Annotated in this window: 451 protein-coding genes, 3 tRNA genes, 2 pseudogenes and 3 riboswitches (2 of these 459 cut by a window edge); of the genes and pseudogenes, 205 read left to right on the top strand and 251 right to left on the bottom strand. The window is 65.8% G+C overall.

Annotated elements, in window-relative coordinates:
• Positions 1-352, top strand: the final stretch of a protein-coding gene (locus tag AABF56_RS02560) for a TIGR03808 family TAT-translocated repetitive protein (RefSeq protein WP_272804811.1). 1019 nt of this gene lie to the left of the window's left edge; the window shows 352 of its 1371 coding nt (coding positions 1020-1371); the start codon falls outside the window, past its left edge; the stop codon is at positions 350-352.
• A 102-nt stretch (positions 353-454) separates the two neighbouring features.
• Here AABF56_RS02560 and AABF56_RS02555 read toward each other — a convergent pair whose 3' ends face one another.
• The 3 genes from AABF56_RS02555 to AABF56_RS02545 all read right to left on the bottom strand — a co-directional run bounded on the left by AABF56_RS02555 (position 455) and on the right by AABF56_RS02545 (position 2805).
• Positions 455-955 carry a copper chaperone PCu(A)C gene (locus AABF56_RS02555; protein ID WP_272804810.1) on the bottom strand — a complete coding sequence of 167 codons (501 nt, stop codon included), beginning with the start codon at positions 953-955 and terminating at the stop codon, positions 455-457.
• A 26-nt stretch (positions 956-981) separates the two neighbouring features.
• Positions 982-2361: a PepSY-associated TM helix domain-containing protein gene (locus AABF56_RS02550; protein WP_443021145.1), complete on the bottom strand. Its 1380-nt coding sequence runs from the start codon at positions 2359-2361 to the stop codon at positions 982-984.
• Between the two features lie 72 nt (positions 2362-2433).
• A complete protein-coding gene (locus tag AABF56_RS02545; RefSeq protein WP_272804808.1) occupies positions 2434-2805 on the bottom strand; it encodes a hypothetical protein in 372 nt (123 codons plus the stop codon).
• A 266-nt stretch (positions 2806-3071) separates the two neighbouring features.
• Here AABF56_RS02545 and AABF56_RS02540 point away from each other — a divergent pair, with 266 nt between their 5' ends.
• The gene (locus AABF56_RS02540) at positions 3072-3731 is read left to right on the top strand and encodes a glutathione S-transferase family protein (protein ID WP_272804807.1); all 660 of its coding nucleotides are present in this window, start codon (positions 3072-3074) and stop codon (positions 3729-3731) included.
• On the opposite strand, the gene AABF56_RS02535 is transcribed toward AABF56_RS02540, so the two are convergent.
• The gene (locus AABF56_RS02535) at positions 3691-4632 is read right to left on the bottom strand and encodes a LysR substrate-binding domain-containing protein (protein ID WP_272804806.1); all 942 of its coding nucleotides are present in this window, start codon (positions 4630-4632) and stop codon (positions 3691-3693) included. The two genes, AABF56_RS02540 and AABF56_RS02535, sit on opposite strands and share 41 nt — an antisense overlap.
• Positions 4633-4735: 103 nt before the next feature.
• Between AABF56_RS02535 and AABF56_RS02530 the strand changes: the two genes are divergently transcribed.
• Both AABF56_RS02530 and AABF56_RS02525 read left to right on the top strand, forming a co-directional pair.
• On the top strand, positions 4736-4930 hold the full coding sequence (locus AABF56_RS02530) for a hypothetical protein (RefSeq protein ID WP_272804805.1): 195 nt from the start codon (positions 4736-4738) through the stop codon (positions 4928-4930).
• Positions 4931-4989: 59 nt separating this feature from the next.
• Complete coding sequence (locus AABF56_RS02525; RefSeq protein ID WP_336314370.1) at positions 4990-5352, top strand: MmcQ/YjbR family DNA-binding protein; 363 nt, start codon at positions 4990-4992, stop codon at positions 5350-5352.
• 224 nt (positions 5353-5576) lie between these two features.
• Here AABF56_RS02525 and AABF56_RS02520 read toward each other — a convergent pair whose 3' ends face one another.
• Together AABF56_RS02520 and AABF56_RS02515 are read right to left on the bottom strand one after the other, a co-directional pair.
• A complete protein-coding gene (locus AABF56_RS02520) occupies positions 5577-5972 on the bottom strand; it encodes a VOC family protein (RefSeq protein WP_245082327.1) in 396 nt (131 codons plus the stop codon).
• A 105-nt stretch (positions 5973-6077) separates the two neighbouring features.
• Positions 6078-6443: a DUF4406 domain-containing protein gene (locus AABF56_RS02515; protein WP_245082328.1), complete on the bottom strand. Its 366-nt coding sequence runs from the start codon at positions 6441-6443 to the stop codon at positions 6078-6080.
• 101 nt (positions 6444-6544) lie between these two features.
• Here AABF56_RS02515 and AABF56_RS02510 point away from each other — a divergent pair, with 101 nt between their 5' ends.
• Positions 6545-7300: a DeoR/GlpR family DNA-binding transcription regulator gene (locus AABF56_RS02510; RefSeq protein WP_272804803.1), complete on the top strand. Its 756-nt coding sequence runs from the start codon at positions 6545-6547 to the stop codon at positions 7298-7300.
• On the opposite strand, the gene AABF56_RS02505 is transcribed toward AABF56_RS02510, so the two are convergent.
• Genes AABF56_RS02505 through AABF56_RS02495 form a run of 3 tightly spaced genes read right to left on the bottom strand, consistent with a single transcriptional unit; the run spans position 7301 to position 8925 of the window.
• On the bottom strand, positions 7301-7624 hold the full coding sequence (locus AABF56_RS02505; protein ID WP_245082331.1) for a HigA family addiction module antitoxin: 324 nt from the start codon (positions 7622-7624) through the stop codon (positions 7301-7303).
• A complete protein-coding gene (locus AABF56_RS02500; protein WP_272804802.1) occupies positions 7596-7880 on the bottom strand; it encodes a type II toxin-antitoxin system RelE/ParE family toxin in 285 nt (94 codons plus the stop codon). Before AABF56_RS02500 ends, AABF56_RS02505 begins: the two co-directional genes overlap by 29 nt.
• 37 nt (positions 7881-7917) lie before the next feature.
• Positions 7918-8925, bottom strand: coding sequence for an asparaginase (locus AABF56_RS02495; RefSeq protein ID WP_245082333.1), 1008 nt, complete (start codon positions 8923-8925; stop codon positions 7918-7920).
• A gap of 83 nt (positions 8926-9008) precedes the next feature.
• Here AABF56_RS02495 and AABF56_RS02490 point away from each other — a divergent pair, with 83 nt between their 5' ends.
• Entirely contained in the window at positions 9009-9743 is a 735-nt protein-coding gene (locus tag AABF56_RS02490; RefSeq protein ID WP_272804801.1) for a DUF3750 domain-containing protein, read from the top strand.
• A 98-nt stretch (positions 9744-9841) separates the two neighbouring features.
• Here the strand turns inward: AABF56_RS02490 and AABF56_RS02485 are convergent, their stop codons facing one another.
• On the bottom strand, positions 9842-10708 hold the full coding sequence (locus AABF56_RS02485) for a sigma-70 family RNA polymerase sigma factor (protein ID WP_272804800.1): 867 nt from the start codon (positions 10706-10708) through the stop codon (positions 9842-9844).
• 108 nt (positions 10709-10816) lie between these two features.
• Here AABF56_RS02485 and AABF56_RS02480 point away from each other — a divergent pair, with 108 nt between their 5' ends.
• The 3 genes from AABF56_RS02480 to AABF56_RS02470 all read left to right on the top strand — a co-directional run bounded on the left by AABF56_RS02480 (position 10817) and on the right by AABF56_RS02470 (position 14181).
• Positions 10817-11275 carry a carboxymuconolactone decarboxylase family protein gene (locus AABF56_RS02480; RefSeq protein WP_245082340.1) on the top strand — a complete coding sequence of 153 codons (459 nt, stop codon included), beginning with the start codon at positions 10817-10819 and terminating at the stop codon, positions 11273-11275.
• Positions 11276-11653: 378 nt separating this feature from the next.
• Positions 11654-13090: an MFS transporter gene (locus AABF56_RS02475; protein WP_245082343.1), complete on the top strand. Its 1437-nt coding sequence runs from the start codon at positions 11654-11656 to the stop codon at positions 13088-13090.
• A 158-nt stretch (positions 13091-13248) separates the two neighbouring features.
• Positions 13249-14181 (top strand): sensor domain-containing diguanylate cyclase, encoded by a 933-nt coding sequence (locus AABF56_RS02470; RefSeq protein ID WP_272804799.1) that lies wholly within the window; start codon positions 13249-13251, stop codon positions 14179-14181.
• Positions 14182-14260: 79 nt separating this feature from the next.
• Here the strand turns inward: AABF56_RS02470 and AABF56_RS02465 are convergent, their stop codons facing one another.
• The gene (locus AABF56_RS02465; RefSeq protein WP_272804798.1) at positions 14261-15262 is read right to left on the bottom strand and encodes an NAD(P)H-quinone oxidoreductase; all 1002 of its coding nucleotides are present in this window, start codon (positions 15260-15262) and stop codon (positions 14261-14263) included.
• Positions 15263-15624: 362 nt separating this feature from the next.
• On the opposite strand from AABF56_RS02465, the gene AABF56_RS02460 reads away from it, so the two are divergent.
• On the top strand, positions 15625-15882 hold the full coding sequence (locus AABF56_RS02460; RefSeq protein WP_245082349.1) for a DUF1344 domain-containing protein: 258 nt from the start codon (positions 15625-15627) through the stop codon (positions 15880-15882).
• 39 nt (positions 15883-15921) lie between these two features.
• Here AABF56_RS02460 and AABF56_RS02455 read toward each other — a convergent pair whose 3' ends face one another.
• The 4 genes from AABF56_RS02455 to AABF56_RS02440 form a co-directional block, all read right to left on the bottom strand.
• Positions 15922-17739: a GGDEF domain-containing protein gene (locus AABF56_RS02455; RefSeq protein WP_245082352.1), complete on the bottom strand. Its 1818-nt coding sequence runs from the start codon at positions 17737-17739 to the stop codon at positions 15922-15924.
• Positions 17740-17861: 122 nt separating this feature from the next.
• The gene (locus tag AABF56_RS02450; protein WP_245082354.1) at positions 17862-18299 is read right to left on the bottom strand and encodes an EamA family transporter; all 438 of its coding nucleotides are present in this window, start codon (positions 18297-18299) and stop codon (positions 17862-17864) included.
• Entirely contained in the window at positions 18296-18685 is a 390-nt protein-coding gene (gene crcB, locus AABF56_RS02445; protein ID WP_272804797.1) for a fluoride efflux transporter CrcB, read from the bottom strand. The genes AABF56_RS02450 and crcB overlap by 4 nt, the downstream gene beginning before the upstream one ends.
• A 102-nt stretch (positions 18686-18787) precedes the next feature.
• Positions 18788-18852: riboswitch (Fluoride riboswitch) on the bottom strand.
• A 57-nt stretch (positions 18853-18909) separates the two neighbouring features.
• Complete coding sequence (locus AABF56_RS02440) at positions 18910-19440, bottom strand: HdeD family acid-resistance protein (protein WP_245082359.1); 531 nt, start codon at positions 19438-19440, stop codon at positions 18910-18912.
• A 169-nt stretch (positions 19441-19609) separates the two neighbouring features.
• On the opposite strand from AABF56_RS02440, the gene betI reads away from it, so the two are divergent.
• From betI to betB, 3 genes are read left to right on the top strand one after another with little or no spacing between them, the layout of a single operon-like run.
• Positions 19610-20209 (top strand): transcriptional regulator BetI, encoded by a 600-nt coding sequence (betI, locus tag AABF56_RS02435; RefSeq protein ID WP_272804796.1) that lies wholly within the window; start codon positions 19610-19612, stop codon positions 20207-20209.
• 43 nt (positions 20210-20252) lie between these two features.
• Positions 20253-21782, top strand: coding sequence for a choline-sulfatase (gene betC, locus AABF56_RS02430; protein WP_272804795.1), 1530 nt, complete (start codon positions 20253-20255; stop codon positions 21780-21782).
• A gap of 1 nt (position 21783) precedes the next feature.
• Positions 21784-23247 carry a betaine-aldehyde dehydrogenase gene (gene betB / locus AABF56_RS02425; protein ID WP_272804794.1) on the top strand — a complete coding sequence of 488 codons (1464 nt, stop codon included), beginning with the start codon at positions 21784-21786 and terminating at the stop codon, positions 23245-23247.
• Positions 23248-23257: 10 nt separating this feature from the next.
• Here betB and AABF56_RS02420 read toward each other — a convergent pair whose 3' ends face one another.
• A complete protein-coding gene (locus AABF56_RS02420) occupies positions 23258-23620 on the bottom strand; it encodes a helix-turn-helix domain-containing protein (protein ID WP_272804793.1) in 363 nt (120 codons plus the stop codon).
• Positions 23621-23623: 3 nt separating this feature from the next.
• Positions 23624-23869: a type II toxin-antitoxin system RelE family toxin gene (locus tag AABF56_RS02415; protein WP_245082369.1), complete on the bottom strand. Its 246-nt coding sequence runs from the start codon at positions 23867-23869 to the stop codon at positions 23624-23626.
• Between the two features lie 51 nt (positions 23870-23920).
• Between AABF56_RS02415 and betA the strand changes: the two genes are divergently transcribed.
• Positions 23921-25573, top strand: a complete 1653-nt coding sequence (gene betA, locus AABF56_RS02410) for a choline dehydrogenase (protein WP_272804792.1) — start codon at positions 23921-23923, stop codon at positions 25571-25573.
• Between the two features lie 64 nt (positions 25574-25637).
• Positions 25638-25916: a hypothetical protein gene (locus AABF56_RS02405; RefSeq protein WP_272804791.1), complete on the top strand. Its 279-nt coding sequence runs from the start codon at positions 25638-25640 to the stop codon at positions 25914-25916.
• Here AABF56_RS02405 and AABF56_RS02400 read toward each other — a convergent pair.
• The 3 genes from AABF56_RS02400 to AABF56_RS02390 all read right to left on the bottom strand — a co-directional run bounded on the left by AABF56_RS02400 (position 25909) and on the right by AABF56_RS02390 (position 27839).
• Complete coding sequence (locus AABF56_RS02400) at positions 25909-26379, bottom strand: DUF6644 family protein (protein WP_272804790.1); 471 nt, start codon at positions 26377-26379, stop codon at positions 25909-25911. The genes AABF56_RS02405 and AABF56_RS02400 overlap by 8 nt on opposite strands.
• Before the next feature lie 10 nt (positions 26380-26389).
• The gene (locus AABF56_RS02395; protein ID WP_272807420.1) at positions 26390-26752 is read right to left on the bottom strand and encodes a DUF6152 family protein; all 363 of its coding nucleotides are present in this window, start codon (positions 26750-26752) and stop codon (positions 26390-26392) included.
• Between the two features lie 166 nt (positions 26753-26918).
• Positions 26919-27839, bottom strand: a complete 921-nt coding sequence (locus AABF56_RS02390; protein WP_272804789.1) for a calcium-binding protein — start codon at positions 27837-27839, stop codon at positions 26919-26921.
• Between the two features lie 242 nt (positions 27840-28081).
• On the opposite strand from AABF56_RS02390, the gene AABF56_RS02385 reads away from it, so the two are divergent.
• From AABF56_RS02385 to cysN, 3 genes are read left to right on the top strand one after another with little or no spacing between them, the layout of a single operon-like run.
• Positions 28082-28831 carry a phosphoadenylyl-sulfate reductase gene (locus AABF56_RS02385; protein WP_272804788.1) on the top strand — a complete coding sequence of 250 codons (750 nt, stop codon included), beginning with the start codon at positions 28082-28084 and terminating at the stop codon, positions 28829-28831.
• Between the two features lie 46 nt (positions 28832-28877).
• Entirely contained in the window at positions 28878-29831 is a 954-nt protein-coding gene (gene cysD / locus AABF56_RS02380) for a sulfate adenylyltransferase subunit CysD (protein ID WP_245082390.1), read from the top strand.
• A gap of 1 nt (position 29832) precedes the next feature.
• Positions 29833-31323, top strand: coding sequence for a sulfate adenylyltransferase subunit CysN (cysN, locus tag AABF56_RS02375; RefSeq protein WP_272804787.1), 1491 nt, complete (start codon positions 29833-29835; stop codon positions 31321-31323).
• 388 nt (positions 31324-31711) lie between these two features.
• Here cysN and AABF56_RS02370 read toward each other — a convergent pair whose 3' ends face one another.
• The 3 genes from AABF56_RS02370 to AABF56_RS02360 form a co-directional block, all read right to left on the bottom strand.
• Positions 31712-33028 (bottom strand): HlyD family type I secretion periplasmic adaptor subunit, encoded by a 1317-nt coding sequence (locus AABF56_RS02370; protein WP_245082396.1) that lies wholly within the window; start codon positions 33026-33028, stop codon positions 31712-31714.
• Positions 33029-33041: 13 nt separating this feature from the next.
• Entirely contained in the window at positions 33042-34772 is a 1731-nt protein-coding gene (locus AABF56_RS02365; protein WP_272804786.1) for a type I secretion system permease/ATPase, read from the bottom strand.
• 213 nt (positions 34773-34985) lie between these two features.
• A complete protein-coding gene (locus tag AABF56_RS02360; protein ID WP_272804785.1) occupies positions 34986-35489 on the bottom strand; it encodes an MgtC/SapB family protein in 504 nt (167 codons plus the stop codon).
• 155 nt (positions 35490-35644) lie between these two features.
• Here AABF56_RS02360 and AABF56_RS02355 point away from each other — a divergent pair.
• Positions 35645-35721, top strand: a tRNA-Pro gene (locus AABF56_RS02355).
• Positions 35722-36527: 806 nt separating this feature from the next.
• Here AABF56_RS02355 and AABF56_RS02350 read toward each other — a convergent pair.
• From AABF56_RS02350 to AABF56_RS02335, 4 genes are all read right to left on the bottom strand, one after another.
• A complete protein-coding gene (locus AABF56_RS02350) occupies positions 36528-37928 on the bottom strand; it encodes a coniferyl aldehyde dehydrogenase (RefSeq protein ID WP_443021144.1) in 1401 nt (466 codons plus the stop codon).
• Positions 37929-38016: 88 nt separating this feature from the next.
• Complete coding sequence (locus tag AABF56_RS02345; protein ID WP_272804783.1) at positions 38017-38853, bottom strand: alpha/beta fold hydrolase; 837 nt, start codon at positions 38851-38853, stop codon at positions 38017-38019.
• Between the two features lie 40 nt (positions 38854-38893).
• Positions 38894-39802, bottom strand: coding sequence for a hypothetical protein (locus tag AABF56_RS02340; RefSeq protein ID WP_272804782.1), 909 nt, complete (start codon positions 39800-39802; stop codon positions 38894-38896).
• Positions 39803-39923: 121 nt separating this feature from the next.
• Entirely contained in the window at positions 39924-41159 is a 1236-nt protein-coding gene (locus tag AABF56_RS02335; protein ID WP_272804781.1) for an NADH:flavin oxidoreductase/NADH oxidase family protein, read from the bottom strand.
• Between the two features lie 85 nt (positions 41160-41244).
• Here AABF56_RS02335 and AABF56_RS02330 point away from each other — a divergent pair, with 85 nt between their 5' ends.
• Positions 41245-41730, top strand: a complete 486-nt coding sequence (locus AABF56_RS02330) for a MerR family transcriptional regulator (RefSeq protein ID WP_272804780.1) — start codon at positions 41245-41247, stop codon at positions 41728-41730.
• Between the two features lie 5 nt (positions 41731-41735).
• On the opposite strand, the gene AABF56_RS02325 is transcribed toward AABF56_RS02330, so the two are convergent.
• Complete coding sequence (locus AABF56_RS02325; RefSeq protein WP_272807419.1) at positions 41736-42419, bottom strand: type 1 glutamine amidotransferase domain-containing protein; 684 nt, start codon at positions 42417-42419, stop codon at positions 41736-41738.
• A gap of 349 nt (positions 42420-42768) precedes the next feature.
• On the opposite strand from AABF56_RS02325, the gene AABF56_RS02320 reads away from it, so the two are divergent.
• The 3 genes from AABF56_RS02320 to AABF56_RS02310 all read left to right on the top strand — a co-directional run bounded on the left by AABF56_RS02320 (position 42769) and on the right by AABF56_RS02310 (position 46423).
• Positions 42769-44604, top strand: a complete 1836-nt coding sequence (locus AABF56_RS02320) for a methyl-accepting chemotaxis protein (RefSeq protein ID WP_272804779.1) — start codon at positions 42769-42771, stop codon at positions 44602-44604.
• Between the two features lie 206 nt (positions 44605-44810).
• Positions 44811-45548, top strand: coding sequence for an SDR family NAD(P)-dependent oxidoreductase (locus AABF56_RS02315; RefSeq protein WP_272804778.1), 738 nt, complete (start codon positions 44811-44813; stop codon positions 45546-45548).
• 131 nt (positions 45549-45679) lie between these two features.
• The gene (locus AABF56_RS02310; protein ID WP_245082429.1) at positions 45680-46423 is read left to right on the top strand and encodes a FadR/GntR family transcriptional regulator; all 744 of its coding nucleotides are present in this window, start codon (positions 45680-45682) and stop codon (positions 46421-46423) included.
• 99 nt (positions 46424-46522) lie between these two features.
• On the opposite strand, the pseudogene AABF56_RS02305 reads toward AABF56_RS02310, so the two are convergent.
• The 11 genes and pseudogenes from AABF56_RS02305 to AABF56_RS02255 all read right to left on the bottom strand — a co-directional run.
• Positions 46523-47155, bottom strand: a pseudogene (locus AABF56_RS02305) (carbonic anhydrase); the annotation flags it as partial.
• Between the two features lie 21 nt (positions 47156-47176).
• Positions 47177-48382, bottom strand: coding sequence for a 3-oxoadipyl-CoA thiolase (pcaF, locus tag AABF56_RS02300; protein WP_272804777.1), 1206 nt, complete (start codon positions 48380-48382; stop codon positions 47177-47179).
• 71 nt (positions 48383-48453) lie between these two features.
• Positions 48454-49158 carry a CoA transferase subunit B gene (locus AABF56_RS02295; RefSeq protein ID WP_272804776.1) on the bottom strand — a complete coding sequence of 235 codons (705 nt, stop codon included), beginning with the start codon at positions 49156-49158 and terminating at the stop codon, positions 48454-48456.
• Positions 49155-49862 carry a 3-oxoacid CoA-transferase subunit A gene (locus AABF56_RS02290; RefSeq protein WP_272804775.1) on the bottom strand — a complete coding sequence of 236 codons (708 nt, stop codon included), beginning with the start codon at positions 49860-49862 and terminating at the stop codon, positions 49155-49157. The genes AABF56_RS02295 and AABF56_RS02290 overlap by 4 nt, the downstream gene beginning before the upstream one ends.
• A gap of 117 nt (positions 49863-49979) precedes the next feature.
• Entirely contained in the window at positions 49980-50741 is a 762-nt protein-coding gene (locus AABF56_RS02285) for an IclR family transcriptional regulator domain-containing protein (protein WP_272804774.1), read from the bottom strand.
• A gap of 102 nt (positions 50742-50843) precedes the next feature.
• Positions 50844-51866 (bottom strand): NAD(P)H-quinone oxidoreductase, encoded by a 1023-nt coding sequence (locus AABF56_RS02280; RefSeq protein WP_272804773.1) that lies wholly within the window; start codon positions 51864-51866, stop codon positions 50844-50846.
• A gap of 43 nt (positions 51867-51909) precedes the next feature.
• Positions 51910-52563 carry an ABC transporter ATP-binding protein gene (locus AABF56_RS02275; RefSeq protein ID WP_272804772.1) on the bottom strand — a complete coding sequence of 218 codons (654 nt, stop codon included), beginning with the start codon at positions 52561-52563 and terminating at the stop codon, positions 51910-51912.
• Positions 52564-52567: 4 nt separating this feature from the next.
• A complete protein-coding gene (locus AABF56_RS02270; RefSeq protein WP_272804771.1) occupies positions 52568-53317 on the bottom strand; it encodes an ABC transporter ATP-binding protein in 750 nt (249 codons plus the stop codon).
• The gene (locus AABF56_RS02265) at positions 53314-54279 is read right to left on the bottom strand and encodes a branched-chain amino acid ABC transporter permease (protein WP_272804770.1); all 966 of its coding nucleotides are present in this window, start codon (positions 54277-54279) and stop codon (positions 53314-53316) included. Before AABF56_RS02265 ends, AABF56_RS02270 begins: the two co-directional genes overlap by 4 nt.
• Positions 54276-55172, bottom strand: a complete 897-nt coding sequence (locus AABF56_RS02260) for a branched-chain amino acid ABC transporter permease (protein WP_272804769.1) — start codon at positions 55170-55172, stop codon at positions 54276-54278. Before AABF56_RS02260 ends, AABF56_RS02265 begins: the two co-directional genes overlap by 4 nt.
• 60 nt (positions 55173-55232) lie before the next feature.
• Entirely contained in the window at positions 55233-56522 is a 1290-nt protein-coding gene (locus AABF56_RS02255) for an ABC transporter substrate-binding protein (RefSeq protein ID WP_272804768.1), read from the bottom strand.
• A 651-nt stretch (positions 56523-57173) separates the two neighbouring features.
• Between AABF56_RS02255 and AABF56_RS02250 the strand changes: the two genes are divergently transcribed.
• The 4 genes from AABF56_RS02250 (at position 57174) to AABF56_RS02235 (ending at position 61157) form a co-directional block, all read left to right on the top strand.
• Entirely contained in the window at positions 57174-58679 is a 1506-nt protein-coding gene (locus AABF56_RS02250; protein ID WP_338341901.1) for a pyruvate carboxylase subunit B, read from the top strand.
• Positions 58666-59175 (top strand): acetyl-CoA carboxylase biotin carboxyl carrier protein, encoded by a 510-nt coding sequence (gene accB / locus AABF56_RS02245; protein ID WP_272804766.1) that lies wholly within the window; start codon positions 58666-58668, stop codon positions 59173-59175. Before AABF56_RS02250 ends, accB begins: the two co-directional genes overlap by 14 nt.
• 38 nt (positions 59176-59213) lie before the next feature.
• The gene (gene accC / locus AABF56_RS02240) at positions 59214-60566 is read left to right on the top strand and encodes an acetyl-CoA carboxylase biotin carboxylase subunit (protein WP_272804765.1); all 1353 of its coding nucleotides are present in this window, start codon (positions 59214-59216) and stop codon (positions 60564-60566) included.
• A gap of 105 nt (positions 60567-60671) precedes the next feature.
• Positions 60672-61157 (top strand): biotin transporter BioY, encoded by a 486-nt coding sequence (locus AABF56_RS02235; RefSeq protein WP_272804764.1) that lies wholly within the window; start codon positions 60672-60674, stop codon positions 61155-61157.
• Between the two features lie 344 nt (positions 61158-61501).
• Here AABF56_RS02235 and AABF56_RS02230 read toward each other — a convergent pair whose 3' ends face one another.
• The 8 genes from AABF56_RS02230 to AABF56_RS02195 all read right to left on the bottom strand — a co-directional run bounded on the left by AABF56_RS02230 (position 61502) and on the right by AABF56_RS02195 (position 71608).
• Positions 61502-63259 (bottom strand): thiamine pyrophosphate-binding protein, encoded by a 1758-nt coding sequence (locus tag AABF56_RS02230; protein ID WP_272804763.1) that lies wholly within the window; start codon positions 63257-63259, stop codon positions 61502-61504.
• 2 nt (positions 63260-63261) lie between these two features.
• Complete coding sequence (locus AABF56_RS02225) at positions 63262-64092, bottom strand: hypothetical protein (RefSeq protein WP_272804762.1); 831 nt, start codon at positions 64090-64092, stop codon at positions 63262-63264.
• Positions 64089-65426 (bottom strand): aminotransferase family protein, encoded by a 1338-nt coding sequence (locus AABF56_RS02220; protein ID WP_244767649.1) that lies wholly within the window; start codon positions 65424-65426, stop codon positions 64089-64091. The genes AABF56_RS02225 and AABF56_RS02220 overlap by 4 nt, the downstream gene beginning before the upstream one ends.
• A 1-nt stretch (position 65427) precedes the next feature.
• A complete protein-coding gene (locus AABF56_RS02215; protein ID WP_272804761.1) occupies positions 65428-67239 on the bottom strand; it encodes an ABC transporter ATP-binding protein in 1812 nt (603 codons plus the stop codon).
• A 2-nt stretch (positions 67240-67241) separates the two neighbouring features.
• Positions 67242-68117, bottom strand: coding sequence for an ABC transporter permease (locus AABF56_RS02210; RefSeq protein WP_272804760.1), 876 nt, complete (start codon positions 68115-68117; stop codon positions 67242-67244).
• Complete coding sequence (locus AABF56_RS02205) at positions 68114-69052, bottom strand: ABC transporter permease (RefSeq protein ID WP_272804759.1); 939 nt, start codon at positions 69050-69052, stop codon at positions 68114-68116. Before AABF56_RS02205 ends, AABF56_RS02210 begins: the two co-directional genes overlap by 4 nt.
• A 75-nt stretch (positions 69053-69127) precedes the next feature.
• Positions 69128-70675 carry an ABC transporter substrate-binding protein gene (locus tag AABF56_RS02200; protein ID WP_272804758.1) on the bottom strand — a complete coding sequence of 516 codons (1548 nt, stop codon included), beginning with the start codon at positions 70673-70675 and terminating at the stop codon, positions 69128-69130.
• Positions 70676-70708: 33 nt separating this feature from the next.
• Positions 70709-71608 (bottom strand): aminotransferase class IV, encoded by a 900-nt coding sequence (locus tag AABF56_RS02195; protein ID WP_272804757.1) that lies wholly within the window; start codon positions 71606-71608, stop codon positions 70709-70711.
• Between the two features lie 211 nt (positions 71609-71819).
• Between AABF56_RS02195 and AABF56_RS02190 the strand changes: the two genes are divergently transcribed.
• On the top strand, positions 71820-72659 hold the full coding sequence (locus AABF56_RS02190; protein ID WP_272804756.1) for an IclR family transcriptional regulator: 840 nt from the start codon (positions 71820-71822) through the stop codon (positions 72657-72659).
• A gap of 315 nt (positions 72660-72974) precedes the next feature.
• Here the strand turns inward: AABF56_RS02190 and AABF56_RS02185 are convergent, their stop codons facing one another.
• Positions 72975-73604: a GntR family transcriptional regulator gene (locus AABF56_RS02185; protein WP_244767656.1), complete on the bottom strand. Its 630-nt coding sequence runs from the start codon at positions 73602-73604 to the stop codon at positions 72975-72977.
• Positions 73605-73742: 138 nt separating this feature from the next.
• Here AABF56_RS02185 and AABF56_RS02180 point away from each other — a divergent pair, with 138 nt between their 5' ends.
• From AABF56_RS02180 to AABF56_RS02150, 7 genes are all read left to right on the top strand, one after another.
• The gene (locus AABF56_RS02180) at positions 73743-75167 is read left to right on the top strand and encodes a M20 family metallopeptidase (protein WP_272804755.1); all 1425 of its coding nucleotides are present in this window, start codon (positions 73743-73745) and stop codon (positions 75165-75167) included.
• Positions 75160-76836, top strand: coding sequence for a M28 family peptidase (locus tag AABF56_RS02175; RefSeq protein WP_272804754.1), 1677 nt, complete (start codon positions 75160-75162; stop codon positions 76834-76836). Before AABF56_RS02180 ends, AABF56_RS02175 begins: the two co-directional genes overlap by 8 nt.
• Positions 76837-76896: 60 nt before the next feature.
• On the top strand, positions 76897-77748 hold the full coding sequence (locus tag AABF56_RS02170; RefSeq protein ID WP_272804753.1) for a transporter substrate-binding domain-containing protein: 852 nt from the start codon (positions 76897-76899) through the stop codon (positions 77746-77748).
• Between the two features lie 69 nt (positions 77749-77817).
• Positions 77818-78540: an ABC transporter permease gene (locus AABF56_RS02165; RefSeq protein ID WP_272804752.1), complete on the top strand. Its 723-nt coding sequence runs from the start codon at positions 77818-77820 to the stop codon at positions 78538-78540.
• A complete protein-coding gene (locus AABF56_RS02160) occupies positions 78537-79259 on the top strand; it encodes an ABC transporter permease (RefSeq protein ID WP_272804751.1) in 723 nt (240 codons plus the stop codon). Before AABF56_RS02165 ends, AABF56_RS02160 begins: the two co-directional genes overlap by 4 nt.
• The gene (locus tag AABF56_RS02155) at positions 79256-80047 is read left to right on the top strand and encodes an ABC transporter ATP-binding protein (protein WP_432347149.1); all 792 of its coding nucleotides are present in this window, start codon (positions 79256-79258) and stop codon (positions 80045-80047) included. The genes AABF56_RS02160 and AABF56_RS02155 overlap by 4 nt, the downstream gene beginning before the upstream one ends.
• A 34-nt stretch (positions 80048-80081) precedes the next feature.
• Entirely contained in the window at positions 80082-80924 is an 843-nt protein-coding gene (locus AABF56_RS02150; RefSeq protein ID WP_272804750.1) for a transporter substrate-binding domain-containing protein, read from the top strand.
• A gap of 137 nt (positions 80925-81061) precedes the next feature.
• Here the strand turns inward: AABF56_RS02150 and AABF56_RS02145 are convergent, their stop codons facing one another.
• Together AABF56_RS02145 and AABF56_RS37735 are read right to left on the bottom strand one after the other, a co-directional pair.
• The gene (locus AABF56_RS02145; RefSeq protein WP_272804749.1) at positions 81062-82123 is read right to left on the bottom strand and encodes an aldo/keto reductase; all 1062 of its coding nucleotides are present in this window, start codon (positions 82121-82123) and stop codon (positions 81062-81064) included.
• 370 nt (positions 82124-82493) lie between these two features.
• Positions 82494-82655, bottom strand: a pseudogene (locus AABF56_RS37735) (helix-turn-helix domain-containing protein); the annotation flags it as partial.
• Between the two features lie 218 nt (positions 82656-82873).
• Here AABF56_RS37735 and AABF56_RS02135 point away from each other — a divergent pair.
• The 8 genes from AABF56_RS02135 to AABF56_RS02100 all read left to right on the top strand — a co-directional run bounded on the left by AABF56_RS02135 (position 82874) and on the right by AABF56_RS02100 (position 91611).
• Entirely contained in the window at positions 82874-84064 is a 1191-nt protein-coding gene (locus AABF56_RS02135; RefSeq protein WP_272807417.1) for an MHYT domain-containing protein, read from the top strand.
• Positions 84065-84192: 128 nt separating this feature from the next.
• On the top strand, positions 84193-85056 hold the full coding sequence (locus tag AABF56_RS02130) for an FAD binding domain-containing protein (protein WP_272804748.1): 864 nt from the start codon (positions 84193-84195) through the stop codon (positions 85054-85056).
• A gap of 68 nt (positions 85057-85124) precedes the next feature.
• On the top strand, positions 85125-85625 hold the full coding sequence (locus AABF56_RS02125; RefSeq protein ID WP_272804747.1) for a (2Fe-2S)-binding protein: 501 nt from the start codon (positions 85125-85127) through the stop codon (positions 85623-85625).
• On the top strand, positions 85622-88039 hold the full coding sequence (locus AABF56_RS02120; RefSeq protein ID WP_272804746.1) for an aerobic carbon-monoxide dehydrogenase large subunit: 2418 nt from the start codon (positions 85622-85624) through the stop codon (positions 88037-88039). The genes AABF56_RS02125 and AABF56_RS02120 overlap by 4 nt, the downstream gene beginning before the upstream one ends.
• A 192-nt stretch (positions 88040-88231) precedes the next feature.
• Positions 88232-89110 carry an AAA family ATPase gene (locus tag AABF56_RS02115; RefSeq protein ID WP_272804745.1) on the top strand — a complete coding sequence of 293 codons (879 nt, stop codon included), beginning with the start codon at positions 88232-88234 and terminating at the stop codon, positions 89108-89110.
• Positions 89107-90291 (top strand): vWA domain-containing protein, encoded by a 1185-nt coding sequence (locus AABF56_RS02110; RefSeq protein ID WP_272804744.1) that lies wholly within the window; start codon positions 89107-89109, stop codon positions 90289-90291. Before AABF56_RS02115 ends, AABF56_RS02110 begins: the two co-directional genes overlap by 4 nt.
• Positions 90292-90302: 11 nt before the next feature.
• The gene (locus tag AABF56_RS02105) at positions 90303-91133 is read left to right on the top strand and encodes an XdhC family protein (RefSeq protein WP_272804743.1); all 831 of its coding nucleotides are present in this window, start codon (positions 90303-90305) and stop codon (positions 91131-91133) included.
• A gap of 13 nt (positions 91134-91146) precedes the next feature.
• Complete coding sequence (locus tag AABF56_RS02100; RefSeq protein WP_272804742.1) at positions 91147-91611, top strand: SRPBCC family protein; 465 nt, start codon at positions 91147-91149, stop codon at positions 91609-91611.
• A 396-nt stretch (positions 91612-92007) separates the two neighbouring features.
• Here AABF56_RS02100 and AABF56_RS02095 read toward each other — a convergent pair whose 3' ends face one another.
• From AABF56_RS02095 to AABF56_RS02055, 9 genes are all read right to left on the bottom strand, one after another.
• The gene (locus AABF56_RS02095) at positions 92008-93066 is read right to left on the bottom strand and encodes a maleylacetate reductase (RefSeq protein ID WP_272804741.1); all 1059 of its coding nucleotides are present in this window, start codon (positions 93064-93066) and stop codon (positions 92008-92010) included.
• A gap of 9 nt (positions 93067-93075) precedes the next feature.
• Entirely contained in the window at positions 93076-93957 is an 882-nt protein-coding gene (locus tag AABF56_RS02090) for an intradiol ring-cleavage dioxygenase (protein WP_272804740.1), read from the bottom strand.
• 52 nt (positions 93958-94009) lie between these two features.
• Positions 94010-94282, bottom strand: coding sequence for a hypothetical protein (locus AABF56_RS02085; RefSeq protein ID WP_272804739.1), 273 nt, complete (start codon positions 94280-94282; stop codon positions 94010-94012).
• Positions 94283-94341: 59 nt separating this feature from the next.
• Positions 94342-94596 carry a MurR/RpiR family transcriptional regulator gene (locus AABF56_RS02080; protein WP_244767676.1) on the bottom strand — a complete coding sequence of 85 codons (255 nt, stop codon included), beginning with the start codon at positions 94594-94596 and terminating at the stop codon, positions 94342-94344.
• A 47-nt stretch (positions 94597-94643) separates the two neighbouring features.
• Positions 94644-95405: a sulfite exporter TauE/SafE family protein gene (locus AABF56_RS02075; protein WP_272804738.1), complete on the bottom strand. Its 762-nt coding sequence runs from the start codon at positions 95403-95405 to the stop codon at positions 94644-94646.
• Positions 95402-95875 (bottom strand): type II 3-dehydroquinate dehydratase, encoded by a 474-nt coding sequence (aroQ, locus tag AABF56_RS02070; RefSeq protein ID WP_244767678.1) that lies wholly within the window; start codon positions 95873-95875, stop codon positions 95402-95404. The genes AABF56_RS02075 and aroQ overlap by 4 nt, the downstream gene beginning before the upstream one ends.
• On the bottom strand, positions 95872-96738 hold the full coding sequence (locus AABF56_RS02065; protein WP_272804737.1) for a sugar phosphate isomerase/epimerase family protein: 867 nt from the start codon (positions 96736-96738) through the stop codon (positions 95872-95874). Before AABF56_RS02065 ends, aroQ begins: the two co-directional genes overlap by 4 nt.
• A gap of 61 nt (positions 96739-96799) precedes the next feature.
• On the bottom strand, positions 96800-97456 hold the full coding sequence (locus tag AABF56_RS02060; protein ID WP_272804736.1) for a nuclear transport factor 2 family protein: 657 nt from the start codon (positions 97454-97456) through the stop codon (positions 96800-96802).
• Between the two features lie 81 nt (positions 97457-97537).
• A complete protein-coding gene (locus tag AABF56_RS02055) occupies positions 97538-98257 on the bottom strand; it encodes an amino acid ABC transporter ATP-binding protein (RefSeq protein WP_244768099.1) in 720 nt (239 codons plus the stop codon).
• Between the two features lie 442 nt (positions 98258-98699).
• On the opposite strand from AABF56_RS02055, the gene AABF56_RS02050 reads away from it, so the two are divergent.
• Both AABF56_RS02050 and AABF56_RS02045 read left to right on the top strand, forming a co-directional pair.
• The gene (locus AABF56_RS02050) at positions 98700-99743 is read left to right on the top strand and encodes a LacI family DNA-binding transcriptional regulator (protein ID WP_244767680.1); all 1044 of its coding nucleotides are present in this window, start codon (positions 98700-98702) and stop codon (positions 99741-99743) included.
• A gap of 61 nt (positions 99744-99804) precedes the next feature.
• Positions 99805-100587, top strand: a complete 783-nt coding sequence (locus AABF56_RS02045; protein WP_244767681.1) for an IclR family transcriptional regulator — start codon at positions 99805-99807, stop codon at positions 100585-100587.
• Between the two features lie 9 nt (positions 100588-100596).
• On the opposite strand, the gene AABF56_RS02040 is transcribed toward AABF56_RS02045, so the two are convergent.
• A complete protein-coding gene (locus AABF56_RS02040; RefSeq protein ID WP_244767682.1) occupies positions 100597-101370 on the bottom strand; it encodes an SDR family NAD(P)-dependent oxidoreductase in 774 nt (257 codons plus the stop codon).
• 107 nt (positions 101371-101477) lie between these two features.
• Here AABF56_RS02040 and AABF56_RS02035 point away from each other — a divergent pair, with 107 nt between their 5' ends.
• Positions 101478-102284, top strand: a complete 807-nt coding sequence (locus AABF56_RS02035; protein ID WP_272804735.1) for a sugar phosphate isomerase/epimerase family protein — start codon at positions 101478-101480, stop codon at positions 102282-102284.
• A 20-nt stretch (positions 102285-102304) separates the two neighbouring features.
• Here the strand turns inward: AABF56_RS02035 and AABF56_RS02030 are convergent, their stop codons facing one another.
• The 11 genes from AABF56_RS02030 to AABF56_RS37730 all read right to left on the bottom strand — a co-directional run bounded on the left by AABF56_RS02030 (position 102305) and on the right by AABF56_RS37730 (position 112204).
• A complete protein-coding gene (locus AABF56_RS02030) occupies positions 102305-103123 on the bottom strand; it encodes a DMT family transporter (protein WP_272804734.1) in 819 nt (272 codons plus the stop codon).
• A 108-nt stretch (positions 103124-103231) separates the two neighbouring features.
• The gene (locus AABF56_RS02025) at positions 103232-104182 is read right to left on the bottom strand and encodes a ketopantoate reductase family protein (protein ID WP_272804733.1); all 951 of its coding nucleotides are present in this window, start codon (positions 104180-104182) and stop codon (positions 103232-103234) included.
• Positions 104183-104224: 42 nt separating this feature from the next.
• The gene (locus AABF56_RS02020) at positions 104225-105124 is read right to left on the bottom strand and encodes an NAD-dependent epimerase/dehydratase family protein (RefSeq protein WP_272804732.1); all 900 of its coding nucleotides are present in this window, start codon (positions 105122-105124) and stop codon (positions 104225-104227) included.
• A gap of 131 nt (positions 105125-105255) precedes the next feature.
• On the bottom strand, positions 105256-106101 hold the full coding sequence (locus AABF56_RS02015) for a transporter substrate-binding domain-containing protein (RefSeq protein ID WP_272804731.1): 846 nt from the start codon (positions 106099-106101) through the stop codon (positions 105256-105258).
• A gap of 61 nt (positions 106102-106162) precedes the next feature.
• On the bottom strand, positions 106163-106822 hold the full coding sequence (locus AABF56_RS02010) for an amino acid ABC transporter permease (RefSeq protein ID WP_272804730.1): 660 nt from the start codon (positions 106820-106822) through the stop codon (positions 106163-106165).
• Between the two features lie 5 nt (positions 106823-106827).
• Positions 106828-107496: an amino acid ABC transporter permease gene (locus tag AABF56_RS02005; RefSeq protein WP_244767689.1), complete on the bottom strand. Its 669-nt coding sequence runs from the start codon at positions 107494-107496 to the stop codon at positions 106828-106830.
• Positions 107493-108689 (bottom strand): Gfo/Idh/MocA family protein, encoded by a 1197-nt coding sequence (locus AABF56_RS02000; protein WP_244767690.1) that lies wholly within the window; start codon positions 108687-108689, stop codon positions 107493-107495. Before AABF56_RS02000 ends, AABF56_RS02005 begins: the two co-directional genes overlap by 4 nt.
• 41 nt (positions 108690-108730) lie before the next feature.
• Positions 108731-109732, bottom strand: a complete 1002-nt coding sequence (locus tag AABF56_RS01995; RefSeq protein ID WP_272804729.1) for a Gfo/Idh/MocA family protein — start codon at positions 109730-109732, stop codon at positions 108731-108733.
• A 153-nt stretch (positions 109733-109885) separates the two neighbouring features.
• The gene (locus AABF56_RS01990) at positions 109886-110752 is read right to left on the bottom strand and encodes a sugar phosphate isomerase/epimerase family protein (RefSeq protein WP_272804728.1); all 867 of its coding nucleotides are present in this window, start codon (positions 110750-110752) and stop codon (positions 109886-109888) included.
• A gap of 34 nt (positions 110753-110786) precedes the next feature.
• Positions 110787-111698: an NAD(P)-dependent oxidoreductase gene (locus AABF56_RS01985; protein ID WP_263194237.1), complete on the bottom strand. Its 912-nt coding sequence runs from the start codon at positions 111696-111698 to the stop codon at positions 110787-110789.
• A 338-nt stretch (positions 111699-112036) separates the two neighbouring features.
• Complete coding sequence (locus tag AABF56_RS37730; RefSeq protein WP_443021089.1) at positions 112037-112204, bottom strand: hypothetical protein; 168 nt, start codon at positions 112202-112204, stop codon at positions 112037-112039.
• A 101-nt stretch (positions 112205-112305) separates the two neighbouring features.
• Here AABF56_RS37730 and AABF56_RS37725 point away from each other — a divergent pair, with 101 nt between their 5' ends.
• On the top strand, positions 112306-112449 hold the full coding sequence (locus tag AABF56_RS37725) for a hypothetical protein (protein ID WP_443021088.1): 144 nt from the start codon (positions 112306-112308) through the stop codon (positions 112447-112449).
• Between the two features lie 482 nt (positions 112450-112931).
• Here the strand turns inward: AABF56_RS37725 and AABF56_RS01975 are convergent, their stop codons facing one another.
• The 4 genes from AABF56_RS01975 to AABF56_RS01960 all read right to left on the bottom strand — a co-directional run bounded on the left by AABF56_RS01975 (position 112932) and on the right by AABF56_RS01960 (position 118240).
• Complete coding sequence (locus tag AABF56_RS01975; protein WP_272804727.1) at positions 112932-114191, bottom strand: CaiB/BaiF CoA transferase family protein; 1260 nt, start codon at positions 114189-114191, stop codon at positions 112932-112934.
• Positions 114192-114224: 33 nt separating this feature from the next.
• Complete coding sequence (locus AABF56_RS01970; protein ID WP_272804726.1) at positions 114225-115313, bottom strand: ABC transporter ATP-binding protein; 1089 nt, start codon at positions 115311-115313, stop codon at positions 114225-114227.
• Positions 115306-116976: an ABC transporter permease gene (locus AABF56_RS01965; RefSeq protein ID WP_244767696.1), complete on the bottom strand. Its 1671-nt coding sequence runs from the start codon at positions 116974-116976 to the stop codon at positions 115306-115308. The genes AABF56_RS01970 and AABF56_RS01965 overlap by 8 nt, the downstream gene beginning before the upstream one ends.
• Positions 116977-117148: 172 nt before the next feature.
• Positions 117149-118240, bottom strand: coding sequence for an ABC transporter substrate-binding protein (locus AABF56_RS01960; RefSeq protein WP_272804725.1), 1092 nt, complete (start codon positions 118238-118240; stop codon positions 117149-117151).
• A gap of 430 nt (positions 118241-118670) precedes the next feature.
• Between AABF56_RS01960 and AABF56_RS01955 the strand changes: the two genes are divergently transcribed.
• Genes AABF56_RS01955 through AABF56_RS01940 form a run of 4 tightly spaced genes read left to right on the top strand, consistent with a single transcriptional unit; the run spans position 118671 to position 123039 of the window.
• On the top strand, positions 118671-119792 hold the full coding sequence (locus AABF56_RS01955) for a mandelate racemase/muconate lactonizing enzyme family protein (protein ID WP_272804724.1): 1122 nt from the start codon (positions 118671-118673) through the stop codon (positions 119790-119792).
• Between the two features lie 42 nt (positions 119793-119834).
• Complete coding sequence (locus AABF56_RS01950) at positions 119835-121004, top strand: mandelate racemase/muconate lactonizing enzyme family protein (RefSeq protein WP_272804723.1); 1170 nt, start codon at positions 119835-119837, stop codon at positions 121002-121004.
• A 33-nt stretch (positions 121005-121037) separates the two neighbouring features.
• Positions 121038-122030 carry an NAD(P)-dependent oxidoreductase gene (locus AABF56_RS01945; protein ID WP_272804722.1) on the top strand — a complete coding sequence of 331 codons (993 nt, stop codon included), beginning with the start codon at positions 121038-121040 and terminating at the stop codon, positions 122028-122030.
• 46 nt (positions 122031-122076) lie between these two features.
• The gene (locus AABF56_RS01940; protein WP_272804721.1) at positions 122077-123039 is read left to right on the top strand and encodes a hydroxymethylglutaryl-CoA lyase; all 963 of its coding nucleotides are present in this window, start codon (positions 122077-122079) and stop codon (positions 123037-123039) included.
• A 15-nt stretch (positions 123040-123054) separates the two neighbouring features.
• On the opposite strand, the gene AABF56_RS01935 is transcribed toward AABF56_RS01940, so the two are convergent.
• From AABF56_RS01935 to AABF56_RS01885, 11 genes are all read right to left on the bottom strand, one after another.
• Positions 123055-123957 carry a LysR family transcriptional regulator gene (locus tag AABF56_RS01935; RefSeq protein WP_272804720.1) on the bottom strand — a complete coding sequence of 301 codons (903 nt, stop codon included), beginning with the start codon at positions 123955-123957 and terminating at the stop codon, positions 123055-123057.
• Between the two features lie 130 nt (positions 123958-124087).
• Positions 124088-125335, bottom strand: a complete 1248-nt coding sequence (locus tag AABF56_RS01930) for an MFS transporter (protein ID WP_272804719.1) — start codon at positions 125333-125335, stop codon at positions 124088-124090.
• A 27-nt stretch (positions 125336-125362) separates the two neighbouring features.
• A complete protein-coding gene (locus AABF56_RS01925) occupies positions 125363-127105 on the bottom strand; it encodes an ABC transporter permease (RefSeq protein ID WP_272804718.1) in 1743 nt (580 codons plus the stop codon).
• 171 nt (positions 127106-127276) lie between these two features.
• Positions 127277-128401, bottom strand: coding sequence for an ABC transporter substrate-binding protein (locus tag AABF56_RS01920; protein ID WP_272804717.1), 1125 nt, complete (start codon positions 128399-128401; stop codon positions 127277-127279).
• Between the two features lie 31 nt (positions 128402-128432).
• Entirely contained in the window at positions 128433-129551 is a 1119-nt protein-coding gene (locus AABF56_RS01915; RefSeq protein WP_272804716.1) for an ABC transporter ATP-binding protein, read from the bottom strand.
• Positions 129552-129619: 68 nt separating this feature from the next.
• Entirely contained in the window at positions 129620-130540 is a 921-nt protein-coding gene (locus tag AABF56_RS01910) for an HpcH/HpaI aldolase/citrate lyase family protein (protein ID WP_272804715.1), read from the bottom strand.
• On the bottom strand, positions 130537-131715 hold the full coding sequence (locus tag AABF56_RS01905; protein ID WP_272804714.1) for a CaiB/BaiF CoA transferase family protein: 1179 nt from the start codon (positions 131713-131715) through the stop codon (positions 130537-130539). Before AABF56_RS01905 ends, AABF56_RS01910 begins: the two co-directional genes overlap by 4 nt.
• Positions 131716-132388: 673 nt before the next feature.
• On the bottom strand, positions 132389-133654 hold the full coding sequence (locus AABF56_RS01900; protein WP_272804713.1) for an MFS transporter: 1266 nt from the start codon (positions 133652-133654) through the stop codon (positions 132389-132391).
• A 4-nt stretch (positions 133655-133658) separates the two neighbouring features.
• Entirely contained in the window at positions 133659-135194 is a 1536-nt protein-coding gene (locus tag AABF56_RS01895) for an aspartate ammonia-lyase (protein WP_272804712.1), read from the bottom strand.
• Entirely contained in the window at positions 135178-136578 is a 1401-nt protein-coding gene (locus AABF56_RS01890; protein ID WP_272804711.1) for a M20/M25/M40 family metallo-hydrolase, read from the bottom strand. Before AABF56_RS01890 ends, AABF56_RS01895 begins: the two co-directional genes overlap by 17 nt.
• 43 nt (positions 136579-136621) lie before the next feature.
• Complete coding sequence (locus AABF56_RS01885; protein ID WP_272804710.1) at positions 136622-137836, bottom strand: trans-sulfuration enzyme family protein; 1215 nt, start codon at positions 137834-137836, stop codon at positions 136622-136624.
• A gap of 113 nt (positions 137837-137949) precedes the next feature.
• Between AABF56_RS01885 and AABF56_RS01880 the strand changes: the two genes are divergently transcribed.
• On the top strand, positions 137950-138825 hold the full coding sequence (locus AABF56_RS01880; RefSeq protein ID WP_244767713.1) for a LysR substrate-binding domain-containing protein: 876 nt from the start codon (positions 137950-137952) through the stop codon (positions 138823-138825).
• A 30-nt stretch (positions 138826-138855) separates the two neighbouring features.
• Here AABF56_RS01880 and AABF56_RS01875 read toward each other — a convergent pair whose 3' ends face one another.
• The 3 genes from AABF56_RS01875 to AABF56_RS01865 are packed head-to-tail and all read right to left on the bottom strand — an operon-like array spanning position 138856 to position 141449.
• Complete coding sequence (locus tag AABF56_RS01875; RefSeq protein WP_244767714.1) at positions 138856-139632, bottom strand: amino acid ABC transporter ATP-binding protein; 777 nt, start codon at positions 139630-139632, stop codon at positions 138856-138858.
• Positions 139633-139636: 4 nt separating this feature from the next.
• The gene (locus AABF56_RS01870) at positions 139637-140548 is read right to left on the bottom strand and encodes an amino acid ABC transporter permease (RefSeq protein WP_272804709.1); all 912 of its coding nucleotides are present in this window, start codon (positions 140546-140548) and stop codon (positions 139637-139639) included.
• Positions 140549-140552: 4 nt separating this feature from the next.
• Entirely contained in the window at positions 140553-141449 is an 897-nt protein-coding gene (locus tag AABF56_RS01865; protein WP_272804708.1) for an ABC transporter substrate-binding protein, read from the bottom strand.
• Positions 141450-141633: 184 nt separating this feature from the next.
• Positions 141634-141855, top strand: a riboswitch (cobalamin riboswitch).
• Between the two features lie 30 nt (positions 141856-141885).
• On the opposite strand from AABF56_RS01865, the gene AABF56_RS01860 reads away from it, so the two are divergent.
• Genes AABF56_RS01860 through AABF56_RS01835 form a run of 6 tightly spaced genes read left to right on the top strand, consistent with a single transcriptional unit; the run spans position 141886 to position 147732 of the window.
• Complete coding sequence (locus AABF56_RS01860; RefSeq protein ID WP_272807416.1) at positions 141886-142323, top strand: DUF1636 domain-containing protein; 438 nt, start codon at positions 141886-141888, stop codon at positions 142321-142323.
• 40 nt (positions 142324-142363) lie between these two features.
• A complete protein-coding gene (locus AABF56_RS01855) occupies positions 142364-143041 on the top strand; it encodes a class I SAM-dependent methyltransferase (protein WP_272804707.1) in 678 nt (225 codons plus the stop codon).
• 5 nt (positions 143042-143046) lie between these two features.
• The gene (locus AABF56_RS01850; protein ID WP_272804706.1) at positions 143047-144579 is read left to right on the top strand and encodes an ABC transporter substrate-binding protein; all 1533 of its coding nucleotides are present in this window, start codon (positions 143047-143049) and stop codon (positions 144577-144579) included.
• A 3-nt stretch (positions 144580-144582) separates the two neighbouring features.
• On the top strand, positions 144583-145557 hold the full coding sequence (locus AABF56_RS01845) for an ABC transporter permease (RefSeq protein WP_272804705.1): 975 nt from the start codon (positions 144583-144585) through the stop codon (positions 145555-145557).
• On the top strand, positions 145544-146332 hold the full coding sequence (locus AABF56_RS01840) for an ABC transporter permease (RefSeq protein WP_272804704.1): 789 nt from the start codon (positions 145544-145546) through the stop codon (positions 146330-146332). The genes AABF56_RS01845 and AABF56_RS01840 overlap by 14 nt, the downstream gene beginning before the upstream one ends.
• Positions 146329-147732 (top strand): ABC transporter ATP-binding protein, encoded by a 1404-nt coding sequence (locus AABF56_RS01835; RefSeq protein ID WP_272804703.1) that lies wholly within the window; start codon positions 146329-146331, stop codon positions 147730-147732. Before AABF56_RS01840 ends, AABF56_RS01835 begins: the two co-directional genes overlap by 4 nt.
• 180 nt (positions 147733-147912) lie before the next feature.
• On the opposite strand, the gene AABF56_RS01830 is transcribed toward AABF56_RS01835, so the two are convergent.
• Complete coding sequence (locus AABF56_RS01830; RefSeq protein WP_336314369.1) at positions 147913-148770, bottom strand: alpha/beta hydrolase; 858 nt, start codon at positions 148768-148770, stop codon at positions 147913-147915.
• 313 nt (positions 148771-149083) lie between these two features.
• On the opposite strand from AABF56_RS01830, the gene AABF56_RS01825 reads away from it, so the two are divergent.
• Positions 149084-149446, top strand: a complete 363-nt coding sequence (locus AABF56_RS01825) for a hypothetical protein (protein ID WP_272804702.1) — start codon at positions 149084-149086, stop codon at positions 149444-149446.
• Between the two features lie 126 nt (positions 149447-149572).
• On the opposite strand, the gene AABF56_RS01820 is transcribed toward AABF56_RS01825, so the two are convergent.
• The 4 genes from AABF56_RS01820 to AABF56_RS01805 all read right to left on the bottom strand — a co-directional run bounded on the left by AABF56_RS01820 (position 149573) and on the right by AABF56_RS01805 (position 152306).
• Positions 149573-150289 carry a Crp/Fnr family transcriptional regulator gene (locus tag AABF56_RS01820; RefSeq protein WP_272804701.1) on the bottom strand — a complete coding sequence of 239 codons (717 nt, stop codon included), beginning with the start codon at positions 150287-150289 and terminating at the stop codon, positions 149573-149575.
• A 212-nt stretch (positions 150290-150501) separates the two neighbouring features.
• Positions 150502-151098, bottom strand: a complete 597-nt coding sequence (locus AABF56_RS01815; protein ID WP_244767727.1) for a general stress protein — start codon at positions 151096-151098, stop codon at positions 150502-150504.
• Between the two features lie 22 nt (positions 151099-151120).
• Positions 151121-151438, bottom strand: coding sequence for a PepSY domain-containing protein (locus AABF56_RS01810; RefSeq protein ID WP_244767728.1), 318 nt, complete (start codon positions 151436-151438; stop codon positions 151121-151123).
• Between the two features lie 127 nt (positions 151439-151565).
• Positions 151566-152306 carry a sulfite exporter TauE/SafE family protein gene (locus tag AABF56_RS01805; RefSeq protein WP_272807415.1) on the bottom strand — a complete coding sequence of 247 codons (741 nt, stop codon included), beginning with the start codon at positions 152304-152306 and terminating at the stop codon, positions 151566-151568.
• 131 nt (positions 152307-152437) lie between these two features.
• On the opposite strand from AABF56_RS01805, the gene AABF56_RS01800 reads away from it, so the two are divergent.
• The 6 genes from AABF56_RS01800 to AABF56_RS01775 are packed head-to-tail and all read left to right on the top strand — an operon-like array spanning position 152438 to position 158302.
• Positions 152438-152692, top strand: coding sequence for a DUF982 domain-containing protein (locus tag AABF56_RS01800; protein WP_244767729.1), 255 nt, complete (start codon positions 152438-152440; stop codon positions 152690-152692).
• A gap of 3 nt (positions 152693-152695) precedes the next feature.
• Positions 152696-153733, top strand: coding sequence for a cytochrome c oxidase subunit II (gene coxB / locus AABF56_RS01795; RefSeq protein ID WP_272804700.1), 1038 nt, complete (start codon positions 152696-152698; stop codon positions 153731-153733).
• Positions 153730-156249, top strand: a complete 2520-nt coding sequence (gene ctaD, locus AABF56_RS01790; protein ID WP_272804699.1) for a cytochrome c oxidase subunit I — start codon at positions 153730-153732, stop codon at positions 156247-156249. Before coxB (AABF56_RS01795) ends, ctaD (AABF56_RS01790) begins: the two co-directional genes overlap by 4 nt.
• Before the next feature lie 3 nt (positions 156250-156252).
• Positions 156253-156633 carry a hypothetical protein gene (locus AABF56_RS01785; RefSeq protein WP_272804698.1) on the top strand — a complete coding sequence of 127 codons (381 nt, stop codon included), beginning with the start codon at positions 156253-156255 and terminating at the stop codon, positions 156631-156633.
• Positions 156630-157259 (top strand): cytochrome c oxidase assembly protein, encoded by a 630-nt coding sequence (locus AABF56_RS01780; protein WP_272804697.1) that lies wholly within the window; start codon positions 156630-156632, stop codon positions 157257-157259. Before AABF56_RS01785 ends, AABF56_RS01780 begins: the two co-directional genes overlap by 4 nt.
• The gene (locus AABF56_RS01775; RefSeq protein ID WP_272804696.1) at positions 157253-158302 is read left to right on the top strand and encodes a c-type cytochrome; all 1050 of its coding nucleotides are present in this window, start codon (positions 157253-157255) and stop codon (positions 158300-158302) included. The genes AABF56_RS01780 and AABF56_RS01775 overlap by 7 nt, the downstream gene beginning before the upstream one ends.
• Before the next feature lie 3 nt (positions 158303-158305).
• Here AABF56_RS01775 and AABF56_RS01770 read toward each other — a convergent pair whose 3' ends face one another.
• The 5 genes from AABF56_RS01770 to AABF56_RS01750 form a co-directional block, all read right to left on the bottom strand.
• Positions 158306-158482 (bottom strand): hypothetical protein, encoded by a 177-nt coding sequence (locus AABF56_RS01770; RefSeq protein WP_244767735.1) that lies wholly within the window; start codon positions 158480-158482, stop codon positions 158306-158308.
• Positions 158483-158510: 28 nt separating this feature from the next.
• On the bottom strand, positions 158511-158804 hold the full coding sequence (locus tag AABF56_RS01765; RefSeq protein ID WP_272804695.1) for a hypothetical protein: 294 nt from the start codon (positions 158802-158804) through the stop codon (positions 158511-158513).
• Between the two features lie 70 nt (positions 158805-158874).
• Positions 158875-159105, bottom strand: coding sequence for a hypothetical protein (locus AABF56_RS01760; RefSeq protein WP_244767737.1), 231 nt, complete (start codon positions 159103-159105; stop codon positions 158875-158877).
• Between the two features lie 95 nt (positions 159106-159200).
• A complete protein-coding gene (locus AABF56_RS01755; protein ID WP_244767738.1) occupies positions 159201-159695 on the bottom strand; it encodes a BON domain-containing protein in 495 nt (164 codons plus the stop codon).
• A gap of 133 nt (positions 159696-159828) precedes the next feature.
• Positions 159829-160341: a sigma-70 family RNA polymerase sigma factor gene (locus AABF56_RS01750; RefSeq protein ID WP_272804694.1), complete on the bottom strand. Its 513-nt coding sequence runs from the start codon at positions 160339-160341 to the stop codon at positions 159829-159831.
• A 139-nt stretch (positions 160342-160480) separates the two neighbouring features.
• Here AABF56_RS01750 and AABF56_RS01745 point away from each other — a divergent pair, with 139 nt between their 5' ends.
• Entirely contained in the window at positions 160481-160711 is a 231-nt protein-coding gene (locus AABF56_RS01745) for a DUF6894 family protein (RefSeq protein WP_244767740.1), read from the top strand.
• Here the strand turns inward: AABF56_RS01745 and AABF56_RS01740 are convergent.
• A complete protein-coding gene (locus tag AABF56_RS01740; RefSeq protein ID WP_272804693.1) occupies positions 160704-161435 on the bottom strand; it encodes a Crp/Fnr family transcriptional regulator in 732 nt (243 codons plus the stop codon). The two genes, AABF56_RS01745 and AABF56_RS01740, sit on opposite strands and share 8 nt — an antisense overlap.
• Positions 161436-161614: 179 nt before the next feature.
• Positions 161615-161863: a DUF6894 family protein gene (locus AABF56_RS01735; RefSeq protein ID WP_244767742.1), complete on the bottom strand. Its 249-nt coding sequence runs from the start codon at positions 161861-161863 to the stop codon at positions 161615-161617.
• A 405-nt stretch (positions 161864-162268) separates the two neighbouring features.
• Between AABF56_RS01735 and AABF56_RS01730 the strand changes: the two genes are divergently transcribed.
• From AABF56_RS01730 to AABF56_RS01720, 3 genes are all read left to right on the top strand, one after another.
• Positions 162269-162451: a hypothetical protein gene (locus tag AABF56_RS01730; RefSeq protein ID WP_244767743.1), complete on the top strand. Its 183-nt coding sequence runs from the start codon at positions 162269-162271 to the stop codon at positions 162449-162451.
• A gap of 84 nt (positions 162452-162535) precedes the next feature.
• Positions 162536-163036 carry a YciE/YciF ferroxidase family protein gene (locus AABF56_RS01725; protein ID WP_244767744.1) on the top strand — a complete coding sequence of 167 codons (501 nt, stop codon included), beginning with the start codon at positions 162536-162538 and terminating at the stop codon, positions 163034-163036.
• Positions 163037-163114: 78 nt separating this feature from the next.
• Positions 163115-163705 carry a cysteine hydrolase family protein gene (locus AABF56_RS01720; RefSeq protein ID WP_272804692.1) on the top strand — a complete coding sequence of 197 codons (591 nt, stop codon included), beginning with the start codon at positions 163115-163117 and terminating at the stop codon, positions 163703-163705.
• 85 nt (positions 163706-163790) lie between these two features.
• Here AABF56_RS01720 and AABF56_RS01715 read toward each other — a convergent pair whose 3' ends face one another.
• The 3 genes from AABF56_RS01715 to AABF56_RS01705 form a co-directional block, all read right to left on the bottom strand.
• On the bottom strand, positions 163791-164756 hold the full coding sequence (locus tag AABF56_RS01715) for an SDR family oxidoreductase (RefSeq protein ID WP_272804691.1): 966 nt from the start codon (positions 164754-164756) through the stop codon (positions 163791-163793).
• Between the two features lie 10 nt (positions 164757-164766).
• On the bottom strand, positions 164767-165123 hold the full coding sequence (locus AABF56_RS01710) for a hypothetical protein (protein ID WP_272807414.1): 357 nt from the start codon (positions 165121-165123) through the stop codon (positions 164767-164769).
• Between the two features lie 403 nt (positions 165124-165526).
• Entirely contained in the window at positions 165527-165790 is a 264-nt protein-coding gene (locus AABF56_RS01705) for a hypothetical protein (protein WP_244767747.1), read from the bottom strand.
• 198 nt (positions 165791-165988) lie between these two features.
• Here AABF56_RS01705 and AABF56_RS01700 point away from each other — a divergent pair, with 198 nt between their 5' ends.
• Entirely contained in the window at positions 165989-167527 is a 1539-nt protein-coding gene (locus tag AABF56_RS01700; protein ID WP_272804690.1) for a sensor histidine kinase, read from the top strand.
• Between the two features lie 12 nt (positions 167528-167539).
• Here the strand turns inward: AABF56_RS01700 and AABF56_RS01695 are convergent, their stop codons facing one another.
• From AABF56_RS01695 to AABF56_RS01685, 3 genes are read right to left on the bottom strand one after another with little or no spacing between them, the layout of a single operon-like run.
• A complete protein-coding gene (locus AABF56_RS01695) occupies positions 167540-168082 on the bottom strand; it encodes a DNA-3-methyladenine glycosylase (protein WP_272804689.1) in 543 nt (180 codons plus the stop codon).
• Positions 168083-168096: 14 nt separating this feature from the next.
• Positions 168097-168792: a DUF72 domain-containing protein gene (locus AABF56_RS01690; protein ID WP_272807413.1), complete on the bottom strand. Its 696-nt coding sequence runs from the start codon at positions 168790-168792 to the stop codon at positions 168097-168099.
• 11 nt (positions 168793-168803) lie between these two features.
• Positions 168804-169529 (bottom strand): endonuclease/exonuclease/phosphatase family protein, encoded by a 726-nt coding sequence (locus AABF56_RS01685; RefSeq protein WP_272804688.1) that lies wholly within the window; start codon positions 169527-169529, stop codon positions 168804-168806.
• 149 nt (positions 169530-169678) lie between these two features.
• On the opposite strand from AABF56_RS01685, the gene ku (AABF56_RS01680) reads away from it, so the two are divergent.
• On the top strand, positions 169679-170530 hold the full coding sequence (gene ku / locus AABF56_RS01680) for a non-homologous end joining protein Ku (RefSeq protein WP_272804687.1): 852 nt from the start codon (positions 169679-169681) through the stop codon (positions 170528-170530).
• 2 nt (positions 170531-170532) lie between these two features.
• Entirely contained in the window at positions 170533-173082 is a 2550-nt protein-coding gene (gene ligD, locus AABF56_RS01675) for a DNA ligase D (RefSeq protein WP_272804686.1), read from the top strand.
• A 1-nt stretch (position 173083) separates the two neighbouring features.
• Here ligD and ku (AABF56_RS01670) read toward each other — a convergent pair whose 3' ends face one another.
• Together ku (AABF56_RS01670) and AABF56_RS01665 are read right to left on the bottom strand one after the other, a co-directional pair.
• A complete protein-coding gene (gene ku, locus AABF56_RS01670; RefSeq protein ID WP_272804685.1) occupies positions 173084-173881 on the bottom strand; it encodes a non-homologous end joining protein Ku in 798 nt (265 codons plus the stop codon).
• Positions 173881-174102 (bottom strand): hypothetical protein, encoded by a 222-nt coding sequence (locus tag AABF56_RS01665; protein ID WP_244767754.1) that lies wholly within the window; start codon positions 174100-174102, stop codon positions 173881-173883. Before AABF56_RS01665 ends, ku (AABF56_RS01670) begins: the two co-directional genes overlap by 1 nt.
• 115 nt (positions 174103-174217) lie before the next feature.
• Between AABF56_RS01665 and AABF56_RS01660 the strand changes: the two genes are divergently transcribed.
• From AABF56_RS01660 to AABF56_RS01650, 3 genes are read left to right on the top strand one after another with little or no spacing between them, the layout of a single operon-like run.
• On the top strand, positions 174218-174835 hold the full coding sequence (locus AABF56_RS01660; RefSeq protein ID WP_244767755.1) for a flavodoxin family protein: 618 nt from the start codon (positions 174218-174220) through the stop codon (positions 174833-174835).
• Between the two features lie 2 nt (positions 174836-174837).
• Entirely contained in the window at positions 174838-175134 is a 297-nt protein-coding gene (locus AABF56_RS01655) for a DUF3175 domain-containing protein (protein ID WP_244767756.1), read from the top strand.
• A 7-nt stretch (positions 175135-175141) separates the two neighbouring features.
• The gene (locus tag AABF56_RS01650; protein ID WP_244767757.1) at positions 175142-175657 is read left to right on the top strand and encodes a cupin domain-containing protein; all 516 of its coding nucleotides are present in this window, start codon (positions 175142-175144) and stop codon (positions 175655-175657) included.
• Here AABF56_RS01650 and AABF56_RS01645 read toward each other — a convergent pair.
• On the bottom strand, positions 175654-176094 hold the full coding sequence (locus AABF56_RS01645; protein WP_244767758.1) for a PPC domain-containing DNA-binding protein: 441 nt from the start codon (positions 176092-176094) through the stop codon (positions 175654-175656). The two genes, AABF56_RS01650 and AABF56_RS01645, sit on opposite strands and share 4 nt — an antisense overlap.
• Before the next feature lie 204 nt (positions 176095-176298).
• Between AABF56_RS01645 and AABF56_RS01640 the strand changes: the two genes are divergently transcribed.
• From AABF56_RS01640 to AABF56_RS01625, 4 genes are all read left to right on the top strand, one after another.
• Positions 176299-176562 (top strand): hypothetical protein, encoded by a 264-nt coding sequence (locus AABF56_RS01640; RefSeq protein ID WP_244767759.1) that lies wholly within the window; start codon positions 176299-176301, stop codon positions 176560-176562.
• Positions 176563-176896: 334 nt separating this feature from the next.
• Positions 176897-178273 carry a M10 family metallopeptidase gene (locus AABF56_RS01635; protein WP_272804684.1) on the top strand — a complete coding sequence of 459 codons (1377 nt, stop codon included), beginning with the start codon at positions 176897-176899 and terminating at the stop codon, positions 178271-178273.
• A gap of 216 nt (positions 178274-178489) precedes the next feature.
• Positions 178490-178825, top strand: coding sequence for a hypothetical protein (locus AABF56_RS01630; protein ID WP_244767761.1), 336 nt, complete (start codon positions 178490-178492; stop codon positions 178823-178825).
• Positions 178826-178944: 119 nt separating this feature from the next.
• Positions 178945-179691, top strand: coding sequence for a class I SAM-dependent methyltransferase (locus AABF56_RS01625; RefSeq protein WP_272804683.1), 747 nt, complete (start codon positions 178945-178947; stop codon positions 179689-179691).
• Between the two features lie 40 nt (positions 179692-179731).
• Here the strand turns inward: AABF56_RS01625 and AABF56_RS01620 are convergent.
• A tRNA-Gln gene (locus AABF56_RS01620) sits at positions 179732-179806 on the bottom strand.
• A gap of 224 nt (positions 179807-180030) precedes the next feature.
• Between AABF56_RS01620 and AABF56_RS01615 the strand changes: the two genes are divergently transcribed.
• The gene (locus AABF56_RS01615; RefSeq protein WP_244767763.1) at positions 180031-180327 is read left to right on the top strand and encodes a cupin; all 297 of its coding nucleotides are present in this window, start codon (positions 180031-180033) and stop codon (positions 180325-180327) included.
• The gene (locus AABF56_RS01610; RefSeq protein WP_272804682.1) at positions 180324-181268 is read left to right on the top strand and encodes an MBL fold metallo-hydrolase; all 945 of its coding nucleotides are present in this window, start codon (positions 180324-180326) and stop codon (positions 181266-181268) included. Before AABF56_RS01615 ends, AABF56_RS01610 begins: the two co-directional genes overlap by 4 nt.
• 27 nt (positions 181269-181295) lie before the next feature.
• Here the strand turns inward: AABF56_RS01610 and AABF56_RS01605 are convergent, their stop codons facing one another.
• Positions 181296-182201 carry a DUF1499 domain-containing protein gene (locus AABF56_RS01605; RefSeq protein WP_244768103.1) on the bottom strand — a complete coding sequence of 302 codons (906 nt, stop codon included), beginning with the start codon at positions 182199-182201 and terminating at the stop codon, positions 181296-181298.
• A gap of 265 nt (positions 182202-182466) precedes the next feature.
• Between AABF56_RS01605 and AABF56_RS01600 the strand changes: the two genes are divergently transcribed.
• Both AABF56_RS01600 and AABF56_RS01595 read left to right on the top strand, forming a co-directional pair.
• A complete protein-coding gene (locus AABF56_RS01600) occupies positions 182467-182847 on the top strand; it encodes a hypothetical protein (RefSeq protein WP_272807412.1) in 381 nt (126 codons plus the stop codon).
• A gap of 213 nt (positions 182848-183060) precedes the next feature.
• Entirely contained in the window at positions 183061-183318 is a 258-nt protein-coding gene (locus AABF56_RS01595) for a hypothetical protein (protein WP_244767766.1), read from the top strand.
• Between the two features lie 12 nt (positions 183319-183330).
• On the opposite strand, the gene ppdK is transcribed toward AABF56_RS01595, so the two are convergent.
• The 7 genes from ppdK to AABF56_RS01560 form a co-directional block, all read right to left on the bottom strand.
• Complete coding sequence (gene ppdK / locus AABF56_RS01590) at positions 183331-185997, bottom strand: pyruvate, phosphate dikinase (protein ID WP_272804681.1); 2667 nt, start codon at positions 185995-185997, stop codon at positions 183331-183333.
• A gap of 173 nt (positions 185998-186170) precedes the next feature.
• Positions 186171-186317: a hypothetical protein gene (locus AABF56_RS01585; RefSeq protein ID WP_244767768.1), complete on the bottom strand. Its 147-nt coding sequence runs from the start codon at positions 186315-186317 to the stop codon at positions 186171-186173.
• A 73-nt stretch (positions 186318-186390) separates the two neighbouring features.
• The gene (locus tag AABF56_RS01580; RefSeq protein ID WP_272804680.1) at positions 186391-186690 is read right to left on the bottom strand and encodes a type II toxin-antitoxin system RelE/ParE family toxin; all 300 of its coding nucleotides are present in this window, start codon (positions 186688-186690) and stop codon (positions 186391-186393) included.
• A 2-nt stretch (positions 186691-186692) separates the two neighbouring features.
• On the bottom strand, positions 186693-186923 hold the full coding sequence (locus AABF56_RS01575; RefSeq protein WP_272804679.1) for a ribbon-helix-helix domain-containing protein: 231 nt from the start codon (positions 186921-186923) through the stop codon (positions 186693-186695).
• 48 nt (positions 186924-186971) lie between these two features.
• Positions 186972-190436, bottom strand: a complete 3465-nt coding sequence (gene smc, locus AABF56_RS01570) for a chromosome segregation protein SMC (protein ID WP_272804678.1) — start codon at positions 190434-190436, stop codon at positions 186972-186974.
• A 249-nt stretch (positions 190437-190685) separates the two neighbouring features.
• The gene (locus AABF56_RS01565) at positions 190686-191516 is read right to left on the bottom strand and encodes a DsbA family protein (protein ID WP_272804677.1); all 831 of its coding nucleotides are present in this window, start codon (positions 191514-191516) and stop codon (positions 190686-190688) included.
• A gap of 195 nt (positions 191517-191711) precedes the next feature.
• The gene (locus AABF56_RS01560) at positions 191712-192233 is read right to left on the bottom strand and encodes a DUF721 domain-containing protein (RefSeq protein WP_133034415.1); all 522 of its coding nucleotides are present in this window, start codon (positions 192231-192233) and stop codon (positions 191712-191714) included.
• Positions 192234-192400: 167 nt separating this feature from the next.
• Here AABF56_RS01560 and mutY point away from each other — a divergent pair, with 167 nt between their 5' ends.
• Positions 192401-193486, top strand: a complete 1086-nt coding sequence (gene mutY, locus AABF56_RS01555; RefSeq protein ID WP_272804676.1) for an A/G-specific adenine glycosylase — start codon at positions 192401-192403, stop codon at positions 193484-193486.
• A 132-nt stretch (positions 193487-193618) separates the two neighbouring features.
• Positions 193619-194236, top strand: coding sequence for an HAD family hydrolase (locus AABF56_RS01550; protein ID WP_244767773.1), 618 nt, complete (start codon positions 193619-193621; stop codon positions 194234-194236).
• Between the two features lie 384 nt (positions 194237-194620).
• Here AABF56_RS01550 and AABF56_RS01545 read toward each other — a convergent pair whose 3' ends face one another.
• Positions 194621-195751 carry a site-specific DNA-methyltransferase gene (locus AABF56_RS01545; RefSeq protein WP_244767774.1) on the bottom strand — a complete coding sequence of 377 codons (1131 nt, stop codon included), beginning with the start codon at positions 195749-195751 and terminating at the stop codon, positions 194621-194623.
• Between the two features lie 233 nt (positions 195752-195984).
• Here AABF56_RS01545 and AABF56_RS01540 point away from each other — a divergent pair, with 233 nt between their 5' ends.
• Positions 195985-197655: a vWA domain-containing protein gene (locus AABF56_RS01540; RefSeq protein ID WP_272804675.1), complete on the top strand. Its 1671-nt coding sequence runs from the start codon at positions 195985-195987 to the stop codon at positions 197653-197655.
• Positions 197656-198040: 385 nt separating this feature from the next.
• Here the strand turns inward: AABF56_RS01540 and AABF56_RS01535 are convergent, their stop codons facing one another.
• Positions 198041-198388, bottom strand: coding sequence for an antibiotic biosynthesis monooxygenase family protein (locus AABF56_RS01535; RefSeq protein WP_272804674.1), 348 nt, complete (start codon positions 198386-198388; stop codon positions 198041-198043).
• Positions 198385-198714, bottom strand: coding sequence for an NIPSNAP family protein (locus tag AABF56_RS01530; RefSeq protein ID WP_272804673.1), 330 nt, complete (start codon positions 198712-198714; stop codon positions 198385-198387). Before AABF56_RS01530 ends, AABF56_RS01535 begins: the two co-directional genes overlap by 4 nt.
• A 104-nt stretch (positions 198715-198818) precedes the next feature.
• Here AABF56_RS01530 and AABF56_RS01525 point away from each other — a divergent pair, with 104 nt between their 5' ends.
• On the top strand, positions 198819-199499 hold the full coding sequence (locus AABF56_RS01525) for an ArsR/SmtB family transcription factor (RefSeq protein ID WP_272804672.1): 681 nt from the start codon (positions 198819-198821) through the stop codon (positions 199497-199499).
• A 354-nt stretch (positions 199500-199853) separates the two neighbouring features.
• Entirely contained in the window at positions 199854-200543 is a 690-nt protein-coding gene (locus AABF56_RS01520; RefSeq protein WP_272804671.1) for an HAD family hydrolase, read from the top strand.
• A 95-nt stretch (positions 200544-200638) separates the two neighbouring features.
• Here AABF56_RS01520 and AABF56_RS01515 read toward each other — a convergent pair whose 3' ends face one another.
• Positions 200639-201196 carry a hypothetical protein gene (locus AABF56_RS01515; protein WP_398432116.1) on the bottom strand — a complete coding sequence of 186 codons (558 nt, stop codon included), beginning with the start codon at positions 201194-201196 and terminating at the stop codon, positions 200639-200641.
• Between the two features lie 318 nt (positions 201197-201514).
• On the opposite strand from AABF56_RS01515, the gene thrC reads away from it, so the two are divergent.
• From thrC to AABF56_RS01480, 7 genes are all read left to right on the top strand, one after another.
• On the top strand, positions 201515-202918 hold the full coding sequence (gene thrC, locus AABF56_RS01510; protein WP_244767780.1) for a threonine synthase: 1404 nt from the start codon (positions 201515-201517) through the stop codon (positions 202916-202918).
• 100 nt (positions 202919-203018) lie between these two features.
• Positions 203019-204317, top strand: a complete 1299-nt coding sequence (locus AABF56_RS01505) for a M16 family metallopeptidase (RefSeq protein ID WP_244767781.1) — start codon at positions 203019-203021, stop codon at positions 204315-204317.
• Between the two features lie 100 nt (positions 204318-204417).
• Complete coding sequence (locus tag AABF56_RS01500; protein WP_272804670.1) at positions 204418-205056, top strand: glutathione S-transferase family protein; 639 nt, start codon at positions 204418-204420, stop codon at positions 205054-205056.
• An 11-nt stretch (positions 205057-205067) separates the two neighbouring features.
• Positions 205068-205421: a cupin domain-containing protein gene (locus AABF56_RS01495; protein ID WP_272804669.1), complete on the top strand. Its 354-nt coding sequence runs from the start codon at positions 205068-205070 to the stop codon at positions 205419-205421.
• A gap of 108 nt (positions 205422-205529) precedes the next feature.
• On the top strand, positions 205530-205679 hold the full coding sequence (locus AABF56_RS01490) for a DUF1127 domain-containing protein (protein ID WP_064496052.1): 150 nt from the start codon (positions 205530-205532) through the stop codon (positions 205677-205679).
• 255 nt (positions 205680-205934) lie between these two features.
• On the top strand, positions 205935-206528 hold the full coding sequence (locus tag AABF56_RS01485) for a GNAT family N-acetyltransferase (protein ID WP_272804668.1): 594 nt from the start codon (positions 205935-205937) through the stop codon (positions 206526-206528).
• A 121-nt stretch (positions 206529-206649) separates the two neighbouring features.
• Complete coding sequence (locus AABF56_RS01480) at positions 206650-209493, top strand: EAL domain-containing protein (protein ID WP_443021143.1); 2844 nt, start codon at positions 206650-206652, stop codon at positions 209491-209493.
• Between the two features lie 4 nt (positions 209494-209497).
• Here the strand turns inward: AABF56_RS01480 and AABF56_RS01475 are convergent, their stop codons facing one another.
• From AABF56_RS01475 to AABF56_RS01455, 5 genes are all read right to left on the bottom strand, one after another.
• Positions 209498-209806 (bottom strand): helix-turn-helix domain-containing protein, encoded by a 309-nt coding sequence (locus AABF56_RS01475; protein WP_244767785.1) that lies wholly within the window; start codon positions 209804-209806, stop codon positions 209498-209500.
• A 1-nt stretch (position 209807) separates the two neighbouring features.
• Positions 209808-210143 carry a type II toxin-antitoxin system RelE/ParE family toxin gene (locus AABF56_RS01470; RefSeq protein ID WP_272804666.1) on the bottom strand — a complete coding sequence of 112 codons (336 nt, stop codon included), beginning with the start codon at positions 210141-210143 and terminating at the stop codon, positions 209808-209810.
• 35 nt (positions 210144-210178) lie between these two features.
• On the bottom strand, positions 210179-211240 hold the full coding sequence (locus AABF56_RS01465) for a zinc-binding metallopeptidase family protein (protein WP_272804665.1): 1062 nt from the start codon (positions 211238-211240) through the stop codon (positions 210179-210181).
• Between the two features lie 116 nt (positions 211241-211356).
• Positions 211357-211548, bottom strand: a complete 192-nt coding sequence (locus tag AABF56_RS01460; protein ID WP_244767788.1) for a CsbD family protein — start codon at positions 211546-211548, stop codon at positions 211357-211359.
• A 100-nt stretch (positions 211549-211648) separates the two neighbouring features.
• Positions 211649-212254, bottom strand: a complete 606-nt coding sequence (locus AABF56_RS01455) for a YqgE/AlgH family protein (protein WP_272804664.1) — start codon at positions 212252-212254, stop codon at positions 211649-211651.
• A 170-nt stretch (positions 212255-212424) separates the two neighbouring features.
• On the opposite strand from AABF56_RS01455, the gene AABF56_RS01450 reads away from it, so the two are divergent.
• The gene (locus tag AABF56_RS01450) at positions 212425-213213 is read left to right on the top strand and encodes a protein-disulfide reductase DsbD domain-containing protein (RefSeq protein ID WP_272804663.1); all 789 of its coding nucleotides are present in this window, start codon (positions 212425-212427) and stop codon (positions 213211-213213) included.
• A gap of 114 nt (positions 213214-213327) precedes the next feature.
• Positions 213328-213813: a peroxiredoxin gene (locus tag AABF56_RS01445; protein ID WP_064329310.1), complete on the top strand. Its 486-nt coding sequence runs from the start codon at positions 213328-213330 to the stop codon at positions 213811-213813.
• Positions 213814-213871: 58 nt separating this feature from the next.
• Here AABF56_RS01445 and rnhA read toward each other — a convergent pair whose 3' ends face one another.
• The 11 genes from rnhA to coxB (AABF56_RS01390) form a co-directional block, all read right to left on the bottom strand.
• Positions 213872-214318 (bottom strand): ribonuclease HI, encoded by a 447-nt coding sequence (rnhA, locus tag AABF56_RS01440; protein WP_244767791.1) that lies wholly within the window; start codon positions 214316-214318, stop codon positions 213872-213874.
• Positions 214315-215280: a homoserine kinase gene (locus AABF56_RS01435; protein ID WP_272804662.1), complete on the bottom strand. Its 966-nt coding sequence runs from the start codon at positions 215278-215280 to the stop codon at positions 214315-214317. The genes rnhA and AABF56_RS01435 overlap by 4 nt, the downstream gene beginning before the upstream one ends.
• A 195-nt stretch (positions 215281-215475) precedes the next feature.
• On the bottom strand, positions 215476-216477 hold the full coding sequence (gene ispH, locus AABF56_RS01430; protein WP_064329307.1) for a 4-hydroxy-3-methylbut-2-enyl diphosphate reductase: 1002 nt from the start codon (positions 216475-216477) through the stop codon (positions 215476-215478).
• Positions 216478-216570: 93 nt separating this feature from the next.
• A complete protein-coding gene (locus AABF56_RS01425; RefSeq protein WP_272807411.1) occupies positions 216571-217299 on the bottom strand; it encodes an SURF1 family protein in 729 nt (242 codons plus the stop codon).
• Between the two features lie 16 nt (positions 217300-217315).
• The gene (locus AABF56_RS01420; protein WP_064329306.1) at positions 217316-217699 is read right to left on the bottom strand and encodes a DUF983 domain-containing protein; all 384 of its coding nucleotides are present in this window, start codon (positions 217697-217699) and stop codon (positions 217316-217318) included.
• 296 nt (positions 217700-217995) lie between these two features.
• Positions 217996-218874 carry a cytochrome c oxidase subunit 3 gene (locus AABF56_RS01415; RefSeq protein WP_244767795.1) on the bottom strand — a complete coding sequence of 293 codons (879 nt, stop codon included), beginning with the start codon at positions 218872-218874 and terminating at the stop codon, positions 217996-217998.
• Positions 218875-218932: 58 nt separating this feature from the next.
• A complete protein-coding gene (locus tag AABF56_RS01410) occupies positions 218933-219553 on the bottom strand; it encodes a cytochrome c oxidase assembly protein (RefSeq protein WP_272804661.1) in 621 nt (206 codons plus the stop codon).
• 2 nt (positions 219554-219555) lie between these two features.
• Positions 219556-219696, bottom strand: a complete 141-nt coding sequence (locus AABF56_RS01405; RefSeq protein ID WP_244767797.1) for a hypothetical protein — start codon at positions 219694-219696, stop codon at positions 219556-219558.
• Positions 219696-220640, bottom strand: coding sequence for a heme o synthase (locus AABF56_RS01400; RefSeq protein WP_244767798.1), 945 nt, complete (start codon positions 220638-220640; stop codon positions 219696-219698). The genes AABF56_RS01405 and AABF56_RS01400 overlap by 1 nt, the downstream gene beginning before the upstream one ends.
• 267 nt (positions 220641-220907) lie before the next feature.
• Positions 220908-222575 (bottom strand): cytochrome c oxidase subunit I, encoded by a 1668-nt coding sequence (gene ctaD / locus AABF56_RS01395; RefSeq protein WP_244767799.1) that lies wholly within the window; start codon positions 222573-222575, stop codon positions 220908-220910.
• A 19-nt stretch (positions 222576-222594) separates the two neighbouring features.
• Complete coding sequence (coxB, locus tag AABF56_RS01390) at positions 222595-223479, bottom strand: cytochrome c oxidase subunit II (protein WP_272804660.1); 885 nt, start codon at positions 223477-223479, stop codon at positions 222595-222597.
• Between the two features lie 407 nt (positions 223480-223886).
• On the opposite strand from coxB (AABF56_RS01390), the gene AABF56_RS01385 reads away from it, so the two are divergent.
• Both AABF56_RS01385 and tldD read left to right on the top strand, forming a co-directional pair.
• Entirely contained in the window at positions 223887-224417 is a 531-nt protein-coding gene (locus AABF56_RS01385; RefSeq protein ID WP_272804659.1) for an invasion associated locus B family protein, read from the top strand.
• 79 nt (positions 224418-224496) lie between these two features.
• Positions 224497-225912, top strand: a complete 1416-nt coding sequence (tldD, locus tag AABF56_RS01380; RefSeq protein WP_244767801.1) for a metalloprotease TldD — start codon at positions 224497-224499, stop codon at positions 225910-225912.
• Positions 225913-226125: 213 nt separating this feature from the next.
• On the opposite strand, the gene AABF56_RS01375 is transcribed toward tldD, so the two are convergent.
• The gene (locus AABF56_RS01375; RefSeq protein WP_272804658.1) at positions 226126-227025 is read right to left on the bottom strand and encodes a LysR substrate-binding domain-containing protein; all 900 of its coding nucleotides are present in this window, start codon (positions 227023-227025) and stop codon (positions 226126-226128) included.
• A gap of 100 nt (positions 227026-227125) precedes the next feature.
• On the opposite strand from AABF56_RS01375, the gene AABF56_RS01370 reads away from it, so the two are divergent.
• Both AABF56_RS01370 and AABF56_RS01365 read left to right on the top strand, forming a co-directional pair.
• Positions 227126-227254, top strand: a complete 129-nt coding sequence (locus AABF56_RS01370) for a hypothetical protein (RefSeq protein ID WP_263194278.1) — start codon at positions 227126-227128, stop codon at positions 227252-227254.
• 34 nt (positions 227255-227288) lie between these two features.
• Positions 227289-228344 (top strand): polysaccharide deacetylase family protein, encoded by a 1056-nt coding sequence (locus tag AABF56_RS01365; RefSeq protein ID WP_272804657.1) that lies wholly within the window; start codon positions 227289-227291, stop codon positions 228342-228344.
• A 245-nt stretch (positions 228345-228589) separates the two neighbouring features.
• On the opposite strand, the gene pdxH is transcribed toward AABF56_RS01365, so the two are convergent.
• Positions 228590-229210 (bottom strand): pyridoxamine 5'-phosphate oxidase, encoded by a 621-nt coding sequence (gene pdxH / locus AABF56_RS01360; protein WP_244767804.1) that lies wholly within the window; start codon positions 229208-229210, stop codon positions 228590-228592.
• 44 nt (positions 229211-229254) lie between these two features.
• On the opposite strand from pdxH, the gene AABF56_RS01355 reads away from it, so the two are divergent.
• The 4 genes from AABF56_RS01355 to AABF56_RS01340 all read left to right on the top strand — a co-directional run bounded on the left by AABF56_RS01355 (position 229255) and on the right by AABF56_RS01340 (position 232429).
• Complete coding sequence (locus AABF56_RS01355; RefSeq protein ID WP_443021087.1) at positions 229255-229701, top strand: RT0821/Lpp0805 family surface protein; 447 nt, start codon at positions 229255-229257, stop codon at positions 229699-229701.
• A 98-nt stretch (positions 229702-229799) separates the two neighbouring features.
• Complete coding sequence (locus AABF56_RS01350) at positions 229800-230867, top strand: DnaJ domain-containing protein (protein WP_272804655.1); 1068 nt, start codon at positions 229800-229802, stop codon at positions 230865-230867.
• Positions 230868-230999: 132 nt separating this feature from the next.
• Entirely contained in the window at positions 231000-231818 is an 819-nt protein-coding gene (gene fabI / locus AABF56_RS01345) for an enoyl-ACP reductase FabI (RefSeq protein ID WP_272804654.1), read from the top strand.
• A 29-nt stretch (positions 231819-231847) separates the two neighbouring features.
• Positions 231848-232429 (top strand): histidine phosphatase family protein, encoded by a 582-nt coding sequence (locus AABF56_RS01340; protein ID WP_272804653.1) that lies wholly within the window; start codon positions 231848-231850, stop codon positions 232427-232429.
• A gap of 174 nt (positions 232430-232603) precedes the next feature.
• Here AABF56_RS01340 and AABF56_RS01335 read toward each other — a convergent pair whose 3' ends face one another.
• Complete coding sequence (locus AABF56_RS01335) at positions 232604-232864, bottom strand: DUF1344 domain-containing protein (protein WP_023511842.1); 261 nt, start codon at positions 232862-232864, stop codon at positions 232604-232606.
• Between the two features lie 287 nt (positions 232865-233151).
• Between AABF56_RS01335 and AABF56_RS01330 the strand changes: the two genes are divergently transcribed.
• From AABF56_RS01330 to AABF56_RS01310, 5 genes are all read left to right on the top strand, one after another.
• Positions 233152-236706 (top strand): bifunctional diguanylate cyclase/phosphodiesterase, encoded by a 3555-nt coding sequence (locus tag AABF56_RS01330; protein WP_272804652.1) that lies wholly within the window; start codon positions 233152-233154, stop codon positions 236704-236706.
• Between the two features lie 108 nt (positions 236707-236814).
• Positions 236815-237912 carry a chorismate synthase gene (gene aroC, locus AABF56_RS01325; RefSeq protein ID WP_272804651.1) on the top strand — a complete coding sequence of 366 codons (1098 nt, stop codon included), beginning with the start codon at positions 236815-236817 and terminating at the stop codon, positions 237910-237912.
• 9 nt (positions 237913-237921) lie between these two features.
• A complete protein-coding gene (gene ribB / locus AABF56_RS01320) occupies positions 237922-239022 on the top strand; it encodes a 3,4-dihydroxy-2-butanone-4-phosphate synthase (RefSeq protein WP_272804650.1) in 1101 nt (366 codons plus the stop codon).
• Between the two features lie 116 nt (positions 239023-239138).
• Complete coding sequence (locus AABF56_RS01315) at positions 239139-240035, top strand: metal-dependent hydrolase (RefSeq protein ID WP_272804649.1); 897 nt, start codon at positions 239139-239141, stop codon at positions 240033-240035.
• A gap of 10 nt (positions 240036-240045) precedes the next feature.
• Complete coding sequence (locus tag AABF56_RS01310; protein ID WP_272804648.1) at positions 240046-240864, top strand: class I SAM-dependent methyltransferase; 819 nt, start codon at positions 240046-240048, stop codon at positions 240862-240864.
• Between the two features lie 10 nt (positions 240865-240874).
• On the opposite strand, the gene AABF56_RS01305 is transcribed toward AABF56_RS01310, so the two are convergent.
• Positions 240875-242071 (bottom strand): winged helix-turn-helix domain-containing protein, encoded by a 1197-nt coding sequence (locus AABF56_RS01305; RefSeq protein ID WP_272804647.1) that lies wholly within the window; start codon positions 242069-242071, stop codon positions 240875-240877.
• A gap of 181 nt (positions 242072-242252) precedes the next feature.
• On the opposite strand from AABF56_RS01305, the gene AABF56_RS01300 reads away from it, so the two are divergent.
• Genes AABF56_RS01300 through AABF56_RS01275 form a run of 6 tightly spaced genes read left to right on the top strand, consistent with a single transcriptional unit; the run spans position 242253 to position 247182 of the window.
• Complete coding sequence (locus AABF56_RS01300; protein WP_244767815.1) at positions 242253-242933, top strand: energy-coupling factor ABC transporter ATP-binding protein; 681 nt, start codon at positions 242253-242255, stop codon at positions 242931-242933.
• Entirely contained in the window at positions 242927-243532 is a 606-nt protein-coding gene (locus AABF56_RS01295; RefSeq protein WP_272804646.1) for an energy-coupling factor transporter transmembrane component T family protein, read from the top strand. The genes AABF56_RS01300 and AABF56_RS01295 overlap by 7 nt, the downstream gene beginning before the upstream one ends.
• Before the next feature lie 36 nt (positions 243533-243568).
• Positions 243569-244132 (top strand): biotin transporter BioY, encoded by a 564-nt coding sequence (locus AABF56_RS01290; protein WP_244767817.1) that lies wholly within the window; start codon positions 243569-243571, stop codon positions 244130-244132.
• Positions 244133-244136: 4 nt separating this feature from the next.
• Complete coding sequence (locus tag AABF56_RS01285) at positions 244137-245624, top strand: class I adenylate-forming enzyme family protein (protein ID WP_272804645.1); 1488 nt, start codon at positions 244137-244139, stop codon at positions 245622-245624.
• Positions 245602-246777 (top strand): thiolase family protein, encoded by a 1176-nt coding sequence (locus AABF56_RS01280; RefSeq protein ID WP_272804644.1) that lies wholly within the window; start codon positions 245602-245604, stop codon positions 246775-246777. Before AABF56_RS01285 ends, AABF56_RS01280 begins: the two co-directional genes overlap by 23 nt.
• Positions 246778-246786: 9 nt before the next feature.
• Positions 246787-247182, top strand: coding sequence for a GFA family protein (locus AABF56_RS01275; RefSeq protein WP_272804643.1), 396 nt, complete (start codon positions 246787-246789; stop codon positions 247180-247182).
• On the opposite strand, the gene AABF56_RS01270 is transcribed toward AABF56_RS01275, so the two are convergent.
• The gene (locus AABF56_RS01270; protein WP_288084238.1) at positions 247168-247569 is read right to left on the bottom strand and encodes an acyl-CoA thioesterase; all 402 of its coding nucleotides are present in this window, start codon (positions 247567-247569) and stop codon (positions 247168-247170) included. The two genes, AABF56_RS01275 and AABF56_RS01270, sit on opposite strands and share 15 nt — an antisense overlap.
• 21 nt (positions 247570-247590) lie before the next feature.
• Here AABF56_RS01270 and AABF56_RS01265 point away from each other — a divergent pair, with 21 nt between their 5' ends.
• The 15 genes from AABF56_RS01265 to AABF56_RS01195 all read left to right on the top strand — a co-directional run bounded on the left by AABF56_RS01265 (position 247591) and on the right by AABF56_RS01195 (position 258133).
• The gene (locus tag AABF56_RS01265; RefSeq protein ID WP_336314368.1) at positions 247591-248541 is read left to right on the top strand and encodes a zinc-dependent alcohol dehydrogenase family protein; all 951 of its coding nucleotides are present in this window, start codon (positions 247591-247593) and stop codon (positions 248539-248541) included.
• A gap of 69 nt (positions 248542-248610) precedes the next feature.
• A complete protein-coding gene (locus AABF56_RS01260) occupies positions 248611-249537 on the top strand; it encodes a histone deacetylase family protein (RefSeq protein ID WP_244767823.1) in 927 nt (308 codons plus the stop codon).
• Between the two features lie 2 nt (positions 249538-249539).
• On the top strand, positions 249540-249791 hold the full coding sequence (locus AABF56_RS01255) for an exodeoxyribonuclease VII small subunit (RefSeq protein WP_133034382.1): 252 nt from the start codon (positions 249540-249542) through the stop codon (positions 249789-249791).
• 44 nt (positions 249792-249835) lie between these two features.
• Positions 249836-250144 (top strand): nucleotidyltransferase family protein, encoded by a 309-nt coding sequence (locus tag AABF56_RS01250; protein ID WP_244767824.1) that lies wholly within the window; start codon positions 249836-249838, stop codon positions 250142-250144.
• Entirely contained in the window at positions 250134-250487 is a 354-nt protein-coding gene (locus AABF56_RS01245) for a HepT-like ribonuclease domain-containing protein (protein ID WP_272804640.1), read from the top strand. The genes AABF56_RS01250 and AABF56_RS01245 overlap by 11 nt, the downstream gene beginning before the upstream one ends.
• Positions 250488-250592: 105 nt before the next feature.
• Positions 250593-251516 carry a pirin family protein gene (locus AABF56_RS01240; RefSeq protein WP_272804639.1) on the top strand — a complete coding sequence of 308 codons (924 nt, stop codon included), beginning with the start codon at positions 250593-250595 and terminating at the stop codon, positions 251514-251516.
• 127 nt (positions 251517-251643) lie between these two features.
• The gene (locus tag AABF56_RS01235; protein WP_244767827.1) at positions 251644-251967 is read left to right on the top strand and encodes an ArsR/SmtB family transcription factor; all 324 of its coding nucleotides are present in this window, start codon (positions 251644-251646) and stop codon (positions 251965-251967) included.
• Positions 251964-252362, top strand: a complete 399-nt coding sequence (locus tag AABF56_RS01230) for an SRPBCC family protein (RefSeq protein ID WP_272804638.1) — start codon at positions 251964-251966, stop codon at positions 252360-252362. The genes AABF56_RS01235 and AABF56_RS01230 overlap by 4 nt, the downstream gene beginning before the upstream one ends.
• 35 nt (positions 252363-252397) lie before the next feature.
• The gene (locus AABF56_RS01225; protein ID WP_272804637.1) at positions 252398-252616 is read left to right on the top strand and encodes a hypothetical protein; all 219 of its coding nucleotides are present in this window, start codon (positions 252398-252400) and stop codon (positions 252614-252616) included.
• Entirely contained in the window at positions 252613-253032 is a 420-nt protein-coding gene (locus AABF56_RS01220) for a DUF1801 domain-containing protein (RefSeq protein WP_272804636.1), read from the top strand. The genes AABF56_RS01225 and AABF56_RS01220 overlap by 4 nt, the downstream gene beginning before the upstream one ends.
• 17 nt (positions 253033-253049) lie before the next feature.
• The gene (locus tag AABF56_RS01215; RefSeq protein ID WP_272804635.1) at positions 253050-253463 is read left to right on the top strand and encodes a DUF1801 domain-containing protein; all 414 of its coding nucleotides are present in this window, start codon (positions 253050-253052) and stop codon (positions 253461-253463) included.
• A 258-nt stretch (positions 253464-253721) separates the two neighbouring features.
• Positions 253722-255641, top strand: a complete 1920-nt coding sequence (gene dxs / locus AABF56_RS01210) for a 1-deoxy-D-xylulose-5-phosphate synthase (protein ID WP_272804634.1) — start codon at positions 253722-253724, stop codon at positions 255639-255641.
• Between the two features lie 177 nt (positions 255642-255818).
• Positions 255819-256091, top strand: a complete 273-nt coding sequence (locus tag AABF56_RS01205) for a hypothetical protein (protein WP_244767833.1) — start codon at positions 255819-255821, stop codon at positions 256089-256091.
• A 42-nt stretch (positions 256092-256133) separates the two neighbouring features.
• Positions 256134-256886: a TlyA family RNA methyltransferase gene (locus AABF56_RS01200; RefSeq protein ID WP_272804633.1), complete on the top strand. Its 753-nt coding sequence runs from the start codon at positions 256134-256136 to the stop codon at positions 256884-256886.
• Positions 256883-258133, top strand: a complete 1251-nt coding sequence (locus tag AABF56_RS01195) for a class I SAM-dependent RNA methyltransferase (RefSeq protein WP_272804632.1) — start codon at positions 256883-256885, stop codon at positions 258131-258133. The genes AABF56_RS01200 and AABF56_RS01195 overlap by 4 nt, the downstream gene beginning before the upstream one ends.
• A 4-nt stretch (positions 258134-258137) precedes the next feature.
• Here the strand turns inward: AABF56_RS01195 and AABF56_RS01190 are convergent, their stop codons facing one another.
• From AABF56_RS01190 to AABF56_RS01165, 6 genes are all read right to left on the bottom strand, one after another.
• A complete protein-coding gene (locus tag AABF56_RS01190) occupies positions 258138-258560 on the bottom strand; it encodes a type II toxin-antitoxin system VapC family toxin (protein WP_432347053.1) in 423 nt (140 codons plus the stop codon).
• Positions 258560-258814 carry a type II toxin-antitoxin system Phd/YefM family antitoxin gene (locus AABF56_RS01185; RefSeq protein ID WP_244767836.1) on the bottom strand — a complete coding sequence of 85 codons (255 nt, stop codon included), beginning with the start codon at positions 258812-258814 and terminating at the stop codon, positions 258560-258562. The genes AABF56_RS01190 and AABF56_RS01185 overlap by 1 nt, the downstream gene beginning before the upstream one ends.
• Before the next feature lie 108 nt (positions 258815-258922).
• Positions 258923-261016 carry a methyl-accepting chemotaxis protein McpU gene (gene mcpU, locus AABF56_RS01180; protein ID WP_272804631.1) on the bottom strand — a complete coding sequence of 698 codons (2094 nt, stop codon included), beginning with the start codon at positions 261014-261016 and terminating at the stop codon, positions 258923-258925.
• A gap of 200 nt (positions 261017-261216) precedes the next feature.
• Positions 261217-261972 (bottom strand): crotonase/enoyl-CoA hydratase family protein, encoded by a 756-nt coding sequence (locus AABF56_RS01175; protein ID WP_272804630.1) that lies wholly within the window; start codon positions 261970-261972, stop codon positions 261217-261219.
• Positions 261973-262219: 247 nt separating this feature from the next.
• Entirely contained in the window at positions 262220-264028 is a 1809-nt protein-coding gene (locus AABF56_RS01170) for an acyl-CoA dehydrogenase (RefSeq protein ID WP_272804629.1), read from the bottom strand.
• Positions 264029-264223: 195 nt separating this feature from the next.
• On the bottom strand, positions 264224-264835 hold the full coding sequence (locus AABF56_RS01165; RefSeq protein ID WP_244767840.1) for a BA14K family protein: 612 nt from the start codon (positions 264833-264835) through the stop codon (positions 264224-264226).
• A 218-nt stretch (positions 264836-265053) separates the two neighbouring features.
• Here AABF56_RS01165 and AABF56_RS01160 point away from each other — a divergent pair, with 218 nt between their 5' ends.
• A complete protein-coding gene (locus AABF56_RS01160; protein ID WP_272804628.1) occupies positions 265054-266148 on the top strand; it encodes a glycoside hydrolase family 25 protein in 1095 nt (364 codons plus the stop codon).
• A 10-nt stretch (positions 266149-266158) separates the two neighbouring features.
• Here AABF56_RS01160 and AABF56_RS01155 read toward each other — a convergent pair whose 3' ends face one another.
• Both AABF56_RS01155 and AABF56_RS01150 read right to left on the bottom strand, forming a co-directional pair.
• On the bottom strand, positions 266159-267262 hold the full coding sequence (locus tag AABF56_RS01155; protein WP_272804627.1) for a hybrid-cluster NAD(P)-dependent oxidoreductase: 1104 nt from the start codon (positions 267260-267262) through the stop codon (positions 266159-266161).
• A 1-nt stretch (position 267263) separates the two neighbouring features.
• Complete coding sequence (locus AABF56_RS01150) at positions 267264-268508, bottom strand: aromatic ring-hydroxylating oxygenase subunit alpha (RefSeq protein WP_272804626.1); 1245 nt, start codon at positions 268506-268508, stop codon at positions 267264-267266.
• Positions 268509-268613: 105 nt separating this feature from the next.
• A riboswitch (cobalamin riboswitch) is annotated at positions 268614-268806 on the bottom strand.
• A 293-nt stretch (positions 268807-269099) separates the two neighbouring features.
• Between AABF56_RS01150 and AABF56_RS01145 the strand changes: the two genes are divergently transcribed.
• The 3 genes from AABF56_RS01145 to AABF56_RS01135 all read left to right on the top strand — a co-directional run bounded on the left by AABF56_RS01145 (position 269100) and on the right by AABF56_RS01135 (position 272475).
• Positions 269100-269705: a DUF6656 family protein gene (locus tag AABF56_RS01145; protein ID WP_244767844.1), complete on the top strand. Its 606-nt coding sequence runs from the start codon at positions 269100-269102 to the stop codon at positions 269703-269705.
• Between the two features lie 155 nt (positions 269706-269860).
• Positions 269861-270835, top strand: coding sequence for an L-threonylcarbamoyladenylate synthase (locus tag AABF56_RS01140; protein WP_272804625.1), 975 nt, complete (start codon positions 269861-269863; stop codon positions 270833-270835).
• 209 nt (positions 270836-271044) lie between these two features.
• Positions 271045-272475 carry an FAD-binding oxidoreductase gene (locus AABF56_RS01135; RefSeq protein WP_244767846.1) on the top strand — a complete coding sequence of 477 codons (1431 nt, stop codon included), beginning with the start codon at positions 271045-271047 and terminating at the stop codon, positions 272473-272475.
• 103 nt (positions 272476-272578) lie between these two features.
• Here AABF56_RS01135 and AABF56_RS01130 read toward each other — a convergent pair whose 3' ends face one another.
• Entirely contained in the window at positions 272579-274900 is a 2322-nt protein-coding gene (locus AABF56_RS01130; RefSeq protein WP_272804624.1) for a DUF1217 domain-containing protein, read from the bottom strand.
• Between the two features lie 262 nt (positions 274901-275162).
• Between AABF56_RS01130 and AABF56_RS01125 the strand changes: the two genes are divergently transcribed.
• Positions 275163-275726, top strand: a complete 564-nt coding sequence (locus tag AABF56_RS01125) for a DUF6101 family protein (protein WP_272804623.1) — start codon at positions 275163-275165, stop codon at positions 275724-275726.
• Positions 275727-275891: 165 nt separating this feature from the next.
• Positions 275892-276062, top strand: coding sequence for a hypothetical protein (locus AABF56_RS01120; protein WP_244767849.1), 171 nt, complete (start codon positions 275892-275894; stop codon positions 276060-276062).
• Here AABF56_RS01120 and ubiA read toward each other — a convergent pair whose 3' ends face one another.
• Positions 276063-277016 carry a 4-hydroxybenzoate octaprenyltransferase gene (gene ubiA / locus AABF56_RS01115; RefSeq protein WP_272804622.1) on the bottom strand — a complete coding sequence of 318 codons (954 nt, stop codon included), beginning with the start codon at positions 277014-277016 and terminating at the stop codon, positions 276063-276065.
• Positions 277017-277092: 76 nt separating this feature from the next.
• A complete protein-coding gene (locus AABF56_RS01110) occupies positions 277093-277902 on the bottom strand; it encodes a MipA/OmpV family protein (protein WP_272804621.1) in 810 nt (269 codons plus the stop codon).
• Positions 277903-278069: 167 nt separating this feature from the next.
• Here AABF56_RS01110 and AABF56_RS01105 point away from each other — a divergent pair, with 167 nt between their 5' ends.
• The 3 genes from AABF56_RS01105 (at position 278070) to AABF56_RS01095 (ending at position 280475) form a co-directional block, all read left to right on the top strand.
• On the top strand, positions 278070-278309 hold the full coding sequence (locus tag AABF56_RS01105) for a hypothetical protein (RefSeq protein WP_064329254.1): 240 nt from the start codon (positions 278070-278072) through the stop codon (positions 278307-278309).
• A 312-nt stretch (positions 278310-278621) separates the two neighbouring features.
• A complete protein-coding gene (gene purD, locus AABF56_RS01100) occupies positions 278622-279893 on the top strand; it encodes a phosphoribosylamine--glycine ligase (RefSeq protein WP_272804620.1) in 1272 nt (423 codons plus the stop codon).
• Positions 279894-279998: 105 nt separating this feature from the next.
• A complete protein-coding gene (locus AABF56_RS01095) occupies positions 279999-280475 on the top strand; it encodes a plant virulence effector HPE1-like domain-containing protein (protein WP_272804619.1) in 477 nt (158 codons plus the stop codon).
• A gap of 102 nt (positions 280476-280577) precedes the next feature.
• Here the strand turns inward: AABF56_RS01095 and AABF56_RS01090 are convergent, their stop codons facing one another.
• From AABF56_RS01090 to AABF56_RS01065, 6 genes are all read right to left on the bottom strand, one after another.
• Positions 280578-281072, bottom strand: a complete 495-nt coding sequence (locus AABF56_RS01090; protein ID WP_272804618.1) for a DUF523 domain-containing protein — start codon at positions 281070-281072, stop codon at positions 280578-280580.
• 3 nt (positions 281073-281075) lie between these two features.
• A complete protein-coding gene (locus AABF56_RS01085; protein ID WP_272804617.1) occupies positions 281076-281393 on the bottom strand; it encodes a helix-turn-helix domain-containing transcriptional regulator in 318 nt (105 codons plus the stop codon).
• Position 281394: 1 nt separating this feature from the next.
• Positions 281395-281718: a type II toxin-antitoxin system RelE/ParE family toxin gene (locus tag AABF56_RS01080; RefSeq protein WP_272804616.1), complete on the bottom strand. Its 324-nt coding sequence runs from the start codon at positions 281716-281718 to the stop codon at positions 281395-281397.
• A 42-nt stretch (positions 281719-281760) separates the two neighbouring features.
• Positions 281761-283875: a glycine--tRNA ligase subunit beta gene (gene glyS / locus AABF56_RS01075; protein ID WP_272804615.1), complete on the bottom strand. Its 2115-nt coding sequence runs from the start codon at positions 283873-283875 to the stop codon at positions 281761-281763.
• A 104-nt stretch (positions 283876-283979) separates the two neighbouring features.
• Positions 283980-285923: a DUF2207 domain-containing protein gene (locus AABF56_RS01070; RefSeq protein ID WP_272804614.1), complete on the bottom strand. Its 1944-nt coding sequence runs from the start codon at positions 285921-285923 to the stop codon at positions 283980-283982.
• An 81-nt stretch (positions 285924-286004) separates the two neighbouring features.
• The gene (locus AABF56_RS01065; protein WP_272804613.1) at positions 286005-286553 is read right to left on the bottom strand and encodes a LemA family protein; all 549 of its coding nucleotides are present in this window, start codon (positions 286551-286553) and stop codon (positions 286005-286007) included.
• Between the two features lie 200 nt (positions 286554-286753).
• On the opposite strand from AABF56_RS01065, the gene AABF56_RS01060 reads away from it, so the two are divergent.
• Complete coding sequence (locus AABF56_RS01060) at positions 286754-286951, top strand: hypothetical protein (RefSeq protein WP_288084252.1); 198 nt, start codon at positions 286754-286756, stop codon at positions 286949-286951.
• A gap of 190 nt (positions 286952-287141) precedes the next feature.
• Here AABF56_RS01060 and AABF56_RS01055 read toward each other — a convergent pair whose 3' ends face one another.
• From AABF56_RS01055 to AABF56_RS01025, 7 genes are all read right to left on the bottom strand, one after another.
• Entirely contained in the window at positions 287142-287846 is a 705-nt protein-coding gene (locus tag AABF56_RS01055; RefSeq protein WP_272804611.1) for an SDR family oxidoreductase, read from the bottom strand.
• Positions 287847-287874: 28 nt separating this feature from the next.
• Entirely contained in the window at positions 287875-288837 is a 963-nt protein-coding gene (locus tag AABF56_RS01050) for a glycine--tRNA ligase subunit alpha (RefSeq protein WP_064329248.1), read from the bottom strand.
• A gap of 91 nt (positions 288838-288928) precedes the next feature.
• Positions 288929-289999, bottom strand: a complete 1071-nt coding sequence (locus AABF56_RS01045; protein WP_272804610.1) for a dTDP-glucose 4,6-dehydratase — start codon at positions 289997-289999, stop codon at positions 288929-288931.
• 298 nt (positions 290000-290297) lie between these two features.
• On the bottom strand, positions 290298-290489 hold the full coding sequence (locus AABF56_RS01040) for a hypothetical protein (protein WP_064329246.1): 192 nt from the start codon (positions 290487-290489) through the stop codon (positions 290298-290300).
• Between the two features lie 27 nt (positions 290490-290516).
• A complete protein-coding gene (locus tag AABF56_RS01035; protein WP_272804609.1) occupies positions 290517-291392 on the bottom strand; it encodes a S49 family peptidase in 876 nt (291 codons plus the stop codon).
• A 78-nt stretch (positions 291393-291470) separates the two neighbouring features.
• The gene (locus AABF56_RS01030) at positions 291471-292250 is read right to left on the bottom strand and encodes a tRNA1(Val) (adenine(37)-N6)-methyltransferase (protein ID WP_272804608.1); all 780 of its coding nucleotides are present in this window, start codon (positions 292248-292250) and stop codon (positions 291471-291473) included.
• A gap of 196 nt (positions 292251-292446) precedes the next feature.
• Positions 292447-292668 (bottom strand): putative signal transducing protein, encoded by a 222-nt coding sequence (locus AABF56_RS01025; protein ID WP_064329242.1) that lies wholly within the window; start codon positions 292666-292668, stop codon positions 292447-292449.
• Positions 292669-292776: 108 nt separating this feature from the next.
• Here AABF56_RS01025 and AABF56_RS01020 point away from each other — a divergent pair, with 108 nt between their 5' ends.
• From AABF56_RS01020 to moaB, 4 genes are all read left to right on the top strand, one after another.
• On the top strand, positions 292777-293793 hold the full coding sequence (locus AABF56_RS01020; RefSeq protein ID WP_272804607.1) for a polyprenyl synthetase family protein: 1017 nt from the start codon (positions 292777-292779) through the stop codon (positions 293791-293793).
• A gap of 161 nt (positions 293794-293954) precedes the next feature.
• Entirely contained in the window at positions 293955-295808 is a 1854-nt protein-coding gene (locus tag AABF56_RS01015; protein WP_244767866.1) for a tetratricopeptide repeat protein, read from the top strand.
• A gap of 6 nt (positions 295809-295814) precedes the next feature.
• Complete coding sequence (locus AABF56_RS01010) at positions 295815-296726, top strand: 4-(cytidine 5'-diphospho)-2-C-methyl-D-erythritol kinase (protein ID WP_272804606.1); 912 nt, start codon at positions 295815-295817, stop codon at positions 296724-296726.
• Positions 296713-297261 carry a molybdenum cofactor biosynthesis protein B gene (moaB, locus tag AABF56_RS01005; RefSeq protein ID WP_272804605.1) on the top strand — a complete coding sequence of 183 codons (549 nt, stop codon included), beginning with the start codon at positions 296713-296715 and terminating at the stop codon, positions 297259-297261. Before AABF56_RS01010 ends, moaB begins: the two co-directional genes overlap by 14 nt.
• Before the next feature lie 105 nt (positions 297262-297366).
• On the opposite strand, the gene AABF56_RS01000 is transcribed toward moaB, so the two are convergent.
• Positions 297367-297897: a glycosyl transferase gene (locus tag AABF56_RS01000; protein ID WP_272804604.1), complete on the bottom strand. Its 531-nt coding sequence runs from the start codon at positions 297895-297897 to the stop codon at positions 297367-297369.
• A gap of 171 nt (positions 297898-298068) precedes the next feature.
• Here AABF56_RS01000 and AABF56_RS00995 point away from each other — a divergent pair, with 171 nt between their 5' ends.
• From AABF56_RS00995 to AABF56_RS00975, 5 genes are all read left to right on the top strand, one after another.
• Positions 298069-299226, top strand: a complete 1158-nt coding sequence (locus AABF56_RS00995; protein ID WP_272804603.1) for a PA0069 family radical SAM protein — start codon at positions 298069-298071, stop codon at positions 299224-299226.
• A 246-nt stretch (positions 299227-299472) separates the two neighbouring features.
• Positions 299473-300141, top strand: a complete 669-nt coding sequence (locus AABF56_RS00990; protein ID WP_272804602.1) for a ribonuclease HII — start codon at positions 299473-299475, stop codon at positions 300139-300141.
• Between the two features lie 77 nt (positions 300142-300218).
• A complete protein-coding gene (locus AABF56_RS00985; protein ID WP_272807409.1) occupies positions 300219-300533 on the top strand; it encodes an ArsR/SmtB family transcription factor in 315 nt (104 codons plus the stop codon).
• Positions 300530-300883, top strand: coding sequence for an SRPBCC family protein (locus AABF56_RS00980; RefSeq protein WP_272804601.1), 354 nt, complete (start codon positions 300530-300532; stop codon positions 300881-300883). Before AABF56_RS00985 ends, AABF56_RS00980 begins: the two co-directional genes overlap by 4 nt.
• A gap of 47 nt (positions 300884-300930) precedes the next feature.
• Positions 300931-301554: an ATP-dependent Clp protease proteolytic subunit gene (locus AABF56_RS00975; protein WP_272804600.1), complete on the top strand. Its 624-nt coding sequence runs from the start codon at positions 300931-300933 to the stop codon at positions 301552-301554.
• Between the two features lie 78 nt (positions 301555-301632).
• Here AABF56_RS00975 and AABF56_RS00970 read toward each other — a convergent pair whose 3' ends face one another.
• From AABF56_RS00970 to AABF56_RS00915, 12 genes are all read right to left on the bottom strand, one after another.
• Positions 301633-302118 carry a F0F1 ATP synthase subunit B gene (locus AABF56_RS00970; protein WP_244767873.1) on the bottom strand — a complete coding sequence of 162 codons (486 nt, stop codon included), beginning with the start codon at positions 302116-302118 and terminating at the stop codon, positions 301633-301635.
• A gap of 10 nt (positions 302119-302128) precedes the next feature.
• Positions 302129-302776 carry a F0F1 ATP synthase subunit B gene (locus AABF56_RS00965; protein WP_244767874.1) on the bottom strand — a complete coding sequence of 216 codons (648 nt, stop codon included), beginning with the start codon at positions 302774-302776 and terminating at the stop codon, positions 302129-302131.
• An 87-nt stretch (positions 302777-302863) separates the two neighbouring features.
• The gene (locus AABF56_RS00960) at positions 302864-303091 is read right to left on the bottom strand and encodes a F0F1 ATP synthase subunit C (protein ID WP_024270186.1); all 228 of its coding nucleotides are present in this window, start codon (positions 303089-303091) and stop codon (positions 302864-302866) included.
• A gap of 66 nt (positions 303092-303157) precedes the next feature.
• The gene (locus AABF56_RS00955) at positions 303158-303910 is read right to left on the bottom strand and encodes a F0F1 ATP synthase subunit A (protein WP_244767875.1); all 753 of its coding nucleotides are present in this window, start codon (positions 303908-303910) and stop codon (positions 303158-303160) included.
• Positions 303911-303971: 61 nt separating this feature from the next.
• Entirely contained in the window at positions 303972-304367 is a 396-nt protein-coding gene (locus AABF56_RS00950; RefSeq protein WP_244767876.1) for an AtpZ/AtpI family protein, read from the bottom strand.
• A 270-nt stretch (positions 304368-304637) separates the two neighbouring features.
• Positions 304638-305813, bottom strand: a complete 1176-nt coding sequence (locus AABF56_RS00945; RefSeq protein ID WP_443021142.1) for a cell wall hydrolase — start codon at positions 305811-305813, stop codon at positions 304638-304640.
• 223 nt (positions 305814-306036) lie between these two features.
• Positions 306037-307938: a potassium transporter Kup gene (locus tag AABF56_RS00940; RefSeq protein ID WP_272804599.1), complete on the bottom strand. Its 1902-nt coding sequence runs from the start codon at positions 307936-307938 to the stop codon at positions 306037-306039.
• Positions 307939-307951: 13 nt separating this feature from the next.
• Positions 307952-308935, bottom strand: a complete 984-nt coding sequence (locus AABF56_RS00935) for a magnesium transporter CorA family protein (protein WP_284220291.1) — start codon at positions 308933-308935, stop codon at positions 307952-307954.
• A 139-nt stretch (positions 308936-309074) separates the two neighbouring features.
• The gene (locus AABF56_RS00930) at positions 309075-310256 is read right to left on the bottom strand and encodes an Mrp/NBP35 family ATP-binding protein (protein ID WP_244767878.1); all 1182 of its coding nucleotides are present in this window, start codon (positions 310254-310256) and stop codon (positions 309075-309077) included.
• Positions 310257-310371: 115 nt separating this feature from the next.
• Positions 310372-311115 carry a helix-turn-helix transcriptional regulator gene (locus AABF56_RS00925; RefSeq protein ID WP_244767879.1) on the bottom strand — a complete coding sequence of 248 codons (744 nt, stop codon included), beginning with the start codon at positions 311113-311115 and terminating at the stop codon, positions 310372-310374.
• 84 nt (positions 311116-311199) lie between these two features.
• On the bottom strand, positions 311200-311937 hold the full coding sequence (locus AABF56_RS00920; protein ID WP_272804598.1) for a helix-turn-helix transcriptional regulator: 738 nt from the start codon (positions 311935-311937) through the stop codon (positions 311200-311202).
• A 261-nt stretch (positions 311938-312198) separates the two neighbouring features.
• Positions 312199-312987 carry an IclR family transcriptional regulator gene (locus AABF56_RS00915; protein WP_272804597.1) on the bottom strand — a complete coding sequence of 263 codons (789 nt, stop codon included), beginning with the start codon at positions 312985-312987 and terminating at the stop codon, positions 312199-312201.
• Between the two features lie 101 nt (positions 312988-313088).
• Between AABF56_RS00915 and AABF56_RS00910 the strand changes: the two genes are divergently transcribed.
• The 5 genes from AABF56_RS00910 to AABF56_RS00890 all read left to right on the top strand — a co-directional run bounded on the left by AABF56_RS00910 (position 313089) and on the right by AABF56_RS00890 (position 317260).
• Entirely contained in the window at positions 313089-313850 is a 762-nt protein-coding gene (locus AABF56_RS00910; protein ID WP_272804596.1) for an SDR family NAD(P)-dependent oxidoreductase, read from the top strand.
• Entirely contained in the window at positions 313850-314773 is a 924-nt protein-coding gene (locus AABF56_RS00905; RefSeq protein ID WP_272804595.1) for a 2-dehydro-3-deoxygalactonokinase, read from the top strand. Before AABF56_RS00910 ends, AABF56_RS00905 begins: the two co-directional genes overlap by 1 nt.
• Before the next feature lie 57 nt (positions 314774-314830).
• On the top strand, positions 314831-315469 hold the full coding sequence (locus AABF56_RS00900) for a 2-dehydro-3-deoxy-6-phosphogalactonate aldolase (RefSeq protein ID WP_272804594.1): 639 nt from the start codon (positions 314831-314833) through the stop codon (positions 315467-315469).
• Positions 315466-316350: an SMP-30/gluconolactonase/LRE family protein gene (locus tag AABF56_RS00895; protein ID WP_272804593.1), complete on the top strand. Its 885-nt coding sequence runs from the start codon at positions 315466-315468 to the stop codon at positions 316348-316350. Before AABF56_RS00900 ends, AABF56_RS00895 begins: the two co-directional genes overlap by 4 nt.
• Before the next feature lie 196 nt (positions 316351-316546).
• Positions 316547-317260 (top strand): PRC-barrel domain-containing protein, encoded by a 714-nt coding sequence (locus AABF56_RS00890; protein ID WP_272804592.1) that lies wholly within the window; start codon positions 316547-316549, stop codon positions 317258-317260.
• A gap of 275 nt (positions 317261-317535) precedes the next feature.
• Here AABF56_RS00890 and AABF56_RS00885 read toward each other — a convergent pair whose 3' ends face one another.
• Positions 317536-319083: a trimethylamine methyltransferase family protein gene (locus AABF56_RS00885; protein WP_272804591.1), complete on the bottom strand. Its 1548-nt coding sequence runs from the start codon at positions 319081-319083 to the stop codon at positions 317536-317538.
• An 88-nt stretch (positions 319084-319171) separates the two neighbouring features.
• Here AABF56_RS00885 and AABF56_RS00880 point away from each other — a divergent pair, with 88 nt between their 5' ends.
• Complete coding sequence (locus tag AABF56_RS00880) at positions 319172-320098, top strand: LysR substrate-binding domain-containing protein (RefSeq protein WP_272804590.1); 927 nt, start codon at positions 319172-319174, stop codon at positions 320096-320098.
• Between the two features lie 3 nt (positions 320099-320101).
• Here AABF56_RS00880 and AABF56_RS00875 read toward each other — a convergent pair whose 3' ends face one another.
• The 3 genes from AABF56_RS00875 to AABF56_RS00865 form a co-directional block, all read right to left on the bottom strand.
• The gene (locus AABF56_RS00875) at positions 320102-320437 is read right to left on the bottom strand and encodes a PilZ domain-containing protein (RefSeq protein WP_244767888.1); all 336 of its coding nucleotides are present in this window, start codon (positions 320435-320437) and stop codon (positions 320102-320104) included.
• 114 nt (positions 320438-320551) lie between these two features.
• Positions 320552-321907 (bottom strand): putative bifunctional diguanylate cyclase/phosphodiesterase, encoded by a 1356-nt coding sequence (locus AABF56_RS00870; RefSeq protein WP_244767889.1) that lies wholly within the window; start codon positions 321905-321907, stop codon positions 320552-320554.
• A gap of 140 nt (positions 321908-322047) precedes the next feature.
• Positions 322048-323745 carry a response regulator gene (locus AABF56_RS00865; RefSeq protein WP_272804589.1) on the bottom strand — a complete coding sequence of 566 codons (1698 nt, stop codon included), beginning with the start codon at positions 323743-323745 and terminating at the stop codon, positions 322048-322050.
• A gap of 307 nt (positions 323746-324052) precedes the next feature.
• Between AABF56_RS00865 and mutL the strand changes: the two genes are divergently transcribed.
• Together mutL and AABF56_RS00855 are read left to right on the top strand one after the other, a co-directional pair.
• Positions 324053-325861 (top strand): DNA mismatch repair endonuclease MutL, encoded by a 1809-nt coding sequence (gene mutL, locus AABF56_RS00860; protein WP_272804588.1) that lies wholly within the window; start codon positions 324053-324055, stop codon positions 325859-325861.
• Between the two features lie 206 nt (positions 325862-326067).
• A complete protein-coding gene (locus tag AABF56_RS00855) occupies positions 326068-326301 on the top strand; it encodes a DUF2093 domain-containing protein (protein ID WP_244768114.1) in 234 nt (77 codons plus the stop codon).
• 94 nt (positions 326302-326395) lie between these two features.
• Here the strand turns inward: AABF56_RS00855 and lpxK are convergent, their stop codons facing one another.
• From lpxK to AABF56_RS00825, 6 genes are all read right to left on the bottom strand, one after another.
• Positions 326396-327436, bottom strand: coding sequence for a tetraacyldisaccharide 4'-kinase (lpxK, locus tag AABF56_RS00850; RefSeq protein WP_272804587.1), 1041 nt, complete (start codon positions 327434-327436; stop codon positions 326396-326398).
• Positions 327437-327767: 331 nt separating this feature from the next.
• Positions 327768-328502, bottom strand: coding sequence for an HAD family hydrolase (locus AABF56_RS00845; protein ID WP_272804586.1), 735 nt, complete (start codon positions 328500-328502; stop codon positions 327768-327770).
• A 13-nt stretch (positions 328503-328515) separates the two neighbouring features.
• Positions 328516-329829, bottom strand: coding sequence for a lipid IV(A) 3-deoxy-D-manno-octulosonic acid transferase (gene waaA / locus AABF56_RS00840; protein WP_272804585.1), 1314 nt, complete (start codon positions 329827-329829; stop codon positions 328516-328518).
• Between the two features lie 108 nt (positions 329830-329937).
• Positions 329938-330174: a DUF4170 domain-containing protein gene (locus AABF56_RS00835; protein ID WP_244767894.1), complete on the bottom strand. Its 237-nt coding sequence runs from the start codon at positions 330172-330174 to the stop codon at positions 329938-329940.
• A gap of 61 nt (positions 330175-330235) precedes the next feature.
• Complete coding sequence (locus AABF56_RS00830; protein ID WP_244767895.1) at positions 330236-331042, bottom strand: 3'(2'),5'-bisphosphate nucleotidase CysQ; 807 nt, start codon at positions 331040-331042, stop codon at positions 330236-330238.
• A gap of 4 nt (positions 331043-331046) precedes the next feature.
• Positions 331047-332393 carry a TldD/PmbA family protein gene (locus tag AABF56_RS00825; protein WP_272804584.1) on the bottom strand — a complete coding sequence of 449 codons (1347 nt, stop codon included), beginning with the start codon at positions 332391-332393 and terminating at the stop codon, positions 331047-331049.
• Positions 332394-332503: 110 nt separating this feature from the next.
• Here AABF56_RS00825 and AABF56_RS00820 point away from each other — a divergent pair, with 110 nt between their 5' ends.
• On the top strand, positions 332504-334288 hold the full coding sequence (locus AABF56_RS00820) for a monovalent cation:proton antiporter-2 (CPA2) family protein (protein ID WP_272804583.1): 1785 nt from the start codon (positions 332504-332506) through the stop codon (positions 334286-334288).
• A gap of 205 nt (positions 334289-334493) precedes the next feature.
• Here AABF56_RS00820 and AABF56_RS00815 read toward each other — a convergent pair whose 3' ends face one another.
• Genes AABF56_RS00815 through AABF56_RS00805 form a run of 3 tightly spaced genes read right to left on the bottom strand, consistent with a single transcriptional unit; the run spans position 334494 to position 337859 of the window.
• Positions 334494-335360 (bottom strand): patatin-like phospholipase family protein, encoded by an 867-nt coding sequence (locus AABF56_RS00815; protein ID WP_272804582.1) that lies wholly within the window; start codon positions 335358-335360, stop codon positions 334494-334496.
• Positions 335361-335402: 42 nt separating this feature from the next.
• Positions 335403-335963: a 16S rRNA (guanine(966)-N(2))-methyltransferase RsmD gene (gene rsmD / locus AABF56_RS00810; protein ID WP_272804581.1), complete on the bottom strand. Its 561-nt coding sequence runs from the start codon at positions 335961-335963 to the stop codon at positions 335403-335405.
• 6 nt (positions 335964-335969) lie between these two features.
• On the bottom strand, positions 335970-337859 hold the full coding sequence (locus tag AABF56_RS00805) for a pseudouridine synthase (RefSeq protein ID WP_272804580.1): 1890 nt from the start codon (positions 337857-337859) through the stop codon (positions 335970-335972).
• A 70-nt stretch (positions 337860-337929) separates the two neighbouring features.
• On the opposite strand from AABF56_RS00805, the gene AABF56_RS00800 reads away from it, so the two are divergent.
• Entirely contained in the window at positions 337930-338373 is a 444-nt protein-coding gene (locus AABF56_RS00800; RefSeq protein ID WP_244767901.1) for a nucleoside deaminase, read from the top strand.
• A 55-nt stretch (positions 338374-338428) separates the two neighbouring features.
• On the opposite strand, the gene AABF56_RS00795 is transcribed toward AABF56_RS00800, so the two are convergent.
• The 6 genes from AABF56_RS00795 to AABF56_RS00770 form a co-directional block, all read right to left on the bottom strand.
• Positions 338429-338914, bottom strand: coding sequence for a GNAT family N-acetyltransferase (locus AABF56_RS00795; protein WP_272804579.1), 486 nt, complete (start codon positions 338912-338914; stop codon positions 338429-338431).
• Positions 338915-338918: 4 nt separating this feature from the next.
• A complete protein-coding gene (locus AABF56_RS00790) occupies positions 338919-339533 on the bottom strand; it encodes a hypothetical protein (protein ID WP_244767903.1) in 615 nt (204 codons plus the stop codon).
• Between the two features lie 169 nt (positions 339534-339702).
• A complete protein-coding gene (ileS, locus tag AABF56_RS00785; RefSeq protein WP_272804578.1) occupies positions 339703-342594 on the bottom strand; it encodes an isoleucine--tRNA ligase in 2892 nt (963 codons plus the stop codon).
• Between the two features lie 125 nt (positions 342595-342719).
• Positions 342720-342980, bottom strand: a complete 261-nt coding sequence (locus tag AABF56_RS00780; protein ID WP_244767905.1) for a hypothetical protein — start codon at positions 342978-342980, stop codon at positions 342720-342722.
• A 32-nt stretch (positions 342981-343012) separates the two neighbouring features.
• A complete protein-coding gene (locus AABF56_RS00775) occupies positions 343013-343993 on the bottom strand; it encodes a bifunctional riboflavin kinase/FAD synthetase (RefSeq protein WP_272804577.1) in 981 nt (326 codons plus the stop codon).
• Between the two features lie 14 nt (positions 343994-344007).
• Positions 344008-344856, bottom strand: coding sequence for a TIGR01459 family HAD-type hydrolase (locus AABF56_RS00770; protein WP_272804576.1), 849 nt, complete (start codon positions 344854-344856; stop codon positions 344008-344010).
• Positions 344857-345175: 319 nt separating this feature from the next.
• On the opposite strand from AABF56_RS00770, the gene groES reads away from it, so the two are divergent.
• The 3 genes from groES to AABF56_RS00755 all read left to right on the top strand — a co-directional run bounded on the left by groES (position 345176) and on the right by AABF56_RS00755 (position 348208).
• Entirely contained in the window at positions 345176-345472 is a 297-nt protein-coding gene (gene groES / locus AABF56_RS00765; RefSeq protein WP_119254427.1) for a co-chaperone GroES, read from the top strand.
• Between the two features lie 53 nt (positions 345473-345525).
• On the top strand, positions 345526-347166 hold the full coding sequence (groL, locus tag AABF56_RS00760; protein ID WP_272804575.1) for a chaperonin GroEL: 1641 nt from the start codon (positions 345526-345528) through the stop codon (positions 347164-347166).
• Positions 347167-347761: 595 nt separating this feature from the next.
• On the top strand, positions 347762-348208 hold the full coding sequence (locus tag AABF56_RS00755) for a hypothetical protein (protein WP_244767909.1): 447 nt from the start codon (positions 347762-347764) through the stop codon (positions 348206-348208).
• A 15-nt stretch (positions 348209-348223) separates the two neighbouring features.
• Here AABF56_RS00755 and AABF56_RS00750 read toward each other — a convergent pair whose 3' ends face one another.
• From AABF56_RS00750 to hisS, 7 genes are all read right to left on the bottom strand, one after another.
• On the bottom strand, positions 348224-351022 hold the full coding sequence (locus AABF56_RS00750) for a bifunctional diguanylate cyclase/phosphodiesterase (protein ID WP_272804574.1): 2799 nt from the start codon (positions 351020-351022) through the stop codon (positions 348224-348226).
• A gap of 185 nt (positions 351023-351207) precedes the next feature.
• On the bottom strand, positions 351208-352425 hold the full coding sequence (locus AABF56_RS00745; protein WP_272804573.1) for an NAD(P)/FAD-dependent oxidoreductase: 1218 nt from the start codon (positions 352423-352425) through the stop codon (positions 351208-351210).
• 93 nt (positions 352426-352518) lie between these two features.
• A complete protein-coding gene (locus tag AABF56_RS00740; protein ID WP_272804572.1) occupies positions 352519-353226 on the bottom strand; it encodes a glutathione S-transferase C-terminal domain-containing protein in 708 nt (235 codons plus the stop codon).
• A 75-nt stretch (positions 353227-353301) separates the two neighbouring features.
• On the bottom strand, positions 353302-353904 hold the full coding sequence (locus AABF56_RS00735; protein WP_272804571.1) for a class I SAM-dependent DNA methyltransferase: 603 nt from the start codon (positions 353902-353904) through the stop codon (positions 353302-353304).
• 1 nt (position 353905) lies between these two features.
• Positions 353906-354601 (bottom strand): ATP phosphoribosyltransferase, encoded by a 696-nt coding sequence (gene hisG, locus AABF56_RS00730; RefSeq protein ID WP_244767913.1) that lies wholly within the window; start codon positions 354599-354601, stop codon positions 353906-353908.
• Positions 354598-355731, bottom strand: a complete 1134-nt coding sequence (locus AABF56_RS00725) for an ATP phosphoribosyltransferase regulatory subunit (protein WP_272804570.1) — start codon at positions 355729-355731, stop codon at positions 354598-354600. Before AABF56_RS00725 ends, hisG begins: the two co-directional genes overlap by 4 nt.
• Positions 355732-355936: 205 nt before the next feature.
• Positions 355937-357460 carry a histidine--tRNA ligase gene (gene hisS / locus AABF56_RS00720; RefSeq protein WP_272804569.1) on the bottom strand — a complete coding sequence of 508 codons (1524 nt, stop codon included), beginning with the start codon at positions 357458-357460 and terminating at the stop codon, positions 355937-355939.
• Between the two features lie 350 nt (positions 357461-357810).
• On the opposite strand from hisS, the gene AABF56_RS00715 reads away from it, so the two are divergent.
• Both AABF56_RS00715 and copM read left to right on the top strand, forming a co-directional pair.
• Positions 357811-358131, top strand: a complete 321-nt coding sequence (locus tag AABF56_RS00715; RefSeq protein ID WP_272804568.1) for a hypothetical protein — start codon at positions 357811-357813, stop codon at positions 358129-358131.
• 61 nt (positions 358132-358192) lie between these two features.
• A complete protein-coding gene (gene copM, locus AABF56_RS00710; RefSeq protein ID WP_272804567.1) occupies positions 358193-358570 on the top strand; it encodes a CopM family metallochaperone in 378 nt (125 codons plus the stop codon).
• A 70-nt stretch (positions 358571-358640) separates the two neighbouring features.
• On the opposite strand, the gene AABF56_RS00705 is transcribed toward copM, so the two are convergent.
• Entirely contained in the window at positions 358641-358859 is a 219-nt protein-coding gene (locus AABF56_RS00705; RefSeq protein ID WP_244767918.1) for a hypothetical protein, read from the bottom strand.
• Between the two features lie 158 nt (positions 358860-359017).
• On the bottom strand, positions 359018-359644 hold the full coding sequence (locus tag AABF56_RS00700; protein WP_272804566.1) for a DNA-3-methyladenine glycosylase I: 627 nt from the start codon (positions 359642-359644) through the stop codon (positions 359018-359020).
• 223 nt (positions 359645-359867) lie between these two features.
• Here AABF56_RS00700 and AABF56_RS00695 point away from each other — a divergent pair, with 223 nt between their 5' ends.
• Positions 359868-360608 (top strand): L,D-transpeptidase, encoded by a 741-nt coding sequence (locus AABF56_RS00695; RefSeq protein ID WP_244767920.1) that lies wholly within the window; start codon positions 359868-359870, stop codon positions 360606-360608.
• A 131-nt stretch (positions 360609-360739) separates the two neighbouring features.
• On the top strand, positions 360740-361447 hold the full coding sequence (locus AABF56_RS00690; protein ID WP_244767921.1) for a L,D-transpeptidase: 708 nt from the start codon (positions 360740-360742) through the stop codon (positions 361445-361447).
• Positions 361448-361707: 260 nt separating this feature from the next.
• Here AABF56_RS00690 and AABF56_RS00685 read toward each other — a convergent pair whose 3' ends face one another.
• From AABF56_RS00685 to AABF56_RS00670, 4 genes are all read right to left on the bottom strand, one after another.
• Positions 361708-362151, bottom strand: a complete 444-nt coding sequence (locus AABF56_RS00685; protein WP_272804565.1) for a hypothetical protein — start codon at positions 362149-362151, stop codon at positions 361708-361710.
• A 168-nt stretch (positions 362152-362319) separates the two neighbouring features.
• A complete protein-coding gene (glcF, locus tag AABF56_RS00680) occupies positions 362320-363618 on the bottom strand; it encodes a glycolate oxidase subunit GlcF (protein WP_272804564.1) in 1299 nt (432 codons plus the stop codon).
• Between the two features lie 223 nt (positions 363619-363841).
• A complete protein-coding gene (locus tag AABF56_RS00675) occupies positions 363842-365041 on the bottom strand; it encodes an FAD-binding protein (RefSeq protein ID WP_272804563.1) in 1200 nt (399 codons plus the stop codon).
• Positions 365038-366474 (bottom strand): FAD-linked oxidase C-terminal domain-containing protein, encoded by a 1437-nt coding sequence (locus tag AABF56_RS00670; RefSeq protein ID WP_272804562.1) that lies wholly within the window; start codon positions 366472-366474, stop codon positions 365038-365040. Before AABF56_RS00670 ends, AABF56_RS00675 begins: the two co-directional genes overlap by 4 nt.
• Positions 366475-366578: 104 nt before the next feature.
• Between AABF56_RS00670 and AABF56_RS00665 the strand changes: the two genes are divergently transcribed.
• Both AABF56_RS00665 and AABF56_RS00660 read left to right on the top strand, forming a co-directional pair.
• Positions 366579-367475 (top strand): LysR family transcriptional regulator, encoded by an 897-nt coding sequence (locus AABF56_RS00665; protein ID WP_244767925.1) that lies wholly within the window; start codon positions 366579-366581, stop codon positions 367473-367475.
• A 143-nt stretch (positions 367476-367618) separates the two neighbouring features.
• Positions 367619-368131: a hypothetical protein gene (locus AABF56_RS00660; protein WP_272804561.1), complete on the top strand. Its 513-nt coding sequence runs from the start codon at positions 367619-367621 to the stop codon at positions 368129-368131.
• A 38-nt stretch (positions 368132-368169) separates the two neighbouring features.
• Here the strand turns inward: AABF56_RS00660 and AABF56_RS00655 are convergent, their stop codons facing one another.
• The gene (locus tag AABF56_RS00655; protein WP_244767927.1) at positions 368170-369447 is read right to left on the bottom strand and encodes a DUF3422 family protein; all 1278 of its coding nucleotides are present in this window, start codon (positions 369445-369447) and stop codon (positions 368170-368172) included.
• 142 nt (positions 369448-369589) lie between these two features.
• On the opposite strand from AABF56_RS00655, the gene AABF56_RS00650 reads away from it, so the two are divergent.
• The 6 genes from AABF56_RS00650 to AABF56_RS00625 all read left to right on the top strand — a co-directional run bounded on the left by AABF56_RS00650 (position 369590) and on the right by AABF56_RS00625 (position 375935).
• Positions 369590-370384, top strand: a complete 795-nt coding sequence (locus AABF56_RS00650; RefSeq protein ID WP_244767928.1) for a FadR/GntR family transcriptional regulator — start codon at positions 369590-369592, stop codon at positions 370382-370384.
• A gap of 80 nt (positions 370385-370464) precedes the next feature.
• Complete coding sequence (locus AABF56_RS00645) at positions 370465-370968, top strand: NUDIX hydrolase (RefSeq protein ID WP_272804560.1); 504 nt, start codon at positions 370465-370467, stop codon at positions 370966-370968.
• A 244-nt stretch (positions 370969-371212) separates the two neighbouring features.
• Positions 371213-372709, top strand: a complete 1497-nt coding sequence (locus AABF56_RS00640; RefSeq protein ID WP_272804559.1) for an inorganic phosphate transporter — start codon at positions 371213-371215, stop codon at positions 372707-372709.
• Between the two features lie 10 nt (positions 372710-372719).
• Positions 372720-373457 carry a 16S rRNA (uracil(1498)-N(3))-methyltransferase gene (locus tag AABF56_RS00635; protein WP_272804558.1) on the top strand — a complete coding sequence of 246 codons (738 nt, stop codon included), beginning with the start codon at positions 372720-372722 and terminating at the stop codon, positions 373455-373457.
• 175 nt (positions 373458-373632) lie between these two features.
• Positions 373633-375006, top strand: a complete 1374-nt coding sequence (locus AABF56_RS00630; protein WP_244767932.1) for a glutamate--cysteine ligase — start codon at positions 373633-373635, stop codon at positions 375004-375006.
• Positions 375007-375089: 83 nt separating this feature from the next.
• Complete coding sequence (locus tag AABF56_RS00625) at positions 375090-375935, top strand: DUF937 domain-containing protein (RefSeq protein ID WP_272804557.1); 846 nt, start codon at positions 375090-375092, stop codon at positions 375933-375935.
• A gap of 153 nt (positions 375936-376088) precedes the next feature.
• Here the strand turns inward: AABF56_RS00625 and AABF56_RS00620 are convergent, their stop codons facing one another.
• Positions 376089-376385 carry a DUF1127 domain-containing protein gene (locus tag AABF56_RS00620; protein ID WP_244767934.1) on the bottom strand — a complete coding sequence of 99 codons (297 nt, stop codon included), beginning with the start codon at positions 376383-376385 and terminating at the stop codon, positions 376089-376091.
• 274 nt (positions 376386-376659) lie between these two features.
• Here AABF56_RS00620 and AABF56_RS00615 point away from each other — a divergent pair, with 274 nt between their 5' ends.
• Positions 376660-377613, top strand: coding sequence for a LysR substrate-binding domain-containing protein (locus tag AABF56_RS00615; RefSeq protein ID WP_244767935.1), 954 nt, complete (start codon positions 376660-376662; stop codon positions 377611-377613).
• The gene (locus tag AABF56_RS00610; protein ID WP_288084292.1) at positions 377607-378182 is read left to right on the top strand and encodes a GNAT family N-acetyltransferase; all 576 of its coding nucleotides are present in this window, start codon (positions 377607-377609) and stop codon (positions 378180-378182) included. Before AABF56_RS00615 ends, AABF56_RS00610 begins: the two co-directional genes overlap by 7 nt.
• A gap of 21 nt (positions 378183-378203) precedes the next feature.
• Here AABF56_RS00610 and AABF56_RS00605 read toward each other — a convergent pair whose 3' ends face one another.
• From AABF56_RS00605 to AABF56_RS00585, 5 genes are all read right to left on the bottom strand, one after another.
• Complete coding sequence (locus AABF56_RS00605) at positions 378204-379079, bottom strand: dienelactone hydrolase family protein (RefSeq protein ID WP_272804555.1); 876 nt, start codon at positions 379077-379079, stop codon at positions 378204-378206.
• A gap of 83 nt (positions 379080-379162) precedes the next feature.
• Positions 379163-379582, bottom strand: a complete 420-nt coding sequence (locus tag AABF56_RS00600; RefSeq protein WP_244767938.1) for an MAPEG family protein — start codon at positions 379580-379582, stop codon at positions 379163-379165.
• A gap of 98 nt (positions 379583-379680) precedes the next feature.
• A complete protein-coding gene (locus tag AABF56_RS00595; protein ID WP_244767939.1) occupies positions 379681-380040 on the bottom strand; it encodes a hypothetical protein in 360 nt (119 codons plus the stop codon).
• A 147-nt stretch (positions 380041-380187) separates the two neighbouring features.
• Complete coding sequence (gene guaB, locus AABF56_RS00590) at positions 380188-381684, bottom strand: IMP dehydrogenase (protein ID WP_272804554.1); 1497 nt, start codon at positions 381682-381684, stop codon at positions 380188-380190.
• Positions 381685-381948: 264 nt separating this feature from the next.
• Positions 381949-382944 (bottom strand): MBL fold metallo-hydrolase, encoded by a 996-nt coding sequence (locus tag AABF56_RS00585; RefSeq protein ID WP_244767941.1) that lies wholly within the window; start codon positions 382942-382944, stop codon positions 381949-381951.
• A 305-nt stretch (positions 382945-383249) separates the two neighbouring features.
• Here AABF56_RS00585 and AABF56_RS00580 point away from each other — a divergent pair, with 305 nt between their 5' ends.
• Positions 383250-384659: a DHA2 family efflux MFS transporter permease subunit gene (locus AABF56_RS00580; protein ID WP_272804553.1), complete on the top strand. Its 1410-nt coding sequence runs from the start codon at positions 383250-383252 to the stop codon at positions 384657-384659.
• A 550-nt stretch (positions 384660-385209) separates the two neighbouring features.
• Here the strand turns inward: AABF56_RS00580 and AABF56_RS00575 are convergent.
• From AABF56_RS00575 to AABF56_RS00565, 3 genes are read right to left on the bottom strand one after another with little or no spacing between them, the layout of a single operon-like run.
• On the bottom strand, positions 385210-385593 hold the full coding sequence (locus tag AABF56_RS00575) for a VOC family protein (RefSeq protein ID WP_272804552.1): 384 nt from the start codon (positions 385591-385593) through the stop codon (positions 385210-385212).
• Positions 385593-386324, bottom strand: coding sequence for an RlmE family RNA methyltransferase (locus AABF56_RS00570; RefSeq protein WP_272804551.1), 732 nt, complete (start codon positions 386322-386324; stop codon positions 385593-385595). The genes AABF56_RS00575 and AABF56_RS00570 overlap by 1 nt, the downstream gene beginning before the upstream one ends.
• A complete protein-coding gene (locus tag AABF56_RS00565) occupies positions 386321-387871 on the bottom strand; it encodes a Ppx/GppA phosphatase family protein (RefSeq protein WP_272804550.1) in 1551 nt (516 codons plus the stop codon). The genes AABF56_RS00570 and AABF56_RS00565 overlap by 4 nt, the downstream gene beginning before the upstream one ends.
• A 249-nt stretch (positions 387872-388120) precedes the next feature.
• Between AABF56_RS00565 and AABF56_RS00560 the strand changes: the two genes are divergently transcribed.
• The 3 genes from AABF56_RS00560 (at position 388121) to AABF56_RS00550 (ending at position 388725) form a co-directional block, all read left to right on the top strand.
• Positions 388121-388194: transfer RNA gene (locus AABF56_RS00560), tRNA-Gln, on the top strand.
• Between the two features lie 47 nt (positions 388195-388241).
• Positions 388242-388511: a hypothetical protein gene (locus AABF56_RS00555; protein ID WP_272804549.1), complete on the top strand. Its 270-nt coding sequence runs from the start codon at positions 388242-388244 to the stop codon at positions 388509-388511.
• Positions 388512-388536: 25 nt separating this feature from the next.
• Positions 388537-388725: a YegP family protein gene (locus AABF56_RS00550; protein ID WP_244767963.1), complete on the top strand. Its 189-nt coding sequence runs from the start codon at positions 388537-388539 to the stop codon at positions 388723-388725.
• Positions 388726-388779: 54 nt separating this feature from the next.
• Here the strand turns inward: AABF56_RS00550 and AABF56_RS00545 are convergent, their stop codons facing one another.
• Positions 388780-389328: a cupin domain-containing protein gene (locus tag AABF56_RS00545; RefSeq protein WP_064328967.1), complete on the bottom strand. Its 549-nt coding sequence runs from the start codon at positions 389326-389328 to the stop codon at positions 388780-388782.
• 145 nt (positions 389329-389473) lie between these two features.
• Here AABF56_RS00545 and AABF56_RS00540 point away from each other — a divergent pair, with 145 nt between their 5' ends.
• Together AABF56_RS00540 and AABF56_RS00535 are read left to right on the top strand one after the other, a co-directional pair.
• Positions 389474-390811 (top strand): aspartate aminotransferase family protein, encoded by a 1338-nt coding sequence (locus AABF56_RS00540; RefSeq protein WP_272804548.1) that lies wholly within the window; start codon positions 389474-389476, stop codon positions 390809-390811.
• Positions 390812-390898: 87 nt separating this feature from the next.
• Entirely contained in the window at positions 390899-391258 is a 360-nt protein-coding gene (locus AABF56_RS00535) for a winged helix-turn-helix domain-containing protein (RefSeq protein WP_272804547.1), read from the top strand.
• A gap of 3 nt (positions 391259-391261) precedes the next feature.
• On the opposite strand, the gene modC is transcribed toward AABF56_RS00535, so the two are convergent.
• The 4 genes from modC to AABF56_RS00515 all read right to left on the bottom strand — a co-directional run bounded on the left by modC (position 391262) and on the right by AABF56_RS00515 (position 395950).
• Positions 391262-392335: a molybdenum ABC transporter ATP-binding protein gene (modC, locus tag AABF56_RS00530; RefSeq protein ID WP_272804546.1), complete on the bottom strand. Its 1074-nt coding sequence runs from the start codon at positions 392333-392335 to the stop codon at positions 391262-391264.
• Positions 392332-393033 (bottom strand): molybdate ABC transporter permease subunit, encoded by a 702-nt coding sequence (gene modB / locus AABF56_RS00525; RefSeq protein ID WP_272804545.1) that lies wholly within the window; start codon positions 393031-393033, stop codon positions 392332-392334. The genes modC and modB overlap by 4 nt, the downstream gene beginning before the upstream one ends.
• Before the next feature lie 169 nt (positions 393034-393202).
• Positions 393203-393976 (bottom strand): molybdate ABC transporter substrate-binding protein, encoded by a 774-nt coding sequence (gene modA, locus AABF56_RS00520; RefSeq protein ID WP_272804544.1) that lies wholly within the window; start codon positions 393974-393976, stop codon positions 393203-393205.
• A 249-nt stretch (positions 393977-394225) separates the two neighbouring features.
• Positions 394226-395950, bottom strand: coding sequence for a chemotaxis protein (locus AABF56_RS00515; protein WP_272804543.1), 1725 nt, complete (start codon positions 395948-395950; stop codon positions 394226-394228).
• Positions 395951-396315: 365 nt separating this feature from the next.
• On the opposite strand from AABF56_RS00515, the gene AABF56_RS00510 reads away from it, so the two are divergent.
• The 10 genes from AABF56_RS00510 (at position 396316) to AABF56_RS00465 (ending at position 406502) form a co-directional block, all read left to right on the top strand.
• Complete coding sequence (locus AABF56_RS00510; protein WP_272804542.1) at positions 396316-396642, top strand: STAS domain-containing protein; 327 nt, start codon at positions 396316-396318, stop codon at positions 396640-396642.
• Entirely contained in the window at positions 396642-397010 is a 369-nt protein-coding gene (locus AABF56_RS00505; RefSeq protein WP_244767971.1) for a response regulator, read from the top strand. Before AABF56_RS00510 ends, AABF56_RS00505 begins: the two co-directional genes overlap by 1 nt.
• The gene (locus AABF56_RS00500; RefSeq protein ID WP_272804541.1) at positions 397007-399001 is read left to right on the top strand and encodes a chemotaxis protein CheA; all 1995 of its coding nucleotides are present in this window, start codon (positions 397007-397009) and stop codon (positions 398999-399001) included. Before AABF56_RS00505 ends, AABF56_RS00500 begins: the two co-directional genes overlap by 4 nt.
• The gene (locus AABF56_RS00495) at positions 398998-399510 is read left to right on the top strand and encodes a chemotaxis protein CheW (protein WP_272804540.1); all 513 of its coding nucleotides are present in this window, start codon (positions 398998-399000) and stop codon (positions 399508-399510) included. The genes AABF56_RS00500 and AABF56_RS00495 overlap by 4 nt, the downstream gene beginning before the upstream one ends.
• 17 nt (positions 399511-399527) lie before the next feature.
• Positions 399528-401231 (top strand): methyl-accepting chemotaxis protein, encoded by a 1704-nt coding sequence (locus AABF56_RS00490; protein WP_272804539.1) that lies wholly within the window; start codon positions 399528-399530, stop codon positions 401229-401231.
• Positions 401232-401411: 180 nt separating this feature from the next.
• Complete coding sequence (locus tag AABF56_RS00485; RefSeq protein WP_272804538.1) at positions 401412-403217, top strand: methyl-accepting chemotaxis protein; 1806 nt, start codon at positions 401412-401414, stop codon at positions 403215-403217.
• 2 nt (positions 403218-403219) lie between these two features.
• Complete coding sequence (locus tag AABF56_RS00480; RefSeq protein ID WP_244767976.1) at positions 403220-403714, top strand: chemotaxis protein CheW; 495 nt, start codon at positions 403220-403222, stop codon at positions 403712-403714.
• A gap of 16 nt (positions 403715-403730) precedes the next feature.
• Positions 403731-404582, top strand: a complete 852-nt coding sequence (locus tag AABF56_RS00475; RefSeq protein ID WP_272804537.1) for a CheR family methyltransferase — start codon at positions 403731-403733, stop codon at positions 404580-404582.
• Positions 404582-405670: a protein-glutamate methylesterase/protein-glutamine glutaminase gene (locus AABF56_RS00470; RefSeq protein WP_244767977.1), complete on the top strand. Its 1089-nt coding sequence runs from the start codon at positions 404582-404584 to the stop codon at positions 405668-405670. The genes AABF56_RS00475 and AABF56_RS00470 overlap by 1 nt, the downstream gene beginning before the upstream one ends.
• 121 nt (positions 405671-405791) lie before the next feature.
• Positions 405792-406502, top strand: a complete 711-nt coding sequence (locus AABF56_RS00465) for a ParA family protein (protein ID WP_272804536.1) — start codon at positions 405792-405794, stop codon at positions 406500-406502.
• A gap of 418 nt (positions 406503-406920) precedes the next feature.
• Here AABF56_RS00465 and AABF56_RS00460 read toward each other — a convergent pair whose 3' ends face one another.
• Positions 406921-407067 (bottom strand): DUF1127 domain-containing protein, encoded by a 147-nt coding sequence (locus AABF56_RS00460; protein ID WP_244767979.1) that lies wholly within the window; start codon positions 407065-407067, stop codon positions 406921-406923.
• A 398-nt stretch (positions 407068-407465) separates the two neighbouring features.
• On the opposite strand from AABF56_RS00460, the gene AABF56_RS00455 reads away from it, so the two are divergent.
• Positions 407466-408035, top strand: a complete 570-nt coding sequence (locus AABF56_RS00455; RefSeq protein WP_272804535.1) for a helix-turn-helix domain-containing protein — start codon at positions 407466-407468, stop codon at positions 408033-408035.
• 3 nt (positions 408036-408038) lie between these two features.
• On the opposite strand, the gene chrA is transcribed toward AABF56_RS00455, so the two are convergent.
• Positions 408039-409439: a chromate efflux transporter gene (chrA, locus tag AABF56_RS00450; RefSeq protein WP_272804534.1), complete on the bottom strand. Its 1401-nt coding sequence runs from the start codon at positions 409437-409439 to the stop codon at positions 408039-408041.
• A gap of 151 nt (positions 409440-409590) precedes the next feature.
• On the opposite strand from chrA, the gene AABF56_RS00445 reads away from it, so the two are divergent.
• From AABF56_RS00445 to AABF56_RS00435, 3 genes are read left to right on the top strand one after another with little or no spacing between them, the layout of a single operon-like run.
• Entirely contained in the window at positions 409591-409914 is a 324-nt protein-coding gene (locus tag AABF56_RS00445) for an ArsR/SmtB family transcription factor (RefSeq protein ID WP_272807407.1), read from the top strand.
• A 14-nt stretch (positions 409915-409928) separates the two neighbouring features.
• Positions 409929-410402 (top strand): SRPBCC family protein, encoded by a 474-nt coding sequence (locus AABF56_RS00440; protein ID WP_272804533.1) that lies wholly within the window; start codon positions 409929-409931, stop codon positions 410400-410402.
• Entirely contained in the window at positions 410399-410818 is a 420-nt protein-coding gene (locus AABF56_RS00435) for a GFA family protein (protein ID WP_272804532.1), read from the top strand. Before AABF56_RS00440 ends, AABF56_RS00435 begins: the two co-directional genes overlap by 4 nt.
• A gap of 2 nt (positions 410819-410820) precedes the next feature.
• On the opposite strand, the gene AABF56_RS00430 is transcribed toward AABF56_RS00435, so the two are convergent.
• Entirely contained in the window at positions 410821-411285 is a 465-nt protein-coding gene (locus AABF56_RS00430) for an SRPBCC domain-containing protein (protein WP_272804531.1), read from the bottom strand.
• Positions 411286-411392: 107 nt separating this feature from the next.
• Between AABF56_RS00430 and AABF56_RS00425 the strand changes: the two genes are divergently transcribed.
• From AABF56_RS00425 to AABF56_RS00410, 4 genes are all read left to right on the top strand, one after another.
• A complete protein-coding gene (locus AABF56_RS00425; RefSeq protein WP_272804530.1) occupies positions 411393-412397 on the top strand; it encodes a GlxA family transcriptional regulator in 1005 nt (334 codons plus the stop codon).
• 96 nt (positions 412398-412493) lie between these two features.
• The gene (locus AABF56_RS00420) at positions 412494-413096 is read left to right on the top strand and encodes a glutathione S-transferase family protein (RefSeq protein ID WP_272804529.1); all 603 of its coding nucleotides are present in this window, start codon (positions 412494-412496) and stop codon (positions 413094-413096) included.
• A gap of 184 nt (positions 413097-413280) precedes the next feature.
• Positions 413281-415842, top strand: coding sequence for a GcvT family protein (locus tag AABF56_RS00415; RefSeq protein WP_272804528.1), 2562 nt, complete (start codon positions 413281-413283; stop codon positions 415840-415842).
• 349 nt (positions 415843-416191) lie between these two features.
• Complete coding sequence (locus AABF56_RS00410) at positions 416192-417118, top strand: IS110 family transposase (protein WP_272804527.1); 927 nt, start codon at positions 416192-416194, stop codon at positions 417116-417118.
• A gap of 250 nt (positions 417119-417368) precedes the next feature.
• On the opposite strand, the gene AABF56_RS00405 is transcribed toward AABF56_RS00410, so the two are convergent.
• From AABF56_RS00405 to AABF56_RS00395, 3 genes are all read right to left on the bottom strand, one after another.
• Positions 417369-418568, bottom strand: coding sequence for an amidohydrolase family protein (locus tag AABF56_RS00405; RefSeq protein ID WP_272804526.1), 1200 nt, complete (start codon positions 418566-418568; stop codon positions 417369-417371).
• Between the two features lie 91 nt (positions 418569-418659).
• On the bottom strand, positions 418660-419313 hold the full coding sequence (locus AABF56_RS00400; RefSeq protein WP_432346977.1) for a L,D-transpeptidase: 654 nt from the start codon (positions 419311-419313) through the stop codon (positions 418660-418662).
• A gap of 65 nt (positions 419314-419378) precedes the next feature.
• Positions 419379-420422, bottom strand: a complete 1044-nt coding sequence (locus AABF56_RS00395; protein ID WP_443021086.1) for a L,D-transpeptidase family protein — start codon at positions 420420-420422, stop codon at positions 419379-419381.
• Between the two features lie 377 nt (positions 420423-420799).
• Here AABF56_RS00395 and AABF56_RS00390 point away from each other — a divergent pair, with 377 nt between their 5' ends.
• On the top strand, positions 420800-421216 hold the full coding sequence (locus tag AABF56_RS00390; RefSeq protein ID WP_244767990.1) for a MerR family transcriptional regulator: 417 nt from the start codon (positions 420800-420802) through the stop codon (positions 421214-421216).
• Positions 421217-421222: 6 nt separating this feature from the next.
• Here AABF56_RS00390 and AABF56_RS00385 read toward each other — a convergent pair whose 3' ends face one another.
• Positions 421223-421792 (bottom strand): SCO family protein, encoded by a 570-nt coding sequence (locus AABF56_RS00385; RefSeq protein ID WP_272804524.1) that lies wholly within the window; start codon positions 421790-421792, stop codon positions 421223-421225.
• Positions 421789-424080 carry a heavy metal translocating P-type ATPase gene (locus tag AABF56_RS00380; RefSeq protein ID WP_272804523.1) on the bottom strand — a complete coding sequence of 764 codons (2292 nt, stop codon included), beginning with the start codon at positions 424078-424080 and terminating at the stop codon, positions 421789-421791. Before AABF56_RS00380 ends, AABF56_RS00385 begins: the two co-directional genes overlap by 4 nt.
• Positions 424081-424615: 535 nt before the next feature.
• On the opposite strand from AABF56_RS00380, the gene AABF56_RS00375 reads away from it, so the two are divergent.
• Together AABF56_RS00375 and AABF56_RS00370 are read left to right on the top strand one after the other, a co-directional pair.
• Positions 424616-425716 (top strand): carboxynorspermidine decarboxylase, encoded by a 1101-nt coding sequence (locus tag AABF56_RS00375; protein ID WP_272804522.1) that lies wholly within the window; start codon positions 424616-424618, stop codon positions 425714-425716.
• A 36-nt stretch (positions 425717-425752) separates the two neighbouring features.
• Positions 425753-426991 (top strand): saccharopine dehydrogenase family protein, encoded by a 1239-nt coding sequence (locus AABF56_RS00370; protein WP_272804521.1) that lies wholly within the window; start codon positions 425753-425755, stop codon positions 426989-426991.
• A 180-nt stretch (positions 426992-427171) separates the two neighbouring features.
• Here AABF56_RS00370 and AABF56_RS00365 read toward each other — a convergent pair whose 3' ends face one another.
• The 13 genes from AABF56_RS00365 to AABF56_RS00305 all read right to left on the bottom strand — a co-directional run bounded on the left by AABF56_RS00365 (position 427172) and on the right by AABF56_RS00305 (position 444903).
• A complete protein-coding gene (locus AABF56_RS00365) occupies positions 427172-428785 on the bottom strand; it encodes an FGGY-family carbohydrate kinase (RefSeq protein WP_272804520.1) in 1614 nt (537 codons plus the stop codon).
• Between the two features lie 445 nt (positions 428786-429230).
• Positions 429231-430994, bottom strand: a complete 1764-nt coding sequence (locus tag AABF56_RS00360) for an ABC transporter ATP-binding protein (protein ID WP_272804519.1) — start codon at positions 430992-430994, stop codon at positions 429231-429233.
• Between the two features lie 262 nt (positions 430995-431256).
• A complete protein-coding gene (locus AABF56_RS00355; protein WP_272804518.1) occupies positions 431257-432711 on the bottom strand; it encodes a UdgX family uracil-DNA binding protein in 1455 nt (484 codons plus the stop codon).
• Positions 432711-433940 (bottom strand): putative DNA modification/repair radical SAM protein, encoded by a 1230-nt coding sequence (locus AABF56_RS00350; RefSeq protein ID WP_272804517.1) that lies wholly within the window; start codon positions 433938-433940, stop codon positions 432711-432713. The genes AABF56_RS00355 and AABF56_RS00350 overlap by 1 nt, the downstream gene beginning before the upstream one ends.
• 251 nt (positions 433941-434191) lie before the next feature.
• Positions 434192-434845 carry an HAD family hydrolase gene (locus AABF56_RS00345; protein ID WP_272804516.1) on the bottom strand — a complete coding sequence of 218 codons (654 nt, stop codon included), beginning with the start codon at positions 434843-434845 and terminating at the stop codon, positions 434192-434194.
• Between the two features lie 42 nt (positions 434846-434887).
• Complete coding sequence (locus AABF56_RS00340) at positions 434888-435670, bottom strand: SDR family NAD(P)-dependent oxidoreductase (RefSeq protein WP_244768040.1); 783 nt, start codon at positions 435668-435670, stop codon at positions 434888-434890.
• 49 nt (positions 435671-435719) lie between these two features.
• Positions 435720-437420, bottom strand: a complete 1701-nt coding sequence (locus tag AABF56_RS00335; RefSeq protein ID WP_272804515.1) for a phytoene desaturase family protein — start codon at positions 437418-437420, stop codon at positions 435720-435722.
• A complete protein-coding gene (locus AABF56_RS00330; RefSeq protein WP_272804514.1) occupies positions 437417-438505 on the bottom strand; it encodes an aldose epimerase family protein in 1089 nt (362 codons plus the stop codon). The genes AABF56_RS00335 and AABF56_RS00330 overlap by 4 nt, the downstream gene beginning before the upstream one ends.
• A complete protein-coding gene (locus AABF56_RS00325; RefSeq protein WP_272804513.1) occupies positions 438502-440208 on the bottom strand; it encodes an ABC transporter permease subunit in 1707 nt (568 codons plus the stop codon). The genes AABF56_RS00330 and AABF56_RS00325 overlap by 4 nt, the downstream gene beginning before the upstream one ends.
• Positions 440201-441271 carry an ABC transporter ATP-binding protein gene (locus tag AABF56_RS00320; RefSeq protein WP_272804512.1) on the bottom strand — a complete coding sequence of 357 codons (1071 nt, stop codon included), beginning with the start codon at positions 441269-441271 and terminating at the stop codon, positions 440201-440203. Before AABF56_RS00320 ends, AABF56_RS00325 begins: the two co-directional genes overlap by 8 nt.
• Positions 441272-441282: 11 nt before the next feature.
• Positions 441283-442380, bottom strand: coding sequence for a substrate-binding domain-containing protein (locus AABF56_RS00315; protein ID WP_272804511.1), 1098 nt, complete (start codon positions 442378-442380; stop codon positions 441283-441285).
• 90 nt (positions 442381-442470) lie between these two features.
• Entirely contained in the window at positions 442471-443124 is a 654-nt protein-coding gene (locus AABF56_RS00310; protein ID WP_272804510.1) for an RraA family protein, read from the bottom strand.
• Positions 443125-443187: 63 nt separating this feature from the next.
• Positions 443188-444903 carry an IlvD/Edd family dehydratase gene (locus AABF56_RS00305; RefSeq protein ID WP_272804509.1) on the bottom strand — a complete coding sequence of 572 codons (1716 nt, stop codon included), beginning with the start codon at positions 444901-444903 and terminating at the stop codon, positions 443188-443190.
• A 161-nt stretch (positions 444904-445064) separates the two neighbouring features.
• Here AABF56_RS00305 and AABF56_RS00300 point away from each other — a divergent pair, with 161 nt between their 5' ends.
• Positions 445065-446093 (top strand): LacI family DNA-binding transcriptional regulator, encoded by a 1029-nt coding sequence (locus tag AABF56_RS00300; protein ID WP_244768048.1) that lies wholly within the window; start codon positions 445065-445067, stop codon positions 446091-446093.
• A gap of 260 nt (positions 446094-446353) precedes the next feature.
• Here AABF56_RS00300 and AABF56_RS00295 read toward each other — a convergent pair whose 3' ends face one another.
• Positions 446354-448174 (bottom strand): ABC transporter ATP-binding protein, encoded by a 1821-nt coding sequence (locus AABF56_RS00295; RefSeq protein WP_272804508.1) that lies wholly within the window; start codon positions 448172-448174, stop codon positions 446354-446356.
• A gap of 72 nt (positions 448175-448246) precedes the next feature.
• A protein-coding gene (locus tag AABF56_RS00290; protein WP_244768050.1) for a muconolactone Delta-isomerase crosses the window boundary here: on the bottom strand, positions 448247-448271 show its 3' end. The gene runs 269 nt beyond the window's last position; only the last 25 of its 294 coding nucleotides appear in the window; the start codon falls outside the window, past its right edge — the gene reads right to left on this strand; it ends in the stop codon at positions 448247-448249.

The following is a 448271-nucleotide window of genomic DNA, read 5'->3' as shown; positions in this document are numbered from 1 at the left end:
CCCCTATATCCACGACGGCGCGGGCTTCGGCATCGGCATCGCGGTGGAGGCCGATACGGTCGTCTCGGGCAATACCGTGGAGAACGCCCCGAAATGGGGGCTGATGCTCGGCTGGGGACCCTATATGCGCGGCCTCGTCGTCAACGGCAACCTGGTGCGCCGCAGCCCGGTCGGCTGCGCCGCGACCGTCGTGGAGGAGGCAGGCTCGGCCCTCATCTCCGGCAACATCTTCGAGGACACCCCGAACGGCGCGATTGCCGGCTACCGCTGGAACGAGCGCACCACCGGGGATCTCTCAAGGGATGGCTCGACCTTCGCGCACCTGACGATCGAACGGAACCGGACGGGCTGAGCCCGTCCCGAAACGCGTCTCTTCTTCCTGCCCGAACGGAGAGGCGCCATGGTGGATGAGGGGGCAGCGCCGCATCGCCCCCTCATCCGCTGATCCCGGGTCTCAGCCGCCGTGGCCGCCATGGCCGGCAGCAGCGCCGTTGCCCTGCCCGGCGCCGGGCCTGGCGGCCCCGATCGTGAAATCCACGTCGATCGCGCCGGCCTTCTCGAAGGTCAGCGTCGCCTTGAATTTCTCCCCTTCCTTGAAGGGGTGCTTGATGCGCATGAACATGACGTGCAGCCCGCCGGACTTCAGCTCGACCGTGGCGCCGGCCGGGATCTCGATGCCGTCCGGCAGCTGGCGCATCTTCATCACGTCGTTCTCGACGGCCATTTCGTGCAGCTGCACGTCGTCGGACACGTCCGGCGCGGTGATGGAGACGAGGCGGTCGGCCTCGGTGCCCTTGTTGGTGATGGTCATGAAGCCGCCGCCGACCGGCTGGCCGGGCAGCGTCGCCCGGGAGGCCGGGTGGTCGATCTCCAGGTTGCCGAGGGTGAAGTCGTGGGCCAAGGCGGCCGAGGCCGAGAGCGCCAGGGCGACGAAGGAGGCGAGAATGCGTTTCATGGAAAAAATCCTTTCTGGCTTTGCGTTCAGGAAAAGAGGCGCCGCAGCGGCGGCACGAGGCGGATGACGAACTGGTCGAGGAGAATCATGGCGAGGATGGTGAGGCCCGTCAGCGGGAAGAGCACGCCGAAGACGGCGGCGATCGCCCACAGGCCGACATAGATGCGCCCCCCGCGCGGGCCGGGCGGCACGCCGATGCGGTCCCTCGGCCGGCGCTTCCACCACATGACGACGGCCGACAGGCTCATCGCGATGACGACGAGGCAGGTCGCAAGCATCAGGAGCTGGTTGAAGAGGCCCCATTCCTGCCCCTTGTGCACGTTGATGCCCCATTCGATCAGCTTGCCCGTCGCCGGATAGTCGGCATAGGCGGTGTCGACAAGGCGCTCGCCGGTATACTGGTCGATATGCAGCGTGCGCTCGTATTGCAGGTCGGCGGGATAGATCGCCGCCGTGTAGACGCCGGTCTCGCCTGCGGGCGGCGAAAGGTCGTAGCCGGGCAGCATGCCGGCGGCATCGGCGATCGTCACGGCATTGTCGAGGCCGATGGGCGGCAGCGCCACCTGCCCCTCGCCCGGCGGCGTCGAGGCCGGCACCGGCGCGTTCTCCATCAGCCAGGCGGTCTTCGGCAGGACATCGCTGGTGACCAGCATGGAATGCGGCACCCGGTCCCACAGCTCGGCCGGATAGCCCATGCCGTTCGCCGTGAGATAGCCGTTGACCTTGCTGCCCCAGAAGCCGGTCCACAACAGGCCGCTGAAGGCGAGGAACAGGATGAGCACGCTGGCGAAGATGCCGGTGACGGCATGAAGATCGCGCCAGAAGACGCGCCTTGCCGGCGTGCCCCGCACGCTGACGACGCCGCCCGTCTGGCTGCGCGGCCACCAGAGATAGATGCCGGTGAGCACGAGCACGACGGCAAAGCCGGCGACGACCTCTATGATGCGCTCCCAGGCGGTGCCGAAATAATCGAGGCTGTGCAGGTCCTCCACGACCTGGTTGAACTCCTCCTTTGCGCCGACCGTGTCCAGGACGGCGCCGTCATAGGGATCGACGAAGACCAGCACCTTGCCGGCCCCGGTGGAGACCGTCACGCGGGCGGAGCGGTCCGCGCCGGCCGGCGTGCGGTAGGAGGAGAGCGTTCCGCCCGGCACGGCGGCGACGGCCTTCTCCACGATGGCCGAGGGCGGCAGTTCCGCGCCGCCGACCGTGACATAGTTGCGGTAGCGGAAGAGGCTGGCGTCGATCTCGTCGTTGAAGAGATAGAGCCCGCCGGTGACGGCAAGGCTGATCATGAAGGGCACGGCGAGCAGGCCGGCGAAGAAGTGCCATCGCCAGATGGCGCGGTAGAGGCGCTGCGCGAGCGCGGAGGGCTGGGCGGCGGCAACGGCCGGCGCATCGGAAATCACGGACATGCAAGGGTCCTGTCAGGCTGGATTTTCGGCACACGGCGGCGAACCGGCGTGCGGGCGCAACAGTCAGGCGGACAGGAAGGGAGGCGCGCGGGGCGGCGCGCCGGGACGCTCGCGCCGCGGGCGCAACGCCTCCTCGACGAGGGGGAGCGCGGCAAGGCGGCGGAAGGCGAGCACGGCGCCGTCGAGATCGGCCGGCGCCGGCATCAGCATGGCGCTGCCGATGCGGCAGGCCTCGCACTTCACCGGCCCCACATGCTTAGCCTTGCCGCCCACCATGTCGTTGAGGCAGATATCCGGCAGGGTGCCGTCGGGAAGCACGTATTGCGTGAGTTCCAGCGCCGTCGGCGCGGTGGCCGAGGCCGGCTGGTGGGCGAAACCGACGGACAGCAGGGCGACCGCGCAGAGAATGCGCAGGCAGGCGGCCCAACGTGTCATGCGTCCTGTCATCGGTCGTCCTCATCCGCGATCGGCGGACCCTTCGCCCTTAGCCCCATGCCGGCGGCAGGTCAATGCGACAAGCAGGCCCGGGGCCATCACGACAATTCATGGATCGATCAGGCCGGCGCCCTACCGCTTTGCCGACCCGCCGCCTATGGTGCCGCCAAGGCCCCGGCAGTCTCGCCCTCTTCTAGCCGAGGGATTGCCGCGGCTCTTTGTTCTGACGCAAGCCCGCGCCCGGCCGGGCACTCCAGGGAGGATCCATGCTCACCATCTACGGCGTCTACCGCTCGCGCGCCTCGCGCAACTACTGGCTTGCCGGCGAACTCGGCCTGCCTTTCGCCAGCGTGCCGGTCATCCAGGCCCGCCGCCTCGACGATCCGCTGGCGGCCGATGCGCCGCTCAACACCCGCTCGCCGGATTTCCTTGCCGTCAACCCGACCGGCCTGATCCCCTGCATCGACGACGGCGGCTTCGTGATGACGGAATCGCTGGCGATCAACCTCTACCTCGCGCGCAAGCATGGTGGTCCGCTTGCCGGCCGGACGATGACGGAAGAGGCGGAGATGCTGCAATGGACGATGTGGGCGGCGACGGAGGTGGAGCCGCATGCGGTGAAGATCATCCTGGCGCTCGACACCAGGGTCGCCGAGAGCGAACAGGGCCGCCTCGCCATCCGGGGCGCCGCCAAGGCGCTGAAGACGAGCTTCCAGCGGCTCGACGCCCATCTTGCCGCCACCGGCCATGTCGTCGGCGACCGCTTCACCGTCGCCGACCTCAACCTCGCGGAGGTCTTCCGCTATGCCATGAGCGAGCCGCAACTCTTCGACGCGGCGCCGAACGTCAAGGCCTGGCTTGCGGCCTGCCAGGCGCGCCCGGCCTTCAAGGCGATGATGGCGGCACGGCTTTGCGAGCCGGAATGACCGCGCCGGCAAAGCCGTCCTCGTCCTCGGCCAGCGCCGCGCGCAGCCAGCGCTTGAACAGCGAGACCTTGCGCGGCTCCGGCACGCCCGGGGCCGTCACGAAGTAATAGCCCATGCCGGTCTCGACCCGGATGGGGAACGGCGCGACGAGCCGCCCCTCCTTCAGCGCCCAGGAGGCGAGCACCGGATAGGCGAGCAGCACCCCCTGCCCCGCCAGCGCCGCGTCGAGGCAGAGCGAGGCGTCGGAAAAGACATGCCGTGCCTTGGGCGGCGGCACGGCGAAACCGGCGAGCGCCAGCCAGCGCTCCCAGGTGAAGGCGTCGTTGCCGTCGACCACGGCCGGCTGCTCGGACAGGTCCCGCGGCGTCCTTATCCCCGCCGCCAGCGCCGGCGCGCAGACCGGGAAGACGACCTGCGGCACCAGGAATTCCGTCGCCACATCCGGCCAGGTGCCGGGGCCGACGCGGATGCAGAGGTCGACATCGGAACGCGCCAGATCGACCAGCGTCGTCGTCGCCTCGATGCGCAGGCTGATATCGGGATGGGCGGCGGCGAAGCGGTCGATGCGGTGGATGAGCCAGCGCGAGGCGAAGATCGGCGCGACGGAAATCGTCAGGATCGCATCGTCGCGGCGCTGCGTGGCGGCGACCGCCTCGGAAAGCTGGCCGAAGCCGGCCGAAAGCCGCGCCAGGAACGGGGCGCCGAAGGCCGTCCGCTGCAGGCCCCGCGCGGTACGCTCGAAGATCGCCCGGCCGAGCTGCCCCTCCGCCTTGATGACCTGCTGGCTCACCGCGCCGACCGTCACGCCGAGCTCCTGCGCCGCCGCCTGCAGCGAGCCGAGCCGGCCCACCGCCTCCAGCGCGCGCAGGCCGTTGAGATGCACGCGATTGAGATTTCTCATATAGCTTTTCTATACCGATATCCTGAACTACTCGATTGCCGAAACGGCCCCGTGGCGTGATTATCAGCCATAACCTATGGTAACGAACCGCAAGGAGAAGGCAATGTTCAAGATTTTCTCCAGGGTGTCCGAGGCGCTGCGCGCCGAGGCCGACGCTGCGGAGACCCCCGTCTGGCTGCGCGATCCGCTGGCCCATCCCGAGATCGAGACGATGGATTCGCGCGCACTCGGCGACCTGCCCTTCGGGCTCTTCCGCACCCCGGCGCTCCGGGCCGAGAGCGGCCGCCGGCCGCTCTGATCCTCACCCCTCGCCGTCCTTCCCGGTCCGGTCTATCCTGGCCGGGGAGGATGGCGCGCATGGCTAACGACGAAACCGAAACGCTCCTGGCGCGGCTCCAGCGCCTTGCCGCGGGCCTGCCGGGCGTCGAGACCGGCACATCCTACGGCACGCCCGCGCTCAAGGTGGCGGGCAAGCTCTTTCTGCGCATCAAGGATGCCGGGACGCTGGTGCTGATGGCGCCGATGGACGAGAAGGAGCGCCTGATCGAGATGGCGCCCGAGATCTACCACGAGACGGACCATTACAAGGGCTGGCCCGCCCTCCTCCTGCGCGCCGCCGTGATCGACGATGCGGAACTGCAGCAGCGGATGGCCGAGGCCTGGCGCCGCAAGGCGCCTGCGCGGCTGCGCAAGCGGGTTGCGGATGGTCCCACGGAGTAAGCGCAAGGGTGCGTGGTCGCATCGATTGACGAAAAGACCCCTCCTCCCGCTGCCGCGACCGTCTCCCCGCAGGTGAGGAAAAGGGATTACCGCACCGCTTTCCCGAAACGGTGCCCATTGCCCAGACATTTCCGCCCGTTCCTTCTCCCCGCCTGCGGGGAGACGGTGCCGGCAGGCGGATGAGGGGCAGGCACGCCAGCCTGCGTGCAGCCCCTCGCCCGCCGTCAGCCGCCCGACTGGTCCATGTGCATGAACTCCCAGACATTGCCGTTCGGATCCTGGAAGGAGCAGCCGTACATCGGGCCGAACTCCATGTTCGGCTTCCATTCGCGCCCGCCGGCGGCGAGCGCCTTCGCCTTGATGTCGTCGACCTCCTGGCGGCTCGCGGCGGAGAGGCAGGTCAGCACCTGCGTGGCGGATTCCGGATCGCCGACCTTGCCCGTGACGAACTGGGCGAACTTCGCCTCCGTCAGGTGCATGACGAAGATGTTGTCGTCCACCACCATGCAGGCGGCGGTCTCGTCGCTGTAGGCCTCGTTGAAGGCAAAGCCGAGCGCGCCGAAGAAGCGGCGGGTCGCGGGCAAGTCCTTGACGGGCAGGTTGACGAAGATCATGCGCATGGAAGTCCTCCTTGATCTGGCATGGTGCGGGCGCCGCCGGCGGCGGATCGCCCGTCATGCCACAGGACGGATCACCTCGCCCCTTCCCGACACGGGCCTGCGAAATTATGCAGCCGCCGCGCAGCCCGGCACATCCTCCAGCCGGTGCCAGACCGGAAGGCCGCGTTCGCGGGCGATGCGCACGTCATTGTCCGCTCCCCTTGACTCCCCCGGCAGGCGCAGCACGCCCTCGCAGAGCTCCAGCAGGCGGTGCGCCGTCGGGTAGAAGATCTCCTCGTGCAGCGCGTCGCCCACCGTTCCGCCCCCGGCGGCGCGCCAGACGGGCAGCGCCACCCACTCGCCGATCATCGGCACATGGCCGGCCTTGAACAGCGCATAGGACGGCGCCTCCAGCCGCTTCAGGTTCTCCGCCATCTTCACGGGATCGTCTCCGGTGCCCGAACGATAGGGGCCGGCAATCAGGATCAGCATGTCTTACTCCTTACGATTGATGCATGAAATATCCGGAATTTTCTGGATATTTCACGAATATTCGTGTAATTTCATGCAGAGTCAAGACGGAGTGCAAATGCATGCTGACCAGCCAGAGAAAAGCCCTGATCGCCCGGCGCCTCGGCCGCGACGGCGAGATCGTCGCAAAGGCGCTGGCAGCGGAGCTCGATCTGTCGGAGGACACGATCCGGCGGGACCTGCGGGAAATGGCGGCCGACGGCCTGCTCAAGCGCGTGCATGGCGGCGCGCTGCCGCTCTCCCCGCCGCTGCCGGATTTTTCGGCGCGCCAGGCGGTCGCGACGGACGAGAAGACCGCGCTCGGCGCCCGGGCGGCGGCGATGGTCGAGCCCGGCCAGGTGGTGTTCCTCGATGGCGGCACGACGACGGCGGCGCTTGCGCGCCTGCTGCCACGCACCTTCGCCTTCACGGTGGTGACGCACAGCCCGACCATCGCCTGCGAGCTCGAACGCCACCCGACCGCCGAGGTCGTGCTGGTCGGCGGCAGGCTCTACAAACATTCCATGGTGTCGACGGGCGCCCTCGCGCTGGAGACCATACGCGGCCTGAAGGCGGATCTCTATTTCATGGGCGTGACGGCCGCACATCCGACGCACGGCCTGACCACCGGCGACATGGAGGAAGCCGCCACCAAGCGCACCATCGCCGAAAACGCCGCCGCGACCTGGGTCCCGCTGACGCGGGAAAAGCTCGGCAGCGCCTCGCCCTGGAAGATCCTGCCGCTCGCCGCCGCCACCGGCCTCCTCCTGCCGCCCGGCCTCCCGCCGGACACGCTCGCGCCCTACCGGGAGCTGGACGTGGAGATCGTCGAGGGTTGATCAGGCCGCGTCACGCGGAACGATGCGGTCGAGATCCCGGCCGATCTCGCGGCGCTTCTGCATCAGGTCGAACTCGGCCTGAAGACGCAGGAAATAGCCTTCCGACAGGCCGAAATAGCGTGTCAGCCGAAGATCCGTATCCGCAGTGACCTGGCGCTTGCCGAGCACGATCTCGTTGATGCGGCGCGGCGGCACGTGCACTGCCCGGGCGAGCGCATTCTGGCTGATCTCCATCGGCTGCAGGAACTCCTCCAGAAGGATATCGCCGGGATGCGGGTTGGGCAGCAGGTTACCGTCAGTCATGGTAGTCGAGGATGCGGACATGGATGGCATCTCCTTCCGACCAGCCGAAGCAGATGCGCCACTGGTCATTGATCCGGATCGAATAAAGCCCGGCCAGGTTTCCCTTCAAGAGCTCCAGCCGGTTTCCCGGCGGCACGCGCAGGTCCGTCAGGCTGCGTGCGGCATACAGCATGCGCAGCTTGCGCAACGCGATGGCCTGCATGTCCGCCGGAAGCCGCCGGCTTCGACGGCCGGACCAGATTCGCTCGGTCTCGCGGTCGGCGAAGCTCTTGATCATGCGCCATCATAACGCATGACGTCATAGGGCGTCAATTTCAGGCCGCGAAGGCATCCGTGACGCGGACGTCGCCGACATGGATGCCGTTCCAGTTGGACATGGAGCGGTTAGCCTCGGCCATCAGGGCGGCGTGGAGGTCGGGTTCGTCGGCGAAGAAGCGGGCGAGCGTGGCGGCGACCATGCTTTCGGCGGCGCGGGTCGTGCCGTCCTCGCATTTGAGGGCGATGGCGATGCCCTTTTCGGGGATGGCGGCACAGAAGACGCCCTCGGCGCCGGTCTTGGCGAAGATGCGGCCGGGGGCCGTCTGCATCAGACGCGTGCAGGCGCGCCTGGTGCCGGCGACGTAGAAGGGCTCGGCCATGCAGGCATCGATCAGGCGGCGGGCGGCCTTCGCGCGCCCGGGCGCAAGGCCGGTGCCGGTCGCCATCCTGGCGAAGCCGTGCGCGAGGCTCTTCAGCGGCACGGCATAGGTGGGGATCGAGCAGCCGTCGACGCCGCAATTGTCGGTGGCGAGCGCGGCGCCCGTCAGGCTTTCCATGACGCCGCGGATCTCCGCCTGGACGGGGTGCTCGTAGCGCACGTAGCCCTTGAGGTCCTTGCCGGTGTGGCAGGCGGCGCAGACGAAGCCGGCATGCTTGCCCGAGCAGTTGTTGTGCAGCGCCGTCGGCCGCTCGAGGCCGCGCGCCTGGCTGACAAGCACCGGCTGCTCGAAGGACCAGTGGGCGCCGCATTCCAGCACGCCCTCGTCGACGCCGGCGGCGGCCAGCATGGCGCCGGCAAGGCTTGCATGTTCCGGCTCGCCGCTGTGCGAGGAACAGGCGAGCGCCAGCTCCCTGTTGCCGAAGCCATAGGCATCCGCCGCGCCGCTTTCGACGAGCGGCAGGCCCTGCATGGCCTTGCAGGCCGAACGCGGGAAGATCCCGGCCTCGATATCCCCTTGCGAAAACACCACCTTGCCATCGCCGTCGACCGCGACGACCATGCCGCGATGGCGGCTTTCGACGAGATTGCCGCGGGTGACCTCGACAAGGACGGGGTTTGCCATGTTCATGCCCTCAAATTTCCGGTTTCGGATGCGGTATTATCCGAAAACCAGGGCCCGCACACGCGATTTCGGAGGCGCCGCGCATGAAACTGTTGAGGAACGTCCTTGTCCTCTTCCTCGTCATCTACCTCATGCCGGCGCTCGCCTCGGCGGGCTACTGGTACATCAAGGAGCGGCCGCAGAGCTGGCGGGAGGCGAACTGGAAATCCGCCGGCATCCTGCCGAAGGCGGAAGACACGCCGCAGGCGACGATCCACGTCTTCTCCGCCGCCACCGGCGGCCTGAAGGGCGCGGTCTCGAGCCATGCCTGGATCGTCACCAAGGCGGCGAACGGGAGCTACAACCGCTACGACAAGGTCGGCTGGGGCACGCCGGTGCGCAAAAACGGCTATGCGCCGGATGCCTTCTGGTATTCCAACACGCCGCGCGTGGTGGTCAGCGTCAGCGGCGAGGAGGCGGCGCGGCTGATCCCCAGGATCGAGGCGGCGATCGCCGCCTACCCCTATTCCAAGCCGGGCGGCTACCGCATGTGGCCGGGGCCGAATTCCAACACCTTCGTCGCCCATGTGCTGCGCTCCGTGCCGGAACTCGGCGTGGTGCTGCCGCCGGATGCGGTGGGGCGCGACTACCTGCCGGAAGGCAGGATCTTCGCGGTCGATCCCGACGGCAGGGACGTGCATGCGACGCTCTACGGCCTCCTCGGCATCTCCGCCGGGCTGCGCTCCGGGATCGAGCTGCACATCATGGGCCTCGTCGCCGGCGTGGACCTCTATCGGCCGGCGATCAAGATCCCGGCGATCGGGCGCATCGGCATCTAGCGGCCTTTTCCGGCGGACGCATACCCTTCCTCCGTCATGCTCGGGCTTGACCCGAGGGTGACGGAGGAAGGGTAACAGCGCCTTGGCGCAAAGCCCTCCTACAGATATTCCATCTCGAACCCTGCAATGCGGGCGGGGTCGGCGATCGATTCGATCGCGACGATGTGATCGCCCTCCACCTCCATGCGCACGACGATCCTGAGCTCGCCGCCGAGGATGACGGCAAGGCCCGGCCGGCCGTCGATGAGGGCGAGCCGTGCGGCGGTCGCCTTGCCCTTGAAGTTCGTGGCGACGGCATCGGCGCCGTGGATCTCGGCGAGCGAGCCGAGCCGCACCGCATCGGCATCCGCATGGAAGACGACGTCGGGATCGAGCACGGCGAGCAGGCCGGAAAAATCGCCGTCGCGCGAGGCCGCGAGGAAGGCCGCGACGACATTCCTGCGGCGCTCGTAATCCGCGGACGGCGTGTCCGGCAGGCCCTGCACGCGGCGGCGGGCGCGGCTGGCGAGCTGGCGGGCGGCCGCGGGCGAGCGGTCGACGATGCGGCCGATCTCCTCGAAGGGCACGTCGAACATGTCGTGCAGCACGAAGGCGAGCCGCTCGGCCGGCGTCAGGCGCTCCAGCACGACGAGCAGCGCAAGGCCGACCGAATCGGCAAGCGCCGCCTGCTCGTCCGCCGCCGCGCCCGCATAGGCATGCCGGTCCTCGCCGCCCTCGCCGTCGATCGGGTCCTCGCGGCGCCGTGCGCGGGCGCGCAGCATGTCGAGGCAGATGCGGCCGACGACGGTCGTCAGCCAGCCGCCGAGATTGCCGATATCGCCGCCGCCTGTCCGCTCCAGCCGGAGCCAGGCCTCCTGCACCGCGTCCTCGGCCTCGCTCTGCGAGCCGAGCATGCGCAGGGCAACGGCGCGCAGGCGCCCGCGTTCGGCCTCGAAACGGTCGGCCCAGAAATTTTTCTTCTCCATCGGTCACACTCCTTCGTCCAGCGGCGTCATGGCCATGACGAACGAAGCCGCACCGGTGTGACAGGGTTCGCGACCGTCGACGCTGAAAACAATGCAAGGAGTGATGAAATGCAATCCCGTATGACCAATATCGCCGCCGTCCTTCCCGATGCCGCAGCCGCCATGCGCGCCCTCCAGGGCGCCGCGCAGAAGACGGCGCTGCCGGAAAAGACCATCCATCTCGTGCATCTGCGCGCCAGCCAGATCAACGGCTGCGGCTTCTGCGTCGACCTGCATCCGCGCCTCATGAAGAAGGCCGGCGAGAGCGACCGGCGCATCCTCTCCGTCGCCGCCTGGCGCGAGGCGCCGTTCTATACCGACGCGGAGCGGGCCGCGCTGGCGCTGACCGAGGCGCTGACGCGCATCGCCGACCGCGAGGAGGCGGTGCCGGATGCGATCTGGAACGAGGCCGCCCGCCACTACGACGAAAAGACGCTCGCCGCCCTCGTCGTCGAGATCGCCGCGATCAATGTGTGGAACCGGTTCAATGTCGCGACCCGGCAGGTGGCGGGAGAATGGAACCCGTAACGGCGCGGCCGGGGTTTTCCCTGCTCTCCTTGCAGCAAGGGCACGCGTATGGAGCGGCACCCCCCTCTGCCCTGCCGGGCATCTCCCCCACAAGGGGGGAGATCGGCAAGAGGCGAAGACCTTGCTCAATCAGCCACGTCGTAATTTGGCGAAACGGTCCTCCATCCAATCTCCCCCCTTGTGGGGGAGATGCCCGGCAGGGCAGAGGGGGGTGTCGCTCCATTAGCCTACCCTTGCAGAAGAGATGCAGCCCGCAGGACCTGGATGGCAAATCCGGTCCCCTGCCCCGCATTTTCACCGAAAAGTCACGGCTTGAACTCCGTTTTGCGCCGTGTCACGTCTGTTTCCACCGCATTTCGCATAGCAAGGCCCGTTCCCATGTCCGAGAGCGCCATATCGTCCAAGGAAGCCGCGCCGCGGCTTTCCAGCCTGTTTTCCCGCGCCTATCTGTTCGGCACGCTGATGCTCGGCGGCGGCATCATGCTGCATGCGGTGGAGACCTATATCACCGCCACGCTGATGCCCTCGATCGTGCGCGACATCGGCGGCCTTGCGCTCTTCGCCTGGGCGACGACGATCTATGTCGCGGCCTCCGTGCTCGGCTCCACCTTCGTCGCCGTCCGGCCGGAGAAGGTGACGCTCAACCATTGCTACAGGGCCGGCGCGCTGCTCTTCGGCATCGGCAGCCTCGTCTGCGCCATCGCGCCCACCATGGAGACGGTGCTCGCCGGCCGGGCGATCCAGGGGCTCGGCGCCGGGTTCCTGGTGGCGCTCGGCTACGCCTTCATCCGCCATGTCTATCCCGAGCCGCTATGGAGCACGGCCTCGACGCTCTATGCCGCCGCCTGGGGCATCGCCACCTTCCTCGGCCCGACGATCGGCGGCATCTTCGCGGCCGGCAGCGCCTGGCGCGAGGCCTTCGCCCTGCTCGTTCCGCTGTCGGTGCTGATGGCCGTTTCCGCGCCGAAGCTGCTGCCGCCGGGCGACGGCGAGCGCGTGACGACGAAGACGCCCTTCCCGCAGATCGTGCTGCTCGTCGCCGCCGTGGTTGTCCTGTCCTTCGCCAGTTCCGTCGAGGCGCCGGCGCTGCGCGGCGCCTTCGCGGCCGCCGCCGTGCTCGCGGTCCTCGCGGCGATCACGATCGAGCGGCGGGCGGAAGGCCGGCTGCTGCCGGCCGGCACGATCAGCCTCTTCTCGCCGCTCGCCCGCGTCTACCTCATCATGCTGATGCTGCTGGTGACGGTCTGCTCGGACATCTACATCCCCTATTTCCTGCAGGTGCTGCACGGCGTGAGCCCGCTCGTCTCCGGCTATCTCGTGGCGCTGCTGGCGCTCGGCTGGACGGCCGCGGCCTTCGCCAGCGCCGGCCTCACGGGACGGCGCGCCAACCGGGTGATCGTCGCCGGCGCGCTGATGGAGGCGCTGGCGACCGCCCTCCTCGCCGTCACGCTCGCCCGGCACAACCCGGCGAGCAGCCTCGTGCTGCTCGCCGTCGCCACCGTCTTCATCTTCCTGATGGGCTTCGGCATCGGCATGGGCTGGGCGCATCTCGTCACCCATGTGCTGCAGCTCGCGCCGGCCGGCGAGACGGACAAGGCCTCGGCGGCGATCACCACCATGCAGGCGCTCGGCGCGGCCTTCGGGGCGGCGCTCGCCGGCATCATCGCCAATTCGACGGGCCTGGCGAGCCCCGGCGGCGTCGACGGGGCGCTGACGGCGGCACGCTGGCTCTATGCGCTGCTCGCCCTGCCGGCGGCGCTGGCGATCCTCCTCGCCATCCGCCTTCCCGCAGGAAAGGGCGCTGCCGCGGGTTGAGGATTTGTTAACAGAAACCGACAGTCTTCATTGCGACCCCGCCGCCTTCTGCCACAAAGGGTGACGATCGACCGGCGCGATTCCCGGCGATCCTGTCTTGGAAAGGAAAGCGGCGGGTGAGACGCAACGACGGGCACAGGTGGCCGGGCGGACGCGGCATGGCACATGCCGATGCGATCCTGCCGCTTGCATGCCTCCGGGAACGGGCGACGACGGACCTCGTCCTTTCCGGGCTCGAGGCCTCCGGTGTCGCCTGCGCGCTGTTCTCGCCGGATGACGAGCTGTCCTACGGCTCCGCCGCCTTCCGCGCGCTTTTCGACGTGCAGCCGGGCGCGCGTACCTTCGCCGACATCATGCGCCGCTGCCATGAGAAAAGCGTCGGGCCGAAGATGAGCGGGCCGATCGACGCCTTCCTCGACATGGCCAGCGCCAAGCGGCGCAGCACCCCGCAGCGCACCTTCGAGATCGACATCCGCGACGACCGCTGGTTCCTGGTGAACGAGACGCTGCTTGCCGGCGGCTGGCTGTGGAGCGTCTTCACCGACATCACCATGCTCAAGTCCAACGAGCACATGCTGCAGCTTGCCTGCGATGCGGCCCAGCTCGCCGCCGATACGGACCCGCTCACCGGCCTGTTCAACCGCCGCGCGGCGATGGCGCGGCTGGATGCGGAAATGCGGATCGCCTTCCGCGACTGCACGCAGCTCTCGCTGGCGCTGATCGATCTCGATCACTTCAAGACGATCAACGACCGCTTCGGCCATGCCAGGGGCGACGAGGTGCTCCGGCACTTCGCCGCCGCCGGGCGGCGGCAGTTGCGCGGTGGGGACACCTTCGCCCGGGTCGGCGGAGAGGAATTCCTGATGCTGATGCCGGGCGCCGGCCTTCGGGAGGCGACGCGCGCCGTGGAGCGGCTGCGCCGCCATGTGGCGCAAGAGAAAAACCGCATCGGCCTCGGCTGCGCCTACACCATGTCCGCGGGCGTCGCGGAATATTGCGGCAATGCGGCGGAAGACCTCTTCGAGCGGGCCGACCGGGCGCTCTATCGCGCCAAGCATCTCGGCCGCGACCGGATCGAGCAGGCGGACTGAGCCCCGAGCGCGTCGGCTCGGCGGACATGCTCCCGCATCCTCCGGCGCCGGGGGCGATTTCTCCCCGGCTGGATTTGCCCTAGTCGAAAGTCAGCATGATCTTTCCGATGTGATCGCCGTGCTCCATCATGCGATGACCGGCCGCCGCCTCGCCGAAGGGCATGACGGCGTGGATCACCGGGGCGATGCGCCCCTCCTCCAGCAGCGGCCAGGCGTTCTCCAGCAGCGCGTCGCGGATCTCCTGCTTTTCCGCCGCCGTGCGCGGGCGCATGGCCGAGCCCATCAGGTGCAGGCGCTTCTGCAGGATGGGCGCAAGGCTCACCTTCTCCGCGAAGGTGCCGCCGAGGAAGGCGATGATCGACAAGCGCCCGTCGCGGGCGAGCGACTTCAGGTTCCGCTCGAAATAGGCCGCGCCGATCATGTCGAGGATGACGTCGACGCCGGCCCGGCCGGTCTCCTCGGCAATGACGGCGCAGAAGTCCTCGCTGCGGTAGTTGATCGCGCGGCTGGCGCCGAGATCGAGGCAGGCCGCGCATTTCTCCGCCGTGCCCGCCGTCGTGAAGACGCGCGCGCCGAAGGCGCTGGCGAGCTGGATCGCCGTCGTGCCGATGCCGCTGGTGCCGCCGTGGATGAGCACGCTCTCGCCGCGCTTCAGCCCGGCCATCATGAAAAGGTTCGCCCAGACGGTGAAGAAGGTCTCCGGCAGGGCCGCCGCCTTCACCGCGTCGAAGCCTTTGGGGAACGGCAGCGCCTGGGTCGCCGGCACCGCGCAGTACCGCGCATAGCCGCCGCCGTTCGCCAGCGCGCAGACACGGTCGCCGAGCGCATACCCCGTGACGTCCTCGCCGATCGCCACCACCTCGCCCGCGATCTCCAGGCCAAGGATGGGGCTTGCATCGGGCGGCGGCGGATAATCGCCCTTGCGCTGGAGCACGTCCGGCCGGTTGATGCCGGCGGCTGCGACGCGCACGAGGATCTCGCCGCTCCTCGGCTGCGGCGTCCTGCCCTCCATCACCACGAGATTGTCCGGGCCGCCATATTCGCTGAGCCCGACATAGGACATGGATGAGGGCAATGACATGGGTATATCTCCCGGCAGATGTGACGTGGCGCTCTCCTGCGGCGATTCTAGCCGAAAGCACGAATCTTTTGAATCGCCTGCGGCCGTCTGCGCGAGGGATACGTTAACGGCGGCATGCCAACTTTCGGCCGTAAAGCGCTGAAATTCCGGCCGTTTCGCGACAGGCAGAATTAAATCTTGTTAATTTGAAAACGGATTTTTCCGGGCCTACCGTCCTTTTCGAAGCCGGGGAGCGCCGGCGGCTCCACCCCAAGGGGCCGCGACACGACGCTTCCGGACGGTTTCGCAGCGGCCCGCTGCGGCGCGCCTTCTCCGTCATGAATGACGGGCGGCGCTGCAGGGGCCAATTCAGGACGACACAGATGCGTGTTCTTCTTTCCAACCTCGCCATCGTCACGGTTCTCGCCACCCCGGCCCTTGCCCTCGCCGCCCAGACGGCGACCGGCACGGTCAAGGACTACAACAAGGCGTCGATGTCCCTGACGCTTTCCGACGGCACCGTCTACCAGCTTCCCAAGGGGTTCCACGATCCCGGGCTGAAGGCTGGCGAGAAGGTGTCGATCTCCTTCGACATGTCCGGCAAGAACCACGAGGCGAAGACGGTGAAGATCCTTCGCTAGCGTGGCAGGGGCAGGCTCGAAAGGGCCTGCCCTCCTGTTTCAACGCAGGGCGGCCCCCTGCCCTGCACTCACGGATGCCGAGGACAGGACGAGCCCCCCGTCGCTGCCCTTGGCATCCGCCTTCAGGCCGGCGATGCGGCTGCTGATCTGCCCCGCCTCGCCGATCACCTCGCCCTCCGGCAGGACGAGGACCGCCGCCGAGCAGCGCATCAGCGGGAAGGTCGCCTCCTGGCCGGCGCGGTCGCGGCCGCGGATCTCCCCGGCCAGCTGGTCCTCCGGCGAATAGAGCAAGCGCACCTCGCGGGCGAAATCGGCGAGCAGATGCTCCAGCACCCCGCGCACCGCCTCGACGGAACGGCCGGAAATGCCGGCGAAGAAATCGTCGCCCCCGACATGGCCGATGAAGACGTCCTCGCCGACGAAGTCGCGGCGCATCAGCGAGGCGAAGAGCGAGAGCGCAAGGTCCCCCTTGTGGAAGCCGTAGTGATCGTTGAACGGCTTGAAATTGTCGAAATCGAAATAGCACAGGCACCGGATCTGGTCTCCGTCGAGCGCCTTGTCCTGCAGGTAGTCGCGGATCGAGCGGTTGCCGGGAAGGCCGGTCAGCGGGTTCTGGTCCTCCGCCGTCTTCAGCCGCTTCTCGTTGATGATCTTCAAAAGCGAGGAGGCCGACAGGATGCCGGCATAGCGCAGGTTCTCCGTCAGGATCACGCATTCATTGCCGCCCATGCCGGTGAAGACGTCGAGCAGCTGCTCGGCGGGCGTGTCGAGATCGGCGATCGGCGCCATGGTGACGAAATGCGACAGGCTCTTCTGGTAGAGCTTGTTCTTCAGGAGGTCGCGGCCGAACGGGTGATAGGAGAGTTCCTTGACGTGATATTCGTGCAGGATGCCGCGCGGCTCGTCATTGGCGTTGAGCACCGGGAAGAAGGTGCGCTTGGGATCGCGCCGGAAGAATTCGAAGACCGATTCCAGGCTCTCGTTCTCGCGCAGCACCGCGACCTGCTCGATCTCGCGCCGGATGAGGATGCTGTCGAGCGTGCGGGAGGAGCGGCGCCGCCCGCCGGCGCGCGCGACCTGCGCATAGACCGGGCCCAGCGCGGAAAAATCCGTGACGGGGCGCGAGACGAACCAGCCCTGCACGAGATCGCAGCCGGCGTCGCGGCAGGCGACGAACTCCGCCTCGCTCTCCACCCCCTCGGCGATGACGCGGATGCCGAGCACATGGGCGGCATTGACGGTGTTGCGCACCAGGTGGCGCTTGCGCGCGTCGTTCTCCATGCCCGAGATGAAATGGCGGTCGATCTTCAGATAGTCGACCGGGTGGTCGCAAAGCAGCTTCAGGCCGTTGTGCCCGACGCCGAAATCGTCGATGGCGAGCTTGAAGCCGGCAAGGCGCAGCTTGCGGACCAGCAGGGCGAAATCCGGCTGGGTGTCGTTGTCGAAGCGCTCGGAAATCTCGAAGCAGATCGAGGAGGCCGGAATGCCGGCGCGGGCGAGATGGCCGGCCAGGCGCTCGACGAGGTCCGCCCCTTCCGGCACGAGGCGGGAATCGAGGTTGATGAAGAGCGTGCGGGAGCGGAAGTCCGGCAGCGCGGCAAAGGCGGCGATGGCGCGGCTGTTGACCATGTGCTCCAGCGCCAGAAGCTGGCCCGCCTCGTGCGCCCGGTCGATCAGGTCGAGCGGCGAGCGGAAGCCGAGGCGATCGAAGCCGCGCATCAGCGATTCGTAGCCGAAGACCGCGCCCGTCACCGCCTCGACGATCGGCTGGAAGGCGGTCTCGATCACCAGCTTGGCGAGGGTGACGATCTCGCCATCCCCGAAGCGGCGAAGGGCGAGCAATTCGGCGGCGGACATGTGCGGCTCCAAGACGTGGACGTTGCCGCGAAGTTTCTCCGCCGAGGCCTGAAAAAACCGTTTCCGTACTGTGACAGTTCGATGAAATCTCAATGACTACAAGGCGTTGAAAAAGGTTTCCCTCATATAGGCAGCGCCAGCAGCAAGGCGCCGCCGCCGATCATCAGAACGGCCAGCCAATGGGCCGGCGAAAGCTGCTCGCCGAGGAACAGGACGGCGAAGACGGCGACCAGCACGACGGAGAGCTTGTCGACCGGCGCGACCTGGGCGGCCTTGCCGATCTGCAGCGCGCGGAAGTAGCACAGCCACGAGGCGCCGGTCGCAAGGCCCGACAGGACGAGGAAGATCCAGCTTCTCGCGGGCACGCTTGCCGGCGCCTGCCAGTTGCCGGCGAGCGTCAGCATGAGGGCGAGCGCCAGGAGGATGACGACGGTGCGCACGAAGGTCGCGAAGTCGGAATTGACCTCGGCGATGCCGATCTTGGCGAAGATCGCCGTCAGCGCCGCGAAGACCGCCGAGCCGAGCGCCCAGACCTGCCAGGATGTCAGGAGCGCCTTCACACCGCACCGCCCGCGAGCATTGCCCGCGCGAAGGCAAGCCCCGCCGCCACGGCGAGGAGCGAGAAAAGCACCGACGCACCGACATAGAGCGCCGCCAGCCCCGCCTCGCCGCGCTCCCAGAGCAGCGCCGCGTCGAGCGAGAAGGCCGAGAACGTGGTGAAACCGCCGAGGATGCCCGTCGTCAGGAACAGCCGCATCTCCTGCGGCAGGTGGCCGCGGAAGGCGAAGGCGCCGGCGATCAGCCCCATCAGCAGGCAGCCGAACACGTTGATGAGAAGCGTGCCGGCGGGAAAGGCGGTGCCGAACAGCCGGGCGGCCAGCACGTTCACCCCATGGCGGCTGGCGCCGCCGACGCCCGCCCCGAGAAAGACGATCAGGTAATTCATGTCCGCTGCCCTCACAGTCCGTTGTCACGACATCCGGACAACAAAAAACCGCCCTCGGGCGGTCGCAGAACATGCTCCCGCCGTCGACGGCCATCGCTGGCCGGTCTGGCAGGAGCTATCAGCCGGTCACACGGCGGTTGTCGGGGAGCTCCATCCCCATCCCACGCGGTTTTTCTAGGCGCTGCCGCGGCGCCTGTCAAACGGTGTCCGGCCGGCCACGGGGGCTATTTGCGCAGCGCAAGACCGAAGGCGATCAGCGCCCAGCCCTGCATGGCAAGGTCGAAGGCGAGGAAGAGGCCGAGCAACCACAGGCTGTTGACCGGCCAGCCGAGGAGGAAGACCAGGCCCGCAAGCGTCGTGACGATCCCGCCCGCCATGAGCCAGCCCCAGCCCTTTTCCGGCCGGGTGCGCCAGGCGGCGAAGATGCGGAAGATGCCGGCGACGAGCAGCGCGGCGGCCATCAGCAGGGTGAGCACGGCCGAAGTCAGCACCGGGTTGACGAAGGCGAGCACGCCGGCCGCAAGATAGAGCAGCGCGCTGAGCGCCCAGGCGATCGTCTCCCGCCAGGCCTTGACCTGGAAGGCATGCGCCAGATGCACCGCCCCGCCGACGATCATCAGCATGCCGACATAATAGACGGTGGCGACCGTCGCCCAGAAGAGATTGGCGGCCGCAATGCCGCCGAAGACGAGCAGCACGACGCCGAGGCCGACGAACCAGCCCCATTTTGCGCGTACGTCCGTAAGAGGGTTCATTCCGGGAGAGAGGACCATGGTGCACCTCGAAAAAAGAATGAAAACAAAGGCAGGCTAACACGGAACGCCGCCGCTTCGCGACAGCGAATTGACGCAGCGCACGCCGCGAAGATTTTTATTGATTGATCACTCAATTAAAAATACGCTTGCGAAAAATCAGGAAAACGCCATGCCGAAAGTTGGAATGGAGCCGGTGCGCCGCAAGGCGCTGGTGGACGCGACGCTGAGGGCGGTCGGCGACCATGGCTCGCTGGCCGTCACCATGTCGGAGATCGCCCGCCATGCCGGCGTCTCCCCGGCGCTTGCCCATCACTATTTCGGCTCCAAGGAGCGGCTCGTCATCGAGACGATCCGCAGCCTCCTGCGCCAGCTGCGCGCCGATGTGGTGGCGGCGCTGGCGGCGGCGACGACGCCGCGTGAACGCCTCTCGGCGATCATCCGGGTCAACTTCCAGGCGCACCAGTTCGCGCCCGAGACGGTCGCGGCCTGGCTTGCCTTCTACACCGAGGCCCAGCGTTCCGAGGCGGTGCGGCGCCTGCTCGTCGTCTATGCGCGGCGGCTGAACTCCAACCTGCTGTCGAGCCTCAAGCCGCTCTGCCCGGCCGGGACCGCCGGGGAGATCGCCGACGGGGCGGCGGCGATGATCGACGGGCTCTATCTGCGGCAGGGGCTGAAATCGGCGCCGGTCAGCATCGAATCCTCGATCGCGCTGACGGAGCGCTATGTGGATGCGCAGCTTCGGGCCTGCGAGGCGGAGGCGGCGGGATGAGCAGAACAGCCCCACACAGCAACGTCACTTCAAGGATCCGCCCGTGACCGCCAGCAAGCCCAACATCCTGATCATCATGGTCGACCAGCTCAACGGGAAGTTCTTCCCGGACGGGCCGGCCGACTTCCTCCATGCGCCGCACATGAAGGCGCTCGCCGCGCGCTCGGCGCGGTTCCGCAACAACTACACCTCCTCGCCGCTCTGTGCGCCCGCCCGCGCCTCCTTCATGGCCGGGCAGTTGCCGAGCCGCACGCGGGTCTACGACAATGCCGCCGAATACATTTCCTCGATCCCGACCTTCGCGCATCACCTGCGCCGCGCCGGCTACTACACGGCGCTGTCGGGCAAGATGCACTTCGTCGGGCCGGACCAGCTGCACGGTTTCGAGGAGCGGCTGACGACGGACATCTATCCGGCCGATTTCGGCTGGACGCCGGATTACCGCAAGCCCGGCGAGCGCATCGACTGGTGGTATCACAACATGGGATCGGTGACGGGCGCGGGCGTCGCCGAGATCACCAACCAGATGGAATATGACGACGAGGTCGCCTTCCTCGCGGGTCAGAAGCTCTACCAGCTCTCCCGCGAGAACGACGACGCGGCACGGCGCCCCTGGTGCCTCACCGTCTCCTTCACGCATCCGCACGATCCCTATGTGGCGCGGCGAAAGTTCTGGGACCTCTACGAGGACTGCGAGCACCTGCTGCCCGAGGTCGGCATGCTGGAGGAGCAGGATCCGCACTCCGCCCGCATCCTCGCCTCCTGCGACTATGCCAAGTTCGCCATCAGCGGCGAGGACGTGCGCCGCTCGCGCCAGGCCTATTTCGCCAACATCTCCTATCTCGACGAGAAGGTCGGCGAACTCGTCGACACGCTCACGCGCACCCGCATGCTGGACGACACGTTGATCCTGTTCTGCTCGGACCATGGCGACATGCTCGGCGAGCGCGGCCTGTGGTTCAAGATGAACTTCTTCGAGGGTTCGGCCCGCGTGCCGCTGATGATCGCCGGCCCGGGCGTCGCCCCCGGCCTGCATCTCGCGCCGACGTCGAACCTCGACGTGACGCCGACGCTGTGCGACCTCGCCGGCATCTCCATGGACGAGGTGATGCCCTGGACGGACGGCGAAAGCCTGCTGCCCGTCATCAACGGCGCGGAGCGGACCGCGCCGGTGCTGATGGAATATGCGGCGGAGGCCTCCTATGCGCCCATCGTCGGCATTCGCGAGGGCAAGTGGAAATACATCCACTGCGAACTCGACCCGGAGCAGCTCTACGATCTGGAGACCGATCCGCTCGAACTGACGGACCTTGCGACGTCGGACGATCCTGTCATCAAGGCGACGCTGGAAGGCTTCCGGCAGATGCGCGAGGCGCGCTGGGACATGGCCGCCTTCGACGCGAGCGTACGCGAGAGCCAGGCGCGGCGCTGGGTGGTCTACGAGGCGCTGCGCAACGGGGCCTATTATCCCTGGGACCACCAGCCGCTGCAGAAGGCCTCCGAGCGCTACATGCGCAACCACATGAACCTCGACAATCTCGAGGAATCCAAACGCTATCCGCGGGGAGAATGAGATGAAAGCCCAACCGAAAGCCTCGCACTTCATCGACGGCGACTATGTGGAAGACGCCGCCGGCACGCCCTTCGACAGCATCTACCCCGCCACCGGCGAGGTGATCGCGCGCCTCCACGCCGCAACGCCCGCCATCGTCGAGAAGGCCATCGCCTCGGCCAAGCGCGCCCAGAAGGAATGGGCGGCGATGAGCCCCACGGCGCGCGGCCGCATCCTCAAGCGGGCGGCGGAGATCATGCGCGAGAGGAACCGCGAGCTGTCCGAGCTGGAGACGCTCGACACCGGCAAGCCGATCCAGGAGACCATCGTCGCCGATCCGACCTCGGGCGCCGACGCCTTCGAATTCTTCGGCGGCATCGCGGCGGCGGGGCTCAACGGCGACTATATTCCGCTCGGACAGGACTTCGCCTTCACCAAGCGCGTGCCGCTCGGCGTGTGCGTCGGCATCGGCGCCTGGAACTATCCGCAGCAGATCGCCTGCTGGAAGGGCGCGCCGGCGCTCGTCTGCGGCAACGCCATGGTCTTCAAGCCCTCGGAGAACACGCCGCTCGGCGCGCTGAAGATCGCGGAGATCCTCGTGGAAGCCGGCCTGCCGAAGGGGCTCTACAACGTCATCCAGGGCGACCGGTCGACCGGCCCGCTGCTCGTCAACCATCCCGACGTCGCCAAGGTCTCGCTGACCGGCTCCGTGCCAACGGGCAAGAAGGTCGCGGGCGCCGCCGCCGCCGACCTCAAGCATGTCACGATGGAGCTCGGCGGCAAGTCGCCGCTCATCGTCTTCGACGACGCCGACCTCGAAAGCGCCATCGGCGGTGCGATGCTCGGCAACTTCTATTCGACCGGGCAGGTCTGCTCGAACGGCACCCGCGTCTTCGTGCAGAAGGGCATCAAGGACAGGTTCCTGTCGCGCCTGAAGGAGCGGACGGAAAGGATCGTCATCGGCGATCCGATGGACGAGGCGACGCAGCTCGGCCCGATGGTCTCCAGGGCCCAGCGCGACAAGGTTCTGGACTATATCGAGAAGGGCAAGGCGGAAGGCGCGACGCTTCTGACCGGCGGCGGCATTCCGAACGACGTGTCGGGCGAAGGCACCTACATCCAGCCGACCGTCTTTGCCGACGTCACCGACGACATGACCATCGCCCGCGAAGAGATTTTCGGCCCCGTCATGTGCGTGCTTGACTTCGACGGCGAGGACGAGGTGATCGCCCGCGGCAACGCCACCGAATTCGGCCTCTCCGGCGGCGTCTTCACGGCGGATATCACCCGCGCCCACCGCGTCGTCGACCAGCTCGAAGCCGGCACGCTCTGGATCAACACCTATAACCTAGCCCCCGTGGAAATCCCCTTCGGCGGCTCCAAGCAATCCGGCTTCGGCCGCGAGAACTCGCTGGCCGCGCTGGAGCACTATTCCGAACTGAAGACGGTCTATGTCTCAATGGGCAAGGTCGAGGCGCCGTATTGAGATGGGCGCCTCAGTCCGCCACGTCCACGACGAGGTCATCGAGATCGACCCTCAGAGCCTTCGCGATGCGCTTGAGCACGTCGACGGAGCCGGTTTTCTTGCCGGCTTCGATCTCGGAGAGGTAGGGCTGGGAGATACCGGCGGCTTCGGCGAGCTCGGAGACCGTAAAGCCGCGATAATTCCGGAACGTGCGGATGCGGCTGTCGGTTTCCCAAAGCTCGTAGACGAGTTCGGCCGGCCATGTTTCTTCACCCGCCCGCACACGCGCCATGATTCGCTCTGCCGCGATCGTGTCGAGAAGGTCCTCGTAGTCGTCTTCCGGCACGAGGACATAGGACTGCCCGTCGATCACGGTCTTGCGCACCTCGCCCATTGTTCACTCCTTGTAGATACCGCCGCGCGGCCCAACTTCGACGACGATAACCAACGCCGTTTGCTCATCGATGATAACGCGATCGTCGCCGACACGAATGCGCAGAAGCGCGCTCCCCTTGAGCTTCTTGACGTCGACGACGTCGCCACGCGCGAACGCATCGACCTTGGACCGGATGGCCGTCCGTCGCTTCGGCTGCATTCGGTCCAGAACCTTTGTGGCAGCCTTGGAATACTGCACCACCTTCATTCCAAGATTATAGCAAATAGCTATACTCCGATCAACCAGCGGTAACAGGCCATGACCAACGCAGACTACATCATCATCGGCTCCGGCTCCGCCGGATCGGCGCTCGCCTATCGCCTCTCGGAGGACGGCAGGCATACGGTCATGGTGCTGGAATATGGCGGGTCGGATATCGGGCCGTTCATCCAGATGCCGGCGGCGCTCGCCTGGCCGATGAGCATGAAGCGCTACAACTGGGGCTATCTCTCCGAGCCCGAGCCGAACCTCAACAACCGGCGCATCACCGCGCCGCGCGGGAAGGTGATCGGCGGGTCGTCCTCCATCAACGGCCTCGTCTATGTGCGCGGCCATGCCGAGGACTTCAACCGCTGGGAGGAGCTCGGCGCGCAGGGCTGGGCCTATGCGGACGTGCTGCCCTACTACAAGCGCATGGAGACCTCGCATGGCGGGGAAGCCGGCTGGCGCGGCACCGACGGGCCACTGCACGTGCGGCGCGGGCCGGTGACCAACCCGCTCTTCCACGCCTTCATCCAGGCCGGGCAGCAAGCCGGTTTCGAGCTGACGGACGACTATAACGGCTCCAAGCAGGAAGGCTTCGGCCTGATGGAGCAGACGATCCACAACGGCCGGCGCTGGTCGGCGGCGAACGCCTATCTGCGCCCCGCCATGAAGCGGCCGAACGTCTCGCTCGTGCGCTGCTTCGCGCGGAAGATCGTCATCGAGAACGGCCGGGCCATCGGCGTCGAGATCGAGCGGGGCGGCAGGATCGAGGTGGTGAAGGCGAACCGTGAGGTCATCGTCTCCGCCTCCTCCTTCAACTCGCCGAAGCTCCTGATGCTCTCCGGCATCGGCCCGGGGCAACACCTGAAGGACATGGGGATCGAGGTGAAGGTCGACCGGCCGGGCGTCGGCGCCAACCTGCAGGACCACATGGAGTTCTACTTCCAGCAGATCTCGACGAAGCCCGTCTCGCTCTATTCCTGGCTGCCGTGGTTCTGGCAGGGGGTGGCAGGCGCGCAGTGGCTTGTCTCCAAGGGCGGGCTCGGCGCCTCCAACCAGTTCGAGGCCTGCGCCTTCCTGCGCTCGGGACCGGGGTTGAGGCAGCCGGACATCCAGTACCACTTCCTGCCCGTCGCGATCTCCTATGACGGCAGGGCGGCGGCCAAGAGCCACGGTTTCCAGGTGCATGTCGGCTACAACCTGTCGAAATCGCGCGGCAACGTGACGCTGCGCTCCGCCGATCCGATGGCCGATCCCGTCATCCGCTTCAACTACATGAGCCATGAAGAGGACTGGGTGAAGTTCCGCCATTGCGTGCGCCTCACCCGCGAGATCTTCGGCCAGAAGGCCTTCGACGAGTTCCGCGGGCCGGAAATCCAGCCGGGCGCCGCCGTCGAGACGGACGATCAGATCGACGCCTTCCTGCGCGAGCACCTGGAAAGCGCCTACCATCCCTGCGGCACCTGCCGCATGGGCGCGGCCAGCGACCCGATGGCGGTCGTCGATCCCCAGACCCGCGTCATCGGCGTCGAGGCCCTGCGCGTCGCCGATTCGTCGATCTTCCCGCACGTGACCTACGGCAACCTCAACGCGCCGTCGATCATGACCGGCGAGAAGGCGGCCGACCACATCCTGGGCAGGCCGCCCCTCGCCCGCTCCAACCAGGAGCCGTGGACCAACCCGCGCGCGGCGGTGAGCGACCGATAAAAACTTTGGAACCTTGATGGCCGCACGGAATTGAGGCGGGCAATCGCCTCAAAGGGGGGAGCCTGTGGCAACATACAAAAAGGTTTCGCATCGTCATATCCGCAAGGAGACCGACCTCGTCGTCACGCTGATCGAGGGCATCGGCGGGCCCTGCGCCTTCATCACCGATCCGGCGCAGGCCCGCGACACGATCCCCATTCCCGTGGAGGAAGCGCTCGCCGGCGCAAGGCAGGTGATCGCCGGCGACCCCAGGCCGCGCAACATCGTCATCGTCGACGAGGACGACCTGTGGGACGATTGCTGGGGCACGCTCGCGCCGCATCCCGAACGAAACGTCAGATGAAGGCGATCCAGCGCCCCGCCAGCACCGCGCCGACCCAGATGACCATCGAAAACAGCGCCTGCATGCGCAAGGCGGGAGGGGCGCTGTCCGTCGCCAGCGCCGTCTGCCAGGCGCCGCGTGCGTGCAGGACAAGCGCATTGACAATGCCGAGGGCGACGAGCGCGACCTTGACGAGGAAGGCGGGGTTCCCCGCATATTCCTGCGCCCGCACGGAGAAGAGGCAGAGGCCGGTCGCGAGCGCGGCGACGACGCCGGTCGCCGCGGTGCGCGAGAGCAGCGGGCCGACGGCGACGATCGGCGCGGCGCGGATGAGGCCGACGAGCCGCAGGTCGAGCGGCAGGATGGCCCCGACGACGAGGCCGATCGACAGGATATGGGCGGCGTTGACGACGAGATAGAGCGTGCCGGACGCCTTCAGCGCGGCGGCGACCGGCGTCGTCGAGAGCCAGGCAAGCGCCTCCATCCCCGCCCCGTCAATTCGTCTCGATGCGCTCGGGATAGATGTCGAAGACCTTTCCGGCGACGGTGATGCGCACGGCCTTCATGCGCTTCTCGTTCTGGTCGAGCGAGCGGTTGCCGAGCACGACGATCGCATCGCCCGGCTCCGCCGATCCCTCCACGAAGCCGGACCGCTGCGTCTGGCGCGGATTGCCGAGTTCGATCTTCCACACGCCGTCCGACGCCGTCTCGACCTCCAGCGAGGGATGCGGCGGGGCGATCGAGACGGTGCGGATCGTTCCGGTGAGTTCGGTCTGCTCTTCCTCGGCCCAGGTCCAGCCGTGATGCGCGAAGGCGGCGAAAGCGGTCATCGACGCGGTGGCGGCGAGGACGACCATCCGTGTTGTTGCGGCCTGCATGGCGTTCTCCTCTGTCTCTCCTGCCCCGACAGATAGGATACACCCCTGGGCCGGCGAGGCCGTTCAAGGATAGTTGAACGGCCTCGTCCAAATGAAAGGGCCGGGCAATGCGCCCGGCCCTTCCTGCCTGCTTCCGACCGGAGGTTCAGAAGAAGAAGAAATCGTTGGCGTGAAGGTCCGCCTTGTCGATGCCTTCGAGCTTGATGGTGTTCTTGCCGTAGTCGATGATGAGGTCGCCGGACTTTTCGGTGGCGTGCGAGAGCACGTCGTTGAAGTTCTTCAGCACCGACTTGTCGAGGCGGATCACGTCGCCCTTGGCGCTGCCGGCCTCGAAGTCGGTGACCGTGTCGTTGCCCTGGCCCTTCTTGAAGATGAAGGTGTCGGCGCCGTTCCCGCCGGTCAGCTTGTCGTTGCCGGCGCCGCCGTCGAGCGTGTCGTTGCCGTTGCCGCCCGAAAGCTTGTCGTTGCCGGCATCGCCGAAGAGCTTGTCATTGCCCGCGCCGCCGGAGATCGTGTCGTTCCCGCCGCCGCCCTTCAGCGTGTCGTTGCCGTTGTTGCCGGAAATCTTGTCGGCCTTGCCGAAACCGGTGAACGTGTCGTTGCCGGTGCTGCCCGAAAACTCGATGGCGTTGGCCTTGAGGATCTTCTGGAGGCTCGTCGTCGCGCCGCCATCGGTGTTCTTGCCGCCCATGATGTCGCTCAGGATCTTGCCGGCAAGGGTCTTGTCGGTGACGTTGAGGCCGGTGATCTCGATGTCGGACACCGCCTTGAAGCGCGAGCCGACGAGCTCGACCTTGTCGCCGAAGGTGATGGCCTTCAGCGAGCCGGTGATCTTGTGGGTGGCGAGGTCATAGTCCCACTTCGCCTTGCCGGCGGTCAGCACGACGCCGTAGTCCTTGAGATTGGTGCTGGCATATTGCGTGCCGCTCATGGCCATCGGGTCGGCGCTGTTGAAGGAGCCGTAGCCGTCGCGAAGATAGGTCTTGTTGAAGTTGGAGAGGTACGCGGCGAAGTTGATGCCCTTGCCGTCCTTGTTCGCATCCTTGACCGCAATCTTGATCGCCATTTTCCTCGTTCCTTCCTGTCAGGCACCCATGCGCCCCGATACTTGAATTCGACATTCAGCTATTAAATCTGATTTTTGCTGTCAAGTTTTTTGACGGCCGGGAAAGGCGGCAGGATTTCTGCCCGTGGCGCGAGATGGAGAGATATTTGCTCCCGCGCCGACATTTCAGAAATCCGTTTTGCTGTCTCGGGCCGGGCAAGGCTGCGATAATCCGGCAACTTCTCGCAAAGGCATGGAATGGAATGACTGCTCTCACCGGAAACGGGACCGCGCAGGCCCTCAATGACAAACTCGCCGAACTCGACCTTGCCGGACGCCTTGCGCTGGTGGCCGGGCTTGGCGGGCGTTCCGTCTTCACCACCAGCCTCGGCATCGAGGACCAGGTGATCACGGCGGCCATCGGCACCGAGCGCCTCGGCATCGACGTCGCGACGCTGGAGACCGGCCGCCTCTTCAAGGAGACCGTCGACCTCATCGACGAGACCGAGGACCAGTACGGCATCACCATCACGCGTTATCATCCCCGCCAGGACGATATCGACGCCTATGCCGCGCAATACGGCCTCAACGGCTTCTACGAGAGCGTCGAGGCGCGCCACGCCTGTTGCGGCGTGCGCAAGCTGAAGCCGCTTGCGCGCGCACTCGAAGGGGCATCCTTCTGGATCACCGGCCTTCGCCGCGGCCAGTCCGGCAACCGTGCCGACACGCCGTTCGCGGAGTTCGACGCCGAACGCGGCCTGGTCAAGATCAATCCGCTGGCCGACTGGGACATCGAGCGCATCAAGGCCTATGTCGCCGACAATGCGGTTCCGGTGAACCCGATGCACCGGCGCGGCTATCCCTCGATCGGCTGCGAACCCTGTACGCGCGCCATCAAGCCCGGCGAGCCCGAGCGCGCCGGCCGCTGGTGGTGGGAGAACGACGAGAAGCGCGAATGCGGCCTGCATGTGCCGGAATCGGCGATCCCCTCCCTCGAATCGAGCGCCCTTTAAAGTTCATCCGCCCCGAGGGGCGCAGAAATCCGGAGTACTACCTTTCATGTCCGATATCCGTCCCGAAGCGGAAGCGAAGCACAGTGCAACGCAGAAGCCGCCGCTCGATCCGCATCTGAAGGCGCTGGAAAACGAGGCGATCCACATCTTCCGCGAGGTCGCCGCCGAATTCGAGCGGCCGGTCATGCTCTATTCGATCGGCAAGGATTCCTCGGTCCTCCTGCATCTCGCGCGCAAGGCCTTCTATCCGGGCCGGGTGCCCTTCCCGCTGCTGCACGTCAACACGGGCTGGAAGTTCGCCGAGATGATCGCCTTCCGCGACAAGATCGTGAAGGACTACGATCTCGACCTGATCGAGCACATCAACCCGCGCGGCGCGGCGGAGAACGTCACGCCCTTCACGCACGGCTCGGCGCTCTATACCGACATCATGAAGACCGAGGCGCTGCGCCAGGCGCTCGACGCCGGCAAGTTCGACGCGGCCTTCGGCGGCGCGCGGCGCGACGAGGAAGCCTCGCGCGCCAAGGAGCGCATCTACTCCTTCCGCACGCCCGACCACCGCTGGGACCCGCGCAACCAGCGCCCGGAGCTGTGGAACATCTACAACGGCATGATCCGCAACGGCGAGAGCGTGCGCGCCTTCCCGCTGTCCAACTGGACCGAGGTCGACATCTGGCGCTATATCCAGGCCGAGGACATCCCGATCGTGCCGCTCTATTTCGCGGAAAAGCGCCCCTATGTGGAGCGCGACGGCATGATGATCCTTGCCGAGGACCCGCGGCTCGAACTGCTTCCCGGCGAAGTGAAGCAGGAAGGCGTCATCCGCTTCCGCACGCTCGGCTGCTTCCCGCTGACCGGCGCCATCCGCTCCACCGCCACGACGCTCGACGACATCATCGCCGAGCTGGAGACGGCCACCGTCTCCGAACGCCAGGGCCGCGCGATCGACCGCGACCAGTCCGGCTCCATGGAAAAGAAGAAACGCGAAGGGTATTTCTGAGATGACCGTTTCCGCCACTGCAACCGCCGAGGTTTTCTCCTTGGAAGAAACGGCCCCTGAGCACGCCCGCGCCATCCGCGATTCCCGCCCGCTTCGCCTCATCACCTGCGGCTCGGTCGACGACGGCAAGTCGACGCTGATCGGCCGCCTGCTCTGGGACACCAAGGCCGTCAAGGAAGACCAGGCCGCGACGCTCGAGCGCGACAGTTCCGGCAAGCAGAACGATCTCGGCCTGCCCGATTTCGCCCTCCTTCTCGACGGCCTGCAGGCCGAGCGCGAACAGGGCATCACCATCGACGTCGCCTATCGCTACTTCTCGACGGACCGCCGCGCCTTCATCGTCGCCGACACGCCCGGCCACGAGCAGTATACGCGCAACATGGCGACCGGCGCCTCCACGGCCGACCTTGCCGTGCTGCTGGTCGATGCGCGCGTCGGCATTCTCGAACAGACGCGCCGCCATGCCACCATCGCCTCGCTGATGGGCATCCGCCAGTTCGTGCTCGCGGTCAACAAGATCGACCTGACGCATTACGACCGCGCCCGCTTCGAGCAGATCACGCACGACTTCAAGGAATTCGCCCTGACGCTCGGCGTCAAGCAGATCACCGCCATACCTATGTCGGCGCTGAAGGGCGAGAACGTCGTCTATGACGGGCGCGCCGCCATGCCCTGGTATGACGGCCCGACGCTGGTCGAGACCCTGGAGAAAGCCACCACGCGCTCCAACCAGACGGTCGGCTTCCGCCTGCCGGTGCAGCGCGTCTCGCGCCCCGGCGAAAGCTTCCGCGGCTACCAGGGCACGGTCGCGGGCGGCTCGGTGAAGCCGGGCGACTCGGTCGTCGTCCTGCCCTCCGGCATGGTAGCGAACGTCACCAAGATCGTCACCTTCGACCTCGTGCGCAACGCCGCCGTCGCGGGCGACGCGATCACGCTGGTGCTCGACCGGCAGGTGGATGTGGCGCGCGGTGACATGATCGTCGCCATCGACAGCCAGCCGATGACCGGCCGCGGCTTCGACGCCCAGCTCGTCGCCCTCCAGCCGGACGGCATCGAGCCAGGCAAGCGCTACTGGCTGAAGAGCGGCTCGCGCCGCCAGCGTGTCAGCATCGAGCCGGTGAGCCAGCTCGACCTGAAAACCGCCAAGTGGGGTGCCGCGGACAGGCTCGGCATGAACGCCATCGGCAAGGTGCATCTCACCTTCGACGAGCAGGCGATCTTCGACAGCTACGAGCAGAACCGCACGACCGGCGCCTTCATCCTGATCGACCCCGACACCAACAACACGGTGGCCGGCGGCATGATCACCGGCCGCCGCTCGGAGATCGGCGGCATCCACAAGGACGACCAGCGCGTGCTGCTCTCCCTGCCGGCCGACCTCGCGGAAAAGATCATGGCGACCGAACTCTTCGCCAACCGCCGCCAGGACGTGGACGTGCGCCATACGAGTGCTGGGCGGGCGGCGGAGATTCTGGCCGATCTCGACGAGTAGGATTTCGCCGTGGAGGCGGCCCCTCATCCCGCTGCCGCGACCTTCTCCCCGCAAGCGGGGAGAAGGGATATGCCGCACAGCCTCCGATTTTCGGGAAACCCTTGCCTCTTTTTCCTTCTCCCCGCTTGCGGGGAGAAGGTGCCGGCAGGCGGATGAGGGGCGGCTTCAGCTTCGAAAATAAAAAGGGGGCCGCAATCGGCCCCCTTTTACCATTCCGTGTCCCGCTCAGAAGAAGAAGTACCAGAGCAGGAGGACGACGAAGAGCGGAACGCCCATCAACCAGAGGATCAAGGCCCGAGCCATAGAATTTCCTTTCCCAAACCGTTATGTCGATCGGGAAACGGTCGTGGCGCCAAATTGTTCCATCAGGGGTTGGTGAAACGCCCGCTCACCGCTCGCGGAACGCCTTGGCGAAATAGTCGGCGAGCGGCTTGATCAGATATTCCAGCGGCGAGCGCTCGGAGGTCTGGATGAAGGTCTCGACGGGCATGCCGGGCATGACATGCTTGTCGCCGAGCTTCGCCATCTCGCCGCTGTCCGGCTTGATCTCGGCCTTGTAGTAGGTGGCGCCGGTGCGCTGGTCGGCGAGCACGTCGGCGGCGACCTTCGTCACATGGCCGAAGATTTCCGGCGTCGATCGGTGGTCGAAGGCGGCAAAGCGGATATGCGCCATCTGGCCGACATGGACCTGGTCGATCTGCGTCGGCGAGATCTGCGTGGTGATGATAAGGTCCTGTTCCTGCGGGATGATGTAGAGCAGCGGATCGGCCGGGCGGATGACCGAGCGCAGCGCGTGGACCTGCATGCCGAGCACGACGCCGGCCATCGGCGCGGTGATGTCCATGCGGCTCAGCGTCTCCAGCTTGGCGTTGCGGTTCTCCTTGAGCTCGGCGACCTTCGCCTCGATCTCGCGCAGCGCCGTCGTCGCCTCCTCGCGCACCGTCGAATGGATGTTGAGGATGGCGATCTCGATTTCGGCGACGCGGCCGGCATTTTCCGCGATGTTGGCGCGGGCCTGGCTGATCGTGCCGAGGATTTCCGCCTCCTCGCGCTGCAGCGCCAGCACGCGGCTGGCATTGGTCAGCGACTGGGCGAGCAGCTTGTTCTGGGCCTCCAGTTCCTTGCCGATCAGGCTGAGCTGGGTTTCCAGCGCCTTGATGCGGCTTTCCAGGCCCTCGTTCTGCTTGGCGATCTGCGCCTTCTTCTCCTGAAGCTGGGCGGCCTGCTTGCCGCGCGTTTCGGCGCGCGCCGCCATCAGCCGCTTCTGGCCGGCGACGATCTCGGCCGCCTCCGGATCGGTGGCGACGGCTTTCAGGAGCTCGGGATCGAAGCTGATCTCGGCCGTCTCGTCCTGCTCCGCCTGGAGGCGCGCGGCGGTGCCGAGCAGGCTGAAGAGCTGGCCCTCGATGACGGCGAGCTCGGAGCGGTCGAAGGTGTCGTCGAGGCGCATCAGCACGTCGCCGGCCTTCACCGTGTCGCCTTCCTTGACGCGGATCTCGCCGACCACGCCGCCCGTCAGGTGCTGCACGATCTGGCGGTTGCTGGCGACCTCGATGATGCCGCCGGCCACGACCGCGCCGTTGATGCGCGTCAGCGCCGCCCAGGCGCCCATGCCGCCGAGCAGCACGAAGACCGTCGCATAGCCGGCGATCGCATAGCCCCGGCTGGTCCACTTCTTGTCCTTGGCGCCCGTTTCGCGAACCATGGCTCTAAAACCCTTACTTGTTGCTGCCGCCGGCACCGGCGACGACCTGCGTGTGGTTGCGCAGGTGCGCGCGCAGCACGTCGTCGCGCGGGCCGAAGGCCAGGCGCTGGCCGTTTTCCATGATGAGGATGAGCTCGCATTCCTCGATCGCCGCCGGCCGGTGCGCCATGATGACGACGGACTTGCCCTCCGCCTTCAGGTTGCGGATGGCAAGGTTCAGCGCCATCGAGCCCTCGGCGTCGAGGTTGGAGTTCGGCTCGTCGAGCACCACCAGCACCGGATCGCCATAGAGCGCGCGGGCAAGGCCGACGCGCTGCTTCTGGCCGCCGGAAAGGCGCCCGCCCATGGCCGGCAGCTTCGTGTCGTAGCCGTCCGGCAGGCGCAGGATCATGTCGTGCGCACCGGCCTTCTTCGCCGCTTCCACCACCTTCACCGGGTCGGGATCGAGCGCCATGCGGGCGATGTTCTCCGCCACCGTGCCCTCGAACAGCACGACATCCTGCGGCAGGTAGCCGACATGGTCGGCAAGGCCGTCCGTGCCGTACTGTTCCAGCGAGGCGCCGTCGAGGCGCACCTTGCCGGCGGCCGGCGGCCAGATGCCGGTGAGCACGCGGGCGAGCGTCGACTTGCCGGAGGCGCTCTGGCCGATGACGCCGAGCGCCTGGCCGGGCCGGAGCTCGAAATTCAGCATGCGCAGCGTCGCGACCTGCTCGCCGGGCGGCACGACCGTGACCTGCTCGACCTCGAGGATGGCGCGCGGCTTCGGCAGCGCCGTGCGGGGATCGTCCTCCGGCACGCGCGCCAGGAGCTCGGACAGGTTGCGCCAGCCCTGCCCGGCGCGCTGGATCAGCGACCACTGGCCGATCGCCCCCTCGATGGGCGCCAGCGCCCGGCCGATGATGATGGAGCTGGCGATCATCGCGCCCGCGGTGATCTCGTTCTGCAGCACCAGATAGGCGCCGAGCGCCAGGATCGCCGACTGCAGGAAGACGCGGAAGGTCTTCGAGCTGATCGAATAGAAGCCGTTGCTGTCGGAATAGCGGATGTTGGCCTCGAGCGTCTTGTCGCGCAGGAGCTGCCAGCGGCCGGCGACGGCGCGGCGCATGCCGAGCGCCCGCACGGTGTCGCTCTCCTTCTGCAGCGTCTGGGTCATCTCGTCGCTGAGCCGGCCGGCGATCATCGCCCGCTCCTGGTCTTCCTTCGTGCCGTTCTGGTTGAGCCAGGTGAGCCCGACGAGGATGAGGCCGCCGACGATGCCGAGCACGCCCATCCAGGGATGGAAGGTGAAGATGACGAAGAGGAAGAACGGCGTCCACGGAATGTCGAAGACCGTGAAGAGCGCGGGCGAGGACAGCACCTTCTGGATCGCGTCGAGATCGCGCATGCCGGTGACGGTGGAAATGCCCTGGGCGTGCAGGTTCGTGCGGTCGAGCACGGCGTTGAAGACGCGCTTGTCGAAGCGCGCCTGGAAGCGGGCGCCGATGCGCGCGGCGACGCGGCTGCGGATGTGGTCGAGCACGCCCATGACGAGATAGAGGCCGATGATGAGGCCGGTCAGCGCCACCAGCGTCGCCTCCGAGCGGGAGGAGAGCACCCGGTCGTAGATTTGCAGCATGAAGAGCGGCCCGGTCAGCACGAGCAGGTTCACGAAGAAGCTGAAGAGGCCGATGGCGAGGAAGCCCGTCGCGCTCGACTTCAGCGCCGCTCTGAGTTCCTCTATGCCGGCCTTGCCCGATGGACGCATGACAATGTCTCTTCAAAGATCGACGCCGGAGGCCGGCCGGCGGGCCGGCGGCATCCGGGCGGCGAAGGGCCACTCGACCGCCCCGCCGCGAGCGGCCGGATGCGGGGGCCGCCCGCATGGCTGCGCGCGTCCTCGTTTGAAGACGGTATAGGGCCCGATTTATTCGTAAATCAACAGAATTCCGACGAAACGCCTAAAACACAACTCGAACCGTCATGTTTTCCCGCCGTCCGCCGCCTTCGTGTCCTCCTCCTTCTTCATCTCGATCTTGGCGAGAATGAAGAGGACGACGAAGCAGGCAAAGGTCGCGACGACCGCGACGAACCAGTAGCCGAGGCCGACCGAAAGCCCGACGGCGCCGGCAAGCCACATGCCCGCCCCCGTCGTCAGCCCCTTCACCTCGCCGCGTGAGAAGACGATCATGCCCGCGGCGAGGAAGGCGACGCCGGAGGTGACCGCCTCGATGACGCGCAGCGGATCGATGCGCACCTGCTCGTCGGAAAAGCCCGCCATGTGCACGCTCTCGATGGACAGGATGGCGAAGACGCAGGCCGCCAGCGCCACGAGGATATGGGTGCGCAGCCCCGCGGCATGGTCGCGGTATTCCCGCTCCGCCCCGATCACCGCCCCGAGCAGGATCGCCCCCGCCATGCGGGCCAAGAGGACCGGATAGGGCACTTCGGTGCGGGGAAAGAGGTCGGCGATGATCTGTTCCATGGCTCGCCAAACGCGAAAGCCGCAGTCCGGTTCCCGCAGCGCCCCCGAAAAACAAAACGCCCGGCCTTCCGGCCCTTTCCTCAACGGCGCGAATTTTTTTGATATTTTGCGCTTGTCGAAACGAAAAGCCTGTTCTATAGAGGCGCCGCTGGTCACGGAGTGTAGCGCAGTCTGGTAGCGCACCACGTTCGGGACGTGGGGGTCGAGTGTTCGAATCACTCCACTCCGACCAGCGGAAATCCTTCTAAAACAAGGATTTACAGCCATTCCGAGGGCTAACTAAAACCTTCCCGCCTGAAAACTGACAGAAACTCTGACAGAAACCCCTCGCCGGCCGCGTGGCGGTCGAATAGAAAAGGGCCTTTCCTGACTAATTGGCCTGCCTGGAGGCAACAAAGTTCTTAGACGCGCCGCCATTGGCGGGAGCTTGGAGCATAACGTCTCCATTGGGGCCGAGAGCGGCCTGTCCGCTCTTCGATTAATATTGGCGATAGGCTGCCATTCAGTATCTAGCCTGCAAGCGAGCCACGGCTTATGCACAACCTTTGTATTATCCAACAAGCTTGCTTGCTCCGGGGGAACTTGAACGAACCTCAGACTTAGTGTCTTCTCAGATCAACTTCTGGGGGTAGAAATGCAGTCCGACTCGTTTCAACACCGCGTGTGGCAGTGGGTCGTCGCATGCTTCCCTAAATCCGCGCACCTCAACGTGCGGGAGCGGAATCATCGTTTCCTTGAAGAAGCACTCGAACTCGCCCAGGCGAACGCCTGCACCAAGGAAGAAGCCACCAACTCGTGGAATATGTGTTCGACAGACCACCAGGCGGAGTCTGCCAGAAGGTTGGCGGGGTGTAGGTGGATTACTGCCATTCGAACCCCGAAATGAACGCTCAGAGTAAACCGAAAAGCGGAAATTATTTCCGCGTTGGCGTAGAAATCTCGCGGCACGAAATCTAGGCTTGGAAGCACAAGAATTCGGAAGAAAGGTCGGCGGCGGTTCGGTCCGTAGGACGACTAGCCATGCTTGACTTTCGAACCTTATTTTCCTGAGCCCAGCGTCACCCTGAGGGCCAGGTCGACGAGCCTGCCGAACGGCGCGCGCAGCAGGCTCGGCAGGTTCCAGCGGCCCTGGACGAAGACACCCTTGGCGTGGCTCATTGTGCGGAATCCCTCGATACCGTGATAAGCGCCCATGCCGCTCGGACCGATCCCGCCGAACGGCAGATCGTCCTGCGCGACATGGATCATGGTGTTGTTGATGCCGACATTGCCCGATGTAGTATTCATCAGCAGCTTCTCGCGGTCCGCGCCTTCGTCACCGAAATAGTAGAGCGCCAGCGGACGGGGCCGTGCGTTCACGTAGTCGATAACCTCGTCGATCGTGCGATAGGTCGTGACCGGAAGGAGCGGGCCGAATATCTCCTCCTGCATGACTGCTGCATCGTCTCCGGCGTCCACGATCAGCGTCGGCGCCAGCGTACGCGCTCGGTCTGCGGAACGCTCCGGAGTGACGCCGACCTCGATGACTCGTGCGCCCCTGGTTCGGGCATCCTCGATCAGGCTGCGCAGCCGATCGTAATGACGATCGTTGACGATGGAGGTGTAATCGTCGCTAGTCGGCCCATCGGGATAGGCATGCGCGACGCTCACGCCAAACTGGGCAATGAACGCATTGAGATCGTCTTCGTGAACCATCGCGTAATCGGGCGCGACACAGGTCTGTCCGGCATTCGACAACTTGCCGAAGACGATGCTTGCCATCGTCCGATCGTCGACATGGCCGCGTTCGACTATGACCGGGCTCTTTCCACCAAGTTCGAGCGTCACCGGCACGAGATTGTCGCTCGCCGCCTTCATCACCTTGCGGCCGACCGGCGTGCTGCCGGTGAAGAGCAGATGATCGAACGGCAGGCCGCTGAACGCCGCACCGACCTCCGGGCCGCCGAGCACGACGGCAACCTCATCGGCCGGAAAGATCTCTTCGAGCATCCTCCGGATGGTCTCGCTGGTGCGCGGAGTCAATTCCGACGGTTTCAGCATCGCACGGTTGCCGGCGGCGAGCGCTGTCGCAAGCGGGATGATCGTCAGCGAGAACGGATAGTTCCATGGCGCCATCACCCCGATGACGCCTTTCGGCTGATACTCCACATAGGCACGGCCGGCGCGATAGAACAGGCCGACATGCCGGCGCTCCGGCTTCATGAAGCGCCGCAGATTGCGGATGAGATAGTCGATGGTCTGGATCACGCCGACGGTTTCCATGATGTCGGTCTCGTGGCGCGAGCGATGCCCGAAATCCGCACTGATGGCCTCCGCCACCGCGCGTCGATGCGCGAGCACGGCGGAGCGCAGGCGTTTCAGCCGGGCCTTGCGATCGGCAAGGGTCGGCGGTCCTTCCTTGAGGAAGGCGGAACGCTGGCGTTCGAGCAGAGCCGCCATATCGAAGCTGGGATCGGGGTGGGCCGGAATCATCGCGTCTATCTCTTGAAATGGCGCGCGCCGAAGCCGGTCCGGCGCGCGTTTCGCTTCAACCTTTTATGAATGCGAGCAGATCGGCATTGATCACATCGGCGTTCACCGTAAGCATCCCGTGCGAGAAGCCGGGATAGATGATCAACTTACTGTTCTGCAGGAGCTTGTCCTGCATGATCGCCGCCGCCTTGTAGGGGACCACCTGGTCATCGTCGCCCTGCATCACGAGGGTCGGCACGGTGATCGCCTTCAGGTCCTCGGTCTGGTCGGTTTCCGAGAACGCCTTGATGCCTTCGTAATGCGCCTTGGCGCTGCCCATCATGCCCTGGCGCCACCAGTTCTCGATAACGCCCTGTGAGGGTTCTGCGCCCGGCCGGTTGTATCCGTAGAAGGGACCGGCGGGCACATCGAGGAAGAATTGCGCGCGGTTCGCGGCCAGCGCGGCGCGGAAACCGTCGAACACTTCGATCGGCGTCCCATCCGGATTGCCTTCGGTCTTGACCATCAGCGGCGGGACGGCGCTGACGAGAACCGCCTTGGCGACACGCCCCTGCGGCTGGCCATACTGCGCGACATAGCGGGCAACCTGCCCGCCACCGGTCGAATGGCCGATATGGATGGCGTTGCGAAGATCGAGATGCTCGGCGACCGCCGAGGCATCGGCGGCATAGTGATCCATGTCATGGCCATCGCTGACCTGGCTCGAACGACCATGGCCGCGCCGATCATGCGCGACGACGCGGAAGCCTTCCTTGAGGAAGAACAGCATCTGGTTGTCCCAATCATCCGCGCTGAGCGGCCAACCGTGATGGAAGTGGATCGGCTGCGCGTCCTTCGGACCCCAATCCTTGTAGAAAATCTCGGTTCCATCCTTTGTTTTGACATAGGCCATGACGACTTCTCCTCTGTTGACGATTACGGTCTGGTGGTCTTCAAATGGCAGGCAGGGCCTGTAGCGAGCGCGGCAGGTGCAAGACCATCTGCGCATCCTTAACGACGTCGAACCGCAAGATGGTTCCCACCCCCAGGCCATCCAGCAACTGGCTGATAGGACCACCGGCCCGCGACAGTTTCACGTCACGCGGAAACAGTGTCCGGGCGAACTCGATCGGATTGGTCACGAACTGCGTCTGACGCCATTCGCCATCCACCAGCCCGATGGAGGTGTTGGTCGACAGGCGCGACTGTGACGGTATGCGGCGAAGGGCCGGCAGCGGCGCGGTCAATGCCACATCCGACTTGCCGTCCGTTGCCGCAATGCTCGCCGAGACGCCCTTCGAGGAGATATCGAGCTGTATGCCGGTGAGCCATTTCGGCAGTTGGTAGCCATGGACCCCGCGCACGCGGGCGATCTCGGTATCGACCGGAAGCGCCAGCACATGCGCGAAGAAGCTCTGCCGCCGCATCGAGCCAAGCAGTTCCAGCGCATGCGGCCCGCGCGCTCCCGGCCGGCGGATGACGACGGCGACCGAGACCTCGTTATAGGGATCGTTGTCGCAGACCGCATAGGAGAAGAAGGTGAGCGCCACGAGCCCGTATCCCGGCAGCGCACGCAGCGGCTCGAGCTGCCCCGGCAACATTGCGCGGATCTTCTTCACCGGTGCGAGCATCAACGCCTGCACGTTGCTGGTGCGGTAATAGAAGTTCGGCGCCCATGTGGGGCCGATCCGCGAGGGGACCATTACTTTCGGGATACGCCGGAAGAAATCGATATTGCCGGCGGCCGGGTCTTTCGCCACCGCGTCGAGATCGGGATTGGAGCGAAAGCGGTCGTAGTAACCGCCTTTCGGCACCATGACCTTGTGACCGCCAAAATCGACTTCCGTGAATTCATCAGCCATGAACGACGACTTTCCTCAATAATGCGCTCATTCTGCGAGCGGATGGTAACGTTAAAGTCCAGTTTAAGGTCAAGGGCTGCGCACGGCGCTCACTGACGGTGCGATTTCGCCAGCCGGGCGGTCAGGCCACCTTCCGCGCAGCCATCCAGCGCCGATACTGACGGGCACTACGCTTTGCGGATATCTGCGCGGTGAGCAGCGCCCAGACCGGCGACACATTCGGCGCCGTGCGACGGCGACGGCTGAGACGCACCAACTGGTAGCGGACAGCGGCCATATGCGCCGAAGATGCAATCGGCTTGTTCTTCCAGGTGATCGGCTTCAGCATCGGAGCGTCGTTTTTCCCGAGCTTCCAGTTGCGCGGCAGGTTCGGTTCGATGGCGAGCGCGGTGGCGATCCCTGCCATGGCCACGCCGCTTTCGATCACCGTCTCCGCCACCGCGCGACGCTTGATGCCGCCCGTAACCATCAGCGGCATCGTCGCGACCTCGCCGATCTTGCGCGCGAATTCGAGGAAGTAGGCTTCGCGTGCCAAGGTGCGATCATCACGCGCCGCACCCATCATCGCCGGCGCTTCATAGCTGCCGCCCGACAATTCGACGAGATCGACGCCGAGCGGCCAAAGCATGGCGACGACGGCCTGCGCATCTTCGGGCGAGAAACCGCCGCGCTGGAAATCGGCCGAGTTGAGCTTGACCGCCACCGCAAAGCTTGGCGAGACGGCCGCGCGCACGCTGCGAACGATATCCAGCAAAAGGCGGGCCCGGTTTTCGAGGCTTCCGCCCCAGCGATCCTTGCGGTGGTTGGCGAGCGGGGAGAGGAACTGGCTCAAGAGATAGCCATGGGCCGCATGAATCTCGACGCCGGTAAAGCCTGCGCGTTCCGCGAGGACCGCGGTGTTGACGAAGCGGCGCTCGACCGCGGCGATGTCGGCGGGCGTCATCTCGCGCGGCACGGGGAAGACCTTGGACTGCGCGCCAAGATCGAGTGCGACCGCGGACGGAGCCAGTGTCGGCTGGCCGAGCCCGGCGGGCATCTGGCGGCCGGGATGATTGATCTGCATCCAAACCTGACCGCCGCCCGAGCGCGTGACGTCCGCCCATATCTTGAAGCGGTCGAGGTAACGGTCGTCTTCCAGGACGACACCGGCCGCGCCGGTCATGGCGCGCGCGTCGATCATCACATTGCCGGTGATGATGAGCCCGGATCCACCCTCGGCCCAGGCGCGATAGAGGCTGATGAGCTCGGCGGATGGTGCGTGGTCGCCGTCCGCCATATTCTCTTCCATCGCGGCCTTGGCGATGCGGTTCGGGATAGTAGCGCCATTGGGCAGCGTCAGCGGGGAAAACAGGGACATGAGAAGGTCTCCAAATTAGATTTGGACAGACCTTAACGTTTAAGCTAACTTTATGGTCAAGGGGCTTTCTGAAGGATTTTTGCAGATGAACATCGGTGAACTGGCAAAGCGCACGGGGCTGACGAATTCGCGTATCCGCTTCTATGAAAGCGCGGGCCTCCTGAAGACGGTCGACCGTCGCCCGAACGGTTATCGCACCTATCCACCGGAGGCGGTGCTCGTGCTCGAACTGATCACCACCGCGCAGGCCGCCGGCTTCAGCCTGGATGAGATCCGCACGCTCCTGCCGCCCGACCTGGATCGGTGGGACCACGGCAGCCTGGCCCAGGCGCTCCGCCGCAAGGTGGCGGATATCGAGGCGCTGGAAATGCGGCTGGCCCGGAGCAAGGCGCAGCTCGTCGCGCTCCTTGAGGATATCGAGGCAAAGCCCGGCGACATGGACTGCGCCGCCAATGCGCGACGGGTTCTGTCCCGCATGCTTGGCAAGGATGTGGAAGGGCCGACCCTTGAGGCCGACGACACGAAGCTTCTCGGCAAGGCGGGCCGCCGCCGTTCTGTGAAAGCCGTTTAGGCCTTTCACAGAAGCGCGGCCACTTTCTCCGCCGTCGCCTTGGCCGAGAAGGGATTCTGCCCCGTCACCAACCGGCCGTCCACCACGACATGGGAGACGAAGGGCAGGAAGGCCTTCTCGTACAAGGCGCCGCGCGTCTTCATCTCCGCCTCCGCATTATAGGGCATCTCCCGCGCAACCCCGGCCAGGATCTCTTCCGTCCAGGAAAAGCCCGTGATCCTACGCTTCGCGACCAGAAGGCTGCCGACGGACAGGCGCGTGTTCAGCAGGCCGCAATAGCCATGGCAGACCGAGGAGACGACCCCGCCCTGCTCCCAGATGGCGCGCGTGATCCTCTGTAATCCCTCGTCATCCGGGAAATCCCACATGACCGCGTGTCCGCCGGTGAAATAGACCGCGTCGTATCCGGCCGGATCGATCTCCTCAGGCCGCGCCGTGGAGGCCAGAAGCCCCATCCGTTCGGGATCGTCCAGCCAAGCCTTGGCGGAGGCATCGAGGAGCGGCCATTTGAGGGCGCGCGGCTCCAGCGGCGACATGCCGCCTTTCGGGCTGACGATATGCTGCTCATAGCCGCGCGCCGCGAACACGTCCCACGCATGGGTCAGTTCCGACAGCCAGAGGCCGGTCGGATGCGACGGATCGGTGTAGTGGGCAACGTTGCTGACCACATGGAGAACGCGCTTGCTCATCGTCACGAACCCTTCCCGCCTGTAGCGGCCGCAGAAAAGACCGAACCATAACCTTCAACCAAGGCTAAGGGTCAAGCTCCGCTCTCTCTCTGGATCATCGCGCCGTCGAATGTGAAAAACCACGACGAAAAAGGGCAACTCCGTGCGAATATCGAACTTCGTTCATACCGTTCGTCTTTGTACTTTTCGCGCACGCCGGAATTAAAATTTTATTCAGCCATCAAGCATCAGTGTAAGCACATAGCGTAATGCTCGCGCTCATCTTGCGCAGGATGCGTGCTCTCGAAATCAATATTTCCTCTGACCGGCTCCCGTCGGGAGACTTCGGCTGCCTGAAAGTGTGTCGACTATGAAGAATCTGAGAATATCCCGCCAGCTGCTGTGTATGGTCACCGTTCTCATGGTGGCCTTCGCCGCGGTGACCTGCTATCAGGTCCGAACCTCCATCAGCGCGATCTACAAGGAGCGTTACGACATGCTCCGCACGCAGGTGGAATCGGGGCTCTCCATCCTGCAGCTTTACCACGACCGCGAGAAAACGGGTGAACTCAGCCGTGAAGAGGCCCAGCGCCAGGCTTATGCAATCGCCGCCGCCGTGAAGTTCGAGCCGGCGGGCTATCTTTGGGCATTCGACTCCGGCATCACGGTCCGGTTCCACTACAATGCCCCGCTTGTCGGCATGAACTTCAAAGGCCAGCCGGACAAGAAAGGCAACCTGTTCCGCGAGGACATGCTCGCAAAAGCGCAAGCCGGCGGGGGCATTACCCTTTACTACTGGGAGAAGCCGGGTGAGCCGGCCGGTGAATTTTTCGAGAAGGCCACCTATTCCCGCATCTTCGAGCCCTGGCAGATCGTCGTTGCGACGGGCGTCTATACCGACGATCTGGAGGCGGAGATCAACAAGACGATCCTGGAAGTCACCGCCGCCTGGCTCGTCGCCTTCCTCCTTGCGCTTGCGGCCGCATTCGTCGTGATGCGCAACATCACCAAGCCGCTCGCCGCCGTTCATGCCGCCCTGCAGGCCGTCGCCGATGAAGACGTCGAAACGGCGATCCCGCACACAGGCATGTCGAACGAAGTCGGCACCATGGCGAAGGCCACGCAGGCCCTGCAGGAAAAGATCCGCGAGCGCCATGCCATGGCCGAACGCGAGGAACGCCAGCGGCAGGAACTCGAGCGCGAGCGCCAGCAGAATTACGAAATGCAGGAAAGAGATGCGGCAAGCCAGGCACGCGTGGTCGCGGCGATCGGCAAAGCCCTGGAGAGGCTCGCGACAAGCGACCTTACGGTCCGATGCGGGGACCTCGGCCCGTCCTATGAAACCCTTCGCGCCAATTTCAATCAAGCACTCGACCATCTCGAAGCCGCCATGGCGAAAGTCAACGCGAAGGGGATCGACATCGGCGGGGCCAAGGAGGAAATCCGCCGGGCCTCCAACGAACTGTCCCAGCGCACCGAACGCCAGGCCGCAAACCTCGAGGAGACGTCAGCCGCCCTCGATGAATTGACCGTTACCGTGCGGCAGACGGCCGAGGGAGCAAGCGATGCCTCCCAGCGCGTGAAATCGGTCAGCGCCGAGGCCAGCCGGTCCGACCTGATCGTGGCGGAAGCGATCGAGGCAATGAACGACATCGAGACCTCGTCCGAAGAAATCTCCAAGATCATCGGCGTCATCGACGAGATCGCGTTCCAGACAAACCTGCTCGCCCTCAATGCGGGCGTCGAAGCCGCCCGCGCCGGCGACTCCGGCAAGGGATTTGCAGTCGTCGCGCAGGAGGTGCGGGAACTCGCGCAGCGATCCGCAGCCGCCGCCAAGGAGATAAAGGACCAGATTTCCCGCTCCTCCGGCCAGGTGCAGAACGGCGTGCGCCTCGTCCGGGAAACGGGCGAGGCCCTGAAGCGCATTTCCGGACAGGTTGCCGCTGCCAGCGACATCGTCGGAAAGATCGCCTATTCCGCTTCGGAGCAGGACGTGACACTTCGCTCGATCTCCACGTCGCTGAACCAACTCGACGCAGCCACGCAACGCAATGCCGCCATGGCGGAGGAAACTACGGCCTCGGCAGAGGCCCTCGCCGCTGACACTGACGAACTTCTCGGCCTCATCCAGTCGTTCCGCGTCAGCCGTTTCGATGCCGGCACGGGCCTCCATGAGCTGTCGCAGCGCATGCGCAAGGCGAGTTGACGGCGAGCCGGGCGGCGTCTTGCCCATCGGCAGGGCGCCGCCCCGACAGCATGGTCATGGATTTCTCGGGGCGGAATCGCATTAAGCGGGCCGCCTCATGTGGATTCCACGCCACGGCATGGCACCACGCCCTTGACTTCCCGCCCGTCATAGAGCGACTGTCGGACAATAGGTCAATGTGATACATTTTGTGATGAAAAGGGACAATGAGTGGACGCTGCTTTGTCGTGACCGGCGCCTCAAGCGGGCTCGGTGAATATTTCTCCCGCACCCTGGCGGCCGAGGGCCACCGGGTCGTGATGCTGGCGCGCAGGAGCGAGGTCCTCGCGCGCATCGCGCAAGAGATCACCGCGGCCGGCGGGACTGCGGAAAGCATAGCCGTGGATGTTGCAGATGCCGGCTCCGTCCAGACGGCTTTCGAGCGGATCGACGGCAAGATCGACGTGCTGGTGAACAATGCCGGCGTCAGCGTCGAGACATTCGCCCTGGACACGAGCCCCGAGGACCTTGACCGCGTTATCGATACGAATTTGAAGGGCGTCTTTCTCGTCGCGCAGGCGGCTGCCCGTAGGATGCGGCAGACCGGGGGCGGAGCGATCGTCAACGTAGCCTCGATCCTCGGCCTGCGGGTCGCAAGCGGGGTCGCCGCCTATGCGGCATCGAAAGCAGCCGTCGTGCAACTCACAAAATCCCTCGCCCTTGAATGGGCTCGCCACGGCATCAGGGTCAACACCCTTTGCCCCGGCTATATCGAGACGCCGTTGAACCGGGAGTTCTTCGCGACGGAAGCGGGGCAGAGATTGATCAGGCGGATACCGCAGGGACGGCTGGGCCGGATGGCCGATCTCGACGAACCGCTGCGGCTGCTGTGTTCCGACCGCGCGACATATATCACCGGCACCGCTCTTGCGGTTGACGGAGGCCATCTCGTTTCAGGACTTTGACGCCCTCGTCGGCAGTGAAACCGGCTGACATTCACGGTTGCTGCGATTAAGCTGCAATTTCAACCAAAAGACCACAGTATTCGAGAAACGGAGCATAGCCGCGGATGGCAAATTCACCGCCAGAGCCCACCTTGATCCAGATCGACCGCGATCCGACCTACAAGAGGGTCGCCAAGGCGATCGAGCAGGCGATCATGAGTGGCCGGCTCAAGTCGGGCGACAAGCTTCCCACGGAGACGGAACTGGCCGCGCAGCTCGGCGTCAACCGCTCGACGGTCCGCGAAGGGATCAGGGCGCTGGAAAACTCCGATCTGGTAACGCGGGTCGGCGGCAAGCGGCTGGTCGTGCAGGTTCCGCAGGCCAGCGAGATCGCGCGCGTCAACACGCGCGCGCTCGGGCTCATGCATGTCAGCTTCCTCGACCTGTGGGAAATGCAGCTTCAGATCGAGCCGTTCGCCGCCCATGCGGCCGCGCAAAGGATAGAGCCGGAGGTAAGGGAGGCGCTGCGCGAAAACGTCGCCCGCCTGAACGAGCATATCGAGGATGACGACAAGGTCATCGAGTACGATATCGAGTTTCACCGGCTCGTCGCGCAGGCCGCCTCCAATGCCGTGCTCGGCCTGGTGAGCGAACCGATCCGGATGTTGCTCTTCTCCGCCACGGTCGGCCTTTATGACGCGGTCCCCCAGGCGCGCCACCGTCTGCTTGCCGCGCATCGGTCGATCCTCGCAGAGATCGAAAGAGGAGACAGCCGGGCGGCGCAACATTGGATGGCGCGCCACATAGAAGACTTCAAACGCGGGTATGAAGTCGCCGGTTTCGACCTGCATGCGCCGATCCCAATAGACCCGCGCCGGCAGGAGCAACTTGGATAACGCGGCAGGGGTGCAGCAAGCGAATGCTTACGCCGATGCCCTGACGCGTCCGGATGCTCTGTTGAGGGGCGACTCTTCCGTCGTGCCGATGCCGTCGGCATCCGGACGACGGAAATCACCGGTCCTGCCGTCCATCACCCAGAGTTCACCGGTCGAGATGTCGAACCAGGCTCCATGGACGCGCACCTTGCCCTGTTCTTCCAGGGCGCAGACATAGGGAAAGGTGCGAAGGTTGTTAATCGAGTTTCGGATCGACACGCGCTCCAGAGCCGTCTGCCGCTCTCCCTGGGTCATCAGGTGCGTGCCCTTTATCTGCGCGGCCGCCGGTTGCAGGAGGGCCATCCATCGGCCGATGAAATCGCCGGGCGACAGGGGCTCGGCGGCGGGGTCGAGTGCCGCCTTGATGCCGCCGCACCGCCCATGACCCATGACGACGATGTTTTCGATCTTCAGGACCTGGATCGCATATTCGAGCGCCGCCGAGGTGGCATGGAAATGGCCGTCCGGCTCATAGGGCGGCACCATGTTGGCGACATTTCGGACGACGAAGAGCTCACCAGGGCCACAATCGAAAATTGTCTCCGGCGCGGAACGGGAATCGCAGCAGGCAATGACGAGCGTGTGCGGCGCCTGCCCGTCCTCCGCCAGCGTACGGTAGCGGCAGCGTTCATGGATAAACCGCCGCTCCATGAAATTGCGGTAGCCTCTCAAAAGGATATCCGGAAAGCCCATCCTGTCGCCCCTCTTCCGCCGTCAGACCCGTTCGAGCGCGACGGCGATGCCCTGCCCGACGCCGATGCACATGGTGGAGAGCGATCGTTTCTTTCCGGTGAGGCTGAGTTCCAGCGCTGCGGTGCCGGTGATGCGGGCGCCGGACATGCCGAGCGGGTGGCCCAGCGCGATGGCGCCGCCGTTCGGATTGACGTGGCCGGCGTCGTCGGCAATGCCGAGAGCGCGGAGCGTCGCCAGGCCCTGGGAGGCGAAGGCCTCGTTGAGTTCGATCACGTCGAAGTCGGCGGGTGTGAGGCCGAGGCGGGCGCAGAGGCGCTGCGTGGCCGCGACCGGGCCGATGCCCATGATGCGCGGCGGTACACCTGCCATCGCGCCGCCGAGGATGCGGGCGATGGGGGTGAGGCCGTACTTCTTGACCGCCGCTTCCGAGGCGATGACCAGCGCCGCCGCGCCGTCGTTGACACCCGACGCATTGCCCGCCGTCACCGTGCCGCCTTCCTTCCTGAAGGGTGTTCCGAGCCTGGCGAGCGCCTCGATGGTCGTCGCGCGCGGATGCTCGTCCTTCTCGACCACGACCGGATCGCCCTTCCGCTGCGGGATGGTGACGGGGGTGATCTCCCTTGCCAGCCGCCCGTTCGCCTGCGCGGCGGCAGCTTTCGCCTGCGAGCGAACGGCGAAGGCGTCCTGGTCCTCACGCGAGATGGAAAAATCCTCGGCGACGTTCTCGCCGGTCTCCGGCATGGAATCGACGCCGTACTGCTTCTTCATCACGGGATTGACGAAGCGCCAGCCGATGGTGGTGTCGTGGATCTCGGCATTGCGCGAGAAGGCCGTCTCCGCCTTGGGCATGACGAAGGGCGCGCGGCTCATGCTCTCCACGCCGCCGGCGATGAAAAGCTCCGCCTCGCCGGCCTTGATGGCGCGGGCGGCGGCGATGACCGCGTCCATGCCGGAGCCGCAGAGGCGGTTGATCGTCGTGCCGGAGACGGAGACGGGCAGGCCCGCCAAGAGCGCGGACATGCGGGCGACATTGCGGTTGTCCTCGCCCGCCTGGTTGGCGCAGCCGAAGATGACGTCGTCGACGGCCTCCCAGTCGATGCCGGCATTGCGCGCCATCAGCGCCTTCAGCGGGATGGCGCCGAGATCATCGGCACGCACGGAGGAAAGCGCACCGCCGAAGCGGCCGATGGGCGTGCGGATGTAGTCGCAGATATAGGCCTCAGCCATGGTGTTCCCCTCAAGCAGTTCCAGCAGACGTGCGTAGCGGCTTTGCGGCCGGAAGTGCGTACAACACTGTTCTAGAGTTGCGGCACGACGAGATCGGCGACATCGCCGTCGACATGCAGTTTCGTGCCGGTCATCGCCTGCAGCTCCTCGACCGTCATGCCCGGCAGCTTCTCGCGCAGCACGAAGCGGCCGCCCGAAACGTCGATGACGGCATGGCTGGTATAGATGCGGGTGATGCAGCCGACGCCGGTGAGCGGGAAGGTGCAGCGCTCGACGAGCTTCGGCTCGCCGTTCCTGGTGACGTGCTCGGTGATGACGACGACCTGTTTTGCGCCATGCACGAGGTCCATCGCCCCGCCGACGGCCGGAACGCCCTTGGAGCCGACGCGCCAGTTGGCGAGGTCGCCGTTCTCGGCCACCTGGTAGGCGCCGAGGATGGCGACGTCGAGATGGCCGCCGCGCACCATGGCAAAGCTGTCGGCATGGTGGAAGAAGGCCGAACCCGGCTTCAGCGTCACGGCCTTCTTGCCGGCATTGATCAGGTCCCAGTCCTCCTCGCCTTCCGGCGGGGCCTCGCCGAAGTCGAGGATGCCGTTCTCCGTGTGGAAGATCGCCGACCGACCCTCGGGCTGGTAGCGGGCGACCATTTCCGGGAAACCGATGCCGAGGTTGACATAGGCGCCGTCGAAAATGTCCTGTGCGGCGCGCCAGGCGATCTGGGCGTTGGAGAGTTTTATGTCCTCGCGGGTGTTCATGGGGTGCGTATCGACGGTCATGCGTAGGCCACTCCTGCGCGGATGAGGTCTTCTTCCTGCTTGGGATCGGCAACCTCGACGAGGCCGTCGACAAAGATGCCGGGGGTGACGACATGCTCGGGGTCGATGCCGCCGGGCGGCACCAGCTTCGAGACCTGCACGATGGTCTTCGCCGCGGCCATGCACATCAGCGGGCTGAAATTGCGGGCAGCCTTGTTGTAGGTGAGGTTGCCGTGCGTATCGCCGACATGCGCCTTGATCAGCGCGACATCCGCCTTCAGCCAGCGCTCCTGCACGTACATGCGGCCGTCGAATTCGGCGACCGGCTTGCCCTTAGCGAGCTCCGTGCCGTAGCTCGTCGGCGTGTAGAAGGCGGGGATGCCGGCGCCGCCGGCGCGGATGCGCTCGGCGAGCGTGCCCTGCGGCACCAGCTCCAACTCGATCTCGCCTGCGAGATAGCGGTCGGTGAAGGCGCGCGGATCTGTGGAGCGCGGGAAGGAGCAGATCATCTTGCGCACCATGCCCGCGTCGATCATCGCGGCGATGCCGATGCGGCCGTTGCCGGCATTGTTGTTGATGATGGTGAGGTCCTTCGGTCCCTTGTCGATGAGGGCGTGGATCAGTTCGATCGGCGCACCCGAACCGCCGAAACCGCCGATCATCACGACAGCGCCGTCGCCAATCTCCGCGACGGCGGTCTCAAGGCTTGCAAGTGTCTTGTCCATGGTGTTTTCAATGCGGCGGATAGAACCGCCCCTCCGTTAGAATATCGATGCGGCAAGCGAAGCGGCGATGTTCGCCGTCCGGCTCCGCATGTGCCCGGCGGCGTTGTTTCCTTGGCGTTACAATGACAGGGTCGCGAATTCCTTCTGAACGCGAAGCAGCGATGGCAGGAACTCCTGGACCGCATCCTCCATCCGCACGATCGCTGCGGGCAGCCCTGTGTTCAAGGCCGCGACCGTTCTGCCGCGCGTGTTCTTCAATGGAACGGCGATCGACCTGAGGCCGATCTCGACCTCCTGGTCTATCTGGGCATAGCCAAGCTGGCGCACACGGGCCAACTCCTCCATGATCCCCTTGAGGCTCGTCTGCGTAAACTCGGTGCGCCGGGTGAGCGTCGAGGCTTCCAGGATGCCCTGCGCCTCCGCTTCAGGCAGCGCGGCCAGCAGAACGCGCCCCATGGAGGTGCAATAGGCAGGCAGGCGGGAGCCCGGCATCAGCGCGATTGACATGACGCGGGTCTGCGCCGCCCGGGCGATATAGACGATTTCCGTATGATCCAGGATCGAGACGGACGTGCTCTGCTTTATCTCCTCGGAAACCTCGTCCAGCATCGGCTGCACGATCTTGTGGAGAGGCATGGATGCGAGGCAGCCCGTCCCCAGGCGCAGGACGCGGGGCGTGATGGTGAAGAACTTCCCGTCATAGGCGCAGTAGCCGAGCTCCGCCAAAGTGAGCAGGCAGCGGCGTGTCGTGGCGCGGTCGAGGCCGATGCGCCCGGCAGCCTGCGTGATGCTGAGCTTCGGGGCTTCCGCCGTGAAGGCCTCGATCACCCGCAGGCCTTTCGCGAGCCCCCCCATCAAATCGCGCTTGTTTGCGGTCAATATCCTGCCTCCCGTATCGGGCGCCTTGCCGGGCCTTCGCAAAGGCCCGGGCATGGTGAGGTTTCGACGAAAAGATGATTGCCGGATACAGCGGCGGGACGATCACCCGCCGCCGGCGGTGGCGTCGGCCTCCGCGGTCATCGCCAGAACGATCTTGCCGACATGGCTGCCCCCATCCATCCGGGCATGGGCGTCGGCGACCTTTTCGAAGGGGAAGATGCTGTCGATCACCGGCAAGGCCCGCCGCGCCGCCAGGAGCGGCATGACATGCTCTTCCAGGGCGCGGGCAAGGCGGGCCTTCATGGCGACGGGGCGGGCGCGCAAGGTCGAACCGGTCATCGTCACCCGCTTGAACAGAAGCGGAGCGAGGTCGATATCGGCGCGGCTGCCGTACTGGAAGGCGATCTGGGAAATCCGCCCGTCGAGGGCGATCAGGTCGAGATTCTTCTGGAAATAGGGTGCGCCCACCATGTCGAGGATCACATCGGGCCCGCGTCCCCCGGTCAGCCGCCGCCCCTCCTCCACGAAATCCGCAGTCCGGTAGTTGATCGCATGATCGGCGCCCATCTCCAGGCAGGCCGCGCATTTCTCGTCCGAGCCGGCCGTGGCGATCACGCGCCGCCCCCCGAGCGCTTTCGCCACCTGTATCGCCGTCGAGCCGATGCCGGAGGTACCGCCATGCACGAGAAGCGTCTCGCCATCGGCAAGGCCGGCGCGCTCGAAGACATTGCTCCAGACCGTGAAATAGGTCTCGGGCACGGCGCCCGCCTCGATGAAGCTCATCCCCGCCGGAATGGCGATGGCGACATCCTCGTGTACCACGGCACGTTCGGCATAGGCGCCGGAGGCGACCAGCGCCAGCACCCGGTCGCCCGGAGCAAAGCGCGTCACGTCCGCTCCGACCGCCTCGACGGTCCCCGCCAGTTCCAGTCCGAGCACGTCGCTCGCGCCGGGCGGAGGCGCATAGTTGCCCTGCCGCTGCATCACGTCGGGCCGGTTTATCCCCGCCGCGTGAACCCGCACCACCATGTCGTTCGGACCGGGCGCCGGCAAGGCGCGCTCGACGATGCGCAGGACTTCGGGACCTCCGGCCCCATCGGCGATGACGGATCGTGTCGTTTGCATGAGATGATATCCTTTCTATCGGAAGAGGGTCTTGCGCCGGGCGTCACGCCGCGCCCGCCGCGACGTTCGCGCCGCGTTCGATGCGCCAGACCTGGTCGAGCAGGCTTTCGGAATGGGTGGTCTCGGACATGCTCATGATGGTCGAGAGGCTCTCGCTCCTCAGCGAGGAAATCACCTCGGAGAGGCGCTGGGCGAGCGCCGGGGCGACGCCCTCGAAGGGCTCGTCGAGCAGGAGAAGCCGGGTGCCGGCGGTGAGCGCGCGGCCGAGTGCCACCAGTTTCTGCTGGCCGCCCGACAGGAGAAGCGCCTTGCGGTCGGCCATCGGTATCAGCTCCGGCATGATGTCGTAGACGAACTTGAGCCGCGCCTTGCCGTCGATGCCGCGCATCACCCATGTCGGCAGGAGGATGTTCTCCTCGACAGTCAGGTCCGGGATCAACCCCCGGGTTTCCGGCATGTATCCGAGGCCCAGCGCGGGACGGCGGTGAACGTCGACCTTCTCCAGGTTCTGGTCATTGAGGGTGACGGAGCCGCCACCAAGCCTGGCAAGGCCCATGATGGCGCGCATCACGGTGGTCTTGCCAGCCCCGTTGCGACCGACCAGACCGATCATCGATCCGGCGGGCACATCCATCGAGAAGTTGCGGACCGCCTCGACCTGGCCAATCTTCACATTGATGTCACGAATGGTCAGCATCGCCTTACCTCGCCGTTCCGGTGACGTATTTCTGCACGGCGGGGTCGTTCAGCACCTCGTCCGGCGCATCGTCCGCGATGATCTCGCCGGAATAGAAGGCGAGCACCCGGTCGGCGTAGCGCGTCACGATCTCCATGTCGTGCTCGACGAAGATCACCGCGGAGCGTTCCCCCTCGAGCGCGGCCATGACCTTGTCCATCAGCGGGAACTTCTCCTCCGTGCTGACGCCCGATGTCGGCTCGTCGAGCAGGAACACGCGCGGGCGGCTGGCAAGCGACATGGCGATATCGATCAGCTTGCGCACCCCGCCCGGCAGTTCGTTCACGGGACGGCCGGCGTAGCGCTCCAGCCCGAAGCGCTCCAGCATCTCGACGGCCCTGTCGAGCGAACCTTTCGTGCGCGCCGGACGAAAGACCGACCCGCCGTCGCCCGCGATCTCCAGCGCCACGAGGATGTTGTCGACCGGCGTCATGGCCTCGCAGAGCTGCGGGATCTGGAAGGAGCGGCCGAGACCTGCCCGCGTGATGAGCCGCGGCGGCAGGCGGGTGATGTCCCTACCGTCCAGCTTCACCTGGCCGGCATCGGGCTTGAGATAGCCCGTCACCATGTTGACGAAGGTGGTCTTGCCCGCGCCGTTGGAGCCGATCAGCGACAACCGGGCGGAGGGCATGACCTCCACGTTCAGGTTGTTGGCGGCGACCAGCGCGCCGAAGGATTTCATGAGGCCCTTTACCTCGAGAACTGCACCGCTCACGTCGCTGGCTCCTTGATGCTGCGGATTGCATGGTTTTTCGCCGGCTTCGCCCACATCGACCCCACGCCGCGCGGCAGGAAGACGATCACGAGCAGGAGGAAGATGCCGAGCAGCATCTGCCAGCTTTCGGGGAAGTACTGGCCGGAGAAGGACCGGACGAGCTCGGTGATCAGCGCCGTGCCGAAGACGGCCGTCACCGAAGCATAGCCGCCGAGAATGGCGATGAAGACCATCTCGCCCGACGTCGTCCAATAGCTGAAGAAGGGATCGACATGGCCGAGCGCGACGCCGTTCAGCGTGCCGCCGAGCCCGGCCAGGCCTCCGGCGAGGATGAAGCTGCGCATGCTGACGGAGAACACCGAGGCACCCAGATATTCGATGCGCAACTCGTTCTCGCGCGCGGCGCTGGCGATGAGGCCGAGGCCGCTGTCGAAATGAACCCGACAGACCGCGGCGGCGAGCGCGGCGGTGACGACGGCGATGGCATAGAGGCCGAAGCCGGTCTCCGCCAGGTGGTAGCCGAGAAGGGTCGGCTTGGGGACGTTGAAGCCGTCCGATCCGCCGATGGCGGCGATCTTGGTGAGGACGCCGTAGGCCACCATCGAAAGCGCCATGGTCAGCATGGCGAAGAAGATGCCGCGATAGCGGGCGACCAGCGGCGAGACCAGGGCGGCGATCAGGCCGCCGGCGATGCAGCCGACGGAAAGCAGCACGATCATATCCGTGACGCCTGCCCAGTTCGCCATGAGGCCCGAGACATAGGCGCCGCCGCAATAGTAGAGCCCCTGGCCGAAGCTGAGCAGCCCGCCCCTGAGCAACCCGACGAGACCGAGTGCGACGAGGCCGAAGCCGACCGCCTTGGTCATGGTGAAGAGGAACCAGGCCGGCACGACGAGACCGATGGCGATGAAGACCAGCGCGCCGAGCGCGGCGAGGCCGAATGTGCAAAGGATCGGGTTCATATCTTGCGCGCCTTGATGGGAGTGAAAAGGCCTTCCGGCCGGAAGATCAGCACGGCCACCATCACGAGGTAGATGATGAAGATCTCGGCTTCCGGAAGCTCGTAGACCGCAAAGGCGCGGGCGATGCCGACGATCAGCGCGCCGATCGCCGCGCCGGGGATCGAGCCGAGGCCGCCGATGATGACGACGGCGAAGCTGACGACGATGACCGAAACGCTGTTGCCCGGCTGCACCGAGATCAACGGGCTCGTGAAGGCACCGCCGAGCGCGGCGAGGAAGACGCCGACGCCGAAAGCGAGGAGATAGATGCGCGCGATGTTGACGCCCATCGCCTGGCTCACTTCCGGCTCCTTGATGACGGCGAGCGTGATCTTGCCGATCCGCGTGCGGTTGAGGCCGAACCAGACGCCGAGACCGCACACGACGGCAAGGCCGATCAGCGCGAGGTCGTAGCCGACATAGAACAGCGACCCCATCTCCACATTGCCGAGCAGGTTGCGCGGCTCGAAGACATAGTAGGGGTTCACGCCGAAGATCATCTTCGTCACGTCCTCCAGGATGAGGAACACGGCGTAGGTGATGAGAAGGATCAGCACTTCGTCGCGGCCGTAGAAGTAGCGCAGCAGCCCGCGCTCGATCAGCGGTGCGATCAGGATGGCCACGGCCGCCGCGGCGATGAACATGGCAAGCAGGCTGAACCACTCGGGCATGCCGAGGCCGGCGAAGAAGGGCACGGCGATTGCGGCCCCGTAGGCACCGAGCGCGTAGAGCCCGCCATGGGCAAAGTTGAGGATCTTCAGGACGCCGAAGACGAGCGTCAGCCCGAGCGCGACGATGAAAAGCCAGGAGGCATAGATAAGCCCATCCAGGAGAATGGTGAAAATGAGGTTCATGTCAGAAAACCGATCGTCGGTGTTGCGGGAGGCCGGGGCTGCGCGCCCCGGCAGCCTTGGTCAGTCGCAGTCGGCGCCGGGGAAACCCGCCTCGATCCATTCGATGCTCTTCTTGTCCGCCGGCGGGTTCACGCAGCGGGCGTCGAAGTGGAGGATGTCGCCGAGGACGATGTTGCCGTCCTTGTCCTTCTGCGTGCGTCCGAAGCCGATCGACTGGATCGCCTGATGGCCCTTGCCGTTCGTCATCTCGATCAGCCCCGCGGGGCTTTCCCAGGACAGGCCCGTCATGGCGGCGGAGAGCTGCTCGGAGGACGGCTTGACGCCGCCGTTTTCCTTCATCGCCTTTTCGACGGCGCTCTTCAGGCCGAGAAGCGCCTGCGCCATGCGATAGGGTCCCTGCACCGGCACGACGTTGTCGTAGGCCTCGCGATAGGCAGCGTCCCACCAGGTGTTGAGCGCGCTTTCCGGCGCCATGTAGCCGTAGGAGCCGCGCGCGCCGATGATCACGCCCTCGGGCATGTTGTTGCCGAGCGGCGGCAGGACATGGTCTGCGGTGGACAAGGCAACCTGCGCCTGCCTGAAGAGGCCGCGCGGCAGGCCCTGCAGGATGAAGGACTGGAGATCGCCGCCCCACAGGGAGGAATGGATGACATCGGCGCGCCTCTGCATGAGCGCAGAGATCTCCGTTCCGTACTGGCCGGCGCCGAAGGCCGGGAACAGCTCGGCCGCTACCGTGGCCTCGGGATAGATCTGGCCCATGGCGGCCTTGAAGTCGACCCAGCTGTCATGCCCCCAGGCATAGTCCTGATGGATACCTGCATAGGTCTTGATATCGACGCCGAGCGCCTTCAGATAGCGCACGAGACCGACATTGTCCTGCGTCGCGGTCGCGGCGGTACGGAAGACGTACTGGTAGTCGGCGTCCTCGAAGATGCGGGGCGTGCCGCAATCGTAGAGGATGGTGAACGTCTTCAGCTCCTCGGCGACCGGCGCGACGGCAAGGCAGTCGCCCGAACCGACATAGCCGATGACGACATCGACCTTCTCGCGCTGTACCAGATTGCGGTATTCCTGAACCTGGACGGTGGCACCCCCCGCCTCGTCGATCAGGACGGCTTCGATCTGCATACCGCCCATGCCCGGCGTGTCGTAGGGCGCGGGCACTTCGCCGGCATTGAGCTTCTTGACCAGCAGCTTCGCGCCGTTGGCTGCCGGAACGCCGAAGCTCTGCGCCGCCTGCCCGGAAAGGAAGGTCACGATGCCGACCTTGAAGGTGTCCTTTGCAGCGGCAGTGCTCGTGCCGGCGATCAGCGCGGCCAACAGTCCGCCAAACTTCACAAAATTTCGCATTCGGTTCTCCTCCCGGTTTGCGTCCGGCCAAACGACATTTGCGGCCGGAATTGATCGCCTCGTCCATTCTTGAGATCGGCGCGCCACCGGGCGGCCGAACATAGGAGCCCGCCTGGACGAGGCCGCCCAGCAAAAAGCCCCTCCAAGTCTCTGGCATCACGCCCCATCGGCGCCGGACAACAGCTCGCCAGACCGGCGACGACGACCGCGCCAGGTCGCCTTCCGTGGCACTCCCCGGGACGACACGGATGTCGAACCTCGGGGCGAATACCACCGATCTGGACAGGCATACCGCCTCTGCACCGTCTCGACCGGCACTCGGCTCCCTCCCCAATTCTGGCGAGCTACATTGTCCGACAAACAGACTATTATCTTTTCGGTCAGACCGTCAATCAGCGGAGCGTGCGAAATGCGAACAAATGTCAAATAGCGATTTTTTTGTTGACGGACGGCCGGTCGGAAAACTAGCCTCACAATCGCAATCTTGCGCATCAGGAGGATATACTGCGCACGATTACACAATCAAACCATTGATCTCACAGAATTTTTCCAGAGATTTCGATCTCATTCGGAGATTTCTTCATATCGAGATCAAAATTCAACGGGAGTTTTGCTGTGGCTAAAGATCATATGCAGACTATATCACAGATCATGGCCAATGGCGGTCGCCCGGCCGGTAGCATGCGCGAGATCAAAATCGTCGACACGACGTTTCGCGATGGCCAGCAGAGCCTTTGGGCAACGCGCATGCGCACGGAACACATGCTTTCGATGCTCGATGACATCACCGCGGCAGGATATACACAGATCGACCTCGTCGCTCCCATTCAATTCGACGTTTCTGTTCGTTACTTGAAGGAAGACCCCTGGGAGCGCGTAAGACTACTTCACGAGCGCGCGCCGGGCACGAAGTTCCGCGCGCTGATCCGTTCGCGGAATATTGCATCCTTCGATTTCCTTCCTGATGACGTTATACAATCATGGGTGGATAGCCTTTATGCGAATGGCTTCCGCGTGATTGGTTCGTTCGATGGCTTGAACGACATCGACAACATCGCGCCGGGGCTGCGCAGGGCCAAGGAGCTGGGTGCTTACACCTTCGGCGCCCTGTCCTATTGCGAGAGCCCGGTGCATACCGACGAACTCTATATCGCCAAGACCAGGGAATATCTGGAGAAGACGGATATCGATGCGTTCATGCTCAAGGATGCAGGCGGCCTCCTGACACCCGAGCGCATCCGCACGCTGGTCCCTGCGATCAAGGATCTGATTGGCGACCGGCCTCTGGAAATCCACAGCCACTGCCTCACGGCGCTGGCCCCGCTGGTCTATCTCGAGGCCGTCGAGCACGGCGTCGACGTGCTGCACCTCTCCATCGCCCCGCTGGCGAATGCCAACGGCCAGCCTGCCGTGCAAAGTGTCGTACGCGACCTGAAAGCGCTCGGCTACGAGGTGAACCTCGACATGGCACGCATCGCCAGGGTGAGCGAAAGGCTTCACCAGATCGCCGAGGACGAAGGCAAGCCGCTCGGCGTGCCGGTCGAATACAACGGCCTCCACTACATGCACCAGATTCCCGGCGGCATGCTGTCGAACTTCCAGTCGCAATTGAAGACGGCCGGCCTCGAGGATCGCTTCGACGAACTCCTGGTGGAAGTCGCCAAGGTCCGCTCGGAGCTTGCCTATCCCATCATGATCACGCCGTTCGCGCAGTTCGTCGGCACCCAGGCGGTGCTCAACGTCATCACCGGCGAGCGCTACAAGATCGTGCCTAACGAGATCAAGAAATACGTCCTCGGTTACTACGGCAAGCTGCTGGCGCCGATCGATCCGGAACTGCGCGGGCGCATCATCCGCAACGGCGCCTCCGAAATCGCCGCCGAGCCCGGCCCTATTGCGCCCATGCTGCCCGATCTCGCCGCACGCTATCCGGACGACGACATCGACACGCTGCTCCTGCGCGCGATGTTCGCGGGGACGCAGGTGGACGAGATGGTGAAGGCCAAGAAGGAAGCCGCCCCGGCCGACGGCGGCAGCTCCCTGCTCGCCCTCATCAAGCGCGCCCACGCGCAAAACACCGGCAAGCGCGCCCTGGCGATCAAAACCGCAAACTTTGAACTGAAACTTGGAGTCGAGAAGGTCAATGCCAATGGATAACGAGGCGATCAAGGAAGTGAACGCGATCCTGAAGTGGATCAATGTCGCTGACGACGTGAAGGACTTTTACCTGAAGGTCGGCGAGGTCGAGATCTCGCTGTCGCGGAACGAGAATTCCTCGTTCTTCGCCGACAGCAAGATCGCGAAGGCGTCCGTCGCCGCGCCGGTGCAGGCCGTCCCGGCAACCCCCGCCGTTCAGCCGGCGGCCCAGGCGCCCGCTGCCGCGGCCGATGCCTATGAGCAGCCCGCCGAGAACGAGGTGGTCATCAAGGCTCCCATGGTCGGCACCTTCTATGCGGCGTCGAAGCCGGGCGCCCCGGCCTTCGTCAATGTCGGGGACCGCGTCAAGTCCGACACCGTGCTTTGCATCGTCGAGGTCATGAAGCTCATGAACAATGTCGAGGCCAAGGTCGAGGGCGTCATCACGAAGATCCTGGTCGAGAACGAGCAGCCCGTCGAATACGGCCAGCCTCTGATGGTCATCAGGACCAACTGAAGGTCGTCGTAAAACACACTCAACTGGGAAGAATTTGCATGTCTGCGTTGATCAAAACAGTGTTGATCGCCAATCGCGGCGAGATCGCTCTTCGTATTATCCGCGCTTGTCGCGAGCTCGGTGTATCGACCATCCTGGTTCATTCGGAGGCGGACGCGAATTCCTTGCCGGTACGGCTCGCCGACAAGGCCGTCTGCATCGGACCTGCGCGCTCCAACATGAGCTACCGCAACCAGCAGGCGGTTCTCGGCGCCGCCCTCTCCTTCGGTGCCGACGCCATCCATCCCGGATACGGTTTCCTTGCTGAAAATGCTGAGTTCGCGGCCGCCTGCGAGAAGGAAGGCATCATCTTCATCGGCCCGTCCAGCACGGTCATCCACCAGATGGGCGACAAGATCGAGGCGAAGAAGATCGCGAAGAAGGCCGGCGTGCCCACGGTTCCCGGTTCCGACGGCGCGATCACCGAGTTCGCCGAGGCGCTGAAGGTCGCCAAGGACGTCGGTTTCCCCCTGCTGATCAAGGCGGCGGCTGGCGGCGGCGGGCGCGGCATGCGCGTCGTGCGCCAGATGGAAAGCCTGGAAAGCGATCTTTCCGAAATCATGTCCGAGGCCGAAACCGCCTTCGGCGACTCCTCCGTCTACATCGAGCTCTATCTCACCAATATCCGCCACATCGAAATCCAGGTGATGTGCGACGGCGAAACCTTCCTGCATATGGGCGAGCGCGACTGCACGACCCAACGACGAAATCAGAAGCTGATCGAGGAAGGCCCCTCTCCGGTTCTCGACGACAGGCTGCGCCAGGAACTTGCCGCCGCCGCGGTCAATCTGTGCCGCGAGGTCAAGTACACCAATGCCGGCACCATCGAATTCGTGTTCGACCTCGATGAGCGCAAGTTCTACTTCATCGAGATGAACACCCGCATCCAGGTCGAGCATCCCGTGTCGGAAATGATCACCGGGCTCGACCTCATCAAGATGCAGCTTGAAGTCGCCAGCGGCATTCCGCTTGCCATCCGGCAGGACGATATCCGTATCTCCGGCCACGCCATCGAATGCCGCATCAATGCCGAGGACCCCGAGCAGAACTTCATGCCATGCCCGGGCACCGTGAAGCGCTTCCATATGCCCGGCGGCCTCGGGATCCGGATGGATACGCATATCGAGGCCGGATACGTCATTCCGCCCTTCTACGATTCCATGGTCGGCAAGCTCATCTGCTGGGGCCAGACGCGCGAGGAAGCGAGAGCCCGCATGATCGCAGCGCTTGACGAGCTCGACCTCGGGGCGATCACGACGACGGCGCCGTTCCACAAGGAAATCCTTCAGAACGAGCAGTTCGTCTCCGGCGTCTTCAACACGTCCTTCGTCGCGACGCTGCTCGGAAAATAGCGATCCCGGGGCAGCGGCAAGACGCCCCGCCGCCAAACGCATGGTCCGCTGCTCCGCGGCGGACCCGGATGATACGCGTCCTACCTGCCATCATAGGGGAACCCCATGGAAACGCGTGACACCGTCTTCATAGCAACCTTTGCCGCCATCACGGCCGCCCTCGCCGTCTTCCCGCCCATGACCCTGCCGGTCGTGGGCGTACCGATCACAGCGCAATCTCTCGGTGCCATCCTCGCCGGTGGTGTTCTCGGTGCCAGGCGCGGCGGCCTGTCGATGATCCTTTTCCTGATCCTCGTTGCGATCGGCCTGCCGCTTCTCTCGGGAGGACGCGGCGGCTTCGGCGTCTTCATGGGACCGACCGGAGGCTTCCTGCTGAGATGGGTCGTCACGTCGTCGTCGGCCTCCTGGTGGAACGTCTCTGGCAACGCCTCGGCTATGTCACGGCCTTCCTCGCCGACGGGCGGGATCGTCGTGCTTTACGGGATCGGCATCGCCGCCGGCGCGCAAGGCGGTTGCCGGCCTCAAGCATCTGCTTGGCGGGAGCTCTGTCGTTTGATTCCACCACGCAACATTATCGTGCTGTCAGTGTGAGGTTGCGTATCCGCTCGCGGGTTTGCGCACCGCTTCGCTCAGTGCCTCAACCGATGGTGCACAGCAGCCATCCTCTCTCAGTCAGCGAACGATGATTTTTCCGGCGTAGCCACCCAAAGCCGACCATTCAGCGCGCATAAGCCGAACGGTCGCTTTGAGGAAATCTCACAAGTCTCCATAGCGTATCGAGCGCAAAGCTCTTGAACGGATATGAAGCGACGACCTGTTTATTGCGAGCAGCCATGATTGAACCGATGGCAAAGGCAACATCGCCGGACACCGTGAAACAGAGGACGTTCATTTCAAGATGGTCCGATCCGATTTGTGGGATCGCGACTTGCTCCTCAAACCGGCCTGTCTCCCTTGGTCACTTTTAAGGTGCGATTATCGACACCCGGCAGCATCCTTGCGGGATCGCGCGTGACAACGACGTCGATAACGGAGGGCCGGCGGCGCTCCTCGTTCGCAGCGCGGATGGCCGGGCCGAGTTCCTCGGGCCGTTCGACACGGATGCCTTGGCAGCCGAAGTCCTCGGCGATCCGGGCATAGTTCATCTCCACGAGATCCGAAGACTGATAGGCACCGTACATCGCATGCTGCAACGCCTTGATGTAGCCGGAGGCAGCGTTGTTGACGATCATCAGCGTGAACGGCGTGCCGGCCCGGCGCGCGGTTTCCAGCTCGCCGATCGTCATGTTGAACCCGCCGTCGCCGGTGATGGCGACGACCGGCTGGTCGGGCACCGCGAGCTGGGCGCCCATCGCTCCGGGAAGGCCGTAGCCGATCGAGGCAAAACCCCGGTCGGCTACGAACCTCCGGCCCGCCGCCTTGGTATCGTAGAGCAGCCCACCCCAATGGGCGGCGAAGCCGCCGTCGGCGACCAGCACGGACTCGGCCGGCATCGCCTCATTCAGCTCATGCAACATTCGGCCCATGTTGATTGGCACCTCGCTCGAAAGAAGGCGGTCGGCGGCGCCATCCCGCCACCTGCGCATGCGTGCGGGAATCTCGGCCGCGTAGTCCGCGCGGGCGGCGCATGCCCGGACAGCTTCGCCATAGAGGGCGGCGGACAGGTCCTCCAGCGCCAGCCGCGCGTCGCCGACGAGCGCATGGTCCGTCCGGGTGGTCCGGCCGATCTCCTCCGCAAGCACCTCGACATGGATAACGGGCGCATGGCCGTTGAAGAGATGGAAGCGCCTGGTGGCGATCTCGCCCAGCTTGCAGCCGACGACGATCAGGCAATCGCTGGCCTCGATCAGTTCGTTGGCGATGCGCGAGTAGCGGCCGAACAGGCCGGCCGAAAGCGGGTGCGTGCAGGCGATGGCGCCCTTGCCGGAGAGCGTGTGGGCGACCGGGATCGCGTGGGCTTCGGCGAAGGCTCGCAGCGCCTCGTAGGCCTGGGAGATATGCACGCCGCCGCCGACCAGCAGGAGCGGTCGCCTTGCCGCCGCGATGACCGCAGCAGCGTGCTCGACATCGCCCGCATCGGGTCTCGACCGATAACCCGGGAACCGGGTCGTCGCCGGATCGATCCAGAAGTCGGCGACCGAATAGTCGTGGACTTCGTGCGCGACGTCTTCCGGCACGTCGACCACGACGGGTCCGGGCCTGCCGGAGGTGGCGACCGCAAAGGCGCGGCGCACCGCCTCCGGCACCCGGGAGGGCCGTTCGATACGCATCACCTCCTTGACGGCGGGACGCAGGATGTCGAGTTGCCGGGTCTCCTGCGTCATGTTCTTCCAGGAATGATCGCGGTGGGTATCGCCGACGAAGACGACCTGGGGAATCCCGGCGTTGAAGCTCTCGACGAGCGCCGTCACAAGGTTGGTGGCGCCCGGCCCCAGCGTCGCATCGCACACGCCCGGCCGTCCGGACATCCGCGCCCAGGCGTCGGCGGCGAAGGCTCCGCACCGCTCGTCGTTGATCAGATGATGGCGTAACCCCTTGCGCCGGACGGCTTCGTAGAAGGGCAGAAGCTGAAACCCGCCCATGCCGAACATCGGCCCGACGTCCGCCCGTTCGAGAATTTCGGCAATCGCCTCCCCGCCCGTGAGGCGGATCGTTGCGTCGGATGTCGCTGTGGTCAGCTTTGCTTCGGTCATTGTCATGTGTCCCATGTTGGAAATTGATCAGCGGCGATGCCGGTCAGGCTGCCGATGAGATGGCGTATCCGCGTGCCGGGCTGTGCGCCGAGGGCGAGCGCTTTTTCGTTGGCAAAGGAGACGATGCCGGTTTCGTAGGTGGACCGGGCGTCGCCGATCCTGGCCGACGCGGCCTTGACACAGGCCGCAGCCACCCCCTGCCGATCCAGCACGGGCAGGCGCGCGATGCCCGCCGTGTCGATGCCGACGCCGGCGTCGTTGAAGATGGCGATCAAGGGGCGTGCCTTGATCGCGCGGTCCGCCGCCCCGGCCGGCAGCCCGCCGTGAGAGCCCGTAACGATGATGGCTCCGTTGTCGAAAGGCGTGATCGACGATGCGCTGTCGAGGAAGACAAGGCGTCGACCGGGGCCGAGCGAGCATTCCCGGCGACGAAAGATGGCGTCACTGGTTGCCCCGGAAAGCGCCGTTGCCTGCCCTACTCGATCGGATAGCAACGCCGCCGCATCCGCGGCCCGGCTTCCGGGGAAGATGCCCAGCGCGACGGCGGGCGCATTCGCCCGGCTGACGCGGCCGCGGGCCAGCATGTCCTGCGCATCGCCAATGCGTGCCGAGCGGTAATCGATTGCGATTGCCGGAACGGACTGGTTCCCAAGAACCGTCAGCCCTTCGACCCCGGCCTCCTCCAGCCCGATGCCGGCGTCGTGACACATCAGCGAGGCTATCGCGAATGCGAGCGCATACTCGCCCGTCGCGTGGCCGCCATGTGAGCCGACCAGAACGGCCCGGCCGGCATGTTCGGGACGAAGGTCCGTCACGGAGCCCAGCGTGATCATGCCGGAACGCTCCCATACCGCTTCAGCGCCTCGTCCAGACCGTCGAGCAGGACGTCGATCTCGCTTTCGCTGATGGTGAAGGGCGGGCTGATCTGGATGTGGTCGCCACCTTGCCCATGGTTGATGCCGGGAATGCCGGCGGCGACGAGAATCCCGTTTACACGCATGTGGCTGACGATCTTCGCGGTGAAGCCGACCTTCGGGTCGAAAGGCCGTCGCGTCTCGCGGTCCTCGACGAACTCGACGCCCCACAGCAGACCGCGTCCCCGGATGTCGCCGATCGCCGGGTGCCGATCCGCAAGCGCACGCAATCCGGCCTCCAGATAGCGCCCGATCTCCGCGCCGCGCGTGAAGAGCCCCTCGCGGGACATGATTTCATGCACCCGGTTTCCGACGAAGCAGGCGGAGGGGGTTCCGCTGTAGGTAAGGCCGTGGACGAAGCGGCCGCTGCCGGCGGCGAAGACCTCGCGGATCTTCTCCGACACGACCATTGCCCCCAGCGGCGCATAGCCGCTGCCGATCGCCTTGCCGAGCGTGACGATATCCGGCGCGACATCCCAGCCCGAGATCGCGAAGGGGTGGCCGGTGCGGCCGTAACCGCACAGCACCTCGTCGGCGACGAAGAGCACGTCGTAGCGGTCACAAATTTCGCGGATGCGGCGATAATAGCCCGGATTCGGCGTGAGGCCGGCTGCCGTGGTTCCGACGATGGGTTCTGCAAAGAACGCCGCGACCGTTTCGGGTCCTTCCATCAGGATCGTGCGCTCAAGATCGTCGGCGCACGCCAGCGTGCATCGGCCCCCGCCGCATATCCTGCAACGGTATTCGTAGGGCGGGGCGACGCGCGCCACGGGCAGGAGCAGCGGCGAATAGATCTCGCGCCAGCTGGTGCGGCCGGATAGCGACAGCGTGGCGAGCGTCACCCCGTGATAGCTGAGCCATCTTGCAACAGCCTTGTATTTCTGGGGCTTGCCCCGCTCGACGAAATACTGGCGCGCGAGCTTCCAGGCCGATTCATTCGCTTCGGACCCGCCCGAAGTGAAGTAGACGCCGGCCATGTTGGAAGGCGCCATGGCAAGGATGCGGCCGGCAAGCTCTTCCTGCCAGGGGTGGGTGAAAGTCGCGTTGTAGACGAAGGTGACCTTGTCCCCCGCCGCGGCCAAGGCATCCCATATCTCGGAGCGGCCGTGGCCGATACCGACCACGCCGGCGCTTGCCGACGCATCGAGATAGCGGCGGCCGGACGCATCCTCCAGGTAGGAGCCTTCACCCCTGACGATGGACGGTGGGACCGCGTTGAGGTCGCGGTAGAAAACAGGAGAATGGTTGTGCATGTCAGGACGACTCCTGGACCAGATGGCCTTGCGAAACGGTGCGCCAGATCCGTTCGGGCGGAACGAAGTCCGGCGCGCGAACGGGGCTGGGCAGGTCTTCGGCGGGAAGCGGCGGACGGGTGCCGCGCCGTGCGGGGTCCGGCAGGGGCACGGCGGACAGAAGCTTGCGCGTGTATGGGTGCTGCGGATTCTCTATGATCGCCGCGCGGGGGCCGATCTCCACGATCTCCCCCAGATACATGACCGCGATGCGATGGCTGACGCGTTCGACGGTCGCCATGTCGTGCGAGATGAACAGGTAGGAAAGCCCCAGCGAGGACTGCAGGTCGAGCATCAGGTTGAGCACCTGGGCCTTGATCGAGACATCGAGAGCGGAAACGGCCTCGTCTGCCACGATCAGCTTGGGCGAGAGAGCGAGCGCACGGGCGATGCAGACCCGCTGGCGCTGGCCGCCCGAGAATTCGTGCGGCAGCCTGGCCGCCATGCCAGGCTCCAACCCCACCTTCTCCAGCAGGCCGGCGGCGCGCTCCTCCGCCTCGCGCCGGCCGGCAAGCCCGTGCACGACGATGGGTTCGGCGATCGCCCTGCCGACGGGAATGCGCGGATTGAGGCTGGCATAGGGATCCTGGAAGATCATCTGCATGTCGCGGCGCAGCGCCTTCAACTGCGCCCCACCCATGCCGATCGCCTCGCGTCCCTCGAAGCGGACCGAACCGGCGAGCGGCTCGACCAGCCGGAGGATAGAACGGCCGGTCGTCGACTTGCCGCAGCCCGATTCCCCGACCAGCGAGAGCGTCTCACCCCGCGCTAGCGAAAAGGAGACGTTTTCCACCGCGTGCACGCGGCCGGAGACGCGCCGTAGAAGCCCGCTGCGCATCTCGAAGCGGGTCGTCAGGCCTTCGACCTCAAGAAGAGGCTCGTCGTGACAGGCCGGCGAGCGATCTGGGGCGGCAGCCGGGCCGGCGCTTTCGTCCTCTTCCACGAAGTCCGGCATCTTCTTCGGCGCCGCCTCGCCGCGCATCGAGCCCAACGTGGGAACCGCGGCGAGCAGCCGCCGCGTATAGGCGTGGGCCGGCCTGGCGAAGATCTGCGTGGTCTCGCCTTCCTCGACCTTGTCGCCGCGCAGCATCACCAGCACGCGATCGGCGATTTCCGCGACCACCCCCATGTCATGGGTGATGAAGACCACCCCCATGGCGAACTCGTCCTGAAGGGAGCGGATCAGGTCGAGGATCTGGGCCTGTACGGTCACGTCGAGCGCCGTCGTCGGCTCGTCGGCGATGAGGACCTTCGGCCGGCAGGCGAGCGCCATGGCGATCATCACGCGCTGACGCATGCCGCCGGAAAAGCGATGCGGGTACTCGTCCAGACGCTCACGCGCCGCCGGGATGCGGACCCGGTCGAGGATACGCAGCGCCTCGGCCCGGGCCGCGGCCCTGTCCATGCCGCGATGCAGGATCAACGCCTCCGAGATCTGGTCGCCGACAGTCAGCACCGGGTTCAAGCTGGTCATCGGCTCCTGGAAGATCATGGCGATCTCGTTGCCGCGGATGCGGCACATCTCCGCCTCCGGCAAGGACATGAGGTCGCGACCACCGAGCAGGGCTGAGCCCTCGACCCGGCCGTTGGCCTCCGGTACCAACTTGAGAAGCGACAGCGCGGTGACGCTCTTGCCGGAGCCGGACTCGCCGACGATGGCCAACGTCTCGCGCGGCTTGAGATCGAAGGACAGTCCCTTGACGACGGGAGTCCACCCTTGAGGCCCGCGAAAGGACGTCGTCAGATCCCTGACGGAAAGTACGGGTTCGCCCATTTTCACACCTCGTTCTTGAGCTTCGGGTCGACCGCATCGCGCAGGCCGTCGCCGAGCAGGTTGAGGGCGAAGATGACGATCAGGATCGCAAGGCTCGGCACAACGGCCAGCCAGGCGCTGTCGAGGATGTTCTCAAAGCCGGAGCGGATCATGCCGCCCCAGGTCGGGGTCGGCGGCTTGATGCCGAGCCCGATGAAAGCCAGCGACGCCTCGGTGCGGATGGCGTTGGCCAGCCAGAGCGAACCCATCACGACGATCTCGGCGGCGATGTTGGGCAGGATATGCACGAGCAGGATGCGCGCATCGGAATAGCCCAGCGACCGGCAGGCCTCGACATAGTCGCGCTCCTTGAGCGCGATGGTCGGCGCCCGCGCGATCCGCGCGAAGGGCGGGATCGAGGTCAGCGCGATGGCGAAGACGATGTTCGGCGTCGTGGCGCCGAGCATGGCGACGATGACCAGCCCGAGGATGAGCGACGGGAAGGCGAGCAGCACATCCATGATTTGCATCATGACGGCGTCAAAGCGGCCGCCGTACCAGCCGGCCAGCAGACCGATGGCCGAGCCGACCAGCATGGCGATCACTGTCGAGGCAATGCCGATGGCGAGCGAAACGCGGGCGCCGTAGATCAGTCTTGCCCAAGTGTCGCGGCCGTATTCGTCCGTGCCGAAGATATGCTCCACAGACGGGCCGGAAAGCTGGTGCGTGACGTCTTGGGCAAGGGGATCGTGTGCCGTGAACAGCGGCGCGAAGACGGCGATCACGATCACGGCAAGCAGGATGGCAAGCCCCACCCAGGAGGTCTTGTTGACGTTGAAGACGCGAATCAGGGCGCGCAAGGCGCCGCTCGGCGCGCCGGGAAGAGCAGCATGGGTCATTGTAGCTTCACTCGCGGATCTGCAAGGCCATAGGCGATGTCGGTCAGCATGTTCACGAAGACGACGATCAGCGTGTAGATGACCATCATCCCCTGCAGCATCGTGTAGTCGCGCTGGTTGAGCGCGCCGACGATGAGCTTGCCGAGCCCCGGCCGGTTGAAGACGATTTCCGTCAGCACCGAGTTTCCGATCTGGATGCCGAGAAACAGGCCGACCACGGTGATGATGGGGAGAAGGGCATTGCGCAGGGCGTGCCGCCTGACCACGGCGGGCCAGGGCACGCCCTTGGCGCGGGCCGTGCGCACGTAGTCCTCGGACAGCACTTCCAGCATCGCCGAACGGGTGACGCGGGTGATGTAGGCGGCCATGATCAGCCCGAGGTTCAAGGCCGGCAGCGTGATGGACTGGAACCAGGCCCCGACGCTGCCGCTCCGGGCGCTGATCACCGGAAACCAGCGAAGCTGGATGGCAAAGGCCAGCAACAGGATGACCGCCGAAACAAAGGCCGGAAAGGACAGGCCGAGCAGCGAGACGACCCGAACCGCATAGTCAACGGCACGATTGCGATTGACGGCCGCCCAGACGCCGAGCGGAACGCCGACCGCCGTGCCGAGAAGGAGCGAGACCACGGTCAGTTCGATGGTCCAGGGCAGCACCGTCATGATTTCGGTGACGACGGGGCGGCCGGTGACCATGGACTCGCCCCAGTCACCGGAGAGCGCGCCGCCGACGAAGTCGAGATACTGGGCCGGCAGCGAACGGTCGAGCCCGAGCCGCTGGCGCAGCGCCGTCAGGCTCTCTTCCGACGCCATGTCGCCGAGGATCACCTGCGCCGGGTCTCCGGGCAGGATGCGGACGACGACGAAGACGAGCGTCAGCACCACGAAGCCGGTTGTCAGCGCCAGGGCAATTCTGCGAATGAGGAATGATAGCATGATGATGAATTTCCGCCTTGCAGGCATGGCCTTCCGCACCCCCGGCACGGAAGGATGGACCTCAGATTATCGCAGTCACTTGGTAAAGTGCGTCTGTTCGGTCAGTTGCGGCACGAGGTTGAGGGAGCCCTGCAGGTCGTAGCCGAGATCGAGCGCGCCGTTCCAGGCCCAGACGACCAGTTGCTCGGAGAAGGGAACCGCGCAAACATCCGCGACAATCTTCTCCTGCGCGGTCTTCCACAATTGCTTTTGCTTGACGGGGTCAAGTTCCCGCTTTGCCGCGTCGATCTCGGCATCGGCGGCGTCGCAGTGCGAGAAATTGACCACGCCGCCGGGCGTATTGACCGTCGAGCGGGAATGGAAGAACTGCGTCAGGTAGACGTCGGCCACGGGAAAGCGTGCGGCCTGGTAGAGCGTGACCTGGGACAGGTCCTTGCGGATGTCGGCCATGTAGGTCGGGTGATCGACGACCTGCATGTCCAGGGTGATGTTGGATTTCTTCAGGTCTGCCTGCAGCGTCTCCATGATCTTGAGCAGGACCGGAAGACTCGACTGGATCGTCTTGAGGGTTATGCCGTCGGGATAGCCCGCCTCGGCAAGCAGCGCCTTCGCCTTTTCGGGGTCGTAAGGAAACAGTCCGGCATCCACGACGCCGAGATTGCCGTCCGGCACGACGGAAATCGCCTCGCGCGCCACCTTGTCGCCGGTGAAGGCAACCATCAGCTTGCGATCGATGGCGTGCGCGATCGCCTGGCGAACGCGGATATCGTCGAGCGGCTTTACCGTCTTGTTGAGATAGAGCGAATTCAGTTCCGCCGGTTCCATCCCGACGACCACCGCGCCGGGGACCGCTTGCGTCCGCTCCACCCACTGGTTGTTCTGCCGTCCGAAGATCATGTCGACCTCCCCGGACTGGAAAGCCAGGTCGCGCGTCGCGTCGGACGGTATGTAGCGGTAGGTGACGGTATCGAGTTGAGGCGTGCCGCGGAAATACGCCACGTTCGCCTTCAGCTTGATGTATTGCTGCGGCAGATACTCGACGAACTCGAACGGGCCGGTGCCGATCGGATGCGTGGAGAAGTCTGCGCCGAGCTTTTCGGCCGCCTTGCCGCAGACCATCAGCCCGCCATGATAGTTCGACAGCAGGCCGAGCAGGCTCGGGATGGGGGTTTTGAGCGTGACCTTCACCGTGTACGGATCAGGCGCCTCGACCTTGTCGAGCGCGGCAAAGTCGCCGGAGAAGGCGGAGGTCTCCTTGTTTGCTGCCCGCCTGATGGAGTAGACGGCGTCCTCCGCGGTGAATTCGCCGTAGCCGCCATGGCACTCCACGCCCTGCCGCAGCGTGAACGTCCATTCCGTTCCGTCGGCGCTCGACGTCCAGCTTTCCGCAAGGTCCGGTTCGATGAATTCAGGGCTCGTCTCACCCGGCCTGATGCGCACCAGCGCATTGAATACCCAGTTCAGGACCCCCTTGTCCGCGCCTGCCGAGGCCAGATGCGGATCAAGCTTGCCGGCGTCGGCCTGGGACGTCGCCACGACGAGGTCCCGCTTGGGCTCCTGCGCGACGGCGGGAGCCGCTAGCATGCAGAATGCCACGGCTGCTGAAAATGCACTGCGTGTCATGGTTTTCCCCTTTGCTTTGTTGTCAGTCGCGATTCATGCGGCAGTCTCGACCGTCAGGTAGGCCGGACCGACCTCCGGTGCATTGATGAGAGCTCCATAGGCAGCCGACAGGCACGCGAAGGCCGGACCGGGCGCACCGCCGCCCACAGTGCGTCCGTCGATGCGGCAGACGGGCAGCAGCCCGCCAGCCGTGCTGCAGACGAAAATCTCGTCGGCCGTATAGGCGTCATAAAGCCCGAAGGCGCCCTCCTCCACGGTAAAGCCCAGGCTGGGCGCCAGCTCGATGACGGCCGCCCGCGTGATTCCGAACAGAATGTCGCGGTCGGGTGTCAGCAGCCGCCGGTCCTTCACGAGAAAGATGTTGCAGCCGGTCGCCTCGCACAGATGGCCGTCCAGCGTCAGCAGCAGCGCTTCGTCGGCACCCGCCGCCTTCGCCTCCATCTTGGCCATGACGAGATTGAGGTAGTTGAGGCTCTTCACCTGGGGCGCGAGCACCTGGCCCGACGGCCGCCGCCATGCGACCGTCTTCAGAGCAACGCCGCGGGCGGCCCGTTCCGCCGAAACGCGCTCCAGATAGGGCTGCACGATGATGATCAGGTTCGCGACGCAACCCTGCGGGTCCATCAACGGCCGTCCGTTCACGCCGCGCGTGACGATCCACTTGATGTAGGCATTCTCGAAGCCGTTGCGCCGGGCTGCCTCCAGCACGAGCGCCTTCAGTTCTGACCGGGAGAATGGCGGATCCAGGGCGATCGCCGCCATCGACTGGAACGTGCGCTCGATGTGCTCGTCAAGTCTGAAGATGCGGCCCTTCCAGCCGAAGACCGTATCGAACACGCCGTCTCCGTAGAGAACCGCATGATCGAGGATCGATATGGAGGCCTCAGACTCCGGACGGAACTCTCCATTCACGTAAGCGATGGGCTCTGGCATCTTGCTTAGCTCCTAGCCGTTCCGATTTTTATTGTTTAAAACATAAAAAATGGAACATCGTCAAGCGGCATTCGCATGAAAATATCCGTTGATCAGGCGGCTTGCGGCGGAATTGCCGAGACGGTATGAAAATTCGAAGATCAAGACCGTTCCAAAATGCTTGTTTTTTGAGAACGGTCGTTCGGTGCGTTCGAAACGGAAGGACGGCAAGGTGAAGAAGCAGGACGATCTGCCAGAGCAGCCGGCGAGCGACAGTCCGCGCAGCGCGGAGCGCCTGATGGTCATACTGGACGCGCTATCGCGCGCATCCACGCAGGGGCTGCGCCTTGCCGATCTGGTCGAGGCCACGGCGCTCGGGAAGACGACCGCGCATCGCCTGGTCAACGGCCTGTGCGACCATGGCCTCGTCGATTTCGATCCGGAGACGGCTCGCTACTTCGTGGGCATCAAGCTGCTCAGCTTCGCCTCGGCGGCGCGCAACCGCTTTGCGGTCGCCAAGCTTTCCGAACCATCCTTGGCCCGGCTCGTCCGCAAGACACAGGATACGATCTACCTCATCGGCAGGTCCGGCGACCATGCGGTCTGCCTCGATGCGCGGGAGGGCGCCTTCCCGATCCGGGTCCTGACCCTCAACATCGGCGACCGGCGACCGCTTGGTGTCGGGGCGGGCAGCCTGGCGATGCTGGCTGCCATGACGGACGCCGAAATCGAACGGGTTCTGGCGCAACAGAAGATGGAAAGATCGCGCTTTGCATTCAGCGACGACCAGATCCGATCGATGATCGCCACGACCCGAGAGCACGGATACAGCTACAACGACACGCACATCTACAAGGAAATGGCCGACATCACCGGCATGGCTGCCATCGCGGTGGCCTTGAGGCGCTCAGACGGACAGCCGGCCGGCGCCATCCACCTCACCGCCATAACGCAGAGACTCGCCCCGCCCCGCCGCGAAAGTCTCGTCGAGATGCTTCGCACCGAGGCACGGCGGCTGGAGGAGGAGATCCAGCCGGTTCTCGATGCACCGATGCTACAGGTCAGACCATAAAAGCGGACTTTGATGACGCCCAGCCTCTACAAATTAGTGTCCACCTGCGCTGTCCGGATATGAATCTCATCCGGCCTACTCACCTTGCTTTGCGGAGGAGAGGAGGCCCATTGACAACAATGAGCAGCAATCGTTCCAGCCCAATTGAAATGATCGAATTCCACCCCAGGCTTGCTATTCAGCAGGCATGAGCCCCACGGCAGCCTTGAGGGAATCTTGCAGGTGTCTGTAGCATATCGAGCGCATACTCTTGAAGTGATCTGAACAGTCAAAGCCGCTATTTCGAACGGGTGGGATAATGATTTTTGGAACCAACTATTGACGGATGTGCCGGACAATCACTGATTTCAGTTTCTCGACGTCCTTCATGTTGATGGCATCGACCATCTCGTAGTGCTCCAGGCTCGATTGCTGAATGCGCGCGCGCGTGATCCATTGTGAGACCGGCGCTGACGACGTGCGCTGGCGGATCTCCGTTACGAGGCTTACCAGTTCGTCGTTGCCGCAGAGCGAGAGCAAGGCGTGGTGAAACGCCAGGTTGGCCTCATAGAGGTCGATCGTCGTTCCATCCAGGATGACCGCATCGAACTGGTCGGCAAGACGGCGCAGTTCGGCGATCGCGCCCGCCGTGGCATTGTCGATGATTCTGTCCGCAACGCCTGTTTCCAGCAAGATACGAATCTCGCTGACCTGGCGTGCACGATCCCCATCCGGCTCGAACACGTGGTAGCCGCGGTTCGGAACGTGCTCGACGATCCGCTTTTGCGTCAGGCGGTCCAGGGCACGCCGAACGTCCGGCCGGCCACAGCCATAGCGGCGTTCAAGATCGATCTGCTTCAGCCAAGATCCCGGCGCCAGAACGCCCGTCTGGATATCGTTGAGGATGAGGTCCGTCACGTCGACGGTCTGCGCCGCCTCGCTTTCCTTCGGCTTCACCGTCTTCATCCGCCCCAATCTCCCCATAGCGTCGAGCCGCAAGGTGCTTCGTGCGAAAAATATAATCGGCGGCGGCCCTTGCGTAAATCCAAAATCGGCGCATAAATTGGTGCCAATTTTGGATAACATTGAAATCGAGGCGGATCGATGAAGAATGCGGATGCGGTTTGGGCGCTGGTCGATGAGAAGGGTCCGGCCTTTGCGGCCCTCAGCGACCGCATCTGGGACACGCCTGAAACAAACTACGAGGAGTATCGCTCGAGCGCCGAGCAGGCGGCGATGCTGGCGGCGGAAGGCTTCCGCGTCGAGCGCGGCATTGCGGGCATGCCCACCGCCCTCATGGGCGAGGCCGGCGAGGGCGGCCCGGTCATCGCCATCCTCGGCGAATTCGACGCTCTGCCCGGCCTCAGCCAGGAAGCGGGCGTCGCGGAAGAACGGCCGATGGTGGACGGTGGAAACGGCCACGGCTGCGGGCACAATCTGCTCGGGTCCGGCTCCATGCTGGCGGCCGCGGCCGTCAAGGACCACCTGAAGAAGAACGGCCTGCCGGGCCGCGTACGCTACTACGGCTGCCCGGCCGAAGAAGGCGGTTCCTCCAAGGGTTTCATGGTCCGCGCCGGCGTCTTCGACGATGTCGACATCGCCATTTCCTGGCATCCCGCCGCTTTCGCCGGCGTCAACAATCCCCTGTCGCTTGCCTGCAACGAAATCGTGTTCCGCTTCATTGGACGCGCCTCGCATGCGTCGGCCTCCCCTCATCTGGGGCGCAGCGCGCTCGATGCCGTCGAACTCATGAATGTCGGCGTGAATTATCTGCGCGAACACATGCCGTCCACCGCGCGCATCCACTATGCCATCACCGATACCGGCGGCCATGCGCCGAATGTCGTGCAGGCCCGGGCGTCCGTGCGGTATCTCGTCCGGGCGCGGACACTGCCGGAACTGCTCGAACTCGTCGAACGGGTGAAGAACGTCGCCCGGGGGGCGGCCCTGATGACGGGAACGTCCGTCAGCGACGCGGTGATAAGCGGCGATGCCAATCTGGTCGGCAACACGCCGCTGGAGCAACTGATGCACCGCAACCTCGAACGCCTTGGACCTCCGGAGTTCGACGATGCCGACCGCGATCGCGCGGCCCAATTCCAGCGCACGTTCAGCGATGCCGATATCGCCGCTTCGTTCGGGCGTTTCGGCCTCAAGGTGCGCAAGGGCGTTCCCCTTTGCGACGTGATCTTTCCGCCGGAAAGCGGCGACGGAGCGCTGGTCGGCTCGACCGATGTCGGCACAGTCAGCTGGGTGGTGCCGACGGTGCAGATGCGTGGTGCAACCTATGCCGTGGGAACGCCGGGCCACTCCTGGCAACTCGTCGCCCAGGGCAAGTTGCCGGCCGCGCACAAAGGCATGATCCACGCGGCCAAGGTTATGGCCGGCACGGCGGTCGACCTCTTTGCCGATCCGCAGGAGATCGCCGCCGCCAGGGCCGACCATGCTGCCCGGCTGGAAGGCACGCCTTTCGTCAATCCGATCCCTGACGACGTCAATCCGCCGCTGCCGGAGAAGGCCGATGCCTGAGCGTTCCTTCGAGCCGGACCGTGACCGGCTGATGGCCCATATCGGAGAATTCGCCAGGCGTGTGAAACTCTCCGGCACGCCGCAGGAGCGCGAGAGCTTCGCTTATCTGCAGCGGCAGATGGCCTCCTATGGCTATGCGACACGGATCATCGAGCACGATGCCTATATCAGCCTGCCCGGCGAGGCCCGGCTGAAGGTCGACGGCGGTGATATCCGCTGCATCACTCATTCCATGTCCGCCTCCAGCCCTGCCGGCGGCCTGACGGCCGAGGTCGTCTATGGCGGCGACGGCGGCCCGGCGGATTTCGCCCGCCTCGACGCGCGGGAACGGATCGTCCTGGTCGACGGCATTGCGACCGAAGAGGTCGCAGCGCAGGCGCGCGACCACGGCGCCGCGGGGCTCATCCATGTCAGCCCGAACGAACTGCTCTACGAGATGTGCGTCTCGCCGGTCTGGGGCAGTCCCTCGCAGCTCACCCGCGATCAACTGCCGGCCGCCGTGATCTGCACCATCGCCGCGGAAGCCGGCGCGGCTCTGCGGCAGCGCTGCAAATCCGGGGAGACCGTCAGCGCCACGATGTGGGCGAGCGTCGACACGGGCTGGCGCAAGACGCCGATCCTCGTCGCGGAGCTCGACGCCGTCGATACGACCGATGCCGAACGGCCCTTCGTCCTGTTCTCCGGCCATCACGATACCTGGCACTTCGGCGTCATGGACAATGGCGGGGCCAACGCCACCATGCTGGAGGCCGCGCGGCTGCTGGCCGAAAGCCGCGACCGCTGGCGCCGGGGCCTGCGCCTCTGCTTCTGGTCCGGCCATTCCCATGGGCGCTATTCGGGGTCGGCCTGGTATGCGGACGAATATTGGGAGGAACTCGACCGGCGCTGCGTGGCGCATGTCAACGTCGATTCCACGGGCGGCGAAGGTGCCGATGTCCTTACCAATTCCGCCGTCATCGACGAACTGAAGGCGCTTGCCGCCGAGGCCGTGCTGGCGGAGACCGGGCAGGTGCATGCCGGGCGGCGCCACGGCCGCGCGGCCGACCAGTCCTTCTGGGGCGTGGGCCTGCCCTCGATGTTCGGCAGCCTCAGCCATCAGCCGCCCGGGCCCATCAGGATGCCGACGGCGCTCGGCTGGTGGTGGCACACGCCGCAAGACACCGCCGAGCATATCGATCCCGCCAATCTCGTCCGCGACACGCGCATCGTGCTGCGCGTATTGGACAGGCTGCTGGCGGACGAGGTGCTGCCGCTCGACTACGGCGCCACCGCGGCCTCGCTGCAGCGCGAACTCGAACGCATCGGCACCGATCTCGCCGGCCGGCTCGATATCACGCCGCTGATCGCCGAGGCGCAGCGGCTCGGCGAGCTGGCCGAGGCGGTCAGGGTGCAAGCGGCCTCGGCGACCGGCGCAGAAGCGCACGCGATCAATCGGGCGCTGATGCGGGTCTCCCGGCTGCTGGTGCCGCTCAACTACACGCAAGGCAATCGCTTCGTTCACGACAGCGCCCTGCCCCATCCGCCCTGGCCGTCCCTCGACGGGCTACGCGCGCTGGCGGCCGCTGAGGCGGGCGAGGACGCGCTCTTTCATGCCGTGCATGCGCGGCAATGCAGGAATCTTGCCGCATACGCATTGCGGGAAGCCAAAGCCGCGCTGGCGGCACTCTAGCCGCCAGCGCGATTCAACAGGACCGGACAAAAGGCCGGTTCGAAGAAAGGGGAATTCGAAATGACCAAACTGGGAATTCTTGCGGCCGTGACCGCAATGGCCCTGTCCGCAGCCGTCGCACCGGCTGGCGCGAAGGACTGGACCCATGTCAAGGTGGGCATCGAAGGTGCCTTCCCGCCATGGAACGCGCTCGACTCCAAGGGCGCTCTCACGGGTCTCGACGTCGAGGTCATCGATGATCTCTGCGCCCGGGCCAAGGTGGAATGCGAGCTCATCACCGGCGAATGGAGTGCGATGATCCCGAGTCTCAACGCCGGCAAGTTCGACCTGATCATGACGCTGGGCATCAATGCCAAGCGCAAGGAAGTGGTAGACTTCACCGTACCCTATGCCTCCGGCGTCGCCACCTTCATCGTCCTCAAGGATGGCCCTGTCGCCGCGCTGCCCATGGCGGGCGAGCGGCTGAACCTCAATGACAAGGCGACGGCCGATCCGGTGATGGCCGAAATCGGAACCGCGCTGAAGGGCAAGTCCATCGGCGTCGTCCAGTCGACAAGCCAGGAACAGTTGATCAACGCCTATTTCGGCGACACCGTGACGGTTCGCACCTACAAGAACTCCGCCGAGCGCGACCTCGACCTCAAGGCGGGCCGCATCGACGCAGGCTTCGACAGCGGCGTCTACGGCACCTCGATGCTCGCCAAGCCCGGAAACGAGGAGCTCGCCATGACCGGCCCGCTGCTGAAGGGCGCCATGCTGGCAACGGAAGTGGCCATGGGTCTGCGCAAGGGCGAGACGGAGCTCAAGGAAAAGTTCGATACCGCCATCAAGGAGGCGGCGGCCGAAGGGGTCATCAGGAGCCTTTCGGAAAAATGGAGCAAGCTCGACCTGACGCCGTCCTTTGACCAGTAGAGAGGTCGCCGCCCCGTCATCGCGGGGCGGTCCCTCATTGATCACTGACAGCGTGCGGAAGGATCGCGCATGAATTCACCTGGCTTTTTCGAAACCTTCGGCTTCGGGCCGGACGGCTGGGGCGCCGCGCTGGCCGCCGGCGCCGTCATGACCGTGCTGATCGCCGTATGCGGCTTTGCGATCGGGGCCGTCATCGGCATTTTCGGCGCCTGGGCGAAGATCTCCGGCGGGCCGGTGGCCCGCGCCGCCGCCGGCACCTACACCACCGTCCTGCGCGGCATTCCGGACCTGCTCGTCATCTACCTCTTCTATTTCGGAGGATCGGCCGTCATCTCGGCAGCCGGTCGGCTGTTCGGCAACGAGGGCTTCATCAGCTTCCCCGGATTTCTCGCCGGCGCCCTTGCCGTCGGCGTCACGTCGGGGGCGCAGCACACCGAGGTGTTTCGCGGCGCCTTTCGCGCGGTCCATCCCGGCGAGATCGAGGCGGCGGTCGCTTGCGGCATGTCGCGGATGCTGCGGTTCCGCCGTATCGTTGCCCCGCTCACGCTGCGCCACGCCCTGCCCGGCCTCGGCAATGTATGGCAGGTCGTTTTGAAGGAGTCGGCCCTCGTCTCCATCACCGGCGTGGTGGAACTGCTCCGCCAGTCGCAGATCGGCGCCGGCTCGACCGGAAGGCCGTTCGATTTCTATGTCGTCGCCGCCGCCCTCTATCTCGCGATCTCCACGGTCTCGGGCCTCGCACTGCAACTGGCCGAGAAGCACAGCCGCCGCGGAACCGGGAGGGCGTCATGAACCTCGTCTTCATGTGGGAGACCTTCCTGGAGCTCATCGCGGCCGTGCCGACGACGCTCCGGCTGGCTGTGACGGCAGTGGGTCTCGGCGCCGTTCTGGCCTTGCTGCTCGCGCTTTGCCGCACGTCCGGCCTGCGCATCCTCGACTGGCCGGCGCGCTTCTACATCTACGTCTTCCGCGGTTCGCCGCTCCTGGTGCAGATCTTCCTGATCTACTACGGCCTCAGCCAGTTCCCCGAAGTGCGCCACAGCGCCGTCTGGCCGATCCTGCGGGAACCCTACTGGTGCGCCGTCATCGCGCTGATGATGAACACGGCCGCCTATTCGGGCGAGATCATCCGCGGTGGGCTGCTCTCGGTTCCGCAGGGGCAGATCGAGGCGGCGCGGGCCTGCGGCATGTCGCGGTTCCTCGCTTTCCGGCGCATCGTGCTGCCGCTCGCCATCCGCCAGGCGCTGCCCGGCTACGGCAACGAGATGATCTCCATGGTGAAGGCCACATCGCTCGCCTCGATCATCACGATCATGGAGATCACGGGCGTCGCGGCCAGGATCATTTCCGAGACCTATCGGGCGATCGAGGTCTTCCTCGTCGCCGGCGCCATCTATCTCGCCATCAACTTTGTCCTGACGCGCTGCGTCGCATTCCTTGAGTACCGGCTGAGCGGCCACCTGCGCCAGCCCCTGCCAACCCGCCCGCGGGTGACTGGAGACAGCCCATGACCATGTCCGAAACCTCGTCCGAAACCTCGTCCGAACCCGTGGTGGTCGTGAAGGACCTGCACAAGAGCTTCGGCCCCGTCAAGGTGTTGAAGGGCATCTCCCTCGAAGCGCACCAGGGCGAGGTGATCTCGATCCTCGGATCGTCCGGCTCCGGCAAATCCACGCTGCTTCGCTGCATCAACATGCTGGAGACGCCCGATGCCGGAACCGTCACGGTGGCCGGCGAGACGATCCGCCTCGTTCCGGCGCCGCACGGCAGGAGCCGGCCCGCCGATCAGCGGCAGGTCGACCGGATCCGCACCGGCCTTGGGATGGTGTTCCAGAGCTTCAATCTGTGGACCCACAAGACGGTCCTCGAAAATCTGATCGAAGCGCCGATCCATGTGCAGAAGCGACCGCGTGCGGAATGCATCGAAGAGGCGGAGGCGCTCCTGGAGAAGGTCGGCATCGCCGAGAAGCGGAACGCCTATCCGTCGCATCTGTCCGGCGGCCAGCAGCAGCGGGCCGCCATTGCCCGCGCGCTCGCCATGCGGCCGAAGGTCATGCTGTTCGACGAGCCGACCTCGGCGCTCGACCCGGAACTGGTCGGCGAGGTGCTGCGCGTCATGCGGGCGCTCGCCGAAGAGGGGCGGACCATGCTGGTCGTCACCCACGAGATGGGCTTTGCCCGGGACGTCTCGAGCCGCGTCGTATTCCTGCACAAGGGCGAGATCGAGGAGCAGGGACCGCCGGCGGAGGTCTTCGGCAACGCCCGGTCCGAGCGCTTCCGACAGTTCATCAGCAAATAACCGATCACTGCACGGAAACGAAAAGGGGAACTCAATGCAGAAACATACGATCGCCCTGGCCGCGACGCTGGCCGTCGCCGCCGCCTTTGCGCCATCCGCATCGGCCGGGGACAAGATCACCATCGCCACCGAGGGCGCCTTCCCGCCCTACAACCTCACCCGTCCCGACGGCACGCTCGACGGCTACGACGTCGAGCTCGGCAACGACCTGTGCGTCCGCATGAAGATCGAATGCACCTTCATCGCCCAGGCCTTCGACGGCATGATCCCAGCGCTCACCGCCGGCAAGTTCGACGCGATCATGGCCGGCATGTCCGCCACCGACAAGCGCAAGGAGGTCATCGACTTCTCCATCTCCTATGGCAGCACTGGCCAGTCGTTCGCCACGCTGAAGGGAAGCCCGCTCACGAATTTGCCGATGACGGGCGAACTCTTCTCGCTGGCGACCAACGAAGCCGGCGCACGCAAGGCCGCAGAGGAGCTGAAACCGCTGCTCGAAGGCAAGGTCATCGGCGTGCAGACCGCGTCCATCGCCGCCCGCTTCATTAATGAGTACCTGAAGGACGCGGTCGAAGTGCGCGAATACAAGACCACCGAGCAGCATGACCTCGACCTCGTCGCCGGACGTGTCGATCTCACGATGGCCTCGATGGGCTACCTGGTGACCGCGGTCGAGAAGCCGGCCAATTCCGACATGGTCATCGCCGGCCCGCGATTCCAGGGCGGCATGCTCGGCGCCGGCAGCTCCGTGGGCCTGCGCAAGGAGGACACCGGCCTCAAGGCCAGATTCGACGAGGCGATCGGTGCGGCGATCGCCGACGGCACCATCAAGCGCCTGTCGGAAAAGTGGTTCGGTTTCGATCTGACACCCCATTGATGTCAATCTCTCATCGCCTGCGGATCGCCGCCCTATGTGGCGGCGATCTCGTTCGATGCCCGTTACATCGGAGGGAGGACACTCATACGGCTTCGGCGAAGGCACCTGTCCGAGCCGTCGCCTCCCCGGCGCGCCTGTCAGGCGTCCTTCAGGTACGGTTCGATGAGGCTGAGGTCCGCATCGCCGAGGCGGTCGCTCGCGGTGTTCCTCTGGTGCCAGTAGGGATATTGTAGCCAGGGCCGGCTGACATCGTCGAGCCGCTTGCGCTCCTCGGGGCTGAGCTTCAGCCCGGCGGCAGCGAGATTGTCCTTGAACTGGGCTTCCGTGCGCCCGCCGATGATCACCGAGGTCACGCCCTTTCGGCCGATCAGCCAGCTAAGGGCGACCTGGGCCGCCGAGACGCCGCGCCCCTCCCCGATGTCCACGAGGGCATCGACGATGTTCCAGAGGCGGTCCTCGTCACGGATCGGCGGTTCGGTCCAGCCGGCGAACTGGCGTGTGCCTTCGGGCGCGGCCTGGTTGCGGCAGTGCTTGCCCGAGAGCAACCCTCCGGCGATCGGGCTCCAGACCAGGACGCCAAGTCCCTGGTCGAGGCTGATCGGCAGCAGCTCGTTTTCCGCGTCGCGCGTTTCCAGCGTGTAGTGGATCTGCTGGCTGACGAAGCGCTGGTAGCGTTCCCTCTCGCTGACGCCGAGCGCTTTCATGATGTGCCAGCCGGAGAAATTGGAGCAACCGATGTAACGAACTTTGCCCTGGCGCACGAGCGTATCGAGGGCTTCCAGCGTCTCCTCTAGCGGCGTCTGCCCGTCCCATTCGTGCAGTTGGTAGAGGTCGATGACGTCGGTCTTCATCCGTTTGAGGCTGGCCTCGCAGGCCCGGATGAGATGGTGGCGGGAAGAGCCCTCGTCGTTCGGGCCCTCGCCCATCGGAAAGCGGGCCTTGGTGGCGACCAGCACGCCGTCCTTGCGCGGCCCGCCGATGATCTCGCCGAGGATCTCCTCGGAAGCGCCCTGCGAGTAGACGTCGGCGGTATCGATGAGGTTGACGCCGGCGTCGAGGCAAAGGTCGACCAGCCTGCGCGCTTCCGCAACGCCGAGGTCGCCGACGGTCCTCGCCCAGCCCTTGCCGCCGAAGGTCATCGTGCCCATGGTGATTGTTGAGACTTTGAGGCCTGAACGGCCAAGCAGACGGTATTCCATCGGTAATCCTCCAGAAATCGGATGCGGGGACCGCGGCCGGGCAGCAGCGCCGAGCCGCGGCATTGCGAGGCGTCAGGCGTGGCTGTCGAGGCCGCGCCAGAGATCGATACCACCTTCCATGGCATAGCGGTCGATATCCTTCAGCTCCTCGGCGGAGAAGGAGAGGTTCTTCATGGCATCGAGGGAATCGTCTAACTGCGCGACATTGCGCGCGCCGATGAGGGCGCGAGCCGCTGAACCGACCCTGCAGGTCTTCAAGACCGCTGCTGATGAGATCGAGGCCGGCGGCCACCTTTTCCGCAAGGGCGGCACCTGCAGCGGTCGGAGATACGCTGCGGCTCGTGCGGTTGAGCAGGCGGACACCGAGACGCGCCTCCAGCGCCTTCATGCGATGACTGGGCGCCGATACAGAGACGTCAAGCTGATCGGCAGCCTTCCGGAAACTGCGGTGCCTGAGAATTGTCAGGAAAACGACCAAGTCGGAAAACTCGTTCGGTTCGATGCCATATTGAAGCGCTCGGCCATCACCCACTTGTCCCCCGTTACGAGGTCCGTTCTGTTTCAAGTCGCGCAGGATTTCGGGGCGCGCCCCTTTTTGCGGCAGACAATCCTTTTAGCTGGAAAGACCAGGAACCGCGAGCCCGCCGGCATTTCCGGCGGGTCGCTTGCCAATCTCTGGACGAGGGATGTACCCTCGTCTGCATGAGGAGAAAGCCGGCCCGGGGAGGAACGGGTACGGTGGGAACGACGATGTTCGAGGAACACGATCCGTATCTCGTCGCACTTTCGGTGCTGGTCGCGATACTGGGAGGTTATACCGGTTTCGCCCTCGCGGCGCGGATCGGCAATTCGGTTTATACCGGCCGGCGGCTGCTTCTTTCCGGAGCGGCCGGCTTCCTGGCGGTCGGCATCTGGACGATGCATTTCATCGGCATGATGGCCGCCCCCCTGCCGCAGGACGCGGCCTATCTCGTGCTGCCGACGCTCGTCTCCTTCCTCATCTGCGCCCTTGTCGTCGGCATTTCGCTCTATTTCGTCAGCATCGGCGGTCCCTCGCGCATGCGCGTGCTCTGGGCGGCGCTGCTTCTCGGCTTCGGCATCGCCTCCATGCATTATGTCGGCATCCATGGGCTCGCGGGGCCTTTCACCATCCGCCACGATTATCCGATGGTGGCGCTGTCGCTGCTGATCGCCATCGGCGCGGCCTATGGGGGCCTGCGCATCTATATCGCGCGCCATGGCGGCCTGCGGCTGGCGCTCAGCGCCGTCGCCTTCGGCATCGCCGTTTCCGGCATGCACTATACGGCCATGTACGGCATGCATTTCGAGCCCGGCCCCGCTGGCGGGCATGCCATGGCCATGGACGGGCTCGTCGCCTCGCAGCAGGTCCTCTCGCTGGTCGTGGCGCTGCTCTGTTTCCTGGTCGCCGGCGGCTTCCTGCTTCTCCTCGTGCCGGAAGCACATCTCAAGGCCGAGGCCGAGCGGCCCGATCCGTCCGTTTCCGCCATCCGGGCGAACAGGGCGGCTCCGCTGGCCGGTCTCGGCCAGCCGGCCCGGCCATTGGTCACCAAGGTTCCCGTCGACGGCGCGGACGGCATCCGGTTCATCGAGACGGCCGATATCCGCAGCGTCCGCGCCGATGCACACTACACGCTCGTCCATGACGGGCAACGCGAGCGCATGTGCGCCTGGTCGATCTCGGAAATGGAATCGCAGCTCTGTCCCCAGACGTTCCTGCGCGTCCACCGCAGCCATATCGTCGCCGTGCCGCATATCGTGCTGATGCGCAAGGAGGGAGATGGCGCGGTCGTCGAGCTTGGCGGCACCGTCCCGCACCTCGTTCCGGTGAGCCGGACGAAGATCTCCGAACTGAAGGCGCGGCTGGGCCTCAGCCGGCGTGACGGCCCGCACCGGAACGATGCCATAGGTCAAAGTGCCTGACGCAATTCGTGCGGGCAAAGCCGCCTTTCGTGCAGAAATCCGGCACTGGTGCCGGAAAGCCGGCCTTCTCCTTGCCTGTCCGTCGCCCGAGGAAAATGCTGATCCTCCGTATATAGCGGAGGAGACCCATGATACCCGGCCCGTTCCAGTTCCATCGGCCGCAATCGGTTGCCGATGCGGTGAAACTGCTCTCCAGCCTCGGGGATGAAGCGCGTCCGCTTGCCGGCGGCCATAGCCTCGTTCCCATGATGAAGCTGCGCCTCGCCACGCCCGAGCATCTCGTCGACCTGCACGGCATCGGCGCGCTGAAGGGCATCCGGCGCGAGGGCGACACGCTCGTCATCGGCGCCATGACCACCCAGCATGAGCTGGTGGCCTCGCCGGAGATCGCGGCGCTCGTGCCGATCGTGAAGGAGACCTCGCTGCAGATCGCCGATCCGCAGGTGCGCTATCGCGGCACGCTCGGCGGCAATGTCGCCAATGGCGATCCGGGCAATGACATGCCGGGGCTGATGATGGCGCTCGGCGCGCGCTACCGGCTGGAAGGGCCGGACGGCGCACGCGACGTCGATGCCGTCGATTTCTACCAGGGCGCCTATTTCACCGCGCTCGAACCCGGCGAACTCCTGACCGAAATCACCATCCCGGTCCCGCCCACCGGCCACGGCTACGCCTACGAGAAGCTGAAGCGGAAGATCGGCGACTATGCGACGGCTGCCGCCGCGGTGGTGCTGACGCTCTCCGCCGGCAAGGTGGCGACCTGTCGCATCGGCCTCACCAACCTCTCCGAGACGCCGCTTCTCGCCGAGGATGCCGCCGCCTGCGTGATCGGCACCACGCTCGACGAGGCGACGCTGGCCAAGGCCGCCGACCTTGCCCGCGCCGTCATGCAGCCGGCCGCCGACGGGCGCGGCCCGGCCGAATACCGCACGCATGTCGGCGGCATCATGGTCATGCGGGCGCTGAAGCGCGCTGCGGCCAGAGCCGCCTAAAGCATTTCCAGGAAAAGTGTGAAGCGGTTTTCCGTCCGGAAATGCGTAAAAACTCTAGGGAGGAAACGATGGCAAAGACCCATGTGACGATGCGGGTGAACGGCAGCGAGGTCGAGGGCCTTGTCGAGCCGCGCACGCTGCTCGTGCATTTCATCCGCGAAAATCTCGGCCTGACCGGCACCCATATCGGCTGCGAGACCACCCATTGCGGCGCCTGCACCGTCGACCTCGACGGCATGTCGGTGAAAAGCTGCACCGTCTTCGCCGTGCAGGCCGAAGGCTGCGAGGTCACCACCATCGAGGGCATCGCCAATCCGGACGGCACGCTGTCGGCCCTCCAGGAGGGTTTCCGCCAGATGCACGGGCTGCAATGCGGCTTCTGTACGCCCGGCATGATCTTGCGCGCCCACCGCCTGCTGAAGGAAAATCCCAACCCGAGCGAAGAGGAGATCCGCTTCGGCATCGCCGGCAATCTCTGTCGCTGCACCGGCTACCAGAACATCGTCAAGGCGATCCAATACGCTGCCGCCAAGATCAACGGCACGGAGTTCAGGGAGGCTGCGGAATGAACGACATGACCATCACGCGCGCCGAGCGCGAGGCCAAGCTCGAAGGCATGGGCTGCAAGCGCAAGCGCGTCGAGGATATCCGGTTCACCCAGGGCAAGGGCAACTATGTCGACGACGTGAAGCTGCCCGGCATGCTGCACGGCGATTTCGTCCGCTCGCCGCATCCCCATGCCCGCATCAAATCGATCGACAAGGAGAAGGCGCTGAAGGTGCCGGGCGTGCTCGCCGTGCTGACGGCGGAGGACCTGAAGGGCGTCAACCTCGCCTGGATGCCGACGCTGGCCGGCGACGTCCAGATGGTGCTGGCGGACGGCAAGGTGCTGTTCCAGAACCAGGAAGTGGCCTTCGTCGTCGCAACCGACCGTTATGCGGCCGATGACGGCATCAATGCGGTCGAGGTGGAGTACGAGGCCCTGCCTGTCCTCGTCGATCCCTTCCACGCCATGGACCCCGATGCACCGGTGTTGCGCGAGGACCTGGAAGGCAAGACGGAAGGCGCGCACGGCCCGCGAAGACACCACAACCACATCTTCGAATGGACCGTCGGCGACCGGGATTTGACGGATGCCGCCTTCCGCAAGGCGGAGGTGACGATCAAGGAGATGATCTCCTATCACCGCACCCATCCCTCGCCGCTGGAGACCTGCCAGTGCCTGTGTTCGTTCGACAAGGTGAAGGGGGAACTGACGATCTACGGCACCTTCCAGGCGCCGCACGTCATCCGCACCGTCGTCGCGCTGATCGCCAAGATTCCCGAGCACAAGATCCATGTGATCGCGCCGGATATCGGCGGCGGCTTCGGCAACAAGGTCGGCGCCTATCCGGGTTACATCTGCGCCGCCGTCGCCTCGATCGTCACGGGGCGGCCGGTGAAATGGGTCGAGGACCGCATCGAGAATCTTTGCGCCACCTCCTTTGCCCGCGACTACCACATGACGACCGAGATCGCCGCGACGAAGGAGGGCAAGGTCACGGGCCTGCGCGTCCATGTGCTCGCCGACCACGGCGCCTTCGATGCCTGTGCCGACCCGTCGAAATGGCCGGCCGGCTTCTTCAACATCGTCACCGGCTCCTATGATTTCCCCACCGCCCATCTCGCGGTCGACGGCGTCTATACCAACAAGGCGCCGGGCGGCGTCGCCTATCGCTGCTCCTTCCGGGTGACGGAGGCGGCTTATTGCATCGAGCGGGCGATGGATATCCTCGCCCAGAAGCTCGGCATGGACCCGGCCGAACTGCGGCTGAAGAATTTCATCCGCCAGGAGCAGTTCCCCTATCACTCGGCGCTCGGCTGGGAATACGATTCCGGCGACTACCACACCGCCATGAAGAAGATGATGGAAGTGGTGGATTATGCCGGCCTGCGCCGCGAGCAGGCGGAAAAGCGCGCGGCCTTCCAGCGCGGCGAGACCCGCGAGATCATGGGCCTCGGCATTTCCTTCTTCACCGAGATCGTCGGCGCCGGCCCGTCGAAGAACTGCGACATCCTCGGCATCGCCATGTTCGACAGTTGCGAGATCCGGCTCCACCCGACCGGCGCCGGCATCGCCCGCATGGGCACGAAAAGCCAGGGCCAGGGCCACGAGACGACCTGGGCGCAGATCATCGCCACGGAGATCGGCATTCCGGCCGACGACATAATGGTGGAGGAAGGCAACACCGACACAGCGCCCTACGGGCTCGGCACCTACGGCTCGCGCTCCACGCCCGTCGCGGGCGCGGCGATCGCCATGGCGGCGCGCAAGGTGAAGGCCAAGGCGCAGATGATCGCCGCCTACCGGCTGGAGGTGCACGAGGACGACCTCGAATGGGATATCGACGGTTTTCGCGTGAAGGGCCTGCCGGAAAAATTCCTCGGCATGAAGGACATCTGCTGGATCGCCTACAATGCGCCGCCACCCGGCATGGAGCCGGGCCTTGAGGCGGTGAGCTATTACGATCCACCGAACATGACCTATCCCTTCGGCGCCTATCTCTGCGTCATGGACATCGACGTCGACACCGGCGTCTACAAGGTGCGCCGCTTCTATGCGCTCGACGATTGCGGCACGCGCATCAACCCGATGATCATCGAGGGGCAGGTGCATGGCGGGCTGACGGAGGCCTTCGCCATCGCCATGGGCCAAGAGATCCGCTACGACGAGAACGGCAATGTGGTGACCGGCTCCTTCATGGATTTCTTCCTGCCGACGGCGGTGGAAACGCCCCATTGGGAGACCGATTTCACCGTCACGCCCTCGCCGCATCACCCGATCGGCGCCAAGGGTGTCGGGGAGAGCCCGAATGTCGGCGGCGTGCCAGCCTTCTCCAATGCCGTCAACGACGCCTTTTCGTTCCTAGGATCGACGCATATCCAGATGCCGCACGATTTCTGGCGCAACTGGCAGGCGGCGAAGACGCTCGGCGCGGTGTAGGATTGGCCCGATGCGCAGGTTTCGCCCCTCATCCCGCTGCCGCGACCTTCTCAAGGGGCAGGAGGCTTGGCCTTCCTTCATCTTGTTTAGGGAAAACGGTGCATCGTTCTCCTTCTCCCCGCTTGCGGGGAGAAGGTGCCGGCAGGCGGATGAGGGGCGGCCCTCCCGCCATGCGACGGATGGGGCCACGACATGAACACGCTCTCCCGCCCCGAAATCGGCGAGCGTTTAGCGAGCGCCGGCTACATCGCCGACCGCGACCTGTCGGTCGCCCTCTCGCTGATGCAGATGCTCTCCCGCCCCCTGCTGCTCGAAGGTGAGGCCGGCGTCGGCAAGACGGCGGTCGCCTATGCCATCGCATCGGTGCACGAGACGGAACTGATCCGGCTGCAATGCTATGAAGGGCTGGACCAGTCGGCCGCACTCTACGAGTGGAACTACCAGCGCCAGTTGCTGGCCATCCAGGCCCGGCAGGGCGAGGCGGCCGGTGGGCTGGAAGACGCGGTCTTCTCCGAAAAATACCTGATGGAACGCCCGCTGCTCGCAGCGATCCGCCGGCAGAAGGCGCCGGTGCTGCTGATCGACGAGATCGACCGGGCCGACGAGGAATTCGAAGCCTTCCTCCTGGAACTGCTCTCCGATTTCCAGGTCTCCATTCCCGAACTCGGCACGATCACCGCGGTGACGATCCCGCATGTCGTGCTGACCTCGAACGGCACGCGCGAGCTTTCCGATGCGCTCCGGCGGCGCTGCCTCTATCACCATATCGACTATCCCGATGTCGAGCGCGAGGCGCGTATCATCCTCGCCCGCGTCGATGGGGCCGGCGCGGCGCTCGCCCTGCAGATCGCCCGCATGGTCGAGAACATCCGCAAGGAGGACCTGCGCAAGGTGCCGGGCGTCGCCGAAACGCTGGACTGGGCGGCGGTGCTGGTCGGCCTCGATATCGCCGACCTGAAGGACGATCCGGAAGCCGTGCACGAGACGCTGGCCTGCCTGCTCAAGACCCGCGAAGACAAGGCGCGCTTCCGCCGCGAGGTCACCGAGCGCCTGTTGGGGAGGGTGGCATGAGCTGTTGCGGCACACCGTTGACCCCGGAGGAATCGAGCGCGGTCGGCCGCCTCGTCGCAGAAAAACTGTCGGCCTTCCTGAGGACGCTGCGCGACAACGGTTTTTCGGTCGGGCTCGGCGAGGGCCGGGATGCCGCGGCGCTGATAGCCGCCGGCTATGCGGAAAAGTCCGGCCTGCTGCGCTCCGCCTTGAAACATCTGTTTTCCGCCCGCCGCAGCGAATGGGAACGGTTCGACGGCATTTTCGACGCTTTCTGGCTGGGAAAACATGTCCGCAGCCGTTCGGCGGTTTCAGGAAGTGCCAGGTCCGGCCTGAAAGCGCTGGAGGGCGGCGGGGCGAAGGGCGGCGCGGTTTCGGATCAGGCCCCCGCCGATGGCGGAGAGGGCGTGGGCGGCGGCGAAAGCCGGATGGAGGGCGCCTCCGCTGTCGAGACGCTTTCCGGCATCGACCTCAGGAAACTCTCCGATCCGGCGGATATGGCGCGGGCGCATGACATCGCCGCCGATCTCGCCCGGGCGATGCGCACGCGGCTCACCCGCCGCGATCTCGCCCGCCGGCGCGGCTACCGCATCGACCTGCGCCGCACGATCCACGGCAATATCGGCCATGGCGGCGTGCCGCTGGATCTCGTCCGGCGCCGGCGCAAGGAAAAGCCGCTGCGCCTCGTCATGCTGCTCGACGCCTCCGGCTCGATGACGCCCTATACCGGCGTCTTCCTGCGCTTCATGCATGGCGTGCTCGACGCCTTTCGCGAGTCGGAGGCCTTCCTCTTCCACACCCGGCTCGCCCATGTCTCCGACGCCATGAAGGAGCGCGATGCGCAACGCGCCCTCGACCGGCTGTCCATGATGGCGGAGGGCACCGGCGGCGGCACGCGCATCGGCGAATGCCTCGCCACCTTCAACCGCTGGCATGCCGCCCGCGTCATCCATTCGCGCACCTGCGTGATGATCGTCTCGGACGGCTACGAGACGGGCGATGCCGCGCTGCTGGCTCGGGAGATGGCGGCGCTGCGCCGCCGCTGCCGGCGTATTGCCTGGCTGAACCCGATGATGGGCTGGGACGGCTATGCGCCGGAGGCGGCCGGCATCCGCGCCGCCCTGCCCTTCGTCGACCTGCATGCGCCGGCCAATACGCTCGAAAGCCTTGCGGCGCTCGAACCCTATCTTGCGAAACTCTGAGGGAGGTCGCGATGAACGCCCATGTCGATGTGATGGATCTCGCCAACCGCCTCAAATCCGCCGAGGAGGCCTTCGTGCTGGCGACCGTCGTGCGCACCGTCTCGGTGACCGCGGCCAAGGCCGGCGCCAAGGCGGTGATCCGCCCGGACGGTACGATCGTCGCCGGCTGGATCGGCGGCGGCTGCGCCCGCGGCGCGGTGCTGCGTGCCGCCCGCCAGGCGCTGATGGACGGCAAGGCGCGGCTGATCTCGGTGCAGCCGAAGGAGCTTCTGGCCGAACACGGCGTTGCGGCCGGCGAATTGCGCGAGGGCATCCAGTTCTCCGCCAACATGTGCCCCAGCAAGGGCACGATGGACATCTTCATCGAGCCGGTGCTGCCACGCCCCGCGCTCGTCGTCTTCGGGGCGAGCCCCGTCGCGATGGCCGTGGTGGAACAGGCCGCCCTGCTCGGCTTCCACGTTACGCTCGCCGCACCCGCCGCCGACCGCGCCGCGCCGCCTACGGCTGATGTCGTGGTGGATGGATTTGCCATCGCCGAACCGCCGGCCGGCAAGATTTTCGCGCTGGTCGCCACCCAGGGCAGCGGCGACCTTGCCGCACTCCAGGCGGCGCTCGCCCTTGAGGCCGATTATTACGGTTTCGTCGGAAGCGGTCGAAAGATGGCCTCGCTCAAGGCCGATCTGTCCCGCGCGGGCATCCCGGCCGAGCGACTCGACCGGATCAAGGGACCGGCGGGGCTCGATCTCGGCGCCATCACGCCGGAGGAAATCGCCCTGTCCATCCTCGCCGAAATCCTCATCATCCGCCGCCGCGACCAGCGCGGCGACACCACCACACCCTGAAAGGACATTTCTTATGGACATGAACGGCAGCGAACGGATCGAAGCCCCCGTGCAAACCGTCTGGCAGGCGCTGAACGACCCGGACATCCTGCGCCAGTGCATTCCCGGCTGCGAGACGCTGGAAAAGACCTCCGACACGGAGATGACGGCGACCGTCGCGCTGAAGGTCGGGCCGGTGAAGGCGCGCTTCCAGGGCACGGTCCAGCTCCTGAACCTCGACCCGCCACATTCCTACACGATCAGCGGCGAAGGCAAGGGCGGCATGGTCGGCTTCGCCAAGGGCGGCGCGGATGTGGCGCTCGCCGAAGACGGGCCGGACGCGACCCTGCTCACCTATGTCGTCAAGGCCGAGGTCGGCGGCAAGATCGCCCAGCTCGGCAGCCGGCTGATCGATTCCACGGCGAAAAAACTGGCGGCGCAGTTCTTTGCCGACTTTACTCAGAAGGTTGCAAGGGTGCGGGAAGAGATTGCGAGTTGAGCCTCTAATACCATGAAAACGCCGGCAACAACGAACCGAGCTATTGAAACCATTGCGGCGCGAGAAATGAAGAATGATACAACAAAAGCCTTGCCAACCGGGCCGTTCCACATATGCGTCAAAGCCAAAAGGGGCCTCTCCCTCTGGTTCCATCATGTCAGCTCGATTGGGCCCGGAGCTGTCGAGCAGAGCGGCGGTGATCATGTACACCATGCCCAAGACTGGCGAACTCTTCGATTTAGAAGGCAGGAGCCATAACGTAAGTCCACAATAGCGTTGCCGGGGCGTGAGCCGAGCCATTCCGCTGTGAGTGTTGAACCGTTGTCTCAGCAAGGTGCGTCATCCACATTGAAGGCTCGGTCTGCAAAGCTCCATAATGCGGCGGCCAAGCTGCGATTAGAGCGGCGCAATTCCGTGAAAGGCGTGAGTGAGCAATTCACGGAGTGGTTGGCGATGAAGTGGACGAGGATTCCAATATGGATTGGAAAGTGCCTGATCAAGTGCCGCGTCGATGCCATCTTCCCGCATGCCGAGATCCTTGAGCGCCATCGTCGCACCGAGGCGGCTGGAAAGCTCGTAGAGTCCCCGCGCCGGTTCCGTGGAGCCAAGCGCTCGATTCACACGCGCCATCGCGTCGGGCGTAGCGGCGCGATTGTATGCCACTACATGTGGCAAGACCGCCGTGTGAAGCTGCGCATGGGGAAGATCAAACATCCCACCGAGCGTGTGGCAGAGCTTGTGATGCAGCGCCATTCCGACTGAGCCAAGGCAAACACCGCACAGCCAGGCACCGTAGAGAACATCGCTTCTCGCCGAAACGCTCGTCGCATCCTGCTGGAGCATTGGCAACCCGCCCGCGATGGCGGAAATTCCCTCTTCGGCCATCAAGCAGGTCACGGGATTTGTTTCGCGGGCGTAAAGAGCCTCGACGGCATGTGCGATCGCATTCATTCCACTGGTCACCGACATGGTGAACGGAAGCGTCATCGTTAAATCAACATCGTAGATGATGACTTCCGGTAATATAGACGGGGCCGACTTCGTCACCTTCCGACCGTTTTCAGTCTCGCCTAAGATCGGAGTGGCTTCCGAACCCGCATATGTGGTCGGAACCACTATCTGTGGCAGGTCTGTCCGAAAAGCGATCGCTTTGCCGAGACCGGTCGTGGACCCGCCGCCTATCGCCAAGAGGCCGTCTGCTCGAGTTTCCTTGACCACTTCCATAGCCTCTGCAGTGACTTCGGTAGGCGTATGCATCTTAGCTTTCGAGAAGAGGCCGACACTTCGATCGCCGAGTTTTTGCGCAATCGCGGCGGCTTGATCGGCCTGCTCGGGTGTTGCGAGCACAAGCAACCGCTGAATGCCGAGCCTTTCGGCTTCCTCCCTCAGGCGCGAGATCGTGCCCTGGCCAAAAATCACGCGGCCAGGATTTCCGTTGTAGACAAAGTTATGCAACGGTGCCTCCTATCGGGTCTGGTCAGGGCGGACGAGAACGAAGTCGTAGTCGGACCTCCACTGAGTGGAACCGTCCGTCACCTTTTCGAAGGGCGCAACGAGGGTTTTCTTCACACCAAAGACGGTGTCAGATTCCAGATAAGGATCATCCCCAACGAATGTGTGCGTCACCAATTTCTGAAAGCCGTCAGCCCTGACCATGTAATGCATATGGGCTGGACGAAATGGATGGCGGCCGAGATTGTCTAACATCGTACCGACGGGGCCATCATCGGGGATCGGATAGGAAACCGGCTTTATACCGACAAAGCTGTAGTGCCCATCAGCTCCTGTAACGAAAACTCCGCGGTTGTTCCACTTGGGTTGCACGTCCGGCTGTTGAACATCGTAGTAACCCTCGGCATTGTCCGACCATACATCGATCCGCGCACCTTCAATCGGATTTCCACCGAGGTCGATGACCCGACCTATAAACAGGCATGTCTCGCCTTTACCATCAAGACAGATGCTGTCGCCCATGGAACGGACCGGCGCGCCTTCGACGTGAAACGGACCAAAGACAGTGTTCTCGGTTGCGCCCTCAGGACGACGATTATTGATCGCGTCGACGAGCATCGAGAATCCGAGCGTGTCAGAAAGGAGAATGAATTCCTGTCGTTCTTGGCTGCAGATCTGACCGGTTCGTGTCAGAAACTCGATGCCGATCTCCCATTCGTCCTGTGTTAACTCAATCTCGCGAGCAAAAGCGTGCAGGTGCTTGACGAGGCTAGACATCACGACCGCGAAGCGAGCGTCGGTTTCAGCCCCCATCCGGCCGTTCACTGCTTCCACGGAATTGTCCTCGGTAAAATACCTAGCGGAGGTAGAACCCTCAGAAGGTCGAGTGGTCATTGCATACTCCTCTCTAGTTGATTTCCGACTTTTGCCGTGACAGTGGTTCTCTTCAAACCGCAAGAGGCGACATTTGCCTGCTGGTACAGATCGGAAGCGTGGCAGGCGTTCGTAACCTGGAGCCCATGGCATCGGTCGACGGCATCTTCATCAGCCCTCCAGCCTTGCGGTGGCGCTCTGGCATCTCGGAAATCTCGCGCACGAAGACGTGCAGCGCGAAATCAAGGACATCTTCGACAAGGTGCGCGATGCGAATATGCCCGTCGGCATCTTCGCGACGGCGGAGGCCGCTGCACGGTGCTATATCGAGATGGGCAGCTTTCATCGCGATTGGCAGCGATATGGGCCTTCCGGTCCGCGGGGCCGACGACTTGCTCGCCCGCTTCAGGCCTGCAGATGGGTACGGAAAAGCCCCCTGAATTGCGTGTAACTGGCGAAGCCCAGGCATTTTGAGGTTCGAAGCACCGTCGTCTCGCCGACGCAGCAGGCTTGCGCCAGCGAACCGGCTGTGCCGAAAGCCACCAGGTAAGGCTCTTCAAGCGCCGTGCGCAGCACCACACGAACCCTCCGCGGCAAGGAAAGCTGCCGTTTGACGATCGTGCGCTTGAGTTCGCCGATATCGGCCGGGGGAAAGGGCATAATCCACCTCCTTTGCAATGGATACCGCGCATTGGAATTTGCCGTCTTCACGTCGGGAAAAGCGTGACGACGTAATCGGCGATCAGTTTCAGGGACAGAACCAGAAGGGCGATCTGGATGACCAGGTAGAACAGCTTTTCCGGGATGACGCGCGTCAGCTTCGCGCCTGCGAAGGTGCCGGCGATCGCGCTCGGCAGGAGCCATAACGCCACGGTCGCATCGAAGCGCGAAAACAGCCGCAATTCCCAGTAGGGGGCGATCTTCGCCGCGTTGATCGCGGCGAAGAGGATGGTCGAGGTGCCGGCGAACGTCACCTTGTCGAGACGCTGCGGCAGCACGTAGATCTGGAAGGGCGGCGCGCCCGAATGCGAGACGAAGCTCGTCAGGCCTGCGAGCGTTCCCCAGAAGAGGCCCGCGGGCACGTCGGCCCGCCGCACGGTCTTGCGAAAGCGCGCGCCGACCCAGGCGTTGAAGCAGCCGAGCAGCCCAACCAGCCCAACCAGCATGCCGATGAAGAGGCTCGGCAGGTGCGCGCTGAAGGCCCATCCGAGACAGACGCCGAAGACCGCCGCGGGCATGAGGATGGCGAGGTTCCGGCCGGAGAAATCGCCGCGGTAGAGGTAGAGGCCGACCATGTCGCTGATGACGTAGATGGGAAGCAGAAGTGCTGCCGCCGTGACGGGCGACATCACCAGCGCCATCAGCGGAACCGCGAGCATGCCGACCGAGGCGAGGCCCCCCTTGGAGAGCCCAACGAGGAAGGCCGCGACCGTCGCCGTGACGATGACGAGGGACGTCATCTCGGTCATCCGTTCTTCCTGCCCTCCGTCGCCGCGCCGCGCAGCAGCTTCGCCATGGCGTGGACGGCGAGCTCATATCCATCGGCGCCGAATCCCTCGATGATGCCCTTGGCGGCGAGCGAGACGTAGGATGTATGGCGAAAGGCCTCGCGCCGGAAATTGTTGGAAAGGTGCAGCTCGAGCACCGGCCCGGGAAAGGCGAGCAGCGCGTCCATGATCGCGACCGAAGTGTGGGTGTAGGCGCCCGCATTGATAACGATGCCGGCCATGTCGGCGCGCGCCTCCTGAACCCAGGTAATGAGCTCGGTCTCGCTGTTGGACTGGCGGAAATCGATGACGAGGCCCAAGGGCTCCGCCGCCGTCTTCGCCAGCCGTTCCAGGTCGGCCAGCGTCGAATGGCCATAGATTTCCGGCTGCCGCGTTCCGAGCATGTTGAGGTTCGGACCATTCAGGACCAGCACCTTGCAATCGCCGCTCATTCCCGTTTCCCCCATTGGGCGGCCGTTCGCGCGGCCTGCGCCGCGTTGAGCAAGGCGCGCGTCGCCGCCCCGCAGATGCGCGCCCTCTCCAGCGGCGACAGCCCGGCATAGGCCGCGCACGGCGCTTCGACCGCAACCGCGATATCGGCCGGCAGCGCGTGCATCAGGTCCACCAGTGGCAGTTCTCCCTCGCCTGGATAAAAGCGCCCGCCGCGGCCCTCATAGCGCAGGCGCTCCAGATCCGGCGGCCGGGCCGCAGCCGCGTCGCACAGATGGACATAGGGAAAGAGCGCCGGGGAAAGCCCTACGAGATCCGCGGGCTTTCCGCCCGAACGCATGAGATGGAGCGCGTCGATCAGGAGGCGCGCATTGGGGCGACGGACCTCGTCGAGCAGGCGGAACGCTTTCGGAAGCGTGTTCAGCGCGACATAGGACATCATCTCCAGCGCCACACCGATCCCGAAGCCTGCCGCGAGATCGCACAGTCCCGCGAAATTGTCCCTGAGTCTGCCCGCCTCCGGATCATTGCCGACGACGAGGAGATGGTTCGCTCCAAGGCGCGCGCCAAGCTCCAGCGCCGGCCTGAGACGCACGACATCGGTCTCCGGCGTCAGCCAGACGGCTTCGATATCGAAAACGCGGATCCCGGTCGCGTCCAGCCGGCGCTCGATGTCGCGGATCAACACCTCGTCGCCGATGACAGGCACGATCCGGTCGGTCGGCATGGGCGGAACGATGCGAAGGCCGATGGCGTCGAACCGGCCGGCTGCGGCCGCGTCGACGAGGGTCAGCGGGTCCGCGTCGATCAGCGTCAGATGGGCCAGTGATAGAAAAGCCGGATTGCCGTGGGGTGAGCGCGTCATGGTCGCAGCACTCCTGGTAGTCGCAGCGCTCGACGCACGGAGCGGCGTTTCTGCCGGCCGCTCATGGCGCGCCGTCCAATGCGGTTCGCGCCAGCCAGGCGGCGCCGCGCGCATAGAGCGCCTCGACCTGCGGGCCTTTCACGCCCGGCATGTCCTCCTTGACCTTGTAGCCGATGCCGGTCTGCATGTAGGCGAGATGGCGATAGCCCTGGGGGAAGCGCTCGAGCAACGCCTTGTCCAGCACCAGCGTCGCCGACGGATTGACCGGCGAGACTGTGTCCTTTTCATAGATCGGCTGGCGCAGAACGAGGCCCCAGGCACCGCGCCGCTTTTCCAGGAAGTCGTAGAACCGGCCGGTGCACACCACGTCGCAGACGATGTCGCCGATCCGGCCGCGCTGGGAGATCGTCATCTTCGTCTGGGCGATCGCTCGGTCGCCGGAAAGATCGATCGAGGTTCCGCCGAGGAAATGCAGGATGCTGACGCCCTTCTCCCAGCCTTCCTTGCTGACACGGATAAACTCGTCGGCGCTGCCCTGGAACCAGGTCGCCATCATCCGGCCGTCCGCGTGCCAGACTGAGCGGAAACGCTCCCAATGGCCCGCATCGCGCCAGACCACCCAGTTTTCCAAGAGGTCCCTTATCTCAAGGCGATCCCGGAGCGCCACCTCCAGCGCCGTGGATGACAGGGTGCTGCCGGCTCGCGCGGTCTCGGTCATCTTTGCTCCATTTGTTCTTCATAATGAACTTAGTTTTATATATGAACTATGCTAATTGGGCAAGCAGCAGGTTGCGGCCACCTAATGATGCGCGAGAATCTCTCCGAGAAAGGCTTTGGCGCGCGGATGCTGCGGCGACTGGAAAAACGTCTCCGGCGGTGCCTCTTCGATAACCATGCCGTCGGCCATGAACACCACGCGGTCGGCGACCTGCCGGGCAAAGCCCATTTCGTGGGTGACGCAGATCATCGTCATGCCGTCGCGGGCAAGGCTGATCATGGTGTCCAGCACCTCCTTGACCATTTCCGGATCGAGCGCGCTGGTCGGCTCGTCGAACAGCATGACCTTGGGCTCCATGCACAGCGCGCGGGCGATCGCGACGCGCTGCTGCTGGCCGCCGGAAAGCTGGGCGGGATATTTTTCGGCCTGTTCCAGGATGCGCACCCTTTCGAGAAGCTGCCGCGCCGTCTTTTCCGCTTCGCCCTGGGCGATTCCGCGCACGCGCCGGGGGGCGAGCGTGCAGTTCTCCAGCACCGTCATGTGCGGGAAGAGGTTGAAGCTCTGAAAGACCATGCCGACCTCGCGCCGCACGGCCTCGACCGCCTTGCCGTCATCGAGATTGATGCCGTCCACCAGCACGCGTCCCTTCTGGAAGGGTTCGAGGCCGTTGATGCAGCGGATGAGCGTCGACTTGCCGGATCCCGACGGGCCGCAGATGACGATCTTCTCGCCCTTGCCGACGGTGAGGCTCACATCCTTCAGGGCGTGGAACACGCCGAACCACTTGTTCAGGTCGCGCATCTCGATGAAGACGCCGTCCGTCGCGGCGAGATCCCTGTTCGTCGTCATGTATCCTCCCGGTTTCTCGCGCCGCATGCGGCTTCGCCGCAGCCAAAGCCCCGCGTAACGCAGGGCCGACCCCGGCGTTTCGCACCTTCCCGTCGCTTGAACGGCCCGCGGCGCCATGCTCTTCCACCCGAGCGGCAACGTAACAAAGTTCCGTTTTCTGTCAACATCAAATGATGTATCATTGATTAAGTCTTGATGCCTCATATGGCACTAAAATGATGGGCCATGAGAAAGAATGGCGCGCGCAACGGTGTGCGTCATGCACGTTTGCCTCGCCCTTCGAATGGGTGTGGCATCAAATCATCAGGTGGCGGCGCACCCTCATTTGAGGCGATCGCCCCGTCTTTGCAAGAACGGCGGCATGCGCTATGGAATGAGCAAAGGAAGAGGATTCATGGTCTCAACACGCCCAAGGATACAGGACATTGCCCGGGTTTCGGGCCTGAGCTCGGCGACCGTCGACCGCGTGCTGAACAGTCGGCCGGGCGTCAGCGCCAAGGCCGTCGATCTCGTGCGCGACGCCATTCAGAAGCTGGCCGAGAACGGCCCGGAAGAGCGCAGCGACCTCGGCGTCTACGACATCATCCTGCCCCGCAATGCCGGCCTTTCCACGGAATATCTCGCCGCCGCCTTCCGCTACCATGCGGACCTATGCAAGGTGCAGCATCGCGTGACCTTCGTCGAGCGCCTCAACCCGCAGAGCCTTTGCCGGGCGCTGCAGGCCTGCGCCGAACAGGGCACGAGCGGCGTCGCCTTCCAGGCGCTGGAGGACCCGACCGTTCGCGACACCGTCTCGCAGATGGCGAACCGGAACATTCCGCTGGTGACCGTTGTGTCGGACCTGTCGAGCATGGGTGTGAGCTATGTCGGCCTCGACAACCGCGCCGCCGGGCGCACGGCGGGTTATCTCATGGGGCTCCTGACCCGCGGCGCCGGGCCGATCGCCGTCCTCTGGGGCGGGCATCTCTACCGGGCGCATGACGAGCGCGAATTCGGCTTTCGCAGCGCACTCCGGACCGATTTCCCGAACCTCGAAATCCTCGACGTCACCTGTACGCAGGACGACACCGAGGAAGCCTATGAACGGCTTTCGGAGGTGCTGAAGCGGGACCCGAAGCTTGCCGGCGTCTATTGCGTCGGCGCCGGCATTATCGGGGCGATCAACGCCCTGAAGCGGCACGCCGGCGGCTCGTCGAGTTTCGTCATTGGCCACAATCTCACGGCCAACACCCGCGACTTCCTGCTCCAGCGCCGCATGGAGGTGGTCATCCACCAGGACATGACGGCGATCGCCGAAAAGGCCCTGCAATTCCTGGTCTCGGGCGCCGACAAGCCGCGCAGCCTGCGCGGCGAGGTCTCGATCTCCATCGTCACCCGCGAAAACATCTCGAACCACCTGAACCTGGACATGCTGCGCGACTACATGGTCAAGCATTGAGGCCGGCGCGTCCCGACGGCTGGCCCCTTGCCGAAGCCGGCGGCAGCGCCTACGAGGAAGCATGACCAGTGACAAGGCAGAGCTTCAGGAATCGGGCGCCGTCAAATCGGCGATGCGCGTGCTCGATCTTTTCGAATATCTCGGGCGCTGGGGCGACAAGACCCATACGGAAATCGCCCGGGAGCTGGACATCCCGAAAAGCAGCCTGACGCAGCTCCTGAAGACCCTCGTCCGGCGCGGCTACCTGATCTACCAGCCCGCCAGCAAAGGCTACGAGCTCGGCCCGGCGATCGCCGACCTCGCCAGGCGCGTCGGCGACAGCACCGACCTCGTTTCGGTGGCAGCGCCCGTTCTCTCGTGGATCACCGGCGAGACGCAGGAATCCTGCGCGCTCAACTTCATCAAGGGCGACCGCTCGGAGGTCGTCGCCGCCGTGACGAGCCCACGCCGCCTGCTCTACCACATGCAGTCCGGCGATTCCGCGCCGCTCTACGCCACGTCAGGCGGCAAGGCGCTCCTCGCCCATCTGCCCGAAGAGATGCGACGTGATTATCTCAGCCGCGTCGTGCTCGAGCCGATTACCCCCAACACGATCACCACCATCCCGGCGCTGGAGGCCGAACTGGCGGATGTCAGGGCGAAGGGTTATGCGCAGGTCGTGGAGGAGTTCACGATCGGCATCGCCGGCGTCGCCCGCCCCGTTCTCAGCGCGTCGGGCTTCCCCCTCGCCTCGCTCAACATCGCCATGCCCATCGCCCGCTTCGAGGACGCCGCGCGCGACCGCTGCCTCGCCGTGCTGGAGAAGGCGGTAGCGGACATCCGCCATCAATGTGGCTGGATCTGACAGGCGGCGTCAGACCGTCGTCAGGATGCCGCCGTTCATTTCGATCACCTGGCCGGTGTAGTAGCTCGCGCCCGGCCCGGCGAGGAAGACCACGGCAGCCTGGAGGTCCTTCGGATCGCCCCAGCGCTTCAGGGCGATGCGGCTGTCGATATATGACTTGAACTCCTTGTCCTCCACCAGTTTCCGCGACATCTCCGTGATGAAGAATCCAGGCGCGATCGCATTGCTGGTGATCCCCCAGGGGCCGAGTTCCATCGCCAATGCGTTCATCAGGGCCGTCAGCGCGCCTTTCGCCGCCGCATAGGGCGCCATGGGAACCCGCATCGATTTCAGCGAAAGGGAGCTGACGAAAATCAGGCGGCCGTCCTTCTTCGCCTGCATGCCGGGAATGACCGCGCGCGTGACGTTGGCGGAGCCGAAATAGTGGATCTCCATCAGCTTGCGGATTTCGTCGAGGTCGTAGTCGATGAAGTACTTGCGGTTCTGGACGCCTGCGCTGTTGATGAGAATGTCCACCGAACCCGTCCGCACCGTCACGTCCGCCAGCACGTCGTTAACCTCCTTCTCGTTAGTGACGTCGAACCGGGCCGTCGAGACCTGCAGCCCCCTGGCCGAAAGGTCGCGTGCGCTCTTTTCCAGAGCACTTTCGTTGATGTCGTTGATGATGATATGCGCGCCGGCCTCGGCGAGCGCCTGCGCCATCGCCCAGCCGAGCCCGCGGGCAGACCCCGTCACCAGGGCGACCTTACCTTCCAGAGAAAACCACTGCGCCAGATTCGACATCGCAACATCCACTTCCGAGGTTTTGGATTGTTCTATTTGAGAAACAAGTTTATATATAGGCACATATCTTTTGCAAGACGATTTCCTCCAACGGACGGACCGACCGAATGACGCCGCTCTATCTCGCCCATCAAAGCCTGATCGATCTCGAACCGCTCGCTTTCCTGGAGACCGCCGCCGCCGCGGGATTTTCCGGCGTCAGCCTGCGCGTGCGCGCCGCCGCCAAGGGTGCGCCAGTCTACGAAATCCGGCCGGGCTCCGAGGGAATGCGGGCGGTTCGCGGGCGGGCCGAAGCGCTCGGCATCGCCGTCGCCTATGTCGAGACGCTCGCCCTCGACGCCGGAATGACACGCGACGACTATGTTGCGACCCTGGAGACCGGCGCCGAACTCGGCGCGAAGCGCCTGACGGTGGCCGGGAACGACAGCGATTTCGCCGCGCTCTCGGAGGTCTTCGCCGCGCTCAGCGAAGACGCGGCCGCCTTCGGCGTCGTCGTCGATCTGGAGTTCATGCCGTTTCGCCCGGTGAAGAGCCTCGAAGACGCCATCGACATCCTCCGGCGCGCCGGTTCGGGCTGCATCCTGCCGGACGCCCTGCATCTCGTCCGCTCGGGCGGCACGCCGGCCTCGCTGCGCACGCTTGCGCCGGACGCTATCGGATCGTTCCAGCTCTGCGACGGGACGCTGAGCGCGCCCTGGCCGGACGACCTGCCATTTGAGGCGCGCAATGGAAGGCTGCTCCCCGGAGACGGTGAGTTCCCGCTCGTCGCGATGATCGAGGCCCTGCCGAAGGGCACGATGATCGGCGTCGAGGCGCCGCTCGCCGGAGACGTCCGCCCCGTCGATCCGCTCGGCCGGGCACGGCGGATGTTCCAGGCGGCGCGCGGCGTGCTGGAAGCCGCCAGCAGGCCCTGACACAGGATCGGGCGCGGCGCTCATCGCCGCCGCGCCAGGGTCAGGAGCCCGGCCGCCGTGATCAGCCCGGCGCCGGCGACGGTGATAGACGACAGCACCTCTCCGAAGGCGACAAAGCCGCAGATCGCCGCGACAACGAGTTGCGCATAGGTGAAGGGCGCGACACGCGAGGCCGGCGCTCGGGCGAAGGCGGCGAGGAACAGCACTTGGCCGACGGCCTGCGCCAAGCCCGTGGCCGCCACCAGCAGCCAGCCCTGCGCATCCAGCGGCCGCCAATAGACAGGCAAGAGGACGGTGCAGACGACAAGCCCGGTGATCGCCATGTGCACGATGGCCGCGCTCAGCGGGATGCGCGTCGACAGGTGCCGCGTGATGACATGATTGAAGGACAGGCCGACACCGCCGAGCAGCGGCAACAGCATCACCCAGTCGAACGCGTCCGTACCAGGCTGCGTGACGAGAAGCACGCCGACAAAGCCGATCACGACAGCGAGCCATCGATAGAGATCGACCGGCTCTCCGAGGAAGATCCGCGCCAGCGCGACGCTGATGACCGGCGAGATGTAGATGATCGCCGTGACCTGACCCAGGGGAAGATACATGAAGGCGATGATGACGGTCATGCCGCTGACGAGCGGCAGCAGCGAACGGACCGCCAGCAGGCGGGCATTCGGGCCGAGGAACGTTTCCGGCAGGCGCCGCGACCAGAAATAGGGCACGACGAAGACGACGAAGAACAGGGCCCGCCCCCAGAGCGCCATTACCGGGCCGGACCGTTCCGCAACGACCTTCGAGAAGGCGTCACCGACGGCGAAGAAGCTGACCGCGGCGAGAATCATGGCGCTCGCCCGGATCAGGCTTTGAGGAACGGCTGCAGGCTGTGCGATTGTCATGGTCTTGCCCGGCGGACGGCTGCGAGGGAGACGGTGGAACGAGCAGGCGGCGGCCTACCCTGACACGCCCGCGGCGGTCTCCCGCTTTTCCTGCTCGACGCGATGAATGGCGGCCGTCACCGTGGTGTTAAGCGGGGTCGGGACACCGTATTGCGCGCCGAAGGCCGAGATCGCCCCGTTCATGAAGTCGACCTCCGTCTTCCGGCCGGCGGCAAGGTCGATGCACATGGAGGACTTGTGCTCGTAATTGTGGACGTCGGTGCCCTGGCGCACATAGTCGTGCGGATCGTCGCCGCCCGGCAGCCGTACGCCCTTGGCCTTCGCCACGGCGATCGCCTCGGCGCAGCAGGCGATCATCGCCTGGCGGATTCCGGGAATGTCGCCGGCCGCGCGGTTCGGCAGGTTGAGGATCGTCGCGAAGGGGTTGGTGCCGACATTGAGCAATGCTTTCTGCCATTTCACGGCCATGACGTCGTCCTCGACCCGGCATTCGAAATCCGCCGCCCGCAACGCTTCCGCCAGGTGCCGGGCTGGCCCCTGCCCCTCGGGCGTGAGCCCGCCGACGGCGATGCCGGCATGCGGGTTGGAATGTTTCACATGCGCCGGGCCGATGACGTTGCCGCCGAAATAGAGCGTTCCTCCGAGCGTGCGTTCCGGCCCGATCACCTCGGCGATCACCTCCTCGTTGCCCAGCCCGTTCTGGAAAGAGATGACGGCCCCGCCCTTAGCCAGATGCTCCCGGGCGATCATCGCGGCCGCGCGCGTCGAATGCGACTTCACCAGCGTCACGACGATGTCGAACCGCATGTCGGGCGCCGGCCGGTCGTGGATGGGAAGCGTGACGGTGAACGGACCGTCGTCCATCTCGATGGTCAGCCCGTTCGTGCGGATGGCGTCGGCGTGCTCGCGCCAGGTGTCGAACAACGTCACGTCGATGCCGGCCTTCGCCAGCCGCGCGCCGACGATGCTGCCCATCGCGCCCGCGCCAATGATCCCGATTTTCATGTCTGTCCTTTCCACATCCTAGAAAACGCCGTGAAACGCCGGTTAGCGGCCAACGCGGCGGCGATAGTGATTGATCGTGCGCCGCACGCCGGCTTCGAGCGGCGTTCGGGGAAGCCCCGGAAGGACCGTCTCGATCCGGTCGGGGGTGAGTTCGAAATAGGTCGAGATGGGCGGTCCCTCGGCGCGGATCTGCGCATCCGGAACATGTCGCCCGATCTCGCGGATGAAATCCTCCACGCTGGCCGTCTCGCCGATGAGGCTGAAGGCGGAAGCGCCCTTCGGCCGCGTCGCCACGGCCGTCTCGATCGCCGCCGCGACGTCGTCGACGAAGAGCATGTCGGATGCGCCCGTCAGCCCGATCACGTAGGGACGCCGCTCCGCCGCCGCCCGGCAGGCAAGCGTGAAGCCGGCGGAAAGGCCCGTGTCCCGGCCGGGGCCGTAGACCGTGAAGGGCCGCAGCCCGATGCTGGAAAGCCCCTCTTCCCGGAAGAAGGCGCGGGCATTTCCCTCGTTGGCCAGTTTGTAGGTGCCGTAGTGGGTCACGGGAAATGGCGTGTGGCCGTTGTCGGGGCCGAACACCGCCGCGCTGCTGGCGTAGACGACGAAGCCGGCTTCCGTCGAAAGGGCGGCCCTGAAGACGTTCAGCGTGCCGATGACGTTGACCATGGCACCGGCGACCGGGTCGGCCATGCAGGCCGGCGTCTGAAGACCGGCGAGATGGACGATCGCCGCGCATCCCCTGGCGGCCTTTTCGACCGCCGCGGCGTCCGTGATGTCGCCGCGCGTCCATTCCACTGCGTCGGCGGCGGCCACGTCGACCTCGTCGGGGATGCGCCGGTCCGAGCGGATGTCGAAGGCGCGCACGGCGACGTCGGCCGCGATGAAACGACGGATCGCCCATGCCCCGATGAACCCTCCGGCTCCTGTGATCAAGACGCGCATTGAGGCAGCACTCCCTCCGCCGCGCCGCATATGCGACATGTCGCGGGCGTTACGTTCGGGTTGGAGCCGCCGGACCGGCCCCGCATTCCGCGGGCGTCCTCCGGCGGCTTCCTTCTTCCATGCGGCTCGGATCAGAACGGAATGCCGTCGAGCTTGGCCGGGAATTCCGGCAGGTCCTCCTGTAGCCAGCGCTGGCTGACCTCGTTCAGTCGGCCGTCCTTGATGATCCCGTCGATGAAATCATTGGTCCAGGCGAGGAATTCCGGATCGCCCTTGCGTAGGCCCATGCCGGTCCATTGGGTGGTGAGCACGAACTTCTGTTCATAGTCGTTGTCCGGCTTCACCTTGTTGATGTTGGCAATATAGGTGTTGTTCCCACCTATCACCGTGACCTGTCCGGAGAGCAGTGCCTGCGCGGTCGCCGCATCGTCGTCGAAGCGCTGCATCGTTGTGTCGGACGGTACGTTCTCCGTCAGGATCTTGTCCTGGTTGCAGCCGCGGCAGACGCCGACATTCATGCCCGCAAGATCGGGAAAGTCCTTGATCTCCATGGATTTCGGCGCGATCACGATGTTGCGCAGTGTCGAATAGGGCTTAGAGAACTGCACGACCTCCGCGCGGTCGGGATACATGCCGAGAACGGCGATCAACACATCGACGCGCCCGGTCTGAAGCTGCGCGATCCGGTTCGGCGTCGTGACGCGCACGAACTCGACCGGCACCTTGAGCGCCTCGCCCATCAGCCGCGCGACGTCGGCGTCATAGCCGGCGTTCTCGCCCTTCTCGTCAATGAAGCCCCATGGCGGGTTTTCCGCCTGGATGCCGACGATCAGCTTTCCCCGGGCTGCGATGTCCTCAAGCGTGCCGGCCGAGGCTTCGGTCGGCGAAAGGCCCGGCATGAGGCAGGCAAGCGCGATGGCCGCTATGCCCAGTTTCACGAGGGGACGCTGCAGGTACTTCAAGAGATTGCAAAACATTTTCACTCCTCCACTTGGTTATTTTTGACGTTCGAATAGGTTTATTTCCTTCATGAACGCATCACCGGTCTGCGAGCGCATATTTGCTTTCCAGATGCTTGCTGTAACGGGACAGGGGCCAGCACAGGGCAAAGTAGATCGCCCCGACGACCGTGTAGACCAGCAGCGGCTGCCAGGTGGCGTTCGAGATGATCTGCCCGGCGCGGGCGAGTTCCGTAAAGCCGATGATTGCCGCCAGCGACGTACCCTTGATGAGCTGCACGAAGAAGCCGACCGTCGCAGGAAGCGAAATGCGGAATGCCTGGGGCAGGATGACGTAGCGCATGCGCGTCCAGTAGGAGAGCGCCAGCGCGGTCGCCGCCTCCGTCTGGCCCTTCGGCACGGCCTCGATGCAGCCGCGCCAGATTTCGCCGAGAAAGGCGCTCGCATGCAGCGTGAAGGCGATGGCGGCAGCCGTCCAGGGGCTGAGCTCGAAGCCGAGCAGGCCGAGGCCGAAATAAACGAGAAAGAGCTGCATCAGGAGCGGGGTGCCCTGGAATAGCTCGATGACGCCCTTGGCGAAGTATCGGCGGAGCGGCCCGTTCGCCACCCGCGCCAGCGCGATGGCGAGGCCGCCCGGCACCCCCCCGGCGAAGGCCACCAGCGAGAGGCCGATCGTCCACCACAGGCCGGTCAGCAGGAAAAGGAATTCATTGAAACCAAAGTCACGAACAGTAAGCATTGTCCCTACCTCGTCGGATAAGAAAACAAATAGCCGTACAGAAAGTCGAATATTCGCGATAAGAGAAATGTCAGGATGAGATAGACGATCGTGACGACGAAATAGATTTCGAAACTTCTGAAGGTCATCGTCTCCAATGACTGCGCGACATAGGTCAGCTCATTCGCCGAAATGGAGGCGACGACGCTCGACGTGAGCATGATGAGGATGAACTGGCTCGTGAGGGCCGGATAGATCGCCCGCATCGCCGGCTTGAAGATCACATAGCGGAATACCTGTAACGGACGCAGGCCAATAGCGAGCCCCGCCTCGATCTGGCCCTTGCTGATCGATTCAACACCACCCCGGATGATTTCCGTCGCATATGCCCCGACATTGATGGAGAGCGCGATCACCGCCGCCGTATTGGGCGACATGCGGATGCCGAGCGTCGGCAGACCGAAATACAGCAGGAATATCTGCACGAGGAAGGGTGTGTTGCGGACGATTTCGACATAGGCGAGCGAGATCGCCGAAACTCCCCAGAAGCGTGAGCGCCGCGCCAGAACCATCGCGAGCGCGATGAGGAGGCCGAGCACCATCGCCGTGATGGAGAGGCGGATGGTGAGCCAGGTCCCTTCCAGGAGGATCGGGTAGTTGCGGAGGACGACGCCGAAATCGAACTGATAGGTCACGGCCCGGCCTCCGCGATCGGGTTCTTCGCAAGCGGCGCCCAGCCGCCTTCCTTTCGAGACCGGGCGCAGGCCTCGACCCAGGCGAGGCCGTCGACGCCGTCCTGAATGCCGGGATAATGCAGGCTGACCGCCGGCGGCGCGACACCGGCGATCTCGGCGGCGAGCACATCAGCAAAATCGCTGTAAATGCTCGAAAAGGCCTCGCGGAATCCCTCGGGATGATGCGGGGGCGAATGGATGGAGTGGCTGGCGAGCGGCAGGAGACCCTCCGTGGCGCGCCCATAAACCTCCAGCGGCTTGCCCTGCCGGGTGTGGCGCAGCACATTGGGCAGGCCCTGCTCCCATTGCAGGCCGCCCTTCTCGCCATAGACCTCGATCCCGAAGACCTGCGGCGCGCCGGTCGCGGCCTTGGTGAGGGAGAGCGAGACGCGGAGGTCCCCGGCGAGCCGGCCGAGGATGACGGCGGTATCGTCGAACCGGCGGCCCTTGAGCGCAGGCCCCATATCGGCGAACACCGTCTCGAACGGTCGGCCGGTGACATAGGTCGCCAGGTGATGCGCATGGGTGCCGATGTCGAGCAGAAGGTTCTCCGCCCCGCCGCGAGCCGGATCCAGCCGCCATTGCAACTGCACGGGAAGGTCGGGCTGGTGCTCGACCAGACTGCTGAGATTGCCCTGAGCGTATCTGACCTCGACGAGATGCGGCGCGCCGATCACGCCAGCGGCGATCATCGCCCGCGCCTGGCGCACCATCGGATAACCGGTGTAGTTGTAGGTCACCATGAAGCGGCGGCCGCTCTCGCGCACCTTCTGCGCCAGCGCCAGCGCGTCGTCCAGCGTGTTGGCCACCGGCTTGTCGCAGATGACGTGAAAGCCGGCGTCCAGCGCGGCGATCGCCGATGAGACATGGCTGTCGTTCGGCGTCATGATCGCGACGACGTCGATCGGGTCCTGCCGCTCGCGCTCGGCATTCAGCATATCCGAAAGACTGGCATAGGGTCTGGCGATCCCGAGCTTGCGGCCCAGTTCCACGGCCTTCTCGCCGTTGCTGGAGAGCACGCCCGCGATGATCTCGTAGCGGTCGTCGAGGCGCATCGCGATGCGGTGCGTCGCCCCGATGAGCGAACCTTCGCCTCCCCCGACGAGCCCTACCCGCAGCCGTCGGCCGATCATTTCCACCGTCGCATTCAGCATCAACTGGTCCTCCCTCGTGATGCAGCTCTGCCTGCCAAGCGTCACCCCGCTCTGGCGAAAACCTCCACGGGCGTGCGCGTCTGCAATGAATTCAGGGCGGCTTCGGCAAGCGCCTGCGCCGCCAGTCCGTCATGGTGCGTGGCGATGTCCGCTTCGTCGCCCTCGGCGAAGTCGACGAAGCGGTCGAGTTCGCGCTCGTACGCCTCGCGGTAACGCTCGGCGAAGGTCGCCTTGGGCCGGGCCGAAAGCCAACCGTCCGCCGTACCGCAAGCGACAGTGTCGGCGGAAACGTTCCCCACGACATAGGTCGCCTTCGTCCCGAACACCTCCACCCGCTGGTCGTAGCCGAAGGCGGCGAAGCGCCCGTTGCAGATGCACACCAGCGCGCCGGAGGCCGCGGTAAGCGTCACCATGGCCGAATCGATATCGCCAAGCGCCCCGATCCGCTCGTCGATCATGCAGCCGCCGACGGCGTAGACGCTGGCGATCGGCTCGCCGAGAAGGAACCGGGCCACGTCGAAATCATGGATTGTCTGATCCCGGAACAGGCCGCCGGACTGCCGGATATAGTCGGGCGGCGGCGGCGCCCAGGAGCGCGAGGCGATGCACAGCTGGAAGATCCTGCCGGCCTCTCCCGACTGCACCCTCCTGCGGACCTCCGCAAAACCCGGATCGTAGCGCCGGTGAAATCCCATCATGCAGCGCGCGTCCGCGGCGTCCAGCCTTTGCGCGCAGGCCTCCGCCTCGGCGAAATCGAGGCTGACGGGCTTTTCGCAGAGGATCGGCTTTCCCAGCGGCGCGAGCGCATTGAGGAGCGCGGCGTGGGTGTTCGTACTGCTCGCGACGATGAAAGCGTCGGTCTGGCCGGCGGCCATCGCAGTGTCGGCCGCCACAGGCTGTCCGCCATAACGATCGGCGAGCCGCGCCGCCGCATCCGCATCGGGATCGACGACGAAGGCGAGCCTGCACCGCAGGTTCGCCGCGATGTTGCGCGCGTGAACCTCGCCGATCCGTCCCGCGCCGAAAAGGGCGATACGCATCATGACGCGACCTCCTCGCCGAGGCCGCCGCAAAGATGGGCACATGCTGTTCTCATCGAGCCTCCTCCCCGAAACCCGGTCGCCGTCCGTGGCCCCCTCCTGCGGAGCCCCGGACAGTATTTGCATCCTGCGACAGCTTTTCAGCGTAGCGCGCCATCAGCCGAAAATCGTCTTGAACCGCCCGATGGCCGCGTGAAAACCATCCTCGAACGTACCGCCGTCCGGGCGGTAGACGCTTTCGTAGGAGATCACGCCGTCATAGCCGTCCGCCTTCAGCGCCTTGGCCATCGGCCAGAACTGGTCGGCCAGAAGGCCTTCGCCGATATTACGCACTTCGAGCGTGGCCTTGGGCGTATCCACAAAAATATCCTTGATATGGATATGGCCGAGATACTTGCCGCGGATGAGCTCGTAGCCGTCCGGATAGGCGCGCTCATGCGCCCAGCAATTGTTGGCCGGATCCCACAGCACCTTGAGATAATCGCTGTTGATCTCGTCGAGCAGTTTTCGCGCCGTCCAGCAGGAGTTGATCATCGTGCCGTTGCCGGTCTCGACGACCAGCATCATACGTTCCTCCTCCGCCAGGCGCACGGCCGGCTCGATCAGCGGGCACAGGGCATCCCAGGCGCCTTTGGCGACGTTCCAATGGTCGGCGCCGTTGCGCCCGAACAGGATCGTCTCCTTGCGGCCGCTGAAGATGCGCACCAGTGGCGAGCCAAGCTCCTTCGCCGTTGCGATGCAGCGCTTCAGCGCGTCGAGATTCTGCTGATAGACCGGATCGCTGGTCTTGGTCGCCATGGTCACGTTGCCGGAAAAGATGTGCCGCGAGATGCACGACACCTTGAGGCCGTTCCGCTCCACCAGTTCCTTCAGCCGCCGGATTTCGCCGGCGTCGAGATCGCCGATCTCCTTGTCCCAGACATATTGGAATTCCGCATAGTCGAGCCCCGCCTCCGCCGCGATCCGCAACGCATATTCGGGATCCCGGCTGATGCCGTCGGTGATAACGCCCAGTTTGGCCATGGTGATGTTTGCTCCGGTGTCTTTCGTCTGTTGGCTAGCGGGTGACCGTCGCGCCGACGATCTCCTCGAGGATCTTCGTCACGGCCCAGTTGTCTTCGCCGGGAAAGCGCGTGATGCCCGACTGGAAGAGCTGCATGGCGGCGGCCGTGGTGAACATCGGCACGCCGAACTCCCGGGCATGATCCATGGTGATCGTCAGGTCCTTGTACATCGTGCCGATATGGCTGCCCGTGCCGACAAAAGCCCGGTCGAGGATCTTGCCGTAGGCGTTGCGGGTGATGTTGTTGCCCGCCCCCGAAGCGCTGAATACGTCGTAGAGGACCTGGCCGGAAATGCCGGATTTCGCGCCGAGCACCGCGGCCTCGAAGGTCGCCGTGAAGATCGAACCGATCAGCGCCTGCAGGCATGCCTTGACCGTCTGCCCATCGCCCGCGTTCGCGCCGACCCGGAAGATCTTTTCGCCCACCGCTTCCAGAATGGGCTGATGCACGTCCAGCACCTCCGGCGCGCCCGCGGCCATCATCGTCAACGTGCCGGCCTGCGCGCCCGGATAGCCGCCGCTGACCGGTGCATCGATGAGGTGGATGTCGTGTTTCTTGAGACCGTCGGCGATCTCCCGCGCCTCGGACGGCTTGATGGTCGCGGTGAGGATTACGGTCGATCCCGGTTTGAAACCGCTGACGAGGCCATCCGCGCCGAACACCACGTCCTTCGCCTGCTGACCGTTGAGGACCATTACGAAGACGGCGTCCGATGTCTTCGCCACCGTCGCGGGACTGGCCGCAGGCCTGCCGCCCATCTCCGACAGTGCTGCCAGCCGATCTTCCCTAAGGTCGAACCCTGCGGTTTCAAAGCCGGCTTTGACAAGGTTGCGCGCGAGACCACTTCCCATGTCGCCAAGACCGATCACGCCGACTTTCTTCATCCCGACCTCCTCCCGTCGCATGATGGCATCTTCTGATGCGATCTATCGACATCACTACATATGATGCTACCTCAAGTCAACATCATATGATGTTTCTGTTTTAAATCGATCAACATCATATGATGTTCTGTGCTTTCCGTGCTCCTTGACTTGCCGCGCAACCGCTCCATCCACCACGTCGGCTACTAGGCGAGCACCCGCAAGGCCAATGAACATCCCAAAGAGGCAATCGGACCATTCTGATGTTTCTCTGATGCGGTAGTGATGGGCAAACCCATCATTCTCACGACAGCGGAACGAAGAGGTGATTATGCGTTCTGAAGACATTTCCGGCACTGTTTCGTTGAACCGATGCGCTCTTAAAGGCGCGCGATGTGAAAGCCAGCTGCACCCCTGGTCACGGTCCATTCTTCCTCGCCCTCGGCCGCCGCCAAGGCTTCTTCCACACCCTTGCGGCTCAGCAAGCCCGCGTCCTCCAGCGTCTCAATGTCGGGCAGGCCGCCCAGCGTCTGCAGGGAGAAGGCCAAAAGGAAGATGCTTCGTCGGGACATAGGTGTATGTAGGAGCGCCAGGCGTCGGGCTGCGCGGGCCGGAGACGAGAACGTTGGCGTTGCAAAGGCTAGCGATCATGTCGCGGCTGACCTCCTTGCCGAAATTCTTCGACGTGTCGCTGCGGGTGGTCGGCTGGAAGTACGCGACGGTCATCAGCACCGTGGCCCCGAAGTCGGACAGCCCGTCGCCGGGCGGCGCATCGGATCCTGCGACGCTCTGATGGTACAGGCATAGACCGGTCGGCTTTGGTGCTGCCAGCCACCGACAAAAAGACGTTTTCGTAGGGCCGCTCGAAGAGCCGCGTCACACTCCCGGCGGGAGGCGATGCCGTGCGCCGAAGCCGGCATGGCATCCTCCTCGAGCAATTTTTCAATGGCCGCTCCTGCCCCTTCGTCCATGGCGAGGCAGACGGCCCGCGTAACGAGGGTCGCCCGCGGCACAGAGCCGTGGCGTTCCGCCATCAGGAACCGCACGGGACGGTGCCATTTCAGCATCACGGCGATCAGCAGGTCAGTGAGCGCCCACAGTAAGGACGGATAGGGATATCGCCTTCTCAGGCAGTACTCCACAAGTTAACGGGGCAATTCGTATTGGATGTCCTCGATGAGCGCTACCAGTTCAGAGTCCTCGATCTTCAGAACTCCTGCTGTGGACGATGACAAAGCATGCTTTCCGAGGATCGACCGCCTTTCCATCCCTCGGCTATGCGAGTATTTGCGCCCCAAGCAGCCTCTTGACATCCTCGTCACTGAGACCATGACGCGTTGCAAGTTCATGCGTGTGCTCTCCGAGAGTCGGCGGCTGCATGCGTATGCCAAAGGCCAGCTCATCGACGAACATCGGCAATCTAGGAAGCTTCGCAGTGCCGCCGCGCACCAGGCTAGTCTCCACCAGCCAGTTGTTGGCGTTCAGGTGCGGATCTTCGAAGAGGTCGCCGGGCGTGGCAACCGGTGCGGCGGGAATGGCATTGGCGACCAGAATGTCCATGAAGGCCTGCCGGCTGTATCCGGCGGCGATCCCCGCGATGATGGCCTGCAACGCCCCGTGCTCGGTAAGGCGCTTTTCATTTGTCGTATAACGGGGATCGGTGAGAAGCGCCTCCTGGCCGAACGCCTTGCAGAATGCCGCCCAATGCCGGTCGCTTGTTATGCCGACAAAGACGATTTCATCGTCTCCAGTGCGAAACGTCTCGTAGATGGCCCACGATCGGCCGCGCACGGGCATGGGCTTGGCCGGTATGCCGGTCGCCGCCTCGCCCGCCATATGCTGGCCCACCAGGAACGCGGCGGTTTCGAACAGGGCGCTTCCGACCTTCGCGCCGAGACCGGTCCTGTCGCGTTGCCTGAGGGCGGTGAGAATGGCCATTGCGCCGAAGACGCCACCGAGGATATCGACGATCGAAGCGCCCGCACGCATGGGTTTTCCGGGCTCGCCGGTCATATAGGCCAAGCCGGCCATATACTGGACAACCTCGTCGAGAGCGGGGCGGGTCTCGTAGGGGCCGGGCAGGAAGCCCTTGAGCGTGCAGTAGATCAGGCGGGGATTCAGTTTCGAGACCTCCTCATAGCCCAGTCCGATGCGCTCGGCCGTGCCCGGAGCATAGTTCTCGACAAGGACATCGGCATCGCGGATCATCGCGTGCGCGAAAGCACGCCCCTCTTCCGACTTGAGATCGATGCCGATGGATTTCTTGTTCCTGTTGAAATAGGCGAAGGTGCCCGCGACGAACCCTTTCAGGTTTCGCGTCCGGTCTCCCAGGGGCGCAGGCTCGACCTTGATGACTTCGGCCCCGAGGTCAGCCAGGACCAGTCCGCAGGACGGCCCCATGATCGTATGACAAAACTCCAGAACCCTGATGCCCGAGAGTGGCAAATCCACCGTCGCCGCATCGGCGTCTGCCGGGGACTGAGATTGGTCCGACATTTTCATTTCCTTCTGTCTGCGCAGTATGTCTTGCGTCATGGTCTCTTCGTTGGTCCGGGCGGCCGCACCCGCCTAGCTAGCGGCCTCGGGGGCATCAAAGATCCAGAGGTGTTCCGGCTGTATTTCCAGCCAGTGATCCTCGCCGGAAATCTGCCGTTCGCCGTAGACACGCAGCAGCGAGGGTCCGAACCGGAAGAAATGCTCCCACCGGCTGCCGCCGAACATGGAATGAGCGAGGGGAAGCGGGAACCGGTTGGGGCCGCTACCGGCGCCGGCGACCTGAATGCGTTCGGCGCGGACGACCGCCACGACGGCACTTCCGACACGGTAATTTCCGCGCGTCTCGCCGACCAGCTCGATATCGGAGGCCTCGCAGCGAATACGGGTGCGCCCGCCTTCCAGGATTTCGACGACCGTACCGAGGATCCGGTTGTTCGTGCCGAAGAACTCCGCGGAAAAGATGTTGGCGGGATTGTTGTATATGCCGACCGGCGTATCCTCCTGCACCACGTTCCCGTCGGACAGCAGGATGATCCGGTCGGCGAGCGCCATGGCCTCCGCCTGGTCGTGGGTCACCATGACCGCCGACAGCTGCAGATCGACGATCAGGCTGCGCAGCCACGCCTTGGCTTCGTCCCTGAGCTTGGCGTCGAGGTTGGACAGCGGCTCGTCGAGGAGGAGAACCGGCGGCTTGTAAACGAGCGCGCGCGCGATCGCGACCCGCTGCTGCTGGCCGCCGGAAAGCTGGTGCGGGAAACGTTCGGCAAGGCCGGAAAGGCCGAGTTCCTTGAGCGCGTCATGAGTGCGCGTCGCTATCTCCAGCTTGTCCACCCCGCGCAGCTTCAGACCGTAGGCGACATTGTCGAACACACTGCGATGCGGCCAGAGGGCATAAGACTGGAAAACCAGGCCGAGGTCGCGTTTCTCCGCGGGAACATCGAGCCGGCGATCGCCCTGGAACAGGACTTTCTCGTCGATCCGGATGGAGCCGAGCTGCGGGGCTTCAAGGCCGGCGATCGCCCGCAGCAGCGTAGTCTTGCCGCTTCCCGAAGGACCGAGCAGGACCACGACCTCCCCGCGCCCCACCTCAAGCGAGACGCCCTTCAATATCTTGAATGCGCCGAAGCTGACGTGAAGATCTCTGATAACCAGATTACCCATGCAAGCGAACTCCAAAACGGAATGCAGTAATCACGCCGATGCCGATCAGGACGAGATTGATGACGGCGAGCGCCGCCACCTGGTTCATCGAGCCCGTCTCCGAAAGCGTGACAAGAAGTGCGCCGATCACCTCGGTGCCGGATGTGAGCAGATAGACGCCGGTCGAGTATTCCCGTTCGAACATCAGGAACACGAGAAGCCAGCTCGTCAGCAGCCCCACACGGATGAGGGGCAGGGTCACGTCGAACATCGCCCGCCGGCGGGTCGCGCCGATGCTGACCGCCGCCTCCTCCAACTCCTTGCCGACCTGGACCAGCGAACTCGAAACCAGACGCGCACCATAGGGAAGCCAGACCACCGTATAGGCCAGCCAGATGCTGAAAAGCGTCGCGCGAAGCGGTGCCAGGGGGCTGATGAACAGGAACACCCACAGGAAGGCAAGGCCAGCGAGAAGCCCCGGAATGGCGCGCGGAACCAGGATCAGATAATCCATTAGATGGGTCCACTCGTCATTGCGCCGGTGCGCGGCAAAGGCGATCGCTGCATAACAAGCGACGGCAAGGCCGCCGCCGACCACGCCAATGAGCACGCTGTTGCGAATGCCGCGAACCAGCACGGGCTCGCTGAAGACGAAGCGGAACTGGTCCAGCGTCAGCACGTCGAAGAGATTGACGTTCGGCCCCCAATACGTGACGAAGGCGCGCAGCGTGATGCCGGAGATCGGCACGATGACGGTCACGGCAAGCCAGGCGAGCGCCAGCATCAGGGCGGGATAACGCCAGGCGCCAAGCGTGAGCGGCCTCTGGCGCGCCGCCTTGCCCCGCACCGTCACGAACTTGTCCGCCACCTTAAGATAATGTCGCTGCAGCATCACCAGCGGGAAGGTCAGGAGGACGATCAGCACGGCGACCGTCGCCATGAGGTGATAGGCGGGGACGCCGAGGCGGGTGGTCAGCTTATAGAGATAGACCGCGAGCATGCTGAAATTGTTCGAGTTGCCCAGAACGAGGGCGAGGCCGAACATCTCCACGCCGGCAAAGAAGACCAGCACTGCGCTGAACATCAGGGCCGGTGCCACGAGAGGCAGGTTGACGTCGAGGGCGACCCGCAACGGGCCGGCGCCGGTGGTCCGCGCGGCCTCCTCGACATCCGAGCCCACGCCCTTGAGGGCGGTCGAGACATACAGGAAGACGTAGGGAACATGGCTCAGCCCGCCGATCACGGCAATGGCGACCGGCGAATAGATGTTCCAAGGCGCGACGCCGAAGAGCTGCTTCGACCAGACGGTGTAAAAGCCCACCGGGCCGGCCGCGACGACGTAGCCGAGCGCGAGAACCACGGGGGACACGAGAATAGGCACGAGGATGAGCGGCTCCAGAACGCCGCGTCCCGGTATGTCGGTGCGAGCGACGAGGAGCGCCAGCAAGGCGCCCAGCGGCAGGGCCACGACCAGCATGCCCGTCGCCACGAGCAGCGAGTTCCGCAAGGCAACCCAGAACTCCGGATCCCTCAGGACGAAGCCGAAGGCGTCGAGCGTGAAATGCGAATCCGCATGGAAGAACGGGCCGGACAGAACACTCTGGTAGAAGAGAATTCCAAGGGGCAGACAGACAGCGCCTGCCGTCACCAGGATGACCACCGCCCGCGATGGGTTCATTACCATGAAAAATTTCCCTGTTTATGCTGCGCCGAAGACCTTTTGTCCTGCGCGCGTCTTGAAAGCGGCATTCCGAACGCCAGCGGTCGGCACATCGCCGAGGTCCCGTTCCGGCGATACCGGGACGGGACTGGTTCCATCCGCATGAATGTGAGGTCTCATGCGGCGCGCCGGATCCTCACTGGCCCGCGCTCAGCGAGCTCTTCCAGGTGTTGAGGAATTCGAGCCGCTTGTCCTGGTCGAGAAATTCCAGCAATCCCGGACCCATGACCGGCGGCTTCAGCCGGTCGCCATAGGCCTTGGTCAGGTCTTCCCGGGTCATCGGTCCGGTCACGTCGTCGCGGAGCGAGTGGAATCCCATCCCGTCGATGATCTGCTGACCGCGCTGCGAGAGCATGTAGTCGAGGAAGAGCTTTCCGGCATTGGGATTCTGCGCCTTGGCGGTGACGAAGGCCATTCGGGACGCGATGACGAGATAATCCTGCGGGAAGACGATGCCGAGGCTCGGATTGTCGCGGCCGTAGGATGACGCATGGCTCGGCTGATTGTAGCCGAACACGTTCTCGCCCGAAGCGATGCTCTCGATCATTTCGCCGGTGCTGGAATAGAACCGGGAGGACGCCGCGCCGAGCGCCCTTGCGAGCGTCCAGAATTCGGGAAAGATCTTGCTGTCCTGCGTGATGGCGAAAAAGCCGAGACCGGCCGTCTCGATATTGTAGGAGGCGATGCGCCCGCTGAACGTATCGAGGTTCTCGGTGATCAGCCGGGCGATGTCGGCATGCGTCTGCGGCACCTGCTCAGGCTTCAGCGCATCCTTGTTGTAGGCGAAGATCATCGGTTCGAATGTCGTCCCGTATGCGCCCTTGCCCTGCCAGACGGCCCAGTCGGGAAGATGCGCGCTTTCGGGAGACGCATAATCCAGCGAGTGGCCGTCCGTGACGAGCTTGGCCTGGAGATCCAGCGCCGAGCTCCAGAGCACGTCCGCCGATTGCGCCCCGCCGGCGGCCTCGCTGATGAAGCGATTGTAAATGACCACGGTGTTGAGGTCGTTGAGCTCCACCGTAATACCCGGATACTCCGCCTGGAAGCCCTCGATGAGCGGACGCAGCGTCGTCGTGCTCAGCGGCGCGTAGAGGACGACCTTACCCTCGGCGGTCGCCGCATCGACGATGGCCTGATAGTCTGGCGGATAATAGTCGGGAAATGCCGAAAACGCGGAGGCCGGCATGAGAGCCAGACCCGTCGCGATCATTGCCGAATACCACTTCATATATTCCTCCCAGAAAATGTTCTATGTGCCGGACCGAGCGACCTGCCTGTGCTTTGAACGGCGTCCCTCCGCATACGTCCGTCTTCTGCGCGCATCGTGCCTTCAGTTCGCAGAAGACACAAACACAGACGGGCAGTCCGGCACGGTCGCTTCGCCACCGGATGACCGTATGGGATGAGCAAATAGGCAGCAAATGCGATAATCGCGGCGCGGTCATAGCTAGGCGTTATGACCTCTCGCAGGATAGCGCCGCCCGCCGCAGGATCGGGGGAGCGGAGCCGGGACAGGCGCGGCCATACCCTGGCGTTATGACCGCGCCATAAATATTTAATTTGAAGCACAATCACGCGTCTTGTTAGGTCCCATCACCTCACGATCCGCTTGCAGGCCCCAGCGGCCGGGCTCGTGACAAGGAGGAGGAGAGACTGACATGAGCGTGATAGCGGCGATCGAAGCCTGTACCGTCAATCTGCCGCTTGCCAAGCCGGTCCAGTTGTCGACACGCCGCATCGAGAAGCGCTGGTATACTCTCGTGCGGGTGCGGTGCACGGATGGCAGCATCGGCATCGGCATCTGCCATGGCGGCACGCGCTATGGAGGGCTGGCCACGACGGCGGTCAGGGAACTGTTCAGCCCCCTCCTCGCCGGCGAGGATCCGCACCGCACGGAAGGCCTGTGGCAGGCCATGTACCAGGACTCCCTTCTCAACGGGCGGACCGGCGCGGTGATGCGGGCGCTGAGCGCGGTGGACATCGCCCTTTGGGACCGGAACGCGAGGAAAAGCGGCCTCCCGCTCTGGCGTTATCTCGGCGCAGTGTCGAAGGGCACGATCCCGACCTATGCGAGCGGCGGCTATTATGCGGAAGGCAAGACCCCCCAGGATCTTGGCGACGAGGTCGCAGGCTATGTGGCGGCGGGGTTCAAGGCCGTGAAGATCAAGATCGGCGCGGCCGCCCCCTCGGTCGACCTCGCGCGGGTCGCCGCGGCCCGCGCCGCCCTCGGCGACGACGGGCTACTGCTGCTCGACGCCAACAATGCATGGAACAACCTCGCATCGGCGCTCGAGGCGTTGAGGCCCATGCTCGACTATCGTCCGTTTCTCATCGAGGAGCCGTTCGGTCCGGACGACAACGACAATCACGCCCGGCTGGCTGCGGCCTTGCCCGTATCTATCGCGACCGGAGAGTTGGTCGCCGGACGCTGGGGGCACCGGGAACTGATGGAGCGCGCGCGCATCACCGTTCTCCAGCCCGACGTGGCGGTTTGCGGCGGCGTCACCGAATTCCGCAGGATCGCCGCGACGGCGGCAAGTTCGGGCGTCGCGATCGCCCCGCATTCGCTTCAGGACATTCACGCGCATCTTGTCGCCTCCACACAAAACGCCCTGTTCCTCGAATATTTCCCGGACGATTCCATCGTGCCGGTCGGAAAGCTTTTCGACAGGCGCCTGCATCTGCACGGCGGAAACGTCGACCTGCCACAGCAGCCGGGTCTCGGCTTCGATTTCGACGAGGATGCCGTGTCGCACTTCCAGGTTGACCCCTGGTCATAGCGTATCAAACGTCGGCGCTGCGTTTTTCAGGGAAGAGAAAACATGAAAATCAAAGACATATCTTCGATCACCGTCGATAATTTCCGCACCAACTGGGTTTTCGTCGTCGTGACGCTGGAGGATGGCACGCGCGGTTATGGAGAATCGACGCTGATCGGCACGGAAACGGCTGTCGCCGCCATCATCGCCCTATGGAGCGAACGGCTCATCGGACAGTCGGTCCTCGACGCCGCGGTCATCCAGGCAAACCTGCAACGGGAAAGCTACTGGCTGACGGGACCGGTCATGTCGGCTGCCCTTAGCGCACTCGATATCGCCATATGGGATGCGAAGGCGCGAGCGCTCGACGTCCCGCTCTATGCCCTTCTCGGCGGGCGCGTCAGAAGCCGCATCCCCGTCTATGCGAACGGCTGGTATGTCGGCGCGAAAACACCGGCCGAGTTTGCCGCAAAGGCCGTCTCGATCGTCGATCGCGGCTTCCGCGCCCTCAAGTGGGACCCTTTCGGCAAGGCCTACCAGACGATGAACCGCGGGGATATCAACGCCTCGATGGAATATGTCGCTGCGGTTCGTGCCGCCGTCGGGCCGGATATCGACCTGATGATCGAGGGGCATGGCCGTTTCAACGTCAATACCGCAATCGAGATCGGCCGCGCGCTGGAGGAATTCAGGGTCAGCTGGTTCGAGGAGCCGATACCGCCCGGCCGGCCGTTCGAGATGGCCGAGGTGCGCCGAGCGGTCAATGTTCCGATTGCCGCCGGCGAACGGTGCTACTCGCGGTTCGACGTCGCCAGTCTCGTGCAGGCGCGAGCCGTCGACGTCCTGCAGCCCGATATCGTCCATATCGGCGGATTCAGCGAGATGGTGCTCGTCAACGGACTGGCCGACAGCCTCAGCCTGCCGATGGTCCCGCACAATCCCAACGGCCCCGTCTGCCATGCCGCATCCATGCACATGGCGATGGCCTGGGACGCGATGGGCTCCCTGGAGATCATGGTGACGGACGTGCCATGGCGCCGCCGCATCGCCGACGAGGGCTGCACGTTCCGCGACGGCTGCCTCGAACTGTCGGACCGGCCCGGGCTCGGTCTGAACCTCGATCTCGACGAGGCGAGAAAGTTCCCTTACCAGCCGCATGCGCTGCGCCATTTTTCCGGCACGCTCACCAATATCCGTCCCTCGGACGCGGAGGCTTGGTATGACGCCGCGTGACGCAAGGATGCCGCCGTTCCGGAGCCGTGCATGATGAGCGGGATCACAGTCGGCCTGTTGATGCCGCACAATCCGGAGGTCCAGACCATCATCGCGGCGGCGACGCCGCAAACATGGACGCTGGTTTCGAGCGACGGGGCGGCCGGAAGCGGCCGCTTCCATGAAAGCGCTCCCCTCTTCGACTACCTGATCGTCTATGGCGAGAAGCTCGACAAGGCGCTTTTCGAGCGTGCTACCCGCCTGCGGATGATCCAGAAGTTCGGCGTCGGTTCCGATGACATCGATACGGCGGCCTGCGCCGCGCGGGGCATCGCACTGGCCGTATGCACGGTCGGAAGCGACAGCGCCGTCGCCGAACACGCCATCGCGCTGATCCTCGCGGCCCTCAAGCGCATTCCCGATCTCGATCACGGCGTGCGCCGCGAACGGGCGTGGCCGCGCTGGGAATATCGAGGCCGGATCCGCCAGCTGGCGGGAAGCACCGTGGGCGTCGTCGGCTACGGCGGCATAGGCCGGGCGACAGCATGGCGGCTGAGAACGCTCGGCGCCCATGTCCTGGTGCACACGCGGCGCGAGGTCGACCTTGCCGCGGACGCGTTCGACAGTTCCGCCTGCGAATTCGGATCGCTGCGCCATACGCCGCATGTCGAGAGGCTGTTCGACGAGGCCTCGATCGTGAGCCTTCACTGCCCGCTCACCCCCCAGACCCGGGGCATGGTGACGGAAGACCTCCTGAACCGGCTCGGCCCGGAGGGGATTCTCATCAACACCGCGCGCGGCGCCGTCGTCGACGAGGACGCGCTGACGCGCGCCCTTGCCGAAGGGCGGCTCGGCTTTGCCGCGCTCGATGTCCTTGCCGCCGAGCCGCCGCCGGCGTCCCTGCCCCTCCTGTCGCTGTCCAACGTGATTGTGACGCCCCATGTGGGCGGCGGCGGCCTCGATGTGATCCGGGCGAAGGCGGCATTCGTGGTGGCCAATATCGAGGATCATCGCGCCGGGCGCCCTGTCCGGACGCAGATTTTATAAAACCGTACACGGCCGGCCGGGCCAGCCCGTGAAGATGGAGAGACCCATGACGCTTCCCAGCTCGGTGGTGATTTCGGAAGAAGGCCCGCGCGAGGGCTTCCAGATCGAGCCCGGCCCCATCGCGGCCGCCGACAAGATCGCGCTGATCGATGCCCTCGGCCGGACGGGGCTGAAATACATACAGGCCGTTTCCTTCGTCAATCCGAAGCGCGTGCCCGGCATGGCCGATGCCGAGGAGGTGGTCGGCGGGATGACCCTTACCCCTGGCGTCGAGTATTCGTCGATCTGGTTCAACGAGATCGGCCTGCTGCGCGCCTGGGCGCTGCGCGACCGGCTGACGATCGCAGGCAAGATCCGCGCCTATCCTTCCGATGCCTTCCTGAAGAAGAACCTCAATCGCTCGCATGAAGAGCATCTGGAATATACGCGCTATGAAATAGGCCGCTACAAGGACATGGGGATACCGGTCAGCGAGGCATCGGTCACCGCTGCCTTCGGCTGCAACTTCGCCGGAGAGATTCCGGTCGAAAGGGTTCTTTCAGAAATCGGCGCCCTCAAGGCGCTGATCGTCGAGCACGATCTGCCGATCAATGTCGTCTCGCTTGCCGACACCATGGCCTGGGCGACGCCCAACACGATCAAGCGCGTCGTCGGCGCCGTTCAGGACCGTTTTCCCGAATTCGATGTCAGCCTCCACCTGCACGATACGCGCGGCATGGCCATCGCCAATGCCTTTGCGGGGCTGCAAATGGGTGTCGTCTATTTCGACGCGGCCGTCGGCGGGCTCGGCGGCTGCCCCTTCGCGGCCCATCGCGGCGCGGCCGGCAATATCAGCACGGAGGACCTGGTCTTCATGTGCCACGAAATGGGGATCGAGACCGGGATCGACCTCGACGCCCTGATCGAATGCGCCTTGCTGGCGGAACGGATCGTCGGCCATCCCCTGCCCGGACAGGTGATGCGGGGCGGTACGCTGGCAAAGTTCCGCGAAGGCGCCCGGTCGAGATAGCCTTCTTATGCTTGCCTACGACAGGCCGGCACAGGCCTGTCTGTCGGCAAACTCATGAAGCTCCTTGATGAGCGCCGCGGTCAACCGGGAAATCGACGGCATTTTCCGATAGATCACCAGCGGCGTGATCGAGACCGCCGGGCGGAACGGGCGCACGACGACGTCCGGCAGAACATGGGAAAGGTGCAGCAGCGGCGGAACGATCGCCGTGCCCATTCCGCCATGCACCAATGACAGGGCGACGATGGAATGATCGCATTCCACATCGATGGTCTTGCCGGGAAGCACGGTCCGGAACAAGCTGCGGACCGCGCCGCCCGGAGGGGTCGTCCGGTGAAACGATATGATCCTTTCGTCTTCCAGATCGGCGGCATGAATTTCTGACTTCATCGCCAGCGGGTTGTCGGCTTTCATCAGGCAGATGAGATCCATGGCGCACAGATCCTCAGCGACGATCGAAGGATCCTTGACCGGGCCGTAGAGGATACCGACATCAGCCTGGTGCAGGGAGACGCGCGTGGTGACCTGGGTCGTCGTCAGGACCTTCACCGACAATTCGACGCGCGGCCGGTCCTTCATGAAATGGGCGACGGGCAAGGGCAGGAACGTGGCGGCCAGATTGGGCGTCGCGGCGATCTGCATGCGGCCCGACAGGCTGTCGCGGAAATCGAGAGCCGCCTGCCTGACCTTGCTGATGTTGTCGAAGATGGTCTCGGCGATGACGAAGAGATGGTTGGCCTCTTCCGTCGGATGGATTCTGCCGCTGCGCCTGATGAACAGCTTCATGCGCAGCTGGTCTTCCGTGTGGCGCAGGATGCGGCTCACCGCCGGCTGCGATATGCCCAGCATCTGCGCGGCGCCGGTGACGCTGCCGGTGCGCATGATTGCCCAGAAGACCTCAAGCTGCCGTATGTTCATCGTTCCTCCCGAACGGGTCGAGCCGTCGTTTTCCATGAGCCCGCCCCGTTTTCGCACGGATGGAAGCCGCTGTATTCCCGCAAATCGCTTGTGCCCGCAAACGGACCCCCGTCTCGCTCTCCTCGTGCGACTACGCTCCGCCCTCCTCTTCCAGCGACGCAATGATGTGTTCGCGCTGGGGAAACGCCCAGCAACAGCCCCCCAGCAACAGCGCGGCCCCGGCGACGACCGGCCACCGCAATCCGAATTGCGCGGACGCCAGGCCCATGCCGAGCGCTCCCAGCGCCGGACCGCCACGGAAAATCAGGCCATAGATGGCGAGCACCCGACCGCGCATTTCCGCTTTGACGGAAAGCTGTATCGCGGTCTGGGCCGAGATCGACGCGCGGGCCATGCCAAAGCCCGCCACCACCAGTGCGGGCACGGCGATCCAGAGCGAGGACGTCGAGACGAAGACGAGGATGGCAATCGCAAGCAGCGCGGCGCTGGCGACGATCATGCCGACGAGCGCGCGCGGGGAGGCCTGGGCGTTGATGCTGAGGCCTGCGAGCATCGCCCCCACCCCCATGGACGCGGTCAGGATCGCCAGGCTCGTCGATCCCGATCGGAAGACATCGGCAGCAAAACCCGGCAGGAGCTCGACGATCGGCCGGCCGCCGACGCTGACCGCGATCAGTGTCACCAGCAGCACCCGCAGACCGGCATTGGTGACGAGATACCGCAGCCCCTCCGCCATTCGCTGCATGAAATTGCCGGACCGGGCGGCCGGCAGATTATCGGACACGATATCCAGTTTCGACAGGATGACCAGGAACGCGATGAACGACACGGCATTGGAGGCGAACACGATCGAGGGGCCGGACCAGTACAGCAGCAGGCCGGCGACTGCCGGGCCGATGAACCGGGCGAGGTTGAAGACGATGGAATTGATGGCGACCGCAACCGGAATGTCGGCCCGCGGGACAAGGGAGGGAACAAGGGCAAGCCGCGCCGGCTGGTCGAAGGCCGATACCGTTCCGAGGAACAGCGTCAGCGCGAACAGCAGCCAGATATTGATGACGCCCGTCACGGTCGCACCGAAGAGCAGCAATGCATGCGCCATGGCCGCCCTCTGCGTGACATTCAGAATGCGCAGGCGATCCCTTCTGTCCGCCAGCGTGCCGGCAAAGGGCGCCGCCACGACGGTCGGAAACAGGTCCGAGAATGCTATCAGCCCCAGCCAGACACCCGATCCCGTCAGCTCCCAGGCAAGCCATCCGACGGTCAGGCGCTGCATCCAGGTTCCGACGAGCGATATCGCGTTGCCGGTCGCATAGAGCCGGTAGTTGGGATGCCGGAGCGCGGAAAGGATCGCAGAAAGGCTGGAGCGCACGGTCATCGCCCGCCGCCGCTCTGGAGAAAGACCTTAGCCACCGAATTTCACCCCGAAGAGCGAGCGTGCGCCATATATGAAGAACATCGTGAGGATGATCTGCACAGTGGAGAGCATCGCGACCATTCCCATGTTGCCGTTTGCCCAATACAGCAGCAACGAGGCCCCCAGCACCTCGTTGCCCGGCGTGAACAGAAAGACGGCGGTCGTATATTCCTTCAGGCAGAAGACGAAGATCAGGGCGAAGCTGGAGAACATGGCCGGCTTCATCAGCGGCAGGACGATCGTCCTCGTCGTGCGCCACCAGTCCGCGCCGATCACCCGGGCGCTGCTGTCGAGCTCCTTGCCGATCTGCATGAGGCTTGGCGACAGGGCCCCGAAGGCGAGCGGAATGAAGCGCATGATATAGGCCAGCATCAGGATCCAGATGGTGCTGCGCAGCCAGCCCATCGGCGGGATGATCACCATGGCATAGAAGAACCCCATGCTGGCCACGAGCCCCGGAATGGCGCGCGGCAACAGCGCCACATATTCGAAGCTCCGGTGGAAGCGGAACTGCGAACGGTGAACCACGACGGTAATCATGGCGACGAAGAACGTCCCGATCGCCGCCCCGAGTGCGGCGATGACGAGCGTGTTGACGATGGCCCGGATGTTGGATTCGTACGAGAAGGCCGCGACGATGTGCCTCGACGTGAAATAATGCCAGAAAGGCGCGAGCGGCGTAAGGACAGACACGCTCGCCCGAAGGAACAGGATGCCGAGCGGGACGCCGATGAAAATCACCGCATAGGTAAAAAGCAGCAGGAATGCCGGCCAGCGGAACAGGCCGAGTTCCACGGTGCGCCGCCGGCTGGCCTTACCGCCGACGGTGACGAAGCGGCGCGAATTGCGCAGCATCCGCCGCTGCAATGTCAGAAGCAGGAAGATGACGACGATGAGGAACAGCGCCGCCGTCGAAACGATGCCGTAGTCCGGCCGCGCCGCGGCGAAGCCCTGGGTATAGAGCAGCGTCGCGAAGAGGTTGATGCCGGCCGGCTCGCCGAAGACGAGCGGAATGGCCAGCATTTCCAGCGCGCCGGTGAAATTCAGGATGATGCTGTAGAAGATCGCCGGCAACAGCAACGGCAGGGTGACCGCCCAGAGCGTGCGGAACGGACCGGACCCGCAGGTCCGTGCGGCATCCTCGAGCGTCGCCTCGGAGAGCGCCGTCGACGCCGAGCAGTAGAGGAAGGTCAGCGGCGCGATCGAGACGCCGGCGATGAGCGACATACCGCCGAGCGAATAGAGGTTCCACGGCTCGACGCCGAGAACGGACTTTATCATCAGCGTGATGTATCCGGCCGGGCCGTAGACGATGAACCAGCCGAAGGCCATGACGAGATGCGAAATGAAGATCGGCCAGAGCAGTAGCCCGCTCAGGAACCGTCGCCCCGGCATGTTCGTCCGCCCGATCAGGATCGCGGCGATGACGCCGATCGACGTGCCGATAAGGGTGGACAGCAGCGCGAAAACGAGAGTGTTCCAGATAGCTTCCAGGAACACCGGGGACGAAAGAAGCCGGATATAGTTGTCGAGCGTGTATTGCTGGCCGGTGTCATAGAGGGGCCGGTCGACAAAGGACTGGTAGATGATCGGCGAAATCGGCCCCAGGACGAGGACGATCGTGAAGGCGTAAAGTGCATATTGGATCAGTGTGGACCGGTCGATCCCGAAGGAGCGCGGCCGGAACGATGCGTTTGCCTGATCGGTGGTCCCGTCTGCGAACTGCGCCATGTGCAGGAATCCTCAATTTCCGCCGCTGAACTGCGAAGAAGCCCAGCGGAAACAGAGTGTCGGTAAAGGGGGAGTACCGGCCACGCCGGAGGTCCTCGTCGAGGCGGACGCTCCGGGCTGTCAGGCCCGGAGCATCGCGCTTTTCGCAGCTGGCCGGCAACGGAATGCCGGTCAGGCGATGCCGTTGGCCGCCTTCCACTTCGCGACGAACGTCTCGTATTGCTTCGGCATCTCGGGATCGTAACCGATGGGCAGGACGTTCGCCTCGCCGACCTGCTCGACGAACGAGGACCGGATGTCCGCACCGTCGAGCTCCTCCTGCCGGATGTCCATCCGCGCCGGTAGCTTGCCCGCGCTCGCATAGGCGATCTGGCCGTCGCGCGAGAGCAGGTAGTCCAGCATGAGCCGCGCGGCGTTCGGGCTCTTGCCGCTCTTCGTGATGCCAAGGCCGCGGACCGAAATCGGGCAGCCGTCGAGCGTATAGGAAATGCCCAGGATATCCGCCACGGAAGGGTCCTGGACGGCCACGCGCGCGCTCTGGTTGGCGGCGAGATAGGCGAGCGCATATTCCCCCGACAGGGTCTTCTCGATCATCGTGCCCATCGAGCGTTCATAGCGGGTCTGCGGTCCGACGACGCCATACCAGTCCCAGATCTTGTCGCCGTGGTGCTTTGCCAGCGTATAGTGCACGCTGTAGCCGAAGCCGGTGAGGTGCGCGCCGTAGCTGGTCAGCTTTCCGTTGAAGATCTCCGGATGGCTGCGCACGACCTCGACCATGTCCTCGAAGCGGGTCGGGCGCAGGTTTTCGGGCACCACCAGGCTGTTCCACATGAAGACCACCGGGTCGCCGCCGCCGGTGTAAAGGCCCGGATGGGGCGACGATGCGTGGTCCGCATAGGCCGGGGTTTCCGGCGATGCGTAGTCGAGCACCTCGTTGCGCGTAATCAGGTTGAGCCAGGCATCCGGAGCGGCGGCGAAGATGAGGCTCGCCGTCGGGCTGCCCGTGCCGACCTCGTTGAGATAGCGCTCGATGACGCCGTAGTTGTCGCCTTCGAGATAATCGACGGAGAGCCAGGGATAGAGTTTCTTGAACCCGTCGAAGAGCCGCGTCATCTGGGCCGGCGCGACACCGCCGTACATCAGCAGGTTGGGCTCCGAACGGGACGCCTCGACGATTTCCTGATAGCTCGCGGGATAACCGTTCGGCAGGGCCGCCTGGGCCCTCAGGATCGACGGGAACATGCCCGCCAGTGCACCGGCACCGGTCAGCGCCAGGAATTGTCTTCTTTCAAACATTGTGGTTCCTCCCTTGTTTTCATTTATACTGTCAGGCCGCCTCCTCGACCGCGGCCGCTTTGCCCGATGGCGCCGGTGCGTCGAAGAGGACGCAGGCTTCGGCGGGAATGTGGATGCTGGCGACCTGCGTGCCGGGCTCCCACTCGCATTCGATCCTCAGCGCGACATCCCCCAGCCGCGCCAGCACCATGTGACGTGCGCCCAGGAACGAGCGCGCCTCGATGTCGACCTCGAAGACATTTTCCGCCCCGGCCCGGGCGGCGTCCCGGGCAAACAGGATCTTCTCGGGCCGCACCGCGATCATCACCCTGCCCGACGTGCCCTCCGGCGGCGGCGAGGGTGTGACAAGCGTTCGCCCGCCATCGAGTTGCAGCCGCGTCGTCCCCTGCTCCACATGCAGGATCTCGCCGCTGAAAATGTTCGCGCTGCCGATGAAGTCGGCGACGAAGGGGCTTGCCGGCGCATGGTAGATGGCCGCCGGGCTGGCGAGCTGGACGATCCTGCCGCCGCTCATGACGGCGATCCGGTCGCTCAGCGCCAGCGCCTCGGTCTGGTCATGCGTCACGTAGACCGTGGTGACGCTGATCCGGCTTTGGATGTCACGCAGCCAGAGACGCGCCCGCTCGCGCAGTTTCGCATCGAGATTCGAAAGCGGCTCGTCCAGCAGCAGCAGGCGTGGCCGGTAGACGAGGGTGCGGGCGAGAGCGACGCGCTGTTGCTGCCCGCCGGACAGGGCGAACGGGTAGCGGTCGGCGTAGTCGCCCATCTCGACGAGATCGAGCACTTCCTCGATGCGCCGGTTGCGCTCTGCGGCGGGCACCTTGCGCAAGGAGAGCGGGAATTCCAGGTTCTTGCGAACGGTCATGTGCGGCCATAGCGCATAGGACTGGAAGACAAGCCCGATGTCGCGCCCTTCCGGCGGCACGAAAGTCGCGCTCGCACCGTCGAAGAAGACGTGGTCTCCAAGCGTTATCCTTCCGCCGTCAGGGCGGTCGAGGCCGGCGATGGCCCCGAGCGTGGTCGACTTTCCGCAACCGCTCGGCCCCAGCAGGGTCAGGAACTCGCCCTCCTCGACGGCCAGATCGATATTATCGACGGCGCGCACGGTCCCGAAGGTCTTCGTGAGTCGCTCGATTTTCAGCTGGACCATCGTCCACTCCACTCTCTAACTCGCCGGAAATCTCCAGCCAGCGTGCTGCCCGCAAGGCAGCCGCGGCATCATGCGGTCTTTGCAAGGGCCGCGATCGCGGCATGGTCCGCAAGCAGTCGCTCGGCGCGAAAGGCGACGGGATAGTCGACCATCTTGCCCTCGAAGCTCACGGACGCGGTTCCCGCCTCTATGCCGTCGCGAAAGGCCTGGACGAGCCTTTCGGCCCGCTCCACATCCGCCGGCGAGGGCGAAAACTCCTCGTTGAGGATCGGCACGATGGCCGGGTGGATGCAGGAGGCGCCCTGGAACCCGAAGCGCCGCGACTGGCGGACGACGTCCCTGGTGGCATCGAGATTGGTGAAGTCGGCGCCGGAGCTGATCAGCCCGATCGGGCTGACGCCGGCGGCCCTCGCCGCGATGACAGCCTGCTGCTTGGGATAAAGCAGCGTGTCCACCGAAGGCTCGACGCCGATGGCGAGGCTGAAATCCTCCCCGCCGAGGCCGAAGAACGCGACGCGGGGATCGGCGGCGGCGATCTCGTGCATGTGAAAGAAGGCGTCGGCCGTCTCGACCCGCACGCCGAGCGCGATGGAGCCGGGTGCAAATCCCCGCTCGAGCTCCAGCGAAAGCATGATCTCCGAGATTGCCCGGACGTGGTCGGCAGACCGGCATTTCGGCAGAATTACCCCAGCGAGGGCCGGAACGACGACCGCTTCGAGGTCATGCACGGTAAGCCGCGGCGAACTGTTGATCCGCACCAGGAGATTGCGCACCCCGTTGGCCGCAAGCCTTTCGAGCCCCGCCGGCGCTTTGCGCCGGGCCGCCGCCTTTTCAGAATCGGCGATGCTGTCTTCTAGGTCGAGAACGATGCCGTCGGCGCCCCGGGTATGCGCCTTGTCGATATACCGGTCGTTAATGGCGGGCACGAACAGCAGCGAGCGAAGCACGGACCCCAGCCGCGAGGGTGCGGGAGCGTTGAGCGTGGTCATGAAATGATCCCCTCCTCGCGCAATGCGCTGCGCGCCGTTTCGTCAAAACCCAGTTCTTCCAGGATTTCCGAATTGTGTTCGCCAAGCTTGGGTGCGGGACGATAGAAATCGCCCGGCGTCTTGGAGAAGCGCGGGAAGATGTTGTGCATGGGAAGCGAGCCGAGCTCCTCGTCCGGCACCTCCACCAGGATTTCGCGCTCGATGAAGTGCGGATCCTCGACGATCTGGCTGATGTTGTAGACCGGCCCGACGGTGATTTCATGCTTGCGGAAAAAGGCGAGGTTCTCGTCGAGGGTCCGCTCCCGGATCCATCCGCCGACGATCGCATCGACCTCATGGCGGTGCTTGAAGCGCTCCGTGTTGGTGCTGTATCGGGGGTCGCTCAGCATGTCCTCGCGCCCGATCGCCCGGAACAGACGCGCGACCATGGTGGGCATGGAGGCGGACATGGCCACCCACCGATCGTCGCTGGTCTTGTAGACGTTGCGCGGGGAAGACGTGCTGGATGCGCTCCCGACCCGCTTCTTCACGGTCCCGGTCAATCTGTAGCGCGAAGCCTCCGGGCCGAGGATGGCATACATCGGCTCGAGCAGGGACAGGTCGATCACCTGGCCGGAACCACCTTTCACGTCCCGATGATAGAGAGCCATCATCATGGCCATGGCGCCGGTCAGGCCCGTCACGTTGTCGGCAAGCGCCAAGGGCGGAAGCACGGGTTCGCGATCCTCGAAGCCGGACCGTTCGGCATAGCCGGACATCGCCTCGACGAGAGTTCCAAACCCGCCATAGGAGCGATACGGGCCGGTCTGGCCGAAGCCCGATATGCGCAGCACAACAAGGCGCGGATTGCGCTCCAGCAGCAGGTCGGGGTGCAGCCCCATCTTCTCCAGAGTGCCTGGCCGGAAGTTCTCGACCAGGCCGTCCGCCGTCTCAACAAGCTTGAACAATATCTCCCTGCCGCATTCGCTGCGCAGATCGAGCGTGAGACTCCGCTTGTTGCGGCTGTATTCCTTCCAGTGAAGCGCTACACCCGCTCCATGCCACTTCCGGAAAGGATCTCCATCCCTCGTATTCTCTATCTTTATTACATCCGCACCAAAATCCGCCATTTTTAAAGTTATGAAGTTTCCGGCAACAAGTCTTGATAGGTCAACTATCCTGACTCCCTCAAGCATACCCGAGCTCTTACCGGAGAATTCTCTTCTACAGAACTCCACATGCCCCTCCCGAAACAATTATCCTTTATTTATAGCTATAGGACAGCTATTTTCGTCGTTTCATTCTAGGTTGGCACCGGAAGGCTTCAAATGAAATATAATGGGTTCGGGTATAATCTGGTGTTATGAGGCCCCCCTGTCCGCCGACACAAGGAGGCCCGGCATCCCTTGCGCCTTGAAACAGCGCGCCGGACATCTACACGAACACAGACGGGATGATCGCTACTCTATCTGGGCTGTCTCAAGGAGCGGCACTGCAGGTAGTCGTCGATCCGAAATAGGCAGGACGTGTCGTAAGCCACGAGACGAGCAAAGCTCTTGAAGGGGCACGAGCCTGAGCCCCGCCAGAACGCGGGCCGTTATCGAGGGATGTCAATAACATCCTGTAATTTGACTAGATCAAAGTCGCCGGAAGTATGCACGGCTACGTGACGACGTTCATCGACAGATCATGGACGGAGATGTTCATCGGCTTTCGGGCAGGCGACCGAAGTTGCTCACCGTGTCGTACAACAACGGACGATGCAATAACCAAAATGCGTTCTGTCTGATCGGGACTGCCTTGTTGGGGACCGACGCCCCAACGAGCTCTTGCAGCAGTTCGAAAAGTCAGGGCGATCATCGCGTTGGGCTAGAGATGATCCCCGTGACCACCATGTTCGCCCGACGCGCCCCTCGCTGGAGAATGCCGCTTGGAAAAGGAAGGTGCGGTTGGCGCAAGTGCTGCCGCTGCAGGGATGAACAGGCACGCCAGACCGACGCAGATGAGCAACACGTCTCGGCCAAGGACGGTCGCGAGCGGTGCGATCAGCGCCAAGCCTAACGGCGCGAGGCCATAAGAAAAAAGGAAGTCGATCGACGACACCCGCGACAGTCGGTTCGGCGGTATTTCGTTCTGGACGGACGTGAACCATGGCACGTTGAAGATCTCGATACCGACACCCGCCACGAAATAGGCGAGGATCGGGATGATCCTGATGTCAGCGAACAGCAAGCTGAAGGGGACGAGCCCGTATAGTGCGAGTCCAGCCAAGGCCACCCATCCTCGACGGCGAGGGTGCCATCGTGCCATAAGCAGGGCGCCGGCGAGGGCGCCGACCATGTAGGCGGTGGCCGTGCTCGTCATAAGTGCCGCGCTGCCGAACGCTTCCTGACTTATGCCCGGCAGCAACACCGAGGTGACAGAGTACCCTGCCGCAACGGTTACCGTGAGCGACAAAAGACCGGCCATGAACCAGGGATGACCACGCGCCTCCCGCGCGCCCTCACAAAAATCCCGGACCAACCGCCCGAAGGTGAGCCCCTCGCCGCGGGGCAATCCTGTAGACCTGCCTGTCACATTCGGGGGCATCAGCGCACTTGCCAGCCAAAGAAGCGCGATAACACCAAAGGCAGCGACCGTTCCGCTCCAGAGCGCGACGAAGCTGATGGTCGCTGGACCAAGAATGCTTGTCACACGCACCGCGATGCTCATGACGGCGTTGGCAGCCTGAAGTCGGTCTGATTTGGCGATCTCCGGGATGATCGCCTGGTAGGCGGGTCGGCACGCCCCTTGCCCGACCCCGATCACAGACGCTCCTGCCAAAAGCAACAGAAGACCGCTGACCCCATGCGCATAGAGGCCTGCGATCATGATCGGGATGCTGCCGGCGGCGACCACCCCCGATACAAATATAATCTGTCTTGGACCTCTTTCATCGGAGAGGACACCTGCGATAGGGACAGCGACAAGAAAGCCAATCGTGCGCGCCGCCAGAGCAAGGCCAAGGTCAGCGGCGGACAATCGGCCATCGAGCACGGCCAGTCCGAGAACGAACGGCAGGGCCCACGTGGCAAGACCGGAGGCGGTGCTGCCCAGCCAGACGCGCACGAAGGGCGGCGAGAAGAGTGCCTTCATGCCGTCATGGCCCGACACCAGCCGAGGGCCGCTGCATGGTTGAACCGGAAACCAGGCGTCTGAAGCTCGCGACAAGATTCGCGCACCGGTTCGGATCGGCAAACACCGAAATATCCGCAAACAGGTCGTCGGCCTCTCTCTCGTTCATAAGCCCGCAAGCGATTGCAGCGTGACGGACAGACAACCCTTGCAACGCCGCATGCTTCGCGACCGCTGAAGCAGCCGGATACCCGTAGATCGCTGCAAGCGCTGTCGATAGCGCTAAAGACCTGGATGCATCGTCCTGGGTGCGATCAACGTTCACCTGGACGCCGGAGAGGCATCTATCGACGAATAGCGGTATGCCTTGCCTCAGAAGGCGAATGGATTCGCTGGTTGCCTCAAGGATAATCGATTCCCAGACATTGAGGTCGAGTTCACCCTCCGCGGCACGCGTTACCGTCGCGTCATTTCCGATCACCCGAAATGCGACCTGCATGATCATCTCCGGCATTACCGGATTGACCTTGCCTGGCATGATCGAAGAGCCGGGCTGGACGGCCGGCAACGAAATCTCGCCGAACCCGGCCCGCGGTCCCGAGGCCATCAACCGTAGATCGGCGGAAAGCTTCGAAAGCGTGATGGCGATCGCCTTCAGGACCGCGGAAACACGGATCCAATGATCTGCATTCTGCAGTGCATCGAACAGGTTCTCCTCTTGATGGTAATGCGTGTCAGTCAGCGCCTGCAGTTCCTCATACACCAAGCGTCGGTAGTCAGCAGAAGCGCCAAATCCCGTACCGACCGCGGTTGCACCGAGAGGAAGACCGCAGCATGCCATCTCGCTGACTTCAAGCTCCCGCGCCTGGCGCTCGAAGGCTGCGCGATAGCCCGAGAACTGCTGTGCGAACGTGATCGGCAGGGCATCTTGCAGGCAAGTGCGTGCCAGCTTCACGGCGCCGGCCAGCTCGCGCTCCTTGTCGGCCAACACCCCGATAAGCCCGGTGAGAACATCCTTCAGCTTCGACAGCTCGTTTCCAACGGAAATCTTCATCGCTGCCGGGATGACGTCATTGGTCGACTGGCTCATGTTGACATGCGTGTTCGGATGGACCGGATCAAATCCTTTGCGTCCGGTCAGGATTTCGCTTGCACGGTTTGCCAGCACCTCGTTGACATTCATATTGGCAGCCGTCCCTCCCCCGCCATGATAGATGTCGACCGGGTAGTCCTCCCGACGAATGCCGCGAAGCTGTTCGAGCGCAGCGGCCTCGATCGCATCTGCGAGGCGACCATCAAGATCGCCTGCCTTATGGTTCGCCCTTGCCGCGGCCAGCTTTATGGTGAGGATTGCAGGAACGAATCCTTCGATATCGGCAATCGTCCGACCGGAAATGGAAAAGTTCTCTGTCGCGCGCACGGTCTGGATACCATAGGCCACGCTGTCCTGGATCAGGCGTGTGCCGATGGCGTCTTCTTCCAGCCGCAGTGCTGGCTGGACCGCAGCATCACGGGTTGCGATCGCTTCCTCCGGCATCGGCTGGCTATCCTGCTGCGGCATGGTTTTGGATCTCTCCAAAAATCCTGACCCAGCTTCGTGCGCCCTTCAGCAGCCGTTCAGTGTCGTATCGCTCATCAGGGGCGTGGATGGCATCAGATGGCAGGATAAAGCCTATGACCACGCATTCCGCGCCAAGAACGTCGCTGAACTGTTGCACGAGCGGGATCGCGCCACCGGTTCCGCGCAAGATCGCCGGCATGCCCCACTCCTCCCGCAGACCGCGCGCCGCAGCAGCAAGAAAAGGACTGTGCTGCGAGAGAACGACGGCGGAACTGCCGCCGGAGCCTTCGAACTCCACGCTGCAGCCCGGCGGAAGCCTGAACCGAACATGGCGCTGAAACTGCTGCCTGATCTTCTCCGGAGATTGCCCGGCGACGAGGCGGAAGGAAAGCCGAGCTGTCGCGGAGCCGGGCAAGACCGAACGTTCGCCTGGTCCCTGGTTTCCGCCGGTGATGCCGTTGATGTCCACCGTCGGCCGCCCCCACATGGCTTCGAGCGCGGAGTATCCGGCCTCTGTTATGCCACCGGTCAGGTCTACGCCGCCATAGAGATCCGGCTCCTTTGCCAGTTCTCGCCACTGTTCCCGGACGACATTCGGAATCTCCTCTACGCCGTCGTAAAAACCATCGATCGTCACCCGACCCTCTTCGTCATGAAGTCCGGCAAGGATCGTGCTCAGGATTCGGATGGGATTTGCGGCAACCGCCCCATAGTGACCGGAATGTAGATCAGGATTTGGCGCCGAAACCTTGACACGTTCATGCACCAGGCCCTTGAGCTGCGTGGTGATTGCCGGCTGGGCGGGGGACCACATCTCCGCATCGCAAATGAACGCGACGTCACAGTCGAGCCGATCGCGATGCTTTTCGATGAACTCCGGCAAGCTTGGAGACCCACATTCTTCCTCACCCTCGAGAAGGACGATGATATCGGCCGGAAACGCGCCATGCACCTGTTTCCACGCGCGCAGAGCCTCTATAAACGTCCAGAGCTGGCTTTTGCTATCGGAGGCCCCTCGCCCGTAGAAGCGCTGAAGGCCTTCTTCCTCCCTGACACGCGGCTCGAAAGGAGCATGCGTCCACTGGCCGGGATCGCCAACGGGTTGGACATCGTAATGGCCATAGAAGAGCAGTTTGGGCCGCGCCCCGTTTGGTGCCCCCGATGATCGCGCGAGCACGAGAGGATGGCCACTTGTCGGAACAATTTCCGCAGGCAGGCCGATCGATGACAACTCGTCCTTCAACCAGGATGCGGCGCGCTCTATGCCATCTCGGCCTTCCGGTTCACTGGAGATCGAGGGTATTGCGATCAGTTCGAGCAGCTTTCGAACCGCCGTATCGAAATTGCCGTCTATATCGCGCAGCACTTCATCCATTCTTGACATGGGATCTTTCCTTTCCAAACCTCGAAATGCAGGTCGGCTCAAGTCAACCGTGGCGAAGGGTGTGCCGCTCCGCGCGGGTTTCCGCGTTCGTCACCGCCTGATCGAGGCTCGCGAGCAATCCCTCGATATCGGCCCACAGCTCGTATTCGTCTTCCAGTCCAATGCTCAGGCGCAAGATCACGTCCGGGCCGGACCAGCTTGTGGCGCTGCGAAAACCATCGATCGACATAGGTGCGGCGAGACTACGTGTCCCGCCCCAGGAGGCACCGATTGCAAACACCTTCAGCGTGTCGAGCGCCGCGGGGATATGCGCGATCGCCTCATTCTTGAACAGGATGCTGAAAACGCCGCTCGATCCGAGGAAGTCGCGCTTCCAAAGGGCATGGTCCGGCGAGGTTTCGAGCGCGGGGTGCAGGACATGCTCCACGAGCGGGTGCAGCTCGATCTTGCGCGCGAATTGGAGTGCCACCCGCTCCGAATGGCGTAGCCGAACGCCGAAGGTTTCAAAGCCGCGAAGGACAAGTGACGCATCATCGGGCGAGACACCAATGCCCATTCGCCCGATCAGGGACCGGATCGGTTTGAGAAGCTCCGTATCCTTGATCGTGATCGATCCCATCAAGACATCAGAATGGCCGGAGACGAACTTGGTCAGCGCTTCCGTCACGATGTCGGCGCCATGCTCCAGGGGCTTGAAATTGAGCGGTGTCGCCCAGGTATTGTCGACGCCGACAAGCGCACCATGTTCATGGGCGATCCGGGCGATCGCCGGCAAATCGAGAATTTCCATCGTGGAGGAACCCGGACTTTCGCACCAGACGATCTTGGTCGTCGCGCGCATCTTCGCACGAACGTCATCAGGGGATTTCGGATCGAAGAAGCCCACTTCGACACCCAGTCGGCGCAGATCTGTAGTGGCAAAGTCGCGCATGGGCGGATAGGCCGTATCGGCAATCAGGATATGGTCGCCGGCGGCGAGAAATGGCAGCACGGCAAATGCGTTTGCGGCCTGGCCGGAAGGCGCAAGAAACGTCCAGGTGCCTCCTTCCAGGCTCGTCAGCTTCGCCTCGAGGGTGCGCGTCGTCGGCGTGCCATAGAGGCCGTAGGAATACCCCTCATGCCCGCGCTCGCCGCGAGAGGCGTAGGCGGCGGCATCCTCGAACACGATCGTCGAGGCGCGGTGCACCCCCACACCAAGCGGCGCAAAACCGTCCATCGATACGCTCGGCGTAAGAACGCATTGGGTGAGATCGTTCATGGATGAACCTTTCTGAGGTCGCTCGGAACGCGCTCGGAAATCAATTCCGGAACGGCACGCTTTGCGCTACTGCTATTCGCTGAAGTTATTGCTGGTCTGTAGAGGTGGCTACGATGAACCTGAGGCAGGTCGAAGTATTTCGTATGGTGATGACGAACGGCACGACCGCGCGGGCCGCGGACGTGCTGCACGTCTCGCAGCCCGCGGTCAGCAAGATGATCCAGGAACTGGAGCGGTCGCTCGGGTTCGATCTCTTCCAGCGGATCAAGGGACGGTTGCAGCCGACGCAGGAAGGCCAGTTGTTCTTCCGCGAAGTGGAGCAGGCTTTTCTTGGTCTGACCCATCTTCGTGGTGCGGCGGCACGCATTCGGGATTACGGCTCCGGTGAGCTCAGAATTGCCTGCCTCTCGGCCTTGTCGACGAATGTGTTGCCCCGCGCCCTGCACGCCTTCATGCAAAGCAATCCCAATGTCGGCATCACCTTCCAGGCACGGATGTCCTCGAACGTCCGGGACCTTGTCGCATCCGGGCAATTCGATCTCGGGATCGTGGCCGACGAGATCGATCGCACGGGCGTGGAGGTCGAGGAGTTCGCGCAGTTCCGGGTAGCGCTTGCCATGCCACAGGGACATCCGCTCGAAGCTCTGGATGTCATACATCCCAGCGACCTCGACGGACAAAAGTTCATAGCGCTTGCTCCGGAGGATACGACCCGGCGCGAGGCGGAAGCCGTATTTGAGCGCGCTGGCGTCACGGTCCGCCCGGTGATTGAGACGCCCTACTCGACGACGATCTGCGCGATGGTTGCCGCAGGCATTGGTATTGGCCTCGTCAATCCTCTCACCGCAGAACCCTACGTGGACCACGGGCTGGTCCTGCGACCGTTCGAACCGGCACTGCATTTCCGCACCCTGCTGATTACGCCACCCAATCGCCTTCCTTCCAGAAACCTCGAGGAGTTCATAAAACAACTGCGCGGCGCAATCTGAGCCCATTTCGCGTCTCTCTGACATGGCCGCTCACAGAACCTTGGATAGGAATGCGGCAGTCCGCGGGTTCTGCGGACTGGCAAGCATGGTTCGTGGATGGCCTTCCTCGACCACCTGTCCCTGGTCCATGAATACGAGGTGATTGCCGACCTCGCGGGCAAAGCCGATCTCGTGGGTTACGACGACCATTGTGATGCCGCTCATCGCCAGATCCTTGATCACGTCGAGGACCTCACCGACGAGTTCCGGATCAAGTGCAGAGGTCGGTTCGTCGAACAGCATAACCTCCGGCTCCATGGCGAGCGCCCGCGCGATCGCCACGCGCTGCTGCTGACCACCGGAAAGCTGTCCCGGATAGCGGCCGCCGAAACCATCCAGCCCCACCCTGTCCAGGAGCTCGTTGGCCTTTTTGCGCGCCTGCTCTTTCGGCCAACCTTTGACATGGGCCGGCCCTTCCATGACATTTTCGAGTGCCGTCATGTGCGGGAACAGATGAAAACGTTGAAAGACCATCCCTGTCATGCGTCGCTGGGCAGCGATTTGGCCGGACGAAAGAGGATGAAACCGTCCGTCCCTCTCGACGTAACCCTGCAACTCCCCCTTCAGGAGGACACGACCGGCCGAGATGCTTTCAAGCTGGTTGATGCACCGGAGCAGCGTCGACTTGCCAGAGCCCGAAGGGCCGATCGCAACGCAGACCTCGCCCCGGCGCACGCGAAGATCGACGCCTTTGAGCGCATGGACAGGGCCGTAGAACTTATGGATGTTCTGCATTTCGACGCAGAATTCGGAAATATTTGCGTTCATGGCTCTACTCCGCCCGTGTCGGATGAACGGAAACGCCCTTGCCAAAGTGACGCTCGAGAAAATGCTGGCCGACCATCAGCAGGCTGGTGATCGCGAGATACCAGGTACCCGCGACCAGCAGGAGCGGGATCGGCAGGTACAGCCTGTTGGAAATCGCGTTGGTCGCGAAGGTCAGGTCCAGCGTGAACGGTACCGCGAGCACGAGCGACGTCATCTTCAGCATGCCGATCGTTTCATTGCCTGTCGGCGGGATGATCACGCGCATCGCCTGCGGCATCAGGATCCGCATCCAGATTTTTCCGGGTTTCATCCCGAGTGCCTGGGCGGCCTCGGCCTGCCCTCTGTCGAGGGAGTTGAAGCCTGCGCGGAAGATTTCCGTGAGATAGGCGGACTCGTTGAAACCAAGGCCGAGGATCGCGGCCATGGCAGGCGTGAGGATGTACTTCGTCTCGACACTGACGATCTCTGGCCCGAACGGAATTGCAAGGCTGAGATTGGGGAAGAGAACGGCAAAGAGGCCCCAGAATAGCAGCTGGGTGTAGATCGGTGTGCCCCGGAAGAACCACACCCAACCATAGGCGATGCCGCGAAGAACAGGGTTCTCGCTGTCTCGCATGACAACGAGCAGGCCAGCGACAACGATCGCTACGGTCATGGCAACAACCGTCAGCAGAAGTGTCCATCCCACGCCCCGAATGACCTGCGGCGAAAAAAGGTACGTCAGGTACACATCCCAATGGAAGTTGGGATTGACCGAAACCGCCTGGCCGATCTGCAGGGCGAGAATGGCAAGGACCGCGACCGCGAGCCAGCGGCCGGGATGACGGCGCGGAACCACGATGTTTCGCGTGATCGCTGGCTTCTCTACGGCGACCGGCTTGAAGCCGGTCGCAATGTTTTCAACATCGGAAGCCATGAGCTCAGATCTTGACTTCAGGGTTCACGAGCGCCTTGTCGACGATAACGGAGCCGACGCCCCAGGTGTCGAGCAGGGCCTTGTAGGTGCCGTCTGCAATCAGGGAATTGATGGTGTCTGCGATGAGTTGCGTCAGTTCCATGTCTGCCTTTGCAACGGCGATCCCGTTCGGACCGTGCTTGCTCAGCGCGCCGCCGGCCGGCTTGAGAGTTTCAAAGGCTCCGCTCGACTGTTTGGCAGCATAACCGATGCCGGCCTCACCAGAGACCGTGGCGTCCGCGCCGCCCGCAGCGACGCGGGTCAGCGCTTCAGGCTGCTTGGAGAATGGCAAAATCTCGATTTCGGCTTTGCCAGCCTGCTTGCAAAGATCATTTTCGGCGATGACTGCCTTTTCGTGGTAGCTGCCGGACTGGATGGCAATCTTGCGGCCGCAAATATCGGCTGGGTCGAACTTAGTCGGGTTGCCGGCCTTGACGGCCCACATGCTGCCCGTGTCGGCATAACTGACGAAATTGACCGCTTTCATACGCTCGTTCGTGATCGAAAAGGCAGAAACGCCGATGTCGAACTTGGTTCCGAGAGCGGGCAGAATGGCCTCGAAGGCCGAGGTCTGAAAGTCGATCTTGACGCCGAGCTTCTTGCCGATCGCGTTGGCAATGTCGACGTCGATGCCTTCCGGCGTCTGTCCATCCTTCTCGCTCAGGAATTCCCAGGGTGCATAGGCGGTGTCCGACCCTATGGTCAGGACGCCGGCCGCCTTGATTTTTTCGGGCAAACGGGAGGCCAAGACCTCCTCGACCTTGATCGCCGAGGCGTCGAAACTCTGAGCAAAGCTTTGACCGCTCAAGGCAGTCAAAGCGAAGGCGGTGACAATTGAAACATGAGTCAGGATCTTGATCATTTTTGTTCCCCATCTTGTTTGCGGCGGACCGGGTGACGCTTGGGAGGACCGACGTCTCCCTCGTCCGACACGCGCACTATGGGATGAGCGCAGTCGGCCGTCCAATAATAAGATCGGCCCACTCTATTCCAACAGGTTATTGGGTGACGCGCCGAAATCAGGCCGTTGACTTGCGCTGACTGTTGGCTACGGTGTCGTCGATGGTTCCTGACATGCCAAGCGACGTCAGGTGAAAAGGGAACACGGTGAGGACTACCCATCAGGGGCCGAGACCGTGACTGCCCCCGCAACTGTGAGCGGCGAGCAACCTCCAAAGACCACTGGTGAACCTCGTTCGGAGGCGCTGGGAAGGTGGAGGACGCGACGACCCGCAAGTCAGGAGACCTGCCATCACGAATGAAACCGAACCGGGCGGGGAGTCCGGTCAGGAGCAGTGATGGCGAAAGCATCTTCCCGGCCGGTGGCGACACCTGCCTATTCCGTGGTTCAATCCGCGCCGCATCAGATCCTTGTTTGCAAAGGCTGCAAACGGACGGAGCGTTACCGCCGGCCCGGCGGAACCATGATCGCGAACCTGCGCGCGTCCATTGCCGAAACGAGCCTCTCCGACCAGTTCGAGGTTACGGGAACCGCCTGCATGGGCGGCTGTGACCAGCCGTGCTCGGTCGCCGTTCGTGCTCCCGAAAAGGCGAGTTGGCTCTTCTTCAACCTCGATCCAATCGAGGACGTGGCCGACATCGTGCGCTTTGCGCAGCTCTATGCTCAGCTTGACGACGGCTGGTGCCGCTCCGTCGATCGACCCGGCAAGCTCGCAAGCAACATCCTGGCGCGCCTGCCGGCGATGATCTATCGCCCGGTGCGTTCCACGTCATGACCCACGCAGCAACCAGCACCTGCTATCGAAGGACCCCACGATGGAACGTGTTGCCCCGACGACTGCCACCGCTATGTCAGAGCATTGGAATGCTCGGGCATGGAAGTTTGACGCCGCGGCGTCCCATCGGCGCGACGCCTCGTCATGGCGGGCAGTGTTCGAAGCCGCACTCGGCAGCAGGCCTCAGGACGTCGTCGATCTAGGGTGCGGGACCGGAGCGTGCGCGCTCCTCGCGGCGAGCCTTGGCCATCGTGTCACGGCCGTCGATGGCTCTCTCGAAATGCTTTCTCATGGAAGAACCGCTGCTGCCGAGGCCGGCCTTGAGATCGACTTCATCCACTCGACCATGGACGAAGCGAAGCTTCCGGCGTCAAGTGCCGATGCCGTCGCGATACGCAATGTCCTGTGGACGCTCGAAAACCCGCCGGCCGCACTGACCCTGGCGCGCGAAATCCTCCGGCCAGGCGGCAAACTTCTGCTGTCGGATGGGCTTTGGTATCGCCAACGCGTCAACAACAGTCGCGAAATCTTCGGGACAAACCTGCCCTTCTATAACGGTCTGACCGAGACCGATGCGCGTGCGCTGATCGCTGGCGCCGGCTTCCGCTCCGTTGAAAGCTGGCGCCACCTGATGCCCGGCGACCCTTACGGCTCCGTTTATGACGATCCGGATACCCCGATCACCTTCTTCGTTCTCACCGCAATCGCTCCGGAGTGATTTTCATGTCTCGCAATCTTTGGTTTTCCGCTTTCGTAACGGCGATGCTCGTCTCCCCCTTTTCCGTCTTTGCGCAGGAGGAGCTTCGCGTCGTGGAGCCGTTCCAGCTGCAACGGCTCGATACCCAGACCGGGGGGTTCCAGCTTCGCGCCAACAGCGTCACGGAGACGCTGGTACAGACGAATCCGGAGGCGGCGGTGCTGCCGGCGCTGGCCGAGCGCTGGGAGACATCGGCCGATGGCCTGAAATGGACTTTCTTCCTGCGCCCCAACGTCACCTTCCACGACGGAACCGCGATGACGCCGGAGGCCGTCGCGGCATCCTTCAAGGCGCTCCTTCCGACCGGCAACCTTATCAAGAACGCCAAGGTCAAGGATGTCAGCGCCGGTGACGGGACCGTGACATTCACGCTTGAGCAACCGTTCGCGCCATTCCTTGCCTACCTCCTGGACCCCGCCGTTCCGGTTCTTGCGCCCTCGTCGTTCGCTTCAAGCGGAGAACTCACGGCTATCGTGGCGACAGGACCGTACAGAATCGAAAAAGCGGAACTCCCGCAGGGCCTCGATCTGGTTCGGCATGACAGCTATTGGGGTGACGTCGCGAAAATCGAGCGTGTCCGCGTGGATGGCATACCGAACCCTGAGACCCGCGTGAACATCGCGCTGGCAGGTGAAGGCGATCTGGTGCTGGAAATCCCGACGACGGCCGTCTCGCGTATCGACCGCTCCGGAGAGACGCACATCGTCCGTGCACCGGTGCCCCGGGTCGTCATGATGCTGGTCAATGTCAAAAAACCGCAGTTCGCCGATGTCGAGATTCGCCGCGCGCTCAGCTTTGCCGTCGACAGACAAGCAATCGCCCGGACGATCATGGGCAACCAGGACCTTGCCGCGAACCAGTATTTCCCGCCCGCGATGAAGGGATGGCATTTTGAGGATTTCAAGCCGCAGACGCTCAACGTCGCCGAGGCGAACCGTATCCTCGACGAGCTCGGCTGGAAACCGGGGGCAGACGGGATCCGTGAAAAGGATGGCACGCGCTTCGCCGGCATGATGCGGACATTCCCGCAGCGCGCATACCTGCCCGTGATTGCCGAGGCACTCCAGGCCCAGTTAAAGGCGATCGGCTTTGACCTCTCCATCCAGGTCGGGGAATCCAGCCTTATCCCGGAAGCACAGAACGATGGGACGCTCGAGTTGGGACTAGGCATCCGCACCATGATCTACCAGGTGCCGGATCCGGTGGCGCGCCTCACCAGCGACTTTGCGACCGACGAACCCAGCACAGATGCGACCGGAGCCACCGGATGGAAGAGCGAGGAGATGCGGGCAGCCGTTGCCGCATACAATCTCACGACCGATCCGGAGGCTCGCCTGCCGCTTCAGCGCGAGATGGCTGAAATCCTGCAGAACGAACTTCCCGTCATCCCGATCACGTTCACCGATGAGAAATACGCCGTCTCGGAGCGGCTGGAAGGCTTTGTTGCCGACCCGGTGATGCAGACGCGACCGCTCAATCATTTGTCGTTCAAGGACTGATCCATGCAGCGCGCGGTTCGTCACGCCGTTCCGCGCGCTGTTTTGCGCCGGGTTCTTGAGGCTCTCTCGGTCGCGTTGATCCTCGCAACGATCTGCTTTGCGCTTCTTCACGCCATTCCCGGCGACATGGCGCTGCGGATCGCCGTCGGCCGGTTGGGAACGGAAAATATGTCTCCAGCGGCGGTCGAGCAGATCCGCGACGCCGAGATGCTGTCTCGCCCTCTCCTCGTGCAGTATTTCGACTGGCTGAAGGCGGTCGCCACCGGTGATATCGGGCGCTCCTTCGTTTCCGGCCGGCCCGTGGCCGAGGAACTTCGGCAGGCTGGCGGATACACCCTGCGGCTCGCAGTTATCGCCTGGCTGCTCTCCTATGCATTGGCTTTGCCGCTTGGTATCGCGGCCGGTCTCAAGCCCGATGGCGCAATCGATCGGGCAACGGCATTCGCCGCGGCGGCCTTTTCATCGTTGCCGACCTTCCTGATCGGGATCGCACTCATCTCGATCTTCGTACTCGCACTCAACCTGCTTCCGCCAGCAGGGTATCGACGACCTGAGCATCTCGTCCTTCCAGCCATCACGCTGGCCCTGGGGCTGATGGCGCCGTCTATGCGGGTCATACGCGATGCTGTCGCTGAAGTGCAGGCCTCAGCCTACATGACCTATGCTCATGTGAGAGGGTTTGGCAAAGTCAAAGCCTTCATACGGCATGGCCTGCGAAACGCGAGCGTTCCGATCGTCACCTTCGCGGCGCTTCAGTTTGCCTATCTCATGGACGGCTTTTTTGTCGTGGAGACCTTGTTCAATTTTCCGGGGATCGGGAACGCGATGGTATCGGCGCTGCTTGCACGCGATGTCCCAGTCGTCATGGGTTGTGCGCTTCTGATCGGCACCACCTTCGCGGCAATCAGCCTTGCCGCTGACCTCATTTGCATGTGGATGGATCCCCGGCTTGTGGATGAGGGCCATGGCAGCCGTTGATCAGCGCCTTCTTTGGACGATCGGGGCGGCTACGGCGGTGACGATTGTTACGATCGCCGCGATCATCGGCCGCGATCCTCTCCATCAGGACCTCGCGGTTGCCCTCGCGCCGCCATCCATGCTGTTTCCGCTCGGAACCGACCATCTGGGTCGCGACGTGTTCGCTCGCCTCTTCCATGCACTACCCCGCTCTATCGGCATCGCGACGTCAGCGATGGCAGCGGCGGTGGCCATCGGGACCTTGGTCGGGCTAGCCGCCGCGGTCTCCAACCGCCTTGTCGATGCAGCGATGATGCGCCTCACCGACCTCGCGCTTGCGTTCCCTGGACTACTTCTCGCAATGGTACTGGCAGGGCTGATGGGTGGCGGAATGTTGCCGGTTCTCGTCGGTATTGCGCTGGGGCAGTGGCCCCAGTTCGCCAGGATGACGCGGAGTGTCGCAGCCGCCGCCATGACCGAGGCGCATGTCGAGGCGTCGCGTCTGGCTGGTCTCGCAGGATGGCGGATCCTCTTGCGACAGGTCATGCCGCGGGTTCTGATCCATACAGCGTCACTTGCGGCGCTGGGCGTCGGTGGCGCGGTCTTGACGATCTCTTCACTGGGCTTCCTGGGACTTGGGTTGCAACCGCCCACGCCGGAATGGGGCGCAATGATCACGGAGCTCCTGCCCTATATGGACGTCGCGCCAGTACAGATCGCAGCCCCCTGTGTCGCGCTGTTCGTGACCGTGCTCACCTGCATGATCGCCGGGCGACGACTGGCCGAGGCAATATGATGCGGGCGATATTACGAGTTTGTGATCTCTCGGTACGGGATCAAAAAGGCACGCTGCTGGTCGAAGCCGTCAGCTTCGCAATTCCGCAGGCAGGCGCCGTTGTTCTGATAGGCGAAACAGGTAGCGGCAAGAGCCTCGTCGCGCAGGCGGTGCTCGGCCTGGTCCCGGAGGGACTGAGCGTGCAAGGACGCATCGAGTTCGATGGACGTACCGTCGAACTATCGGATCGGGCGGCTTTGCGACAGTATTGGGCAAATCACCTGGCGCTTGTGCCGCAAGAACCACGAGCAGCACTCGATCCGACAATGCGCGTGCTGCCGCAGATCACTGGTTTGGCAAAACAGGCACATGCGCATCAGGCGATGACGAGCCTGAGCCTCCGTGCCTCGGTTGGGCGGCAGTATCCGTTCATGTTGTCGGGCGGCATGGCTCAACGTGTTCTGGTTGCCGGGGCATTGACGACGCAGGCGCCCGTCATCATCGCCGACGAGCCGACCAAAGGCCTGGATGATGATCGGGTCGAAGAGACTGTCTCACGCATCCGACAACTCCTCGACCATGGCCGGGCGGTGTTGGCAATCACACACGACATACGCGTCGCGCGTGGCCTTGGCGGTCAAATAGGTGTGATGCGCGCCGGCCGGATGTTGGAACAGGGGCCTGTGGAAGAGGTGATACTGGCACCGCGCCACGCCTATACCCGGGCGTGGCTTGATGCAGATCCCGATCGGTGGCCCCGACGCACGGCGCAACGCATCGCCGAGCCGGTGCTCCACGCCCAAAAGCTCACCTATGCGGTCGGTGATCGCAGATTATTCCAGGACTTAAGTCTGACGCTCCTCCGGGGGAGCATCACAGCCATAACGGGTCCGAGCGGTTGCGGCAAAACGATGTTGGGCAATGTGCTCCTCGGCCTCGCGCGACCGCATGCAGGCACGGTGCGATGGTGCGACGGCACTGATCCGCACCGTGTCCGTCGACCTGCCTTACGCGCGCGTTTTCAGAAGTTACATCAGGATCCAGCTTCGGCGTTCATGCCGGGGCGTGTGTTGAGACTTCAGCTCGAGGACCTCAAACCTGTGCTACCGTTCGGATGCCTGGCACGCGACCTGCCACCCCTTCTCGATCGGTTGGCGGTTCATCCATCGCTTCTCGAACGGCGACCGGACGAGGTTTCCGGTGGAGAACTGCAACGCATCGCAATCGCTCGCATCCTCCTGTTCAAACCGTATTGCCTGGTCGCCGATGAACCGACATCGCGGCTTGATCCACTGGTGCAGCGCGAAGTGACAGAGCTTCTGCGAACCCTGGTTGACGAGCAGGATATGAGCCTCGTTCTTACAAGCCACGATAAACGATTGGTCCGGGCGGTTGCTCACGACGTCATTGATCTCCAGTAAAACTCGCGAATTGCGGCCTGCCCTCATCTGCTGGTGTTTCGCTTTTCCGAGATCAAATCGGGCCAGCCTCATCAAAGTCTAAGCAGGGAGAATCCGCCCTAAGCGGCCGCCTGCGCCACGCGCGCAGGGACATTCCTGTCGCTCGGCAGTACGGCGAACCTTCCTATCGGTGGCTGACGGTCAGAGGTTCTCGGCGTAGAACGTCTTGAGCCTGTCGACGGCCTGATCGACGCAATCGGGCTTGTCGTAGAGGTCGTAGTGCGTGGCGCCGGGCACGACGAGGATGTTCTTCACCTTCGAGGCCGACTTGTTGAACAGCTCGAACCCGTCGCGATAGGAGCCGAAGGCGCCCGCCTGCCCGCCACCAACGACGATCTGCAGCGGCTGGGTCAGCAGCTTCTCCGCCAGATGGAAGGCATCGAAGGTGAAGCCGGCGCCGGTGCTGGCGACGTTCAGCTTGTTGGGCGATCCCGGCTGCTGGCCGCGCGGCGTCGTGTAGTAGTCCACCGCCTCGACCACATCGACATCCGTGATGCCATAGGAGTCGAGCTGCGCCTTCGACTGCGGGATATAGGTGGCGATCGCGGTCTCCGCGCCGCGGGCCTCGGCCGTGCGCTGCGCGCCGATGCCTTCCAGCGCCTTGATCGCCGCATCGGCGGAGAGGTCCCCCTCCCGGCACAGCCGGCCGTAATTGGCCCCGACGATGGTGCCGACCGCCTTGAAGCGGCGCTCGGTCATCGCCGCGTTCACGGCATAGCCGCCACCGCCGCAGATGCCGAGCACGCCGATGCGGTTCTCGTCGACATAGGGCAGCGTCACGAGGTAATCGGCCGCGCAGCGGAAATCCTCGACGCGGGTCGCCGGGTCTTCCAGATAGCGGCCGGGACCGCCGCTGGCGCCCTGCGTGGAGGCGTCGAAGGCAAGGCAGACATAGCCGAGTTCGGCGAGCTTCGCGGCGTAGATCGCGGCCGTCTGCTCCTTGCAGGAGCTGATCGGGTGAAGGACGACGCGATCATCGAGAACCCGAGCGACGCGCAAAGCACGTTCGACGCTTTGGCCAGCACCGACAAGGAACTGTACTGGACCGAAGGCACGACCAAGCGCTTCGAGGACGGCTACAACTGGTTCGGCGCCACCCCGAGAAGGTGCTGTCGTACCTGGCCAGGTACATGGGCTGACCGCTTCGGGGAAGGACCGCAGCGGCGACGGCGCGAAGGCCGGCCCCGCCGCTGCGGCCCATTCCACACCACGGACAGCGATGCCGGATGGCCTGCTTGCCGAGCGGCAGCCGGTCTCGCCGCGCCTTCGAACTTGAAACAGGAGTTTTATCGCAAACCGCGCCGTCACCCGCATGCCGATCGCGCACCTGATGATCCTCGGCAACCTGATCCACTGCCTTGCCGCGACGCTGTTCCTGGCCGCCGCGCTTTCCGGCCGGCTGAACGTGGCCCTTGCCGTCGTTCCCATGCTCTTCTTCAGCTTCGGCGCGGGGCTGGCCTCTCCGGCGGCCTTGACGGAGGCGCTCGGCGTCAATCCGCAGGCCGCCGGCTCCGCGTCGGGCCTCTACGGCGCCGCCCAGATGGCGATCGGCGCGGCCTGCACGGCGCTCGGCGGCCTCGGCGGCAATCCGATGCTTGCCGCCGGCTCGGTCCTCTTCGCCGCAGGCCTCGTGGCGCAGCTCGCCTTCTGGCTGGCCAACCGGGCGAAGGCCTGAGCGGCGGGCCGGAGGCTCGCCGGTGAGCGGTTCAGCCGGGCGCGGCGTTACAGCTCGAAGCCGTCGATAACCACTTCCCCTTTTCGACCGGCCAGCCGGCCCCACAATGGCCCCTTTCAGGATGCCTCAGGAAAGGCCGCTCATCAGGCGCCGGTATTCTGCTTCCGGCCTGCCATAGGCGTCGTGGGCGAACTCCTCCAGGGCGGGACGGTCGCGGATGACGACGCTGCCGCGCAGCGAGCGGATGAAGCCCTCGCCTTCCAGGACATGCAGCGCGGTCGTCACGCTCGGCCGCCTGACGCCTAGGAGCACCGACAGGAGTTCGTGCGTCAGCGCCATCTCGTCGCTGCGCGAGCGGTCGTGGCACATGAGAAGCCAGCGGGCGAGCCGCTCGTTGACCTCGTGGACCGCATTGGACACGGCCGTGTGGGCCAGTTGCACGGCAAAGCTTTCCATCGAGCGGTTCATGATCCGGACGAAGGGCTTGCTCTGGTCCATCCAGCGGCGAAAATCGTCGAAGCCCATGCTGTAGCCCTCGGCGTCGAGCTGGACCGTCACGTCATAGGAGCTGACCCGGGCGCCCGTGACCGCGGAGGTCGGGATGTAGCCGTCGAAGCCGAAGATGCCTGCTTCCGCGCGCCGGCCCTGCGGCGTCGTGATCACGACGGACCCGATGCCGTCGGTCAGGAAATACACCGCGTCGATCGGCCGGTCCCGATGCGCAAGGGGCGTGCCCTTGGGAAGGACCTCGTGCTTCAGGTCGGGCGCCAGCATCTGGAAGTCGACATCCGGCAGGAGCTGCAGGAGGTTGTTGGGGGGTGCAGAGCGCAACGGGGCGGCCATGTCCACGCCTCCTGTTTCGGGCCGGCGCGCCTGTCAGCGCCTGACGCCGCCAATTCGGGGAGATGACGGTGCGCCGTCGAGCTTACGCCATCCTGTCCAAGTCGCAAGAGCGGGACGGCGCGCCGCACGCGCGGCGACGGATGCAAAGCGGCCGGCCCGAAGGTCCGGGCCGGCCGCTGCATCACGAACCGAAAAATACGGCTGCCAAGCGATCAGCGCCGGTAGCGCAGGCGCTCCTGCTCGATTTCGGCGGGACCGTAGGGATCGAGCGTCTCGTCGAAGCGCGTCCAGCCCTGCTCGGCATAGGCCGCGCGCCGCTCGGCCGGATCGACCCAGTTCGACTGGCGCAGGATCGCCTCGGCCTCGGGATAAAGGCTTTCCTCGACGCGGGCGGTAACCAGCGTGCCGCCGCGGCGCACGCCTTCTGCATAGACATGGGCATGCTCCTCCGGCACGCCGGATTCCGTCATCGCGCCGATGAGGCCGCCCGCCGCGCCGCCGGCCACCGCGCCGGCGGCGGCACCGGCCGCCGTGGCGGCAAGCCAGCCGGCGGCGACCACGGGCCCGACGCCCGGAATGGCCATGATGCCGAGGCCGGTCAGGAGGCCGCCGACGCCGCCGACGGCCGCGCCGATGCCGGCCCCTGCTCCCGCGCCCTCCGCGGCGTTCGTATCGCCGGTCCGGCGCTCGTCCACATTGTTCGACACGATGCTGATATCGTCCGAGGGGATGCCCCGCGCTTCGAGGGCGCTGACCGCGGCACGCGCGTCGGAATAGTCGTCAAAAAGTCCGGTTGCGGTTTTCTTCATGGGAGTATCCTCTCAGTTGGCGTCAGTTGGCGACGATGTTGCCCTGGTAGTCGAGCGCGACACTGACGGACTTGCCGTCCTTCATCGCGGTGCCCCGCCAGACGCCCTTGTCGTCGAGCGCGAGCCCGGTGACGTCGGCATAGCCCGCTTCCGCGATGCGCTCCTTGGCCTGGTCCTCGGTGAAGCTGTTCGCGCCTTCGACCGGCGCGGTGGCGTTCTTGTCGTCCGGCGTCGCGACCGCCGGCGTATCGCCATCGGTGGTGGGCGTCGTGGAGGTCTGGGCGAAGGCGCCAAGGGTCGATGCGCCGACGAACGCGGCGGCGAGCAATAGCTTTTTCATGATGTTTCCTCGTTGTCAGCCGTTGAAGGCAAGAAGCAAACCGAGATCGCGGCGTTTGGTTCCTCGCTAATTTTGCGGGAGGCGTAAAATAAGCGCGTCCTGATGCCACATCTGCCGGCGGAGGCGGCTAGAACACCCGCACCGCGGCCGTCCCCGTGATGACCAGCGCGACCGCGATCATCAGCGGCTTGACCGGCAGCCGGCTGACGATGAGGGCGCCGAAGGGCGCGGCGAGCACCCCGCCGATGATGAGACCCACCGCCGAGGAGAGCTCCGACCAGCCGAGCGCCAGGACGAAGGTGATCGAGATGACCATGGTGACGGCAAATTCGGTGAGGTTGGTGGAGCCGATGACCTTCCTGAGGTCATGGCCGCGCCCGAGCAGGCTGCTCGTCACGATCGGCCCCCATCCGCCGCCGCCCATGGCATCGAGCACGCCGCCGAGCCCGCCGACATAGGGCACGATCCAGTCGCGCACATCCCGCGGCCAGGACGGGTTGAAGGCCTTGTAGAGGATGAAGAGGCCGACGGCGACGAGATAGGCCGAAACGAAGGGCTCGATCACCTTTCCGTCGATGTTCGACAGGAGATAGGCGCCAATCGCCCCGCCCGCCATGCCGGCCGGCGCAAGCCGCGCCACCAGCCGCCAGTCGACATTGCGATGATAGGCATGCGAAAGCCCGGAAGCGGCGGTGGTGAAGCATTCCGTCACATGGGTCATGGCGCTTGCCGTTGCCGGCGGCACGCCGACGGCAAGCAGGCTCGTGGTCGTCAGCACGCCGAAGGCAAGGCCAAGGGCGCCGTCGACGATCTGGGCCAGGAAGCCGATGACGACGAAAAGCAGCAAATCCGCAGTGAGATAATCCAGCACGATCCCGCTCCCGCCTTGTTCACGCGATCGTCTAGAAGTTCGCTCGGCCGCGTTGGTTCCGGGAGGCGGACGGAACAATCCTCGCCATTCCTGATTGTAGAAGGACAACAACAGCGCGGGGTTTCGAAATGGAAAGCGCTCACAACTGGCAGATGCCCGTCGTCCTGGCCAATCGGGAGGCCGAAGCGTTCGTGGTGGTGCGCAACTCCCTCGAGGCGGCCGCCTATCTGATGGATTTCTGGCCGAAGCAGCACGGACCCGCTTTCTACAAGGCCATTCGCCTTTGCGCGGACGCGCTCGATGGCGAGGTGACCGACGAGGACGTGCGGGACGCGTTTCTGGCGGCGGCGCACGATGCGAACATCGCCATTACCGTGCACTGACCCTTGCCGGCCCGGCGTTGCGGGCCATATCGCCCCTCAGGAACCACCGCCCGGAGCACCGCCATTCATCGACGCGCCCTGCCTCTCCTGCTGATCCCGCTGAGCGGCTGTTCCGGCATACAGTCGGCGCTCGATCCCGCGGGTGACGAGGCGGCGGCGATCTATACGCTGTTCCTCGTCATGGTCGCCGGCGGTGCGCTTATCTGGCTCGCCGTCGTCGGGCTTCTCCTTCACGCGGCACGGCGGCGCGGGGCCCCCTGGAGCGAGAAGACCGCCGGGCGGCTGATCGCCTGGGGCGGGGTCGCCTTTCCCGTCGCCGTGCTCCTGGCGCTGCTTGCCTACGCGGTCTGGCTGATGCCGGCGATCCGGCCCTGGCTGGCGCATTCCGCGCCGGCGGACCGGCCGATCGAGGTGACGGGCGAGCAGTTCTGGTGGCGCATCCGCTATCCCGCCGCCGAAGGCATGCCGGCCTTCGAGACCGCCAACGAACTGCGCCTTCCCGTCGGCGCGCGTGCCGTCTTCGCGCTCAAGGCGCAGGACGTCATCCATTCCTTCTGGATACCGGCGCTGGGCGGAAAAATGGACATGATTCCCGGCCGCACCAACACGCTCTCGCTGCTGCCGACACGGGCTGGCGTCTTTCGCGCGCCCTGCGCGGAGTTCTGCGGCGCCTCCCACACGCTGATGGCCTTTTCCGTCGTCGTGATGGAACTGGAAGACTATGCGGCCTGGCGCCGGGCGCAGGCGGACGGGAACTTCGCAACGGGCAGCGAAGGCGAGCGGCTTTTCGCCCGTCACGGCTGCGCCGGCTGTCATGGCATCCGCGGCCTGACGGAGACCGCGAGCCTCGGACCGGACCTCACCTTCTTCGGGCAGCGCCAGACAGTCGGCGCCGGCACGCTTGCCAATACGGCCGAAAACGTCGCGCGCTTCATCCGCAACCCGGACAAAGTCAAGCCCGGCGCGAAAATGCCGGCCTTCGACATGCTACCGGACGGGGACATCGCCGCCATGGCCGATTATCTCGTGGGGCTTAGATGAGCGGTGCGGCCGAACCAGAGTTCTCGACGCAGGAGCGCAAAGCGCAGGAGGCGGAACTGCGCGCGGTCTGGCGCACGCCCTCCGGCTGGCGCTACTGGACCTCCGTCAACAACACCGAAATCGGCCTCTGGTATGGCGCGGCCGCCTTCCTCTTCATGCTGTTTGCCGGCGTGCTCGCCCTCCTGGTGCGCGTGCAGCTCGCCGTGCCCGACAACGACTTCCTCTCCGCCGACACGTTCAACCAGGCCTTCACCCTGCACGGCACGGTGATGATGTTCCTCTTCGCCGTGCCGATCTTCGAGGCGGTGGCGATCTTCCTCCTGCCCTCGATGCTCGGCGCGCGGGAACTGCCCTTCCCCCGTCTTTCCGCCTTCGGCTTCTGGAGCTTCGCGCTCGGCGGCGTCTTCGTCTGCGGCTCGATCTTCTTCGGCGCGGCGCCGAATGCCGGCTGGTTCATGTATCCGCCGCTGGCCACGGACAAGGAATATTCCGGCATCGGCGCCGATATCTGGCTGCTCGGGCTCTCCTTCATCGAGGTCGCCTCGATCGCCGCCGCGGTGGAGCTGATCGTCGGCATCATGAAGTGCCGGGCGCCCGGCATGCGCATCAACATGATGCCGCTCTTCGCCTGGTATCTCCTCATCGTCGCCGGCATGATCCTCTTCGCCTTCCCGCCGCTGATCGCCGGCGACATCCTGTTCGAGATGGAGCGGATGTTCGACTGGCCGTTCTTCGACGCGGCGCGCGGCGGCGATCCCCTGCTCTGGCAGCACCTGTTCTGGATCTTCGGCCATCCGGAGGTCTACATCATCTTCCTGCCCGCCATCGCGCTGATGGCGATGATCGTGCCGACCTTCTCGCAACGCCCCATCGTCGGCTATTCGTGGATCGTGCTCGCCGCCGTCGGCACCGGCTTCCTGAGCTTCGGCCTGTGGGTGCACCACATGTTCACGACGGGCCTGCCGCAGATCTCGCTCGCCTTCTTCTCCGCCGCCTCGGAGGCGGTCGCGATCCCGACCGGCGTGCAGATCTTCGTCTTCATCGCCACCATGCTCGCCGGCCGCGTCATCTTCTCCGTGCCGATGCTGTTCGGCGCGGGCGGGCTTGCGATCTTCATCATCGGCGGGCTGACGGGCGTCATGGTGGCGCTCGTGCCCTTCGACTGGCAGGCGCACGACACCTATTTCATCGTCGCCCATCTGCACTACGTGCTGATCGGCGGCATGCTCTTCCCGGTCGTCGCCGGCATCTACTATTATTATCCGCTGCTCGACGCGCGAAAACTCTCCGACCGGCTCGGCAAGATCGCCTTCTGGCTGATGTTTTCCGGCTTCAACATCGCCTTCTTCCCGATGCATCTTTCCGGCCTGCGCGGCATGCCGCGGCGGGTCTTCACCTATCCGGCCGATATCGGCTGGGACTGGTTCAACCTGGTCTCCACGATCGGCGCCTTCATCTTCGCCGCCGGCGTCGCCATCGTGGTGATCGACGTCGTGAGGCCCAAGCACCGCCAGCCGAAGGTGGAGGAGAACCCCTGGAACGCCGGCACGCTGGAATGGATCAGCGAGCCGGAGGAAAAGTGGGGCGTGCGCTCCATCCCCATCATCAGGAGCCGCTATCCGATCTGGGACCAGCCCGGCCTCATCGAGGACATCAAGGCCGGCCGCTTCTACCTGCCCGACGCGAAGGACGGCGCGCGCGAGACGCTCGTCACCTCGGTGCTGGACGCCGAGCCGATCCAGTGCCTGCGCGTCGGCGGCACCTCGATCCTCACCATCCTCGCCGCCTTCTCGCTCGGCGGCGTCTTCATCGCGCTCACCTTCCATTGGTGGATCGTGACGATCGTCTGCGCGCTGGTGACCCTTGCCGCCATCGTCGCCTGGCTCTGGACGGGCACCGCCGTGATCCCCAGGCAGGAGATGCGCGACGTCGGCCTCGGCAAGAGCCTGCCGCTCTATACGTCCGGACCGCAATCGGTCGGCTGGTGGGCCATGTTCATCACCATGGCCGGCGACGGCACCGCCTATGCAAGCCTGATGTTCGGCTACTTCTTCTATTGGACCATCCATGACGATTTCACGGGCGGCCATGCCGGGCCCGGCATGCTCTGGCCGCTCCTTGCCGCCGGCCTCTTCACGCTGGCCTGGCTCGCCATGCTGCTGGCGCGCAGGTTCAACGAAGGCGACCGGCCGGCCGCCACGCGCCTTTCTCTCCTCGCCGCCCTGCTTTTGACGCTTGCGGCAGGTGGCGCCGGCCTTGCCGGGCCCTATCTCACCGGCATGGACCCGACCGCCCATGTCTATCCGGCCATCGTCTGGGTCGTCGCCCTGTGGACCGTGGTGCATGGCGGCGTCGGCATCGTCATGCAGCTCTATTGCCTGGCGCGCAGCCTTGCCGGCCGGATGGACGCGCGCCACGACATGGACCTCGTCAATGTCGTGCTCTACTGGCACTTCCTCGTCATCACGGCGGTCACGTCCTTCGGCGTCCTCGGCCTCTTTCCGGTTTTGAGGTGATCCATGCGGCTGATCCCCAAGGAAATCGAAAGCCTCTGGACCCTCTTCACGGCGCCGACCATCTGGGCGCTGCATTTCCTCGCCTGCTACATCACCGCCGCCGTCACCTGCGCGAAGGCGGGCACCGTTCCCTTCTCCTTCGACACGATGCGCCTCGCCCTCGGCCTGATCACCCTCGCCGCCCTTGCCGGCATCGTGCTTTCCGCCGTGCTGGCCTGGCGGCAATGGGGTTTCGGGTCCGGCGATCCGCCGCACGACGAACCGACCCGCAAGGACCGCTTGCTCTTCCAGGGGTTCGCGACGCTGCTCCTCTCCGGCCTCAGCTTCGTGGCTGTGCTCTTCGTCGCCGTGCCGCTGGTCTTCATCGGGGCGTGCCAGCCATGAAGAGCCTCGCGCGCTTCCTCGGCCTCGCCCTTCTCGCCGCGCTCGGCGCAATGCTCCTCGCCAGCTTCGGCAGCGGCTCGTTCACGGCCCATATGATCATCCATATGGGCATCGTCGCCGTTGCCGCGCCGCTCGTCGCCTATGGCTTGCGCGACACGCGGCTCGATCGACTGCCGGGCGTGATCCGCGCAAGCCCAATGCTCGCCTCGCTCGTCGAGCTCGTCGTCGTCTGGTTCTGGCATCTGCCTGCCCTGCGGAGGATCGCGGATGGAAGCCTCGCCCTGTCGCTCGTCGAACAGGCAAGCTTCCTGGTTGCCGGCGTCCTGCTCTGGCACGCCTGTTTCCGGCCGAAGGACGGCCGTCTTGCCGGCGCGGCCGGGCTATTGTTCACCTCGATGCACATGACCCTGCTCGGCGTGCTGCTGGCGCTCGCCCCGCGCCCGCTCTATGGCGGCGGCGACGTCACCTGTTTCGGCATCCCCCTCTCGGCCGCCGCCGACCAGCAGCTCGGCGGGGTCGTCATGCTGATGGTCGGGGCGCTCGCATACCTCCTCGGAGGCATCCTGCTTCTTGCCGGCGTCCTGCGGGAGGACGAGGCGCTTCCGGCGAAGAGGCCGCCATGCTGATCGGCTGGAGGCATATCCTCGGCCTCGTGCTGGCCGGCGCGCTCGGCGCGTTCCTTGTCGCCTGGTCCGGCATTATCGGCGTCGGCGCGAGCACGGGCCACTGGAAGGCGACCGACTGGTTCCTGCACTGGGTGATGCGGTCCTCGGTCAGGACCGCAGCGATAGGAACGCCGGTCCCAGCCTTCACCGAGGGCATGCTGCCGATGGCGGCGGGCCATTTCGAGGCGGGCTGCGCCATCTGTCACGGCTCGCCGGCGCGGCCGCGGCCGGACAGCGTCCGCAACATGCTGCCCGCCCCGCCGGATCTCAAGGACAAGATCGCCGGCTGGAGCGATGCCGAACTGTTCCAGATCGTGCAGCACGGCGTGCGCTTCACCGGCATGCCGGCCTGGCCGGCCGCGGGGCGCGAGGACGAAGCCTGGGCCATGGTCGCCTTCCTGCGCCGCTATCCGGCGCTCGACGCGGAGGCCTATCGCAGCCTTGCCGGCCTTGCCGAAACGCGACCGGCAGGAACCGGGGACGCCATCGGGACCTGCAACGGCTGCCACGCACCGGAACGGCTCGATGCGCAAAGCCTCATTCCGGACCTTTCCGGCCAGTCCGCCACCTATCTCGAACAGGCTCTGCTCGCCTATGCGGAGGGAACGCGGGCGAGCGGCATCATGGCCGTCGCGACGGAGAGATTGGACGATGAAGAACGCCGGACGCTCGCCCGCCATTTTGCCGCCCAGCCCGCACGCCTGCGCCAATCGACATCCGGGGAGGACGCGGCGCGCGGCGAGACGATCGCCCTGAACGGCGATCCGGCCCGACGCATTCCCGCCTGCCTGTCATGCCACGACAAGGCCGGGGCCAATCCCGCCTTTCCCCGCCTTTCGGGCCAGCCGGCGGCCTATCTCGAAAGCCAGCTGAAGCTCTTTATCGGGAAGGGCCGCGGCGGCGGTCCGTTCAGGGACGTGATGGCGAAAGCCGTCGCCAACCTCGAAGCGGAGGACATGGCCCCTCTCGCCGCCTATTTCGCCGGACGGAAACCGGCGGATTGAGGCCTACCGCCGGCCGACCTGCTTGGCCGGGTCGTCGTTCTCGTCCGGGTTCGGATTGGGCTCCTCGTCCGGCAGGCGGTCGGGCTCCGGCTCCTTGATCGGCGGCGTCGGCTCGCCGATCGGGGGAAGGTCGGGCACCGGGTTGGGGCCGGGATTGGGTTCGTTCGGAATGATAGCCATCATGGCCTCCTTGCGGGTTTGACCGGGTCTATTGCGCCATCACGCTGCGTGCACCGGCCTGGCGAAAGGCCTGCTCGGCCTTGAGCAGATCGGTGCGCGCGATATCGGCCGAGACGCGGATCTCACCATGAAGCGGCGCATCGGCGCGCACGGTATCGCCACCGGAGGCTTCCACGCCGGCCGTGTTGGCGTGCGTGTCCGGCTCGATGAAGACATCGGCACGGTCAATCCCGCATTGCTGCACGAGATGTTCGACGGCCCGGTCGGCGGCCTCCCGGGTCGCGAATATCGCCCACATGGTCTTCGTGCTGTCATCGGACATGGCACCTTCTCCTCTTCTTCGGGGATCAGGTTTGCAACGCAGAAGGAGAGCGATGGTTTCAGCCCGCGGGCTAGATGTCGTCCCTGGTGTAGAACATGCGGGCGGACGCTTCGATGATCGAGCGGTGCCTGACGGGATCGAAGGTGACGGCGGGGAACGTCTCGAAGAGATATCTGGCGAAGCTCTCCCTGGCCTCCTGCGAGGCATCGAACCAGGGCTGCGAGGTCAATTCATCGAAGACCGACTTCAACGCGCCCAATTCTTCCGGCTCGAACGTTCCCTTGGAAGTGTAGCTGCCCACGCCCGCCTCCTCTCCGTGACAGCCGTGGATTCTAGGACCGTCCTTGCGGGATTCAAAGCGGGAATGCGGTACGATATCGTACGAAGAAGCCCGGCCTATTCCGTCACGTCGCGGGGAACGTGGCTGTCGACGCCCCGCGTCAAAAGCCCGTCCGCGCGCACATCGCGCACGCCCTTCACCCGGCGCAGGAAGCCGATCAGATGGCGACGGTCCTCCTCGCTGTCGACGGCGCCGTCGAGGATGGCGATGCCGTCGCGGATCGCAAGATCCAGCATGGCCAGATCGACCCGTTCATCCTCTTCAAGCGCCTCCAGGATCCGCGCCTCGAGATCGTCGTCCGCGATGATGTCGTCCGTCTCCTCCGCAAACGGCAGCGGTGCGCCGTCGACATCCCGCGCCTCGGGATCGGCGGTGATCTCGATACCCCCGTTGTCGGCTTGGTCCGGATCGGCGCCGCGTGTTCCGTAGGGCGCGTTCTGTCCGGCCCGGCGTGCGTCATCGTCGTCGGGATAGGGCCAGCCATCCCGGATGTCGCGCTCCTCGTGGTCACGGAAATCCTCTTCGCCGGAAGCTCGCTTGCGATCGGTCATCGTCTTCTCCATTCGTTCAATGCTGCAGGGAGGGGACAGATCCAACCGATCAGGCCGGCCATTGTTCCCGCGCGTGCCGCTCGGCGGACCTCATCCGGAAAGGAAGGGGCGATCCTCCGCCGCGTCGTTCCCGTCAAAACGCGCCGGGACGGCCGATCTCGTCCTCGAGCATCTTTCGCGCGCGGTTGACCCGGCTTTTCACAGTGCCGATCTCGCACGCGCACAGCCGCGCCGTGTCAATGTAGCTGACCCCCATCGCGACGAGTAGCAATGTGCGGCGCGAGCGCGGCGGGATACGGCTGAGCGCGGAGCGCAACTCGCTGCGGCGAACCGCCCATTCCTGCGGCGCCGAAATGCTGGCGCGCTCGAACAGCCCGTCGTCCAGCCCGACGGGTTCCCGGCAGCGGCGGCGATATTCCGTGTTGAAGGTGTTGCGCATGATCGTGAAGAGCCACGAGCGCAGTCGCGTGTCCGGGCAAAACTGGTGAGAGGACCGGAGCGCGCGCATGACCGTCTCCTGCACGAGATCCTCCCGGTCGCTGGCCGAACGGGTGAACCGCTGGGAAAACCGCCTCAGCGCGGGCAACTGTGCTTCGATCGCGGCGTGAACCGTCTGCGCGGCGGGCTTGGAGACCAGGGCGTCCATTCATTCCTCCGTTTCCAAAGAAACGAAGCGGGCTCGCGGAGGTTGCCGTACGATAGCGTACAGACGCCGGCAAAAAGAGAATGGAACACTTCGCGGCTTCATCAGTCAGTAGGAGAGCCAAAGCTGTCCCGAGGCGAACATGACCCGCTACTTCTTTCACATCTGCAGTCGAACGGAACGGATCGAGGATCGGGAAGGCGCGGATTTCGACACGGTGCAGGCGGCCTTGGCCGAGGCGCGGCTTGCAGCCCGCGAGATACTGGCCGAGGACGTCCGCAAGGGGCAGGTCGACGAGACGCGCTTCTGCGAGATTGCCGACGAACGGGGGCGGCTGGTGGCCCGCGTCCCCTTCAGCGAGGCGCTCAGATAACGGATCGCGAGACGATGGTCCCGATGAGCCGTTCATACTCCTTCTCGCATTCGCCATAGGCATCGCGCGCAAAGGCCTCAAGGCCGGCGCGGTTGCGCACGCTGACGACGCCGCGCTCGGAATAGATGAGCTTCTTGCCCTCCAGCACATGGAGCGCCGTCGTCACGCTGGGGCGCCGGACGGCGAGCATGATCGACATGAATTCGTGCGTCAGGCTGATATCCGACCCGTCCGCCCGGTCGTGGCACATCAAGATCCACCGCGCGAGCCGCTCGTCGATATGGTGCACGGCATTGGACAGCGCCGTATAGGCCTGCTGGACGGCAAGCGCCTGGGTGTAGCGGGAAAGCAGCCTGTGAACCTCCCGATCCTCCGCGAGAACCGCCTTCAGGTCCGGAACGGGAATCCGGTAGGCTTGCCCGTGCATCTGCATGTGGATGGAGAAGGGATCGGCATCGACATCGAGGACAGCCGAGGTCGGACACATGCCATCCCTTCCGATGATGCCGATCTCGCTATGCTGGCCCTCCGGCGACCGGACGACGACGGACGCGATCCCGTTCTCGAAGAAGTAGGCGTGCTCCATCGGCTGATGGGGAGAGGAAAGCTGGTACAAGCGGGGAAGCTCTATTCGTTCCAGCCGCCCGGCAAACCGCTCAAGGCTCGTTTCCGGTAAACGCCGAAGCAGGTTGTTCCGGAACCTGCCCTGCCAAACGTCTGCCATCCAACGATCCTATGCGGTTCAGCGACCGCATATCTGCCAAAGGCTTCGGTCTCTCCTAAAGTCAATGGCCGTCCATCTATGACCATAAAATCGGCGAGACAACCCGGCGCCGGGCGTCGGTACGGAAGCGGACAAAGGGGATGGAAGCGTAGCGTGTCCTTCCTGGTTGCGGCCCGGCGTCACAACTGCTGGGCGCCGTGCGGTATCGCCTCCAGAATCAGCCGGAACGTGATGATGGGAACGCGGTTGGCGTCCTGCAGCTCGACGGAAATGCTGTCGATCGGCTCGTTGGGCAGCCCGTCGATCGCCATTTCCGCCAGAAGCGTTTTTGCCTCTTCCCTGGCCTGCGCCAGATTCTCAAAATCGAAACCCCGATCGGGCTGGAGCACGCCGTCCTGATCCTGGATTTTGAAGTAATAACGTCCCATTGCCACCTCCTGGATTGGCTGGACAATGTCGAAGGGAAGCAAACGTTCCTTGGATGTGCGCGGTCGCCGAAGCGAACGGGCGGCCAATGCTCGGGGGAGCCTTGGCAACGGAGCAGCTTGAGGCTCCGTCCAACTGCCGGACGGCGATTGCGCCCTCCCTTCCGGGAGCGCGGACTGTGGCACGGCAAGGGGGCAAGATGAAGCAAAGCGCCGGCTTATGCCGGCTTCGTACGGAATCGTACCGAGACGACGAGCCGTCGGTTTCGCGGCACCTCGCTATGCGTGAGGCCGCGCATGAGGCAGGGCCGCCCCGCCACGGAACGTACGGTTCCGTACGATCACCGGCGCGACGGGAACATCCCCTCCCCGCGCACATTTGACTGGCACGATAGCGGGGGAGAGAACATGCAACATCTCGACAAGAAACGCTCGGTGCCGGCACGCAAGGTGTTCGACGTCGTGGCCTATTGCCGGTCTCAGCGCATCAGCGAGTGGGAAACCAGAAAGCTCGTGCGGCTGGTGGGCCGTTTCGCGAGCCGGCTCGAAATCCAGATGAACCTGACAAACCGGCCGGCCCGCTTCCGATAGAAGCCCGATCTTCAGGAACAATCGCCGGATTGCCTTGTTCAATCCCGGGCCGATCAACGGCTCATTCCCAACGAGGAGACTGCAATGCCCACGAAGACACTGGAAGACCTCTTCATCGACGGGGTCAAGGACATCTATTACGCCGAACGCAAGATCATCGCGGCGCTGAAGAAGATGGGACGCGGCGCCAAGGCCGAGGACCTGAAGGCCGCATTCGACAAGCACCTGCAGGAAACGGAAGGCCAGGTCGAGCGGCTCGTCCAGGTGTTCGAGATCCTCGGCAAGCCCGCCCGCGGCAAGACCTGCCCCGCCATCGACGGCATTCTCGAGGAAGGCCAGGAGATCCTGGAGGAATTCAAGGAATCGCCGGCCCTCGACGCGGGACTGCTGGCCGCCGCCCAGGCCGTCGAGCACTACGAGATCGCCCGCTACGGCACGCTGAAGTCCTGGGCCCTGCAGCTCGGGCACAAGGACGTGGCGCAGCTGCTCGACCAGACGCTTTCGGAGGAAAGCAAGACCGACCAGGCGCTGACCCGGCTGGCCGAAGCGAAGGTGAACCGCGAAGGCAAGTCGAAGGCAGCCTGAGCAGGCGGGGGGCCGGCCGCGCGCCGGCCCGTTGCCCGCGCCCTGCCATCGGGCGAGCCCCTTGCAACGAGTGCCGCCATGTTCGGAAACTGGCGCCATATCTGCGTCGACATGCAGCGAATGTTCGCCGAGGACACGCCGTGGCGGGTCGCCTGGCTGGAAGCGGTGTCGCCGCAGGTCGTCGAAGTGGCGGCGCGCCACAGCGCCCGCACGATATTCTCACGGTTCTGCCCGCCGGCCCGCCCTTCCGATGCGCACGGCATGTGGCGGACCTACTACGAAAAATGGCAGATGATGACGGGCGAGCATCTTCCCCCCGCCATGCTCGCCCTCGTTCCCGAGCTTGCGCGCTACTGCCCGCCGGCGACGCTCTTCGACAAGCAGACCTATTCGCCCTGGGTCGATGGCCGGCTGCATGCCCGGCTGGCGATGCAGGCCGTCGATACGCTCGTCATCACGGGCGGCGAGACGGATGTCTGCGTGCTCGCGACGGCGCTCGGGGGCATCGATCTCGGCTACCGCGTCATCATCCTAAAGGACGCGGTGTGCAGCGGGGCCGACGAGACGCATGACGCTTCGCTCACGCTGCTCGGCCATCGCTTCTCCGCCCAGGTGGAATTGCTCCTTACCGAGGATTTTCTTTCGTCCGACCCGGAGCGGGACCGGTAGCAGGGCCCCTTCGTCGAGCCCTGCTTCAGCCATGCGCCAGTACCGCAACGCGCCGCACGGCGTGGCATCCCTTGGGAGGATGCCCTCAGTATCCGCCGATGATCGGCAGCACCTCGCCGGTGATGTAGCTGGAGCATTGCGGCGAGGCGAGGAAGACATAGGCAGGCGCCAGCTCCTCCGGTTGGGCGGGGCGCTTCATGGGTGTGTTGGCGCCGAATTTCGCGACGTCCCCGGCCTCTTTGTCGGAGGGGTTGAGCGGCGTCCAGACCGGCCCCGGCGCCACCGCATTGACCCGGATGCCGCGCGGCACGAGCTGGCCGGCGAGCGAACGCGTGAAGGCGTGGATGCCGCCCTTCGTCATCGAATAATCGAGAAGGTCCTTGGACCCTTCAAGGCCGGTGACCGAGCCGGTGTTGATGATGGCCGAACCCGGCTCCATGTGCGGCACCGCCGCCTGCGCCATGAAGAAGTAGCCGTAGAGATTGGTCTTCAGCGTCTCGTCGAAATGCTGCTCGGACAGGTCGAGAATATCCTTCGTGTGAACCTGGAAGGCCGCATTGTTCACGAGGATGTCGAGCCTGCCGAGATCCTTCACCACGCATTTCACCGTCCGCGCGCAGAAGGCCTTGTCCTTGACGTCGCCGGCAAAGGCGATGCAGCGCCGGCCCTCCGCCTCGACGGCGGCGATGGTGTCCTTCGCATCCTGCCCCTCGGCGAGATGGCAGATCGCCACGTCCGCGCCCTCGCGGGCAAAGAGCACGGCGACCGCCCGGCCGATACCGGAATCGCCGCCGGTGATGAGCGCGACCTTGCCCGCCAGCTTTTCCGAGCCCTTGTAGAAAGGCGCGTCGTACATCGGTTGCGGATCGAGCTTCGCCTCGTGGCCGGGCTTGGGTTGGTGCTGCTTCGGGAAAGGCGGCACGGGATAGAGGCGCGCGCCGGCCTGCATGGCCTTCGGCTCCTCGTCCCTGCCCTTGCGGTCGGCCTCGGCGACCTCTTCCTGGATATCCCGCTGTTTCGCGGCCGTGCGGGCGGACTGGCTCCGGGTCATGACAACCTCCTCAAAGTTCGGTGGGACGGATATTGTCGACGCGGACCGTGCCGGCGACGACCTCGCGCGGCCCTTCGACGGGATAGGCGGGATCGCTCTCGTCGAGAACGGTGTAGAGCTTCTCGTTGCGGAAGGCGCTCGACGAGGTCGTGGAATTGCCATCGCCCGGCAGGGCGTCGATTTCCATGTAGTCGAGCTCGGCTTCCGCGGCCACGACGCGGGCATCGCCGCTGGAGCGGGCGCGCACCACCACCTCGCCCTGGTTGGGCGCGATGTCCCAGTTCGTGTCGCCGGCAGCGGCAATCGGCACCAGGCGGTAGAGTTTCAACTGCTCGGTGTCGGAATAGTCGGCGACGGGGGCCGGCATATCCTGCCGCGGCGCGTTTTCGTCGAAGCCGGCGGACCAGTCGCGGCCCGGCGTTTCCATGCCGGGAGGCGTGCGGTGCGCCGTGGCATCGTCGCTTCCGGTGATGACGCGCGGCTTCGCACTGGAGACGCCGTCATTGGTCCGGCCGGCCTGGGAGACCGTAAATTGCGGAACGGCGTCGGCATGGATGACCTTTTCACGGCCGGTCTCCGCCGAGACGACGCTGCCCGCGCCCGGCACCGTGCGCGACACGACGGGCACCACCTGCTCGTCTTCCTCGCGATAGCCGCCATCCGCCGCCTGGCGGCGGCCTTCGTCGTGCAGCGCCTGGCTGCCCGTGACCTCGCCGGCCAACTGCTTGAAGTATCCGGAGATCTTTTCAATCACTCCCATCGTTCTATCCTCATGGCTTGGTTTCGAGGCGGGCCATCGCGGCCTTCAGGATTCCCCTGATCTCGTCGTCGGCGATCTGCTGGGCGGCGAAGGCGGCATCGGGCTCGATGCCGGGGTCCTCCTCGTGGTCGATGACCGTTTCATTGTCGCGCGCCATGGCGACCAGCGCCTCGCGCGCTTCGGGAATGGCGGCCACCACCGAGACCAGCTCCACCAGCAGACGCCGGTGCGCATTGATCCTGCCTTCCAGATGAACCGAATTGTCGATGGCCATGCGTGCCTCCCGGGATATCAGGCAAACGGGAGGACCGGACGATTGTTCCGAACGTCTCGCCGGCGCGGACCGGTGCGGACTCCACCGGCCCTGCCGGGACGACAGTACGGTAGATGACCGGCCGTGTCCGGTTGACGAAAGGCCGGGACATGTTTCACCCTTCTGGTTAAGGTTGGCCGACGCACTTGGGGGATAGCGGTGCCGCGCGGGCTGAACATCCATTTCACGCTGGCAAGGGCGGCCGCGATGATCATCGTCGCGATGTTCGTCTCATTGCTGCTCATGCTCGGCCTGTGGCTCAACACGAGCTATCACGACGCGGTTCGCCGCACCGAGGAGCGCGCCGTCGCCGCCTCCAAGATCGTCGCGAGCAACGTGTCCCTCATCGATTCCCTGGCGCGGCAGGCCTTGCAGCGCATAGACGAAGCGCTCGGCGAGAACATCACGCCGCCGGCATCCACCAGCGTCAGAAACATCGACGAGGCCGTCGCGGACCTTCCCGGCCAGGTGAAGGCCTATGTGGTCGATGGCGAAGGTCTGACCCTCTATTCGACTGATCCGATGGTGAAGCCGATCAGCATCGTCGACCGGCCGTATTTCTCGGAACTGACGAAGGGCGCGAAGCAGCACGTCTCAAGCCTGCTGATCAGCCGCCTCAACGGCGAGCAGATCTTTGCCTTCAGCCGCAGGCTGGAGCGAAACGGCCGGTTCGCCGGCGCCGCCGTCGTTTCCTTCGAGGTCAGGGTCCTCGCCGATGTCTGGGAGGCCGTCGATCTCGGCCCGAACTCCACGGTCAGCTTCGCCCGGTCCGACGGCCAGCTCGTCGCCCGCTATCCGCTCGCCGACGGGCCGCTCGACATGAGCAAATACGTGCTTTTCACGGATTACCTGCCCAAGGCGCCGACCGGCACCTACGACGCCATCTCGCCCGTCGACGGTGCCCACCGCATCGTCGCCTATCGGACCGTCGATGGCGCGAGGTTCATCGCGCTCGCTTCGGCCGACTACGATTTCGGCATCCAGCGCTTCCGGCGGGACGTGACGGTGGCGATCGCGGTGCTGATCCTCGCGAGCGTCAGCCTTCTGGCCGCGGGCCAGTGGATCCGCCATCTGCGGCAGCGCGATGCGGCACAATCCCAGCTGCTCAGAAACGCCCTTGCCGACAACCAGCTGCTCCTTCGCGAGGTCCATCACCGCGTCAAGAACAACCTGCAGGCCGTCCAGAGCATCATCCAGCTCCAGCGCCTGCCGGACGAGGTCCAGCAATCGCTGGTCGACCGCATCTCCTCCATGGTCGCGGTGCACGAGAAGATCTACCGGCATGATGAGTTTTCCCGCCTGTCCGCGCGGGACCTGCTGACCTCGGTGGTCGAGAAGCTGATGGCAGCCTACGGCGCGCCCGTCACCGTGACCTACGAGATCGACGACCTCGCCGTCTCCACCGACAATGCGACCCCGCTCGCCCTGCTGGTGAACGAGCTGCTGACCAACATCCTGAAATATGCCTTTCCGGACGGCCGCGCGGGCCGGATCTCCATCGTGCTCACGGCCATCGGGGGGCGGCGGGCCCGGCTCACCGTCCACGACGACGGCATCGGCTTCGATCCGCAGGCCGTCAAACAGGGCATGGGAAGCCGGCTGATCCGGGGCGTCGTCAACCAGCTCAACGGTACCCACACCTTCGACGGGAGCAATGGAACGACCTTCACCGCCGAGCTGGACATCGTGGAGCCTTAGGAGCGCCGTTGGTCAGATCGGCTTGCTGAGATAGGGCGATCCCTTTACCGCGAAGCGCCACGGGCGTTCGGCGGCCTTGCTGATGCCGATGCGGACACCGCTTGCCGAAACGGGCGCTTCGAACGGCGGCTCCAGGGAAAAGGGCGCGCCGAGGACCGAAAGTCCGTTCATCTCGCCGGTTACGGCAAGCGCCCGGCACAGATTGCCCGGCCCGTTGCACAGCTTGCGCGCAGCGGTGACCGCACGGCGCGCCATCATCGTCTCAAGCCCGTGCGTCGGCTCCAGCGCGCGGATGAGCACCGCGCTGCCCCGCTCGCAGACGACGTTGAGGCACCAGTGCAGGCCATAGGATCGATAGACATAGACCCGGCCCGGCTCGCCGAACATCGCGGCATTTCCAGCCGTCGGCCCGCGAAAACTGTGCGATGCCTCGTCGTCCTGGCGGTAGGCCTCGGTTTCCACGACGAGCCCTCCGACACCATCGACCAGCAGGCGGGCCCCCAGAAGGTCGGCGGCGACGGCGACCACGTCACGCGCGAAGAAACGTTCATCCATCCCGTGGCCCGCCGTCAAACCATTTGATCGCGCAGCGTCAGCGCATTCTCGATGGCGGCGCCGGAGGCCGTGTTGTCGAAGACGCACCAGCTGTCGGCGGCGAGGCGCTTCGCAAAGGCACGGATCTCGGCATCGCCGTAGCTGGAGTAATAGATTTCAGGCACGCCGTGCAACCGGACATATCGCGGCGCCTCGTGGAAATCGGACGCCGGCCAGACCGGCGCAGGATCGGCCAAAACGCGATCGATCGCATGGTGTTGCAGGAGCGCGCGCGCCGGCGGCGACGCCCAGCTTTTGTGGCGCGGCTCGAGCACGAGGGTGCCGGTAAAGACGCGGCGCATGGCCGCGAACGCGTTTTCGGCGTCTCCGGCATCGAATCGAAGGCTCGGCGGCAGCTGGCACAGCAGCGGCCCGAGCTTGCCATCCAGCGCCGAAACCTCGTCGACGAATGCCTCGAAGAGCCGGTCGACGTTCCGCAAGCGCGCGCCATGCGTGATTTCGCGCGGTATCTTCACCGCGAAACGGAAATGATCCGGCACCGACCCCGCCCAGCGTTCGAATGTCGTCTTCTGGTGGTGGCGATAGAAGGTCGAGTTGACCTCCACGCCGTTGAAGACGGCGGCATATCTTTCGAGGCCGCTTCCGGTTTCGGGAAACCGGTCGGCAACCGCCTTCGGGATCGACCATGCCGCCGTTGCGATAAAGGGCATCTTTTCCCGCATCACGCGATCTCCAGGTCGGCGCAGAGCGGCAGGTGGTCGGACGCCCGGCGGGCGAGCGGCGTATCGTGCACGAAGGCCCTGCGGGCGGCGATCCCCTCGCCGATGAAGATGTGATCGATGCGCAGCAGCGGCAGGCGAGAGGGAAAGGTCGCGGCAAGCCGTCCACCGGCTTCGACCTGCGCATCCTTGAGGCGGCGGACGAGCAGGCGATAGGACGGCGAGCGGGAGACCGCGTTGAGATCGCCGGCAAGGACGATGCGCGCATCGTCCGGCATCGGCGCACCGAGCCAGCCCGGCCCGATCAGGGCTTCGGTCTGCCGCACGCGCTCGGCGCCGAACAGGCCGAGATGGGTGACGAAGACCTGCAGCTTCACGTCGTCGAAAGGCACCTCCACCCACAGCGCACCCCGCGGCTCGCCGCGCGAGGGAAGCCCGCCGGCCTTGACGAGGCGCGTCGGCAGCGCCGTCAGCAGCGCGTCGCCGTACCGTTCCTCTTCCAGGTGCAGCGCCGGATGGAAGTGCGAGGCCATGCTGAGGTGATTGGCGATGGCCTGCGCCTGGTCGATGCCGCCGCTGCGCGCCCGCGCGACGTCCACCTCCTGCAGCGCGACGATATCGGCTTCGCATTCGGCGATCACCGCGGCGATGCGGCCGGGATCGAGCTTCCGGTCCGTGCCGAAGCAACTGTGCACATTGTAGGTCATGATCCTCAGCCGCCTGCCCATACCGTCCTCGCGTTGTTTCGGACGCCTCGGGAACACGAAAAGCCCCGTTTTCGTTCCGCGCCGGAATTGCCGCATGATGCCGCCGGCACGAGGCCGGGAACATTTGCGGCATGCCGGCATTGCTTTCGCTTTGGAGCGGGAGAACGGGCGTGGCGCCGAGAGCGAACTGGAAAGGCTTCCTGAAGGTGGGTGAACTGGTGTGCCCGGTCGCGCTCTACACGGCCGCCTCGACCAGCGAACGCATCGCCTTCCACATGCTGAACCGCAAGACCGGCCACCGGCTGCACCGGGAATTCGTCGACAGCGAGACGGGCAAGGTGGTGGAGCGCGAGGATCAGGTGAAGGGTTACGAGGCGGGCGAGAACGACTATATCACGCTCGATCCCGAGGAGGTCGCCTCGGCGGTGCCCGAGAGCGACAAGACGATGGAGATCGAGGCGTTCATCGCCTGCGACGACATCGACGACCTCTATTTCGACAAACCCTATTATCTTGCGCCGTCCGACAGGCACGGCGAGGAGGCCTTCGCGCTGATCCGCGAGGGCATGAAGACGAAGAAGGTGGCGGCGCTGGCCGAGACCGTGCTGTTCCGCCGGGTGCGTACCCTCCTCATCCGCCCCCACGGGGAAGGTCTCATCGCGACGACGCTGAGCTACGACTACGAAGTGCGCTCCGCCGAGGAGGCCTTTTCGGAGATCCCCGCCTTCAAGCTCAAGGGCGAGATGCTGGACCTGGCCGAGCACATCATCAAGACGAAAAGCGGCCGCTTCGATCCAAAGACCTTCGACGACCGTTACGACGCGGCGCTCGCCGAGGTGGTCAAGGCGAAGATCGAGGGCCGGAAGATCAAGCGCGTCACGCCGAAGGCCGAGGGCAAGGTCATCGACCTCATGGAGGCCCTGCGGCGGAGCGCCGGCGAAAACGAGAAACCGGCAAAGCGCGGCAAGAAGAAGGCCGCGGCCACAGGCAAGACGGCGGCAAGCCGGCGCAAGGCAGGGTGATCATGGCGACGCTGGACGTCTACAGGCAAAAGCGGGACTTCAAGGCCACATCCGAACCACGCGGCAGGAAGGCCCGCAAGGGCGGCCACAGTTTCGTCATCCAGAAGCACGACGCGACGCGCCTGCACTACGATTTCCGCATCGAAATGGACGGCGTGCTCAAGAGCTGGGCGGTGACGCGCGGCCCCAGCCTGGTGCCGAGCGAAAAGCGGCTGGCCGTGCATGTGGAGGATCACCCGCTCGCCTATGGCGACTTCGAAGGCACGATCCCCAAGGGCGAATATGGCGGCGGCACCGTCATCGTCTGGGATCGCGGCACCTGGGCACCGATCGGCGACGCGCGGAAAGCCTATGCCAAGGGCCATCTTGAATTCACCCTCGACGGCGAGAAGCTGCACGGCCGCTGGCATCTCGTGCGTATGCACGGCAAGCCCGGCGAGAAGCGCGAGAACTGGCTGCTGATCAAGGGCGACGACGAATTCGCCATGCCCGACGGCGATGACGACCTGCTTGATGAGCGGCCGGAATCGGTGAAAACGGGGCGGGACATCGCCGACGTCGCAGGGGAGGAACCGGGCTGGTCCTCGAAGACCGGGCGCATCCGCAAGTCTTCCGGAAGGAAGGCGAAGACCGGCCCCGTGAAGGCGGAGCCGGAGACGGAGGCGCCCGATCCCTCGGGCCTCAAGGGCACGCGCAAGGCGAACCTGCCGGATTTCCTGCCGCCGATGCTGGCGACGCTCGCAGCCGCGCCGCCCCCCGGCGCGCGCTGGCTGCACGAGATCAAGTTCGACGGCTACCGGCTCCAGGCGCGCATCGAGGCGGGCCGGGTCAAGCTCCTCACCCGCAGCGGGCTGGACTGGACGAAGAAATTCGGCAAGCCGGTGGTCGCGGCGCTTGCCGCGCTGCCGGTCGGCAAGGCGCTGATCGACGGCGAGCTCGTCGTCGAGACGGGCGCCGGGGCGTCCGACTTCTCCGCCCTCCAGGCCGATCTCAGCGCGGGCCGGAACGACCGCTTCACCTTCTACGTCTTCGACCTTCTCCATCTCGACGGTTACGACCTGACGCGCCTGCCGCTCGAGGCGCGCAAGGCCCTCCTCGAAAAGCTCGTGCCGGAAACCGGGGGCATCCTGCGTTACAGCGGCCATTTCGACGAGAACGGCGCGCTGGTGCTGCGCCATGCCTGCCGCCTCAGCCTCGAAGGCGTCGTCTCCAAGCTGCGCGACGCCCCTTATCGCGAAGGCCGCAGCAAGGGCTGGATCAAGTCGAAATGCTCGGCCCGGCAGGAATTCGTCATCGGCGGCTATGCCCCCTCCACCGTCTCGCGCCAGGCGATCGGCTCATTGCTGCTCGGCGTCTACAAGAACGGCAGGCTGGAGCCGGTCGGCCGGGTCGGCACCGGCTTCAGCACGCCCGTTGCCGCCGATCTCTTCAAACGCCTCTCGCGCATGCGGACGGACGAAAGCCCCTTCGGCCGGAAACTGACGGCCGAGGAGGCGCGACAGGCCCGCTATGTGCGGCCGGACCTGGTGGCCGAAGTGGAGTTCCGCGCCTGGACGGCCGATGGGCATCTGCGCCATGCTTCGTTCCGGGGCCTGAGGGAAGACAAGCCGGCAAGGGAGGTCGTCGCCGAAATGCCGAAGTCCAAGACATCCGCCGCGCCGAAGGCGGAAAAGCCGCCGCGCCGCACCGTGCGCCTCACCCATCCCGACCGGGTCTACTGGCCCGGCGAAGGCGTCACCAAGGAAGGGCTGGCGGACTACTATACCGAGGTCTGGCGCTATATCGCCCCGCATATCGTCGGCCGCCCGCTCGCCCTTCTGCGCGCGCCGAGCGGCATCGACGGGCAGACCTTCTTCCAGAAGCACGCCTGGAAGGGCATCAACGCCCATATCGTCGAAGTGCAGGATCCGGCGGAAAAGGACGACGAACCCTATGTGGCGATCGAGGATCTCGACGGGCTGATGGGCCTCGTTCAGTCCGCCGTGCTGGAAATCCACCCCTGGGGCTCGACGCTCGCCGACTGGGAGCGTCCGGACCGCATCATCATGGACCTCGATCCCGGCGAGGGCGTTGCATGGCAGGCGGTCATCGATGCCGCCGAGGAAACGCGCAAGCGCCTCGAAGCCGCCGGGCTCAACGCCTTCGTCAAGACCTCCGGCGGCAAGGGGCTTCATGTCTGCGCCCCGCTCAAGCCGTCCGCCCGCTGGCCGGCGATCAAGGCCTTCTGCAAGGGCGTCGCTGACGCCATGGCGAAGGACAGCCCGGACAAATATGTCTCGACCATCACCAAGTCGAAGCGCCGGGGAAAGATCCTCATCGACTACCTGCGCAACCAGCGCGGCATGACGGCGGTCGCCCCCTATTCCACGCGCGCCCGTCCCGGCGCCGCCGTCTCCATGCCGCTCGCCTGGAGCGAGCTCAGCGCCGATATCGGCCCCGCCTATTTCACGGTGGAGAACACGCCGACGCGTCTCCAGGCGCTTGCGGCCGACCCCTGGGCGGATTTCAGGAAGGCTGCGGAACCGTTGAAGACCGGCAAGGCGAAGGGCTGAACTACCTGCCCTTGCCCTCCGCCTTGATGCTCTTGCGCAGGGCATCCATGATGTTGATGACATTGCCCGACGTCGGCGGCGGCGCCTTCTGCTTCGCCGGACGCTTGCGGCCTTTTTTCTTGGCAGCGATGATGTCGAGCAAGCGGTCCTGGACGGGATCGTCCGCCATCTTCGGGCTCCAGGCCCTGGTGCGCTCCTTGATCAGCGTCTTCACCAGAGAGAGGGCCTTGGCGTCCGGCTTGGCGCGCCCGAGGCCGCCGAAATAGTCCGTCTCCTCACGCACCTCGTCGCCGTAGCGCAGCGTCCAGAGCACGATACCCCTGCCACGCGGCTCCAGCATCACCGCCCGCTCCCGTCGATACAGCACCAGCCTGGAGATGCCCACCGTGCCGGTCGAGGCCATCGCCTCGCGGATGACGGAAAACGCCTCCTCGCCCACCGTATCGTTGGGCACCAGGAAATGCGGCGCGTCGTACCAGATCCATTCGATCGTCTCGCGCGGGACGAAGGTCTCTATGTCGATCGTGCGCGTGCTTTCCAGCGCCACCGCCTCGATCTCGTCATCCTCCAGCATGACGTAATCGTCCTCGCCGCGCGGATAGCCTTTCACCTCGTCGTCCTCGGCGACGGCCTTTCCGGTCACCGCATCGACATAGCGGCTGACGACGGGATTGCCGGTCTTGCCGTTCAGGGTGCGGAAGCGGACCTTGTCCTCCTGGGAGATCGCCGGCGACATCGCCACCGGGCAGGTGACGAGCGAGAGCTTGAGATAGCCCTTCCAGAAGGCGCGCGGCGCCATCACCGTTTCCTCTCGATGGGCAGATGCCTGGACATGGCGAAGCGCTCGGCGAACTCGATGTCCTCCTGCGTGACGACGGGGATGGGATCGGAAAGGATGGCGAGCAGCGTTTCGCGCGAAATGGAGTTTTCCTCCAGCGCGTCCATCAGGGCACCGCGGGTCTCGCGCTCGGCGCGCAACAGCGCCGCCAGCGCCAGGATCAATCTGTCCTTGTTGTCCATGGGAACCTCCGGAACCGCGTATCTGGAGGTTCTAATGCACGATTGCCGGATCGGTTCCCGGAACAATCGGCGGATGGATCGGTTCGGCATTCGACCCCTATGAAGCGAGGCGAACATGACCCTGACAGCGCTGGCGCTCAACTGCACGCTCAAGACAAGGACCGCCAAGGACCCCTCCTCCACCGACCGCATGCTGAAGCTGCTGGCCGCCGCGATGGAACCGCTTGGCGTCACCACGGATTTCCTGCAGCTGGCCGATTTCGATATCAAGCCCGGCGTCACCTCCGACGAAGGCCACGGCGACGACTGGCCGGGCATCCGCCACAAGATCCTCGACGCCGACATTCTCGTCATGGGCACGCCGATCTGGATGGGCCAGCCGTCGAGCGTCTGCAAGCGGGCGTTGGAGCGGATGGACGCCTTCCTGGAGGAGAAGGACGACAAGGGCCGCATGGTCTCCTATGGCCGGGTCGCCGCCGTCGCCGTTGTCGGCAACGAGGACGGCGCGCATCATGTCTCGGCCGAGCTTTTCCAGGCGCTGAACGACGTCGGCTTCACCATTCCCGCCAATGCCGTGACCTACTGGGTGGGCGAAGCGATGGGCTCGGTCAATTTCGTCGATCTGGAGGACATCCCCGATGTCGTGCGCTCGACGCTGGATCTCGTCGCCCGCAACACGGTGCATGCCGCCCGGCTGTTCAAAGCCCATCCCTATCCCGGCGAAGGAGGCTGAGCATGGCGAAGAAACAGAAGAAGTGGTCGCAGGACGTGACCGAGAACAGCGACGCGATGGACCTCAAGGAGGGCGTCTTCAAGCAGGGCAGCGCAAAAAAGATCGCGCAATCCCTGAAGCATTCAGCGGAGGAAAGCGACCGGCGCAAATCGAGCCCTTTCCGCTCGGCCATGTCCATGCTGACATTCTATATCAACCGCGCTGGCGACCAGCTTTCGAAACGCCGGCGCGACACGCTGGAAAAGGCCAAGGACGAGTTGCGCAAGGATTTCGGCAGGGAACCGAAGAAAGGCAAGTGAGACGGCGATGAAACAACCGGAAATGCTGTTCTTCCCCGCCAGCGAATGGGTGCCGAACCATCCGTTCCTGCCGGTGCTCGTCTATCGCGATGTGCTGGCGGCAGGCGAGAAGGATCGTGCCCGTGCCTTCGAGCGGCTGTTTTACGACGCGGGCTGGCAAGGCCTCTGGCGCAACGGCGTCTTCTCCTATCAGCATTACCACGTCGGCGCCCATGAGGTGCTCGGCATCGCGAAAGGAAGCGCCGAGCTCCTGATCGGCGGGCCGGACGGCAGGGCGCTTCAGGTTCGCGCGGGCGACTGCCTTGTGCTGCCGGCCGGCACCGGCCACAAGCAAAATTCCGGAAGTGACGATTTCCGCGTGGTCGGCGGCTATCCGCCCGGCCAACATGCCGATATCGAAACGACGGCGGCCACGCCCGGCGAACTGAAGATCATCGCGAGCCTGCCCCTCCCGAAAAGCGACCCGGTTTACGGCTCGGACGGACCGCTCGTCTCGCTTTGGCGCAAGGACATCCAGGGCTAACCGACATCGATCAGCGCGATGCCGAGATCGGGGCGCGTCCGCCGCCGCAGGTCGGCCGACGTTTCGCGCAGCATGACCTCCAGCGTGGGCCGGACGTATCCTTCCACCAGGTGGCCGCCCTTCGTGCTTCCGTCCGGAAAGCCGAGCACGACGTGGAGATGCAGGCTTGCCTTGCCCTCGTCATCCACCGCTATGTCTCCCAGCATGCTGAGGACCTCCGACTGCACCTCCACGGGTATCTTCCGGTAGTGCTTCGTGTCGAATTCGAAGAAGGCGATGGTTGCGGCGCGAAACGCGCCGATTGCGGTAATCGATGCCGCGGTCAGGCTTTCTCTTTCAGCGAAATCGGTGATGCACCGGAAGGCCTCGTCGCCTTCGTCGAGAACCAGGATATAGGTACGCTCGCCCGCATCGCTTACCAGAAGTTTGTGCTTCATCGTTTGCCTCCCTGATCACAGGGAAAGGTCCGAAACCGGTTTCTGTTCCGCACTCCGCAGCCCGGCCACGAGAATAAACGACGACGGCATGGTGCGTGACAGGCGTGCTCCCCCAGCTTCGCGTTGCGGCTTTGCGCTCCTCGCGAAGATAGGATAACGGTCCGGCTGCATGCACGCCGCCTGCTTTCGCCGTCGAGGAACACCATGGCCAAGAAACCCAAGCTGGAGCATTCCGAACTGTCCGGCGAGTTCACCGAGGACGGGATCACGGTCCTTGTCGACATCTTCCGGCCGGCGGGAACGCAACAGGACTGGAAGCTGGAGGTCGTCACGGAGAAGGAGGAGCTCTTCGAATGGGACGAGCCCTTCGCCACGGACCGGGAGGCCTTCGACGAGTTCCTCGCGACGGTGGCGCGCGACGGCATCCGGTCGTTCCTCGAGGACGACGACGTGCCGACGACGCATTGACGGCATTCCGCCGGCCCGTCGGGAAGTAAGCCTCGCTGCGGGGCCGCTGTCGTTCGGCCGGTTCGATGGCGGACGGACGATCCGCACGATGCCCTCCGCCCCTCGATGCGCCGCCGCCCATGCAACCCGCAGGCGACACGGCGGCAAAACCACAAGTACGACCAAATTTGTTCTTTCGCGCATGAATAAGGCTTCTTGTGCGAACGTCTTGCTGCCATATGATGCCATCGATCCACGGCGGAAACGGTCCGGCGCAGCAAGGCGGCGTGCGGACGGGGGGACACTATCCGCCCGGCGACAACAACGTACGAGCTCTGTTCGAAGGGGGGCAGCAATGACGGGTACGGGTAAATCCACAAAGACGGTCACGGCGACGGGATCGCAGTTCATCGATTCCGTGCTCAGCGGCTTTGCCTGGGACGGCACGGGCGTCACCTATGCCTTTCCCACATCGACGAGCAGCTACTCCTATTCGGGCGAGCCCGACAACAATTTCGGCGCCGTCTCGGCCATGCAGAAGAACGCCGCGCTCTTCGCCATGGAAAAGAGCTTCGGCGGCAAAGCGAACGACGGCTTCTCCGTCGAAGGCTTCACCAACCTGAACTTCTCGGCCGGCTCGAACGGCACCGCCACCTTACGCTTTGCCCAGTCGGACGACGCCAGCCCCACCGCCCATGCCTATTATCCGGACACCGGCGCCACCGGCGGCGACATCTGGTTCAGCACGGAAAATGCCGGCACGATCAACGACTACCGCACGCCGAAGGCCGGCAACTACGCCTGGCACACGCTCATCCACGAGCTCGGCCATGCGCTCGGCCTCAAGCACGCGCATGAAAACGACACGTTCGGCGCGATCCAGAGCGAGTGGAACAGTCCCGAATATTCGGTCATGACGTACAACTCCTTCGTCGGCGATGACGCCAGCGGCTACAAATACGAGGAGTTCGGCGCGCCGCAGACCTTCATGATGGCCGACATCTACGCGCTGCAGTACATGTACGGCGCGGACTATACGACCAACAAGGGCAACACCGTCTACAAGTGGAAGCCGGGCAACGGCGATACCTTCGTCAACGGCAAGGTCGCCATCGATGCCGGCGGCAACCGCATCTTCGGCACGATCTGGGACGGCGGGGGCACCGATACCTACGACCTCAGCGCCTACAAGACGGGGCTCGACATCGACCTGCGGCCGGGCGCCTATTCGATGTTCAGCAAGACCCAGCTTGCCTTCCTCGGCGGCGGGCCGAACGACGGCTATGCCCGCGGCAACATCTTCAACGCGCTGCTCTTCAACGGCGACCTGCGCTCGCTCATCGAGAATGCCAAGGGCGGCTCGGGCAACGACAACATCCTCGGCAACGAGGGCAAGAACACCCTGTTCGGCAATGGCGGCAACGACAAGCTCAACGGCGCGGCGGGCAAGGACAAGCTCGACGGCGGCAAGGGCGACGACACGCTGACCGGCGGCAAGGGGACCGACATCTTCGTCTTCAAGAAGGGCTACGGTCGCGACACGATCACCGACTTCAAGAACAATGTCGACGACATCGACCTCCGCTCCTACAAGTTCTCCAGCGTCAACAAGGTGCTGGACAAGGCCGAGCAGGTCGGCAGCGACGTGCATATCGAACTGGGCGGCAACGACGTCCTGATCATCCGGAAGTTCAACATCGACAATCTCGACAAGGCGGACTTCCTCCTGTGACACGAGGCGGAGAGGCCTTGGCGCTGCGGCGGTCCGGCCTCTCCCACCGTCCTTCAACCGCCGCGCACACTGTTGCAAATCCGCACGTTTGACGCCTCTTCGCTGGGGACGACGGCAAAGTTCGCGTGGCGGCGATTCCCCTTTCCGGCGTGCTGCGCTATGGCGGTGCGAGGCTCACATTCACGGCCGCACCGAAGTCCCAAGGAAATGGCACCCATGAACTCCCGCATTGCAATTCTGGCAGGCGTTGCGCTTGCCCTCGCCGGATGCACCACCGCCGTCGTCGCGTCCAACCCGCTGCAGGCCCGCTGGAACGGCAAGACCGCCGGCAGCTTCTTCGCGGCCTATGGCCCGCCGATCTCCGACACGGCCGGCGCGGGCGGCACGACGCTCTACAAGTGGCGCGGCGGCTTCGTGAAGGGCAAGTCCTGCACGGTGGAGCTGACGGTGAACGAAAGCTACCGGATCAACACCATCCGCGCCGTCGGCGACCGCGTCGACCCCAAGGGCGGGCCGACCCATTGCGAGAAGGTTCTCGACGCCGCCTCGTAAAGGGCAGCCCGACCGCCCTTTCCAAGGCCGCGCGAAGACGCGGCCTTTTTCTTGGAACATTTTCGCTTTTTTTGGCAGAACCGCTGCGCACGTTTGCCGGATTTGCTCCGGGAGGACACATGGACGAAGACCGCCTCTACCACGACCCGGAGCTCGCCGATTTCTACGATCTGGAAAACGGCTGGGAGCGATCGCCGGATTTCGCCTATTGCCGGATGCTTGCCGAGGGGGCGGCGAGCGTGCTCGACCTCGGCTGCGGCACGGGCGAGCTTGCCGTGGCGCTTTCCGGCGGACGCACGGTCGTCGGCGTCGATCCGGCCCCGGCCATGCTCGCCATCGCGCGCGGCAAGCCCGGCGCGGGCGGCATCGATTTCATCGAGGGCGATGCCCGCACGCTGCGGCTCGGCCGTCGTTTCGACCTGGTCGTGCTGACCGGCCACGCCTTCCAGGTCTTCCTGACGCGGGAGGACCGCGCCGCCGCCCTCGCCACCATTGCCGCGCATCTTGCGCCCGGCGGCCGTTTCGTCTTCGACAGCCGCAATCCCGCCTGCCGGGAATGGGAGGAATGGGGACCGGAGGCCTCGATGCGCCTCATCGACCATCCCCGCTTCGGCCCGGTCGCCGCCTGGAACGACGTCGCCTACGATCCGGCGACCGGCATCGTCACCTACGGCACCCATTACGAGATCCGCGCCACCGGCAAACGCCTCTCCGCCGCCTCCCGCATCGCCTTCCCGGACAAGGCCGAGCTGGAGGCGCTGCTTGCCGCAGCAAGCCTTCGCGCGGAGCGCTGGCTCGGGGACTGGGAAGGAAGCGACTGGCAACCGGGCGCAGCGGAGATCATCCCGCTCGGCGGGCTTGGCTGAGCGAGGCTGGCAGATCGCAAGGGCGGTTCCGAAACAGCCGTGGCTGGGGCGCCAGGATTCGAACCTGGGAATGCCGGTACCAAAAACCGGTGCCTTACCGCTTGGCGACGCCCCAACACGGCGGGAGCCTGATAGCAAAGGCGGGCGGCGTGGACAATGCTTAAGTTCCGGTTCGGGGCGATTATTCTCCGGTCGGGCTTTGCCGAAGAGGCGTGATCTGCGGCTTGGTGCTTGGCAGGGGCGCATGGCGGCGATAGGGTCCGGGCGATCGATCGTCCTTTCAGCAGCCGTCCGGCGCAGCCGGCTCGCCCGCCCTGCCCTTTCCTGTGAGGAGCCGCCATGCCCCAGTTCCGCGCCCGCCCGCCGGCAATGCCCACCGTCCTTCTCGACGATGCCGTCGTGCGCGTGACGCGCTGGGATTTCGAGCCGGGCGCCGATACGGGCCATCATGTGCACGGGCTCGGCTATGTCGTCGTGCCGATGACGGACTGCGACTTCCTGATCGAGGAGGAGACCGGCGAGCGGCGGGTGCACACCAAGGCGGGCGCCGTCTACCGGCGCGAGGCGGGCGTGGCGCACAATGTCGTCAACGGCGGCGACACGCCGATGAGCTTCATCGAGATCGAATACAAGTGACGGCCGGGAGCGACACCGGCCGGGAGGCCCCGCAGTTCGACCTCGAATTCAAGCCGGCGCATGGCGAGGCGGTGCCGGTGGCCCCGCGCGTGCAGCGCATCACCGTCAACAATCCGGGCCCCTTCACCTTCCACGGCACGAACAGCTACATCGTCGGCGACCGGTCAGTGGCGGTGATCGACCCCGGCCCCGAGGACGAGGCGCATTTTGCGGCGCTGATGCGGGCGCTCGCCGGGCGCGAGGTGACCCATATCGCCATCAGCCACACCCACCGCGACCACTCGCCGCTCGCCCGCCGGCTGAAGGCGGAGACGGGCGCGATCATCGTCGCGGAGGGGCCGCACCGCGCGGCGCGGCCGCTGCATGCCGGCGAAAGCAACCCCTTCGCGGAAAGCGCGGACGTGGACTTCGTGCCGGACATCGCGCTCGGCCATGGCGAGAGCGTGGCGGGCGACGGCTGGGCGCTGACGGCGCTGCTCACCCCGGGCCACACCGCCAACCACGCCGCCTTCGCGCTCGACGGACCGGACGGCATCGTCTTTTCCGCCGACCATGTCATGGCCTGGGCGACCACCATCGTGGCGCCGCCGGATGGCGCCATGGCGGACTACATGGCCTCGCTCGACCGGCTGCTTGCGCGCGACGACCGGCTCTACCTGCCCGGCCATGGCGGGCCGGTGACCGAGCCGGCGGCGTTCCTGCGGGGGCTGAGGACCCACCGGCGCATGCGCGAGCGGGCAGTGCGCGAGCGCGTGCGCGCCGGCGACCGGCTGATCGCCGACATGGTGAAGGCGATCTACCGCGAGACGGACCCGCGCCTGCATGGCGCGGCGGCGCTCTCGGTGCTGGCGCATCTGGAGGACCTCGTCGCGCGCGGCGAGGTGGTGACGGACGGTCCGCCGGCGCTGAAGGGGCTCTATTTCCCCGCCCCCGGCCTTTGAGATTCCTGACGCTGGATGCCGGCGCCGTCAGTCGCCGGCAATGCCCAGCAGTTCCGCGTCGAGCGCCTTCAGGTAGCCTTCCACCAGCGCCGCGCCGAAGCCGAGGTCGTGCGGGCCGTAGCGCGAGGCGGCGCGCATGTCGACGAGCGTCGTCTCCGCCTCCTCGCGCAGGCGGATGACCACGTCGAAGCGGAAGCCGAAGACGGGCGAGCGCCATTCGCCCTGCAGGAGCACGTCGCCCGGGCCGCCGATGCGGGGAATGAGCGGTGTCTCGAGCGGGCGCGCCTCGGGAACCGGCACGTCGCCGAGCGATTCCTGGCTTTCGGCCACCTTGGCCGGATCGACGACGAGATCCTCTAGGTCCGCGAGGATGTTGTCGAGCCCGTCCTCGGCGGTGATCGTGATGCCGTAGGCGGCGGCGACCTTGCGCACGCCCTGGTAGACGCGGTCGAGCGCGCCGTCGTAGCGCCGGCCCGACAGGCCGGGATAGGCCGCAAGCTGCACCGCCCGGTCACGCGCCCCGACCGGGCCGATGCGCGGCAGCCAGTCCTGCTCGGCAGCCGGCGCGGCAAGCCAGGGCGGGGCGGCAAGCGTATCCGTCGTCACGTCGTAGAGCGCCGGCTTGTAGAAATAGGCATAGGCGGCGGCACCGGTGAAGCCGAGCGGCAGAAGGCAGAGCAGGAGCGCCGTCAAGGCCGCCTTGCCGCCCCGCGCGCCGACATGCCAGAGCCGCGCAAGGCCGATGGCGGCCAGCAGCACGGCCATGCCCGCCATGGCCGCGGCAAAACCCGCCAGCGCCAGGAAATGCGGCGTGGTGAGCGGGCCGAAGCGATGCGACAGCACGGCGGTGAGGAACAGCAGGCAGGAAAACAGCGCCAGGCGCCGCGCCCAGTGCGCCGCATGCGAAACGGGCCGTTCGTACTGGATCGTGATTGCCATGGCCTCACCGGATGCGCCGCGGCGCTCGCTGCCGCGTCCTTTTCCTACTGCAAATTTGCTGAAACCGGAATCGTTTTAAGACATTGCGGCGCACGCTTCAGGTTCCGCGGAAACCTCGGCGGCACGGCTTTCCTCCATGACCATGCGACATCCTTGCCGGGGACAACAGACAGCACGCGGTAAAAATCCTTGCGTGCCGCAAATTCGCCACGCTCGTTAACGACGGTTTGCGAACGGGGGTAGAGCAAGGAGCAAGATGATGTTGCCGACGCAGACGGCCGCCGACACCGCTATATCCGCGCCCGCGGGCGAACCCGCCCTCCCCCTGGAGCTTCTGGAACTCGAACTCTCGCTCGACGGCTTTTCCGGCGAGGAGGCCGGCTTTGCCGATGCCGTGCGCATGGCGGCCGACCGTGTCGGCGGCGATTTCCTCTTCGAGCTGCCGGCCTCGGGGCTTGCCGACGATTGCCGGCGCATCGCGGCCCTGCGCGTGCCGCAGGGCGAGGACGGCGCGCTCGCCGTGGTCTTCGCGCTGCTCGATACGGAGGGATCGGCCATCCGCGTGGAAAACCCCGACGAGACGACGAAGGACCTCAAGCGCTTCGCCGACGCCTTCGTGGACGTGCTGCAACGCATCTAGAGCATGTCGCACAAAAGTGCGCAGCGGTTTTGCGGCAACGACATGCGAAAAAACAAAGAGCTAAAGCGCAGGGAGCGAATCTGAAAGATCGCGACGCGCTTTAGAGCATTCCAGCCGAAGCGGCATCGCTCCGGCGTTTGGAATTGCCGGGAGCCCTTGCCGCGGCGCGCCGACGGGCCTATCCATGGCACGCAACAGTTCGCCGGAGCCCGCATGTCCAAGATGCTTGTTCGTTTCGCCGCCCTCGCCGCCACCGCCCTCTTCCTCGCCGGCTGCCAGACGGCCGCCGAAGTGCGCGCCAATGACGAGGCCCGATGCCGGTCCTACGGTTTTCGCATGGGGACGGACGCCTTTGCCGAATGCCTGCAGCGCATCGATCTCGACCGGCGCGCGGACTTCCGCGCCGCGCGGCTGCAATCGCCGATGTGGGACCGGCCGACCTATGTCTATGTGCCCGTCCGGCGGCGCTGAAGCTAAGCGGTCTCAGGCCTTGCCGCTGAATGCCGCCTGCGCGGCCGCAAGGCGCGCGATCGGCACGCGGAAGGGCGAACAGGAGACGTAGTCGAGCCCGGCCTCCTCGCAGAAATGGATGGAGGCCGGATCGCCGCCGTGCTCGCCGCAGATGCCGAGCTTCAGGTCGGCCCGCGTGCGCCGGCCGCGTTCGGCGGCGATGCGGATGAGCTCGCCCACCCCGTCGAAATCAAGCTGGACGAACGGGTCCTGCTCGACGATGCCCTTCTGGATATAGGTCGACAGGAACGCCGAGGCGTCATCGCGCGAGATGCCGAAGGTCGTCTGCGTCAGGTCGTTGGTGCCGAAGGAGAAGAACTCGGCCGATTCGGCGATGACATGGGCACGGAGCGCCGCGCGCGGCAGCTCGATCATCGTGCCGACGAGATAGTTGATGGCAACGCCGCTTTCGGCGATCACCGCCTTGGCGACGGCCTCGATGCGGGCCTTCACATAGTCGAGCTCCGCCTTGAGGCCGACGAGCGGCACCATGATTTCCGGCTCCACGGCCGCGCCGGTCGTCCTGGCCGCCTCCACGGCCGCCTCGAAGATGGCGCGGGCCTGCATCTCGGCGATCTCCGGATAGGAGATGGCGAGGCGGCAGCCGCGGTGGCCGAGCATCGGGTTGAACTCGTGCAGCGTATCGACGCGCCGGCGCAGCGCGGCCTCCTCGATGAACAGGGCGGCCGCCACCTCGGCGATCTCCTCGTCGCTCTTCGGCAGGAATTCGTGCAGCGGCGGGTCGAGCAGGCGGATCGTCACCGGCAGGCCGTGCATGATCTCGAAGAGTTCGGCGAAGTCCGAGCGCTGCATCGGCAAGAGCTTTGCCAGCGAGGCGCGGCGGCCGGCCTCGTCCTCGGCGAGGATCATCTCGCGCATCACATTGATGCGGCTGCCCTCGAAGAACATGTGCTCGGTGCGGCAGAGGCCGATGCCCTCCGCGCCAAAGGAGCGTGCGGCGCGGGCATCCGCCGGCGTCTCGGCATTGGTGCGCACCTTCATGCGCCGCGTGCGGTCGGCCCATTCCATGATCCGGCCGAAATCGCCCGACAGCTCGGGCTGGAGCATGGGGATCTCGCCCTTCAGCACCTGGCCGGACGAGCCGTCGATGGTGATGACGTCGCCCTTCTTCAGCGTCAGCCCCTGGGCGACCAGGAGCTCGTTGCGCAGGTCGACGCGCAGCGTGCCGGCACCGGAAACGCAGGGCGTGCCCATGCCGCGCGCGACGACCGCCGCATGGCTGGTCATGCCGCCGCGGGTGGTGAGGATGCCCTCGGCGGCGTGCATGCCGTGAATGTCCTCCGGGCTCGTCTCGATGCGCACGAGGATGACCTTGCGCCCCTCCTCCTCCGCCCTTACCGCGTCTTCCGAGGTAAAGACGATCTCGCCCGTCGCCGCGCCCGGCGAAGCCGGCAGACCGGAGCCGATGACGTCGCGACGCGCGCGCGGATCGATGGTCGGGTGCAACAGCTGGTCGAGCGAGGCGGGATCGATACGCGCGACAGCCTCGCCCTCGCTGATCAGGCCTTCCGTCGCCATGTCGACCGCGATCTTCAGCGCGGCCTTGGCGGTGCGCTTGCCCGAACGGGTCTGCAGCATCCAGAGCTTGCCGCGCTCGATGGTGAATTCGAGGTCCTGCATGTCGCGGTAATGCCGCTCCAGCCGGTCGCAGATGCCGCGGAATTCCGCGAAGGCTTCGGGCATCAGCTTTTCCAGCGACGGCCGGTCGGAGCCCGACGCGATGCGCGCCTCCTCGGTGATGTTCTGCGGCGTGCGGATGCCGGCGACGACATCCTCGCCCTGCGCATTGACGAGGAACTCGCCGTAGAGCTTGTTCTCGCCCGTCGAGGGATTGCGCGTGAAGGCGACGCCCGTGGCGGAGGAATTGCCGAGATTGCCGAAGACCATGGCCTGGACGTTGACGGCCGTACCCCAGACGGCGGGGATGTTGTGCAGCGTGCGGTAGGTGACGGCGCGGGCGTTCATCCAGCTTGCGAAGACGGCGCCGATCGCGCCCCAGAGCTGGACCTCCGGATCCTGCGGGAAGGCCTCGCCCAGCTCTTCCTGGATGGTCTGCTTGTAGCGGGCGATGACATGCTGCCACTCCACCGCGGAAAGCTCGGTGTCCTGCTCGTGGCCGAGCCGCCCCTTCTCGTCCTCCAGGATCTCCTCGAAGACCTCGTGGTCGAGGCCCATGACGACGTCGCCATACATCTGGATGAAGCGACGGTAGCTGTCCCAGGCAAAGCGCGCATCGCCCGCATCGTGGCCGAGCGCCTCGACCGTGCGGTCGTTGAGGCCGAGATTGAGCACCGTGTCCATCATGCCGGGCATGGACGCGCGCGCGCCGGAGCGCACGGAGAGCAGCAGCGGCTTCGTCGTGTCGCCGAAGTGGCGTCCGGTGATCGCCTCCATCTGGCGAAGCGCGGCGCGGACCTGATCCTTCAGATCGTCCGGCAGCCGGCGGCCGTTGTCGTAGTAATGGTTGCAGGCGGCGGTGACGATGGTGAGCCCGGGCGGCACCGGCAGGCCGAGATTGCACATTTCGGCGAGGTTCGCGCCCTTGCCGCCGAGCGTGTTGCGATCGCCCGCGCTGCCTTCGGCGCGGCCTCCCCCAAAGGTATAGACCCACTTGTCCATGCACGCCTCCCCATATGCGTCCTCACAATCTACATGAACTGCATCTTGTTGAAAACGCGGCGCGACAGGTTTTTTGCTGCAATGCATCAAATTTGCAACGGCAATGCAACATTACGAGAGCCGGACAAAAGCCGTGCCCTTGGCGGGAACACGGCCTGGCGCGCCGGCAGGCTTCAGTTTCCCTCGATGGAAAGCCCCTGCTCGTCCACGCGGATCTCGACACCGTCCGGTTTCTTCTCCTGCTGCCAGGCATAATAGGAAAACCCGGCCACCACGACGATGAGGGCGCCGATGATCATGTAAAGTGCGTCTCTGCTCACGTTTGATCCCCAATTGCACGAAGGCCTGCGGGAACAGCAGGCGCTGTTGAATGCGCGAGAGGGGGATTTGTTCCTATCTTTCGAGAAGGCCGGTGCCTGTATTCTGCCGCGCCGCGAGAATGCGGACCACCAAGACGGTATCTTCGAAAAGCATGTAGAAGAGGAGATGTTCGCGATAGGGAAAGCTGCGCAGCCCCGGTGCCAACTCGGGACGCAGGCGACCGAGCGCAGGTCTTTCCGCGAGCAGATCGAGGACGCGATAGAGACCACCGATATAGGCCTCCGCCTGTGCGTCTCCCCATGTCGTTATCGTATAGGCGAGGATCGCATCCACATCCTTCTCGGCGCTTTCCGTAAAGCGGAAGGCGTGCACGATCAGGAGGCCGAAGCCCGGGCCCTGGCCAGGAAGTCCTCCGCCGCTACAGATCGGTGGCGGCCGGCGGCGAGATCATCGAGCCCCTTGCGCACGTCCTCGCGAACAGCAGCCAGATAGGTTTCATGGAGGCGGAGGGCATCGTTGACCACGGCGCTGGCGTCCGTGAAACGGCCGCTTTCGACCTCCCCGGCAATGTATTCTTCCAGTTCTTTCGCAATCGACAGCTTCATTCCATGCCTCCGGCACGCGGGAATTCTAGCATGGCTTGCCCGGGATCGCTACGACGCCTCGCGCAGCTGCTCGGCGGTCTGCAGGTCGACGGAGACGAGCTGGGAGACGCCCTGTTCGGCCATGGTGACGCCGAAGAGGCGGTTCATGCGGGCCATGGTGATGGGATTGTGCGTGATGATGACGAAGCGGGTCTCGGTGGAGGCCGCCATCTCATCCATCAGGTTGCAGTAGCGCTCGACATTGTGGTCGTCGAGCGGAGCGTCCACCTCGTCGAGCACGCAGATCGGCGCCGGATTGGTGAGGAAGACGGCGAAGATGAGGGCCATGGCCGTCAGCGCCTGCTCGCCGCCGGACAGCAGCGTCATGGTCTGCGGCTTCTTGCCCGGCGGGCGGGCGAGGATTTCGAGGCCGGCATCCAGCGGATCGTCGCTCTCGATCAGCTGCAGCTCCGCCGTGCCGCCGCCGAAAAGGTGGGTGAACAGGCGCTGGAACTGCACGTTGACTACGTCGAAGGCGGCCAGCAGGCGCTCGCGGCCCTCGCGGTTGAGGCTTTGGATCGCCGAGCGCAGCTTGCGGACCGCCTCGATGATATCCTCGCGTTCGGCGACGAGCGCATCGCGTTTTTCCGTCAGCTCGCGCTGCTCCTCCTCGGCGCGCAGGTTCACGGCGCCAAGCCGTTCGCGCTCCATCCTCAGCCGGTCGAGCTCGCGTTCGCGCTCGCGCGGATCGGGCAGCGGGCTGCCGGCGGGATGGCCGGTCAGCCGCAGCGCCTCGTGCGGCGCGCAGTTCAGCGCCTCGCGGATGCGCGCCTCGCCCTCGATGCGGCGTTCGCGCGCCGAGACGAGGCGCTCTTCCGCCCGCCCCCGCGTTTCGCGCGATTCGGCGAGCTGCGAGAGCGCGGTCGCGGCGGTGTGATCGGCCTCGCGCTGGCGGTTCTCCGCCTCCTGGAGCGCATCGGCCGCCTCGCGGCGGGCGGCCTCGGCATTGCTGAGGCCGGTCAGGAGCTCGCGGCGCTTGTCCTCGATCTCGTCCGGCGCCTCGGCCAGCTCCTCCATCTCCTCATGCGCTTCGGCTTCGCGCTCGCGCAGCGTGGCGATGTGGCTCTCGGCATTGGCGGCACGGCTTCGCCACGTCTCGCGCTCGGCTAGGATCGTCATCAGGCGGCGGCGGCGGTCGGCCATCTCGCGGGCAAGGCCGTCATGGCCGGCGCGCGCCTCGGCCAGCGTCGCGCGGTCGGTCGCGACGTCCATCGTGCGGGTGCGAAGGCTGAGGTCGAGGTCGGCAAGGTCCGGCGCCTCTTCCAGCGCGGCGCGGGCATCCTCCAGCGAGATCGCGGCCTCCTCCACCTGCGCCTCGATCTGCGCCCCGGTTTCGGAGAGCACGGCCCGGCGGCGGATGAGATCGCCGGCGGCCCGTTCGGCCGCTTCCAGCCCTTCGCGCGCCTCGGCGAGCGCCCGGGCGGCGGCGCGCTGGGCCTCGCGCGCCTGCTGCTGGCGTTGTGTCTCGGCACGGATGGCTTCACCGGCGCGGGCGAGGTCGGCTTCCGCATCACCGAGCGCGGCGCGGGCGTCCTCCAGCTCCATCTCAAGTTCGGCGAGGCGGTTCTTCTGTTCGAGGCGGAGCGCGGCGGCGCTCGGCGCATCGGCACCGGTGACATGGCCGTCCCAGCGGAAGACCGCGCCCTCGCGGGTGACGAGCCGCTGGCCGGCCTTGAGCTGCGGCAGCAGGGACAGCCCCTCCTCGACGCTGCCGGCAATGCCGATCTGCGCCAGGCGGCGGGCGAGCACGGCGGGCGCGCGGACATGGTCGATCAGCGCCGGAACGTCCTTCGGCAGGGGCGCGTCGCCGGACGCATCGCCGGACAGGCGCCAGTGCACGGGGGCGGTACTGTCGGCCGGCGAATCGAGGTCGTCGCCGAGCGCAGCGCCGAGCGCCGTCTCATAGCCTCGGTCGACATCGACGTCCTCCACGACGGGCGGGAAGGAACCGCCGGTGCCGCCAGCCTCCAGCATGCGCCGGATCGTACGGGCTTCCGTCTCGATGCCGGCAAGGCGGGCGCGGGCGGTATCGACCGGGCCGCGCAGAGCGGATTCGGCAAAACGGGCCTCCTCCAGCGCCTCCTCGACGGCGGCAAGCATCTCGCCGGCCGCCTCCAGCGCCTCCTCGGCGGACAAAACGGCGGCGCGGCGCTCTTCGGGATCGGGCAGCGCGGCGATGCGGGTATCCATTTCCGCAAGCTCGCGGGCCTGGGCATCAAGCTGCTGGCCAAGCCGCAGGTGGCGTTCGGCAAGGTCGCGGATCGCCTTTTCGAGCTGGTTGCGCACCGCCTGCGCCTCCGCCCGCTCGGCGGTGACGGCGGCGAGGGCCGCTTCGCTTTGGGCCAGCGTCGCTGCGGCGGCCTCCATCGCCTCGCGGGCGGTCTCGGCGCGCGCGTCCGCCTCGGCGAGGATCTCGCCGATCTCCTCCTCCTCGGCGGTCAGGCGCTCCAGCACGGCCGCATTGTCGGCCACCATGCGCTCCTCGCGACCGATGTCCTCGGCGAGCTGGGCGAGGCGGCGGGTGAGCTCGTCGCGGCGGCGCAGCAGCCGGGCGGAATCCTCTTCGAGCTGCGCGCGGGCGATCTGCAGGCGCTGCAGCACGGCGGCGAGCTTCGCCTCGTTCTCGCGCAGCTCCGGCAGCTTTAGGCTGGCGACGGCCTGTTCCTTGGCGGCCTGCATCTGGGCGTTGGCCCGCTCAGCGACGAGCGAGGTCGCCTGGTTGAGCTGGCTTTCGGCCTCGGCCTCGGCCTCCTTGGCCTGCGCCCAGCGGATATGCAGCAGCATCGCCTCGTGGCGGCGGATATCGGCGGAGAGCGCCTTGAAGCGGTTCGCCTGGCGGGACTGGCGCTTCAGGCTCTCGATCTGGCTTTCGAGCTGCGAAGTGACGTCGTCGAGCCGTTCGAGATTGGTCTCGGCGGCGCGCAGGCGCAGTTCCGCCTCGTGGCGGCGGGAGTGGAGGCCAGAAATGCCGGCCGCCTCTTCGAGCAGCTGGCGGCGGGCCTGCGGCTTTGCCTGGATGAGTTCACCGATACGGCCCTGCCCGACCATGGAGGGCGAGCGGGCGCCGGTGGAGGCGTCGGCAAAGAGCAGCTGCACGTCCTTGGCGCGCGCCTCCTTGCCGTTGATGCGGTAGATCGAGCCGTTCTCGCGCTCGATGCGGCGCGAGACCTGGATCTCGTCCTGATCGTTGAAGGCGGCGGGAGCCGTGCGGTCGGAATTGTCGAGATAGAGGCCGACTTCGGCGGTGTTGCGCGCCGGGCGGTTGCCCGAGCCGGAGAAGATGACGTCGTCCATGCCGGACGCACGCATGTTCTTGTAGGAGTTCTCCCCCATCACCCAGCGCAGCGCCTCGACGAGGTTCGACTTGCCGCAACCGTTCGGCCCGACAATGCCGGTGAGGCCCCGCTCGATGATGAACTCGGTGGGCTCGACGAAGGACTTGAAGCCGAGGAGGCGGAGCTTGGTGAACTTCATGCGCAGGTGGGGCGGACGAGGCCACCCCCCTCTGGCCTGCCGGCCATCTCCCCCACAAGGGGGGAGATCGGACGAAGCGGCGTCCCGCCCATCATTAACGTTGCCATTTGAGCAAGGTTCCTGCCTCCAGCCGATCTCCCTCCTTGTGGGGGAGATGGCCGGCAGGCCAGAGGGGGGTAAATCCCACCCGGAACCCAATGGAATGCGGGCGCACGACCACTGCCGTCGCCCGCAAACCCGGTCGAAGGATCAGAGCATGCTGTCGATGAGGGCCGACATGGTGTCAACCGACATGTCTCCCGAATAGCGCTTGCCGTTGATCAGGAAGGTCGGCGTCGCCGCGACGCCGAATTCCTTGGCGCCGCGCTCGCGCACCGCGTTCACATCATCCAGAAGCTTCTGGTTCGTCAAGCAGGCCTGGAAGCTCTCCTGTGTAAAACCGGCGAGTTTCGACATCTGCAGCAGCGCCTCGCGGCCGTCCTGCGCGGCGGCCCAGGTTTCCTGCTGCTTCATCAGCATGGAGATCATCGGGAAATACTGCGAGGCGTCCGAAAGCTCGGCCGGGTTCTGCGGCTTGCAGCGCGCCAGCATGAAGGCGGCGGCCGCGCGCGGATCGAACGGGAACTCGCGCATGACGAAGCGAACCTTGCCGCTGTCGACATACTTGGTCTTGATCGCGTCGAAGGTGTTGTTGTGGAAGGCTGCGCAATGCGGGCAGGTCGTCGACATGTATTCGACGATGGTGACCGGGGCATTGGCCTCGCCGAGCGCCATTTCCGGCAGCGCGCCTTCCTTCATCACCTCCGCCATGTCGACGTCGCCGTCGGCGGTGGGCACCTCGACGGACTTCGCCTCGGCGGCCGGCGCCTGGGCGGTCTCGGTCGTCGTGGTGGTCGTCGTTCCGGAGGAGGTGGCCGGCGTCGAGCTTGCGCTTTCGCCCGTCGTCGTCTGGCTGGTTTCGGGAGCCTTGGCGGTCTCCTCCTTCTTCTCGTCGGAGCAGGCAGCCAGCGTCACGGCGAGCGCCGCAACGGCAACGCCGGTCGCAAGGCGCTTCATCAGGCTCATTTCGGAAAGGGACATGGTCTCTCCTGTCGGAAGGGATGGGAATTCTCGGGTCCATTGACGCAATTCCGGAAAAAGCTTCCTTGCGCTTTTTCCGGAATTGCTCCGGGCACCCCCGTTATACCTGCTTTGGGGCGGGAACAAGCGGCGTTAAGGCAAGTAACTTCAAAGAATTGTGACCGTTCGATGGTCGGGGACGGGGCTTTCCGTCCCTTACCGGCGCCGGCCGAGCACCGCCGTGCCGAGCCGTTTCAGCGCCGCCTTCAGCGCGTCTCCCTCGATGCCGTCGACGAGGTCGTCCAGATGGCGGGCGGCCTCGCCGGTCAGCGGGCGCGGCTTGGCGCGACGGCTGGAATGCGGGCTCACCGGCTTCTGCACGATCTTCATCTGGCTCACGGCCGGAAAGCCGAAGAAGCCGTTGATGCGCTGGATGATCTCGCCCTGCTGGTGGCTGAGGAAGAGCGCGCGGGCGCCCTCGCAGGCGATCGTCAGCACGCCCGGCTGGTGGCCACCGCCCTCGCCCGTCATCTCGGAGGCGCGGCGCGGCCAGGTGATGCGCTCCGGCCGCGTGCATTCGGCAAATTCCGCCCCCGCGATCTCGTCCCACGAGCCGAGCAGCATGGTGTTGATGCCGGCGCGCTTGGCCAGCACCGGATCGATGAGGTCGTTGGCCACTTCGCTGATCTGGACGATGCCGCGCCTCTGGCCGCGCCGGGGCGCCTTGCTGGTATTCACGTATCCGCTCCCGATCGGGAAAATATTCCTGTTCCGGCGAAAAACCGACTTGAAGATCGCCGCCTGCTTCGCCAGTTATAGAACAATTCCAGCAAAAGTGTGCGAGCGTTTTGCGTCCGGAGCTGTGTTCGCATCATGGGTCGCATCGACCCCGTTTCAGGCACGTCATGACCCAAGCGCCCCGCATCGCGGCACCCGCCGATCTCGTTCTTGCCTGGTACGACCGGCACCACCGCGACCTGCCCTGGCGGGTGAGCCCGCCGATGGCGGCCCGCGGCGAAAGGCCCGATCCCTACCGCATCTGGCTCTCCGAAGTGATGCTGCAGCAGACGACGGTGCAGGCGGTCAAGGCCTATTTCGCCCTCTTCACCAGCCGCTGGCCGACGGTCACCGACCTTGCGAAGGCCGAGACGGAGGACGTGATGAAGTCCTGGGCGGGCCTCGGTTACTACGCCCGCGCGCGCAACCTCAAGAAATGCGCCGAAGCCGTCGCCTTCGAGCATGGCGGGGTGTTTCCCGACAGCGAGGACGGGCTGAAGGCCCTGCCCGGCATCGGCGACTATACCGCCGCGGCAATCGCCGCCATCGCCTTCAACCGCAGGACTGCGGTGCTGGACGGCAATGTCGAGCGCGTCATCTCCCGCCTCCACGCCATCGAAACGCCCCTGCCTGCGGCAAAGCCCGAGATGCGGGCGCTGGTGGCCGCCATGACGCCGGCGGACCGGCCGGGCGATTTCGCCCAAGCGATGATGGACCTCGGCGCGACGATCTGCACGCCGCGCCGGCCGGCCTGCGCGCTCTGTCCGCTCAATGCCGCCTGTCGCGTGCTCGGGCGCGAGGACCCGGAGCTCTATCCGCGCAAGGCCGCGAAGAAGGAAAAGCCCGTGCGGCTCGGCGCCGCCTTCGTCGCCGAGGACGAGACGGGCGCGATCTTCCTGCGCAAGCGCGGGGAAACCGGCCTTCTTGGCGGCATGACCGAGGTGCCCGGCAGCGGCTGGACGGCCCGCATCGACGGCGAGACCGGCCCTGCCGCCGCGCCCTTTGCTGCCGACTGGCAGGCCTGCGGCACCGTCACCCATGTGTTCACGCATTTCGAGTTGCGCCTCTCCATCTACCGCTCCATGGTGCCGCGCCATGTGCAGGCCGGCGAGGGATGGTGGCAGGCGAAGGAGACGCTCGACGGCGAGGCGCTGCCGACCGTCATGAAGAAGGCGATAAGGCAGGCCATACCGGATGCGTTTTCGAGGCGATAGGAATTAGGCAGTAGGCAGTAGGGAAAAGGAGCGGCAGTCGAGAAGACAAGCGACCGGGCCGGCGTCCGCCTGCTCTGCTTTTCCCTACTGCCTAATTCCTAATTCCTACTGCCTGACACAAGCGAGGAAAGCATGAACAGCATCGACATCCGACACATCGTCTTCGACATCGGCAGGGTGCTGATCCATTACGATCCGCACATTCCCTATGCCCGCCTCATTCCCGACGATGCCGAGCGCAACTGGTTCTTCACCAATGTCTGCACGCACGACTGGAACCTCGAACAGGACCGCGGCCGCGCCTGGGAGGACGCCGAGGCGCTGCTGATCGACGTGCATCCCGACCGCGCCGAGCATATCCGCGCCTTCCGCAAGCACTGGCACGAGATGGTCTCCCATGCTTATGTGGAAAGCGTCGCGATCATGGAGGCGCTGATCGCCGACGGCCGCGACGTGACCATGCTGACCAACTTCGCCGCCGATACCTTCAAGGAAGCGCGAAAACTTTACCCCTTCCTCGACATGCCGCGCGGCGTGACGGTTTCGGGCGAGATCGGCCTCATCAAGCCGGACCGTGCGATCTACGAGAAGCACACGCGCGATTTCGGCCTCTCGCCGGCCCATACGCTGTTCATCGACGACGCTCCGGCCAATGTCGAGGGGGCGCGGCTCGCCGGCTGGAACGCGGTGCAGTTCACCGATCCGGAAAAGCTGAAGGCCGACCTTGCCGCGCACGGCATCGCGCTCTGAACGGGCCTGAAAACCGAAACGCCCGGAGCCTTGCGGCTCCGGGCGTTTTCGCATTTCCGGGACTGAAGGTACGAAAACCGGAAAGGCGATATCCTGCCTGCCGGGCCGGTTGATCGGCCCCGGCTTTCCGCAACGATTTCCGTTGCTTGGCCTGATGTACTTTCGAGGTCACACTAAGCCGTTGATGGTTAACATCACCTGAATCGCATGGATGGAAATTCGGGACAGGCGGTGCCGGCAAACCCTCCCCATCGAAAGCCACAGCCCCCGGTGCAGGGAACACCGGAGGCCGCAGCTGGAGAAACGGGTAATGGCGCTTGCCGGTCTTCCATTTTCGCATTTTCCGAACGGAAGACCGGAGGCCGCTTTTTTCCTGGAAATGCTTTATTCGAGGCCGGCCATGCCGGCGCGCACCACGGCGCGCAGCGCGTCGATCGGCTTCAGCTCGGCGCCATCGGCATAGTGCCAGAAGGTCCAGCCGTTGCAGGCATCGAGCCCCTGCACCCTGGCGCCGACGCGGTGGATGGAGCCGGCGTCGTTGCCCGAGGCGAGCGTGCCGTCGGCGCGCACGATGGCGCTGTGGCGGCGGCGGGCATCGGTCAGCACCGTGCCGGGGGCGATCAGCCCGCTTTCGATCAGCGTGTTGAAGGCGACGCGTGGCTCGGCCTTCTTGCCGCTCATGACGGACAGGGTTCCGCTGCCGAGCGGTTCGACCGCCTCGATGCGCGCGCGTGCGGCATCGATATAGGCCTGCTCGCGCTCGATGCCGACGAAATGGCGGCCGAGGCGCTTGGCCACCGCGCCGGTCGTGCCGGAGCCAAAGAACGGGTCGAGCACCACGTCGCCGGGCCTGGAGGAGGCCATCAGGATGCGGGCAAGCAGCGCTTCGGGCTTCTGCGTCGGATGCACCTTCTTGCCGTCCTCGCCCTTCAGGCGCTCGCCGCCGCTGCAGATCGGGAACAGCCAGTCCGAGCGCATCTGCACGTCGTCATTGGCGGCCTTCATGGCGTCGTAGTTGAAGGTGTAGCCCTTGGCCTTGGGGTCGCGCGTCGCCCAGATCATCGTCTCGTGCGCGTTCTGGAAGCGGCGGCCCTTGAAGTTCGGCATCGGGTTCGTCTTGCGCCAGACGATGTCGTTGAGGATCCAGAAATTGAGATCCTGCAGGGTCGCGCCGACGCGGAAGATGTTGTGGTAGGAGCCGATGACCCAGATGGTCCCCGACGGCTTCAGCACGCGGCGGCAGGCGAGCAGCCAGGCACGGGTGAAGGCGTCATAGGCCTCGAAGGAGGCGAACTGGTCCCACTCGTCGTCGCAGGCATCGACAAGGCTCTGGTCCGGACGATGCAGCGCGCCGCCGAGCTGGAGATTGTAGGGCGGATCGGCGAAGATGACGTCGACGGACTGGTCCGGCAGCGCCTCGAGCGCGGCAACGCAGTCCCCCCGGATGATCGTGTCGAGCCAGCCGCTCTTGCGGGGCGAACGGGAGACGTCTGCAAGCGAAAGAACAGATGGCATGGGATACTCGCTGATACGCTGACTCGGAACTGAACTGGCGCTTATGGTTACCGAAGATGGTTACCAAAGGCTGAAGGGCTTGGAGAAAAAGCCGAAACCGTTTCACGACGGGATTTGCGATCCTCCTTTCAGTGATCGCGAATAGACGCCCCGCCTCGCCCGTCATGGAACAGCATCGCTGAGCCTTGCCGGCGTGGTCGGCCGGCGTTTGCGGGGAAACGAGGAGGAAAGACGTGCGTTTGAGAGCCGCCTTCATGCTTCTGGCGGGGCTTCTTGCCGCCACCGAGACGATTGCCGCCGACAAGACGATGATCGTGCTCGACGCGTCCGGCTCCATGTGGGGCCAGATCGGCGGGCGCAGCAAGATCGAGATCGCCCGCGAGACGCTGGGCACGGTGCTGAAATCCGTGCCCGCAGGCACCGAACTCGGCCTGATGGTCTACGGCCACCGCGAAAAGGGCTCGTGCAGCGACATCGAGCTGGCCGTCGCGCCGGGCGCGGGCACCGGGGAGGCGATCACCTCCTTCGTTTCGGGGCTCAGCCCCAAGGGCAAGACGCCGCTGACGCAATCCGTCGAGCAGGCGGCCGACATCCTCAAATATACCGAGGACAAGGCGACCGTCGTGCTGGTGACGGACGGGCTCGAGACCTGCGAGGCCGATCCCTGCGCGCTCGCCTCGGCGCTCGAAAGCAAGGGCGTCGACTTCACCACCCATGTCGTCGGCTTCGGCCTGACGGAGGAGGAAGGCCGGCAGGTCGCCTGCCTTGCCGAAAACACCGGCGGCAAGTATTTCCAGGCCTCCGATGCTTCCCAGCTCGTCGCCGCGCTGACGGAGACGGTGGCGGAAGCGCCGATGTCGAAGCCGGCCGAGGCCGTGGCGGAAGCGGAACCCGAGCCGGAGCCCGCCCTCGCGTTCAACACCGAGTTCGACAGCGTCCTTGCCGAGGGCGGCCCCTCGCTCGGCGACAACGACAATGTGTTCTGGCAGGTCTTCAAGGCGGATGCAGGCGGCAAGCCGGCCGGCGACACCCTGGAAAGCCAGTACAAGGGCAAGTTCTCCGGCAACTACCCGCCGGGCAGATATGTCGCCGTCGCGACGCTGCAAAGCGCGATCAGGCGGGAGGTGCCCTTCGAGGTGCAGGATGGCGCCGTCGCCAAACCCTTCGTCAACTTCGATGCCGGCCATGTGACGATCCATCCCAAGCGCACGCCCGAGGGTGCCGAGGACGATGCCAATGCGGGCGTCGAGATCGCCTTCGGCGGCTATTCCACCACCTACTACGGCACGGCCAGGTTCTACGCCTCGGCCGGCGAACTGAAGCTGACCGGCAAGATCGGCCCGTCCATCGTCGCGGAGACGGTCGCCGTCAAGGCGGGCGAGACGATCGAGCGCGACCTCGTCATCGGTTCGGGCGTCGTGCTCAACAAGGCGGTCTATGCGGAGGGCGGGGCGGCGGTCGATTCCGGCAACGTCTTCTTCGAGGTGGTCGCCGCCAGCAAGAACATCGACGGCACCCGCAAGAGCATCGCCTACAATTACGGCACCGGCACGAAGCTGGACGTGCCGCCGGGCGAACATGTGCTGACGGCCAAACTCGGCTCGGCGACGGGCGAGATCCCCTTCACCATCAAGGCGGGGGAGATGAAGGAAGTCACCGTCAACATCAATGCCGGTGTCCTGGCGATCACCGCGCCCGGGGCGAGCTTCATCGAGATCCTCAACGCCACGAAGGACATCCAGGGCAACCGCAAATCCATGTCCTACAATTACGGCGCCGAATGGCAGGACACGCTGCCGCCGGGGGACTATGTCGTCAACGTGAAATACGAGGGCGACGTCGCGCCGAAGGAGGCCAAGGCGACGGTGAAGGCCGGCGAGCGCTCGGAAGTGACGGTGCAGTAGGCTGGAAGCGGGGCGAAGCCGGCCCTGATCGCCGCCGGTGCCATGCCCCTTTCGCCCTGTTGGCCGGGCGATGCCTATGAACGGGTGAGGTTGCATGTGCCTCCTCTGGCTGCCGGCCATTCCCTCCCTGCGGGCAGGGTGATATGGAATGCGGCATCGCCGCTTGTCGCCTTCTCCCCCCGGGGAGAAGGTGGCCCGAAGGGTCGGATGAGGGGGTGGCTTGGATAGAGCCTTTGCGCCTCCGGCATCCCCCTCATCCGCCTGCCGGCACCTTCTCCCCGCGGGGGAGAAGGGGATGGGGCAGCGGTTTCCTCCATGTGCGATCGCCCAGCCCTTGAGGGGGAAGATGGCCGGCAGGCCAGAAGGGGCTTCCCCGCAAATTCCCCTACGCCGCATGAAAGGCCCGGCTGTCGTCCGGCGCCTCGTTGCGGTCGTTGAGGCCGTAGTCCCGGACGACGCCGGCGATGCGCAGCCGGTAGCTGTCGAGGATGCCGGCGCGGCCGAGGGCCTGGGCGGCGCGGCGCCGTTCGCTGGTCCGCCATGCCTTCACCGCCGCCTCGTCGCGCCAGAAGGAGAGCGACAGGAGCCGCGTCGGATCGGTGAGGCTGCGGAAGCGCTCGATCGAGATGAAGCCGTCGATATCGTCGAGCAGCGGGCGCAGGTCCCGGGCGGTGTCGAGATAGAGGTCGATGCGGCCGGGCGCCGGGACCACCTCGAAGATGACGGCAATCATGGCGTCACCTTCGGCGCATGCGGCAGCGAGACGTTCTTCAGGAACAGCCGGTCCTCCTTGAGGATGAAGCGCTCGCTGCGGGCGAAGTCATAGTTCTCCCGGCCGAGCGGGTCGGCGGCGAGGCGGGCGCGATAGGCCTCGTAGGCGGCAAGGCTCTCGATGTTGTAGACGCCATAGGCAGTGGTGGCGGAGCCCTCGTGCGGGGCGAAATAGCCGACGAGATCGGCGCCGCAGCGCGGGATCGCCTCGCCCCAGTTGCGGGCATAGGCGGCGAAGGCGTCCTTGCGGAACGGGTCGATCCGGTAGCGGATGAAGCAGGTGATCATCGTCGTCTCCTCGTCCTGGCGCAATCCCTTGCCGGAATTGCCGTGCTTGCGATGTCCCCTTTTCCCACATTGCCGAACGCGAATGCTTCGGCTACCATCGAAGTATGAAAGAAGGTCCCGACATTTCCCAGATCGGCGCGCTGATCGGCGATCCCGCCCGCGCCAACATGCTGACCGCGCTGATGGGCGGGCAGGCGCTGACGGCGAGCGAGCTTGCGGGCGCGGCGGGCGTCACGCTGCAGACCGCCAGCGCCCATCTTTCCCGGCTGGAGGCCGGCGGGCTTATCGCCCAGCGCAAGCAGGGCCGGCACCGTTATTTCGCGCTCGCCAACGACGAGGTGGGGCTGCTGCTCGAGAACATCATGGGCTTTGCGGCGAACCGCGGGCTGATGCGCAGCCGTCCCGGCCCGAAGGATCCGGCGCTGCGCAAGGCGCGCGTCTGCTACAACCACCTTGCCGGCGATTTCGGCGTGCGCATGCTCGACCGGCTGGTGGCCGACGGCGACGTGGCACTCGACGGCGGGGAGGCATCGCTGACGCCTTCCGGCGAGACGCGCATCGCCGCCATCGGCATCGACCTTGCCGCGCTGAAGACCCAGCGCCGCCCCGTCTGCCGCACCTGCCTCGACTGGAGCGAGCGGCGCTCGCACCTCGCCGGCTCGCTTGGCGAGGCGCTGCTCGCCCGGTTCATCGCCGACGGCTGGGCGAAGCGCGAGAAGGACAGCCGCGCCATCCGCTTCACCGCCGAGGGCGAGCGGCGGTTCCTGGCGCTCTTTCCGGAGTGACCGCTGCCCCTTACCCCGCTGCCGCGACCTTCTTCCCGCAAGCGGGGAGAAGGGGGCTGGGGCGCCGGCTTCCTCAAACAAAGACAGCCGATTGGCGGGAAGGCGAAGCGGCTTACGCCTTCGCCCCGCTTGCGGGGAGAAGGTCGCGGCAGCGGGATGAGGGGCCCTTACACCACCCTGCCCCACAAGCCGCCGCATAGCTCACGTCCGGAATCGGCAATTGTCGCGGCGCGCCCTTTCGTGTAGGGAGACCGCGGCTTCACGGGCGATCCCGCCCCTTATCCCATCGCAATTCCCGACGCCCGCCGCGTCCCGCCCCATGCGGGCAATTGCGCCATTGAAAGACGGTTTGTCATGGACGGTTTCGATCTCATCATCTTCGACTGCGACGGGGTCCTGGTCGATTCGGAAATCATCGCGGCCGAGGTGGAATCCCGGCTTCTCACCGAGGCAGGCTATCCGATCGGCGTCGAGGAGATGGGCGAGCGCTTTGCCGGCATGACCTGGCACAACATCCTGCTGACCATCGAGCGCGAGGCCGCCATCCCGCTTTCCGCCTCGCTGCTCGACAAGTCGGAGAAGCTGCTCGATGCCCGCCTTGCCCAGGAGGTGCGGGTCATCGAGGGCGTCAAGCCGATGCTCTCGCGCATCCGCAAGCCCTATTGCATCTGCTCGAACTCCGCCGCGCACCGCCTCGACATGATGCTCTCGAAGGTCGGCCTGCGGGAGGTCTTCGGTCCCTATGTCTATTCGGCCAAGGACCTCGGCCCCGATCGCGTCAAGCCGAAGCCGGATATCTTCCTATATGGCGCCGGGCAGTTCAGCGCGAACCCGGCCAACACGCTGGTCATCGAGGATTCCGTGCACGGCATCGCCGGCGCCCGCGCCGCCGGCATGCGCGTCGTCGGCTTCACCGGCGCCTCGCACACCTACCCCTCCCACGCCGACCGGCTGACGGAAGCCGGCGCGGAGACCGTGATCTCGCGCATGAGCGAGCTGCCGGGGGTTATCTCGGCGCTGGCGGAATGGCAGGGGGCGGTCTGAGCGAATAGCGAATAGCGAATAGCGAATAGCGAAGAAGCGCTTGGGGGCAAGGCGTGTCAACCTACCCTATTCGCTACTCCCCATTCGCTATTCGCTTATTTCGTGTTGTACGGCCCTTCGTCGAAGCCGACATAGACCCTCGTGAAGCCGCCGGAGCCGCCCGGCAGGGCCACGTCGCCCTTGGTGAAGATGAACTGGCCGGCCTCCGTGTTCACGGAATACTGGACGAGATCGGAATAGAGCGTCGTCTTGCCGTCCGTGGCGGCGACGCGGATCGGCACGTTGACCGTTCCGCCGGTGCTGGCCGGTCCCGTCACCACGCGGCCCTGCACCACCACGGTCATGACGAGCTGGCTCTCGTTCAGGACGCATTGGCGTGTCGTGTCGGCCAGCGTCACCTGGTAGAGCAGCTTCTGCGGATCGTCCTTGGCGCCCTTGGCATAGCGGCGCAGCACGGCCGTGCCGTCGCGCAGGTAGACCTGCGGGCACGAGCCCTGCACGACGGCGGTGCCCGTCTGCTGCTGGGCGGCGGTCTCCACCCCGGACGGGTCGCTCGTCACGCCGAGATCGGCCGGCTTGTCGGTCTGGCTGCAGCCGGCGACGACGGCGAGAAGGGATATGCCGAGAAAGCGGCGGATATTCATTCCAAACACGATACTATAACCCCTGCGATCAGGCCCCGCCCCCGGCGCGCAAGCCTTTCGGAACTCTTTTTGCGGGCCTTTTCACGACCCCAGGCGATGGTCTATAGCAGCGACGTGGCTAAAAATCGATTGTCGATTGAACCCGCCCGCAGAATTTCACCAGGGCCCGTTTCGCGCCGGAACGGGCAAAACGCAACGGCATTGCCGCGATCCGCCGCAAGGCGGCCCGTGGCCTTTCGCTGGACGGGGCGACAGAGCATTGGTACGAAGCGACAGCCGGTTCCTGCGATTTTCGTCGCTCGAAATCATCAACCTTCCCAAGGACGTATGAACGTGGACTATGTTTCGACGCGGGGCGAGGCCCCTTCCCTCGGCTTCTCCGATGCGCTTCTGGCGGGCCTTGCCCGCGACGGCGGCCTCTATGTGCCGCGTGAATGGCCGACCTTCTCCAAGAAGGAGATCCGGGCGCTGCGCGGCAAGTCCTACGAGGAGATCGCCTTCACGGTGCTCTCGCCCTTCGTCGAGGGCGACATCCCGGCGGACAAGTTCCGCGCGATGATCGACGAGGCCTATGCGACCTTCCGCCATCCGGCGATCGCGCCGCTGGTGCAGACCGGGCCGAATTCCTTCGTCCTGGAGCTCTTCCACGGCACGACGCTCGCCTTCAAGGACGTGGCGATGCAGCTGCTCGCCCGGCTGATGGACCATGCGCTGGCGACCCGCGGCGAGCGCGCCACCATCGTCGGCGCCACCTCGGGCGATACCGGCGGGGCGGCGATCGACGCCTTTGCCGGCCGCGAGCGCACCGACATCTTCATCCTCTTTCCGGAAGGCAAGGTCTCGCCGGTGCAGCAGCGCCAGATGACGACCTCCAAGGAAAAGAACGTCCACGCCCTCGCCGTCAAGGGCAATTTCGACGACTGCCAGAACCTCGTGAAGGCGATGTTCAACGACACGAAGTTCCGCGACCGGATGAAGCTTTCGGGCGTGAACTCGATCAACTGGGCGCGCATCATGGCCCAGATCGTCTATTACTTCACCAGTGCCGTGGCGCTCGGCGGGCCGGACCGCAAGATCTCCTTCACCGTGCCGACCGGCAATTTCGGCGACATCTTCGCCGGCTATGCCGCCAAGCGCATGGGCCTGCCGATCGACAAGCTCGTCATCGCCACCAACGAGAACGACATCCTCGCCCGCACGCTGAAGACCGGCCGCTACGAGATGAAGGACGTCAAGGCCACCACCTCGCCCTCGATGGACATCCAGATCTCCTCGAACTTCGAGCGCCTGCTGTTCGAGGCCTATGGCCGCGATGCCGGCGCCGTGCGCCGCGCGATGGAAAGCCTGAAGCAGTCAAACGCCTTCGAGATCGAGGACAGCGCGCTGAAGGTGATCCGCAAGAAGTTCCGCGCCGGCCGAGCCTCGGAAAAACAGGTCGCCAAGACCATCAAGGACACGCTCGCCGACACCGGCTACCTGCTCGACCCGCATTCGGCGATCGGCGTCTTCGTCGCCGCCAAGCACGAGAAGCCCGGTGCGCCGATGGTGACGCTCGCCACCGCCCATCCGGCGAAATTCCCCGCCGCAGTAAAATCGGCATGCGGTATTGACCCGGCGCTTCCGACGTGGCTTGCTGACCTCATGCAGCGGGAGGAGCGGTTCGACGTGCTGAGTGCGGAACTCGACGTCGTGGAAGCCTTCATCGGCGACCACTCGCGAATCCGGGGCTGAGCGGTTCCGGGAGCGGTTTGCGTTCGGGATTGTGTGGACACAGGGAGAGCATTTGCGGGTTTTGAAGGAGACGCGCAAATGTGGAACGCAGAAAGTGCGCATGATGAAAGTTGAGTGCACCCGGCTTGCGTCCGGGTTGACCGTGGTGACGGAAAACATGCCCCATCTCGAGAGCGTGGCTCTCGGCGTATGGATCAAGTCGGGGTCACGCAACGAAACCACGGACGAGCACGGCATCGCCCACCTTCTGGAACACATGGCCTTCAAGGGCACCGAGCGCCGCTCCGCCCGCCAGATCGCCGAGGAGATCGAGAATGTCGGCGGCGAGGTCAACGCCGCCACCTCGACGGAAACCACCTCCTACTATGCCCGTGTGCTGAAGGACCACGTCCCGCTCGCGGTCGACATCCTCGCCGACATCCTGACGCAATCCGTCTTCGACGAGGACGAGCTTCGCCGCGAGCAGCACGTCATCCTGCAGGAGATCGGCGCGGCGAACGACACGCCCGACGACGTGGTCTTCGACAAGTTCTCCGAGGTCGCCTATCGCGACCAGATCATCGGCCGCGCCATCCTCGGCACGCCGGAATCGGTGCTGTCCTTCTCGCCCGGCGAGATCCGCTCCTATCTCGACCGCAACTATACGACGGACCGCATGTTCGTCGTGGCCGCCGGCGCCGTCGACCATCAGGAATTCGTGCGCCAGGTCGAGGATCGCTTCTCCAGCCTGCCGACCGCCCCGAAGGTCTCGCCGGTCTTCGAGCCGGCCCGCTATACCGGCGGCGACATCCGGGAGACGCGTGACCTGATGGACGCGCAGGTGCTGCTCGGCTTCGAGGGCAAGGCCTATCACGCCCGCGACTTCTACTGTTCGCAGATCCTCGCCAACATCCTCGGCGGCGGCATGTCCTCCCGCCTCTTCCAGGAGGTGCGCGAGCACCGGGGCCTGTGTTATTCGATCTACGCCTTCCACTGGGGCTTTTCGGACACCGGCATCTTCGGCATCCACGCCGCGACCGGCGGCGAGAACCTGCCCGAGCTGATGCCCGTCATCTTCGACGAATTGAAGAAATCCTCCGAAACGATCGAGCAGCAGGAAATCGAGCGCGCCCGCGCGCAGATCCGCGCCCAGCTCCTGATGGGCCAGGAAAGCCCGGCCGCCCGCGCCGGCCAGATCGCCCGCCAGATGATGCTCTACGGCCGTCCGATCCCCAACGAGGAGCTGATGGAGCGCCTTGCGGGCATCACCATCGAGCGCCTGACGGACCTTGCCGGCCGCCTGTTCTTCGACACGGTGCCGACCATCTCCGCGATCGGCCCGCTGGAGCATCTGGTCCCGGCGGGGGACATCACGCGCTCGCTGTCGCGGCAGGCCCTTCCCGACCGCGCGGCGAGCTGAGGGAATCCTTCCCAAGCGCTGCCGGAAAAAATCCGCCGACGCTGTCGGAACGAAAGCGGCGCGCCCGTCCTTGTCCTGAAACAGGAATGGGAGATGGACCATGGCGGACTTCGTCGTCACGACCTTCGACTGGGTGCCCAAGACGCCACGCGGCCTGGTGCGCGACCTGCGCGTGCGCTGGGCGCTGGAGGAGGCCGGATTGCCCTACCGCGTCGAGAGCGTGCCTTTCGGCGACCGCAAGGCCGGACACCTCGCGCACCAACCCTTCGGCCAGGTGCCGTGGCTTGTCGACGGCGACATCTCGATCTTCGAGACCGGCGCGATCCTGCTCCATCTCGGCGAACGGAGCGCGGCCCTGATGCCCGCCGACCCGCGAGGACGGAGCGACACCATCGCATGGCTGTTCGCGGCGCTCAACTCCGTCGAGATGGCGAGCCTGCCCTGGGCCCTCCTGATGTTCGCGAACGTTCCCGCCGACACGCCGTCGCGCAAGCCGCTCGACGACTTCCTGAAGCTGCGGCTGCAGCGCATGGAGCCGGTCCTTTCGCAGCGGGAATGGCTGGCCGGGCCCTTCTCCGTGGCAGACATCGCCATGGCGGACGTGCTGCGCCTCGTCGACCGGTTCGACGGGCTGGCGGATCACCCGGCCTGCCGCCGCTACATGACCCGAGCCACCGCCCGCCCGGCCTTCGCCAAGGCCCATGCCGACCAGATGGCACATTTCGCCGCCGCGGACTGAAGGAGGACCCCATGCAGAAAGTCGCCGCGATGCTCGAGCGCGCCCAATGGGCGGAAAAACCGGATGTCTGGCAGGGCGAGTTCGAGGGCCGGGCCTTCGGCACCGATGTCTCCGTCATGTTCTACACGACGGACGAGGTCGGCCGCGGGCCGCCGCTCCACCGGCATCCCTATGACGAAATCTTCATCGTGCGCGAGGGCCGCGCGCTCTTCACGGTGGGCGACCGGCAGATTGAGGCGAGCGCCGGGCAGATCGTCTTCGGGCCGGCCAACGTGCCGCACACGTTCGTCAATCTCGGCCCCGGCCGGCTGGAAACGACGGACCTGCATGTGGCGGCGGCGTTTGCCCAGGAGAACCTCGAATAACGGGCGCCTGCGTCGCCATGCAATAAACGCATGCCTACGCTGCAAGCATATGCATTTTTTCCGGGCAAGGGATTGTTTATATCATGGGCAACACAAAGGAGTTGACCAATGAACATCTTCGCAAAGCTCAAGAAGAACGCCGCCGACCGCCGTGCCGTCCGTGAACTCAGCGCCCTCGACGACCGCGCCCTGCAGGACCTCGGCATCTCGCGCTCGAACATCCAGTCCGCCGTCAAGGGCCTTACGGTTTTCGGCTGAGCCATCCGGCAAGAGAGCCTGGCGCCACGGCCCGACGACAGGGCGCGCTTGACCAAAGCGCTGGAACCGGTCGTCCCGCCCTCACCGATGGTGAAGCGCCCATGGCTTCGAAGACGCAACCCGCCGCAAGGCGGGTTTTGTTTTTGGAAGGGTTTTCCGGCGGCCCGCCTTCCCCGGACCATTTGACGCCGGCGAGCCTCTCGGCATAGTCTTTCCCGACAAGGCACGCCACGGATCGGCGCGCGCGGAGGGCGAATGGCACGGTCGGTTTTTCGGTTTCTGTCCCGGCAGTCCGACACCGTGGAACTTGCCGACGATCGGCACCTCCTGCGCCTGCCCCGCTTCCAGGACTACCGGCAATGGTATCAGCTCCGCTCGGAAAGCCGCCGCTTCCTCGAGCCCTGGGAGCCGACCTGGCGCAACGACGAACTGACGGAAAGCGCCTTCCGCGCCCGCGTTCTCAGAAATGAACAGGAATTTTCCTCCGGCCAGGCCGTGCCCCTTTTCGTCTTCGCACGCGAGGAAAAGACGCTGCTCGGCGGGCTGACCATCGGCTATATCAGGCGCGGGGCCGCGCAATGCTGCATGATCGGCTACTGGATGGGCGAGTGCCATGCCGGCCAGGGCCACATGCATGGTGCCCTGAAACTGGTCATACCCTATATCTTTTCGAGCCTTCAGTTGCACCGTATCGAGGCAGCCTGTATTCCAGACAATCAGAGAAGCATCCGTCTCCTTGAAAAGGCCGGCTTTCGGCAGGAAGGCTACCTTCGGGAGTATCTGAAGATAAACGGGGAGTGGCGCGACCATCTGATGTTCTCGCTTCTGGCGGCCGACAGGCGGCCGTAGGCGGCACCCGGGCGCGACAGGACTGGGCAGACCTAAGGACCATGCAGTTTCAATGAAGCCTTTATCCGTGCCGCAAGCGCTGCATGCCAGCCGGTTGCTCGCCCTCATCCTCCTCGCCACGATGCTCCTCGCCGGCATGATGACGGGGCGCGCCTTCGCCGTCGAACCCGTCAAGATCTCCCGTGACGACACCGCCCTCGACCTCACCGCCACCACGGAGATCTATACGGGTCGGGGCGAGGCCTTCCAGGTCTCCACCGCGCCCGGCACGGACGGCATCGTGCGCCGCATCGAGGTGCGCGCCACCTCGCAGGACCACCAGGGCGACTGGGCCGTCTTCGCGCTCGCCAACGTTTCGGAAGAGCAGATCGACCGCCTGATCGTCGCCCCGCATTTCCGCCTCGTGCAATCGAAGCTCTTCTGGCCGGACCTCGGGGCAAAACGCATCCTCTCGATTACCCCGAGCGAAGGCTTTGCGCTCGACCGGCAGCCGAGCGACGAGGCAGACGTCTTCCGCATCACGCTCAACCCCGGCACGGTCGTCACCTTCGTCGCGGAACTGGCGACGCCCGACCTGCCGCAGATCTATCTCTGGGCACCGGATTCCTACAAGGACACGGTCAACGCCTTCACGCTCTATCGCGGCATCGTGCTCGGCATCGCGGGCCTGCTGGCCGTCTTCCTCACCATCCTCTTCGTGGTGAAGGGCACCTCCATGCTGCCGGCGACCGCCGCGCTCGCCTGGGCGGTGCTCGGCTATATCTGCGTCGACTTCGGCTTCCTGTCGAAGCTCATCAGCATCACGGCGGGGGACGAGCGCATCTGGCGCGCCGGCACGGAGGTGTTCCTTGCCGCCGGCCTCGTCGTCTTCCTCTTCACCTATCTCAACCTCAACCGCTGGCATGCGCATCTCTCCTATGCGACGCTCGCCTGGATCCTCGGCCTCGGCCTGCTCTTCGGCGTCGCGATCTACGATCCGCCGATCGCCGCCGGCATCGCCCGCCTCTCCTTCGCCCTGACCGGCACGGTCGGCATCGTGCTCATCGCCTATCTCGGCTTCAACCGCTACGACCGCGCCATCCTGCTGGTGCCCGCCTGGGCGCTGATCCTCGTCTGGCTGTTCGGCGCGTGGCTGACGGTGACGGGCCAGCTCAACAACGACATCATCCAGCCGGCGCTCGGCGGCGGCCTCGTGCTGATCGTGCTCCTCATCGGCTTCACGGTGATGCAGCACGCCTTTGCCGGCGGCGCCTATAGCCAGGGCCTGTTCTCCGATCTCGAGCGCCAGTCGCTCGCGCTGACGGGCTCCGGCGACACGGTCTGGGACTGGGACGTGGCTCGCGACCGCGTCGTCACCATTCCCGATATCTCCATCCAGCTCGGCCTTGCGCCCGGCGTCATGCACGGGCCGGCGCGCAACTGGCTGCCGCGCCTCCACCCGGACGACCGCGACCGTTTCCGCGCGACGCTGGATGTCTTGCTGGAACACCGCAAGGGCCGGCTCAACCATCAGTTCCGCGTGCGCGCCGAGGACGGCCACTATCATTGGCTCTCGATCCGCGCCCGGCCGGTGCTCGGCGCCAATGGCGAGATCATCCGCTGCGTCGGCACGATCATCGACATCACCGAGCAGAGGAATTCCGTCGACCGGCTGCTGCAGGACGCCCTGCACGACAACCTGACGGGCCTGCCGAACCGCCAGGTCTTCCTCGACCGTCTCCAGTCGATCCTCGCGCTGACGGCAAGCTCCGACAATGTGCGCCCGACGGTGCTCACCATCGACATCGACCGCTACAAGCAGGTCAACGATGCGCTCGGCATTGCCGCCGGCGACAACATCCTCATCGCGCTGACCCGGCGCCTGCGCCGCCTGCTGAAACCGCAGGACACGCTGGCGCGGCTGGCCGGCGACCAGTTCGGCCTGATCCTGATGTCCGAGCGCGATCCGGCCAAGGTGGCGGATTTCGCCGACGCCGTCAGCAAGGCGATCATGGTGCCGATCAATTTCGGCGGCCGCGAGATCATCCTGACGGCCTCGATCGGCCTCGTCTCCTGGGTCGACCAGCAGGAGGACGCTCCGGGCCTGCTCAACGATGCGGAACTGGCCATGTACCGGGCCAAGAAGGGCGGCGGCAACCGCGTCGAGCCCTTCCGCCCCGCCTTCCGCACCTTCGGCGCGGACCGCCTGCAGATCGAGACGGACCTGCGCCGTGCCATCGAGCGCAAGGAGCTCTCGCTCGTCTACCAGCCGATCGTGCGCCTTTCCGATGCCGAGATCGCCGGCTTCGAGGCGCTGATGCGCTGGGACCACCCCAAGCGCGGCAACATCTCGCCGACGGAATTCATCCCGATCGCGGAAAGCTCCGACCTCATCAACCAGCTCGGCCTCTTCGCCCTCGACAAGGCGGCGAGCGACCTGATGGACTGGCAGCTCCAGACCGGCGACCTGCCCGTCTTCGTCTCGGTGAACCTGTCCAGCGCCCAGCTGCTCAACAACGAGCTCTACAACGATGTGCGCGCCGCGCTCGCCAAGACGCATTGCGAGCCGCAGAAGCTGAAACTGGAGCTCACCGAATCCGTCGTGATGGAGAACCCCGAACAGGCCCGCCTGATCCTCACCAAGCTGAAGGATGTCGGCCTTGGCCTGGCGCTCGACGATTTCGGCACAGGCCATTCCTCGCTCTCCTACCTCACCCGCTTTCCCTTCGACACGATCAAGATCGACAAGGCGCTGGTGCGGGACGGCTCCGACAAGCGTACCGTGCTCCTGCGCTCGGTCATCTCCATGGCACGGGAGCTCGAAATGCAGGTCGTCGCCGAAGGCATCGAGTCGGAGGAGGAAGCGATCGAGCTCGGCAATATGGGCTGCGAGTTCGGCCAGAGCTACCTCTTCGGCCCGCCGATCGGCTACGATTCCGTGCTGCGGCTGCTTAAGGAACGCTTTCCGCTGATGAAGCGGGCGTAGGGTCTTACGCCGCGCGAAGAACGCGAAGCACGGCCTCGGGCTCCTGCTCCATGACGCGTAGCAGCGTGCGGGCGGCGCCGCTCGGCTGCCGCTGCCCCTGCTCCCATTTCCTGTAACCGGAAACGCTCGTGCCGAGGAAACGCGCCATCTGTTCCTGAGTCAGGTTGAGATGGGTACGAATGGCTTTCGGATCGATGCGGTCCGCATCGACGACATGGACATGCGTGTCTTTGATAGGCGCACCTGACGCATGGGCGAGTGCCTCGGCCATCGCCTCGGCCAGTTCGCTGCCAAATGCAGTTTTCTTCGCCATCTCACTTGCTCCTCTGATGCTGCTTGATCGCCTTGGCGATGGCCGCGACGGTCTTCTTTTCGACGGGCGAAAGATCGGTGCGGACATTCTTGGCGTAGACAAGCAGCGCGTAGATTGGCGCCTCTTCACTGTACAAGTAGTAGATCACCCGCGCTCCACCGCGCTTGCCCTTGCCGCCCGCCGCAAAGCGCAGCTTACGCACGCCGCCCGTGCCCGGGATTTCATCACCGAGCAGAGGATAGGCGGCAAGATAATCGATGAGCGCTGCGCGTTCCTCGGGCGAAAAGATCGCTTCCGCCTGCCGGATGAACGTAGGAAGCTCAACGACCGTCTGCATGCCTCAATATAACCCATTGGGCTATACTGGCAAGCCTATCCCGCTGACCGGCGCACCAGCCCGTTGATGAAATCCAGCTTCTCCACGACCGGCGGCGGCAGGACGAAGGGGTAGCTGTCGGGCTGGCCCATCGAGCGCTGGATGGCGTTCATCGCCACGCTGAGCGGGATCCAGGCCTCGACGAGGCGGCCGGCATCAGGGGCGCGGTAGGGGTCGAAGGTGACCTCGGCCTCCAGCTCCTCGTGGCCCTTCGGATCGGTATTGAGGCCGAAGGCACGGGCGGTTTCCAGCGTGTCGACGATGTGGAAGAAGTGCGCCCAGCACTCGGCGAAATCCTCGGCCGGATGGCAGCTGGCATAGGTGCTGATGAAGTGCTGCTGCCAGTCGGCGGGCGGGCCTTGCTCGTAATTGTGCTGGAGGGCGGCGGCATAGTCCGCGCGCTCGTCGCCGAAGAGGCGGCGGGCCTCCTCCAGCGTCGCCTCGTCGCGGATGAGCTGGGTCCAGTAGAAATGGCCGACCTCGTGGCGGAAATGGCCGAGCAGCGTGCGGTAGGGTTCGTCCATCGAGACACGCACGCCCTCGCGCACCTCGTCATCCGCCTCGGCGGCGCGCAGGCTGACGAGGCCGTCCTCGTGGCCGGTCATGGCGGGCTGGACGACATTGCCGTCCGCATCCAGTTCGTCGGCCAGGAAATCGAAGACGAGGCCGCCGGCCGGGTCCTCCTCGCGGGTCGGGTGCGGCAGCTTCCAGCGCAGGATCGAATAGAAGAGATGGCGCTGGGCCGCGCCGATGCGCCGCCAGCGCTCCAGCCCCTTCGGATCCGTGGTGGGCACGATGCGATTGTGCCGGCAGGCCTCGCAGAAGGCGTGCGGGCTGTCGGCCGGCAGCAGCCAGTTGCAGACGTCGTGCGCGGCATTGTCGCAGAAACGATAGATACCCTCGCGCGGGGCGATCCTCCACAGCCCCTCGCCTTCCGGCACCAGGGCATGCAACGTCATGTCTTCGGCAAGAAAGCCGAGTGTGGAGCCGCAACGCACGCAGACGCGATTGTCGAAATGGGTGGTCTGGCCGCATGTGCCGCAGGTGAAGAGTTTCATGATGCCCCCTGATCGGCGATGATGCTTTCGATAAAATACCCGCATCGGCATTGGCGATACGGGTATCTCGACTTCGCAATGGCGGGATGACACGGCGTGCCGCCCCGCATCATCGATCAGAGGCGATCGACGGCGCCCTTGACGGCATCTTTGGCCTTGCCGACCGCCTTCTGAGTCTTGCCCTTGGCTTCCTGGGCGGCGCCCTCGGCGCGCAGCTTCGGGCTGTCGGCCGCCTTGCCCGCTGCCTGCTTGGCCTTGCCGGCCAGTTCGTTGGCCGTGCCCTTGATCTTGTCGCTCGTGCTACCCACCATCGTACTCCTTGTTAGAGGCGCAGTTGTTGACTGCGGCAGATAAACGGCGTGCGCTGCAACAAGTTCCGGCGGCATCGGGGAAAATTTGCCGCGCCACTCAGGCGTGGCCGGCCTCGGCGGAGAGCATGGCGGGCGTGATGCCCATCAGGCCGAGCGCCCGCTCGTACTTGCTGTCGAGGTCGGTGTCGAAGATCAGCTCCTCCTGCGCGGGGCAGGACAGCCAGCCGTTGGCGCCGATCTCGTTCTCGATCTGCCCCGCTCCCCAGCCGGCATAGCCGAGCATCATCAGGCCCTTCTCCGGCCCGCGGCCGCGGGAAATGGCGCGCACGATGTCGAGCGTCGCCGTGAGGCAGATATCGTCGCTGACGGGAATGGAGGATTCGGACATGTAGTCGTCCGAATGCAGCACGAAACCGCGCCCGCTCTCCACCGGCCCGCCGCAGCGGATGGGAAAGTCCAGCGTCGTGCCCGGCAGGCGGATCACCTCGTCCTCGCCGACGAGATCGAGATGCAGCAGCACGTCGGAGAAGCTCAGCTGCTGCGGGCGGTTGATGACGAAGCCCATGGCCCCGTCTTCCGAATGGGCGCAGATATAGACGACGGTCCGGGCAAAATTGGCATCGGCCATGCCCGGCATGGCGATCAGGAACTGACCGTCAAGGAAGCCGCGTTCTCGCCTGTTTTTCAGAACCGACATAGCCATAGTGCAAGTAGCCTATCAATTCGCCGCCAAATGAAAAGCGTTCTTTTCGCCGGCGCGACGTGCCAGCCTATAGAAAGGTATGGTGTGCCGCCGGACGATCAAGCTTTTATGATCGGCCCGTGCGTTTTTGTTGCTGGAAAGCACACGGCCCCGGCGCTAGATGTTGACGCATGAAACGCCTGCAAACCGCTGCAATCGCGCTGCTTTTCCTTCCCGCCGCCGCCACGGCGGCAACCTCCTCCTGGGTGGAGACGCCGGGCGGCGACGTGCGCCTCGTGGTGCTTCCGGCAGATGCCGGCGGCGCGGCGCGCGCCATGCTGGACATCCGCCTGCACGAAGGCTGGAAGACCTATTGGCGCGATCCCGGCGGCAGCGGCATTCCGCCGTCGATCACCGTCTCCGGCGCGACGCTGACCTCGATCGGCTTTCCGGCGCCGCGCCGGCTTGGCGACGATACCAACCACTATATCGGCTACGACGCGCCGGTGCGCCTGCCGATGAAACTCGGCGGGGCGGTGGGCGGCACGGTGACCGCCACGGTCTTCCTCGGCGTGTGCAAGGATATCTGTATTCCCGTGCAGGCGGACCTGACGGTGGAGACGGGCGGCGAAGGCTTCACCAACCCGCTGGAGGAGACCGCGGTCGCCGCGGCCGAGGCGACGCTTCCCGGCACGGCGGGCGATGGCTTCCGCCCGCTCGGCGGCCAGTGGTCGGCGGACGGCAAGACGATCTCCGTGCGCTTCGAGGCACCGGCGGACGGAGACCCCGCGGACGTCTTCCTCTCCGGCGCCCCGTTCGAATTCGGCGCGGCCGGCCCCGTGCGGCGGGAGGGCGACGCCTTCGTCTCCGACGTGCCGGTGCTGCACCGGCCGAAGGTGTTCGACCTTGCGAAGAACCCCATCCGGCTGACCCTCCGGGCCGGCGAGAAGACGATGGAAGGCCCGCTCGCGGTGAAGTGAGCCGCCTGCCTCTTCAGGCGGAAAACCGCTTCGCACTTTGGCCGGCGCTGCTTATAGTGCCGCCGGCGGGCCCTTCCGGCCCCGCGCCATCCCATACCAGACAGGAGAGACGCCGTGACCATTTCCGTTGGAGACAAGCTGCCCGACCTCACGCTCAAGGAACGCACGCCGGACGGTCCCGCCGATATCTCGACCGCGGACCTTTTCGCGGGCAAGCGCGTCGTGCTCTTCGCCGTGCCGGGCGCCTTCACGCCGACCTGCTCGCTGAACCATCTTCCGGGCTATCTCGAAAACCGCGACGCGATCCTCGCCAAGGGCGTGGACGACATCGCCGTCGTCGCGGTCAACGACCACCATGTGATGGGCGCCTGGGCGACCTCCACGGGCGGCGCCGGCAAGCTGCGCTTCCTCGCCGACTGGGACGCCGCCTTCACCAAGGCGCTCGGCCTGGATATCGACCTTTCCGCCGGCACGCTCGGCGTGCGCTCCAAGCGCTATTCCATGCTCGTCGAGGACGGCGTGGTGAAGGCGCTGAACATCGAGGAAAGCCCCGGCCAGGCGACGGTCTCGGGCGCTGCGGCGATGATCGAGCAGCTTTGAGGAGGAATTAGGCAGCAGGCAGTAGAGAAGATAGCCGGGCCCCCCTAATTCCTACTGCCTAACTCCTAATGCCTTTGAACGGCGCCATGCCTTGGCGCGCCAGTTCGTCGGCGCGTTCGTTCTCCGGGTGGCCGGCGTGGCCCTTGACCCAGTGCCATTCCACCTTGTGGCGCGCCCGCGCCTCGTCGAGCGCCTGCCAGAGGTCGCCGTTCTTCACCGGCTTCTTGTCGGCGGTCTTCCAGCCGTTCTTCTTCCAGCCGAAGATCCATTTCGAAATGCCGTCCATGACGTATTTCGAGTCCGTATAGAGATCGACCTCGCACGGGCTCTTCAGCGCGCCGAGCGCGGCGACGGCGGCGGAAAGCTCCATGCGGTTGTTGGTGGTCAGTGCCTCGCCGCCGAGCATCTCCTTCTCGACTTCGCCGTAGCGCAGCACCGCACCCCAGCCGCCGGGACCGGGATTGCCCGAGCAGGCGCCGTCCGTGAAGATATCGACATGCTTCATCGCGACAGACCGTATTCCGCGGCGTTGCGGATCTGGCGGTGGAAGCGCAGCTTGCGCAGATATTCCAGCGGGTCCTTCTTGACGACCAGCGCGCCCGGCGGCGTCGTCAGCCAGTCGTAGAGTCGCGTCAGGAAGAAGCGCAGGGCCGAGCCGCGCGCGAGCAGCGGCAGGGCCGCCGCCTCCTCCGGCGAAAGCGGGCGAACGCTCTCGTAGCCTTCCAGCAGCGCCATGCCCTTGGTCAGGTTGAACGCGCCGTCCTTCTCGAAGCACCAGGCATTGAGGCAGATGGAAACGTCGTAGGAGAGCAGGTCGTTGCAGGCGAAGTAGAAGTCGATGAGACCCGACAGCGTGTCGCCGATGAAGAAGACATTGTCCTGGAAGAGATCGGCATGGATGACGCCCGACGGCAGGTCCTTCGGCCAGTTCGCCTCAAGGAAGGCGAGTTCGCCGGCGATCTCGTCCTGCAGCCCCGCCTCCACCTCATCGGCGCGGTCCGCGGACTTTTCCCACAGCGGCCGCCAGCCGCCGACGGAGAGCGCATTCGCGCGGGTGAGCTCGAAGCCTTCGCCGGCCAGATGCATCTCGGCCAGCGCCCGGCCCACCTCGCGGCAATGTTTCGCCGCGGGTTTCCTCAGCCACATGCCTTCCAGGAAGGAGATCATCGCGGCGGGGCGGCCCGAGAGTTCGCCGAGCAGCGCGCCGTCACTGCGCGGCAGCGGCAACGGGCAGGACAGGCCACGTTCGGCGAGATGGTGCATCAGGCCAAGGAAGAACGGCAGGTCGTTCGGATCGACGCGCTTTTCGTAGAGCGTAAGGATGAAGGCGCCCTTGGTGGTGTGCAGCAGGAAGTTGGAATTCTCCACGCCCTCGGCGATGCCCTTGTAGGAGAGCAGCGTGCCCGCGTCATAGGCGGTGAGGAAACGGGACAGATCGTCTTCGGTGATATCGGTGTAGACGGCCACGGCGGGTCTCAGGTTTGCAGGGTGGAATCGATTGACAAACAAGCGGGTCTTTGCCCCTCACCTGCCTGCCGGCATCCTCTCCCCGCAAGCGGGGCGAGGAGCGCTGGGCGCGCCGTTTTCCTCCTTCTCCCCGCCTGCGGGGAGAAGGTCCCGGCAGGGGGATGAGGGGCAATCCACGGCAGGACCTGCACCACCCTACTCCCCATTGACAAAGGCCATGTCGGCAGGGGTGAGTTCGATGGCGCGAAGCTCGCGGTTGACGAGGAAGTGCTCGTTCTCCTCGACGGTATCGGCAAGCTCCACGACAGCATTGTAGCGCGCGCGAAAAGCCTCGATGATCTCGTTGACGATGACCTCCGGCGCCGATGCGCCGGCCGAGAGGCCGACGGTGCGAATGTCGCCGATGGTCTCCCAGTCGATCTCGGCGGCGCGCTGGACGAGCACGGATTTCGTCGCCCCGGCCCTCAGCGCCACTTCGACGAGGCGCTTGGAATTGGACGAGTTCGGCGCGCCGACGATGAGGAAGAGGTCGCAGCCGGGCGCGGCCTGCTTGACCGCCTCCTGCCGGTTGGTGGTGGCGTAGCAGATCGAATCGGCGGCCGGGGCCGTGAGGTTCGGGAAACGCTCGTGCAGGCGCTTGATGACGCCGGCCGTATCGTCCACCGAGAGCGTCGTCTGGGTGACGAAGCCGAGATTGTCCGGATCCGGCGGCACGTATCTGTCGGCGTCCTCGACGGTCTCGACCAGCGAGACGGAGCCCTCCGGCAACTGGCCCATCGTGCCGATCACCTCGGGGTGCCCGGCATGGCCGATCAGCACGACATGGCGGCCGAGGCGCTGGTGGCGCATCGCCTGCTTGTGCACCTTGGAAACCAGCGGGCAGGTCGCGTCGAGATAGAAGAGGTTGCGCGCCTCGGCATCCGCCGGCACCGATTTCGGCACGCCGTGCGCCGAAAAGACGACGGGCTGCTGGCGGTGCTCTTCCGGGATCTCGTCGAGCTCCTCGACGAAGATCGCCCCCTTGGCCTCCAGGCCCTCCACGACATAGCGGTTGTGCACGATCTCGTGGCGCACATAGACCGGCGCGCCATAGGCCTTCAGCGCCAGGACGACGATCTGGATGGCGCGGTCGACGCCGGCGCAGAAGCCGCGCGGGCCGCACAGCCTGATGGTCAAGTCCGGTCGGGTATCAATCATGCTTCTCTTGTATCCGGCAATGGTCGGGCCTTGCGCCCCATATAGGCCGGCAAGCGGCGCCGCGCCAAGAAAAAACAACCTGGTCGCGCGCTTTCAGGCCGCCTTGCGCCGCAGCACGGCGAAGAGGCCGACGCCGACCAGCGCGGCCGCGAGGCCATACCAGGTGACGGCATATTGCAGGTGGTTGTTCGGCAGGTCGAACTGGGTGACGGCGCCGATCGGCAGGCCCTTGGGGTTCGGCGCATCGCCCGCATCGACGAAGAAGGGCACGAGCCTGTCGGCCGGAATGCCGGTGCTCGACGCCATCGCGTCGAGGTCCTTCCAGTAGAAGATGTTCTTCTGCAGGTCGTTGTCGGGCACGATGGAGGACGGCTTTTCGGCAAGGCGGGCGCGGGCAAGGCCCACCACGGTCTGCTCCCCGGTGAGCTGGCCCTGCTTGCGCATTTCCGGCTCCTTCGCCTCGAAGGGCACGAAACCGCGGTTGACGAAGAGGAAGCGGCCGTCGGCGAGCTGGAGCGGCGTATAGACGTGATAGCCGGTCCGGCCGTGCCAGGTGGCGAAGAAGTGCCGCTCCCTGTTGTTGGCGAAGGTGCCGGAAACCGTGACGGGACGGTATTCGATATCCTCGCCCCGTGTCGCCATCGCCTCGATATCGGCGAGCGCCGCCGGCGCGGCGATGCGGCGCGCGGCCATGTCTGCGAGAAGCTGCTCCTTCCAGTAGAGCCGCTGGACCTGCCAGGTGCCGAGCGACAGGAGAATGGCGAGGGCGATGACGAAGGCGGTTCCCGTGAGGATCGCCTTGCCCCTGCCCTTGCGCGGCATGGCACCGGCGGGGACCTCAGCCACGGTCGATCTCGCCCGGCCGCGCATTGTTGCGGTATTGCAGGGCGATCAGCAGGCCCTTGAGGATGCGCGTCAGCCCGAGGCCGAGGACGATGACGAGCGGGATCCACAAGAGGAAATGCACCCAGAGCGGCGGGTTGACGTTCACCTCCATCCACAGCGCGGCGCCGACGACGATGAAGCCGACGATGAGCAGCACGAAGACGACCGGGCCATCGCCCGAATCGGCGAAGGAATAGTCGAGCCCGCAGCTCGCGCAGGCCGGCTTCACCTTGAGCAGGCCGTCGAACAGCTTGCCCTGGCCGCAGCGCGGGCAGCAGCCGCGCACGCCGGCGCTGAAGGGATCGACGGGGGGATAGAGTGCCTTGTCCTCGTCCATGGTCTTGTCCGTGTTTTCGCGCCCGGGCGGCGGCCGCGGGTTCATGCTTCGGGCGGCAAGGCCCTCACCTGCCTGCCGGCATCCTCTCCCCGCAAGCGGGACGAGGAGCGATGGATGCGCCGTTTTGCCCCTTCGCCGGGAGAGGGTCCCGGCAGGGGATGAGGGGCCAAACCGGCGCATACATCCCTATACCGCCCTGCCCTTGCCCCGTCCAATCGAAAGGCCGCGACAAACGGCCCCGAAACGGAAAACGGCCGCATCGCTGCGGCCGTTTCGACAAATCGAGCGAGGCTCACCTACATATGCGCGATCGGCGCGCCCCAGCCACCCCAGATGTAGATGGAGAAGAACAGGAAGAGCCAGACGACGTCGACGAAGTGCCAGTACCAGGCGGCCGCCTCGAAGCCGAAGTGCTGCTTCGGGGTGAAGTCGCCGCGCATGGCGCGGATGAGGCAGACGATCAGGAAGATCGTGCCGACCAGGACGTGGAAGCCGTGGAAGCCGGTCGCCATGAAGAAGGTCGCGCCGTAGATGGATTCCTTGAAGGCGAACGGCGCGTGGGCGTATTCGTAACCCTGGACGAAGGAGAACAGCACGCCGAGCGCGACCGTCAGCGCGAGGCCGTTGACGAGGCCCTTGCGGTCGTTGTGCAGCAGCGCGTGGTGCGCCCAGGTCACGCAGGTGCCCGAAAGCAGCAGGATGACCGTGTTGTAGAGCGGCAGGTGCCAGGGATCGAGCACTTCGATGCCCTTCGGCGGCCAGACGCCGCCGGTATGCTCGACGCGGGCGGCCTGGATGGCCTCGCCCGGGAAGAGGCTGGCGTCGAAGAAGGCCCAGAACCAGGCGACGAAGAACATCACCTCGGAGGCGATGAACATGATCATGCCGTAGCGCAGGTGCAGCGAGACGACGCGCGTGTGGTGGCCCTCATGGGCTTCCTTCACCGTATCCGCCCACCAGGCATACATGGTGTAGAGCGTGATCAGGAGGCCGATGTAGAAGATCCACGGATTGGCGAAGTTGATGCCGAACAGGCTGAAGGCACCGCCCGAAAGGTAGCGCATGTAGCCGATACCGCCAAACGCCAGGATGAAGGCGCCGATGGAGGCAAGCAACGGCCACGGGCTGGGGTCGATGATGTGGTAGTCGTGTTTCTTCTGATGCGCATCGGCCATCTGACTTATCCCCAATGTATCGCGTTCCGTTCCCGGCATAGCCGGAAACGCATGGTATTCAAAGCTTGTTCGCGTCGTCCGCCTTCGCCTCCGCAGCCGAAGCCACCGGCTTCGACGCCTCATGCGGATAGAAGGTATAGGACAGCGTGAGCGTGTGGATGCCCTTCGTCTCGACCGGCTCGACGATCGCCGGGTCGACGAAGAAGACGACGGGCATTTCGAGTTCCTCGCCCGGCTTCAGCGTCGTCTCGGTGAAGCAGAAGCACTGGACCTTGTTGAAATAGGCGCCGGCGGCCTGGGGCGTGACGTTGAACGTCGCCTGGCCGGTCGTCGGCGTCGAGGCGTTGTTGCGTGCCTTGTACAGGACCTGCACGGTCTCGCCGATCTTCAGCTCGACCTCGCGCTGCACCGGCTCGAAGCTCCAGGCGAGGCCCGGGCCGACATTGGCGTCGAAGCGCACCTTGATCGTCCTGTCGAGGATGACGTCGGAGGCCTGCTCGACGCGCTGCGTCGTGCCGCCATAGCCCGTCACCTTGCAGAACATCTCGTAGAGCGGCACGGCCGCATAGGCCATGCCGACCATGCCGATGACGAAGGAACAGCAGATGGCGACGATCGTGCCGTTGCCCAATCCGCTTTTCTCGGGCCCGCTTTTCTCGGTCTTCTGCAGCTCGCTCATCGTCAGCCTGCCATTCCGCCGGAGAACTTGACGAGGGTTATGACATAGAACAGCACGACGAGCCCCAGGAGCACCGCACCGAGCGCGATGTTCCGGCCGCGGCGCGACTTCTTCTGGCTTTCCGTGAGATTGACCGTTTCCATTACAGCACCCATCCAAGCGACGCGACCAGGTGGTCGACCATCAGGCCGGAGAAGACCGCGAACAGATAGACGATGGAGAAGGCGAAGAGCTTCTTGGCCGGCACCATCGCGCGGTCGCCTTCCGGCATGCGCAACACGCCGACAGAATACCACACGAAGCCGAGACCGAGGGCTGCGGCAAAGAGACCATAGCCGAAGCTGGCGAAACCGAGCACGGTCGGCACGACGGCGATGACGGCGGTCAGGACGGCGTAGACAAGGATCTGCACCTTCGTCGTCCACTCGCCGGCGACATTCGGCAGCATCGGCACGCCGACGGCGTCGTAGTCGCGCATCTTGAAGAGGGCGAGCGCCCAGAAATGCGCCGGGGTCCACAGGAATGTGATGAGGAAGAGAACGACGCTCTCGACGGAGACGCCGCCGGTGACGCAGGCCCAGCCGATCATCGGCGGGAAGGCGCCGGCCGCGCCGCCGATGACGATGTTCTGCGGCGTCGAGCGCTTCAGCCACATCGTGTAGATGACGGCGTAGAAGAAGATGGTGAAGGCGAGCAGGCCCGCCGAGAGCCAGTTGACCGCAAGGCCAAGGATCGCGACCGAGAAGGCGGAGAGCGTCAGGCCGAAGGCGAGCGCTTCTTCCGGGCGGATGCGGCCGGAAGGGATGGGACGCTTGGCGGTGCGGGTCATGACCGCATCGATGTCCGCGTCGTACCACATGTTGAGGGCACCGGAGGCTCCGGCGCCCACGGCGATACAGAGGATCGCGATGGCGCCGATGAGGGGATTGATCTCGCCCGGCGCGACGATAAGGCCGGCAAAGGCCGTGAAGACGACGAGCGACATGACGCGCGGCTTCAGGAGCTCGAAGAAATCACGCGGCGACGCTTCGGAGAGGTAGACCTCGCCGCCGCCCGGAACCGTTTCGTGATGCTCGATGACCGCCATGTTCTTTCCGTTCTTTTGTCCGAGAGCGATGGGCTTCGTGCCCTTCCCTCTCCTTCGTCATCCTCGGGCTTGACCCGAGGATCCATGCCACACCCTCGGGCATGCCGTGAGGGTGGCTCCTCGGGTCAAGCCCGAGGATGACGGAGGGTGGGGTGTTGGTCGTGCACGACCGCTGCTGCTGGTGTCCACGATCCCCGGCCTCCGCCGATAGTCCTGCCTTGCAAGTCAGGGAGCCGCCGTTTCCGGCCGCCCCGATGTCAAAAGATCCTACTTGATCTTCGGGAGCTGTTCCCACTGGTGGAACGGCGGCGGCGAGGAGAGCTGCCATTCCAGCGTGTTCGCGCCCTCGCCCCACGGGTTGTCACCGGCGACGCGCTTCTTGGCGAAGGCTTCGAAGACGCCGAAGAGGAAGATCACGACGGCGAAAGCCGAGATGTACGAGCCGTAGGACGACACCGCGTTCCAGCCGGCGAAGGCATCCGGGTAGTCGATGTAGCGGCGCGGCATGCCGGCAAGACCGAGGAAGTGCTGCGGGAAGAAGATCAGGTTCACGCCGACGAACATGACCCAGAAGTGCAGCTTGCCGAGGAATTCCGAGTACATGTAGCCGGTCATCTTCGGGAACCAGTAGTACCAGGCCGCGAAGATGGCGAAGACGGCGCCGAGCGACAGGACGTAGTGGAAGTGGGCAACCACGTAGTAGGTGTCGTGCAGGGCGCGGTCGAGGCCGGCATTGGCGAGCTGGACGCCCGTGACGCCGCCGACGGTGAACAGGAAGATGAAGCCGATCGCCCAGACCATCGGCGTGGTGAAGCGGATCGAGCCGCCCCACATCGTCGCGATCCACGAGAAGATCTTCACGCCCGTCGGAACCGCGATGACCATCGTGGCGAAGACGAAGTAGCGCTGCGTGTCGAGCGACATGCCGACCGTGTACATGTGGTGTGCCCACACGATGAAGCCGACGGCGCCGATGGCGACCATGGCATAGGCCATGCCGAGGTAGCCGAAGATCGGCTTGCGCGAGAAGGTGGAGACGATGTGGCTGACGATGCCGAAGCCGGGCAGGATCAGGATGTACACTTCCGGGTGACCGAAGAACCAGAACAGGTGCTGGAAGAGGATCGGGTCACCGCCGTTTTCCGGCGCGAAGAAGGCCGTGCCGAAGTTGCGGTCGGTCAGAAGCATGGTGATGCCGCCCGCCAGGACCGGCAGCGAGAGCAGCAGCAGGAAGGCGGTGATCAGCACCGACCAGGCGAAGAGCGGCATCTTGTGCAGCGTCATGCCCGGGGCGCGCATGTTGAGGATCGTCGTGATGAAGTTGATCGCGCCGAGGATCGAGGATGCGCCGGCGATGTGCAGGCCGAGGATCACGAAGTCCATGGCAGGACCCGGCTGGCCGGAGGTCGAGAACGGCGGATAGATCGTCCAGCCGCCGCCAGCGCCATAGGCGCCCGCCGGGCCTTCGACGAACATCGAGAGCAGGACCAGCAGGAAGGCCGGGATGATCAGCCAGAAGGAGATGTTGTTCATGCGCGGGAAGGCCATGTCCGGCGCGCCGATCATGATCGGCACCATCCAGTTGGCGAAGCCGCCGATGAGCGCGGGCATGACCATGAAGAAGATCATGATGAGCGCATGCGCCGTCGTGAAGACGTTGAACATGTGCTTGCCGCCGTCGATGGCGGCATCGCCCTCGAAGCCGTAGACCATCTGGGCGAGACCGTGGAAGATCTGGATGCCCGGCTCCTGCAGTTCCATGCGCATCACCACCGACAGCGTACCGCCGATGATGCCCGCACAGATCGCGAAGATCAGGTAGAGGGTGCCGATGTCCTTGTGGTTGGTCGACAGGAACCAACGCTGGAAGAAGGTGAGCGGCTTGTGTTCGTGGTGATCGTGGTGATCGCCGTGGGCAGCGGATGTTCCGGCCATGGTCTCGACTCCCTTGGAATTACTGCGCGGCGTTGGCGGCGACGTTGACGGACTTCGCCGCACCGTCGACCGACGCCATCAGGGCTTTGTTTGCATCGCCGAGATTCGTCGCGGCGGCGGCAAGCCACGTATCGTACTTCTCCTGCGAGACGACGCGGATGGCGATCGGCATGTACGCATGGTCCTTGCCGCACAGCTCGGAACACTGGCCGTAGAACAGGCCTTCACGATCGGCCTTGAACCAGGTTTCGTTGAGGCGGCCCGGCACGGCGTCGATCTTCACGCCGAAGGAGGGCATCGCGAAGGCGTGGATCACGTCGGCAGCGGTGACGAGGAGACGGACATGCTTGCCGACGGGAACGACGACCTCGTTGTCGACGGCGAGAAGGCGCGGATAGACGCCCTTGTCTTCCTTGCCGGCGGCGGCGCGATCGCCTTCCTGGAGCAGGATGCTGTCGAAGGAGAGCGGGCTTTCGCCGACCTGGTATTCATAACCCCAGTACCACTGGTAGCCGGTGGCCTTGATCGTCAGTTCCGGCTCTTCCGTGGGGGCGAGCTGCTTGGTGAGGAGCTGGAAGGAGGGAACGGCGAGGAAGAGGAGAACGATGACCGGGCCGAGCGTCCAGACGACCTCGATCGCCGTGTTGTGGCTGGTCTTGGACGGGACCGGGTTGGCGCCTTCGCGGAACTTCACGACGACGACGACGAGCAGCGCGAGAACGAACAGGGTGATCGGGACGATGAACCACAGTGTGTACTGCTCGAACCAGCGGATCTCTTCCATGATCGAGGTCGCAGCGGGCTGGAGGCCCTTCTGCCAGTCGAACGGCTGATCAGCGAAAGCGGTGGAAGCAAAGAGCAGACAGCCGATCGCGGCCAGAACTGCAAAAGCTTTGTTTTTCACAACGTATCTCCCCAAGGCGTTTGATCGGGATCAAACAGACGCGCAGAATCCCTGCTATACTGAGTGCTTAAAACCACAGTTTCATGCTCGCCGCAACAGCCATGGGGGACACCCCGTGCGGCATTTTTGCGCAAAAGCAAAAGCATGGCCCCGCTCCCCACAGTTTCTTCACAATCCTCTATAGCATGAAAGGTTTGGCTGCGCCGATCCCGCCGCACGCCCCCTCGCCCGGCCTCGTCCGCCTGCCTGCGGCGCCCCGCCCGCCCCGCGCAAGGCCCCTATTATAATGAGTGGGCGGGCCGTCCAATTTCCGCCTTCAATCAATTGGAAATGAGCGCCCGGGGCTTTTCATTTCGCCGCCGCCCCTTCAAAGATAGGCCCGACTGATTCGAGATTCCGAGGTTTTCATGGGTTTTGCTCCCCTTTCCCGGCTGTCCCGCGCGGCACTTGGCCTTGCCGCGCTCGGGTTCGGCGCTCTCGCGCTTCCCTCCCTTTCGGCAGCCCAGCAGCCCGGCACGGTGAAATCGAACCATGGCGCCTGGTCGATCGTCTGCGACCAGCCGGCCGGCGCCTCCGGCGAACAGTGCGCGCTGATGCAGAACGTGCTGGCCGAGGACCGGCCCGAGCTCGGCCTCTCCGTCGTCGTGCTGAAGACCGCCGACCGCAAGGCGAAGATCCTGCGCGTGCTCGCACCGCTCGGCGTGCTCCTGCCGAACGGCCTCGGCCTCAATGTCGACGGCAAGGATATCGGCCGCGCCTATTTCGTGCGCTGCTTCTCGGACGGCTGCTATGCCGAGGTCGTGCTGGAGGACGAGCTGCTGAAGACCTTCCGCTCCGGCGCGACGGCGACCTTCATCGTCTTCCAGTCGCCCGAGGAAGGCATCGGCATCCCCGTCGACCTCAAGGGTTTCGGCGAAGGCTACGACGCGCTGCCGTAAGCCCGCTCCCGGGCGGGCTTGCCGCCCGCCCACCGGGGACTTACATGAGCCCCAAGTCCATTGCTTGCGGAGCCTCCCCATGAACACCGACCTCCTCTCCCTCTTCGACGCCGACGAGGCGTCCGTGCAGGCGGTGCTGAAGGAGGCGCTCGATAGTGCCGACGATGGCGAGCTCTTCCTCGAGCATGCCCAGGCCGAATCCCTCTCCTTCGACAATGGCCGCCTCAAGGGCGGCAGCTTCAACACCGACCAGGGCTTCGGCCTTCGGGCCGTCGCCGGCGAGGCGGTGGGCTATGCACATTCCGGCGAGATGACGCTTGCGGCGCTGAAGCGCGCGGCCGATGCGGCGGGCGCCGTCACGCGCGGCTATTCCGGCGACTATGCCGCCGCGCCGCAGGGCACCAATCGCCAGCTCTATACGCCCGACAACCCGATCGGTGCGCCGAGCTTCGAGCAGAAGGTCGCCCTCCTCACCGAGATCGACGCCTACCTGCGCGCCAAGGACCCGAAGGTGCGGCAGGTGACGGCCTCGATCGCCGCGAGCTGGCAGGTCGTCAACATCCTGCGCGCCGACGGGCACCGCGTCACCGACATCCGCCCGATGACCCGCGTCAACATCTCCGTCGTCGCCGGGCAAGGCGACCGGCAGGAGACCGGCAGCTACGGCATTGGCGGGCGCACCACCTTCGACGCGTTCCTCACCGAGGAGAGCTGGCGTTTCGGCGCGGACGAGGCGCTGCGCCAGGCGCTGGTCAATCTGGAAGCCGTTGAGGCGCCGGCGGGCACGATGGACGTGGTGCTCTCCTCCGGCTGGCCGGGCGTCATGCTGCACGAGGCCGTCGGCCACGGGCTGGAAGGGGATTTCAACCGCAAGAAGACCTCGGCCTTCGCCGGGCTGATGGGCGAGCAGGTCGCCGCCCGGGGCGTCACCGTCGTCGACGACGGCACGATCGACAACCGCCGCGGCTCGATCACCGTCGACGACGAGGGCACGCCGTCGGCCTATAACGTGCTGATCGAGGACGGCAAGCTGGTCGGCTACATGCAGGACCGGCAGAATGCCCGCCTGATGGGCATGAAGGCGACCGGCAACGGCCGCCGGCAGGGTTACGCCCACCGGCCCATGCCGCGCATGACCAACACCTACATGCTTTCCGGCGACAGGACGCCGGAAGAGATCATCGCCTCCGTGAAGAACGGCCTCTATGCCGTCTCCTTCGGCGGCGGGCAGGTGGACATCACCTCCGGAAAATTCGTCTTCGGCTGCACGGAAGCCTATCTCATCGAGAACGGCAAGGTGACGGCGCCGGTCAAGGGCGCCATGCTGATCGGCAACGGGCCGGACGCCATGCGCCGCGTCTCGATGGTCGGCAACGACACGAAGCTCGATACCGGCATCGGCAATTGCGGCAAGGCCGGCCAGTGGGTCCCGGTCGGCGTCGGCCAGCCGCATCTGCGCATGGACCAAGTGACGGTCGGCGGCACCAAGGCCTGATCCCGCAAGCTCCCTGGCGCTCCGCAGCCCCTCATCCGCCTGCCGGCAGCTTCTCCCCGCAAGCGGGAGGGCAATCATATCTGACGAGGCGTCCCCCCTCTGGCCGGCAGGCCAGAGGGGGGACGCAACATGCCGCCCTGCTTGATGCGATTGCCTTCCCACAGACGGAAAGAAGGTCGCGGCAGCGGGATGAGGGGCAGCCGGACCTCGGCCTCAAGAACCGCCAGAGACGGCAAAGCGCTGCAACAGCCATTGCCGAAAGGCGCGGGCCTCCGGGGAGAGGCGCTTGAAATCGCGGGCGACGAGCCAGTAGGCGCCGTAGCGGATCGAGATGTCGAAGAGCTGCACGAGACGCCCTTCGGCGATGTCCTCGGCCGCGAAGGCGCGGTCGACCAGCGCGATGCCGTGGCCGCGCAGCGCCGCCTGCAGCACGAGATTGCCTTCGGTGAAGATCTGCGCCCGCCCGGGCGGCACATCCGGCAGGCCGGCGGCGGCGAACCAGCGCTGCCAGGCGCTGCGGTTCTCCTCGTGCAGCAGCGTATAGGCGAGGATATCGGCCGGGACGCGCAGCGGCGCGCCCTCCGCCATCAGGCAGGGCATGATCACGGGCACCAGCTCCACGTCCGCCAGATGCTCGGCCGCAACGCGCGGCCAGGCCCTGGCATCCATGCCGTGCCGGATGGCGATTTCCGCCTCGTGCGTGCGGAACTCGATGAGCCGCATGTCCGATTCGACCACGACGTCGATCTCGGGGTGGTCCGCATGGAAATCGTCGAGATGCGGCACGAGCCAGCTTGCCGCGAAGGAAGGCTCGGAGCTGATCTCCAGCAGCCCGCCGCCGCGCCGGCCGCGGATCTCCGACAGGCTCGCATCCATTGCGTCGAAGGCGCGCGACAGGACGTCGAGCAGCGCCTCGCCGGCGGAGGTGAGGCGCACGCTGCGATGGCGGCGCTCGAAGAGCGGCTTGCCGAGCTCGGCCTCCAGCTCCTTGACCTGCCGGCTCACCGCGGCCTGCGAGACGAGCAGTTCCTCGGCCGCCAGCGTGAAGCTGCCGAGCCGGCCCGCCGCCTCGAAACTCCTGAGCGCCGTCAGCGGCAGCCGTCCGCGTTTCATCGCATAACCTCAAGTCATCCGAAATCGACGATAAACTCGTTTGAGCCGAAGGGGCAAGCGGGCGGACACTCCGTGCAGACCGAAAGCACGGAGAACGACGATGTTCGACCCCATCACCCGCATCTTCATGGATGTCATCCGCATCCTCACCTTCCAGACCGGGCGGCCGGCGCCGCCGCGCCACAGGAAAGCCGTTGTTAACCACTCGGATACCGACCGGGTGCGATAACGGCCGCGAGAGACGAAGGGACAACGAAGACGACATGCCGATCCGCAGTGTCATGCGACAGGGACTGAGGCGCGCCGTAATCACCGGCGGGCTGGAGTTCGCGCACCTGGCCGAACGCGTCGGGCTGATGGCGTCCGCCCGCGGCATGGGCGCGATCTTCACGCTGCACCATGTGCGGCCGAAGACGCCGCAGGCCTTCGATCCGAATGCGCATCTGGAGGTCACGCCGGAATTTCTCGATGCGGCGATCGAATACCTCATGGAAGAAGGCTACCAGTTCGTGGCGCTGGCCGACATGCCGGCGCGGCTCGCCATCGCGCGGGCTGGCGAGCGCTTCGCCGCCTTCACGCTGGATGACGGCTACCGCAACAATGCGGTCCATGCCCAGCCGGTCTTCACGCGGCACAAGGTGCCGTTCACCGTCTTCGTCTCGCCGGGCTTCACCTGCAAGACCCACGGCATCTGGTGGGAGACGCTGACGGAACTTCTGCGCACCGCGCCCCATCTGGAATTCGATTTCGGCTCCGGCGCGATCGCCATGCCGCTTGCCACGCCCTTCCAGAAACAGGCCGCCTATGCCCGGCTCGCCCGCTTCATCCAGGCAGAGATGGAGGAGGCGGCAGCGATCGAGCGCCTCGATGCGGCGGCAAGGGCCCATGGCATCGATCCGCTGATGATCACCGAACGGCTCGTCATGCGCGAGCCGGAGCTGAAGAGCCTCGTCGTCAACCCCCTTGCCTCGATCGGCGCCCATACGGTGAGCCACCGCGCCCTCGCGCGACTCGGCGACGAGGAGGCGCGCCACGAGATGGACCAGTCGGCCGCGCGCATCGCCGCCATCGTCGGCCACCGGCCGGACACGCTCGCCTACCCCTATGGTGACCGCGCCGCCGTCTCGCCGCGCGAGCACAAGCTTGCAAGGGACCTCGGCTTCCACGTCGCCGTCACCACGGATCCGGGCACGCTTTCCGCCCGCTCCTTCGACGCGCCGACGACCCTGCCCCGCATCTCGCTGAACGGGCACTACCAGAAGCCGAAATATGTCGGCGCGCTGGCCTCGGGCATTCCCTTTCGGCTGATGCGACGCTGAGCTATGGCCTCAGGCGGCGACGTGTTGTCCGTCGCACGTTCGGGAAACCGCTCCATGCTGCGCCCCCTCTGGCCTGCCGGCCATCCCCCCTCAAGGGGGGAGATCAGCAAGACGCGGGGCATTGCCTTTTCCGCAGCGTTTGTGATGGGCGAGACGGTTCTCCATCCAATCTCCCCCCTTGAGGGGGAGATGGCCGGCAGGCCAGAGGGGGGTATGCCGCCATAGAACACGACGGTCCCGAATTCTCAAGGATACATCCTGACCTTCGTCCAGCCGGCGCCGTCCTCGGTGCGGCGGAATTCCACACGGTCGTGCAGGCGGAAGGGGCGGTCGTGCCAGAATTCGATCGAGACGGGCCTGATGCGGAAGCCGGACCAGTGCGGCGGGCGGGGGATCTCGCCGATGGCGTAGCGGGCCGTGTATTCGGCGACGGCCTTTTCCAGCGCAAAGCGGCCTTCCAGCGGGCGCGACTGCTTCGACGCCCAGGCGCCGATGCGGCTGCCGCGCGGGCGCGAGGCATAATATTCGTCGGCCTCGGCATCGGTGACGATCTCCACCTCGCCGCGGATGCGCACCTGACGGCGCAGGGACTTCCAGTGGAAGCACATGGCGGCCTTGCGCGCGCCAAGGATCTCCACGCCCTTCCGGCTCTCGAAATTCGTGTAGAAGACGAAGCCCCGCGCATCGAACCCCTTGAGCAGCACCATGCGCACATTCGGCAGGCCCGCCTCGTCGACGGTGGCGAGCGCCACCGCGTTCGGGTCGTTCGGCTCGGTCTTCCCCGCCTCCTCCAGCCATGCGCCGAAGAGGGAATAGGGTTCGTTTTCCTCGGTGAAGTCACCGCTTGTTAACGCATTTTCGCTCATATTCGATTCAATGCCGATCTATTGGCTGCATGAGGCAGGTTGGAGTGGACGTCATAGCAAAGTCGCGAGCGCAGACAAAGCCATACGGGGCACATTGCCTTGCGGTTGTTGTCGTGACCCTGTGCGGCGCCTCTCTCTCGGGCTGCATGGGCGGTCTCGACCTCTTCGACGGCGGCAAGGTGGATGCCATGCGCACCAGTTCCGTGCCCGCCGGCACGGAGCGGCTGACCGACGAGATCACCGTGCGCAATGCCGTCTCCTCCGCCGATCTTGCGCGCATCGGCGGCAGCCCCGTTCCCTGGGCGAACTCCGCCTCGGGCAGCGCCGGCGTCATCAGCAGCATTGCGGAAAACCGCGACAATGCCGGGCGGCCCTGCCGCGATTTCGTGACGACGCGCCATTCCTACCAGGGCATCGCCAACTATTCCGGCCGGACCTGCCTTGCCAGTTCCGGCGAATGGCTGCTGCTCGCCTTCGACCTGCAGGGTTGAGGGCGCGCGATCTTTGCGATTTCTCAACTCTGACCCGTAACGAGTGATTAGGACGTTCATCGCTATCATGGCGGGCAAAACGGCAACGGGTGGAAGTTATGCGTGACCCCTATTCGGTGCTCGGTGTGAAGCGGAACGCCGGGCAGGAGGAAATCAAGGCTGCCTGGCGCTCGCTGGCGAAGGCCGTGCATCCCGACCAGAATCACGACGATCCCAACGCCACCGTGCGCTTCACCGAGGCCGGCCGGGCCTACGACATCCTGCGCGATCCCGACAAGCGCAGCCGCTATGACCGCCAGCAGCGCGAGGCCGAACTGCGCCGCATGGAGCAGATGCGCCGCCAGCAGGCCGAGCGCAAGGCGAAGAGCGAGGCGCCGCCGCGCATGTCGAACGAGGATGCCGAGGACATGATCGCCCGCATCTTCGGCGTCGATTCGCGCGGCCAGCCGGCGGAGGCCAAGGCACAGGCCCAATCCCAGGCGCAGCCTCGCCCACAGGCACAGGCGCAGGCACAGGCGACCGCCGCCCCCGCCCAGGACGCCCGCAAGGCGACCGACGAGCCGGACGCGGAGAAGGCGGCACCAGGCCGCGGCGTCGCCCCGGCGTCCAACCTCATCTCCGCCATCATCCGCCGCATCCGCGGCAGCCGCGCCAAGGTGGAAACGGCGCCCGACTTCGTCGCAGACGTCGCCGTCAGCGTCGAGGACATCCTCAACAAGGTGCGCCCGACCGTCGAGACGCCGGACGGCCAGACGCTGCGCGTGCCGGTCGGCGCCGGGTCGACCGACGGCCAGGTGATCCGCCTCAAGGAGGCCGGACACCGTATCGAGGGCATGAGGCGCGGCGATGCCGTCCTTACCCTGCGCGTTATTCCCGGCCGCTTCCGGGTCGACGGTTTCGACCTCAAGGTCGACCTGCCGGTGACGATCGAGAATGCCGTGCTCGGCTGCGAGACGACCGTCGAGGGCCCGCTCGGCCCCCTCCCCGTGACGGTTCCGGCCTGGTCGGGCTCCGACCAGCAGATCCGCATTCCCGGCGAGGGCCTCGTCATGGAGAACGGCGAGCGGGGCGAACTCGTCGCCGAAATCCGCCTCCTCCTGTGGGAAAAGCCGGACGACAAGATGATCGACCTGATGCGCAGCCTGCGCGAAGGGCTCTATCTTTAAGCGCTTCGTGACGCTTTCGTAAAACATGCACCCATTGTTACGTGTGCTAACAGTTCCTGAACCCCCGCGCGCTTGAACGCCATTGCCGCCTATGCCATAGGCAAACCTGACTTACGTATCAGGGGGCAAACCATGGTTCAGGCATCTGGTCTGATGAAGGGCAAGCGCGGCGTCATCATGGGCGTCGCCAACAACCGTTCCATCGCCTGGGGCATCGCCAAGGCTATCCACGCACAGGGTGGCGAGATCGCCCTCACCTACCAGGGCGATGCGCTGAAGAAGCGCGTCGAGCCGCTGGCCGCCGAAATCGGCGCGGTGCTGGCCGGCGATTGCGACGTCTCCGACGAGGCGTCGATCGACGCCGTCTTCGCGAACATCGAGAAGACCTGGGGCAAGATCGACTTCCTCGTGCACGCCATCGGCTTTTCCGACAAGGACGAACTGACCGGCCGCTACGTCGACACGACGCCGGCGAACTTCGCCAAGACCATGCAGATCTCGGTCTATTCCTTCACCTCCGTCGCCCGCCGCGCCGAGAAGCTGATGACCGACGGCGGCTCGATGCTGACGCTGACCTATTACGGCGCGGAAAAGGTCATGCCGAACTACAATGTCATGGGCGTCGCCAAGGCCGCGCTGGAGGCGAGCGTGAAGTATCTCGCCGTCGACCTCGGCCCGAAGAACATCCGCGTCAACGCCATTTCGGCCGGCCCGATCAAGACGCTCGCGGCCTCCGGCATCGGCGACTTCCGCTACATCCTCAAATGGAACGAGTACAACGCGCCGCTGCGCCGGACCGTCACCATCGAGGAGGTGGGCGATGTCGGCCTCTACATGCTCTCCGATCTTTCGCGCTCGGTGACCGGCGAGACCCATCATGCGGACAGCGGCTATCATGTCGTCGGCATGAAGGCCGTCGATGCGCCGGACATCTCCGTCGTCAAGGACTGATACAGGCCTTTCTCCCGAGGTTTCCCGCCTTGCTCATCTACATGATCCGCCACGGCCAGACCGCGTGGAATGCGGAGGGCAGGCTGCAGGGCCAGAAGGACATCCCGCTGAACGAGACCGGCCGCCGCCAGGCGGCCGGCAACGGCGCCGCCCTCAAGGGCATTCTCGGCAAGAAGGCCGGCGATTTCGATTTCGTCGCAAGCCCGCTCGGGCGCACACGCGAGACCATGGAAATCCTGCGCCGCGCCATGGGGCTCGATCCGCTGGCCTACCGCACCGATGCCCGCCTCGTCGAAGTCTCCTTCGGCGACTGGGAGGGCCATACGCTGCCCGAACTGATGGCCGAAACACCGGGGCGGGTCGAGGAGCGCAGCCGCGCGAAATGGAACTTCATTCCGCCGGGCGAAGCGGCGGAAAGCTACGAGATCCTCTCCTGGCGCGTCGCTTCATGGCTTGCCGACGTGCGCGAGCCGACCGTCTGCGTCAGCCATGGCGGCGTTTTCCGCGCGGCCTTCCGCCTCAACGGCATGGACGAGGAGGAGGCGGCCAACACGCCGATCCACCAGGACCGCGTGCTGCGCATCGACGCGACGGGAATGCACTGGCTCTGAGGAGCGAAGGCTCCTAACCTGCCTGCCGGCATCCTCTCCCCGCAAGCGGGGCGAGGAGCGATGGGCTCGCCGTCTTCCTGCATTCAGCCCATTTCCGGAGGAAGGAACGGCACGGCATTCCGCTTCTCCCCGCCCGCGGGGAGAAGGTCCCGGCAGGGGATAAGGGGTGGCCCTCTACTGGATGATCTCCAGATCGTTGATGACGCGCTTGCCGTCGACTTCGGTGTAGAAGACCAGCACCTTCACGCCCGGCTCCAGGCCTTCGAAGTTGAACTCCTCCGGCGCCTGGTACTTCTTCCCGTCGTCCAGCGAGAGGCTGAGATTCGTCGTGTCGACATTCGTGATCACGGCCTCCACGTCGGCGCTTTCGGCCGAAGCGGCGAGCGGCGAGAGAAAAACGGCCGTGGCCATCAGCGCGGCGATCAGAAAGCGCATCTTGCGAACCTCAGGGAATGAATCAGTCTTTTTGCTGGCCATGTCAGATGCCCCCCAAATATGGCGAAATTCGCCCGCCCCCGCGCGCGTCACGAAATGGATGGCCGGAAAGGTCAGGCGAATCAAGGCGCACCGCCGGCTCGTCCCCCGAATTGTCGGACAAGTCGGCAACGCTCCGGTGGACGGAGCCGCCGTATCGGATGGGAAGTGCAAGTATTTCAGCTGCTTATAAATGCAATTTTAACAATGCCTCACTTACCGTTTTGCGATCATCGGGGACCGCCGTCTTGCACCTTCCAGCCGCCCTTCGCCACGCTCTGGCGTCCATAGCAGAATGGGCGAAGCCATCGCTCGTTCCGGCGGCCATCGCCGGCTGCGTCATCCTGACGGCGGGCGTCATCTACGAGCGGCAGAACGAGCGCATCTATCACAACGAGCTGCAGAACCATGTCGCCGGCGATCTCGCGCTGGTCGGCGCCCGGCTGCAGAGCCAGGTGAGCAGCAACGTGGCGGCGCTACGCAGCGTCGCCAACATGTTCGCCGTGGCTCCCGAGCAGGCGACGCTGCAGTTCAATGTCTTCGCCCGCAAGCTGATGCTGCAGAACGCCCATTTCCGGCGCGTCGGCGTCGCGCCGGACGGCATCGTCCGGCAGGCCTTCCCGCTCGACGGCAACCAGCACTATCTCGGCACCGACTTCAACCGCTTCCCCTCCTTCCGCCAGGCCGCCCAGGCGGACCGCTCGCGCGGGCGACCGCTGATGTTCGGGCCGGTGCAGTTCGCCAAGGGCGGCCGCGGCTTCAACCTCTTCATCCCGGTCTTCACCAATGCGGGCGCGCGGCACTATTTCTGGGGCTACATCGACGGCCTGATCGACGAGCGCAAGCTCTTCAGCGATGCCGGCCTGTTCGATCCCGACCAGGCCGCCCTGCACGGCGCGCAACGGCATGAGACCGACATCCAGCTCGCCATCCGCGATGTCAGCGTGCCGGACAATATCGTCGATCCGTTCTTCGGCGATGCGGAGATCTTCGAGAAGGATCCCGTCGTGCAGGCCCTCGACTTTCCGGGCGGCCGCTGGGAACTGGCGGCCATTCCGGCCAAGGGCTGGCACCATCCGCCGGAAAACCTCACGCAGGTCCGGCTGATCATCGTCGCCGCCGCCCTCGTCATCATCGTGCCGATCTTCCTGACCGGCGGCCTCGTCAGCGAGCGCCAGCGCAACATCGCCCGCCTGCGGGCGCGCGAACGCCAGGTGCAATCGCTCTCCCAGCGCCTCGACATCGCGCTCGACGCCTCCAAGATCGGCATCTGGGAAATCGAGCTCTCCACCGGCGCGCGCAACTGGGACGCGCAGATGCATCGCCTGCACGGCTTTCCGGAGAACGAGACGCCGAACGACCACGCATGGCGCTCCGTCCTGCACCCCGAGGACGTCGCCACCACCAGGGCCGAGATGGACATGATCCGTGCCGGCGGCAACGACTACAAGTCGCAGTACCGCATCCTCATGCCGGACGGCAGCTGGCACTACATCCGCAATGTCGGCTCGCGCCTCGTCGGCCCGAACGGCGAGGAGAAACTGACCGGCATCAGCTGGGACGTCACCGAGGACGTGCTGCTCAACCAGGCGCTGAAGAGCGCCAAGGACCATGCCGAGGTGCAGAACGCCGAGCTTGCCAAGCTGACGCAGCGCCTCGACCTCGCGCTCGATTCCTACGAATGCGGCCTGTGGGAAGCCGACCTGGAGGACGGCCTGACGCTGTGGGACGACCGCATGCACCAGCTCTACGGCGTCACGAACACCGGCGAGCGCATCACGCACGAGACCTGGATCAACGCCATCCATCCCGAGGACCGTGCGGAGGCCGAGAGCAAGGCCACGCAGACCATCGAGGAGAACGTGCCCTATCTGCGCACCTCGCGCGTCGTGCATCCCGACGGCTCCGTGCGCCATGTCCAGTCGGTGGGCAAGCTGCATGTCGGGCAGGACGGCCGGCGCAAGCTCGTCGGCCTCGCCTTCGACGTCACCAACGACATGCAGATGACCGCCCGCCTGCGCGAGGCCAAGGAACAGTCCGACCGGCAGAATGCCGAGCTCGAACGGACCAGCCGCCGTCTCGATCTTGCGCTCGATTCCTACCAGTGCGGCCTGTGGGAGGCCGACCTCGACCTCGGCCGGACCTACTGGGACGAGCGCATGCACCAACTCTACGGCCTCGCCTTCACCGACGGCATCGTGACGCACGAGGCCTGGCTCGAGGCGATGCATCCGGACGACCGCGCCGCGACGGTCGAGACCGTCAACCACTGCATCGAGCATCACCTGCCCTACGTGCATGAGGCCCGCGTCGTGCTGCCGGGCGGCGAGGTCCGCCACGTCCGCTCCGTCGGCAAGGTCCATCTCGGCCAGGACGGCAGCCGCAAGCTCATCGGCCTTGCCTTCGACGTCACCGAAGACGTGATCCTGAAGGAGAACCTGAAGGCGGCCAAGGAACAGGCGGACGCCAAGAACATCGAGCTGGAACAGGCGAAGGTCCGCATCGAGCACAATGCGCTGCACGACCCGCTGACCGGCCTCGGCAACCGCCGCAAGCTCGACGACGAGCTGACGGATATCGCCGCCCGCAGCGAGACGCAGGACGCCCGCGTCGGCATCCTGCATATCGACCTCGACCGCTTCAAGCAGATCAACGACACGCTCGGCCACGCCGCCGGAGATGCGCTGCTCGTGCACGCCTCGCAGGTGCTGCGGGCCTGCGTGCATGCCGGCGACCTCGTGGCGCGTATCGGCGGCGACGAATTTGTCGTCGTGGTGACGAACACGACGGACCAGACCTATCTCAGTGCGCTGTCGCGCCGCATCATCAGCCTGATGCAGCAGCCTGTCGAATATGAGGGTCATCTCTGCCGCTTCGGCGTCAGCATCGGCATCGCGCTGACCGAGGGCCGGTCGATCGACACCGCCAAGCTGCTCGTCAACGCCGATATCGCGCTCTACCGCGCCAAGGCGCTCGGGCGGAACCGGCACGAATTCTTCACCGAGGCGCTGCAGGCCGAGATCATCTCGAACAAGCGCATCGCCGACGACATCCTGGCCGGCATCGAGAACAACGAGTTCGTGCCCTACTACCAGCCGCAGATCGACGCGGGCACGCTGAAGCTCGCCGGCGCCGAGGCGCTCATCCGCTGGAACCACCCGCGCGACGGGCTGCTCACGCCCGACCGGTTCCTGAAGATCGCCGAGGACCTCAACGTCATGGCGACGCTCGACCGCATCGTCCTGGAAAAGGCGCTGCTGGACTGCGCCCGCTGGGCCGCCCAGGGCCTCATCATGCCGAAGATCTCGGTCAATGTCTCGGCGCGGCGCCTCAGGGACGAGAGCCTGATCGACAGCCTGACGGGCCTGTCCATCCAGCCCGGCCAGATCGCCTTCGAGCTGGTCGAATCGATCTTCCTCGACGAGAGCGACGACGTGGTGCTCGCCAATCTCGAACGCATCAAGGCGCTCGGCATCGACATCGAGATCGACGATTTCGGCACCGGCCACACCTCCATCGTCAGCCTGCTCAAGCTGAAGCCGAAACGGCTGAAGATCGACCGCCAGCTCGTCGCCCCCATCCTCACCTCGCGCAACGAGCAGGCGCTGGTTCGCTCGATCATCGAGATCGGCCGCTCGCTCGGCATCGAGATCGTGGCGGAAGGCGTGGAGACGATGGCCCATGCCGAAATGCTCGGCCTGCTCGGCTGCGACCTGCTGCAGGGCTATGCCTTCGCCAAGCCGCTCTCCCGCGACGCCTTCCTCGCCTTCGGCAGCGAGATGCGGTGGAAACTGGCGTCCTAGAGCTTTTGGGATAGCGCCAAAACCGCCTCACCCACGCGAAACCCTTGTCCCGACCCCACCTTTTCCCCTAAGAGAGGGCGCACTTTCTTGTGGGGTCCGGTTCCGCTCATGTCGCACAATACCTTCGGTCATCTCTTCCGCGTCACCACCTGGGGCGAAAGCCATGGGCCGGCGCTCGGCTGCGTGGTGGACGGCTGCCCGCCCGGCATCCGCTTCACGCTCGCCGAACTCCAGGCCTGGCTCGACAAGCGCAAGCCCGGCCAGTCGCGCTTCGTGACGCAGCGCCGCGAGGACGACCTCGTCAAGGTGCTTTCCGGCGTGATGATGGACGACGACGGCGAGACGATGATCACCACCGGCACGCCCGTCTCCATGCTGATCGAGAACACCGACCAGCGCTCCAAGGACTATGGCGAGATCGCCCGGCGCTACCGCCCCGGCCATGCCGACTATACCTATGACGTCAAGTACGGCATCCGCGACTATCGCGGCGGCGGCCGCTCCTCCGCCCGCGAGACGGCGGCGCGCGTCGCCGCCGGCGGGCTTGCCCGCAAGGTCGTGCCGGGCCTTACCGTGCGCGCCGCGCTGGTGCAGATCGGCAAGCACAGGATCAACCGCGACAACTGGGACTGGAACGCGGTGAACGACAACCCGTTCTTCGCGCCGGACCCCGCCATCGTTCCGGTCTGGGAAGAATACCTGGACGGCATCCGCAAGGCGGGCTCGTCCATCGGCGCGGTCGTCGAAGTGGTCGCCGAGGGTGTGCCCGCCGGCCTCGGCGCGCCGATCTACGGCAAGCTCGACCAGGACATCGCCTCGCTGCTGATGTCGATCAACGCCGTCAAGGGCGTGGAGATCGGCGAGGGTTTTGCGAGCGCGGAACTGACCGGCGAGGCGAACGCCGACGAGATGCGCATGGGCAATGACGGCAACCCGATCTTCCTCAGCAACCATGCCGGCGGCATCCTCGGCGGCATTTCCACCGGCCAGCCGGTGATCGCGCGCTTCGCCATCAAGCCCACGTCCTCCATCCTCACCGAGCGCCGCTCGATCGACGCCGACGGCAACAATGTCGACGTGCGCACCAAGGGCCGGCACGATCCCTGCGTCGGCATCCGCGCCGTGCCGATCGGCGAGGCGATGGTTACCTGCGCCATTGCCGACCACTATCTCCGCGACCGCGGCCAGACCGGCCGCCTGAAATAGGAAACCACCATGAGCTACGACCAGAAGCGCGTCGTCGATGCCATCCGTGCCTTCGAGGCCGGCGAGATCGTCGTCGTCATGGATGACGACGGCCGCGAGAACGAGGGCGACCTCATCGTCGCCGCCGTGCACTGCACGCCGGAGAAGATGGCCTTCATCGTGCGCCACACCTCCGGCATCGTCTGCACGCCCATGCCGCGCGAGGAGGCCAAGCGCCTCAACCTCAACGCCATGGTGGCGGAGAACGATTCGGCCCACACCACCGCCTTCACCGTCTCCGTCGACTTCAAGCACGGCACGACGACCGGCATTTCTGCCGACGACCGCACGCTGACCGTGCGCAACCTCGCCAACCCGAATGTCGGCCCGACGGATTTCGTGCGCCCCGGCCACATCTTCCCGCTCGTCGCGCGCGAGGGCGGCGTCTTGATGCGCTCCGGCCATACGGAAGCCGCCGTCGACCTCTGCAGGCTCGCAAGCCTGCCGCCGATCGGCGTGATCAGCGAACTCGTCAACGACGACGGCACCGTCATGCGCGGGCCGCAGGTCGCGAGCTTTGCCGAGCAGCATGGCCTCAAGCAGGTCTCCGTCGCCGATCTCATCGCCTACCGCCAGCGCAAGGAGACGCTGATCGAGCAGGTCGACAGCTTCGACATCGACACGCCCTACGGCAAGGCGAAGGCCCTGACCTACACCCTGCCCTGGGATCCGATGCAGCACCTCGCCGTCGTCTTCGGCGACATCCGCGACGGCGTGGACATCCCGGTGCGCCTGCATCTCGAAAATGTCGGCGGCGACGTTTTCGGCGCGAACCGCCAGATCGACGGCATCATGAAGCGGATCGCGGAGCAGGGCCGCGGCGTGATCGTCTACCTGCGCGAGGGCTCCGTCGGCGTCGGGCAGTCCTCCACCGCCCGAAAGGGCAAACACGACCGCGAGGGCCACGACGAGGCGCAGGCGCGCGAGAGCGAATGGCTGGAAATCGGCCTCGGCGCGCAGATCCTGAAGGATCTCGGCATCAGCTCGATCCGTCTCATGGCCTCGCGCGAGCGCCATTATGTCGGCCTGGAAGGGTTCGGCATCGCAATCACCGGGACGGACGTCCTTTAGGAATAGGCGCGCGCCGCGCCAACGGGCACGGCCCTGCCCTGTTGCGCGCGTCCGCCGGCTTGTGGCATTATCGAGGTCCTGCCGCTCGGCAAGCGACGAACAGCATGGTGACGATCGTGACAGACGGAGCTGGCTACGGCTGGAAAGGCAAGGAAGGCGCGACCGCCGATCACCATGGCGCGGACGACATCATCCCGCGCGACATTCGCTTCGGGATCGTCGACAAGCCGACGCGGCACTGGTTCGCCGGTGACATCGTCAAGACGGCGCTGGTCGATGGCCTGTCCATCTTCCTGCCGGAAGGCGAACGCTTCTTCATCCGCTCGCTCAAGCACTATGCCGCGCAACTGGACGACCGCGAGCTTGCGGAGGAAATCAACGGCTATGCCGTGCAGGAGGCCTACCATACCCGCGAGCACGAGGACTACAACCGCGCCATGGCCGCCCTCGGCTATGAGGTGAAGGCGATGGAAGGGCCGGTCGCCTCGGCTCTCGGCCTGACGAAGAAACCCTTGCAGAGGCTGGCGGTGACCTGCGCCATCGAGCATCTGACGGCGACGCTGTCCACCGTCACGCTGCGGCACCCGGAGATGTTCGACGGCGCGGAACCGCACTATCGCCGGCTCTGGATGTGGCATGCGCTGGAGGAAATCGAGCACAAGGCCGTCGCGCTCGACGTGCTGAAGAAGGCAACAGCGAACATGTCCGGCTGGCAGCGCTACCTGCTGCGCGTCATCGCCATGAACGCCACCATCGTCCCGTTCCTCCTGATCTTCCTGCGCAACACGCATCTCTATGCCAAGACGGACGGCGTGAAGCCCGGCTTCCGCTTCTGGATGCGCTTCCTGTGGGTCGTGTTCGTCTCTCCCGGCTTCTGGCGCCGCTGCATCCCGCTGCTCCTGCGCTACTATCTGCCGGGCTTCGATCCGCGCAACAGCGACGATGCCGCGCTGGTGATGAAGGGCCGTGAGTGGATCGCGCGGGAAATGCCCGCCGCCGGCGCCACGGCCTGACGGACCGGAAATGGGCAGCAGTCTCTTTTCCAATCTTCTCAAGTCGATTGAGCAAGGCCGGTTTCCGCGGGCGCAGAAATGGGTCTGGCGGCGCCTCTACAACCTGCTCTCCCGCTTCTGGCGCGACGAGGACTGGCGCTTCATGAACTACGGCTTCGTGCCGGAGGGCGTTCCGTTTCCCCTGAAGCCCGAGGACGAACCCGAAAGGGTCTTCATCGGGCTTTACCAGCAGGCCGTCGAAAACCTGCCCGTCGCCGGCCTGCGCGTCCTCGAAGTGGGCTCGGGCCGCGGCGGCGGATCACGCTATATCGCCCGCTACCACGCGCCGGCATCGGTGGTGGGCCTTGATTATTCCCAGGCGACCGTGGCCCGGGCGAAAAGCCTGAATGCCGGCACGCCGTCGCTTTCGTTCGAGGTGGGAGATGCCGAGCGCATGCCCTTTCCCGATGGCGCCTTCGATGTCGTCGTGAACATCGAATCGTCCCATTGCTACGCCGACGTGCCCGCCTTCGCCCGCGAAGTGGCCCGCGTGCTGGCGCCGGGCGGCTGGTTCACCTTCGCCGACATGCGCGCCAGGGCCAGCCTTGCGGAACTCGACGACCAGCTGGGCGCCCCGGGGCTGGAGAAGGTGGGCGAACGCGATCTTTCCGCGGGCGTCGTGGCGGCTCTCGATGCGGCCGAGGCGCGCAAGCGGGAGCGTATCGGCCGGCTGCGCCTGATGCGACGCTTCATGTCCGAATTTTCCGGCTCCAGGGGCTCGATCCTCTACAAGGGCCTCGCCACCGGGCAGGTGGCCTATGTCGCCCGCCGCTACCGGAAGGCGGGCTGACCGCCCGCCATCACGCGTCCGCCCTCGCCCCGTCCAGCCACCGGACGTCCTCGACGCCCGCGAATTTCGCCACGCGCGCCAGTTCCGCCTCCAGCCTCTCCATCCGGCCGGCCGAGGCGCGCACCTTCGGTTCCCACCACAGCCGCTTGACGTCGAGCGTGCCGCCCTTGCGGTCGGCCTTCATGTCGATACGGCCGACGAGGCGGTCGCCTTCGAGCAGCGGGAAGACGTAGTAGCCGTATTGCCGCTTCGGCTCCGGCACGAAGATCTCGATGCGGTAGAAATAGCCGAACAGCCTTTCGGTGCGGTTGCGGTCGCGGATCAGCGGATCGAAGGGCGAGAGCACGCGCAGGCGGGCGGGCGGATCGGGAACGTCGCCGAGGCAGGCCGGGAAATCGGCGAAGGCATGGGAGGCGCGCGGCTTGCCGCCATCCGCCGGCGCGATGGCGACGGGGCGCAGCTCCTCGCGATGCGCCTCCACCCAGGCCCTGGCCTCGTCCGGCGAGACGAGGTCCCAGAAGGCGGCGATCTCGCCATGGGTGGCAAAACCCAGCCGCTCCAGCGCGCTGCGGCAGGCCCAGTCGACGAAGGCGTCGTGCTCGACATCCGGCGCATGATGACGGGCCGGCAGCACGCGCTCGACGAGGTCGTAGACCTTCTGGAAGTTCTCGCGCCGGGCGATCGCCACCTTGCCGGTGCGCCAGAGATATTCCAGCGCCGTCTTGTTCGGATGCCAGTTCCACCAGCCGCCGGACTTGTGATCGTCCGCCTTGAGATCACGCGACAGCACGGCGCCGCCGGAAGCGATGCGCGCATAGGTCTCGTCGAAGGCCGCCTCGAACCCCTCGCCGCGCCATTTGCGCCAGCGCTCGATGATGGCGGCGTCCTCGCGGCGGAAGCGATGCTTCCAGTAGCGGAAGAAGGCGCTCGGGATGACCGAGGCGTCGTGCGTCCAGTTCTCGAAGAGCTCGCCGTCCTTCTCCAGCAGCGCCGTCAGGTGCTCGCGCCGGTAGGTCTGGTTGCGCGAGAACAGGATCTGGTGATGCGCCCGCTCCACGGTGGCGATGCTGTCCACCTGCACGAAGCCGATGTCGTGGATGAGGTTCAGCAGGCCGGCCTTGCCGAGAACGCGGCCGGGCGGCGCGCTTAGGCCCTGCCGGGCGAGAAAGATACGCCGGGCCTCGGCGTTGGAGAGGAGAATCGTCATGGTGGATGATAGGCACATATTCTTGGTTTGTTCCACCCGATTCCGACAGGAATGCGGGGATCGGCCGTTTTGCCTTTCGCCCGATTGTCGCTTATCGCACAGGCCGGCGCGGAAAACCTCTTCGCACATGCGGTAGAATTGCCTATAGCTCCCCTAGCATCCGCGAAACGGGACCCCGCTCTTGGATATCGTCTTCTCCGCCGCAACGGTGACCTATGCCGGGCGCGCCGCGCTACATCCGCTGACGCTTGCGCTGAGCGAACCGCGCATCGGCGTCGTCGGGCTCAACGGTTCGGGCAAGACCACCATGGCGCGGCTGATCAACGGCCTCGTCAAGCCGACGGGCGGCACGGTGACGGTCGACGGGCTGGACACCGTGAAGGACGAGAGCGCCGCGCGCGGAAAAACCGGGTTCATCTTCCAGAACCCGCAGCACCAGATGATCCTGCCGATCCTTGCCGAGGACATCGCCTTCGGCCTCAAGAACCGCGGCCTCGGCAAGGCGGAGATCGCCGAGCGGACGGAGGCGGTGCTTGCCCGCTTCGGCATAACCCACCTGGCGCGGCGGCGCGTGCACGAGCTTTCCGGCGGCGAGACGCAGCTCGGCGCGATCGCCAGCGTGCTCGTCACCGGCCCGGACCTCCTGATCCTCGACGAGCCGACCAACCAGCTCGACCTGAAGAACCGCGCGCTCATCGAGCGCACGGTGGCGGGCCTGCCGGAACAGGTGCTCGTCATCACGCACGACCTCGCGTTGCTCGACGGTTTCGACCGGGTGCTGGTCTTCCACGAGGGCCGGCTTGCGGCCGACGACCGGCCGGCGGAGGCGATCCGCGCCTACCGGGAGATCGCGGCATGCTGAACGGGCTCGACATCGAGGGGAATTCGCCGCTGCACCGCATGCCCGTGCGCGGCAAGCTGGCCCTGCTCTTCGCCGCCGCGATCGGGCTCTTCCTCGTTTCGGACCTGCGCATCCTCGTGCCGGCGCTCGGGCTTTCCGCCTTCCTCTACCTTTCGACCGGCATCGGCTTTCGCGAGGCCCTGCGGCGCGTGCGCTTCGTGCTCTTCACGGTGCTCCTCGTCGCGGCCGCGAACTATGCGTTCCATTCGCTGCAGGAGGCGCTGGTCGTCCTCTGCCGGCTGAGCGCGCTGGTCCTGCTCGCCGCCGCCGTCACCGCCACGACCTCCATCTCCGCCTTCATGGACGAGATCACCCGGCTCCTGACGCCGCTCGAGCGCTTCGGCTTCGTGCGCGCGGCCGATGTGAGTCTGGCGGTCGGCCTCGTCATCCGCTTCGTGCCGGAGATCTTCGCGCGCTATGGCGAGATCGCGGACGCGCACCGGGCGCGCGGCCTGCCGGTCCGGCCATTGACCACCCTCGTGCCGCTCATCATCCTGACGCTGAAGGACGCCGATACGATCGCCATGGCGATTGACGCGCGCGGCTTTCGGCGGCACTAACCATTCGACCCTATTTTGTCCACCGGGGAACCCGACATGACCACCAGAGACATCGTCCTCGTCGCCCTCTTCGCCGCGATCATCGTGGTGCTGGGCCTGCTGCCGCCGCTCACGCTCGGCTTCATTCCGGTGCCGATCACCGCGCAGACGCTCGGCGTCATGCTCGCCGGCTGCATTCTCGGCGCCAGGCGCGGCGCGGCGGCCGTGCTGCTCGTGCTGCTGCTCGTGGCGATCGGCCTGCCGGTCCTGTCTGGCGGGCGCGGCGGCCTTGCCGTCTTTGCCGGGCCGACGGCCGGCTATCTCGTCGGCTGGTTCTTCGGCGCCTATGTCTGCGGCCTGATCGCCGAGCGCTTCGTGCGGGAAGACCAGCCGGAGCTGGCGCAGTTCCTCGCCTTCCTCGCCGCCTCGGTCGCCGGCGGCATCGCGGTCGTCTACCTCTTCGGCATTCCGTGGCTCGCCTATATGAGCGGCAAGGCCTTCTTCGAGACGGCCCTCGCCTCGATGGTCTTCGTGCCCGGCGATCTCATCAAGGCCTTCGTCGCCATGCTGGCCGGCCGCGCCGTGCTCGCCGGCTATCCGCTGCTGCCGCAGCGCGCCTGAGCCGATGCCGCTTTCCGGCGCCCTCGAACGGCACGCCGCCGAAAGCCCCGCGAACCCGACCTTCCACCTGGAGGACCGGGTTCTTTCCTATGGCACGCTCACGGCGACCGCCCGGCGGCTTCACGCCGCCTTCGCCGATCTCGCCCCGCAGGGGCGCAGCGCCATCGGGCCGAAAGACCGGCTGGTCGCGATCATGACCGGCAACCACGCACTCTTTCCCGCCGCCTTCGCGGCCGCGACGGCCGGCACCCATTGCGCCGCGCTGATCGACCCGCACCTGCCGGAGGCGCAGCGCCAGCGCCTGATCGGGAAAATCGACCCCGACCTTCTTGTCACGGCCCATGGAGCGGACCTCGTCGTCGAGAGCCGGCACGGCGATGCGCGGGACGTGATCGCCGAAAGCGCCGCACTGGACACGCAGCCCCTGCCGGAAGGGGCGGCCGACGCTCCGTTCCTCATCGTCTTCACCTCGGGCACGACGGCCGATCCGAAGCCGATCATCCGCGACCGGCGCTCCTGGCGGACCAGCCTTGCCATGGGCGCGCCCTTCTTCGGCATCGACCGGACGGTGAGAACCTATGCCCCCGGCCCGCTCGCCCATGGCCTTGCGCTCTATGCGATGACCGAGACGCTGCTTGCCGGCGGTGCCTTTCATTCCGCCGCGCATTTCGATCCGGATGCGGCGCTGGCGACGATCCGGGCGAACACGATCCGCCGCCTCGTCCTGGTGCCGACCATGCTGCGCCGGCTCGCCGCGGAGCCCCCGGTGACCGGCGTCACGGCCATCACCATTGCCGGTGCGAAACTGACGGCGGCGGACCATGCGCTCTGCGCGGCGCACTTCCCCGAGGCGGCGCTGCGCGAATATTACGGCGCCTCCGAACTCGGCTTCGTCACCGTCACCGCGCCGGGCGAGGCCGCCTCCTCCACGGCGGTCGGCAGGGCCTTTCCGGGCGTCAGGATCGCCGTGCTCGACGATGCCGGCAGGCCGCTGCCGGCGGGCGAGACGGGCACGGTCTTCGTCGAAAGCCCGCTGGTCGCGACCGGCTATCTCGGACAGGGCGACGGGGCTGGGCTTGTCCGTTCCGGCAGGCTCGCGACCGTCGGCGACGTCGGTTTCATGGAGGCGGACGGCATGCTGCACCTGCTCGGCCGCTCCGGCGGCATGGTGCTGTCCGGCGGCAACAACATCTATCCTTCGGAGGTGGAGACGGCGTTGCGCGACACCGGCCTCGTGCGCGCCGCCCATGTCTTCGGCATCGACCATGCCGATCTCGGCAGCGAGCTCGTCGCGGTGATCGAGCCGGAACAGCCGGACCTGACGCCCCGGGCGCTGACGGCGGCGCTCTCGGAAGTCCTGCCGCGCTACAAGCAACCGCGCCGCATCTGGCTGTGCCGCGCCATGCCGATGACATCCTCCGGCAAGGTGGCGGCGAAGACCGTGCGGCAATGGGTGGCGGAGGAAAGCGATGCGCTCGACCGTTTCCTCTGACCGCATCCCCGTCGTCGGCGCGGCCTTCCGCACGCCGGTCGGCCGCATCGGCGGCACGCTTTCGGCCATCGAGCCGGCCAGCCTCGCCGTGCCGCTCATCCGGAAAATCCTTGCCGAGACGGGGCTGCCGCCCGATGCAGTCGACGACGTGATCCTCGGCAATGCCGCCAACAGCGCCGGCAATCTGGCGCGCCTTGCCGCGCTGGAGGCGGGCCTTCCGGTTTGCGTGCCCGGCATGACTATCGACCGGCAATGCGGCTCCGGGCTGGAGGCGATCGCGCTGGCGGCGCGGCTGGTGCAGGCGGGCGCTGGGCGCTTCTACCTTGCCGGCGGCACCGAGAGCACCAGCCGCGCCCATCTGCGCTTCCGCCCGCCGTCGACGGCGGGCGGCACGCCCGAGCCGCTCCGCCGCGCCCGCATGGCACCGGATACGGTGGGCGATCCGGACATGGGCATCGCCGCCGAAAACGTCGCCGCCCATGCCGGCATCAGCCGGGAGCGGCAGGACCTTTTCGCGCTCGAAAGCCACCGCCGCGCCGTGGCGGCGCAGAAGGCCGGGCGCTTTGCCGGCGAGATCGTGCCGGTCGATACGCCCGCCGGCCCCGTCTCCCGCGACGAATGCCCGCGCGAAAACACCGCACTGGAGAAACTCGCCGCGCTGAAGCCCGTCTTCCGCCCCGGCGGCACGGTGACGGCGGGCAATGCCTGCCCGGTCAACGACGGCGCCGCCGTCGTGCTCGTCACGTCGCTCGCCGAGGCGCAGAGGCTGGGCCTGACGGTGCTGCTGGAAATCGTCGACAGCGCGGTCGCCGGCGTCGATCCGAACCTGCTCGGCCTCGGCCCCGTGCCGGCCATGCGGAAGCTCGCCGCGCGCCATCCCGGCCTTGACGCCGCGCGCGTTCCCTTCATCGAATTCAACGAGGCCTTCGCGTCCCAGGTGCTCGCCAGCCTCGATGCGCTCGGCATCGATCCCGCCGCCGTCAACCGCGAGGGCGGTGCGCTGGCGCTCGGCCATCCCTATGGGGCCTCCGGCGCCATCCTCGTCACGCGGCTGTTCGCGCAGATGCGGGCGGCGGAAGCGGGCGCCGAGGCGCTTGCCATGATGGGTGTCGGCGGCGGCATGGGGATCGTGACGCTTTTCCGGAAACTGTGAGGAGGAACCATGGGCGAGAAGATCCATGCCGGCGGCTGCCTGTGCGGCGCCATCCGTTTCGAGGCGCGGGGCGTGGCGGAAAAGCCGCATACCTGCTCCTGCCGCTTCTGCCAGCGGCATACGGGCGCGCCGACCGCCGCCTGGGTGGAGTTTCCCGCCGAGCGCCTCGCCTGGACCGGCAGCGGCGGCAGGCCCGCCACCTGGCGCTCCTCCGATTATTCCAGCCGTGCCTTCTGCCCGGCCTGCGGCAGCTCCATCGGTGCGATCGACGACGAACCGGTCGTGGCGCTGCTGATCGGCGGCTTCGACGATCCGGCCGATCCGGCGCTGGCGCCGCAATATCATTCCTTCGAGGATTGCCGGCCGGGCTGGCTGCGGGTCGGGACGGCGTCAGGCGAGGAATGACTTCAGCCAGTCGCGCACCGGCTGCGGCACGTTGACGGGCTGACGGCTTGCCGGATCGACGGCGACCCAGACGATCTCCAGGTCGGCGACCGGCGCGCCTTCTGCGGAAATCGCGACCGCGAAGCTCAGCGAGGTCGCGCCGATGCGCGTGACGGACACCTTCAGGCGGGCAAGGTCATCGAGCTTCAGGCCGCGATGGAAGGCGCAGCCGGACTTGCGCACGAAATAGACCGGATCGGCCGCGCCGTGCGGCCGGTGCCGCCAGAGCCCGGCGACGGCCGCCTCGGCATGGGCATAATAGGCGGCATTGTGCATGTGGCCGTGCATGTCTATATCGCGGAAGGGTATCCGGACCTCGCTGAGCGTGATGTCTGCCGCCTGTTCCACGTCCTGCCCCGGGGTAAAGCCATGTTCCGTGCCGTTGTTAGAGCGTTCGGCGATCCCCGGCAAGTGATCCGCCTCGAGGAAGCCGAGCGCACCGCGCCCGGCCCCGGCGAGGTGCAAATCCGCATCCGCCGCGCGGCGATCAACCCCTCCGACCTCATCCCCGTCACCGGTGCCTATCGCAGCCGCACGGTGCTGCCCTTCGTGCCCGGCTTCGAGGGCGTCGGGGAGATCGCCGCGCTCGGCGAGGGCGTCAGCGGGCTTTCCCCCGGCCAGCGCGTGCTGCCGATCGGCGCGAGCGGACTGTGGCAGTCCTTTCTTCTCCGCCCGGCCGACTGGTGCTTCGCCGTGCCGGACGACCTTTCCGACGAGGCCGCCGCCATGGCCTATGTGAACCCGCTGACCGCCTTCCGGCTGGTCGAGGCCGCCAGGACGCATTTCGGCGCGGCAGGGGGCCAGCGCGTCGGCGTCACGGCCGCGGCCTCCGCCATCGGGGGCATGCTGCTGGTGCTGCTGGCCGAGGCCGGCTTCCGGCCCGTCGCCCTCGTGCGCAGCGCGGCGAGCGCGGCGCGGCTGGCGGAGACATTTGCCGGCGAGATCGTTCCCCATGCCGCCCCGCCGCTCGACGCGGTGCTCGACGCGGTCGGCGGGGAACCCGGCAATGCGCTGTTCCGGCAGGTCCGCGACGGCGGCGCCTTCATCCAGTACGGCGCGCTGAGCGGGGCGCAGCTCGATGCCGCGCTGGTGGCGAGCCGGCGCGAGACGGTGGCCTTCTCCTTCCTCTGGCTGCGCAACTGGGTGCATTCGGCGCCGCGCGCGGCGATCGAGGCAGCCTTCGCGCGCAGCTTTGCGGGCATTCGCGCCGGTGTCCTCGGCTCGGCCGTCGACGGCGTCTTTCCCCTTTCCGACCTTCCCGCCGCGCTCGCCCGGCAGGACGATCCCGCGCGCACCGGAAAGCTGCTTCTCGCTCCCTGACGGTTGAAAAGCCGTGGACACGGCCCATTTCCCGTGGACCTCGTGAACCGCAATGGGTAGCTTCCGGCCATGACGACGTGTCTCTTCGAGAACCCGATCTTCCTCGAGCACCATACGCCGGAGGGCCACCCGGAGCGGTCGGACCGCATCCGGGCGATCAACCTCGCGCTGGAGCACGAGCGCTTTTCGCCGCTCGTTCGCGAGAAGGCGCCGCAGGCGAACGAGGACGTCGTGCTGCTTGCCCATCCCGAGCGCCACCTCACCGCCGTCATGTCCGCCATGCCGGAGGAGGACATCAACCAGGTCGAGGCCGACACCTATGCGAGCCCCGCGACGCTGCAGGCGGCGCTGACCGGCATCGGCGGCGCCATCGCCGCGATCGACGCCGTCTTCACCGGCAAGGCCGACAATGCCTTCGTCGCCGCCCGCCCGCCCGGCCACCATGCCGAGCGCGACAGGGCGATGGGCTTCTGCTTCTTCAACAATGCCGCCATCGCCGCCCGCCATGCCCAGAAAGCGCACGGCGCCGAGCGCGTCGCCATCGTCGACTGGGACGTGCACCACGGCAACGGCACGCAGGACATCTTCTACGACGACCCGTCGGTGCTGTTCTGCTCGACGCACCAGATGCCGCTCTATCCCGGCAGCGGTGCGAAGGACGAGACGGGCGCCGGCAACATCGTCAACGCGCCACTCTCGATGAACGACGGCAGCGACCATTTCCGCGACGCCTTCCGCTCGCGCGTCCTGCCGCGCGTCGCCGATTTCCGGCCGGACGTGATCATCATATCCGCCGGCTTCGACGCCCATCACCGCGATCCGCTGGCGCAGATCAACCTCGTCGCCGACGACTTCGACTGGGCGACCGCCAAGCTGATGGAGCTTTCCGAAAAATCGGCGAACAACCGGGTGGTCAGCCTGCTGGAAGGCGGCTACGACCTCACCGGCCTCGCCGAATCCGCCGCCACCCATATCCTTCGCCTGATGAGAGGCTGACCATGACAAACGCCGCCGCCCCTGACGTCTCCGCCCTCTCCTTCGAACAGGCCGTGGAGGAGCTGGAGAAGATCGTCGCCGCCCTCGAGCGCGGCGACGTGCCGCTCGACCGCTCCATCGAGATCTACGAGCGCGGCGAGGCGCTGAAGAAGCATTGCGAGACGCTGCTCTCGGCCGCCGAGAACCGCATCGAGAAGATCCGCCTCGACCGCGCCGGCAAGCCGCAGGGCACGGAGCCGCTCGACGGGGCATAAGCCCCAACTCGACGCCCTTCTCGCGTCGTGGTAGAATTCTTCCCATGACCAGGGACGAGATCATTGCGAAGCTTCTTGAACACCGCGCCGAACTTGAGGCGGCGGGGGCGGAGCATATCTCGCTGTTTGGCTCAGTGGCGCGCGGAACCGCCACCGCCAGCTCCGACATCGACGTTCTGGTCAAGCTTTCGGAGCCGGTCCGGCAGTCCGGCTTCGGCTACTTTGGCGCCCTTGTCGATCTCAAGGAGATGATCGAAAATCTCACCGGTCGGCCGGTGGACGTGCTTCCAGAACCGATCCAGAGAGAAAGACTCCGGCAGAATGTCGAGCGGGAGCGCGTCGTTGCCTACTGAGCGGCCGAAGACCCGTCTGCGGGACATCGTCGAGAATGCGGCGAGTATCCTCACCTATACCACCGGCATGGACCGAGAGGCTTTCGCACGCAACAATCTGGTCCGCGATGCGGTGGAACGGTGCCTGGAGCGGATATCCGAGGCGGCCAGCAAGCTCGGGGGAACTGCCGAAACGCTGCTTCCAAACCATCCATGGCGGCAAATCCGCGATCTCGGCAATATCCTTCGCCACGCCTATGACAATGTCGATGAGGAAATCGTCTGGTCGATCGTGACCGAACGCCTGCCCACATTGATCATCGACGCCGAGCGTGCTGCTGCGCAGCTCCCCGACGACACCTGAGAGGCAGTGGCCGAACCCGGCGACACACCGTCAACGCCCGCTGCCCTATCCATGCCCCTGCCCGCCCGCTAGCATCCGCGAACGAAGCAACGACAGGAGGGCGCAATGAGCTTCTTTCCCGGAAAGGACCCGGAGGCCGGCGATGCGGCGGCGTGCGATGCGCTGGAGCATCTAATCATTCCGCGCACGAGCGATATCGGCGGGCTGGAGGTGCGGCGGGCGCTGCCGACGGCCAAGCGCCGGCTCGTCGGGCCCTTCATCTTCTTCGACCGCATGGGGCCGGCGCTGCTGCGCGCCGGCGAGGCCATCGACGTCAAGCCGCATCCGCATATCGGGCTGTCCACCGTCACCTATCTCTTCGACGGTGAGATCAAGCACCGCGACAGCCTCGGCACCGAGATGGTCATCGAACCCGGCGACGTGAACCTGATGACGGCGGGGCGCGGCATCGTGCATTCGGAACGCTCGCCGGAGAACCTGCGCGGCCGGCCGCAGTCGATCTCCGGCCTGCAGACCTGGCTGGCGCTGCCCGACAGCCACGAGGAGATGGCACCCGTCTTCGCCCACACGACCAAGGCGGAGCTTCCGGCCTTCTCGGCGGGCGGCATCACCGGGCGCACGATCATCGGCTCCTACGAGGGCTATACCTCGCCGGTCGGCGTGCCGACGCAGACGCTCTACGCCGACCTGACACTGGCGCCCGGCGCTTCCGCGCCGCTTGCGGCGGACTGGGAGGAACGGGCGGTCTACGTGCTGTCGGGCACGCTCGACGTCGCCGGCGACGTCTTTGCGCCCGACCAGCTGCTCGTCTTCCGCCCCGGCGATGCGATCACGCTGAAGGCCGGGCCGGAGGGCTGTCATATCATGCTCTTCGGCGGCGCGCCGCTCGGCTCCAGGCGCCATATCTGGTGGAACTTCGTCTCCTCCTCGAAGGAACGCATCGAACAGGCCAAGGAAGAATGGCGCAGCGGCCGCTTCGACATCGTGCCCGGCGACGAAGAGGAATTCGTACCGCTGCCGGCCAGCTGATGTATAGACGGTTAAGCATATATTGCAGGCAAGCGGAGTCAGTCTTTTTTGGCCCGCTTCGCCTGACTTGACTTATTCATAGTCAACCGGCTATAGGAAATACATAGCTATCAAGGTATGGATCAACGTGGCCGAAGCACATGATGCGCTCTTCCGCACGCTTGCGGACCCCACCCGCCGGGCGCTTTTCGAGCGGCTGTGCCGCGAGGGGGAGAAGACGGTGGGGGCGCTGACGGCGCAGGCCGGCGTCTCCCAGCCGGTCGTCTCCAGGCATCTCGCCCTGCTCAAGCAGGCGGGCCTGGTGCGCGACCGGCACGAGGGCCGGCAGACGCATTACAGCGCGCAACTCGATGCCCTCGCCCCGCTCGTCGACTGGACGAGCCAGATGGCCGGCTTCTGGCAGAGCCGGTTCGATCGCCTGGAAGACCTCCTGAAGAGAATGGATCAATGACAGAAACCCTTTCCGTCGTCATGGAACGGCACATCCCCCATCCGCCGGAAAAGATCTGGCGCGCTTTGACCCAACCCCATCTCATCGCCGAATGGCTGATGGAGACCGATTTTGCGGCCAGTGTCGGCCATCGCTTCGATTTCCGGGCGGAGTGGGGTTCGGTGAACTGCGAGGTGCTGGAGGTCGAGCCGCACCGCAGCCTTTCCTATACATGGGGCGATTCGCGCCTGAAGAGCATCGTCACCTGGACGCTGACGCCCGTCGGCGCGGGGACGACGCTGCGCATGGAACAGACCGGCTTCAAGCCGGACCAGCCGCGCTATTTCCAGGGCGCGCAGGCCGGCTGGCCGCGGTTCTTCGACAATCTCGACCGCGTTCTGGACAATCTCGACTGAATCGCCGGGCTCTCTTGTCGCTTGAGGAGGCAACAATGAACTGGAACATGCGGATCCGGCAGATACACCGCTGGCTCTCGATCGTCTTCACCGTCGCGGTGCTGATCAACATCGCGGCCATGACGCAGGAGAACCCGGCCCTGTGGATCGGCCTTCTTGCGCTCTTCCCGCTCATCCTGCTGCTGGCAAGCGGGCTCTATCTCTTCGCCCTGCCCTATCTGGCGCGGCGGCGCAGCCCGGAGGGCCTGCGATGACCAAGGCACCGGACGAACCGAAGCTCCTTTCGGGCGGCAATCCGCAGATCGCCAAGGGTTATGGCGACGGCCCGATCCAGGCCTATATCGCGGCCATGCCGGGCTGGAAGAGCGATATCGGCCGCGAGCTCGACGCGCTGATCGTCAAGACGGTGCCGGGCGTCCACAAGGCGGTGAAGTGGAACTCGCCGTTCTACGGCATCGAGGGCGACGGCTGGTTTCTCAGCTACCACTGCTTTGCGAAATACATCAAGCTGACCTTCTTCCGCGGCACCTCGCTCGATCCCGTCCCGCCGGTCGCCTCGAAAACCCCCGAGACGCGCTATTTCCACATCCATGAGGGCGAAGACCTCGACAAGACACCGCTTGCCGACTGGATCCGGCAGGCGAGCCGGCTTCCCGGCGAGCGCATGTGACGAAGGACACGAGGACGATGGACAAGATGGAAAGCGAAACGGCCACCCCTTCCGCGTTGATCGACGCGCGCATTGCCGAGCTTGCAGACTGGCGGGGCGAGACGCTCGCCCGGCTGCGCGCGCTCGTGAAGGCGGCCGACCCCGATATCGTCGAGGCATGGAAGTGGCGCGGCGTGCCGGTCTGGGAGCATGACGGCATCGTCTGCACCGGGGAGACCTACAAGGCCGTCGTGAAGCTGACCTTCGCCAGGGGCGCTTCCCTGGAGGATCCGGCGGGCCTCTTCAATTCCAGCCTGGACGGCAACACCCGCCGTGCCATCGATTTCCGCGAGGGCGACGTCATCCACGAGGCCGCCTTCAAGGCGCTGATCCGCGCCGCGGTGGCGCTGAATGGAGCCGCGCGCGCCAAGTCGCGTTCGAAGAAGGCATAGGGACTCCGCGTCCGGAAATCACGACAACGTGAGTGCAGGGGCCTTATGTCCGCAAAATGCCCCAATTGCCCGGGAGAACGCGGGAATGCGTCGGATTGCGCGGTATCAATCCGGCGAAATACGCTCTAGACTTGCTGAAACGGTTGAAATCGCGCGCCGCATTCTGCATGTGACAGGTGAGCGCGGCATGAGACCGCATGTCCGGGCCGGGTTCCCCAACGGAGCCAGGGCACGCGGGCGAGAACACGAGGCATGAGAGTGACACAAGCACCCGCCACCCCCCTGCTCGACAAGGTCCACATTCCCGCGGACCTGAAGGCCGTGGACGATCGCGACCTGCCGCAGCTGGCCAGCGAACTGCGCGCCGAGATGGTCGATGCCGTCTCGCGCACCGGCGGGCATCTGGGCGCGGGCCTCGGCGTGGTGGAACTGACCATCGCCATCCACAAGGTCTTCGACACGCCCAAGGACCGGCTGATCTTCGACGTCGGCCACCAGTGCTATCCGCACAAAATCCTGACCGGCCGGCGCGAGCGCATCCGCACGCTGCGCCAGGAGGACGGCCTGTCCGGCTTCACCCGCCGGGCGGAAAGCGAATACGATCCCTTCGGCGCCGCCCATTCCTCGACCTCGATCTCCGCCGGCCTCGGCATGGCGGTGGCGGCCGATCTTTCCGGCGAGCACCGCAACGTCATCGCCGTCATCGGTGACGGCGCGATGTCGGCCGGCATGGCCTATGAGGCGCTGAACAATGCCGGCGCGCTCGATGCGCGCCTTATCGTCATCCTCAACGACAACGACATGTCGATCGCCCCGCCGACGGGCGCGATGAGCGCCTATCTCGCGCGCCTCGCCTCCGGCCGCACCTATATGGGCTTTCGCGAACTCGGCAAGAAACTGACGGCCTATCTCGGCAAGACGGTCGACCGGGCGATCACCCGCGCCGTCGAGCATGCGCGCGGCTACGTCACCGGCGGCACGCTGTTCGAGGAACTGGGTTTCTACCATATCGGCCCGATCGACGGCCATTCCTTCGAACACCTCCTGCCCGTGCTGCGCAATGTGCGCGACAATTCCAGGGGGCCGGTGCTCATCCACGTCGTCACCCAGAAGGGCAAGGGCTATCCGCCGGCGGAAGCCGCCGCCGACAAGTATCACGGCGTCAACACCTTCGACGTCATCACCGGCGCGCAGGCGAAGGCCAAGCCGAACGCGCCCGCCTATACCTCCGTCTTCGCCGAGGCGCTGGTGCAGGAGGCGGGCTTCGACGAGAAGATCCTCGCCATCACCGCCGCCATGCCCTCCGGCACCGGGCTCGACAAGTTCGCCAAGGCCTACCCGGCCCGCACCTTCGATGTCGGCATCGCCGAGCAGCATGCCGTGACCTTCGCCGCCGGCCTTGCCTCCGAAGGCTACAAGCCGTTCTGCGCGCTCTATTCCACCTTCCTGCAGCGCGGCTATGACCAGGTCGTGCACGACGTCGCCATCCAGGGCCTGCCGGTGCGTTTCCCGATCGACCGCGCCGGCTTCGTCGGCGCCGACGGGCCGACCCACGCCGGCTCGTTCGACACGACCTACCTCGCCACCCTGCCCGGCTTCGTGGTGATGGCCGCCGCCGACGAGGCGGAGCTGAAGCACATGGTGCGCACCGCCAGCGCCTATGACGACGGTCCGATCTCCTTCCGCTATCCGCGCGGCGAAGGCGTCGGCGTCGACATGCCGGCACGCGGGGAGATCCTCGAGATCGGCAAGGGCCGCGTCGTCAAGCAGGGCTCCAAGGTGGCCCTCCTCTCCTTCGGCACGCGGCTCGCCGACTGTCTGCTGGCCGCAGAAGACCTCGATGCCGCCGGCCTTTCGACGACCGTTGCCGATGCGCGCTTCGCCAAGCCGCTCGACCACAACCTCATCCGCCAGCTCGCCCGCCACCACGAGGTGCTGATCACCATCGAGGAAGGCGCCATCGGCGGTTTCGGCAGCCATGTGCTGCAGTTCCTGGCGCTGGAAGGCCTGCTCGACCACGGCCTGAAGGTGCGCCCGATGGTGCTGCCGGACATCTGGATGGAACAGGCCAAGCCCGAGGCGATGTATGCCAAGGCCGGCCTCGACCGCGCCGGCATCGTCTCCACCGTGTTCCAGGCGCTCGGCCAGAAGGCCGTTGGCGTCGGCGTGGCCGGGTGACCTGAACATCCGTCCTTCCTTGCCTGCCGGGCATTGCCTTCCGGCAGGCAGGCATGTTCCGTCACGGTTTCTCAACCATCCGGATTTGCAACCCTGTAACCACATCCCTTGGCCGTTCTGAAACCTCCGGCTGCTAGGTTTCACGCCAAAGAGAAGAACCGGACAGGGATTTTCACCATGCGTCACGCGCTGCTTGCGGCCCTTGCCGCCACGCTTTGCCATGCCTCCATCGCGGCGGCCGGGGAACGGCCGTCGCACGACCCGGCCATCGAGGCCGCCGCCATCGCGATGCTGCAGAAGCGGCTGCCGGATATCCGCCCGGCCCACGGGATCCACAGCGCGCCCATCTTCGTGCGTGCGGCGCGGCCGGTGCAGGCGCCACGCGGCATTGCCGCGCTTGTCGACCTTGAATCGCACCGATATTTCCCCGGCCGCATCATCTGGCTGTGAGGCGGGACTTGCCTCTTGGCCTGCGAGGCGTCATGAGAGGCAATGTCCCAACCCACAGAAACCATCCGCCTCGACCAGCTTCTATTGAACGCCGGTCTCGTCGCCAGCCGCTCGCGGGCGCGTGATGCCATCTCGCGCGGCACCGTCCGCGTCGACGGCCGCGTCGTCACAAAGCCGAGCTCGGCCTTTCCCGCCTCTGCCACCATCGAGATCGACGATCCTGCGCAGGCCTATGTCTCGCGCGCGGCGCTGAAGCTGAAGGCCGCGCTCGACGCCTTCGGGCTCGATCCCGCGGGCCTCGACTGTCTCGACATCGGCGCCTCCACCGGCGGCTTCACGGAGATCCTGCTGGAGCACGGCGCCAGCCATGTCGTCGCGGTCGATGTAGGGCACGGCCAGCTTCACCCACGGCTGGCGGCGGACACCCGCGTCACCAGCCACGAGGGCCTCAACGCCCGCGTGCTCGACGCGGACCATCTCGACGGCCGCGCCATCGGCGCCGTCGTCTCCGACGTCTCCTTCATCTCGCTGAAGCTGGCCGTGTCCCCGGCCCTGGCGCTGGCACGGCCCGGCGCCTTCTGCGCCCTGCTCGTCAAGCCGCAATTCGAGGCGGGGCGCGAGGCGATCAGCAAGGCGGGGCTGCTGAAGGACCCGGAGAGCGCGCCGGCGGTGGCGGCGGAACTGGAACGCTGGCTCGTCGAGGACATGGGCTGGCAGAGCCTCGGCCTCATCCCCTCGCCGATCACCGGCGGCGACGGCAATCACGAATTTCTTCTGGGAGGCCGAAAGCCATGACGACGGAAACGCTCACCATCGCGCGGCTCGGCAGCGGCGGCGACGGCATCGCGGAGGCGGCCGGCGGCCCGGTCTACGTGCCCTTCACCCTGCCCGGCGAAACGGCCGCCGTCGCGCGGGTGAAGAACCACGGCACGGTGATGTCCATGTCGGTGGTCTCGCCGGAACGGGTGGAGCCGCCCTGCGTGCATTTCGGCCCGGACGGCAGGAACGGCACCTGCGGCGGCTGCACGCTGCAGCACGCTTCCGATGCGCTCTACCACGACTTCAAGCGCAGCCTCGTCGTCAACGCGCTAAAGGCCAAGGGCCTCGTGCCCGAGGTCGCCCCGCTCGTCGTCGCCCGGCCGGGCGAACGCCGCCGCGTCGTCTTCACCGTCCGCCGGACGGAAAAGGAGATGCTGCTCGGCTTCAACCAGGCCGGCAGCCACCACATCGTCTCCATCGACCACTGTCCGATCTCGAGCGACGGCATCGTCTCCATGCTGGCGGCGATCCGCCGGGTGGCCGCCGCCATCGCCACCTCGGCCGAGCCCTTCCGCGTCACCGTGCTCGAAACGCTCTCCGGCCTCGACCTCGCCTTCGAGGGCGTGAAAAAGGTGGGCGACAAGGAGCGGCGCGCCGTCACCGAATGCATCCTGTCGCTGCGCGGCATCGCCCGCGTTTCGAGCGACGGAGAGGTCCTCATCGAGCCGCAGAAGCCGGTGATCGATTTTTCCGGCGTGCGCGTCTTCCCGCCCGCCGGCGGTTTCACCCAGGCGACGAAGCCGGCCGAGGACGCCATGGCGGACCTGGTGCTGGCGGCGCTCGGCAAGGCCAGGCGCGTCGCCGACCTCTTCGCCGGCTCCGGCACGTTCGCGCTGCGCATCGCGCGGCAGGCCAAGGTGCATGCGGTGGAGGGCGAGGAGAAGGCGCTGAAGGCGCTCGACCAGGCGGCGCGCAACACGCAAGGCCTGAAGCCGGTGACGGTGGAGCGGCGCGACCTCTTCCGCCGCCCGTTGATGGCTTCCGAGCTGAAGGTGTTCGACGCCGTGGTCTTCGATCCGCCGCGCGCCGGCGCGGAGGACCAGTGCCGGGAACTCGCCCGCTCCGGCGTCAAGACCATCGTCGCCGTCTCGTGCAATCCCGTGAGCCTTGCCCGCGACCTCGCCATCCTCACCGCCGCCGGCTACCGCATCCGCCTCGTGACGCCGATCGACCAGTTCCTGTGGTCGGCGCATGTGGAAGCGGTGGCGGTGCTGGAGAAGTAGGCGTTCAGATAGGCTCCCAGGGATTTATCAGCGCGACACCCATGGGTGCAAAATCCTGAACATTGCGGGTGACGAGCGCCATGCCATGGACGAGCGCGCTCGCCGCAATGAAGGCATCCCGCTCCGGTCGTGGGTCGGGCACATGCAGGCGCGCGCAGGCAAGCGCGACGCTCCTGTCGACGGGCACGATGCGATCGGAGAACTCCGGGAGCACATATTTCTCCATCCAGATGCGCAGGCGTGCGCCCTGCACCGGATCACGCCGCTCCATCAGCAGGATTCCGAGATCCAGCTCCATCAGCGTGACGGCTGAGACAAAGCAGGTCGCCGCGTCACGGGCCGCGAGCCAGGCGACGACATTCTCGTCCGCTTTTCCGGCACCCATCTTGCGCGATTCGGAAAGGACATTCGTGTCGAGCAGGAACATCAGGAAAAGTCGGCCGGACGCGGCAGTGCCCCGGTGCGGGGAATGTCCAGCTCCGTCTCGCCAAGACCGGGCATGGAAAGCGCCTCGACAAGGCTTCGACGGCCGCCGGTAAGCTGGCGGTATTCTTCATAGCTGAGAAGGACATGGGCCGTCCGCCCCCGGTTGGTGATGAAGACGGGGCCGTCTTTCGCAGCCTTCTGCGCCTTGTTGGCATTCTGCTGGAATTCGCGGCTCGATAGGGTGGTGATCGTCATGGCGGCACCTCGTCAACGGATATTTGTTGACACATTAGAACAATACTCCGCTCATGACAACGCCGGCCTCCGAGGGAGACCGGCGCTGGATCATGCCGCCTGGAGGTCTTATGCCGCGCGACGTGCCGCCGTCGCGGCGTAACCAGCGCCGCCCGCGCCGAGCTTGAACTGGGCGAGCAGGGCGTTGAGGGCGCCCGCCTCGGCGGCGAGGCCATGGCTGGCCGCCGTCTGTTCCTCCACCATGGCGGCGTTCTGCTGCGTGCCCTGGTCCATCGTGTTGACGGCGGTGTTGATCTCCTGCAGGCCCGTCGACTGCTCGCGGGCGGCCGTGACGATGGCGTTCACATGGCCGTTGATCTCCTGCACCTCGCGCACGATGGCCTCCAGCGCGGCGCCCGTCTCGTCGACGAGCGAGACGCCGGAGCGGACCTGCTCGCCCGACGCGGTGATCAACGCCTTGATCTCCTTGGCGGCATTGGCCGAGCGCTGGGCAAGCTCGCGCACTTCCTGCGCCACGACGGCAAAGCCCTTGCCGGCCTCGCCCGCGCGGGCCGCTTCCACGCCGGCATTGAGCGCGAGGAGGTTGGTCTGGAAGGCGATGTCGTCGATGACGCCGATGATGTTGGAGATCTCGTGCGAGGACTTCTCGATGCCCTGCATGGCCGAGACGGCGCGGCGCACCACCTCGCCGGACTTCTCCGCACCCTGGCGGGTGCGCGAGACGAGCGAACCGACCTCCTCGGCGCGGCGGGTGGAGTCCTTCACGGTCGTGGTGATCTCCTCCAGCGCGGCGGCGGTTTCTTCCACGGAAGCCGCCTGCTGCTCCGTACGGCGGGCGAGATCGTCGGCGGCCGAGCGGATCTCGGTGGCGCCGGCATCGATGGCGCGGGCGTTCTGGCCGACCGTCGTCATCGCCGTGTGCAGCCTGGTGAGCGAGTGGTTGAAGTCGGTGCGCAAGCGGTCGAGATGGCCGGCGAAGGGTTCCTCGATGCGGTGGGCGAGATCGCCGTCAGCAAGGCGGCCGAGGCCGTCCGCCAGCGCCTCGACGGCGTGCTGGATCTCGCCGGCTTCGCGCGCCTTGACGGCCTCGCGCTCGCGGCGCTCGCTTTCGGAGAGCACGCGGCCTTCCTCCGCGGCGTTTTCGAGGCGGGTGCGCTCGATGGCATTGTCGCGGAAGACGGCGACGGCGGCGGCCATGCGACCGATCTCGTCGGTACGGTCCTCGCCGGGAATGACGGCGGTGACATCGCCAGAGGCGAGCTTGTCCATGGCGGCGGTCATGTCCTTGACCGGGCGCACGACGAGGCGGGAGAGCACGGTGGCGAGGAAGCCCATCATGACGACGACGGCGAGGATGGTGGCGATCGTCGCGGCGATGCGGAACTGGCCGATCGCCGCATAGGCCATGCCGCTGTCGATGGTGAAGCCGAGATACCATTCGACCGACGGCAGGCCGGTGACCGGCACGAAGGAGACCAGCACCGGCTTGCCGGCATAGGTCGTGTGGGCGATGCCGCCGCCGATGGCCGGCGTCGCCTTCGGGAAGGCATCGGCGAGTGTCTTGGTGACGAGCGCCTTGTCCTGGTGCACGAGGATCTGGCCGTTCTTGCTGACGAGGAAGGCGAAGCCCGTGCCGCCGAGATCGACCGAATTGACCATGTCGACGAGCGACTTCAGCGAAAAATCGCTGCCGGCGACGCCGAGCAGCTTGCCGTCATGCTTGACGGGCGTCGCGGCGCTGATGATCAGGTCGTTGGTGGCGGCGTCGATATAGGGCTCGGTCAGGACGCTGCCGTTGGCCTTGACGGCATCCTGATACCACGGGCGCTGGCGCGGATCGTAGCCCTCGGGCATCTCCGATTTCGGCCACATGGTGAAGAGGCCCGTCTCGTCGCCGACATAGGTGGTCATGAACTGGCTGACGAGCACGTCGTTCTGCAGAACGGCCTCGATGCCAGACGCCTCGACGGCCTTGCCGGCGGCGTTGCCGGCCATTTCGGTCAGCGAGACGCGGGCATTCAGCCAGTTGGCGATGCTCTGGGCGGCCTGCTTGCCGGAACTGTCGATGCTTTCCTCGACAGAGTTCGTCAAGACGCTGCGCTGCAGGCTGTCGATATAGAGGGAGAAGCCGGTGAAGGCGGCGACGACGACGAGGGACGCGACGACGAGGATGCGCGTCATCAGATTGGAGCGCTTGGCCATGAAAAGGGTGTTCCTTCGGGCGCCTCTGCCAAAACCGGCGGGCGCGATGCTGAACGACATGCCGGTGGGCGGAAATCGGGCGCATCATGCGGCCGCCGGCCTAGGCGCCGGAGAATGCCGCACCATAGGAAAACGTGTTTAAGGCGCTGTTAAAATGAACATATCACAAATTACGAGCCGCCACGGCGGCGCCGCGCGCCTCAGCGGCGGGCCATGAAGGCCTCGAAGGCGGCGCGTGCTTCCGGGCTTTTCAGTTGCGCCGCGAAATGCCCCGCCTCCTCGTCGATGCGTGCCGCCACGTCGGCGCGCGCGCCGCGGATGAGGGTGCGGGCGATGGCGAGCGCCTTCGGCGGCTTGGCGGCGAGGCGCGCGGCGGCGGCGAGCGTCTCGCGCTCCACCGCGGCGGGTTCGACGACGGCGTAGACGAGGCCCGCATCCCGCGCGGCGGTGGCGGAAAAGCCCTCGCCGGCGGCGAGCAGCGCGAAGGCGCGCTGGTGGCCCATCAGGCGCGGGGCGAGAAGGCTGGAGGCCGCCTCGGGCACCAGCGCCAGATCGACGAAGGGCGTGCGGAACTCGGTGCGGATCGAGGCATAGGTGAGGTCGCAGTGCAGATGGATCGTCGTGCCGATGCCGATCGCCAGGCCGTCAACGCCGGAAACGAGCGGCTTGCCATGGGCGGCAAGCGCATGGAGGAAGTCGATCACCTCGCGGCCCATCGTGCCGCCCATGGCGAAGGCGAGGAAATCGTTGAGGTCGTTGCCGGCGGAAAAGCAGCCCTCGCTGCCGAGGAAGACGGTGGCGCGCACCGTCTCGTCCGCATCACCCGCCGCCAGCGCCCCGGTCATCGCCTGGTACATGGCGCGGGTGATGGCGTTTTTCTTGTCGGCGCGGTTGAGGCGGATCACCTGGACGCCCGGGGCCGCTTCGGGGCGCTCGATCAGGATATGGTCGGTCATGGGTATCGGTTTCCTTCATCGAATGGCTGTCACTCGGGTGCCGGATCCCCCCTCTGCCCTGCCGGGCATCTCCCCCTCAAGGGGGGGGAGATCAGCAGGACGCGAGAACCTCGCTCAACCGGCAACGCCGAAGATGGGCGAAACGGCGGCCCCAACCAATCTCCCTCCTTGAGGGGGAGATGCCCGGCAGGGCAGAGGGGGGGGCCGGCAGCTACAGTCTCTCACTTCGTTGGCAGCCCAAGCGTTCCTATCCCAGAACCACGCGCGCGGCTTCCAGGCTCCCGGCACCGGAGACCACCCGGTCCCGCAGCGCCGTCGTCTCGCCGATGATATTCTCCGCGGCGAAGCGGCATAGCGCGGCGCGTTCGCCGTTGCGGCCGTCGCCGCCGTCAGCGAGCGCGCCCTTGGCGAGATAGGCGCCGGTCAGGACCAGGCCGAAGAGGCGCTGGTAAGGCGTGGCGCCGGCGAGCGCCTCGGCCTGCCGGCCTTCCGCCAGCGCGGCGAGCAGCCATTCGCTCGCCGCCTCAAGGTCTGCGATGGCGGCCTTAAGGCGGGATGCGGTCTCGCCGAGGGCCGGCGCATTCGCCTGCCCGGCCCTTGCCGCGATCTCCCGCAGTTCGGCGATGAAGCCGCGCAGATGGTCGCCGTCCGAAAGCGGCAGCTTGCGCGTGACGAGGTCGATGGCCTGGATGCCGTTGGTGCCCTCGTAGATCGGCGCGATGCGGGCGTCGCGATAGAGGCGGGCCGCGCCCGTCTCCTCGATGAAGCCCATGCCGCCATGCACCTGCACGCCGAGCGAGGCGACGTCGACGCCGGCATCGGTGGCGAAGCTCTTGGCGATGGGGGTGAGCAGGCTCGCGCGCTCGGCCCAGTGCTTCGCCTCCGCGCCGTGGCTCATGTCGACGGCGTGGGCGCAGGCATAGGTGATGGCGCGGGCGCCCTGGGTCAGCGCCTTCATGGTCAGAAGCATGCGGGCGACGTCGGGATGCTCGATGATCGGGCTCATGCCCGAACCTTGGCCTGAACCTTGGCCCGAACCTTGTCCCGATCCCTGCCAGCCGGGCGCCTTGCCCTGCGTGCGCTCCTTTGCATAGGCGATCGCCTTCTGCGTCGCCGCTTCCGCGATCGCCACGCCCTGCATGCCGACGGCAAGGCGGGCGTTGTTCATCATGGTGAACATGCAGGCAAGCCCCCGGTTCTCCTCGCCGACCAGCCAGCCGATGGCGCCCGGCTCGTCGCCGAAGCGGCCGTCGCCGTAGATCATCGTGCAGGTGGGCGAGCCGTGGATGCCGAGCTTGTGCTCGATGGAATGGCAATGGGCGTCGTTGCGAGACCCAAGCGAACCATCGTCATTGACGAGGAACTTCGGCACGAGGAAGAGCGAGATGCCGCGCGTGCCGGCGGGCGCATCCGGCAGGCGGGCGAGCACCAGATGCACGATGTTGTCGGTGAAATCGTGCTCGCCATAGGTAATGAAGATCTTCTGGCCGAAGAGGCGATAGGTGCCGTCGCCGCGGCGCTCGGCGCGGGTCTTCATCACGCCGAGGTCCGAGCCGGCATGGGGCTCGGTGAGGTTCATCGAGCCCATCCATTCGCCCGACACCATCTTCGGCAGATAGGTGGACTTCAGGTGGTCCGAGCCATGCGCCGCCAGCGCCTCGATAGCGCCGATCGTCAGCGTCGGGCCGATCGCAAACGCCATGGAGCCGCTGTTCCACATTTCGAGCGCGGCGACATGCAGCATATGCGGCAGGCCCTGCCCGCCGAATTCGGGCGAGGCCGTCAGCGAGTTCCAGCCGCCCTCCGCCCAGGCCTTGTAGAGCGCCGGCCAGCCGTCGGGCATCTTCACCGCGCCATCGACAAGGCGGGCACCCTGCCTGTCGCCGATCTCGGCGAGCGGGGCCACCTCCTCGGTGGCGAACCGCCCGGCTTCGGAGAGGATGGCATCGACGAGGTCGTCCGTCAGCTCGCCGAGGTGGCCGCCTTCCAGCGCGGGCGCAAGCCCCGCCACATGCTTCAGCGTGAATGCAATCTCCTCGACCGGCGCCTTGTACATCTCTATCCTCCTCCCGGCCGCCCTGCCCGGCTGGCGGAGCGACGTGTTGTCGGCAGATTATTGATTTTTACGTAAACGTCAATGTGATTAGACCGGCAATCAGACCGGCGCAAACGGAAACGGGCCGGCCGGTCGATGACCGGTCAGCCCGTTCCAGGTGCCGGGGGGACCATCCGGCACGCAGGGGATCACCCATCAGCTATAGGGCGAGATGCACTGGCGACGCGGCCCGTTATAGGGCTGGAACGTGTTGTCGTAGGCCCTGTAGGAACGGTAGCGGTTGGCGCACCAGTTCACATGCGCGCTGCCGCCGCCGACATAGGTCCGGTCGTTGGCGATCGCACCGCCGATGATGGTGCCGACGCCGAAAGCGGCGAGCGGGAACCAGAAACCGTCATGGTAGCGATAGCCCGGGCGCTGGTAGCGGTAACCGCGATGGCCGCGATACCAGCCGTAGCGGTCGCCCCGGTCACGCCAGCCGACATCCCGGTCGCGATAGCGGTAGCGGCGATTGTCACGCCAGCCGCTGTCGCCGTTCCAGGCACGCTCGATCCGGCGGTTGCGCTCGCGCGTTCCCAGGCGGTTGTAGTTGCGCCGGACGTCGCGCGAATTCCCGTCGAAGCGGAAGTTGCGCTTCAGCCAGAACGGACGCTCGCCATCGCGCACAAGCTGCACGTCGCCGCCGCCGGTCGTGGTGACCGGCTGGGCCTTCGGAACGGCAAGCGGCATGGCGCCTGCCGGCACGACCGGTGTCGCGGCGAAGAGCGCCGACATGGCCACGGCCAGGCATTTGTTGAGAAACCTCATGACACTTCTCCCTAACAGTGCCTTTCGACTGTTGCTCGAACGGCAATTTGAACGCGAAACGCACAAAAGTCCCTTTCGTTCCATATGCGGTCTCCCCACTCCTGATTCAATGGCTGCCGAAGCGCCTTCGCGCAGCCTTGCGCGCGTTAGCCGTCCGTTAACCATGCTTCGTCCACCATGGCCGCTTGCGGAGGCACAGGAATCGAACAGGAGCGTCCATGAACCCGAAGCATCGTTCCGGCCTGGCCGCCCTTCTCCTTCTGGCGGGCCTGCCCTTCTCCGCCAGCGCGGCCTATGTGGAACCATGGAAGAAACCCGAGAACGCCATCGTCATCGACGCCTATGAGCTGAACGAGATCGACTGGTCGGAAATGCTCTCCGACAGCCGCATCGCCGGCTTCATCTCCAAGGCTTCCGACGGCCTGCCCGAGAGTTTCAGCTGCAAGGGCGAGCATGGCGGCGACACGGTGGCGCATTGCAAGACCATGTGGCGCAAATACGCGGTGAGCCGCGAACTCTACCAGACGCGCCGGCTGCTCGCCCGGTCGAAAGGGCTGCTCTGGGGCGCCTATCACCTCGCCCGGCCGGGCAATCCTGTCGACCAGGCCAATCATTTCCTCAACTACGCCAATCCGCAGGACGACGAGATGATGGTGCTGGACATCGAGGGCATCGATCCGGACAACTACATGTCGCTTGCGGATGCGCAGGTCTTCGCCGGCCATATCAAGACGCGCACGGGCCGCTATCCGGTGCTTTACACCAACCATTCGACCGCCCGGCACATCGCGCTCAACCGCGACACATACCGCATCCTCTCGCGCCTGCCGCTCTGGTACGCCCGCTACAAGCCCGGCATCGAGGACGCCTTCCCGATGGGCAACTGGGACAGCTACGCGCTCTGGCAGTTCTCCGCCGGCGTCAACTGCTCGAAGCGGCGCTGCCCCTACCGGGTAAAGGGCGCGCTGACGGATATCGACGTCAACGTGGCGCCGATGACCAAGGCGGCGCTCGGCAAGGCCTGGGCCTTCGGCGGGCTGCTGCCGGAAAAGCCCTTCGAGCCCCTCGACGGGATGCTCACCGCCTCCATCCCGGCAGGCGGCGCCTTCAAGGCCACGGTGACGGCCGAAGCCGAGGCCGGCACCGCCGCGCAGACGGCCGGCGCCGTCACGCTCGCCTCGGGCGCGACGGCGTCTTTCCCCGTCGCCGTGACGGCCGAGGTGCGCGCCGGCATCATGGCGAAAGGCACCGCGACCACAACGCTCGGCCGCCGCCTGGTGGAGGTCACGCCGCTGAACTACCAGGATTTCTGAGGCTCCGCTCCTACGCCTCGATCTGCACGTCGCCGATGGGCCGCGAGCAGCAGGCGAGGATGTAGCCCTCCTCGATCTCGTCGTCGAGGATGCCGCCATTGTGGCGCATGTCGACCTCGCCCGAGACCTTCATGACCCGGCAGGTGCCGCACAGGCCACCCTCGCAGGCTGCGCCGATGCGCACGCCGGCAGCGCGGGCCGTCTGCAGGATCGTCTGGCCCGGCGGACATTTGGCGTCCTTGCCAGCCATGGTGAAGGTGACGGTCACAACGGCGTTGGCATCCACCTCCTGCTCGCCGGCACCGGCGCGGATGGCGATCTCCTCGGGCGCGGGGGCGGCGGCCGGCTGGAAGCTCTCCTCGTGGTAACGCTCCATGTTGAAGCCGCAGACCTTCAGCATATCGCGCACGCCGCGCATGAAGGGCTCCGGGCCGCAGCAGAAGACGGTGCGCTCGCGGAAGTCGGGCGCCAGAAGCGAGAGACGGGCGGCGTCGATGCGGCCGCGCAGGCCGTGCCAGCCGTCGCGCGGATTGTGCCCTTCCACGACGAAGCCGAGCGCCAGCTTCGGCATCTGCGCGGCGAGGCATTCCAGCTCCGCCTTGAACAGGAGGTCTTCGGGCTTGCGGGCACAGGTGACGAAGGCGACATCGGACTGCGGGGCGCAATCCGACATCCAGCGCGTCATCGACATCATCGGCGTGACGCCGGAGCCGGCCGAGATGAAGAGGTATTTTTCGGCGGGATAGCGCACGAAGGAAAAGTCGCCGAGCGGGCCGAAGGCCTTCAGCCGCATGCCGGGGCGCAGGGTGTCGAACATCCAGCGCGTGCCGATCGAGTTCTTCTGCGCCTTCACCGTCACGGAAACGGAGAAGGGGCGCGAGGGCGTCGAGGAGAGCGTGTAGGTCCGCATCACGGGCTCGTCTTCCGACACCGGCAGTTCCAGCGTGACGAACTGGCCCGGCAGGTAGCGGAACCAGTTGTCGCGATCGGAGCGGAAGGTGAAGGTCATCACGTCCGATGTCTCCACCGTGGCGGCGATGCATTCCAGCATGTGCTGGCGATCGTTCCACGGATGAAGCTCGTCGAAGTGGCGGAAATGGCTGGCGATCGTCATGTCAGGCCACCCGCGAGAGCGGCTTCCTGCCGCCGTCGAGCCGGTCGATCATGAAATTCGTATACCATTCGACGAACTGCATGACGCCGCCCTCGTCCTCCGGCGAATAGGGGCCGGGCTGGTAGGCCGGCGAGCGGATGCCGAAGGCGTTTTCCTCGACGATCCGCCGGTCCTGATCGTTCGTCTCGGTCCAGACATGGGTGAGCTCGTCCAGACGATAGTCGACCCCCTCGACGGCGTCCTTGCTGACGAGCCATTTCGTCGTGACCTGCGTCAGTTCGGGACCGAGCGGCAGGACGCGGAAGGTGATGGCGTGATCGGCGAGCACATGGTTCCATGTCGTCGGATAGTGGAAGAGCAGCAGCGTGCCGATGTGGCTTTCCAGCACCTCATTGGATAGGGGGCGCTGGACGGCCCTGGCCCCGGACATGGTGTAGCTCTCGGCATCCTGGATGAGCGGCATGCGCGCGGCACGGAACTGGCCGGTCGGCGACATCCTGAATTCGCTCGGCAGGCCCGCCGCCTCGCACTTTTCCCAGTGCGCGGCGATGACCGGATCGTCCTTGGCGCCCTGTACGCCCGTCGCGGTCGGCGCCTCGGGGTAGGTGCGGCAGAGTTCGGGATGGTTGGCGGCGCAATGGTAGCACTCGCGGTTGTTCTCCCAGACGAGCTTCCAGTTGCCCTTCTCGACGATCGTGCTTTCGAAGGCGACCTTCGTCTCGCCGAGGCGATGGCGGCCGAGATAGGGCTCGACCGCTGCGCGGAACGGCGCGAAATCGGGGGCCTCGTCGGCCAGGCAGAGGAAGATGTAGCCGCCGACGGTCTCGCAGTGCACCCGTTTCAGGCCATGCTGGCTCTTGTCGAAATCCTCCGCCATGTGGCGGGCGAAGAGCAGCGAACCGTCCAGCTCGTAGGTCCACTGGTGGTAGGGACAGACGAGCTTGGCCGAGGAGCCCCTGTGCTGCGTGCAAACGCGCGAGCCGCGGTGGCGGCAGGAATTGTGCAGGGCGCGCACGGTGCCCGTGCGGTCGCGGGTGATGACCACGGGATAATCGCCGATCTGCACGGTAAAATAGTTGCCGGCCTTCGGGATCTCGCAGTCATGGCCGACGAACAGCCAGTCGCGGTACCAGATCGTCTCCAGGTCCAGCTTGTAATGGTCGGGGTCGATGTAGAAGGCCTGCTCGAGGCTATGGCCCTCGCGCCGGTTCTTGAGCTTGCGGAGCACGTCGCTGCGAATGTCCATGCCGGATCCTCGGATTGCAAATTGGGGATACGGCGCACGGAAGGAGACGGCGTCCGGGCGCAAGGCGCACGGACTGCACGCTTCCCGGCCGCCCGCCGCAGCCAGTCACGATCGTTGCCCAAGGCTGGTTTCCGGGCTGAGGAGCGTCCTTGCGAACCATCGCGGCGCCTTCCCGGACATCTTGTCCAGTGGCGTCCTGCCGCGTTTTCTCCAACACCGTTGCGGGGGCAGCGCCGGATTTCAACCGGCTTCCCAATTCTCCGCCTTTTCGGGCGGCACCTCGAGTGTCCTTATCTAAGCGCAAGAATCGGCGAATGACATGCCAGAAAGCGACATGCCATTCCGATTTGACGACAGGAGGAAAACAGCGGGAGCCCGAGTTTTCCTTCACAATATTGCATATATTTCAATCGATTATGCAAAATAAACGGGCACGCTGACCGCATTGGAGGCAGGCCGGTCGCCGGGCTGCCACATTTGCCATATTGCGACCCGACGCGCCAAAGGAAACGGGAGCGCCCCGGCAAGGAATGCTTAACGCGGTTTCCATAAACTTGCCCGCAGGGAAGCGCGAGGATGGAGTACCGGCGCGTGCAGCAAACCAAGTTCCGTTATTACGACGCGGTCGCCTACAAGCGTGCGAACCAGCCGAAGCCGGCGGTGCATACCGAATTCCTGCGCACCGGCCGCATCGACCGGAACCTCCCCTGGAGCCCGAGCGAGAAGCGTTACCTCACCTATCAGGAAGTGGCCGAGCGCACCGGCCGCAAGCTGGAAAATGCCGGCAACGTGACGCATGACCGCATCAACGGCTTCCACCAGTCGATCCGCTTTCCCAAGCTGATCTTCCACCGCACGCTCGCCCAGACGCCGCATCTCGGCTATTGCCACATCACCGTCGCCAATTCCCGCTTCGCGGAATTCGAGAACGTGCAATGGGCCTTCTACATGGCCAATTTCTTCGCCGAGATCGGCGAGGAGGAGCAGTTCTTCGCCGATATCTCGAAGACCGCGAAGCGCATGTACTTCGCCGTCGCCATCACGCCGGCCGAAGAGGAAGGCCGCCTGCAGATCGACCGCAAGGTGCGCGGCAACGGCGTGCTCTTCCGCACCGACGATCCCAAGCTCGCCATGAAGAACGTGCTGATGCTCGGCGCGCACAACGAGGCGCTGCGCAAGATCATCCGCGCGCTGTAGCCCCTTCCCCGCCGCGTCAGGTCCTTCCGGACGGCCGACAGATCATCCATTCCTTGCCGGCCGGGAAGGGTTGGGGCGAGGATGGCCTTGCGACAGCGCCCCTTGGCTTTTGCCGGAAAAGCCCTGTAAAGGAAGCCCGGACAAGGAAGGGCGACATGGCGGACATCGTGGATACGCGGACGGATGCGGAGGCGGCGCTGGCACGGGCCTGCGAGGCGCTCGGCCGGGGCGTGCCGGTCGCCATTCCCACCGAGACGGTCTACGGCCTTGCCGCCGACGCCACCAACCCGCTGGCCATCACCCGCATCTACGAGATGAAGGGCCGGCCGCGCTTCAATCCGCTGATCTGCCACATGGCCGATCTTGCTATGGCCGAGGCGCATGCGGTCTTCGATCCGCTGTCGCGCGCGATCGCCGAGGCCTTCTGGCCGGGGCCGCTGACGCTCGTGCTGCCGATCCGGCCGGAAAGCGCCATCCATCCGCTTGCCCGCGCCGGGCTCGACACGATCGGCATCCGCGTGCCCAAGGGTTTCGCCAGCCGGCTGCTCTCGGCCTTCGGCCGGCCGCTCGCCGCCCCCAGCGCCAACACGTCCGGCCGCATCAGCCCGACCACCGCCCGGCACGTCGCCGAGGATTTCGGCGCGAAGCTGGAGCTGGTGCTGGATGCGGGACCGGCGGTCGTGGGGCTGGAATCCACCATCCTCAAGGTCGAGGGCGAGACGATCCGGCTGCTCAGACCCGGCGGGCTGGATGCCGCCGAGGTCGAGCGCGTCACCGGCCGGCCGGTCCTGCGCAACGAAAAGGCAGGCGCCGCGATCGAGGCGCCGGGCATGCTCGCCTCGCATTATGCGCCCGATGCGCCGGTGCGGCTCGATGCGCGCGACGTGGCGCCCGGCGAGGTGCTGATCCGCTTCGGCGGCACGGCGCTGCCCGGCGAGGCCGATGCGGCGCTGGTGCTGGACCTCAGCCCCGCCGGCGACCTCGCGGAGGCGGCCGCCAACCTCTTCGGCTACATGAAGCAGGCGGATGCAACGGGCGCGCGCTCCATCGCCTTCGCACCGATCCCCTCCCGCGGCCTCGGCGAGGCGATCAACGACCGCCTGCAGCGCGCCGCCGCCCCGCGCGGCTAGGCGCCCCGAAACGAAGTGCGTTCTCCCGTTCCGGACAACGCCGGGGCAGCATCGCGACCGCTCGATGCGCACCCTTCCCTCTTGATTTCCGGCATGCCGTTGGCGCAAAACCGTTGCATACCTTGCGCGCCATGCTTCAGGCGTTTCCACACCGTTTCCGATGCAGGCCGTTCCGCCCCTTGCGGCACGGCGCCAACGAGGACAGAGCCATGATCCAGGCGACGCTTTCCCCCGACCTCATCGATCGCTTCGCCGCCATCACCGGCCCGGCCCATGCGCTGACGGCGGACCGCGACATCGCCCCCTACCTCGTCGAAAGCCGGGGGCTCTATCACGGCACCTCACCGCTCGTACTGCGGCCAGGCTCGGTGGAAGAAGTCTCGAAGATCCTGGCGCTCGCCACCGAAACACGCACGGCCATCGTGCCGCAGGGCGGCAATACGGGCCATGTTGGGGGCGCGGCGCCCCGCGAGGGGGCGATGGATGTCGTGCTGTCGCTCACCCGGCTCAACCGCATCCGCGATGTCGATCCGGTCGGCAATGTCGTCGTCGCCGACGGCGGCTGCGTGCTTGCGACGATCCAGGAGGCGGCGGAGGCGGTGGACCGGCTGTTCCCGCTGTCGCTCGGCTCGGAAGGCTCCTGCCAGATCGGCGGCAACCTTTCCACCAATGCCGGCGGCACGGCTGTGCTCGCCTATGGCAACATGCGCCAGCTCTGCCTCGGCCTCGAAGTCGTGCTGCCGACCGGCGAGGTCTGGAACGGCCTGCGCCGGCTGAAGAAGGACAATACGGGCTACGACCTGCGCGACCTCTTCATCGGCGCGGAAGGCACGCTCGGCGTCATCACCGGCGCGGTGCTGAAACTCTTCCCGCGGCCGCTCGGCCACGAGGTGGCCTTCGCCGGGCTGAAATCCGTCGCGGACGCGCTCACCCTCTTCGAGCGCGCCTCCAGCCGCTGCGGCACCGCGCTGACCGGCTTCGAGCTGATGCCGCGGCTCGGCGTCGACTTCACCACGCGGCACATTCCGGGCGTGCGCGACCCGCTCGCCAGCCGGCACGACTGGTACGTGCTGGTCGATATCTCGACGTCGGACGCGCCGGAGACGGCGGCGCGCATGATGGAGGCACTGCTGGCCGAAGGCATCGAGGCGGGGCTGGTCGAGGATGCGGTGATCGCCGCGAGCGAAGAGCAGCGCCGGGCGCTCTGGCACATGCGCGAGAGCATGTCGCCGGCGCAGAAGCCGGAGGGCGGCTCGATCAAGCACGACGTCTCCGTGCCGGTCTCGGCCGTCCCGGCCTTCATGGCGGAGGCGGATGCGGCGGTCATGGCGGCCATCGACGGCGCGCGCATCTGCTCCTTCGGCCATATGGGCGACGGCAACATCCACTACAACATCTCCCAGCCCGTCGGCGCCGACACGGCGGCCTTCCTCGGCCGCTGGCGCGAGATCAACGACCTCGTGCACGGCATCGTGCTGAAACATGGCGGTTCGATCTCCGCCGAGCACGGCATCGGCCAGTTGAAGCGCGACGAGCTCGCGGCGATACGCGCGCCGATCGAGATGGACCTGATGGCAAGGGTCAAGCGGGCCTTCGACCCCGCCGGCATCATGAATCCCGGCAAGGTCGTCAGGAACTAGAGTATTTCCGCTTTCTTCGAATCGCAAAACGCTCTGTCTGTTTGTTTAACGCAGTTCCGGACGCAAGACCGCGCCGCGCTTTTGCTGGAATTGCTCCAAGCGGTCAGCCGCCGGTACGCAGCTGCGCCAGCGACATCATGAGATCGGCGCTGATGCCGGCCGAGCCAGAATTGGTGAGCACCGACAGCGCCGGGTCCGTCGTGCTCTGGTTTTCAAGGTCGTAGAGTACGGAGAACTTCACGATCATCTTGGAGACCTTCTCCGGATCCTGCAGGTCCTTCAGTTCGAGATAGCGCTCGATCATGTCGGCCTGGGCATCGACGTCCGCGCTGGCGATCTCGTCCGGCAGCTGGTAGAGCACCTTGAAGACCTCGAAGAGCGCGTCGTCGGCCAGAAGGTCGTAGGGGCTCGAAACCGTTTCCGCCTTGCGTTCGAAATAAAGCGCCAGGCGCACGCCGGCATTGTCGTTGCCGGCATCCTCCTCCAGCTTCTGGCGCACATAGCTGTCGACCGTCTGGTAGATGCCGCGGCGCGACTGGATCTCCGCATCGTCCGGCCGCATGACCAGGCCCTCGGCATTGAAGTTGAACGAGGCGACGATCCTGCGGAAGGCGCGGTCGGGCTGCTGGTTGGCGAAGCTGTCGGGGTCGTCGAGATCGGAGGTGAAGATCTTCGCCATGAATTCGGCGTCGACGCTTTCCGTGTCGATGCCGTTCGCCACCAGCACGAAGGCGACGAGGCGCGCGTCGGAGAGGAATTCCTCGACGCTGTCGATCTTCTGCATCTGGGCGGAGTAATATTTCGCCTCCTCCTCCGCCAAGGTCTTGTCATCTTCCGTTCCGAAACGGGATTTCGCGGTCACATAGGCGCGCGACATGACGAGGATCTCGGATTCCGACTGTACCAGCTTCGGCGCGGTGATGTTGCCGTCCGCCCCGAAATTGAACGCCTTGGCGAACTCCACGAAGCGTTCGTCCTTCAGCCGGTACACATAGCTCTTCGGGTCGTTGAGGTCGCTCTTCAGCACGTTCTTGATCGTCAGCGCCGAAACCTTGGCCGGATCGAGGCCGTAGGCCTTCAACGCGAAGTCGTAGACGCTCGCCTCGCCGACGAAGTCGCTCACGGTCTGCACCGCGGCGATCTGGCTCTTGAAGCGCTTGATGGCCAGTTCGTCCGCCTCGTCGTCCTTGTCGTTGTAGCGGTTCATGTAGTCCCTGGTGACCGCCGCGGTCTGGGCGGCGGTCTGCGGCGCATCGCCGGGCGCCAACGTGCCGTCCTCCTGGAAGTTGAACGCGGCGCGCAGGGCGAAATAGGCCTCCTTGTCCGCCCCGCCGAACTTGTTGATGTAGCTGTCGGCGTTGTCCGGGTCGGGATCGCTGGTCACGATATTGGCGATGGTGGAGCTGACGATCGACAGCTTGTCGAGGCCGAAGGCCACCTTGATATAGCTGACGAGGCGCGGATCGGCGGCCAGCTCGCTCGCCGTCGTGATGCTGGCGATCCGGCTTTCGTAATAGTCCCTGTGGATCAGCGCGGCGGCCGACGTCGTGCGCGGATTGGAGAGCGTGTAGAGCTCGGTCGTACTGGTCTTCTGGCCGGCATTCTGCACCGTGCCGGCCACCGCCGTACCATCGGCGGCGAAATTGAAGGCGCTGGCGAGCGTGGCGTATTTCTCGGCGCTGGCGATGGTGGCGTTCTGGCGAACGATCACGGCCTTGAGCTCGGCGATGCGGGCCGCGTTGGCCGCGTTGGATTCAAGCGTCGCCAGCTCGGCATTGGCGGCCTGGATGGCGGTCTGGGCGGCCGCGGCCCTGGCGCCGAACTGCGTGTTGAAATAGCTGTCCGGGTCGTCGAGGTCGCTCGCCAGCACGCCGCGGATCGTCTGGCGCGACCAGGTCGACGGATCGATGCCGAAGGCCGTGAAGACGTAGCTGCGCAGCCGGTCGTTGTTCAGAAGCTGGTCGACGCTCGTCACCGTGTCGATGACGGCATTGTAGTACCGCGTCTCCTCCTTGATCGCCGCACCGGCATTGGCGGCGGTCGCCGAATAGAGGCCGATGACCGCGTCGAGCTGCGCCTCGGTCTGTGCGGTGGCGGTGGACGCCTCGAAGCTGAAGGCGGTGGCGAACTCGCGGTAGCGCGAATCCGTCAGGAGGTTGACGAAGCTGCCCGTATCCGACGGATCGCTCTCCAGCACCTTGCGCATGAAGGCCGTGGCATAGGTCATGTCCTCAAGGCCGTAGGCCTTCATGGCATAGGAGTAGAGCCGGTAGTCGGCGAGGAACTCGTCGACGGTGCTCACCTTGCCGATGTTTTCCTTGTAGTACGCAGCTTCGCGGGCCGTGACCGTCTCGCTCGCCGTGCGGTCCAGCGACATCAGCATGTCGCGCGCGATGAGGTTGTAGCTCGTATAGGTGGACAGCATCGGAGGGGTCTCTTTCGACAAAGCGGGCAGGCTTATCGGAGGCCACTCTCGCGCGCGAGGCTTGTCCCGGCCTGTCGCCGGCGTTCACCTCTCCTAAACCCTAGCCCGTGCGGTTTTGCTAACCATCAGGAGCTGCAAAGTTTTCTTAACCGCGATTTTTAAGCGGCTCGGAAGGGGGCGCGCCTATTCTCGCCCTCAGAGGACGAAAAGTCCCGATGAGAAGACCGGGCACCGGCTCTCAAGGAAAACAAGGGCGAAAGACATGCTGAATACCGTTTCCAAGCCGGCCTGGGCCGGCACCACGCTCCGGCTGGATCCCAAGTGCTTTCCGCAGCAGGTGACATTCGAGCTGCGCACCGAGGGAACCGACGCCACCATCACGCTCGACGAACGCGGCGCCGTGCTGCGCAAGGTCCTGCCCGCAAGCGGCCTGCCGCTCTCGATCGCCCTGCCGGCCCGCGCCTTCAAGGGCGTCGCGGCCCGCGCCATCGACCATGGCAACGGCGACGTGACCGTCACCCTCGAATTGCACCATGACGATCCGGGCCTGTGCATCCCGCTGCTCGTGGCGCACGACCTGTGCGACATCGCCGCCGACTGGCGCAGCTGGGCCGAGGCCTACCGCATCCCCATGCTGATGGTCGAGGCCGACGGCGTCGCCCGGCCGCTCGACGACAACCTGGCGGTCGGCAGCCGCCCCGCCAAGCCCCGCCGCCGCCACTCCTATTTCGCCGACCGCCGCCCGCGCTTCCTGGTGCGCCGCACCACGGGCAAGCTCGGCGTGCAGATGAAGATCGACGGCCGGGAGATCATCGCCCGGCGCTGAGCCTTGACACCATGACCTGCGCAAAGCCGGCCGTTTCCTGCGGCCGGCTTTTCCATGTCCCCCCGCTTGTTCCCCCGGGAACACTTTTCCCGCGCCCGGCATGGGAAACAGCGTTCAACACACCGGGTTCGTTACCTGGGAACGCGAAGCAAGGGACAGATCACAATGGCAAAGTTCTTCACCACCCTCCTCGGCCGCATCCGCACCGTCGACAGCGCGATCGTCGAGCGTGCCCGCCCGCCGCGCCGCGGCTTCGAGATCGCCCTTCACCCGACGACGCTCCGGCGCAGCCAGGACCGCCCGCAGACCGGCTCGCGCGGGCCGCGGCACCGCTGATCAGGCGAACGGGATGGCGATGGTGAGCGCGAGGAAGAGGCAGAGGCCGACGATGCCGTTGAACTTGAAGAGCGCCAGGCACTGCTCCGGGTCGTCGATGTCGAGCGTGGCGATCTGCCAGGCGAGCATGGCGGCCGCCACGCCGAGGCCGAGCCAGGCGACGATGCCGATGCCGGCGAGCCAGAAGGAGAGCGCGATCAGCACGACCGTCAGGCTGTAGAGGCCGATGAGCCACCCGGCGGTCTTCTCGCCGAAGAGGCGCGCGGTGGAGCGCACGCCGATCAGCGCATCGTCCTCCTTGTCCTGATGGGCGTAGATCGTGTCATAACCGATGGTCCAGGCGATGGCGGCGATGTAGAGCGCCAGCGAGGCGGCCGACACCTCGGAAAATTCCGCCGCCCAGCCCATCAGCGCGCCCCAGGAGAAGGCCATGCCGAGGAAGAATTGCGGCCAGTCGGTGAAGCGCTTCGCGAAGGGATAGATCGCGACGATCGCCAGCGAGGCGATGCCGAGCACGATGGTGAAGAGATTGAACTGCAACAGCACGACGAGGCCGACGAGCGCCTGCAGCGCCATGAAGACCTTCGCCTGCCGGCGCGTGACGCGGCCCGACGGCAGCGGGCGCGAGCGGGTGCGGGCGACCGCCTGGTCGATCTCGTGATCGACGAGATCGTTATAGGTGCAGCCGGCGCCGCGCATCGCGACGGCCCCGACGAAGAAGAGGAAGAGCTGCGTGGCGAAGCGCGCAAGATCGAAGGTGCCGATCGCCGCCGAGACATTGGCCGCTAGCGCCGCCGACCAGAGGCAGGGCAGGAGGAGCAGCTGCCAGCCGATCGGCCGGTCCCAGCGGGCGAGCTGCGCATAGGGCCAGGCCGCGCGCGGCAGCACGCGGTAGACCCAGTTTCGCGACGGCGCATCAGCGACGCGGCCGGAATCGGAGGGAGAGCTGATCATGCCCCTAGATCGCAAGCCGCCCGGCGCCGGTCAAGCCGGCACCGCGCCGCAGGAGCGCCCGCGCGGCCGAAAGGATTTACGGCAGCGTGAAATCGAACCTGTAGGTGGCGGAAAGGCCGATCAGCACCTGGTCGCGGCTGCCCCGCTCCTTGACGAGGCTGGACTTGGCGGCATCGCCGACGAGGCGCTTGTATTCGGCAAAGGCGCTCGTCTCGATCTTCTCGTTGACCTGCCAGGTGATGGCCGCGCCCGCGCCCACCGAGTGGATGCCGCCATCGGGATCGTAGGCGGAGAGGCCGGACTTGGCGACCTGGTTCGGCTTCACGCCGTAATAGGTGTCCATGTAGTCGTTCGAGGCGAGCGTCACGCGCGGGCCGGCCGACACGCGCACGTCCGGGCGCACGTCGACGAAGGCATCCGCCGCGATATCGGCGACGATGCCGTCATGGCTGCGGATGCCGTGGCGCACCTCGCCGCGCACGCGCAGCCATTCCGTCGGATAGGCTTCGGCGAAGGCGCCGAGCTCGCCGCCGAACTTCACGGGCGTCAGGCCGCGCAGGTCCTTCGAATCGTCCTTGTCGCGCGGCATGACGAGTTTTCCCGTCGCGCCGGCTCGAAAGCCGCCATTGTCGATCAGCGCGAAGGACGGGTTGTCGTTGCGCGAGGAGAAGCGGACGGTGCTGCCCGCCTTGCCGAGCGAGATCATCGGCGTGACCTGCAGCAGGTACTTTTTCGCCCCCTCGTAGCGCGGCGCGGCGAAGCCGGCGGCGCCGACCTTCAGATACCAGTCGCCGGACCAGAAATAGCCGCCCTCGCCGGCACGGGCGGAAACGGGCGCAAGAATGAGGGCGGCCGCAGTCATTGCGGTCGAGACACGGATACGCAAAACACAATCCTCGCTTCACCGGCAGGCCCGCCACGGGCTGCCGAAACCTTTGATTGCGTGAACATTAGCCGCGTTTCATTACCGCTTTGCTAACCATCCGGTAGGACGGCACGCGGAACGAATCGGCCGGGCGGGCGTTCTTCGGGGAACGAACAAGGAGTTTCCCGATGACCGTCAGCACGATGGAATTGAAGCTGCAGGCAATCCGCAACGACACCGGCCTTTCCCGCAAGGAGAAGATCGCCAAGCTGGAAAAGCTGCGCACCGAAGCCCGCGCCCTCCAGCGCGCGGCCACCGAGAGCGCCATGGTGGAGGATGACGGCTGGTACGAGGACGTGCACCTGATCGATACGGAGCTGGAAACCCTCGGCCGTACCGTCGAGGAAAAGGGCGCGGCGACGCTGTAGGGGCCGTGCCCTACCCATTCGCGGGCCTGCCCCTCATACCGCTGCCGCGACCTTCTCCCCGCAAGCGGGGCGAAGGGGAGGATGGAACCGGTTTCCCGCCCCATCGAACCGCAGGGATCGGGGAATACGGGCCTCCTCTTCCTTCTCCTCACTTGCCTTCCCTCCGCTTGCGGGAAGACCGTCGCGGCAGGGGTGCAGCCCGCCAGTCCGGCATTATGCTGTCCTTGCGCGCTCCCGCGACCCGCAGCCCTTGACCTTTCAGCCCCGTCCCCTTAACCCGCCAGCAACGAAGGACGGATCGAGGGTATGGGCATGAAGGTTCTGTTGATCGGATCGGGCGGACGCGAGCACGCCCTTGCCTGGAAGCTGGCACAGTCCCCTCTCCTCGAAACGCTCTATGCCGCCCCAGGCAATCCGGGCATCGCCGAATGCGCGACGCTGATCTCTCTCGATATCGACGACCATGCGGCCGTCGCCGCCTTCTGCAAGGCGAACGGCGTCACCTTCGTGGTGGTCGGGCCGGAAGCCCCCTTGGTCGCGGGCATGGCCGATGAGCTGCGCGCTGCCGACATCGACGTCTTCGGCCCCTCGGCCGCCGCCGCGCAGCTCGAGGGCTCCAAGGGCTTCACCAAGGACCTCTGCGCGAAATACGACATCCCCACCGGCGCCTACCAGCGCTTCACCGATGCCGCCGCCGCGAAGGCCTATGTCGAGCGCGAGGGCGCGCCGATCGTCATCAAGGCGGACGGACTTGCCGCCGGCAAGGGCGTGACGGTGGCCATGACGCTCGGCGAGGCACTGGCCGCGGTGGACGACTGCTTCGACGGCGCCTTCGGCGCGGCGGGAGCGGAAGTCGTGGTGGAGGCCTTCCTCGACGGCGAGGAGGCGAGCTTCTTCTGCCTGTGCGACGGCGCGAACGCCTTGCCGCTCGCCTCCGCCCAGGACCACAAGCGCGTCGGCGACGGCGATACCGGCCCCAATACCGGCGGCATGGGCGCCTATTCGCCCGCCCCCGTCATGACGCCCGACATGGTCGCGCGCACCATGAAGGAGATCATCGAGCCGACGATCCGCGGCATGGCGGCCGACGGCCACGCCTTCCAGGGCGTGCTCTTCGCCGGGCTGATGATCACCGCCAAAGGCCCCGAGCTCATCGAATACAATGTGCGGTTCGGCGACCCGGAATGCCAGGTGCTGATGATGCGGCTCGAAAGCGACCTGCTGCCGATCCTGCATGCGGCCGCGACCGGCAGGCTCGACACGGTTTCCGCCAGTTGGCGCGACGCCGCGGCACTCACCGTCGTCATGGCCTCGAAGGGCTATCCCGGCGCCTACGAGAAGAACACGCCGATCCGCGCGCTGCCGGCCGACGATGCGGTCAGCAAGGTGTTTCATGCCGGCACAGCCCTGAAGGACGGCCAGCTGGTGGCGACCGGCGGACGCGTGCTCAACGTCACGGCCGTCGCCCCGACCGTCGCGGAAGCGCAAAAGGCGGCCTACCAGGCGCTCGACCGGGTCGAATGGGACAACGGCTTCTGCCGCCGCGACATCGGCTGGCGCGCCGTCGCCCGCGAAAAGGCGTGAGGCCCGGCGCGAAAAACGCCGGATCGCTCAAATTTTACCAATTCCCCTGACGGGACCGTAACCGGCGGGCGCTATTCTCCCTACAACCATAAGGGAGAACCGTTGATGCGTACCCTGCTGCCGACCTTTGCCTTCCTGCTTCTTGCCGCCCCCGCCCTTGCCGGTTCGATCGAGCCCGTTGCCAGTGCCTCATCCGAGGGCTCGAGCATTTCGGCGATCCGTTGCGACGACTGCCCGGCGCTGAAGCCGAAGTCGAAATCCGCCGCCTACCATGTCGACGCCATCGAGCCCGGCACGCAGAAGGTGGAGATCCGCGAGGAAAACGGCGAGCGCAAGATCTTCCGCACGGAAGCCTGGATGGGCGGCTCGCCGGTGCTCTTCGTCAGCAAGGCGCCCGTGGAGGTCCAGCAGGCCGCCGAGGCCGAAAAGCCGGCGGACGCGGATGCCACCGCCGTGGAAACCGTCGATGCGGGCGCCCGCACCGGCGCCCTCGACGAGACCGCGGCCAGCAGGACGGCAACGGCCGGCATGGTCCCTTCACGGGAGTTTGATCCGGCAGGGTTTGAACTTCGGGTCAACTGACCCCATATTGAACGAGCCCTGCCTCTCAGTCCCTCCAGGCTGACAGGAATCCGCGAAAGCGGACGTTTTGCGCCCCTGACCTCAAGCGGGGGCGCAAGCGTATCAGCCGCTCTCCCCGAGATCGCCGACCAGCCGATCGACCTCCCTGTCGGAATAGACCGCGATGCCGCCGCGCCGCAAGAGCGCCGCCGTCACCCCCTGCCCCGCATGCCGGACACCTGAAAACGTGCCGTCATAGACGAAGCCGGAGCCGCAGGACGGGCTGCCGTCGATGAGCAGCGCATGCCGGCAGCCGTTTTCCCGCGCCACGTCGAGCGCGATGCGCGCGCCCGCTATATAGGCCGCCGAAACATCCCCGCCGGACACTTCCAGCACCCGCGCCCGCCCGTCGAGCACGTCCTCGCCGTCAAGCCCGTTCTCGATCTCCGCCGGCGGCCGCGGCACCTGGAAGCCGCCGGAAAGCTCCGGACAGAGCGTCACCAGCCGCCCCTCCGCCCGCCACCGCTCGACCGCACCATGGACAAGCGGCTTGGCCGAACCGTTATAGCGCACCGGCAGGCCGGCAAGACAGGCGCTGATGAGGATCCTTGCGGCCATGCCTCACGCCGCCACGCCGACGGCAAGGTTGACACCATTGGCCTTTTGCAAGGCGCCGATCACGGCGAAGAGATTGTCGGCGCGGGGATTTCCCTTCGGCCCGAACATGCGCATGAGGCTTTTCGCCGGGGTTCCGGTCGCCAGCGCCAGTGCCTCGAAGCCCACCGTTGCATTGATGTAATCGCGCATCACGCTCTTACCCGTCTCCATGTCGCCTGCGAGCAGAAGCTCGACGGCCTCGGCGAGCAACAGCGTACCATAGGCCGGATCAGCGGCGACACGCGCCTTGATGCTTTGCTTGAAATCGCGTGTCAGGGCCATGTCAGTCTCCACGCTTTCTACGTTTGTAGTCGAGCCAGCGAGCCTGGGCGTCGGCAATATCCCGCTGCTGGCGCTGCTTCGTGCCGCCGGCAAGCAGTATGACCAGAGTCTCTCCATCGCGCCCGAAATAGACACGATAACCCGGGCCATAGTCGATGCGATATTCCAGTACGCCGCTACCGACGGTTTTCGTGTTGGAAAGATTGCCGCCCTCCAGCCGCGCGAGCGCAACCGTCACCTTGGCCGCGGCGCGCGCCTCGATCCGCCGGAACCAGGCTGCAAAAGGGCTGCGTCCCGCCGGATCGAGATATTCGACGACCTTCATGTGAGGATGGTAACATATACGCCACCATTCTCAAGAGGCGGCCTATCCCGCGATCTTGGAGAAATCCGCGACCGTGCCGGTGGCGGCGCGGATGGCGGAGAGCAGGGCGAGGCGGTTGGCGCGGATGGCGGGGTCCTCGTCGTTGACCAGCACGTCGTTGAAGAACTGGTCGACCGGGGCGCGCAGCGCCGAGAGGGCTTCCATGGCGGAGCGGAAGTCTTCCTTGGCAACGGCAGCCGCAGCATCCTTCGTCGCGATCTCGACGGCGGCATGGAGGGCCTTTTCGGCGTCGAGCAGGAGAAGATCGGCCGAGACGGCGCCATCGACGACGGTGCCCTTCTTCTCCTCGGCGGCGAGAAGCTGCGTGGCGCGCTTGGTGCCGGCGAGCAGGTTCTCGCCCTCCTCCGAGGTGATGAAGGCCGTCAGCGCCTCGACGCGGCGGGCGACCATCAGGAGATCGTCGGCCTCGGGCGTCAGCACGGCGTCGATCAGGTCATGACGCGCGCCCATGTCGCGCAGATAGACCTTCAGGCGATCGTGGAAGAAGGCGACGAGGTCCGGATCCTTCGCGACCGAGGCGAGCGGCAGGCGGATGTTCTTTTCGAGCAGCATGCGGATGACGCCGAGGGCGGCACGGCGCAGCGCATAGGGGTCCTTCGAGCCGGTCGGCTTCTCGTCGATCGCCCAGAAGCCGATCAGCGTGTCCAGCTTGTCGGCGAGCGCGACGGTGAGGCCCACCTTGCCCGCAGGCACGCGGTCGGAAGGCCCCTGCGGCTTGTAGTGATCTTCGATCGCCTCGGCCACGGCAGCGTCCTCGCCCTGCAGCGCGGCGTATTTGCGGCCCATGATGCCCTGCAGTTCCGGGAATTCTCCGACGGCCTCGGTGCGCAGGTCCGCCTTGGCGAGCACCACGGCCCGATCAACGAGCGCGGCATCTGCGCCGATGACGGAGGCGAGTTCAGCGGCCAGCTTGCGGATGCGCTCGACGCGGGCGCCCTGGGTGCCGAGCTTGGCGTGGAACGTGACGTTCAGCGCGTCGAGCTTGGCCATGCGCTGGTCGAGCGGCTTCTTGAGGTCGAGACCGAACTTTTCGGCCGACGCTTTCAGCATGTCGAGATCCGGCAGATCACCCTGGTCGCGCAGCCAGAAGTGCTTGGCATCCGAAAGGCGGGCACGCACGACCTTGCCGTTGCCATGCACGATCTCCTTGCCGCCGTCCTTCGCCTCGATGTTCGAGACGAGGACGAAGTGGTTGGAGAGCGTTTCGGCGCCCGGCTTGCGGGTGACGAAGCATTTCTGGTTCGTCTTGATGGTGAGGCGGATGATTTCCGAGGGAATCGCCAGGAACTCTTCCTCGAAGGTGCCCATCAGCACCTGCGGCCATTCGACGAGGCCTGAGACCTCCTCCAGCAGGCCCTCGTCCTCGACCAGCTCCAGGCCGTTCGCAAAGGCGATGTTGTTCGCGTCCGTCGCGATGATCTGCTTGCGGCGCTCGGCGTCGAGCACGACCCTGGCCTTCTCCAGATTGGCGACATAGTCCTCGAAACGGCGCACGGTGATCGCCTCGGGCGCATGGAAGCGGTGGCCATAGGTGACATTGCCGGCGACGAGCCCGTCGACCTCGAAGGGCACGACGCGGGTCTCCTCGGTCTCCGAGCCGAAGGTGCAGACGATCGACTGCAGCGGGCGCACCCAGCGCAGCGCGCCGGGCCTGGCGGAGGCGGCACCGGAACGCATCGACTTCGGCCAGGGGAAGTTGCGGATGATGCCGGGCATCACCTCGGCGATGATCTCGTCGGCCGGGCGGCCCGGCTTGACGATGTGGGCGACGTAGAAATCGCCCTTCTTCGGGTCCGAATGGACATGGGCTTCGGAAACAGAGGCAAGGCCCGCCTTGCGCAGGAAGCCCTGGATCGCCTGTTCGGGCGCCGAGGTCGTCGGGCCCTTGATATCCTCGCGCACGTCGCTCGAGCGGGCGTTGAGGCCGCGGATGTCGAGCGTCAGGCGGCGCGGCGTCCAGTATTCGCGCGCGCCCTCATAGGTCAGGCCCGCATCCACCAGCGCGTCCGTGACGAGCTTCTTCAGGTCGCCCGCGGCCTTCCGCTGCATGCGGGCGGGGATTTCCTCGGAGCGGAGTTCAAGCAGAAGATCGGGCATGGGGGTCACTGACTGATGGATTTTTCGACTGGCGGGGACTTAGCAAGCCTCAAGCCAAATGTCATCCGTCCAAACCCGAAAAGTCGGGCTGACGCGCTGATCGTCTACCAGCCGCCACCCCCGCCGCCACCACCCCCGCCCCCCGAGGAGCCGCCACCGCCGCCCGAGGAGAAACCGGAGGATGAGCTTTTCGGCGGGTCCGGCAGGGAGGCGGTCATGGTGCTCGCCATGGAGCCGGCAAAGCCGCCCATGCGGTCGGAGAAGCGGCCGGAGGAAAAGCCGTCGCCGTGATACCAGGCGGGCTGGTAGGCGGCAGCGGCAGCACCGGCCGCCGCGGCGGCGGCGAGCCAGCGGTCGAAGGTTTCCGACCAGGGTTTTTCGACGCCGAGCGCCACGGCATAGGGCAAGAGGGTCTCGTAGTGGCGCGGCGACATTTCCGGCGCGCCGGCCATGTTCATGCGATCCTTCTCGGCGAGCGTCAGGTATTGGCGCAAGCCCTCGATGCCGTCCATCATCCTGCGGCCGAGCGGCGTCGGCGCGCCCATCAGGAAGAAGAAGACGAGATTGGTGACGACGATGCCGCCGACGGCGGCAAAGAGCGGCATCTGGCCGGCGGCCGCGCTGGTGACGAACAGCGTGACGAGGACGCCGCCGAAGACCGTCAGGAGAACGAAGCCTACGAAGGCGATCATCACGACGGCGAGGATGCGCGCGCCGAGCGTTTTCGCCCGCCGGAAGTTCTGCCCGAGCGCCAGCGCGAAGATCGACACGAAGACCGAGGCGAAGACGGGCAGGATGACGAGCACGATGCCCTCCTCCGGCAGCGTGCCGAAGATCAGCAGGGCCGCAAGGCAGGCGAGCGACAGGAGGATGCCGCAGATCACCTGCGGCCAGTTGGCCAGGTAATACTTGTAGCGGTGCTCCTTCTCCATCGCCTGGCTGAAATCATGGCCCAGCGTCTGCACGCGCTTGCCGTTCGACTTGTCGATGACGAAGGTGCTTCCTCCCGACCCCATGGTCTTCAGGAGGGTCGCCTCGCCGGTCGGCAGGGTTCCCTCGACCGGCTTTTCCGTCCGGGTGACGGTGATGGAGGTCTTCAGGTCCTTCAGCTCGACAAGGCCCTTGACCGCAAGGTTGAGGAAGGCGGCGGAGATTGCCGTCCAGCCCCGCCCGCCGAACCCCTTCTCGTCGATATAGTTGACGAGCGCCGGCGATATGCCCTCCGGCGCATCCCAGCGCGGCACGATGACGCCGCGCGGCGGGTCGCGGCCGACGGAGAGCCAGGCCCAGAGATAATAGCCGACGACCAGCACCAGGCCGCCGAAGGCGAGGAAGAGGTTGCGGTTGTCCTTGAGGAACAGCGCGCGCTCTTCCGCCGCCGTCGGCCGGTCGATGCTGCCGGCCGGCATCTTCACGCCGATCGTCAGGCCCTCGTTCGGCCCGAGCGCGCGCGTCGTCTCGAAGGTCGCCCGGTTGCCCTGGTTTTCGCCGCGCGCATCCTTGCCCGTGGCGCCGAGCGGACCGGTGAAGACGGTCAGCTCCTCCGCCCGCACGCCCTGCGGCAGCGTCACCGTCGCCGTCGCCCTCTCGATCGGGAAGGCCCATTCGGTGCCGGTGACGTTCCAGAAGAGTTCGTCATGCGTGTCGAAGAAGCGGATCTGCCGCGTCGTCTCGTAGGTCAGGCGATATTCGTGGAAGCCCGGATCGATGAGCACGTCGGCCGAGCCGAAATAGATGCGGATGCCGCGGCGGATGGTTTCCGTGCGGTAGGGCTCCGGCCGCCCGTCGCGCTCGACGCGAAGGATCTTGAAGCCCACCTCGCGCTCCCGTCCGCCGGCATCGAGGAAGGTGAGCGGGAAATCGCGATAGATGCCGCGGCGGATCCGGTTGCCCTCGGCATGGACGCGGATCGTCTCCGTCACCGTCAGGGTGCCGTTCTTCGAAATGGCGATGTCGGAATGGTAGCGGTCGAAATACTCCTCCGCCCGGACCGTGCCCCCGACCAGAAGGCAGAGCCACAGCGCCAGGAGAGCGGCAATCCGCATCATGAAGGACTCCGGGATTAGGGCATTTCCAGGATAAAGTGGATACCGGTTTTCCGTTCGGAAATGCGACAAAACAAAAATGCTCTAGAACTTTACGGTCGGCACGGCCCGGTCGGCCGGGTTCTCGATCTCGAAATAGGGCGCTTTGAGGAATTTGAAGAGGCCGGCGACGAGGTTCGAGGGGAAACTCTCGACCTTGACGTTGAGATCGCGGGCGGCGCCGTTGTAGTAGCGGCGCGACATCTGGATCTCGCTTTCCAGCGTTTCCAGCGTTTCCTGCAGCTCGGCGAAGTTCTGGTTGGCCTTGAGGTCGGGATAGGCCTCGGCGAGCGCGAAGATGCGGCCGAGCGCCTGGCTGAGCAGGCCTTCGGCCTGCGCCCTGCCCGCGACGTCACCCGCCGGCACGGCCTGCGCCCGGTTGCGCAGCTCCACCACCTTTTCCAGCGTGTCCTTCTCGTGCGCGGCGTAGCCTTTCACGGTCTCGATGAGGTTGGGGATGAGGTCGGCACGGCGCTTCAGCTGCACGTCGATGCCGGACCAGGCCTCCTCCTTCATCTGACGGGCTTTGACGAGGCCGTTGTAGAGAATGATGGCGTAGAGGACGACCACCGCCGCGATTGCCAGACCGATCATGAAAGTCTCCGCTCCTTCTTTGTCCCGGGCCTGACCTTAGCATTCGCATCGCCGCAGGAAAGCCCCCGCGGGCTCCGAGGCCGCCCGCTTTTCATCAAAGAGAACGATCGCCCGCCAGTCCTGTCACCCCGGGAACCGCGCGGCGGCGTGCCTTGGCCGATAGTCGCTTCACCAACAACACGAACCTTGAAGCAACCGTCATGAAAGCCCTCGTCCTCACCATCAACGTTCTCGGTTTCACCGCCCTCTTCCTCGCCTACACGATGGGCGCCGCGGTCGACCGTCCGAAGGGTGTGCGCCGGGCGCTCCAGACCTATGCCGGCCAGCTTCCCACCGGCGCGATGCCGACGCTGAAGCCCGTCTGGGAACTCGGCGTGAAGGTTGCGACCCTCGCCTGAACGAAAAAGGCTCTTCGGGACGTCGGCCCCTCATCCGGCCTGCCGGCCCCCTTCTCCCCGCAAGCGGGGCGAAGGGGAGATGCCATACCGGCTTCCCCGATCATTACCGCTTTGTGGGGCAAGTCCCCTCTCCCCGCCTGCGGGGAGAGGGTTAGGATGAGGGGCAAACGCCATATGCGGCTGACCCGTCTCAGATCGAGCGCGTGATGCCGCCGTCGACGCGGATGTTCTGGCCGGTGATGTAGGCGGCGCCGTCGGAAGCGAGGAAGGCCACCGTCGCGGCGATCTCCTCGCTCGTGCCGTAGCGCTTCATCGGCACGCCGTCGCGCCGCTCCTCGGTCGCCGGCAGGCTGTCGATCCAGCCGGGCAGCACGTTGTTCATGCGGATGTTGTCGGCCGCATAGGTGTCCGCGAAGATCTTCGTGAACGAGGCGAGGCCCGCGCGGGCGACGGCCGAGGTCGGGAACATGGAGCTCGGCTCGAAGGCCCAGGCGGTCGAGATGTTGATGATCACGCCGGACTTCTGCTTCTGCATGACCGGGGTGACGAGGCGCGTAGGGCGCACGGCATTGAGGAAATAGACGTCGATGCCCGCGTGCCAGTCCTCGTCCGTCAGGTCGAGGATCGGCTTGCGGGGGCCATGGCCGGCGCTGTTGACGAGGACGTCCACGCGGCCCCAGCGCTCCAGCGCGCCATCGACGAGGCGCTTCAGGTCGTCGTTCGACTGGTTCGAGCCGGTGACGCCGAAACCGCCGCTTTCGGCCGCCAGCGCCTCGCCCTTGCCGGAGGAGGAGAGCACGGCGATCCTGAAGCCGTCCGCCGCCAGCCGTCTTGCCGCCGCCGCGCCCATGCCGCTGCCGCCGGCCGTGATGATCGCCACTTTTTCTGTCGCCATGTTCCTCTCCCTTGGAAACGGTTGCGGCTCAGGCCGCGTCCTTCGTCCAGTTCACGCCGCCGGCATCCGTCAGGAGGAAGGCCTCGCCGCAGGCTTTCGCCAGCGTGCGCACGCGCAGGATGTAGCTCTGACGCTCGGTGACGGAGATCACGCCGCGTGCATCGAGCAGGTTGAAGACGTGCGAGGCCTTGATGCACTGGTCGTAGGCCGGCAGCACGCACTTGTGCAGGCGCTGGTTTTCCGCATCGCCCGGCGCACCGGCGGCAAGCAGCGCCTGGCACTCCTTCTCCGCATCGATGAAGTGGCGGTGCAGCATGGCGGTGTCGGCGAATTCGAAGTTGTGGCGGGAATATTCCTGCTCGGCCTGCAGGAAGACGTCGCCGTAGGTGATCTTCTCGTCGCCCTCGCGGCCGTTGAAATTGAGGTCGTAGACATTGTCGACGCCCTGCACATACATGGCGAGGCGTTCGAGGCCGTAGGTCAATTCGCCGGCGACGGGCGCGCATTCGATGCCGCAGACCTGCTGGAAATAGGTGAACTGCGAGACCTCCATGCCGTCGCACCAGCATTCCCAGCCGAGACCCCAGGCGCCGAGCGTCGGGCTTTCCCAGTCGTCCTCGACGAAGCGCACGTCATGCAGCAGCGGATCGAGGCCGATGGCGGCGAGCGAGCCGAGATAGAGTTCCTGCAGGTTCGACGGGTTCGGCTTCAGGATGACCTGGTACTGGTAATAGTGCTGCAGCCGGTTCGGGTTCTCGCCGTAGCGACCGTCGGACGGCCGGCGCGAGGGCTGCACATAGGCGGCACGCCACGGGCGGGGGCCGAGCGCGCGCAGCGTCGTGGCCGGGTGGAAGGTGCCGGCGCCCACTTCCATGTCGTAGGGCTGCAGCACCGCGCAGCCCTTGTCCGCCCAGTAATTGTGCAACGTCAGGATCAGCCCCTGGAAAGAGCGCGTCGGGTTCATGTGGTCAGGCAGGGCGGCAGAGGTCATCGGTTTCGTCCGAGCATTCTTGGAAAGGTGCCGGACTGGTGCCACGATGCGCCGGAAGGGTCAAGGGTTTCGGGCCGGCGCCCGAAACGGGTCAGTGCCGTTCGAGCGAGCGGAAGAGCCCGGAGCCGGCGGCCTGGGTGACGGCCTGCACGCGCTGCGGGGCGAGATCCGGCACCTGCCGCACCTGGCGGCGCAGGCCCGCCGGCATGCGCGCGCCGTACCAGGCGGCCAGCATCGGAAGCTCGCGGCGCAGCGTGCCCTTCGCCTGCCAACCGAGCGCCTTCAAGGCCCGCATGTCGAGCGGCGGGCGGCTGGCATTGCCCGGCCGGCCGGCGGCAAAGCTGACGCCGGAAACGGGCTCCTGCACAGTCTCCAGCACCAGGCGCGCGACGGAGAGGATGTCGAGAAAATCGTCGCCGGCCACGTTGTAGGTGGCGTTCTCCGCCCCGCGCGCCACCACCGCGCGCAGCGCCGAGCAGAAATCCGCCATGGTGACGAAGCCGCGCGTCTGCCGGCCGTCGCCATGCACCGGCAGGGGCCGGCCGACGGCGGCAAGCTCGAGGAAGCGCGGCAGGAGCTTTTCGGTGTTCTGGCGCGTGCCGACGATGTTGACGGGGCGCAGCACGCGGATATCGAGGTCGAAGGAGCGGCGCAGGCCGGCGATCAGCATTTCGGCGGCAGCCTTGGAGGCACCGAGCGGATTGTCGGGCAGCAGCGGCGCGAGCTCGCCGACCGGCTGGCCGTTGCCGGCGCCGTAGACCTCGGCGGAGCTGACATGGATCATCAGCGGCACGCGGCGGCGGCCCATCGCCTCGACCAGCACCTGCGTGCCGAGCGCATTGGCGAGCGTGAAGCGCTCCGGCACCGAGAAGGCGCGTTCGACATGGCTTTCGCCCGCCGCATGCACGACGAGGTCCGCATCCTTCAGCATTTCGGTGACGAGGTCGAGATTGCCGACATCGCCTTCCTGCAGCGTCACGCGGCCGGTGCGGAAGGCGGCATCGAGATAGGACATGTCGGCAGCATAGGTGAAGGCGTCGAGCACGCGGATGCGCGCCTTCGGGCAATGGGCGAGGAGGTCGTCGACGATATGCGAGCCGATGAATCCGGCGCCGCCCGTCACGACGATGGTGCGAATCCAGTCGAGGTCAAGCGAGGCCATGGATCTTCTCCGTTCACTGCCGGGACGCCCTCATGGCAGCCCTGACCGCTAGATCGGCCTTCTTACGCGCGGGGGCAACGCCGGCATGCGGCTGCAAAAGCTTAAATCCCGCGTTAACCTTACGGAGCGTGGTTAATGTCCCGGGACCGCACGACAGGGCCTCGTTTCCAGTCCCGCGCCGGCACACAGCCGTGCCGCGGCGACAGATCCTTCCATCGTGTTCCCAAATCGCGAAAAGGATCCATCTCGCTGTTTTCACGCCGGGCGCCGAACCGCATCCCGCGCTTGCCAGGCCCCTCTACTCGTCGTCGCGGCGCAGGCGGTATTCGCCGGTTTCCGGATCCTTGACGAGCGTGCCGGTGGCACCGGTGCGGCGTTCCTCCTCGGACCGCTTGCGCAGCTTACTCAGGCGTTCGGCGTCGGCCACGAACTTGCGATAGCCGAACCAGGCAAGGCCGACGACCAGCAGCAGAAAGATGATCTGGGCCATCGCCCCTCCCCTTGTTTCACGCGCGCCTTATCCGGAAAGGCCGAAACGGCCCCACAGCGCCTTTTCTTCCGCAAGGCCCGCCACGGCGGCCACGCCTGCAGAGCCTATACGCTCCGCCATGTCGCCGGAAGGCCCCCCGACGCCCGGCGCCTTGCGGCCGAACAGCCCCTTGGGCGCCGAGACCAGCTCCAGCCGCGTCTTCTCGCCATAGCGCTTCTTCAGCTCCGAGCGCATGTCGGCAAGGCCATCGACGAGGCCGAGCGCCAGGCCCCGGCCGCCGGTCCAGAACAGGCCGGAAAAGAGGTCAGGATCGTCCGTGAGCTTAGCGCCGCGGCGTTCCTTCACCATGTCGATGAAGACCTGGTGGATCTCGAGCTGCAGGGATTTGAGATATTCGATCTCGTTTTCGCGCTCTGGCTGGAACGGATCGAGGATCGCCTTGTTGCTGCCGGCCGTGTAGACGCGCCGCTCGACGCCGATCTTCTTCAGCATTTCCGGAAAGCCGAAGCCGCCCGAGACGACGCCGATCGAGCCGACGATCGAGGTCGGGTCGGCAAAGATCTCATCGCCGGCAAGCGCGATCATGTAGCCGCCGGAGGCCGCCACGTCCTCGACGAAGACGAGCACGCGCTTGTTCTTTTCTGCCGCGAGCGCGCGGATGCGCTGGAAGATCAGCCGCGACTGGACCGGCGAGCCGCCGGGCGAATTGATGGAGATCGCCACGGCCGGCGCCTGTTTGTAGCCGAAGGCCTTTTCGAGCGCGGGCGCGGCGGTGGCCAGATTGAGCGGCGGCCGGAACTGGCTGCCGGAGGCCATGATCGCCCCGTGCAGCCGGACGACCGGGATCGCGACCCCTTCCTTGCGGAACCTCTTCGGCACCAGCGTCTTCAAAAATCCGGCCATCGCGCGATCCTGCCTCCTGTTCGTTTGCCCGGCTGATGTATGCACGACGGGCGAAAACGCAAGACAATCACGGAATATTCAGGTCTTCGACAGGCGCGGATAGCTTGCCCGGCCGTTGTTGAGGTCGTCGACGAAGGGGGTGAAGGCGTGCCGGCCGGGTTCGTGCATGACGAGCGGCATGCGAAGCGCCAGCCTGGCGCGCGAGCCCTTGATGGCGGTGACGAGGATGCGCAGGGCCGGTTCGCCGGGGCGGGGATGGAGGGCGGTGATCTCGATGCCGCCGAAACGGCGGCCGCAGGCGGCGACGATCTCGGCGATCGATTCCGGCCGGGCGATGAGGGAGAGCTGGCCGCCCGGCTTCAGGATCGCGCCCGCCGTCCGGATCCAGCGTTCGAAGAGGTCATGCTCCATGGCATGGGCCTCGGCCTTCAGCGCGTCCGGCGTGCGGCTGCCGATACGGTCGTTGAAAGGCGGGTTCATGATGACATGGTCGAAGACCTCGTCGGCGAGGCCCGCCGCGACGCGGGCCGTGCCCATGAGCCCGACATCGGCCTCCAGCACGCCGACGCGGGCCGAAAAGGCGGCGTTTTCCGGAAGCGCCACCGACTTGCGGGCAAAACCCGCCATCAGCGGCGAGCGCTCGACGAGCAGCACCTCGGCCCTTTCGTTGCATGCGGCGACAGCAAGGCCGGCAGCGCCCGCCCCGGCGCCGAGATCGGCGACGCGCATCGGCCCCTTCCCCGTCACCAGCGCGGCGAGCAGCATGGCGTCCATGCCCGAACGATGGCCGATGCCCTTCGGCTGGACGACGTGGAAGCGGCCGTAGTGGAAGGCGTCGACGGTTTCGGTGACGGTCATGGGCAGGTCGTCCCCCGCGCGCGGGGGCGGCCTTGGCCATCCCCCCTCTGCCCTGCCGGGCATGTCCCCCACAAGGGGGAAGATTGGATCGTGGCACTGCTTTGCCCCAAGTCGATCTCTCCCCTTGTGGGGGAGATGCCCGGCAGGGCAGAGGGGGGTGCTCCGAATGCAGCCTTCACCGTGAAAACTACGACCCTCACGCCCGCAGCTCCGCTTCGAGCCCCGCATCCTTGAGGATCCGCCGGGCCTCGTCCGCCCGGTCGCTCTCCACCAGGAAGCGGCGGGGCAGCATGCCGAGCGAGCCTTCGAGGATGCTCATCGCCTGATCGGCGATCAGGCAATGGATTCCCGCCTCCTTCATCAGGCTTTCCGCGAAGGAGAGCAGGACGGCGTCGTTGGTGCGGATCAATTCGATCATTCCGGTCGTTTTCCAGCCATAATTCCCGAGGCGGGACAATTCGCCTCTTGCCGCAGGAAGCCCCGCTTTCTATTGTCTTTCAACAAAAATGAACAGGAGTCCGGGCATTTGGGCGTCGTGATACCGCTTGAAGAAGGCAAAAACAAACAGGCGTCTGTGAAGCCGCTCGTCGATCTCACGAAGGCCGACATGGAGCGGGTGAACCAGCTCATCCTGTCGAAAGCCGGCTCCGACGTCGCGATGATCCCGGAGGTCGCCAACCACCTGATCTCCTCCGGCGGCAAGCGCCTGCGCCCCATGCTGACGCTCGCCTCCGCCGCGATGTTCGGCTATGACGGCGACCAGCACATCAAGCTCGCCACCAGCGTCGAGTTCATGCACACGGCGACGCTCCTGCATGACGACGTGGTCGACGAGAGCGACATGCGCCGCGGCAAATCCACCGCCCGCATGATCTGGGGCAACCAGGCGAGCGTGCTCGTCGGCGACTTCCTGCTCGGCCAAGCCTTCAAGATGATGGTCGAGGTCGGCTCGCTGGAGGCCCTCGACGTGCTCTCCACCTCCGCCACCGTGATCGCCGAAGGCGAGGTGCTGCAGCTCTCCGTCGCCAAGAACATGGAGACGACCGAGGACGACTATCTCCAGGTCATCCGCGCCAAGACGGCGGCGCTCTTCGCCGCCGCCTCGGAAGTGGGGCCGATCATCGCCAATACCGGCCGGGCCGAGCGCAACGCGCTGAAATCCTACGGCATGAATCTCGGCCTTGCCTTCCAGCTCGTCGACGACGCGCTCGATTATGGCGGCAAGGCGGCCGATCTCGGCAAGAACACCGGCGACGATTTCCGCGAGGGCAAGATCACCCTGCCCGTCATCCTCGCCTGGCGCCGCGGCACGGCGGAAGACCGCGCCTTCTGGCGCGAGGCGATCGAGGGGGGAAAAAGCGACGACGCGAACCTCGAACGCGCCTTCGGCCTCATCACCCGCTATGGCGGGCTGACGGACACGATCGCCCGCGCCCAGCACTACGGCATGATCGCCCGCGACGCGCTCGCGCCCCTGCCGGCCTCGCCCTGGAAGAACGCGCTGCTCGAAGTCATCGACTTCTCCATCGCCCGCGTCAGCTGATCGGCGAATACGCGGTCCGGCAGGATTTTCTTGCCGCACCGCGCCAAAAAAGCCATTCTCTGCCGTCATGAGTCCGTGATTGATTTGGGCACGATCGTGGCTGAATTTGTCACGGCAATCCCCATAGGGCTACGGCACAGCTTCTGGCGAAAGGCATTTTGATGCGGCATTCCCTTCTCCTTCGGCTTCTCTCCGGCGTGGCGATCGCGGCCAGCATCGCGCTTGCCGGTACCCTGGCCGGCCCTCTGGCGGCATATGCGGAGGAAAAGCCGGCAGCCGCGGCCGCAGAGGAAAGGCCGTTCGATCCGTTGAGCGTCAACACCTTCTCCGGCGCCTTCCTCGCCGCCCGCACGGCCGATTTCGACAAGGAATACGAGACCGCCGTCGCGCTCTACAAGATCGCCCTGCAGTTCGACCCCACCAACAAGGACGTCAAGCAGCGCCTGATGGTGACGCAGCTGATGAACGGCGATTTCGAGGAGGGCGTGAAGCTTGCCGATGCGCTGCGCAACGATCCCGCCGTCGAGCGCATCACCGCCGTGGTGCGCGGCATGGAGGCGATCCGCAAGCGCGAATACAAGAGCGCCGAGAAGATCCTCGTCTACAGGGGGCCGAACGATCTCGACCGCATGATGAACGACCTCCTGCTCGCCTGGGCCAAGTTCGGCGACGGCAAGTCGAAGGAAGCGCTGAAGCTGATCGGCGGCATGGAGGGGCCGGACTGGCTCGCCATCTTCAAGAACTACCATGCCGGGGCGCTGGCCGCGGCGGCCGGCGACAAGGCAACGGCGCGCGCGCGCCTCAACGACGCCATCCTCGACCGCAACGGCGCGAGCGCCGCGCCCGACACCTTCATCCGCGCCGTGATGGCGCTTGCCCGCCTCGAGGCCCATGAGGGCAACAAGCAGAAGGCGCTCGACGCCATCTCGGTCGGCGACAACTTCATCACCAGCTATGCGCCGCTCAAAGCGCTGCGCCAGAGCATCGAGGCCGGAGAGAAGCAGGAGCAGCAGGTGCGCAACGCCGCGCAGGGCGCCGCCGCCGTGCTCTTCTCGATCGGCGGCGCGCTCAACCGCGACGGCGCGGAGGACATCGTCTCGCTCTACCTGCAGGCCGCCCGCGCGCTCGACCCGGACAGCGACGACATGCTGGTGCTGCTCGGCGGGCTGGCGGAGAACCAGAAGAAGCCGGAGCGGGCGATCGAATATTACCGCGCCGTGCCGGAAAAGTCGCCGATGCGGCGCATTTCCGAGCTGCAGCTCGGTCTCAACCTTGCCGATACGGGCAAGGTTCCCGAGGCGAAGAAGCACCTGCAGGAACTGATCGAGGCCGATCCGGCGGACCTGCGCTCCTATCTTGCGCTCGGCAGCGTGCTGTCGGACGCCAAGGACTACAAGGAGATGGCCAGTCTCTACGACCGCGCGGTCGCCGCCATCGGCCCGGTCCCGACACGCAACCACTGGAGCATCTTCTTCCAGCGCGCCATCGCCTATGAGCGGCTGAAGGAATGGGAGAAGGCCGAACCGAACTTCCGCAAGGCGCTGGAGCTGAACCCGGAACAGCCGCAGGTGCTGAACTACCTCGGCTATTCCTGGGTGGACATGAACATGAACCTCGACGAGGGCCTGGACATGATCCGCCGGGCCGTCAGCATCAAGCCGGACGATGGCTATATCGTCGATTCGCTCGGCTGGGCCTACTATCGCCTCAACCGCTTCTCCGACGCCGTGGCGGAACTGGAGCGGGCGGCGGAGCTGAAGGCGGGCGACCCGACGATCAACGACCATCTCGGGGATGCCTACTGGCGCGTCGGCCGCAAGCTGGAAGCCACCTTCCAGTGGAACCGCGCGCTCGGCCTGAAGCCGGAAGAGGCGGAAATCCCGAAGATCAAGCTGAAGATCGAAAACGGCCTGCCGGAACTGGAGAAGACCGAGCCGGCCTCCGCGGAAGCCAAGGACGAAAAGCCGGTGCAGAACCCCTCGCCCGAGGGCACGGCGGCCGACCGCAAGTCCTGACGCCGCATGGCTGACGCCGACGCCCTGTCGGGGTTCGCGGTCGTCGAGCCGGCCCCGGCCAAGATCAACCTCGCGCTCGCCGTCACCGGCCGGCGCGAGGATGGTTACCACCTCCTCGACAGCCTCGTGACCTTCACCGCCTTCGGCGACCGCATCGGCCTTGCGCCGGCGGCCGAGGACCGCTTCACCCTCACCGGCCGCTTCTGCGGAGCGCTTTCGGCCGAGGCCGACAACCTCGTCACCCGCGCGCGCGACCGGCTGCGCGCGGCGCTCGCCCCGACCGGGCAGGCGGCCCCGCCCGTGCACATCCATCTCGAAAAGAACCTGCCCGTCGCCTCCGGCATCGGCGGCGGCTCGGCGGATGCCGCCGCGACGCTGCGCGGCCTCATCTCGCTGTGGCGCGCGGAGCTGCCCGCCGACGGGCTGGATGCGCTTGCCCTCGGCCTCGGCGCCGACGTGCCGATGTGCCTTGCCAGCCGCCCGCTGCGCGCGCGCGGCGTCGGCGAGGCGATCACCCCCGTCGCCCTGCCGGCCCTTCCCATCGTGCTGGCCAATCCGCTCGTCGGCGTTTCGACGCCGGCCGTCTTCCAGGCGCTTGCCTCCCGGCACAACCCGCCGCTCGCCCTTGCGGGCGCCGCCGGCTGGGCGGAAGCGCTTGCGCGCCTGCGCAACGACCTGGAGCCCCCTGCCCGCCGGCTCTGCCCCGAGATCGCCGCGATCTCCGAAAGCCTTGCGGCCACCGGCGCCGGCCTCGTGCGCATGTCCGGTTCCGGCGCGACCTGCTTTGCGCTATACGATACGGACGCGGCTGCCGAGACCGCGGCGGCGGCGCTCTCCCGCCGGCATCCGCACTGGTTTTTCACCGCCACGCGCACGCTGGAAGCGCAAGGCAAAGGAGCCGACGATGGCGCATATTGACGAGACGAGGCCCTTCATCCCGGTCGGCATCGCCGTGCTCACCGTCTCCGACACGCGCACCCTCGACACCGACCGGTCCGGCGATACGCTGGTCGCGCGCATCAGGGAGGCCGGGCACCGCCTTGCCGACCGCGCCATCGTGACGGACGACGTGGCCGCGATCCGCGCCAGGGTGGAAACCTGGACGCGCGACGACGCGGTGGACGTGGTCATCACCACGGGCGGCACGGGATTTACCGGCCGCGACGTGACGCCGGAGGCGCTGGAGCCGCTGTTCGAAAAGCGCATGGACGGCTTTTCCGAGGTCTTCCATCGCATCTCCTACGACAAGATCGGCACCTCGACGATCCAGTCGCGCGCGACCGGCGGCGTCCTCAACGCCACCTTCATCTTCGCGCTGCCGGGTTCGCCCGGCGCCTGCAAGGACGCCTGGGACGGCATCCTGAAGGCGCAGCTCGACTATCGCCACATGCCCTGCAACTTCGTGGAAATCATGCCGCGGCTCGACGAGCACCTGAAGCGCACCGCCGGCTGACCCGCTCCCTTCCGGGGGAGTGGCGCGACATCGATGCCGACGCCGATTTCGCAATCGAGCTATCCGTCACCGACGGCGTGTTCCGCAACGATGTCCCGTCCTGGCTCAATCGATCCCCGCCCGCATGGCCTTCACGGCCCAGGCGGGCACCAGCTCCACGGCCAGCCGGCGCACGCCGGCGCCCGTCGCGATGTCGGCGAGCGTCATGCCGGTGCGCACCGCGGCCGAGGCCTGGCGCTTGCTGACGAGGTAGCCCTGCTCCAGCGGCACGCGACGGCGCGCAAGGCGCTGGAAGAACGGCCGGCGATGGCTGCGCGAGCCGAGGAACCGTGCGGGGTTGCGGTTGACCGACACATGGTCGACGACGGCATCCACCCAGCCCGACAGCGGCCGGGCGCCCGGCTCCAGCAGCAGCAGCCAGTCGCCGCGGGCCGAACGCACCACGTCCTTCATGTCCCAGCTCGTCAGGAAGCGGCAACCGGCGGCGTCCGCCACCTTGGAGGAACCGTCGCGCGAGCCGTGGTCGAGCACGATCACGTCGCGCACGATGCCCTCGACGGCGCCGGAAACCAGCGCCGACAATGTCTGCGCAAGCTCGGCCTCATTGTCCCGGCATTCCATGATGATGGTCAGCATGTCCTCCCATACCGCATTGCAGCATCGATTTCCACCGCGGGAACCCGCGAAGTTTCCCGCATGGTTAGGCGGCATGGTTAGCGGCGCCCCGAAATTTGTTCTTGCATTGTTCTCATTTGCGCGATAGGAATATAATCATTGAATCGGGGCCTGCCCCCGGCGGAGACACTCATGAACGATCTGGCCAGCCTGAGGCAGGGCGCGCTTGCGCCCGGCCACGCGAAAGACATTGCCGAAGCGCTGATGGCCGAGACGGGCATGCGCGTCGACAGCGAGCGCCGGCGCGGCCGGGGCGCGGGCCTCAACTTCACCGGCCGCTTCGAGCCGGTGACGCGCGAGACGGTCGATGACGGCTGGCAGACGCTGGAGGAACTGCCGCCCTTCAGAACCGAGGTGCAGGTGGAAAAGCCGCGCACCATCATCACGCGCAACGAATCGCCCGACATTCCCTTCGACCGCTCGATCAATCCCTATCGCGGCTGCGAGCACGGCTGCATCTACTGCTTCGCCCGGCCGACCCATGCCTTCATGGGCCTGTCCGCCGGCCTCGATTTCGAGGCACGGCTGTTTGCCAAGCCGGACGCGCCGAAGCTGCTGGAACGCGAGCTCTCCAAGCCCGGCTACAAGCCGCGCGTCATCGCGATCGGCACCAATACCGATCCGTACCAGCCGATCGAGAAGGAATGGCGCATCATGCGGCAGATCCTCGAGGTGCTGGACGCGGCAAACCATCCGGTCTCGATCGTCACCAAGTCGGCGCTCGTGCTGCGCGACATCGACATCCTTGCGCGCATGGCGGCGCGGGGCCTCGCCTGGGTCGGGCTTTCCGTCACCACGCTCGACCGCAAGCTCGCCCGCACCATGGAGCCGCGCGCCGCGACCCCGCCGCGCCGGCTGGAGGCCATCCGCACGCTCTCGCAGGCCGGCATTCCCGTCGCCATCATGATGGCGCCGATCATTCCCGGCCTCAACGACCACGAGATCGAGCGCGTGCTCGATTCGGGCAAGGCCGCCGGCGCGCTGGAGGCGAGCTATGTGCTGCTCCGCCTGCCGCTGGAGGTGAGCCCCCTCTTCCGCGACTGGCTGCTGCGCCACTACCCGGACCGCTACCGCCATGTCATGTCGCTGGTGCGCTCCATGCGCGGCGGCAAGGATTACGACGCCGAATTCGGCAAGCGCATGAAGGGCGCAGGTCCCTATGCCTGGCAGATCGCCCGCCGCTTCGAGATGGCGGCCAAGCGGCTGGAGCTGACCCGCACCCGCCGCAGCCTTGCCTGCGACCAATTCGTGCCGCCCTCGGGCAGCGGCGTGCAACTTTCGCTGCTGTAAGGCGGGAGGGGCCTCGCGCCTCGCCCGGCCGATTTGTCAGGGGAAAGCGGATCCGGCTTTCCCGAAAGGACTGACGGCACCGGGAAATCCAGCGCATCCTGTTCGGTCCGAACCGGAGAGCTGCGAAAACGAAACCCCGCCGGGCGCCCGCGCCCGGCCTCTTCTTCCGGTCTGCCTTTCCCCGGGGCATACCGGCGCTCCTCCGGCGTCCGCCTCCTGCCGGAGGGCTTGCAGGGAATCGGATGGATGTGCGAGGTTCGCCGCATGTCCCGTACCGCATCCTCCGATTCCCGCCTTCTTTTCGACCTGCCCGAGGGGCCGGATTTCCAGATGGAAGCCGCGGCCCTGAAGCGTGGCATCTGGCCGGTGGCCGGCACGGACGAGGCCGGGCGCGGCCCCCTGGCAGGTCCGGTCGTCGCCGCCGCCGTGGTGCTCGACCCGGACAACATCCCCGGCGGCCTCAACGATTCCAAGCAGCTCAATGCCGCCAGGCGCGAGGCGCTGTTCACCCTGATCCTGCAGTCGGCCTTCGTCTCCGTCGCCTCCAGCTCGTCGCGCCGCATCGATGCCATCGACATCCGCAAGGCGAGCCTCGATGCCATGCGCCGCGCCGTCGCGGGCCTGGAGATCGCACCGAAACTCGTGCTGGCCGATGGCCGCGACGTGCCGCCCGGCCTTGCCTGCGAGGGCCGCGCCGTCGTCAAGGGCGATGCCCGCTCGCTCTCCATCGCCGCCGCCTCCATCGTCGCCAAGGTGATGCGCGACCGCATGATGGCCCGCGCCGAGGACACCTATCCCGGCTACGGATTCGCCATCCATGCCGGCTACGCCACCGAAGTGCACCGCAGGGCCATCACGGATATCGGCCCCTGCCGGCTGCACCGCATGAGCTTCCGCCCGCTCCGGCAGGACTGAGCCCGGGGGGACGGCTCCCGCCTGCCTGCACGACCGGGTCCTTGCAAATCAGATAAGTGTATGCTTATCTCATTCCCATGATCGAGAACGAGATATTCAAGGCGCTTGCCGATCCCACGCGCCGCGCGATCTTCGAGAAGCTGGCGGACGGCGCGATGAATGCCAGCGCGCTGCGCGAGGGCATGGAGATCAGCCAGCCCGCCATGTCCCAGCATCTGGCGGTGCTGCGCCAGGCGCGGCTGGTGCGCGAGGAGCGGCAGGGACGGTTCATCAATTACAAGGTCGACCCGGACGGGCTGGCGCGCATTGCCGGATGGCTCGCGAAATATCGGGCCTACTGGCCGGCGCGGATCGACGCCCTGAAGGATTTGCTGAAGGACATGGACCAATGAGCGACAGGCAGGCCGAGCAGGCGACGGATCTCGTGCTCGAATATGAGCTCGACGCACCGACCGAAAAGGTCTGGCGGGCGATCAGCATTCCCGCCTTTCGCGAAAGATGGCTGCCGGGCGGCGCGCTCGCCGACGCCGAGCCGGTCCTGACCGCGCCCGGCAAGGAAATCCGCTACAGGCTGCGGGACGATGAGCCGCCCCATCTCGAAAGCCTCGTGGCGTTCCAGCTCCGTCCCAACGGGCAGGGCGGCACCACGCTCCGGATCGTCCATGGCCTTGCGGATGCGCGCGTCGTGCCGCGGCCCATCAACGACAATGGCAACGGGCGCACGCTGATGCGCGCCGCCTGACCTAACCCACCCCTCCCCGAAACAATCCGGAAGACAGGAGTTCGCCCATGCGCGAAACGATGCAACTCGTCCCTATGGTCGTCGAGCAATCCAGCCGGGGCGAACGCTCCTTCGACATCTATTCCCGCCTGCTGCGCGAGAGGATCATCTTCCTCAACGGCGAGGTGAACGACACCGTCTCCGCGCTCGTCTGCGCACAGCTACTGTTCCTGGAGGCCGAGAGCCCGCAGAAGCCGATCCAGCTCTACATCAACTCCCCCGGCGGCATGGTCACCAGCGGCTTTGCCATGTACGACACGATGCGCTACATCCGCGCGCCCGTTCACACGCTCTGCATGGGCACGGCCCGCTCGATGGGCTCGTTCCTGCTGATGGCCGGCGCGCCCGGCATGCGGGCCGCCCTGCCCAATGCCAGCATCCTCGTCCACCAGCCCTCCGGCGGCTTCCAGGGCCAGGCATCGGACATGCTCATCCACGCCGAGGAGATCCTGAAGACCAAGCAGCGCATGACGCGGCTCTATGCCCGCCATTGCGGGCGCAGCTACGAGGAGTTCGAACAGGCCATGGACCGCGACCGCTTCATGACGGCCGAGGAAGCGCTGGAATGGGGCCTGATCGACCGCATTCTCACCGAGCGCGAGATCGGCGAGGCGTATCGGACCAGCACATGACACGCCTTGTCATGGCATAGGCACAACGAAAAAGGCCGGATCGCTCCGGCCTTTTTCAGATCGATCGTGCGGGCGGCCTCAGTTGAGGCGGGCCTTCACTTCGCCGATGGCGTTGTCGAACAGCGCCTTGCCGGTGGCGGCATCGGCCTTGGTGGCGATGACCTTCTCGGCGGCGGCGACGGCGAGGTCGACGGCGGCGGCGCGCACGGCGTTGATCGCGTCGGCCTCGGCCTGACGGATCTTCTGCTCGGAGAGCGCCGTGCGGCGGGTGACGTATTCCTCGGTCTTCTGCTTGGCCTCGGCCGTCAGGGCGCTGGCCTCGCGTTCAGCGGCGGCGACGATGCTGGCGGCTTCCGCCTCGGCATCCTTGCGCTTGCGCTGGTATTCGGCGAGCAGGTGCTGGGCCTCCTCGCGAAGACGCTTGGCTTCCGCCAGCTCGTTCTGGATCTTCTCCGCGCGGGCGTCGAGACCCTTTGCCATCATGCCCGGAACCTTGAGGTAGGCGATGAGGGCGAGGAACAGGAGAAGGCCGACAAAGGCATAGAATGTTGCGTCGAATGCCATGGTGTCCTCCTTATTCGCCTGCGGCCGTCTTCACGGCGGAAGCGATCTCGGCCTTGGTGGCCTTGGCGCCGATGAGCTGCTCGACGAGGGCTGCCGTGGTTTCCTCGGCGATCGAGCCGACATCGGCAAGGGCCTTGGCCTTGATCTCGGCGATGCGGGTCTCGGCACCGGCGATCTTGTCCTGCAGCGAGGCTTCGATCTTGGCGCGCTCGGCGTCGGCCTTGGCCTTGGCTTCGTCGCGGGCGGTCGAGGCGATCGCATTGCCCTTGGCGCGGGCGCTGGCAAGGTCCTGCTCGTAGGACGCAATCGCGGCGTCGGCTTCCGCCTTCAGGCGGGAGGCTTCGTCGAGGTCCTGCGCGATACGGTCATGGCGCGTCTCGAGGATGCCGCCGATGCGCGGAATGACGACCTTCGACATGAGAAGGTAGAACAGACCGAAGGTGATCGCCAGCCACAGGAGCTGCGATGCGAACGTGGTCTGGTCGAAGGGCGGGAAAACGCCGGTGGCGTGCTCGTCGCCATGGGCCACACCCGTTTCGGTGTGCACTTCGCCTGCCGGCTGGGCCGCATGCGTATCCGTCTCATGCGACGTCGCAGGGGTTTCCGCCTGGGCGATTTCGAAAGGGGTGGACTCGGCCGATGCCGGGGTCACGGACATGCTCACCTCCAGGGGGCACTCTCAGATCTTGTACGGAACGTACGATGGACCACGGCCCGGAGGCCATGGTCCAGTCCTCGGCCGATATCAGACGGCGAAGAGGAGGAGGAGAGCGATGAGCAGCGAGAAGATGCCCAGAGCTTCCGTAACGGCGAAGCCGAATACGAGACGGCCGAACTGGCTGTCAGCAGCAGACGGGTTGCGCAGAGCGCCGGCCAGGTAGTTGCCGAAGATGTTGCCGAGGCCGAGAGCCGTGCCGGCGAGACCGAACGTGGCAAGACCTGCGCCGATGAACTTTGCTGCTTCCGCTTCCATGTTGAACTCCTTGAATGGGTTGTTGCGGCTTATGAGCGACGCCCGAGGGCGCCGACGACTGTTTCCTTAGTGACCACCCGGATGCACGGCATCGTTGAGGTACATGCATGTCAGAACTGCGAAGACGTAGGCCTGCAGGAACGACACGAGGAATTCGAGACCGGTCAGGGCGACGGTCATGAGAAGGGGCAGGATCGCACCGGCGACACCGACGGCGCCGAGCGCGCCGAGCGAGGTGACGAAGCCGGCGAAGACCTTCAGCGTGATGTGACCCGCCAGCATGTTGGCGAAGAGACGGATCGACAGGCTGATCGGACGCGAGAGGAACGAGATGACCTCGATCGAGACGACCAGCGGCAGCAGCGCGCCGGGAACGCCGGATGGCACGAAGAGCTTCAGGAAGCCGAAGCCGTGCTTGTAGAAACCGTAGACGACCACCGTGCCGATGACGAGGATGGCCAGGGCGAAGGTGACGATGATCTGGCTGGTGACCGTGAAGAAATAGGGCACCATGCCGAGCAGGTTCGCCGTCAGCACGAACATGAAGAGCGAGAAGACCAGCGGGAAGAACTTCATCCCGTGGCTGCCCGCCCCTTCCCGGAGCATCGAGGCGATGAACTCGTAGGACATTTCCGAGACCGACTGCATGCGGCTCGGAACGAGGCCGCGCTGGCCGGTCGTGAAGTAGAGGAAGCCTGCGGCGGCCGCGACGGTGGCGACCATGAAGAGCGAGGCGTTGGTGAACGAGAAATCGATGCCGCCGATTTCGATCGGAACAATCTTGTTGACCAGGAACTGATGGGTCGGATCGTTTGCCACCGTCTATCTCTCTCGCTTGCCCGCCTTGCGGCGGAAGTCACCCATGAATGGGACCGCGCCGTCAGGCGCCGTCCTTCGGTTTGGTCTCGTCCCGCCCGCTGCCGGCCTTGCCGGGCTCTCGCCCCGCCAGCCTGTCGACCGGATGGGGCGATGCCACCATGCCAGCCGCGCGCATGACGTTCAGAACGCCGGCACCGAAGCCGAGGAGCAGAAGAACGATCATCCCCCACGGCCCTGTACCTGCAAAATGGTCCAAAAGATAGCCCAGAAGCGCCCCGACGATGACAGCAGCGACGAACTCGCTCGAGAGCTTCATGGCCACCGCGTAGCCCTTGCGGCTCTCCGATGCCCGTGCCTCGGCGGCTCTATCCGCCCCGTCGTCCTTGCGCCGTTCCGCGAGTTCCGCATCCAGGCGCTTCAGCCGGTCTTCCAGACTTTTCTTCTGTTCGTCGGCCATGGCGTTCTCCCGTTTCGTTCCGCGGCGCTTTCGCCCCATTGCGGACATATTGAAGGCTAGGATTCAAGCCATATCCGACCCCTTTCGAAGTCGGGCGCAACATAGTTTTAGGTGCCGGCATAGTCAAGGCATGGCGAAGCTTTGCGCAGCAGCAAATATTATGAAATAAATCAATAGATTAGCCGGAATCACGCATCAGGCGCGACCGATCGTCCCGGGAATCGCGAAGGCTGTGGCGCGGACTCACCCCGCCCCGCCCCTCAGCGCTCCTCAGCTCCAGCCGCCGCCATAGGTGCGGTAGAAGATGTGCTTGCCGATCTTGGCCACCCGCTTCATCGTACGGCCCCAGGGCGGGTTCACATAGGTCGCGTGGTAGTGGGTGGACGAGCCGACGTCGTCGAACCAGATCTTTCCGGCGGTGACCGCCATGGCGATCTCCTTGGCGGTCTTCCAGTGCCAGGGCGAGAGGATCAGGTCGGGAATGCGGTCGCAGGCGAAGGAGAACTGGCAGCGGTTGCGCCAGTTTTCGTTCTGGTAGACGACGCCGCAGATGGTCTTCGGATAGGCGGGGTTGCGCACGCGGTTGAGAATGACCTGCGCGACGGCGGCCTGGCCCTTCAGCTCCTCGCCGCGCGCCTCGAAATAGATGCCTTCGGCAAGGCACTTCTGCTCCTTGGCGGTGAAGACCTCCGCCGGCAGCGGCGTGGCCGCCCAGGCGTGATCGTCCGGCGAGATATCGGGCACGAAGCGGCCGAGTTCCGTCTTCGGCTTGAGGATCGAATCGAAGGGCGATTCCCGGGCGTAATCCGGCTCGACGCGGGCATAGGCGGTCGCCAGCACGTCGGCATTGTCATTGGTGACGAGGCTTGCGATGACGGGCGAGACGCCGGGATTCCTGCGCACCGGCTCCTTCTTGTAGAAGGCGGTGGCGATCTCGATTTCCTTGCCCTTGATCTGCGGCTTGGCGAAGGCCATGCGCTGGCCGGTGTCGAAGGCGGGCGAGAGCAGGAAGCTGGTGCGATCGAGAATCGAGCCGGCGGCAAAGCCCTTCGGCGGCGTCACCGGCAGGACGGCGACGATGCGGCCCTTCTTGTCGCGGCGGTTGACGCGGTCCTCGTCGGGAATGCCGCCCTTGCCCTTGTGCTCGCTGCGCAGCGCCGCCGTGACGCCGCCCGGCAGCTCCACGCCCGCGCCGCTTTCGATGCCTCCGGTCGTCATGGCGTCGGCGAAGGCGATCTCGACCTCGTGGATCGAGCCGGCGGGCGAGCGGGTCAGCACCATGGTCTGGTTGCCGCCCTTGCGGTTGAGGCCGGCGAGATAGGTGGCAAGGTCCGTATGGGCGGCCGGCGTCGGAAAGGTGGCGACGAGGCCGAGGCCGGCGGCCAGGGGGATTTTCCACTCCCGCTTCAGATAGGCGAGGAAGCGGCCGGCCGCCGCATGACGAATGCTACGCTTACGCAACTTCTTACTCCGCACGCATGCGCAGGCGCGCCGCCATTGTCGATGGCGTGTCCTCCTGCCCGAAACTGACTGTATGGGAGCCCTTCCGCGCCGAAGCACGGGCCCGAAGCGGCTCGTTGTCAGGGTAAAATGAAGCATTAACCTTGATGGTTGGTTAATGCTGATAAACGGCTTTCGGGGAGGCGTTCACCTCCCCTTCACGTTTTCGTCAGATCACGACATGCGAGCCGAGCTCGACTACGCGGTTGGTCGGCAGGCGGAAATAGTCGGACGGGTCGGTGGCGATGTTAGCGAGCGCGATGAAAAGCCGGTCCTGCCACATGGGCATGCCCGATTCGGCGTCGGGCACCAGCTTGCGGCGGCCGAGATAGAACGAGGTCGACATGATGTCGAACCTGTGCCCCGCCTTGCGCATCAGGCCGAGCGCCTGGGAAACGTTCTGCGTCTCCATGAAGCCGAAATGCATCTCGATGCGCGAGAACCGCTCCGAGATCTTCTCGACCGAGAACCGCTGGGCCGGAGCGACGCGCGGCGTGTTGGCGGTCTTGATCGTCAGGATGAAGTTGCGCTCGTGCAGGACGTGGTTGTGCTTGATGTTGTGCAGCAGCGCGGCGGGGGCGAAGTCCGGATCGCTGGTGAGGAAGATCGCCGTGCCGGTGACCTGCACCGGGGCATGCGCGCCGGGCCTTTCCACGGACTTGACGAAGGCGGGCAGCGGCACCTCGATGCGCCGGGTCTTTTCGCGCAGGATCCTCGTGCCGCGGGTCCAGGTCCACATCAGGACGACGACGGCGCCGGCGATCATGACCGGCACATAACCGCCGTCGACCACCTTGAGCAGGTTCGCGCCGAGGAAGGTGAGCTCGAGCAGGAAGAGCGGCAGCAGCGCCGCGGCGGCGGCAAGCGGCGTCCAGCGCCAGCGCCTGCGCAGGAACTCGAAGGCAAGCACGGTCGTCACCACCATCGCCCCGGTGACGGAAATGCCGTAGGCGGTCGCCAGCGCTTCCGAGGAACCGAAAATGAAGACGAGCAGCATGACGCCGAAGAGCAGCACCGTGTTGACGCCCGGCAGATAGATCTGGCCGGTCTGGGTCTCGGACGTGTGGAAGATCTCCATGCGCGGCAGGAAACCGAGATGGATCGCCTGGCGCGTCAGCGAGAAGGCGCCGGTGATGACCGCCTGGCTGGCGATGATCGTTGCGAAGGTCGCAAGGATGACGACCGGCAGCAGCGCCCATTTCGGGAACATCAGGAAGAACGGATTGGCGATCGTCTCGGGATGGGAAAGCACCAGCGCGCCCTGGCCGAGATAGTTCAGCGTCAACGCCGGGAAGACCAGGCAGAACCAGGCCCACTGGATCGGCCGCCGGCCGAAATGGCCGAGGTCCGCATAGAGCGCCTCCGCCCCCGTCACCGTCAGGAAGACCGCCCCCAGCACGACGAGGCCGACATAGCCTTCGTTATACATGAACAGCACGGCATAATACGGGTTGAAGGCGGCCAGGATGCCGAGGTCGTCGCTGATATGGCTGATGCCGCCGAGGCCCATGACGATGAACCAGAGGGCGGTGATCGGGCCGAAGAACTTCGACACGGCGGCCGTGCCCCAGGACTGCACGGCAAACAGCATGACGAGGATGACGACGGAGATCGGCACGATATAGTCGTCGAGCGTCGGCGTCACGAGCTTCAGGCCCTCGACGGCGGAAAGGACGGACAGCGCCGGCGTGATCATCGCATCGCCGATGAAGAGCGCCGCGCCGGCCGCCCCCATGAAGAAGAGCACGGTGGCATGCCGGCCCGCGGTCTTCGTGAGAAGCGCCAGCAGGGAGAGCGTGCCGCCCTCGCCGTGGTTGTCGGCGCGCAGCAGGAAGAGCACGTATTTCAGCGTGACGATGACCGTCAGCGTCCAGATCATCAGCGAGATGAGGCCGACGACCTCCTCGCGCACGAGACCGTCGCCGGCGACCGGGCGCAGCGCCTCGCGCAGGGCATAGAGCGGGCTCGTGCCGATGTCGCCATAGACGACGCCGACGGAGCCGAGCGCGAGAAGGAACAGCGTGCGCGCCCTGCTGCGGGAATGCGGAGCGCCGGCGGCATGTGCTTGCATGGGACGATCAGGCCTAGAGCCAGCCTTTCCAGCGGAAGAAGAAAAAGGGGAGGATCGCCGACAGCACCATGGCGGCCAGCGTCAGCGGATAAGCCGCGGGGATGTGCAGTTCCGGCATGAACTCGAAGTTCATGCCGTAGGTCGATGCGATCAGCGTCGGCGGCAGCAGCACGACGGAGGCGATCGAGAAGATCTTGATGATGGCGTTCTGCTCGAGGTTGATGAGGCCGAGCGAGGCATCGAGCAGGAAGGTGATGTTACCGGCGACGAAATTGGCGTGCTCGGAGAGCGACTGCACGTCCCGCGTCACCGTGCGGCAGAGCTCCAGGCTCTCGCGATCGGACTGCAGCGCCGGCAGGCCATGCAGGAAGGTCAGGACACGCGAGAGCGACATCAGGCTGTCACGCGTCTTGGCGACAAGGCGGTGGAGCGCGGAGACCTGCACGACGCGGTCTTCCAGATAGCGCGGCGGGCGGCGGCTCAGATGCCGCTTGTCGCCGAACACTTCGAGCGAGAGCTTGTCGGCGCGTGAAACCGCGATCTCGAGGATTTCGGCGGTGCGGTCGGCGATGGTTTCCAGAAGCCGCGTGATCATCACGATGGGCGTGCCGCAGCCGCCCGGAATGCGGTGCATCGCGCTCTTGAACAGGGAGAAGGAGCGCGGCTCGGCATAGCGCACCGTCAGCAGCCGGTCCGGCGTGAGGATGAAGGCGACGTCGGTCAGGTGCGGCAGGTCGCTTTCCGCCTTCACCATCAGCGAAGCCGTCATGTAGGCCGCGTTGCCGTCCGTATAGAGCCGGCTCGACGGCTCGATGTCCTTCAGTTCGTCGCGCGTCGGCACGTCGATCGACAGGACCCGCTCGATCACGGCCTCGTCGTTGCGGGTGGGTTCGAGCAGATCGACCCAGACGGCGCCGGCAAGGGCCTCGGCGGCCGCAGAATCGGTTTCTGCCGGCAGGGCGCGCGCCTCGCCGTTGGGGCGGAAAACCGTGATCACCGGCGAATGGCTCCGGGAAGGACCATCGCTCACACTCCTGACTGGACGCCACGCTTCAGCGGTCGGCCGCGCATATTGCGCGGCGCAACATAAAAAGCAAGGCCATGGCGGGCAACGCGCCGGGGCGCGAAAGGTTCGGCTATTCGAAGACGATCGCCGGCGCGCCGCGCGCGCCCTTGCCCTCGATCGCCTGGAGTTCCTGCCAGACGCGCGTGGCGATCGCGCGATAGGTCTTCGCCGCCGCGCCATCCGGATTGGAAACGACGACGGGCGTGCCGGCATCGGAGGTCTCGCGGATATCCATGGTCAGCGGCACCTCGCCGAGGAACGGCACGCCGATGCGCTCGGCCTCCTTGCGCGCGCCGCCATGGCCGAAGATGTCATAGCGGTTGCCGGTGTCGGGCGCGATGAAATAGCTCATGTTCTCGACGATGCCGAGCACCGGCACCTCGACCTTCGAGAACATGTTGAGGCCCTTGCGCGCATCGATGAGGGCAAGGTCCTGCGGGGTGGAGACGATGACGGCGCCGGCGAGCGGCACCTGCTGGGCCATGGTGAGCTGCGCATCGCCCGTGCCCGGCGGCATGTCGACGACGAGCACGTCGAGCTCGCCCCAGGCGACCTCGCGCAGCATCTGCATCAGCGCCGACTGGATCATCGGCCCGCGCCAGATCATCGCCACCTCCTCGTCGACGAGGAAGCCCATGGACATGACCTTGATGCCGTAGTTCTCCATCGGCTTGATCGTGCGGCCTTCGAGCTGCTGCGGCCGGCCGGAGATCTTCAGGAGCCGCGGCATGGACGGGCCGTAGATATCGGCGTCGAGGATGCCGACGCGAAGGCCGTTCGCCTTCAGCGCCAGGGCGAGGTTGACGGAGGTGGTGGATTTTCCGACGCCCCCCTTGCCCGACGCAACGGCGATGATGGCGCCGACGCCGGGAATGCCGGACTTCGCGCGCTGCGGCGGCTGGCCGGGCGCGGCATGGGCATGGCCGGCATGGCCGTGCGCATCGCCGCGGCCGGGGGGCGGCGGGGTCGGCGCGCGGGCGGCGGCCGGGCCGGAAGCGGCGCGCTTGTCCGCCGTCAGCGCCACCATGGCGGCCTTGATGCCGGGGATTTCCTTGACGACGCGCTCGGCGGCGGCGCGCATCGGGTCGAGCTCGCGGGCGCGCTCGGCCGGCACGGTGATCGAGAAATAGGCTTTGCCGTCGGAGATGAAGACATCCGAGACGAGGCCGAGGTCGACGATGTTGCCATCCATGTCCGGGCCGCGCACCGTGCGCAGCCGTTCCAGCACCTGTTCCTTGCTTACATCCGTCATGAAACCCTCGATCGACCCGTCGCGGCATCAGGCCGCGGCCCTTTTTTCCGTAGATAGTGCACGGAAAGGCGCTCGCCAAACGTTTTCGCCCGCGACCGAAAGCCCCGGCTCCCGCTCAGGCGATCAGCCCGCGGCGGATGGCCTTGACCACGGCCTGGGTGCGGTTGACCGCCTCCAGCTTGCGCGTGACCTGGTTGAGGTAGTGGTTCACCGTATGCTCGGACAGGCCGAGGATTTCGGCGATCTCCAGGCTGGTCTTGCCCGCCGCGGTCCAGCTGAGGCACTGGATCTCGCGCTCGGTGAGCACGACCTGGCCGGATTTCCAGGCCGCGCCGATCTCCGCGAGCCGGTTGAAGAGGTGGACGGAGATCATCTGCAGCATCAGCCGCTCGTCGCGGCCGAGCGTCGGGCTCTCGCCGCCCCAGACGACGGCGCCGCGGTTGCCGAGCGCATCGTGCACGGGGAAAAAGTGGCCGGCCAGCATGCCGTGGCTGGTCATCGCGCCCACCAGCTCGGTGAAATCCAGCTGCTCGGAGGATTCGCCGATCCATTCCCGCATGTCATAGGAGAACGGCACGGTGGTAAGCCGCAGCTTACGGATGCCGGCGCTGTGGCGAACCATGCGTAGCGCATCGTATTTTCCGAGGATTTCCTGCGGCCAGTTGCTGACGATGGAATAGGCCGACAGCTTCTCCGCCTCGAAGCCCGGCAGGTTGAAGACGATGAAAAATTTGAGCCCGTATTCCTCGCACTTGCGCCGCATATAGCGCACGATGTCGAACTGCGTTTCGAGAGCGGCGATCTCGCTGCCTTCGTCCCGTAGCTGGTTGTCGGTGCTGCTCGTTTCGTCAGCCGTCATGGTCCCCCGCAATTTTGTTCTTAGCCTTGGGCATTTGGAGCGGAACCGCACGCATTCCAGAAAGTCGCAAGGTTTTTTTATGCATCAGTTCAAAAGCCCAGCGCGAATCGCCTTGGCGACCGCCTGGACCCGGTTGACGGCATCGAGCTTGCGCGTCGCCCGGTTGAGATAATGATTGACCGTATATTCCGAAAGGCCGAGGATTTCAGACATTTCCACGCTCGTCTTGCCGGCCGAGGCCCAGGACAGGCACTCGATCTCGCGGCGCGAGAGCGAAACGTTCTGCCGGCGGCCGGCGCGCAGCTCGACGACTTCGGTGAAGATGAGGTTCGCGACCGCGTTGAGTTCGGCCATCTCACGCGGATTGAGCACGTCGCGCGTGCCGCCGAAGGCCAGCGCGCCGCGCAGGCCCACCGAATTGTGGGCCGGGAAATAGGCCCCGCGCGACAGGCCGTGCCGTTCGAAGAGGCTCGCCGCGATCGCCGCCTTGCCATCGGCCCTGCGCCGGTTCGTGCGGTCCGCATCATAGGTGAAGGGGTTGGTGCTCTGGCGCAGGCGCTCGATGACGGGGCTGCCGAAGATCAGGCCGGCATGGTCGTATGTCTTGAGCATCTCGTCCGGCCAGGACGTCAGCAGCACGTTGGAGGAGAAGTCGGTCGAGGTTTCCGACGGGACGTTGATCAGGAGGTAGCCGCGAAGGCCGTAGTGCTTGGTCAGGCTGTCCAGCGTCTCGGCGACGTCCTCCTGCGAGCCCAGCGTCGCCGGATCCGGGTCCCGCCGATGCCGGAACCGCGCAGACGCCGTATGAAATCGATCCGCCATATCCATCTTCCTTCAGCACGCACGCGCCCGTGCGGCAAAAATGCCGTCACAATGCACTGCTTGCTCCAGGAACCCCCGTATCCCAATGCAAGTATGTTCGATGAACCGCGCCTCAAGTCCGCGGCGAGCGACGCAACTCGTGAGCTGGTCGTGAGGGAAGCTAATGATGCCCCAACTCCACGTCCAGCGCGATTTTCTAATTTACCGTAAAATGGCGCCATAAGACAACCATGCCATCATTTACGGACCTTGCCTCTCGACTTACCGTTGCGGACCGAGGCGGGCCGACAATTCCGCCATGATGGCGCCGGCCGCATGCCGCACGCGCGGCGCCCAGTCGTCGAGCTGCGCCTCACCGACGCGATAGGCCGGCCCCGTCACGGAAACGCCGGCGACGAGCGCGCGGCCGGCGTCGAAGACCGGGGCGGCGACGCAGCGGATGCCCGGTTCGTGCTCCTCCCGGTCGAAGGCGATGCCGCTCAAACGGATCTGCGCCAGCTCGTCGAGCAGCGCCGCCCGGCTGGTGATCGTCTGCGGCGTGAACCGGCGGAACTCCAGGCCGGACAGGAGGGCGTCGAGCGCCTCGGCATCCAGCGCGGCGAGCGCCGCCTTGCCGACGCCGGTGCAATAGGCCGGCGAGGCATTGCCGATCTGCGAGTTCATGCGCACGGCCTGCCGGCTCTCCACCTTGTCGAGATAGATGATCTCCCGCCCGCGCAGGACGCCGAGATGCACGGTCTCGCCGGTCTGCCGGTGCAGCGCCTCGAGGAAGGGCGCGGCGACGGCGCGGAACTCGTTGCGCGCCCAGCTGGCGGAAGCGAGCTTCAAGAGGCGCAGGCCCGGCACATAGGCATGGTCGGGACGCAGCTCCAGCAACCCCTCCTGCACCAGATGGGAGAGCTGCCGGTGCAGCGTGCCGCGCGGCTGCCCGCTGACGGCGAGCACGTCGGTGAAACGCATCGGGCGCTCGGCGAGCGCCACGGTCTCCAGGACGGCCATCGCCTTGCCGAGCGTGCCGGTGCCCCCCTCCTCGTCCCGCTCGTTCGCCATTGCCACATCCCCGCTCGTCCCTTGACAGGCTGCCATGGTAACGAAATAATTCCGAATAATCAAACTCAGTTCCAAATAATGGAATTTTCTGGAGACCATCGATGACAGGGCGTTATCCGGACCTTGCAGGACAGGGCGTGCTCGTCACCGGCGGCGGCTCGGGCATCGGCGCGGCGCTGGTCAGGGGGTTTGCCGCTGCCGGCGCCCGCGTCGCCTTTCTCGACATTGCCGAGGTGGAGAGCCGCAACCTGGTCTCGGAACTCGAAGGCGCGGTCGGGCACCTGCCCCATTATATACGGACGGACCTGCGTGACATCGATGCGCTGCGCCGGGCGGTCGATGAAGCGGCCGCTGTGCTCGGTGGCCTCAGCGTGCTCGTCAACAATGCGGCGCGCGACGACCGGCACGATCTGGAGACCGTGGAGCCCGACTATTGGGACGAGAACCAGGCGGTGAACCTGCGCCACCACTTCTTCGCCGCCCAGGCCGCCGCACCGCATATGCGGGCAGCCGGCGGCGGGGCGATCGTCAATTTCTCCTCCATCGCCTTCCTGCTCAACATGGGCGAGTTTCCCGGCTATTCCACCGCCAAGGCCGGCATTGTCGGCCTTACCAAGTCGCTCGCCGGTCGGCTCGGGCCGGACAATATCCGCGTCAACGCCATCCTGCCCGGCATGGTGCTGACCGAGCGGCAGAAGCGCCTGTGGATCGACGAGGCGGCGGTGGCCGGCGGCATCGCCCGCCAGTGCCTGAAACGCTCGCTCATCGCCGACGACATGGTCGGCCCCTGCCTTTTCCTGGCGTCGGAGGCCTCCGGCGCCATAACCGCACAAACGCTCATCGTCGACGGAGGCATGCTCTGATGACCACACCCGAACCCGCTTATGTCGCGGTCGACTGGGGGACCTCCAGCTTCCGCCTCTGGCTCATCGGCAAGGACGGCGACGTGCTCGCCGAGCGCCGCAGCGGCGAAGGCATGACGACCGCCGCCCGCACCGGCTTTGCCGAGGTGCTGCAAAGCCACCTTGCCGCCGTCTCGGCACCCGCCGGCCTGCCGGTGCTGATCTGCGGCATGGCCGGGGCCAAACAGGGCTGGGTCGAGGCCGGCTATCTCGATACGCCCGCCGCGCTTGCCGACATTCCCGCCGCCGCCGTGCGCATTCCCGGCGCTTCCGCTGACATCCGCATCCTGCCCGGCCTTGCCCAGCGCGACGCGGCCGCGCCCGATGTCATGCGCGGCGAGGAGACCCAGCTTCTCGGCGCCGCCGCCGCGCTCGGCGAAGGCGACCACCTCGTCTGCATGCCCGGCACGCACAGCAAGTGGGTGCGCCTTTCCGGCGGAAAGGTCGCGGGGTTCTCCACCTTCATGACCGGTGAGCTGTTCGAGGCGATCGCCAGGAACACGATCCTCAGCCACGCCATCGCCGAGGCCGGGGCGATTGCCGGCGACAACGCCGCCTTCCGCGCCGCAGTCGTGCGCATGGTGGCCAATCCGGCGCTTGCAACGAGCCAGATCTTCTCCGTGCGCGCCGGCTCGCTGATCGCGGGGCTTTCGCCGGTGGATGCCAAGGCACGCCTTTCCGGCACGCTGATCGGGCTGGAGATCGCCGGAGCCCTCTCCCTCGTCGCCGAGGGCACGCCCGTCACGCTCGTCGTGTCCGGCGGGCTCGGCGCACTCTACAAGGACGCCCTTGCCGCCGCCGGCATCGCCCCCACCGTCATCGACGCCGATACCGCCGTGCGCGACGGCCTTGCCGCGGGCGCGAAGGCCCTCTGGTCCCTTTGAACATGAACTGCAACCCATTCCGCTCACCCCGGACCTGCTCCCGAGAAAGCTGAACCGATGAACCGCATCCCCTTCCCCCCGATGAAATACCCGCTGATCGCCATCCTGCGCGGCCTGAAGCCGGGCGAGACCCAGGCTGTCGTCGGCGCCCTGATCGAGACGGGTTTCACCGCGATCGAGATCCCGCTGAACTCGCCCGATCCCTTCGCCTCGATCGAGACCGCCGCGAAGATGGCGCCCGAGGGCTGCCTGATCGGTGCCGGCACGGTGCTGACCGTCGCGGATGTCGACCGGCTCGCCGATGTCGGCGGGCGGCTGATGGTGAGCCCGAATGTCGAGCCCGACGTCATCGCCGCCGCCGCCGCCAAGGGCATGGTGACGATGCCGGGCGTCTTCACGCCGACCGAAGCGCTCGCCGCCGCGCGCGCCGGGGCGACGGGGCTCAAGTTCTTTCCCGCCAGCGTGCTCGGCCCTGCCGGCATCCAGGCGATCCGCGCCGTGCTGCCGGCCGACCTGGAGATCGCGGCCGTCGGCGGCGTCTCGGAAAAGAACTTCGCCGACTACGCCGCGATCGGCATCCGCAGCTTCGGCCTCGGCTCCAGCCTCTACAAGGCGGGCATGGGCGCCGACGAGGTGCGCGCCCGCGCCCGCGCGACGGTCGAGGCCTATGATGCGGTGTATGGAGGCGGAAAATGAGCGAGACCCATTCCTTCACCGGCCGCATCCTGTGCGAGACGGCCTGCGAGCTCGGCGAAGGCCCGACCTACGATCCGGCGACGGGCACGGCCTACTGGTTCGACATCATGGGCCGCACGCTGCATGAACTGCACCTTGCGACGATGACCAAGGCGACGCATGCCCTGCCCTTCCTCGGCAGCGTGCTCGCCGTCGTCGATCCGGAGCGCCAGCTCATCGTCTCCGACCAGGGGCTTTTCCTGCGCAGGGTCGCCGATGGAGCGCTCAGTCCCTTCGTCACGCTGGAGGACAAGGCGCAGAACCGCTCCAATGATGGGCGCGTGCATCCGTCCGGGGCGCTCTGGGCGAGCACGATGGGCCGCAAGGCGGAAAAGCATGCCGGCGCGATCTATCACATTGCCGGCGGAACGGTGACGAAGCTCTTTTCCGACATCACCATCCCGAACGGCATCTGCTTCTCGCCGGATGGCCGCATCGGCTATTTCACAGATACGGACGTCAACCATCTGATGCGCGTCGCGCTCGACCCGAAGACCGGCCTGCCCGCCGGCGCGCCCGAGGTCCTCGGCGACGAGACCGGCACGCCGGGCGGCATCGATGGCTCGGTCTGCGATGCGGACGGGCTGATCTGGAACGCACGCTGGGGCGCAAATGCGGTCGATGTCTACAAGCCCGACGGCACGAAGATCGCCCGCCATCTGGTGCCGGCCGCGCAGGCGAGCTGCCCGGCCTTCATCGGCGACAAGGCCGACCGGCTGCTGGTGACATCCGCCTGGCAGGGCATGGACGCGGCCGCACGCCTTGCCGATCCGCATGCCGGCCAGACTTTCGAACTCGGCCTCTCCGTGAAGGGGCGTTTCGAGCCGGCATTCGCGCTCTGAAGATACATACGGCTGGAGCGGGCCGCGGCCCTGCGCCCGCTTCCCGCGTCAAAAATGCATGGCGGCAATCAAAAAGAAGGCAATTTTCATCGGAACCAAAAACGGATGTCGCCGTTCCTTGTCCATCAGCCGGTGCGGACGGCCCCTCTAAAGACCGCCGCGCCTTGATGCCAACGAGACGAAAGGCAGGTTCAAGATGACCAATAAACTTCTCACTTCCGTTGCCGCTGGTGCACTCTTCCTCGGCGCGGCCCTGGCCCCGGCAGCCTTTGCGCAGGATACCAACCAGCCGGCCGCCGGCGAAACCCAGACCCTGGAGCAGCAGCCGGGTATGACCGGTGACGACGCCACGGGCACCACGCCCGGCGACACCGCAGCAACCCCGACCACGCCGACGACCGAGGATACGGCCCAGACGCCGGAAACCGGCACGGCCACCGAAGACACGGCTCAGACCCCGGCAACGACCCCGACCGAGGACACGGCACAGGCGCCGGCTGCCGGCGGTGACTATCTGACGGCCCAGTCGCCGGAACAGATCAGCGCCAACACCTATCTCGGCCAGGCCGTCTACAACAGCGCCGATGAAAGCATCGGCAAGATCTCCGATCTGATCATGGAGAAGGACGGCGGCATCACCGCAGCCGTTGTCGGTGTCGGCGGCTTCCTGGGCATCGGCGAAAAGTGGGTCGCCGTTCCGTTCGAGAAGATCTCGATCACGCAGATCCCGGATTCGGACGATGTCAAGCTGACGACGACCGAAACCGCCGAGAGCCTGCAGGCCGCGCCGGAATTCAAGACCACGGCGCAGCAGGTTGCCGAACGCCAGGCCACGACCCCGGTCGATACCTCGACGACCTCGTCGACGACCGACACGGGCACGGCTCCGGCCACCCAGCCGGTCGAATAATCCGGCAGGTTCATTCTGATCTCCAGCCCGGTGGCCATCCCTGCGCCACCGGGTTTTTCTTTTGCACTATGCTTTTTTGACGTGCGCGTTTCCCCCCTCTGCCCTGCCGGGCATCTCCCCCTCAAGGGGGGAGATTGGATGGAGGACCATTTCGCCCATCTCCAGCGTTGCGATTCGAGCAGGGTTCCTGCTCCTTGCCGATCTCCCCCCCCTTGAGGGGGAGATGCCCGGCAGGGCAGAGGGGGAGCAGCCGCAAATGCGCGCTTGAAACTCCTTCAATACCAGGCGTCGGCCACGGCGACCTTCTTGCGGTCCATGTAGTCGCAAAGCGCCTCGTCGATGGCGGCATCGAGCGGGGGCGCCTGGTATTCGGCGAGCGTCTTCTTCCACTGGCGGTTGGCGCGGGTCGCCATGTCCGTCGAGCCGCCCTCCTCGCTCCATTTCTCGAAGGGCTCGTTGTCGGACAGGGCCGAATCCCAGAAGGCGGTCTGGTAGTTGCGCATCGTGTGGTCGCAGCCGAGGAAATGGCTGCCGGGGCCGACCTGGAGGAAGGCGTCCATGGCCAGCGTGTTGTCGTCGACCGTGACGCCGGCGAGATAGGAATGCAGCGCGCCGCAGAGGTCGGCATCCATCACGAACTTCTCGTAGGACATGGAGAGCAGGCCGTCGAGGAAGCCGGCGGAATGCAGGATGAAGTTGGCGCCGCAATGCACCGCCGACAGCATGGACATCAGGCCTTCCTGCATGGCCTGGCCGTCCGGCAGCTTGGAGTTCGAGAAATTGCCGGCGCAGCGCAGCGGCAGCTTCAGGCGCCGGGCGAGCTGGCCGACGACCATGGAGCCGATGGCCGGCTCCGGCGTGCCGAAGGTGGGCGAGCCGGAGCGCAGCGACATGGAGGAGAGGAAATTGCCGAAGATGACCGGCGCGCCCTTCCTTTCAAGCTGGGTCAGCGCGCAGCCGGCCAGCGTTTCGGCGAAGGACTGGGCGATGGCGCCGGCATTCGTCACCGGTCCCATGGCGCCGCCGAGAATGAAGGGCACGATGACGGCGGCCTGGTTGGCGCGGGCATAGGCGCGCAGGGATTTCGTCATCGTGCCGTCCCAGACGAGCGGCGAATTGACGTTGACATTGCCGAGGATGACGCAGTTCTTGTCGACGAAATCGGCGCCGAACAGGATGCGCGCCATGTCGATGGAATCCTCCGCGCGCTCCTCCGCGGTGATCGAGCCCATGAAGGCACGGTCGGAATATTTGATGTGGCTATAGACCATGTCGAGATGGCGCTTGTTGACGGGAATGTCGACCGGCTCGCAGATCGTGCCGCCGGAATGGTGCAGCCAGGGGCTCGACTGGGCGAGCTTGATGAAGTTGCGGAAGTCCTCCAGCGTGCCGTAGCGCCGGCCCTTGTCGAGGTCCATGACGAAGGGCGAGCCATAGGCCGGCGAGAAGACCACCTTGTTGCCGCCGATCTCGACATTGTTGGCGGGGTTGCGGGCGTGCTGGGTGAACTCGGCGGGCGCGGAGGAGACGATCTCGCGCAGCATGCCGGGCTCGAAGCGCACGAGCAGACCCTCCACCTTCGCACCGGCGCACTTCCAATGGTCGATGGCGGCGGGATCGTCGCGGAACTCGATGCCGACCTCGGCCAGGATGCGGTCCGCCGCCCGCTCGATCTTCTGCAGGTTCTCTTCCGACAGCACGTCGTAGGTCGGGATGCCCCGCACGATATAGGGCACGCCGAGCGCCTTGGCGCCACCCTCCCGCCGGGCCGGACGTCCCCTCACTCTGCGTGCCGGTGCTTCGATCGTCGCTGCGTCTGCCATTGTCGCCTCCATAATCCAGAACGAGGCTAGGCGTGATTGAGTGCCTTGTGACGCTGGAAAAAACTTACGAAGACTATAAGCTGTATTTATGGAAACCCTGCGCCGTCTGCTCCCCTCCGCCTCCAGCCTCATCATCTTCGAGGCCGCCGGGCGGCACCAGAACTTCACCCGCGCCGCCGCCGAGCTCGGCATGACGCAGGCGGCCGTCTCCTATGCGGTGCGCAATCTCGAGGAGCAGCTGGGCGTGGCGCTCTTCCACCGCATCCACCGCGCCGTGGAGCTGACCGATGCCGGCGAGCGCTTCCATGCGGACGTGACGCTCGGCCTGTCGCGCATCCAGAAATCGGCGGAGGATATCCGCGCCAAGGGGCGCGAGGCGAATGTGACGCTTGCCGCCTCCACCGCCTTCGCCTCGATGTGGATGCTGCCGCGGCTGGCCAAGCTGCGCGCCGACCTTCCCGATATCGACCTGCGCATCCAGACCAGCGTGCGCGACCTCGACCTCGACGAGGAGCCGATCCCGCTCGGCATTCGCGGCGGCGACCCGGCGAAATGGCCGCGCTATCATGCGGCGCTGCTGGCGCCGGAAGTGATCGCGGCCGTCGCCAGCCCGGCCTTCGTGGAAAGCCGCGGGCACCCGACGACGCCGGAAGAACTGCTGAAACTGCCCCTCATCCACCTGGAGGAGCCGGTGCGGGCGGCCTGCGACTGGCCGGAATGGTTCGCAAGCGCGGGCGTGCGCTACCCGGCGCAGGCCCGCCGGCTCGCCATCAACGATTATGTGCTGGTGATCCAGGCCGTGCTGGCGGGGGAAGGCGTCGCGCTCGGCTGGCGGCACCTGATCGACGGGCAGGTGCGCTCGGGCGCGCTCGTCACCGTCGGCGGCCATGTGCTGAGGACGGACGACGCCTTCCACGTCGTCTGGCCGCGCTCGCACGAACTCAACGGCCCGGCCCGGCGGGTGCGGGACTGGCTGCTGGAGGAAGGCCGGCTGGCCCGGAGCGGCGAGGCCTGAGCGTCAGCGGCGCAGCACCGGCCGCACCTCTTCGTGGAAGAAGCGGAAATAGGAGGTGATCTGCGCGAGCGCGTTGGTCGACAGCTTGTACTGGATGCCGAGGCGGCCGTTGGAATACCAGCACACCGTGCCGCTGAGGCGGCCCAGTTCCTCGCTCTCGACCGTCACCAGCTGGCCGGCCATGGCCTGGATGGGCTTCTCCACGTCGAAGGCCATGCCCGTCGGAGAGAGGTCGATGACGCGCGCCCGCGTCGTTTGATGCATCACCCGCACCGTCGCGAAAATACGCACCTTGGAACGGTCGCTCGCCCTGACGGGCATATCCTTGATGGTCGTCATCCGTGGCTCCCCTCACGAACATTCACAGTGGAGCCACCATAATAGAGGCTGCTTGCCGCCCGGCTAAACAAATGCCTGCAATTTTACGGAAGTGGTCCATTCGGGGACGGCGCCTCAGCAGACGGCCCGGCCCTCGACGCTGACATAACGATCGGAGAGGAAGCGCATGGTGGCGACGGCATCCTGCGGCTTGCCGTAGAAATAGCCCTGCCCCATGCCGCAGCCGAGCGCCTTCAGCTTCAGCGCCTCGGAGAAATCCTCGATGCCTTCGGCGACGACGGCAAGATCGAGGCCCTCGCACATGGCGACGATCGCCTTGATGATGTGTTCGGAGGCCTTGTCGTTGGAAATGCGCGAGACGAAGGCGCGGTCGATCTTCACCTTGTCGAAGGTGAAGTCGCGCAGGCGCCCGAGGCTCGACTGGCCGGTGCCGAAATCGTCGAGCGAGATGCGCACGCCCGCCGCGCGCAGCTCCCCGACGATCTTCTGCGCCGTGTCGGCATCCGTCATCACGGCGGTCTCGGTGATCTCCAGCTCCAGCCGGCGCGGATCGAGCCCGGCGCGGTTGAGGATCGCCAGCGTGTTGAAGGCCGTCTTCGGGTCCATCAGCTGGGCGGAGGAGAGGTTGAAGGAGAGGAAGAGCTCCTTCGGCCAGGACAGCGCCGTCTCGGCCGCCTTGCGTAGCAGCGTATCGGACAGCGCATCGATGAAGCCGCGCTCCTCGGCAAGCGGCACGAAGGTGGCGGGCGAGACATAGCCGAGATCGGCATCGCACCAGCGCGCCAGGGCCTCGAAGCCGACGACCGTGTCGTCGCGCAGGCTGACGATCGGCTGGAAATGCACGTCCACCTCATTGGCGATGATGGCATTGCGCAGCGCCTGCTCGAGCTGCGTGGCGCGCTTCATCTCCTGGGCGATCTCCTGGGAATAGACGGTGATCTGGCCGCGGCCGCGGCGCTTGGAGCGGTAGAGGGCCGTATCCGCGCTCTTCAGGAGCTCGGTGAAATCCGCGCCGGCGAAGGGGAAGATGGCAAAGCCGAACGAGGCCGAAAGGCGCACATTGCGGTCGCCGAGATCGAAGGGGGCCGACAGCACCTCGCGCAGCATCTGGCCGATCTTCTCCGCGCCCTTGCGCTCGAAGACGAGCGGCAGCACGAAGGCGAACTCGTCACCGCCGTGGCGGGTGACGGTGGCGCCGTCGGGAATGCAGGCCTTCAGGCGATGGGCCACCTGGCAGAGGATCTCATCGCCCGCGCGCGGGCCGAAAAGGTCGTTGATCGGTTTGAAGCCGTCGAGATTGGCGATGCCGATGGCAAACGGCGCGGGGTCCTCCTCGCGCTCCTTGGCGATCTGGCGCACCTTGTCGCGCAATCGGTAGAGGTTGCCGAGCCCCGTCAGCGGGTCCGTATAGGCCATCGCATGGAGGTCGGTCTGGGAAACATCCAGCGCTGCAGGATCAGCAGACTTCATCAATGATTTCCCGTACTTGCACGCGACCTCCGAGGATGGTTCCACGATGAGGCATGATCGTTAACAAAAACATAGCAAACGATCGTCACTCCTGCCCACCTGCCTCCCCAAATCTGGGGAGTTGACCGGCCCCATTCAACCTATGCGACAGATTTCTCCGGCTGACGGCCGGCATAGCGCCGGTAGATCGCCTCGATCATGTCCGGGCTGACCGGCTTGGTGATGTAGTCGTCCATGCCGGCGTCCATGCAGTTCTGCATGTCGACATTGAGCGCCTGGGCGGTGACGGCGACGATGGGTGTGTGGGTGCCCGTCAGCTCCTCGGCCTCGCGGATCTCCATCGCCGCATCGATGCCGTTCATCACGGGCATGGAAATGTCCATCAGCACGAGGCGCGGCTGGTGCTTGCGCCAGAGCATCACCGCCTCCTCGCCGTTCTCGGCGATGCGGTGCGAGATGCCCATGCCCTCGAGGATCTGCGAGAAGACGAACTGGTTGATCCGGTTGTCCTCGGCCACGAGCACCTCGATATCGCCGACGGCGCCCGGCAGCATGGCGGAAATGTCCGTCGCGATGTACCAGTCGTCCGACAGCGACACCGGCGTGATGATGTCGCCGAGCGGCGAGTCGTTCTGCGAGAGCAGCTCGTGCTCCTCGACGAGCACGCGCATGAAATCCGGGCCGATGCCGTCGGGCGCGATCACCCGCGTGGCGATGCCGTGCGCATTGGAAAGGATGCCCTCGTGCTCCGGCAGGTTGTCGTCGATCACCACGAGGTCGATCGAGAGCCCTTCGCGGGCGGCAAGCGCGAGGAAGGCATCGTGCTCGCAGACGCTGCGCACCGCGCAGCAATCCGCCCCGCGCGCCCGGAACTCGCCGACCAGGATCTCCTCGATGCGCGGATTGGGCGTGGCGACCAGGGCGCGCTTGCCGGAAAGCGCCCGCAGCTCCTCGCCGTTCAGCTGGCCCAGCAGCAGCCGGCGTTCGGCGTCGCGCACCGGATCGAAGCAGTTCTGCCCCTCGACGAAACCGCCCGGCACGCTGAGCAGCACGTCGCGGCCGTCCGAAACCGCCCTGTTGCCGGCGACGAGCGCGGTCACGTCCTCCATCACCGTGACGATGGCATGGTGGCCGGGCGCGCCGATGCGGTATTTCCGGGTGATGACGTAGAGATCGGCCCCATCCGCACGGATGACGTGCTCCGGCATGCTGTAGGGTTCGCCCGTCTCCAGCACCGCACGGTCGGAGCGCTCGATGCGCTCGGCATTCTCCGCATCGGCAAGGTCCCAGACCGAGCGGCCGAGAATGCCGTCGGGATTGGCATTGTAGATCGCGCAGAAGGCGCTGTTGGCCGCGATATAGGTGAGGTTGCGGTCCTTGATGACGACCGGGGACGGCAGGGTCTCGAGGATCTCCTCGGTCAGCGCGATGCGCTCGAGGTCCGAGCGCCACTGCTCTTCCTGCTTCTTCTGCTCGGAAACGTCGACCAGGGTGGTGACATTGTAGCCGCTCGGCAGGCGGCGCTTGCGGAAATGGATCCAGCGGTCGCGGCCGAGCCGCTCGACGGCATCGTACTGCTCGCGCCAATGGGCCGAGATGCGGGTGGAAATCCACTCCTCGCGGTTGACCGCCTTGTGGCGCTGCTCGGGCGGAATGCCGTAGCGCACGCCGCTGTCGAAGATGGCGCCGAGCACGTCGCGCAGCCGCGTGCCGGGATTCAGCGTATCGGCGGGAATGGGAAAGTAGCGCAGGACCTGGCGGCTGGCGAAGACGAGGCAGTCGTTCTTGTCGTAGACGATCACGGCGGCGGCGAGGATATCGCACGCGGCCTCAAACATTCCCAGCCGGATGTTCGCGTCTGACGACGCTACATCATTCATAGTGGCAGACCTCGCCTGTCTGGCATTCCCGAACACATGCTGATCGGCGCGTCTTGCACCTTGGGACATACGGGAATGACAGCGGCCAGCGACGCTGAAATCGTCCACCGGAGAACCGGCCGGCTTGTGTTCATACAAGCGTCCGCGCACGTTGGCAGCATTTTATTAAAGCCTGATTAAACGATTTGCGGCCGCCGGGCGCCGCAAGGCGGGATAAGCCAACTTGCCCCTTCCAAGCCCCCGCCGAATCCGCGAAAATGGCGGCATGACGATCAGGCAGCTTTCCGAAACCCTCATCAACCAGATTGCCGCAGGCGAGGTGATCGAACGACCGGCAAGCGCCGCCAAGGAGCTGATCGAGAACGCGCTGGACGCGGGCGCGACGCGCATCGAGATCGCGACGGCCGGCGGCGGCAAGACCTTGCTGCGCGTCACCGACAACGGCAGCGGCATGGCGCCCGCCGACCTGGAACTGGCGATCCGCCGCCACTGCACCTCGAAACTCGACAAGGACCTGCTCGACATCCGCACGCTCGGCTTCCGCGGCGAGGCGCTGCCCTCCATCGGCTCGGTGGCGAAGCTCTCGCTGCTCAGCCGCACGGCGGAGGCCGGCGAGGGCGCGGAGATCAGCGTGACCGGCGGCAGGGTGGAGCCGGTGCGGCCCGCCGCGGCCAATCGCGGCACGGTGGTCGAGGTGCGCGACCTGTTCTTCGCCACGCCCGCCCGCCTCAAGTTCCTGAAGAGCGAGAAGGCGGAGGCCTCGGCCATTGCCGACGTGGTGCGGCGCATGGCGATCGCCTTCCCGCATGTGCGCTTCGTGCTGTCGGGCTCCGACCGCACGACGCTGGAATTTCCCGCGACGGGCAGCGACAGGCTCGCCCGCATCGCCCAGGTGCTCGGCCGCGATTTTCGCGACAATGCCATCGAGATCGATGCGGCGCGCGAGGGCGTCCGGCTCACCGGCTTTGCCGGCGTGCCGACCTTCAACCGCGGCAACAGCCTCAACCAGTTCGCCTTCGTCAACGGCCGGCCGGTGCAGGACAAGCTGATCTGGTCGGCGCTGCGCGCGGCCTATGCCGAGACGATCCCGCACGGGCGTTATCCCGTGGCGGTGCTGGCGATCGAGATCGATCCGGCGCTCGTCGACGTCAACGTGCACCCGGCGAAATCCGACGTGCGCTTCCGCGATCCGGGCCTGGTGCGCGGCCTCATCATCGGCGCGATCCGCGAGGCGCTCGCCCGCGAGGGCGACCGGGCGGCAACCACCGGTGCGGCCGGCCTGATGCGCGCCTTCCGGCCGGAGACGCATCGCCCGCAGACGCCCTGGAGCCCGGCCGCCTCGCCCTACCGCCCCTTCCAGACGGCCGGCGCCGCGGCGCCGCATTTCAGCGAAAGACAGACCGGCTTTGCCGATTTCGCCGCGCCCTCGGCGCGCGGCGAGCCGGCCTTCGCCCCTCCTTCCACCGCGCCGCGGGACGAGGAACCGCCGCAGCGCCACCCACTCGGCGCGGCGCGCGCGCAGCTGCACGAGAACTACATCGTCGCGCAGACCGAGGACGGGCTCGTCATCGTCGACCAGCATGCGGCGCATGAGCGGCTGGTCTTCGAGGCGATGCGCAACGCCCTCCATGCCCGGCCGGTGCCGGCGCAGGCCCTGCTCATCCCCGAGATCGTCGACCTTCCCGAGGACGATTGCGACCGGCTGGTCTCCCATGCGGAGGAATTCGCCCGCCTCGGCCTCGGCATCGAGCGCTTCGGGCCGGGCGCCGTCGCCGTCCGCGAGACCCCGGCCATGCTCGGCGAGATGGACGCGGCCGGGCTCGTGCGCCAGCTTGCCGACGAACTGGCCGAATGGGACACGGCGAGCGGCCTGAAGAACAAGCTGGAATACCTCGCCGCGACCATGGCCTGCCATGGCTCGGTTCGCTCGGGCCGGCGCATGCGGCCGGAGGAGATGAACGCGCTCCTGCGCCAGATGGAGGCGACACCCGGTTCCGGCCAGTGCAACCACGGCCGGCCGACCTATATCGAGCTCAAGCTTTCCGACATCGAGCGGCTGTTCGGCCGGAGCTAGAGCATTTCCAGCCGAAGCGACGTCGTTTCGGCGTCGGACAATGCGGGAAAACAAGAATCCAGAGCGTGAACCATTCTTTCAAAGCGAGCCCCCTTGGCCGGTGCGACAGCGAAAAGGCTGGAAATTTCGGCCTTGCCGGGATATGGCACGGTATCGACCGCGCAGCCGGCGCGTGACCCTGGATGAGACGGATATTGAGATCGATGATGAACCGTTTTGAAGGACGCGGCAGCCGCGAAGCGAAGATCCGCTATCTCGACGGCGATTTCCAGATCCTGATGCCCGGCTCGCACGTCATCTGCGCGATGACCGGCGAGACGGTGCCCGTCGACGAGCTGCGCTACTGGAGCGTCGCCCGGCAGGAGCCCTATGCCAGCGCCGAAGCCTCGCTCGAGGCCGAAAAGCGCGCCGGGGCGCTGCCGGTGCAGAAGAGGCAGTAGGCAGTAGGCAGTAGGCAGTAGGCAGTAGGCAGTAGAGACTGCCCGAGAGTGCGGCAGCGTCAATTCCTATTGGCTACTGCCTATTGCCTACCCCCTATTTCCCGGCCGGCCGCTGCAGCTTGCGCCGTCTTGCGCTGGCAATCGCCGCATCGATGATCGCATCCGGGCCTCTCGGGTCGTCGAAGCGGATTTCCACCTCGATCACCCGGCTCTTCTCCTTCAGCTCCTCCGCGCGGCCATGCTCACCGGCAAGGCGAGCGCTGTCCTTTGCCGTGGTGACGAGCTGGTAGTTCAGCCCTTCGGCATGGTCGAGGATCTCCGCGACCTCGTCCTCGGAGAGGTGATGGTGGTCGGGGAAGCCGCGCGTCACATAGAGATGCGCGCCCGTCTCGGTGACGGTGCGGAAGAACTTCTCGTTGTCGGCAATGCCCGACCAGGCCATGACGACCTTGTCGGCGAGGTCTTCCGCGCCGACGGTGACGAGCGTGGCGGAGTGGATCGCCTTGCCGGCGCGCGCCGCCTGGCGGATCAGCGCATCGGCGGCATTGCCGTTGCCGATCGCCAGAAGCGCGTTCGCCTGGCGCATCTGCTCGGCAAGCGGCGCGCGCACCGGCCCGCCCGGCACGAGATGGCCGTTGCCGATGCCGCGGCGGCTGTCGATGACCAGCAGCGCATAGTCGAAGGTGAGCTGCGCGCTCTGGAAGCCGTCATCCATGATGATGAGGTCGGCGCCCTCCTCCACCAGCCTGCGGGCGCCCTTGACGCGCCGGCGCGAAATCACGGTCAGCGCCTCGCGGGCGAGCAGCAGCGGTTCGTCGCCGACGGCGCGGGCGCGGTGGTGGTGCGGATCGACGACGGTGGTCACGTCGAGCGAGCCGCCATAGCCGCGCGACAGGAAACCGGGCTTCAGCCCCCGCGCCTTGGCGGCGCGGGCGAGCGCGATCGCCGTCGGCGTCTTGCCGGCCCCGCCGACGGTGAAGTTGCCGACACAGATGACGGGCACGGCCACCTCGGCACGGCGGCCCTTGCGCATGCGCCGGCCGGCGATCAGGCCGTAAAGGCGCGAGACCGGCCAGAGCACATAGGCCCGCCAGTCAGGCTTCGTCCACCAGAAAGGCGGCGCTTCACTTACCATTCCATCCCCCGCGCGCGTGCCGACCCGGTTCGTCGCAGCAAACGCGAGAAGTTGCGGAAAATCAACCGGGGGGATTGTGAGCGTGCGGTTCGCAGTAGCAGCCTATCGCCGCAAAAGGAGAGCGATCGCCTGTGAATGATCGAGAGGTCATCACATGGGCGCATACCCCCCTCTGCCCTGCCGGGCATCTCCCCCTCAAGGGGGGAGATCGACAAGCGGCGTGAACCTCGCTCAATTCGCGACGTTAAAGACGCGCAGAGCGCTGCTACATCCAATCTCCCCCCTTGAGGGGGAGATGGCCGGCAGGCCAGAGGGGGGTAGCCCAACCCGCTCACGCCACCGGACGCGCGATGGCCGCCTCGGGCAGGAGCGGGACGAGCTCGGTGATATCGGCAAGGCAATAATCGGAGGCGTCCGACAGCGATTCCCGCGAGCCGGTGCCCGTCAGCACCGCGACGTTGAGGCCCGCGCCGGCATTGCGGCCCATATGCATGTCGTGGTTGTTGTCGCCGACGACGGCGACCTGGTGCGGCGCAAGGCCCGTCGCGGCGCAGAAGCCGAGCACCATGCCCGGCTGCGGCTTGGTGCCGAAGCCGCTGTCGTAACCGGCGACATAGTGCAGGTAACCCTCGAAACCGAAGCGCTTCGCCGTCGCGCGGATCGAGGCCTCGTTGTCGCTGGAGGCGACGCCGAGCCAGTAGCCGCGGGCATGCATGGTGGCGAAGAACTGCGCAAGGTCCGTGACGGCGACGGCGAGCTGGGCCGAATTGGCGAAGAGGCTGTCGAAATGGGTTGCCAACGCCTCCACCGTGAAGGGCGCGCCGGCCGCGACCATGCCCGCGGCGATCTCCACCGTGTTGCCGGCGGCAAGCAGGCTGTCGGGCGTGACATAGCCGGTGTCGGGGTCCATGCCGCCGGCCAGAAGCAGCGTGCGGGCCAGCGCCTCGTCGCCGGCGGCGGCGATGCGCGCGAGCTCGTAGTTCACCGGCACCCAGCTCTTGGCATAGTCGAGCAGGGTCCCGTCCTTGTCGAAGAGGATGCCGGAAATGGTCTCAGCCTTGGACATGACACGCCTTTCGTCAGGACGTCTGGCGCGGATGCAGGCGCGCCTTCACGGTGAGCGGGTTGATGTAGGGCTCCAGCCCCTTGATGGTGGCGCGCAGCGCCCCGCGCATCTCCTGCACGGTCTCCTGCCCGGCCTCGATCATTTGCTTGCGCATCTCGTCGTTCATCAGGAGGTAGTGCACGCCCTTGGCCAGCATCTCCGTGTCGCGCACCATCTTGGCGCTGCCGTTGCGGGCGAGCTGCTGGTAGGCCTCGCGGAAATTCTGCACATTGCCGCCGGACAGGATCGCGCAGCCGAGCATGGCCGGTTCCAGCGGGTTCTGCCCGCCTTCGGCGAACAGCGAGCGGCCGACGAAGGCGATCTCCGTCATGCGGAGGTAGAGGCCCATCTCGCCGATCGTATCGCCGAGGAAGATGTCGGTCTGCGGCGTCAGGGCGTCGCCGCGCGTGCGGCGGGCGACCTTCAGGCCCCGTGCCTCCAGCATGTCGGCAATGGCGTCGCTGCGCTCGGGATGGCGCGGCACGATGATGGTGAGCAGGCCCGTGCGCTCCTTCAGCACCCGGTGCACATCGCCGGCGGCCGCCTCCTCGCCCTCGAAGGTGGAGATCGCCGCCCAGGTGCGCCGGCCCTGGATCTGGTCGAGATAGCTGCGCAGCACGGCGGAATCGGCCGGCGGTGCGTCCGTGTCGACCTTGAGGTTGCCGGAGACCAGCACCGGCAGGGCGCCGAGCGTGCGGAACCGGTCGGCATCGAGCTCCGACTGGGCGATGACGAGGGCGAAATTCTCGAAGATGGCGTCGGCGATGGCATGGCGCCGCTTCCAGCGCGGGAAGGAGCGATCCGAGATGCGCCCGTTGACCAGGACCTGCGGGATGTGGCGCTTGCCGAGCTCGAGGATGGTCATCGGCCAGATCTCCGACTCCGCCATGATGGCAAGGTCCGGATGCCAGTATTCCAGGAACCGGCTGATCGCCGGCTTCAGGTCGAGCGGCACATACTGGTGGATGACATCCGTGCCCAGGCGGCCGCGCACGACCTTGGCGGAGGTGATCGTGCCCGTCGTCAAGAGCACGGCGATGCCGCGGCGGCGCACTTCCTTGATGAGCGGGATTACCGCATTGGTCTCGCCGACGCTGGCCGCATGGAACCAGACCAGTGGCCCCGGCGGGCGCACGACGCTGGCATAGCCGTAGCGCTCGCGGCGGCGGGAGCGGTCTTCCTTGCCCTTGGCGGCCCGGAACGTGAGATAGGGGCTGACGATCGGATAGAGCGCGACGCCGCCCCAGCGGTAAAGCGAAAGCGCGAAACGGGCGAGGCGCCGGCTCATGCGCAGGTGCCCTTGGTTGCGGCTTTCGTCTTGTTCGGGATCATGGAAGGTCCGGTCTCTGGTTCGGCGCGGCCTCAAGCCGCGCGGAACGGTGTCGGGAAACGCGCCTCAGTTCTGCTGCGGATCCAGAAGCCGGTGCATGTGCACGATGAAATAGCGCATGTGCGCATTGTCCACGGTCTGCTGTGCCTTCGACTTCCAGGCGACGAGCGCGGAGGCATAGTCGGGGAAGATTCCGACGATATCGAGATCGTTGAGATCGCGGAACTGCATGTCCGTCAGCGTCGTCAGTTCGCCGCCGAAGACCAGATGCAGGAGCTGTTTCGGTTCTTTGCTTTCGGTCATGTCTTCTCTCTTTTTATGATGCCGATTTCGGCAATGGGTTTGCGGTATTCCGCACCAAAGGTCAATGGCCGGCAAGGTGCCGGGAGGCCTCGACAAGCCCGGAAAGCCGGGAAAATCCGGCCGCGGCCAGCGTCTCGTGGCTGACGGTCGGCCGGTTGTAGGACAGCGCCTCGCCGTCGAGCATGACAAGCGCCCCGCCGGCCTGCGCGAGGATGAGATCGGCGGCCGCCAGGTCCCAGTCGTGCGAATTGCGTTTCACCAATGTCGCGTCGATGCGCCCGTCCGCCACCATGGCCAGGCGATAGGCGAGCGAGGGCACATGGGAGATGCGCTGGACGCCGCCGATCATGTAGCGGTCGATGCCGTGCGCCATGTCCTCCGGCGCGGCGATGCGCGTCGGGCGGGCGGCGTCCGGATCGGTCGCACGGATGGGCTGGCCGTTCTTCAGCGCCGCGCCGCCCGCCGCCGCGGTGAAGAGCTCGTCGAGCGCGGGCGCGAAGAGGACGCCGGCGACCGGGCGGCCCCTGTGCACGACGGCGGCGCTGACGCACCAGACGTCCTTGCCGGCGATGAAGGCGCGCGTGCCGTCGATCGGGTCGATGACGAAGACCGTCTCGCAGTCGAGCCGGCCGGCATCGTCGTCGGTCTCCTCCGAGAGCCAGCCGTAGTTAGGCCGGGCGGAGAGCAGCTCCTTCTTGAGGATGTCGTTGGCCGCGAAATCGGCCGCGCTCACCGGCGAACGGCCGCCGTTCTTCCACCAGACCTCCGGTCCCTTGCGAAAGAAGTCGAGCGCCCGGGCCCCCGCAAGCCGCGCGGCGCCGGTGAGAAGATCGAGGTCGGCGGTCCAGGCGGTGGCGGGGCTCGGCATGGTCTCACGTCCCGGCAAGCGTCAAGCCTTCGATGGCGAGCGTCGGCGCGGCGACGCCGAACGAGCGGTCGATATCGCTTGCCGGCGTGATGCGCAGGAACATGTCGACGAGGTTGGAGGCGATCGTCACCTCCGAGACGGGGAAGGTCAGCTCGCCGTTCTCGATCCAGTAACCGGAGGCGCCGCGGGAATATTCGCCCGTCACCATGTTGACGCCCTGGCCGATCAGCTCGGTGACATAGAAGCCGGTGCCGACGGAGCGGATCAGGTCCTCCGGCGAAATGTCGCCTGGCTCGAGCGCAAGGTTCGTCGAGGCCGGGTTGACCGCCGTGCCGCCGCGCACGCCACGCCCGTTGGTTTTCAGGCCGAGCTCGTTGGCTGTCGAGGTGGAGAGGAACCAGTGCTTGAGCACGCCATCCTCGATCATCGTGAGGCGCTGGCCGCGCACACCCTCGCCGTCGAAAGGGCGCGAGGACGAACCGCGCACGATCAGCGGATCGTCGGTGACGGACAGGCCCGCCTTCAGCACCTGCTGGCCCATGCGGTCGCGCAGGAAGCTCGTCTTGCGGGCGACGGCGGCGCCGTTGATCGCGCCCGCGATATGGCCGGCGATGCCGCGCGCAACGCGCGGATCGTAGACGACGGTGACGTTCTTCGCCGTTGGCACCTGGCGCGGGTTGAGCCGGCGCACGGCGCGGGCGGCCGCCTCGCGGCCGATGTCCCCGGCATCGCGCAGATCGGCGAAATAGAGGCACGAATCGAAGTCGTAGTCGCGCTCCATCTTCGTGCCCTCGCCCGCGATGACGCTGACGGAGCGGCCGAAGCGGCTGGCGCTATAGGCGCCGGAAAAGCCGTGCGAGGTGGCGAGCACCAGGCCGCCCATGCCGGCCGAGGCCCCGCTGCCGCCGGAATTGGTGATGCCGAGGACGGCAAGCGCGGCGGCCTCCGCGGCAAGCGCCGCCTCGGCCAGTTGCTCGGCCGAGACCTCGGTCGGGTCGAAGAGCTCGAGGTCCGGCCAGTCCCTGGCGAGATCGGCCTTGTCGGCGAGCGTGGCATAGGGGTCTTCCGGCGATGCCTTGGCCATGGCGACGGCGCGCTCGGCGAGCACCTTCAGGTCGAAGCCCGGATTGGCCGAGACGCTGGCGACGCGCCTGCCGACGAAGACGCGCAGCGAGAAGTCGTCGCTCTCGGAGGCTTCGGTGCCCTCGACCTTGCCGAGCCGCACGCTGACGGAGGAGGAGCGGCCCCGGACGACGACGGCATCGGCCGCATCCGCCCCTGCTTGAACGGCGCGGTCGATGAGTTCACCGGCACGCGCGAGAAGGCTTGCGGAATCGATCGTCTCTGACATGACTTGGCCTTTCTTTGCTGCCCCATTTATTGTGCAGTCGCACGGGCATCAAGGGAGGCCGCTCCTTTTTTGCCGCGTTGCCGGCGTCCCTTCAGAAGAAAGCCCTCCGCATGGCCTATACCCACAGCCCGTATAACGAGGTCCTCATGATGCTCGGCGGGGCGCTGCTGGCCGCGCCGATCTTCAAGCGGCTGGGTCTCGGCACCATTCTGGGCTATCTCGCCGCCGGCGTGGTGATCGGCCCGATCCTGCACCAGATCCGCGACGGCGAGGAACTGCTGGGCGTCGCCGAACTCGGCGTCGTCTTCCTGCTCTTCCTGATCGGGCTGGAGCTGAAGCCCTCGCGTCTGTGGGCGATGCGGCGCGACATCTTCGGGCTCGGCATGGCACAGGTCGTCGTGACCGGCCTTGCGCTGGCCGGCCTGACGCTCGCCTTCGGCCTCGAACGGTGGGACGGGGCGCTGATCATCGGCTTCGGCCTTGCGCTCTCCTCCACCGCCTTCGCCATGCAGATTCTCGACGAACGGGGCGACACCAACACGCGCTACGGCCAGCGAGCCTTTTCCATGCTGCTCCTGCAGGACCTCGCCATCGTGCCCCTGCTGGCGCTGATCCCGCTGCTCGCCGAGCAGGCGCCGCAGGACACGACGACAGCCTTCGAGGACTTCCTTATCGCCATCGGCGCCATCGCGGCGCTGTTTGCCGCCGGCCGCTACCTTCTCAACCCGCTGTTCCAGGTGATCGCCCGTACCGGCGCGCGCGAGGCGATGATCGCCGCCGCGCTCTTCGTCGTGCTGGCCGCGGCCATGCTCCTTCAGATGGCCGGGCTCTCCATGGCCATGGGCGCGTTCCTCGCCGGCGTGCTGCTCGCCGATTCTTCCTATCGCCATGAACTGCAGGCGGATGTCGAGCCGTTCCGCGGCATCCTGCTCGGCCTGTTCTTCATGGCCGTCGGCCTGTCGCTGCATCTCGACGTCGTCTTCTCCAGCTGGCTGACGATCCTCATCGCCACGCCCGCCGTGATGCTGGTGAAGAGCCTCGTCATCTACGGCCTCTGCCGCCTCACCGGCTCCCCGCACAATGACGCGGTGCGCATCGCGCTCGTGCTGCCGCAGGGCGGCGAGTTCGGCTTCGTGCTGTTCACCGCGGCCGCGGCCGCCGGCATCTTTTCCGGCGGCCTCGCCTCGCTGCTCATCGCCATCGTCACCATCTCCATGGCGCTGACGCCGATCGCCGCGGCGCTCTCGCGCTTCCTCATCGTCGCGGACATCGAGGAGGAGATGGAGGAGGATTTCGAGGGCGCGGGCGCGGACGTGCTGATGATCGGCTTTTCCCGCTTCGGCCAGATCGCCGCGCAGATCCTTCTTGCCGGCGGGCGCGAGGTCACCGTCATCGACCATTCGACCGACCGCGTGCGCCAGGCGGCGAGTTTCGGTTTTCGCATCTATTTCGGCGACGGCACGCGCAAGGACGTGCTGCGCGCCGCCGGCATCGAACGGGCCAAGGTCGTCGCCATCTGCACCCAGGGCAAGGCGACGACGGATCGCATCGTCGACCTCGTGCAGTCGGAATATCCCAATGCCACGCTCTTCGTGCGCTCCTACGACCGGGTGCACACGCTGTCGCTGCGCGGGCGGGGCGTGCAGCACGACGTGCGCGAGACCTTCGAATCCGCCCTCGTCTTCGGCCGGGAAACGCTGGAGGAGCTCGGCGTGGAGCCGGACGACGCCCAGGCGATCGGCGACGACATCCGCCGCCGCGACCTCGACCGGCTGGAGCTGCAGGCCGTCGAGGGCCTTGCCGCCGGCCGGCACATGCTGCACAGCAAGCCGGTGAAGCCGGAGCCGCTGGTCAAGCCGAGGAAGCTGGCGCTGGACGAGGAGGAGAGTGCCTGAGGGCGGGCCGTCACCCGGAAAGCCCCCCTCTGCCCTGCCGGGCATCTCCCCCTTTGAGGGGAGAGATCGGCAAGACGCAAAAGACCTGCTCGATCAGCAATGCTGGAGATGGGCGAGACACCGCCCCATCCAATCTCCCCCCTTGAGGGGGAGATGCCCGGCAGGGCAGAGGGGGGTATCCCGGCTGCGGACTATGACCGTCGCCTCAAACCGCCGACAGCTTCTCGTCGAGCGCCCGTTTCAACTCGTCGCGGATGCCCGCGGAGGCGGCCAGCACCTCTTCGGCCCTGACGAAATCGAGCACGCGGAAGCGGCCGACATCGGGGCGGAGGAAAATGTCCGGCGCGCCCTTTTCCAGCTTCAGCGTGACGATGGAGCGCATGGTGAGCTGGGTGGCGCCGTAGAGGCTGTCGATGCTGTTGGGCATGCCGGCCGTGCCGGCGGGCGGGTGGCCGATGACGTCGACGCCGATGGTGATGTCCGCCTTGCCGAGGAGATGATCGAAGGGCACCGGGTTCCACAGGCCGCCGTCGATCATCACCCGGCCGTCTATCACCACCGGGCGGAAGACGGCGGGCAGCGCGGCGGAGGCGGCGATCGCCGGCAAGAGCGGGCCGCTGTCGCAGACGCATTCGCACTGCGCGTAATAATCCGCGGTGACGATCTTCAGGGGAATGGAAAGCCCCTCGAAGGTCTCCGGCAGCCTTTCCGGCAGGAAGGCCTTGAGGATGCGCTCCAGGTCGAACTGGCCGACGCGGAAGCCGCGGGCGACGACCTCGGAAAAGCGGGTGGGCCGGAGGCTCCAGAGGCGGTTCATGATGCGGCCCGGATGGCCGATGGCGGCCAGCGTGTGCTCGCGGATCTCCCGGCCCGTCATGCCGGCCGCCCTTGCCGCGCCCATGACGGCGCCGATCGACGCGCCGGAGATCAGCACCGGGCGGATGCCGAGTTCGTCCAGCACCTCGATGACATGGATATGGGCAAGCCCGCGCGCGCCGCCGCCGCCAAGCGCGATGGCGACGGTCGGGCCGTCGGCTTGCGGCTGGTTTGCGGAAACGAGGGCGTCGGTCATGGCTCAGGTCTCCGGTTCGTTTCGGCAGCGCCGGCGAAAGGATCAGCCGGGGCGATAGCGGTAGAAATGCATGCGCGTGTCGCCGAAGGTGCGGACCTCCAGCAATTCGTAGCCATCGATGACGGCAGGCTGAATATCGGCACGCTCCTCGAGGATCGCAAGGGCGCCGCCGACGAGCCAGCCGCCGCGGGCTGCCGCGTCGAGCGCCCGCTCGCCGAGGCCCTTGGCATAGGGCGGATCGGCGAAGAGCAGGTGGAACGGCTCCATCGTGCCGACGCCGCCGAGCGCCGTCGCATCGCGCCGGAAGATCTTCGCGCGGCCGATCACGCCGAGCGCCTCGATGTTGGAATGCAGGAGCCCCCTGCCCTCGACGCCCTGTTCGACGAAGAGCACCGCGCGCGCGCCGCGCGACAGCGCCTCCAGGCCGACGGCGCCGGTGCCGGCGAAGAGATCGAGCACGCGCGTGCCGTCGAGCGCTTCGGGATAGGCGTGCGAGAGGATGTTGAACAGGCTTTCGCGCGTGCGGTCGGTCGTCGGGCGGATGTCGTCCGACTTCGGCGTCGTCAGCGACCGGCCGCGGAATTCACCGCCGACGATGCGCACGGCCGCTTACTTCCCCTTGCCGCGCGGGCGGCTGCCGCCTGCCGGACGGCCACCACCGGGCTTGCCGCCCGAAGGCCGCCCGCCCGGCTTGCCGCCGAAGGATTTGCCGCCGGGTTTTCCGCCGAACGGCTTGCCGCCATCGCGGCGCGGCGGGCGGTCCCCGAAGGACCGTTCGCCCTCTGCGCGGGGTTTGCGATCCCCGAAGGAACGCTCCCCTTCCGCGCGCGGCTTGCGGTCGCCACGGGCCGGGCGGTCACCGAAGGAGCGCTCGCCCTCTGCGCGCGGCCGGCGATCGCCGCGCGGCGGGCGGTCACCGAAATCACGGGAAGAGCGGTCGTCGCCGGCGCCGGAGCGCTTGCGGCCGAAACCGCCGCGGCCCTCATCACCACGATCGCCGGTTTCAGGCGCGCTGGCGCGGATCCACTCGCCATCCTCGTCACGCGTCTTCAGGATGCGCGGCTTTTCCGCCCGGTCGTCGCCGGGACGGCCGCGGGCCGGGCCCTTGCGGTCCGGGTCGAACTTCTTCGCCGAACGCGTCAGCGCGCCATCGGCGGTGCGGCCGTAGCGCTTGGTCTTCGGCGCGCCTTCGGGGCGCTCGCGCGGCTCGCGCTTCACGCCCTCGGCGGCTTCCGCCTTCTTCTCGGCAACGGGACGGGCGCCGGGCGCCATCCAGACATTCGACTTGCGGGCGCGCACGGCCGGTTCGCGCTTCGGCTTGCTGTCGAAACGGTCCTCGTCGCGGCCACGGCCGCCGCCCTGCGGCTTGTCGGCAAAGCGGTCGTCGCGCCGGGTGTCGAGGCGGGCGCGCGCCTTCTCGCGGCGGTCCTCCGGCTTCTCGCGCCGGCCGGCCGGCTTTTCGCCCCAGGCCGGAGCCTCGCTACGGCTCTTCGGCGCCGGCTTCTCGTCCGCGTCGACCGATGCATGGTCGAACAGCGGCGCGTCGAAATTCGCCTTGGATTCCTCGATGAGGCGCGGGCCGAGCTGGTCGCGCAGCGTGCGGCCGCGGATCTCCTGGGCATGGCCTTCCGGCAGTTCGCCGAGCTGGAACGGGCCGTAGGAGATGCGGATCAGGCGGTTCACGTCGAGGCCGAGCGCGCCGAGCACGTTCTTGACCTCGCGGTTCTTGCCTTCGCGAAGCCCCAGCGTCAGCCAGACATTGGTGCCCTGCGTCTTGTCGAGCGTCGCATCGATCGCGCCGTAGAGCACGCCGTCGACGGCGATGCCCTCCTTCAGCTTGTCGAGATCGGCCTGCTCGATCTTGCCGTGGGCGCGCACGCGGTAGCGCCGCAGCCAGCCGGTGGTCGGCAGCTCCAGCATGCGCGCGAGGCCGCCGTCATTGGTCAAGAGCAGGAGGCCTTCGGTGTTGATGTCGAGGCGGCCGACGGACATGACGCGCGGCAGGTCCTCGGGCAGGTTCTCGAAAACGGTCGGGCGGCCCTCGGGGTCGGCATTGGTCGTCACCAGGCCGGCCGGCTTGTGGTAGAGCCAGAGGCGCGTGCGCTCGATGCCGCGGATCGGCACGCCGTCCACTTCGATATGATCGGCAAGCGTGGCGTTGAGCACGGGCGTGTCCAGCACCGTGCCGTTCACGCTGACCCGGCCCTCCATGATCATGCGCTCGACATCGCGGCGCGAGGCGACGCCGGCGCGCGCCAAGAGCTTGGAGATGCGCTCCGGCGCCAGCTCGGCGCTGGCGGGTGCGGCGGGCGCCGGCTTGGTGGCACGGGCGGGCTTGCCGTCGCGCGGGGCGGACTTGCCCGCGAACGGCTTCTTGGCGTCCGACGGCTTGCCGGCGGAAAAGGGCTTCTTGCCCGCTGCGGCCGATGCGCCGCGCGGCTTGTGATCACGGCCCGCGGGCTTGGCGCCCGGCCGTTTTGGCTTGTCTTTGGATGTCATTTGTGTTGCCTGCGTTTTGCCGTGTCCTATCAGGTCAGGCGTCCGGGGTTAAGAGGAATTCGTGCCGCTCATGACAAATCGCTTCATGGAGATCGCGCTTGAGGAAGCCCGCGCCGCCGGCGCCCGGGGCGAGGTGCCGGTCGGGGCGGTGCTGGTGATGGACGGCGCGGTCATCGCGCGCGCCGGCAACCGCACGCGGGCGGAGAACGACGTGACCGCCCATGCCGAGGTCGCCGTCATCCGCGCGGCCGCCGGCAAGCTCGGGCAGGAACGCCTCGCCGGCGCCGACCTCTACGTGACGCTGGAGCCGTGCACGCTCTGCGCCGCCGCCATTTCCTTCGCCCGTATCCGCCGGCTCTACTACGGCGCGGAAGACCCGAAGGGCGGCGCGGTGGACAATGGCGTGCGCTTCTTCGCCCAGCCGACCTGCCATCACGCGCCGGACGTCTATTCCGGCATCGGCGGCCTGGAAGCGGCGGCGATCCTGAAGGATTTTTTTGCCGAGCGGCGCTGACCGGGCTTTTGGAGCATTTCCGCTTTTCCTGAGAATTGCGAAAACGCTCCATATTTCATCCGGTCGCGAACTTCTCCAGCTTGTCGCCGTCGAGGCGATAGCGGATCCATTCCGACTGCGGTTCTGCGCCGAGTGCCTCGTAGACGCCGATGGCCGGCGCGTTCCAGTCGAGTACGCTCCATTCGAAACGCCCGCAGCCCTCCTCCACCGCGATGCGAGCGAGATGGCGCAGCAGCATCCTGCCGACGCCGGCGCCGCGATGGGCGGGCGTCACGTAAAGGTCCTCGAGGTAGAGCCCGTTCTTCGCCTGCCAGGTCGAATAGGTCTTGAAGAAGACGGCGGAACCGGCCGGCTCGCCCTCCTCCGTCTCGCAGATCACCGCACGGGTGACGGACCCCTCGCCGAACAGCGAGGCGGCGACGGTCTCTTCCGTCGCGACGACCTCGTCGAGGGCGTTTTCGTAGTCGGCAAGTTCGCGGATGAAACGCAGGATGGTCGCGGCATCGCCCGCCGATGCCGCCCGAATGCGATAGTCCGTCACGGACTTAGAACGGCCACCAGGAGGAACCGCTCTGCTTGGCCGCCTTGGCTTCCTTCTTGCGGCGGCGCTCCTTGACACGCTCCGGCTCGCCGAGATCGGCCTGGGCCTCCTCGGGAAGGCGGCGGTAATCCAGCGGCGGATCGCTCAGGTAGCGGCGCTTGTCGGCATAGGCCCCCATCTGCAGGCGGCGTGCCTCACGGTAGGCGGCCGTCTGCTCGGAAGCGGACAGCTTGCGGGTCGTCGTGCCCTGCGAGGCGAGCGGCGAGCGGTAGTTGATGTTCGAGCTGTTTTCATCCGCCTCGGCGCGCAGGCGCTCGCGCATGTCCTCCGGGCTCTCGACCCACGCCGGATTGTCCTTGTTGGCGACGGACTGCTGCGGCTCGCTGAGCGCGCCCGCGTCCTTCGGCACGACTAGGCCGCCGCGGGGCTGGTAACGGATATTCTTCGCCTCTTCGTTGCTGCGGCGGAACATGGCGGCGTTGCCGAGGTCCTCCACCAGCTGCTCGCCGGTGCTCTTGCCCGTGCCGTAGGTCGGCCCCATGCAGCCGGTCAGAACGAAGCTTGCGCCCAAGAGACCGACCAGGCCGGTGCGCACCCGAATATTTCGCGTCATTCCCATGAATACCCTTCCAGCAAGGCCGGCGGCCCAAGGCCCAGGCACGGCCGCCGTCCCATGGCGGAAAAATCCGACCATTTTCAGGCAGCATTACCGGATGACGGCGGCAAGCGCAATTCACCCGGGAAGATTGACGGCCGGAAAGCGCCGGCCGTCAACAGAGCCGAGGCGTTTATGCCGCGCGGCGGAAGCCGATCTCGCGCAACGCAGCCGCATCGCGGGCCGAGACGTCCGGGTAGTCCGGATCGCTGCCGACATCCGTCGTGATGCGCCAGGACCGGGCGCATTTGCGGCCTTCCGCCAGCTTCGGCTCGACGGCGACCTTGGCGACGTCCGCCAGGCGGAAGGCCTCGGCCGGGCCTTCGCCGGCAACCACGCTGATGGCCGAGGTGATGCAGATCTCCGCGAAATCCTGGCCTTCGAGGGCGGCAAGCAGCTCCGGATCGGCGATCGAGACGACCGGGGCGGCCTCCAGCGAAGCACCGATGCGCTTCTCGCGGCGCTCGATCTCCAGCGCGCCGGTGACGACCGAGCGCACGGCGCGGATCTTCTCCCACTTGGCTTCGAGCGCATCGTCGCGCCATTCGGCCGGAACCGCCGGGAACTGCTCAAGGTGCACCGAGACGGCATCGGGCCTCAGCGACAGCCAGGCCTCTTCCATCGTGAAGGGCAGCATGGGGGCGAGCCAGGTGACGAGGCATTCGAACAGCTTGCGGATGACGCAGAGCGCCGCGCGACGCTTCAGCGAGGACGGGGCATCGCAGTAGAGCGCATCCTTGCGAACGTCGAAGTAGAAGGCCGAGAGCTCGACATTGGAGAAGTCGATCAGCGCGCGGGCGATCTTCTTGAAATCGAACGCGTCATAGCCCTCGCGCACGAGCGCGTCGAGTTCCGACAGCCTATGCAGCATCAGCCTTTCCAGCTCCGGCATGTCGGCATGGGCGATCTCCTCGCCCGTGTCGTGCGCCAGCGTTCCCAGCATCCAGCGCACCGTGTTGCGCAGCTTGCGGTAGGCGTCGATGTTGGTCTGGATGATCGTCTTGCCGAGGCGCTGGTCTTCCCAGTAGTCCGTCGTCATCACCCAGAGGCGCAGGATGTCGGCGCCCGATTCCTTCATCACGTCCTGCGGCGAGACGACGTTGCCCTTGGACTTCGACATCTTCTCGCCCTTCTCGTCCATGGTGAAGCCATGGGTGATGACGGCGTTATAGGGCGCGCGGCCGCGCGTCGCGCAGCTTTCGAGCAGCGAGGAGTGGAACCAGCCGCGGTGCTGGTCGGAGCCTTCGAGATAGACGTCGGCCGGCCATTTCAGGTCCGGGCGGTCCTCGAGCGTGAAAGTGTGCGTCGAGCCCGAATCGAACCAGACGTCGAGGATGTCCATGACCTGCGTCCACCTGGCCGGATCATGGTCATTGCCGAGGAAGCGCTCCTTGGCGCCCTCGGCGAACCAGGCGTCGGCGCCCTCCTTCTCGAAGGCCTCGATGATGCGGGCATTGACGGCATCGTCGACCAGGACCTCGCCGTTCTCGTCGGCGAAGACGGCGATCGGCACGCCCCAGGCGCGCTGGCGCGACAGCACCCAGTCCGGGCGGCTCTCGATCATGGCGCGCAGGCGGTTCTGGCCGGTGGCGGGCACGAAGCGGGTGTCGTCGATCGCCGCGAGCGAACGCGAGCGCAGCGTCGTGCCGTCGCCGAGTTCCTTGTCCATGTAGACGAACCATTGCGGCGTGTTGCGGAAGATCACCGGTTTCTTGGAGCGCCAGGAATGCGGGTAGGAATGCTTCAGCCGCCCGCGGGCGAACAGCGTGTCGGAGGCGATCAATGCCTTGATGACGCGCTCGTTGGCATCGCCCTTCTTGCCGTTGTCGTCCATGACGCGCGCGCCTTCGAAGCCGGGGGCGTCTGCCGTGTAGAAGCCGGCGTCGTCGACCGGGAACGGGATTTTCGAGGAGATGCCGCGCGCTTCCAGTTCGCGGGCCTTGGCCGTCCAGGCATCGAAGTCCTCGCGGCCGTGGCTGGGTGCCGTATGCACGAAGCCGGTGCCGGCGTCGTCGGTGACATGGTCGCCGTCGAGCAGCGGGACCGGGAACGTGTAGCCGAGGTCCTTCAGCGGATGGGCGCAGGTGAGCGCGGCGAGTTCGGCCGGCTCGATATCGCGCACGAACCTGAAGGTGAGCTTCGCCTTCGCGGCTGCCTCATCGGCAAGACGCGTCGCGAAGATCAGCTTCTCGCCGGGCTGCGGGCCGAAATCGTTCTGCGCGCTTTCGACTTCGAACAGGCCGTAGGGATAGCGCGAGGAGAAGGCGATGGCGCGGTTGCCGGGGATCGTCCAGGGCGTGGTCGTCCAGATGACGACATAATTGCCCTGAAGGTCGGCGGCACCGTCCACGATCGGGAACTTAACCCAGATCATGTCGCTCTCGACGTCGGCATATTCCACTTCGGCTTCCGCCAGCGCCGTGCGCTCGACGACCGACCACATGACGGGCTTGGAGCCGCGGTAGAGTTGACCGGATTTCGCGATCTTCAGCAGTTCGCCGGCGATGCGGGCCTCGGCGTGGAAATTCATCGTCGTGTAGGGATTGTCGAAGTCGCCCTCGATGCCGAGGCGCTTGAACTCGTCCGACTGGATCTTGATCCAACCGGTGGCGAAGTCGCGGCATTCCCTGCGGAATTCGTTGACCGGCACCTCGTCCTTGTTCTTGCCCTTCTCGCGGTACTTCTCCTCGATCTTCCATTCGATCGGAAGGCCGTGGCAGTCCCAGCCGGGCACGTAGTTGGCGTCATAGCCGCGCATCTGGAACGAGCGGTTGATGACGTCCTTGAGGATCTTGTTCAGCGCGTGGCCGATATGGATGTTGCCGTTGGCATAGGGCGGGCCGTCGTGCAGCACGAATTTTTCGCGGCCGGCGGCGGAGGCGCGCAGCTTCTTGTAGAGACCCATCTTCTGCCAGCGGGCCACCGTTTCCGGCTCCTTCTGCGGCAGGCCGGCGCGCATCGGGAAATCCGTCTGCGGCAGGTAGAGGGTGGAGGAATAGTCGACTTTTTCGGGCGTATCGGTCATGGGTATGGCTATCGTCTCGTCGCGCGCATCTTTCGCGCATGCGGGGAAGGTGTCAGGTCATGCAATGGGCACTGACGGCGGGGGCGCTTTCGAAACGCCCGAAATCCCGGACCTTCCGGCCTCGCTCAGAGCGCGCGGAAGGCCGGGCCACTAATTCGCAGATCGATGGTCAGCCGGTCGAGCATCATGCGCGCGGTCTTACGGCGTTTTGGGCGGTTTGAAAAGACATGACGAGCGGCAAAGCCGCGGCGGGACGCTGACAAAGACTGCCAGACCTCTCCTTCGTCATCCTCGGGCTTGACCCGAGGATCCATAAGCCGTTGAAAAAAATGGATCCTCGGGTCAAGCCCGAGGATGACGAAGGAGAATGGGGCAAGATTCGTCAACAAATTGCCGACGGTAAGGCCGTCGCTTGCGATCAGAAACAGAGCCGCCGGTCGATCGGTCCCAGCGGCGAAACACCGGAGAGCAGCGCCCGTGCCTCCTCCTCGTCGCGCTTCATCTGCACGACGAGCGCATCGAGGCCGTCGAACTTCAGTTCGTCGCGCAAGTGGCCGAAGAAGGAGACGGCGCAGACCTCGCCGTAGAGGTCGCCGGAGAAATCGAAGAGGAAGGTTTCGAGCAGCGGCGCGCCGTTCGCATCGACCGTCGGGCGGCGGCCGTAGCTGGCGACGCCGTCGTGGAGGCTTCCGTCGGGCCGGCGGAAGCGCACGGCGTAGATGCCGCTGCGCAGTTCCACTTCCGGCGGAAGCTGCATGTTGGCGGTCGGATAGCCGAGCGTGCGGCCGAGCTTCTTGCCGTCGATGACCTCGGCCTCCACCGTGTAGCGGTAGCCGAGCTGGCCGGCGGCTTCCGCAACCGCGCCTTCGCCGAGCAGGGCACGGATGAAGCTGGAGGAGATGACGGAGGCGTTCTCGTCGCGGAAGGCATCGACCAGCGTGACGCCGAAACCGTTTTCCTGGCCGGCGGCCATCAGGAAGGCCGGCCCGCCTTCCCTGCCCTTGCCGAAGTGGAAATCGAAGCCGGTGACGACCTCGGACGCGTGCAACCAGTCCATCAGGACGGTGCGGATGAAATCGTGCGCGGAGATTTCGGAGAAGCTGCGGTCGAACGGGTATTCGATGACGGCGGAAAAACCCATGCCTTCGAGAATGCGGGCCTTCAGCGGCGCCGGCGTCAGGCGGAAGACCGGGCGCTCGGGCCGGAAGACCGTGCGCGGATGCGGCTCGAAGGTCAGCACCAGGGCGGGAATGCCGCGCTCGGCGGCGATATCGAGCGCCCGCTGCAGAACGGCCTGGTGGCCGCGATGCACGCCGTCGAAGTTGCCGATGGCGACGACGCCGCCGCGCAGGTGCTCCGGCAGCGGCTCCCTCGTCTCGTTCCTGTGAAACACCGTCATGACGACCGTCTCCGTCACTGCAACCGGGGCATCCACCATTTCGGGTGGGCGCCCTCGCGTTTCAGGAAGGCCTCCAGCTTCGCCTCGTCCGTGCGACCGCCCTCGACATAGTCCTGCGCGTGGATGCCACCCGAAATATACAGCACGTCGAGCCCGAAGGCCTCCGCGCCGCGCACGTCCGTCGGCATGCCGTCGCCGATGGCGATCACCCGCGAGAGGTCGAAATCACCGCGCACCTCGCGCGCCTCGGCGATCGATTTCTCGTAGATCGGGCGGTGCGGCTTGCCGGCGATCCGGGTGGCGCTGCCCAGCTCCTCATAGAGCTTGGCGATCGCGCCGGCACAGGGAATGAGCTTGTGGCCGCGCTCGACGACGAGGTCGGGATTGGCGCAGATGAAGGGCAGTTCCCGCGCCGCGAGCGCCGTCAGCTCGGCGCGATAATCCTCGACGGTTTCCGTCTCGTCGCTGCGCAGGCCCGCGCAGACGACGATGCCGGCCTCCTCCAGCCCGACCGGCTCGACGCCGAGGCCGTCGAGCAGCGGCAGGTCCTTTTCGGCGCCGATGAAGTAGATGTTCTTCGGCCCCCCGGCGATCAGCGCGCGGGTGACGTCGCCGGACGTGACGATCCGGTCGTAGGCGTCATCCGTCACGCCAAGGCCGCGGATCTGCACTTTCACACCCGGATGCGGGCGCGGGGAATTGGTGATCAGCACGACCGTCAGCCCGGCCGCGCGCGCGGCGGCGAGCGCTTCGGAAGCATGGGAGAAGGCTTCGACGCCATTGTGCAGGACGCCCCAGACGTCGCAAAGGACCACGTCATAATGCTGCGTGATGTCGCGGAAGGATTGGATGCGGTGAGCCATAAGGGATTCCCGTGTCGAGATCGAGCCCGGCTGACATTGCAAAGCGACGGCAAGAAAACAAGCCTCTCCGCACATTTTTGCCCCATCGGCGGGCAAACGGATGAAAATTCACCGCGCCGTCTTGATGGCGTGCGATGACGCTCCCATCTGGCGGCTGCGGTAACCATACCGGGCGAAAAATTTTGCAGGCGCCGTTCTTGACTCCAAACGCCCAGCCGCCTATCTCGGCATCGCTAGCACTCACGAAAGGCGAGTGCTAACATCAATCCACCGGATCCATCTCGCGATCCGCAATGTCATTTGATCGAGGGATAAGACAATGGCAAGCACCACCTTCCGCCCGCTTCACGATCGCGTCGTCGTTCGTCGCGTCGAATCCGAAGCCAAGACCAAGGGCGGCATCATCATTCCGGACACCGCCAAGGAAAAGCCGCAGGAAGGCGAAGTCGTCGCCGTCGGCTCCGGCGCCCGCGATGAAAGCGGCAAGGTCGTCGCGCTCGACGTCAAGGCCGGCGACCGCGTCCTGTTCGGCAAGTGGTCGGGCACCGAAGTCAAGCTCGACGGCGAAGACCTTCTGATCATGAAGGAAGCCGACATCATGGGCATCATCGGCTGATCCGCCGGTAATCCCTTCCCAATTCAGCTGACACCTCTTCAGGAGTTCTCACAATGGCAGCCAAAGAAGTCAAATTCGGCCGCACCGCGCGCGAAAAGATGCTGCGTGGCGTCGACGTCCTCGCAGACGCAGTGAAGGTAACGCTCGGCCCGAAGGGCCGCAACGTCGTCATCGACAAGTCCTTCGGCGCTCCGCGCATCACCAAGGACGGCGTTTCCGTCGCCAAGGAAATCGAACTGGACGACAAGTTCGAGAACATGGGCGCCCAGCTCGTCCGTGAAGTCGCTTCCAAGACCAACGACATCGCCGGCGACGGCACGACGACCGCGACCGTTCTCGCCCAGGCGATCGTTCGCGAAGGCCACAAGGCCGTTGCCGCCGGCATGAACCCGATGGACCTGAAGCGCGGCATCGATCTCGCCGTCGCCGAAGTCGTCAAGGATCTCCAGGCCAAGGCCAAGAAGATCAACACTTCGGAAGAAGTCGCCCAGGTCGGCACGATCTCCGCGAACGGCGACAAGCAGGTCGGTCTCGACATTGCCGAAGCCATGCAGAAGGTCGGCAACGAAGGCGTCATCACGGTTGAAGAGGCCAAGACCGCCGAGACCGAACTCGAAGTCGTCGAAGGCATGCAGTTCGACCGCGGCTACCTGTCGCCCTACTTCGTGACCAACCCGGAAAAGATGGTCGCCGACCTCGAAGACGCCTACATTCTCCTGCACGAGAAGAAGCTCTCGAACCTCCAGGCGATGCTCCCGGTCCTCGAAGCCGTCGTCCAGACCGGCAAGCCGCTGGTCATCGTCGCTGAAGACGTCGAAGGCGAAGCCCTCGCGACGCTCGTCGTCAACAAGCTGCGCGGCGGCCTCAAGATCGCTGCCGTCAAGGCTCCGGGCTTCGGCGACCGCCGCAAGGCCATGCTCGAAGACATCGCCATCCTGACGGGCGGCACGGTCATCTCCGAAGACCTCGGCATCAAGCTCGAAAACGTCACGCTCGACATGCTCGGCCGTGCCAAGAAGGTTTCGATCTCCAAGGAAAACACGACGATCGTCGACGGTGCCGGCCAGAAGGCGGAAATCGAAGGCCGCGTCGCGCAGATCAAGGCCCAGATCGAGGAAACCACCTCCGACTACGACCGCGAGAAGCTGCAGGAACGCCTTGCCAAGCTCGCCGGCGGCGTTGCCGTCATCCGCGTCGGCGGCTCGACGGAAGTCGAAGTGAAGGAAAAGAAGGACCGCATCGACGACGCGCTCAACGCGACGCGCGCTGCCGTTCAGGAAGGCATCGTACCGGGCGGCGGCGTGGCCCTGCTCCGTTCTTCCACGAAGATCGCCGCCAAGGGCGAGAACGACGACCAGGAAGCCGGCATCAACATCGTGCGCAAGGCTCTCCAGTCGCTGGTTCGCCAGATCGCGGAAAACGCTGGTGACGAAGCCTCCATCGTCGTCGGCAAGATCCTCGACAAGAACGAAGACAACTACGGCTACAACGCCCAGACCGGCGAATACGGCGACCTGATCTCGCTCGGCATCGTCGACCCGGTCAAGGTTGTCCGCACGGCGCTCCAGAACGCCGCTTCGGTCGCTTCGCTGCTGATCACGACGGAAGCCATGATCGCCGAGCTTCCGAAGAAGGACGCTCCGGCCGGTATGCCGGGCGGCATGGGCGGCATGGGCGGCATGGACATGATGTGATAGGCGCAAGCCTATCGCAGCATGACCATCAAGCTTCGCCCATGCACTAAAGTTGGTTCAGCGCGTCAAGCGCGCTGAACTGGCGGCATGGACATGATGTGACAGGCGAAAGCCTGCACATCTGAGCCAACCGGTTCAGTTCGGAAGGGGCGGTCTTCGGGCCGCCCCTTTTGCATTTGAACGACGGGCGGCATCTGTATCGTTGCCGTGAAAAGAATTTTTCCAATTGTACAATAATTATCAAAAAGCCGTTGATGGCATCAAAAAACCAACTATAAAGACGCTCCAAGTGAACTTTAAAGATTCACGGGGGATTCAGCCGCTGAAACTCGACGGGACTACAGTCGATTTGTCGTGCAGCCGGATGTCCCCAAGCACTGGAAAGAAACCGCCGGAAGACCTGCATGAAGGTCAGCGGCGGTCTTCGCGCGTACGTCCGATCCGATAGCACAGACGGAGCCGGATGCAGTTCAGTACATAAGAAAGTGGTTCGGCGGGCTTCGATGGTTGTCAGCCGGGACTGCTTTTTAGCATGTCTTGCGCCGTCAAGGGCGGGACATGTCGGCTAAATTCGAGCAACTGCCTGAGGTCGTAGGTGTTCAAGATAATCAAGACTGATCTCTCGTCGCCCTTTCTGCCGGGCTCGATGGGGTTCGACGAAACAGACAACGAACTGCTCACGCAATATTGCGTGACGGAGCGCTGGACCGGCGATCTTTCCAACGGACTCTTCATGCTGGGCGACAAGGCGGCGCTGGCGCATGGCCTGCCGCAGCGCACCTGCGGCCTCCTGAACCTCATCCGCTGCTACGAGCCACTCGACCGCACGCGCGTGCTGGAACTCTTCGAGCAGGCGGCCGCGTCCTCGTCATCCTTCTGCTTCTCGACGACCATCCATCTCGACGGCGCACCGCGCCAGCCGGTGTTCTGCGTCGGGGAATCGACGGGCCTGGAGGAGAAGTATGCCGGCTCCATCATCGGCGTCTTCATCTTCCCCCGTTTCCAGATCGACCTCGCCGGCCGCCGCTTCAAGCGGCAGTAGGGGTGCTGCCAAGCCTCACGCCGCCTCGCTCGCCTCCGGCCCCGTGCGGATGCGCTCCACCGGCACCGGACGGCCGAGGAAGTAGCCCTGGGCCTCGTCGCACCCCTCGTCGAGCAGGATGTCGAGCTGGCTGCGCGTCTCCACGCCTTCCGCCAGGACCGGCACGCGCAGCGTCTGGCCGAGCGCCAGGATGGCGCGGATGATGGCCTTCGCCTCGGGGCTCGCCTCCACCTCGCTCATGAAGCTGCGATCGAGCTTGATCTTGTCGAAGGGGAAGGCGCGCAGGGTTTCCAGCGAGGAATAGCCCGTGCCGAAATCGTCGATGGCGATGGTGACGCCGAAGGCCTTGATGCGGCGGAGCGTCTGGAGGGCCCGCTCCTTGTCGCCGATGATGGTCGATTCGGTGATTTCCAACTCCAGCCGGTGCGGGCTGAGGCCCGTATCCAGCAGCACGCGGTGCACGAGGTCGGCGACATCGGCATTGCCGAGCTGCACCGGCGACAGGTTGACGGCGATCTTGTGGTCGTTGTCCCAGGTCGCGGCCTCGCGGCAGGCCTCGCGCAGCACCCATTCGCCGATCGGCAGGATGGCGCCGCACTCTTCCGCGATCGGGATGAACTCGCCCGGCGGGATCGTGCCGCGCATCGGATGGTGCCAGCGCAGCAGCACCTCGTAACCGATCGTATCCCCGGTGGTGACCGCCTTCTGCACCTGGTAGTGGAGCTGGAGCTCGTTGCGCTCCACCGCCTGCCACAGATCGTTTGCGATGAGGCGGCGGCTGCGGGCGGCCTCGTCCATCGAGACCTCGTAGAAGCAGACCCGCTCGGTCAGTGCTTCCTTGGCGCGATACATGGCAAGGTCGGCATTGTTGAGCAGGGCCTCGAGATTGTCGGCATCCTGCGGATAGATCGCCACGCCGAGGCTGGCACCCGGCTTGATATCGTAGCCGTCGATGCGGATTTCCTCGTGGAGGCAGGCTTCCAGCCGCTGGATGAAATCGTGGAGGTCGGACACATCCTCAAAGCGCTTTGCCGCGGCGAACTCGTCGCCGCCGAAGCGGGCGACCGTCTCATCGGCCTCAAGGCAGGCCTGCATGCGCTTCGAAAGCGTCATCAGCACCTCGTCGCCCGCGGCATGGCCGCGCGTGTCGTTGATTTCCTTGAACTTGTCGAGGTCGATGCCGATCGCCGCGACCTTGCCGCCGAAGCGCTTCGCCGAATCGAGATCGGCTTCGAGGCGGTTGTTGAAGCTTGCGCGGTTCGGCAGGCCCGTCAGGCTGTCATGGCGGGCGAGGAAGGAGATCTGCTCCTCCGAGCGCAGGCGCTCGGACACGTCCTCATAGGTGGCGACCCACGCGCCGTCCGGCAGCGTGCGATAGCGCAGCTGCACGGAAATGCCGCTTGCCAGCTTCTCGACGATCACGCCGCCGTCATTGGCCTGGATGGCGGCGCGGCGGCGCGCATACATGTCGCGCGCCCGCGGCTGCCAGACCTCGGGATCGACGAAGACGTCGGCGACGCCCTGGTCGACGATCTCGCGCAGCGTCATGCCGGGGCGGATACGGCCTTCCGGGAAGCCGAAGATCTCGCTGTAGCGCTTGTTGGCGAGCAGCAGGCGCTCGTCCTTGTCGAACAGGCAGAGGCCCTGCGACATGTTTTCCAGCGCCAGGTCGAGGTTCTTCGTCACCTCGGCGAGACGGTCGGCATCGGCCTTTTCCTTCGTCACGTCCTTGGTGATCTTGGCATAGCCGACAAGCGTGCCGCCCGTGTCGTAGATGGCGTCCATCACCACGTTCGCCCAGAAGCGCGAACCGTCCTTGCGATAGCGCCAGCCCTCGTTCTCGTATTTGCCTTCCTCCCGCGCGATCGCCAGCGCCTGCTCCGGCACGCCGGCGGCGCGGTCCTCCTCGCTGTAGAAACGCGAGAAATGCTGGCCGACGATCTCGTGCGCCTTGTAGCCCTTGTTGCGCTCGGCGCCGCCGTTCCAGTTGGCCACGCGGCCGTCCGGATCGAGCATGTAGATGGCATAGTCCTTGACGCCCTGCACCAGCATGGCGAACTGGCGCATGCTCTCGTTTGCCGCAAGCTCGGCCTGCCGCGCGAAGACGGCCGCCGTCAGGCCCGTGAAGAGCAGCGAGAAGGCGACGACGGCGATCAGCGGCGCCATCAGGCCCACGGACAAGATCGTGTCGTCGCTTACCGGCACCAGGCCGGGCGTGAGCGTCACCGCCGCCATGGCGGTGAAATGCAGCGACACGACGCCGAGCGCCATCAGCACGGTGGCGAGCGCCCGGTCGCGAAGCCGCGCCTGCGGGCGCATGCAGAAGACCAGCGCAAGCGCCCCGAAGAGCCCGGCGCAAACGACCGAAGCCGTCACATAGGCGAGGTCCCAATGGAGGGTGCCCGGCACTTCCAGCGCCGCCATGCCGATATAGTGCATGGAGGTGACGCCGGCACCGAGCAGCAGGCCGCCGGCGACGGCCGCGCTCCTGCCGGGAACATAGGTGGCGACGGCAAGGCCGATCGTCGTCACGACGATCGCGACACCGAGCGAGACCAGCGTCAGCTCCATGCCGAAGCCCATGACGACGCCGGGGTCGTAGGCCAGCATGGCGATGAAATGCGTCGCCCAGATGCCGAAGCCGCTCGACGTGCCGGCCGCCCCGAGCCAGAGATTGCGCGCCATGCCCTTGGCAGCCTGCGCCCTTTGCGTCAGCGTCACCGCAACATAGCAGGACAGGAAGCAGATAAGGGCTGCGAGCAGGACGAGACGGAGGTCGTGCTCGACGGTCAGGCAGGTCAGAATGCGGAGCATGAAAGGTCACCGGTGGGAATGAGATGGCCCCACTCAGCCGGACAACCCTAAAAAATGAGTGAATTCAGATATGGCGATACCGGGCCGCCAGGCCCTACATCGGTTCATACTTAACAAAAGTCAAAACAGTACAACTGTTCCAATCCGTAACAAAAATTCCGCTCAACTTGTGCGCATCACCACGCTCAGAGCGTCAGGGCCTTGAGGTCCGTCGCGGGGTCCTCCAGGGCGGCGCGCTCGGGCGTGCGGCCCATCTCGATCAGCTTCTTGCCGACCACATAGGCCTTGGCATCGTTGACCGCGTCGACGGCGATCAGCCTGCCCGCGCGGAAGTACCAGACGGAGACGCTGCCCTCGCGCGCGCCGGAGCGTACGAAGGTATCGTCGAACCCCATGCAGAAGCCGGCGATCTGCAGCTTGACGTCATACTGGTCGGACCAGAACCAGGGTTTCGGCTCGTAGGGCAGATCGCCGCCGGCGATGACCGCGGCGGCGGCCTCCGCCTGGTCGACGGCATTCTGCACGGATTCGAGCCGCACGCGGTTGCCTTCGAAAGGCAGCACCGCGCAGTCGCCCATGGCGAAGATCGCCGGGTCGGAGGTGCGGGCATGGGCATCGACGACGATGCCGTTTGCGACCTCCAGCCCGGCATCGCGCGCAAGCCTGTCGTTCGCCGCAACGCCGATGCCGGCGATCACCACGTCGACGGGCAGCACGAAGCCGTCGGAAAGTTCCGCCCCGGTGACGCGGCCGTTTTCGCCGAGGAGCCGGACGAGGCCGGTCTTTTCCCGCACATCGACGCCGCGCGCCGTGTGGATCGCCTTGAGGATCGTGGCGGTCGCCGGCGAGGCGACGCGGGCGAGGATGCGGCCGGCCATCTCGATGACCGTGACATGCAGCCCCCTGCCCCGCGCGACCGCCGCCGCCTCGAGCCCGATATAGCCGCCGCCGACGACGAGCGCCCGGCGGCCCTCCTGCATTTCGAGGCCGAGGCGATCGGCATCGCGGTAGTCGCGCACGGTGAAGACGCCGTCGAGGTCGCCGCCGATCTCGGCCGGCAGGCGGCGCGGCGTCGCGCCGGTGGCGAGCGCCAGAACGCCGTAGTGCAGCGTCGAGCCGTCGCTGAGCGTCACCGTTCTTGCGGCGCGGTCGATGGCGGTGACTTCGGTCGAGAGGCGGATCTCGACATTGTTATCCGCATACCAGCTTTCCGGGCGGAACATCAGCCGGCCGAGATCGGCCTCGCCGAGCAGGTATTTCTTGGAGAGCGGCGGACGCTGGTAGGGATGGCTCGCCTCGGCGGCGACGATGGTGATCGGCCGCTCGTCCTTCAGCGCGCGCAATTTGGCAACCAGGGCAAAGGCGGCCTGACCGCCGCCCGCAACAACCAGTCTTCCCGTCACGATGTCTTCCGTCCCGTCCTTGTTTTCCGAGAGGTAGCGCGCCGGAACCGGCGGCGTCAACTCATCGCCGCGCCGCCGGATTTTTCGTTTGCGTCAGGGCTTGGCGGGGATTTCGAGGCCCTTTAGCGCCGCCGGGCGCGCAAGGCAGCGCTCCAGCCAGGCCATCACGGCCGGGAAGCCTGCATAGTCCAGCGCCTCGCGACCGCCATAGAAGACATCCGCGCCGCGGATCCACGGGAAGGTCGTGATGTCCGCAATGGTGTATTCGTCGCCCATGATCCACCGGCGGTCCTTCAGGCGGTCTTCGAGGATCGAGAGCAGGCGCTTGGCTTCGTCGCGGTAACGCTCGGCAGGATAGGAATTGTTGGCCACCTTGTCGGCGGCGAACTTGTAGAAATGGCCGAACTGGCCGAACATCGGCCCGACGCCGCTCATCTGGAACATGACCCAGGCGAGCGTCTCGTAGCGCCCGGCGGCATCGGCCGGGATCAGCTTGCCGGTCTTTTCGGCGAGATAGACGAGGATCGCGCCCGATTCGAAGAGGCCGATCGGCTTGCCGTCCGGGCCGTCCGGATCGATGATCGCGGGAATGCGGCCGTTCGGGTTCAGCGAGATGAAGTCCGGCGACTTGACGCCCTCGGGCCCGAACTCGATCCGGTGCGCCTCATAGGGCAGGCCGAGCTCCTCCAGCGCGATCGACACTTTCACGCCGTTCGGCGTCGGCAGCGAATAGAGCTGGATGATATCGGGGTTCCTGGCGGGCCACTTCTTGGTGACGGGGAAGGCGGAAAGGTCGGACAAGGCGGGCTCCTTCTGAGTTAGATCAAGGATATAGGAGCCGTATCGCCTGCCCGCAAGCAGGAGCCTGATGGTGGATCATCCGGATTTCCGCGCCAGCCAGACCGTCGCGCCGCCACAATCCGGATCCTCCCGCCGGTGCTCCACGACGGCAAAGCCGTTTGCCGCCAGAAGCTCCCGATACTCCGCACCCTCGAGGCTGGCATGGTAGAGCGGCTCGCCCTGGAAGGTGCCGACGACGACACCCTGCGATGGGCCCGACGTGAACATCAGCATCGCGCCCGGCGCGGCCATGGCAGCAAAACGGGGAAACATCGCCCGCTGGTCCTGCGGCGTCAGGTGGAAGAAGCTGTGCCAGGCCAGAATGCCGGCGAAGGTCTTGCCAGGGGAAAAGCCGCGCATGTCGGCGACGTACCAGTCATGGGCGGGATGGCGCGCTCGGCAGAGGCCGACCAGCGTTTGCGATGCATCGACGCCCGTGACGGCAAAGCCGCAGGCGATGAGGCTCGCGGCCAGCGGCTCGCCCGAGCCGCAGCCAAGGTCAAGGATAGCGGCTCCAGCGGCCAGCGGCGCGGTGAAGCGGTCGAGCCATGGCTTCTCGGAGAGATCGCGGCCGCGGATACGGTCAAAGGCGTCCGCATGGCGCTCGTAAAGGCCGGCAATGCGGTCCGCCTCGTCCATCTCAGAGCGCCTTGCGCACCGCCTGGACGATCTCTGCGACGACGGGATCGCCCTCATGTTCTTCCTTGCGGGCGCGCACGAGGCAGGCCTCGGACTTGAGGATCACGCCGTCGGAGAGGATCTTCAGGTGGTTCGCCGTCAGCGTCGAGCCGGTCGAGGTGATGTCGACGATGATGTCGGCCGAGCCCGAGGCCGGCGCACCCTCGGTCGCCCCGAGGCTCTCGACGATGCGGTAGAGCTGGATGCCGTGGTTGCCGGAGAAGAACTGCTGCGTGAGGCGCCAGTATTTCGTGGCGATGGTGAGGCGCCGGCCGTGGCGGGCGCGGAAATCCTGGGCGACGTCGCCGAGATCGGCCATCGTGTCGACATCCAGCCAGATTTCCGGCACGGCAACGACGACATCCGCATGGCCGAAGCCGAGGCGGGCGCAGAATTCGACGCGGGCATCCGCCTCCGCCAGTCCCTCGCGCACCAGGTCCTCGCCGGTCACGCCGAAATCGACGGTGCCGTTGGCGATCTCGCGGGAGATCTCGGAGGCCGAGAGGAAGGCGATCTCGATGTCGTCGCGCCCCTCGACGCGGCCACGATAGGAGCGGTCGTTGCCGACGGCGACGACGGAGAAACCGGCGCGGGCGAGCACGGCGGAGCTGTCCTCCTTCATGCGCCCCTTGGAAGGAAGGCCGATGGTGATGGTCATGCGGCAGCTCCCTTCACGCCCGCGATACGGTCGAGCCAGAGCGAGAAGCCGACGGCCGGAATGCGCTCCTTCGCGCCGAGCAGGGTCAAGAGCCGGTCGAAGCGGCCGCCGCCGGCAAGCACCAGGCTCTCCCCGGCCGGCGCGATCTCGAAGACGAGGCCGGTATAATAATCGAGCGGGCGGCCGAAGGCGGCGCGATAGGTGATCGTCGCCGGATCGACGCCGGTGGCGCTGAGCGCCGCGACGCGGCTTTCGAACCGCGCGAGCGCCGCGCCGAGCGAGAGGCCGGCCTTTTCCGCGAAGGCGGCGAGCGCCCCGGGCGCCTCGGCAAGGCTCAGCTCCAGCGCCAGGAACTCCCTGAGGAGCGCCAGCGTGCGGGCATCGAGCCGCGTGTTGGCCAGTTCCATCTTCTCGCGCAGGCGCCGGGCGATATCGGCCGGGCTCCGGCTGGCATTGGTGGAATAGCCGGTCGCCTCCATCGTCGCGTCGATATGGGCGATCAGCGTCGCCTCGTCGTCGAGCTTGCCGAGGATGGCGAGGCGATCGACCTCCGGGCCGAAGACGCCGTCGCGCGCGGGATTGGAGAGGTCGTCCATCAGCCGCTGCAGCTGCGCCTGGTTGCCGAAGGCATGGACGAGCCGCTTCTGCCAGCCGGCCGGCAGGCCGCAAGCCGCCACCACGGCTTCGAAGACCGACTGGTCGCCGAGCACCACGGAAAAGGCCACGCCCGGCAGGCGGTTGGTGAGGACGGTCAGCGCGTCACGCACGGCGCGCGCATCGGCCCTTGCGACGTCCGGCTCGCCGAGATCCTCGATGCCGGCCTGGTAGAACTCGTTCGAGCCCTCGCGGCGCTGGCGGAACACCTCGCCGAGATAGGCGTAGCGCTTGGGCGTGCCCGTCGCCGTCTCGATATGGCGCAGGCAGACGGGAATGGTAAATTCGGGCCGGAGGCACAGGCTCTTGCCGGTCTCGCTCTCCGTCAGGAAGATGCGCCGGCGCAGGTCCTCGCCCGCCATGTCGAGGAAGGGTTCGGCCGGCTGGATGACCGGCGTGTCGACACGCTCCGTACCGAGACGTTCGAGATCGGCGATGAGATCGGGCGCGAAAGCGGGGAGATTGACTAGAGGCATGGCAACACCTCCGGTCGTGGGGAGGCACACCCCCCTCTGGCCTGCCGGCCATCTCCCCCACAAGGGGGGAGATCGAATTGTTGCACCGTCTCGCCCATCGCCAACGCTTCACTTTGGGCAATGCCGATATGGCCAGCCGATCTCCCCCCCTGTGGGGGAGATGGCCGGCAGGCCAGAGGGGGGTGGAACCGCGCGCTCATCGCCGTCAGCCGGCCCGCGCCCGGTCTTCGGCCTGGGCGTCGAGGATTTCGCGAACCCTGGCGACGAGCTCGGCCTCCGGCACGGAGACCTGCGCCACGCGGGCCTCGCGCCAGGCGATGTTGTCCTCGATCTCGCCGGAAAGGCGCTTGCCCTCGATCAGGTCCTTGATCTGCACGAGGCCTTCGGCGCGCTCGTCGCCGCCCTGGATGATCGCGACGGGGGCGCCGCGGCGGTCGGCATATTTGAGCTGATTGCCGAACTTCTTCCAGTTGCCCTGGTACATTTCGGCGCGGATGCCGGCGGCGCGCAGCTCTTGCGTGAAACGCTGGTAGCGGCCCATGCTCTCGATGTCGCCGTCCATGACCGTGACGAGCACGGGGGCGACGACCTCGTCCTGGCCGAGCTTGCCGAGGTTCTTCAGCGCCGTCATCAGGCGCGAGACGCCGATGGAAAAGCCGGTGGCCGGCACCGGCTGGCCCATGAAGCGGGAAACGAGGCCGTCATAACGGCCGCCGCCGCCGACGGAGCCGAAGACCACCTTCTCGCCCTTCTCGTTGGTGACGGCGAACTGCAGCTCGGCCTCGAAGACCGGGCCGGTGTAATATTCGAGACCGCGCACGCAGGAGGGATCGACCTTGATGCGGCCGGCATCATAGCCCGCGCTGGCGACGAGTTTCGCGATCTGCTCGAGCTCCTGCACGCCCTCGCGGGCACGCTCGTTCTGCCCGAAGCGACGGTCGAGCGAAGCGACGGTCTCCAGGTTGTCGCCGAAGGACGAGGTGTCGAGCACGCCGACCAGCAGCTCGATGCCGGCGGGATCGAGGCCGACGCCCTTGGTGAAATCGCCGCTTTCGTCTTTGCGCCCCCCGCCGAGAAGCTCGCGGACGCCGGGAATGCCGAACTTGTCGAACTTGTCGAGCGCGCGCAGGGCATTCAGCCGGCGCGCCGCATTCTCCTCGCCGCCAAGGCCGACGACCTCCAGCATGCCGTCCAGAACCTTGCGGTTGTTGACGCGGATGACGTAGTCGCCGCGGGCGATGCCGAGGGCTTCCATCGTATCGGCGAACATCATGCACATTTCGGCGTCCGCCTGAACGCCGGCTGCGCCCACCGTATCGGCATCGAACTGCATGAACTGGCGGAAGCGGCCCGGGCCCGGCTTCTCGTTGCGGAAGACGTAGCCGGCGCGGTAGGTGCGGTAGGGCAGTTGGATCTCGTTGAAATTCTCCGCGACATGGCGGGCAAGCGGCGCCGTCAGGTCGTAGCGCAGGCTCATCCACTGATCGTCGTCGTCCTGCAGCGAGAAGACGCCCTCGTTCGGGCGGTCGCTGTCCGGCAGGAACTTGCCGAGCGCATCGGTATATTCGAAAAGCGGGGTTTCGACCGGGTCGAAGCCATAGTGCTCGTAGACCGCGCGGATCTTCGCGGTCATTTCGGTGAGGGCGCGGATGTCCGCGGCGTCACGGTCGACGAAGCCGCGCGGCAGGCGGGCCTTCAGCTTCTGCGGTTTTTTCTGCTTTTCGCTCATCGGGATACCCGAAATTCCTGTATTTCCGTTGCGGTTTCCCTAGCGGATTGGACGGGCAGCGGCAAGGGCGGAAGCGCCCCGGCATCCCGGCCGGGGCGACAGCATGGCCCAACCGTGCATGACGACGGCGCAAGCCATGGATGCCGCGGCGGCGCAGGCGCTGGGAGAGGCGCGGCGGCAACGCGACCTTCCGCTTCGCCAGGATCGCCGCCCGGCCAGCCAAAGACGGCCGGCGGTCCGATCCGGGGCACGCCCGCGGTGGCGCGCCGGCCAAGCAAATGGACGCGGAAGGGCCGGACGTTCCCGACCCGCCCTTTCCTTTTGCTCGCGGGCCGCCTATCTGTTGGCGCATGAGGCAGATCCTCTTCGTCTTCGCCATTCTGGGCGCCGCGCTTTCCGGCTGGGTGCCGGTGGCCGCGGCGGCGCTGCATGGCGCGCAGCCTCCCGGCCTGCATGCCATGCACACGTCGGGCAGCGACGAGGCCGGCGGCGACCACGACACGTCGAAGCGCGCCGCCCATCCGCTTGCCTGTTCCGCCTGCTTCGCCATAGAGGCCGTGCGCATCGAGCCGGCGGCGCGCTCGGTCGGTGTTTCCGGCCGGTTGTCCGCCGTCGTGCCGCAGCTTGCCGGCCTCGCCCACCGGCCGCTCGATCCCCCTCCCCGGTCCTGACGCCCGCCCCGCCGGACGCCCCGCGCCCGGCTATCGACACCCTTCAGAACTGGAAAAGACAATGAACGCAAAGACCCTGTTTCTCGGCGCAGCCCTCGCGCTTGCCGTCACCCTGCCGGCAACAGCCCAGGAGGCCAACCATTCCGCCCATCAGGGCATGGCGATGGAGACACCGGCCGGACAAAGCCCCTCCACCGAGGCCTTCATCGCTGCCAACACGAAAATGCATGAAGGCATGGCCATCGACTTCACCGGCAATGCCGACGAAGACTTCGTGCGCGGCATGATCGCCCATCACCAAGGGGCTATCGACATGGCGAAGATCGAGCTGCAATACGGCAAGGACGAAAGCCTTCGCAAGCTCGCCGAGGACATCATCACCGCCCAGGAGGGCGAGATCCGGATGATGGAAGACTGGCTGGCGAAGAACGCCAAGTAGACCGGCCGGCAGAACAGCAGAGGCCCGCCGGAACGCCGGCGGGCCTCTGCACATCCCCATTCATCTGCGCTTATTCGGCCGCCGGATTGCGGTGGACCGCCGACGCCTCGACCAGCGAGGCCGCGATGGCGCGGGCCATCAGCAGCGTCGTTTCGCGAATTTCGGTGTTGCTGCCGCTTCTTGCCGACCGGATCAGGCGAAAGCCCTCCCGGAGCATGATCTCCTGCGCCTTGTCACAGGCCCAGCCTTCAAGTCGAGAATCGTCCATTGCAGGTGTGCTCGCCGCCATTTGTCCCCCATGCCAAATCATTCAGCACAAAGCGGCGCTTCACGACCACGCACGCGTACGCCGACCCCAGAACTTGCGATGTATGATTTTGCCGCTCAACCTTAAGCTACATGATTCGTTGTAGAATCAAAGCTGTATTTGTGGCGGCAAGACGCGAATTATGGCCGTTCGAGCCGATTTCTCTTCTCTTCGACTTCGGCGCGGCAAAAGCATCCTTCCACATGGTCGTTGACGAGGCCCATGGCCTGCATGAAGGCATAGACGGTGGTGGGGCCGACGAAGGTCCAGCCGCGCTTCTTCAGGTCCTTGGAAAGCCGGACGGAGGTGGGCGTCGTCGGGTTGGCGACGATCGTCTCCCAGTCGACCCGCGCCGGCCGCTCGTCCGGGCCCGGCTCGAAGCTCCAGAAGTAGCGGGCGAGCGTGCCGAACTCGTCGCGCAGCGCCTGCGCCCGGCGGGCATTGTTGATCGTCGAGACGATCTTGCCGCGATGGCGCACGATGCCGGGATCGGCAAGGCAGCGGGCGATGTCGTCGTCGCCGAAGCCGGCGACCTTGTCGAAATCGAAGCCGGCGAAGGCGGCGCGGAAGCCCTCTCGCTTGCGCAGGATGATGAGCCAGGAAAGGCCCGACTGGAAGCCTTCGAGGCAGATCTTCTCGAAGAGGCGGTGGTCGCTGACGACGGGATGGCCCCATTCCGCATCATGGTAGCGGCGGTAGTCGTCGAGATTGCCGTGCCAGGCGCACCGCACCCGTCCGTCGTCGCCTTCCAGAAGTCCCTTTGCCATGACCGCGCCCTCCGTTTCCTTTTTGTTCCGCTTTACCACTCATCAACCACATTTGGAAAGCCGGCAATAACCCTACTCAAAGCTTTATCGGCATCGTCGATATCGAATGAACGTCCGTTTACCATTCGCTTCATCGCAGGGTGCAAGCATTCCCGCCGAACCCGCGCCGAATTTCCAGAGTTTCGCGGCGCATCCCGGTGACGATCAGTAGCGAGTACGTCCGATGTTGATACGAGTTCTCCTGGCAACGACCCTTCTGTGCACGACCACCGCGGCACATGCGAGCGAGCGCTACATGAGCCGCCCGCCGGTCATCGTCAGCCCCGACCTTACCGCGCCCTGGCTGATGCAGCTTACCGGCGAGGGCGTGCAGCCTGCCGTCAACACCCGCCGCATCATCCAGCGCCAGAAGGTGCAGCAGCGCCGTGTCCTGCGCCGCGAGGGCGCGGCCCGCGTACAGCAGGTCTCGGCGACCGGCACGGCGCGCAATCCGGTCAAGTCGAAGTTCGACCCGATGTATCTGCCGCAGCTCGTCGACTATGAAAGCGGGCACAAGCCCGGCACCATCGTCATCGATACCAACAACCGCTTCCTCTACCTCGTCCTGAAGGACGGCAAGGCGCGGCGCTACGGCGTCGGCGTCGGCAAGCCGGGCTTCGAATGGGCGGGTGCCCACACGATCACCCGCAAGGCCGAATGGCCGAGCTGGACGCCGCCGAAGGAGATGATCGCCCGCGAGGCCGCCAAGGGCCATTACCTGCCGGCCTTCATGGAAGGCGGGCCGGAAAACCCGCTCGGCTCGCGCGCCATGTATCTCGGCTCGACGCTCTACCGCATCCACGGCACCAACGCGCCCTGGACGATCGGCTATGCGGTTTCCTCCGGCTGCATCCGCATGCGCAACGAAGATGTCGTCGACCTCTACGAGCGCGTGAAGGTGGGCACGAAGGTCATCGTGATCTGATTTTGTGGTCTTGGCGCCACAAGGCCCCGAAGAAATCCGCCTTCACAATCGTCTTACTGTCCGCAAGCCGGCTTGAAATCGGTCGAGAGTCGGCTAGCCTCGCAGAATTGAGGATTGAGAGGGACTATACCATGCGGAAATACGCATCGATCTTGCTGGCCGCGACCGTCGCGGCCACGGCGATCATGCCGGTCTCGTCGGCGAATGCCTTCCCCGCGGCCCGCACGGGCGACCGGGTCGAGACGGCCTCCGACGTGACGCTCGTCGCCCAGCCGAGCAAGAAGCAGGTCGCGGCGAAGTACAAGCGCACCAAGGTGCGCTTCGTCACCGACCAGGCGCCGGGCACCGTCATCGTCGATACGAACAACAAGTATCTCTACTATGTCGAGGGCAACAACAAGGCGACGCGCTACGGCATCGGCGTCGGTCGCGACGGCTTCGGCTGGTCGGGCGTGGTGAAGGTCGGCCGCAAGGCCGAATGGCCGAGCTGGACGCCGCCGGCCGAGATGCGCCGCCGCGAGGCCAAGAAGGGCCGCATCCTGCCCGTCACCCAGGCCGGCGGCGAGGACAACCCGCTCGGCGCGCGCGCGCTCTACCTCTTCAAGGGCGGCCGCGACACGATCTTCCGCATCCACGGCACGAACCAGCCCTGGACGATCGGCCAGAACATGTCGTCGGGCTGCATCCGCATGATGAACAAGGACGTGGAGCATCTCTATGCCCGCGCCGACATCGGCACCAAGGTCATCGTCGTCGGCCCCGGCAACCGCCAGGGCAGCGTGAGCTACAACGACAAGGGCGTCGATTTCTTCGGCAACCTCTTCGGCTTCGGCGGCTGATCAACCGCCCGCCGCAGATCGCCCGGACGCCGGCCTTGCGCCGGCGTCATTTGGCTGGAGACCTTGCTCCGACCTCCCTTCCGTCATCCTCGGGCTCGACCCGAGGACCCACGCCACAAAGCAAAGCCACGCCGTGGCGCGTGGATCCTCGGGTCGAGCCCGAGGATGACGGTGGAGAGGTCGGGTGGCCTTATCCTCTGGCGCTCTAAGGCTGACTTGTTGCGTGATTTCGGCGCCGGCCTTGCGCCGGCGTCTTCCGTTCAGCCGACGGAGCAGCCGATCTTTCCCTCGCGCCGGATCGGCTCGGCAAGGTCGGCGCCTTCGATCTTCAGCGTATAGGTGCCCTCGTAACCGATGCCGTCCGCGCCGGCCTTCGTCATCATGACGAAATCGAGCGCCGCAAAGGGCTGGTTGTCGCCGGATTCGACATGGACGAACAGGCGCAGTTCGCCTTCATGCAGCCAATGGTGCGTGAGGAAGGACGGATCGAGCGCTATCTTTCCATCGAGCCCCTTCCGGGCGAGGTCCTTCGGCAGCTCGATCGATCCGCGGAAATTCAGGATGCCGCCGAGGCTGTAGCTGAAGCCTGCCTCCCCTTCGAAAGCGACATTCCTGTCCTTCACCGCGCAACTGAACCCGCCAGTGGCGAAGGCCGGCGTCGAGAGGGCGGCAAGGGCGACGAGCGGAAGCATGAGGCGGCGCATGGACATCTCCGATGGGCTGGAATGCCGCCTGTCTAGAGCATTTCCGGCAAACCGGAAATGCTCCAGATTCTTGTTTTTTCCGCATTATCCGACACCGAAACGAAGTCGCTTCGGTTGGAAATGGTCTGGAAATCCGGGGGCGAAGCGGCTGTTCCGCGCGTGACAGGTTCAGGAAAGCACGGCCGGCTTGGTTCCGCCATAGGCCCAGTCGATGAGCTCCACCGTGTGCAGGATCGGGATCGTCGTGCCCGTCGCGATCTGGGTGATGCAGCCGATATTGCCGGTGGCGATGATGTCCGGCTTGGTCGCCTCGATGTTCCTGACCTTGCGCGCCTTCAGCTTGCCTGAAATCTCCGGCTGGAGGATGTTGTAGGTGCCGGCCGAACCGCAGCACAGGTGCCCTTCCGCCGGATCGCGCACCGCAAAGCCCGCCTTCTTCAGCAGCACCTTCGGCGCCATGGTGATCTTCTGGCCGTGCTGCATGGAACAGGCGGAGTGATAGGCGACCGTCAGCCCCTTCGTCTCCTGCTGCGGCAGGTCGAGGGTCGCAAGATATTCCGTGATGTCCTTCGCAAGCGCCGAGACCCGCGCGGCCTTGTCCGCATAGGCCGGGTCGAGGCGCAGCATGAAGCCATAGTCCTTGATCGTCGTGCCGCAGCCCGAGGCGGTGATGATGATCGCGTCGAGCCCGTCCTTCTCGATCTCGCCGAGCCAGACGTCGACATTGCGCCGCGCCGCCTCCAGCGCCTGCGCCTCGCGGCCCATATGGTGGACGAGCGAGCCGCAGCAGACTTCGCCCGCCGGCGCCACGACCTCGACGCCGAGGCGGGTGAGGAGGCGGATCGTCGCTGCGTTGATCTCCGGCTTCAGCACCGGCTGGGCGCAGCCGGAGAGGATCGCGACCCGCCCGCGGCGCGGACCGGCGGCCGGATGCGTGCCCGGCCCCGCCTTGCCCGCGGCCTTCGGCAGGGAGCGGGGCGCAAGGTCCAGCATGGCGCCGAAGGGTTCAAGCGGCTTGAAGCGCTTGAGCAGGCCGGCAAAGGGCCGGCCGAGCGCGGCCGCCTTCAGCGCCAGGCGGAAGCGGCCTGGATAGGGCAGCACGGCGGCGAGGACGCCCCGCGTCAGCCGGTTCCAGAACGGGCGCCTGTAGGTCGCCTCGATATGCATGCGGGCATGGTCGACGAGATGCATGTAGTCGACGCCGGAGGGACAGGTCGTCGTGCAGGAGAGGCAGGAGAGGCAGCGGTCGATATGGGTCACCACCTCCACATCCGCCGGCCGGCCGTTCTCCAGCATGTCCTTGATGAGGTAGATGCGGCCGCGCGGGCTGTCGAGCTCGTTGCCCAGCGTCACATAGGTGGGACAGGTGGCGGTGCAGAAGCCGCAATGCACGCATTTGCGCAAAATCTTCTCCGATGTCGCGACATGCGGATCGGCAAGCTGCTCGGGAGTGAAGTTGGTCTGCATCAGCGGGCGCCTTCTTCGTTGGCGCGGGCGGGTTCGGCACCCCCCTCTGCCCTGCCGGGCATCTCCCCCTCAAGGGGGGAGATCGGCAAGAGGCAAGGCCATCGTTTCAAATGCAACGTCAAAGTGGGGCGAAACGCCGCCCCATCCAATCTCCCCCCTTGAGGGGGAGATGCCCGACAGGGCAGAGGGGGGTAAGCGACAGATTCCATCATAACGATCATCCTCACCCCACCATTCGCGACACGAACAACCCCGCCGGATCGAAACTCGCCTTCACCCTTGCGGAAAGCGCCGCCACCGCCTCGGCCTGCGGCTCGAAGACGGCGGTTGCCGCCAGCACCTCCGGCCGCGCCCGCAGCAGCGTCGCATGCCCGCCGCCGACGGCCTTGACGTAGCGGCGCAAGAGGGCGGCCTCGGGATCGGCCTCCATGCGCAGCCAGACGAGGCCGCCCTGCCAGTCGTAGAAGGCATCGACGCCGGCTTCGAGGCGGAGCGCTGCGACGAGCTGGTGGCCGGCGGTGGGCGCGACGGAGACGCGCCAGAGCGGACGCGGCGTGCCGTCGGCATAGGGCGCGACGTCGCGGATCTCGCGCCAGAGGCGCGCCGTCGTCTCCGCATCGAGATGCGCCACGGCGCCGAAGCGGGCCATGCTGGCGGCGAGCTTCTCGCTGCGCACGGCGACGGAGGCGGCGAGGCCCTCGAGGCGCAGCACGGTGGCCGCTCCGTCCGGCAGCGCGCCGCCGGCGAACCGCCCGCGCACGCTTTCCGGCAGGTGGGCGGCACCGGAGACCTCGACGGACATCGCCATCGCCGTCGCCATGGCGGCGGCAGCCTCCGCGTCGTTGAGACCGGAGACGACGATGGTGGTCGCCGTTTCCGGCACCGGCAGCAGGCGGAAGGTGACCTCCGTCATGAGCGCCAGCGCACCGTGCGAGCCGGCGAGCAGCTTGGCGAGGTCAAGGCCGGTGACATTCTTCATCACCCGGCCGCCGGCCTTCACCACCTCGCCCCTGCCGTTGACGAAGCGCACGCCGAGCAGGCTGTCGCGCGCGGCGCCGGCGACGAAGCGGCGTGGACCGGACGCGTTGGTGGCGAAGACGCCGCCGATGGTGGGAATGCCGGAGGAGCCGAGCGCGCCGCGCAGGTCGCAGGGCTCGAAGGCGAGCATCTGGCGCTTTTCGGCAAGCGCCGCCTCCACGACCTCCAGCGGCGTGCCGGCGCGGGCGGTCATGGTCATCTCGGCCGGGTTATAGGCGACGATGCCGGCAAGGCCGCGCGTCGAGAGCGTTTCGGCCCCGTCCGGCGCAGCGGCAAGGCTGCGCGTGCCGCCGCCGCGGATGGCAAGCGGCGTGCGCGACAGCGCGGCGACCTGGACGAGGCGCGCGGCGGCCTCTTCGGAAAGCGGTTCGTGGATGGGGGTCATGCGGCGGGTCGCCCTTCGAGCGGGAAGACCTTGGACGGGTTGAGCAGCCATTGCGGATCGAACGCCGCGCGCACGGCCATCTGCTGGGCAAGGTCGACATCGGCATATTGGTGGCGCATCAGGTCGCGCTTCTCGATGCCGACGCCGTGCTCGCCGGTGAGGCACCCGCCGGCATCGACGCAGAGCTTCAGGATGTCGTTTCCCGCCGCTTCCGCACGCGCGGCATCCTCCGGGTCGTTGGCGTTGAAGAGGATCAGCGGATGCATGTTGCCGTCGCCGGCATGGAAGACGTTGGCGACGCGCAGGCCGTATTTCTCGACGATCTCCGCCGTGCCGCGCAGCACATGCGGCAACTGGCCGAGCGGCACCGTGCCGTCCATGCAGATATAGTCGGCGATGCGGCCGGTGGCGCCGAAGGCGGACTTGCGGCCCTTCCAGATCAGCGCCGCCTCCGTCGCCGACTGGCTTTCCTTGACGACCTTGACGCCGTGGCGCCGGGCGATCTCGATGATGCTGGCGAGCATCGCGTCCATCTCGGCCTCGGAACCCTCGACCTCGACGATCAGCAGCGCCTCGACATCCATCGGATAGCCGGCGCCGGCAAAGGCCTCGCAGATCTCGATCGCCGGCTTGTCCATGAACTCGATGGCGACGGGGATGATGCCCGAGCCGATGACGTCGGCGACGCAGGCGCCCGCTTCCTCCGAGCTGTCGAAGCCGAAGAGCACCGGGCGCGCGCCCTCGGGCCTGGCGATGAGCCGCACCGTCGCCTCGGTGACGATGCCGAGCTGGCCCTCGCCGCCGCAGACGACGCCGAGGAGATCGAGCCCGCCGGCATCGAGCGCCTTGCCGCCGAGCTCGACGATCGTGCCGTCGATGAGCACGAGCTTGACGCCGAGCAGGTTGTTCGTGGTCACGCCGTATTTCAGGCAATGCGCGCCGCCGGAATTCATGCCGATATTGCCGCCGATCGTGCAGGCGAGCTGGGAGCTCGGATCGGGCGCGTAGAAATAGCCGTCGGCCGTGACGGCATCGGAAATGGCAAGGTTGGTGACGCCGGCCTGCACCGTCGCGGTGCGGTTGGCGAAATCCACCTCCAGGATGCGCGCCATCTTGGAGAGGCCGACGACGACGGCATCCTCCTGCGGGATCGCCCCGCCCGAAAGCGAGGTGCCGGCGCCGCGCGGCACGACGGGCACGCCATAGCGATGGCAGTATTTCAAGACGGCGGCGACCTCGCGCGTCGTCTCCGGCAGGGCGACGGCGAGCGGCAGGCGGCGATAGGACACGAAGGCATCCGTCTCGAAGGGCACGAGCTCGCGCGGCTCGTGCACCAGACAGCCCTCCGGCAGCAGATCGAGGAGGTCGGCGACGATTTCCCGGCGGCGGGCAAGCACCGCCGGCCGCGGCTCCAGGAACCCGATCTGATCCATGTCTTGGCCTCCCGCCTCAAGTGGTCTGTTTTCTTTACCACTTCCTATTGCAGGGTGCAAATGCTAAGCATTTTGTCCGTTTCGGCAAGAATGGACGCGATGGAATGACAAATCTCGGCGACCTCGAAATCTTTTCCCGCGTCATCGCCATGGGCAGCATGTCGGCGGCCGGCCGGGCGCTCGGCCTGTCGCCCGCGGTCGTCTCCAAGCGGGTGAAGCGGCTGGAGGAACGCCTCGGCACCCGCCTCTTCCAGCGCACGACGCGGCAGATCTCGCTGACCGAGGCCGGCCAGGGCTTCTATGACCGCATCGTCGGCATCCTTTCCGGCATCGAGGAGGCGGAAGCCTTCGTCTCGGGACGTTCCGGCGCCGTGCGCGGCACGCTGCGGATCTCCGCGCCCACCTCCTTCGGCCGCATGCATATCGCCCCCAATCTCAAGGGCTTCATGGACACCTATCCCGAGCTCGTCGTCAACCTGATGCTGACCGACGACTTCTCCGACATCGTCGGCGGTGGGTTCGACCTTGCGATCCGCATCGGCGAACTTTCCGATTCCTCGCTGGTCGCCCGAAGGCTCGCCTCGGTGCGGCGCGTGCTGTGCGCCTCGCCGGACTATATCGCCCGCCACGGCATGCCGGCCTCGCTCGACGCGCTGCCCGCCCATGTCTGCCTGCCGCCGCACACCCAGGACGTCTGGCGGCTGGAAGGGCCGGAGGGCAATGTCACCTATCGCCCGCAGGGGCAGCTCTACACCAATTCCAGCGAAGTGGTGCGGGAGGCGGTGTTCTCCGGCATGGGCATCGCGCTGCGCTCGACCTGGGATGTCGGGCCGGCGCTGAAGAGCGGCGCGCTCGTGCAGGTGCTGCCGCAATACGAGGGCTCGCGCAACGTGGTGCTCTCGGCGGTCTATCCGAGCCGGCAGTTCCTGCCCGTCAAGGTGCGGCTGTTCATCGACTATCTCGCCGACCTCTACGGCCCCCTGCCCTATTGGGAGCGCTGAGCACCGTCGGCCGCACATGCGCCGATTGGCGCGGGCGGACCCTTGCACTGGCTTCTTGCTTTTACCGCATTATCCAACGCCGAAGCGACTTCGCTTCGGCTGGAAATGCTCTAAGCTGCAGGCCCATGGCGGAGAGGACGGCGATGATCGGCAGGATGACAATGATGGCGGCGCTGGTCGCGCTGGCGCTTCCGGCAGCGGCCGGCGCAAGGCCGCTCGACGACCTGCTCCAGGGTTTCGACGATGCCTGCGACTACAGCGACGCGCTGGCGGGCCTCCTGCAATCGAGCTACGCTTTCGCCCGCAAGGAAGGCGCGATCGCCATTCCGGCCGGCTACGAGGCCGTCTTCGGTCCGCCCTCCGTCCGGCCGCAGGACGAGTACCTGCACATCGTCCTGCCCGTGACGGGCGGCATCTGGCGCGGCGTGCCGGTCAAGGAGATCGAGGTCTACATCACGGCGCTTGCCAGCGGCTTCAGCTACCAGGCGATCATCTTTCCGCCCGACGCGCTGGAGGCCGCCGAGGCCGCGTTCAAGGAGCGGGGTCTTGCCGCACAGGAAAAGCTCGCGAAACAGGACGAGACCGGCTTCGGCTGGGACACCGGCTTTGCCGTCACCGACGGCGTGCCGCGCTACCAGTGCGACCTGTCGACCTGAGCGGCGGCAGGCCGCTGCACACTTTTGCTGGCATTGCTCTAATGCTTGTCCTCTTCCGCATGGCGCTGGCGGATGGCGCGCACGAGCAGCCACATGCCGGCGATGACGAAGGGCACGGCGATGCCGGTCAGGGTTTCCGGCTTGACCGGCAGGCCGAGCCCGTGCGCCGCCTTGGCGACATAGCCGAAGAGACCGACCACGTAATAGGAGATCGCGGCGACAGACAGGCCTTCGACGGTCTGCTGCAGGCGCAGCTGCAGCTTCGCGCGGCGGTCCATGGAGTTGAGCAGGCTCGTGTTGAGCTGCTCCAGCTCCACGTCGATCCAGCTTCTCAAAAGCGCCGTGGCGCGGGCAAGCTTTCGCGACAGGTTCGCCTGCCGCTCCTCCACCGACTGACAGGTGCGCATGGCGGGCGCCAGGCGCCGTTCCAGGAAGAAGCCGAGGGTCTCGTAGCCGGACACCGCCGTCTCGGCGAGCGTGCGGATGCGCTCCTGCACGATGCCATAATAGGCGCGGCTGGCGCCGAAGCGATAGAGGCTGAGCGCCGCATTGGCCTCCAGCTCGGCGGCGAGCCGGGTGATCTCCGTCAGCAGCGTATCGGCCTTCTCGCGGGCATGCTGCTTCATGGCATTGGTGATGCCGGTCAACCCGTCCTCGATGCGGCGGATGTCCGGCGAGAGCGACTGGGCGAGCGGCAGGCCCATCATGGCGAGTGTGCGGTAGGTCTCGATGTCCAGAAGGCGCTGGACGAGCGCGCCGCGCCCGGCCTCGGTCATGCCGCGGTCGATGACGAGGATCTGCGTCAGCCCGTCGCCGTTCTGGCGGAAGTCGGTGAGGATCGCGCCCTGGCCGTTCTTGATCTCGCTGTAACAGAGGCTCGTCGGGTCGAAGGTGGAGATCGCCGCGCGGGTTTCCGGCGTATCCGGCCGGATTTCCAGCCGCACGCCCGAGATCAGCGTGCCGGGCGGCGAAAAACTGTCGCCGAACGGATGGACCGGAACCTCGCCACCGAACTTTTCCGGCGCCGGCGCGTCCCAGAAATAGGTGGAGAACTCGGTATGCCGCTCCCAGCGCAACGTGCCCTGCCCCCAGCTGAGCGCGTGGTGGCTGGAATCGCGCCCCGGCGGGGAGATGCCGCGCGAGCGCGACAGTTCCCCCATCACGGCGTGATCGACCGCCGAGCCGCCTTCGGTCAGGAAGGCGAGCTGGAAGATGACGCGCGGCGACGGCACCAGCGCGTATGGTCTTGCGTGAATTTCCCCCAGCGCCTGCGCACGCGCGGTCGCCTGCGGAAAGGCGAAGCTGCCTTTTGCCATGTCTGCACTGTCCCCTCATGTGCAACAGCATAGTCTTAACAAATGTCAGGCCCCTGGAGATAGGGCGCATTGACGCAGGCCCGCTCCTCCCCACTGGACAAGATTGTTGACCAGTTTCGACCCACATTGCTAGTGTTCACCGGTGACCGACACCGCCTTCGACCTTTTCGCCCGCATCAGCCACAGCCGCACTGCCGACGAGGTCGTGCGGCAGATCGAACTGCTGCTGCTCGAAGGGGTGCTGCGCGACGGCGACCGGCTGCCGGGCGAACGCGAGCTTTCCAGGCGGCTCGACGTCTCCCGCCCCATCCTGCGCGAGGCGCTGAAGGAGCTGGAGACCCGCGGCCTGCTGATCAGCCAGCACGGCGGCGGCACCTATGTCGCCGACATCATCGGCCAGGTGTTCTCCCGCCCCGTCGTCGACCTCATCGCCCGCCACCAGCGCGCGACGGAGGACTATGTCGAGTACCGCCGCGAGTTGGAGGGCATCACCGCCGATCTCGCCGCCCGCCGCGCCACCGAATACGACCGGCAGATGCTGACCCGCATCATGGAGGCGATGCGGGAGGCCCATGCGGGCGGCTCCTTCGATGCGGAGCTGGAGGCCGACGTGGAGCTGCACAACGCGATCGGCGAGGCAGCGCACAACATCGTGCTGCTGCACACGCTGCGCGCCTGTTACCGGCTGCTGGCCCAAGGGATCTTTTTCCACCGCCACCTCGTTTTCTCCTCCGAGGACGCGCGCGGCCACCTGCTCGCCCAGCACGAGGCGATCTATGCGGCGATCATGGCCGGCGACGGGCTTGCGGCGCGAAAGGCCGCCCAGGCGCATATGGATTACATCGCCACCGCCATCCGCGAGGCCGAGCGCAGCGGCGAATGGCAGCGGATTTCGCAATTGCGCATGCAAAAGCGCGGGCTTCCCCCGCAAGCCTGACTTGCGCCGCAAATCTCGCGCAAGCAAGATGGGCTATACAGACTCAACCGTCCCGTCCGACAAGAGGAACGAACAAGACCTTGAACATTCTCAACCGCATCGTCAGCGACGTCCATCTCATGTTCCGCCGGCCCGCGCGCGAACAATACGGCGCGCTGTGCTACCGGGTGAGGAAGAAAAAGCCGGCGATCGAAATCCTCCTCATCACCAGCCGCGACACCGGCCGCTGGGTCATTCCCAAGGGCTGGCCGATGGACGGCAAGAGCGCCGCAGCCGCGGCCGCGCGCGAGGCCTGGGAAGAGGCCGGCGTCAGGGGAAGCGTCCGCGAGGCGCCGATCGGCAGCTACAACTACCTGAAGGGCCTGCCGCACGGGCTGAAGGTCGATTGCCGGGTGCGCGTCTTCCCGCTCTCCGTCGACGACCTCAGCGAGAATTTTCCGGAGAAGGACGAGCGGCGCGCCGAATGGGTGACCTGCCAGGAGGCCGCCCGCCGCGTGCAGGAGCCCGGCCTCAAGGACCTCATCCTCGCCTTCGAGCGCACGATGCTCGCCGAAATCGGCCCGAACGGCACCCCCGACGCCTGATAACGCCCCCGATCGGCCCTTGTCATATTGCCGCCGGTGCCCTGAGACGATAGTGCCTGTCGGCTGAGAGCCCCTGATGCGACCTCCGGACGGAAGGCTGCCGCGGGAATTTCGTCCGCTCGCGAGAAACCGGCCCCGGCCGATGCCCAGGCATCGGCGATGTCCGGTGACGAAGGGACGGCGGAAAGCACCGGCAGACAGACCCCGGCGGTCGTGCCAGGGGCTCCAAAACGGAGCAGCAGGAATGGCCAATTCACAGGTTCAGCTACGCAAGCCGACGCTGGACAAGGACCTGGAAAAACTCACCTTCACCGAACAGGCGACGCATTTCGTGCTGCGCTCGTGGACGGGCGTCGGCATCGCCCTCGTCTTCCTCCTGATTGCCATGGCCGTCGCCAACAGCTTCGCCACCGGCGCGCCGGGCGTGCTGGTCGCCATCACCGCGGCGCTCGCCGCCTACATGGCCATGAACATCGGCGCCAACGACGTGACCAACAATGTCGGCGCGGCCGTCGGCGCGCGCGCCATGAGCCTTGGCGTCGCCCTCGTCATCGCCGCGGTCTTCGAGATCGCCGGGGCGCTGCTGGCCGGCCAGGGCGTGGCGGCGACGGTCGCCTCGGGCATCGTCGACCGGTCGATCTTCCCGAGCCCCGAGACCTATGCCTGGGCGATGATGGCGGCCCTCGTCTCCGCCGCGCTCTGGATCAACATCGCCACGCTCGCCAATGCGCCGATCTCCACCACCCACGCCATCGTCGGCGGGGTGATCGGCGCGGGCGCGGCGGCGAGCGGCTTCCACAGCGTGCAATGGGACGCGATCGCCGTCATCGTCGTGAGCTGGACCGTCTCGCCGATCCTCGGCGGCGTGATCGCCGCAGGGTTCCTCTTCTTCATCAAGGAATTCATCATCTACCGCGAGGACAAGATCGGCGCGGCGAAGACCTGGGTGCCGGTGCTGGTCGCGGTCATGGCCGGCGCCTTCGCGGCCTTCATCGCCAATGGCGGCACCAACGGCGCCTTCGATCTCTCCCTCCGCGCGGCGCTCCTCATCGGCCTTGGCGTCGGCCTCGCCACCTATGTCGCCACCCGGCCGATCGTCCGCCGCCATGCGGAAGGGCTCGACAACCGCAACCAGTCGCTGCGCACGCTGTTCCGCATCCCGCTGATCTGTTCGGCGGCGCTGCTGTCCTTCGCCCACGGCGCCAATGACGTGTCGAACGCCGTCGGCCCGCTCTACGGCGTGGTCTCGGCCCTGCATGCCGACGCGGGAAGCGGGGCGGCAATTCCGCTCTGGGTCATGGTCATCGGCGCCTTCGGCATCTCGCTCGGCCTCCTGCTGTTCGGCCCGCGCCTCATCCGCATCGTCGGCAGCGAGATCACCAAGCTCAACCCGATGCGCGCCTTCTGCGTGGCGCTGTCCTCCGCCGTCGCCGTGCTGACGGCCTCGGCCTTCGCCATTCCCGTCTCCTCGACCCATATCGCCGTCGGCGCGGTCTTCGGCGTCGGCCTGTTCCGCGAATGGTATACGCGCAACTCCCGGCGCCGCATCGACTATATCCGCAGCCGCGGCAGCCGCATCGCCCCGGAGGAAGAGCCCGTAAACCTCGACGAGACGCGCCGTCGCTACCTCGTGCGGCGCTCCCACTTCATGACGATCGTTTCGGCCTGGATCGTGACGCTGCCCATCTCGGCGGTCCTCTCGGCCATCGTCTTCCTCGCCCTCAACGCGCTTTTCACCTGAGAGACCGACCATGCGTGCCAATTACCGGATGCAGCGCCTCTTCGTCGGCGATGCCCTTGCCGCGGGCGTGGCCTTCGAGGCGTCGAAGGACCACTTCCACTACCTCGCCAACGTGCTGCGCATGGCGGAGAGCGATGCCGTGCTGCTCTTCAACGGCCGCGACGGCGAGTGGCATGCGACCCTTTCCTTCCCGACCCGCAAGCGCCTCGTCCTGACCCCCATCGAGCAGACCCGGCCGCAGCCGGCGCCGTCCGACCTGCACTACCTCTTCGCACCGCTCAAGGTCGGCCGGCTCGACTATATCGTTCAGAAGGCCGTGGAAATGGGCGCCGGCGTGCTGCAGCCGGTCCTCACCCAGCATATGCAGGGCAAGATCACCAGCCTCGAGCGGCTGCAGGCGAACGCCGTGGAGGCGGCGGAGCAGTGCGGCATCCTGGCGATCCCGCAGGTCACGGCACCGAGGAAACTTGAGGACCTGCTGGCCGAGTGGCCACGCGAGCGGCGTATCATCTTCTGCGACGAAGGCCATGGCAGCCAGAACCCGCTGCCGGCGCTCAAGGCGATCGAGGAGCGCAAGCTCGCCCTGCTCGTCGGCCCGGAGGGCGGCTTTTCCGACGAGGAACGCACGCTGCTGCGCAATCTCGCCTTCGTGACGCCGATCCCGCTCGGCCCGCGCATCCTGCGCGCGGACACGGCGGCGGTGGCGGCGATGGCCGTCATCCAGGCGGCGATCGGCGACTGGCGCTGAGCGCCCCCCTCGCAGATTTGCGCGAAAGCAAGAAAGCGCTTCAACAAAAAAGTCGAATGGGTTTTTTTGAATCTGCCTTGAAAGGAATTTGCTTGCACCGCATCTAATTCCGGTCCAAGCACCCTCCCAAGGCCCGGCGTTCCGCAGGGCGCCATCCGTTCAGAAGAAGACGCCCATGGCCCGTGACACCACCGACCAGACGCCGATCCGCACCGTCGCGGACATGGCGGATTACCTCGCCGCCGGCAACAAGCCGAAGGAGAAGTTCCGCATCGGCACCGAGCACGAGAAATTCGTCTTCTTTACGGCCGACAACAGCCCCGTGCCCTATTTCGGCGAGGCGAGCATCTCGGCGCTGCTGAACGGCATGCAGGCCAAGACCGGCTGGGACCCGATCATGGATGCCGGCAACATCATCGGCCTTGCCGAACCCTCCGGCATGGGCGCCATCTCGCTGGAGCCCGGCGGCCAGTTCGAGCTTTCCGGCGCGCCGCTGGAAAACCTGCACCAGACCTGCAAGGAATCCAACCAGCACCTCGCCACGCTGCGCGAGATCGCCGAGCCGCTCGGCATCCGCTTCCTCGGCATGGGCGGCAGCCCGAAATGGACCTTTGCCGAAACGCCGCGCATGCCGAAAAGCCGCTACGAGATCATGACCCGCTACATGCCGAAGGTCGGCACGAAGGGTCTCGACATGATGTACCGCACCTGCACGATCCAGGTGAACCTCGACTTCTCCTCCGAAACCGACATGCGCCGCAAGATGCAGGTCTCGCTGAAGCTGCAATCCATGGCGACCGCCCTCTTCGCCTCCTCGCCCTTCACCGAGGGCAAGCCGAACGGCCTGCTCTCCTGGCGCGGCGACATCTGGCGCGACACGGACAACAACCGCTCCGGGCTCATCCCCTTCGCCTTCAAGCCGGATTTCGGCTTCGTCGACTATGTCGAATGGGCGCTCGACGTGCCGATGTATTTCGTCGTGCGCGACGGCAAGTACCACGACTGCACGCACATCACCTTCCGCCAGTTCATGGCCGGCGCGCTGAAGGGCGAGCTCGCCGACTGGGAGCCGAACCTCGGCGACTGGACGAACCACCTTTCCACGCTGTTTCCCGACGTGCGGCTGAAGCGCTTCCTCGAAATGCGCGGTGCCGATGGCGGCCCGTGGCGACGCATCTGTGCGTTGCCCGCCTTCTGGGTGGGCCTGCTCTATGACGACGGCGCGCTGGATGCCGCCGAGCGGCTTGTGCGCGACTGGACGGTCGAGGAGGTGACGGCGCTGCGCAACGCCGTGCCCGCGGAAGGCCTCAAGGCCGATTTCCGCGGCAAGCCGCTGCTCGACATCGCCCGCGAAGTGGTCTCGATCTCCCGCCAGGGCCTTGCCGCCCGCGCCAGGATCAATGGCGAGGGCGTCGACGAGACAATCTTCCTTGCCCCGCTCGACGAGGTCCTGGCGAAGAAGGCGACGCTCGCCGAAGACATGCTGGCGCTCTACAACGGCCGCTGGAACGGCTCCGTCGAGCCGGTCTTCACCGACTACCAGTACTGAGGCACGGCACCAAAAAGCGGTTTGCGCGGCCAAGATTCCCGTTATAGTGCAGGCACATGCCTGCCAACGGGAAAGGGTCCGTTATGCTTTCGCTCTACGACATGATGATGCAGGCGCAGAACGGCAATGCCGTCGAGACCATGGCGCGGCAATTCGGGCTGGCGCAGGAACAGGCGGCCAAGGCCATCGCCGCGCTGATGCCGGCCTTTTCCGAGGGCTTCAAGCGCAACGCCGCCAATCCCTATGATCTTGCCGCCTTCATGACCGCGCTGACATCCGGCGACCACGTCAAGTATTTCGAGGACATCAGCAAGGCCTTCACGCCGCAGGGCCTTGCCGAGGGCAACGGCATTCTCGGCCACCTCTTCGGCAACAAGGACGTTTCCCGCGCCATCGCCGCACAGGCGGCGCAGATGACCGGCATCGGCCAGGACATCTACAAGCAGATGCTGCCCGTCATGGCGAGCACGCTGATGGGCGGCCTCTTCAAGCAATCCTTCGCTCCCTTCTTCCCCGGCGCGGAAGCCGGAAAGACACCCGCCAACCCCTTTGCCGACATGATGCAGCAATGGGCCGAAGCGACGGGCATGGCCAGGAAACGGGAGCCGGCAAACCCCTTCACCGACAACCCCTTCATGCAGGCCGCCCAGGAGTTCTTCGGTACGAAGAAGGAGGCGCCGGCCAATCCGTTCACCGACAACCCCTTCGCCAAGGCCTTCCAGGACATGATGGCGGGCATGGCCGGCCAGCCCGCGGGCAGCGGCAAGACCGCCGAACAGGCCGATTCCCCGGCTGATTCGCTCAAGACCTTCGTCAACACGATGTTCGATACCGGGCTGGAAATGCAGAAGGATTACCAGCGCAACGTGGAATCGATCTTCGAGACCATCCGCAGCGGCATGGAGCCGGATGGCGGCAAGAAGGCCTGACAACGGGGCGTAGCGCGGCCGCATCCATCGACACACGAAAAAGCCCGGCGCGGACCTTGGGAGTCGCACGCCGGGCAAGCAGCAGGGCTATTGGCTCTCACCCTGCGGGGAAGTCAGGTGCCGACCCGGGAGATAGGTCGGCACCGTGAGAAATCAATCCAGACGGCCGCTGCGCAGGTGACGGCGGGCGCGTTCACGCGCCGCGATCGTCAGATGCAGGCCCGCATCGGCGAAGAAGGACGCGGTCCGGACATCCTGCACGTCGCTCCGGCACAGCCCCATGTCGAGAAGCTGATGATCGTCGAGCTCGTTCAGCCGGTTGACCACACGGCGATTCTGCCAGGCGCGGACGAACCTGTAGGCGGCGTTGCGGACGCGGGCGAAGAGGCTCGGAGCCGGACGGCGCGTTGCGAGGCTGTCGATTTCCAGTCTGCGGTCGATCATGCGCATGGCATTTCTCCTTTCCGGCCCGGCGATCCATCGTCATTCGATGGGGTTTCGCACGGCACCCGTGATCGTTCGCCGCCCAGGGACAGGGCGGCGGTTCGAAGGTCGTGTTTCAGGCAGAGCCATCGCCGGGAGGTCGAGGGAAGGCAACGGATCCCGCCGAACGATGACTGCCGGCAGGGGCAATCGTTCGACACTTGCTTTTTCGCAGAAAGCCATTGATCAGTCCAACGAATGTTTCTAATAGTATCAATCAAACAATCTTATGGATATCGTTATGTCCGCTCCGCTAGACATAGACCAGCTCCAGACCTTCGTCGCCATCGCCGATACGGGCAGCTTCACCCGCGCCGCAGAGCGGGTCTTCAAGACCCAGTCGGCCGTTTCCATGCAGATGCGGCGCCTCGAGGAGCGCATCGGCAAGCAGCTCTTCATGAAGGACGGCCGGGGCAACCGGCTGACCGCCGAGGGCGAACGCCTGCTCAACTATGCCCGCCGGATGCTGCGCCTCAACAACGAGGCCATCGCCGCCTTCGACGACAACCGCCTCGAGGGCCTGCTGCGCATCGGCACGCCGGACGACTACGCCGACCGCTACATGCCCGAAATCATCATGCGGTTCGCCAAGACCCACCCGAATGTCGAGCTTTTCATCGTCTGCGAGCCCTCGGTGGACCTTGCGGAGAAGATGGCCAAGGGCGAGCTCGACATCGCGCTCGTCACCCACAATCCACGCCAGCGCCAGTCCGACGTCGTGCGGACAGAGCCGCTCTGCTGGGTCATGTCGGCCAACCATCCGCTGCCGGAAAACGCACCGGTGCCGCTCGCCGTCGGCCGGCGCGACTGTCAGTGGCGGCAGATCGCCTGCGCGGCGCTCGATTCCGTCGGGCGGGACTACCAGGTGCTGTTCACCAGCTGGTCATCCACCGTCGTCGCCGCGGCCGTCATGGCGGGCATGGCAGTTTCGGTGCTGCCGGAATCGGCGCTGCGTCCCGGCATGAAGGTGCTGACGCAGGCGGACGGTTTTCCGCCGCTCGCCCCGGTGCAGATCGGCATCATGCGGCGCCCGGGCCTTTCGCCCTCGCTCTCCAACGCCATCACCAGCCATATCAGCGCCTGCCTCGACAACATCACGCCGCTGACGGCCGTCGACGACCTGCCGGAAGCCGAGGTCAAGGTCTTCCCGCGCCTGTCGCGGCTCCGGCCCGGCAATATCCTGCCCGGATGGTGACGCAGCTTCCCCTCGACGGCATTCCCGCTGGCAAGGCCGGGCCGTCGACGGTGACGATCCGGCCTGCCCGCGAGGATGAAGTCGAGATGCTGTGCCAGATCGAGCGCTCGGCCGCGCAGGCCTTCCGCCTGATCGAGGCCTTCTCGTGGCTCGCCGTCGGCGATGTGCAGAGCGCCGAGCGGCACCGCGAGCTCATCGGGGCGGGGACCAACTGGGTGGCGGCGGCCGGAGACGACCGTCCGGTCGGCTTCCTCAGCGCGGAGATCGCCGGGCAGGACCTGCATATCTGGGAGATCTCGGTCGATCACCTGCACCAGGGCTTCGGCATCGGCCGCAAGCTGATCCGGCACGCGATCGACGCGGCAGCGGCGCGCGGCCTTGCCGCGGTGACGCTGACGACCTTCCGCACCATTCCCTGGAACTGCCCTTATTATGAGCGGCTCGGCTTCAGCACGCTGGACGAGGCCGCGCTTTCGCCGCGCCTCAGGGACGTGCTTGACCTGGAGGCCGAACACGGGCTCCAGCGCGACACGCGTTGCGCCATGCGTCTCGACCTGCCGAAGGCATGAACCCGGCAGGCCCTCGGACGCTCAGGCGAGGTTCGCCTTCAGGAAATCCACCGTGCGCTGCCAGGCGAGATCGGCCGCGGCCTTGTCGTAGCGCGCGGCGGAGGTGTCGTTGTTGAAGGCGTGGTTGACGCCGTCGTACATGTGGATCTCGAAGGTCTTGCCGTTCTCCTCCAGCGCCTTGCGATAGGCCTCGATGCCGGCATTGATGCGCTCGTCGAGGCCGGCATAATGCAGCATCAGCGCCGCCTTGATGCCGGGCACGTCCTCTGCGGCGGCCTGCGCGCCGTAATAGGCGACGCCCGCCTTCAGCTCCGGCGACCTGGCGGCGAAGCGGTTGACGAGGCCGCCGCCCCAGCAGAAGCCGACGGCCCCGACCTTGCCGTTCGCCCCGTCGAGCTTTGCGAGGAACTGCAGGCTTGCCTCGGCATTGGCCACCGTCTGCGCCGGATCGAGCTTGCCGATCATCTCGCGCGCCTGGTCCTCGTTGTCCGGCGTGCCGCCCGCGGGCGAGAGGAAATCGGGGGCGAGCGCGATGAAGCCTTCGAGCGCCATGCGGCGGGCGACGTCACGGGTGTGCGGATTGAGGCCGCGGTTCTCGTGGATGACGATGACGCTGCCGAGCGGAGCCGTCGCCTCCTTCGGGCGCACCAGATAACCCTTCATCTCGCCGGAGCTGCCGCCATAGACGACATCCTTGGCGGCCAGGCGCTCGTCGTCCGAGGCGATGATCTCGGCGCTCGCCGAATTGGCTGCGAGCAGCGGAACGATGGCGGCGGCGGCCGCACCGGAGCCGGCAAGCGCGGTCAGGCGCTCCATGAAGCGGCGGCGGTCGAGCGTCAGGTGGGTGTATTCGTCATAGGCGTTGATCATCGCCTGCGTGATCTGCGGCTTGTCCATGGCGGATCCTCCGGCTGTGTTCTCCGCCGGATAAGATAGGCCCCGCACCGAAACCTGCCGAACACAACTGCGTTACCGGCCCGTCAGGTGAGCGCGAGCCAGACGCCCAGCCATATCCACAGAAGGCCGAGCACCGCCAGCCCCGCAATGAAGAGCGGCCGGCGATACCGCAGGCGGTTGCTGGTGACATGCACGTAGGCATGGACATAACGCAGCGCCACGAACAGCCAGCCGCCGGCGACGGTCACGGGATTGTCGGCATCGACGAGGTAGAGAAGGATGCTCACCGCATAGAACAGCACCGGCAGCTCGAACTGGTTGGCGATGGCGTTCCTGACGAGGAGGCTTTCGGCCGGCTCCTCGCGGTTCTCGCGGAATTGTTCCGGGCGTGCCCTGCCCTCCTTGACCGCGCGCATGCGGCGCGTGGAGAGCAGCAGGTAGAGGCAGAAGACGAGCGCGACATGCGCGATCATCGGCCAGAGCGTGGCTTCCGTGGGAGACATGATCGTCCTTCGACTTGTCGTTTCGAACCGGTTTAGGGGTTTCCGGCGGAAGCCTCAACCACAAAGGGACACCACGACAAGCCGAAGGAGGATGCGTGTTATTGCGGCGTCAGGGTTTCGGTGCCCGAACCGTCCTTGCCGCTGATCGTCCAGGCGCCTTCCAGCGAACCGTCGTCCTTCACCTGGTAGACGATGAGGCCGACCGCATCGCCCAGCACGTAGCCGGCGGCAAAGGCGTTGTCATAGAGCATGCAGATGCCGTTCGAGGTGGTCCCGCCGGTGTTCCATTCGATCGAGCAGGTCGTCTCGCTCGTCAGCGCGATCGTCGCGGTGCCATTGTAGGGCGAACCGTCGAGGTTCGTGCCTTCGACAGTGTAGGTGCCGGCATTGACCGTCTGCGCATGCGCAGGCACGACCAGCCCCAGGCCCAGAAGGGCGCCAGCCAGTATCGTCTTCATGTTGTCCCCCAGCGAAAACCGGCGAGATTGCCGGTCGCCAATCCTAGCGCATACGTGGAAAAACAAAACAGGATTCGCGCGGGTCCGGAAGACGGGAATGCCCGGCAAAGCTGGGCATTCAAAGGCATATCAGCAATCGGCGAACAATCAGACGGCGCCCGGATAGTTCGGGCTTTCGCGGGTGATCGTCACGTCATGGGCATGGCTTTCGCGCAGGCCCGCGCCGGAGATGCGCACGAAGGTCGCCTTCTCCTGGTAGTCCTTGAGGTCCTTGCCGCCGACATAGCCCATGGAGGCCTTGAGGCCACCGGCGAGTTGGTGCAGCACGCCCGAGACCGGGCCCTTGTAGGGCACCTGGCCCTCAATGCCTTCCGGCACCAGCTTCAGCGTGTCGCGCACTTCCGCCTGGAAGTAGCGGTCGGCCGAGCCGCGCGCCATGGCACCGACGGAGCCCATGCCGCGATAGGCCTTGAAGGAGCGGCCCTGGTAGAGGAAGACCTCGCCCGGGCTTTCATCCGTGCCGGCGAGCAGCGAGCCGACCATGACGGCCGAGGCGCCGGCGGCGATCGCCTTGGCAAGGTCGCCGGAGAACTTGATGCCGCCATCGGCGATGACCGGGATGTCGGCAGCCTGCGCCGCCTCGACCGAGGCCATGATCGCTGCAAGCTGCGGCACGCCGACGCCGGCGACGATGCGCGTGGTGCAGATCGAGCCCGGGCCGATGCCGACCTTGACGGCGTCCGCGCCGGCGTCGATCAGCGCCTTGGTGCCGTCCGACGTTGCGACATTGCCGGCCATGATGCGCACGGAGTTCGACAGTTTCTTCACGCGCGCGACGGCGTCGAGGACGCGCTGCGAATGGCCGTGCGCCGTGTCGACGATGATGAGGTCGACGCCGGCCTCGATGAGGCGTTCGGCGCGCTCGAAGCCGTCATCGCCGACGGAGATGGCGGCGGCGGCGCGGAGCCGGCCCTGCGCATCCTTCGAGGCATTCGGATTGAGCTGCGACTTCTCGATATCCTTTACCGTGATGAGGCCGACGCAGCGGCCGTCGCCGTCGACCACCAGCAGCTTCTCGATGCGGTGGCGATGCAGGAGGCGCTTGGCTTCCTGCTGGTCGACGGTTTCCTTCACCGTGATGAGGTTCTCACGGGTCATCAGCTCGTAGATCTTCTGGGTCGGGTCGGAGGCGAAGCGCACGTCGCGGTTCGTCAGGATGCCGACGAGGCGGCCGGCCTTGCCGCTGCCGCCGTTCTCGACGACCGGGATGCCGGAAATGCCGTGCGCCTTCATCAGCGAGAGCGCCTCGGCGAGCGTCGCATCCGGGCCGATCGTCACCGGGTTGACGACCATGCCGCTCTCGAACTTCTTCACCTGGCGGACTTCCTCGGCCTGTTCGGCGGGCGTCAGGTTGCGGTGGATGACGCCGAGGCCGCCGGCCTGGGCCATGGCGATGGCAAGGCGGCTTTCCGTCACCGTGTCCATGGCGGAGGAGAGGATCGGCAGGTTGAGGTCGAAATCGTGCGCGATGCGGGTGGCGATGTTCGTCTGGCCCGGCATGACCTCGGAGTGGCCGGGTTGCAGGAGAACGTCGTCGAAGGTCAGGGCTTCGAGACCGGTTGCCGTTTCAATGATGCGCGCCATGGGCCAAGTTCCTTTGAGGGTAAAGCTTGCGCACCAAGGGGAACATTGGGAGTTGTCCGCCTCGGTCGCTTGCAAGAAATTCTTGGAAGTTGGCGAGGGCTGGTAACACGTTCATGACGGATTGGGAATAGCAAAAAGCCCGCAATCGCGTCGGCAGCCGGCTTGCCGGCAGGCCGTCGCGACCCGCCCCTGCCGGCGCTTTCTTCCGGCAGGCGGCAGGAGGTCACGTCAAGGGCTTGAGGGACCGTCGTCGAAACGCCGGCCTCAAAGATCGAACTGATAGCTCATCGGCACGAACCGATAGCCCTCGCCGGCCTTTTCAACGAAGCCCGCCGCCGGGAACGGCATGTGGTAGCCGATGAAGGCGAGCCTGTCGGTGGCGATCATGTCGAAGACCTTCTTGCGCGTCGCGGCGGCCGCCGCCTTGTCCATGTCGAAGCGCACCTCCCAGTCGGGCCGCTGCAGCGAGAGCACGTAGTGGTTCGCGGTATCGGCCGTCAGCAGCAGCGCCTTGCCCTCCGATTCGACACGGAAGATCATGTGCCCCGGCGAATGGCCGAAGGCGTTGAGCCCGCGGATGCCGGGCACGACCTCGCCCTCGTCCTCGATGAAGGTGAGCTTTTCGGCGAGCGGCTGCACCTTGGCGAGCACGCCCTGGTGGCCCTGTTCGGCGGGCGTGCCCATGCGCTCGGGATTGACCCAGAAATCATATTCCGTGCGGCCGGTGACGTAGCGCGCATTGGGGAAGGCCGGCTTGCCGCCCTCCATCAAACCGCCGATATGATCGCCGTGCATATGGGTGATGACGACGACGGAGACCTGATCCGGCGTGTAGCCGGCGTAGTCCAGCCCTTCGAGAAGGCGCCCCATGCCCGCCTCGCGGCCACCCTCCCCCATGCCGGTATCGAAGAGCACGACCTCCGCGCCGGTATCGACGAGCGTCGGCGTGAAGCTGTTGACGAAGCTGTCGGCCGGAAGGAAATTTTCCGTCAGCAGCGCGCCGACCGCCTCGGCAGACTGGTCGGTGCCGAAGGTCTCGTTCGGCGCGCCGGAGGGGCGCATGCCGTCGCGCACCGTCAGCACGCGGAAGCTGCCGAGCTTGAAGCTGCGGGCCTCCAGCGGGCTCACGCGCATATCGGTGGCATCGCTTGCGGACTGGGCAAGAGCGGCGGCGCGGTTCAGCACCAGGGGCGCGGCCAGCGTGCCGATGCCGGCGGCGAGAAACAGGGATCTGCGCGAGATTGTCGAAGGGTCGCCCATGGCTCTATCCTCTCTGGTGAAAAGCTGCCGCGCCGGCACGACGGCCGGCGCCCGCATGAAGATGACACGCGTCCATCTAGGGCGCTGTCACAATCCGGGCACATGCCATCACGGGCTTGTGATGCCGAAGCGCCGGCCGACCTTCGGCATGCCCCGCGCTCCGGTCCCGCGCTTTCTGCACGCCGGCCGCGGCACACTTTTACGCCCCGTGCGTCGCAGGCGATTTCCTCGCGATTTGACAGATCGCAGCAAGGAGCGCAGAAGACGGGCGGGCCTGCGCAAGGGCCTCGTACCCCGATTTGCCGATGAACCGTATCGTCCCGCTCATCCTTGCCGTCGCGCTCTTCATGGAGCAGATGGATTCCACCGTCATCTCCACCTCGCTGCCGGCCATCGCGGCCGATCTCGGCGTGGGACCGATCACGCTCAAGCTGGCGCTCACCTCCTACATGGTGTCGCTCGCGACCTTCATTCCGCTCAGCGGCTGGATGGCCGACCGGTTCGGCGCAAAACGCGTCTTCCGCCTCGCCATCCTCGTCTTCGTCGCCGGCTCCATCCTCTGCGCGATCGCCGACAGCCTCGTCGCCTTCGTCGTCTCCCGCTTCCTGCAGGGCATGGGCGGGGCGATGATGACGCCCGTCGCGCGCCTCGTCCTGGTGCGCAGCACCTCGCGCTCCGAGCTCGTCTCGGCCATGGCGCTGCTGACGATCCCCGCGCTCGTCGGCCCGCTCGCGGGTCCGCCGCTCGGCGGCTTCATCACCACCTACTTCTCCTGGCACTGGATCTTCCTGATCAACGTGCCGGTCGGCATCGCCGGCTACATCCTGTCCGGCGTCTACCTGCCGGACATCCGCGCCGCCGCCCCGCCGCCGCTCGACTGGCTCGGCTTCTTCCTGAGCGCCGTCGCCGCCTCCGGCACGATGTTCGGCCTCTCGGTCGTCAGCCTGCCCGCCCTGCCGCCGGTCATCGGCGTCGTCGCCACCGCCATCGGCCTGCTTTGCGGCGTGCTCTATGTGCGCCATGCCCGCCGCCATCCGACGCCCCTGCTCGACCTCGCCCTCTTCCGCGACAATGCCTTCCGCGCCGCGGCCATCGGCGGCACGCTGTTCCGCATCTCGGTCGGCGCGGTGCCCTTCCTGATGCCGCTGATGCTGCAGGTCGGCTTCGGTCTCTCGCCCTTCCAGTCCGGCCTCGTCACCTTCACGGGCGCCATCGGCGCCATCACCACGAAATTCCTCGCCAAGCGCGTGCTGACCTTCGCCGGCTTCCGCACCACACTGATCGTCGCCAGCATCTGCGGGGCGATCCTGACCTTCGTGAACGGCCTCTTCACGCCCGCGACGCCCTTCTGGTTCATGGCCGGCGTGCTCTTGATCGCGGGTTTCGCCCGTTCCTTCTTCTTCACCAGCGTCAATGCGCTCTCCTTTGCCGATATCCCCGACGCCGACGCCAGCAAGGCGACCGCGATGAGCGCCGTGCTTCAGCAGATCAGCCTGGCCTTGGGCGTCGCCGTCGCCGGCTCCATCCTGGAGATCGAAACCCTGCTCACCGGCTCGCCGCTCGAGCTCGGGGATTTCCAGATCGCCTTCATGATCATTTCCGCCCTGACGCTCGCCGCCGTCCTGCCGTTCATCACCATGGCGAGGAACGCCGGCGCCACCGTCTCCGGCCACCGCCTGCCGGCGCGGGAGGAAGAAACGGCGGCGGTAAAATAACCCCGCCCCATCCCGCGAATCGGCGCGAACCCAAGCGCGCCGCAAATCCCCGGCCGGTTCGCACCCACCGCATCCCCTTGAAATCCCTCACCTCCCCTTTCCGGGAAACCACGACGCCCTCCCAGGCGCGCACCCTACCCGCCGACCCGCACCGGCTCCCACCTTTTGCCCGCGCGAACAATGCATTACACCTACCCCAGTCGCCTCCTCGCGGAGGCGTGGATTGAAACCCCAGGTCCAGCCGATTGACCGTTTCAGCTTCCCCGTCGCCTCCTCGCGGAGGCGTGGATTGAAACGGCACCCGGGTGTCCGGCTCGATCCCCGAGCCGAGTCGCCTCCTCACGGAGGCATGGATTGAAACATGTACATATCGCGCTTTATGGCATATTCATTGAAGTCGCCTCCTCGCGGAGGCGTGGGTTGAAACCCGCTGCCGCATGGGCGGGGCGACGGGTTCGCGCGTCGCTTCCCCACAGAAACGGGGAGGAAAAGGCCGGCGCCGGTATGGGCTGGATCTTTGCCGAGGCGGTGCGCTTCGGCCCGGCGCGGCCTATTCCGGCCTTTCGCACACTGCGGCGAGCTTGTTGCCGTCATGGTCGCGGATGAAGGCGGCGTAGAAGCTGGCGTGGAACGGGCGCAGGCCGGGGGCGCCTTCGTCGGTGCCGCCGGCGGCAAGGGCCGTGGCGTGGAAGGCATCGACGGCGGCACGCGTCGGGGCGACAAGCGCGATGGTCACGCCGTTGCCGAAGGTGGCGGGCTCCCGATTGAATGGCTCCACGACCCAGAAGCGGCAGCGTACATCCTCGTCCGCCGCATAGCCGATCTCGCCCGGCGCCTGCTTCTGCCGGCGATAGCCGAGCGGCGGCAGCACCGCGTCATAGAAGCGGCCGGCGCGTTCCAGATCGTTCGTGCCGACGGTGGTGTAGAGCAGCATCAGGCCTCCTCTTCCGCCCCGGCCGTCCCGTCCCTGGCCGTGCGGCCCTTGAACCCCTTGGCGAGCAGGAACATCTCCACCGATTCGGCGCGCGAGGCGCCGGGCTTCACATGGATGACCTGCTTGAAATTCTGCTTGAGCATGTTCAGCAGCTCGCGCTCCGTGCCGCCCTGGAAGGTCTTGGCGAGGAAATGGCCGCCTTCCGCCAGCACCTCGACGGCGAAATGCGCGGCGACCTCGCACAGATGCATGGTGCGCAGGTGATCCGTCTGGCGGTGGCCGGTCGTCGGGGCGGCCATGTCGGAGATGACGAGGTTCGGCGTGCCGCCGACCGCCGCGATCAGCTTCTCCGGCGCGTCTGGCTCGAGAAAGTCCATCTGGAGGATGGTGACGCCCGGCAGCGGGTCCATTTCCAGGAAATCGATCGCCGCGACGCGCGGATCGGCATCGCTCGAGCCGGTCACCTTGGCGGCGATCTGCGACCAGCTGCCGGGCGCCGCGCCAAGATCGATGATGCGCTTCGCGCCGGCGAGGATGTTGTGCTTCTCGTCGATCTCCAGGAGCTTGAAGGCCGCGCGGGCGCGATAGCCCTCCAGCCTGGCGCGCTGCACATAGGGATCGTTGATGTGGCGTTCGAGCCAGCGGCGCGAGGAGGCCTTCAGCTTGCCCTTCTTGACCTTCTGGCCGAGCTTGCGGCCGGTGCGGTTGCCGCCGACGGGGGGCTTGGTCATGACGCCTGTCCTTCGGGCTTCGCCGGGTTGCGGGGACCGCCGCGGTGGTTGCGACGGTGGCGGCCGCGGCGCCAGACGCCGTCGTCGGCCATCATGTCGGTGAGCAGGCCTTCGCGCAGGCCCCGGTCGGCGACGCGCATGCGGCGCGAGGGCCAGCGCTTGCGGATCGCCTCCAGGATGGCGCAGCCGGCGAGCACGAGGTCCGCCCTGTCGGGCCCGATGCAGGGATTGGCCGCGCGGGCGGAAAAATCCCAGGAGAGGAGCCGCGCCTGCATGGCCGTCACCTCGTCGTCCGAGAGCCAGACGCCATCCACCCGGCGCCGGTCATAACGCGGCAGGTCGAGATGCACGCCGGCAAGCGTCGTCACCGTGCCCGACGTGCCGATGAGATGGAAATCCTCCGGCGCCACGCGCACCACATCGCCCGGGCAATCGAAATCCGCCAGCATGGCCTCGACCTCCGACACCATGCCCGCAAAGCTCTCGGGCGTCACGTCCCGCCCGCCATGGCGTTCGGACAGCGTGACGACGCCGACCGGCAGCGAGGTCCAGTGCGTGATGTGGTTGGCAAGCCGGCTGGAGCGGTTCTCGCCGATGCGGATGACCGCGATTTCCGAGGAGCCGCCACCGATATCGAAGAGCACGACCGATTTCGCCTCGCGCCCGACCAGCGAGGAGCAGCCGGACACGGCAAGCCGCGCCTCGGTCTCGCGGTTGATGATCTCGAGGTCGAGCCCCGTCTCCTGCCGCACCCGCTCCAGGAACGCCTCGCCATTGGCCGCCGCGCGGCAGGCCTCGGTGGCGATCAGCCGGGCGCGGCGGATGTTGCGGTTCTTCAGCTTGGCCGCGCAGATCCTCAGGGCCTCGACGGAGCGGTCCATCGCCTCGTCGGAAAGCCGGCCGCTCGCCGCAAGCCCCTCGCCGAGGCGCACGATGCGCGAAAAGGCGTCGACGACGCGGAATTGGCCGGGCCGGGTCGGCTGGGCGATGAGGAGGCGGCAATTGTTGGTGCCGAGGTCGAGCGCGGCATAGAGCGGCACGTCGTATCCCTCGCGCTCGGCCGGACGGACGGGGGCCTGCATCTCGCGGCGCGGCTCCGGGGCGTGGGCAACGGGTCGTGCCTCGACGGCCTGTTCGGCCGCGGGATGCGTGACGATAGCCTCGGCAGACGCCGGCACGGCGCGCGCGCCGGTCTTGCGGCCCCGGTGCTTGCGGCGGTTCCTGCGGCCTTCCGCCTGGCGCTGGTCCTCGCCGGGGGCTTCCCGCTGGCCGACGGGCGCAAGCGGGCGCACGTTCTCGCCGCCGGCACCCTTGCCACGCCGGCGACGCTTGTTCCTGCGCGCGGTATCGCCACCGTCGATGGCCTTGGGGCGCTCAGCCGATCCGGACGAACCGGCCGCCTGGCCTGCGGACAGGGAGACGGCAGAGGGACTTGTCGCGCCCTTCTGCTTGCCCTTGCGGCGGCGCGACCGCTTCGGCCGCCCCGCATCGCCCGCATCTCGCGCCCCGGAAACGGGCGGCTTCACGCCGCTGTCGGGGTCGTTCACGTTACTGCCTATGGCGCCGCGCAAAGCTTCAAAGCTGCAAGCAGGCGCTCTCTCGATCTTCGTTGCCGCGACATTACCAGCGCCCGGCCCGTTCGCCAAATTCTTTTTATGACGATCCGACGACACCTCGCCGCAAACCCGGCCATGCACACAGCGCCTGCATTTTTCCCAAAAAAACCATTTGCATCTCGCCGCCTTTTGTTTATAAGCCCGCCTCACAGGCGCCGGCCAAGCCGGTATCGCCCCTGCTGGGGAATAGTTCAACGGTAGAACGACGGACTCTGACTCCGTTAATCTTGGTTCGAATCCAGGTTCCCCAGCCAATTCTCCCTTTCTCAGTAAAATCGGCTGCCTGGAAGACATCCGGCAGATGTTTAGTGCCGGGATCGTGCACATCGTCATTCCGGGCTTTCTCGTGATCGCGCCGTCTGCGCACCGCCGAACGGCAGCCTGCTGCGATCCCACCAGTGGCGGAGCAGGCCTTGCCGCCATCCTGGCGATAGATTTACGGCGGGACCTGCGCGCGACGCTCGTCAACGAACTCGGCTACAACCGGCACGGCCGGCGTCGCTTTGTAGCGGATGGAGGCCGGGCGCCTCTTGCCAGCGGTTTTTCCGGCTGGCACGTTGCTTTTGTCTGATTCCCATCTGCGTGGAGGAAAGCCCATGGCGCACAAGTTCGAGATCTACAAGGACAAGGCCGGCGAGTTTCGCGTCCGCTTCAAGTACAACAGCGAAGTGATGTTCTCCACGGAAGGCTATTCCAGCAAGGCCAGCGCGCAGAACGCCATCGATTCGATCAAGAAGAACGGCCCCGGCGCGCCCGTCGAGGACAACACGACCGCGCAGGCCTGACCGGTCCCATTCCTTGCGAAGGCCCGCCGGTTCCGCCGGCGGGCCTTCCGCATGTCAGAAGGTCGGCGGGGTGCAGGCGCTGATGACCTCGCAGGGCACCGGGCCGACGCAGCGGAAGCGGTGCGGGCGGCGGCTTTCGAAATAATAGGCGTCCCCCGGGCCGAGGATGCGCCGCTCGTCGTCCACCGTCACCTCCAGCCGGCCGGAGAGCACGATGCCGCCCTCCTCGCCATCGTGCACCAGCAGCACCTTGCCCGTGTCGGCACCCGGCTGGTAGCACTCCTTGAGGATTTGCAGGCTGCGGCCGAAGGTGTTCTCGCCGATCTGGCGGAACGAGATCGGACCCTTGCCGATCTCCACAAGCTCGTCCGCCCGGTAGAAGGCCTTTTTCGGGCGCTCCGGCTCGAAGGCGAAGAATTCCGCAAGACCGATCGGGATGCCGTCGAGGATGCGCTTCAGCGCGCCGACCGACGGGTTGGAGGCGTTCGATTCGATCAGCGAGATCGTCGAATTGGTGACGCCGGCGCGCTTGGCAAGTTCCCGCTGGGAGAGATTATGGGCCATGCGCAGATGGCGCAGCCTGCCCCCGATATCGACCGACATGGCCATTTCCTGTTCTAGATGTTCGAAATATCGAAAACCGGCTTCTCCGTATCCTTTATTTTCAATCAGTTGACGTCAAGAAGAAAAGGACTTGTTCGGCATCGCAAATCATGGCGTCAATCCCGCCAGCCAGAGGAGATCTGCCATGAACGCTCACAACAAGCCCAATGCACCGGTGCTCGACAGCTACTGGATGCCCTTTACCGCCAACCGCCAGTTCAAGGCCGCGCCGCGCCTGCTCGCCGCCGCCGAAGGCATGTATTACACCAGCGCGGACGGCCGCCAGGTGCTCGACGGCACCGCGGGCCTGTGGTGCGTCAATGCCGGCCACGGCCGCCGGCAGATCGCCGCGGCGGTCGAGCGCCAGCTCACCGAGATGGATTTCGCGCCCTCCTTCCAGATGGGCCATGCGGTCGCCTTCGATTTCGCCGAGCGGCTGGCCGAGATCGCCCCCGGCCCCGACGGCGCCAAGCTCGACCGCGTCTTCTACACCGGCTCCGGCTCGGAATCGGTCGATACCGCGCTGAAGATCGCCATTGCCTACCAGCGCGCCATCGGCCAGGGCACGCGCACGCGCCTTATCGGCCGCGAGCGCGGCTATCACGGCGTCGGCTTCGGCGGCATTTCGGTCGGCGGCATTCTCAACAACCGCCGCGTCTTCCCGCAGCTTCCCGGCTCCGACCACCTGCGCCACACCCATGACCTTGCGAAGAACGCCTATGTGAAGGGCCAGCCGGAGCACGGCGCCGAGCTTGCCGACGACCTGGAGCGGCTGGTGGCGCTGCACGGCGCGGAAACCATCGCCGCCTGCATCGTCGAGCCGGTCGCCGGCTCCACCGGCGTGCTGATCCCGCCGAAGGGCTATCTCGAAAAGCTGCGCGCGACCTGCGACAGGCACGGCATCCTGCTGATCTTCGACGAGGTCATCACCGGCTTCGGGCGCCTCGGCGCGGCCTTCGCCACCGACTATTTCGGCGTGACGCCCGACATCGTGACCACCGCCAAGGGCCTCACCAACGGCGCCATCCCGATGGGCGCGGTCTTCGCCAGCCGCAAGGTGCACGACGCACTGATGCACGGGCCGGAAAACGCCATCGAGCTCTTCCACGGCTACACCTATTCCGGCCATCCGGTGGCCTGCGCCGCCGGCATCGCGACGCTCGACATCTACCGCGACGAAGGCCTCTTCACCCGCGGCGCGGCGCTGCAGGACGACTGGCATGCCGCGATGCATTCGCTGAAGGGCCTGCCGCACATCATCGACATCCGCACGATCGGCCTCATCGCCGGCATCGAGCTTGCCCCGCGCGACGGCGCACCGGGCGCGCGGGCCTATGACGTCTTCGTCGATTGCTTCGAGAAGGGCCTCCTGATCCGCGTCACCGGCGACATCATCGCCTTCTCGCCGCCGCTGATCGCCGAGAAGAAGCATTTCGAGGATATCGTCTCGATCCTCGGCGACGCGCTGAAGCGCGCCGCCTGAATTCGGGCCTTGCCGGAAGCGGCTTGGCACTGCACATCGCGGAAAACGCTGTTATATCTGGGCCCGTATCCATACGGGCCCAGTTTCATGTCAGCATCCGCCAAGACCGAACCGAAACTCATCTTCCGTCTCCAGTTCGAGCCGGAGGGCAGGATCGGGCGCGGCAAGATCCAGCTTCTCGCGTATATCCGGGAGACCGGCTCGATCTCGGCCGGCGGGCGGGCGATGGACATGTCCTATCGCCGGGCCTGGCTGCTGGTCGACGAGATGAACCGGCTGTTCCGCACGCCGGTAGTGGAATCGCAGCGCGGCGGCAAACAGGGCGGCGGCGCCGTCGTGACGCCCTTCGGCGAGGCGCTGATCGCCCACTACCATGCCATGGAAGGAAAGGCGCGCGCGGCGCTGGCCGAGGATATCGGCTGGATCGTCGAAAACCTTGCCGATTGAGACCTATTCCAGCGCCACCGTCTTGATGACGGCATGCACCGGCAGGCCCGGTGCAAGGCCGAGGCGCTCGACGGAAAGCGCGGTGATGCGGGCGCGCACGACATCGCCGCCGCAGGCGATGCGCAGGCTCGCCATGCCCTCGCCGTCGGGCTCGATCGCCTCGACGGCGCCTTCCAGGATGTTGAGCGCGCTGAGGCCTTCCGGGCGCACCGTCGCGATCATGACGTCGCGGGCGGGGATGCGCAGCCGCACCGTTTCGCCCGGCGAGACGGCCGCATCCGGCACGAGGATCGTCGCGCCGCCCACAAGGCGGATGTTGGCGAGGCCGTGCGCGGCATCGCGCGCCTCGACGCGGCCGGCAAGGACGCTGCCGGCCTCGCGGCGTTCGGCGGCGGAGGAGAGGCGCGGGCCACCCAGCACGTCCGATGCCGCGCCGATCGCCTCGATGCGCCCGTCCGCCATCAGCACGACCCGGTCGGCAAGGCGCGCGACCTCGGCCACCGAATGGCTGACATAGACGATGGGAATGCCGACCTCGTCGCGCAGGCGCTCCAGATAGGGCAGGATCTCCGCCTTGCGCTCCTCGTCGAGCGCGGCGAGCGGCTCGTCCATCAGCAGCAGGCGCGGCGAGGCGAGCAGCGCGCGGCCGATGGCGACACGCTGCTTCTCGCCGCCGGAAAGGTTGGCCGGCTGGCGATCGAGCAGGCCGGCAATGCCGAGCAGGTCGACCACGCGGTCCGGATTTTCCGTGCGCGCGCCCTTCGGCGAGAACCAGCGGCCGTAGTTGAGGTTCTGCCGCACGGTGAGGTGCGGGAAGAGGCGGGCTTCCTGGAAGACATAGCCGAAGCGCCGCCGGTGGGCCGGCACGAAGACGCGGCGGGCGGTATCGACCAGCACCTCGTCGCCGAGCAGGACGCGGCCTTCCGCCGGGCGCGTCAGGCCGGCGATGATGCGGACCAGCGAGGTCTTTCCCGAGCCGGACCGGCCGAACAGGGCGGTGACCCCCCTATCCGAGGTGAAGGCGGCCTCCAGCGAAAAATCGCCGAGCCGGTGGCGGGCTTCGACGACAAGGCTCATTCGAGATGCACCTTGCGGCCGAGGCGCTGGGCGAGCACCTCGGAGGCGATGAGCGCGACCATGGAGATGGCGATGGCGACGAGGGTGAGGCGCATCGCACCGGCATCGCCGCCCGGCACCTGGGTGAAGGTGTAGATGGCGGCCGACAGCGTCTGCGTCTCGCCGGGAATGTTGGAGACGAAGGTGATGGTGGCGCCGAACTCGCCCATCGCCTTGGCGAAGGCGAGGATCATGCCGGCGAGCACGCCGGGCATGATGAGCGGCAGGGTGACGGTGAGGAAGACCCAGACGGGGCTTGCGCCAAGCGTACCGGCCGCCTCCTCCAGCTTGCGGTCGACGGCCTCGATGGAGAGGCGGATCGAGCGCACCATCAGCGGAAAGCCCATGACGCCGCAGGCGAGCGCCGCGCCGGTCCAGCGGAAGGAGAGCACGATGCCGAACCATTCATCCAGCACCGAACCGATGGGGCCGCGCCGGCCGAACAGGATGAGCAGCAGGAAGCCGGTGACGACGGGCGGCAGGATCAGCGGCAGGTGCACGAGGCCGTTCAGCAGCGACTTGCCCCAGAAGCGGCCCCGCGCCAGCGCCAGTGCGGCGAGGATGCCGAGCGGCAGGCTGACGAGGACCGCGACCGCCGAGACCCGAAGGCTGAGCCGGATCGCCGTCCATTCCTCGTTGCTCAAGGCAAGCCAGTCCACGCGTGTTCCTTTGAAAGGCGAAAACCCCGGGGCATCGAGACCGGGGCTGACAAGCCCGATGACCTCTCTTTCGTCATGGTCGGGCTTGACCCGACCATCCACGCCACATGCGCCACCGTCATCCTCGGGTCAAGCCTGAGGATGACGGCGCGGGTGGGAGAGGCTTACCTTACTTCAGGATGGTGAAGCCCTGCTCGGTGAAGAAGGGCGCGGCCTTGTCGGATTTCAGGAAGTCGAGATAGGCGGCAGACGCGGCGCTCTCAGATTCCGTGAGGATGGCGGCCGGGTAGATGATCGGCGGATGGCTGTCTTCCGGGAAGGTGCCGACGACGGCGACGCCCGGATCGGCCGCGGCATCCGTCTGGTAGACGATGCCGTAGGGCGCCTCGCCGCGCGAGACGAGGGCGAGCGCGGCGCGCACGCTCTCGGCACCGGCGACCTTGCCTTCGACCGAGGACCAGACGCCGAGCTTTTCGAGCGCCGCCTTGCCGTACTTGCCGGCCGGCACGCTGTCGACCGCGCCCATGGCGAGCTTGCCGTCACCGACAAGGCCGGCGAGGTCGAAACCGTCCTTGATCTCGACGGTGGAGGCCTTGTCCTTCGGCGCGACCAGCACGATGCGGTTGCCGAGAAGGTTGGAGCGGGTGTCGTCCTTGATCAGCTTCTTCTCGGCGACATAGTCCATCCAGGCAAGGTCGGCCGAGATGAAGAGATCGGCGGGAGCGGCCGCCTCGATCTGCTTGGCGAGCGCCGAGCTTGCGGCATAGGAGACCGTCGTCTCGTTGCCGGTTTCCTTCGACCAGGCGGCATTCGCCGCATCGAGCGCGTTCTTCAGGCTTGCGGCGGCAAAGACGGTGACCTTCTCGGCGGCCACCGCCGGCAGGGCGAGCGGCAGCGACGCGAAGGCGGCGACGACGAGTTTCAGAAGCAGACGACGGTTCATTCCTGTTCTCCCTTTTCCTGCCTGAAGGCAGCGTGATATCCTCTTGAATATATCGGCACTTGCGGCTTTGCCAGCGCTATATTTTCAAAAATACAGGGAAACAGACGATGGCCATTCGCGTGGAATGAGCGGGGCGGTGACGCCGGGCCGAACGCGGCCCTGAAACGACCGGTACCCACACAGATCCTGGGGAAAACGGCGGCGCCCCAAAAGGCGCTTGCAGACCGGCAGAGCGGGGTATCGATGATCCTAGAACAGCGCGTCGTCGAAGAGGTCCTCGTCGCTTTGCGCAGCCACAGCTGTCGGAGGCGCCTCCAGGACTGTGCCGAAGACGCGGGCATGCACCTCGCGCTCGGAGACCATCGTATAGGTACGCGCGATCCGGCTGCCGACGTCGGCCATCGCCTCCTCAAGGCCCGACATATCCGGCAGGTCGCGGCCGACGAGTTCGCCCGCGCTGGCGGAGCAATCGGCCAGCACGTCGCCGAGCTCGGCGTTGAAATCGAGGTCGGCGACCGTCCGGCCCGCCTTGGCGGAGACATCCGTGCCGCAGGCGCGTAGGGCCGCCATGTCCTCCTCCATGCGGTCGCCCGCCCGGCGGATATGCTCCAGCGCCTCGGCAAGATGCGCATCGAGCGAACCGCCGGCGGCGGTGCCCGCCTCGCGCAGCTTGCCGGCATCCTCTTCGAGCGACTGCAGGGCGATAAGGATACGCTCCGCCGTCTCGTCGAGCTGGCTGGAGAACAGGCGCAGTTCCGCCGTCACCACATTGATCGCCCGCCCCTCTTCGCCGAGCTTGCTGCAGCGCAGGTTGGTGTTGAGCGCCATGTAATGGATGTCGGTGCGCACGAGCTGGATCGTCTTCACGCCCTTCAGGAGACCCTGCACGGTCTCGACGGTGCTTGCACCCAGGACGTTGGCCTTGTCGGCCGCCTGCTCGATATCGCAGACGACGGCACGGGCGGCGGCGATGTCGGCCTCCAGGGTTCGCATGGCGCGGTCGGCGGAGCGGCCGTCGGCGGCGTCCATGTCACCGTAGAGCGCCATCAGGCCATCGATATCGGCCCCGAAGCTGCGGATCGTGCCGACCACCGTCCTGCATTCACGTGCGAAATCGCGGGTGGTCTCGACGAGCTGGCCGTGCACGAGATGACGGACCAGCGCCGTCAGGCGGCCGGCGGCCTCCACGTCGAGCGTTCCGGCCGCAAGATACTCGTTGAGGAAGGTGAAGGCGGACTGGCAATGCTCGATGCGCTGGCGGGTGATGTCGCCGATCTGCATGGCCGACAGCGTCGTGGCGACCTTGCCCTGCACGCCGCGCGCCGCCGCACCCACCTTGGCGGCAAGCTGCGAGAGGTGGCGGCGCTGCGCCGTCAGGTCCGCGGCATTGCGCGAGAGATTGCCCGCAATGTCGGGCACGGAACGGCGGAAGCGCTCCAGCGCCTCCCCGCCCCCGGCCGAGGCGGTGCCGATGACGGCACCGAGCGTGCCGATCTTCGCGCCGAGCGCATTGACCTCGCCGGTGCCGAACTGGATGCGCTCGAGGATTTCTTCCGCAAAGCCGGCGAAATCGGGAATGGCGGCGCCGGTGATCTTGGCGGTCGTGGCGAAGGTGCGCAGGTAGCGCAGCGTCTCCTGCATGTCGGCGATATGGGCGCCGAGCGTTTTTTCCGTGACGGCGACATGGGCAAGACGCTGCTGGCGCTGCTCCTCGATGCCGGGCAGCGCGGTCAGCTGATCGACGGTGGCGACGAGCCGGCCGATCGTCGCCTCCGCCACCTCGTCGCCGAGCGAGCCGGAAAGGTTCTCCAGCGAGGCGACCAGCCGGTTGAGCACGTCCAGCACCGAAAGCAGTACGACGCCGCCATCGAGGAACCGCTGCTCGATGCGGGAACGGGCCCCTTCGAGGCGGGAGACAAGCTCCACCTCCGCCGTCTGCCGCTCCACGCGCACTGCGCCCGCTATTCCTGACACGCCATACCCCATCTGCAAGAACCCGTAACCCAACCCTAGGGCCAACAATGTAACGCGCAGTAAATTCGCTCTTCCTCATGTAATGAAATTCCGCAAAACCAGGGCGATTCCGGCGCCACCACCCGTGGCTGCAGACATCCCTAGAATTAGGGATTTATAAATAATATCACTTATATCTAATTATATAAATTAATGTTTGCATACAATCGCTTAGTCCTATTCCCTGTCGCAGGGTGAGGCAGTGTATCGACGGTGGCCGAACTACCGGTGGATGAAATTAGCAACCGCGCTTTACTCTTCATTAAGCGTGACTGGCGATTCTGGCGCGGGAAATACTCTCTCTCGAAACGATTATCGAGGCCTCCATGTCGTCGACCCTGTCCGGTGACGCGTCGTTAACCTTACCTGCGACGCTCACCATCAAGACTATATTGTCCGTTCAAGAGTTGATCTTGGATTTTCTGAACAAGAATCCTGCCATTGTACTGGATATCGACGAGGCGGCGCAGGTCGACCTCAGCTTTGTCCAGCTTGTCACGGCAGCCCGCAAACAGGCCGAGGCCAGGGCCGGGCGCGTTCTACTTGCCCGGCCCGCCTCCGGCGACCTTTACGACGTGCTGGAACGCGGCGGCTTTCTCGACGGGATGACACCCGACGCCGCGCATTTCTGGCTGCACCAGGAGAAGAATTGATGACCGCGAAGATCTTGACCGTCGACGATTCCGCCAGCATCCGGCTGACGACGCGCGTCACCCTCAGCAATGCCGGCTACAGCGTGACCGAGGCGGTCGACGGCCTCGACGGCCTCAACAAGCTGAAGGGCGGCGAATACGACCTCGTCGTCACCGACCTCAACATGCCGAACATGGACGGCCTGACGATGATCCGCGAGCTGCGCAAGCTGCCCGCCCATACCGGCGTTCCGGTCATCTTCCTCACCACCGAATCCGACGGCGAACTGAAGGCGCAGGCGAAAGCCGCCGGCGCCACCGGCTGGCTGACAAAGCCGTTCGATCCGGAAAGCCTCGTCAAGATCGCCAGGAAGGTCCTCGGAAAATGACGAACCCGGACCCGATCTCCGTCTTCCGGACAGAAGCGGCCGAACTGCTGGAGCAGATCGAGTCCGGCCTCCTCGACCTCACCCGCAGCCTCGACGACCGCGACCGGATCGATGCGGTCTTCCGGGGCCTGCACACATTGAAGGGGTCGGGCGCGATGTTCGGCTTCGACGCGCTCGCCGCCTTCACCCACCATTGCGAGACCGCCTTCGACCGGGTGCGCAAGGGCGACGTGCCCGCCACGCACGAACTGGTCTCGGCGGTTCTTTCCGCGCAGGACCACATGCGTGCGCTGCTCGAAACGCCGAACGGCGACCATGACGCGATGAGCGCCGCGCTGCTCGACGGCCTGCACCGGGCGGTCAACGGCGCGGGCTCTCCTGTCCCGGCCGCCGTTGCGGCTGCGCCGGTTGCCGAGGCGGCCGGCGGCCTCAGCGAATGGCGCATCCGCTTCAGCCTGCCGGTGAATGCCATGGCGAACGGCACCAATCCGCTCGGCCTGCTCGACGAGATGCGCGACCTCGGCGAATGCCGGATCGTCGCCGATACGGCGAAGGTGCCGGAGCTTTCCGCGCTGGAGCCGCGCGACATCCATATCAGCTGGGACGTGACGCTGAAGACCGAGCGGCCGCGCGCCGATATCGAGGACGTCTTCATCTTCGTCATGGACGACATGGAGCTCGAAATCACCGAGGTCGCCGTCGAACGACCCGCCGCCGAAGCGAAGCCCGCCGAGACACCGATCGCCAGGGCCGTGGTCGTTGCCGAGCGGGACGCCCCGGCGGCGCAGGCGGCCAATGATTCCAAACAGGCGAAATCCGCGGAGAACGTGCGCGTGCCGGCCGAACGGCTCGACGAGATGATGGACCGCGTCGGCGAGCTCGTCATCGCCCAGTCGCGCCTCACCCAACTCGCCGGCACGGCGGCCGATCTCGGCCTGCGCTCGGTCTCCGAAGAAATCGAACGTCTCTCGGGCGAGCTGCGCGACACGATGATGGTGCTGCGCATGATGCCGGTCGCGAGCCTCTTCAGCCGTTTCCGCCGCCTCGTGCACGATCTATCGCGCGAGACCGGCAAGGAGATCGAGCTCATCACCGAGGGCGAGAGCACGGAGGTCGACAAGACGGTCATCGACCGGCTCGCCGATCCGCTCGTGCATCTCGTGCGCAATTCCATCGATCATGGCCTCGAAAAGCCGGAAGAGCGCATCGCCGCCGGCAAGGATGCGAAGGGCCGGGTCATCCTCTCGGCGCATCAGACGGGCGGCGAGGTGATCATCACCATCAAGGACGACGGGCGCGGCATCAACCGCGAGCGGGTGCGCGCCAAGGCGGAAGCGTCGGGCATCATCCAGCCGGGCGCGACGCTCTCCGACCAGGACCTGCTCCAGCTGATCTTCCAGCCGGGTTTCTCGACCGCCCAGGCGGTGACGAACCTGTCCGGCCGCGGCGTCGGCATGGACGTGGTCAAGAAGACGGTGGAGGCGCTGCGCGGCACGATCGACATTGCCAGCAAGCCGGGCGAAGGCTCGGTCGTGGCGCTGCGCATCCCGCTGACCCTCGCCATCATCGAGGGCCTGCTCGTACGCGTCGGCCAGGGCTGCTACGTCATCCCGCTCTCGGCGGTGGAAGAGTGCCTGGAACTCTCGCTCGAAGACGACCTGCGCTCGCGGGGGCGCAGCTTCATCTCGCTGCGCGACAGCCTGGTGCCGTTCCTGCGCCTGCGCGAACTGTTCCGCACCGGCACGCCGCCCGACCCGTACCAGAAGGTCGTCGTCATCTCGACGGGATCGGAACGCGTCGGCCTCGTCGTCGACCAGATCATCGGCGACCACCAGACGGTCATCAAATCCATGTCCAAGCTGCACCATGACGTCGATACGTTCTCCGGCGCGACCATCCTCGGCGATGGCAGCGTCGCGCTGATCCTCGACGTCACCCATCTGGTCGCGGCCGGACAGCAGCAGGAGGCGCAATTGCGGGCGGCAGGATGAGCGAAGCGGCACGAAAACGCGACTACGACGCGATCTGGGGCGCGGAGGAGGACCTCTCCGTTCTCACCTTCAACCTCAACGGCGAGACCTTCGCGATAGAGGCGATCGTCGTGCAGGAAATCCTCGACCTTCTGCCGGAGACCCGTGTGCCCGGCAGCAAGCCCTTCGTTTCCAGCGTCATCAACTTCCGCGGCAAGGTGATCCCGCTCGCCGATATCCGCCTCGCCTTCGGCATGGACGCGACGGAAACCACCATCGACAGCCGCATCGTCGTCATCGAGCTCGACCTCGGCGACGAGCCGACCCTGATCGGCATCCGCACCGACAAGGTCAACGAAGTCACCACGCTTCCCAAGGTCGCCAGCGAACCGCCGCCCAGCGTCGGCATGCGCTGGCGCGCCGACTATATCAGCTGCCTCGTCAAGCGGGGCGGCGAGTTCATCATCGTCCCGAACCTCACCGCGATCTTTTCCTCCCGGAAAGAGCGCGCGGCGCAAGCGCCGAATTAGGCCATCTGGAGAGACCCATGCGCTTTACCATCAAACTGAAACTGTTCTTGGCCTTCGGCTTCATCATGGCCATGCTGGCGGGCACCGCTGGCTATGGCATCGTGAGCCTGGGCGGCCTCAATGCGACGCTCGGCGACGTGCTCACCGGGCCGGCCACGCGGCTGCGCCTTGCCCAGGAACTGAACGTCCTGCAGCTCCAGCAGATCCGCCAACAGAAAAACATGCTCTCGGCGACCAGCAATGCCGAGACCAACAAATATATCGCGCTGAGCGACAAGGCCCGCGCGGATTTCGACGCGGCCTTCGAGCAGGTGCTGGCGAAAGCAACGGAACAGGGCAAGGTCCTCTGGTCCAAGCTCCAGGGCCTCTCCACCGAATTCCGCCGCGAGGACGACCGGGTCCGCAGCCTGATGCTCGCCGGCGACAGCGCCGGGGCACTGCGCGTTTCCACGGCGGATGCCCGCACGGTGACGAACGAGATCGACGCCCTGCTCGATGAGGTGGTCACGCTCGAACAGACCCGCCTTCAGGAAGCGGACGACAATGCCGAAGCGCAATATGCCGACACGCGCACGATCATGATCGCCGCCGCCTCCATTGCCTTCCTGATCGCCGGCCTCGCCGCCGTCTGGATCGTGCTGTCGATCAACCGCGGCATTTCCCGCGCCGTCGGCGTGGTGCAGAATGTTGCCGACGGCGACCTCACCCGCTTTGCCGACATCACCACCAGGGACGAGATCGGCGACCTGCTCGGCCACGTCAACACGATGATCGAGCGCCTGCGCGGCGTCGTCGCGGACGCCCTTTCGGCCTCCGACAACGTCTCCTCCGGCAGCCAGGAACTGTCTGCCAGCTCCGAAACCCTCTCGCAGGGCGCGACGGAACAGGCGTCTTCCGCCGAAGAGGCCTCCGCCTCGATGGAGGAGATGGCCTCCAACATCAAGCAGAACGCCGACAACGCCGCCCAGACGGAAAAGATCGCCCGCCAGTCTTCCAAGGATGCGGAAGCCTCCGGCCAGGCCGTCGGCCGCGCCGTCACCGCGATGCGCACCATTGCGGAGAAGATCTCCATCGTGCAGGAAATCGCCCGCCAGACCGACCTTCTCGCCCTCAACGCCGCCGTCGAGGCTGCGCGTGCCGGCGAGCACGGCAAGGGCTTTGCCGTCGTCGCCTCGGAAGTGCGCAAGCTCGCCGAGCGCAGCCAGGCGGCCGCGGCCGAAATCAGCGCGCTCTCGGGCGAAACGGTCTCCGTCGCCACGGAAGCCGGCGAGATGCTGAATCGGCTGGTGCCCGATATCCGCAAGACCGCCGAACTGGTCTCGGAGATCTCCGCCGCCTGCCGCGAGCAGGACATCGGCGCCTCGCAGATCAACGAGGCGATCCAGCAGCTCGACAAGGTGACCCAGCAGAATGCCGGCGCCTCGGAGGAAATGTCGGCGACCTCGGAAGAGCTGGCCGCCCAGGCGGAAGAGCTCCAGGCTTCCATCGCCTTCTTCCGCGTCGAGAATTCGGCCCGCAAGGAACCGAACCATGCCGAGAAGCTGCGCGCGACCGCGGCGAAGATGGCCGCTCCCGTCACCGCCAAGCGTCCGGCCGCTTCCCCGGCCTACCGCCCGGCCCCGACGGCAACCAAGGCGACTCGCAACGGTAACGGCTTTGCCCTCGACATGTCGATGGGCGGTCCGGATGCCGACGACGCGGACTTCCGCGAAAGCGCCTGAACGAAGGATCGCGGTGCATCCGGCAACGGATGCGCCGCCCAATCGGCCCGGCGCGTGTAGGCGCCGGCGAAAGGGTCGCCTGCGGCCCGCGAAAGGGTGAGTGTATCGGTCTTCTCGCATGACGGGCCCCGGCTTCCGGCGCCCCGCCCAAACGGCATCTGCTACCAAAGGAGCCCCAAGATGCGCGCAACCATCAAACTGAAGCTGGCGGCCGCCTTCGGTGTCATCATCCTGATGATGGCCGGCACGTCCGTTTACGCCATTCTGAGCCTGTCCTCGCTGAACCAGGCGATCTCAGACCTGATCGCCGGTCCCGCCGCACGCCTCGAGGCCGCACAGAACCTCGCCAGTTACCAGCTCCGCCTGGCGCGGGCGCAGATGAACCTCGCGACCGCCACCAATCCCCGCGACATCGCCGCCGCTGTCGAGGCCGGCGACCGCTATCGCAAGGGCTTCGAGGAAACCCTCGACACGCTGGTCGGGCTGTCGACCGATCCGGCCGCCCTCCAGCAATGGCAGGCCATCGGCGACAGGGAAAAGCAGCTCATCCGCATCGACGACCAGGTCCGCGCGCTCGCCGGCGCCGGCAATTCGGCCGAGGCGATCCGCCTTGCGACGACCGAGAGCCGCCGCCTGATGGACGCGATCGAAGAGACGATCGACGCCCGCATCGAAAACAACAAGGCGCTGCTGGTGACGGCGGAAGAGGACGCCGACGCGCAATATGCCCATACGCGCAACCTGATCGTGACGATCGCCGGCGCCGCGCTGCTGCTCGCCATCGGCGCCGCCGTCTGGCTCGCGCTCGGCATCAACAGCGGCCTGAAGAAGATCAAGACTGTCGCGGAGGCCGTCGCGGTTGGCGATCTCGACCAGACGGTCGAGATCAAGACGAACGACGAGATCAAGGACCTGGTCGACACGATCAACGTGATGACGGGCAACCTGCGCAAAACGGCCGCCATCGCCGACCAGATCGCCAATGGCGACCTGACCGTGACGCCAAAACCGCTCTCCGGCAAGGACACGCTCGGCCTGTCGCTGGAAAGCATGGTGGAGCGCCTGCGCGGCGTCGTCGCCGATGCGCTTTCGGCCGCCGACAATGTCTCCTCCGGCAGCCAGGAACTGTCGGCAAGCTCGGAACAGCTGTCGCAGGGCGCGACGGAACAGGCCTCCTCCGCCGAAGAGGCCTCCGCCTCGATGGAGGAGATGGCCTCCAACATCAAGCAGAACGCCGACAACGCCGCCCAGACGGAAAAGATCGCCCGCCAGTCCGCCAAGGATGCCGAGTCGTCGGGCGAGGCCGTCGGCCGCGCGGTCGGCGCCATGCGCACCATCGCGGAGAAAATCTCCATCGTACAGGAAATCGCCCGCCAGACCGACCTTCTCGCCCTCAACGCCGCCGTCGAAGCGGCCCGTGCCGGCGAGCATGGCAAGGGCTTTGCCGTCGTCGCCTCGGAAGTGCGCAAGCTCGCCGAGCGCAGCCAGGCGGCCGCCGCCGAGATCAGCACGCTGTCCGGCCAGACCGTCTCCGTCGCGACGGAAGCCGGCGAGATGCTGAACCGGCTGGTGCCCGATATCCGCAAGACCGCGGAACTGGTCTCGGAGATTTCCGCCGCCTGCCGCGAGCAGGATATCGGCGCCGCGCAGATCAACGAGGCGATCCAGCAGCTCGACAAGGTGACCCAGCAGAATGCCGGCGCCTCGGAGGAAATGTCCGGCACCTCGGAAGAGCTTGCCGCCCAGGCCGAGGAATTGCAGACCTCGATCGCCTTCTTCCGCGTCGATCGTGCGTCGAGTGCCCCGGTCGTCCAGCAGCGCCGCCCGGCACCGGTCTCGCGCCCGGTCGTCAAGGCGGCCGCCGCGCCGCTTCGCAAGTCCGACAACAGCGTCAACGGCCAGCAGGCCCGCGCCCGCGGCTTTGCCCTCGACATGTCGATGGGCGGCCCGGATGCGGACGACGCCGATTTCAGGGAAAGCGCTTGATCATGGCCGGTCCGTCCTCCGAATCCCAGTTCGTCACCTTCAGCCTCGACAACGAGGTCTTTGCGGTGCCCGTCTCGGTCGTCCGGGAAATCCTCGACCACGAGGATGCCTTCAAGATCCCGCACGGGCCGGAATACCTGCTCGGTCTCAGGGACGTGCGCGGCCAGGGTGTGCCGGTCATCGACCTGCGTCTTCGCCTCGGCATGACGAGGACCGAGAAGACGCCGCACACGCGCGCCCTGGTGCTCGACGTGCCGATCGGCGAGAAGACCCTCACCCTCGGCCTCGTCGCCGACCGGGTCTTCGAGGTTATCCCCTTCCGCGACGACGAAATCGAGGGCGCGCCCGATATCGGCGTGCGCTGGCCGTCCGACTACATTGCCGGCGTCGTGCGCCGCAACGGCGGCTTCGTCGTCATCGTCGACCTCGCGCGCCTGTTCTCCGGCGCCGAGGTGGCGATGATGGGCTCGGCGGGTCGCCTTGCCGCGACGGCATAGTTTCGGGAGGACCGGCGTGGGAGCTGCATTGCGGATACAAGGGGCGGAAGACGGGCTGAGCAGCCGGAACTTCGAGGCCCTGTCGCGCTACATCTACGACTATAGCGGCATCAAGATGCCGATCACGAAGCTGACGATGCTGGAGGGCCGGCTGCGCCGTCGCCTGCGGGCGACCGGTATTACCAGCTTCAACGACTATTGCGACTATCTCTTCAAGCATGGCGGCATCGAGAAGGAGGCGATCTTCCTCATCGACGCCGTGACGACGAACAAGACCGACTTCTTCCGCGAGCCGAAGCATTTCGACCACATGGCCGCGACCGGCCTGCCGGAAATGGTGGCGGCCGGCCACAAGCGGCTGCGGCTGTGGAGCGCCGCCTGCTCCATCGGCGCCGAGCCCTATACGATGGCGATGGTGATGCAGGATTTCGTCGATGCGAATTCCGGCCTCGACTACCGCATCCTCGCCACCGACCTTTCGACCGATGTGCTTGCCGCCGCCCGGCGCGGCGTCTATCCGCGCGACATGATCCAGCCCGTGCCGGCGGAGATGCAGCGCCGCTACGTCATGGTCTCGCGCGATGCCGGGCGCGGCGAGGTGCGCATCCATCCGCGCCTGCGCTCGACGATCGGCTTTGCCCGCATGAACCTCATGGACAGCGCCTACAGGGTGGGCGAGCCGATGCACATGATCTTCTGCCGCAACGTGCTGATCTATTTCGACAAGCCGACGCAGGCCAAGGTGCTGTCACGGCTCTGCGACTGCCTCGTGCCCGGCGGCTTCCTCTATGTGGGCCATTCCGAAACGGTGACCGGCATTTCGCTGCCGGTGCGCCAGGTCGCCAACACGGTTTTCAAGAAGATCTGATGGTCCCTCCCGGCAAGAAGATCCGCGTACTCATCATCGACGACTCGGCGAGCGTGCGCCAGGCGCTGACCCATGTCCTGGAGCAGGACCCGGAAATCGAGGTGATGGGCGCGGCCTCCGACCCCTTCATGGCGGCCAGGAAGATCCAGGAGGAAATCCCCGACGTCATCACGCTCGACGTGGAGATGCCGCGCATGGACGGCATCACCTTCCTGCGCAAGATCATGGCGCAGAAGCCCATCCCCGTCGTCATGTGCTCCTCGCTGACCGAGGAGGGCTCGGAGACGCTGATGCAGGCGCTGGAAGCCGGCGCCGTCGACATCATCCTGAAGCCGAAGATCGGCGCGGCCGACCATCTCGCCGAATCCGGCACCCGCATCCGCGAGGCCGTCAAGGGCGCCGCGGTCGCCCGCCTCGGCCAGAACCGGCGCACGGCGGCGGCAAGCGGGCCGACCGCAAAGCTCACCGCCGATGCCGTGTTGCCCCCGCCCTCCGGTCGCGCCATGGCCAAGACGACCGAGATGGTCGCCTGCATCGGCGCCTCGACCGGCGGCACGGAGGCGCTGCGCGTGCTGCTGGAACAGCTGCCGGCCAATTCGCCCGGCATCGTCATCGTGCAGCACATGCCGGAAAAGTTCACCGCGGCCTTCGCCAGGCGCCTCGACAGCCTGTGCGAGGTGGCGGTGAAGGAAGCCGTGCATGGCGATCCCGTCCTGCGCGGCCATGTGCTGATCGCGCCCGGCGACCGCCACATGATGCTGGAGCGGCAGGGTGCGCGCTACCATGTCGCCGTGCGCGAAGGCCCCCTCGTCTCGCGCCACCGGCCGTCCGTCGACGTGCTCTTCCGCTCCGCCGCCCGTTCGGCCGGGGCGAATGCCATGGGCGTCATCCTGACGGGCATGGGCGACGACGGCGCGCGCGGCATGAACGAGATGCACCAGGCCGGCGCCCATACGGTGGCGCAGGACGAGGCGAGCTCCGTCGTCTTCGGCATGCCGAAGGAGGCGATCGCCCATGGCGGCGTCGACAGGATCCTGCCGCTCGACCAGATCGCCCGCGAGATCCTCGCCGCCGACCGGCGGAGATGAAAACGCCACGGTTTTCGCGTGTTTTCACCGGCCATTAACCATGATCGGCGAGGATGACGCAGCACCATGCGAGGGTGCTTTGCGAGCGATGACCGGCTCAAGAACCGCTCCGGGGAGCCCCATGCCCGTCATCACCTTCGCCAACACCAAGGGCGGCGCCGGCAAGACCACCGCCGTCTTGCTGCTTGCGACCGAGCTTGCCCGCCTCGGCTTCCGCGTCTCGGTGCTCGACGCCGACCCGCAGCACTGGATCACCCGCTGGCACGAGAATTCCGAGGGCGTGCTCGGCAACCGCCTTTGCGTGGTGCCCTATGTCACCATGGGCACGATCGACCGGCAGCTGGCCGACGAAAAGGCGCGCGCCGATTTCGTGCTGATCGACCTGCCGGGTTCGCGCAGTTCGCTGCTCGCCAAGGCCATCGGCCACTCCGACTACGTGCTCATCCCCGTGCAGGGTTCCGCCATGGACGCACAGGGCGGCGCGAATGTCATCGAACTCCTGCAATATCTGGAAGACAAGGCCGATATCCGCATCCGCCATTCCGTCGTGCTCACCCGCGTCAACTCCATGGTGACGACGCGCGCCATGCATGCGGTCAAGGACCTGCTCGCCGCCCGCCGCGTGCACCTCCTGCAGACGCCGATCATCGAACGCTCGGCGTTCCGCGATATCTTCGGCTGCGGCGGCACGCTCTATACGATGGACGGCCGGCGCGTCAGCAATCTGGACAAGGCGCAGGAGAATGCGAGGGCGCTTGCGCTGGAAGTGCTCCAGCAGATCCCAGCAGCCCTGCGCCCGACCGGGGCGGAGAGGCTGAGCAACGTCGCCTGAGGCTTTGCTCTTTCTTGCAGGGGCCGCGGATCGCGCGGCCTTTTTCATAAGGAAGAAAACAGGGGTCCAGAAATGGAAAAACCTGCCGCGGGAGGAGGTGCGGCAGGCTTTCCGATAGAACCGAATGGCGACTGGGAGGAGGAGTGCCGCCATTCCCGCAGTCGGCCCTGGGAGGAGGAGTGGGCCTTCTGCAATTATCGAAGCTTCGTGGGAGGAGGTACGTTGCTTCGATAAGTATGACTATAGCTGATTCTTGATTATTTGATAGGCATCGTTTTGCAAGGCAGCTATGCGTTATGCGCGTAGCGTATGTCTCAATATCGCCAGGCCGCCGGCTCGCGCCGGATTCTCTTCGCACATGCAAAAACACCCGCCGGAGGCGGGTGTCTTCGAATTCTGCCGGTTGGCGGCGTGTCGCTCAGAAGCCGACGGCCGCGCGCGCGACGGCCTTGATCTCCGAACGCTCGATGCCGAGATCGCGCAGTTCGCGGGCGGTCATGCGGTCGAGTTCGTTGACGGTCTGACGGTACTTGCGCCAATTGCTGAAGGAACGTGCCATGTTCATGATGATCCCCTTTCCGGAGGCTCTCTGTTCGGCACCGGTCCGTGGCGCCGCGTCTTTCGATGACCGTCTTATAGGCTTATGTTGCAATGCGGAACAGCGCTAAGCTGGCACATCACCCATGCAAACGGCGCATGGGTCTGGTCATCTTCTGTTAAGGTTGCATGCGGCTCAGAGGGCGAATGCGAGGCTGTTTTCTGCAAAAAATACGATTTTTTGGCGTGAGCCACGGCAAAACCGGCCGAAAGAGGCCCATTTCGCTGTCCGGGGCGTCGAAAATGCCTATCCTTGCCATTCCCGGTCCTTTGCAAATCTCCACAGCAAAAGCGCTTCGCACTTTTGCCGGACTTGCTCTAAGAAGGCGTCCCGCGGCAGCGCCGCCCTTTCGATGACGGAACGACATGAGCGACAATCTGCAGGGTCAAGAACGGGGCGACGTGCTCGCCCATGTCTCCGGCAACCTGCGCCGCCTTCGCCAGGCGGCCGGGCTCAGCCAGGCGGCGCTGGCGCAGGCCTCCGGCATCAGCCGGCGCATGATCGTGGCGGTCGAGGGGGGCGACGCCAATATCAGCCTGTCGAGCCTCGACAAGCTGGCCGCCGCCATGGGCGTGCGCTTCGTCGATCTCGTGCGCGATCCGGCCCGCGCACCCTCGGCGGAGATCAACGAGGTGACCTGGCGGGGAAGCGATGCGCAAAGCACCGCCGTGCTGCTCGGCACGACGCCGGCGACGGCGGAGGCGCAGATGTGGCTCTGGTCGCTCGGCCCCGGCGAGCGCTATGCGGCCGAACCCGACCCGACCGGCTGGCACGAAATGCTGTTCGTGACCGAGGGCACGCTGCGGCTCGAGCTTTCGGGCGTCGCCAGGGATTTCGCCGCGGGCAGCTTCACCATCTATGCGACCGACCAGGCCTATGCCTATGCCAATCCCGGCACCGTGCCCGTGCGCTTCGTGCGCAACGTGATCTCCTGACCCTCAGCCCGCCGCCAGCATCCAGGCCATGCCGGCGAGCGCCGAAAGCGCGAGCGTCAGCAGCACCGAGGCCCCGAGACGGAACAGGGCGTAGGCCGCGGCTGCGGCGAGCAGGGCCGACGGCAGGATGAGCGTCGACGGATCGGGCAGTTCGAGGCGCAGCGGGCCTGCGGCGAGAACCCTGACCTCCCCGAACAGCGTGTGCAAGGCGAACCAGACCGCCAGGTTGAGGATGACGCCGACCACGGCGGCGGTGATCGCCGACAGGGCGCCGGACAGCGCCGCATTGCCGCGCAGTTTTTCGATGAAGGGCGCGCCGAGGAAGATCCAGAGGAAGCAGGGCACGAAGGTGACCCAGGTGGTGAGGGTCGCTGCGAGCGTCGCCGCCACCAGGGGATTGAGGCTGCCGGGATCGCGATAGGCGGCGAGGAAGCCGACGAATTGCAGCACCATGATGAGCGGCCCCGGCGTCGTCTCGGCCATGCCGAGGCCGTCGAGCATTTCGCCGGGCCGCAGCCAGCCATAGTGCTGAACGGCCTCCTGCGCGACATAGGCAAGCGCCGCATAGGCGCCGCCGAAGGTGGCGACCGCCATCTTGCTGAAGAAGATGCCGACCTGCGCGAAGACATCGTTGCCGCCGGCGAAGAACCAGATCGCCGCAACGGGGCCGAGCCAGAGACAGAGCAGCGCCGCCGAGATCTTCAGCGACCAGCCGGGATGGGGCCGCGCATGGGCGGGCGTCGCCTCGCCGAGCAGCGAATCCTCGTCCCGCAAAACCTGCGCACCCGACGCCGCATGGCCGCCTGCCGTGCGGAAGAGGCGGGAGCCGGATCGCGAACCGAGATAGCCGACAATGGCGGCGACAAGAACGATGAGCGGAAACGGCACCTTGAAGGCGAAGATGGCGACGAAGGCGCCGGCGGCCAGAAGGATCATCGCCGGATTGACGAGCGCGCGGCGGCCGATGCGGAACACCGCCTGCACGACGACGGCGAGCACCGCCGCCTTGAGGCCGAAGAACAGGCCCTCGACCACGCCGGCATCGCCGAAGAGGACGTAGACATAGCTGAGTGCGAGGATCGACAGGAAGCCGGGCAGGATGAAGAGCAGGCCCGCGAGAAGGCCGCCCGCCGTGCGGTGCATCAGCCAGCCGATATAGACGGCGAGCTGCTGGGCCTCCGGTCCCGGCAGGAGCATGCAGTAGTTCAGCGCGTGGAGGAAGCGCTTCTCGCCGATCCAGCGTTTCTCGTCGACGACGATGCGGTGCATCACGGCGATCTGCCCGGCGGGGCCGCCGAAGCTGAGCGCGGCCACGCGCGCCCAGACGCGGAGCGCCTCGCCGAGGGGGACGCCGTGCCCTTCGGTGCCGGGCGAATGGGGCGGCGGTGCCGCATGATCGTTCATCGGATGTCCTTCCCCCTTGCCGTCGCGATCGATCGCAGCCGTCCCCTGCCCTGTCAAGGCGCGGGAGGGCTTGACGGATGAGGGCGTCGGCATTATTAAACTCATTAGTTAATTAACCTTATGGATAAATGACGTGAGCGATCCGCTGAGCATGACGTTCGCCGCCCTTGCGGACCCGACTCGCCGGGCGATCCTGGCACGGCTTTCCGAAGGGGATGCGACAGTGAACGAGATCGCCGCCCCTTTCGCGATGAGCCTGCCCGCCGTTTCGAAGCATTTGAAGGTGCTGGAGACGGCAGGCCTCATCACCCGCAGCCGCACCGCCCAGTGGCGCCCCTGCCATCTGGAGACGGGGCCGCTGAAGGAGGCCAATGGCTGGATCGCCCATTACCGGCGCTTCTGGGACCAGAGTTTCGACCGGCTCGACGATTACGTCAGGCAATTGCAGGCCGGCGAGCCGGACAAGAAGAGCTGAGGAGGACGACCACCATGCAACACACAGCCGGAACCGCAGAGCCCATCGGCCTTGCCATCGAGCGCCTGATCGAGGCGCCCGTCGCCCTCGTCTTCAAGCTGTGGACCGCGCCGGAGCACCTTGCCCGCTGGCTGGGGCCGAAGGATTTCACGGCCCATGCTGTGCGCATGGACTTTCGCCCGGGCGGCGCGTGGTCGGCGGTGATCCGCTCGCCGGACGGCGACGACTATCCGATGGGCGGCGTCTACCGGGAGATTACGGAAAACCGCCGCCTCGTCTTCACCTTCGGCTGGACGGCGGAGGACGGGCCGGACACGCTGGTGACCGTGACCTTCAAGAACCTTGCCGGCAAGACCCGGCTGACCTTCGCCCAGACGCCGTTCGACACCATCCAGTCCCGCGACAGCCACGCCGAGGGCTGGGGCGAATGCCTCGACCGGCTGGTCGCCTGCATCCTGCAAGAACGCAGCGGAGGAGAAGAGCGATGAGAAGGACCTATCACGGCAGCTGTCATTGCGGCGCCGTCCGCTACGAATGCCTGCTCGACCTCGACGAGGGCCTGAGGCGCTGCAACTGCTCCTTCTGCCGGCGCACGCGCATGCTGAAGACCTTCACGAAGCGCGAGGATTTCAAGCTGCTTTCCGGCGAGGGCCAGCTCCTCACCTACCGCGCCGCCGGTTCGAGCTGGCCGGACGGCGATGTCGACCATTATTTCTGCGGGAACTGCGGCGTCCGCTCCTTCTCGCGCGGCTACCATGAAACCTTCATGGGGCATTTCTACTGCATCAATGCCGGCACGCTGGACGACGTGTCCGAAGAGGATCTCAGCGCCGCGCCCGTCATCTACGAGAACGGCATGGTGGACGACTACGAGAACCCGCCGCCGCACCACGCCCATCTTTGACCTCACGCCGCGCGGGCCTGCCGCCGGAGGTAGCGGTCCATCGCCTCCAGCATGGCCTGCCAGCCGGCCTGATGGTCTTCAGCCTTGTCGCGGCCGTCGAAATAGGTGCCTTGCTCGACAAGCCGCATGCGCGTGCCGTCCGGGACCGCCTCGAGGGCCACGACGACCGTGCCGGCGAAGGTGAGCGTGCCGTCCTCCCGGAGCAGGCTGGCATAGGCGATGCGCTCTTGCGGCCGGATCTGCAGATAGCGGTTCTCGTTGAGATAGACGGGCCCGCCCTTGGGGCCGAAGCGGCAGAGATCGCTTTCGCCGACTGCAAAGCCGAAGCGCTCGAAGCGCATCTGCCAGTCCGGGCCGGGATCGCCCCAGGCCTCCTGCGCAGCCTGCTGCGACCAGGCCGCAAAGACCGCCGCGGCCGGCGCGGCGAAGGTTCTGGTGATATCGACGGTGCCGTGTTCGATGGACATGGTCTTCTCCTTCCTGTTGGTGGAACGGGGAAGAGCATGGCCGGCTCCTGGCCCGGCCGGTAGAGACGTTCTCGACACTTTCGGGGCGGATGTGCCAATCTTGCGCCATGCCGACACGTCCGAAGCCGACCAGCCCCCTCACCGTCGCCATCCTCGCCTTGCCGGAAAGCGGCACCATGGCACCCTATGGCCTGCACGAGATCCTCGGCGAGGCCGGCCGCGGCCCGAAGGCGCTGCGTCCCCTCAATCCGGTGCTCGTCGCCGCGGAGACCCGCACCCACGCGACGGGCAGCGGCCTCAGCGTGACCCCGCAGCAGGGGCTTGCCGGCGGCCTTGCCGATATCGTCGTCGTCTGCGACATCCATCTCGAACCGGGCCTGTCGCCGTCCGGCCGCTGGCGGCGGGAGATCGCCTGGGTACGGCGGCATATCGAGGCGGAGGCGCTGGTCTGCTCGGCCTGCAGCGGCGCGGTGCTGCTGGCCGAAGCCGGGCTGCTCGACGGCACGGAGGCCGCCTCGCACTGGATCATGGCGGATCTTTTCCGCGACCACTATCCGAAGGTCACCTTCCGGCCGGAGCGCATTCTCTGCGACAGCGGCCGCGCCGGGCGGCTGATCACCACCGGCGGCGCCACCTCATGGCAGGATCTCGCGCTCTACCTCATCGGCCGTTTCTGCGGAGCCGAGGAAGCGACGCGCGTCGCCCGGCTCTTCCTGATCGGCGACCGGGGCCACGGGCAACTCCCCTTCGCCTCCATGGCCCGGCCGCGCCAGCACGGCAATGCCGCAATCGCCGACGTGCAGACCTGGCTTGCCGACAACTATGCCGCCCCCAATCCGGTGGCCGCCATGGTGGCGCGCTCCGGCATGGCGGAGCGCACCTTCAAGCGCCAGTTCAAGGCCGCCACCGGCTATGCGCCGGTGGACTATGTGCAGGCCATGCGCATCGAGGAGGCCAAGCAGATGCTGGAGACCGGGCCGGACGCCATCGAGGACATCGCCGTCGCGGTCGGCTACGGCGATCCGACCTTTTTCCGAAAGCTCTTCCGCCGCCGCGTCGGCGTCACGCCGGCGCAGTACCGCCAGCGCAACCGCCTTCGCACCCTCGGCTGACGGTGGCCGGTTTGCCCCGAAACCAGCCCGTTTGCCTCTGACCTTCAAGCCCCGTCGCCGGCACACTCGCCTCATCGGAACACGAGGAGACGCGACATGGACTTCTATTACGCCCCCACCTCCTGCAGCCAGGCCGCCCATATCCTGCTGCACGAAGCCGGCCTTTCCTTCCAGCCGCACAAGGTCGACATCTTCCAGCACACGCTGGAGGACGGCAGCAGCTATGAGGCGGTCAATCCGAACGGCTACGTGCCCGCTCTTCGCCTCGATAACGGCCTCCTCCTGACGGAAAACGTCGCGCTGCTCGACTGGATCGCCCTTGCCGGCGAAGGCCTCGTGCCGGACGGGCCGCTCGGCCGTACACGCCACCTGCAGATGCTCGCCTTCCTCTCGACGGAGCTGCAAAAACCCTTCGTGCGGCTGTTCTTCACCGAGAACGAAGAGGAGAAGGCCTGGCTGACCGAAACGCTCACCCGCCGCTTCGGCTGGATCGCCACGCGCATCGAGGGCGACTATCTCTTCGGCGCGCGCTTTTCGGCCGCGGACGCCTTCTTCTACGTGATGGCGCGCTGGGCCGCGATGTGCGCCATCACCCCGCCGGAGACGCTGCAGGCGCTGGCGGGCCGGATAGAGGCGCGGCCGGCGGTGAGGACAGCGCTGGCGAAGGAGGGTGTCGCACCACTGGGCGGAGCCGCCTGAGCCTTGAGGAAAAGCGTTGCGCCCGCCCGACGATCCGCTAGGGTCTTGCCGCCGGCACGAGGGCCTTGCGACGGGTCCGGTTCCGGCGACTGTCGGAACTGGTCGCTGGCGAGTCGCAGACAGGCTGCACTGGCGGGAAAGCAGGCCCTAAAATCGGCAGCAACATTTCATCGGGGTCCAGCACATGGCAGAGTTTCCGCAACAGGCGAAGGTCGTCATCATCGGTTTGGGTGGCATCGTGGGCGCATCGATCGCCCATCATCTCATCGAGCGGGGATGGGACGACATCGTGGGCATCGACAAGTCGGGCGTTCCCACCGATATCGGTTCGACGGCGCATGCCTCGGACTTCTGCTACACGACGAGCCACGACTATCTTTCGGTCTGGACCACCCAGTATTCGATCGATTTCTACGAGAAGATGGGCCACTACGCCCGCATCGGCGGCCTGGAGGTCGCGCGCACCGGCGACGATGCCTGGATGGAGGAGATCAAGCGCAAGCTCTCCTCCGCCCGGGCTTTCGGCACGCGCGCGCACTATGTCTCGCCGGCCGAGATCAAGGAGAAGTTCCCGCTGATCGAGGAAGACCAGGTGATGGGCGGCCTGTTCGACCCGGACGCCGGCCTCGTCATCCCGCGCTCGCAGACGGTTGCCGGCAAGCTGGTCGACGCCGCCGAAAAATCCGGCAAGCTGCAGGTCTACGGCAACACGCCGGCCCAGTCGCTGATCGTCGAGGGCGGACGCATCAAGGGCGTCGTCACCCATCGCGGCACGATCATGGCCGACCATGTCATCGTCTGCGCCGGCATCTGGGGCCGCCTGATCGCCGAAATGGTCGGCGAGGATCTTCCCGTCATGCCGGTCGACCACCCACTCACCTTCTTCGGCCCCTATAACGAGTTCGAAGGCACCGGCAAGGAGATCGGCTTTCCGCTGCTGCGCGACCAGGGCAACTCCGCCTATATGCGCGATACGGGCGATCCGAAGACCACCGAGGGCGGCCAGATCGAGTGGGGCTATTACGAGACCACCAATCCGCGCCTGTGCCATCCGCGCGACATTCTCGAAAAGCACGAGGCACGCCTCTCCCCCTCGCAGCGCGACCTCGACATGGAGCAGATTCTCGAGCCGCTCGAAAAGGCCATGGAACTGACGCCGATCCTCGGCGAGCTCGGCTATAACGAAGGCCACTCGTTCAACGGCCTCCTGCAGGTTTCCGCCGCCGGCGGCCCCTCCTGCGGCGAGAGCCAGAAGGTGCGCGGCCTCTGGTACTGCGTCGCCATCTGGGTGAAGGACGGCCCCGGCTACGGCAAGCTGATCGCGGACTGGATGACGGACGGTCGCACCGAGATCGACCACAACTCGATCGACTATGCCCGCTTCTACCCGCACCAGCTGGAGGAAAAGTTCATCGAGGGCCGTACCTACGAGGCTGCCCAGAAGATTTACTTCCCGGCCGTGCACACCCGCGAGCCCTATGCCACGGGCCGCAACGTCAAGCGCTCGCCCTTCTATGAGCGCGAAGTGGAGCTCGGCGGCTACTTCATGGAGCTCGGCGGCTGGGAGCGTGCGCATGGCTACAAGGCCAACGAGCACCTGCTGGAAAAATACGGCGACCGGGTGCCGGTGCGCGAGAACGAATGGGACAGCCGCCATTTCTGGCGCGTGTCGAATGCCGAGCACCTGGCGATGAGCGAGGATTGCGGCATCGTCAACCTCTCGCATTTCCACATGGTCGACATCGAAGGTCCCGACCATGTCGAACTGCTGGAATGGCTCTGCGCGGCCAAGATCGGCGGCGACGCGAATATCGGCAAGGGCATCTACACCCACTTCCTCGACGACGAGGGCATGGTGCGCGCCGACTTCACCGTCTTCCGCATGGCTGACCGCTGCCGCCTCGTCAACGGCGCCGATGCCGGCCCGCGCGACTTCCATTACATGAAGCGCGTCGCTGAAGACCGCGGGCTCGACGTCGCCATCACCGACGTCTCGGAGAAGTTCATCACCATCGGCATCTGGGGCCCGAACGCCCGCGAGACGCTGAAGAAGGTGGTGGCGGACCCGGCCGGGCTCGACCTGGAGAACTTCGCCTTCGCCGCCATCAAGCAGATCGAGATCTCCGGCAAGCCGGTCACCGCCTTCCGCATCTCCTATGTCGGCGAGCAGGGCTGGGAGCTGCACATGAAATACGAGGACGGCCTTGCCGTCTGGGATGCGCTGCGCGAAACGGGCGTCATGGCCTTCGGCGTCGAGACCTATGCCAATTCGCGCCGCATGGAAAAGAGCCTGCGTCTCCAGAACGCCGACCTTCTCACCCAGTACAACCTCATCGAGGCCGACCTTGCCCGCCCGAAGGTCAAGGAAGCGGATTTCCGCGGCAAGGCGAAGCACCTGGAATACAAGGCACGCGACCATCAGCCCGCCATGCTCTGCACGCTCGTCATGACGGACAATACCGACAGGAACGGCGTCAAGCGCTATCCGCTCGGCAACCTGCCCGTCATCGACCCGGAAACCGGCGAGGTGCTGATCGACGAGCTCGGCCGCCGTTCCTACACGACCTCCATCGCCTTCGGTCCGACGATCGGCAAGAACATCGCGCTGGCCTACCTGCCGCACGCCTATTGCCAGGAAGGCCGCAAACTCGAGATCGAGTATTTCGCCGAGACCTACCCGGTCGAGGTAGTCGGCATCGGCTACAAGCCGCTCTATGATCCCGAGAACCTGAAGCCGCGCACGTAAGCGGGTTCGGGGACGTCAAAAAGGAAAGGGCGTGCCGGCGAAAGCGGGCACGCCCTTTTGCTTGGTCGGTCTACGCGAGGCTCTTCTTGTCTCTTCGCATTCCATCGCCGCCCCCTGCCTCTGCTCCCATCTTCACCCGCCGCCCTCTCCTCGTCATCCTCGGGCTTGACCCGAGGATCCTGTGTGTTTGGTCTGATGTAAGATGGTTGCGGGAAGGAGGCCGAGAGGATCCAGGCCGCCGTTTTTGACGGCAGGCCGCGGCATGGCTTGGTCCCTTCCCGCTTCGCCCATCAACCTGAACAGTTGCACGGGGCTGTCGCCACAGACCCCGCACACAGGAGCAGGCGCCATGACGATACACCATACCTTCATCGGCTGCGACATCGGCAAGGACATGATCGACATCTTCGATCCGAAAACGGCCAGGTTCTGCCGCATCCCCAACGAGCAGACCGCGCTGTCCGCTTTTGCCCGTGGCCTCGACCCGGCCACCGACCTGGTCGTCTTCGAGGCGACAGGTCATTGCGACCGGCTGCTGCGCCTGTGTCTTTCACAGGCCGGCATCGCCTTTGCCCGCGTCAACCCGAAGACGGCCCGGCGCTTTGCCGAAGCGCGGGGACGGATGGCCAAGACCGACCGTATCGATGCCCGCTCGCTTTGCGAGATGGGAACCATGTTCGGCCTGACGGCCGAGGCGCCGCCTTGCCCGGTCCGCGAGCGGCTGGCGGCCCTTGCCCGCCGCCGGGATCAGCTCGTCGATGCCCGTGCAACCGAGCGCCGGCATCTTTGCGATGCCTTCGATCCCGCCATCCGCGCCGACATCGAGGCCATGATCGCCATCCTCGGCGAGAGGATCGCCTCGATCCAGGCTGCGATCGACCACCACATGAAGAGCCAGGCCCTCACCGAACACGCCCATCGCCTTACCTCCGCGCCCGGCATGGGCAAGGTGACAGCCTTGACCCTGCTGGCCCATATGCCCGAACTCGGCAGCCTTTCGCCCAAAACAGCCGCAAGCCTTGCCGGCCTTGCTCCCTTCAATGACGATTCCGGCAGGAGAAACGGCCGCCGCCGCATCAAGGGCGGCAGGCCACGCGTGCGAAAGGCCCTCTACATGGCGGCCCTCGGCGCGATCAAGGCCTCAGCGCGCCTGCGCGCCTTCCATCAGGCCGTCTCAGCCAGAACAGACTCCGCAAAGGCCGGCATCATCGCCGTCGCAAGAAAGCTCATCACGATCCTCAATGCAATGCAGCGCGACAAAACCAACTTCGCTTGAACACAGTTGCCAAGCCACACGGCGCGCCTTGAGTTTGGCGCGTGGATCCTCGGGTCAAGCCCGAGGATGACGAGGAGAGGTGGGCGAACCAATGGAATTTGGGCGGCAGAAGGCAGACGGGTTAGGAAGAGCGGTCGGATTTTGGGAGACAGGATAGCGGGGTGTGCAGCGGCAGACACGAACATGGAGAACGGAGGAGACGGGGCAACGGTCGGCCACCTTCCACGCCCCTGCCCGCACGAAAACCTGCTTACCGTACCAGCGCCCCGTTCTCCGCCACCAGCCGCCCTGCCTTGAACACCCGCCGTCCCTTGGGCACCGCCACGACGGCCTCCGGCACATGCTCGGCGGCGAGCGTCACGAAATCGGCCCTGGCGCCGAGGGCGATGCCGTAGCCTTCGAGGCCGAGGGCCCTCGCGCCCGCGGCGGTCACCACGTCGAAGGCGGCCGCGAGATCATCGTCCGTGTAGAAGCCGGAGCGGTAGCCGATCATCATGGCGCGGGCGAGCATGTCGCCGTCCCCGTAGGGCCACCAGGAATCGCGGATATTATCGTTGCCGGCGAAGATGTTGACGCCTTCCGCGCGCAGCAGCGCAACCGGCGGGAAGACGTGGTCGCCCGGGGCATTGGTCATGATCGAGACGCCCGCGGCGGCGATTTTCGCGCCGATGCGGCGGGCGGCGTCGGCATCGAGATCGCCGAGGCCATAGGCATGGCTGATCGCCACCTTGCCCTGCAAGCCGAGCGCCACGGTGCGCGCGCAGATTTCCTCCACCGTGAAGGCGCCCAGCGAACCGAAATCGTGCAGGTGGATATCGACCCCGACGCCACGCTTTTCAGCGACACCGAAGACGACGTCGAGATGGCCCTTGAGATCGCGGTCGAAGCTCGCCGGATCGAGGCCGCCGACGAGATCGGCGCCAAGCGCGATCGCCTCGTCCAGCAGGTCCGGCGTGCCGGGGCTTTTCAGGATGCCGCTCTGCGGGAAGGCGACGAGCTGGATGTCGATGACATCGCGGTATTCCTCGCGGATGCCGAGGATCGTCTCCAGCGACTTCAGCCCGACCGAGCCATCCACCATGACGTGGCTGCGCATCTGGAGGGAGCCGTGCGAGACGCAGAGTTCCAGCTGCTTGCGGGCGCGCTCGTCCATCGGCGCGGCCTCTGCCATGTTCTGAGCCTGGAAGGTGACGCGCTCGTGGACGTCAAAGCCGTTGGTGCAGGGTTTGTGCGGGATCCATTTGTCGCCGTAGAAGCTGGTATCAAGGTGGATATGCCCCTCGACGAAGGCCGGCACCAGCAATGCGCCGGCAATGTCCACCTGCCGGGCCGCGGCCGCAAGCGTGCCCGCCGGCTGGATGGCGACGATGCGGCCGCCGGCAACGCCGATATCGTTCAGCGAACCGTCCGACAGCGTCGCACGGGTGAAAAGAGTCTCGATCTCGGCCATGGCATCGCGTCTCCATCTGCATACGACCTGACCCGCCCGGTTGCAGGCAGGTCAAATATTGTACGCAATAAGGCGCGAAAATCGTATGCAGTCAATAGGCCGCGGCAACGGCGGCAGCACCCAGCACCAGAATGGGCGTGCCGTTCTGCACGCGGTCGTAGAGATCGATGACGTCCTGGTTCAGCATGCGCACACAGCCGGAGGAGACGGACTTGCCGATCGTCCACCATTCCGGAGACCCGTGGATGCGGTAGAGCGTGTCTTCGTTGTTCTGGAAGATGTAGAGCGCGCGGGCACCGAGCGGATTCTTCAGGCCCGGCTCCATGCCGCCGTTCGCGATGCTGTAGGGCTCCAGCTCCGGCTGGCGGGCGACCATCTCGTCCGGCGGGGTCCAGCGCGGCCATTGCCGCTTGTACTGGATGACGCCGCGGCCGGCCCATTCGAAGCCGGCGCGGCCGAGGCCGACGCCATAGCGCATGGCCTGACCGTCCTCGTAGGTGAGGTAGAGGAAGTGGTTCGCCGTATCGACGACGATCACACCGGGGCGCTCGCCGGTCGGGTTCGGCACCATCTGGCGATAGAAGCGCCGGTCGATCTTCTGGTAGGGAATGGCCGGCAGCGGGAACTGCTCGTCCGGCTTCGGCCCGTACATGGCGGCGTAGATGCTGGTATCGACCGGTTCGGGCTCGACGGCGACCCGCTCGCGCACCGGCGTCGTGCAGCCGGCCAGAACGGTGGTTGCCAATCCTGCCCCGCCAAGCAGGAAGGATCGGCGGCTTACGCTTTCACCAGTCAATGCATGTCCTCGCGTCAATCGTCATAGGGATCGGCCAGCGCGGCGTCGGGCCGGCTGACCGGATATTTCGTGCGCGAGATGCGGGCCGCCAGGCCCTTCGCACCCTGCTGCTTCAGGAGTGTGCGGAAGCTCGGATGCATGCCGCCGTCCATATAGGCAAAGCTCGACACCGTCGTGGTGGTGGCGAGCGCTGCCTCCAGCTTCTTCTGTTCCGCGCCGAGCTTGGCGACGAGATCGGTCGCCGGCTCGCTCACCGCCGCCGGGCATTGCGCCAGCGGATCGCTCGGCTCTCCGCCATCGAATTCCTTGTTGAAGACGTAGCGGCCGCCGCAGACGGAGACCTTCGGCTGTTTGCGCGTGAAGGCGAAGGCATCGTAGCCCTCCTTCAGCGTGCGCCAGAACGGCATGTTCGGATCGCCGCGGTGCTTGGCCATGTTCTGCGTCGTCATGCGGAAGGGATAGGCCTGCACCTGGAAGCGCTGCTGCCCGCCCTCCAGCGCCCGCTGCACGATGGCGTAGATCTCGCCGACGCCCTGGTCGGTCATCGCGTAGCAGCCGGAGGAGGAGCAGGCGCCATGCACCATCAGCGCCTCGCCGGTATAGCCGAGCGCCGATTCCAGCCTGTTCGGATAACCAAGGTTGAAGGAGACGTAATATTGCGAGTTCGGGTTCAGCATGCCGGCCGAGACATGGTAGAAGCCTTCCGGCGCCTGGCGGTCGCCGCTCTTCTTCTTCGGGCCGAGCTTGCCGGACCAGCGGCACATCGGATAGGTCTTGAACAGCGCATACTGGCCGCTCGCATCGACCTTCCAGACCTCCAGCTCGCTTTCCTGCTTGAAGATGCGCACCAGCACGGGGCTTTCCGGCCGCATCTTCTTCTTCGCCATCTCCGCCTTCACCTTGTTGGAGAGCTGCGGCGCCTCGGCCAGCGAGGCGACATCCATGGCCATGCAGCCGGCAAGCAGGCCGCCGGCGACGGCGGCGGCGGCAAGCCGCGCAAGAAGCGGCAGACGCAGGCGGGCGGTTTCTCGGGAAAGACGATGGCGAAGCGCAAACATGGGTCGTTTTCGGTTGTTGGAGGTCCGGGCGCGCCGGTTCGAGGGCGGCGCATCTCGGGGTACAGATTCCAAGCGATTGCTTAGAACTTCGTTAATCTTGTGGCCTCGACCGGCTCCAGCGCGGCATCATGCCCCGGCAAGCGCCGAATCCAAGGCACCCGCCGCTGCGGGCGAGCATAAAACCTCAAGCCGCCTGCGCATCAAGGCCCCGTCCGGCGATTTCCCTCGCATGGCGATCACGCGGCGAACAACAAATCGTCAGCAGTCCCTTTCCGGCGCGGGGCGGGCAGGCGGCAAAGAAGACTTGATTTGCCCACAATCCCGGCACATCTGTGGCGAAGACACATTCGACGGGCACATTCGATGAGGCAGAGGCGATGCTGACGATCGGCGATCTTTCCAAGGCCACGGGCGTCAAGGTTCCGACCATCCGCTACTACGAGCAGATGGGCCTGCTCTCCCATGCCGAACGATCGGAAGGCAACCAGCGACGCTATTCCAGCGAGGAGCGCGAGCGCCTTGCCTTCATCCGCCACGCGCGCGATCTCGGCCTCACCATCGACGCCATCCGCGAGCTGATCGACCTCAGCCAGCACCCCGAACGCCCCTGCCGCGATGCCGACCGCATCGCCGCCGAACAGCTCGCCACCGTGCGGCGCAAGATCGCCCGGCTGCGCAAGCTGGAGGCCGAGCTGGAGCGCATCACCAGCCATTGCCATTCCGACCAGATCAGCGACTGCTATGTCATCCGGGCGCTCGCCAACCATGACCTCTGCCACGACGATCACGACTGAGCGCGTTCAGGCGCCCGCAAGCAGCCGCAGCTTCCGAAGCTGGGTCTCGCGCGGCTCGTGCATGTCCAGCATGCCCTGCAGCCGGCCGTCCGCGCGGATGAGGAAGAGGCCGGCGGTGTGCTCCATCGTGTAGCTGTCCGAGGCGGTCGGCACCTTCCTGTAGAAGGCCGAAAAGGCATCCGCCGCCGTCTTCGTCTGGGCCGCGTCGCCGCGAAGCGCGATGATGCGCGGATCGAAGGACGTCATGTAGAGCTTCAGGAGATCCGCCGTGTCGCGCTCGGGATCGATGGAGATGAAGAGCGGCGTGATGCGATCCGCCGCCGGGCCGATATCCTGCAAGAGACCCGACAGTTCGAAGAGCGCGGTCGGGCAGACATCCGGGCAATGGGTGAAGCCGAAGAAGGCCAGATAGGGCTTTCCGGCCAGATCGGCGGAGCGGAAGGGCTTGCCGTCGACGGTCTCAAGTTCGAAGACACGCCGTTTTGCCGCCTCGCCGGACGGCGCCCTTGCCGCGACCGTCACGGCGACGATCGCGGCAAGACCTGCGGCAAGGGCAAGGAGCGCCCGGCGCCTCATCCCCTGATCGGCCTCAAAAGACGGAGCGCATTCAGCGTGACGAGCACGGTGGCGCCGGTATCGGCGAGGATCGCCGGCCAGAGGCCGGTGATGCCGACCACGGTCGTCACCAGGAACACGCCCTTGAGGCCGAGCGAGATGACGATGTTCTGGACGATGTTGCGCATGGCGCGCTGCGACAGGTCCGTCATCAGCGCGACGTCGCCGACGCGGCCGTGCAGGATGGCGGCATCGGCCGTCTCCAGCGCCACGTCGGTGCCCCCGCCCATGGCGATGCCGACATTGGCGGCGGCGAGCGCCGGGGCATCGTTGATGCCGTCGCCGATCTTGCCGACGACATAGCCTTCGCGCTGCAACTCGCCGACGATGCGCTGCTTGTCCTCGGGCATCAGCTCGGCGCGCACCTCGATGCCGAGTTCCGCGCCGACGGCCTTTGCCGTGCGGGCATTGTCGCCGGTCAGCATGACCGTCCGGATACCGGCGTCCTTCAGTGCCTTGAGGCCGGCGGCCGCATCGGGGCGCGGCTCGTCGCGCATGGCGACGGCGCCGGCGAGCACGCCGTCGACCACCAGCATGGAGACGGTCTTGCCGTCGTCGTTGAGCGCGGCGGTGGCGGCCTTCACCTCGTCGGAAAGCGTCACCGTCTCGGCGACGGCCCTGGGCGAGCCGAGGAAGACCTCCCTGCCCTCGACGGTGGCGGCAACACCCTTGCCGCCGAGCGCCCGCGCGCCGCCTGCGACCGGCGGCACGATGCCCTCTTCCGCCGCCTTGCCGAGAATGGCGAGCGCCAGCGGATGGCTGGAGCCGGCCTCCAGCGCGGCGGCAAGACGCAGCACCTCGCCGGACGAAGCCGAGAAGGCGACGATGTCGGTGACCTTCGGCTTGCCCTCGGTCAGCGTGCCGGTCTTATCGAAGGCGATGGCGGTGAGCTTGCCGAGGCCTTCCAGCACCGCGCCGCCCTTCATCAGGAGGCCGCGGCGGGCGCCGGCGGAGAGCGCGGCGGCGATCGCCGCCGGCGTCGAGATGACCAGCGCGCAGGGGCAGCCGATCAGCAGCACGGCAAGGCCCTTGTAGACCCACTCGCTCCACACGCCGCCGAAGAAGAGCGGCGGGATGATCGCGACGAGCGCGGCGACCACCACGACGCCGGGCGTGTAATATCTGGAGAAGCGGTCGATGAAGCGCTCGGTCGGGGCCTTGGATTCCTGGGCCTCCTCGACCAGCTTGACGACGCGGGCGATGGTGTTGTCCGCCGCCGCCGCGGTGACGCGCACCCGCAGGGCCGCTTCGCCGTTCACCGTGCCGGCGAAGACGGTGTCGCCGACCTCCTTGCGCACCGGCGTGCTTTCCCCGGTCACGGGCGCCTCGTCGATGGCGCTCTCGCCGTCGATGATCGTGCCGTCGGCGGAAATGCGGTCGCCGGGGCGCACGAGAATGACCGCGCCGACGGCCAGCCCCTCGGCCGGCACCTCCGTCGTCCGGCCGCCTTCTTCCAGAATCGCGGTCTTCGGCACGAGGGCGGAGAGCGAGCGGATGCTGTCGCGCGCCTTACCGGCGGCGACGCCCTCCAGCAGTTCGCCGACGAGGAAGAGGAAGACCACGGCGGCGGCCTCCTCGGTCGCGTTGATGATCACCGCACCGACAGCGGCGATGGTCATCAGCATCTCGATGGAAAACGGCGTGCCGGCCAGCGCGGCCATGATGGCGCGCCGGGCGATCGGTACGAGGCCGACGAACATGGCGATGACGAAGGCATAGGTCTCGATGGCCGGGAAGAGATGGCCGATGCCGTAGGCGAGGACCAGCGCCGCGCCGGCAAGGATGGTCAGCCGCCCCTTCCTGCCCTTCCACCAAGGCCCTTCGGAGGGGCCATGGTCGTGGCCATGCAGCCCCTCGACGGCCGCCGCCTTCGGCGTGTGGTCGTGACCGGCATGATCATGGTCGTGATCGTGATCATGCGCATGGCCATGATCGTGCTTGTGGCCGTGTCCGTGGTCATGCTCGTGCCCATGGTCGTGGTTGCAGCCGGGGCCGTGCACATGTTTTTCCGCGGGCTTTTCCGCGCCCCCCGCAGCCGGCGTCACCGAATAGCCGAGCCCGGAAACCTTGCGGCGGATCGCCTCCAGGTCGCTGGTCGCATCGTGCTGCACGCGCATGGTGCCGGCGGTAACGGAAACGGAAACCTCCCCAACCCCCGGCATGCGGCGCACCGCCGTGTCGATCTTGCTGGCGCAGGAGGCGCAATCCATGCCGCCCACCCGGAACCGGGTCTCTTTCACATCGGACATCGTAGATTCCTCTTTCGTCTCGTGAAGAGGTTCTACGACCTCTAGCGACTAGAGGTGCAAGAGCGAAAAACGCAAAATCGCGCAAAAAGAGGTGCATTGAAATCCATGGCCGCGCTGTGCTACAGAGCCCCCACTTATTGCAGGTTTCATCTGCTGGTTGGGGAGGACGCCATGTCTTGCGACGCCCTCTTCCAATCGGGGATGGGCTCGGTCGACGCCCCCCGAACGGAAGAACGCTTTTCGACGTGTGCCCCGGCGGCACGCTCTGGCTTTGACGCCGTTGCGCCGACCCGCCCCGTGCGGCCGGCCAAGACGCCGCGCCTGCCTGCTCTTTTCCCGACGAGACACCGCGAGCGGGGCAACAGCGCGAAAGCGCTGTCATATCGCCGTGTCCGGACGACGATACCGTAACTTCCGGCTTTCCTTTCCGAAATCCACGCGAGAGCGGGAGGTCTGCGCCTCCCTCGCCTCGCGTTTCTATCGCGGTGCCGGTTTTTTGCCGGCGGCCGGCACACCCCAAGAAGACAGGTCCAGCATGTCCCTGACGACACCCTACTATCTGATCGACAAGTCGAAGCTGCTCGCCAACATGGAAAAGATCGCGCTTCTTCGCGAACGCTCCGGCGCCAAGGCGCTGCTGGCGCTGAAATGCTTCGCCACCTGGTCGGTCTTCGATTTCATGCGCGACTACATGGACGGCACGACCTCCTCCTCGCTCAACGAGGTGCGCCTCGGCCACGAGCGCTTCGGCAAGGAGACCCATGCCTATTCCGTCGCCTATGCGGACTACGAGATCGACGAGGTCGTCAGCCACGCCGACAAGATCATCTTCAATTCGATCGCCCAGCTCGACCGCTTTGCCGACAAGGCCGCCGGCATCGTCCGGGGCCTGCGCCTCAATCCCGGCATCTCCTCCTCCAGCTTCGATCTCGCCGACCCAGCCCGCCCCTTCTCGCGCCTCGGCGAATGGGATGTGAACAGGGTCGAGCCGGTCATGGACCGCATTTCCGGCTTCATGATCCACAACAATTGCGAGAACGGCGATTTCGACCTGTTCGACCGCATGCTCGGCGTAATCGAGGAGAAGTTCGCGCCGCTCCTGAAGAAGGCCGAATGGGTGAGCCTTGGCGGCGGCATCCACTTTACCGGTGAAAACTATCCGCTGGAAAGGTTCGCCGAGCGGCTGAAGCGCTTTGCCGGCGAATACGGCGTCGAGGTCTATCTGGAGCCGGGCGAAGCCTCGATCACCAGGTCGACCACGCTCGAAACGACGGTGCTCGACCTTCTGAACAACGGCAAGGACCTCGCCATCGTCGATAGTTCCATCGAGGCCCACATGCTGGACCTGCTGATCTACCGGGAGAAGGCCAAGCTTTCCCCGAACACCGGGCCGCACCGCTACATGATCTGCGGCAAGTCATGCCTGGCCGGCGACATCTTCGGCGAGTTCGATTTCGAGAACGAACTGAAGGTCGGCGACCGCATCTCCATCCAGGATGCCGCCGGCTACACGATGGTCAAGAAGAACTGGTTCAATGGCGTGAAAATGCCGGCGATCGCCATCCGCGAACTCGATGGCGAGATCAAGACCGTCCGCGAATTCACCTACGCGGACTATGAAGAAAGCCTCTCCTGAGGCGTCCTGAACGGGTAGAAGGAGATAACCCCCGAAATGAAGAAGAACGTGCTCATCATCGGCGCCGGCGGCGTCGCACAGGTCGTGGCGCACAAATGCGCCCAGAACAACGACGTGCTCGGCGACATCCATATCGCGTCGCGCACCAAGGCGAAGTGCGACAAGATCATCGCGTCGGTCCATGAGAAGAAGGCGATGAAACAGGCCGGCGTGCTCGAAGGCCATGCGCTCGACGCCCTCGATATCGAAGCGACCAAGGCGCTGATCACTTCCACCAGGTCCGAGATCGTCATCAATGTCGGCACCGCCTTCCTTAACATGTCGGTGCTGCGCGCCTGCATGGATACGGGCGTCGCCTATATCGACACCGCGATCCACGAGGAGCCGGGCAAGATCTGCGAGACCCCACCGTGGTATGGCAACTACGAGTGGAAGCGCGCGGCCGAATGCGAGGAGAAGGGCATCACCGCCATCCTCGGCGCCGGCTTCGATCCGGGCGTCGTCAACGCCTATGCCAAGCTCGCCAAGGACGAATATCTCGACAAGGTGACGGACGTCGACATCGTCGACATCAATGCCGGCAGCCACGGCAAGTACTTCGCCACGAACTTCGACCCGGAAATCAACTTCCGCGAATTCACCGGCGTCGTCTACTCCTGGCAGAACGGCGCGTGGCAGACCAACAAGATGTTCGAGATCGGCAAGGATTACGACCTGCCGGTCGTCGGCACGCGCCGCGCCTATCTCTGCGGCCATGACGAGGTGCATTCGCTGGCCAAGAACATGGACGGCGCCAATGTGCGCTTCTGGATGGGCTTTGGCGACCACTACATCAATGTCTTCACCGTGCTGAAGAACCTCGGCCTTCTCTCCGAGCAGCCGGTCAAGACCGCCGAGGGCCTCGAAGTCGTGCCGCTCAAGGTCGTCAAGGCCGTGCTGCCGGATCCGGCGTCGCTCGCCCCCGGCTATGAAGGCAAGACCTGCATCGGCGACTATGTGAAGGGCCTGAAGGACAGCAAGGAGAAGACCGTCTTCATCTACAACGTGGCCGACCACAAGGAAGCCTATGAGGAAGTCGGCTCGCAGGGCATCTCGTATACCGCCGGCGTGCCGCCGGTCGCCGCCGCGATGCTCGTGGCCACCGGCGAATGGGACGTGAAGAAGATGGCCAACGTGGAAGAACTGCCGCCGAAGCCCTTCATCAGCCTGCTGAACCGGATCGGCCTGCCGACCCGCATCCAGGACGAGGACGGCGACCGCGCCGTCAGCTTCTAAACCTTGAAAGGACGGCCGCGCCCCGCGTGCGGCCGTCCCATGCGCCGCAGGTCACTTCGGGCCTGAAGGCGACTTCGATCTAGCCGGACGCTGCCATAAAAAGCGGACAGCGCACTCACCGCCTTCACGGTCATTCCTCTCCGACAAGACGGATGCCCATTCGCCGTCGACATACGTCGGTCAGGCTACAGACCCGCCGTCACGCGGCTGCGGGGGCAGGCTGACCTCGCCGGGCGCCGCGGCCAGCTCGCCAAGATCCCTCATCACGCGCCGCAGCGACGCATTCGCGCAGAGCGTCCGGTACTGGGCATAAAGCGCGCGGTAGGGCTCCGCGGTCTCCGGTCGGGGACGGTAGGTCTGGAACTCCCGGGCGCCGAAGCGCGTAGCGCCGTCGCGATAGGTGCCGACGAGCCCGGCCGCGACCGCGCCGTGGATGGCCGCGCCGACGGCCGTCGCGTTGGCGATCTGCGGAACCTCGATCGCGCACTCCATGACGTCGGCCATGATCTGCACCAGAAGGGGGTTCTTCTTCGCCAGGCCGCTGGTCATCAGGACACGATCGACCGTGAATTCCGCCGCCCGATAGAGATCCAGAACGGTTCGCGCGCCGAAGCAGAGCGCTTCGAGCAGCGCGCGGTAGATGCCGTCGGCGGTCGAATGAACCGTCAGGCCGAGCAACAGGCCGCTCAGCATGGAATCGGCAAGCGGCACACGGTTTCCGTTCCACCAGTCGAGCGCGATCAGATGGTTGCTCCCGGCCGGCAACCTCGACGCAGCCGCGTTGTAGAGCGCGAAACTCTCCTCCACGCTGCCGCCCCGCGGGAAGGCCTTGACGAACCAGGCGAGCATGTCGCCGAAGCTGGCCTGCCCGGCCTCGTAGCACCAGAGATCCCGCACGGCGCCGTCGATAGCCACGCCTTCGATGCCCGCAGGCAGGGGGCGATAGTCCGCGCCGAGATAGAGATAGGCCGCCGACGTGCCGAGCGCGCCGACGAAGCATCCGGACGAAACGGCGCCGATGGCCGGCAGAACGACATGCGAGTCGATGACCGCGACCGCGATGGTCGTAGGCCCCTCGATGCCCGTACGCGCATGCCAGGCGGGCAAGAGGCTGCCGGCCGCCGACCCAACGGGAAGCGGTTGCGACAGCTTGCCCTCAAGCCCCGGCACGATGCCTTTCGGATAGCCGGAGACGCGCGAATACTGCGCCTTGTAGGCCGCAAGGCCGAGGCTGCGCGCCTCCGTTCCGCAGAGCTGCCAGACCAGCCAATCCCCGCCTTCCATGAAGCGGGCCGCCGCCTCCCAGATGTGGGGGGCTTCCTGCGCGATCTGCGCGGCCTTGGGAAGCAGCCATTCCCCGGACAGCTTGCCGCCGAAATTGTCGAGGAAGCCGCCCCCCTTCCGGTTGATCGCGTCGGCATAGGGTTGCGCGGCGCCGTGTTTCCACAATTTGACATAGGCATGCGGATCGTTCGGGTGGATATCCGATAGCGCGGCACCCTCGCCCGTCGCCGGCATCGGCGAACTCGCCGTGAAGCCGACGCCGATCGACAGCACCCTCCGGTTCCGCCCGAGACGGCCGAGGATCTCCTCTGCCGCCTCGACATAGTCCGCGGCATTCTGCAAGGCCCATCCCCGCGGCAGCACCACTCCGCCGGGAAGCGCGCCGGTCAGGATGCCGTGACGATAGGCGTGGACATGGCTGTCGATCTGCTCGCCGGTCACTGCATCGAGGATGACCCCGCGCGCGGATTCCGAACCATAGTCCAGCCCGATCACATAGCTGCGGCTCATACCGTCAACCTTTTCCTGCCGACGCCAGCGGGGAGACTGCGCACCGTTGCGGCCACGGCGGGCTCGACGGCATCCATCGAAAGCGCCTGAATCGCGTTTGCGCCGTCTTCCGGCTGAACCGGCGTGCTTGTCTCAGGCATTTTCATCCACCCGTCTCTTCCAAGCGCCGTCGCCTACGCGTCGCGCCCTTCTCCCTTGGTGAATAAATTCAACACCAGTATCCATAAGTCAATCAACTTATGTATGTTATTTTACATAAGTTTGGAAAAGGGCTGAATCCCGACCTTGTCCCGGGCGTTCACCCATGGACTTGCGATGAGAGCAGAAGAAAACGGGACATTCGGCCATCGACCACGCTGCGCTGGACAATGCGGGTTCGACCCCCACAGCCCAGGCATCGGAGGCCGGCTTCGAGCATCAAGCCGGGCGGAACCGGGGCGCCGCCCTACCGTTTGCCTTTCATGAAATGGAGGGAGGAGCCCTCGGTCTGCGTCTGCGCGGCGTGGAGGTTGCGGTATCGTCCGTCGCGTCGCTCGATGAGGTCGCTGTGGCTTCCCTGCTCGACGATGCGGCCGTCGTCGACGACGAGGATGCGGTCGGCATTGGCGATGGTGGCCAGGCGATGGGCGATGACCAGCGTGGTACGGCCGGCCGAGAGCTCGGCGAGCGACTGCTGGATCGCCCGCTCCGTCTGCATGTCGAGCGCCGAGGTCGCCTCGTCGAGGATGAGGATCGGCGGGTTCTTCAGGAAGATGCGGGCGATGGCGAGGCGCTGCTTCTGCCCGCCCGAGAGCTTGACGCCGCGCTCGCCGACGACCGTGTCGAGACCGTCGGCGAGGTTGGCGATCACGTCGTCGAGGCGCGCCCGGCGCGCCGCATCGAGAATCTCCGCCTCGCTGGCCTCCAGCCTTCCATAGGCGATGTTCTCGCGGATCGTGCCGGCGAACAGGAACACGTCCTGCTGCACGATGCCGATGTTCGAGCGCAGCGACCGCAGCGTCATGTCGCGGATGTCGATGCCGTCTATGGTGATCGCGCCCGATGCGACCTCGTAGAAGCGCGGCAGCAGCGAGCAGATCGTCGTCTTGCCGGCGCCGGACGGGCCGACGAAGGCGATCGTCTCGCCCGCCCCGATCGAGACGTTCAGCCCGCCGAAGACCGGCCGGTCGGCACCATAGCCGAAGCTGACGGCGCGATATTCGATATCGCCGGCAAGGCGTCCGACATCCCTGGCATCCTCGCGGTCCCGGATGTCCGGCTCCGTGTCGAGGAACTGTGTGTAGCGCGTGAAGCCGGCGATGCCCTTGGGATAGGTCTCGATGATCGCGTTGATCTTGTCGATCGGCCGGAAGAACACGCCGACCAGGAGCAGGAAGCCGACGAAGCCGCCGGCCGAAAGCTCGCCGCGCGTCACGAACCAGGCGCCGGCCAGCATCACCACCACCTGCACGAAGCGCATGGAAAGGTAGGAGAGCGACATGGAGGCCGCCATCACCTTGTAAGCCTGGAGCTTGGTGACGAGGTAGTTCCGGTTGCTCTCGGCAAACAGCTGGCGCTCGTGGTCCTCGTTGGCGAAGGCCTGCACGACGCGGATGCCGCCGACATTCTCCTCGATGCGGGCGTTGAAATCGGCGACGCGGCCGTAGAGCGCATGCCAGGTCGTGGTCATGCGCGCGCCGTAATGGGTGGTGACGAAGCCCGTCAGCGGCACGATGACGGCGGTGATGAGCGCAAGCGGCACATGCACCCACAGCATCAGGGCGAAGGCGCCGATCAGCGTCATGACGGCGATGAAGAGGTCTTCCGGCCCGTGATGGGCGACCTCGCCGATCTCCTCGAGATCCTTGGTCAGCCGGGCCACGAGATGGCCGGTCTTCTGGTTGTCGAAGAAGCCGAAGGAGAGCTTCTGCAGGTGGTCGAAGGCCTTGCGGCGCATCTCCGCCTCGATGCGCACCCCGAGCATGTGGCCCCAGTAGGTGACGATGACCTGCAGGCCGGCATTGACGAGGTAGATGAGGAAGAGGCCGAGGGCGGCGAGCGCGACGAGGTCGAGGCGGCCGGTCGGCAGCAGGCGGTCGATGAACAGCGTCACGGCGACGGGAAAGGCGAGCTCCAGGAGGCCGGCGACGACCGCCGAGGAGAAGTCCAGCGCGAACAGGCCGCGGTGCGGGCGATAGTAGGACGCAAAACGCTTCAGAAGGGCAGACATCGGCAGGCGCGCTTTCGGTATTGGCATTGTGTTCATGAGATAAGACGATCGACGGCGCCGCTTCTACCACGTTCAATGCGATTTTTCGCCGACCGGCGCGCATTTGCCGCGCCCACGCGGCTTTCGGCAAGAGGGCTCGTGCGGAAAGGCCGCTCTTGAGGGATGCGGCGTGTGCCGCGGGGGGTCCCCATCCGGTTGCTGAGGCCTGAGACCACGGAGGCCTGTCAGGCACAAGCAACCACATCGATTGGCGGAAAACCCGTCATCCTGCACTGGACGCAAGCGCTCGAACCGACCGCAAGTCCTCAACAAAGAGGGCATGCTGGCGTCGGCGCTCCGCCTTGTCCGGCAGGCGCAGCAGGAAGGACGGATGGATGGTCGGGTACAGGACGACATTGCCCTGCATGGCGATCGGCCTGCTGCGAAGCTGGCTCAGCGGCGTGCGCTCGCCGCTCAGCGCATAGATCGCGGTCGCACCGAGCGCCACGATCAGCTTCGGCTTCACGAGTTCCACCTCTCTGGTCAGCCACCAGCGGCAATGTTGGATCTCACCCTGGTTTGGCTTCTGGTGAATGCGGCGCTTGCCACGCGGCTCATATTTGAAGTGTTTGACCGCATTGGTCAGATAGAGCGTATCGCGGGCAATGCCGGCTTCCTTCAGCGCCGCGTCGAACACCCTTCCCGCCGGGCCGACGAACGGGCGGCCGCTCAGGTCTTCCTGATCACCCGGCTGCTCGCCGACCATCATGAGGCGCGCATCCTGCGGCCCTTCTCCGAAGACGGTCTGCGTGGCGCTGCAATGCAACGGGCAGCGCGTGCAATGGCGGGCCTCCGCGCGCAATGCCTCCAGCGTGCCGGCTTCCGCCAATCCCGGTTCGGCGATGGCCTGCGCGGCTTCCTTCAGCCGATAGTGAAAGGCCGGCGGATCGCTGGCGGCGCGTTCGGCCATCGCGCGCACATTGGCCTCCGCATTGGCGATCAGTTCGGGGATCAGCGCGGCTTCCGGCAGGTTGCGCCAGTATTTCTTCGGCATCTCCGCCTGCATGGCCCTGATCTTGAGCCGCGCGGGATTGAAGATGCTGGCATAATAGGTGCGCCAGAGCTCGTCCGTCGGGTCGCCGTGCCCGGGATCATCGCCCGGCCGCGTGTCGGCGATCAGGGTTTCGCCGTCCCAGCTCGCCGTGCCCTTCGGCGTGGCGATGATCCAGTCCATATCGGCAAAGCGGCGGCGGAAGAACGGCGCGGTTCGGGCGACGACGAAATGCGTCGGCTCGAACCAGGCGAAGAACCGCCGGCGGCCTCCGGCCTCCCCTGCGATCTCCTTGAAGCGGACGAAGGCCGTCATCTTGTGGCTGTCGCGCGCGACGTTCCTGGCCAGAAGCCGCGCCCAGGCGACATCCTTGTCCGACGTCAGCTCCAGCAGGCGACGGTCAGATTGCAGCCGCCAGAGCAGCCGATAAAGCAGATGAAAGCGCCCCGGCTCGGTGTGGCACGCGACGGCTTCGGCGAGCGGCAGGAAGGCCGGCGGCACGATGACCGCCGGCGCGGCGGCATCGGGCGCCGGCAGGCCGGGTGGGGCGCTCGCCTCGAAGAGGCCTATATCGCCCTGGATGCGCCAGTCCACGTCGCGCGGCGAAATACCGGCAGCCGCCAGCGCCCGCGCCGCATCCCGCCATTCGGAAAAATCACCGCGGCCGAGCAGGGGGATCGTGTGCATCAGAGCAGCGAAAGCTGTTCCGGTTTCGGGGCAAAGAGCGTCTTGAGGTCTGCACGGTCGGCAAGACGCCGGGGTGTCCATCCCTCCGCCTCGATGAAGGCGCGCACCTTGCGCAGGGAAACGCCGAGCCGTGCCAGATCCTCCAACCGCAGGCGGCGAAAGCGGCGGCTGGACAGGATCGCATCCACCGTCTTCAGGCCGAACCCCGGTACCCGCAACAGGGTTTCGCGCTCCGCACGGTTGACGTTCACAGGAAAGGTCTGGCGGTGGGTTAGCGCCCAGGCAAGCTTGGGGTCCATGTCCAGATCGAGCATGCCGCCTGTCGATGCCGTGATCTCGTCCACGCCGAAACCGTAGAAGCGATAAAGCCAGTCAGCCTGATAGAGCCGATGTTCGCGCACCAGCGGCGGCTTGATGAGCGGCAGCGCGCGGGAGGCATCGGGAATAGGGCTGAAGGCGGAATAATAGACACGTTTCAGGCCGTAGCTGCCGTAGAGCCGGGCGCTGGTCCTCAGGATCGTCGCATCGTCGGCTCCATCGGCGCCAACGATCATCTGTGTGCTCTGCCCGCCCGGCACGAAACGCTTGCGGCGCCTGGTCTGCAAGGTCGGCTCGTCCGCCGCCTCGATCTTGCGGCGCAAATCGCCCATCGCACGACGAATGCCGTCCGGCCGCTTCTCGGGCGCAAGACGCCCGATGCCCGCGTCCGTCGGCAGTTCGATGTTGAGCGACAGGCGGTCCGCATAGAGTCCCGCCTCCTCGATCAGCTCCGGAGCGGCATCGGGGATCGACTTGAGGTGAATATAACCACGGAAGCCGTGCACCGTGCGCAGGTCCCGCGCCACGCGGACCATCTCGCCCATCGTATGATCCGACGAGCGGATGATCCCGGACGACAGGAAAAGCCCTTCGATATAATTGCGCCGATAGAATTCCAGCGTCAGCCAGACCACCTCGTCCGGCGTGAAACGCGCACGCTCCACATTGCTTGAGGACCGGTTGATGCAATAGGCGCAGTCGAAGATGCAGAAATTGGTGAGCAGGATCTTCAGAAGTGAAATACACCGCCCATCGGGCGCATATGCATGGCAGATCCCCGCGCCTTCCGTGGAGCCAAGGCCGTTGGACCTGAGCGAATCCCGTTTCTCTGTCCCGCTGGAGGCGCATGACGCGTCGTATTTGGCGGCATCCGCCAGGATGGCCAAACGATCCTGTAGCGATTTCTTCATAAATGTTCACTATATGTTCCGTTTCACGCTGTCAACAGCTCTCCCACAGCCCGGCGACGGCGCCGAGGAACACGAATGCAAAGCGCCCCATGCAGCCCGGCCTGCCCACGCCTCAGATGCCGAAATTTTGACTACGTGAGCAAAGGTGGACAGCAGCGACCCGGGCGATTCCACCCCCGTAGACGCTGAAAGCGACGGTCCCGATCTCGATGATTTCGTCCTCGTCCCCTTCATCATGCCGGACAATGCGGTTATCCCTGTCCGTTGATGAGCGTGACGAGGTTCAAGAGGTTGCCTTCCCTTTGAACGCCGTCCGGGAACCTGTCCGGCACGCCGGGGGCGACGATCGCCAGGAATGGAATGCCGAGGTCCACTGCGGCGTGATATTCCATGAGGGAATCGCCGATGGCGAGAACCTCCTCCGCCTCGACGGCATCCTCGCCGAGTATCCGGCGAAATTCGGAGAGCTTGGATTTCGGCGCACCACCGATCGACTTGAACCGGTTGCAAATCCCGCGCTCGGCCAAAGCGCTCCGAAGCTCGTCTTCGGGGGCGGCGGAAACGACATGCTGGGCCGCGATGCCGTGAAGGCGCGTTATTCCTTCCAGCGCGCCATCGATAAAGCGCGCCGATGCGACGGCAGCCTCCACGGCCGCGCGATATTGCGCGCAGAGCTCGCCGAGCCGGGCCTCCGAGAGCGGCCGGTGGAAGACGGTCCCCTCGAAGTATCGGAACTTCTCGTAGCGTGACATGCCGCCATTGGCTTCGGCATAGGCCCTGATGGCGGCGATCTTCGCAGGATCCTCGTCGCGGTAGACATGTGCGAACGCATCGACCTTGGCGGTCACCGTATCAAGGATGACGCCATCGAAATCGTAGATGATCGATCGGTATCTTGTCTTCACGCCAAACATCTCCTGGCCAGCCGCCGCCAAGGCGCCTGCGGATCAGATCCAGCCCGCATCGACGATGAAGGACTGCTTCGAGATCATCCGGCTGTCGTCGGAGGCCAGGAACAGGGCCATGCGTGCGATTTCCGGCGGATAGATCCGGCCGGGAAGAACCTGCCGCGCATCGATCTGCTTTTCGCCCTCGGGCGTGAGCCACAGGTCCACCTGCCGTTCGGTCATGATCCAGCCCGGAGCGATGGAGTTGACGCGGATATTGTCCGGGCCGAGCTCGCGCGCCAGTGCACGCGTCATTCCGTGCACCGCGGCCTTTGCCGTGACGTAGCACACGCCGTCGCCATCCGCCTCCATCCAGGTTATGGAGGAGAGATTGATGATCGAGCCGCCACCCAGCCCTTTCATCTGCGAAACGACGGCCTTGGCCGCGAACACCTGGTGCCGCAGGTTCACCGCTATGCGATCGTCGAAATATTCCGACGTTACCTCGGAAAGCTGGTGACGGTCGTCATTGCCCGCATTGTTGACAAGAACGCTGATCGGCCCGCGCTCGACGCCGCTCTTCGTGATGAAGGCCTCGAGGGCCTCGACATTGCGCAGGTTGAGATACTGGTAGACCGGCGGACGGCCACCGCGGGCGACGCAGCCCTTGATCACGTCCGCCGCTGCATCGTCGTTCAAATCGACGAAGGTGACGACAGACCCCTGATCGACGAAATGCTCCACAAGCGACCTGCCGATGCCCGATGCACCGCCGGTGATGAAGACATGCTTGTCCTTGAGACTAGGGTAGCTTGCGCGCCCTTCCATGAGATCGTAGTTCATCTTGTGTCCTTTGACTGATCGGTACGATGGCGCCTTGGCGCCCCTGTTGTCATTTCGATTTGGCGAAGAGGCGCGTGACGCCGCGCAGAAGCTTGCTTTGGGCGACCTGGTAACCGAGATCCTTGCCGACGCCCGTTTCCAGGACACGATCCATCAGGCTCTTGCTGAGCTCCGTATGGCGCCGCACCGGGGCAAGATCGCCGGACATGTCGGCGAGCACCCGCCTGGCCGCATTGTGGCCGGGAGCCCCCGTCACGCCACCACCTGGATGCGCGCCGGAACCGCAGAGATAGAGGCCTTCCACCGCCGTGCGGTATCCGTCCCCGCCCGGCGCCTTGCGCTCCGAGAACAGGTTTTCGAGGCCCACGATGGAACGCTGGAAGATGTTGCCGCCGGGCAGGCCGTAGGTACGCTCGAGATCGAGAGGCGACACCGTATTTCGGCCGATGACATGACCGCGAAGGTTCGGCGCAAACCGGTAGAGGGTCTCCATGACGCGGTCGGTCCAGGCTTCCTTGTGGTCGTCCCAGTCGCCCTTCTCCAGATGGAACGGCAATTGCTGGACACCGAGCAGCAGCGTGTGCTGCCCCGGCTTGCAGACGCTGGGATCGGTCGCGGAATGGATGAGGCCTTCGATGACGAAATCATCAGGAAACCGCCCGCGCCGCTGGGCTTCCGCCGCAGCTTCGTAGTTCTCGGCTGATGCGTTGAGGATCGTGTGGCCGAGATGCTGCGGCCCGAGGCCGGGCTCGAAGCCATTATAGTGCGGCAGCGTATCGAGCAGCACGTGGATGCGGGCCATGGAGCCCCGCACGTCGGTGCGGAGCGCTTCCCTGCGCCATTCCTCCTTCATCGCCCCGGCCGGGACCAGCCTGCCGAGGGCGACCGTCGGTGCGGCGTTCGACATGACGATATCGGCGTTGACAACGTCGCCGCCGACAAGGCGAACGCCCGCCGCCCGGCCGCCACGCACGAGGATTTCCGCGACGGGCGCGGAGGTGCGCACCACGGCCCCGAACGCTTCCGCACCCTTGCGGAGCGCGGCGGTGATCGAGCCCATGCCGCCGACCGGAATGCCCCACCGCCCGAATACGTTCTCGAACTGTCCGAAGGCATGGTATCCGTAGACATGCGCCGTCGTCGGCGTCTGCGGCCCGCCCCAGGTCGAGACCATGGCAAGGAAGGTCATGTAGGCCTTGAGCCGGGGCGAGACGAAATACCGGTCGAGCAGATCCTGGGCCGACACGACCATGAACTCGTTGAGAAGCTCAGTCTCGCCCAGACGTTCGAAGCGCCCGAACACTTCCGAGCGGGTCGGCGGATCAGACAGCAGCCAGTCGCGTGAGATATCGGCAAACCGCTTCAGCCTCGAGCCGAACTCGAAGAACCGACGCGCGTCATCCGGCGAGTGCCGGCCGATCGACTTCAATGTCTCGTCTACATCATGGTGGAGCATGAAGTGGTCGCCGTCTTCCCAGAGCGCGACGCCCTGGACTTCCGGTGAGAGCGATCGCAAGCCGAACCTTGCCAGTTCGAGATCGTCGATGACCTCCTGCCGCAGCATGCCCTGGATGAACGAGCAGGACGACCATGTCGCGCCCGGCACCAGTTCCTCGGAGACGCAGGCACCTCCGACCACATGGCGTGCCTCCAGCACGCAAACGGATTTTCCGGCCCGCGCGAGATAGTTGGCCGCAACGAGGCCGTTATGGCCTCCGCCAACAATGACGACATCATATCTCGTGGTCATGACGCAGCATCCGTTCCAAAGGAGAAGACCATTTCATGCCGGTACGTTTCGCCGGGATCGAGACGGCAGGACGGGAAGTGGGAGAAGTTCGGCGAGCCCGGATATTTCTGGGTCTCGAGGGTAAAGCCGCCATACTTGCACAGGCGCTTGCCCTTCTTGCCCATCACCTTGTCCGACAGGTAGCCGGCGGTGTAGAACTGCACGCCCGGCTCCGTCGTATGCATGGTCATCCGCCGGCCGGAGACAGGCTCGTGCACGTCGATGCACCTGCGCAGACCCGGGCCACCGTCGAGGCACCAGTTGTGGTCATATCCGCCGCCAGCTTCGAAAATCGTCGCACCGACGGAGGGCAGCCTGTCTATATCGGCGCCGATGGCCTTGAATTCGGTGAAATCGAACGGCGTGCCCCTGACGCGCAGGATCTCCCCTGTCGCGAGAAGCTCGTCGTCGACCGGCGTATAGAAGCGGCTCGATATCCTGACGTCGTGGCGCAGCACGTCGCCGGAGCCCTGGCCGGCGAGGTTGAAATAGGAATGGTGCACCATGTTCATCAGCGTCGCCTTGGTCGTGTCGGCCTCCATGACGATGCGCAGCGTGTTGTCCGCTGTGAGTGTATAGGTCGCCCGCAGGTTCGACTTGCCGGGAAAGCCCATTTCGCCGTCCTCGGATGTCGTCCTGAAGACGACGCTGTCCGCCGTGACTGTCTCGATGTCCCAGACCTTGCGATCGAAGCCCTGGACGCCGCCATGCAGGTGATTGGCGCCCTCGTTGACGTTGAGGTGGTGCTCGACGCCGTCAAGCACGAACCGGCCGCCCTCGATACGGTTGCCGTACCGGCCGCAAGTCGCGCCGAAATAGGTGTCCGTCGCCGCGTATTCGTCGATCGTGTCGAAGCCGAGGACCACGTCGGCGAGATCGCCGTTACGATCGGGAACGTATAGCTCCGTCAGCCGGGCGCCGAAGGTGATCAGCTTCGCCCTGAGGCCGTTGCCGTTGGCGATGGTGACGGCGAGGATTTCCTGCCCTTCGTAGATGCCGAACACTTCGGCGGCATCGGCTTCTTGTTTCCTGGCGGTGGTGTTCATGCTCGCAGTGTCCTTGCATTGGTGCGATTGATGACCCAGAGCCCGCAGAGAACGAAGGCGACCGAGATCAATCCGATCAGGGTGAAAATGGCGTTGATGGAGGGCGTGAAGCCGAACCGCATCTGGTTCCAGACATAGACCGGAAGCGTCGGCTCGGTGCCCGTCAGGAACAGCGTCACGATGACCTCGTCGACGGAAAGCGTGAAGCCGAGCATGGCGCCGCCGATGATGGCCGAGCGGATCATCGGCAGCAGGACATGCAGCAACGTTTTCATCCGCGTGGCGCCGAGATCGAGCGATGCCTCGACGAAGCTCGGGTCGAGCGCCCTCAGGCGCGTCAGCACGATCAGCATGATGACCGGCATGACGAAGCTCAGATGCCCGACGATCACCCGCGGCAGCCCCTGCGGCAGGCCCGAGAACTGCGCCACGATGGCCAGCGAGATCCCGAGCACGATGCCGGGTATCGCGACGGGGACCGCCAGGGCAAGCTGCAGCACGTTGCCGAAGGCCCGGACACGATAGGCGAGGATGAGAGCGAAAGCGACGCCGATGACCGTGCCGGCCGCCGTCGACAGGACGGCTACGAAAAGCGTGCGCTGGAACGCCTCGATGAGGGCGGTGTTCGTCCACAGTTCCCGATACCACTGGAGCGTGAAACCCGTCAGCGGGAATGTCTGGACACGGCTGTCGTTGAAGGAGAAGACGAGCGTGACCACCAGGGGCGCATAGAGGAACAGATAGGGCAGCGTGACGGCCAGCTTCAGCAGGATCTGGCCGATACGCCCCCGCAGCGTGGCCGCGCGCTTCAGCGTCGCACCCGTGCCCGAATCCACGGCCTGGATGATCCCCTTCGAGCGGCCGAGATAGCCGATGACGGCGAGGATGAGGGCGACCGCGAGCATGAGGATGACAGCCTGCGCGGCGCCCAGCGGCCAGTTCCCGGCCATGCCGAACTGCGATGCGATGACCATGCCGAGCATCGTGCCGTTGAGGCCGCCGACCATGGACGGACTGACATAATCCCCGACGGCCAGCAGGAAGGCGAGGGAAAAGCCGATCGCAAGCCCCTGCCTGGAGAGCGGCCAGACGACGTTCCTGAACGTCTGGAACCGGTTCGCGCCCGCATCCCGGCTTGCTTCCAGCAGGCTTTCCGGAACACGCTCCAGGGCCGTGAAGGAGGAGACGAACACATAGGGAATGGCCATGTATGCAAGCGTGAGGACGACGGCAAACCGCGTATAGAGGAACGCGTCGGACGGCTCGGACAGGATGCCGAGCGTGACGAGCAGCGAGTTGATCGCGCCGTTTTCGCCAAGGATGACGCGCCAGGCGAACACGCGCATCAGCAGCGAGATCCAGAGCGGGATGACAACCAGCATGACGGCGACCTGCTTCATCCCGCGCATGTAGCGGCTGACGTAGAATGCCAGCGGATAGGCGACGAGCGAGGCGAGCGCGGCGGCGACGAAGGCGGTGACCAGCGTCCGCATCACGAGGACGAGCACGGTCCTCGACTGGAACACGGCCGCATAGTTCCTCAGCGTCACCTCGTCCGTCACCAGACCCGCCGACGCCTTGAAGAAGCTGGTTCCGAAGAGGACGAGGTTGGGGGCGACGACGAGCGCCAGCAGCCAGAGGTAGATCAGCCCCGGCGAGGCGGAGGAGACCAGCTTGGCGAGTTTTTCGGGGGACCTAGTCATCGAGATACACCACGTCGTCGAAGAGCAGGCCCACCGGCACGGTGTCACCGACCTTGAGAGCGAGCCCCTTGCGGGAGGGAACATGGCTCGTCAGCATCTGGCCGCCGCTTTCCATGACGACCTCGATGACGCTGCCGAGGAACATGACCCGAGCGATCCTTGCGTCGAAGGTCACGTCGCAACGGCCTTCCGGCTGCACGTCGAGCGCTTCGAAGCGCAGGGCGACGGCGCTCGGCTGCGCCCTGCCCGCCACGCGGCTGCGGGGAATGTCGACCGGCCCGAACCGCAAGGATGCAGCATCCCCCGGATTCGGCGAAGCGGAAATCCTGTTCGACTTTCCGATGAAGTCGGCAACGAAGGCGTTGGCCGGCCTGTAGTAGATCTCCTCCGGCGTGCCGATCTGCTGGATCAGCCCGCCGCTCATCACGGCGATGCGGTCGGACATGGACAGGGCCTCGCCCTGGTCGTGGGTGACGTAGATGAAGGTGATGCCGAGCGACTTCTGCAGGTCGACGAGGACGTGCTGCATCTGCTCGCGCAGCTTGAGATCGAGCGCACCCAGCGGCTCATCCAGCAGCAGGATCTTCGGGCGGCCGACGATGGCCCGGGCGAGCGCGGCGCGCTGCCGCTGGCCACCGGACATCTCATGCGGCAGGCGCTCGGCAAAGGCGCCGAGATTGACCTTGGCGATCGCATCATCGACGCGCGTTGCGATCTCCGCCTTCGCAACGCCCTTCATGCGGAGCGGATAGGCAACGTTCTCCCGCACGGTCATGTGCGGGAAGAGGGCGTATGACTGGAAGACCGTGTTGGTATCCCGCAGGTTTGGCGGCAACGTCGTGATGTCGTCGCCTGCCAGCCATATGTTGCCCCGATCCGGCGCCTCGAAGCCCGCGATCAGCCGTAGCGTCGTCGTCTTGCCGCAGCCGGAGGGGCCGAGGAGGGAGAAGAACTCCCCCTCCCCGATGTCCAGGGACAAGTCGTGCAGCGCCTTGTACGCACCGAACGACAATGACAGGCCTGAAAGCCGCAGGAACGGCCCGGAAGCGTTGACTGGGCTCATCGAACGTGTCCTCACAGGGTGCCGGCTTTGAAGTCGTTCCACATCGCCACGCGGCGGTCGATGTCCTCCGGCAGCTTCGATATGACCATCTTGCTCCAGAAGCCGTCCTCCGTCTGGTCAAGAATGTTCGTATTCGCCAGGGCCTCCGGCGAGACGCCGGCCTTTGCGGCCGCCTCGGGGCTGAGAACGCCGTTGTTGCTGTTGGTGCTGATGAAGCGTGCCTGCCAGGCCGGCGTCAGCGTCTCGTTGATGAAATCGTACACCTCCTTCCTGCGGCCCCGCTCGGTCAGGACGGCGCAGTCGAGCCAGGTGGGCGTGCCTTCCTGCGGGAAGGTATAGGCGAAGTTCTTGCCGAGCGACTTCAGCTTGTTGACGATCGAGATGTTCTGGCAGTAGCCGATCACCGCGTCGCCCGCCGCATAGATCGTCAGGGCATCGTCGAAGCCGCGGGCGATGGTGTTGACCTGGGGCCGCAGGGTGCGCAGCGCATCCGCGCACGCCTCGAACTCCTCGTCCGTCAGGTTGAACGGATCGGCCGCCTTGATCTTGAGCGCGATCATCTGCATGACGACGTAGCCGTCGTCGAACAGGTTGACCTTGCCGGCGTATTTCGGATCCCAGAGCGCGTCCCAGCTCTGCGGCTCGCCGCCGGTGGCATCGGCGTTGTACATCAGCGGCTGGTTGCCCCAGTTGTAGGGCAGGGCGTAGAGGGTGCCGTCGATCGTGGCCTTCGCCTCCCAGTCCATCGACGAGGCGATGTTCGACCTGTTGGGGACCTGGGAGGCGTCGAAGGGCGCGATCAGGCCCGAGTTCTTGAAGCGATTGGCCGTGCCCGTGTCGAAATAGATGACATCGGGCGAAATGGCGCCCGATTGGACGGTCGCGAACATCTCGTCGATCGATCCGGAGCGGACGGCCTTGATTTTCACGCCGGTTTTTTCCGTGTACTCGGCAATCCACGGGTCGTCCTGATAGGTTTCCCACGTCAGAAGGGTGATCTCACCCTGGTCGGCGAAAGCCCGCTTCGCAAGGCCCGGCAGTGTCACCAGAGCGCCGAGACCCGCGGCGCTCTTCAGGAAGGTTCGGCGGTCAAATTGGTAGTTGCCCATGCTTTTAATCCTCTCTGGTCGGTTAGCGGGGGAGCAATTTCCGGCGACGGCTTCGCCTTCGGCTCTTATCGGCCGCTCCCTTTCGATGACTTACAAAACGCCGTATTTTTCGTAGACTTCGCGCAACAGCCTGCCCTCCAGGAGTTCGTTCCTGGAATTGTTCTCGCTCGTGGCCTTGGTCATGGCGAGATCGAGCACCTGCTGCTCGATCTCCTGCGGAATGACAACGACACCATCGATGTCGGCGAACACGATGTCGCCGGAGCGGACGGTCACACCCGCGCAGATGATTTCCGTGTCATGCTCAATCATCTTTGCGCGGCCGATGCTGTCGAGCGGGCCGATGCCGCCGTGGAACACCGGAAATCCGAGGTGCTTGATGTGCTTGGTGTCGCGCACGAGACCATCCGTCACGCACCCGTTGGCGCCCCGCATCTTGGCCGCTGTCGACAGAAGCTCCCCCCAGGGAGCGATGCGCTCGGTCGGGCCATTGCAGGCGAGCACGGCGACATCGTCCTTCGTCAGGCTGTCCACAAGCTCCATTTCGAGTTCGTAGGGGTTGTCGTTGTCGCGCCTGCCGTAGACGGTCGCGTAAAGGCCGGTCCGCGCACGGCCCATCAGGACCGATGCATCGTCGACGGGGCGGATGAATGGCCGCATCGCCTGGCTGGTCCGGCCGAGACTGTCCATCACGTCGGACAGCACGCCGGTGTAGAGCTGCTTTGCGTAAGTTTCGAACTGCATCGCTTGTTCCTTACTTTAACGATAAACCTTGAAGCCGGAAATAGTGCCAAAAGGGACGTCCGGCTAATGCGCCTCCCTGACGACAGCGTCGCCGCTGGCGCCGACGAGAAAATCCAGGTCGGCACCCGTATGGGCCTGCATCACATGATCCTGGTAGAGTTTCACAAAGCCGCGCGGGGTGACCGTTCGAGGCTGCACCCATGCCTCCGCGCGTTTCTCAAGCTCGTCTCGGGAGACCAGAAGCTCCAGCGTTCCTTCATAGGCATTCATCCGGATGCGGTCGCCGGTCTTCACCAGAGCGAGCGGTCCGCCCACCGAGGTTTCCGGCGAGACATGCAGGACGACGGCGCCGAAGGCGGTGCCCGACATGCGCGCGTCGGAAATTCTCAGCATGTCGCGCACGCCTTCGCGCACCAGTCGCGCCGGGATCGGCATGTTCCCGACCTCAGCCATGCCGGGATATCCCCTCGGCCCGCAGCCCTGGAGCACCAGCACCGTATCGGCCGTGACCGGCAGGTCGGGATCGTCGATCTTCGTCTTCATCTCCTCGACGGAGGAAAACACATAGGCCTCCCCCTCGTGCACGAGAAGAGATTCCGTCGCCGCCGAAGGCTTGATGACCGCGCCATCGGGCGCGATGTTTCCCCGCAGCACGCGGATGCCGGCTTTTGGCCGAACCGGATTGTCCAGCGCGCGGATCACGTCGTCATTGAAGCACTCGCCCTCGGCGGCGACCTCGACGACCGAGCGCCCCTCCACCGTCAGCGCATCGCGCAGCATGCCCTTGATCTGCGCGAGAACCGCCGGCACGCCACCGGCATTGCAGAACTCTTCCATCAAGTGCTTGCCCGACGGAAGGCAGTTGACGAGCAGCGGCACCTCGGAGCCGAGGTTGAAATCGTCCAACTTCAGGTCGGCGCCAATTCTTCCAGCAATTGCAAGCAGATGGACGATCGCGTTGGTCGAACCACCCAGCGCCGCATTCGCAAGGATCGCATTCTCGAAACTCGCCCTTGTCAGGATCTTCGAGAGCCGGAGATCCTCGCGCACCATCGCAACGATGCGGTTGCCGGTGAGGTGCGCGAGCGCGAAGCGGCGCGCATCGACCGCGGGATAGGCCGAATTCATCGGCAGTGCCACGCCCATAACCTCGACCAGCGAGGCCATTGTCGATGCCGTGCCCATAGTGTTGCAGACGCCGACGGAGCGGCTCATTCCGCTTTCAGCCGCAACGAAGTCCTTCATGGACATCGTGCCAGCCCGCACCTCTTCGGAGAACTTCCAGACATCCGTGCCCGAGGCGATCGTCCTGCCCCGGAAATTGCCGCTGAGTGCCGGTCCGGCCGAGATCATGATGGTCGGCAGATCGACGCTGGCAGCCCCCATCAACTGGGCCGGCGTGGTCTTGTCGCAGCCGGCGAGCAGAACGACACCGTCCATTCCATGGGCGCGGATCGACTCCTCCACCTGCATGGCGAGCAGGTTGCGAAACAGCATGGCGGTCGGGCGCATCTGGTCCTCCCCGAGCGAGCCGACCGGAAACTCCAGCGGCAGGCCACCCGCCTCCCAGATGCCGCGCTTGACGGCCTCAGCGAGGCCCTTCAGGCCCGCATTGCACGGATTGAACTCCGACCAGGTGTTGCAGATGCCGATGACCGGCCGGCCATCGAAGACATGATCGGGCAGTCCCTGCATCTTCATCGAGCTGCGATGGATGAAACCATCCTTCCCGCCGCTGCCGAACCAATCCTGGCTTCTCAGTCTCTGCTTGCGCTCCACGACATGCGCCTCCACGCCTCTGTTGGATTTAGATTTAACGTTAAACCTATTTCCTGTCAACAGGCCAGATTGTTCTCGTTCCGGCGGGCGAGATTGTAAACATCGAGTTGAGTTGTATTGTTGCCGCCAGCGATCGGACCGAATATGTGCAGGCGATGATCATGAAGAAAAATCAACAGGGTCAGGGACGCGCAACCCTTCGGGACGTCGCCGACGCCGCCGGCGTTTCCATCATGACCGTGTCCAACGTCGTGAACGGAAAGACCGCCCGCGTCAGCGATGAAATCCGGCTTCTCGTCAAGGAAAAGATCAAAGACCTGAAATATGTGCCGCATCTGCGCGGCCGCGGCCTGCGGCTGGCGAAAGACTTTGCGATCGGCCTGGTCATGCTGCATCCGGAGCGGCGCTTCCTCAACGACCCCTTCAACACCGAGGTCGCGGCCGGCATGAGCAACAAGCTCGCGCAGAACGGTTACGGCCTGCTGATCTTCGGGGCGCAGAATTCGAAGGATCTCGAAAACAAGCTGCCGCGCATTTCGCAGCTGGATGCCCTTGCCGTCTACATCTTCGGCGACACCGCTCAGCGCGACGCTGTCTATACCAAGCTCGCCGCGCTCGGCCTGCCCATGCTCCTCATCGGCGACGAGGCGAACGACAGCCTGGCGGATGCCAGTTTCGTACGCCAGACGAACGAGGAAGGCGCATTTCAGCTGGCCGAGCTTGGGCTTTCGAATGGCGCCCGCAAGATCCTGTTCATGCGCCCGGACCATTTCTGGCCGGCCATGGCGCAACGCGAGCTCGGGGCCCGCAAGGCAGCGGCCGGACGCGCCGATGTCGAAACCATGATCTGCACGGAAATCAACTTCCAGGCCGTCGTGAGCCAGGTGAAGACGCGGCTGTCGGCCAACCCGCCGGATTTCGTCATGGGCGGCAACGACCTGTTCGGCATTGCCGCCACGCAGGCGGCGCTTCAGCTCGGCTTCTCCATCAAGAAGGATCTGATGATCACCGGCTTCAACGGATTCGCCTTCCGCGAATATTCGATGCCGCTCCTGACCTCCATGCGCTCGCCTGCCTATGAAATCGGCGAGGCGGCGGCGGCGGCGCTGTTGAAGCGGATTACCAAGGGAAGTTTCCCAGGCGGCAAAGTGCTGAACGTCGAGTTCCTGCCAGGCGATACCTGCGCCTGACGGCAACCCCCGCAATGGCTGGCCTCGCGGCCGGCATCGATGCACAAGTTGCAAAGCACAGCTTGGATGCGGCGGCCGCCAGCAAAGTGGGCATTCGCCTGGCTGCGTTCCCTCAGACCCCGCCCGGGCAAGGCGGCTTCCATGGCCAGCTCCATGAGGCCGATGGTCGGCCGGCGCGATATATTGTCTGCCGCCCCGGTTCATCCAGCAGCATCCATCAGCAACTTGAGATCGCGGTTACGTGCATTCCCGCACCCAGACTAAACCTGAACGAAATGCCGCTCCGAGACCTCATGGTAGCTGCGCCTGGGCGGGTTATAGCCAAGGGGGCGGACAGGGCTTCTCGTCTCGTCGCCGGAAAGGCATCGCCGGAGGGTGCGCCGGGCGGGGTCGGGTATCGGGACGGCAGCCATCAGCTTCTTCGTATAGGGATGCTGCGGGTTTTCGAACACCTCCCGTCGCGGGCCGATCTCGACGATCTCGCCGAGATACATCACCGCCACCCGGTGGCTGACCCGCTCCACGACGGCCATGTCATGGCTGATGAACAGATAGGCGAGGTTGAAGCTCTGCTGGAGGTCGAGGAGGAGGTTGCACACCTGCGCCTTGACCGACACGTCGAGCGCCGAGACCGCCTCGTCGGCGATGATCACCTTCGGATCGAGTATCAGCGACCGCGCGATCGCGATGCGCTGCCGCTGGCCGCCGGAGAATTCGTGCGGGAAGCGCCGCATCATCTCCGGGCCGAGCCCGACCCGCCGCAGGAGGTCGGCCGCCTTGTCCCGCGCCTGCTGCTTGGTGCCGAGGCCATGCTCGATGAACGGTTCCATCACCGCCGCCCCCACCGTCATGCGTGGATCAAGGCTGGCGAACGGATCTTGGAACACCATCTGGATATTGCGCCGCATCTTGTGCAGCGACCGGCCGTCGAGGCCCATCACATCATGCCCGCTGAGCGAGACCGCCCCGCCCGTCGGCTCGACCAGCCGTATGATCGAGCGCCCCGTCGTCGACTTGCCGCAGCCGGATTCACCGACAAGCGACAGCGTCTCACCGGCTTTCAGGTCGAAGGACACGTTCTCGACCGCATGCACCGCACCGCTCTTGCGACCGAAGAGGCCCGAGCGGATGTCGAAGCGCGTCGTCAGGTTCTTCACCTCCAGAACGGGTCGCTCACCGGCAACGGGCACAGGCCCCTCGCTTTCCGCCTGGCGCGTTTCGCCGGTCACGATGTCGATCACCGGGAAGCGCATGGGCCGGGGCCGTCCCGCCATCGAGCCGAGACGCGGAACCGCCGAGAGCAGCGCCCGCGTATAGGGATGCCTTCCGCGGCTGAAGATATCCCCGGTCGCGCCCGTTTCCACCGCATCGCCGCGGAACATCACGATCGTCCGGTCGGCGACTTCGGCCACCACGCCCATGTCATGTGTGATGAAGAGCACCGCCATGCCCTCCTCTTCCTGCAGCGTCTTGATGAGGTCGAGGATTTGGCCCTGGATCGTCACGTCAAGTGCCGTCGTCGGCTCGTCCGCAATCAGGAGCTTTGGTTTCGAGGCGAGCGCCATGGCGATCATCACGCGCTGGCGCATGCCGCCGGAGAACTGGTGCGGATAGTCGTCGAACCGGCCCTTGGCGTTCGGAATGCGCACCTTTTCCAGAAGCCGCGTCACCTCTGCCCGCGCCTCGCCCCGGGAGAGGGCGCGATGGCAGGTGATCGCTTCAGCGATCTGCTTGCCGATCGGGAAGATCGGGTTGAGCGAGGTCATCGGCTCCTGGAAGATCATCGAGATGTCGTTGCCGCGGACCTTGCGCATCTCCTCCTCGCCGAGCGTCAGCAGGTCGCGCCCGCCGAGCGAAACCTTGCCTTCGATCCGGCTCGAATGTTTCGGAAGCAGCCGCATGATCGACAGGGACGTCACGCTCTTGCCGGATCCGGACTCGCCGACGATCGCCACTGTCTCACGCGGGGCAATCGAGAAGGAGAGGTTGCGGACGACGGGCTTCCACTGGTCGCCCGACCGGAACGCAGTCGTGAGATCGCTGACGGACAGAACCGGCGGCTGGGCGGAAGGTATGTCCATCCTGTTTTCCCTTCTGGAGCGGCCGAAGCCAAATCGCTTCGGCGGTCGGACAATGCGGCAAACCGAACTGCGCTAGGCGGCGGTATGGATCGGATCG

It is taken from the genome of Shinella sp. WSC3-e, from assembly GCF_945994535.1.
Lineage (GTDB): Bacteria > Pseudomonadota > Alphaproteobacteria > Rhizobiales > Rhizobiaceae > Shinella > Shinella yambaruensis.
The sequence above is the reverse complement of the archived record's forward strand: the minus strand, read 5'-3'. Positions and strand labels throughout refer to the sequence as shown.

Coding starts and splice junctions, on each gene's coding strand:
- AABF56_RS02555 (WP_272804810.1), bottom strand. CDS start 955: ATGAAACGCATTCTCGCCTCCTTCGTCGCCCTGGCGCTCTCGGCCTCG.
- AABF56_RS02545 (WP_272804808.1), bottom strand. CDS start 2,805: ATGACACGTTGGGCCGCCTGCCTGCGCATTCTCTGCGCGGTCGCCCTG.
- AABF56_RS02540 (WP_272804807.1), top strand. CDS start 3,072: ATGCTCACCATCTACGGCGTCTACCGCTCGCGCGCCTCGCGCAACTAC.
- AABF56_RS02535 (WP_272804806.1), bottom strand. CDS start 4,632: ATGAGAAATCTCAATCGCGTGCATCTCAACGGCCTGCGCGCGCTGGAG.
- AABF56_RS02530 (WP_272804805.1), top strand. CDS start 4,736: ATGTTCAAGATTTTCTCCAGGGTGTCCGAGGCGCTGCGCGCCGAGGCC.
- AABF56_RS02525 (WP_336314370.1), top strand. CDS start 4,990: ATGGCTAACGACGAAACCGAAACGCTCCTGGCGCGGCTCCAGCGCCTT.
- AABF56_RS02520 (WP_245082327.1), bottom strand. CDS start 5,972: ATGCGCATGATCTTCGTCAACCTGCCCGTCAAGGACTTGCCCGCGACC.
- AABF56_RS02515 (WP_245082328.1), bottom strand. CDS start 6,443: ATGCTGATCCTGATTGCCGGCCCCTATCGTTCGGGCACCGGAGACGAT.
- AABF56_RS02510 (WP_272804803.1), top strand. CDS start 6,545: ATGCTGACCAGCCAGAGAAAAGCCCTGATCGCCCGGCGCCTCGGCCGC.
- AABF56_RS02505 (WP_245082331.1), bottom strand. CDS start 7,624: ATGTCCGCATCCTCGACTACCATGACTGACGGTAACCTGCTGCCCAAC.
- AABF56_RS02500 (WP_272804802.1), bottom strand. CDS start 7,880: ATGATCAAGAGCTTCGCCGACCGCGAGACCGAGCGAATCTGGTCCGGC.
- AABF56_RS02495 (WP_245082333.1), bottom strand. CDS start 8,925: ATGGCAAACCCCGTCCTTGTCGAGGTCACCCGCGGCAATCTCGTCGAA.
- AABF56_RS02490 (WP_272804801.1), top strand. CDS start 9,009: ATGAAACTGTTGAGGAACGTCCTTGTCCTCTTCCTCGTCATCTACCTC.
- AABF56_RS02485 (WP_272804800.1), bottom strand. CDS start 10,708: ATGGAGAAGAAAAATTTCTGGGCCGACCGTTTCGAGGCCGAACGCGGG.
- AABF56_RS02480 (WP_245082340.1), top strand. CDS start 10,817: ATGCAATCCCGTATGACCAATATCGCCGCCGTCCTTCCCGATGCCGCA.
- AABF56_RS02475 (WP_245082343.1), top strand. CDS start 11,654: ATGTCCGAGAGCGCCATATCGTCCAAGGAAGCCGCGCCGCGGCTTTCC.
- AABF56_RS02470 (WP_272804799.1), top strand. CDS start 13,249: ATGGCACATGCCGATGCGATCCTGCCGCTTGCATGCCTCCGGGAACGG.
- AABF56_RS02465 (WP_272804798.1), bottom strand. CDS start 15,262: ATGTCATTGCCCTCATCCATGTCCTATGTCGGGCTCAGCGAATATGGC.
- AABF56_RS02460 (WP_245082349.1), top strand. CDS start 15,625: ATGCGTGTTCTTCTTTCCAACCTCGCCATCGTCACGGTTCTCGCCACC.
- AABF56_RS02455 (WP_245082352.1), bottom strand. CDS start 17,739: ATGTCCGCCGCCGAATTGCTCGCCCTTCGCCGCTTCGGGGATGGCGAG.
- crcB (WP_272804797.1), bottom strand. CDS start 18,685: ATGAATTACCTGATCGTCTTTCTCGGGGCGGGCGTCGGCGGCGCCAGC.
- AABF56_RS02440 (WP_245082359.1), bottom strand. CDS start 19,440: ATGAACCCTCTTACGGACGTACGCGCAAAATGGGGCTGGTTCGTCGGC.
- betI (WP_272804796.1), top strand. CDS start 19,610: ATGCCGAAAGTTGGAATGGAGCCGGTGCGCCGCAAGGCGCTGGTGGAC.
- betB (WP_272804794.1), top strand. CDS start 21,784: ATGAAAGCCCAACCGAAAGCCTCGCACTTCATCGACGGCGACTATGTG.
- AABF56_RS02420 (WP_272804793.1), bottom strand. CDS start 23,620: ATGGGCGAGGTGCGCAAGACCGTGATCGACGGGCAGTCCTATGTCCTC.
- AABF56_RS02415 (WP_245082369.1), bottom strand. CDS start 23,869: ATGAAGGTGGTGCAGTATTCCAAGGCTGCCACAAAGGTTCTGGACCGA.
- betA (WP_272804792.1), top strand. CDS start 23,921: ATGACCAACGCAGACTACATCATCATCGGCTCCGGCTCCGCCGGATCG.
- AABF56_RS02400 (WP_272804790.1), bottom strand. CDS start 26,379: ATGGAGGCGCTTGCCTGGCTCTCGACGACGCCGGTCGCCGCCGCGCTG.
- AABF56_RS02395 (WP_272807420.1), bottom strand. CDS start 26,752: ATGGTCGTCCTCGCCGCCACCGCGTCGATGACCGCTTTCGCCGCCTTC.
- AABF56_RS02390 (WP_272804789.1), bottom strand. CDS start 27,839: ATGGCGATCAAGATTGCGGTCAAGGATGCGAACAAGGACGGCAAGGGC.
- AABF56_RS02385 (WP_272804788.1), top strand. CDS start 28,082: ATGACTGCTCTCACCGGAAACGGGACCGCGCAGGCCCTCAATGACAAA.
- cysD (WP_245082390.1), top strand. CDS start 28,878: ATGTCCGATATCCGTCCCGAAGCGGAAGCGAAGCACAGTGCAACGCAG.
- cysN (WP_272804787.1), top strand. CDS start 29,833: ATGACCGTTTCCGCCACTGCAACCGCCGAGGTTTTCTCCTTGGAAGAA.
- AABF56_RS02370 (WP_245082396.1), bottom strand. CDS start 33,028: ATGGTTCGCGAAACGGGCGCCAAGGACAAGAAGTGGACCAGCCGGGGC.
- AABF56_RS02365 (WP_272804786.1), bottom strand. CDS start 34,772: ATGCGTCCATCGGGCAAGGCCGGCATAGAGGAACTCAGAGCGGCGCTG.
- AABF56_RS02360 (WP_272804785.1), bottom strand. CDS start 35,489: ATGGAACAGATCATCGCCGACCTCTTTCCCCGCACCGAAGTGCCCTAT.
- AABF56_RS02350 (WP_443021144.1), bottom strand. CDS start 37,928: ATGGCGGCTCTGCTCGAACGCCAGCGTTCCGCCTTCCTCAAGGAAGGA.
- AABF56_RS02345 (WP_272804783.1), bottom strand. CDS start 38,853: ATGGCCTATGTCAAAACAAAGGATGGAACCGAGATTTTCTACAAGGAT.
- AABF56_RS02340 (WP_272804782.1), bottom strand. CDS start 39,802: ATGGCTGATGAATTCACGGAAGTCGATTTTGGCGGTCACAAGGTCATG.
- AABF56_RS02335 (WP_272804781.1), bottom strand. CDS start 41,159: ATGTCCCTGTTTTCCCCGCTGACGCTGCCCAATGGCGCTACTATCCCG.
- AABF56_RS02330 (WP_272804780.1), top strand. CDS start 41,245: ATGAACATCGGTGAACTGGCAAAGCGCACGGGGCTGACGAATTCGCGT.
- AABF56_RS02325 (WP_272807419.1), bottom strand. CDS start 42,419: ATGAGCAAGCGCGTTCTCCATGTGGTCAGCAACGTTGCCCACTACACC.
- AABF56_RS02320 (WP_272804779.1), top strand. CDS start 42,769: ATGAAGAATCTGAGAATATCCCGCCAGCTGCTGTGTATGGTCACCGTT.
- AABF56_RS02315 (WP_272804778.1), top strand. CDS start 44,811: ATGAGTGGACGCTGCTTTGTCGTGACCGGCGCCTCAAGCGGGCTCGGT.
- pcaF (WP_272804777.1), bottom strand. CDS start 48,382: ATGGCTGAGGCCTATATCTGCGACTACATCCGCACGCCCATCGGCCGC.
- AABF56_RS02295 (WP_272804776.1), bottom strand. CDS start 49,158: ATGACCGTCGATACGCACCCCATGAACACCCGCGAGGACATAAAACTC.
- AABF56_RS02290 (WP_272804775.1), bottom strand. CDS start 49,862: ATGGACAAGACACTTGCAAGCCTTGAGACCGCCGTCGCGGAGATTGGC.
- AABF56_RS02280 (WP_272804773.1), bottom strand. CDS start 51,866: ATGCAAACGACACGATCCGTCATCGCCGATGGGGCCGGAGGTCCCGAA.
- AABF56_RS02275 (WP_272804772.1), bottom strand. CDS start 52,563: ATGCTGACCATTCGTGACATCAATGTGAAGATTGGCCAGGTCGAGGCG.
- AABF56_RS02265 (WP_272804770.1), bottom strand. CDS start 54,279: ATGAACCCGATCCTTTGCACATTCGGCCTCGCCGCGCTCGGCGCGCTG.
- AABF56_RS02260 (WP_272804769.1), bottom strand. CDS start 55,172: ATGAACCTCATTTTCACCATTCTCCTGGATGGGCTTATCTATGCCTCC.
- AABF56_RS02255 (WP_272804768.1), bottom strand. CDS start 56,522: ATGCGAAATTTTGTGAAGTTTGGCGGACTGTTGGCCGCGCTGATCGCC.
- AABF56_RS02250 (WP_338341901.1), top strand. CDS start 57,174: ATGGCCAATGGCGGTCGCCCGGCCGGTAGCATGCGCGAGATCAAAATC.
- accB (WP_272804766.1), top strand. CDS start 58,666: ATGCCAATGGATAACGAGGCGATCAAGGAAGTGAACGCGATCCTGAAG.
- accC (WP_272804765.1), top strand. CDS start 59,214: ATGTCTGCGTTGATCAAAACAGTGTTGATCGCCAATCGCGGCGAGATC.
- AABF56_RS02235 (WP_272804764.1), top strand. CDS start 60,672: ATGGAAACGCGTGACACCGTCTTCATAGCAACCTTTGCCGCCATCACG.
- AABF56_RS02230 (WP_272804763.1), bottom strand. CDS start 63,259: ATGACCGAAGCAAAGCTGACCACAGCGACATCCGACGCAACGATCCGC.
- AABF56_RS02225 (WP_272804762.1), bottom strand. CDS start 64,092: ATGATCACGCTGGGCTCCGTGACGGACCTTCGTCCCGAACATGCCGGC.
- AABF56_RS02220 (WP_244767649.1), bottom strand. CDS start 65,426: ATGCACAACCATTCTCCTGTTTTCTACCGCGACCTCAACGCGGTCCCA.
- AABF56_RS02215 (WP_272804761.1), bottom strand. CDS start 67,239: ATGGGCGAACCCGTACTTTCCGTCAGGGATCTGACGACGTCCTTTCGC.
- AABF56_RS02210 (WP_272804760.1), bottom strand. CDS start 68,117: ATGACCCATGCTGCTCTTCCCGGCGCGCCGAGCGGCGCCTTGCGCGCC.
- AABF56_RS02205 (WP_272804759.1), bottom strand. CDS start 69,052: ATGCTATCATTCCTCATTCGCAGAATTGCCCTGGCGCTGACAACCGGC.
- AABF56_RS02200 (WP_272804758.1), bottom strand. CDS start 70,675: ATGACACGCAGTGCATTTTCAGCAGCCGTGGCATTCTGCATGCTAGCG.
- AABF56_RS02195 (WP_272804757.1), bottom strand. CDS start 71,608: ATGCCAGAGCCCATCGCTTACGTGAATGGAGAGTTCCGTCCGGAGTCT.
- AABF56_RS02185 (WP_244767656.1), bottom strand. CDS start 73,604: ATGAAGACGGTGAAGCCGAAGGAAAGCGAGGCGGCGCAGACCGTCGAC.
- AABF56_RS02180 (WP_272804755.1), top strand. CDS start 73,743: ATGAAGAATGCGGATGCGGTTTGGGCGCTGGTCGATGAGAAGGGTCCG.
- AABF56_RS02175 (WP_272804754.1), top strand. CDS start 75,160: ATGCCTGAGCGTTCCTTCGAGCCGGACCGTGACCGGCTGATGGCCCAT.
- AABF56_RS02170 (WP_272804753.1), top strand. CDS start 76,897: ATGACCAAACTGGGAATTCTTGCGGCCGTGACCGCAATGGCCCTGTCC.
- AABF56_RS02165 (WP_272804752.1), top strand. CDS start 77,818: ATGAATTCACCTGGCTTTTTCGAAACCTTCGGCTTCGGGCCGGACGGC.
- AABF56_RS02160 (WP_272804751.1), top strand. CDS start 78,537: ATGAACCTCGTCTTCATGTGGGAGACCTTCCTGGAGCTCATCGCGGCC.
- AABF56_RS02155 (WP_432347149.1), top strand. CDS start 79,256: ATGACCATGTCCGAAACCTCGTCCGAAACCTCGTCCGAACCCGTGGTG.
- AABF56_RS02150 (WP_272804750.1), top strand. CDS start 80,082: ATGCAGAAACATACGATCGCCCTGGCCGCGACGCTGGCCGTCGCCGCC.
- AABF56_RS02145 (WP_272804749.1), bottom strand. CDS start 82,123: ATGGAATACCGTCTGCTTGGCCGTTCAGGCCTCAAAGTCTCAACAATC.
- AABF56_RS02135 (WP_272807417.1), top strand. CDS start 82,874: ATGTTCGAGGAACACGATCCGTATCTCGTCGCACTTTCGGTGCTGGTC.
- AABF56_RS02130 (WP_272804748.1), top strand. CDS start 84,193: ATGATACCCGGCCCGTTCCAGTTCCATCGGCCGCAATCGGTTGCCGAT.
- AABF56_RS02125 (WP_272804747.1), top strand. CDS start 85,125: ATGGCAAAGACCCATGTGACGATGCGGGTGAACGGCAGCGAGGTCGAG.
- AABF56_RS02120 (WP_272804746.1), top strand. CDS start 85,622: ATGAACGACATGACCATCACGCGCGCCGAGCGCGAGGCCAAGCTCGAA.
- AABF56_RS02115 (WP_272804745.1), top strand. CDS start 88,232: ATGAACACGCTCTCCCGCCCCGAAATCGGCGAGCGTTTAGCGAGCGCC.
- AABF56_RS02110 (WP_272804744.1), top strand. CDS start 89,107: ATGAGCTGTTGCGGCACACCGTTGACCCCGGAGGAATCGAGCGCGGTC.
- AABF56_RS02105 (WP_272804743.1), top strand. CDS start 90,303: ATGAACGCCCATGTCGATGTGATGGATCTCGCCAACCGCCTCAAATCC.
- AABF56_RS02100 (WP_272804742.1), top strand. CDS start 91,147: ATGGACATGAACGGCAGCGAACGGATCGAAGCCCCCGTGCAAACCGTC.
- AABF56_RS02090 (WP_272804740.1), bottom strand. CDS start 93,957: ATGACCACTCGACCTTCTGAGGGTTCTACCTCCGCTAGGTATTTTACC.
- AABF56_RS02085 (WP_272804739.1), bottom strand. CDS start 94,282: ATGAAAGCTGCCCATCTCGATATAGCACCGTGCAGCGGCCTCCGCCGT.
- AABF56_RS02080 (WP_244767676.1), bottom strand. CDS start 94,596: ATGCCCTTTCCCCCGGCCGATATCGGCGAACTCAAGCGCACGATCGTC.
- AABF56_RS02075 (WP_272804738.1), bottom strand. CDS start 95,405: ATGACCGAGATGACGTCCCTCGTCATCGTCACGGCGACGGTCGCGGCC.
- aroQ (WP_244767678.1), bottom strand. CDS start 95,875: ATGAGCGGCGATTGCAAGGTGCTGGTCCTGAATGGTCCGAACCTCAAC.
- AABF56_RS02065 (WP_272804737.1), bottom strand. CDS start 96,738: ATGACGCGCTCACCCCACGGCAATCCGGCTTTTCTATCACTGGCCCAT.
- AABF56_RS02060 (WP_272804736.1), bottom strand. CDS start 97,456: ATGACCGAGACCGCGCGAGCCGGCAGCACCCTGTCATCCACGGCGCTG.
- AABF56_RS02055 (WP_244768099.1), bottom strand. CDS start 98,257: ATGCGCGACCTGAACAAGTGGTTCGGCGTGTTCCACGCCCTGAAGGAT.
- AABF56_RS02050 (WP_244767680.1), top strand. CDS start 98,700: ATGGTCTCAACACGCCCAAGGATACAGGACATTGCCCGGGTTTCGGGC.
- AABF56_RS02045 (WP_244767681.1), top strand. CDS start 99,805: ATGACCAGTGACAAGGCAGAGCTTCAGGAATCGGGCGCCGTCAAATCG.
- AABF56_RS02040 (WP_244767682.1), bottom strand. CDS start 101,370: ATGTCGAATCTGGCGCAGTGGTTTTCTCTGGAAGGTAAGGTCGCCCTG.
- AABF56_RS02035 (WP_272804735.1), top strand. CDS start 101,478: ATGACGCCGCTCTATCTCGCCCATCAAAGCCTGATCGATCTCGAACCG.
- AABF56_RS02030 (WP_272804734.1), bottom strand. CDS start 103,123: ATGATTCTCGCCGCGGTCAGCTTCTTCGCCGTCGGTGACGCCTTCTCG.
- AABF56_RS02025 (WP_272804733.1), bottom strand. CDS start 104,182: ATGAAAATCGGGATCATTGGCGCGGGCGCGATGGGCAGCATCGTCGGC.
- AABF56_RS02020 (WP_272804732.1), bottom strand. CDS start 105,124: ATGCGCGTCTTGATCACAGGAGCCGGAGGGTTCATCGGGGCATGGGCG.
- AABF56_RS02015 (WP_272804731.1), bottom strand. CDS start 106,101: ATGTTTTGCAATCTCTTGAAGTACCTGCAGCGTCCCCTCGTGAAACTG.
- AABF56_RS02010 (WP_272804730.1), bottom strand. CDS start 106,822: ATGCTTACTGTTCGTGACTTTGGTTTCAATGAATTCCTTTTCCTGCTG.
- AABF56_RS02000 (WP_244767690.1), bottom strand. CDS start 108,689: ATGCTGAATGCGACGGTGGAAATGATCGGCCGACGGCTGCGGGTAGGG.
- AABF56_RS01995 (WP_272804729.1), bottom strand. CDS start 109,732: ATGATGCGTATCGCCCTTTTCGGCGCGGGACGGATCGGCGAGGTTCAC.
- AABF56_RS01990 (WP_272804728.1), bottom strand. CDS start 110,752: ATGGCCAAACTGGGCGTTATCACCGACGGCATCAGCCGGGATCCCGAA.
- AABF56_RS01985 (WP_263194237.1), bottom strand. CDS start 111,698: ATGCGACGGGAGGAGGTCGGGATGAAGAAAGTCGGCGTGATCGGTCTT.
- AABF56_RS37725 (WP_443021088.1), top strand. CDS start 112,306: ATGTCGCGGCTGACCTCCTTGCCGAAATTCTTCGACGTGTCGCTGCGG.
- AABF56_RS01975 (WP_272804727.1), bottom strand. CDS start 114,191: ATGACGCAAGACATACTGCGCAGACAGAAGGAAATGAAAATGTCGGAC.
- AABF56_RS01970 (WP_272804726.1), bottom strand. CDS start 115,313: ATGGGTAATCTGGTTATCAGAGATCTTCACGTCAGCTTCGGCGCATTC.
- AABF56_RS01965 (WP_244767696.1), bottom strand. CDS start 116,976: ATGGTAATGAACCCATCGCGGGCGGTGGTCATCCTGGTGACGGCAGGC.
- AABF56_RS01960 (WP_272804725.1), bottom strand. CDS start 118,240: ATGAAGTGGTATTCGGCAATGATCGCGACGGGTCTGGCTCTCATGCCG.
- AABF56_RS01955 (WP_272804724.1), top strand. CDS start 118,671: ATGAGCGTGATAGCGGCGATCGAAGCCTGTACCGTCAATCTGCCGCTT.
- AABF56_RS01950 (WP_272804723.1), top strand. CDS start 119,835: ATGAAAATCAAAGACATATCTTCGATCACCGTCGATAATTTCCGCACC.
- AABF56_RS01945 (WP_272804722.1), top strand. CDS start 121,038: ATGAGCGGGATCACAGTCGGCCTGTTGATGCCGCACAATCCGGAGGTC.
- AABF56_RS01940 (WP_272804721.1), top strand. CDS start 122,077: ATGACGCTTCCCAGCTCGGTGGTGATTTCGGAAGAAGGCCCGCGCGAG.
- AABF56_RS01935 (WP_272804720.1), bottom strand. CDS start 123,957: ATGAACATACGGCAGCTTGAGGTCTTCTGGGCAATCATGCGCACCGGC.
- AABF56_RS01930 (WP_272804719.1), bottom strand. CDS start 125,335: ATGACCGTGCGCTCCAGCCTTTCTGCGATCCTTTCCGCGCTCCGGCAT.
- AABF56_RS01925 (WP_272804718.1), bottom strand. CDS start 127,105: ATGGCGCAGTTCGCAGACGGGACCACCGATCAGGCAAACGCATCGTTC.
- AABF56_RS01920 (WP_272804717.1), bottom strand. CDS start 128,401: ATGTTTGAAAGAAGACAATTCCTGGCGCTGACCGGTGCCGGTGCACTG.
- AABF56_RS01915 (WP_272804716.1), bottom strand. CDS start 129,551: ATGGTCCAGCTGAAAATCGAGCGACTCACGAAGACCTTCGGGACCGTG.
- AABF56_RS01910 (WP_272804715.1), bottom strand. CDS start 130,540: ATGACCACGCTCAACGCTCCCGCACCCTCGCGGCTGGGGTCCGTGCTT.
- AABF56_RS01905 (WP_272804714.1), bottom strand. CDS start 131,715: ATGCTTGAGGGAGTCAGGATAGTTGACCTATCAAGACTTGTTGCCGGA.
- AABF56_RS01900 (WP_272804713.1), bottom strand. CDS start 133,654: ATGAAGGCACTCTTCTCGCCGCCCTTCGTGCGCGTCTGGCTGGGCAGC.
- AABF56_RS01895 (WP_272804712.1), bottom strand. CDS start 135,194: ATGCCGCAGCAGGATAGCCAGCCGATGCCGGAGGAAGCGATCGCAACC.
- AABF56_RS01890 (WP_272804711.1), bottom strand. CDS start 136,578: ATGTCAAGAATGGATGAAGTGCTGCGCGATATAGACGGCAATTTCGAT.
- AABF56_RS01885 (WP_272804710.1), bottom strand. CDS start 137,836: ATGAACGATCTCACCCAATGCGTTCTTACGCCGAGCGTATCGATGGAC.
- AABF56_RS01880 (WP_244767713.1), top strand. CDS start 137,950: ATGAACCTGAGGCAGGTCGAAGTATTTCGTATGGTGATGACGAACGGC.
- AABF56_RS01875 (WP_244767714.1), bottom strand. CDS start 139,632: ATGAACGCAAATATTTCCGAATTCTGCGTCGAAATGCAGAACATCCAT.
- AABF56_RS01870 (WP_272804709.1), bottom strand. CDS start 140,548: ATGGCTTCCGATGTTGAAAACATTGCGACCGGCTTCAAGCCGGTCGCC.
- AABF56_RS01865 (WP_272804708.1), bottom strand. CDS start 141,449: ATGATCAAGATCCTGACTCATGTTTCAATTGTCACCGCCTTCGCTTTG.
- AABF56_RS01860 (WP_272807416.1), top strand. CDS start 141,886: ATGGCGAAAGCATCTTCCCGGCCGGTGGCGACACCTGCCTATTCCGTG.
- AABF56_RS01855 (WP_272804707.1), top strand. CDS start 142,364: ATGGAACGTGTTGCCCCGACGACTGCCACCGCTATGTCAGAGCATTGG.
- AABF56_RS01850 (WP_272804706.1), top strand. CDS start 143,047: ATGTCTCGCAATCTTTGGTTTTCCGCTTTCGTAACGGCGATGCTCGTC.
- AABF56_RS01845 (WP_272804705.1), top strand. CDS start 144,583: ATGCAGCGCGCGGTTCGTCACGCCGTTCCGCGCGCTGTTTTGCGCCGG.
- AABF56_RS01840 (WP_272804704.1), top strand. CDS start 145,544: ATGGCAGCCGTTGATCAGCGCCTTCTTTGGACGATCGGGGCGGCTACG.
- AABF56_RS01835 (WP_272804703.1), top strand. CDS start 146,329: ATGATGCGGGCGATATTACGAGTTTGTGATCTCTCGGTACGGGATCAA.
- AABF56_RS01825 (WP_272804702.1), top strand. CDS start 149,084: ATGCCGATCGCGCACCTGATGATCCTCGGCAACCTGATCCACTGCCTT.
- AABF56_RS01820 (WP_272804701.1), bottom strand. CDS start 150,289: ATGGCCGCCCCGTTGCGCTCTGCACCCCCCAACAACCTCCTGCAGCTC.
- AABF56_RS01815 (WP_244767727.1), bottom strand. CDS start 151,098: ATGAAGAAAACCGCAACCGGACTTTTTGACGACTATTCCGACGCGCGT.
- AABF56_RS01810 (WP_244767728.1), bottom strand. CDS start 151,438: ATGAAAAAGCTATTGCTCGCCGCCGCGTTCGTCGGCGCATCGACCCTT.
- AABF56_RS01800 (WP_244767729.1), top strand. CDS start 152,438: ATGGAAAGCGCTCACAACTGGCAGATGCCCGTCGTCCTGGCCAATCGG.
- ctaD (WP_272804699.1), top strand. CDS start 153,730: ATGAGCGGTGCGGCCGAACCAGAGTTCTCGACGCAGGAGCGCAAAGCG.
- AABF56_RS01785 (WP_272804698.1), top strand. CDS start 156,253: ATGCGGCTGATCCCCAAGGAAATCGAAAGCCTCTGGACCCTCTTCACG.
- AABF56_RS01780 (WP_272804697.1), top strand. CDS start 156,630: ATGAAGAGCCTCGCGCGCTTCCTCGGCCTCGCCCTTCTCGCCGCGCTC.
- AABF56_RS01775 (WP_272804696.1), top strand. CDS start 157,253: ATGCTGATCGGCTGGAGGCATATCCTCGGCCTCGTGCTGGCCGGCGCG.
- AABF56_RS01770 (WP_244767735.1), bottom strand. CDS start 158,482: ATGGCTATCATTCCGAACGAACCCAATCCCGGCCCCAACCCGGTGCCC.
- AABF56_RS01765 (WP_272804695.1), bottom strand. CDS start 158,804: ATGTCCGATGACAGCACGAAGACCATGTGGGCGATATTCGCGACCCGG.
- AABF56_RS01755 (WP_244767738.1), bottom strand. CDS start 159,695: ATGACCGATCGCAAGCGAGCTTCCGGCGAAGAGGATTTCCGTGACCAC.
- AABF56_RS01750 (WP_272804694.1), bottom strand. CDS start 160,341: ATGGACGCCCTGGTCTCCAAGCCCGCCGCGCAGACGGTTCACGCCGCG.
- AABF56_RS01745 (WP_244767740.1), top strand. CDS start 160,481: ATGACCCGCTACTTCTTTCACATCTGCAGTCGAACGGAACGGATCGAG.
- AABF56_RS01740 (WP_272804693.1), bottom strand. CDS start 161,435: ATGGCAGACGTTTGGCAGGGCAGGTTCCGGAACAACCTGCTTCGGCGT.
- AABF56_RS01735 (WP_244767742.1), bottom strand. CDS start 161,863: ATGGGACGTTATTACTTCAAAATCCAGGATCAGGACGGCGTGCTCCAG.
- AABF56_RS01730 (WP_244767743.1), top strand. CDS start 162,269: ATGCAACATCTCGACAAGAAACGCTCGGTGCCGGCACGCAAGGTGTTC.
- AABF56_RS01725 (WP_244767744.1), top strand. CDS start 162,536: ATGCCCACGAAGACACTGGAAGACCTCTTCATCGACGGGGTCAAGGAC.
- AABF56_RS01720 (WP_272804692.1), top strand. CDS start 163,115: ATGTTCGGAAACTGGCGCCATATCTGCGTCGACATGCAGCGAATGTTC.
- AABF56_RS01715 (WP_272804691.1), bottom strand. CDS start 164,756: ATGACCCGGAGCCAGTCCGCCCGCACGGCCGCGAAACAGCGGGATATC.
- AABF56_RS01710 (WP_272807414.1), bottom strand. CDS start 165,123: ATGCCGGCCCCCGTCGCCGACTATTCCGACACCGAGCAGTTGAAACTC.
- AABF56_RS01705 (WP_244767747.1), bottom strand. CDS start 165,790: ATGGCCATCGACAATTCGGTTCATCTGGAAGGCAGGATCAATGCGCAC.
- AABF56_RS01695 (WP_272804689.1), bottom strand. CDS start 168,082: ATGGATGAACGTTTCTTCGCGCGTGACGTGGTCGCCGTCGCCGCCGAC.
- AABF56_RS01690 (WP_272807413.1), bottom strand. CDS start 168,792: ATGCCCTTTATCGCAACGGCGGCATGGTCGATCCCGAAGGCGGTTGCC.
- AABF56_RS01685 (WP_272804688.1), bottom strand. CDS start 169,529: ATGGGCAGGCGGCTGAGGATCATGACCTACAATGTGCACAGTTGCTTC.
- ligD (WP_272804686.1), top strand. CDS start 170,533: ATGGCGACGCTGGACGTCTACAGGCAAAAGCGGGACTTCAAGGCCACA.
- ku (WP_272804685.1), bottom strand. CDS start 173,881: ATGGCGCCGCGCGCCTTCTGGAAGGGCTATCTCAAGCTCTCGCTCGTC.
- AABF56_RS01665 (WP_244767754.1), bottom strand. CDS start 174,102: ATGGACAACAAGGACAGATTGATCCTGGCGCTGGCGGCGCTGTTGCGC.
- AABF56_RS01660 (WP_244767755.1), top strand. CDS start 174,218: ATGACCCTGACAGCGCTGGCGCTCAACTGCACGCTCAAGACAAGGACC.
- AABF56_RS01655 (WP_244767756.1), top strand. CDS start 174,838: ATGGCGAAGAAACAGAAGAAGTGGTCGCAGGACGTGACCGAGAACAGC.
- AABF56_RS01650 (WP_244767757.1), top strand. CDS start 175,142: ATGAAACAACCGGAAATGCTGTTCTTCCCCGCCAGCGAATGGGTGCCG.
- AABF56_RS01645 (WP_244767758.1), bottom strand. CDS start 176,094: ATGAAGCACAAACTTCTGGTAAGCGATGCGGGCGAGCGTACCTATATC.
- AABF56_RS01640 (WP_244767759.1), top strand. CDS start 176,299: ATGGCCAAGAAACCCAAGCTGGAGCATTCCGAACTGTCCGGCGAGTTC.
- AABF56_RS01635 (WP_272804684.1), top strand. CDS start 176,897: ATGACGGGTACGGGTAAATCCACAAAGACGGTCACGGCGACGGGATCG.
- AABF56_RS01630 (WP_244767761.1), top strand. CDS start 178,490: ATGAACTCCCGCATTGCAATTCTGGCAGGCGTTGCGCTTGCCCTCGCC.
- AABF56_RS01625 (WP_272804683.1), top strand. CDS start 178,945: ATGGACGAAGACCGCCTCTACCACGACCCGGAGCTCGCCGATTTCTAC.
- AABF56_RS01615 (WP_244767763.1), top strand. CDS start 180,031: ATGCCCCAGTTCCGCGCCCGCCCGCCGGCAATGCCCACCGTCCTTCTC.
- AABF56_RS01600 (WP_272807412.1), top strand. CDS start 182,467: ATGTTGCCGACGCAGACGGCCGCCGACACCGCTATATCCGCGCCCGCG.
- AABF56_RS01595 (WP_244767766.1), top strand. CDS start 183,061: ATGTCCAAGATGCTTGTTCGTTTCGCCGCCCTCGCCGCCACCGCCCTC.
- ppdK (WP_272804681.1), bottom strand. CDS start 185,997: ATGGACAAGTGGGTCTATACCTTTGGGGGAGGCCGCGCCGAAGGCAGC.
- AABF56_RS01575 (WP_272804679.1), bottom strand. CDS start 186,923: ATGAAGCTGTCGATTGCGAAAGAACTGGAAGAATACATTGCCGGGGAG.
- smc (WP_272804678.1), bottom strand. CDS start 190,436: ATGAAGTTCACCAAGCTCCGCCTCCTCGGCTTCAAGTCCTTCGTCGAG.
- AABF56_RS01565 (WP_272804677.1), bottom strand. CDS start 191,516: ATGTCCCTTTCCGAAATGAGCCTGATGAAGCGCCTTGCGACCGGCGTT.
- mutY (WP_272804676.1), top strand. CDS start 192,401: ATGACCCAAGCGCCCCGCATCGCGGCACCCGCCGATCTCGTTCTTGCC.
- AABF56_RS01550 (WP_244767773.1), top strand. CDS start 193,619: ATGAACAGCATCGACATCCGACACATCGTCTTCGACATCGGCAGGGTG.
- AABF56_RS01545 (WP_244767774.1), bottom strand. CDS start 195,751: ATGCCATCTGTTCTTTCGCTTGCAGACGTCTCCCGTTCGCCCCGCAAG.
- AABF56_RS01535 (WP_272804674.1), bottom strand. CDS start 198,388: ATGATTGCCGTCATCTTCGAGGTGGTCCCGGCGCCCGGCCGCATCGAC.
- AABF56_RS01530 (WP_272804673.1), bottom strand. CDS start 198,714: ATGATCACCTGCTTCATCCGCTACCGGATCGACCCGTTCCGCAAGGAC.
- AABF56_RS01525 (WP_272804672.1), top strand. CDS start 198,819: ATGAAAGAAGGTCCCGACATTTCCCAGATCGGCGCGCTGATCGGCGAT.
- AABF56_RS01520 (WP_272804671.1), top strand. CDS start 199,854: ATGGACGGTTTCGATCTCATCATCTTCGACTGCGACGGGGTCCTGGTC.
- thrC (WP_244767780.1), top strand. CDS start 201,515: ATGAACGTGGACTATGTTTCGACGCGGGGCGAGGCCCCTTCCCTCGGC.
- AABF56_RS01505 (WP_244767781.1), top strand. CDS start 203,019: ATGATGAAAGTTGAGTGCACCCGGCTTGCGTCCGGGTTGACCGTGGTG.
- AABF56_RS01500 (WP_272804670.1), top strand. CDS start 204,418: ATGGCGGACTTCGTCGTCACGACCTTCGACTGGGTGCCCAAGACGCCA.
- AABF56_RS01495 (WP_272804669.1), top strand. CDS start 205,068: ATGCAGAAAGTCGCCGCGATGCTCGAGCGCGCCCAATGGGCGGAAAAA.
- AABF56_RS01490 (WP_064496052.1), top strand. CDS start 205,530: ATGAACATCTTCGCAAAGCTCAAGAAGAACGCCGCCGACCGCCGTGCC.
- AABF56_RS01485 (WP_272804668.1), top strand. CDS start 205,935: ATGGCACGGTCGGTTTTTCGGTTTCTGTCCCGGCAGTCCGACACCGTG.
- AABF56_RS01480 (WP_443021143.1), top strand. CDS start 206,650: ATGCTCCTCGCCGGCATGATGACGGGGCGCGCCTTCGCCGTCGAACCC.
- AABF56_RS01475 (WP_244767785.1), bottom strand. CDS start 209,806: ATGGCGAAGAAAACTGCATTTGGCAGCGAACTGGCCGAGGCGATGGCC.
- AABF56_RS01470 (WP_272804666.1), bottom strand. CDS start 210,143: ATGCAGACGGTCGTTGAGCTTCCTACGTTCATCCGGCAGGCGGAAGCG.
- AABF56_RS01465 (WP_272804665.1), bottom strand. CDS start 211,240: ATGAAACTCTTCACCTGCGGCACATGCGGCCAGACCACCCATTTCGAC.
- AABF56_RS01455 (WP_272804664.1), bottom strand. CDS start 212,254: ATGGCTATGTCGGTTCTGAAAAACAGGCGAGAACGCGGCTTCCTTGAC.
- AABF56_RS01450 (WP_272804663.1), top strand. CDS start 212,425: ATGAAACGCCTGCAAACCGCTGCAATCGCGCTGCTTTTCCTTCCCGCC.
- rnhA (WP_244767791.1), bottom strand. CDS start 214,318: ATGAAGCATGTCGATATCTTCACGGACGGCGCCTGCTCGGGCAATCCC.
- ispH (WP_064329307.1), bottom strand. CDS start 216,477: ATGATTGATACCCGACCGGACTTGACCATCAGGCTGTGCGGCCCGCGC.
- AABF56_RS01425 (WP_272807411.1), bottom strand. CDS start 217,299: ATGCCGCGCAAGGGCAGGGGCAAGGCGATCCTCACGGGAACCGCCTTC.
- AABF56_RS01420 (WP_064329306.1), bottom strand. CDS start 217,699: ATGGACGAGGACAAGGCACTCTATCCCCCCGTCGATCCCTTCAGCGCC.
- AABF56_RS01415 (WP_244767795.1), bottom strand. CDS start 218,874: ATGGCCGATGCGCATCAGAAGAAACACGACTACCACATCATCGACCCC.
- AABF56_RS01410 (WP_272804661.1), bottom strand. CDS start 219,553: ATGAGCGAGCTGCAGAAGACCGAGAAAAGCGGGCCCGAGAAAAGCGGA.
- AABF56_RS01405 (WP_244767797.1), bottom strand. CDS start 219,696: ATGGAAACGGTCAATCTCACGGAAAGCCAGAAGAAGTCGCGCCGCGGC.
- AABF56_RS01400 (WP_244767798.1), bottom strand. CDS start 220,640: ATGGCGGTCATCGAGCATCACGAAACGGTTCCGGGCGGCGGCGAGGTC.
- ctaD (WP_244767799.1), bottom strand. CDS start 222,575: ATGGCCGGAACATCCGCTGCCCACGGCGATCACCACGATCACCACGAA.
- AABF56_RS01385 (WP_272804659.1), top strand. CDS start 223,887: ATGGGTTTTGCTCCCCTTTCCCGGCTGTCCCGCGCGGCACTTGGCCTT.
- tldD (WP_244767801.1), top strand. CDS start 224,497: ATGAACACCGACCTCCTCTCCCTCTTCGACGCCGACGAGGCGTCCGTG.
- AABF56_RS01375 (WP_272804658.1), bottom strand. CDS start 227,025: ATGAAACGCGGACGGCTGCCGCTGACGGCGCTCAGGAGTTTCGAGGCG.
- AABF56_RS01370 (WP_263194278.1), top strand. CDS start 227,126: ATGTTCGACCCCATCACCCGCATCTTCATGGATGTCATCCGCATCCTC.
- AABF56_RS01365 (WP_272804657.1), top strand. CDS start 227,289: ATGCCGATCCGCAGTGTCATGCGACAGGGACTGAGGCGCGCCGTAATC.
- pdxH (WP_244767804.1), bottom strand. CDS start 229,210: ATGAGCGAAAATGCGTTAACAAGCGGTGACTTCACCGAGGAAAACGAA.
- AABF56_RS01350 (WP_272804655.1), top strand. CDS start 229,800: ATGCGTGACCCCTATTCGGTGCTCGGTGTGAAGCGGAACGCCGGGCAG.
- fabI (WP_272804654.1), top strand. CDS start 231,000: ATGGTTCAGGCATCTGGTCTGATGAAGGGCAAGCGCGGCGTCATCATG.
- AABF56_RS01335 (WP_023511842.1), bottom strand. CDS start 232,864: ATGCGCTTTCTGATCGCCGCGCTGATGGCCACGGCCGTTTTTCTCTCG.
- aroC (WP_272804651.1), top strand. CDS start 236,815: ATGTCGCACAATACCTTCGGTCATCTCTTCCGCGTCACCACCTGGGGC.
- ribB (WP_272804650.1), top strand. CDS start 237,922: ATGAGCTACGACCAGAAGCGCGTCGTCGATGCCATCCGTGCCTTCGAG.
- AABF56_RS01310 (WP_272804648.1), top strand. CDS start 240,046: ATGGGCAGCAGTCTCTTTTCCAATCTTCTCAAGTCGATTGAGCAAGGC.
- AABF56_RS01305 (WP_272804647.1), bottom strand. CDS start 242,071: ATGACGATTCTCCTCTCCAACGCCGAGGCCCGGCGTATCTTTCTCGCC.
- AABF56_RS01295 (WP_272804646.1), top strand. CDS start 242,927: ATGCTGAACGGGCTCGACATCGAGGGGAATTCGCCGCTGCACCGCATG.
- AABF56_RS01290 (WP_244767817.1), top strand. CDS start 243,569: ATGACCACCAGAGACATCGTCCTCGTCGCCCTCTTCGCCGCGATCATC.
- AABF56_RS01285 (WP_272804645.1), top strand. CDS start 244,137: ATGCCGCTTTCCGGCGCCCTCGAACGGCACGCCGCCGAAAGCCCCGCG.
- AABF56_RS01280 (WP_272804644.1), top strand. CDS start 245,602: ATGCGCTCGACCGTTTCCTCTGACCGCATCCCCGTCGTCGGCGCGGCC.
- AABF56_RS01275 (WP_272804643.1), top strand. CDS start 246,787: ATGGGCGAGAAGATCCATGCCGGCGGCTGCCTGTGCGGCGCCATCCGT.
- AABF56_RS01265 (WP_336314368.1), top strand. CDS start 247,591: ATGTTCCGTGCCGTTGTTAGAGCGTTCGGCGATCCCCGGCAAGTGATC.
- AABF56_RS01260 (WP_244767823.1), top strand. CDS start 248,611: ATGACGACGTGTCTCTTCGAGAACCCGATCTTCCTCGAGCACCATACG.
- AABF56_RS01255 (WP_133034382.1), top strand. CDS start 249,540: ATGACAAACGCCGCCGCCCCTGACGTCTCCGCCCTCTCCTTCGAACAG.
- AABF56_RS01250 (WP_244767824.1), top strand. CDS start 249,836: ATGACCAGGGACGAGATCATTGCGAAGCTTCTTGAACACCGCGCCGAA.
- AABF56_RS01240 (WP_272804639.1), top strand. CDS start 250,593: ATGAGCTTCTTTCCCGGAAAGGACCCGGAGGCCGGCGATGCGGCGGCG.
- AABF56_RS01230 (WP_272804638.1), top strand. CDS start 251,964: ATGACAGAAACCCTTTCCGTCGTCATGGAACGGCACATCCCCCATCCG.
- AABF56_RS01225 (WP_272804637.1), top strand. CDS start 252,398: ATGAACTGGAACATGCGGATCCGGCAGATACACCGCTGGCTCTCGATC.
- AABF56_RS01220 (WP_272804636.1), top strand. CDS start 252,613: ATGACCAAGGCACCGGACGAACCGAAGCTCCTTTCGGGCGGCAATCCG.
- AABF56_RS01215 (WP_272804635.1), top strand. CDS start 253,050: ATGGACAAGATGGAAAGCGAAACGGCCACCCCTTCCGCGTTGATCGAC.
- AABF56_RS01205 (WP_244767833.1), top strand. CDS start 255,819: ATGCGTCACGCGCTGCTTGCGGCCCTTGCCGCCACGCTTTGCCATGCC.
- AABF56_RS01200 (WP_272804633.1), top strand. CDS start 256,134: ATGTCCCAACCCACAGAAACCATCCGCCTCGACCAGCTTCTATTGAAC.
- AABF56_RS01195 (WP_272804632.1), top strand. CDS start 256,883: ATGACGACGGAAACGCTCACCATCGCGCGGCTCGGCAGCGGCGGCGAC.
- AABF56_RS01190 (WP_432347053.1), bottom strand. CDS start 258,560: ATGTTCCTGCTCGACACGAATGTCCTTTCCGAATCGCGCAAGATGGGT.
- AABF56_RS01185 (WP_244767836.1), bottom strand. CDS start 258,814: ATGACGATCACCACCCTATCGAGCCGCGAATTCCAGCAGAATGCCAAC.
- mcpU (WP_272804631.1), bottom strand. CDS start 261,016: ATGGCCAAGCGCTCCAATCTGATGACGCGCATCCTCGTCGTCGCGTCC.
- AABF56_RS01175 (WP_272804630.1), bottom strand. CDS start 261,972: ATGACCGACCATATCCTGATCGAGCGCCCCGAAGCGGCCCCGGGCGTC.
- AABF56_RS01170 (WP_272804629.1), bottom strand. CDS start 264,028: ATGTACAAGGCGCCGGTCGAGGAGATTGCATTCACGCTGAAGCATGTG.
- AABF56_RS01165 (WP_244767840.1), bottom strand. CDS start 264,835: ATGAGGTTTCTCAACAAATGCCTGGCCGTGGCCATGTCGGCGCTCTTC.
- AABF56_RS01160 (WP_272804628.1), top strand. CDS start 265,054: ATGAACCCGAAGCATCGTTCCGGCCTGGCCGCCCTTCTCCTTCTGGCG.
- AABF56_RS01155 (WP_272804627.1), bottom strand. CDS start 267,262: ATGACGATCGCCAGCCATTTCCGCCACTTCGACGAGCTTCATCCGTGG.
- AABF56_RS01150 (WP_272804626.1), bottom strand. CDS start 268,508: ATGGACATTCGCAGCGACGTGCTCCGCAAGCTCAAGAACCGGCGCGAG.
- AABF56_RS01140 (WP_272804625.1), top strand. CDS start 269,861: ATGGCGGACATCGTGGATACGCGGACGGATGCGGAGGCGGCGCTGGCA.
- AABF56_RS01135 (WP_244767846.1), top strand. CDS start 271,045: ATGATCCAGGCGACGCTTTCCCCCGACCTCATCGATCGCTTCGCCGCC.
- AABF56_RS01130 (WP_272804624.1), bottom strand. CDS start 274,900: ATGCTGTCCACCTATACGAGCTACAACCTCATCGCGCGCGACATGCTG.
- AABF56_RS01125 (WP_272804623.1), top strand. CDS start 275,163: ATGCTGAATACCGTTTCCAAGCCGGCCTGGGCCGGCACCACGCTCCGG.
- AABF56_RS01120 (WP_244767849.1), top strand. CDS start 275,892: ATGGCAAAGTTCTTCACCACCCTCCTCGGCCGCATCCGCACCGTCGAC.
- ubiA (WP_272804622.1), bottom strand. CDS start 277,016: ATGATCAGCTCTCCCTCCGATTCCGGCCGCGTCGCTGATGCGCCGTCG.
- AABF56_RS01105 (WP_064329254.1), top strand. CDS start 278,070: ATGACCGTCAGCACGATGGAATTGAAGCTGCAGGCAATCCGCAACGAC.
- purD (WP_272804620.1), top strand. CDS start 278,622: ATGAAGGTTCTGTTGATCGGATCGGGCGGACGCGAGCACGCCCTTGCC.
- AABF56_RS01095 (WP_272804619.1), top strand. CDS start 279,999: ATGCGTACCCTGCTGCCGACCTTTGCCTTCCTGCTTCTTGCCGCCCCC.
- AABF56_RS01090 (WP_272804618.1), bottom strand. CDS start 281,072: ATGGCCGCAAGGATCCTCATCAGCGCCTGTCTTGCCGGCCTGCCGGTG.
- AABF56_RS01085 (WP_272804617.1), bottom strand. CDS start 281,393: ATGGCCCTGACACGCGATTTCAAGCAAAGCATCAAGGCGCGTGTCGCC.
- AABF56_RS01080 (WP_272804616.1), bottom strand. CDS start 281,718: ATGAAGGTCGTCGAATATCTCGATCCGGCGGGACGCAGCCCTTTTGCA.
- glyS (WP_272804615.1), bottom strand. CDS start 283,875: ATGCCCGATCTTCTGCTTGAACTCCGCTCCGAGGAAATCCCCGCCCGC.
- AABF56_RS01070 (WP_272804614.1), bottom strand. CDS start 285,923: ATGATGCGGATTGCCGCTCTCCTGGCGCTGTGGCTCTGCCTTCTGGTC.
- AABF56_RS01065 (WP_272804613.1), bottom strand. CDS start 286,553: ATGATCGGTCTGGCAATCGCGGCGGTGGTCGTCCTCTACGCCATCATT.
- AABF56_RS01060 (WP_288084252.1), top strand. CDS start 286,754: ATGAAAGCCCTCGTCCTCACCATCAACGTTCTCGGTTTCACCGCCCTC.
- AABF56_RS01055 (WP_272804611.1), bottom strand. CDS start 287,846: ATGGCGACAGAAAAAGTGGCGATCATCACGGCCGGCGGCAGCGGCATG.
- AABF56_RS01050 (WP_064329248.1), bottom strand. CDS start 288,837: ATGACCTCTGCCGCCCTGCCTGACCACATGAACCCGACGCGCTCTTTC.
- AABF56_RS01045 (WP_272804610.1), bottom strand. CDS start 289,999: ATGGCCTCGCTTGACCTCGACTGGATTCGCACCATCGTCGTGACGGGC.
- AABF56_RS01040 (WP_064329246.1), bottom strand. CDS start 290,489: ATGGCCCAGATCATCTTTCTGCTGCTGGTCGTCGGCCTTGCCTGGTTC.
- AABF56_RS01035 (WP_272804609.1), bottom strand. CDS start 291,392: ATGGCCGGATTTTTGAAGACGCTGGTGCCGAAGAGGTTCCGCAAGGAA.
- AABF56_RS01030 (WP_272804608.1), bottom strand. CDS start 292,250: ATGACCGTCACCGAAACCGTCGACGCCTTCCACTACGGCCGCTTCCAC.
- AABF56_RS01025 (WP_064329242.1), bottom strand. CDS start 292,668: ATGATCGAATTGATCCGCACCAACGACGCCGTCCTGCTCTCCTTCGCG.
- AABF56_RS01015 (WP_244767866.1), top strand. CDS start 293,955: ATGCGGCATTCCCTTCTCCTTCGGCTTCTCTCCGGCGTGGCGATCGCG.
- AABF56_RS01010 (WP_272804606.1), top strand. CDS start 295,815: ATGGCTGACGCCGACGCCCTGTCGGGGTTCGCGGTCGTCGAGCCGGCC.
- moaB (WP_272804605.1), top strand. CDS start 296,713: ATGGCGCATATTGACGAGACGAGGCCCTTCATCCCGGTCGGCATCGCC.
- AABF56_RS01000 (WP_272804604.1), bottom strand. CDS start 297,897: ATGCTGACCATCATCATGGAATGCCGGGACAATGAGGCCGAGCTTGCG.
- AABF56_RS00995 (WP_272804603.1), top strand. CDS start 298,069: ATGAACGATCTGGCCAGCCTGAGGCAGGGCGCGCTTGCGCCCGGCCAC.
- AABF56_RS00990 (WP_272804602.1), top strand. CDS start 299,473: ATGTGCGAGGTTCGCCGCATGTCCCGTACCGCATCCTCCGATTCCCGC.
- AABF56_RS00985 (WP_272807409.1), top strand. CDS start 300,219: ATGATCGAGAACGAGATATTCAAGGCGCTTGCCGATCCCACGCGCCGC.
- AABF56_RS00980 (WP_272804601.1), top strand. CDS start 300,530: ATGAGCGACAGGCAGGCCGAGCAGGCGACGGATCTCGTGCTCGAATAT.
- AABF56_RS00975 (WP_272804600.1), top strand. CDS start 300,931: ATGCGCGAAACGATGCAACTCGTCCCTATGGTCGTCGAGCAATCCAGC.
- AABF56_RS00970 (WP_244767873.1), bottom strand. CDS start 302,118: ATGGCATTCGACGCAACATTCTATGCCTTTGTCGGCCTTCTCCTGTTC.
- AABF56_RS00965 (WP_244767874.1), bottom strand. CDS start 302,776: ATGTCCGTGACCCCGGCATCGGCCGAGTCCACCCCTTTCGAAATCGCC.
- AABF56_RS00960 (WP_024270186.1), bottom strand. CDS start 303,091: ATGGAAGCGGAAGCAGCAAAGTTCATCGGCGCAGGTCTTGCCACGTTC.
- AABF56_RS00950 (WP_244767876.1), bottom strand. CDS start 304,367: ATGGCCGACGAACAGAAGAAAAGTCTGGAAGACCGGCTGAAGCGCCTG.
- AABF56_RS00940 (WP_272804599.1), bottom strand. CDS start 307,938: ATGCAAGCACATGCCGCCGGCGCTCCGCATTCCCGCAGCAGGGCGCGC.
- AABF56_RS00930 (WP_244767878.1), bottom strand. CDS start 310,256: ATGACGGATGTAAGCAAGGAACAGGTGCTGGAACGGCTGCGCACGGTG.
- AABF56_RS00925 (WP_244767879.1), bottom strand. CDS start 311,115: ATGACGGCTGACGAAACGAGCAGCACCGACAACCAGCTACGGGACGAA.
- AABF56_RS00920 (WP_272804598.1), bottom strand. CDS start 311,937: ATGGCGGATCGATTTCATACGGCGTCTGCGCGGTTCCGGCATCGGCGG.
- AABF56_RS00915 (WP_272804597.1), bottom strand. CDS start 312,987: ATGGCGAACGAGCGGGACGAGGAGGGGGGCACCGGCACGCTCGGCAAG.
- AABF56_RS00910 (WP_272804596.1), top strand. CDS start 313,089: ATGACAGGGCGTTATCCGGACCTTGCAGGACAGGGCGTGCTCGTCACC.
- AABF56_RS00905 (WP_272804595.1), top strand. CDS start 313,850: ATGACCACACCCGAACCCGCTTATGTCGCGGTCGACTGGGGGACCTCC.
- AABF56_RS00900 (WP_272804594.1), top strand. CDS start 314,831: ATGAACCGCATCCCCTTCCCCCCGATGAAATACCCGCTGATCGCCATC.
- AABF56_RS00895 (WP_272804593.1), top strand. CDS start 315,466: ATGAGCGAGACCCATTCCTTCACCGGCCGCATCCTGTGCGAGACGGCC.
- AABF56_RS00890 (WP_272804592.1), top strand. CDS start 316,547: ATGACCAATAAACTTCTCACTTCCGTTGCCGCTGGTGCACTCTTCCTC.
- AABF56_RS00885 (WP_272804591.1), bottom strand. CDS start 319,083: ATGGCAGACGCAGCGACGATCGAAGCACCGGCACGCAGAGTGAGGGGA.
- AABF56_RS00880 (WP_272804590.1), top strand. CDS start 319,172: ATGGAAACCCTGCGCCGTCTGCTCCCCTCCGCCTCCAGCCTCATCATC.
- AABF56_RS00875 (WP_244767888.1), bottom strand. CDS start 320,437: ATGACGACCATCAAGGATATGCCCGTCAGGGCGAGCGACCGTTCCAAG.
- AABF56_RS00870 (WP_244767889.1), bottom strand. CDS start 321,907: ATGAAGTCTGCTGATCCTGCAGCGCTGGATGTTTCCCAGACCGACCTC.
- AABF56_RS00865 (WP_272804589.1), bottom strand. CDS start 323,745: ATGTTTGAGGCCGCGTGCGATATCCTCGCCGCCGCCGTGATCGTCTAC.
- mutL (WP_272804588.1), top strand. CDS start 324,053: ATGACGATCAGGCAGCTTTCCGAAACCCTCATCAACCAGATTGCCGCA.
- AABF56_RS00855 (WP_244768114.1), top strand. CDS start 326,068: ATGAACCGTTTTGAAGGACGCGGCAGCCGCGAAGCGAAGATCCGCTAT.
- lpxK (WP_272804587.1), bottom strand. CDS start 327,436: ATGGTAAGTGAAGCGCCGCCTTTCTGGTGGACGAAGCCTGACTGGCGG.
- AABF56_RS00845 (WP_272804586.1), bottom strand. CDS start 328,502: ATGTCCAAGGCTGAGACCATTTCCGGCATCCTCTTCGACAAGGACGGG.
- waaA (WP_272804585.1), bottom strand. CDS start 329,829: ATGAGCCGGCGCCTCGCCCGTTTCGCGCTTTCGCTTTACCGCTGGGGC.
- AABF56_RS00835 (WP_244767894.1), bottom strand. CDS start 330,174: ATGACCGAAAGCAAAGAACCGAAACAGCTCCTGCATCTGGTCTTCGGC.
- AABF56_RS00830 (WP_244767895.1), bottom strand. CDS start 331,042: ATGCCGAGCCCCGCCACCGCCTGGACCGCCGACCTCGATCTTCTCACC.
- AABF56_RS00825 (WP_272804584.1), bottom strand. CDS start 332,393: ATGTCAGAGACGATCGATTCCGCAAGCCTTCTCGCGCGTGCCGGTGAA.
- AABF56_RS00820 (WP_272804583.1), top strand. CDS start 332,504: ATGGCCTATACCCACAGCCCGTATAACGAGGTCCTCATGATGCTCGGC.
- AABF56_RS00815 (WP_272804582.1), bottom strand. CDS start 335,360: ATGACCGACGCCCTCGTTTCCGCAAACCAGCCGCAAGCCGACGGCCCG.
- AABF56_RS00805 (WP_272804580.1), bottom strand. CDS start 337,859: ATGACATCCAAAGACAAGCCAAAACGGCCGGGCGCCAAGCCCGCGGGC.
- AABF56_RS00800 (WP_244767901.1), top strand. CDS start 337,930: ATGACAAATCGCTTCATGGAGATCGCGCTTGAGGAAGCCCGCGCCGCC.
- AABF56_RS00790 (WP_244767903.1), bottom strand. CDS start 339,533: ATGGGAATGACGCGAAATATTCGGGTGCGCACCGGCCTGGTCGGTCTC.
- ileS (WP_272804578.1), bottom strand. CDS start 342,594: ATGACCGATACGCCCGAAAAAGTCGACTATTCCTCCACCCTCTACCTG.
- AABF56_RS00775 (WP_272804577.1), bottom strand. CDS start 343,993: ATGACGGTGTTTCACAGGAACGAGACGAGGGAGCCGCTGCCGGAGCAC.
- AABF56_RS00770 (WP_272804576.1), bottom strand. CDS start 344,856: ATGGCTCACCGCATCCAATCCTTCCGCGACATCACGCAGCATTATGAC.
- groES (WP_119254427.1), top strand. CDS start 345,176: ATGGCAAGCACCACCTTCCGCCCGCTTCACGATCGCGTCGTCGTTCGT.
- groL (WP_272804575.1), top strand. CDS start 345,526: ATGGCAGCCAAAGAAGTCAAATTCGGCCGCACCGCGCGCGAAAAGATG.
- AABF56_RS00750 (WP_272804574.1), bottom strand. CDS start 351,022: ATGCTCCGCATTCTGACCTGCCTGACCGTCGAGCACGACCTCCGTCTC.
- AABF56_RS00735 (WP_272804571.1), bottom strand. CDS start 353,904: ATGGACGAGGCGGACCGCATTGCCGGCCTTTACGAGCGCCATGCGGAC.
- hisG (WP_244767913.1), bottom strand. CDS start 354,601: ATGACCATCACCATCGGCCTTCCTTCCAAGGGGCGCATGAAGGAGGAC.
- AABF56_RS00725 (WP_272804570.1), bottom strand. CDS start 355,731: ATGCCTCTAGTCAATCTCCCCGCTTTCGCGCCCGATCTCATCGCCGAT.
- hisS (WP_272804569.1), bottom strand. CDS start 357,460: ATGAGCGAAAAGCAGAAAAAACCGCAGAAGCTGAAGGCCCGCCTGCCG.
- AABF56_RS00715 (WP_272804568.1), top strand. CDS start 357,811: ATGAGGCAGATCCTCTTCGTCTTCGCCATTCTGGGCGCCGCGCTTTCC.
- copM (WP_272804567.1), top strand. CDS start 358,193: ATGAACGCAAAGACCCTGTTTCTCGGCGCAGCCCTCGCGCTTGCCGTC.
- AABF56_RS00705 (WP_244767918.1), bottom strand. CDS start 358,859: ATGGCGGCGAGCACACCTGCAATGGACGATTCTCGACTTGAAGGCTGG.
- AABF56_RS00700 (WP_272804566.1), bottom strand. CDS start 359,644: ATGGCAAAGGGACTTCTGGAAGGCGACGACGGACGGGTGCGGTGCGCC.
- AABF56_RS00695 (WP_244767920.1), top strand. CDS start 359,868: ATGTTGATACGAGTTCTCCTGGCAACGACCCTTCTGTGCACGACCACC.
- AABF56_RS00690 (WP_244767921.1), top strand. CDS start 360,740: ATGCGGAAATACGCATCGATCTTGCTGGCCGCGACCGTCGCGGCCACG.
- AABF56_RS00685 (WP_272804565.1), bottom strand. CDS start 362,151: ATGCGCCGCCTCATGCTTCCGCTCGTCGCCCTTGCCGCCCTCTCGACG.
- glcF (WP_272804564.1), bottom strand. CDS start 363,618: ATGCAGACCAACTTCACTCCCGAGCAGCTTGCCGATCCGCATGTCGCG.
- AABF56_RS00675 (WP_272804563.1), bottom strand. CDS start 365,041: ATGACCCCCATCCACGAACCGCTTTCCGAAGAGGCCGCCGCGCGCCTC.
- AABF56_RS00670 (WP_272804562.1), bottom strand. CDS start 366,474: ATGGATCAGATCGGGTTCCTGGAGCCGCGGCCGGCGGTGCTTGCCCGC.
- AABF56_RS00665 (WP_244767925.1), top strand. CDS start 366,579: ATGACAAATCTCGGCGACCTCGAAATCTTTTCCCGCGTCATCGCCATG.
- AABF56_RS00660 (WP_272804561.1), top strand. CDS start 367,619: ATGATCGGCAGGATGACAATGATGGCGGCGCTGGTCGCGCTGGCGCTT.
- AABF56_RS00655 (WP_244767927.1), bottom strand. CDS start 369,447: ATGGCAAAAGGCAGCTTCGCCTTTCCGCAGGCGACCGCGCGTGCGCAG.
- AABF56_RS00640 (WP_272804559.1), top strand. CDS start 371,213: ATGGCCAATTCACAGGTTCAGCTACGCAAGCCGACGCTGGACAAGGAC.
- AABF56_RS00635 (WP_272804558.1), top strand. CDS start 372,720: ATGCGTGCCAATTACCGGATGCAGCGCCTCTTCGTCGGCGATGCCCTT.
- AABF56_RS00630 (WP_244767932.1), top strand. CDS start 373,633: ATGGCCCGTGACACCACCGACCAGACGCCGATCCGCACCGTCGCGGAC.
- AABF56_RS00625 (WP_272804557.1), top strand. CDS start 375,090: ATGCTTTCGCTCTACGACATGATGATGCAGGCGCAGAACGGCAATGCC.
- AABF56_RS00620 (WP_244767934.1), bottom strand. CDS start 376,385: ATGCGCATGATCGACCGCAGACTGGAAATCGACAGCCTCGCAACGCGC.
- AABF56_RS00615 (WP_244767935.1), top strand. CDS start 376,660: ATGTCCGCTCCGCTAGACATAGACCAGCTCCAGACCTTCGTCGCCATC.
- AABF56_RS00610 (WP_288084292.1), top strand. CDS start 377,607: ATGGTGACGCAGCTTCCCCTCGACGGCATTCCCGCTGGCAAGGCCGGG.
- AABF56_RS00605 (WP_272804555.1), bottom strand. CDS start 379,079: ATGGACAAGCCGCAGATCACGCAGGCGATGATCAACGCCTATGACGAA.
- AABF56_RS00600 (WP_244767938.1), bottom strand. CDS start 379,582: ATGTCTCCCACGGAAGCCACGCTCTGGCCGATGATCGCGCATGTCGCG.
- AABF56_RS00595 (WP_244767939.1), bottom strand. CDS start 380,040: ATGAAGACGATACTGGCTGGCGCCCTTCTGGGCCTGGGGCTGGTCGTG.
- guaB (WP_272804554.1), bottom strand. CDS start 381,684: ATGGCGCGCATCATTGAAACGGCAACCGGTCTCGAAGCCCTGACCTTC.
- AABF56_RS00585 (WP_244767941.1), bottom strand. CDS start 382,944: ATGGGCGACCCTTCGACAATCTCGCGCAGATCCCTGTTTCTCGCCGCC.
- AABF56_RS00580 (WP_272804553.1), top strand. CDS start 383,250: ATGAACCGTATCGTCCCGCTCATCCTTGCCGTCGCGCTCTTCATGGAG.
- AABF56_RS00575 (WP_272804552.1), bottom strand. CDS start 385,593: ATGCTGCTCTACACCACCGTCGGCACGAACGATCTGGAACGCGCCGGC.
- AABF56_RS00570 (WP_272804551.1), bottom strand. CDS start 386,324: ATGACCAAGCCCCCCGTCGGCGGCAACCGCACCGGCCGCAAGCTCGGC.
- AABF56_RS00555 (WP_272804549.1), top strand. CDS start 388,242: ATGTTTAGTGCCGGGATCGTGCACATCGTCATTCCGGGCTTTCTCGTG.
- AABF56_RS00550 (WP_244767963.1), top strand. CDS start 388,537: ATGGCGCACAAGTTCGAGATCTACAAGGACAAGGCCGGCGAGTTTCGC.
- AABF56_RS00545 (WP_064328967.1), bottom strand. CDS start 389,328: ATGTCGGTCGATATCGGGGGCAGGCTGCGCCATCTGCGCATGGCCCAT.
- AABF56_RS00540 (WP_272804548.1), top strand. CDS start 389,474: ATGAACGCTCACAACAAGCCCAATGCACCGGTGCTCGACAGCTACTGG.
- AABF56_RS00535 (WP_272804547.1), top strand. CDS start 390,899: ATGTCAGCATCCGCCAAGACCGAACCGAAACTCATCTTCCGTCTCCAG.
- modC (WP_272804546.1), bottom strand. CDS start 392,335: ATGAGCCTTGTCGTCGAAGCCCGCCACCGGCTCGGCGATTTTTCGCTG.
- modA (WP_272804544.1), bottom strand. CDS start 393,976: ATGAACCGTCGTCTGCTTCTGAAACTCGTCGTCGCCGCCTTCGCGTCG.
- AABF56_RS00510 (WP_272804542.1), top strand. CDS start 396,316: ATGTCGTCGACCCTGTCCGGTGACGCGTCGTTAACCTTACCTGCGACG.
- AABF56_RS00505 (WP_244767971.1), top strand. CDS start 396,642: ATGACCGCGAAGATCTTGACCGTCGACGATTCCGCCAGCATCCGGCTG.
- AABF56_RS00500 (WP_272804541.1), top strand. CDS start 397,007: ATGACGAACCCGGACCCGATCTCCGTCTTCCGGACAGAAGCGGCCGAA.
- AABF56_RS00495 (WP_272804540.1), top strand. CDS start 398,998: ATGAGCGAAGCGGCACGAAAACGCGACTACGACGCGATCTGGGGCGCG.
- AABF56_RS00490 (WP_272804539.1), top strand. CDS start 399,528: ATGCGCTTTACCATCAAACTGAAACTGTTCTTGGCCTTCGGCTTCATC.
- AABF56_RS00485 (WP_272804538.1), top strand. CDS start 401,412: ATGCGCGCAACCATCAAACTGAAGCTGGCGGCCGCCTTCGGTGTCATC.
- AABF56_RS00480 (WP_244767976.1), top strand. CDS start 403,220: ATGGCCGGTCCGTCCTCCGAATCCCAGTTCGTCACCTTCAGCCTCGAC.
- AABF56_RS00470 (WP_244767977.1), top strand. CDS start 404,582: ATGGTCCCTCCCGGCAAGAAGATCCGCGTACTCATCATCGACGACTCG.
- AABF56_RS00465 (WP_272804536.1), top strand. CDS start 405,792: ATGCCCGTCATCACCTTCGCCAACACCAAGGGCGGCGCCGGCAAGACC.
- AABF56_RS00460 (WP_244767979.1), bottom strand. CDS start 407,067: ATGAACATGGCACGTTCCTTCAGCAATTGGCGCAAGTACCGTCAGACC.
- AABF56_RS00455 (WP_272804535.1), top strand. CDS start 407,466: ATGAGCGACAATCTGCAGGGTCAAGAACGGGGCGACGTGCTCGCCCAT.
- chrA (WP_272804534.1), bottom strand. CDS start 409,439: ATGAACGATCATGCGGCACCGCCGCCCCATTCGCCCGGCACCGAAGGG.
- AABF56_RS00445 (WP_272807407.1), top strand. CDS start 409,591: ATGACGTTCGCCGCCCTTGCGGACCCGACTCGCCGGGCGATCCTGGCA.
- AABF56_RS00440 (WP_272804533.1), top strand. CDS start 409,929: ATGCAACACACAGCCGGAACCGCAGAGCCCATCGGCCTTGCCATCGAG.
- AABF56_RS00435 (WP_272804532.1), top strand. CDS start 410,399: ATGAGAAGGACCTATCACGGCAGCTGTCATTGCGGCGCCGTCCGCTAC.
- AABF56_RS00430 (WP_272804531.1), bottom strand. CDS start 411,285: ATGTCCATCGAACACGGCACCGTCGATATCACCAGAACCTTCGCCGCG.
- AABF56_RS00425 (WP_272804530.1), top strand. CDS start 411,393: ATGCCGACACGTCCGAAGCCGACCAGCCCCCTCACCGTCGCCATCCTC.
- AABF56_RS00420 (WP_272804529.1), top strand. CDS start 412,494: ATGGACTTCTATTACGCCCCCACCTCCTGCAGCCAGGCCGCCCATATC.
- AABF56_RS00415 (WP_272804528.1), top strand. CDS start 413,281: ATGGCAGAGTTTCCGCAACAGGCGAAGGTCGTCATCATCGGTTTGGGT.
- AABF56_RS00410 (WP_272804527.1), top strand. CDS start 416,192: ATGACGATACACCATACCTTCATCGGCTGCGACATCGGCAAGGACATG.
- AABF56_RS00405 (WP_272804526.1), bottom strand. CDS start 418,568: ATGGCCGAGATCGAGACTCTTTTCACCCGTGCGACGCTGTCGGACGGT.
- AABF56_RS00395 (WP_443021086.1), bottom strand. CDS start 420,422: ATGTTTGCGCTTCGCCATCGTCTTTCCCGAGAAACCGCCCGCCTGCGT.
- AABF56_RS00390 (WP_244767990.1), top strand. CDS start 420,800: ATGCTGACGATCGGCGATCTTTCCAAGGCCACGGGCGTCAAGGTTCCG.
- AABF56_RS00385 (WP_272804524.1), bottom strand. CDS start 421,792: ATGAGGCGCCGGGCGCTCCTTGCCCTTGCCGCAGGTCTTGCCGCGATC.
- AABF56_RS00380 (WP_272804523.1), bottom strand. CDS start 424,080: ATGTCCGATGTGAAAGAGACCCGGTTCCGGGTGGGCGGCATGGATTGC.
- AABF56_RS00375 (WP_272804522.1), top strand. CDS start 424,616: ATGTCCCTGACGACACCCTACTATCTGATCGACAAGTCGAAGCTGCTC.
- AABF56_RS00370 (WP_272804521.1), top strand. CDS start 425,753: ATGAAGAAGAACGTGCTCATCATCGGCGCCGGCGGCGTCGCACAGGTC.
- AABF56_RS00365 (WP_272804520.1), bottom strand. CDS start 428,785: ATGAGCCGCAGCTATGTGATCGGGCTGGACTATGGTTCGGAATCCGCG.
- AABF56_RS00360 (WP_272804519.1), bottom strand. CDS start 430,994: ATGTCTGCCCTTCTGAAGCGTTTTGCGTCCTACTATCGCCCGCACCGC.
- AABF56_RS00355 (WP_272804518.1), bottom strand. CDS start 432,711: ATGCACACGATCCCCCTGCTCGGCCGCGGTGATTTTTCCGAATGGCGG.
- AABF56_RS00350 (WP_272804517.1), bottom strand. CDS start 433,940: ATGAAGAAATCGCTACAGGATCGTTTGGCCATCCTGGCGGATGCCGCC.
- AABF56_RS00340 (WP_244768040.1), bottom strand. CDS start 435,670: ATGAACTACGATCTCATGGAAGGGCGCGCAAGCTACCCTAGTCTCAAG.
- AABF56_RS00335 (WP_272804515.1), bottom strand. CDS start 437,420: ATGACCACGAGATATGATGTCGTCATTGTTGGCGGAGGCCATAACGGC.
- AABF56_RS00330 (WP_272804514.1), bottom strand. CDS start 438,505: ATGAACACCACCGCCAGGAAACAAGAAGCCGATGCCGCCGAAGTGTTC.
- AABF56_RS00325 (WP_272804513.1), bottom strand. CDS start 440,208: ATGACTAGGTCCCCCGAAAAACTCGCCAAGCTGGTCTCCTCCGCCTCG.
- AABF56_RS00320 (WP_272804512.1), bottom strand. CDS start 441,271: ATGAGCCCAGTCAACGCTTCCGGGCCGTTCCTGCGGCTTTCAGGCCTG.
- AABF56_RS00315 (WP_272804511.1), bottom strand. CDS start 442,380: ATGGGCAACTACCAATTTGACCGCCGAACCTTCCTGAAGAGCGCCGCG.
- AABF56_RS00310 (WP_272804510.1), bottom strand. CDS start 443,124: ATGCAGTTCGAAACTTACGCAAAGCAGCTCTACACCGGCGTGCTGTCC.
- AABF56_RS00300 (WP_244768048.1), top strand. CDS start 445,065: ATGAAGAAAAATCAACAGGGTCAGGGACGCGCAACCCTTCGGGACGTC.
- AABF56_RS00295 (WP_272804508.1), bottom strand. CDS start 448,174: ATGGACATACCTTCCGCCCAGCCGCCGGTTCTGTCCGTCAGCGATCTC.